Annotated in this window: 394 protein-coding genes, 5 tRNA genes, 1 other RNA gene and 1 riboswitch (2 of these 401 cut by a window edge); of the genes, 183 read left to right on the plus strand and 217 right to left on the minus strand. The window is 73.7% G+C overall.

Annotated features, from left to right (window positions below):
• The 3 genes from ACIA8O_RS06465 to ACIA8O_RS06475 form a co-directional block, all read left to right on the plus strand.
• On the plus strand, positions 1–5,173 hold the final stretch of the coding sequence (locus tag ACIA8O_RS06465; protein ID WP_396292417.1) for a toxin glutamine deamidase domain-containing protein. 5,219 nt of this gene lie to the left of the window's left edge; only the last 5,173 of its 10,392 coding nucleotides appear in the window; its start codon lies beyond the left edge, outside the window; its stop codon occupies positions 5,171–5,173.
• Between the two features lie 196 nt (positions 5,174–5,369).
• Positions 5,370–6,584 carry a cytochrome P450 gene (locus ACIA8O_RS06470; RefSeq protein ID WP_396292418.1) on the plus strand — a complete coding sequence of 405 codons (1,215 nt, stop codon included), beginning with the start codon at positions 5,370–5,372 and terminating at the stop codon, positions 6,582–6,584.
• A gap of 35 nt (positions 6,585–6,619) precedes the next feature.
• Positions 6,620–7,525 carry an L-tyrosine/L-tryptophan isonitrile synthase family protein gene (locus tag ACIA8O_RS06475; RefSeq protein ID WP_396292419.1) on the plus strand — a complete coding sequence of 302 codons (906 nt, stop codon included), beginning with the start codon at positions 6,620–6,622 and terminating at the stop codon, positions 7,523–7,525.
• A 66-nt stretch (positions 7,526–7,591) separates the two neighbouring features.
• On the opposite strand, the gene ACIA8O_RS06480 is transcribed toward ACIA8O_RS06475, so the two are convergent.
• The 8 genes from ACIA8O_RS06480 to ACIA8O_RS06515 all read right to left on the minus strand — a co-directional run bounded on the left by ACIA8O_RS06480 (position 7,592) and on the right by ACIA8O_RS06515 (position 15,369).
• Complete coding sequence (locus ACIA8O_RS06480; protein WP_396292420.1) at positions 7,592–8,383, minus strand: ABC transporter ATP-binding protein; 792 nt, start codon at positions 8,381–8,383, stop codon at positions 7,592–7,594.
• On the minus strand, positions 8,380–9,441 hold the full coding sequence (locus tag ACIA8O_RS06485; protein WP_396292421.1) for a FecCD family ABC transporter permease: 1,062 nt from the start codon (positions 9,439–9,441) through the stop codon (positions 8,380–8,382). The genes ACIA8O_RS06480 and ACIA8O_RS06485 overlap by 4 nt, the downstream gene beginning before the upstream one ends.
• On the minus strand, positions 9,442–10,515 hold the full coding sequence (locus tag ACIA8O_RS06490) for an ABC transporter substrate-binding protein (protein ID WP_396292422.1): 1,074 nt from the start codon (positions 10,513–10,515) through the stop codon (positions 9,442–9,444).
• A gap of 52 nt (positions 10,516–10,567) precedes the next feature.
• Positions 10,568–12,772, minus strand: a complete 2,205-nt coding sequence (locus tag ACIA8O_RS06495; RefSeq protein WP_396292944.1) for a heavy metal translocating P-type ATPase — start codon at positions 12,770–12,772, stop codon at positions 10,568–10,570.
• A 137-nt stretch (positions 12,773–12,909) separates the two neighbouring features.
• Positions 12,910–13,191, minus strand: a complete 282-nt coding sequence (locus tag ACIA8O_RS06500; protein ID WP_396292423.1) for a hypothetical protein — start codon at positions 13,189–13,191, stop codon at positions 12,910–12,912.
• Between the two features lie 89 nt (positions 13,192–13,280).
• Complete coding sequence (locus ACIA8O_RS06505; protein ID WP_396292424.1) at positions 13,281–13,511, minus strand: heavy-metal-associated domain-containing protein; 231 nt, start codon at positions 13,509–13,511, stop codon at positions 13,281–13,283.
• Between the two features lie 132 nt (positions 13,512–13,643).
• Positions 13,644–14,408 carry a sigma-70 family RNA polymerase sigma factor gene (locus tag ACIA8O_RS06510; RefSeq protein WP_396292425.1) on the minus strand — a complete coding sequence of 255 codons (765 nt, stop codon included), beginning with the start codon at positions 14,406–14,408 and terminating at the stop codon, positions 13,644–13,646.
• A gap of 160 nt (positions 14,409–14,568) precedes the next feature.
• Positions 14,569–15,369: a hypothetical protein gene (locus tag ACIA8O_RS06515; protein ID WP_396292426.1), complete on the minus strand. Its 801-nt coding sequence runs from the start codon at positions 15,367–15,369 to the stop codon at positions 14,569–14,571.
• Between the two features lie 503 nt (positions 15,370–15,872).
• Between ACIA8O_RS06515 and ACIA8O_RS06520 the strand changes: the two genes are divergently transcribed.
• The 7 genes from ACIA8O_RS06520 (at position 15,873) to ACIA8O_RS06550 (ending at position 44,418) form a co-directional block, all read left to right on the plus strand.
• Positions 15,873–16,871 (plus strand): 3-oxoacyl-ACP synthase III family protein, encoded by a 999-nt coding sequence (locus tag ACIA8O_RS06520; protein ID WP_396292427.1) that lies wholly within the window; start codon positions 15,873–15,875, stop codon positions 16,869–16,871.
• Positions 16,868–17,869 carry a mycothiol conjugate amidase Mca gene (gene mca, locus ACIA8O_RS06525; RefSeq protein WP_396292428.1) on the plus strand — a complete coding sequence of 334 codons (1,002 nt, stop codon included), beginning with the start codon at positions 16,868–16,870 and terminating at the stop codon, positions 17,867–17,869. The genes ACIA8O_RS06520 and mca overlap by 4 nt, the downstream gene beginning before the upstream one ends.
• Positions 17,856–31,244, plus strand: coding sequence for an SDR family NAD(P)-dependent oxidoreductase (locus tag ACIA8O_RS06530; protein WP_396292429.1), 13,389 nt, complete (start codon positions 17,856–17,858; stop codon positions 31,242–31,244). Before mca ends, ACIA8O_RS06530 begins: the two co-directional genes overlap by 14 nt.
• A 1-nt stretch (position 31,245) precedes the next feature.
• Positions 31,246–34,518 carry a type I polyketide synthase gene (locus ACIA8O_RS06535; protein ID WP_396292430.1) on the plus strand — a complete coding sequence of 1,091 codons (3,273 nt, stop codon included), beginning with the start codon at positions 31,246–31,248 and terminating at the stop codon, positions 34,516–34,518.
• Positions 34,515–42,572 carry an amino acid adenylation domain-containing protein gene (locus ACIA8O_RS06540; protein WP_396292431.1) on the plus strand — a complete coding sequence of 2,686 codons (8,058 nt, stop codon included), beginning with the start codon at positions 34,515–34,517 and terminating at the stop codon, positions 42,570–42,572. Before ACIA8O_RS06535 ends, ACIA8O_RS06540 begins: the two co-directional genes overlap by 4 nt.
• A gap of 94 nt (positions 42,573–42,666) precedes the next feature.
• Entirely contained in the window at positions 42,667–43,800 is a 1,134-nt protein-coding gene (locus ACIA8O_RS06545; protein WP_396292432.1) for an LLM class flavin-dependent oxidoreductase, read from the plus strand.
• A 114-nt stretch (positions 43,801–43,914) separates the two neighbouring features.
• A complete protein-coding gene (locus ACIA8O_RS06550) occupies positions 43,915–44,418 on the plus strand; it encodes a flavin reductase family protein (RefSeq protein ID WP_396292433.1) in 504 nt (167 codons plus the stop codon).
• A 72-nt stretch (positions 44,419–44,490) separates the two neighbouring features.
• On the opposite strand, the gene ACIA8O_RS06555 is transcribed toward ACIA8O_RS06550, so the two are convergent.
• The 3 genes from ACIA8O_RS06555 to ACIA8O_RS06565 form a co-directional block, all read right to left on the minus strand.
• The gene (locus ACIA8O_RS06555; RefSeq protein WP_396292434.1) at positions 44,491–44,709 is read right to left on the minus strand and encodes a ferredoxin; all 219 of its coding nucleotides are present in this window, start codon (positions 44,707–44,709) and stop codon (positions 44,491–44,493) included.
• Positions 44,706–45,929 (minus strand): cytochrome P450, encoded by a 1,224-nt coding sequence (locus tag ACIA8O_RS06560; RefSeq protein ID WP_396292435.1) that lies wholly within the window; start codon positions 45,927–45,929, stop codon positions 44,706–44,708. Before ACIA8O_RS06560 ends, ACIA8O_RS06555 begins: the two co-directional genes overlap by 4 nt.
• Positions 45,930–46,086: 157 nt before the next feature.
• Positions 46,087–46,461: a cupin domain-containing protein gene (locus ACIA8O_RS06565; protein WP_396292436.1), complete on the minus strand. Its 375-nt coding sequence runs from the start codon at positions 46,459–46,461 to the stop codon at positions 46,087–46,089.
• 206 nt (positions 46,462–46,667) lie between these two features.
• Here ACIA8O_RS06565 and ACIA8O_RS06570 point away from each other — a divergent pair, with 206 nt between their 5' ends.
• Entirely contained in the window at positions 46,668–48,245 is a 1,578-nt protein-coding gene (locus tag ACIA8O_RS06570) for an MFS transporter (protein WP_396292437.1), read from the plus strand.
• Between the two features lie 75 nt (positions 48,246–48,320).
• Here the strand turns inward: ACIA8O_RS06570 and ACIA8O_RS06575 are convergent, their stop codons facing one another.
• Together ACIA8O_RS06575 and ccrA are read right to left on the minus strand one after the other, a co-directional pair.
• Positions 48,321–50,120: a 3-hydroxyacyl-CoA dehydrogenase family protein gene (locus ACIA8O_RS06575; protein ID WP_396292438.1), complete on the minus strand. Its 1,800-nt coding sequence runs from the start codon at positions 50,118–50,120 to the stop codon at positions 48,321–48,323.
• 31 nt (positions 50,121–50,151) lie between these two features.
• Complete coding sequence (gene ccrA, locus ACIA8O_RS06580) at positions 50,152–51,495, minus strand: crotonyl-CoA carboxylase/reductase (RefSeq protein ID WP_396292439.1); 1,344 nt, start codon at positions 51,493–51,495, stop codon at positions 50,152–50,154.
• A gap of 160 nt (positions 51,496–51,655) precedes the next feature.
• Between ccrA and ACIA8O_RS06585 the strand changes: the two genes are divergently transcribed.
• On the plus strand, positions 51,656–52,456 hold the full coding sequence (locus ACIA8O_RS06585; protein ID WP_396292440.1) for a thioesterase II family protein: 801 nt from the start codon (positions 51,656–51,658) through the stop codon (positions 52,454–52,456).
• On the opposite strand, the gene ACIA8O_RS06590 is transcribed toward ACIA8O_RS06585, so the two are convergent.
• A complete protein-coding gene (locus ACIA8O_RS06590; protein ID WP_396292441.1) occupies positions 52,396–55,140 on the minus strand; it encodes an AAA family ATPase in 2,745 nt (914 codons plus the stop codon). The genes ACIA8O_RS06585 and ACIA8O_RS06590 overlap by 61 nt on opposite strands.
• Positions 55,141–55,358: 218 nt before the next feature.
• On the minus strand, positions 55,359–57,047 hold the full coding sequence (locus tag ACIA8O_RS06595) for a 2-isopropylmalate synthase (RefSeq protein WP_396292442.1): 1,689 nt from the start codon (positions 57,045–57,047) through the stop codon (positions 55,359–55,361).
• 293 nt (positions 57,048–57,340) lie between these two features.
• On the opposite strand from ACIA8O_RS06595, the gene ACIA8O_RS06600 reads away from it, so the two are divergent.
• The 3 genes from ACIA8O_RS06600 to ACIA8O_RS06610 all read left to right on the plus strand — a co-directional run bounded on the left by ACIA8O_RS06600 (position 57,341) and on the right by ACIA8O_RS06610 (position 60,164).
• Positions 57,341–58,219, plus strand: a complete 879-nt coding sequence (locus ACIA8O_RS06600) for a UbiA family prenyltransferase (protein ID WP_396292443.1) — start codon at positions 57,341–57,343, stop codon at positions 58,217–58,219.
• Positions 58,220–58,381: 162 nt separating this feature from the next.
• Positions 58,382–59,488, plus strand: a complete 1,107-nt coding sequence (locus tag ACIA8O_RS06605; RefSeq protein WP_396292444.1) for a sensor histidine kinase — start codon at positions 58,382–58,384, stop codon at positions 59,486–59,488.
• Positions 59,475–60,164 (plus strand): response regulator, encoded by a 690-nt coding sequence (locus ACIA8O_RS06610; RefSeq protein ID WP_396292445.1) that lies wholly within the window; start codon positions 59,475–59,477, stop codon positions 60,162–60,164. The genes ACIA8O_RS06605 and ACIA8O_RS06610 overlap by 14 nt, the downstream gene beginning before the upstream one ends.
• On the opposite strand, the gene ACIA8O_RS06615 is transcribed toward ACIA8O_RS06610, so the two are convergent.
• Entirely contained in the window at positions 60,121–61,122 is a 1,002-nt protein-coding gene (locus ACIA8O_RS06615) for an aldo/keto reductase (protein ID WP_396292446.1), read from the minus strand. The two genes, ACIA8O_RS06610 and ACIA8O_RS06615, sit on opposite strands and share 44 nt — an antisense overlap.
• A gap of 214 nt (positions 61,123–61,336) precedes the next feature.
• On the opposite strand from ACIA8O_RS06615, the gene ACIA8O_RS06620 reads away from it, so the two are divergent.
• Positions 61,337–62,002 carry a 4'-phosphopantetheinyl transferase gene (locus ACIA8O_RS06620; protein WP_396292447.1) on the plus strand — a complete coding sequence of 222 codons (666 nt, stop codon included), beginning with the start codon at positions 61,337–61,339 and terminating at the stop codon, positions 62,000–62,002.
• 129 nt (positions 62,003–62,131) lie between these two features.
• Positions 62,132–63,316: a low temperature requirement protein A gene (locus tag ACIA8O_RS06625; RefSeq protein WP_396292448.1), complete on the plus strand. Its 1,185-nt coding sequence runs from the start codon at positions 62,132–62,134 to the stop codon at positions 63,314–63,316.
• On the opposite strand, the gene ACIA8O_RS06630 is transcribed toward ACIA8O_RS06625, so the two are convergent.
• Positions 63,313–63,552 carry a hypothetical protein gene (locus ACIA8O_RS06630; RefSeq protein ID WP_396292449.1) on the minus strand — a complete coding sequence of 80 codons (240 nt, stop codon included), beginning with the start codon at positions 63,550–63,552 and terminating at the stop codon, positions 63,313–63,315. The genes ACIA8O_RS06625 and ACIA8O_RS06630 overlap by 4 nt on opposite strands.
• 128 nt (positions 63,553–63,680) lie before the next feature.
• On the opposite strand from ACIA8O_RS06630, the gene ACIA8O_RS06635 reads away from it, so the two are divergent.
• Positions 63,681–64,331, plus strand: a complete 651-nt coding sequence (locus tag ACIA8O_RS06635) for an HAD family hydrolase (protein ID WP_396292450.1) — start codon at positions 63,681–63,683, stop codon at positions 64,329–64,331.
• Between the two features lie 13 nt (positions 64,332–64,344).
• Here the strand turns inward: ACIA8O_RS06635 and ACIA8O_RS06640 are convergent, their stop codons facing one another.
• The 6 genes from ACIA8O_RS06640 to ACIA8O_RS06665 form a co-directional block, all read right to left on the minus strand.
• Entirely contained in the window at positions 64,345–64,548 is a 204-nt protein-coding gene (locus ACIA8O_RS06640; RefSeq protein ID WP_396292451.1) for a DUF6011 domain-containing protein, read from the minus strand.
• Positions 64,549–64,616: 68 nt separating this feature from the next.
• On the minus strand, positions 64,617–65,252 hold the full coding sequence (locus tag ACIA8O_RS06645; RefSeq protein ID WP_396292452.1) for a hypothetical protein: 636 nt from the start codon (positions 65,250–65,252) through the stop codon (positions 64,617–64,619).
• Positions 65,253–65,260: 8 nt separating this feature from the next.
• Entirely contained in the window at positions 65,261–66,475 is a 1,215-nt protein-coding gene (locus tag ACIA8O_RS06650) for an acetyl-CoA carboxylase biotin carboxylase subunit family protein (protein WP_396292453.1), read from the minus strand.
• The gene (locus ACIA8O_RS06655) at positions 66,472–66,894 is read right to left on the minus strand and encodes a hypothetical protein (protein ID WP_396292454.1); all 423 of its coding nucleotides are present in this window, start codon (positions 66,892–66,894) and stop codon (positions 66,472–66,474) included. Before ACIA8O_RS06655 ends, ACIA8O_RS06650 begins: the two co-directional genes overlap by 4 nt.
• Complete coding sequence (locus tag ACIA8O_RS06660) at positions 66,891–68,099, minus strand: argininosuccinate synthase-related protein (RefSeq protein ID WP_396292455.1); 1,209 nt, start codon at positions 68,097–68,099, stop codon at positions 66,891–66,893. The genes ACIA8O_RS06655 and ACIA8O_RS06660 overlap by 4 nt, the downstream gene beginning before the upstream one ends.
• A complete protein-coding gene (locus ACIA8O_RS06665) occupies positions 68,099–69,283 on the minus strand; it encodes a hypothetical protein (RefSeq protein WP_396292456.1) in 1,185 nt (394 codons plus the stop codon). The genes ACIA8O_RS06660 and ACIA8O_RS06665 overlap by 1 nt, the downstream gene beginning before the upstream one ends.
• Before the next feature lie 560 nt (positions 69,284–69,843).
• On the opposite strand from ACIA8O_RS06665, the gene ACIA8O_RS06670 reads away from it, so the two are divergent.
• Genes ACIA8O_RS06670 through ACIA8O_RS06690 form a run of 5 tightly spaced genes read left to right on the plus strand, consistent with a single transcriptional unit; the run spans position 69,844 to position 75,319 of the window.
• On the plus strand, positions 69,844–70,668 hold the full coding sequence (locus ACIA8O_RS06670) for an isocitrate lyase/phosphoenolpyruvate mutase family protein (protein WP_396292457.1): 825 nt from the start codon (positions 69,844–69,846) through the stop codon (positions 70,666–70,668).
• A complete protein-coding gene (gene aepY, locus ACIA8O_RS06675) occupies positions 70,665–71,813 on the plus strand; it encodes a phosphonopyruvate decarboxylase (RefSeq protein WP_396292458.1) in 1,149 nt (382 codons plus the stop codon). Before ACIA8O_RS06670 ends, aepY begins: the two co-directional genes overlap by 4 nt.
• Positions 71,810–73,102 carry a lysine N(6)-hydroxylase/L-ornithine N(5)-oxygenase family protein gene (locus ACIA8O_RS06680; protein WP_396292459.1) on the plus strand — a complete coding sequence of 431 codons (1,293 nt, stop codon included), beginning with the start codon at positions 71,810–71,812 and terminating at the stop codon, positions 73,100–73,102. The genes aepY and ACIA8O_RS06680 overlap by 4 nt, the downstream gene beginning before the upstream one ends.
• Positions 73,103–73,128: 26 nt before the next feature.
• Positions 73,129–74,382: an MFS transporter gene (locus ACIA8O_RS06685; RefSeq protein ID WP_396292460.1), complete on the plus strand. Its 1,254-nt coding sequence runs from the start codon at positions 73,129–73,131 to the stop codon at positions 74,380–74,382.
• Positions 74,369–75,319, plus strand: a complete 951-nt coding sequence (locus ACIA8O_RS06690) for a GNAT family N-acetyltransferase (RefSeq protein ID WP_396292461.1) — start codon at positions 74,369–74,371, stop codon at positions 75,317–75,319. The genes ACIA8O_RS06685 and ACIA8O_RS06690 overlap by 14 nt, the downstream gene beginning before the upstream one ends.
• A gap of 66 nt (positions 75,320–75,385) precedes the next feature.
• Here the strand turns inward: ACIA8O_RS06690 and ACIA8O_RS06695 are convergent, their stop codons facing one another.
• From ACIA8O_RS06695 to ACIA8O_RS06705, 3 genes are all read right to left on the minus strand, one after another.
• Positions 75,386–76,870: an aldehyde dehydrogenase family protein gene (locus tag ACIA8O_RS06695; protein WP_396292462.1), complete on the minus strand. Its 1,485-nt coding sequence runs from the start codon at positions 76,868–76,870 to the stop codon at positions 75,386–75,388.
• A gap of 1 nt (position 76,871) precedes the next feature.
• Positions 76,872–77,939, minus strand: coding sequence for a hypothetical protein (locus ACIA8O_RS06700; RefSeq protein ID WP_396292463.1), 1,068 nt, complete (start codon positions 77,937–77,939; stop codon positions 76,872–76,874).
• 96 nt (positions 77,940–78,035) lie between these two features.
• Positions 78,036–78,908: a TauD/TfdA family dioxygenase gene (locus tag ACIA8O_RS06705; RefSeq protein ID WP_396292464.1), complete on the minus strand. Its 873-nt coding sequence runs from the start codon at positions 78,906–78,908 to the stop codon at positions 78,036–78,038.
• Positions 78,909–79,118: 210 nt separating this feature from the next.
• On the opposite strand from ACIA8O_RS06705, the gene ACIA8O_RS06710 reads away from it, so the two are divergent.
• Together ACIA8O_RS06710 and ACIA8O_RS06715 are read left to right on the plus strand one after the other, a co-directional pair.
• A complete protein-coding gene (locus ACIA8O_RS06710; protein WP_396292465.1) occupies positions 79,119–80,192 on the plus strand; it encodes a FomB family phosphonate monophosphate kinase in 1,074 nt (357 codons plus the stop codon).
• A complete protein-coding gene (locus ACIA8O_RS06715; RefSeq protein WP_396292466.1) occupies positions 80,189–81,253 on the plus strand; it encodes a nucleoside-diphosphate kinase in 1,065 nt (354 codons plus the stop codon). Before ACIA8O_RS06710 ends, ACIA8O_RS06715 begins: the two co-directional genes overlap by 4 nt.
• A 208-nt stretch (positions 81,254–81,461) precedes the next feature.
• Here ACIA8O_RS06715 and murQ read toward each other — a convergent pair whose 3' ends face one another.
• Together murQ and ACIA8O_RS06725 are read right to left on the minus strand one after the other, a co-directional pair.
• Positions 81,462–82,412, minus strand: coding sequence for an N-acetylmuramic acid 6-phosphate etherase (murQ, locus tag ACIA8O_RS06720; RefSeq protein WP_396292467.1), 951 nt, complete (start codon positions 82,410–82,412; stop codon positions 81,462–81,464).
• 77 nt (positions 82,413–82,489) lie between these two features.
• On the minus strand, positions 82,490–83,707 hold the full coding sequence (locus ACIA8O_RS06725) for a cytochrome P450 (protein WP_396292468.1): 1,218 nt from the start codon (positions 83,705–83,707) through the stop codon (positions 82,490–82,492).
• Between the two features lie 97 nt (positions 83,708–83,804).
• Here ACIA8O_RS06725 and ACIA8O_RS06730 point away from each other — a divergent pair, with 97 nt between their 5' ends.
• Positions 83,805–84,164, plus strand: a complete 360-nt coding sequence (locus ACIA8O_RS06730; protein ID WP_396292469.1) for an arsenate reductase family protein — start codon at positions 83,805–83,807, stop codon at positions 84,162–84,164.
• 142 nt (positions 84,165–84,306) lie between these two features.
• On the opposite strand, the gene ACIA8O_RS06735 is transcribed toward ACIA8O_RS06730, so the two are convergent.
• Positions 84,307–84,777 carry a pyridoxamine 5'-phosphate oxidase family protein gene (locus tag ACIA8O_RS06735; protein WP_396292470.1) on the minus strand — a complete coding sequence of 157 codons (471 nt, stop codon included), beginning with the start codon at positions 84,775–84,777 and terminating at the stop codon, positions 84,307–84,309.
• A 53-nt stretch (positions 84,778–84,830) separates the two neighbouring features.
• Here ACIA8O_RS06735 and ACIA8O_RS06740 point away from each other — a divergent pair, with 53 nt between their 5' ends.
• Positions 84,831–85,394: a DUF1697 domain-containing protein gene (locus ACIA8O_RS06740; RefSeq protein WP_396292471.1), complete on the plus strand. Its 564-nt coding sequence runs from the start codon at positions 84,831–84,833 to the stop codon at positions 85,392–85,394.
• Here ACIA8O_RS06740 and ACIA8O_RS06745 read toward each other — a convergent pair.
• Positions 85,385–86,197, minus strand: a complete 813-nt coding sequence (locus ACIA8O_RS06745; protein WP_396292472.1) for a LysR family transcriptional regulator — start codon at positions 86,195–86,197, stop codon at positions 85,385–85,387. The genes ACIA8O_RS06740 and ACIA8O_RS06745 overlap by 10 nt on opposite strands.
• A 69-nt stretch (positions 86,198–86,266) precedes the next feature.
• Between ACIA8O_RS06745 and ACIA8O_RS06750 the strand changes: the two genes are divergently transcribed.
• The gene (locus tag ACIA8O_RS06750; protein ID WP_396292473.1) at positions 86,267–86,971 is read left to right on the plus strand and encodes an SDR family oxidoreductase; all 705 of its coding nucleotides are present in this window, start codon (positions 86,267–86,269) and stop codon (positions 86,969–86,971) included.
• Positions 86,972–86,981: 10 nt separating this feature from the next.
• On the opposite strand, the gene ACIA8O_RS06755 is transcribed toward ACIA8O_RS06750, so the two are convergent.
• The 4 genes from ACIA8O_RS06755 to ACIA8O_RS06770 all read right to left on the minus strand — a co-directional run bounded on the left by ACIA8O_RS06755 (position 86,982) and on the right by ACIA8O_RS06770 (position 91,850).
• Positions 86,982–87,938 (minus strand): DUF1152 domain-containing protein, encoded by a 957-nt coding sequence (locus ACIA8O_RS06755; protein WP_396292474.1) that lies wholly within the window; start codon positions 87,936–87,938, stop codon positions 86,982–86,984.
• Between the two features lie 69 nt (positions 87,939–88,007).
• Positions 88,008–88,736 carry a hemerythrin domain-containing protein gene (locus ACIA8O_RS06760; RefSeq protein ID WP_396292475.1) on the minus strand — a complete coding sequence of 243 codons (729 nt, stop codon included), beginning with the start codon at positions 88,734–88,736 and terminating at the stop codon, positions 88,008–88,010.
• A gap of 193 nt (positions 88,737–88,929) precedes the next feature.
• A complete protein-coding gene (locus tag ACIA8O_RS06765) occupies positions 88,930–89,952 on the minus strand; it encodes an alpha/beta hydrolase (RefSeq protein ID WP_396292476.1) in 1,023 nt (340 codons plus the stop codon).
• 596 nt (positions 89,953–90,548) lie between these two features.
• Positions 90,549–91,850, minus strand: a complete 1,302-nt coding sequence (locus ACIA8O_RS06770) for an ROK family protein (RefSeq protein ID WP_396292477.1) — start codon at positions 91,848–91,850, stop codon at positions 90,549–90,551.
• Between the two features lie 192 nt (positions 91,851–92,042).
• Between ACIA8O_RS06770 and ACIA8O_RS06775 the strand changes: the two genes are divergently transcribed.
• Positions 92,043–92,786, plus strand: a complete 744-nt coding sequence (locus ACIA8O_RS06775) for an SDR family oxidoreductase (RefSeq protein ID WP_396292478.1) — start codon at positions 92,043–92,045, stop codon at positions 92,784–92,786.
• Positions 92,787–92,863: 77 nt separating this feature from the next.
• Here the strand turns inward: ACIA8O_RS06775 and ACIA8O_RS06780 are convergent, their stop codons facing one another.
• Positions 92,864–94,600: a carbohydrate-binding module family 20 domain-containing protein gene (locus ACIA8O_RS06780; protein ID WP_396292479.1), complete on the minus strand. Its 1,737-nt coding sequence runs from the start codon at positions 94,598–94,600 to the stop codon at positions 92,864–92,866.
• Between the two features lie 270 nt (positions 94,601–94,870).
• Here ACIA8O_RS06780 and ACIA8O_RS06785 point away from each other — a divergent pair, with 270 nt between their 5' ends.
• The 3 genes from ACIA8O_RS06785 (at position 94,871) to ACIA8O_RS06795 (ending at position 96,919) form a co-directional block, all read left to right on the plus strand.
• Positions 94,871–95,512 (plus strand): TNT domain-containing protein, encoded by a 642-nt coding sequence (locus ACIA8O_RS06785; RefSeq protein ID WP_396292480.1) that lies wholly within the window; start codon positions 94,871–94,873, stop codon positions 95,510–95,512.
• A gap of 79 nt (positions 95,513–95,591) precedes the next feature.
• Positions 95,592–96,089, plus strand: a complete 498-nt coding sequence (locus tag ACIA8O_RS06790) for a SigE family RNA polymerase sigma factor (RefSeq protein ID WP_396292481.1) — start codon at positions 95,592–95,594, stop codon at positions 96,087–96,089.
• 11 nt (positions 96,090–96,100) lie between these two features.
• Positions 96,101–96,919, plus strand: coding sequence for a hypothetical protein (locus ACIA8O_RS06795; RefSeq protein ID WP_396292482.1), 819 nt, complete (start codon positions 96,101–96,103; stop codon positions 96,917–96,919).
• Between the two features lie 7 nt (positions 96,920–96,926).
• Here ACIA8O_RS06795 and ACIA8O_RS06800 read toward each other — a convergent pair whose 3' ends face one another.
• The 4 genes from ACIA8O_RS06800 to pulA all read right to left on the minus strand — a co-directional run bounded on the left by ACIA8O_RS06800 (position 96,927) and on the right by pulA (position 107,266).
• Positions 96,927–97,265 (minus strand): P-II family nitrogen regulator, encoded by a 339-nt coding sequence (locus ACIA8O_RS06800; protein WP_396292483.1) that lies wholly within the window; start codon positions 97,263–97,265, stop codon positions 96,927–96,929.
• The gene (locus tag ACIA8O_RS06805) at positions 97,262–98,584 is read right to left on the minus strand and encodes an ammonium transporter (RefSeq protein WP_396292484.1); all 1,323 of its coding nucleotides are present in this window, start codon (positions 98,582–98,584) and stop codon (positions 97,262–97,264) included. The genes ACIA8O_RS06800 and ACIA8O_RS06805 overlap by 4 nt, the downstream gene beginning before the upstream one ends.
• Before the next feature lie 204 nt (positions 98,585–98,788).
• Entirely contained in the window at positions 98,789–101,119 is a 2,331-nt protein-coding gene (locus tag ACIA8O_RS06810; RefSeq protein ID WP_396292485.1) for a M4 family metallopeptidase, read from the minus strand.
• 615 nt (positions 101,120–101,734) lie between these two features.
• Complete coding sequence (pulA, locus tag ACIA8O_RS06815; protein WP_396292486.1) at positions 101,735–107,266, minus strand: pullulanase-type alpha-1,6-glucosidase; 5,532 nt, start codon at positions 107,264–107,266, stop codon at positions 101,735–101,737.
• 325 nt (positions 107,267–107,591) lie between these two features.
• Here pulA and ACIA8O_RS06820 point away from each other — a divergent pair, with 325 nt between their 5' ends.
• Positions 107,592–108,545, plus strand: a complete 954-nt coding sequence (locus ACIA8O_RS06820; RefSeq protein WP_396292487.1) for a phosphatase PAP2 family protein — start codon at positions 107,592–107,594, stop codon at positions 108,543–108,545.
• Between the two features lie 34 nt (positions 108,546–108,579).
• On the opposite strand, the gene ACIA8O_RS06825 is transcribed toward ACIA8O_RS06820, so the two are convergent.
• Positions 108,580–111,624 (minus strand): bifunctional [glutamine synthetase] adenylyltransferase/[glutamine synthetase]-adenylyl-L-tyrosine phosphorylase, encoded by a 3,045-nt coding sequence (locus tag ACIA8O_RS06825; RefSeq protein WP_396292488.1) that lies wholly within the window; start codon positions 111,622–111,624, stop codon positions 108,580–108,582.
• 135 nt (positions 111,625–111,759) lie between these two features.
• Between ACIA8O_RS06825 and ACIA8O_RS06830 the strand changes: the two genes are divergently transcribed.
• Positions 111,760–112,860, plus strand: a complete 1,101-nt coding sequence (locus ACIA8O_RS06830; protein ID WP_396292489.1) for an acyltransferase family protein — start codon at positions 111,760–111,762, stop codon at positions 112,858–112,860.
• A 4-nt stretch (positions 112,861–112,864) separates the two neighbouring features.
• On the opposite strand, the gene ACIA8O_RS06835 is transcribed toward ACIA8O_RS06830, so the two are convergent.
• Positions 112,865–114,091, minus strand: a complete 1,227-nt coding sequence (locus ACIA8O_RS06835) for a hypothetical protein (RefSeq protein ID WP_396292490.1) — start codon at positions 114,089–114,091, stop codon at positions 112,865–112,867.
• 240 nt (positions 114,092–114,331) lie between these two features.
• Here ACIA8O_RS06835 and ACIA8O_RS06840 point away from each other — a divergent pair, with 240 nt between their 5' ends.
• The 3 genes from ACIA8O_RS06840 (at position 114,332) to ACIA8O_RS06850 (ending at position 117,105) form a co-directional block, all read left to right on the plus strand.
• Positions 114,332–115,084 carry a hypothetical protein gene (locus ACIA8O_RS06840; RefSeq protein ID WP_396292491.1) on the plus strand — a complete coding sequence of 251 codons (753 nt, stop codon included), beginning with the start codon at positions 114,332–114,334 and terminating at the stop codon, positions 115,082–115,084.
• A gap of 114 nt (positions 115,085–115,198) precedes the next feature.
• Positions 115,199–116,644 (plus strand): hypothetical protein, encoded by a 1,446-nt coding sequence (locus ACIA8O_RS06845; protein WP_396292492.1) that lies wholly within the window; start codon positions 115,199–115,201, stop codon positions 116,642–116,644.
• Between the two features lie 38 nt (positions 116,645–116,682).
• Entirely contained in the window at positions 116,683–117,105 is a 423-nt protein-coding gene (locus ACIA8O_RS06850; protein ID WP_396292493.1) for a hypothetical protein, read from the plus strand.
• 1 nt (position 117,106) lies between these two features.
• Here ACIA8O_RS06850 and ACIA8O_RS06855 read toward each other — a convergent pair whose 3' ends face one another.
• The gene (locus ACIA8O_RS06855) at positions 117,107–117,295 is read right to left on the minus strand and encodes a hypothetical protein (RefSeq protein WP_396292494.1); all 189 of its coding nucleotides are present in this window, start codon (positions 117,293–117,295) and stop codon (positions 117,107–117,109) included.
• Between the two features lie 135 nt (positions 117,296–117,430).
• On the opposite strand from ACIA8O_RS06855, the gene fxsT reads away from it, so the two are divergent.
• A complete protein-coding gene (gene fxsT, locus ACIA8O_RS06860) occupies positions 117,431–119,362 on the plus strand; it encodes an FxSxx-COOH system tetratricopeptide repeat protein (RefSeq protein WP_396292495.1) in 1,932 nt (643 codons plus the stop codon).
• 80 nt (positions 119,363–119,442) lie between these two features.
• Here the strand turns inward: fxsT and glnA are convergent, their stop codons facing one another.
• The 3 genes from glnA to ACIA8O_RS06875 form a co-directional block, all read right to left on the minus strand.
• Positions 119,443–120,804: a type I glutamate--ammonia ligase gene (gene glnA, locus ACIA8O_RS06865; protein ID WP_396292496.1), complete on the minus strand. Its 1,362-nt coding sequence runs from the start codon at positions 120,802–120,804 to the stop codon at positions 119,443–119,445.
• Positions 120,805–120,949: 145 nt separating this feature from the next.
• A complete protein-coding gene (locus ACIA8O_RS06870; protein ID WP_396292497.1) occupies positions 120,950–121,366 on the minus strand; it encodes a type II toxin-antitoxin system VapC family toxin in 417 nt (138 codons plus the stop codon).
• On the minus strand, positions 121,366–121,638 hold the full coding sequence (locus ACIA8O_RS06875; protein WP_396292498.1) for a type II toxin-antitoxin system Phd/YefM family antitoxin: 273 nt from the start codon (positions 121,636–121,638) through the stop codon (positions 121,366–121,368). Before ACIA8O_RS06875 ends, ACIA8O_RS06870 begins: the two co-directional genes overlap by 1 nt.
• Positions 121,639–121,726: 88 nt before the next feature.
• Between ACIA8O_RS06875 and ACIA8O_RS06880 the strand changes: the two genes are divergently transcribed.
• Both ACIA8O_RS06880 and ACIA8O_RS06885 read left to right on the plus strand, forming a co-directional pair.
• A complete protein-coding gene (locus tag ACIA8O_RS06880; RefSeq protein ID WP_396292499.1) occupies positions 121,727–123,502 on the plus strand; it encodes an NAD+ synthase in 1,776 nt (591 codons plus the stop codon).
• Between the two features lie 46 nt (positions 123,503–123,548).
• A complete protein-coding gene (locus tag ACIA8O_RS06885; protein ID WP_396292500.1) occupies positions 123,549–125,717 on the plus strand; it encodes a hypothetical protein in 2,169 nt (722 codons plus the stop codon).
• Positions 125,718–125,807: 90 nt separating this feature from the next.
• Here the strand turns inward: ACIA8O_RS06885 and ACIA8O_RS06890 are convergent, their stop codons facing one another.
• From ACIA8O_RS06890 to ACIA8O_RS06905, 4 genes are all read right to left on the minus strand, one after another.
• Positions 125,808–126,815 (minus strand): endonuclease/exonuclease/phosphatase family protein, encoded by a 1,008-nt coding sequence (locus ACIA8O_RS06890; RefSeq protein WP_396292501.1) that lies wholly within the window; start codon positions 126,813–126,815, stop codon positions 125,808–125,810.
• A 68-nt stretch (positions 126,816–126,883) separates the two neighbouring features.
• Complete coding sequence (locus ACIA8O_RS06895) at positions 126,884–127,933, minus strand: endonuclease/exonuclease/phosphatase family protein (RefSeq protein WP_396292502.1); 1,050 nt, start codon at positions 127,931–127,933, stop codon at positions 126,884–126,886.
• 140 nt (positions 127,934–128,073) lie between these two features.
• Positions 128,074–128,751, minus strand: coding sequence for a TetR/AcrR family transcriptional regulator (locus ACIA8O_RS06900; protein WP_396292503.1), 678 nt, complete (start codon positions 128,749–128,751; stop codon positions 128,074–128,076).
• 54 nt (positions 128,752–128,805) lie between these two features.
• Entirely contained in the window at positions 128,806–130,386 is a 1,581-nt protein-coding gene (locus ACIA8O_RS06905) for a DHA2 family efflux MFS transporter permease subunit (RefSeq protein WP_396292504.1), read from the minus strand.
• A gap of 216 nt (positions 130,387–130,602) precedes the next feature.
• Between ACIA8O_RS06905 and panB the strand changes: the two genes are divergently transcribed.
• Positions 130,603–131,466: a 3-methyl-2-oxobutanoate hydroxymethyltransferase gene (gene panB, locus ACIA8O_RS06910; RefSeq protein ID WP_396292505.1), complete on the plus strand. Its 864-nt coding sequence runs from the start codon at positions 130,603–130,605 to the stop codon at positions 131,464–131,466.
• A gap of 68 nt (positions 131,467–131,534) precedes the next feature.
• Here the strand turns inward: panB and ACIA8O_RS06915 are convergent, their stop codons facing one another.
• Positions 131,535–131,963, minus strand: coding sequence for a hypothetical protein (locus ACIA8O_RS06915; protein ID WP_396292506.1), 429 nt, complete (start codon positions 131,961–131,963; stop codon positions 131,535–131,537).
• A gap of 196 nt (positions 131,964–132,159) precedes the next feature.
• Here ACIA8O_RS06915 and ACIA8O_RS06920 point away from each other — a divergent pair, with 196 nt between their 5' ends.
• Entirely contained in the window at positions 132,160–133,149 is a 990-nt protein-coding gene (locus ACIA8O_RS06920) for an ATP-binding cassette domain-containing protein (protein ID WP_396292507.1), read from the plus strand.
• Positions 133,146–133,955, plus strand: coding sequence for an ABC transporter permease (locus tag ACIA8O_RS06925; RefSeq protein ID WP_396292508.1), 810 nt, complete (start codon positions 133,146–133,148; stop codon positions 133,953–133,955). Before ACIA8O_RS06920 ends, ACIA8O_RS06925 begins: the two co-directional genes overlap by 4 nt.
• A 9-nt stretch (positions 133,956–133,964) precedes the next feature.
• Here the strand turns inward: ACIA8O_RS06925 and ACIA8O_RS06930 are convergent, their stop codons facing one another.
• A complete protein-coding gene (locus tag ACIA8O_RS06930; RefSeq protein ID WP_396292509.1) occupies positions 133,965–137,294 on the minus strand; it encodes a BTAD domain-containing putative transcriptional regulator in 3,330 nt (1,109 codons plus the stop codon).
• A gap of 171 nt (positions 137,295–137,465) precedes the next feature.
• Here ACIA8O_RS06930 and ACIA8O_RS06935 point away from each other — a divergent pair, with 171 nt between their 5' ends.
• On the plus strand, positions 137,466–138,281 hold the full coding sequence (locus ACIA8O_RS06935; protein ID WP_396292510.1) for a site-2 protease family protein: 816 nt from the start codon (positions 137,466–137,468) through the stop codon (positions 138,279–138,281).
• Here the strand turns inward: ACIA8O_RS06935 and ACIA8O_RS06940 are convergent.
• The 4 genes from ACIA8O_RS06940 to npdG all read right to left on the minus strand — a co-directional run bounded on the left by ACIA8O_RS06940 (position 138,254) and on the right by npdG (position 141,041).
• The gene (locus ACIA8O_RS06940; protein WP_396292511.1) at positions 138,254–139,354 is read right to left on the minus strand and encodes a Gfo/Idh/MocA family protein; all 1,101 of its coding nucleotides are present in this window, start codon (positions 139,352–139,354) and stop codon (positions 138,254–138,256) included. The genes ACIA8O_RS06935 and ACIA8O_RS06940 overlap by 28 nt on opposite strands.
• Positions 139,351–140,016, minus strand: a complete 666-nt coding sequence (locus tag ACIA8O_RS06945; protein ID WP_396292512.1) for a ThuA domain-containing protein — start codon at positions 140,014–140,016, stop codon at positions 139,351–139,353. The genes ACIA8O_RS06940 and ACIA8O_RS06945 overlap by 4 nt, the downstream gene beginning before the upstream one ends.
• Positions 140,017–140,082: 66 nt before the next feature.
• Complete coding sequence (locus ACIA8O_RS06950) at positions 140,083–140,268, minus strand: hypothetical protein (protein WP_396292513.1); 186 nt, start codon at positions 140,266–140,268, stop codon at positions 140,083–140,085.
• A 74-nt stretch (positions 140,269–140,342) separates the two neighbouring features.
• Positions 140,343–141,041 (minus strand): NADPH-dependent F420 reductase, encoded by a 699-nt coding sequence (gene npdG, locus ACIA8O_RS06955; RefSeq protein ID WP_396292514.1) that lies wholly within the window; start codon positions 141,039–141,041, stop codon positions 140,343–140,345.
• A gap of 47 nt (positions 141,042–141,088) precedes the next feature.
• Here npdG and ACIA8O_RS06960 point away from each other — a divergent pair, with 47 nt between their 5' ends.
• Entirely contained in the window at positions 141,089–141,679 is a 591-nt protein-coding gene (locus tag ACIA8O_RS06960; RefSeq protein WP_396292515.1) for a hypothetical protein, read from the plus strand.
• Positions 141,680–141,791: 112 nt separating this feature from the next.
• The gene (locus ACIA8O_RS06965; protein ID WP_396292945.1) at positions 141,792–143,069 is read left to right on the plus strand and encodes an MFS transporter; all 1,278 of its coding nucleotides are present in this window, start codon (positions 141,792–141,794) and stop codon (positions 143,067–143,069) included.
• Between the two features lie 60 nt (positions 143,070–143,129).
• Here the strand turns inward: ACIA8O_RS06965 and ACIA8O_RS06970 are convergent, their stop codons facing one another.
• Positions 143,130–143,357, minus strand: a complete 228-nt coding sequence (locus tag ACIA8O_RS06970; RefSeq protein ID WP_396292516.1) for a hypothetical protein — start codon at positions 143,355–143,357, stop codon at positions 143,130–143,132.
• A 94-nt stretch (positions 143,358–143,451) separates the two neighbouring features.
• On the opposite strand from ACIA8O_RS06970, the gene map reads away from it, so the two are divergent.
• Entirely contained in the window at positions 143,452–144,309 is an 858-nt protein-coding gene (gene map / locus ACIA8O_RS06975; protein ID WP_396292517.1) for a type I methionyl aminopeptidase, read from the plus strand.
• A gap of 88 nt (positions 144,310–144,397) precedes the next feature.
• Here map and ACIA8O_RS06980 read toward each other — a convergent pair whose 3' ends face one another.
• On the minus strand, positions 144,398–145,099 hold the full coding sequence (locus tag ACIA8O_RS06980; protein ID WP_396292518.1) for a bifunctional DNA primase/polymerase: 702 nt from the start codon (positions 145,097–145,099) through the stop codon (positions 144,398–144,400).
• A 352-nt stretch (positions 145,100–145,451) separates the two neighbouring features.
• On the opposite strand from ACIA8O_RS06980, the gene ACIA8O_RS06985 reads away from it, so the two are divergent.
• A complete protein-coding gene (locus tag ACIA8O_RS06985; RefSeq protein ID WP_396292519.1) occupies positions 145,452–145,691 on the plus strand; it encodes a hypothetical protein in 240 nt (79 codons plus the stop codon).
• A gap of 7 nt (positions 145,692–145,698) precedes the next feature.
• Here ACIA8O_RS06985 and ACIA8O_RS06990 read toward each other — a convergent pair whose 3' ends face one another.
• Positions 145,699–146,301: a PadR family transcriptional regulator gene (locus tag ACIA8O_RS06990; protein WP_396292520.1), complete on the minus strand. Its 603-nt coding sequence runs from the start codon at positions 146,299–146,301 to the stop codon at positions 145,699–145,701.
• A 329-nt stretch (positions 146,302–146,630) separates the two neighbouring features.
• Here ACIA8O_RS06990 and ACIA8O_RS06995 point away from each other — a divergent pair, with 329 nt between their 5' ends.
• Complete coding sequence (locus ACIA8O_RS06995; RefSeq protein ID WP_396292521.1) at positions 146,631–147,797, plus strand: alanine--tRNA ligase-related protein; 1,167 nt, start codon at positions 146,631–146,633, stop codon at positions 147,795–147,797.
• A 12-nt stretch (positions 147,798–147,809) separates the two neighbouring features.
• Here ACIA8O_RS06995 and ACIA8O_RS07000 read toward each other — a convergent pair whose 3' ends face one another.
• The gene (locus ACIA8O_RS07000; protein WP_396292522.1) at positions 147,810–148,310 is read right to left on the minus strand and encodes a sigma-70 family RNA polymerase sigma factor; all 501 of its coding nucleotides are present in this window, start codon (positions 148,308–148,310) and stop codon (positions 147,810–147,812) included.
• An 85-nt stretch (positions 148,311–148,395) separates the two neighbouring features.
• Positions 148,396–149,154: a hypothetical protein gene (locus ACIA8O_RS07005; RefSeq protein ID WP_396292523.1), complete on the minus strand. Its 759-nt coding sequence runs from the start codon at positions 149,152–149,154 to the stop codon at positions 148,396–148,398.
• A gap of 188 nt (positions 149,155–149,342) precedes the next feature.
• Here ACIA8O_RS07005 and ACIA8O_RS07010 point away from each other — a divergent pair, with 188 nt between their 5' ends.
• The gene (locus ACIA8O_RS07010) at positions 149,343–149,744 is read left to right on the plus strand and encodes an ACT domain-containing protein (protein ID WP_396292524.1); all 402 of its coding nucleotides are present in this window, start codon (positions 149,343–149,345) and stop codon (positions 149,742–149,744) included.
• 53 nt (positions 149,745–149,797) lie between these two features.
• Here ACIA8O_RS07010 and ACIA8O_RS07015 read toward each other — a convergent pair whose 3' ends face one another.
• The gene (locus ACIA8O_RS07015) at positions 149,798–151,243 is read right to left on the minus strand and encodes a DNRLRE domain-containing protein (protein ID WP_396292525.1); all 1,446 of its coding nucleotides are present in this window, start codon (positions 151,241–151,243) and stop codon (positions 149,798–149,800) included.
• 277 nt (positions 151,244–151,520) lie between these two features.
• On the opposite strand from ACIA8O_RS07015, the gene ACIA8O_RS07020 reads away from it, so the two are divergent.
• The 3 genes from ACIA8O_RS07020 (at position 151,521) to ACIA8O_RS07030 (ending at position 155,130) form a co-directional block, all read left to right on the plus strand.
• On the plus strand, positions 151,521–152,759 hold the full coding sequence (locus ACIA8O_RS07020) for an MFS transporter (RefSeq protein WP_396292526.1): 1,239 nt from the start codon (positions 151,521–151,523) through the stop codon (positions 152,757–152,759).
• On the plus strand, positions 152,756–153,802 hold the full coding sequence (locus ACIA8O_RS07025) for a TolB family protein (RefSeq protein WP_396292527.1): 1,047 nt from the start codon (positions 152,756–152,758) through the stop codon (positions 153,800–153,802). The genes ACIA8O_RS07020 and ACIA8O_RS07025 overlap by 4 nt, the downstream gene beginning before the upstream one ends.
• Before the next feature lie 239 nt (positions 153,803–154,041).
• Entirely contained in the window at positions 154,042–155,130 is a 1,089-nt protein-coding gene (locus tag ACIA8O_RS07030; RefSeq protein ID WP_396292528.1) for a glycoside hydrolase family 19 protein, read from the plus strand.
• A gap of 82 nt (positions 155,131–155,212) precedes the next feature.
• Here the strand turns inward: ACIA8O_RS07030 and ACIA8O_RS07035 are convergent, their stop codons facing one another.
• Both ACIA8O_RS07035 and ACIA8O_RS07040 read right to left on the minus strand, forming a co-directional pair.
• Entirely contained in the window at positions 155,213–156,469 is a 1,257-nt protein-coding gene (locus tag ACIA8O_RS07035; protein WP_396292529.1) for a serine hydrolase domain-containing protein, read from the minus strand.
• A 248-nt stretch (positions 156,470–156,717) separates the two neighbouring features.
• Positions 156,718–159,039 (minus strand): glycosyl hydrolase family 18 protein, encoded by a 2,322-nt coding sequence (locus ACIA8O_RS07040; RefSeq protein WP_396292530.1) that lies wholly within the window; start codon positions 159,037–159,039, stop codon positions 156,718–156,720.
• 226 nt (positions 159,040–159,265) lie between these two features.
• Between ACIA8O_RS07040 and ACIA8O_RS07045 the strand changes: the two genes are divergently transcribed.
• Positions 159,266–159,820, plus strand: a complete 555-nt coding sequence (locus ACIA8O_RS07045; protein WP_396292531.1) for an isochorismatase family protein — start codon at positions 159,266–159,268, stop codon at positions 159,818–159,820.
• A 76-nt stretch (positions 159,821–159,896) separates the two neighbouring features.
• On the opposite strand, the gene ACIA8O_RS07050 is transcribed toward ACIA8O_RS07045, so the two are convergent.
• Together ACIA8O_RS07050 and ACIA8O_RS07055 are read right to left on the minus strand one after the other, a co-directional pair.
• Entirely contained in the window at positions 159,897–161,324 is a 1,428-nt protein-coding gene (locus tag ACIA8O_RS07050; protein ID WP_396292532.1) for a hypothetical protein, read from the minus strand.
• Between the two features lie 208 nt (positions 161,325–161,532).
• On the minus strand, positions 161,533–162,705 hold the full coding sequence (locus ACIA8O_RS07055) for an MFS transporter (protein WP_396292533.1): 1,173 nt from the start codon (positions 162,703–162,705) through the stop codon (positions 161,533–161,535).
• A 177-nt stretch (positions 162,706–162,882) separates the two neighbouring features.
• Here ACIA8O_RS07055 and ACIA8O_RS07060 point away from each other — a divergent pair, with 177 nt between their 5' ends.
• The 3 genes from ACIA8O_RS07060 (at position 162,883) to ACIA8O_RS07070 (ending at position 166,221) form a co-directional block, all read left to right on the plus strand.
• The gene (locus ACIA8O_RS07060) at positions 162,883–164,202 is read left to right on the plus strand and encodes a S28 family serine protease (protein ID WP_396292534.1); all 1,320 of its coding nucleotides are present in this window, start codon (positions 162,883–162,885) and stop codon (positions 164,200–164,202) included.
• A gap of 85 nt (positions 164,203–164,287) precedes the next feature.
• A complete protein-coding gene (locus tag ACIA8O_RS07065; protein ID WP_396292535.1) occupies positions 164,288–164,851 on the plus strand; it encodes a TetR/AcrR family transcriptional regulator in 564 nt (187 codons plus the stop codon).
• The gene (locus ACIA8O_RS07070; RefSeq protein WP_396292536.1) at positions 164,848–166,221 is read left to right on the plus strand and encodes an MFS transporter; all 1,374 of its coding nucleotides are present in this window, start codon (positions 164,848–164,850) and stop codon (positions 166,219–166,221) included. The genes ACIA8O_RS07065 and ACIA8O_RS07070 overlap by 4 nt, the downstream gene beginning before the upstream one ends.
• Before the next feature lie 73 nt (positions 166,222–166,294).
• Here the strand turns inward: ACIA8O_RS07070 and ACIA8O_RS07075 are convergent, their stop codons facing one another.
• A complete protein-coding gene (locus ACIA8O_RS07075) occupies positions 166,295–166,882 on the minus strand; it encodes an RBBP9/YdeN family alpha/beta hydrolase (protein WP_396292537.1) in 588 nt (195 codons plus the stop codon).
• Positions 166,883–166,956: 74 nt separating this feature from the next.
• Between ACIA8O_RS07075 and ACIA8O_RS07080 the strand changes: the two genes are divergently transcribed.
• Positions 166,957–167,586: a TetR/AcrR family transcriptional regulator gene (locus ACIA8O_RS07080; protein WP_396292538.1), complete on the plus strand. Its 630-nt coding sequence runs from the start codon at positions 166,957–166,959 to the stop codon at positions 167,584–167,586.
• 110 nt (positions 167,587–167,696) lie between these two features.
• The gene (locus ACIA8O_RS07085; protein WP_396292539.1) at positions 167,697–168,281 is read left to right on the plus strand and encodes a hypothetical protein; all 585 of its coding nucleotides are present in this window, start codon (positions 167,697–167,699) and stop codon (positions 168,279–168,281) included.
• Between the two features lie 38 nt (positions 168,282–168,319).
• Here the strand turns inward: ACIA8O_RS07085 and ACIA8O_RS07090 are convergent, their stop codons facing one another.
• Positions 168,320–169,285: an ABC transporter permease gene (locus ACIA8O_RS07090; protein WP_396292540.1), complete on the minus strand. Its 966-nt coding sequence runs from the start codon at positions 169,283–169,285 to the stop codon at positions 168,320–168,322.
• 113 nt (positions 169,286–169,398) lie between these two features.
• Here ACIA8O_RS07090 and ACIA8O_RS07095 point away from each other — a divergent pair, with 113 nt between their 5' ends.
• The 5 genes from ACIA8O_RS07095 (at position 169,399) to ACIA8O_RS07115 (ending at position 172,794) form a co-directional block, all read left to right on the plus strand.
• Positions 169,399–170,016 carry a TetR/AcrR family transcriptional regulator gene (locus ACIA8O_RS07095; RefSeq protein WP_396292541.1) on the plus strand — a complete coding sequence of 206 codons (618 nt, stop codon included), beginning with the start codon at positions 169,399–169,401 and terminating at the stop codon, positions 170,014–170,016.
• 72 nt (positions 170,017–170,088) lie between these two features.
• The gene (locus tag ACIA8O_RS07100) at positions 170,089–170,334 is read left to right on the plus strand and encodes a hypothetical protein (RefSeq protein WP_396292542.1); all 246 of its coding nucleotides are present in this window, start codon (positions 170,089–170,091) and stop codon (positions 170,332–170,334) included.
• Between the two features lie 73 nt (positions 170,335–170,407).
• Positions 170,408–170,881 carry an NUDIX domain-containing protein gene (locus ACIA8O_RS07105; protein WP_396292543.1) on the plus strand — a complete coding sequence of 158 codons (474 nt, stop codon included), beginning with the start codon at positions 170,408–170,410 and terminating at the stop codon, positions 170,879–170,881.
• A 190-nt stretch (positions 170,882–171,071) separates the two neighbouring features.
• A complete protein-coding gene (locus tag ACIA8O_RS07110; RefSeq protein ID WP_396292544.1) occupies positions 171,072–171,662 on the plus strand; it encodes a DUF4097 family beta strand repeat-containing protein in 591 nt (196 codons plus the stop codon).
• Between the two features lie 40 nt (positions 171,663–171,702).
• Complete coding sequence (locus ACIA8O_RS07115) at positions 171,703–172,794, plus strand: serine hydrolase domain-containing protein (protein WP_396292545.1); 1,092 nt, start codon at positions 171,703–171,705, stop codon at positions 172,792–172,794.
• Between the two features lie 285 nt (positions 172,795–173,079).
• On the opposite strand, the gene ACIA8O_RS07120 is transcribed toward ACIA8O_RS07115, so the two are convergent.
• Positions 173,080–173,400, minus strand: a complete 321-nt coding sequence (locus ACIA8O_RS07120) for a hypothetical protein (RefSeq protein WP_396292546.1) — start codon at positions 173,398–173,400, stop codon at positions 173,080–173,082.
• 345 nt (positions 173,401–173,745) lie between these two features.
• On the opposite strand from ACIA8O_RS07120, the gene ACIA8O_RS07125 reads away from it, so the two are divergent.
• Positions 173,746–174,708, plus strand: coding sequence for a hypothetical protein (locus ACIA8O_RS07125; protein WP_396292547.1), 963 nt, complete (start codon positions 173,746–173,748; stop codon positions 174,706–174,708).
• Between the two features lie 81 nt (positions 174,709–174,789).
• Here ACIA8O_RS07125 and rnpB read toward each other — a convergent pair.
• An RNA gene (rnpB, locus tag ACIA8O_RS07130) (RNase P RNA component class A) lies at positions 174,790–175,191 on the minus strand.
• Positions 175,192–175,230: 39 nt separating this feature from the next.
• Positions 175,231–175,608 carry a winged helix-turn-helix transcriptional regulator gene (locus ACIA8O_RS07135; RefSeq protein ID WP_396292548.1) on the minus strand — a complete coding sequence of 126 codons (378 nt, stop codon included), beginning with the start codon at positions 175,606–175,608 and terminating at the stop codon, positions 175,231–175,233.
• Between the two features lie 71 nt (positions 175,609–175,679).
• On the opposite strand from ACIA8O_RS07135, the gene ACIA8O_RS07140 reads away from it, so the two are divergent.
• The gene (locus ACIA8O_RS07140; RefSeq protein ID WP_396292549.1) at positions 175,680–176,330 is read left to right on the plus strand and encodes an NADPH-dependent F420 reductase; all 651 of its coding nucleotides are present in this window, start codon (positions 175,680–175,682) and stop codon (positions 176,328–176,330) included.
• Between the two features lie 50 nt (positions 176,331–176,380).
• On the opposite strand, the gene ACIA8O_RS07145 is transcribed toward ACIA8O_RS07140, so the two are convergent.
• Entirely contained in the window at positions 176,381–177,826 is a 1,446-nt protein-coding gene (locus tag ACIA8O_RS07145; protein ID WP_396292550.1) for an RNB domain-containing ribonuclease, read from the minus strand.
• A gap of 180 nt (positions 177,827–178,006) precedes the next feature.
• On the opposite strand from ACIA8O_RS07145, the gene ACIA8O_RS07150 reads away from it, so the two are divergent.
• The 3 genes from ACIA8O_RS07150 (at position 178,007) to ACIA8O_RS07160 (ending at position 180,412) form a co-directional block, all read left to right on the plus strand.
• Positions 178,007–179,263: a hypothetical protein gene (locus ACIA8O_RS07150; protein ID WP_396292551.1), complete on the plus strand. Its 1,257-nt coding sequence runs from the start codon at positions 178,007–178,009 to the stop codon at positions 179,261–179,263.
• A gap of 175 nt (positions 179,264–179,438) precedes the next feature.
• A complete protein-coding gene (gene yaaA / locus ACIA8O_RS07155; protein ID WP_396292552.1) occupies positions 179,439–180,239 on the plus strand; it encodes a peroxide stress protein YaaA in 801 nt (266 codons plus the stop codon).
• 29 nt (positions 180,240–180,268) lie between these two features.
• Positions 180,269–180,412: a hypothetical protein gene (locus ACIA8O_RS07160; protein WP_396292553.1), complete on the plus strand. Its 144-nt coding sequence runs from the start codon at positions 180,269–180,271 to the stop codon at positions 180,410–180,412.
• A 52-nt stretch (positions 180,413–180,464) separates the two neighbouring features.
• Here the strand turns inward: ACIA8O_RS07160 and ACIA8O_RS07165 are convergent, their stop codons facing one another.
• From ACIA8O_RS07165 to ACIA8O_RS07175, 3 genes are all read right to left on the minus strand, one after another.
• Positions 180,465–181,631, minus strand: coding sequence for a bifunctional RNase H/acid phosphatase (locus ACIA8O_RS07165; RefSeq protein WP_396292554.1), 1,167 nt, complete (start codon positions 181,629–181,631; stop codon positions 180,465–180,467).
• 4 nt (positions 181,632–181,635) lie between these two features.
• Positions 181,636–182,376, minus strand: coding sequence for a zinc ribbon domain-containing protein (locus ACIA8O_RS07170; protein WP_396292555.1), 741 nt, complete (start codon positions 182,374–182,376; stop codon positions 181,636–181,638).
• A gap of 97 nt (positions 182,377–182,473) precedes the next feature.
• Complete coding sequence (locus ACIA8O_RS07175) at positions 182,474–183,304, minus strand: Nif3-like dinuclear metal center hexameric protein (protein ID WP_396292556.1); 831 nt, start codon at positions 183,302–183,304, stop codon at positions 182,474–182,476.
• 412 nt (positions 183,305–183,716) lie between these two features.
• Here ACIA8O_RS07175 and lanL (ACIA8O_RS07180) point away from each other — a divergent pair, with 412 nt between their 5' ends.
• From lanL (ACIA8O_RS07180) to ACIA8O_RS07205, 6 genes are all read left to right on the plus strand, one after another.
• Positions 183,717–186,491 carry a class IV lanthionine synthetase LanL gene (lanL, locus tag ACIA8O_RS07180; RefSeq protein WP_396292557.1) on the plus strand — a complete coding sequence of 925 codons (2,775 nt, stop codon included), beginning with the start codon at positions 183,717–183,719 and terminating at the stop codon, positions 186,489–186,491.
• A 34-nt stretch (positions 186,492–186,525) separates the two neighbouring features.
• Positions 186,526–188,502 (plus strand): alpha/beta hydrolase family protein, encoded by a 1,977-nt coding sequence (locus ACIA8O_RS07185; protein WP_396292558.1) that lies wholly within the window; start codon positions 186,526–186,528, stop codon positions 188,500–188,502.
• Positions 188,503–188,584: 82 nt separating this feature from the next.
• Positions 188,585–188,719, plus strand: coding sequence for a VenA family class IV lanthipeptide (locus ACIA8O_RS07190; RefSeq protein ID WP_345289080.1), 135 nt, complete (start codon positions 188,585–188,587; stop codon positions 188,717–188,719).
• A 359-nt stretch (positions 188,720–189,078) separates the two neighbouring features.
• Complete coding sequence (locus ACIA8O_RS07195; RefSeq protein ID WP_396292559.1) at positions 189,079–190,746, plus strand: ATP-binding cassette domain-containing protein; 1,668 nt, start codon at positions 189,079–189,081, stop codon at positions 190,744–190,746.
• Positions 190,747–190,784: 38 nt separating this feature from the next.
• Positions 190,785–192,584, plus strand: a complete 1,800-nt coding sequence (locus ACIA8O_RS07200) for an ATP-binding cassette domain-containing protein (RefSeq protein WP_396292560.1) — start codon at positions 190,785–190,787, stop codon at positions 192,582–192,584.
• A gap of 95 nt (positions 192,585–192,679) precedes the next feature.
• A complete protein-coding gene (locus ACIA8O_RS07205; RefSeq protein WP_396292561.1) occupies positions 192,680–192,832 on the plus strand; it encodes a hypothetical protein in 153 nt (50 codons plus the stop codon).
• 89 nt (positions 192,833–192,921) lie between these two features.
• Here ACIA8O_RS07205 and ACIA8O_RS07210 read toward each other — a convergent pair whose 3' ends face one another.
• Both ACIA8O_RS07210 and ACIA8O_RS07215 read right to left on the minus strand, forming a co-directional pair.
• A complete protein-coding gene (locus ACIA8O_RS07210; protein WP_396292562.1) occupies positions 192,922–194,487 on the minus strand; it encodes an LCP family protein in 1,566 nt (521 codons plus the stop codon).
• Between the two features lie 101 nt (positions 194,488–194,588).
• Positions 194,589–195,668: an alcohol dehydrogenase catalytic domain-containing protein gene (locus ACIA8O_RS07215; RefSeq protein WP_396292563.1), complete on the minus strand. Its 1,080-nt coding sequence runs from the start codon at positions 195,666–195,668 to the stop codon at positions 194,589–194,591.
• Positions 195,669–195,858: 190 nt separating this feature from the next.
• Here ACIA8O_RS07215 and ACIA8O_RS07220 point away from each other — a divergent pair, with 190 nt between their 5' ends.
• Positions 195,859–196,506 carry a class I SAM-dependent methyltransferase gene (locus ACIA8O_RS07220; RefSeq protein WP_396292564.1) on the plus strand — a complete coding sequence of 216 codons (648 nt, stop codon included), beginning with the start codon at positions 195,859–195,861 and terminating at the stop codon, positions 196,504–196,506.
• A gap of 46 nt (positions 196,507–196,552) precedes the next feature.
• On the opposite strand, the gene ACIA8O_RS07225 is transcribed toward ACIA8O_RS07220, so the two are convergent.
• Both ACIA8O_RS07225 and ACIA8O_RS07230 read right to left on the minus strand, forming a co-directional pair.
• Positions 196,553–197,230 (minus strand): MBL fold metallo-hydrolase, encoded by a 678-nt coding sequence (locus ACIA8O_RS07225; RefSeq protein ID WP_396292565.1) that lies wholly within the window; start codon positions 197,228–197,230, stop codon positions 196,553–196,555.
• Between the two features lie 51 nt (positions 197,231–197,281).
• Positions 197,282–198,520 carry a hypothetical protein gene (locus tag ACIA8O_RS07230; RefSeq protein ID WP_396292566.1) on the minus strand — a complete coding sequence of 413 codons (1,239 nt, stop codon included), beginning with the start codon at positions 198,518–198,520 and terminating at the stop codon, positions 197,282–197,284.
• Between the two features lie 206 nt (positions 198,521–198,726).
• On the opposite strand from ACIA8O_RS07230, the gene ACIA8O_RS07235 reads away from it, so the two are divergent.
• From ACIA8O_RS07235 to ACIA8O_RS07245, 3 genes are all read left to right on the plus strand, one after another.
• Complete coding sequence (locus tag ACIA8O_RS07235) at positions 198,727–200,415, plus strand: hypothetical protein (RefSeq protein WP_396292567.1); 1,689 nt, start codon at positions 198,727–198,729, stop codon at positions 200,413–200,415.
• Positions 200,416–200,422: 7 nt separating this feature from the next.
• A complete protein-coding gene (locus ACIA8O_RS07240; protein WP_396292568.1) occupies positions 200,423–201,418 on the plus strand; it encodes an N-acetylmuramoyl-L-alanine amidase in 996 nt (331 codons plus the stop codon).
• 149 nt (positions 201,419–201,567) lie between these two features.
• Complete coding sequence (locus ACIA8O_RS07245; protein ID WP_396292569.1) at positions 201,568–202,551, plus strand: hypothetical protein; 984 nt, start codon at positions 201,568–201,570, stop codon at positions 202,549–202,551.
• A 164-nt stretch (positions 202,552–202,715) separates the two neighbouring features.
• On the opposite strand, the gene ACIA8O_RS07250 is transcribed toward ACIA8O_RS07245, so the two are convergent.
• The 3 genes from ACIA8O_RS07250 to ACIA8O_RS07260 all read right to left on the minus strand — a co-directional run bounded on the left by ACIA8O_RS07250 (position 202,716) and on the right by ACIA8O_RS07260 (position 205,897).
• Entirely contained in the window at positions 202,716–203,774 is a 1,059-nt protein-coding gene (locus tag ACIA8O_RS07250; RefSeq protein ID WP_396292570.1) for a prenyltransferase, read from the minus strand.
• On the minus strand, positions 203,771–204,505 hold the full coding sequence (locus ACIA8O_RS07255) for a class I SAM-dependent methyltransferase (RefSeq protein WP_396292571.1): 735 nt from the start codon (positions 204,503–204,505) through the stop codon (positions 203,771–203,773). Before ACIA8O_RS07255 ends, ACIA8O_RS07250 begins: the two co-directional genes overlap by 4 nt.
• A gap of 72 nt (positions 204,506–204,577) precedes the next feature.
• Positions 204,578–205,897, minus strand: a complete 1,320-nt coding sequence (locus tag ACIA8O_RS07260; RefSeq protein ID WP_396292572.1) for a glycosyltransferase family 4 protein — start codon at positions 205,895–205,897, stop codon at positions 204,578–204,580.
• A gap of 308 nt (positions 205,898–206,205) precedes the next feature.
• Between ACIA8O_RS07260 and ACIA8O_RS07265 the strand changes: the two genes are divergently transcribed.
• Positions 206,206–206,796 carry a TetR family transcriptional regulator gene (locus tag ACIA8O_RS07265; RefSeq protein ID WP_345285020.1) on the plus strand — a complete coding sequence of 197 codons (591 nt, stop codon included), beginning with the start codon at positions 206,206–206,208 and terminating at the stop codon, positions 206,794–206,796.
• A 15-nt stretch (positions 206,797–206,811) separates the two neighbouring features.
• Here the strand turns inward: ACIA8O_RS07265 and ACIA8O_RS07270 are convergent, their stop codons facing one another.
• Positions 206,812–208,272 (minus strand): aldehyde dehydrogenase, encoded by a 1,461-nt coding sequence (locus ACIA8O_RS07270; protein WP_396292573.1) that lies wholly within the window; start codon positions 208,270–208,272, stop codon positions 206,812–206,814.
• A gap of 104 nt (positions 208,273–208,376) precedes the next feature.
• Positions 208,377–208,496, plus strand: a riboswitch (cobalamin riboswitch).
• 45 nt (positions 208,497–208,541) lie between these two features.
• On the opposite strand from ACIA8O_RS07270, the gene ACIA8O_RS07275 reads away from it, so the two are divergent.
• The 8 genes from ACIA8O_RS07275 to ACIA8O_RS07310 all read left to right on the plus strand — a co-directional run bounded on the left by ACIA8O_RS07275 (position 208,542) and on the right by ACIA8O_RS07310 (position 216,022).
• A complete protein-coding gene (locus ACIA8O_RS07275; protein WP_396292574.1) occupies positions 208,542–209,957 on the plus strand; it encodes a prenyltransferase/squalene oxidase repeat-containing protein in 1,416 nt (471 codons plus the stop codon).
• Positions 209,954–210,682, plus strand: coding sequence for an SCO2322 family protein (locus ACIA8O_RS07280; RefSeq protein ID WP_396292575.1), 729 nt, complete (start codon positions 209,954–209,956; stop codon positions 210,680–210,682). The genes ACIA8O_RS07275 and ACIA8O_RS07280 overlap by 4 nt, the downstream gene beginning before the upstream one ends.
• Positions 210,683–210,721: 39 nt before the next feature.
• Entirely contained in the window at positions 210,722–211,834 is a 1,113-nt protein-coding gene (locus ACIA8O_RS07285; protein WP_396292576.1) for an energy-coupling factor transporter transmembrane component T, read from the plus strand.
• Positions 211,831–213,447, plus strand: a complete 1,617-nt coding sequence (locus tag ACIA8O_RS07290; RefSeq protein WP_396292577.1) for an ABC transporter ATP-binding protein — start codon at positions 211,831–211,833, stop codon at positions 213,445–213,447. The genes ACIA8O_RS07285 and ACIA8O_RS07290 overlap by 4 nt, the downstream gene beginning before the upstream one ends.
• Positions 213,444–214,289: an ECF transporter S component gene (locus ACIA8O_RS07295; protein ID WP_396292578.1), complete on the plus strand. Its 846-nt coding sequence runs from the start codon at positions 213,444–213,446 to the stop codon at positions 214,287–214,289. Before ACIA8O_RS07290 ends, ACIA8O_RS07295 begins: the two co-directional genes overlap by 4 nt.
• 30 nt (positions 214,290–214,319) lie before the next feature.
• Positions 214,320–215,102 carry a hypothetical protein gene (locus ACIA8O_RS07300; protein ID WP_396292579.1) on the plus strand — a complete coding sequence of 261 codons (783 nt, stop codon included), beginning with the start codon at positions 214,320–214,322 and terminating at the stop codon, positions 215,100–215,102.
• Positions 215,103–215,213: 111 nt separating this feature from the next.
• Positions 215,214–215,540 (plus strand): plasmid mobilization protein, encoded by a 327-nt coding sequence (locus ACIA8O_RS07305; RefSeq protein WP_396292580.1) that lies wholly within the window; start codon positions 215,214–215,216, stop codon positions 215,538–215,540.
• On the plus strand, positions 215,537–216,022 hold the full coding sequence (locus tag ACIA8O_RS07310; protein ID WP_396292581.1) for a hypothetical protein: 486 nt from the start codon (positions 215,537–215,539) through the stop codon (positions 216,020–216,022). Before ACIA8O_RS07305 ends, ACIA8O_RS07310 begins: the two co-directional genes overlap by 4 nt.
• Before the next feature lie 78 nt (positions 216,023–216,100).
• Here ACIA8O_RS07310 and ACIA8O_RS07315 read toward each other — a convergent pair whose 3' ends face one another.
• From ACIA8O_RS07315 to ACIA8O_RS07325, 3 genes are read right to left on the minus strand one after another with little or no spacing between them, the layout of a single operon-like run.
• The gene (locus tag ACIA8O_RS07315; protein ID WP_396292582.1) at positions 216,101–216,433 is read right to left on the minus strand and encodes an antibiotic biosynthesis monooxygenase family protein; all 333 of its coding nucleotides are present in this window, start codon (positions 216,431–216,433) and stop codon (positions 216,101–216,103) included.
• Positions 216,434–216,443: 10 nt separating this feature from the next.
• Positions 216,444–217,259 carry a hypothetical protein gene (locus tag ACIA8O_RS07320; RefSeq protein WP_396292583.1) on the minus strand — a complete coding sequence of 272 codons (816 nt, stop codon included), beginning with the start codon at positions 217,257–217,259 and terminating at the stop codon, positions 216,444–216,446.
• Between the two features lie 45 nt (positions 217,260–217,304).
• A complete protein-coding gene (locus tag ACIA8O_RS07325; RefSeq protein WP_396292584.1) occupies positions 217,305–217,652 on the minus strand; it encodes a DoxX family protein in 348 nt (115 codons plus the stop codon).
• Positions 217,653–217,751: 99 nt separating this feature from the next.
• On the opposite strand from ACIA8O_RS07325, the gene ACIA8O_RS07330 reads away from it, so the two are divergent.
• Together ACIA8O_RS07330 and ACIA8O_RS07335 are read left to right on the plus strand one after the other, a co-directional pair.
• Positions 217,752–218,234, plus strand: a complete 483-nt coding sequence (locus ACIA8O_RS07330; RefSeq protein ID WP_396292585.1) for a MarR family winged helix-turn-helix transcriptional regulator — start codon at positions 217,752–217,754, stop codon at positions 218,232–218,234.
• Positions 218,235–218,288: 54 nt separating this feature from the next.
• On the plus strand, positions 218,289–219,137 hold the full coding sequence (locus ACIA8O_RS07335) for a GNAT family N-acetyltransferase (protein ID WP_396292586.1): 849 nt from the start codon (positions 218,289–218,291) through the stop codon (positions 219,135–219,137).
• Positions 219,138–219,155: 18 nt separating this feature from the next.
• On the opposite strand, the gene ACIA8O_RS07340 is transcribed toward ACIA8O_RS07335, so the two are convergent.
• Together ACIA8O_RS07340 and ACIA8O_RS07345 are read right to left on the minus strand one after the other, a co-directional pair.
• A complete protein-coding gene (locus tag ACIA8O_RS07340; protein WP_396292587.1) occupies positions 219,156–220,073 on the minus strand; it encodes an LLM class flavin-dependent oxidoreductase in 918 nt (305 codons plus the stop codon).
• 154 nt (positions 220,074–220,227) lie between these two features.
• On the minus strand, positions 220,228–222,276 hold the full coding sequence (locus tag ACIA8O_RS07345) for an MFS transporter (protein WP_396292588.1): 2,049 nt from the start codon (positions 222,274–222,276) through the stop codon (positions 220,228–220,230).
• A 233-nt stretch (positions 222,277–222,509) separates the two neighbouring features.
• Between ACIA8O_RS07345 and ACIA8O_RS07350 the strand changes: the two genes are divergently transcribed.
• Positions 222,510–223,502 (plus strand): peptidoglycan-binding protein, encoded by a 993-nt coding sequence (locus ACIA8O_RS07350; RefSeq protein WP_396292589.1) that lies wholly within the window; start codon positions 222,510–222,512, stop codon positions 223,500–223,502.
• 3 nt (positions 223,503–223,505) lie between these two features.
• Here ACIA8O_RS07350 and ACIA8O_RS07355 read toward each other — a convergent pair whose 3' ends face one another.
• From ACIA8O_RS07355 to ACIA8O_RS07375, 5 genes are all read right to left on the minus strand, one after another.
• Positions 223,506–224,093, minus strand: a complete 588-nt coding sequence (locus tag ACIA8O_RS07355) for a TMEM165/GDT1 family protein (protein WP_396292590.1) — start codon at positions 224,091–224,093, stop codon at positions 223,506–223,508.
• A 219-nt stretch (positions 224,094–224,312) separates the two neighbouring features.
• A complete protein-coding gene (locus ACIA8O_RS07360; protein ID WP_396292946.1) occupies positions 224,313–225,056 on the minus strand; it encodes an ABC transporter permease in 744 nt (247 codons plus the stop codon).
• 29 nt (positions 225,057–225,085) lie between these two features.
• Entirely contained in the window at positions 225,086–226,666 is a 1,581-nt protein-coding gene (locus ACIA8O_RS07365; protein ID WP_396292591.1) for a dolichyl-phosphate-mannose--protein mannosyltransferase, read from the minus strand.
• A 106-nt stretch (positions 226,667–226,772) separates the two neighbouring features.
• Positions 226,773–228,149, minus strand: coding sequence for an FAD-binding oxidoreductase (locus tag ACIA8O_RS07370; RefSeq protein ID WP_396292592.1), 1,377 nt, complete (start codon positions 228,147–228,149; stop codon positions 226,773–226,775).
• A gap of 199 nt (positions 228,150–228,348) precedes the next feature.
• Positions 228,349–229,635, minus strand: coding sequence for an MFS transporter (locus tag ACIA8O_RS07375; protein ID WP_396292593.1), 1,287 nt, complete (start codon positions 229,633–229,635; stop codon positions 228,349–228,351).
• A gap of 121 nt (positions 229,636–229,756) precedes the next feature.
• Here ACIA8O_RS07375 and ACIA8O_RS07380 point away from each other — a divergent pair, with 121 nt between their 5' ends.
• Positions 229,757–230,314 (plus strand): MarR family winged helix-turn-helix transcriptional regulator, encoded by a 558-nt coding sequence (locus ACIA8O_RS07380; protein ID WP_396292594.1) that lies wholly within the window; start codon positions 229,757–229,759, stop codon positions 230,312–230,314.
• 70 nt (positions 230,315–230,384) lie between these two features.
• On the opposite strand, the gene ACIA8O_RS07385 is transcribed toward ACIA8O_RS07380, so the two are convergent.
• Both ACIA8O_RS07385 and ACIA8O_RS07390 read right to left on the minus strand, forming a co-directional pair.
• Positions 230,385–232,208 carry a glycosyl hydrolase family 18 protein gene (locus ACIA8O_RS07385; RefSeq protein ID WP_396292595.1) on the minus strand — a complete coding sequence of 608 codons (1,824 nt, stop codon included), beginning with the start codon at positions 232,206–232,208 and terminating at the stop codon, positions 230,385–230,387.
• 361 nt (positions 232,209–232,569) lie between these two features.
• A complete protein-coding gene (locus ACIA8O_RS07390) occupies positions 232,570–233,067 on the minus strand; it encodes a hypothetical protein (RefSeq protein WP_396292596.1) in 498 nt (165 codons plus the stop codon).
• A 106-nt stretch (positions 233,068–233,173) separates the two neighbouring features.
• Between ACIA8O_RS07390 and ACIA8O_RS07395 the strand changes: the two genes are divergently transcribed.
• The 3 genes from ACIA8O_RS07395 to ACIA8O_RS07405 all read left to right on the plus strand — a co-directional run bounded on the left by ACIA8O_RS07395 (position 233,174) and on the right by ACIA8O_RS07405 (position 235,229).
• Positions 233,174–233,545: a BlaI/MecI/CopY family transcriptional regulator gene (locus ACIA8O_RS07395; RefSeq protein WP_396292947.1), complete on the plus strand. Its 372-nt coding sequence runs from the start codon at positions 233,174–233,176 to the stop codon at positions 233,543–233,545.
• The gene (locus ACIA8O_RS07400; protein ID WP_396292597.1) at positions 233,542–234,420 is read left to right on the plus strand and encodes a M56 family metallopeptidase; all 879 of its coding nucleotides are present in this window, start codon (positions 233,542–233,544) and stop codon (positions 234,418–234,420) included. Before ACIA8O_RS07395 ends, ACIA8O_RS07400 begins: the two co-directional genes overlap by 4 nt.
• 119 nt (positions 234,421–234,539) lie before the next feature.
• Entirely contained in the window at positions 234,540–235,229 is a 690-nt protein-coding gene (locus ACIA8O_RS07405) for an alpha/beta hydrolase (RefSeq protein ID WP_396292598.1), read from the plus strand.
• Positions 235,230–235,255: 26 nt separating this feature from the next.
• Here the strand turns inward: ACIA8O_RS07405 and ACIA8O_RS07410 are convergent, their stop codons facing one another.
• Entirely contained in the window at positions 235,256–235,672 is a 417-nt protein-coding gene (locus tag ACIA8O_RS07410; RefSeq protein ID WP_396292599.1) for a RidA family protein, read from the minus strand.
• Positions 235,673–235,787: 115 nt separating this feature from the next.
• Here ACIA8O_RS07410 and ACIA8O_RS07415 point away from each other — a divergent pair, with 115 nt between their 5' ends.
• Positions 235,788–236,762: a helix-turn-helix transcriptional regulator gene (locus ACIA8O_RS07415; protein WP_396292600.1), complete on the plus strand. Its 975-nt coding sequence runs from the start codon at positions 235,788–235,790 to the stop codon at positions 236,760–236,762.
• A 146-nt stretch (positions 236,763–236,908) separates the two neighbouring features.
• Here ACIA8O_RS07415 and ACIA8O_RS07420 read toward each other — a convergent pair whose 3' ends face one another.
• A complete protein-coding gene (locus ACIA8O_RS07420; protein ID WP_396292601.1) occupies positions 236,909–237,463 on the minus strand; it encodes a DoxX family protein in 555 nt (184 codons plus the stop codon).
• Between the two features lie 108 nt (positions 237,464–237,571).
• Between ACIA8O_RS07420 and ACIA8O_RS07425 the strand changes: the two genes are divergently transcribed.
• The gene (locus tag ACIA8O_RS07425) at positions 237,572–237,886 is read left to right on the plus strand and encodes a barstar family protein (RefSeq protein WP_396292602.1); all 315 of its coding nucleotides are present in this window, start codon (positions 237,572–237,574) and stop codon (positions 237,884–237,886) included.
• On the opposite strand, the gene ACIA8O_RS07430 is transcribed toward ACIA8O_RS07425, so the two are convergent.
• Together ACIA8O_RS07430 and ACIA8O_RS07435 are read right to left on the minus strand one after the other, a co-directional pair.
• Complete coding sequence (locus tag ACIA8O_RS07430; RefSeq protein ID WP_396292603.1) at positions 237,873–238,439, minus strand: DUF6939 family protein; 567 nt, start codon at positions 238,437–238,439, stop codon at positions 237,873–237,875. The genes ACIA8O_RS07425 and ACIA8O_RS07430 overlap by 14 nt on opposite strands.
• Positions 238,440–238,482: 43 nt before the next feature.
• Entirely contained in the window at positions 238,483–240,057 is a 1,575-nt protein-coding gene (locus ACIA8O_RS07435; RefSeq protein WP_396292604.1) for an FAD-dependent monooxygenase, read from the minus strand.
• A gap of 310 nt (positions 240,058–240,367) precedes the next feature.
• Here ACIA8O_RS07435 and ACIA8O_RS07440 point away from each other — a divergent pair, with 310 nt between their 5' ends.
• Positions 240,368–240,985, plus strand: a complete 618-nt coding sequence (locus ACIA8O_RS07440; RefSeq protein ID WP_396292605.1) for a MarC family protein — start codon at positions 240,368–240,370, stop codon at positions 240,983–240,985.
• 7 nt (positions 240,986–240,992) lie between these two features.
• Here ACIA8O_RS07440 and ACIA8O_RS07445 read toward each other — a convergent pair whose 3' ends face one another.
• On the minus strand, positions 240,993–241,418 hold the full coding sequence (locus ACIA8O_RS07445) for an Lrp/AsnC family transcriptional regulator (protein ID WP_396292948.1): 426 nt from the start codon (positions 241,416–241,418) through the stop codon (positions 240,993–240,995).
• 190 nt (positions 241,419–241,608) lie between these two features.
• On the opposite strand from ACIA8O_RS07445, the gene ACIA8O_RS07450 reads away from it, so the two are divergent.
• Together ACIA8O_RS07450 and kynU are read left to right on the plus strand one after the other, a co-directional pair.
• Positions 241,609–242,442, plus strand: a complete 834-nt coding sequence (locus ACIA8O_RS07450) for a tryptophan 2,3-dioxygenase (RefSeq protein ID WP_396292606.1) — start codon at positions 241,609–241,611, stop codon at positions 242,440–242,442.
• Entirely contained in the window at positions 242,439–243,680 is a 1,242-nt protein-coding gene (kynU, locus tag ACIA8O_RS07455; RefSeq protein WP_396292607.1) for a kynureninase, read from the plus strand. Before ACIA8O_RS07450 ends, kynU begins: the two co-directional genes overlap by 4 nt.
• Positions 243,681–243,824: 144 nt before the next feature.
• Here kynU and ACIA8O_RS07460 read toward each other — a convergent pair whose 3' ends face one another.
• From ACIA8O_RS07460 to ACIA8O_RS07475, 4 genes are all read right to left on the minus strand, one after another.
• Positions 243,825–246,464, minus strand: coding sequence for an SAV_2336 N-terminal domain-related protein (locus ACIA8O_RS07460; protein WP_396292608.1), 2,640 nt, complete (start codon positions 246,462–246,464; stop codon positions 243,825–243,827).
• The gene (locus tag ACIA8O_RS07465) at positions 246,454–247,461 is read right to left on the minus strand and encodes an AAA family ATPase (protein WP_396292609.1); all 1,008 of its coding nucleotides are present in this window, start codon (positions 247,459–247,461) and stop codon (positions 246,454–246,456) included. Before ACIA8O_RS07465 ends, ACIA8O_RS07460 begins: the two co-directional genes overlap by 11 nt.
• A 99-nt stretch (positions 247,462–247,560) precedes the next feature.
• On the minus strand, positions 247,561–249,411 hold the full coding sequence (locus ACIA8O_RS07470) for a trypsin-like peptidase domain-containing protein (protein ID WP_396292610.1): 1,851 nt from the start codon (positions 249,409–249,411) through the stop codon (positions 247,561–247,563).
• A gap of 34 nt (positions 249,412–249,445) precedes the next feature.
• Positions 249,446–249,790 (minus strand): CU044_2847 family protein, encoded by a 345-nt coding sequence (locus ACIA8O_RS07475; RefSeq protein ID WP_396292611.1) that lies wholly within the window; start codon positions 249,788–249,790, stop codon positions 249,446–249,448.
• A 172-nt stretch (positions 249,791–249,962) separates the two neighbouring features.
• On the opposite strand from ACIA8O_RS07475, the gene ACIA8O_RS07480 reads away from it, so the two are divergent.
• A complete protein-coding gene (locus ACIA8O_RS07480; protein WP_396292612.1) occupies positions 249,963–250,457 on the plus strand; it encodes a hypothetical protein in 495 nt (164 codons plus the stop codon).
• Positions 250,458–250,530: 73 nt separating this feature from the next.
• On the opposite strand, the gene ACIA8O_RS07485 is transcribed toward ACIA8O_RS07480, so the two are convergent.
• Positions 250,531–252,099 (minus strand): choice-of-anchor A family protein, encoded by a 1,569-nt coding sequence (locus tag ACIA8O_RS07485; RefSeq protein ID WP_396292613.1) that lies wholly within the window; start codon positions 252,097–252,099, stop codon positions 250,531–250,533.
• A 227-nt stretch (positions 252,100–252,326) separates the two neighbouring features.
• Here ACIA8O_RS07485 and ACIA8O_RS07490 point away from each other — a divergent pair, with 227 nt between their 5' ends.
• Positions 252,327–252,809: a DUF2269 family protein gene (locus tag ACIA8O_RS07490; protein WP_396292614.1), complete on the plus strand. Its 483-nt coding sequence runs from the start codon at positions 252,327–252,329 to the stop codon at positions 252,807–252,809.
• Between the two features lie 94 nt (positions 252,810–252,903).
• A complete protein-coding gene (locus ACIA8O_RS07495; protein WP_396292615.1) occupies positions 252,904–253,701 on the plus strand; it encodes an inositol monophosphatase family protein in 798 nt (265 codons plus the stop codon).
• On the opposite strand, the gene ACIA8O_RS07500 is transcribed toward ACIA8O_RS07495, so the two are convergent.
• From ACIA8O_RS07500 to ACIA8O_RS07510, 3 genes are read right to left on the minus strand one after another with little or no spacing between them, the layout of a single operon-like run.
• The gene (locus tag ACIA8O_RS07500; RefSeq protein WP_396292616.1) at positions 253,698–254,579 is read right to left on the minus strand and encodes an amidohydrolase family protein; all 882 of its coding nucleotides are present in this window, start codon (positions 254,577–254,579) and stop codon (positions 253,698–253,700) included. The genes ACIA8O_RS07495 and ACIA8O_RS07500 overlap by 4 nt on opposite strands.
• Positions 254,576–256,210: an acyl-CoA dehydrogenase family protein gene (locus ACIA8O_RS07505; protein ID WP_396292617.1), complete on the minus strand. Its 1,635-nt coding sequence runs from the start codon at positions 256,208–256,210 to the stop codon at positions 254,576–254,578. The genes ACIA8O_RS07500 and ACIA8O_RS07505 overlap by 4 nt, the downstream gene beginning before the upstream one ends.
• Positions 256,203–256,820, minus strand: coding sequence for a TetR/AcrR family transcriptional regulator (locus ACIA8O_RS07510; RefSeq protein WP_396292618.1), 618 nt, complete (start codon positions 256,818–256,820; stop codon positions 256,203–256,205). The genes ACIA8O_RS07505 and ACIA8O_RS07510 overlap by 8 nt, the downstream gene beginning before the upstream one ends.
• Before the next feature lie 73 nt (positions 256,821–256,893).
• Here ACIA8O_RS07510 and ACIA8O_RS07515 point away from each other — a divergent pair, with 73 nt between their 5' ends.
• On the plus strand, positions 256,894–257,421 hold the full coding sequence (locus tag ACIA8O_RS07515; RefSeq protein WP_396292619.1) for an AAA family ATPase: 528 nt from the start codon (positions 256,894–256,896) through the stop codon (positions 257,419–257,421).
• Between the two features lie 7 nt (positions 257,422–257,428).
• Here the strand turns inward: ACIA8O_RS07515 and ACIA8O_RS07520 are convergent, their stop codons facing one another.
• The 5 genes from ACIA8O_RS07520 to ACIA8O_RS07540 form a co-directional block, all read right to left on the minus strand.
• On the minus strand, positions 257,429–258,697 hold the full coding sequence (locus tag ACIA8O_RS07520) for an ATP-binding protein (RefSeq protein WP_396292620.1): 1,269 nt from the start codon (positions 258,695–258,697) through the stop codon (positions 257,429–257,431).
• Positions 258,694–259,347 carry a response regulator gene (locus tag ACIA8O_RS07525; RefSeq protein ID WP_396292949.1) on the minus strand — a complete coding sequence of 218 codons (654 nt, stop codon included), beginning with the start codon at positions 259,345–259,347 and terminating at the stop codon, positions 258,694–258,696. Before ACIA8O_RS07525 ends, ACIA8O_RS07520 begins: the two co-directional genes overlap by 4 nt.
• A gap of 101 nt (positions 259,348–259,448) precedes the next feature.
• Positions 259,449–260,219, minus strand: a complete 771-nt coding sequence (locus tag ACIA8O_RS07530; protein ID WP_396292621.1) for a hypothetical protein — start codon at positions 260,217–260,219, stop codon at positions 259,449–259,451.
• A 123-nt stretch (positions 260,220–260,342) separates the two neighbouring features.
• Positions 260,343–261,158, minus strand: coding sequence for a class F sortase (locus tag ACIA8O_RS07535; protein ID WP_396292622.1), 816 nt, complete (start codon positions 261,156–261,158; stop codon positions 260,343–260,345).
• A 3-nt stretch (positions 261,159–261,161) separates the two neighbouring features.
• Complete coding sequence (locus tag ACIA8O_RS07540) at positions 261,162–261,575, minus strand: sortase-dependent protein (RefSeq protein WP_396292623.1); 414 nt, start codon at positions 261,573–261,575, stop codon at positions 261,162–261,164.
• A gap of 238 nt (positions 261,576–261,813) precedes the next feature.
• Here ACIA8O_RS07540 and ACIA8O_RS07545 point away from each other — a divergent pair, with 238 nt between their 5' ends.
• Positions 261,814–262,179: a hypothetical protein gene (locus tag ACIA8O_RS07545; protein ID WP_396292624.1), complete on the plus strand. Its 366-nt coding sequence runs from the start codon at positions 261,814–261,816 to the stop codon at positions 262,177–262,179.
• Positions 262,180–262,250: 71 nt separating this feature from the next.
• On the opposite strand, the gene ACIA8O_RS07550 is transcribed toward ACIA8O_RS07545, so the two are convergent.
• Positions 262,251–263,084 (minus strand): serine protease, encoded by an 834-nt coding sequence (locus ACIA8O_RS07550; RefSeq protein WP_396292625.1) that lies wholly within the window; start codon positions 263,082–263,084, stop codon positions 262,251–262,253.
• A gap of 102 nt (positions 263,085–263,186) precedes the next feature.
• A complete protein-coding gene (locus tag ACIA8O_RS07555) occupies positions 263,187–265,040 on the minus strand; it encodes a ricin-type beta-trefoil lectin domain protein (RefSeq protein ID WP_396292626.1) in 1,854 nt (617 codons plus the stop codon).
• Positions 265,041–265,289: 249 nt separating this feature from the next.
• Between ACIA8O_RS07555 and ACIA8O_RS07560 the strand changes: the two genes are divergently transcribed.
• Both ACIA8O_RS07560 and ACIA8O_RS07565 read left to right on the plus strand, forming a co-directional pair.
• Positions 265,290–266,684 (plus strand): RICIN domain-containing protein, encoded by a 1,395-nt coding sequence (locus tag ACIA8O_RS07560; RefSeq protein ID WP_396292627.1) that lies wholly within the window; start codon positions 265,290–265,292, stop codon positions 266,682–266,684.
• Between the two features lie 20 nt (positions 266,685–266,704).
• Positions 266,705–267,883, plus strand: coding sequence for an alginate lyase family protein (locus tag ACIA8O_RS07565; RefSeq protein WP_396292628.1), 1,179 nt, complete (start codon positions 266,705–266,707; stop codon positions 267,881–267,883).
• 58 nt (positions 267,884–267,941) lie between these two features.
• On the opposite strand, the gene gcl is transcribed toward ACIA8O_RS07565, so the two are convergent.
• The 9 genes from gcl to ACIA8O_RS07610 form a co-directional block, all read right to left on the minus strand.
• Complete coding sequence (gcl, locus tag ACIA8O_RS07570) at positions 267,942–269,729, minus strand: glyoxylate carboligase (protein ID WP_396292629.1); 1,788 nt, start codon at positions 269,727–269,729, stop codon at positions 267,942–267,944.
• A 200-nt stretch (positions 269,730–269,929) separates the two neighbouring features.
• Complete coding sequence (locus ACIA8O_RS07575; RefSeq protein WP_396292630.1) at positions 269,930–271,930, minus strand: FAD-dependent oxidoreductase; 2,001 nt, start codon at positions 271,928–271,930, stop codon at positions 269,930–269,932.
• A 261-nt stretch (positions 271,931–272,191) separates the two neighbouring features.
• Positions 272,192–273,610 carry an APC family permease gene (locus ACIA8O_RS07580; RefSeq protein WP_396292631.1) on the minus strand — a complete coding sequence of 473 codons (1,419 nt, stop codon included), beginning with the start codon at positions 273,608–273,610 and terminating at the stop codon, positions 272,192–272,194.
• Positions 273,611–274,074: 464 nt separating this feature from the next.
• Positions 274,075–275,046 carry a TolB family protein gene (locus ACIA8O_RS07585; RefSeq protein WP_396292632.1) on the minus strand — a complete coding sequence of 324 codons (972 nt, stop codon included), beginning with the start codon at positions 275,044–275,046 and terminating at the stop codon, positions 274,075–274,077.
• A complete protein-coding gene (locus ACIA8O_RS07590) occupies positions 275,043–276,338 on the minus strand; it encodes an MFS transporter (RefSeq protein WP_396292950.1) in 1,296 nt (431 codons plus the stop codon). The genes ACIA8O_RS07585 and ACIA8O_RS07590 overlap by 4 nt, the downstream gene beginning before the upstream one ends.
• A 2-nt stretch (positions 276,339–276,340) precedes the next feature.
• Positions 276,341–277,711, minus strand: a complete 1,371-nt coding sequence (locus tag ACIA8O_RS07595; protein WP_396292633.1) for a discoidin domain-containing protein — start codon at positions 277,709–277,711, stop codon at positions 276,341–276,343.
• 449 nt (positions 277,712–278,160) lie between these two features.
• Complete coding sequence (locus tag ACIA8O_RS07600; protein ID WP_396292634.1) at positions 278,161–278,832, minus strand: DUF5701 family protein; 672 nt, start codon at positions 278,830–278,832, stop codon at positions 278,161–278,163.
• Positions 278,833–279,054: 222 nt separating this feature from the next.
• A complete protein-coding gene (locus ACIA8O_RS07605) occupies positions 279,055–279,783 on the minus strand; it encodes a hypothetical protein (RefSeq protein ID WP_396292635.1) in 729 nt (242 codons plus the stop codon).
• A 113-nt stretch (positions 279,784–279,896) separates the two neighbouring features.
• The gene (locus tag ACIA8O_RS07610; protein WP_396292636.1) at positions 279,897–280,529 is read right to left on the minus strand and encodes an RNA polymerase sigma factor; all 633 of its coding nucleotides are present in this window, start codon (positions 280,527–280,529) and stop codon (positions 279,897–279,899) included.
• A gap of 125 nt (positions 280,530–280,654) precedes the next feature.
• On the opposite strand from ACIA8O_RS07610, the gene ACIA8O_RS07615 reads away from it, so the two are divergent.
• Positions 280,655–281,293, plus strand: coding sequence for a hypothetical protein (locus ACIA8O_RS07615; protein WP_396292637.1), 639 nt, complete (start codon positions 280,655–280,657; stop codon positions 281,291–281,293).
• 110 nt (positions 281,294–281,403) lie between these two features.
• Here the strand turns inward: ACIA8O_RS07615 and ACIA8O_RS07620 are convergent, their stop codons facing one another.
• A complete protein-coding gene (locus ACIA8O_RS07620; protein ID WP_396292638.1) occupies positions 281,404–282,375 on the minus strand; it encodes a LuxR C-terminal-related transcriptional regulator in 972 nt (323 codons plus the stop codon).
• Positions 282,376–282,729: 354 nt separating this feature from the next.
• Between ACIA8O_RS07620 and ACIA8O_RS07625 the strand changes: the two genes are divergently transcribed.
• The 4 genes from ACIA8O_RS07625 to ACIA8O_RS07640 all read left to right on the plus strand — a co-directional run bounded on the left by ACIA8O_RS07625 (position 282,730) and on the right by ACIA8O_RS07640 (position 286,490).
• Complete coding sequence (locus ACIA8O_RS07625) at positions 282,730–282,888, plus strand: hypothetical protein (RefSeq protein ID WP_396292639.1); 159 nt, start codon at positions 282,730–282,732, stop codon at positions 282,886–282,888.
• 7 nt (positions 282,889–282,895) lie between these two features.
• On the plus strand, positions 282,896–283,192 hold the full coding sequence (locus ACIA8O_RS07630) for a hypothetical protein (RefSeq protein WP_396292640.1): 297 nt from the start codon (positions 282,896–282,898) through the stop codon (positions 283,190–283,192).
• Positions 283,193–283,330: 138 nt separating this feature from the next.
• Positions 283,331–284,962: a hypothetical protein gene (locus ACIA8O_RS07635; protein WP_396292641.1), complete on the plus strand. Its 1,632-nt coding sequence runs from the start codon at positions 283,331–283,333 to the stop codon at positions 284,960–284,962.
• Positions 284,963–285,074: 112 nt separating this feature from the next.
• Positions 285,075–286,490, plus strand: coding sequence for a transglycosylase family protein (locus ACIA8O_RS07640; RefSeq protein WP_396292642.1), 1,416 nt, complete (start codon positions 285,075–285,077; stop codon positions 286,488–286,490).
• A gap of 66 nt (positions 286,491–286,556) precedes the next feature.
• Here the strand turns inward: ACIA8O_RS07640 and ACIA8O_RS07645 are convergent.
• Positions 286,557–286,628 (minus strand) — tRNA-Val (locus ACIA8O_RS07645).
• 172 nt (positions 286,629–286,800) lie between these two features.
• On the opposite strand from ACIA8O_RS07645, the gene ACIA8O_RS07650 reads away from it, so the two are divergent.
• The 6 genes from ACIA8O_RS07650 to ACIA8O_RS07675 all read left to right on the plus strand — a co-directional run bounded on the left by ACIA8O_RS07650 (position 286,801) and on the right by ACIA8O_RS07675 (position 292,842).
• Entirely contained in the window at positions 286,801–288,042 is a 1,242-nt protein-coding gene (locus tag ACIA8O_RS07650) for a hypothetical protein (RefSeq protein ID WP_396292643.1), read from the plus strand.
• Positions 288,043–288,106: 64 nt separating this feature from the next.
• Positions 288,107–288,580: a DUF4442 domain-containing protein gene (locus ACIA8O_RS07655; RefSeq protein WP_396292644.1), complete on the plus strand. Its 474-nt coding sequence runs from the start codon at positions 288,107–288,109 to the stop codon at positions 288,578–288,580.
• 111 nt (positions 288,581–288,691) lie between these two features.
• The gene (locus ACIA8O_RS07660) at positions 288,692–289,555 is read left to right on the plus strand and encodes a PIG-L family deacetylase (RefSeq protein WP_396292645.1); all 864 of its coding nucleotides are present in this window, start codon (positions 288,692–288,694) and stop codon (positions 289,553–289,555) included.
• A gap of 200 nt (positions 289,556–289,755) precedes the next feature.
• Complete coding sequence (locus ACIA8O_RS07665) at positions 289,756–289,923, plus strand: SflA family class IV lanthipeptide (protein ID WP_396292646.1); 168 nt, start codon at positions 289,756–289,758, stop codon at positions 289,921–289,923.
• 2 nt (positions 289,924–289,925) lie between these two features.
• On the plus strand, positions 289,926–292,550 hold the full coding sequence (gene lanL, locus ACIA8O_RS07670) for a class IV lanthionine synthetase LanL (RefSeq protein ID WP_396292647.1): 2,625 nt from the start codon (positions 289,926–289,928) through the stop codon (positions 292,548–292,550).
• A 73-nt stretch (positions 292,551–292,623) separates the two neighbouring features.
• Positions 292,624–292,842 (plus strand): zinc ribbon domain-containing protein, encoded by a 219-nt coding sequence (locus ACIA8O_RS07675; RefSeq protein ID WP_396292648.1) that lies wholly within the window; start codon positions 292,624–292,626, stop codon positions 292,840–292,842.
• Between the two features lie 21 nt (positions 292,843–292,863).
• On the opposite strand, the gene ACIA8O_RS07680 is transcribed toward ACIA8O_RS07675, so the two are convergent.
• From ACIA8O_RS07680 to ACIA8O_RS07690, 3 genes are all read right to left on the minus strand, one after another.
• Entirely contained in the window at positions 292,864–293,712 is an 849-nt protein-coding gene (locus tag ACIA8O_RS07680) for an HAD family hydrolase (RefSeq protein ID WP_396292649.1), read from the minus strand.
• A gap of 28 nt (positions 293,713–293,740) precedes the next feature.
• Entirely contained in the window at positions 293,741–296,221 is a 2,481-nt protein-coding gene (locus ACIA8O_RS07685; protein ID WP_396292650.1) for a phosphoribosyltransferase, read from the minus strand.
• 67 nt (positions 296,222–296,288) lie between these two features.
• Positions 296,289–297,461, minus strand: a complete 1,173-nt coding sequence (locus ACIA8O_RS07690) for an HpcH/HpaI aldolase/citrate lyase family protein (RefSeq protein ID WP_396292651.1) — start codon at positions 297,459–297,461, stop codon at positions 296,289–296,291.
• A 331-nt stretch (positions 297,462–297,792) separates the two neighbouring features.
• Here ACIA8O_RS07690 and ACIA8O_RS07695 point away from each other — a divergent pair, with 331 nt between their 5' ends.
• Positions 297,793–298,569 carry a TerD family protein gene (locus ACIA8O_RS07695; protein WP_396292652.1) on the plus strand — a complete coding sequence of 259 codons (777 nt, stop codon included), beginning with the start codon at positions 297,793–297,795 and terminating at the stop codon, positions 298,567–298,569.
• 66 nt (positions 298,570–298,635) lie between these two features.
• On the opposite strand, the gene ACIA8O_RS07700 is transcribed toward ACIA8O_RS07695, so the two are convergent.
• Positions 298,636–299,379: a Tellurium resistance gene (locus ACIA8O_RS07700; RefSeq protein WP_396292653.1), complete on the minus strand. Its 744-nt coding sequence runs from the start codon at positions 299,377–299,379 to the stop codon at positions 298,636–298,638.
• Between the two features lie 223 nt (positions 299,380–299,602).
• On the opposite strand from ACIA8O_RS07700, the gene ACIA8O_RS07705 reads away from it, so the two are divergent.
• Complete coding sequence (locus tag ACIA8O_RS07705) at positions 299,603–300,679, plus strand: DUF2637 domain-containing protein (protein WP_396292654.1); 1,077 nt, start codon at positions 299,603–299,605, stop codon at positions 300,677–300,679.
• Positions 300,680–300,754: 75 nt separating this feature from the next.
• Here ACIA8O_RS07705 and ACIA8O_RS07710 read toward each other — a convergent pair whose 3' ends face one another.
• The 5 genes from ACIA8O_RS07710 to ACIA8O_RS07730 all read right to left on the minus strand — a co-directional run bounded on the left by ACIA8O_RS07710 (position 300,755) and on the right by ACIA8O_RS07730 (position 304,733).
• Entirely contained in the window at positions 300,755–301,834 is a 1,080-nt protein-coding gene (locus tag ACIA8O_RS07710) for a DUF475 domain-containing protein (protein ID WP_396292655.1), read from the minus strand.
• Between the two features lie 37 nt (positions 301,835–301,871).
• Positions 301,872–302,447, minus strand: coding sequence for a TerD family protein (locus ACIA8O_RS07715; protein WP_345285075.1), 576 nt, complete (start codon positions 302,445–302,447; stop codon positions 301,872–301,874).
• 278 nt (positions 302,448–302,725) lie between these two features.
• On the minus strand, positions 302,726–303,301 hold the full coding sequence (locus tag ACIA8O_RS07720; protein ID WP_396292656.1) for a TerD family protein: 576 nt from the start codon (positions 303,299–303,301) through the stop codon (positions 302,726–302,728).
• Between the two features lie 299 nt (positions 303,302–303,600).
• Positions 303,601–304,059 (minus strand): peroxiredoxin, encoded by a 459-nt coding sequence (locus ACIA8O_RS07725; RefSeq protein WP_396292657.1) that lies wholly within the window; start codon positions 304,057–304,059, stop codon positions 303,601–303,603.
• Positions 304,060–304,295: 236 nt separating this feature from the next.
• Complete coding sequence (locus ACIA8O_RS07730; protein ID WP_396292658.1) at positions 304,296–304,733, minus strand: DUF3052 domain-containing protein; 438 nt, start codon at positions 304,731–304,733, stop codon at positions 304,296–304,298.
• A gap of 529 nt (positions 304,734–305,262) precedes the next feature.
• Between ACIA8O_RS07730 and aceE the strand changes: the two genes are divergently transcribed.
• Both aceE and ACIA8O_RS07740 read left to right on the plus strand, forming a co-directional pair.
• Positions 305,263–308,013: a pyruvate dehydrogenase (acetyl-transferring), homodimeric type gene (aceE, locus tag ACIA8O_RS07735; RefSeq protein WP_396292659.1), complete on the plus strand. Its 2,751-nt coding sequence runs from the start codon at positions 305,263–305,265 to the stop codon at positions 308,011–308,013.
• Positions 308,014–308,160: 147 nt separating this feature from the next.
• Complete coding sequence (locus ACIA8O_RS07740; RefSeq protein ID WP_396292660.1) at positions 308,161–309,633, plus strand: PQQ-binding-like beta-propeller repeat protein; 1,473 nt, start codon at positions 308,161–308,163, stop codon at positions 309,631–309,633.
• A 115-nt stretch (positions 309,634–309,748) separates the two neighbouring features.
• Here the strand turns inward: ACIA8O_RS07740 and ACIA8O_RS07745 are convergent, their stop codons facing one another.
• Positions 309,749–311,365, minus strand: coding sequence for an MFS transporter (locus ACIA8O_RS07745; RefSeq protein WP_396292661.1), 1,617 nt, complete (start codon positions 311,363–311,365; stop codon positions 309,749–309,751).
• A gap of 267 nt (positions 311,366–311,632) precedes the next feature.
• Here ACIA8O_RS07745 and ACIA8O_RS07750 point away from each other — a divergent pair, with 267 nt between their 5' ends.
• Positions 311,633–312,301, plus strand: a complete 669-nt coding sequence (locus ACIA8O_RS07750) for a TetR/AcrR family transcriptional regulator (protein WP_396292662.1) — start codon at positions 311,633–311,635, stop codon at positions 312,299–312,301.
• An 89-nt stretch (positions 312,302–312,390) separates the two neighbouring features.
• Here ACIA8O_RS07750 and ACIA8O_RS07755 read toward each other — a convergent pair whose 3' ends face one another.
• Positions 312,391–313,539 carry an FAD-dependent oxidoreductase gene (locus tag ACIA8O_RS07755; protein ID WP_396292663.1) on the minus strand — a complete coding sequence of 383 codons (1,149 nt, stop codon included), beginning with the start codon at positions 313,537–313,539 and terminating at the stop codon, positions 312,391–312,393.
• Positions 313,540–313,639: 100 nt separating this feature from the next.
• On the opposite strand from ACIA8O_RS07755, the gene ACIA8O_RS07760 reads away from it, so the two are divergent.
• Together ACIA8O_RS07760 and ACIA8O_RS07765 are read left to right on the plus strand one after the other, a co-directional pair.
• Positions 313,640–314,269, plus strand: coding sequence for a TetR/AcrR family transcriptional regulator (locus ACIA8O_RS07760; protein WP_396292664.1), 630 nt, complete (start codon positions 313,640–313,642; stop codon positions 314,267–314,269).
• Positions 314,270–314,368: 99 nt separating this feature from the next.
• On the plus strand, positions 314,369–314,761 hold the full coding sequence (locus tag ACIA8O_RS07765; RefSeq protein WP_396292665.1) for a hypothetical protein: 393 nt from the start codon (positions 314,369–314,371) through the stop codon (positions 314,759–314,761).
• A gap of 71 nt (positions 314,762–314,832) precedes the next feature.
• On the opposite strand, the gene ACIA8O_RS07770 is transcribed toward ACIA8O_RS07765, so the two are convergent.
• The 3 genes from ACIA8O_RS07770 to ACIA8O_RS07780 all read right to left on the minus strand — a co-directional run bounded on the left by ACIA8O_RS07770 (position 314,833) and on the right by ACIA8O_RS07780 (position 316,368).
• Complete coding sequence (locus tag ACIA8O_RS07770) at positions 314,833–315,225, minus strand: hypothetical protein (RefSeq protein ID WP_396292666.1); 393 nt, start codon at positions 315,223–315,225, stop codon at positions 314,833–314,835.
• Between the two features lie 40 nt (positions 315,226–315,265).
• The gene (locus ACIA8O_RS07775; protein ID WP_396292667.1) at positions 315,266–315,667 is read right to left on the minus strand and encodes a hypothetical protein; all 402 of its coding nucleotides are present in this window, start codon (positions 315,665–315,667) and stop codon (positions 315,266–315,268) included.
• A gap of 236 nt (positions 315,668–315,903) precedes the next feature.
• Entirely contained in the window at positions 315,904–316,368 is a 465-nt protein-coding gene (locus tag ACIA8O_RS07780) for an Lrp/AsnC family transcriptional regulator (RefSeq protein ID WP_396292668.1), read from the minus strand.
• Between the two features lie 94 nt (positions 316,369–316,462).
• Here ACIA8O_RS07780 and ACIA8O_RS07785 point away from each other — a divergent pair, with 94 nt between their 5' ends.
• Complete coding sequence (locus ACIA8O_RS07785; protein WP_396292669.1) at positions 316,463–317,290, plus strand: LLM class flavin-dependent oxidoreductase; 828 nt, start codon at positions 316,463–316,465, stop codon at positions 317,288–317,290.
• Positions 317,287–317,718: a nucleoside deaminase gene (locus ACIA8O_RS07790; protein ID WP_396292670.1), complete on the plus strand. Its 432-nt coding sequence runs from the start codon at positions 317,287–317,289 to the stop codon at positions 317,716–317,718. The genes ACIA8O_RS07785 and ACIA8O_RS07790 overlap by 4 nt, the downstream gene beginning before the upstream one ends.
• Before the next feature lie 167 nt (positions 317,719–317,885).
• Here ACIA8O_RS07790 and ACIA8O_RS07795 read toward each other — a convergent pair whose 3' ends face one another.
• The gene (locus ACIA8O_RS07795; RefSeq protein WP_396292671.1) at positions 317,886–318,035 is read right to left on the minus strand and encodes a hypothetical protein; all 150 of its coding nucleotides are present in this window, start codon (positions 318,033–318,035) and stop codon (positions 317,886–317,888) included.
• A gap of 30 nt (positions 318,036–318,065) precedes the next feature.
• Between ACIA8O_RS07795 and ACIA8O_RS07800 the strand changes: the two genes are divergently transcribed.
• From ACIA8O_RS07800 to ACIA8O_RS07840, 9 genes are all read left to right on the plus strand, one after another.
• Complete coding sequence (locus tag ACIA8O_RS07800) at positions 318,066–318,290, plus strand: DUF397 domain-containing protein (RefSeq protein ID WP_396292672.1); 225 nt, start codon at positions 318,066–318,068, stop codon at positions 318,288–318,290.
• 85 nt (positions 318,291–318,375) lie between these two features.
• The gene (locus tag ACIA8O_RS07805) at positions 318,376–319,671 is read left to right on the plus strand and encodes a sensor histidine kinase (RefSeq protein ID WP_396292674.1); all 1,296 of its coding nucleotides are present in this window, start codon (positions 318,376–318,378) and stop codon (positions 319,669–319,671) included.
• Positions 319,668–320,342: a response regulator gene (locus tag ACIA8O_RS07810; protein ID WP_396292675.1), complete on the plus strand. Its 675-nt coding sequence runs from the start codon at positions 319,668–319,670 to the stop codon at positions 320,340–320,342. The genes ACIA8O_RS07805 and ACIA8O_RS07810 overlap by 4 nt, the downstream gene beginning before the upstream one ends.
• 227 nt (positions 320,343–320,569) lie before the next feature.
• Positions 320,570–321,727, plus strand: coding sequence for an alpha/beta hydrolase (locus tag ACIA8O_RS07815; protein WP_396292676.1), 1,158 nt, complete (start codon positions 320,570–320,572; stop codon positions 321,725–321,727).
• 23 nt (positions 321,728–321,750) lie between these two features.
• A complete protein-coding gene (locus ACIA8O_RS07820) occupies positions 321,751–322,971 on the plus strand; it encodes an acyltransferase (RefSeq protein ID WP_396292678.1) in 1,221 nt (406 codons plus the stop codon).
• A gap of 57 nt (positions 322,972–323,028) precedes the next feature.
• The gene (locus tag ACIA8O_RS07825; RefSeq protein ID WP_396292679.1) at positions 323,029–323,391 is read left to right on the plus strand and encodes an MmcQ/YjbR family DNA-binding protein; all 363 of its coding nucleotides are present in this window, start codon (positions 323,029–323,031) and stop codon (positions 323,389–323,391) included.
• 160 nt (positions 323,392–323,551) lie between these two features.
• On the plus strand, positions 323,552–324,724 hold the full coding sequence (locus ACIA8O_RS07830) for an alpha/beta hydrolase (RefSeq protein ID WP_396292680.1): 1,173 nt from the start codon (positions 323,552–323,554) through the stop codon (positions 324,722–324,724).
• 64 nt (positions 324,725–324,788) lie between these two features.
• Positions 324,789–325,223 (plus strand): RICIN domain-containing protein, encoded by a 435-nt coding sequence (locus ACIA8O_RS07835; RefSeq protein ID WP_396292681.1) that lies wholly within the window; start codon positions 324,789–324,791, stop codon positions 325,221–325,223.
• Between the two features lie 101 nt (positions 325,224–325,324).
• The gene (locus ACIA8O_RS07840; protein ID WP_396292682.1) at positions 325,325–325,909 is read left to right on the plus strand and encodes a hypothetical protein; all 585 of its coding nucleotides are present in this window, start codon (positions 325,325–325,327) and stop codon (positions 325,907–325,909) included.
• 7 nt (positions 325,910–325,916) lie between these two features.
• On the opposite strand, the gene ACIA8O_RS07845 is transcribed toward ACIA8O_RS07840, so the two are convergent.
• Positions 325,917–326,816, minus strand: coding sequence for a DUF4232 domain-containing protein (locus ACIA8O_RS07845; RefSeq protein WP_396292683.1), 900 nt, complete (start codon positions 326,814–326,816; stop codon positions 325,917–325,919).
• Between the two features lie 209 nt (positions 326,817–327,025).
• Here ACIA8O_RS07845 and ACIA8O_RS07850 point away from each other — a divergent pair, with 209 nt between their 5' ends.
• Positions 327,026–328,213: a type III PLP-dependent enzyme gene (locus ACIA8O_RS07850; RefSeq protein ID WP_396292684.1), complete on the plus strand. Its 1,188-nt coding sequence runs from the start codon at positions 327,026–327,028 to the stop codon at positions 328,211–328,213.
• A 62-nt stretch (positions 328,214–328,275) separates the two neighbouring features.
• On the opposite strand, the gene ACIA8O_RS07855 is transcribed toward ACIA8O_RS07850, so the two are convergent.
• From ACIA8O_RS07855 to ACIA8O_RS07880, 6 genes are all read right to left on the minus strand, one after another.
• Positions 328,276–328,848 (minus strand): dihydrofolate reductase family protein, encoded by a 573-nt coding sequence (locus ACIA8O_RS07855; RefSeq protein ID WP_396292685.1) that lies wholly within the window; start codon positions 328,846–328,848, stop codon positions 328,276–328,278.
• Positions 328,849–328,928: 80 nt separating this feature from the next.
• On the minus strand, positions 328,929–330,551 hold the full coding sequence (locus ACIA8O_RS07860; protein ID WP_396292686.1) for an alpha/beta hydrolase: 1,623 nt from the start codon (positions 330,549–330,551) through the stop codon (positions 328,929–328,931).
• Positions 330,552–330,650: 99 nt separating this feature from the next.
• On the minus strand, positions 330,651–331,940 hold the full coding sequence (locus tag ACIA8O_RS07865; protein WP_396292687.1) for a sensor histidine kinase: 1,290 nt from the start codon (positions 331,938–331,940) through the stop codon (positions 330,651–330,653).
• On the minus strand, positions 331,937–332,602 hold the full coding sequence (locus tag ACIA8O_RS07870) for a response regulator transcription factor (RefSeq protein WP_396292689.1): 666 nt from the start codon (positions 332,600–332,602) through the stop codon (positions 331,937–331,939). Before ACIA8O_RS07870 ends, ACIA8O_RS07865 begins: the two co-directional genes overlap by 4 nt.
• A gap of 189 nt (positions 332,603–332,791) precedes the next feature.
• Positions 332,792–333,808, minus strand: a complete 1,017-nt coding sequence (locus ACIA8O_RS07875; protein WP_396292690.1) for an aldo/keto reductase — start codon at positions 333,806–333,808, stop codon at positions 332,792–332,794.
• On the minus strand, positions 333,754–334,260 hold the full coding sequence (locus ACIA8O_RS07880) for a MerR family transcriptional regulator (protein ID WP_396292692.1): 507 nt from the start codon (positions 334,258–334,260) through the stop codon (positions 333,754–333,756). The genes ACIA8O_RS07875 and ACIA8O_RS07880 overlap by 55 nt, the downstream gene beginning before the upstream one ends.
• A gap of 106 nt (positions 334,261–334,366) precedes the next feature.
• Here ACIA8O_RS07880 and ACIA8O_RS07885 point away from each other — a divergent pair, with 106 nt between their 5' ends.
• Both ACIA8O_RS07885 and ACIA8O_RS07890 read left to right on the plus strand, forming a co-directional pair.
• Positions 334,367–335,194, plus strand: a complete 828-nt coding sequence (locus ACIA8O_RS07885) for a serine hydrolase domain-containing protein (RefSeq protein WP_396292693.1) — start codon at positions 334,367–334,369, stop codon at positions 335,192–335,194.
• Positions 335,191–335,685 (plus strand): hypothetical protein, encoded by a 495-nt coding sequence (locus ACIA8O_RS07890; RefSeq protein ID WP_396292694.1) that lies wholly within the window; start codon positions 335,191–335,193, stop codon positions 335,683–335,685. The genes ACIA8O_RS07885 and ACIA8O_RS07890 overlap by 4 nt, the downstream gene beginning before the upstream one ends.
• A 7-nt stretch (positions 335,686–335,692) precedes the next feature.
• Here the strand turns inward: ACIA8O_RS07890 and ACIA8O_RS07895 are convergent, their stop codons facing one another.
• A complete protein-coding gene (locus tag ACIA8O_RS07895) occupies positions 335,693–336,352 on the minus strand; it encodes a response regulator (RefSeq protein ID WP_396292695.1) in 660 nt (219 codons plus the stop codon).
• Positions 336,349–337,563, minus strand: coding sequence for a sensor histidine kinase (locus tag ACIA8O_RS07900; RefSeq protein ID WP_396292696.1), 1,215 nt, complete (start codon positions 337,561–337,563; stop codon positions 336,349–336,351). Before ACIA8O_RS07900 ends, ACIA8O_RS07895 begins: the two co-directional genes overlap by 4 nt.
• Before the next feature lie 118 nt (positions 337,564–337,681).
• On the opposite strand from ACIA8O_RS07900, the gene ACIA8O_RS07905 reads away from it, so the two are divergent.
• Complete coding sequence (locus ACIA8O_RS07905) at positions 337,682–338,131, plus strand: hypothetical protein (protein WP_396292697.1); 450 nt, start codon at positions 337,682–337,684, stop codon at positions 338,129–338,131.
• Here the strand turns inward: ACIA8O_RS07905 and ACIA8O_RS07910 are convergent.
• The gene (locus tag ACIA8O_RS07910) at positions 338,122–338,901 is read right to left on the minus strand and encodes a pirin family protein (protein WP_396292698.1); all 780 of its coding nucleotides are present in this window, start codon (positions 338,899–338,901) and stop codon (positions 338,122–338,124) included. The two genes, ACIA8O_RS07905 and ACIA8O_RS07910, sit on opposite strands and share 10 nt — an antisense overlap.
• A 187-nt stretch (positions 338,902–339,088) precedes the next feature.
• Here ACIA8O_RS07910 and ACIA8O_RS07915 point away from each other — a divergent pair, with 187 nt between their 5' ends.
• The 6 genes from ACIA8O_RS07915 to ACIA8O_RS07940 all read left to right on the plus strand — a co-directional run bounded on the left by ACIA8O_RS07915 (position 339,089) and on the right by ACIA8O_RS07940 (position 344,813).
• Positions 339,089–340,285, plus strand: coding sequence for a helix-turn-helix domain-containing protein (locus ACIA8O_RS07915; RefSeq protein WP_345287785.1), 1,197 nt, complete (start codon positions 339,089–339,091; stop codon positions 340,283–340,285).
• 90 nt (positions 340,286–340,375) lie between these two features.
• Entirely contained in the window at positions 340,376–341,314 is a 939-nt protein-coding gene (locus tag ACIA8O_RS07920) for an ACP S-malonyltransferase (RefSeq protein WP_396292699.1), read from the plus strand.
• On the plus strand, positions 341,311–342,342 hold the full coding sequence (locus ACIA8O_RS07925; protein WP_396292700.1) for a beta-ketoacyl-ACP synthase III: 1,032 nt from the start codon (positions 341,311–341,313) through the stop codon (positions 342,340–342,342). The genes ACIA8O_RS07920 and ACIA8O_RS07925 overlap by 4 nt, the downstream gene beginning before the upstream one ends.
• Before the next feature lie 82 nt (positions 342,343–342,424).
• Positions 342,425–342,670, plus strand: coding sequence for an acyl carrier protein (locus ACIA8O_RS07930; protein WP_345287758.1), 246 nt, complete (start codon positions 342,425–342,427; stop codon positions 342,668–342,670).
• Positions 342,671–342,784: 114 nt separating this feature from the next.
• On the plus strand, positions 342,785–344,050 hold the full coding sequence (locus ACIA8O_RS07935; RefSeq protein WP_396292701.1) for a beta-ketoacyl-[acyl-carrier-protein] synthase family protein: 1,266 nt from the start codon (positions 342,785–342,787) through the stop codon (positions 344,048–344,050).
• Positions 344,051–344,120: 70 nt separating this feature from the next.
• Positions 344,121–344,813, plus strand: coding sequence for a DUF4253 domain-containing protein (locus ACIA8O_RS07940; protein WP_396292702.1), 693 nt, complete (start codon positions 344,121–344,123; stop codon positions 344,811–344,813).
• 16 nt (positions 344,814–344,829) lie between these two features.
• On the opposite strand, the gene ACIA8O_RS07945 is transcribed toward ACIA8O_RS07940, so the two are convergent.
• Both ACIA8O_RS07945 and ACIA8O_RS07950 read right to left on the minus strand, forming a co-directional pair.
• Positions 344,830–345,324, minus strand: coding sequence for a DUF3145 domain-containing protein (locus tag ACIA8O_RS07945; protein ID WP_396292703.1), 495 nt, complete (start codon positions 345,322–345,324; stop codon positions 344,830–344,832).
• 404 nt (positions 345,325–345,728) lie between these two features.
• Positions 345,729–346,778, minus strand: coding sequence for an NADP-dependent oxidoreductase (locus ACIA8O_RS07950; RefSeq protein ID WP_396292704.1), 1,050 nt, complete (start codon positions 346,776–346,778; stop codon positions 345,729–345,731).
• 94 nt (positions 346,779–346,872) lie between these two features.
• Between ACIA8O_RS07950 and ACIA8O_RS07955 the strand changes: the two genes are divergently transcribed.
• The 3 genes from ACIA8O_RS07955 (at position 346,873) to ACIA8O_RS07965 (ending at position 349,400) form a co-directional block, all read left to right on the plus strand.
• Positions 346,873–347,334, plus strand: coding sequence for a MarR family winged helix-turn-helix transcriptional regulator (locus tag ACIA8O_RS07955; protein ID WP_396292705.1), 462 nt, complete (start codon positions 346,873–346,875; stop codon positions 347,332–347,334).
• Between the two features lie 311 nt (positions 347,335–347,645).
• Complete coding sequence (locus ACIA8O_RS07960) at positions 347,646–349,163, plus strand: LCP family protein (protein ID WP_396292706.1); 1,518 nt, start codon at positions 347,646–347,648, stop codon at positions 349,161–349,163.
• A 51-nt stretch (positions 349,164–349,214) separates the two neighbouring features.
• Positions 349,215–349,400 (plus strand): ribbon-helix-helix domain-containing protein, encoded by a 186-nt coding sequence (locus ACIA8O_RS07965; protein WP_396292707.1) that lies wholly within the window; start codon positions 349,215–349,217, stop codon positions 349,398–349,400.
• 35 nt (positions 349,401–349,435) lie between these two features.
• Here the strand turns inward: ACIA8O_RS07965 and ACIA8O_RS07970 are convergent, their stop codons facing one another.
• The 4 genes from ACIA8O_RS07970 to ACIA8O_RS07985 form a co-directional block, all read right to left on the minus strand.
• A complete protein-coding gene (locus ACIA8O_RS07970; RefSeq protein ID WP_396292708.1) occupies positions 349,436–350,317 on the minus strand; it encodes a 1-aminocyclopropane-1-carboxylate deaminase/D-cysteine desulfhydrase in 882 nt (293 codons plus the stop codon).
• A gap of 29 nt (positions 350,318–350,346) precedes the next feature.
• Positions 350,347–352,614 (minus strand): hypothetical protein, encoded by a 2,268-nt coding sequence (locus tag ACIA8O_RS07975; protein ID WP_396292709.1) that lies wholly within the window; start codon positions 352,612–352,614, stop codon positions 350,347–350,349.
• Positions 352,614–352,690 (minus strand) — tRNA-Pro (locus ACIA8O_RS07980). The genes ACIA8O_RS07975 and ACIA8O_RS07980 overlap by 1 nt, the downstream gene beginning before the upstream one ends.
• A gap of 216 nt (positions 352,691–352,906) precedes the next feature.
• Positions 352,907–352,980, minus strand: a tRNA-Ile gene (locus tag ACIA8O_RS07985).
• A gap of 236 nt (positions 352,981–353,216) precedes the next feature.
• Between ACIA8O_RS07985 and ACIA8O_RS07990 the strand changes: the two genes are divergently transcribed.
• Together ACIA8O_RS07990 and ACIA8O_RS07995 are read left to right on the plus strand one after the other, a co-directional pair.
• A complete protein-coding gene (locus tag ACIA8O_RS07990) occupies positions 353,217–354,092 on the plus strand; it encodes a trypsin-like serine peptidase (RefSeq protein ID WP_396292710.1) in 876 nt (291 codons plus the stop codon).
• A gap of 236 nt (positions 354,093–354,328) precedes the next feature.
• Entirely contained in the window at positions 354,329–355,066 is a 738-nt protein-coding gene (locus ACIA8O_RS07995) for a trypsin-like serine peptidase (RefSeq protein WP_396292711.1), read from the plus strand.
• Positions 355,067–355,179: 113 nt separating this feature from the next.
• On the opposite strand, the gene ACIA8O_RS08000 is transcribed toward ACIA8O_RS07995, so the two are convergent.
• Positions 355,180–355,252: transfer RNA gene (locus ACIA8O_RS08000), tRNA-Asn, on the minus strand.
• A 39-nt stretch (positions 355,253–355,291) separates the two neighbouring features.
• Positions 355,292–355,364, minus strand: a tRNA-Asn gene (locus tag ACIA8O_RS08005).
• Between the two features lie 254 nt (positions 355,365–355,618).
• Here ACIA8O_RS08005 and ACIA8O_RS08010 point away from each other — a divergent pair.
• Both ACIA8O_RS08010 and ACIA8O_RS08015 read left to right on the plus strand, forming a co-directional pair.
• Positions 355,619–355,918 carry a hypothetical protein gene (locus tag ACIA8O_RS08010; RefSeq protein WP_396292712.1) on the plus strand — a complete coding sequence of 100 codons (300 nt, stop codon included), beginning with the start codon at positions 355,619–355,621 and terminating at the stop codon, positions 355,916–355,918.
• 192 nt (positions 355,919–356,110) lie between these two features.
• The gene (locus ACIA8O_RS08015; RefSeq protein ID WP_396292713.1) at positions 356,111–357,556 is read left to right on the plus strand and encodes an FGGY family carbohydrate kinase; all 1,446 of its coding nucleotides are present in this window, start codon (positions 356,111–356,113) and stop codon (positions 357,554–357,556) included.
• Here ACIA8O_RS08015 and ACIA8O_RS08020 read toward each other — a convergent pair.
• The 5 genes from ACIA8O_RS08020 to ACIA8O_RS08040 form a co-directional block, all read right to left on the minus strand.
• Positions 357,553–357,996 (minus strand): nuclear transport factor 2 family protein, encoded by a 444-nt coding sequence (locus ACIA8O_RS08020; protein ID WP_396292714.1) that lies wholly within the window; start codon positions 357,994–357,996, stop codon positions 357,553–357,555. The two genes, ACIA8O_RS08015 and ACIA8O_RS08020, sit on opposite strands and share 4 nt — an antisense overlap.
• A gap of 99 nt (positions 357,997–358,095) precedes the next feature.
• Positions 358,096–359,151 carry an RNA polymerase sigma factor gene (locus ACIA8O_RS08025; protein ID WP_396292715.1) on the minus strand — a complete coding sequence of 352 codons (1,056 nt, stop codon included), beginning with the start codon at positions 359,149–359,151 and terminating at the stop codon, positions 358,096–358,098.
• A gap of 119 nt (positions 359,152–359,270) precedes the next feature.
• Positions 359,271–361,181: a DNA primase gene (gene dnaG / locus ACIA8O_RS08030; RefSeq protein ID WP_396292716.1), complete on the minus strand. Its 1,911-nt coding sequence runs from the start codon at positions 361,179–361,181 to the stop codon at positions 359,271–359,273.
• A gap of 9 nt (positions 361,182–361,190) precedes the next feature.
• Positions 361,191–362,471, minus strand: a complete 1,281-nt coding sequence (locus ACIA8O_RS08035) for a deoxyguanosinetriphosphate triphosphohydrolase (protein ID WP_396292718.1) — start codon at positions 362,469–362,471, stop codon at positions 361,191–361,193.
• A gap of 142 nt (positions 362,472–362,613) precedes the next feature.
• Entirely contained in the window at positions 362,614–363,366 is a 753-nt protein-coding gene (locus tag ACIA8O_RS08040; RefSeq protein ID WP_396292719.1) for a sirohydrochlorin chelatase, read from the minus strand.
• Between the two features lie 164 nt (positions 363,367–363,530).
• On the opposite strand from ACIA8O_RS08040, the gene ACIA8O_RS08045 reads away from it, so the two are divergent.
• On the plus strand, positions 363,531–365,606 hold the full coding sequence (locus ACIA8O_RS08045) for a molybdopterin oxidoreductase family protein (protein ID WP_396292720.1): 2,076 nt from the start codon (positions 363,531–363,533) through the stop codon (positions 365,604–365,606).
• Positions 365,607–365,622: 16 nt separating this feature from the next.
• On the opposite strand, the gene ACIA8O_RS08050 is transcribed toward ACIA8O_RS08045, so the two are convergent.
• Both ACIA8O_RS08050 and ACIA8O_RS08055 read right to left on the minus strand, forming a co-directional pair.
• On the minus strand, positions 365,623–366,225 hold the full coding sequence (locus ACIA8O_RS08050; RefSeq protein WP_396292721.1) for a hypothetical protein: 603 nt from the start codon (positions 366,223–366,225) through the stop codon (positions 365,623–365,625).
• Positions 366,226–366,235: 10 nt separating this feature from the next.
• The gene (locus tag ACIA8O_RS08055; protein WP_396292722.1) at positions 366,236–367,174 is read right to left on the minus strand and encodes an NADP-dependent oxidoreductase; all 939 of its coding nucleotides are present in this window, start codon (positions 367,172–367,174) and stop codon (positions 366,236–366,238) included.
• Between the two features lie 119 nt (positions 367,175–367,293).
• On the opposite strand from ACIA8O_RS08055, the gene ACIA8O_RS08060 reads away from it, so the two are divergent.
• Complete coding sequence (locus ACIA8O_RS08060) at positions 367,294–368,253, plus strand: GlxA family transcriptional regulator (protein ID WP_396292723.1); 960 nt, start codon at positions 367,294–367,296, stop codon at positions 368,251–368,253.
• On the opposite strand, the gene ACIA8O_RS08065 is transcribed toward ACIA8O_RS08060, so the two are convergent.
• Positions 368,229–368,750 carry a MarR family winged helix-turn-helix transcriptional regulator gene (locus ACIA8O_RS08065; RefSeq protein ID WP_396292724.1) on the minus strand — a complete coding sequence of 174 codons (522 nt, stop codon included), beginning with the start codon at positions 368,748–368,750 and terminating at the stop codon, positions 368,229–368,231. The two genes, ACIA8O_RS08060 and ACIA8O_RS08065, sit on opposite strands and share 25 nt — an antisense overlap.
• The gene (locus ACIA8O_RS08070) at positions 368,747–369,379 is read right to left on the minus strand and encodes a DJ-1/PfpI family protein (protein ID WP_396292725.1); all 633 of its coding nucleotides are present in this window, start codon (positions 369,377–369,379) and stop codon (positions 368,747–368,749) included. Before ACIA8O_RS08070 ends, ACIA8O_RS08065 begins: the two co-directional genes overlap by 4 nt.
• A gap of 161 nt (positions 369,380–369,540) precedes the next feature.
• Here ACIA8O_RS08070 and ACIA8O_RS08075 point away from each other — a divergent pair, with 161 nt between their 5' ends.
• From ACIA8O_RS08075 to nirD, 3 genes are read left to right on the plus strand one after another with little or no spacing between them, the layout of a single operon-like run.
• Positions 369,541–370,836 carry an NAD(P)/FAD-dependent oxidoreductase gene (locus tag ACIA8O_RS08075; RefSeq protein WP_396292726.1) on the plus strand — a complete coding sequence of 432 codons (1,296 nt, stop codon included), beginning with the start codon at positions 369,541–369,543 and terminating at the stop codon, positions 370,834–370,836.
• Positions 370,833–373,445 carry a nitrite reductase large subunit NirB gene (nirB, locus tag ACIA8O_RS08080; RefSeq protein WP_396292727.1) on the plus strand — a complete coding sequence of 871 codons (2,613 nt, stop codon included), beginning with the start codon at positions 370,833–370,835 and terminating at the stop codon, positions 373,443–373,445. Before ACIA8O_RS08075 ends, nirB begins: the two co-directional genes overlap by 4 nt.
• Positions 373,442–373,789 (plus strand): nitrite reductase small subunit NirD, encoded by a 348-nt coding sequence (nirD, locus tag ACIA8O_RS08085; RefSeq protein WP_396292728.1) that lies wholly within the window; start codon positions 373,442–373,444, stop codon positions 373,787–373,789. The genes nirB and nirD overlap by 4 nt, the downstream gene beginning before the upstream one ends.
• Before the next feature lie 91 nt (positions 373,790–373,880).
• Here nirD and ACIA8O_RS08090 read toward each other — a convergent pair whose 3' ends face one another.
• Both ACIA8O_RS08090 and ACIA8O_RS08095 read right to left on the minus strand, forming a co-directional pair.
• Positions 373,881–374,768, minus strand: a complete 888-nt coding sequence (locus ACIA8O_RS08090; protein WP_396292729.1) for an SGNH/GDSL hydrolase family protein — start codon at positions 374,766–374,768, stop codon at positions 373,881–373,883.
• A gap of 4 nt (positions 374,769–374,772) precedes the next feature.
• Complete coding sequence (locus ACIA8O_RS08095; protein ID WP_396292730.1) at positions 374,773–375,717, minus strand: PAC2 family protein; 945 nt, start codon at positions 375,715–375,717, stop codon at positions 374,773–374,775.
• Positions 375,718–376,366: 649 nt separating this feature from the next.
• On the opposite strand from ACIA8O_RS08095, the gene ACIA8O_RS08100 reads away from it, so the two are divergent.
• Positions 376,367–377,086, plus strand: a complete 720-nt coding sequence (locus tag ACIA8O_RS08100; RefSeq protein ID WP_396292731.1) for a GNAT family N-acetyltransferase — start codon at positions 376,367–376,369, stop codon at positions 377,084–377,086.
• A gap of 49 nt (positions 377,087–377,135) precedes the next feature.
• Here ACIA8O_RS08100 and ACIA8O_RS08105 read toward each other — a convergent pair whose 3' ends face one another.
• From ACIA8O_RS08105 to ACIA8O_RS08150, 10 genes are all read right to left on the minus strand, one after another.
• Positions 377,136–377,786 (minus strand): MOSC domain-containing protein, encoded by a 651-nt coding sequence (locus tag ACIA8O_RS08105; protein WP_396292732.1) that lies wholly within the window; start codon positions 377,784–377,786, stop codon positions 377,136–377,138.
• A 43-nt stretch (positions 377,787–377,829) separates the two neighbouring features.
• Positions 377,830–379,041 carry an ADP-ribosylglycohydrolase family protein gene (locus tag ACIA8O_RS08110; protein ID WP_396292733.1) on the minus strand — a complete coding sequence of 404 codons (1,212 nt, stop codon included), beginning with the start codon at positions 379,039–379,041 and terminating at the stop codon, positions 377,830–377,832.
• 27 nt (positions 379,042–379,068) lie between these two features.
• Positions 379,069–379,902 carry an alpha/beta fold hydrolase gene (locus tag ACIA8O_RS08115; RefSeq protein WP_396292734.1) on the minus strand — a complete coding sequence of 278 codons (834 nt, stop codon included), beginning with the start codon at positions 379,900–379,902 and terminating at the stop codon, positions 379,069–379,071.
• 54 nt (positions 379,903–379,956) lie between these two features.
• Positions 379,957–381,267 carry a phospholipase D-like domain-containing protein gene (locus ACIA8O_RS08120; protein WP_396292735.1) on the minus strand — a complete coding sequence of 437 codons (1,311 nt, stop codon included), beginning with the start codon at positions 381,265–381,267 and terminating at the stop codon, positions 379,957–379,959.
• A 41-nt stretch (positions 381,268–381,308) separates the two neighbouring features.
• On the minus strand, positions 381,309–381,614 hold the full coding sequence (locus ACIA8O_RS08125) for a transcriptional regulator (protein ID WP_396292736.1): 306 nt from the start codon (positions 381,612–381,614) through the stop codon (positions 381,309–381,311).
• On the minus strand, positions 381,611–382,075 hold the full coding sequence (locus ACIA8O_RS08130; RefSeq protein WP_396292737.1) for a hypothetical protein: 465 nt from the start codon (positions 382,073–382,075) through the stop codon (positions 381,611–381,613). The genes ACIA8O_RS08125 and ACIA8O_RS08130 overlap by 4 nt, the downstream gene beginning before the upstream one ends.
• A gap of 73 nt (positions 382,076–382,148) precedes the next feature.
• Positions 382,149–382,679 (minus strand): ribonuclease domain-containing protein, encoded by a 531-nt coding sequence (locus ACIA8O_RS08135; RefSeq protein WP_396292738.1) that lies wholly within the window; start codon positions 382,677–382,679, stop codon positions 382,149–382,151.
• Between the two features lie 194 nt (positions 382,680–382,873).
• Entirely contained in the window at positions 382,874–385,582 is a 2,709-nt protein-coding gene (gene ppdK / locus ACIA8O_RS08140) for a pyruvate, phosphate dikinase (protein WP_396292739.1), read from the minus strand.
• A 564-nt stretch (positions 385,583–386,146) separates the two neighbouring features.
• Entirely contained in the window at positions 386,147–387,301 is a 1,155-nt protein-coding gene (gene dusB, locus ACIA8O_RS08145) for a tRNA dihydrouridine synthase DusB (protein ID WP_396292740.1), read from the minus strand.
• Positions 387,298–388,182 (minus strand): helix-turn-helix transcriptional regulator, encoded by an 885-nt coding sequence (locus ACIA8O_RS08150; protein ID WP_396292741.1) that lies wholly within the window; start codon positions 388,180–388,182, stop codon positions 387,298–387,300. Before ACIA8O_RS08150 ends, dusB begins: the two co-directional genes overlap by 4 nt.
• Before the next feature lie 102 nt (positions 388,183–388,284).
• Here ACIA8O_RS08150 and ACIA8O_RS08155 point away from each other — a divergent pair, with 102 nt between their 5' ends.
• The 4 genes from ACIA8O_RS08155 to ACIA8O_RS08170 are packed head-to-tail and all read left to right on the plus strand — an operon-like array spanning position 388,285 to position 391,087.
• Positions 388,285–389,715, plus strand: a complete 1,431-nt coding sequence (locus tag ACIA8O_RS08155; RefSeq protein ID WP_396292742.1) for an MFS transporter — start codon at positions 388,285–388,287, stop codon at positions 389,713–389,715.
• 53 nt (positions 389,716–389,768) lie between these two features.
• A complete protein-coding gene (locus ACIA8O_RS08160) occupies positions 389,769–390,065 on the plus strand; it encodes a type II toxin-antitoxin system Phd/YefM family antitoxin (RefSeq protein ID WP_396292743.1) in 297 nt (98 codons plus the stop codon).
• Positions 390,062–390,460, plus strand: a complete 399-nt coding sequence (locus tag ACIA8O_RS08165; RefSeq protein WP_396292744.1) for a type II toxin-antitoxin system VapC family toxin — start codon at positions 390,062–390,064, stop codon at positions 390,458–390,460. Before ACIA8O_RS08160 ends, ACIA8O_RS08165 begins: the two co-directional genes overlap by 4 nt.
• 51 nt (positions 390,461–390,511) lie before the next feature.
• Positions 390,512–391,087 carry an NADAR family protein gene (locus ACIA8O_RS08170; RefSeq protein ID WP_396292745.1) on the plus strand — a complete coding sequence of 192 codons (576 nt, stop codon included), beginning with the start codon at positions 390,512–390,514 and terminating at the stop codon, positions 391,085–391,087.
• Here the strand turns inward: ACIA8O_RS08170 and ACIA8O_RS08175 are convergent.
• Positions 391,084–391,728 carry a phosphotransferase gene (locus tag ACIA8O_RS08175; RefSeq protein WP_396292746.1) on the minus strand — a complete coding sequence of 215 codons (645 nt, stop codon included), beginning with the start codon at positions 391,726–391,728 and terminating at the stop codon, positions 391,084–391,086. The genes ACIA8O_RS08170 and ACIA8O_RS08175 overlap by 4 nt on opposite strands.
• A gap of 25 nt (positions 391,729–391,753) precedes the next feature.
• Positions 391,754–392,293: a CGNR zinc finger domain-containing protein gene (locus ACIA8O_RS08180; RefSeq protein WP_396292747.1), complete on the minus strand. Its 540-nt coding sequence runs from the start codon at positions 392,291–392,293 to the stop codon at positions 391,754–391,756.
• A 175-nt stretch (positions 392,294–392,468) separates the two neighbouring features.
• Here ACIA8O_RS08180 and gap point away from each other — a divergent pair, with 175 nt between their 5' ends.
• The 3 genes from gap (at position 392,469) to ACIA8O_RS08195 (ending at position 395,912) form a co-directional block, all read left to right on the plus strand.
• Positions 392,469–393,476 carry a type I glyceraldehyde-3-phosphate dehydrogenase gene (gene gap, locus ACIA8O_RS08185; RefSeq protein WP_396292748.1) on the plus strand — a complete coding sequence of 336 codons (1,008 nt, stop codon included), beginning with the start codon at positions 392,469–392,471 and terminating at the stop codon, positions 393,474–393,476.
• Positions 393,477–393,603: 127 nt separating this feature from the next.
• On the plus strand, positions 393,604–394,926 hold the full coding sequence (locus ACIA8O_RS08190; RefSeq protein WP_396292749.1) for a TrpB-like pyridoxal phosphate-dependent enzyme: 1,323 nt from the start codon (positions 393,604–393,606) through the stop codon (positions 394,924–394,926).
• Positions 394,927–395,012: 86 nt separating this feature from the next.
• Positions 395,013–395,912: a hypothetical protein gene (locus ACIA8O_RS08195; protein ID WP_396292750.1), complete on the plus strand. Its 900-nt coding sequence runs from the start codon at positions 395,013–395,015 to the stop codon at positions 395,910–395,912.
• An 86-nt stretch (positions 395,913–395,998) separates the two neighbouring features.
• Here the strand turns inward: ACIA8O_RS08195 and ACIA8O_RS08200 are convergent, their stop codons facing one another.
• Entirely contained in the window at positions 395,999–397,381 is a 1,383-nt protein-coding gene (locus tag ACIA8O_RS08200; RefSeq protein WP_396292751.1) for a glycine--tRNA ligase, read from the minus strand.
• Positions 397,382–397,592: 211 nt separating this feature from the next.
• On the opposite strand from ACIA8O_RS08200, the gene ACIA8O_RS08205 reads away from it, so the two are divergent.
• The 4 genes from ACIA8O_RS08205 to ACIA8O_RS08220 are packed head-to-tail and all read left to right on the plus strand — an operon-like array spanning position 397,593 to position 400,855.
• Complete coding sequence (locus ACIA8O_RS08205) at positions 397,593–398,540, plus strand: metal ABC transporter substrate-binding protein (protein ID WP_396292753.1); 948 nt, start codon at positions 397,593–397,595, stop codon at positions 398,538–398,540.
• Positions 398,541–398,557: 17 nt separating this feature from the next.
• Positions 398,558–399,394 carry a metal ABC transporter ATP-binding protein gene (locus ACIA8O_RS08210; RefSeq protein WP_396292755.1) on the plus strand — a complete coding sequence of 279 codons (837 nt, stop codon included), beginning with the start codon at positions 398,558–398,560 and terminating at the stop codon, positions 399,392–399,394.
• A 46-nt stretch (positions 399,395–399,440) separates the two neighbouring features.
• Entirely contained in the window at positions 399,441–400,406 is a 966-nt protein-coding gene (locus ACIA8O_RS08215) for a metal ABC transporter permease (RefSeq protein ID WP_396292757.1), read from the plus strand.
• Positions 400,407–400,441: 35 nt separating this feature from the next.
• Positions 400,442–400,855, plus strand: coding sequence for a Fur family transcriptional regulator (locus ACIA8O_RS08220; protein ID WP_345287663.1), 414 nt, complete (start codon positions 400,442–400,444; stop codon positions 400,853–400,855).
• A 70-nt stretch (positions 400,856–400,925) separates the two neighbouring features.
• Here the strand turns inward: ACIA8O_RS08220 and ACIA8O_RS08225 are convergent, their stop codons facing one another.
• The 4 genes from ACIA8O_RS08225 to leuA all read right to left on the minus strand — a co-directional run bounded on the left by ACIA8O_RS08225 (position 400,926) and on the right by leuA (position 405,712).
• Positions 400,926–401,756 (minus strand): isoprenyl transferase, encoded by an 831-nt coding sequence (locus tag ACIA8O_RS08225; protein ID WP_396292759.1) that lies wholly within the window; start codon positions 401,754–401,756, stop codon positions 400,926–400,928.
• 2 nt (positions 401,757–401,758) lie between these two features.
• Entirely contained in the window at positions 401,759–402,505 is a 747-nt protein-coding gene (gene recO, locus ACIA8O_RS08230) for a DNA repair protein RecO (RefSeq protein ID WP_396292761.1), read from the minus strand.
• A gap of 511 nt (positions 402,506–403,016) precedes the next feature.
• Positions 403,017–403,562 carry a TerB family tellurite resistance protein gene (locus ACIA8O_RS08235; protein WP_396292763.1) on the minus strand — a complete coding sequence of 182 codons (546 nt, stop codon included), beginning with the start codon at positions 403,560–403,562 and terminating at the stop codon, positions 403,017–403,019.
• A 368-nt stretch (positions 403,563–403,930) separates the two neighbouring features.
• Positions 403,931–405,712 (minus strand): 2-isopropylmalate synthase, encoded by a 1,782-nt coding sequence (gene leuA / locus ACIA8O_RS08240; protein ID WP_396292766.1) that lies wholly within the window; start codon positions 405,710–405,712, stop codon positions 403,931–403,933.
• Positions 405,713–406,088: 376 nt separating this feature from the next.
• On the opposite strand from leuA, the gene ACIA8O_RS08245 reads away from it, so the two are divergent.
• The 3 genes from ACIA8O_RS08245 to ACIA8O_RS08255 all read left to right on the plus strand — a co-directional run bounded on the left by ACIA8O_RS08245 (position 406,089) and on the right by ACIA8O_RS08255 (position 408,474).
• Positions 406,089–406,370 (plus strand): protealysin inhibitor emfourin, encoded by a 282-nt coding sequence (locus ACIA8O_RS08245; RefSeq protein ID WP_396292768.1) that lies wholly within the window; start codon positions 406,089–406,091, stop codon positions 406,368–406,370.
• A 67-nt stretch (positions 406,371–406,437) separates the two neighbouring features.
• Complete coding sequence (locus ACIA8O_RS08250; RefSeq protein WP_396292770.1) at positions 406,438–406,926, plus strand: MarR family winged helix-turn-helix transcriptional regulator; 489 nt, start codon at positions 406,438–406,440, stop codon at positions 406,924–406,926.
• 156 nt (positions 406,927–407,082) lie between these two features.
• Entirely contained in the window at positions 407,083–408,474 is a 1,392-nt protein-coding gene (locus ACIA8O_RS08255; RefSeq protein WP_396292952.1) for an MFS transporter, read from the plus strand.
• On the opposite strand, the gene ACIA8O_RS08260 is transcribed toward ACIA8O_RS08255, so the two are convergent.
• The 19 genes from ACIA8O_RS08260 to ACIA8O_RS08350 all read right to left on the minus strand — a co-directional run bounded on the left by ACIA8O_RS08260 (position 408,455) and on the right by ACIA8O_RS08350 (position 430,343).
• A complete protein-coding gene (locus tag ACIA8O_RS08260; protein WP_396292953.1) occupies positions 408,455–409,258 on the minus strand; it encodes a phosphate ABC transporter ATP-binding protein in 804 nt (267 codons plus the stop codon). The genes ACIA8O_RS08255 and ACIA8O_RS08260 overlap by 20 nt on opposite strands.
• A gap of 76 nt (positions 409,259–409,334) precedes the next feature.
• Positions 409,335–410,336, minus strand: a complete 1,002-nt coding sequence (locus ACIA8O_RS08265; RefSeq protein ID WP_396292772.1) for a sortase — start codon at positions 410,334–410,336, stop codon at positions 409,335–409,337.
• A complete protein-coding gene (locus ACIA8O_RS08270) occupies positions 410,333–412,078 on the minus strand; it encodes a hypothetical protein (protein WP_396292774.1) in 1,746 nt (581 codons plus the stop codon). Before ACIA8O_RS08270 ends, ACIA8O_RS08265 begins: the two co-directional genes overlap by 4 nt.
• 133 nt (positions 412,079–412,211) lie before the next feature.
• Entirely contained in the window at positions 412,212–413,801 is a 1,590-nt protein-coding gene (locus ACIA8O_RS08275) for an Ig-like domain-containing protein (protein ID WP_396292776.1), read from the minus strand.
• A gap of 95 nt (positions 413,802–413,896) precedes the next feature.
• Positions 413,897–414,898 carry a hypothetical protein gene (locus ACIA8O_RS08280; protein ID WP_396292778.1) on the minus strand — a complete coding sequence of 334 codons (1,002 nt, stop codon included), beginning with the start codon at positions 414,896–414,898 and terminating at the stop codon, positions 413,897–413,899.
• Between the two features lie 113 nt (positions 414,899–415,011).
• Entirely contained in the window at positions 415,012–417,909 is a 2,898-nt protein-coding gene (locus tag ACIA8O_RS08285; RefSeq protein ID WP_396292780.1) for a hypothetical protein, read from the minus strand.
• Positions 417,906–420,926: a phosphate ABC transporter permease PstA gene (pstA, locus tag ACIA8O_RS08290; RefSeq protein WP_396292782.1), complete on the minus strand. Its 3,021-nt coding sequence runs from the start codon at positions 420,924–420,926 to the stop codon at positions 417,906–417,908. Before pstA ends, ACIA8O_RS08285 begins: the two co-directional genes overlap by 4 nt.
• Positions 420,923–421,939, minus strand: a complete 1,017-nt coding sequence (gene pstC / locus ACIA8O_RS08295) for a phosphate ABC transporter permease subunit PstC (protein WP_396292784.1) — start codon at positions 421,937–421,939, stop codon at positions 420,923–420,925. Before pstC ends, pstA begins: the two co-directional genes overlap by 4 nt.
• The gene (locus tag ACIA8O_RS08300; protein ID WP_396292786.1) at positions 421,936–422,310 is read right to left on the minus strand and encodes a hypothetical protein; all 375 of its coding nucleotides are present in this window, start codon (positions 422,308–422,310) and stop codon (positions 421,936–421,938) included. Before ACIA8O_RS08300 ends, pstC begins: the two co-directional genes overlap by 4 nt.
• Before the next feature lie 332 nt (positions 422,311–422,642).
• On the minus strand, positions 422,643–423,572 hold the full coding sequence (gene era, locus ACIA8O_RS08305) for a GTPase Era (protein WP_345282483.1): 930 nt from the start codon (positions 423,570–423,572) through the stop codon (positions 422,643–422,645).
• Between the two features lie 36 nt (positions 423,573–423,608).
• Positions 423,609–423,761 (minus strand): hypothetical protein, encoded by a 153-nt coding sequence (locus ACIA8O_RS08310; RefSeq protein ID WP_396292789.1) that lies wholly within the window; start codon positions 423,759–423,761, stop codon positions 423,609–423,611.
• Positions 423,762–423,870: 109 nt separating this feature from the next.
• Complete coding sequence (locus ACIA8O_RS08315; RefSeq protein WP_396292791.1) at positions 423,871–424,224, minus strand: cytidine deaminase; 354 nt, start codon at positions 424,222–424,224, stop codon at positions 423,871–423,873.
• A gap of 35 nt (positions 424,225–424,259) precedes the next feature.
• On the minus strand, positions 424,260–425,249 hold the full coding sequence (locus ACIA8O_RS08320) for an aldo/keto reductase (RefSeq protein ID WP_396292792.1): 990 nt from the start codon (positions 425,247–425,249) through the stop codon (positions 424,260–424,262).
• A gap of 98 nt (positions 425,250–425,347) precedes the next feature.
• Positions 425,348–425,860 carry a DUF4383 domain-containing protein gene (locus ACIA8O_RS08325; protein ID WP_396292954.1) on the minus strand — a complete coding sequence of 171 codons (513 nt, stop codon included), beginning with the start codon at positions 425,858–425,860 and terminating at the stop codon, positions 425,348–425,350.
• 64 nt (positions 425,861–425,924) lie between these two features.
• Positions 425,925–427,256 carry a hemolysin family protein gene (locus tag ACIA8O_RS08330; protein ID WP_396292794.1) on the minus strand — a complete coding sequence of 444 codons (1,332 nt, stop codon included), beginning with the start codon at positions 427,254–427,256 and terminating at the stop codon, positions 425,925–425,927.
• Between the two features lie 13 nt (positions 427,257–427,269).
• A complete protein-coding gene (gene ybeY, locus ACIA8O_RS08335) occupies positions 427,270–427,764 on the minus strand; it encodes an rRNA maturation RNase YbeY (RefSeq protein WP_396292795.1) in 495 nt (164 codons plus the stop codon).
• Positions 427,765–427,778: 14 nt separating this feature from the next.
• Complete coding sequence (locus ACIA8O_RS08340; RefSeq protein ID WP_396292797.1) at positions 427,779–428,888, minus strand: PhoH family protein; 1,110 nt, start codon at positions 428,886–428,888, stop codon at positions 427,779–427,781.
• A gap of 179 nt (positions 428,889–429,067) precedes the next feature.
• Positions 429,068–429,985: a ribonuclease Z gene (locus tag ACIA8O_RS08345; RefSeq protein ID WP_396292798.1), complete on the minus strand. Its 918-nt coding sequence runs from the start codon at positions 429,983–429,985 to the stop codon at positions 429,068–429,070.
• A gap of 4 nt (positions 429,986–429,989) precedes the next feature.
• Positions 429,990–430,343, minus strand: coding sequence for a histidine triad nucleotide-binding protein (locus ACIA8O_RS08350; RefSeq protein WP_396292799.1), 354 nt, complete (start codon positions 430,341–430,343; stop codon positions 429,990–429,992).
• A 120-nt stretch (positions 430,344–430,463) separates the two neighbouring features.
• Here ACIA8O_RS08350 and ACIA8O_RS08355 point away from each other — a divergent pair, with 120 nt between their 5' ends.
• Positions 430,464–431,081: a hypothetical protein gene (locus ACIA8O_RS08355; protein WP_396292800.1), complete on the plus strand. Its 618-nt coding sequence runs from the start codon at positions 430,464–430,466 to the stop codon at positions 431,079–431,081.
• Here ACIA8O_RS08355 and ACIA8O_RS08360 read toward each other — a convergent pair.
• The 4 genes from ACIA8O_RS08360 to hrcA all read right to left on the minus strand — a co-directional run bounded on the left by ACIA8O_RS08360 (position 431,078) and on the right by hrcA (position 437,460).
• Positions 431,078–434,338 (minus strand): PDZ domain-containing protein, encoded by a 3,261-nt coding sequence (locus tag ACIA8O_RS08360; protein ID WP_396292801.1) that lies wholly within the window; start codon positions 434,336–434,338, stop codon positions 431,078–431,080. The two genes, ACIA8O_RS08355 and ACIA8O_RS08360, sit on opposite strands and share 4 nt — an antisense overlap.
• An 89-nt stretch (positions 434,339–434,427) precedes the next feature.
• Entirely contained in the window at positions 434,428–435,177 is a 750-nt protein-coding gene (locus ACIA8O_RS08365) for a 16S rRNA (uracil(1498)-N(3))-methyltransferase (RefSeq protein WP_396292802.1), read from the minus strand.
• Positions 435,178–435,202: 25 nt separating this feature from the next.
• The gene (gene dnaJ, locus ACIA8O_RS08370; protein WP_396292803.1) at positions 435,203–436,345 is read right to left on the minus strand and encodes a molecular chaperone DnaJ; all 1,143 of its coding nucleotides are present in this window, start codon (positions 436,343–436,345) and stop codon (positions 435,203–435,205) included.
• A gap of 83 nt (positions 436,346–436,428) precedes the next feature.
• Positions 436,429–437,460 carry a heat-inducible transcriptional repressor HrcA gene (gene hrcA / locus ACIA8O_RS08375; protein ID WP_396292804.1) on the minus strand — a complete coding sequence of 344 codons (1,032 nt, stop codon included), beginning with the start codon at positions 437,458–437,460 and terminating at the stop codon, positions 436,429–436,431.
• 205 nt (positions 437,461–437,665) lie between these two features.
• On the opposite strand from hrcA, the gene htpX reads away from it, so the two are divergent.
• Together htpX and ACIA8O_RS08385 are read left to right on the plus strand one after the other, a co-directional pair.
• Positions 437,666–438,580 (plus strand): zinc metalloprotease HtpX, encoded by a 915-nt coding sequence (gene htpX / locus ACIA8O_RS08380; RefSeq protein WP_396292805.1) that lies wholly within the window; start codon positions 437,666–437,668, stop codon positions 438,578–438,580.
• A gap of 18 nt (positions 438,581–438,598) precedes the next feature.
• Positions 438,599–439,183, plus strand: a complete 585-nt coding sequence (locus ACIA8O_RS08385; protein WP_396292806.1) for a hypothetical protein — start codon at positions 438,599–438,601, stop codon at positions 439,181–439,183.
• A 16-nt stretch (positions 439,184–439,199) separates the two neighbouring features.
• Here the strand turns inward: ACIA8O_RS08385 and ACIA8O_RS08390 are convergent, their stop codons facing one another.
• The 3 genes from ACIA8O_RS08390 to ACIA8O_RS08400 are packed head-to-tail and all read right to left on the minus strand — an operon-like array spanning position 439,200 to position 440,814.
• Positions 439,200–439,700, minus strand: a complete 501-nt coding sequence (locus ACIA8O_RS08390; protein ID WP_396292808.1) for a hypothetical protein — start codon at positions 439,698–439,700, stop codon at positions 439,200–439,202.
• 2 nt (positions 439,701–439,702) lie between these two features.
• Complete coding sequence (locus ACIA8O_RS08395) at positions 439,703–440,128, minus strand: DUF4440 domain-containing protein (RefSeq protein ID WP_396292809.1); 426 nt, start codon at positions 440,126–440,128, stop codon at positions 439,703–439,705.
• A 41-nt stretch (positions 440,129–440,169) separates the two neighbouring features.
• Positions 440,170–440,814, minus strand: coding sequence for a GNAT family N-acetyltransferase (locus ACIA8O_RS08400; RefSeq protein WP_396292810.1), 645 nt, complete (start codon positions 440,812–440,814; stop codon positions 440,170–440,172).
• 79 nt (positions 440,815–440,893) lie between these two features.
• Between ACIA8O_RS08400 and ACIA8O_RS08405 the strand changes: the two genes are divergently transcribed.
• Positions 440,894–441,628 carry a DUF2785 domain-containing protein gene (locus ACIA8O_RS08405; protein WP_396292811.1) on the plus strand — a complete coding sequence of 245 codons (735 nt, stop codon included), beginning with the start codon at positions 440,894–440,896 and terminating at the stop codon, positions 441,626–441,628.
• Between the two features lie 30 nt (positions 441,629–441,658).
• The gene (locus ACIA8O_RS08410) at positions 441,659–442,498 is read left to right on the plus strand and encodes a DUF3097 domain-containing protein (RefSeq protein WP_396292812.1); all 840 of its coding nucleotides are present in this window, start codon (positions 441,659–441,661) and stop codon (positions 442,496–442,498) included.
• On the opposite strand, the gene ACIA8O_RS08415 is transcribed toward ACIA8O_RS08410, so the two are convergent.
• The 3 genes from ACIA8O_RS08415 to ACIA8O_RS08425 are packed head-to-tail and all read right to left on the minus strand — an operon-like array spanning position 442,486 to position 447,016.
• Entirely contained in the window at positions 442,486–443,790 is a 1,305-nt protein-coding gene (locus tag ACIA8O_RS08415; protein ID WP_396292813.1) for a glycosyltransferase 87 family protein, read from the minus strand. The two genes, ACIA8O_RS08410 and ACIA8O_RS08415, sit on opposite strands and share 13 nt — an antisense overlap.
• A gap of 55 nt (positions 443,791–443,845) precedes the next feature.
• Positions 443,846–445,075 carry a radical SAM family heme chaperone HemW gene (hemW, locus tag ACIA8O_RS08420; protein ID WP_396292814.1) on the minus strand — a complete coding sequence of 410 codons (1,230 nt, stop codon included), beginning with the start codon at positions 445,073–445,075 and terminating at the stop codon, positions 443,846–443,848.
• A 45-nt stretch (positions 445,076–445,120) separates the two neighbouring features.
• Positions 445,121–447,016: an AMP-dependent synthetase/ligase gene (locus tag ACIA8O_RS08425; protein ID WP_396292815.1), complete on the minus strand. Its 1,896-nt coding sequence runs from the start codon at positions 447,014–447,016 to the stop codon at positions 445,121–445,123.
• A 282-nt stretch (positions 447,017–447,298) separates the two neighbouring features.
• On the opposite strand from ACIA8O_RS08425, the gene ACIA8O_RS08430 reads away from it, so the two are divergent.
• A complete protein-coding gene (locus tag ACIA8O_RS08430; protein ID WP_396292816.1) occupies positions 447,299–449,032 on the plus strand; it encodes an ABC transporter ATP-binding protein in 1,734 nt (577 codons plus the stop codon).
• A complete protein-coding gene (locus ACIA8O_RS08435) occupies positions 449,029–451,059 on the plus strand; it encodes an ABC transporter ATP-binding protein (RefSeq protein ID WP_396292817.1) in 2,031 nt (676 codons plus the stop codon). Before ACIA8O_RS08430 ends, ACIA8O_RS08435 begins: the two co-directional genes overlap by 4 nt.
• Before the next feature lie 39 nt (positions 451,060–451,098).
• Here the strand turns inward: ACIA8O_RS08435 and ACIA8O_RS08440 are convergent, their stop codons facing one another.
• Positions 451,099–452,034, minus strand: coding sequence for an EamA family transporter (locus tag ACIA8O_RS08440; RefSeq protein WP_396292818.1), 936 nt, complete (start codon positions 452,032–452,034; stop codon positions 451,099–451,101).
• Positions 452,035–452,095: 61 nt separating this feature from the next.
• Between ACIA8O_RS08440 and ACIA8O_RS08445 the strand changes: the two genes are divergently transcribed.
• The 3 genes from ACIA8O_RS08445 to ACIA8O_RS08455 are packed head-to-tail and all read left to right on the plus strand — an operon-like array spanning position 452,096 to position 454,655.
• The gene (locus ACIA8O_RS08445; protein ID WP_396292819.1) at positions 452,096–452,608 is read left to right on the plus strand and encodes a MarR family winged helix-turn-helix transcriptional regulator; all 513 of its coding nucleotides are present in this window, start codon (positions 452,096–452,098) and stop codon (positions 452,606–452,608) included.
• Positions 452,609–452,625: 17 nt separating this feature from the next.
• Positions 452,626–453,525, plus strand: coding sequence for a sigma-70 family RNA polymerase sigma factor (locus ACIA8O_RS08450; RefSeq protein ID WP_396292820.1), 900 nt, complete (start codon positions 452,626–452,628; stop codon positions 453,523–453,525).
• A 56-nt stretch (positions 453,526–453,581) separates the two neighbouring features.
• Entirely contained in the window at positions 453,582–454,655 is a 1,074-nt protein-coding gene (locus tag ACIA8O_RS08455; RefSeq protein ID WP_396292821.1) for an NAD(P)/FAD-dependent oxidoreductase, read from the plus strand.
• A gap of 51 nt (positions 454,656–454,706) precedes the next feature.
• Here the strand turns inward: ACIA8O_RS08455 and lepA are convergent, their stop codons facing one another.
• Positions 454,707–456,346: the 3' portion of a translation elongation factor 4 gene (gene lepA, locus ACIA8O_RS08460; RefSeq protein WP_345282496.1), read on the minus strand. 232 nt of this gene lie beyond the right edge of the window; only the last 1,640 of its 1,872 coding nucleotides appear in the window; its start codon lies beyond the right edge, outside the window; it ends in the stop codon at positions 454,707–454,709.

Consider the following 456,346-nt stretch of genomic DNA (forward strand, 5'->3'; position numbering starts at 1 on the left):
CGCCGTCCACGACGCGCCCGCCAACCCGGTGCGCGCCACGGACGCCGAGAACGACGTGTACCAGGGCCTGCGGGAGTTCACCGCCCAGGTCGAGGGCGGTGAACTCCCGCCGCAGGCGGCCGACTCCGGCCACCACGGGCCGACCGACCGCGGCGTTCCCGCGGACCCGGACACCGAGCTCCCGGCCCCGCCGCCGCGCGCCGATCCGGACCGCAGCGCGGGCGACGCCCCGCAGCACACCTGGCCCTCCACCGGCCGCACCCTGCCCGATCCGGCGGACCGGGCGGCCGAGCTGGCCGCGCGCCACGGCGTCGCCGACCCCGGCGCGCTCGAGCAGAGCATCCGGGACGTCCGCACGGGCGACCTCGCCGCCGTCCGCGACCTGCTGAACGGCGAGCACGGCCCGGAGCTGCTCAAGGACCTCGGCCGGGAGGTGCCCGAACACACCCTCTGGCGGCTCGGCTCCCAGGACCCGGGCAGCGCCGAGCAGTTGAAGGAGATCATCACCCACCGACGCGGTGGCGTGCCGCCCACCGACCTGGAGGTCGAGGCCCGGCGGGAGGTGGCGAGGACGCTGGCCGACCAGCCCTCGGTGACCGTCGTGGTCGCCTCCGGCCCCGGCTCCGGCCACCAGGCGGCGGCGGTCAACATGATCCGCTCGTTGCGCGAACTCGGCTACGACGGGCAGATCGACCTGGTCGCCCCGACCAACGTCCGCTCCCGCCTCGACCGGATGCTCGACGCCGGACTCCTCGGTGGCGGCCAAGTCCACTACGCACCGGACGAGTTCGACCCGCACGGGGAGAACCGGCCGGCTCCGGTCGGCCAGGGCGGGCTGACCCTGGTCGCGGCCAGCGACGAGATCGGCGCGGACGGGGAGAACTCCAAGGCACTGCTCGACTACACCGGCGCCGACAAGGCCGTGGTGCTGGCGCCGTACGCCTGGGGCATGTCCACCCGTGCGGTCTTCTCCCGCACCGAGGACGGCGGCTTCGGCGTGCTGCCGCTGGAGGGCACGGTCGACAAGAAGAACGCGCTGTTCCAGCAGCACGTCCCGGCCCCCGACCCGCACTCCTTCCCCGACAACCCCGGACTGCAGGCGATGGCGGGCCGGATCGACTCCGGCTCCCTCGACCTGATGCCGCTCTACGGCCTGGCCCGGCTCACCCCGGACCGCCAGGCGGCAGCCCCCGACAACCTCGCGGCGGGCATCCACCAGGCCGGGCTCGGCAAGCCGGCCGTCCTGCTCCAGGTCGGCAACCACGACGTCCCGTACGCCCCGCCGTACCAGGCCCCCTGGCTCAAGCGCGCCGACCTCGCGACCCTCGACGCCGACGGCATGAACCAACTGCTGGACACCCTCGGCCCGGACGACGTGCTGGTGCTGCGCTCCGGCCCGCTCAGCCAGGACTCCTTCGAGAAGGTCTTCCAGCTCGGCAGCCTGCCCGCCGTCCAGGAGGGCGCCAACACCACCGGCACCAGCCAGCTCACCGGTCGCCCCTACTTCTCCCCCGTCACCGGCACCACCCCCTACCCCGAGGCGGTCTCCTCCAGCGCCGCCCAGGACCTCACCTCCCGGGCCGGCGACCACCTGCCCGCCGACGCCAAGGACCGGCTCGCCGAATCCTGGGATGCTGCCCTCGAGCCCGGGGCCACCGAGTCCGAGGTCGACACCGCCGTGCGCGAGCTCCGCGCCGCAGCAGACCTGTTGGCGGACCGGGCGGACGGCCTGACCGATCCGGCCGAGCAGCGCGCCCTGCGCGAGCTGGCCGAGGGAGGCACCAAGAGCGCCGACGCGCTGCAGCGCTCGCACGCGGCGGTCGCCGTCCGCGAGCAGCTCGAGAAGGTCACCGACGCGCTCGCCTCCGGAAACGACTGGACCGCCGCCATCGAGAACGAGGCGGCGTACAGCAGCCTGCGCCAGGCCGCCTACAACCGTGAGATCGCCGAGGGCTGGCTCAACACCCTGCCCGCCGACGACACTTCGGGCCGCCCGTTCGATCTCAAGAGCGACCAGCTGTACGGCTTCGCGGAGGGCCTCGGGCACGACTACGACCGGCTCGCGGAGATCCTCGGCAAGGACATGACCCCCGAACAGCGGGACACCCTCGACCACTTCCTCTCCCCGCAGGGACGCAGGGCCGAGGAGCGCGTCACCATGATGGGCGACAAGCTCTCCGAGATCCCGCTCGGCACCGTCCCCGAGGCGCGGCAGCGGCTCGCGGACGTGGCCGCCGCCATCCGCGAGCGGGAGGCCGGCTTCGTCCAGGAGCTCAAGGACTCCGAGGACCTCAAGGACGAGTCCACCGCCCCGGACCGCGACCAGGCCCAGGTGATCGCCGACGTCCTCAACGGCTTCGCCGAGCCCGGTTCCGCGTACCAGCAGTACACCTCCGAGCTCACCGGCCGGGCCAACGACTGGCAGCAGAACCAGCTGCTGGTGGCCCTGTTCCACCTGAACGACCAGCCGACCGAGACCCTCCGCACCTCCCCGCCGCCGTCCGTCGACCCCGAGCCCGCCCCCGTCGCGGAGCCGGCCCCGATCCCGGCGCCCCGCCAGGAGTCGGCCCCGCCCACCCCCGAACCGCCGCGCGCCGTCACGCCGCAACCCCCGAGCCCGGAGCGGCCGTTCCAGCTGCACCCGTCCACCGACGGACCCAGCGTCTTCGATGAGGACTTCACCCTCAACGACGACAGCGACGAGGACGGTGAGGCCGCGCCCGCCCCCCGGGCCGAGGCCCACGACAGCGACTCGGACACGGACGCCTCCTGGGTGACCGCCCCCGAGTCGCCCCTCGGTGACAGCCCGCTGCACGGCCCGGTCACCACCGCCGACCACGGCGGCCCGAGCATCTTCGACGACGACTTCGTCCTCAACGACGACAGCGACGCCGAGGCCGGTCCCAGCATCTTCGACGACGACTTCACCCTGAACGACGACAGCGACGGCGAGACCGGGAACCACCAGCCCTCCCCTCCGCCGCCCGCCGCACCGTTCCAGCTCGGCCCGGTCCGCAGCCCCTCGTCCGAGGGCCCGTCCTCCGGCTTCGGTTCGACGAACCGTCAGCCGGCGCCCGGCCGCGTCTCGGTCCCGCCCCCGCCGACGTCCGCCACCGACCACCGTTCCCGGCCGGCCCAGGACCGGGGCGAGCCGCCCGCCAAGCGCCGCCGCACGCCCGCGTACGAGAACACCGACGCCGTCCTCCACGACCGCGGCTACCGTCCGGCCGACTCCGAACAGCACGCCGCACTGCGCGACTTCACCGAGGGCCGCCGCTTCCCGGAGCCGACCCCCGAGCTGCTCGGGCTCGTCACCCCGCACCGGCAACCCGTGTCCCCCGGGCCGGAGTTCCGTCTCGGCGACGACCTGCAGAGCTGCCTCGAGGCCGTCGAGGCCTACCGCGACACCCACTACGGCCGTCCCCGTCCGTCCGGCCAGTCGCACACCGGCGCGGTGGAGCAGCACGCCGCCCAGGTGCTCAACCGCCGCCACGACCTGCCGCACCTGTTCGGCGAGGGGCAGCCCGCCGTGGACTCCCTCATCGACCACGTCGGCCGCGGCGGCCCGGGCTCCTTCGCCACCGTGCTGGTCGGCCGCGAGGGCGAGGTCGGCCACACCGTCGCGCTGGTCAACGGCGCCGACGGGACGCTCCGTTGGGTCGATCCGAGTACCCGCCGGTCCTGGGAGGCCACTCCCGGCTCGCTGCCGGACCCGCGCGCCACCGGCTGGAAGGTGTGGGCCTCCGCCGCCGGACCCGACGAGTCCACCCTCCCCGGCCTCACCCCGGACCGGAACTTCCAGGCCGACTTCGGCGCGCCGTTCCTGAGCTCGCTGTTCGGCAATCCCACCCCGGCCCCGACCTCCCAGACCGCGCCCCCGGTGGCCGCGCCGCAGCAGCTCGACCTTCCCGACCCGGTCGAGGCGACCGCTCGACTCACGGACGCCCCGGCCGACTTCCTCCGGGACACCATCCTGTCCTACGACGGTGCACTCGGGATGGAACTCAGGCAACCGAGGCTCAACCAGCAGGAGGCGCGCCAGTTCATGGCCTGGGCCAACACCCAGCCCGACAACTGGTTCACCCTGGTCCCGGACCCGCGCCGCAACAACGCGCTGATCCTCACCCCGGCGGTCGAGAAGTACGTCGAAGCCCACCCGGACGACCCGTTCGTCTCCCGCTTCGCCGAGCGCTTCGCCAACCCGCCGGCCGGCCAGCAGTACCTGACCTCCTCCTACATCCCCTACCTGGCCGGCGCCCCGGGCGGACAGCTGCACACCGTCGGCTCGACGCCCGTGCCCCTGAACCCGGACCCGGCCGTCCCCGGCTCGGAGTTCGTCTTCACCGCCGTGATGAACGGCTGCGCCCTCGCCGTCACCCCGGGTGCCACCCCGGGCACCTTCACGGCCTGGCACTACCAGTCCAGCACCACCAACAACTCCAGTGCCCTGGACTTCCGCCGCACCCAGCGGCCCACCGACTGGTTCGGCTCGGAGGAGTACGAGAGCGGCACCCAGTCCGCCTTCTACGAGGTCACCAACTTCCTCTGGAAGGACCCCGCCGGCGACTGGCAGATCGTCAGCCAGGAGACCAGTGTCGACCCCACCGACGAGGCCGCCTCCACCGTCACCGCCGTCCGCCTGCGCCCCCTCGACCTGACCCCGCCCACCCCCTCCCAGGAGGCGGTCCACCTCGCCCGGATCTACACGGGCATGGCCGAGGCCGAACTCAAGCGCTTCGACACCGACGTGGCCGGCATCCTCAACCAGAACTGGGGCTCCAAGCAGGCCGAGGTCGCCCAGGAGCTCCAGCGCCTGCGCAGCACCCTCCTGGTCGACCTCATCAACCTCCGCGAGCAGGGCCACCTCGACCCCCGGGTCCCCTTCAGCGGCACCAACCCCGCCGCCGTTCCCCTGGGGACCCCGGCCCCCGACACCCTCACCTTCGCCACCCTCAACCAGGTCGCCCAGGCCGTCGCCGCCACCCGCCGCACCGCCGGCACCCTCGCGGCGGAACGCCTCGACGCCCTCAACGCCGCCACCCCCGTCAAGGACCGCGACTGGCGCCAGGGCAAGCTCGACCAACTCCTCACCACCTTCCTGCCGACCCCCGACACCCCCACCCCCTGGCACCACCACCTCACCACCGAGACCACCGACCACCCCCGCGCCTGACCCCGTACCGAAGAGCGGCCCCCACCGGATGTCCGGTGGGGGCCGCTCGCCGTGTCCCGGACCACGGACGGGAACTCCCCCGGTCCGGCGTCCGACTGCTGTGGCGGGCGGCCGGTCGGCCGCCGTCGTCGTCGGGAAGGGTCTGTGTGCCGTGTCGGGTGGAGAGCGTCCAGCGGGGTCCGCGTCGGGGTGCCCGGTGCAGCGGGTGCCGCTGTACGGGGAGGGGTTCAAGCGGGATCCGTACCCGCTGTACCGGGAGCTGCGGGAGGCCGGGCCGGTGCACCCGGTGCGGTTCCCGTCCGGGGTGGCGGCCTGGTTGGTGACCGGGTACCGGGCGGCGGTGGAGACCTTGGCGGACGGCAGGCTGGGGAAGGACCACCGGCGGGGGAACGAGGGTTGGCGGCGGCTGGCGTCGATCATGCCGGAGCCGCAGCACTCGCGGCTCCAGGTGCACCTGCTGCACCAGGACCCGCCCCGCCACACCGCGATGCGCGGGCTGCTGACGGAGGCCTTCGCGCCCCGCCGGGTGGCCGCCCTGCGGCCGGGGTTCCAGCGGATCGCGGACGGACTGGTGGACGCGCTGCCGGAGCGCGGCGGGGCCGATCTGGTGGCCGGCTTCGCGGCGCTGTTCCCGTTCCGGGTGCTGGCCGAAGTGATCGGGCTGCCGACGGAGTTGGCGAACGACTTCGACCGGGACTGGGGGAAGGTGGTGCAGCCGGTCGGGCCGCAGGACCCGCGACGGGCGGCGTACGAGCGGCGGCTGCGGGAGCTGGAGGGGTACATCGCGCGGGTGGTGGAGCGCTGCCGAGCCGAGCCGGACGGGCTGCTGCACCGACTGGTGGCCGCACACGACGCGGGTGAACTGACCCGGGCCGAGCTGGACTCGATGGTGTTCCAGCTGCTGGTGGCCGGCCAGGAGCCGGTCACCAACCAGATCAGCACGGCGCTGGTGGCCCTGCTGCGTCACCCCGAGGAGCTGGCCCGGCTGCGCGCCGAACCGGCCCTGCTGCCCCGGGCGGTGGAGGAACTGCTGCGCTACGACAGCGCGTTCGAGCTGACCACCTGGCGCTTCCTCGCCGCCGCCGACGACCTGCACGGCACCCCGGTCCCGGCCGGGGACTCGGTGATCGTCTCGCTCTGCGCCGCCAACCGCGACCCGGAACGCTTCCCGGACCCGGACCGGCTCGACCTCGGCCGGACGCCCAACCCGCACCTGGCCTTCGGCCACGGCATCCACTTCTGCCCCGGCGCCGCTCTCGCCCGGGCCGAACTCCGGATCGCCCTCGGCACCTTGACCGCCCGGCTCGACGGACTCCGCCCGGCCGCCGACCTCGACGCCCTGGACTGGACCCCCGCCGTCCTCGCCCGGGGCGTGGACCGCCTGCCGGTGGCGTACGACCGCCGCCGCTGACCCCGCACCACGTACCCCGCCACCGGAGAACCCCCTTGTCACGCACCACCAACGTCCTCGCCCTGCTGCTCCCCCACTGCCGCGCCACCGGCCCGCGAAGGCCGCTCTCCCCGGACGACTTCCCCGAGCAGATACGCCAGGTGGAGTCCTTCGTGGCCGCCGGGGAGGAGATCGTCTTCACCCTCCCGGGCTTCCCCTGCAAGTCGCCCAGCCCGGAGAAGGTGCTCGGCCACCTGCCGGACGAGGGTGAACGCCGGGCGCTGGCCTTCCTCCACGGGCTCTGCGAGCAGGTCACGGAGCTCCATCCGCCCGGCGCCCGGATGGTGGTCTGTTCCGACGGGCACGTCTTCGGCGACCTGATCGGGGTGCCGGACGCCCACGTGGACGCCTACGCGGACGAGCTGGCCGCGATGATCCGCCGGGAGGGCCTGCACCGCCTCTCGGTCTTCGACCTGCGGGACGTGTACGGCGAGCGCAGCCACGACGAGAAGCGCGCCCTGGTGCACGGGCGCCACGCCCCCGACCTCGCCCGGCTGCGCGAGGAACTCCGCCGGGACGAGGGCGCGTTGGCGCTCTACCGGGGCATCACCCGCTTCCTGGTGGAGGACGCGGCCGGCCGCTTCACCGGCACCCGCTCCGCCCTCCAGCGCGAGTGCCGCCGCCGCGCGTACGGGGTGATCCAGCGCAGCCGGGCCTGGGGCGGGCTGATAGCCGAGCAGCACCCGCGCGCCGTCCGGCTCTCGATCCACCCGCAGCCGCCGGGCTCGGCCAAGTTCGGCATCCGGCTGCTGACGGCGGCGGACAGCTGGGCCACCCCCTGGCACGCCACCCCGCTCCACCGTGCCGACGGCCGCTGGGAGTTGGTCCGCCGCGCGGAGGCGGAGCGCCGCGGCCGCCTGGTCCTGCGCGACGGCCGCCCGAGCCACTACACCGCCGCGTAGCCGGTCGGCACCGGGGGCCCGGTACCCGACGCCAGCGGGTACCGGGCCCCCGGTGCGTCCTGCCGGTCAGGGACCGGCCGGGGCCGCCGCCGGGTGGCGGTGGTCGAAGGCGATCAACGGGTCGCCGGTGAGGGGGTGTTCGGTGACGGCGGCGCGGACGCCGAAGACCTCGGCCAGCAGCTCCGGGGTGAGCACCTCGCGCGGCGGGCCGGAGGCCACCACCGCTCCGCCCGCGAGCACGTGCAGGCGGTCGCAGACGGAGGCGGCCGCGTTGAGGTCGTGCAGGGCGACCAGGGAGGTGGTGCGCTGGGCACGGAGCAGGGCGAGGAGTTCGACCTGGTGGCGGATGTCCAGGTGGTTGGTCGGCTCGTCGAGCACCAGGACGTCCGGCTGCTGCGCCAGGGCCCGGGCCAGCAGCACGCGTTGGCGCTCGCCGCCGGAGAGCTCGGCGAACCGCCGCCCCGCGTACGGGGCCATGCCGACCTGCTCCAGCGCGCGGGCGACCACCGCCCGGTCCTCGGCGCTGTCGGCGGCGAAGGCCCGCTGGTAGGGGATGCGGCCGGTGGCGACGATCTGCCGGACCGTCAACTCGAAGCCCTCGCCCCGCTCCTGGGGCAGCGCGGCGAGGTGGCGGGCGGCCTCCGGGCGGGTGACGGCGGCCAGGTCACGGCCGTCCAGCAGGACCCGTCCGGCGCTCGGGGCGAGGTGGCGGTAGACGGCCCGCAGCAGCGTCGACTTGCCGCTGCCGTTCGGGCCGACCAGCCCGGTGACCCGGCCCGACTCGGCGATCAGGTGGACCCCGGCCAGCACGGCGCGGCCGGCCAGGGTGAGGTGCAGGTCTTCGACGGCGAGTCTCATCGGGCCTCCGACTGTCGGTCCAGCAGGTAGAGCAGGACGGGCGCCCCGAGCAGTGCGGTCACCACGCCGATGGGCAACTCCTGCGCGTCCAGGGCCGTCCGGGCGGCGGTGTCCACGGCGGTCAGCAGGACGGCGCCGGTGAGGGCGGAGAGCGGCAGCAGGCGGCGGTGCTCGCCGCCGACCACCAGCCGGACCAGGTGGGGCACCAGCAGCCCGACGAAGCCGATCGCCCCGGCGCTCGCCACCAGGACCCCGGTCAACAGGCTCGCCGTCACGAAGAGTTCGCGGCGCACCCGGTCGGCGTCCACCCCGAGCCCGGCAGCGGTCTCGTCGCCGAGGGTGAGCGCGTTGAGCGCCCGGGCCCGGCCCTGGAGCAGGACCGCACCCAGGGCCACCGCCAGGGCGGGGAGCGGGAGTTGGCCCCAGCTCGCCCCGCTGAGGCTGCCCATCAGCCAGAACAGCACGCCCCGGGTCCGCTGCTCGTCACCGGTCTGGAGCACCAGGTAGCTGCAGAGCCCGCCGAGGAACTGGCCGACGGCGATGCCGCAGAGCACCAGCCGCAGCGGGGCGAAGCCGCCGCCCCGCCGGGCCGCCAGCCAGACCAGCAGGAAGGCGCCGAGCGCACCGGCGAAGGCGGCCGCCGAGACCCCGTGGGCGCCGAGCGCCCCGCCCGTCCCGAGGCCCAGGACGATCGCCCCGACCGCACCGAGCGAGGCCCCGGAGGAGATCCCCAGCAGGTAGGGGTCGGCCAGCGGGTTGCGGACCAGGGCCTGGACGGCGGCGCCGACCAGGCCGAGCCCGGCTCCCACGACGGCCGCCAACAGCGCGCGCGGGACGCGCAGGTGCCAGACGATCAGGTCGCGGGAGCCGGGCAGCGGGGCCCGGCCGGTGAGGCGGCGGCCCACCACCGACCAGACCTCGCCGGGCGGCACGTCCACGCTGCCGAGCGAGACCGCCAGGGTGAGCACCGCGACCAGGGCGAGGGCCAGTGCCGCGGCCAGCACGGCGGGCCGCGGGCGGAGACCCTCCCGGGGCCCGGCGGGAGCCGAAGTCGCCATCTACGGGCCGACCTTGACCAGGTCGGGGTGGAGGGTGCGGGCGATCCGCTCGACGGTGTCGGCGTTGCGGACACCGGCGATGGTGGTGACCTCGGAGCCGATCCGCAGGAAGCGGCCCTCGCGGACGGCGGTCAGGCCCCGGGTGGCGGGGAAGGTGCGCAGGAACTGCTCGGCCTCCTCGTAGGCGCGGCGGTTCTCCTCCTCACCGCCCTTGTCGCGGATGCCCAGTTGGATCCAGTCGGGGTCGCGGGCGACCACGTCCTCCCAGCCGACCGGGCGGAACGAGGCGTCGCAGTCGGCGAAGACGTTGCGGGCGCCGGCCAGGGTGATCACCGCGTTGGCCACCTGCCGGTTGCAGACCGCCATCGGCTGCTTGGTCCCGGCGTCGACGTCGAAGAAGAAGTAGGAGGGGCGGCGCTCGGCGGGCAGGGCGGCGAGCGCGGCGGCGACCCGGCCGGTCTTCCCGGCCATGGCGGCGGTCAGCTGCCGGGCCCGCTCGCCGGTGCCGGTGACGGCGCCGAGGCGTTCGACGTCCCGCTGGACCTCGGCCAGGTCGGTCCTGGGCGCCTTGCCCTGGGCCGCGCAGGCGGTGGAGAGCAGGAACACGTGCTTGATGCCGGCGGCGGCGAACTCCTGCTCGCTGGGCTGGCCGCCCGTCCCGCCGCCCATCGACATCGCCCCGAAGGTGTCCACGTACAGGTCGGCGCCCGAGCCGAGCAGCTTCTCCTTGGCGATGCCCTGCTGCCCGAGGACCGGCACCCGCGCCCCCCGCTCGGCCAGCGCCCCGGGCAGGTACCCCCGGCCGGGCGGGTAGCCGGTGCCCACCAGCCGCTCCCCCGCGCCGAGTTCGAGCAGCATCTCCAGGGCCGCGGCGTTGCTGGTGACGATCCTGGCGGCCGGTCCGTCGAAGGCCGTCTCCCTGCCCGCGCAGTCCGCGACCCGGGCCGGGAAGCCGGCGGCGGCGGCCGCGGCCGCGGCCCCCGGAGGCGCCGGAGCGGGCGCGCCGCCTCCGGCGCAGCCGGATATGAGCAGGGCCGCGGCGGCGGCCACGCCGGGCAGGACACGGGTACGCATGGATGGTTCTCCTGACGCGGGGTCACGGACCGGCCGATCCGCACGGTCCGGATCAGTGGTCGGCCCGGGCCCGCCCGGAGTTCCCGCCGGACCCGGGGCGCCAGGTGCGCAGGCGCAGGCTGTTGGCGACCACCAGCACCGAGCTGGCGGACATCGCGAGGGCGGCCACCATCGGGTTGAGCAGGCCCAGGGCGGCGAGCGGCAGCAGCACCGCGTTGTAGCCGAAGGCCCAGAGCAGGTTGGCCCGGATCGTGGTGCGGGTGCGGCGGGCCAGTCGGACGGCGGTCACCAGGGTCTCGATGTCGCCGCGGACCAGGGTCAGCCCGGCGGCTCCGACCGCCGCGTCCGTACCGGAGGCCAGTGCGATGCCCAGGTCGGCGGTGGCCAGCGCGGCGGCGTCGTTGACGCCGTCGCCGACCATCGCCACCGTCCGGCCGGCGGAGCGGAGCTGCCCGACGACCTCGGCCTTGCCGGCCGGGGTGGCGGCGGCGTGCACGGTGCGGATGCCCAGCTCCTCGGCCACCGCACGGGCCGGCCCCGGCCGGTCGCCGGTCAGCAGGACCACCTCCAGCCCCAGCCGGCGCAGCCGGTGCACCGCCCGCCAGCTGCCCGCCCGGAGGGTGTCCCCGACCGTGAGCACCGCCACCGGGCTCCCGTCCAGCTCGACCAGCACCGAGGTGCGGCCCTCGGCATCGGCCGCGGCCAGGGCCGCCGGCAGCACGGGTGCGTCGACTCCCGGCCCGGGCCTGCCCAGTCGGACCGCGCGCCCCTCCACGGTGCCCCGCACGCCGAGTCCGGCGGTGGCGGAGAAGCCGTCCACCGGCGGGAGTTCGCCGCAGCGCTGCCGGGCCGCCTCCGCCACGGCCCGGGCCACCGGGTGTTCGGACCGGTGCCCGAGCGCCCCGGCCAGCCGGAGCACGCGCTCCGGGTCCACGCCCTCCGCCGCCGAGATCCCGGTCAGGGTCATCCGGCCGGTGGTCAGGGTGCCGGTCTTGTCCAGGACCACGGTGTCCACCCGGCGCAGGCTCTCCAGCGCCTCGGGCCCGCGTACCAGGACGCCCAGTTCGGCCCCGCGCCCGGTGGCGGCCAGCAGCGCCGTCGGGATGGCCAGGCCGAGGGCGCACGGGCAGGCCACCACCAGCACCGAGACGGCGGCGGTGACCGCGGCCCGCGGGTCGGCCCCGGCGCCGAGCCAGAAGCCGAGCACGCCGACGGCGATGCCCAGCACGACCGGCACGAACACCTCGGCCACCGCGTCCGCCACCCGCTGGGCCTTCGCCTTGCCGGTCTGCGCCTCGGCCACCAGGGCGGCGATCCGGGCCAGTTGGGTGTCCGCCCCGACGGCGGTGGCCCGGACCACCAACACCCCGCCGACGTTCAGCGCCGCCCCGGGCACCTGGTCGCCGGGGCCGACCTCGACCGGGACGCTCTCACCGGTCAGCACACTCAGGTCGAGCGCCGAACCGCCCTCGACCACCACCCCGTCGGTGGCCACCCGTTCGCCCGGCCGGACCACGAACTCCTGCCCGGGGAGCAGCAGTTCGACCGGAACGGTGCGCTCGCCGCCCCCCTCGCGCAGGCAGACCTCCCGGGTGCCCAGCACCGCCAGGGCCCGCAGCGCGGCGCCGCCGCGGCGCCGGGCACTCCCCTCCAGCAGCCGCCCGGCCAGCACGAACAGCGGTACGCCGACGGCGGCTTCGAGGTAGACGTGGGCGGCACCGGCGCCTCCGGCGGTCAGCGAGAACGGCATCCGCATCGCGGGATCGCCCGCCCCGCCCCACAGCAGCGCGTACGCGGACCAGCCGAAGGAGGCGACCACGCCCAGGCTGACCAGGGTGTCCATGGTGGCGGTGGCGTGCCGCAGCCCCTGCCAGGCCCTCCGGTGGAATCCGGCCGAGCTCCAGGTGACCACCGGCAGGGCGAGCGCGGAGCAGAGCCACTGCCAGGCCGGGAACTGCCAGGAGGGCACCATCGACAGCAGCAGGACGGGCAGCGCGAAGGCCGCCGTGACGGCGAGCCGGATCCGTTCGCTCCGGCTCTCCCGCCCGTCGGCCGACGGATCGCCGGCCGGACGGTCGGGCTCCACCACGGAGGCGGTGTACCCGCCGGCCTCGACGGCGGCGACCAGCTCGGCCGCGGGCAGGCCGGCAGGGTGGCCGACCCGGGCCCGGCCGGTGGCGAGGTTGACGGCGGCGGTCACGCCCGGCAGGCGGGCCAGGCGCTTCTCCACCCGCCCGACGCAGGCCCCGCAGGTCATCCCGCCCACGAGCAGGTCGGTGACCGCCTCGGGCCCGGCGGGCGGAGCCGGCGGACCGTCAGCCGGAGGACCGCCCGACGGAACGACGGGCGGAGCCGACGGAGCGTCGGACGAGAGGCTGCCCGGAGGAACCGCGCTCACCTGGCCGCCCCCGCCCCGTGGCCGGTCATGCCCTCCGTACCCGGCATGTGGTCCATTCCTTCCATGCCGGGCATCCCGTCCATGCCGTCCATCCCGCCGTCCGCCGGTCCGGGGCCGCCGCCGGCGGGGCGGAGTCCCGGGGCGAGCGGGCCCGCCGCGTGGCCGCCGGCGAAGGCCCCCGCGAAGACCAGGGCGAGCAGCAGGGCGAAGCCCAGCAGGAGGGACAGGGGCCGGGCACCGGGCCCGACTGCGGTGGTGGCGTCGTTCTCTGCGTTCACACCTGAGCAGTCGGGGCCGGGCCCGGCCGGGTTCCCGCGCCGCCGGGCCCGTTCACCGGAACGGGGCAGCGGGCGGCCCGGACCGGTCGTCAGATCCGGCCGCTGTACTCGAAGCCCGCCGTCTCGACGGCCGCCCGGACCGCCGCCTCGTCGAGCTCGGCCGCCGAGGCGACGGTGACCCGCTCGGCCTTGGCCTCGGCGGTGACGTCGGCGACGCCCGGGAGGGCGGCGAGGGCGGCGCTGACGGTCCGTTCGCAGTGGCCGCAGCTCATGCCCCCGACGGCGAGGACGGTGGTGACGGCGGCAGCGGTGGTGGACATGGCGGTGGCCTCCAGGGAGATCGGGTCCGGTCGGTGAACCGGTCCGGTGGTCGTCAACGACAACGCACGTGCGGGGACGGGGACACCGGGACACGCCGTCCGGTGCCCCCATCGTGTGGTTCCGGGAACCGCTCAGGCCGCACAGCCGACGAGGCCGGCGGAGGGAACGGCACCCCGGCCGTGCAGCGCCGTGGGGGCCGGCACCACGGCCGGGGCCGCAGCCGGGACCACCGCAGGCACCACCGCCGGGGCCGCCGCCCCGGACTGCCGCTCCGCCTCCGCGAGTTGGCGGATCAGCGCGGCCCGGGCCCGGTTCACCCGGGAGCGGACGGTGCCGATCGGGCAGCCGGTCAGCCGGGCCGCCTCCTCGTACGGGAGGCCGCGCACGGCGGTGAGCACGAAGGCCTCCCGCCGCTCGGCCGGGAGCGCGGCGAGCAGTTCGGAGAGCGCCACGCCCTCCTCGAAGCCGGGCAGGTCGCAGGACTGGGCCCGTTCGGCGGCGCCCTGCCAGTCGTCGGTGTCCAGCAGCCGGGGGCGGGCGGCGGCGAAGCGGAAGCGGTCGACCACCGTCCGGCGGGCGATCGAGAGCAGCCAGGTGCGGGCCGAGGAGCGGGCCTCGAAGCGGGGCAGGCTGCGCAGCGCCCGCAGGAAGGTCTCCTGGGTGAGGTCGTCGGCGGCCTGGGGCTCGCCGCTCAGGTGGGCGACGTACCGCCAGACGTCCATCCGGGTCGCCCGGACGAACCGTTCGACGGCCGCCGGATCGCCCTCCCGGGCGGCCAGCGCCCAGGCGGTGACGGTGGGGTCGTCGGGGCCGGTACGACGGATGGCGGGGCGGCGGGCGGCGGGGCCGCGGGCAGCGCGTCCCGCCGGGGCGGGAGCAGGCAGGGCAGGGTTCAACGCCGTGGGTCTTTCTCGGAGTCGGGAGCGGCGCGGACGGCCGCAGGACCGGCCCGGGGCACACGGGAGCGCAGGCGCGGGAGCGCACGGGCGCGCGGCAGCGGCGCCACGGCCCGTACGGGCGCGGCGTCGGCCGGGGCGTCCCCGGGGTGACGGGCCGTCAGAGGACGGCGGTCCCGAGCGGCGGGCCCCGAGAGGTGATCGCGTGGACGAGCAGCAGCCGCCGCAGGCGCGGCGCCGGGTCCGGGCGGCGGCGCGGGCGGAGCGGCGGAACGGGGGCGGCGGCCCGGAGCAGGAGCAGCACCGGCGCGAACAGCCAGGCCGCGACCGTCCGGCCGAGACGGAACACCGCCCGTTCGCCCGCCGCCAGCCAGAGGCCGAGCAGCAGGGCGGCCACCAGGTGGGCGGCGAGCATGCCGAGGCCCCCGCCGCCCATCGGGGCGGACGGGCCGCCCGCCATCGCGGCGTGCAGGTGCCCGCCCGCGTGGGCGTGCGCGTGGGCGCCGGCCGTCGCGGCCGGGACCACCAGGGCGGCGACCGCGTCGGCCGGCGGGCCGAGGGAGGCCAGGTCCAGCCCGGCGTCCGCGACCAGCCGGGCCGCCTCACCGGGCGGGAGCGGGTGGCCGTTGCAGAGCAGCAGCCGCACCCACTGGGCGGCCGTCCCGTCGGCCCCGGCGGCCGCGTTCCCTCCGGAGGCGGCCTGGCCGAGCGAGAAGAGCGCGTGCAGTGCGGCCTGCACGCCCACGGTCAGCCCGGTGACCAGCAGCGGCCCGCGTTCCCGACGGGCCGTCAGCCAGCCGAGCGCCCCGACCGCCCCGAAGGCGGCCGCGAGCACCCGTCCGGGCACGGTGTCCCCGGACATCAGCACGTGCCCGGCCGCGCCGAGCAGCACGCAGGCGGCGGCGAACACCGCGGCCCGCCCCGCTCTCCCGACCCGACCCGACTCGATGACCGACTCCATGACCGACTCATCGTCGCACCCTGCGCACCCTCCGGTGAGCCGCCTCCCGCCCGTACCGGCCTTCCGGCCACCCGTTCGGGCGGGGTGACCGGGGTCACCCCGGGGTGCCGGGAACCGGACGGCCGCCCCGGCCGACTGCTGAGCGGGCGTCAGTCCCGCACCGCCCCGGCCGCCGTGCCCCGCACCGGCGCCGACCTGCGCGGACGTGCTCCGCCCCGGGTGGCGGCCGGGCCCGGGCCCGGCCGGGTGTGAGAAGGAGCACGGTGGTGGTCCGTGCCCCCGCCGGCCGTCCCGGACCGTGGTCGGTAGGGGCCCCGTTAGGGGTTGGCGATCACCGGGGCCGTTCCTAGTGTGCTTCTCGGACCACCTCTTCGAACCAACACTTCGAACGCACCGCCGCGTGCCGTCCGCGGTCCCCCTCAAGCGAACTGACGCACCGTCACCGGACTTCAGCCTGCCCGGAAACAGCCCGGCAGCCCCGTCTCGTCGAAAGGCGTACCACCGTGGAACGGACATCGGTCGGGATCCTGGCCACCGGCTCCTACCTCCCCAAGGACGAGGTCTCCAACGAGGAGGTGGCGGAGCGCGTCGGTGCCACCGCCGAGTGGATCGAACGGAAGACCCAGATCAGGTCACGCCGGTACGCGGCCCCGAGCGAGGCGACCTCGGACCTGGCCGCCCTGGCCGGCGCCGACGCGCTCGCCCGGGCCGGACTGCCGCCCGAGCGGGTCGACTACCTGATCGTCGCGACCTCCACCGGCGACTCCCCGCAGCCGCCCACCGCCCACCTGGTGCAGGACCTGCTCGGGGCGTACAACGCGGTCTGCTTCGACATCAACGTGGTCTGCAGCGGCTTCGTCTACGCGCTGGCGCTGGCCGAGAGCCTGCTGGCCCGGCGCCCCGGCACCCGCGCCCTGGTGGTGGCGGCCGACGTCTACTCGCGGATCCTGGACTTCACCGACCGCCGCACCGCCGTGCTGTTCGCGGACGGCGCCGGGGCCGCAGTGCTGGGCGAGGTGCCCGCGCCGGGCGGGATCGTGGACTTCGAGCTGGCCAGCCGGGGCGACGCGCACGGGCTGATCCGGGTCGCGGCCGGCGGCAGCCGGCGGCCGGCCTCGGCCGAGACGGTCGCGGGCGGCGAGCACTGGTTCCGGATGGACGGGCGCGGGGTGCGTGACTTCGTGCTGGAGAACGTGCCGCCCGCGCTGGCCTCGCTGGCCGCCCGGACCGGCCACCCGCTCGCCGAGGTCGACCACTTCGTGCCGCACCAGGCCAACGGCGTGATGCTGGACCAGCTGGCCGAGACGGCCGGGCTGACCGGGGCGCGGACCCACAAGACGCTGGTCGAGTACGGGAACATGGGCAGCGCCTCGGTGCCGGTGGCGCTGGCCGCGGCCGACCGGGCCGGGCAGCTCCGCGAGGGCGACCTGGTGCTGCTGGCCGGGTTCGGCGGTGGCATGGCGATCGGCTGCTGCCTGCTCCGCTGGGCGGTGCGCGGATGAACCTGCGCCTGCTGTCCGTGCACGCGCATCCGGACGACGAGTCCAGCAAGGGTGCTGCCACCCTGGCCCGGTACGCGGCCGAGGGCGTCGAGGTGCTGGTCGTCACCTGCACCGGCGGCGAGCGCGGGGACATCCAGAACCCGGCGGCCGACCGACCGGGGGTACGGGAGAACCTCGGCGCGGTCCGGCGGGCCGAACTGGCCCGGGCCTGCGAGATCCTGGGCGTGCGGCACCACCTGCTCGGCCACCTGGACTCCGGCCTGCCGGCCGGACACCCGCTGCCCCCGCTGCCCGAGGGCTGCTTCGCCGACCGCCCGCTGGACCAGACGGCCGGTGAACTCGTCCGGGTGGTACGGGAGTTCCGCCCGCACGTGATGCTCACCTACGACCCGAACGGCGGCTACCCGCACCCGGACCACATCGCCTGCCACCGGATCTCGGCGGCTGCCTTCGAGGCCGCCGGGGACGGGGCCCGCTACCCCGGCGCCGGGCGGCCCTGGCAGCCGGCCAAGCTCTACTACCACGTGGGCGGCTCGCACCCCGAGCGGATCAGCGCCCTGCGGGCCGAACTCCTGGGCCGTGGAACCGACTTCTCCTGCCCCGAGCTGTCCGCCAAGCTCGCGCTGCTCTGGCAGCACGACGCCACCACGCTGCTGCCGATCACCACCCGGGTGCCGTGCGGCGAGTGGTTCGAGACCCGGTTCCGGGCCCTGCGGGCGCACGAGACGCAGATCGACCCCGAGGGCTTCTGGTTCGTCCACCCGCCGGAGCTGCTCCGGGCCGCCTGGCCCACCGAGGACTACCACCTGGCCCGTTCGACCGTCCCGGTCGAGCTGCCGGAGGACTGCCTGTTCGCCGGCGTCACCGTCGAGACCGGCCCGGCCTCCCGCACCGAGGGGGCCGACCGCACCACCGCCGGCCGCACCACTGCCGACCGCACCCACTCCGACACCACCGCGACCGCACTGACCGAGGGGCTGGCCGATGTTCTGCACTGATGACGAGGCGACCGGCGACGTGATCGCGGTCGTCGGGATGGCCTGCCGCCTGCCCCAGGCGCCCGACCCGGCGGCCTACTGGCAGCTGCTGAGCACCGCCACCGACGCCGTCACCGACGGCCCGGCGGACGGCCGCACCGGCCTCGGCCGGGGCGCCTTCCTGGACGGGATCGGGCAGTTCGACCCGGACTTCTTCGGCATCTCGCCGCGCGAGGCGGCCGCGATGGACCCGCAGCAGCGGCTGGTGCTGGAGCTGGCCTGGGAGGCCCTGGAGGACGCCGGCATCCTGCCCGGCGCGCTGACCGGCAGCCGGGCCGGAGTCTTCGTCGGCTCGCTCGGCAGCGACTACACCACCCTGACCCTGGGCGCCGGGCCCGCGGCCGTCGGCCCGCACACCCTGACCGGCCTGCACCGCAGCGTCATCGCCAACCGGGTCTCCTACGCGCTGGGCCTGCACGGGCCGAGCCTCACCGTGGACACCGGCCAGTCCTCCTCGCTGGTCGCCGTCCACCTGGCCTGCGAGAGCCTGCGCAGCGGCGAGTCCTCGGTCGCGCTGGCCGGTGGCGTCAACCTGCACACCGCGCCGCAGAACCTCACGGTGGCCGAGCGGTTCGGCGGGCTCTCCCCGGACGGGCGGTGCTTCACCTTCGACGAGCGGGCCAACGGCTACGTCCGCGGCGAGGGAGCCGGGCTGCTGGTGCTCAAGCGGCTGGCGGACGCGCTGGCCGACGGCGACCCGGTGTACTGCGTGATCCGCGGCAGCGCGGTGAACAACGACGGCGCGGGGGCCGGGCTGACCGTGCCGAGCGCCTCCGCGCAGGCCGAGGTGATCCGGCTGGCGCACCGTCAGGCCGGCACCGACCCGGCCGAGGTGGAGTACGTCGAGCTGCACGGCACCGGCACCCCGGTCGGCGACCCGGTCGAGGCGGCCGCACTGGGCAGCGCGGTCGGCTCCGTCCGCCCGGCGGGTGCGCCGCTGCTGGTCGGCTCGGTGAAGACCAACATCGGCCACCTGGAGGGCGCGGCCGGGATCGCCGGGCTGCTCAAGGCCGTGCTCAGCGTGCACCACCGCGCGCTGCCGGCCAGCCTGCACTTCCACCGGGCCAATCCGGGCATCCCGCTGGAGCAGCTCAACCTGCGGGTCAACACCGAGCTGCGCCCGCTGGGCGAGGACGGCGCACCGGTGCTGGCGGGCGTCTCGTCCTTCGGCGTCGGCGGCACCAACTGCCATGTGGTGATCGAGAGTTGGGAAACGTCTCCGGAGCAGGCCGCGGTGACCGGTGCGGACGGCACCGACGGCACGGACGAGCCGGCGCTGCTGACCGGCTGCCTCGCGCCCTGGCTGCTCTCCGCCCGGACGGAGGAGGCGCTGCGCGAGCAGGCCGCCCGGCTGCTGGCCTGGGCCCGGCGCGAGCCGGAGCTCGACCCGGACCGGGTCGCCCGCTCGCTGGCCACCGAGCGCACCGCCTTCGAGTGCCGTGCGGTGGTGCTGGGCGAGAGCACCGAGGAGCTGCTGGACGCGCTGGCGGCGCTGGCCGAGGGCCGTCCGCATGCCCGGCTGGTCGAGGGCCGGGTGGGTGAAGTCCCCACGGACGGTGTGGTGTTCGTGTTCCCGGGTCAGGGCTCCCAGTGGACCGGCATGGCCCTCGAACTCCTCGACACCTCACCCCGCTTCGCCACCCGCATGCGCGAATGCGACCACGCCATCGCCCAACACACCGGCTTCTCCATCCTCGAAGCCCTCCACGACACCACCGGCACCCACGACCTCCAACGCATCGACACCCTCCAACCCGTCCTCCTCGCCATCATGATCAGCCTCGCCGACCTCTGGCAGGCCCTCGGCATCACCCCCGACGCCGTCACCGGACACTCCCAAGGCGAAATCGCCGCCGCCCACACCGCCGGCGCCCTCACCCTCCACGACGCCGCCCTCATCACCACCACCCGCAGCCGCCTCTTCCACCACCACCTCACCAACACCGCCGTCGCCACCGTCAACCTCACCCCCCAACAAGCCCAACCCCACCTCCAACACCACCCCACCCTCACCATCAGCGGCCACAACAGCCCCCACCACATCACCATCGCCGGCGACACCCCCACCCTCACCACCCTCACCACCACCCTCACCAACCAAGGCATCCACGCCAAACTCATCCCCTCCACCGTCGCCAGCCACAGCCCCCACGTCCAACCCCTCCACCACCAACTCACCACCCAACTCACCCCCATCACCCCCCAACCCACCCACACCCCCTTCCACTCCACCGTCACCACCACCCCCCTCGACGGAACCCAACTCACCCCCCACTACTGGTTCCAAAACGCCCGCCAACCCGTCAACCTCCACCAAACCATCCACAACCTCACCACCACCGGCCACCACACCTACCTCGAAATCAGCCCCCACCCCATCCTCACCAACCACATCCACGACACCACCCACACCCTCAACACCCCCACCCACACCCTCGGCACCCTCCACCGCAACGACGGCACCCCCACCCGCCTGCTCACCAACGCCGCCCACCTCTGGACCCACGGCCACACCATCAACTGGCCCCACACCCACACCCCCACCACCCACACCAACCTCCCCACCTACCCCTTCCAACGCCACCACTACTGGATCGACGGCGGCCCGCAGGCTCCCGAGGCACAGACCCCCGAGGCGGCGAGCCCGAGCCCGGTCGCGGCTCCGGCCGCACCGTCGAAGCAGTCGAAGCCGAAGCGGTCGCCGCTGCGCGAGCGGCTGGCCGGCACCGGCGCCGCCGAGGCCGAGCGGCTGCTGCTGGACCTGGTCCGCGACCACGTCGCCGCGGTCTCCGGCCGCTCCTCGGTGAACGCCCAGCAGACCGGGCAGCCCTTCAAGCACCTGGGCTTCGACTCGGTGATGACGGTCGAGCTGCGCAACCGGCTGGCCAAGGCCACCGGCCTGGAGCTGCCGAACAGCGCGATGTTCGACCACCCGTCACCGGCCGCGCTGGCCAGCTACCTGCTGACCGAACTGCTGGGCGGCTCCAGCGGTTCGGCCCGCGCGGTGACCGCCAACCGCCCCGAGGCGGCGTTCCACGACGAGCCGATCGCGATCGTCTCGATGGCCTGCCGCTACCCGGGCGGGGTGCGTTCGCCGGAGGACCTCTGGCGGCTGGTGGCCGACGGTGTGGACGCGATCGCCGGCTTCCCCACCGACCGCGGCTGGCGGCTGGACGAGCTGTACGACCCGGAGCTCTCCCGCACCGGCACCACGTACGTCCGCGAGGGCGGATTCCTGTACGACGCGGCCGAGTTCGACCCGGCCTTCTTCGGCATCTCGCCGCGCGAGGCGCTCGCCATGGAACCGCAGCAGCGCCTGCTGCTGGAGACCTCCTGGGAGTCGCTGGAGCGGGCCGGTCTCGACCCGGCCGCGCTGCGCGGCAGCCGCACCGGCGTCTTCGTCGGCGCCATGGCGCTGGACTACGGCCCCCGGCTGCACGAGGGCACCGCCGAGGTCGAGGGCTACGCGCTGACCGGCACCACCACCAGCGTGATCTCCGGCCGGCTCGCGTACACCTACGGCCTGCAGGGCCCGGCCGTCACGGTGGACACCGCCTGCTCCTCCTCGCTGGTCGCGATCCACCTGGCCTGCCAGTCGCTGCGGACCGGCGAGTCCTCGCTGGCGCTGGCCGGCGGCGCGACCGTGATGCCGACCCCCGGCCTGTTCGTCGAGCTCAGCCGGCAGCGGGCGCTCTCCCCGGACGGGCGGTGCAAGGCGTTCTCCGCCGAGGCCGACGGCACCGGCTGGGGCGAGGGCGTCGGCATGCTGGTGCTGGAGCGGCTCTCCGACGCGCGCCGCAACGGGCACCCGGTGCTGGCCGTGCTGCGCGGCAGCGCGATCAACCAGGACGGTGCCTCCAACGGCCTGACCGCGCCGAACGGGCTGGCCCAACAGCGGGTGATCCGGGACGCGTTGGCCAACGCCGGCCTGGCCCCCGCGGACGTGGACGCGGTCGAGGCGCACGGCACCGGCACCCGGCTGGGCGACCCGATCGAGGCGCACGCCCTGCTCGCCACCTACGGCCAGGACCGTACCGAGCCGCTGCTGCTCGGCTCGCTCAAGTCCAACATCGGCCACGCCCAGGCGGCGGCCGGCGTGGGCGGCGTGATCAAGATGGTGATGGCGCTGCGGCACGGCGTGCTGCCCCGCAGCCTCCACCTGGACCGGCCGACGCCGCAGGTGGACTGGGAGTCCGGCGCGGTCACGCTGCTGACCGAGCAGGTGCCGTGGCCGGAGACCGGCCGGGCCCGCCGGGCCGCGGTCTCCTCGTTCGGGATCAGCGGGACCAACGCGCACGCGATCCTGGAACAGGCGCTGGAGCCGGGCGAGCAGCCGGCCGTCGCCCAGGAGGGCGGCCAGGGCGAGGAGTTGCTCACCGATCCGGTCCTGCCGCTGCTGCTCTCGGCCGTCGGCGAGCCGGCCCTGCGGGCCCGCGCGGCCCAGCTGCTGGAGCTGGCCGAGGCCGATCCGGAGCTCGAACCGGCGGCGCTGGCAGGCGCGTTGGTCCGGCAGGCGGCCCACTCGCACCGGGCCGCGGTGTTCGCCGCCGACCGCGCCGAGCTGCTGGCCGGTCTGCGCGACCTGGCCGAGGGCGTGCCGAACGCCTCGGTGGTCACCGGCGAGGTCGGTGACACCGGTGGTGTGGTGTTCGTGTTCCCGGGTCAGGGCTCCCAGTGGACCGGCATGGCCCTCGAACTCCTCGACACCTCACCCCGCTTCGCCACCCGCATGCGCGAATGCGACCACGCCATCGCCCAACACACCGGCTTCTCCATCCTCGAAGCCCTCCACGACACCACCGGCACCCACGACCTCCAACGCATCGACACCCTCCAACCCGTCCTCCTCGCCATCATGATCAGCCTCGCCGACCTCTGGCAGGCCCTCGGCATCACCCCCGACGCCGTCACCGGACACTCCCAAGGCGAAATCGCCGCCGCCCACACCGCCGGCGCCCTCACCCTCCACGACGCCGCCCTCATCACCACCACCCGCAGCCGCCTCTTCCACCACCACCTCACCAACACCGCCGTCGCCACCGTCAACCTCACCCCCCAACAAGCCCAACCCCACCTCCAACACCACCCCACCCTCACCATCAGCGGCCACAACAGCCCCCACCACATCACCATCGCCGGCGACACCCCCACCCTCACCACCCTCACCACCACCCTCACCAACCAAGGCATCCACGCCAAACTCATCCCCTCCACCGTCGCCAGCCACAGCCCCCACGTCCAACCCCTCCACCACCAACTCACCACCCAACTCACCCCCATCACCCCCCAACCCACCCACACCCCCTTCCACTCCACCGTCACCACCACCCCCCTCGACGGAACCCAACTCACCCCCCACTACTGGTTCCAAAACGCCCGCCAACCCGTCAACCTCCACCAAACCATCCACAACCTCACCACCACCGGCCACCACACCTACCTCGAAATCAGCCCCCACCCCATCCTCACCAACCACATCCACGACACCACCCACACCCTCAACACCCCCACCCACACCCTCGGCACCCTCCACCGCAACGACGGCACCCCCACCCGCCTGCTCACCAACGCCGCCCACCTCTGGACCCACGGCCACACCATCAACTGGCCCCACACCCACACCCCCACCACCCACACCAACCTCCCCACCTACCCCTTCCAACGCCACCACTACTGGCTGACCACCGAGACCACCACCGACGTCACCGCGGCCGGCCTGACCGACCCGGGCCACCCGCTGCTCGGCGCGGCGGTCGAACTCGCCGACGGCGACGGCCTGGTGATGACCGGACAGCTCTCCCGGCACGCGCACCCCTGGCTGGCCGACCACGCGGTGCACGGCACCGCCCTGCTGCCCGGCACCGCCTTCGCCGAGCTGGCGCTCGCCGCCGCGGAGGCCGCCGACTGCGGCACGCTCGACGAACTCACCCTGCACGTCCCGCTGTTCCTGCCCGAGCAGGGCTCCGTCCAGCTCCAGACCGCGCTCACCGGCCCGGACGCCGAGGGCCGCCGCACCGTCACGGTGCACGCCCGCCCGCACGGCGGGGCCGGCTGGACCTGCCACGCCGGCGGCACCGTCTCCCCCTCGGTGGGCAGCGGCGAGGACGCGGCGCTGGTCGGCGCCTGGCCGCCCGCCCAGGCCGAGCCGGTCGACCTCACCGACGCCTACCGGCGGCTGGCCGCCCTCGGCTACGAGTACGGCCCCGCGTTCCAGGGCCTGACCGCGCTCTGGCGCCGGGGTGACGACCTGTACGCCGAGGTGGCGCTGCCGGAGTCCGAGCACGCCGCGGCCACCGCCGGGTACGGCATCCACCCGGCCCTGCTGGACGCCGCGCTGCACCCGGCCGCCCTGCTGCCGCTGCTGGACGGCGACCAGGCGGGCGAGCTGCCGGGCGAGCTGCGGCTGCCGTTCAGCTGGAGCGGCCTGCGGCTGCACGCCACCGGGGCGACCGCCCTGCGGGTGCACCTGGCGGTGGAGGGCCCGGACCGGATCGCCCTGACCGCCGCCGACCCGAGCGGCGCACCGGTCGCCGACGCCGACGGGCTCGTCCTGCGCCCCGCCCCGGCTCCGGCCGCCACCGCGGCCGCCGGCGCCCTGTACCGGCTCGACTGGACGGCGGCGCCGGAGCCCGACGCCACTGCCACCGAGGCTGCCACCGGGGCGAGTTGGGCCCTGCTGACCGGCCACGGACCGGCCGGGGTGGCCCCGGCCGCCCGCGCCGTCACCACCCTGGCGGAGCTCGCCGAGGCGCCGACCGCCGTGCTGCTCCCCTGGTGGACGCCCGAGCCGTGCGCCGATCCGGCGGCGGAGACCCACCGCGCCGCGGCCGAGCTGCTCGCGATCCTCCAGGAGTGGCTGGCCGAGGAGCGGTTCGCCGACAGCCGGCTGGTGCTGCTCACCCGCGGCGCCGTCGCCACCGAGGCCGGGGAGGACGTCCGGGACCTGCCGGGCGCCGCGCTCTGGGGCCTGGTGCGCTCCGCGCAGTCCGAGCAGCCGGGCCGTTTCCTGCTGCTCGACCTGGACGGGGAGCAGGACGGCGAGCCGCTGCTGCCCGCCGCGCTCGCCCTAGACGAGCCGCAACTCGCGGTCCGCGGCGGCCGGTTGCTGACCGCCCGGCTGGCCGTCGCACCCACCGCCGGGGCCGCCGCCGAGGACGGGGGACGGCTCGTCGTCCCGGCCGGCGACGGCCACTGGCGGCTGGAGGTGGCCGAGCCGGGCCGTCCCGACGGCCTGGCCCTGGCCGAACACCCCGAGCAGGGACGCGAGTTGGCCCCGCACGAAGTCCGGGTCGCGGTGCGCGCCGTCGGCCTGAACTTCCGGGACGTGCTGATCGCCCTGGACATGTACCCGGAGCCGGCCCTGCTCGGCACCGAGGGCGCCGGGACGGTACTGGAGACCGGCAGTGCGGTGACCGGCCTGGTGGTCGGGGACCGGGTGACCGGCCTCTTCCCGGGCGGCATCGGCGCGGTGGCGGTCACCGACCACCGGCTGCTGGTCCGGATGCCCCGGTCCTGGAGCTTCGCCCAGGCGGCGGGGGTGCCGGTGGTCTTCCTGACGGCCCATCACGCGCTGTCCGAGCTGGGCGACCTGAAGGCCGGCGAGCGGCTGCTGCTGCACTCCGCCACCGGCGGGGTCGGCCTGGCCGCGCTCCAGCTGGCCCGGCACCGCGGCGCGGAGGTGTTCGCCACCGCGAGCCCCGCGAAGTGGGACGTCCTGCGCGCACTCGGCCTGGAGGAGGACCACCTGGCCTCCTCCCGCGACCTCGGCTTCGAGGAGTCCTTCCGGGCCGCCACCGGCGGCCGGGGCGTGGACGTGGTGCTCAACTCGCTGGCCCGGGAGTTCACCGACGCCTCGCTGCGGCTGCTCGGCCCCGGCGGACGGTTCCTGGAGATGGGCAAGACCGACCCGCGCGACCGCGAGCAGCTCGCCACCGCCCACCCGGGCGTCGACTACCGGGCGTTCGACCTGCTGCGGCTCCCGCCGGAGCACGTCCAGCGGATGCTGGCCGAGCTGATGGCGCTGTTCGAGCAGTGCGTGCTGCAGCCGCTGCCGCTGACCGGCTGGGACGTCCGGCGGGCGCCGGAGGCCTTCCGGTACCTGAGCCAGGCCCGGCACGTCGGCAAGGTGGTGCTCACCCTGCCCGCACCGCCCGATCCGGCGGGCACCGTGCTGGTCACCGGCGGCACCGGCACCCTGGGCGGGCTGCTGGCCCGGCACCTGGTCACCCGGCACGGCGTGCGGCACCTGCTGCTCACCAGCCGGCGCGGTGAACTGGCGCCCGGTGCGGAGGAGTTGCGGACCGAGCTGACCGAGCTGGGCGCCACCGTGACGATCGCCGCCGCCGACCTGGCGGAGCCCGCCGAGGTGGCCGCGCTGCTGGCCGCCGTGCCGGCCGGGCACCCGCTCACCTCGGTGGTGCACGCGGCCGGCCTGCTGGCCGACGCCACCGTGCCCAACCTGACGGCGGAGCAGCTGCACGCCGCGCTGCGGCCGAAGGCCGATGCCGCCTGGGAGCTGCACCGGCAGACCGCGGACCTGGGCCTGAGCTCCTTCGTGCTGTTCTCCTCGGTGGCCGGCACCCTGGGCAACGCCGGGCAGGCCAACTACGCGGCGGCCAACGCCTTCCTGGACGCGCTGGCCCAGCACCGGACCGGCCTCGGCCTGCCCGCGCACAGCCTGGCCTGGGGCTACTGGGAGCAGTCCAGCGGGATGTCCGCCCACCTGACCGACGCCGACCGGGCCCGGCTGGCCCGCTCCGGCTCCACCCCGCTGGGCACCGAGCAGGCGCTCGCGCTGTTCGACGCCGCGCTGGCCGGTGACCGGGCGGTGCTGCTGCCGACCAGGATCGACCTGCCCGCGCTGCGCTCCGGCCCGGTGCCGCCGCTGCTGCGCGGCCTGGCCGGCCCGGCCCCGGCCCGGCGCACCCGCCGCGCGGTGGCGGCCGCGACGGCCGCGACGGCGGCAGGCGGCTCCGAACTGACCGTCCGGCTGCGCGGCCTGACGGAGGCGGAGCAGCACCGGCTGCTGCTCGATCTGGTCCTGGCCAACGCCGCCGTGGTGCTCGGCCACCGGGCCGAGGGCGCGATCGGCAGCGGCCAGACCTTCAAGCTGCTCGGCTTCGACTCGCTGACCTCGGTGGAGCTGCGCAACCGGCTCGGCGCGGCGACGGGGCTGCGGCTCCCGGCCACCCTGCTGTTCGACGCCCCGACCCCGAACGCGGTGGCGAAGGCCCTGCGCGCACTGCTGCTGCCGGACGACGCGGCCGCCCCGGCGCCCGAGCCGGAGCCCGCACCGCGGCGCACCGGTGAGCCGGTCCGGGAGCCGATCGCGGTGGTCGGCATCGGCTGCCGCTTCCCGCAGGCGGACGACCCGGAGGCGTTCTGGCGGCTGCTGCTCGACGGCACCGACGCCGTCGGCCCCGTCCCGGCGGACCGCTGGGACCAGGCGGCCTTCGCCGCCGCGCACCCCGAGGTGGTGACCGAGCGGATGCCGGTCGAGGCCGGCTTCCTGCGCGGGCCGGTGGACGGCTTCGACCCGCTGTTCTTCGGCATCTCGCCGCGCGAGGCGCAGGAGATGGACCCGCAGCAGCGGCTCTTCCTCGAAGTCGCCTGGGAGGCGCTGGAGGACGCCGGGATGGCCAACGAGCAGCTGGCCGGCAGCCGGACCGGCGTCTTCGCCAGCGCGATCTGGCACGACTACGCCGAGCTGGCCGCGGCCGACGTGGACGGGCTGTCGCCGCACTCGGCGACCGGACGGGCGCTCAACATGGTGGCCAACCGGCTCTCCTACGTGCTGGGCCTGCGCGGGCCGAGCTACGTGGTGGACAGCGCCTGCTCCTCCTCGCTGCTGGCGGTGCACCTGGCCTGCCAGAGCCTGTGGTCCGGCGAGTCCGACACCGCCGTCGCGGGCGGGGTCAACCTGCTGCTCAACCCGGCCAACATGGTCTCGATCACCCAGTTCGGCGGGCTCTCCCCGGACGGCCGCTGCAAGGCCTTCGACGCGAGCGCCGACGGCTTCGGCCGGGGCGAGGGCTGCGGGGTGGTGGTGCTCAAGCCGCTCTCCCGGGCGCTGGCCGACGGGGACGAGATCTGGTGCACCATCCTCGGCTCGGCGGCCAACAACGACGGCCCGAGCAACGGCCTGACGGCGCCCAGCAGCGCCGCCCAGGAGGCGGTGCTCCGGGACGCCTGCCGCAACGCCGCGGTGGGGCCGGAGGAGATCGGCTACGTGGAGACCCACGGCACCGGCACCATGCTGGGCGACCCGATCGAGGCGAGCGCGCTGGGCGCGGCGCTGACCAGGGGCCGGGACGGTGCGGACCCGCTGCCGATCGGCTCGGTGAAGACCAACCTCGGCCACCTGGAGGCGGCCGCCGGGATCGCCGGGTTCATCAAGACCGCGCTGGTGCTGAAGAACCGTCACATCCCGCGCAGTCTGCACTTCGAGACGCCCAATCCGCACATCGCCTTCGACGAGCTGCGCCTGCGGGTGGCGGACGAGCCGGCCGACTGGCCGCAGGACCGTCCGCTGCTGGCGGGGGTGAGCGCCTTCGGGTGGGGCGGCACCAACGTGCACGCCGTACTGGAGGGCTGGCAGGCCGGGGACCGGCCGGAGCAGGAGACCCAGGTGACCGAGGAACACGAGCAACTCCCGGTGGGCAGCGAGCTGTTCACGCTCTCCGCGCGCACCCCGGAGGCGCTCCGCGAGCTGGCGGGCCGGACGGCCCCGGTGCTCGCCTTCACCGGGGCGACCGCGGCCGAGGTGTGCGCCGCGGCGGCCCGCCGCTCGGCCCAGCCGCACCGGCTGGCCGTGGTGGCCGGGAGCACCGGTGAGCTGGCCGCGGCGCTGGCCGCGCACGCCGACGGCGGGTCGGCCGCCGGGCTGACGGTGGCCGAGCGGGCCGCCGACACCCCGCCGAAGGTGGCCTTCGTGTTCCCCGGCCAGGGCTCGCAGTGGATCGGCATGGGCCGCGAACTGCTGCGCACCGAGCCGGTGTTCCGCGAGTCGGTGGCGGCCTTCGACCGGGCGGCCGGGCAGTTCACCGACTGGTCGGTGCTGGCCGAGCTGGGCGCGGACGAGGAGAGCTCGCAGCTGGCCCGGATCGACGTGGTGCAGCCGGTGCTGCTGGCGGTGGAGATCGCGCTGGCCGCGCTCTGGCGGTCCTGGGGCGTCGAGCCGGACGCGGTGGTCGGCCACAGCATGGGCGAGATCGCGGCGGCCTGCGTGGCCGGGGCCATCTCACTGGAGGAGGCGGCCCGGATCGTCTGCCTGCGCAGCCGGCTGATGCTCCGGCTCAGCGGCCAGGGCGCCATGCTGGCGGCCGAGTTGACCATGGACGAGGCGCGCGAGCTGATCGCCGGCCAGGAGGACCTGGTCTCGATCGGGGTGAACAACAGCCCCCGCTCGACGGTGCTCTCCGGTGACGTGGCCGCGCTGGAGCGGATCGCCGCCGGGCTGGAGGCGGACGAGGTGTTCTGCCGCTGGGTGAAGGTGGACGTCGCCTCGCACAGCCCGCAGATGGAGCCGCTGCGCGAGGAGCTGCTGGCCGCGCTCGCCGGAGTGACGCCCCGCCGGGGCACCGTGCCGGTCTACTCGACCGTCACCGGCGAGGTGGTGGACGGCACCGGGATGACGGCCGGGTACTGGGTGGAGAACCTGCGCCGCCCGGTGCTGTTCTCGGACCGGATCGAGCGGCTGCTCGGGGACGGCTTCCGGGCCTTCATGGAGATGAGCCCGCACCCGATCCTGCTGCCGGCCGTCGAGCAGGTGGCCGCGCACTCCGGCGCCACCGCCGCGGTGCTGCCCTCGCTGCGCCGCCGGGAGGACGAGCGGAGCAGCCTGCTGGGCTCGCTCGGCCGGCTGTACACCCTGGGCCTGCCGGTGGCCGGCAGCCCGGCCCTGCCGGCCGGCGGGCGCCGGGTGAAGCTGCCCGGGTACGCCTGGCAGCGGGAGCGGTTCTGGCACCGCGCCCCGGCGGCACAGCGCCCGGCCGGCACCGGGCACCCGCTGCTCGGTGAGCGGCTGGACTCCGCGCTCCAGCCCGATGTGCACTACTGGCAGCGGGACTTCGACCTGACCACCGTCGCGGTGCAGGACCACCGGATCGGCGGCGCGGCGCTGGCCCCCGGCGCGGCGTACGCGGAGATGGCGCTGGCGGCCGCCGCCGAGCTGCACCCGCAGACCCGTTACGCCGCCTGCGAGTTGGTCTTCCACCGGCCGCTGGTGGTGCCGGACAGCGGCACCCGCCGGGTGCAGACGGTGCTCACCGAGCTGGGCGCGGAGGCCACCGTGCAGGTCTTCGCCCAGCAGTCCGGCGAGATGGTGAAGGTCGCCGAGGCGACCCTGACCCCGCAGGCCGAGCGGCCGGCGCCGGAGGCCGAGGCCCCGGACCTGGTGGCGGCCCGGCTCGGCGAGGAGCTGGACGGCCCGGAGTTCTACCGGCTGCTGGCCGCCCGGGGCGTCGCCTACGGGCCCGCCTACCAGGGCGTCACCCGGATCCGGCGCGGGCCGGGCGAGGCGCTGGCCGAGCTGCGGGTGCCGGAGCCGGTACGGGCCCGGGCGGCCGGGTACCAGGTGCACCCGGCGGTGCTGGACGCCGCGCTCCAGGTGGCGGTCGCCCCGGTGCTCGGCCCCGGCTGGGGCGAGCAGGAGCGGCACGGCTTCCTGAGCGAGGGCATCGGCCGGATCCGCTGCCACCGCCGCCCGGGCGCCGAGCTGCGGGTGCACGCGGTGCTGCGCACCGGCGGGCCCGGCGAGCCGGTGGCGGAGGCCGACGTACTGGTCACCGACCCGGACGGGGCCGTGGTGCTGGAGGTGGCCGCGCTCCGGATGGTCCGTCAGGAGGCCCGCCCGGCGGCCGCGGTGGCGGCGCCCGCCGCCGCGCCGGAGCGGGTGGCCGCCGCCGCACCGGACGTCCGGGAGCTGCTGCTCGCGGCCGCGCCCGGGGCGGAGCGCCGGACCGCGCTGGAGACGGTGCTGCGGGAGACCGTCGCCCAGGTGGTGAAGCTCTCCCCCGAGCGGATCGACCCGGACCTGCCGCTGCGCGGGCTCGGCATCGACTCCGTGATGTCGCTGGAGCTGCGCAACCGGCTGGAGGCCGGGCTGCGGGTGCGGCTCTCCGCGACGCTGATCTGGAACTACCCGACCATCCGCGAGATGGCCCCGTTCCTGGCCGGGAAGATCGGGCTCCCGCTGGACGAGGCGGTACCCGCCCCCGCCGCCCCTGCCCCCGCTCCCGTCCCCGCCGCCCCGGCCGCCGGGCCGGCCGCCGAACGCACCGAAGACCTGATCGACCGTGAACTCGCCGAATTGACCCAGTGGTTGGAGAACATCTGAGATGGCTGACACCAGTACCCCCGACAGTTCGGCGGACGCCCGCCTGACCACCGCGCTGGCCGCCATCCGGCAGCTGCGCGGCCGGCTGGAGTCGCTGGAGAACGCCACCCGGGAGCCGGTCGCGATCGTCGGCCTGGGCTGCCGGCTGCCCGGCGGCACCGACTCCCCGGACGCCCTCTGGGAGTTGATGACCCACCGGGTGGACGCCGTGACCGAGGTGCCCGCCTCCCGGTGGGACGTGGACGGCTTCCACGACCCCGACCCGGCCACCCCCGGCCGGATGACCGCCCGCCACGGCGGGTTCATCGACCGGGTGGACGAGTTCGACCCGTACTTCTTCGGGATCTCGCCGCGCGAGGCGGCCCGGATGGACCCGCAGCAGCGGCACTTCCTGGAGGTCGCCTGGGAGGCGCTGGAGGACGCCGGGCTGACCAGGGAGGCGCTCCAGGGCAGCGGCACCGGCGTGTTCGTCGCCACCAACTCCTCGGACTACCAGCAGCTCCAGCTGCGCGACCCGATGGGCATCGACACCTTCACCGCGGCCGGCAGCGCCAACTCGCTGATCCCCAACCGGCTCTCCTACCTGTTCGACCTGCGCGGGCCGAGCCTCACGGTCGACTCGGCCTGCTCCTCCTCGCTGGTCGCGATCCACCTGGCGGTGCAGAGCCTGCGCGGCAGGGAGTGCGACGCGGCGGTGGTCGGCGGCACCAACCTGATCCTCTCGCCGGTGCCGACGATGACCTTCGACAAGATCCACGCGCTCTCCGGGGACGGCCGCTGCAAGACCTTCGACGCCCGGGCGGACGGCTACGTGCGCGGTGAGGGCATCGGGGTCGTGGTGCTCAAGCGGCTCTCCGACGCGGTCGCCGCGGGCGACCGGATCCGGGCGGTGATCCGCGGCACCGCGGTCAACCAGGACGGGCTGACCAACGGCCTGACCGCGCCGAACGGCCTGGCCCAGCGCGCGGTGATCGTCCAGGCGCTGCGCAACGCCCGGCTGGAGCCGCACCAGGTGACCATGGTCGAGGCGCACGGCACCGGCACCGCGCTGGGCGACCCGATCGAGGTCGAGGCCCTGGACGAGGTGTACGGCGCGGCCGCCGGCGAGCCCTGCGCGATCGGCTCGGTGAAGACCAACATCGGCCACCTGGAGGCCGGTTCGGGCCTGGCCGGGCTGCTCAAGGCGGCGCTCTGCATGGAGCGCCGGCAGATCGCGCCCAACCTGCACTTCGAGGAGCTCAACCCGCACATCGCGCTGGCCGACGGCAGCCGGCTCACGGTGCCCACCGCGCCGCGCGCCTGGGACGTGCCGGACGACTGCCGGCACGCCGCGGTCAGCTCCTTCGGCGCGGGCGGCACCAACGCGCACGTGGTGCTCGGCCCGGCCCCGGCGGCCGAACCGGTGCCGGCCCCGGACTCCGGCGTCCACCTGCTGCCGGTCTCGGCCCGCAGCGCCGAGGCGCTCAAGCCGCTGGTGCTGGCCTACCGGGACCACCTGCGCACCCCGGCCGGGCGCTCGGCCCGGCTGCGCGACCTCGCGTACACCGCGACCGCCCGCCGCACCCAGCACGAGTACCGCTGCGCGGTGGTCGCCGACTCGCCGGAGCAGGCCGCCGACCGGCTCACCTCCTGGCTGGACGGCAAGGCTCCGGCCTCGGTGGTCTCCGGCCGCGCCACCGCGGGGGTGCCGCGCGGCACCGTCTTCGTCTTCGCCGGGCACGGCTCCCAGTGGGCCGGCATGGGGCGGGAGTTGATGCGGGACTGCGCGGTCTTCCGGGCCGCCGTCGAGGAGTGCGACCGGGAGCTGGCGAAGTGGCTCGGCCGTTCGGTGGTCGAGGAGCTCCAGGAGCTCGACCCGGACGCGCCGCTGGACCGGCTCGACCTGGTGCAGCCCGCGCTGTTCGCGATCGCGATCGGGCTGGCCGCCCGCTGGCGCTCCTTCGGCATCGTGCCGGACCTGGTGATCGGCCACAGCATGGGCGAGGTGGCCGCCGCGCACGTGGCCGGCGCGCTCCCGCTCGCCGACGCGGCCCGGCTGGTCTGCCTGCGCTCCACCCTGCTGGAGCGGCTGCGCGGCCGGGGCGGCATGCTGGCCACCGGGCTGAGCCTGGCCAAGGCCGAGGAGCTGGTCGCCGGCTGCGCCGACCGGGTCTCGGTGGCGGTGGCCAACGGCCCGGCCTCCACCGTGCTCTCGGGCGACCCGGCCGCGCTGGCCGCGCTCGCCGCCGAGCTGCGCGGGAAGAACGTCTTCTGCCGCCCCATCAAGGTCGCGGTGGCCGGGCACAGCCCGCAGGTCGCCGAGCTGCGGGCGGACCTGCTGGCCGGGCTGGCCGGGTTCACGCCGCAGGCCTGCACGGTGCCGATGCTCTCCACCGTCACCTGCGCGCCGGTCACCGGCACCGAGCTGGACGCCGAGTACTGGTACGCCAACCTCCGTCAGCCGGTGCGGTTCTGGGAGACCGTCAGCGCCGCCGTGCACGGCCACGACGCCGGCACCTTCGTCGAGCTGGGCCCGCACCCGGTGCTCGGCTCGGCGATCGCCGACTGCCTCGACCAGGAGGAGTGCGAGGGCCTCTCGCTGCCCTCGATGCGGCGCGAGGAGCCGGAGGCGGACACCATGCTCGCGAGCCTGGGCGCGATGCACTGCCACGGCCTGCCGGTGGCCCTGCCGGCCGCCTTCGACGCCGGGGCGCAGGCCGTCCCGCTGCCCGGGTACGCCTGGCAGCGCGAGTCGTTCTGGTACACCGGCCGCCACGAGCCGCTGACACCGGCCCACTTCGGCCCGGGCGCCGTCCCGGTGGCCTCGCCGCTCACCGAGCCGGCCGCCTTCGAGGCCGGGCCCGGTGACGGGTTGGCGGACCGGATCGCCGCGGCCGCCCCGGAGGACCGCGAGCGGATCGCCACCGAGGCGGTGCTGCTGACGGTGGCCGAGGTGCTCCGGCTCGACCCGGACCGGATCGACCCGCAGGGCGGCTTCTTCCACCTCGGCATGGACTCGGTGCTGGCCGCCCAGGTGCGCACCAAGCTCTCCGCCGCGATCGACCGGAAGCTGCCCACCGCCGTGATGTTCGAGCACCCGTCGGTGGAGGCCCTCGGGCGCCACCTCGCGGAGCTGCTCACCGCCCGCCCCGCCGTCCCCGCCACCGCCGCGGCACCCGCCGCCGGGCAGGACGTCACGGACCTCTCCGAGGGCGAGCTGCTCACCCTGCTCACCGAGGAGATCAGCGCCTCGAACCCGACCGTCCCGAACCACGCCGTGGGGAGCACCCGATGACCGCACCGACCGAGGACGAGCGGCAGCAGGTGCTGCTGCGGAGCGTGCAGGAGATCCGCCGGCTGCGCGGCGAACTGGCCGCCGCCGAGCAGGCCAGGACCGAGCCGGTCGCGGTGATCGGGATGGCCTGCCGGATGCCCGGCGGCGCCCAGGACCCGGAGGGCTTCTGGGAGTTGCTCCGGGAGGGCCGGGACGGCACCGGGGACGTCCCGGCCGACCGCTTCGACGTGGACCGGATCTACGACCCGACCGGCGAGCGGCCGGGCACCACCCGCACCCGGCGCGGCGGCTTCCTGGACGGCGTCGACGGCTTCGACGCGCCGTTCTTCGGGGTCTCCCCGCGCGAGGCGGCCGTGCTCGACCCGCAGCAGCGGCTGCTGATGGAGGTCGGCTGGGAGGCCCTGGAGCACGCCGGCCAGGGTGCCGACCAGCTGGCCGGGACCACCACCGGGATCTACCTGGGCGTCACCAACCTGGACTACCCGCAGCGGGTGATCCAGGACGTCGACCCGGCCGAGCTGGACGCCTACTACGCCTGGAGCAACGCCTCCACCTTCGCGGCCGGCCGGATGTCCTACTGGCTCGGCCTGACCGGCCCCAGCCTCTCGGTGGACACCGCCTGCTCCTCCTCGCTGGTCGGCGTGCACCTGGCGGTGCAGAGCCTGCGCCGGGACGAGTGCTCGATGGCGCTGGCCGGCGGGGTGAACGTGCTGCTCGCCCCGGAGTCCTTCATCGTGCTCAGCAAGACCCGGGCGCTGGCCGCCGACGGCCGCTGCAAGACCTTCGACGCGGCCGCCAACGGCTATGCCCGGGGCGAGGGTTGCGGCATCGTGGTGCTCAAGCGGCTCTCCGACGCGATCGCCCACAACGACCGCGTCCTCGCGGTGATCCGCGGCTCCGCGGTCAACCAGGACGGCCGCAGCAGCGGCATCACGGTGCCCAACCCGGCCGCCCAGCGCGAGGTGCTGAAGGGCGCGCTGCGGGACGCCGGCGCCGAGGCGGCCGAGGTCGGCTACGTCGAGGCGCACGGCACCGGCACCCCGCTCGGGGACCCGATCGAGCTGCGCGCGCTGGCCGCGGTCTACGGCGGCCCGGAGCGCGCCGAGCCGCTGATGGTCGGCTCGGTGAAGACCAACATCGGCCACCTGGAGCCGGCCGCCGGGGTGGCCGGGCTGATCAAGGCGGTGCTGGCGCTCGGCCACGGCGAGGTGCCGCCGCACCTCAACCTGACCGAGGTCAACCCGGAGATCGGGATCGACGAACTGAACGTCACCATCCCGACCGAGGCCACCCCCTGGCCGCGCGGCGAGCGGCCCCGGCTGGCCGGCGTCAGCTCGTTCGGGGCCAGCGGCACCAACGCGCACCTGCTGGTCGCCGAGGCCCCCGAGCCGCCGGCCGCCGAACCCCGGCCGGAGCGCTCGGCCCAGCTGCTCACCCTCTCCGCCAAGACCCCGGCCGCGCTGGCCGAGCTGACCGCGCGTCACCTCGACCTGCTGGACCGGACCGCACCGGAGGGCCTGGCCGACGTCTGCTACACCGCCGCCGTCGGCCGGGCGCACTTCGCGCACCGGCTGGCCGTGGTCGGCGCCACCCCGGCCGAACTGGCCGAGCGGCTGCGGGACGGCGGTGCCACCACCGGCGAGGTGCTCCCGAGCAGCCGCCCGGGCGTGGTCTTCCTCTTCACCGGCCAGGGCGCCCAGTACCCGGGCATGGCACGGGAGTTGACCGAGACCGAGCCGGTCTTCCGGGCCGTGCTGGAGGAGTGCGCGGAGATCCTGCGGCCGCTGCTCGACCGCCCGCTGGCCGCCCTGCTCGACCCGGCGCCCGGGGACGAGGAGCTGATCCACCAGACCCGCTACACCCAGCCCGTGGTGTTCGCGGTGGAGTACGCGCTGGCCCGGCTCTGGCAGCACTGGGGCATCCGGCCGGCCGCCGTGCTCGGCCACAGCGTGGGCGAGTTGGTGGCGGCCTGCGTGGCCGGCTCGATCACCCTCGCCGACGGCCTGACCCTGGCGGTGCGGCGCGGCGAACTGATGCAGGAGCTGTGCGGGCCGGGCGCGATGGCCGCCGTGTTCGCCGCTCCGGAGACCGTCCGGGAGGCACTGGCCGGCCACACCGGGCGGCTCGCCCTGGCGGCCGTCAACGGCCCGGAGAGCGTGGTGGTCTCGGGCGAGCCGGCCGCACTGGAGGAGCTGCTCGCGGAGCTCACCGCCCGGGGCGTCCGCTCCAGGCCGATGACGGCCACCCGGGCCTTCCACTCCCCGCTGGTCGAGCCGATGCTCGACGCCTTCGAGCGGGAGGCGGCCCGGATCCCCTTCGCCGCCCCGCGGATCCCGGTGGTCTCCAACCTCACCGGTGAGGTCCTGCGCGGCGCGGACGCGTTCAGCGCCCGCTACCTGCGCGAGCACGTCCGGCAGCCGGTCGACTTCCTGGCCGGCATGACCACCCTGTTCGAGCAGGGCCACCGGGTCTTCCTGGAGACCGGCCCGGCCCCCGTGCTGCTCGGCCTGGCCAAGCGCTTCGCCCCCGAGGGCTGCGCCTTCCTGCCCTCGCTGCGGCCGAAGCAGGCCGACTGGCGGGTGCTGCTGGAGAGCCTGGGCGAGCTGTACGCCCTCGGCTTCCCGGTGGACTGGGCCCGGTACGAGGCGGACCGCCCGCGCCGCCGGGTCGACCTGCCGCTCTACCCGTTCCAGCGCAGCCGGCACTGGTACACCCCGAGCGAGCGCCGCCCGCAGGCCGCCGGCGCCCTGACGGCCGGTCAGCCGGTCGTTCCGGCCGGTCTGCTGGGCAGCCGGATCGCCTCCCCGCTGGAGACGGCCCAGTACGCGGGCCACCTCGACCCGGCCGTCCACCGCTGTCTGGGCGACTGCGTGATGGACGGCCTGACGGTGGTCAACATCGGTGTCTACCTGGAGTGCGCCTTCACCGCCGTGCGCGAACTGCACGGCCCCGGCCCGTTCCTGGTCGAGGACTGCCTGGTGCTGCAGAGCCTGGTGCTGGACCAGGACGGCGGCACGCCCACCCAGCTGCTGCTCGGCCCGGACGGCGCCTTCCAGTACCACGCCCGGCACCCGGACGGGCAGGGCGGCACCCGCTGGCTGCCGCACGCCCGGGGCCGGGTCCGGCGCGCGCCGGAGCTGGCGGAGGCGGCCGGCACCACCGATGCGCACCTGGCCGCCGTCCGGGAGGCGATCGGCGAGGAGGTCTCCTCCGACGGCTTCTACCGGCAGATGTGGCAGCGCAAGCTCTACCTCGGGCCCTCCGCGCAGTGGATCGACCGGGTCTGGCGCCGCGAGGGCGAGGCGGTGGTCCGGATGCGCCTGCCGCAGGAGGACGAGGCCGGCCGGTACCTGCTCCACCCCGGGCTGACCGACGCCACCTTCCAGTCGCTGTTCGCCTGCCTCTCCCCCGACGGCCCGGCCGACGCGGTCTACGCCCTGGTCGGGATCGACCGGCTGGAGTTCCACGAGTTCGACCCGGCACAGGTCCTGTACGCGCACGCCGTGCTGCTCCCGGCGACCGAGCCGGGCAAGCTGCTGGTGGCCGAGGTCCGGCTGGTGGACGGGCAGGGCCGCCCGGTGGTGACCGCCACCGGCGTGGTGGCCCGGCGGGCCGAGCGGAGCACGGTGCTGCGCACCGGGGCCGCCGCCGCCCCGGCCGCGGTGGCGTCGCCGGCCGCCGTTCCGGTCCAGGTCGAGCAGGGTTCGCTCGCCAGGCTGCGGGCCGCCGCACCGGGCGAACGGGCTGAGCTGATGCGGGAGTTGCTCACCACCACGGTGGCCCGCTCGCTGCGCGCCCGGCCGTCCGAGCTGAACGTGCACGAGCCGCTGCAGAACCTCGGCCTGGATTCGCTGATGGCCCTGGAGGTGAAGGACGCGCTCTCCGCCGAACTGGGCGTCGCCCTCCCGCTGGTGGCCTTCCTGGAGGGCAACGGCATCGCCGAGCTGGCCGGGACGGTGCTCGACCTGCTCGACCTGCCCGCCACCGCGTCCGCCGCGGTCACCCCGGCACCGGCGGACGCCGAGCGGCTCCCGGCCGTCCCCGACACGGCGGGCCCGCGGCGCACCGGCCTGCCGGTCATCGAGGGCGACCCGGCGGCCCGGTACGAGCCGTTCGCGCTCACCGACCTCCAACAGGCCTACCTGGTCGGCCGGTCGAACGCCTTCGCGCTCGGCAACGTCTCCACCTACTTCTTCATCGAGGTGGACCTGGAGACCGTCGACCTGGACCGGCTCGGCGAGGCCTGGCAGCGGCTGATCGCCCGGCACGACATGATGCGCGCGGTGGTGACCGAGGACGGCTACCAGCGGGTGCTGCCCGAGGTGCCCCGGTACGTCATCCGCACCACCGACCTGCGCGGTGCCTCCCCCGAGCGGCAGGCGGAGGAACTGGCCGGGATCCACCGGGAGATGAAGCGCCAGGTGCTGGACGCGGCGAGCTGGCCGATGTTCGACGTCCGGGCCACCCGGCTGGACGACCGGCGGACCAGGCTGCACGTCGGCCTGGACGCCCTGATCATGGACGCCTGGTCCACCTCGCTGGTCTTCCGCGAGTGGTCCGCGCTCTACCGGGGCGAGGAGCTGCCGGAGCTCGGGGTCACCTTCCGGGACTACGTGCTGGCCCAGCGCTCGATGGAGGGCGGCGAGCTGCACGGCAAGTCGCTGGAGTACTGGCGGGCCCGGATCGCCACCCTGCCGGCCGCGCCCGAGCTGCCGCTGGCGATGGACCCGGCCCAGCTGGACCGGCCGGAGTTCGCGCACCGCACCGGCCGGCTGGAGGAGGCGGACTGGAGCCGCTTCAAGGCCTTCGCCACCGCCTCCGGGGTGACCCCGTCCTCCGCGCTCTGCACGGTCTACTCCCAGGTGCTGGCCGCCTGGAGCAAGTCCGACCGGTTCACCCTGAACGTGCTGTTCTTCAACCGGCTGCCGATGCACCCCGAAGTCGGCGAACTGGTCGGCAACTTCACCGCGACCACGCTGCTGGAGATCGACTCCACCGCCACCGACGCCTTCGCCGTCCGGGCCGACCGGATCCAGAAGCAGCTCTGGAGCGACCTGGAGCACAGCCACGTCAGCGGCGTCCAGGTGCTGCGCGAACTGGCCAGGGCCCGCGGCGGATCGGGCCGGATGACGATGCCGGTGGTGTTCGCCTCCACGGTCAACTTCGGGGTCAAGGAGAACGCCTCCACCAACGGCTTCGCCCAGCACCTGATGTCGATGGGCGAACGCGGCGAGGAGGTGTGGAGCTCGATCCGCACCCCGCAGGTCTGGCTGGACCACCAGGCGATCGAGGACGACGGCGCGCTGGTGGTCAACTGGGACGTGGTGGAGGAGCTCTTCCCGGCCGGGATGGTGGACGCCATGTTCGCCGCCTACCTGGGCGTGCTGCGCGAGCTCTGCGCCGACCGCGCGGCCTGGCAGCGCCCGGCCCCGGTGCTGGTGCCGGACGCCGACCTGGCGCGCCGTCAGGAGCGCAACGCCACCACCGCCCCGCTGCCGGCCGGGCTGCTGCACGGGCCCTTCCTGGCCCGGGCCGCGGCCACCCCGGACGCACCCGCGGTGATCGCCCCGGACCGCACCCTGAGCTACCGCGAACTGGACGGCCTGGCCAACCGCCTGGACCGGCTGCTGCGGGAGCACGGGGCGGCGCCCGGCGAGCTGGTCGCCGTGGTCACCGAGAAGGGCTGGGAGCAGGTCCCGGCGGTGCTGGGCGTGCTCAAGTCCGGTGCCGCGTACGTCCCGGTCGACGCCGGGGTACCGGCCGAGCGGCTGCGGGTGCTGCTGGACACCGCGGGGGTCTCCACCGTGCTGACCCAGCGCCGGGTCGCGGAGCGGACGGTCTGGCCCGCCGGGGTCACCGTGCTCGCGGTGGACGGCGAGGAGGTCGCGGAGCTGCCGGACACGCCGCTGCCGGCGCCCGACACCGACCCCTCCGACCTCGCCTACGTCATCTTCACCTCGGGCTCCACCGGTGTCCCCAAGGGGGTGATGATCGAGCACAAGGCTGCGCTCAACACCGTGCTGGACGTCAACGAGCGGTTCGGCGTCACCGCCGCGGACCGGACGCTGGCGCTCTCCGCGCTCAACTTCGACCTCTCGGTCTACGACGTCTTCGGCCTGCTGGCGGCGGGCGGTGCGGTGGTGCTGCCCGAGCCCGGCGCGCTGCGCGAGCCCGCCCGCTGGGCCGGGCTGGTGCGCGAGCACGGGGTGACGGTGTGGAACACCGTGCCGACCCTGATGGAGATGCTGGCCGAGCACGAGCTGTCCGCCCCGGACGGGGCCGGACTCCCGCTCCGGGTGGTCATGATGAGCGGTGACTGGATACCGGTCACGCTGCCGGACCGGATCCGCTCGGCCGCGCCCGGCGCCGAGGTCTGGAGCCTGGGCGGCGCCACCGAGGCGGCGATCTGGTCGATCTGCCACCCGGTCGACGAGGTGCCGCCGGAGTGGACCAGCATCCCGTACGGCACGCCGATGCGCGGCCAGCGCTTCCACGTGCTGAACGCGGCGATGCAGCCCTGCCCGGTCTGGGTGCCCGGCCAGCTGCACATCGCCGGGGCCGGCCTGGCCCGCGGCTACCTGGGCGACGAGGCGAAGACCAGGGCCTCCTTCGTCCGCCACCCCTCCACCGGCGAACGGCTCTACCGCACCGGCGACCTGGGCCGCTACCTGCCGGACGGCACCATCGAGTTCCTGGGCCGGGAGGACTTCCAGGTCAAGGTCGGCGGGTACCGGATCGAGCTCGGCGAGGTCGAGGCCGCGCTGCTCCAGTGCCCGGGCGTGCGGGCCGCGGTGGCCGCCGCGGTCGGCCCGGAGCAGGGCGCCAAGCGGCTGGTCGGCTACGTGGTGCCGGAGGCGGGGACCGCGCTCACCGAGGCCGAACTGCTCGGCACCCTGCACAAGGTGCTGCCCGAGTACCTCGTCCCGCAGCGCCTGCTGGTGCTGGACGAACTGCCGCTGAGCGCCAACGGCAAGGTGGACCGCTCGGCGCTGCCCGCGCCGGACGGCAGCGGTGCCGACGGCCGCCGGGTGCGGCCGCGGGACGCGGTGGAGCAGCTGCTGGCCGACGTCTGGGGCGAGTTCTTCGACCGCCCGGGGCTCGGGGTCGGCGTCAACTTCTTCGAGCTGGGCGGCGATTCGCTCACCGCGGTGCGGATGATGGCCGAGGTCCGGCGCCGGCTGGGCCGGGAGGTCCCGCTGGCCACGCTGTTCGCCCGGCCGACGATCGAGCTGCTGGCCCAGGCGCTGCGCGAGGGCGCCGGCGCCGAGCGGTCCGCCCTGGTACCGATCCGGGACGGGGGCACCGAGCCGCCGCTGTTCTTCGTCCACCCGGTCGGCGGCGACGTGCTCTGCTACGCCGCACTGGCCTCCCGACTGGGCCCCGAGCAGCCCTTCATCGGGCTCCAAGTGCCGGACCTGACCCAGCCGTTGACCACCGTCGCGGAGCTCGCCGAGCACTACGCGGCGGCGGTCACGGCGGCCGCCCCCGAGGGCCCGGTGCGGCTCGGCGGCTGGTCGATGGGCGGCGTGATCGCCCTGGAGCTGGCCCGCCTGCTGACCGCCGCCGGACGGGAGGTGGAGTCGGTGCTGGCGGTCGACCTGCTGGAGCAGCCGCGGCCGGCCGACCCCGGCCCGGTGGACGACGCCGACCTGCTCTGCTGGTTCGCCCGGGACCTGGCCGGCCAGCGCGACTGCGACTGGACGCCCGTGCCGGAGGACTTCCGGCCCGCCGACGGCCGCAGCCCGCTGGAGGTGCTGCACGCCGAGGCCACCCGCACCGGCGCCCTGCCGCCCGGGATCGACCTGCCCGTACTGGCCCGGATCGTCGACCGCTTCACCGTCAACTCCCGTGCCCTGCTGGCCCACCAGGCCCGTCCGTACGACGGCCGGGTGACCGTGGTGCGGGGCGCGGACGGCTCCACCCGGGAGACCTCGCAGGCCTGGCTGGCGCTCTGCGGCCCCGGCAGCGAGCTGGTCGAACTGCCCGGCGACCACTTCGCGGTGGTCCGCGACCCCCGGCTGGCCGAGCTGGCCTCGCCGCTCCGCACCGACTGACCCCTCCGCAGGCCCCGCACTCCGCCGGGGAGGGCCACCGGCCTTCCCCGGCCCCACGACCGACCGAGAACCGACCCACAGGAAGCGAATCACCATGTCCCTCAAATTCGGCGCGTTCATGGCCCCGTTCCACTCCCTCACCGAGGACCCGACCACCGCGCTCTGGCGCCACCTGGAGCTGATCGAGTGGCTGGACACCCTCGGCATCGAGGAGGCCTGGCTCGGCGAGCACCACTCCGGCGGGTTCTCCCCGGTGGCCTCGCCCGAGCTGCTGCTGGCCGCCGCCGCCGAGCGCACCCGGCGGATCAAGCTGGGCACCGGCGTGGTGAGCCTGCCGTACCACCACCCGTACACCGTGGCCGGGCGCCTGGTGCAGCTGGACCACCAGAGCCGCGGTCGGATCATGATGGGCGTCGGCGCCGGCGTCTCCCCCGCCGACGCCTACATGCTGGGCATCGAGGCGGCCGACCAGCGCCGCCGGATGGCCGAGTCGCTGGACGTCGTCGTCCAGCTGCTGAACTCCACCGAGCCGGTCACCGTGAAGACCGACTGGTTCGAACTCCGGGAGGCCCGGCTCCAGTTGCGCCCGTACACCGAGCAGGGCTTCGACATCGCGGTGGCCGGCGCCGGTTCCGAGCGCGGGATGCGGCTGGCCGCCCGGCACGGCCTGGGCTCGCTGACCTTCGCCGGCCGCCCGGGCATGCGGGACCTGCCGCTGGCCCCGCTCTGGCGGGCCGCCGAGGACGAGGCCGCCAAGTGCGGGACCACGGTGGACCGTTCGAAGTGGCGGGTGGCCGTCTGCCTGCACATCGCGGACACCCGCGAGGAGGCGCTGAACCAGGTCCGCCCGGGCATGACGCACTGGTTCAAGGAGTGCGTGCGGGACACCTTCGGCGCCCCGGCCACCCTGCCGGTCGGCCGCGAGGTGGACGCCGCGGTGGAGGCCGGGACGGTGATCGTCGGCTCGGTGGACGACGCGATCGAGTCGATCGAGCGGATGCTCCAGGAGAGCGGCGGCTTCGGCACCCTGCTGGTCAACACGCACGACTGGGCCACCCGGGAGCAGGTCAAGCACAGCTTCGAGCTGCTCGCCCGCTACGTGGCCCCGCACTTCAACGGCTCGCTGGCCGGCATCCGCGCCTCGCAGCGCTGGGTCGCCGCCAACCGGGACCGGTTCGCCCTGGAGGGCGGCGCGGCGGCCAAGGCGGCCGCCACCACCGGGGCCTGACCAGGCCCCTCCCCATGACGCGCGCCCGCGGCGGCCCCGCCGCCCGGGCGCGCGCCCGTTCCCGCACCGGCCACCGGAACACCCCTGTCCCCTCGACCTGATGGAGCGTCGGAGATGCCCGCACTGACCGAACAGCCCGCCCCGCCCACCGTCGACGCACAGACCTTCCGGGACGCGATGGCCCTGCTGGCCGCGCCGACCACCATCGTCACCACCCTGGACCAGGACGGCCGGCCCTGGGGGTTCACCGCCAGCGCCGTCACCTCCGTCTCGCTCGACCCGCCGCTGCTGCTGGTCGGTGTCGGCCGGACCTCCAGCTGCCACCGGGCGCTGGTCACCGCCCGGGAGTTCGTGGTCAACGTGCTCGGCGAGCAGCACCAGGACATGGCCCGGCGGTTCGCCCGCCACGGCGTGGACCGGTTCGCCGGCGGCGGCCTCACCACCCTGGACGGCCTGCCCTGTCTGCCGGACGCCCGGGTGGTGCTGCGCTGCCGCACCACCCAGGTCACCCCGGCCGGCGACCACGACCTGCTGCTCGGCACGGTGGCCGAGGCCCGGATCGGCCTGCCCGGCCGGTCACTGGTCTGGTACCAGCGGGCCTTCCACACCACCGGCTGACGGCCCGTCCGCAGACGGCTGCGGCCCCGGCGGACGATCCGCCGGGGCCGCAGCCGTTGTGCCGCACCTCGCTCAGCCCTCCTCCAGCCGCAGCGCCCGGCTCGGGCAGACCTCCGTGGCGGCCCGCCAACTCGCCAGCCGCTCCTGGTCGGTGGCGGTGCCGAGGACCAGCACCAGGCCGTCCTCCTCGCTCTGCTCGAACAGACCCGGGTCGGTGCGCACGCACTGCCCGGCCCCGGTGCACCGGTCCCGGTCCAGCACCATCCGGGCGCCGGCCGCCCCGGCCGTCACCACGCCACCGGCACGGAGCGCACGCCGTACAGCAGGCCCTGGTACTTGTACGGGAGTTCGGCCGCCGCCGCGTCCAGCCGCAGGGTCGGCACCCGGCGCAGCAGCGTGCCGTAGGCGATCTCCAGCTCCAGCCGGGCCAGGTTCTGGCCGATGCACTGGTGGATGCCGTGGCCGAAGGCCACGTGCTGGCGGGAGCTGCGGTGGATGTCCAGCACCTCCGGGTCCTCGAACTGCCGCGGGTCGCGGTTGGCCGCGCCGCCCGCCGCGATCAGGCCCTCGCCCGCCCGGATCAGCACGCCGCCGAGCTCGATGTCCTCGGTGGCGGTCCGGAAGGTGGCCAGGTCGGCGACGCTGAAGTAGCGCAGCAGCTCCTCGACCGCCTGCGGCAGCAGCGCCGGGTCGGCCCGCAGCGCGGCCAGCTGCTCCGGGTGCTCCAGCAGCGCGACGGTGCCCAGGCCGATCATGCTGGTCGCGGTCTCGTGGCCGGCGTTCAGCAGCACCATGGCGGTGCTGATGACCCGTTCGGCGTCGTACTCGCCGGTCTCCCGGTAGCGGACGATCAGACGGCTGATCAGGTCCTGCTCGGGCGCCTTCTCCTTGGCGGCCACCAACTCGCCCAGGAAGACCCGGGTCTCGGCCATCGCGGCACCGACCTGGGCCGGGGTGCTGCCGGCCCCGACCAGGGTCTCGGTGATCCGGGTGAAGGTCTCCCGGTGCTCGTAGGCCACCCCGAGCAGCTCGCAGATCACCATCGCGGGCACCGGGACGGCCAGCGCCTCCATCAGGTCGGCCCGGCCGGGCAGTTCGAGCATCGCGTCGATCCGCTCGTCGACGATCTCCTGTATCCGCCCGCGCATGCCCTGGATCCGCTTGACGGTGAACTCGTTGGTCACCATCCGGCGGTGGGTGGTGTGCTCCGGCGGGTCGAGCGCGATCAGCGGGGTGGTGGCGGGGCGCAGCGCGGCGGGCGGCACCGGCACCAGCCGGGGGCAGCCGGGCAGGGTGCGGTCCGAGCTGACCCGCGGGTCGGCCAGGATCTGCCGGACCAGGGCGTGGCCGGTGACCAGCCAGGCGGTGCCGCCGGTCGGCAGCGTCACCTTGGCGACCGGTGCCCGCTCGCGGAGCTCGGCGTACTCGGCGGCCGGGTCGAACGGACACCTGCGGGGTGTCGGGAAGGCCCGGACGTCGCTCCCGGCCTCGGGCAGCACGGTGTCGGTCATGCTGGACTCCTGTGGTGAAGAGGGCTGTTGGGGAAAAACAGCCGGGTGGCCGCCGGCGCGCAGGCGCGTCGGCGGCCACCCGGGGGCAGGGCCTGCCGGACCCTGGGGCCACGGGGCCCAGGGGCTGCTGGGTCCAAGGACTACTGGGCCCAGGGGACTACTTGGCCCAGGGCAGCGGCTGCCGGGCGTCGTTGCCCGGCGCGCCGGCCTGGCCGTCCGGCAGCATGGCGACCAGCGCGCGGCCCGGGCCCTCGAGCACCCGGAACTGACGGGCCGTCTCGCCCTTGAGCACCAGGCACTCGCCGTCGGTGACCTTGGCGTCCTCGCCGTCCACGCTGAACTCGAAGGTGCCGCCGATGACCATCCACACCTGGTCGCGGGTGATCACGTGCACCGGCGACTCGGCACCCTCGGTCATCTCGACCCGCCAGCTGGACACCTCGTGGCTGCCCTGGCTGGGGCCGGCCAGGGCGGTGGTCACCGCGGCCGGGGTGGTGATGGTCCGCTCCTCGGTCTGCCTGATCACGTGCATGGGGAACTCCCGGAAATAGAACAACTGGAAAAACTCGGCAGTGAAAAGAATCCCTTTCCCCGTCCTTCCGGACAACCCCTGTCCGACCCCAGTCGCGCGGGTACCCCAGAATGCCTTTCCTGGGGTGGTGAACGGAGCTCCGGCCGCGCCGGAAGGAGCAGGATTATGTCCGGCCCATTCTGCTCTTCCGCTGACAGGGAGTTGTTATGCATACGGAGATCGGCCGGGGGCGCCGCGAGGCGGTCCTGGTCCTGCTCGCCCTCACCGGTCTGGTCGTGGTCATGGACCTCACGATCCAGAACGTCGCGCTGGAGACGATCCAACGCGATCTGCACGCCTCCAGTGCGGGGCTCCAGTGGTCGCTGGACGCCTACCTGATCACCTTCGCGGCCTTCATCTTCACCGGCGGCGTCTCGGCCGACCGGTTCGGCCGGAAGAGGACCCTGCTGGCCGGCCTGATCCTGTTCGGCATCTCCTCGACGCTGGCCGCCACTTCGGGCTCGATCGGCGAACTGATCCTGTGGCGCAGCCTGATGGGCGTCGGCGCCGCGCTGGTGCCGCCGGTCTCGCTGGCGATCCTGATCAACGTCTTCCCGCCCGCCGAGCGCCCCCGGGCGATCGGCTGGTGGGCCGGGGCGGCCGGGATCGCGCTGGCGGTCGGCCCGCTGGTCGGCGGCCTGCTGCTGGAGGCGCTCTGGTGGGGCTCGGTCTTCCTGGTCAACGCGCCGGTGATCCTGCTGGCGATCGCGCTGATCGTCTGGCTGGTGCCCGAGTCCCGGAACCCGAACGACAACAGCTTCGACCCGCTCGGCGTGCTGATCTCGATCCTGGCCGTCGCCGCGCTGGTCTACGGCATCGTCCAGGGCGGCGAGGGGGGCGACTGGCTGGCCCCGGACACCGCCGGCCCGCTGCTGGCCGGGATCGCGCTGACCGTGCTGCTGGTCAAGGTGGAGGGGCGGATGGCGCACCCGGCGCTCGACCTGAGCTTCCTGCGCGGCGCCCGCTACTCGGCCGGCACCTTCTCGCTCGGCCTCGGCTTCTTCGCGGTGCTGGGCGCCTTCTTCATCACCGCGCTGTACTTCCAGGGCGTGCACGGCTACTCGCCGTTCGAGGCCGGGCTGCTGATGCTGCCGATGGGTCTCGGCTCCTGGCTGATGTCCTTCCGCTCCGCCAAGCTGGCCGCCCGCTTCGGCGCCGGCCCGGTGGTCGGCGGCGGGGCGCTGGCGCTGGCGGTGGCCTTCCTGGGCTTCGCCCTGATGGACGGCCGGACGAACGTGGTCCTGATCGCGGTGGCCCAGCTGCTCTTCGGCCTGGGCTGGGGCAGCATGGTCGCCCCCGCGACGGCCGCGCTGATGTCCGACGTCCCGCCGGTGAAGGCCGGGGCGGGCCAGGCCGTCTCCCAGACGGTCCGTCAGGTGGCCGGCGCGCTGGGCGTCGCGGTGGTCGGCAGCGTGCTGGCGGTCGGCTACCGCTCCTCGATCGGCTCGGCGGTGGACGTCCTCCCGGAGGGCGCCCGTGAGCAGGCCGCGACCTCGCTGGGCGGCACCCTGCGGGCCGCCGCCCAGGCCGGTCTGGAGCCGGGGCAGGCGGCCGCGTTGGCCGACCGGGCGACCCGGGCCTACCTGGACGGCATGCAGCTCACCATGCTCACCCTGACCGCCGTCTCGCTGCTGGCGGCGTTCATCGCGTTCCGCTGGCTGCCCGGCGCTCCGAAGGCCGCCCCGGCCCCGGCCCCGGCGGCCGCCGCGGGGCAGCCGGCCGAGGGCGAACCCGCCCGCGCGTGAGACCCGGCAGAAGGAGGCGGGCCCCGGACGAATCCGGGGCCCGCCTCCTCGCGTTCCGTCTCCTCGGGCCCGCGGTCAGCCCGCCAGGACGGCGCTGTGCCGGGGCACCGCCCGGAAGCCGAGGCCGGTCTTGCGGCCCAGGTGGCCGAGGCGCACCAACTGCTCCAGCAGCGGGGCCGGGGCGAACTCCGGGGTCTGGAACGCCTCGTGCAGCTGCCGCAGGATGGCCAGCGAGACGTCCAGGCCGACGGCGTCCAGCAGGGCGAACGGCCCCATCGGGTGGCCGAAGCCCCGGGTCACCGCGTCGTCCAGCTCCTCCACCCCGATGTCGGGGCGGTCCAGCATCCGCACCGCGCTGCCCAGGTAGGGGAAGAGCAGGTAGTTGACGATGAAGCCGGCCCGGTCCGGGCAGTCCACCCCGGTCTTGCCGAGCCGGGCGCAGAACGCCCGGCCCAGCGCCAGCACCGCCTCGTCGGTCCGCTCGGTGCGGACCACCTCGACCAGCCGCATCACCGGGGCCGGGTTGAAGAAGTGCAGCCCGAGCACCCGGCCGGGCCGGGTGGTGGCCCGGGCGCAGTCCGCCACCGAGAGGCTGGAGGTGGTGGTGGCCAGCACCGCGTCCGGGCGGCAGATCCCGTCCAGCCGGGCGAACAGCTCCTGCTTGACCGCCAGGTCCTCGGCCACCGCCTCGACCACCAGGTCGCAGCCGGCCAGCGCGGCCAGGTCCTCGGTGCCGGTCAGCCGGCCCAGGGTGGCGGTCTTGGCCTCCGCGGCGATCCGGCCGCGCCGCACCCCGCGCTGGAGGGAGTCGCCGACGGCGGCCAGCGCGGCCTCGGCCTTCTCCCGGCTGCGGGCCACCAGCACCGTGGAGTACCCGGCGCCGGCCACCACCTCGGCGATGCCGCGGGCCATCGCGCCCGAGCCGAGCACCCCGACCCGGCGCAGCTCGCACGGGGCGCCCGCGCCGTCCGCCGCGGCCCGGTCGATCCGGGCGCCCAGGCCGTCGTAGGTGTGGAACCCGCTCTCGGTCTTGCGGCCCAGCAGGCCCGCCTCGACCATCCGGGTGAGCAGCGGCGCGGGCGCGAAGGAGGCGGCGCCGACGGACTGGTGAAGGCCCGTCAGGACCTCGTGCGCGGTGTCCAGGCCGATCCGGTCGAGCAGCTCCAGCGGCCCGTACGGCAGGCCGCAGCCGAGCCGCATGGCGGCGTCGATGTCGCCGGCCCGGGCGTAGCCCTGCTCGTAGAGGTCCACGGCCCGGTTCAGGTAGCCGTAGACCAGGGCCGTCGCGGCGTCGCCGGTCCGGGCGCCGATGGCCGCCTCGGTCAGGCCGAGCTCCTGCACCAGGGTGCGGACGGCGGCCAGGCACTCGGGCGCGGTGGTCGCCGTGCCGGTCAGCGTGACGCCGCCGGCGCCGCCCGGCGGCAGGAAGCAGCGCAGCTCCACGGTGTGCCCGGGGCGGCCGGCCGCGATCGCCAGGTAGGAGACGGCGGTGGCCGAGCCGGTGGTGACCAGCGGGGTGCCCGGCGCGCACACCCGGTCCAGCATCCGGAGCACCTCGATCTTGGTCTTCCGGTGGTCCGGCACCGCCTCGACCACCAGGTCGGCGGCGGCCAGCTCGGCCGGGTCGGTGCCGAAGCTGACGGCCCGTCCGGTGACGAGCACCGTGCCGGCCGGCCCGCCGTCCGCCGTGCCGTCCGCCGCGGCCCGGGCGGCGGCCGCCCGGCGGGCCACCCGCTCCAGCACCGCCGGGTCGCGGTCGACGCCGATGACCCGGTGGCCGGCCGCGGCCGCCAGGCCGAGCAGCGCCTCCCCGACCGTGCCCAGGCCCACGATCCCGATCGTGCGCCGGGTCTGCTCCGTCGTCAGCTCTCTCATCGTCACTGCCTCCTGCATCTCGGACATGGCGTCAGGTGGTGCTGCGGAACCGGTTGATGGCCGGCAGGTGCTTCGCGCGCAGTGCGTGGTCGCGGACGCCCAGGCCCTCCTCGGGGGCCAGGCAGAGCACGCCGACCTTGCCGCTGTGCCGGTTGGCGTGCACGTCGGCCGTGGCCCGGCCGGCCTCGGCCAGCGGGTAGACGGCCGACAGGGTGGGGTGGACCATGCCGCGGGCGATCAGGCGGTTGGCCTCCCACGCCTCCCGGTAGTTGGCGAAGTGCGTGCCGACGATCCGCTTGAGGTGCATCCACAGGTAGCGGTTGTCGTACTGGTGCATGAAGCCGGAGGTGGAGGCGCAGGTGACCACGGTGCCGCCCTTGCGGGTCACGTACACCGAGGCGCCGAAGGTCTCCCGGCCCGGGTGCTCCAGCACCACGTCCACGTCCTCGCCGCCGGTCAGTTCGCGGATCCGGGCGCCGAACCGGCGCCACTCGCCCGGGTCCTGGGTCTGCGGGTCCTTCCAGAACCGGTAGTCCTCGGCCGAGCGGTCGATCACCAGCTCGGCGCCCATCGAGCGGACCAGTGCGGCCTTCTCCGGGCTGGAGACCACGCAGACCGGCAGCGCGCCGCCGTTCAGCGCCAGCTGGGTGGCGTACGAGCCGAGCCCGCCGGCCGCGCCCCAGACCAGCACCACGTCGCCCTGCTTCATCCCCGCGCCGTTGCGGGAGACCAGCTGGCGGTAGGCGGTGGAGTTGACCAGCCCGGAGCAGGCCGACTCCTCCCAGGTCAGGTGGTCCGGCTTGGGCATCAGCTGGTTGGCCTTGACCACGGCGAGCTCGGCCAGGCCGCCGAAGTTGGTCTCGTAGCCCCAGATCCGCTGCTCCGGGTCGAGCATGGTGTCGGCGTGCCCGTCCGGGCTCTCCAGCTCGACCGAGAGGCAGTGCGCCACCACCTCGTCGCCCGGCCGCCAGCGGCGCACGCCCGGTCCGGTGCGCAGCACCACGCCGGACAGGTCCGAGCCGAGCACGTGGTACGGCCGGTCGTGCTGGGCCGCGGCCGGGCCGCCGGAGCGGGCGTAGCGCTCCAGGAAGCCGAAGGTGGAGACCGGCTCGAAGATCGAGCTCCACACCGTGTTGTAGTTGACCGCGCTGGCCATCACGGCGACCAGCGCCTCGCCCGGGCCGAGCTCCGGGGTGGGGACCTCCTCGACCCTCAGCGACCTGCGCGGGTCCTTGTCCCGGCCGGCCGCCCCGGCGAACATGCCGGCGTCCTCCTTGCGGACCAGACAGCCGCGGTAGGCCTCCGGCACGGGCAGGGCGGCGTAGTCCGCGGCCACCGCCCCACCGGAGAGAATCGTTTCGATGATTTCCTTCATGGAAATCGACCGTAGGCCGGTGGCCGGTGGCGGATAACCCCTAGCGGCACGTTCCCGGCCCTACGGTCCGGGGCTTTCCGAGCCTGCCGCGCTAGGGGTTGCCATTCCCTTCCGGGCGCTGCGAGATTTTTTCCACCAGGCCCCAGGAAAGGAAAAGGACATGACGGAACCGACCGCCGCCGATCTCTGGATCAGGCGTTTCCACGCCGCCCCCGGCGCCCGCGTCCGGCTGGTCTGCCTGCCGCACGCGGGCGGCTCGGCCAGCTTCTACTTCCCGGCCTCCCGGGCGCTGGCCCCCCAGGTGGACGTGCTCGCGGTGCAGTACCCGGGCCGCCAGGACCGGCACACCGAGCCGCCGGTGGACGACCTGGACACCCTGGCCGGCCGGATCTGCGCCGCCCTGCTGCCGTACACCGACCTGCCGCTGGCGCTGTTCGGCCACAGCATGGGCGCCCTGCTGGCCTTCGAGGTGGCCCGCCGGCTGGAGACCCACGGGGTCCGGCTGGTCCAGCTGATGGTCTCCGGCCGGCGCCCGCCGTGCCTGCCCGAGTGGGGCCGCACCCACCTGCTGCCGGACGAGCAACTCCTCGACGACCTGAGGGCGTTGGACGGAACATCGGCCCAACTCCTGGGCGACGAGGAGCTGATGAGGATGCTGCTGCCGACGCTGCGGGCCGACTACCGGGCGGTGGAGACCCACCGGCACCGGATCGGCCCGCCGCTCGGCTGCCCGATCACCGTGCTCACCGGCGACCGGGACCCGAAGGTCACCCCGCTGGAGGCGTGCCGCTGGTCCGAGCACACCACCGAGGGGTTCGACCTCCGGGTCTACCCGGGCGGCCACTTCTACCTGTCCGAGCAGCTGCCCGCGGTGCTGGAGACCATCACCGAGCGGCTGGCTCACCGCGACCCGAGCGCCGAGGGCAGGTCGCTGCGGCGGCCCACGTTGAGCTTGCGGTAGGCCCGGGTCAGGTGCTGCTCCACGGTGCTGACCGTGACGTAGAGCCGCTTGGCGATCTCCCGGTTGGTGTACCCGTGCACCGCCAGCTCGGCGACCCGGCGCTCGGCGTCGCTGAGCACCAGCTCGGCGGTCGAGCGGTCGGCCTCCTCGGCGCCGTCCGGCCCGTCGCCGCGCTGGCCGAGCTCGGCGCCGAGGATCCGGGTGAGCGGCGTGGCCTCGCACTCCTGGGCCAACTCCCAGGCGCGGCGGCCGCTCAGCCGGGCCCGGCGCAGCTCCCCCAGGTCCTGGTAGGCCCGGGTGAGGTCGGTGAGCGCCAGCGCCTCCTCGTACCGGTCCCCGGCCTCCCGCAGCACGTCGGCCGACTTGCGCAGCAGGGCCGGCCGCTGGCGCAGCTCGTACGTCCCGGCCAGCAGCCGCATCGCCACCCCGCGGGTGCGCACCGAGGAGGGCGTGCAGAGCCCGAGCTGCTCCTCCGCCAACTGCCGTGCGTCGTCCCGCTCGCCGAGCCGCAGCAGGGTCTCGGCGCAGTCGCTGCGCCAGGCGATCAGCCCCGGCACGTCCAGGCCCCAACGGTGCATCAGGTCGCCGCAGGCCCGGAAGTCGCCGAGCGCCGCCTCGTACCGGCCGAGCGAGAGCTGGTGGCGGCCGCGGGCGCGCAGGTAGTGCAGCCCGTACCGGCTCTCCAGCATCGCCTCGGGCACCGGCAGGGTGAGCTGGTCCACCGCCTCGTCGTACCGGCCCATCGCGGTCAGCGCGGTGAGCAGGCTGGCCAGCGAGGCGCCGACCGCGACGCCCCAGCTGCTCGGCGGCACGATCTCCAGCGCCTGCCGGGCGTACCGGGCGGCCTGCGGCAACTCGCCCTGGCGCAGGCTGATCTCGGCCCGGATGGTGGAGAGCCGGGCCTGCCGGCCGGGTGACTGCCGGTCCACCGCCTCCTGGATCAGGCCGTCGCACCAGGGCGCGGCCCGGTCGGCCCGCTCGGCGAAGGTCAGCGCCAGCAGCGCCGACTCCACGGTGTCCATGCCCATCTCGTCCAGCCGGGCGCTGCGCAGGATCCGCTCCGCCTCGGCCACCACCGGCTCGGACGGCCCCTCGCTCAGCACGGTGTCCAGCACCGAGGCGGCGTCCAGCCGGTGACTGACCTTCACGCTCGGCGCGGCGGCGCCCGGCCGGCCCTCCTCCGGCTCCGGCACCAGCTCGGCGAACGGGGCGTAGGAGCAGCGCATCCACGGCCGGGTGGTGCGCAGTTCGGCCGCGGTCTGCGGGTCCTGGGCCGCGGCCGAGCCGGCCACGGTGGCCAGCACGTCCTTGGCGTCCTGGTAACGGCCGTGCCAGAGCAGGGCCTTGGCGAGCACCAGGGCGTCGCTGCCGGGCAGGTGGCCGGCCCGCAGGGCCTCGGTCAGCTCGTCCAGGTGCGGGGCCGGTGCCCCGGGGTTGACCCGCCACTCGGCCCGGACCAGCGACATCCGCAGCTTGGCCAGCCGGGGCTGGTCGGCGCAGATCCGGCAGGCCAGCTTGAGGTAGTCGATCGCGGGGCCGACCCGGCCCTCGCCGAGCGCCAGCCCGGCCGCCTCCTCCAGCACCGGCAGCACCCAGTCCGGCTCCGCCCAGTCGGCGGCGACCAGGTGCTCGGCGATCACCGGCGCGGGCGCGCCGTCCTGGTGGGCGAGTTCGGCCGCCCGGCGGTGCAGCGCGAGCCGGTCGGCCGGCTCCATCGACATCAGCACGGCCGAGCGGGCCACCGGGTGGCGGTAGTGGCCGGCCTCCAGCAGCCCGGCCGCGTTCAGCCGGAACAGCGTCAGCGCCACCACCCCGCGCTCCAGCCCGAGCAGCCGGTCCAGCGAGTCCGGGGCGCCCAGCACGGCCAGCCCGTGGCCGAGCCGGAGCAGCGCCGGGCCGCCCTGGTGCAGGCAGGAGAGCAGCGCCTGGCCGTAGCCGTCGCCCACTGCGGGCAGGTCCGGCGCCCCGCCGGTCCGGACCGCCGTGGCGTGGTCCTCCAGCAGCGCGCCGACCAGCAGCGGGTTGCCGCCGCTGACGGCGTGGTACTCGGCGGCCACCCCCGCGGCGGCCGCCGCACCGAACCGCTCGGCCGCCAGGTCGGCCACCCCGGCCGGGCCGAGCAGCGCCAACGGCACGCCCCGGCTGTACGGCCGGCGCAGCAGGTCGAGCCGGAACGCGCTGTGCCGGTGGGCCGGCTTGTCACCGTGGCTCAGCACCGCCATCACCCGGGCGGTGCGCAGCCGCCGGGAGAGGTGGGCGAGCACCGCCAGCGAGGCCTGGTCGGCCTCGTGCACGTCGTCCACCACCACCGCCACCGGCTGACGCTCCGCCAGGCCGAGCAGCAGCAGGCAGAGCCCGTTCACCGTCGGGTGGCCGAGCGGCTCCCCCGCGGCGGCCGGGGCGAGCAGCCGCTCCGCCTCGGCCCGCTCCGCCTCGGTCAGCGGCGCGGAGTGCAGCAGCTGGCCGAGCACCCCGAACGGGACGTCCCCCTCGGCGGCCGAGGCGACCGCGGTCAGCGCCACCGCGCCCAGGTCCGCGGCCCGCTCGGTGAAGACGTCCAGCAGTGCGGTCTTGCCCACTCCGACGGTGCCGCTGACCAGGGCGATCCGGCCCCTGCCCCGCAGCGCGTCCTCCAGCATGGTGGCCAGCATCGACAGCGCGGCCTCCCGCTCGACCAGCATCATCCCCGTCCGTCCTCTCCCCGTGTCATGGCATCTCTCCTGCAATGTGGCAGCGCGGCGGTCACCCGGGGCCGAAGGCCCCAGGGGCGCGAGGCTCTGCGGATGTGCGGCTCCGCCGCGTGGGCGCGAATCGGAAGGCGGACCAGCGCCAGATCGGGGCAGGCCAGCCAGTTGCACGTACTGCCGTTCCCCTGCGCGCAGTTCCCCGATTGCCGGCCGGTTCAGTCCCGGCCCGAGAGCGCCGGAGCCACGGTCTCCCCGGCCCGGACGGCGGCGGCCCGGACGGCGGAGAACGCCGCCGCCGGGACGTCCCGGGCCAGTCCGAAGCCCCAGGCCGGGCCGGCGTCGAAGGTGCACCGGGCGTACACCGCCGCCTCCCCAACCTCCTCACCACCGGGCGCCCCGGCGCCCGCCCCGGTGCCGTGCACCGCCCGGACCTCGACCCCCCAGGGTGCCAACGTCGCTGTCAGTTCGTCCACTTGACCCTCCGTCAGCCCGGCCGTGCCGTTGACGAACAGTTCGGCGGTGACCGGCTCCCGGCGGACCGCCAGCGGCCCGGTGAGCTCGGTGCCGACCCGGTACTCCCGCTCGAACAGCGACCGCACCGGCCCCGGGGCCAGCTCGGCCCCGGTCCGGTCGGTGACCAGCTGCACCGCCCGGGCGAACTCGGCCTGCAGCTCCCGCGGCAGCCGCAGCCCGTGCCAGGCCTCCAGCACGTACGCCACCCCGCCCTTGCCGGACTGGCTGTTGATCCGCACCACCGCCTCGTAGTCCCGGCCCACGTCCTGCGGGTCGATCGGCAAGTACGGCATGCGCCACGGCAGTTCGTCCGCCGGTCGGCCCTCGGCGGCGGCCTGCTCGGCCAGCGCGTCGAAGCCCTTGCGGATCGCGTCCTGGTGCGAGCCGGAGAAGGCGGTGTACACCAGCGCACCGCCGTACGGGTGGCGCGCGGAGACCGGCATGCCGGTGCAGTACTCCACCGTGCGGCGGATCCGGTCGATGTCGGAGAAGTCGATGCCCGGGTCCACGCCCTGGGTGTAGAGGTTCAGCCCGAGCGTCACCAGGCAGACGTTGCCGGCCCGTTCGCCGCCGCCGAACAGGCAGCCCTCGATCCGCTGCGCCCCGGCCAGCACCGCCAGTTCGGCGGAGGCGACCCCGGTGCCACGGTCGTTGTGCGGGTGGATGGAGAGACATCGGTGCTCCCGGCGGGAGAGGTTGCGGTCCAGCCACTCGATCTGGTCGGCGAACACGTGCGGCAGCGAACGCTCCACGGTGGAAGGGAAGTTGAGCACGATCGGCCGGTCCGGGCCGACCCCCCAGGTGTCCATCACCGCCTCGCAGACCTCGACCGCGAACTCCGGCTCGGTCTCGTTGAACAGCTCCGGCGAGTACTGGTAGCCCAGGTCGCAGTCGCCCAGGTACCGCTCGGCGTGTCTCATCATCCACTCGGTGCCGCGCACCGCGAGCGCCTTGCACTCCGCCCGGCCCATCCGGAACACCACGTCCCGGAAGAGCGGCGCGGTGGCGTTGTAGACGTGCAGGGTGGCGCTGCGCGCCCCGGCCAGGCACCGGGCCGAGCGCTCGATCAGCTCCTCCCGGGCCGGGACCAGGACCGAGATCCGGACGTCCTCGGGGATCCGGTCCCGCTCGATCAGCAACCTGACGAAGTCGTGGTCGTCCTGACTCGCCGTCGGGAATCCGACCTCGATCTCCTTGTAGCCTATGCCCACCAGCAGGTCGAACATGGCGAGCTTGCGCTCGGGCGTCATCGGGGTGGCGAGCGCCTGGTTACCGTCCCGCAGGTCGGTGGAGAGCCAGCGGGGCGCGGCCTCCAGGGCGCGGTCCGGCCAACTGCGGTCCGACAGGGAGAGCGGGGCGAACGGCTGGTAACGCCGGGTTCGGGATGCCATCTCGACGTGGCCTTTCGGGGTCCGGGGCCCGCGGGCCACCGCCCTGGGGCCCGACAGTTCGTGCCGGATTCCTGAGCTCACGCTAGGGAGCCGTTCGTGGCCGGGACAAGGCCAACCCCCGGGTTGTCGCGCCCCCGGCCGCCGAAGGTGCCATGCCCTGCATCGAAAGTTGTAGTGCGCGGCGCCGACCGGCCCATTCACCCGTCTCCGGTACCGGTGGCGCTTCTTGACGACCCTCATAGGCTTCGAGCCGGAAGTGACGGGGGACACTCAAGGGGGCCGTGTTGCCAACCATGCTGCTGTACATCCGACTCTGCCTCAGCGAGGCCCGGCCGAGCGTCCAACTGGTGGTGTTCCTCCGCTACTTGGCCGGCACGGTGCTCAGCCTGCCCGGCCCCGGGCCGGCGCCCGGGCGGATCCTCACCGGCGCGGCCGGCTGGCTCTGCGCCACGGTCGCCGTCTACGCCTTCAACGGGGTGACCGACCGCGCCGAGGACCGGCGGAACGGCTCGCTCCGGCCGATCGCCAGCGGCCGGCTGCCGGTCGGCGCCGCGCTCGCGCTGATCGGCGGCTTCGCCCTGGCCGGCACCGCCCTCTCCTGGTCGCTCGGCTCCCGCCAAGGGCTGCTCTGCCTCGGCTACCTGACGCTCGGTTACGCCTACTCCGGCCGGCCCTTCCCGCTGAAACGGACCTTCTACACCTGTACCGGGGCCGGGCTCGGGCTCGGCCTGCTCACCTACCTCGCGGGGGCCGACGCGGCCGGGGCCGGAGCCGGCCGGGCACTGCTGCTGTTCGCCGGGGCGATGTCGTTCTGGATGGGCGGGGTCGGCGGCATCGCCAAGGAGTTCTCGGACGTCCAGGGCGACCGGCTGGCCGGCCGGCGCACCTGGCCGATCGTGCTCGGCGAGCGGCGGGCCCGCCTGCTGCTCGCCTGCGTCGCCACCGGTGCCGGGCTCGGCTTCGTGATCGCCGCCGCCCGGGTCGACACCACCCTGCTCGGCGCCGCCCTCACCGTCCTGCTCGGTGCCCTGGTGGTCTCGGCCGTGGGCGTCACCTCCCCCGTCCCGGCCGACCGGGCCGCCGAACGGCGCCCGTACCAGGCCTTCATGTGGACCCAGCACCTGGCCCACCTCGCCCTGATCGGCACGGTCGGCCTGCCGTTGCTGCGATAGCGCGGCCGCCCCGACCGGGCCGGGACCGGAATATCACGTACCGGTCAACGGAGCATATGCCCCCCTTCCGGCCCGGTCCACGACCTGATTGTCCGGGGCCTTACCAGGACCGGTCTGCTAGCTTGGGCCCCGGTGATCCGTCCGGCGAGGGAGCTTGAACAGGTGTCATGCACGGAGCGCGCATCGGGGGACGACGCTCACGGTCTCGCCGAGGAATTAGAAGCCAGGCGTCCGGAAATACTCCGTTCATACGCGGATAATCTCCGGGCGGCCGGAAGTCTGATCAGCCGTGACCCGCACTCGCTGGACCAGGCGATCGCCAACGCCGAGCAGATCCTCAAGGACGTGACCAACGCCCTACGGGCCAACCGCGTCCAGGTGAACGAGAAATACAAGCTGATCGCCTGGGACATCGGCGCCACCCGGGCCACCGACGGAATCCACCCGCAGGAGTCGCTGGAGGCCGCCTCCATCTTCTTCCGCACGGCGCTCGCCGCAGTGACCGAACTCGTCGGCCCCAGACCGGAGTCGCTGAACGCGCTGACCGTCGCGGCGCTCACCCTGGAGCAGAGCATCGCGCTGCGGGTGCGCGAGTCGGTCTCCAGCTACAACAGCGTGCTGCTGAACCGGGTGCGCGAGGCCCAGGTCGAGGAGCGCCGCCGGATCGCCCGGGACCTGCACGACCGGATCGGCCACGGCATCTCGGTCAGCCACCACCAGCTGGAGCTCTACGACATCTACCGGGACACCGACCCGGCCAAGGCCACCGCCAAGGTGGAGACCGCACAGCAGGCGATCCGCGAGTCGATGCACCAGCTGCGCGCGGTCACCTCCGGCCTGCACGCCCAGGAGCCGCTGCAGAACCTGGAGGAGGCGCTGCACAACTACCTCGGCACGGTGGCCGACGAGCAGTTGACCGTCCGGCTCCGGGTCAACGGCGACGAGAGCTGGGCCGCGCCGGCCACCCTCGACGAGGTCTTCCTGGTGGTCCGGGAGGCGGCCCGGAACACCGTCCGGCACGCCGCCGCCTCGATGCTGCTGATCAACATCGACATCACCCCGCACGAACTCCGGGCCTCGGTCGAGGACGACGGCCGGGGCTTCGACCCGCTGGACCCGCCGGTCTCCGACGGGGTCGGCGTCGCGTCGATGCTGGAGCGCGCCGAACTGCTCGGCGGCCGGCTCACCATCACCAGCCGCCCCGGCTCCGGCACCCGGGTCGACGTCTTCATCCGCCTCGCAGAACGGGCCCGCCATGACCCCAACTGACCGGACCGCCCCCGACGGCAGAATCACCGTCCTGCTGGTGGACGACCACACCCTGGTCCGGGCCGGGGTGCGGGAGATCCTCGAGTCGCAGGACGACATCGTGGTGGTCAGCGAGGCCGCCACCAGCACCGAGGCGGTCACCGAGGCCCGCCGCCACCTGCCCGACATCATCCTGCTGGACGTCGAACTCCCGGGCGGGGAGCCGACCGACACCGTGAAGCAGCTGCGCGCGCTCGTCCCGCGCTCGCAGATCATCATGCTCAGCATGTACGACGGGCCGCAGCTGCTGCGCCGCCTGATCGCCGCCGGCATCCGCGGCTACCTGCTGAAGAGCGTGGACCGGCAGGAGCTGCTCTCCGCGATCCGCAGCGTCCACAGCGGGCCGGACCGGATGGTCCTGGCGGTCTCCCGGGACAGCCTGGCGCAGATGCAGCAGACCTCCGAGGGGGTGCTCTCGGCCCGCGAGCTGGAGATCCTGGAGCTGGTCGCCGACGCGCTGAGCAACAGTCAGATCTCCACCCGGCTGGCGATCACCGAGGCCACCGTCAAGCGCCACCTGAGCAACGTCTTCGTCAAGCTCGGCGCCGTCTCCCGGATCGACGCGGTCAACAAGGCGATCGCCGCCGCGCTGATCACTCCGAAGCGGGACCAGCAGGTGCGCCGCTTCCCGGGCTGACCGCGCCGTCCCGGCCCCGCCGCCCGGCCCGCTCCGCGCGGTCCTCGAACAGCACCGCCAGCCGCTCGCCGGTCCCCTCGGGGAGCCGGACCGCCGCCGCGGCCAGGTTCATCTCCAGGTGCACCGGATCCCGGGTGCCCGGCACCGGCACCACGTCCTCGCCCCGGCTGAGCAGCCAGGCCAGCGCCAGCCGACCCGCCCCGACGTCCAACCCGGCCGCGGTGCGCTCCAGTTCGGCCAGCCGGGCCCGGGCGGCGGCCAGCCGGCCGGGGGCGAACCGCAGGTCCGCCCGGCGCAGGTCGTCCGGGGCCAGCCGGGCGGGGTCGGCGAGCCGGCCGGTCAGCAGGCCGCGGCCGAGCGGCCGCACCGCCACCACGCCGATGCCCAGCCGGCGGGCGGCCGGCAGCTGCTCGCGCTCGGCCCGCGTCCGCCAGAGCGAGTACTCCACCGCGAGGGCGGCGATCGGGTGGGTGCGGTGCGCCCGGACCAGCTGCTCGGCGGTGCCGCCGCCCAGGCCCAGGTGGCGCACCTTTCCCGCCGTCACCTGGCCCGCCAGCAGGCCGATCTGGTCCTCGATCGGGACCGCCGAGCGTCCCGGGTGCAGGTAGTAGAGGTCCACGTGGTCGGTGCCGAGCCGCCGCAGCGCGGCCTCGATCCCGGCCGCCACCGCCCTCGGGTCGCCCACCGCCCGGGCCGGTCCACGGGCCGGCCTGCTGTGCGCGGCGATGGTCACCTCGTCCCGCCGGTCCGCCACCGCCCGGCCGACCAGCCGCAGCACCTCACCGCGGTGGGTCAGGTCGGCGGCGTCCAGCAGCGCCACACCGGAGTCCATCGCCAGCCGGATCAGCCGCACCGCACCGGCCGGATCGGCCGGCCCGTACGCGCCGCCGAGCGGCAGGCAGCCCAGGCCCAGCCGGGAGGTCAGCGGCCCCGCAGCGCCCAGCCTCGCCGCCGCCATCGCCGCCCTCCTCCCGGTCGCCCGCTCCACCCTCCCAGCATTCGGTACGGCCCGACGCCCCCTCAACCCCTGTCCCGCTCCTACTGCCCCAGCCCCGACAAGGGGTACCCGGCTCGTTCCGGCGGGCCGTTCCACCGCTCCGGACGGGGCGGTACGGTACCCGGGTGAATGCCGTCCACCGTGAATTCCCCGCATTCCCCGCACGGGGCACCTGATGATCGAGAAGATTCTCGGTCCTTCCGTTTTCTCCGCCGATACCCGGGAGGACGATCCGGATGCCTTCCTCTTCCCCGACGAAGAGGAGGCGATATCCCAGGCGGTTTCCAAACGCCGCCTGGAATACGTCACCGCCCGGCTCTGCGCCCGGCGGGCGATGGCCGTGCTCGGCATCCCGCCGGCGCCGGTCCGCTCCGGTCTGCGCGGCGAACCACGGTGGCCGGACGGCGTGCTCGGCAGCATCACCCACTGCACCGGCTACCGCGGCGCGGTGCTCGGCCGGGTCGGCGAGGTCACCTCGATCGGCATCGACGCCGAGCCGAACCAGCCACTCTCCCCCGGCGTGCTGGAGTCCGTGGCGCTGCCCGCCGAGGAGACCCGGATCCGTGAGCTCCGGGCGGCGCAGCCCGAAGTCTGCTGGGACAGACTGCTGTTCAGCGCCAAGGAGTCGGTCTACAAGGCGTGGTTCCCGCTGGCCGAGTCCTGGCTGGACTTCGAGGACGCCCTGGTCACCCCCGACCCGGCCGACGGCACCTTCACCGCCCGCCTCCTGGTCCCCGGCCCCGAGGTGCACGGCGCTCCCCTGACCGGCTTCACCGGCCGCTGGCTGGTCCAGGACGGCCTCATCCTCACCGCCATCGTCGTCCTGCCCCCCGCTCCCTGACGCCCCCTGCTCCCTGACACCCCCTCACCTCCGGCCGCCCACACCCCCGTTCGACCGCCGGAGGCAACCGCTCCCCGCCCCTCGGCGTGGCCTCCCCGCCACCGCCGGAGGCTGCCGCAGAGTGGCCCGGTGAGCGACGCGAGCACCCACCTCCCCGCGCCGGAGGCGGACGAGCCCCGGGCGGGCTGGTTCGAGCTGTTCTTCGACCTGGTCTTCGTGGTGACGGTCAGCGTGCTGGCCCACGGACTGCACGGGGACCCGGGGCCGGGGGACTTCGCCGAGTTCCTGCTGCTGTTCTTCCCGGCCTGGTGGGCCTGGGCCAACCTGACCGTCACCGTCAACCTGTTCGGCTCCGGCCGCCCGCGCGTCCAGGCCATGCTGCTGGCCGCGATGCCCGCGCTCGGGCTGATGGCGGCGGCCTCCCCCGAGGGCCTGCACGAACGGGCCTGGGCGTACGCGCTGGGCGCCGCCTGGGTACGGCTGGTGCTCTTCCTGATCTGGTGGGGGCACGCCCGCGCCACCGACAACCCGCTGCCGCTCTGGCGGCCGGTCCTCTACTGCCTGGTGCCCGCCACGCTCTGGGCGGTCTCGGCGGCGCTGCCGTCCACCGCGCGGTTCGTGCTCTGGGGCGTGGCGATCGTGCTGGAGGTGGTGCTGCTGGCCGTCCGGACCGGCCTCGGCACCGGGCCGTACGACCGGCTCTCGGTGGAGCTGCTGGTGGAGCGGATCGGCCTGTTCGTGGTGATCGTGCTGGGCGAGAGCGTCTTCACCGTGGTGGTGGCCCTGGAGGAGCACTTCGTCCCGGCGGCCGGGCTCACGGCGCTGCTCGCCTTCGTGGTGGTCGCCGAGCTGGCCATGATCTTCTTCACCTGGGGCACCGAGAACGCCGCGCAGGGCCTGACCCGGGCCCAGAGCGGCCACGCAACCCGGGCCATGCGGGACACCGTGATGTACCTGCCGTTCGTCCTGGTCTCCGGCATCACCGTGATCGCCGCCGCCCTCGGCACCGCCGTCGACGAACCCGACCACGTCCTCCCGGCCGGCGCCCGCTGGGCGCTCTGCGGCGGGGTGCTCGCCTTCTACACCGCCAACGCCGCCATCTCGATGCGCTACGGCGACGGCGTCCGCCGGGTCCTGGCGTGGTACCTGCCCTGCCTGGTCCTCACCGGCGGCCTGCTGCTCCCCGCGTCCGTCCTGCTGCCCGCCTGGGCGGCGGTGGCCTGCGCGGCGGCCCTGGTCTTCCTGCTGGCCAAGCTCTCCCGGCACCACATCCGGGCCCGCCGAGGAGACGGCTCCCGAGGAGACGGCTCCTAGACCCACGCCCCGGCCGTGACGGCCGGCTTCTTGTCGTTCGGGCCGATGATCACGTCGATCCAGAACAGCGAGGCCAGCACGCACCAGACGGTGAGCGCCAGCTTGGCCGCCACGTGCAGGCGGCGCGAGTCCCAGAGCCAGATCGCGGCGACCGGCGGCAGGAACACCAGGGCGCCCGCGCGCAGCAGTCGGTCGGTGGTGCTGCGGGGCGCGGCGGGCTGGTCGTACGGGTTCACGGCTGGTCCATCGTTCACGGGGGCGGGGCATGCGGGGGCAGACGCGAACCGTACACGAACCGGGGCCCGATCCGGCATTCCCTGACCCGCCGTCAGCCGGGGCGGGCGGCGGCTCCTATCCTGCCCGGATGAACAGAGCGATCGAACTGGTGATCTTCGACTGCGACGGCGTCCTGGTGGACAGCGAGCGGATCGCCGTCCGGGTGAACGTCGGGCTCGGGGCCGAGCTGGGCTGGCCGCTCACCGAGGAGGAGGTGGTCGAGCGGTTCATCGGGCGCTCCTCCGCCTCGATCGCCGGGCAGTGGGCCGAGCGGCTGGGGCCGGAGGCCGGGCCGCTCTGGACGAAGCTGTTCGCCGAACGGCACGCGGCGGCCGTCGACACCGGGCTGCTCCCGGTGGACGGGATCGCCGAGGCGCTGGCCGGGCTCACCCTGCCGAGCTGCGTGGCCTCCAGCGGGGAGCACGCCAAGATGCGGCACACGCTCGGCCGCACCGGCCTGTACCCGTACTTCGAGGGCCGTATCTTCAGCGCCACCGAGGTCCCCCACGGCAAGCCCGCCCCCGACCTCTTCCTGCACGCGGCCCGGCGCTCGGGCGTCGACCCCGCCGCCTGCCTGGTGGTGGAGGACAGCCGCTACGGCGTGCAGGCCGCCCGCGCGGCGGGCATGCGCTCGCTCGGCTACGCGGGCGGCCTGACCCCGGCCGACCGGCTGGAGGGCCCGGGCACCACGGTCTTCACCGACATGCGGGACCTCCCGGCCCTGGTCGCCTCGCTCTGACCACGGCCGCGCCTCAGAGCCCCGGGAGCGAGTCCTGCTCCCCCGGCACGACCTTGGTGCCCTCCTCGGGACCCCGGCAGCCCGGGCCCAGGCGCAGGATGCGGGACTCCGGGTCGTGCAGCGGCCGGCCGCAGCGGCGGCAGCGCAGCACCGGCGGCTCGGCGGCGGCCGGGCCACCGGCCGGGGCGGGGATCAGGGCGGGCTCGTCGGAGTGCATCGAGCCAGTCTGACGGACCGTCCGCCGCCGGAGCACCGCCGGGCCACCCGCGGCCGCCCCGGGCCCGGTCAGCGCAGCTGCCGGCGGGCGGCCAGGTACCCCGCCTGGAAGCGGCTCTGCGCGTCCAACTCCCGCATCAGCCCGGCCACTCGGCGTCGGTAGGTGCGCAGCGGCACGCCCAGCTTCCGGGCGGCCGTCTCGTCCTTGGTGCCCAGCGTGAGCTCGTGGAGCACCTCGTCGAGCTGCGGGTCCAGCGCCTCCTCCGCCGGGGACGGTCGCGGCTCGGCGGTGCCCGCGGCGGCCAGCGAGTGCACCAGCAGCGGGGTGAGCGGCAGGTCGCGGCCGAGCAGGGCGCCCCCGGCGTAGTCCCGCCCGTTGCGCGAGAGCACCAGGACGCTGCCGTCCACGACGGCCATCCGGGGCGTCCAGTCCGGCACCCTCAACAGCTCGACCTGACCACCGGTCAGGCCGGTGGCCCAGTCCGGCACCGGGTCGTCCTCCTGCGAGGGGACGTGCAGCCGGATCCGGACCTCGGGCCGGCCGCGCAGCCACCGCAGGCCGGCCATCTCCACCAGTGCCCCGACCCCCGGCGGCACCACCAGGAGCAGTTCCCTCCTGGTGGCCCGGAGGGCGGCGAGCACCTGGGCCGTGCCGACGACGGCGAGCTGCGGCCGGCTGACGAGGGCGTTCACGAGCTGGTCCACGGGTGGCGTCATCGGCGGTAGGCGTCTTCGACGGCGGCGATCCGGCGCATCAGGGTCCCGCTGTCGGGGGCCCTGACCACGTAGGAGTCGCGGAAGTCGGTGGAGTGCTTGACGCCGCCGCGGCCGTCGCCCGCGCCGGGGCTGGGCAGGTACTCCACGATGCCGAGCTCGGCGTACCGCTGCGGCGGGATGCCGGCGGGGGTGCTCGCGTCCGGGTAGAAGGCGATGAAGCCGGTGGCGGAGGCGTCCTGGCCGGAGTCGAGGGCCGAGCCGAGCGAGAACGGGAGTCCGGCGTCCAGGCGGATCTGGGTCTCCACGATGTTGAAGCCGTACTGGTGCTCGATGACCGGCGGGATGATCCCGCCGGGCGGGCGGCCGGCCACCTCGCAGAAGACCAGGTCGTCGGTGTCGGTGTGGAACAGCTCCAGGTGCGTGGTGCCGTCCCGCAGTCCGAGCGCCGGCAGCACCTTCTCGTTCATCTCCAGGATCCGCCGCATCAGGGCGCCCTCGCGCACCAGCACGGTGCCGAAGATCCCACCGGGCGAGTAACTCGCCGGATCGGCAAGGTACTTGCCGACACTGCTGAACAGGATCCGGCCGTCCCGCACCACCGAGTCGCAGTGGTAGACCTCACCCCGGACGAAGTCCTCGACCTCGAAGCGCGCGCCGGAGAGGTCGAGCCCGGCCACCACCCGGCGGGCCTCCTCCAGGCCCTCCACCACGTACAGGTCCTTGGCGGCCAGGCCGCGCCGGCCCTTGATCACCTTCCGGGGGCCGGCGGTCCAGTCCAGCTTCTCCAGGTCGGCCGGGGAGTCCAGCGCCGCGAAGCCGGGGACGGCGGCGGCCCCCGCGTTCCGGACCGCCTCCTTCATCCTGACCTTGTCGCGGAAGCGGGCGGCGGTCTCGAAGTCCATGCCGGGCAGGCCGAATTCGCTGCGCAGCTCGGCGGCGAGCAGCACCGCCTTCTCGTGCACCGCGATCACCCGGCGGATCCCGTGGTGGCGGACCGACCACCGGCCCACGGCCCGCCAGTGGTCCTCGTCGTGGATGCCGCAGAGCGAGACGTGCGCCAGCGGGTGCTCGGCGAAGCCGGTGACACCGCCGTAGCGCTGGTTGCGCGAGACGATGTGCAGCTCGACCTCGTCGGTCGGCAGGATGTACCGGCCGCCCCGGCTGAAGTGCTCGTACGGGTGCTTGTTGAGGAACAGTACCGGTGGCTTCAACGTCCTTCTCCTCCCTCGGGAACGGTGCTCGGGCCCGGCTCGCCGGGGAGCAGTGCCGACAGCGCCCCGGCCTCCGGGTCCTCCCCGGCGGGGGCCGCCGCCCGCCGGGCCAGCTCCGCCGGGGAGCCGTCGATGCCGAGCAGTGCGTTGGCCAGCGCGGCCGGGGCCCGGCCCCGGGCACTCGGCGAGACCACCCCGGTCGGCGCCAGCGGGCGCAGCACCTCCTCGACGAAGGCCGGGAAGCCCTCGCCGAGGAAGTCCACCGAGTAGTAGCCGGAGCGGTCGTCCACCAGCTCCTGCGGGGCCGAGCCGGGGAGTTGGACGAAGACGGTGTGACAGCCGAGGCGGTGCGCGGCCCGGGCCGCCGCCGGACCGGCGTCCACCAGCACCAGCCGGCCGCCGGCCTGATCCGCCGTCACCACTTCGCGCTCCGCACGCCGTGGTCGGCCATCGCCGCGTGGTGCGACAGCTCCTGGTCGATGGAGGCCTGCTCCCAGGCCTCGCGGTCCCGGACGTACAGCGGGTCCTCGGCCGTGATCGAGGTGGTCGAGGCGGTGCCGCCGGCCAGCCGCCAGACCACCGTGCCGGTCACCGGGGCGGCCAGCTCCGTCACGAACGCCTGGCAGGCGGCCCGGAGTTCACCGAACCAGCGGCCCTCCAGCGCCTCGCGCACCCAGACCTGCTCGACGTGCATCTTCTCCCGGACCGCCTCGGCGTCCAGGGTGGCGGTCTCCAGGTGTCGGCGGGAGGCCAGCAGCAGCCAGGCGGCCGGCATCTCCCGGATCTCCAGCACCTTGACCCCGCCCGGGAGGTGCTCCAATCCGCTGTAGCGGCCCAGGCCGTGGGCACCGACCACCCGGTTGAGGTGCTCGATCAGCTCGGTCAGCGGCAGCTCGCGGCCGTCCACCGCGACCGGCAGGCCGCTGCGGAAGGTGACGGCCAGGTCGGCCTCGGCCCCGGGCCGGGGCACGCTCCACCGGTAGTACGAGGCGGGGACGGCGTGCGCCTCGGGGTCGTCCAGCACGCCGGACTCGAACTCCCGGCACCAGAGGTTGGAGTCGCCGCTGGCGGAGCGCTCGGCCATGGTGTCCAGACCGGCCGCCAGCAGTTCCTTGATCTTCACCTCGCGGTCCACCGGCTGGAGGTCGTAGGGGCTTCCGTAGTGCCCCTCGAAGCCCAGCAGGTCGAGCGCGCCGTTGAGCCGGCGCAGGGTGTTCTGCGAGCGGTTGGCGGTGTGCAGGATGACCCCGGCCCCGCACTCGCGGGCCCGGCGCACGGCGATCCGGGCGATCAGCGGGCGGCTCAGCGAGGAGCTGATCGGATGGGTGTCGAGGTAGACGGCGTGCGCGGCGATCGCCGGGCGGACGAACTCCTCGGCGAACTCCTCACGGGCGTCCACGAGTTCGAGCCGCACACCGATCCGGTCGGCGAGCTCCCGCAGCTGCGGGGCCTGCTCGTCGCCGCCGAGGCCGACGCTGATCGCCCGGACGTCGGTGGCCCCGGCGCCCTTCAGCCGGTGCAGCAGGTAGGTGGAGTCCAGCCCGCCGCTGAAGAGCGTGACCACCGGGCGGTCCGGGTCGAGGACGGCGGCGAGGTCGTGGAAGGAGCGGACCGTCCGGGGCATCAGGACTCACCGCCCGCGAGGCCGCGCAGGAACGCGAGCTTGGACAGGTGCCCGGCCTCGGCCTTGATGCCGCGGCCGGCCAGGTGACGCTCGATCAGCACGGCCAGCTCGGCCATGTCGGCGTCCACGTCCGCCTGGTCCATGCCCTCGTGCCTGCGGGTGTGCAGGTACTCGGTCTCCACCTGGCGCAGCACCGTGCCCGGCAGGCCGTGCACCGTCACCTCGTCGGTCTCGATCCCGAAGTAGTTGCCGGTGACCAGGGACTGCACGTTGAGGTCGAACCGGGCCCGGGTCAGGGCCGGCAGCGGCCGGATCTCCAACTCCGGGTAGGCGCGCCGCAGATGGCCCTCCAGGTCACCGTCGGGGATCTCCACCCCGCGCACGATGATCTGCTCGCGGCGCAGGGTGTCCTGCTGGAAGACCTTGCGCTTGAGCGTGTAGGTGCCGTACGGGGTGAGCTGGAGCGACAGGTGGCCGCCCTGGCCCTCGGGGCCGGTGACGTCCCAGTTGTGCTGGTCGTACTGCCAGCGGGTCAGCTCGTACCCCGGGTCGGTGACGTAGCCGGGGAACTCCCCGGCCTCGACCGCGCGCCACAGGTGCAGGGCGACGTCCCAGATCGAGACCTCGTCCCGCAGGGTGACCTTGTGCTCGATCTCGGTGCCCTGTTCGTACTGGTGGTTGGCGTAGCGCTCCACCCGGACGTACTGGTGCAGCTGGCCGGCGTGCTCCAGACCACGGGCCGCCAGGGTGGCCGCCGGGGCGTCCGCCGGGTGCTCGAAGCGGGCGACCCGGACGAAGACGGTGTCCTGGGCGCGGACCCGGGCACACATCAGCACCTCGGTCCACGGCCGCTCGGCCGAGCGGTGCGTGCGCAGCACCAACAGCGGTGCCAAGGAGCGGAGTTCAGTGACCCCCTGGCCCCTCAGTAGCTCGGCCAGCGCGGGGGCGAGCCCCGCCGCCCAGAGCTCGACGGGCTCCCCGGGGTCCAGTGCCGCACGCACGCCCCCGTCGGGATCGGCCACGGTGACCGGGCCCGCCGCGGCGAGCGGCCTGCGGAGCACCTCCATCGCCCGGCCGCCGTCCTCCGGCGCCGCCGCCAACCCGGCGACCACGAGCACCCGCTCCGGAGCCGGCGCCACCGCGAACTGGTGGGAGACGTCACCGAGGACAAGGTGCCTCTCCACCCCCGACCCGGAATCCAGGCGTGCCTGCGCGGTCAAAGTGACTCCTCAGTAAGAAGGGAAACGGCCCTGCCCGGACCGGACGGGAGCATGAGGAATCCATGAATGATTTCCGCCCCCGCGAGCCCGGGCAGAGATCACCGAGATCGGGGCGATCGTACGGAGCGTGTCATGTCCCGTCAACGACTTTCTGACCAGCTGTGCGAACACGGAATGCCATGGTTTGTCCATTCAATGCGCATAGATCACCAAGGCTCCGCATGCGTGCCAAGCAGGGCCAACGCCCAATCGGGACTTGACATTGACAGGCCATCAGTTAGATTTGCCGAGTTCACTCGACCGAGTGTCGCCATTGGCGTTGCCGGAGCGGGGGGCCTGCGCGGCCGGATTTTTCCGACTCTTTGCGCAGCCTTTTCCCATTCGACGGCCACCCCCACTCTCCCCGCGAGGCATTACGCCCGGGGAATTTTCGCGCCCGGCCTTCGAATACGCACAGAACATCTCCATCCACATATTGATGAGGAGTACTTGTGAATCTTCCGCGCCGTACATTCCGCCGGCTGATGGCGGAGGGCGAGCTGGTGCGGGTGGCCGGCGCGCACGACGCCCTCGGAGCCACCGTGGCCCAGCAGGCGGGCTTCCAGGCGGTGTGGGCCTCCAGCTTCGAGGTCTCCGCCTCGCGCTGCCTCCCGGACGCCAGCGTGCTGACCATGACCGAGTACCTGGCCGCGGCCGCCGCCATGCAGAAGGCGATCGACATCCCGGTCGTCGCCGACGTGGACACCGGTTACGGCAACGCCCTCAACATCGCCCACATGGTCCACGAGTACGAGGCCGCCGGAATCACCGCGGTCTGCATGGAGGACAAGGTCTTCCCCAAGGTCAACAGCTTCGCGGCCGCCAGCCACGACCTGCTGCCCACCGAGGAGTTCGCCCGCCGGATCCGCACCGCCAAGGCCGCCCAGCGGGGCGAGGACTTCTACTTCATCGCCCGCACCGAGGCGCTGATCAGCGGGCTGACCGTGCAGGAGGCGCTGGAGCGCTGCGCGGCCTACGCCGACGCCGGCGCGGACGCCGTGCTGATCCACTCCAAGCGCCGGGACGAGCAGGAGATCGCCGAGTTCCTGGCCGGCTGGGACGGGCGCCGCCCGGTGGTGATCGTGCCGACCACCTACCCCCAGCTCTCCGCCACCGATGCCCACAAGCACGGCGCCTCCGTGGTCATCTACGCCAACCAGGGCCTGCGGGCCACCGTCCAGGCGCTGCGCGACACCTTCTCCGCGATCGTCCAGGACGGCACCTCGCTCGGGGTCGAGGACGGCATCGTGCCGGTCTCCGACATCTTCGCCCTCCAGCGCCTCGACGATTGGCTGGCACTCGAAGCGTGATCACCAACGACGACTTCTGCACCGCCCTGCGCGGACACGGCTTCGACTTCGTCGCCGGGGTGCCCTGCTCCTACTTCTCCGGCCCGATCGACCGGCTCACCCGGGACGGCGGCTACCTCGCGGCGGCCAACGAGGGCGCCGCGCTGGCGGCCGCCGCCGGCGCCGTCGCGGCCGGCCGCCGCGCCGCCGTGATCGCCCAGAACTCCGGGCTGGGCAACCTGGTCAACCCGCTCACCTCGCTCACCTCGACCTACCGCATCCCGGTGCTGGTCTTCATGAGCCTGCGCGGCTGGCCCGACCCCACCCAGGACGAGCCGCAGCACGCGGTGATGGGCACCTCCACCCACGCCCTGCTGGACGCCGTCGGGGTCCCGCACGTCACGGTCCCCGCCGAGGAGACCTCCCTGCTGCCCGCCCTGGAGCAGGCCGAGAAGCACCTGGCCGAGGGCCGGAGCTTCTTCGTGCTCACCCAGAAGGGCGCGATCGAGGGCCACCGCGGCGAGCCGGCCGCCCCCGGCGGTGCGCCCAGCCGGATCGAGGTGCTGCGCGCGGTGGAGCCGCTGCTCGCCCGGGCCGCGGTGGTCTCCACCACCGGCTACACCTCGCGCGAGCTGTTCGGCGTCACCAGCTCCCGGGACCACTTCTACATGCAGGGCTCGATGGGCCACGCGGCCGCCTTCGGCCTCGGCGCCGCCCTGCACACCGACGGCCCGGTGCTGGTCCTGGACGGGGACGGCGCCGCCATCATGCACCTGGGCACCCTCTCCACGATCGGCGCCTCGGCCCCGGCCAACCTGGTCCACCTGGTCTTCGACAACGGCATGTTCGAGTCCACCGGCGGCCAGGCCACCACCTCGCACGCCACCGACTTCGCCGCCGTGGCCCGGGCGGCCGGCTACGCCTCGGGGGTGAAGTGCCGCTCCACCCGGGAGGTGTACGAGGCGCTGGAGCGCGCACTGGCCGGGCACGGGCCGCACCTGGTGGTGGCCGAGGTCTCCGGCGGTGGGGCCTCCGGATTCGCCCGGGCCACCGGCGCCATGACGACCGGTCAGATCCGGGACGGCTTCGCCCGCCGCCTGAGCACCGGCCGGCCCGCCGGAGCCGACGAGCGCACCGGGCCCGCCGAGGCCGAGGGGGGACGATGAGCGCCCCGCCCGAGGTCCGCACGGTGGACCTGGCCGGCGTCGGGGTCGGCCCGGCCAACCTCAGCCTGGCCGCCCTGGCCCACTCCACCGGCCGGATCAGCGCCTGCTTCTTCGACGGGAAGCCGGAGTTCGCCTGGCACCCCGGCCTGATGCTGCCGGAGGCCGACCTCCAGGTCACCTTCCTCAAGGACCTGGTCACCCTGGCCGACCCGACCAGCCCCTACTCCTACCTCAACTTCCTGCACCTGCACGGGCGGATCTTCCGCTCCCTGGTCGCGCAGGGCATGCACCCCTCCCGGCGGGAGTTCGAGCAGTACTACCGCTGGGTGGCCGGGCAGCTCCCGTCCGTCCACTGGGACCGCCGGGTCAAGTCGGTGGAGCTGGTGGACGGCCGGTTCGAGCTCACCTGCGAGGGCGGGGACCGGGCCCGGTCCACCGCCCTGGTGCTCGGCTCCGGACAGGAGCCCCACCTCCCGGAGTTCGCCGAGCCGCTGAGGGGCCCTCAGCTGCTGCACGGCGGCGAACTGCTGCTGACCCGCCCGGCCACCGCCGGGCGGCGGGTGCTGGTGGTCGGCGCGGGGCAGAGCGGCGCCGAGGTGGTCAACCACCTGCTCTCCGACGCCACGGCCCTGCCCCGGGAGCTGACCTGGCTCTCCAGCCGCCCCGGCTTCCTGCCGATCGACGACTCGCCGTTCACCAACGAGTGGTTCATGCCGCCCTACGTCGAGCACTTCCGCACCCTGCCGGCCGAGCGCCGGGCGGCCCTGCTCCGCCACCAGCGCCTGGCCAGTGACGGGGTGTCGGAGTCGCTGCTGCGCGCGGTCTACCGGCGGCTCTACCGGTTGGACGTCGAGGGCGCCCCGCTCCGCCACCGGCTGGTGGCCAACCGCCGGGTCACCGCCGTCACCCGGCAGGGCGAGGAGTTCGCCGTCACCGTGCACGACGGCGACCGCGACCGGCCCGAGCGGTGCGCCGCCGACGTGATCGTCTTCTGCACCGGCTACCGGCACCGCCTCCCGGACTACCTGGAGCCGCTGCGCGAGCTGGTCAGCACCGACGCCGACGGGGGCCTCCTGGTCCGCCCGGACTACTCGCTGGACTGGGACGGCCCGCAGGGCCTGCGGATCTACGTGCAGAACCTCGCCGAGCACACCCACGGCATCGCCGACCCCAACCTCAGCCTCGCCTCCTGGCGCGGCGCCCGGATCGTCAACTCGCTGCTCGGCCACGAGCACTACCGCACCGGGCACGCCACCACCACGAGCTCCTGGTCCCTGGAGCAGGCGTGATCCCGGCCGGACAGGAAGGACCTCCCATGGCCACCGGCCAGGCACCGGGCCCGCTCACCGAGGACGGCCCGGCGCCGGCCCCGGGGACGGGCCCGCGGACCATGCGCGTCATCATCGGATCCTCGATCCTGTCCAAGGTGGCCGACTGGCAGCTCGGCATCGTGGTCCCGCTCGCGGTGCTCGCCCAGACCGACTCGGTGGCGATGTCGCTGATCGCGATCTCGCTGCGCGGCGTCACCTACGTCGGCTCGCCGTTCCTGGGCTCGCTGATCGACCGTCTCGACAAGCGCACCGTCTTCGCCCTCTCGCAGTTCCAACAGGCGCTCTGCCTGGTCCTGTTGGCGGCCCTGCTGACCGACCGGCTGTCGGTGGCGCTGCTCCTGCTGCTCTCCGGCTTCGGCGGGGTGGTGTCCACCATCACCGGGCAGTTCGTGCTGATCCCGAGCCTGATCGCGGCCCCGGAGCGGCCCACCGCGGTGGCGAAGCTGAACTCCGCCGTGGAGTTCGCCAAGGTGCTCGGCCTGGTCCTGGGCGGGGTGGGCTTCTCCACCCTCGGCCCGGTGGCGGCCTGCGCCGGCATCGCGGTGCTGTACTGCGCGGCCGGGTCGGTCGCGCTGCTGCTGCCCCGGGTGCCGGCGGTGGCGTCCGGGCACCGCGGCATGCGGCGGGACCTGGCGGTCGGCTTCCGCTGGCTCGGCCGCCGGGAGATCCTCTGGCTGGTCGTCACCATGACGCTGACCAACCTGGCCGTGGGCCAGCTGGAGCGGGTGCTGGTGACCACCTTCGGGCACCAGGGGGTGAACCCCGGGGCCATCTCGGTGGTGCTGGCCGGCGGGCTGCTGGTCGGCGCGGTGGGCAGCCGGCTGGCTCCCTCCGTGCTGCCCTCCCTCGGCCCCGAGGCCCGCATCCTGGCCTGCCAACTGGCCGCCTTCGCCGGGCTCCTGCTGGTCACCACGCCCTACCTGGCGGCCCAGCTGGCCGGCTACACCCTGGAGTGCCTGGCGGTGGCGGTGTCCAACGTCGCCTCCATCACCCACCGCCAGGAGACCATCCCGGTCGAGGTCGCCGGGCGGGCCAACGCCACCATCCGGATGTTCATCACCGGCGCCGTGCCGCTCTCCGGCTTCCTGTACGCCGCCGCCAGCCGCTTCGACGGCTTCCTGTTCTGGCTGCCCGCGCTCGGCGTCTGGGCGGTCGCCATCGTCATCTGGGCCGTCCACCTGCGCCGGGTCGGCCCGGCCGGGCGGGCGCCGGAGGGAGCGGACCGTGGAGATCACTGAGCAGGACGGACTGACCGTGGCGACGGTCAGCCGGGACGAGGCCGAGGACGGGGCCTGGCGGGCCCGGGCGGCGGAGCTGGACCTCGTCCGGCTCGGCGAGCCCGGCACCGAGGACGCGGTGCTGCACCGGCTCGGCTTCACCGCCCGCCCCAAGTGGGTCAACTGGGTCGCCCCGCTGGGCGGTTCACCGGACGAGTGGCTGGCCTCGCTGGGCGGCACCGAGCGCCGCAACGTGCGGCTGGCGCACCGCTTCGTGGCCGCCGAGGGGATGCGGCTGGAGGTCCACCAGGGCCTGACCGAGCGGCAGTTGGACGCCTTCCTGCCCGTGTACGACGAGCAGATCGCCGGCATGCCGCGGGGCCGGAACTTCGCCAGGAAGCACCGGGACCGGCTGCTGGAGGGCGCCGACGGACTGCTCTCGGTCTTCGTCCACGCGGACGGGGGCGCGGACTCCCCGCTGGTGGCCGGCTCGCTCTGGCAGTGGCGTCCGGCCGAGTCGGTGCTCCAACTGCGGTTCTCCGCCGCCGCCGCGGACGCCCGCTCGGGCCGGGTGATGCGGGCCGCCTACGCGGCCGCGTTCGACCGGGCCCGGGCCGGCGGTCTCGGGTACGCCTCCCTGGGCAACGACCCCTCGCTGTTCGGGCACGTGGTGCAGCCGGGCCTGTTCACCTTCAAGAGCCGGCTGGGCTTCCGGGCGCTCCCCTCCGAGGTGCTCAACCCGGAGCTGGCGGGAGAGTTCCAGGACCGCTTCCTGAGCCTGCGCGCCCTGGCCGACCCCTCGCTGGTGGTGGCCTGGGGAGAGCTGCGCGGCCGGGCCCCGGGCTGGCCCGCCGCGGCCGACGGTCCGTCACCCGACCTGCTGGTGCTCACCGGTGACGGCCGGGCCCAGGGGCTGCCCTCCACCGGCTTCCGCCGTACCCGGGTGCTCGCGCTCTGAGGCACCCGCCCGCTCCACCGCCGCCCCCGTGGGATCTCCCACGGGGGCGGCGGCCGTCGTCCTCCGTCAGTAGCTGACGCAGGCCGTGCGGACCTCGGTGTAGAAGTCCCAGGTGTGCGGGGAGCACTCGGCCGGGCCGTACTGCGACTCCTTGGTGCCGATGTGCGGCATGTGCGGATAGGCGCCGACGCCGGGCCGGTTGACGTGCAGCATGCCCGCCTCGATCCGCTCGACGGCCTCCCAGGCCAGAGCCTGGTCCCGGGTGAAGACCGCACCGGCCATGCCGTAGCGGACCGAGTTGACCGCCGCCAGCCCGTCCTCGAAGCCCTCGCAGCCGATCACCGAGAGGACCGGGCCGAAGACCTCCTCCTGGGCGATGAAGCTGCCCCGCTCCACCTCGTCCAGCACGGTCGGCAGCACGAAGTGGCCCTGCAGGCCGGCCGGCAGCGGGCCGTCTCCGGTCACCACTCGGGCCCCGTTCTGCCGGGCCCGGGCCACCGCCTGACGGCACGCCAGTTCCTGCTTCTCGCTGACCAGCGGACCCATCCGGGCCTCGGGGTCGAAGCCGTTGCCGACCCGGATCGCACTCGCCCGCTCGGCCAGCAGCTCCACCAGCCGGCCGCGCACCCGCTCGTCCACCACCACCCGGCTGGTGGCCGAGCAGCGCTGCCCCGCCTGCCCGAAGGCACCGGCGGCGATCGCGTCGGCGGCGGCCGGCAGGTCCGCGTCGGCCAGCACCAGGGCCGCGTTCTTGCCGCCCATCTCCAGCTGGGTGCGCAGGAAGCGCGGCGCCCCGGCCAGGTGGATCGATCGGCCCACCTCGACCGAGCCGGTGAACGAGACCCCGGCCACGTCCGGGTCCCGCACCAGCGCGTCACCGGTCGCCGCCCCGCCGAGCACCAGGTTGAGCACGCCGGGCGGCACCCCGGCCTCCTCGAAGCAGCGCACCAGCAGGGCCGTCACCAGCGGGGTCAGCGGGGAGGGCTTGAGCACCACCGGGCAGCCGGCCAACAGCGCCGGGGCGATCTTCCAGGCCGGGATGGCCAGCGGGAAGTTCCACGGGGTGATCAGGCCGACCACGCCGATCGGCGCCCGCCGGGTGAAGGCCAGCGTCCGGGCGTCGTCGGCGGGCAGGGTCTCGCCGCCCAGGCGCCGCCCCTCCCCCGCGACGTACTCGACCAGCGCCACCGTGCGGTCCACCTCGGTGGCCGCCTCGGTGCGCAGCTTGCCCTGCTCGCGGGTGATCGCGTCGGCGAGCTCCTCGCGCCGCTCCCTCAGCACCCCGGCCGCCCGGCGCACCACCTCGCCGCGCCGGACCGGCCCGAGCGCCCGCCAGGCGTCCCGGCTGGCCAGCGCCGCCTCCACGGCCGCCCGCACCTCCGAGGCGTCGGCCGCACCGTGCGTGCTCACCAACTCCGAGGATCGGCCCGGGTCGTGACGCAGGAACGGGCGCAGCGCGCGTGGGCGCACCCACGCGCCACCGATGTAGTGCTCGACCTCCACCGCCGTCCCGGCCGGGACGGCGGTGGCACGCTCCTCGACCGTCGTCATGTCAGTCCTCCTTCGAGTCGTCGGCCCGGCGCCGCGCACCGTCGGTCAGGTCGGCCAGCAGCTGACCGCACAGGCGGTCCAGGTCGGCGGGCTCGAACGGGTCGACCGGTTCGACCCCCATCGCGCTGCCCAGGCGTTCCCGGGCGGCCACCACGTTGCGCCGGGGCACCCCGTGCACGGTGGGCAGGGTCAGGCCCTGCTGCCGCACCCAGGTCTCGACGCCGAGCGAGGCCATCGAGTCCGAGGGCACCAGCACCAGGCCCCGGGCCGCGCCGGCCAGGACCGGATCGGCGAGCAGCGCCGGGATGCCGCCCGCCCACAGGTCGCCGCCGAGCTCGGCCACGATCACCTCGGCACCCTCCGCGGTCAGCCGCTCCAGCAGGTGGCGGGCCACTCCGGTGACGGTCGCCGCGGGGTGGCCGTAGGTGGAGGCCAGGCCGGCGTCCACGAAGTCCGCCGCGCAGTGCGCGCCGGCGTCGGCCAGGGTCAGCAGGTCGCGGCGACGGCCGGTGCCGGCCAGCTTGGTGACGCCGACCCGGAGGCCGTGGCGGGAGGAGAGGTGGTGCACCAGGGCGGAGCCGAAGGTGGTCTTGCCGACCTCCGCCGCGGTGCCGCCGACCAGCAGCACGGGGGCGACGGTCCGGCCCTCGCCGAGCTTCGGGACGAGCCGCACGGGGTCGCCCCCGGGGCCGGACACCAGGCCCAGCAGCTCCAGCCGGGTGGGGGTGCCGAGGTTGCCCGGCGAGGAGGCGGCCAGGCCGATCAGCCCGCCGACCGCCAGCAGGTCCGCCTGCCGCCCGGCGCCGGCCGGCAGGCCGCCCTCGGGCAGCCCGCCGTAGATCGAGGTGGAGGAGTAGCGCTCGCCGAGCACCCCCACGAACTCGTCACCGGGGCGGATGACGACGTCCCGGCCCTCCAGGTTCTCCACCCTCGGGTAGGCGCCGACGGTCAGCACGCGGGCCAGCACCAGCTGCCCGGCCGTCCCGGTACCTCCGGTGAACTGCTCGAAGGGGTGCGGCAGTTCGGCCGGGCTGACGCCCCGGGCGCTGCCGGAGACGAAGCGGTTCAACGTATTTCTCCCTTGCGGAGGCGGTGCCCGGGCACCGCCGGGTGGTCAGGCGCCGCCGGTGGTCGGACCCTGCCGGTGGTCATGTACGGCGGGTGGTCAGGCGAGCGTGGTGCTCCACAGCTCACGGCCGTTCAGCGCGGCCTCGCCGTCGACCGTCCGCTCACCCACCGTGGAGCGGCGGCCGTGGCCGTAGCGGTCGTTGTCCATCAGCAGCACGTCCCCGGCCCGCATCGGGAAGCAGGCCTGCAGGCCCTCCTCCGCGCAGGCGTCCAGGAGGTAGTGCAGCGAGCGCTGGTAGTCGTCGAAGTCCTCGATCTCGTCCTTGAGTTCGAGGACCTTCTCGCGCATGTCCTGCTTCATCCGGACGCCGACGTCGTACCGGTCCTCGGCGTCCGCCAGCGGGTAGAGCAGCGGCAGCGAGGAGACCGGCTCCTTGACGTTGTTGGCGTGGAAGGTGACCGGGGTCGAGGTCAGCCGGGCGAAGTGCTCCTCGAAGACCTCGCCGTCCCGCTCGGCCAGCGCGCGGAACAGGTGCCGCCAGCTCATCACCACCGACTCGCCGCGCTGCCCGTCCGGCAGGTCCTGCCACCCCGGGTCCACCATCAGCATGGTGAAGTAGGAGGGACGCGGATCCGCCCAGGCCCGGGCGGAGTGCGGGGAGAGCGGGCCGTCCACGTAGTGCACCGAGTGCTTGACGCCCTCCTGGCGCCGCCGGTACCTGACCTGGTTCAGCTGCGGGTGGAGGTCGTCGTGCGCGTCGCTGTGGGCGGCGTACCCGTTCATCAACGGGCCGAAGCCGCCCAGGAAGCCGACGAACCGGTCGGAGTCCACCGGGAAGTTGCCCACCAGGACGATGTGGTTCCGCTTCAGCCGCTCGTGCGCCGCCGCGATCAGCTCGGCCGTCGACCGACCCTCCGCATCGACCGGCTCCGACAGCAACTCCCCTGCGAGTCCACTGAATTCACGCATGATGCCTCCCCTTTCCGAGTCGAACCCCGGTCACGCTAGCCGCGCGCGGCAGCGCCCCCCCGAGGCCGTCGGCCAACTGGCAGTTTGCTGCCACCTCCCACTCCCACCAGCGGGTTCCCCGGCCGTCCGGCCTAGCGTGGGCGCGGACCACGGGCGGGACGGCACGGGTCCGCCGGAACGGACAGCGAGCGGAACGGACAGGGGCGACGGATGAGCAGGGCCGGAGCAGGACTCACCCTCAGCACGGAACGACCGGTCGGGGTACCGGGGTTCACCGTCCGCTCCGGCCGGTCGGTCGACCTCGGCCTGCTGACCGCCCGGGTGTACAGCAACCAGGAGGACTTCGGCGGCTACGCCTTCTTCCCCCGCAGCACGGACATCGGCACCGGCACCGGAGCCGACACCGGGCGCGAGCCGGACTTCGAGCTGTACTGCGTGGACCTGGACCGCGATCCGGTGGACCGCGACCTGCTGGAGGCCGCCGGCGACCGCACGCTGCGCGCCAAGCGCTTCCGCACCGGCTACTACCGGGGCCCCTACTACGGCGAGCCCGCCCACCTGATCACCCGGGGCCGGCGCTTCCACGTCTTCGGCCGCTCGCTGGAGAAGCTGGTCTGGCCCTACTTCGTCAAGCGCTTCCTCAGCGACTTCGCGGCCGGCACCGACCACCTGAACATGAAGGCGGCCGGCATCGCCGCCCCCGGCGGCGGCCCGGCCACCCTGCTGGTCGGCCAGAGCGGCGGCGGGAAGACCACCTTCCTCACCCAGGCCTGCCTGGCCGGCTACGACTTCCTCACCAACACCCACACCCTCTACCGGGACGGCACCGCCCACGGCGTGCCCACCGCGATGCGGGTGCGGCGGGACGCCTACTTCGCCGAGGTGATCGACCGTCAGCAGCTGCCGCCCTACCTCGACCTGCCGGGCGAGTACCTGGCCGGGGCGGAGCAGCTGTTCGACGGCCGCACCGTGGACAGCGCCGAGGTGCTGAACGTGGTGATCCTCAACGCCCGGGACGCCCCCGGCCCCGCCGGCCTGCGCCGGATCTCCCCGGACACCGCGCTCGCCTTCCTCGACCAGTTCGGCTTCGCCACCTCCACCTACGGGATGAAGGAGGACCTCGCCGCACACTTCGACGGTGACCTGGAGGCCTACGCCGCCCACTACCTCGCCGCCAAGGGCCAGTTGCACCAACTCACCCGGACGGCCCGGTGCTACGTGGCGCAGGTGGACATGCTCGATCCCGCGGTCCGCGACGCGACCCTGACGGAGCTGCACGGATGAACCCCCCGAACACCACCACCGCCCCGCCCGTCTTCGAGCTGCCCGTCACCGGCCTCCCCGACGCCGAGCTGCCCGGAGTGCACTCGGCCGCCGGACTGCTCGGCCGGGAGACCGCCCTCTGGCTGGCCGCCCACCCGGAGAAGCGGCGGCACTACGGCCTGGACCTCTACTTCCGGGACGCCTGGGACGAGTTCGGCACGGTCCTCGGGGGCGACACCGCCCGGATGCGGGACTGTCTGAACACCCATGCCCTGCTGCTGCTCAAGCCCGACGCGGTGGTCCGCCGCCGGCTCGGCGCCGCGTTCCGCTGGCTGGCCGGCCAGGGCATGGAGGTGGCGGCGGCGGTGCCGGTCGGCGTCTCGTCCCACCAGGCCCGGGCCGTCTGGTGCTACCAGTGGAACATCGCCACCCTCGACCGGATCCGGATCACCGAGCTGATGATGCGGCGGAGCCGCTCGCTGCTGGTCCTGGTCCGGCTGCCCGCCGACGCCGTCCCGGCCTCGGTCCGGCTGGCCCACCTCAAGGGGCCCGCGCTGGCCGCCGACCGCCTCCCGCACCACCTGCGCTCCGACCTCGCGGCGGTCAACGCGGTGATCAACTCGGTCCACTCCGCCGACGAACCGGCCGACGTGCTCCGGGAGTCCGCCGTCCTGGTGGACGACCGGGCGGCCCGTCAGGAGCTCTGGACCGCGATGGCCGAGGGCACCGTGACCGACCCCGGCCCGGTCGTCGCCCGGCTGTACGCGGAGAGCGAGGAGGTCACCGACCTCGACCTCGCCACCAGGGCCGCCCGCTGGCGCACGGCCCTGGCCACCGCCGCCCCCGGCTGGGGCCCGGCCCTGCTGGACGAGGTGCTCGACCGCACCCGGCCCTGGCACGACCTGCCCGACGCCGCCGCCCGCGCCAGCATCCCCTGGGACGACTGGGACACCGTGGTCGTGGGCACCAACCGCGCCCCCTCCCACCTCACGGAGGGCGTCCGCATCCTGCCCTGGGTCTCCCTCGCCGACTGGACGGCCCCCGCACCGGCTTCACCGGCGGAGGACCGGCTGCCCGGGTGACAAGACGTTTCCGCTGGGCCCGGCGGGCCGTTGGGAAGGGCATGACGAAGACATGGAAGATCCTCATCGCCCTCCTGGTCGCCCTCGGCCTCGGCGGCCTGCTGGCCGCCGCCGCGGCGGCCCGGGAGTGACCCCGGCACGGCGGCCGTCCGCCGCCCGGTGAGCGGAACTCCCGGGCGGCGGAGGGTGGTTCGCCGCAGCAACCGGCTCAGAGCGCGAGCAGCGCCGCGCGCAGGTGGCCGTGGTGTTCGTCGAGCAGCCGGGCGGCGGTCGGGCCGTCCACCTCGGCGAGCACGACCAGGATGGCGTTCTTCACCTCGCCGTCGGTGGCGGTGAGGGCCGCCTCGACGGTGGCGTCGTCGGCGCCGGTGGCGAGGGCGACGATCCGGCGGCAGCGGGCGCGGAGCTTCTCGTTGGAGGCCCGGACGTCGACCATCAGGTTCCCGTAGGTCTTGCCGAGCCGGATCATGGTGACGGTGGAGAGCAGGTTGAGCACCAGCTTCTGGGCGGTGCCGGACTTCAACCGGGTGGATCCGGTGAGGAGTTCGGGCCCGACCACCACCTCGACGGGGTGCTCGGCGGCGGCGCCGAGGGCGGAGCCCGCGTTGCAGGAGAGCCCGATGGTGAGCGCGCCCAGCCGGCGGGCGTACCCGACGGCGCCGACGGCGTACGGGGTGCGCCCGGAGGCCGAGATGCCGACCACCACGTCGTCCGGGGTCAACTCCAGTGCGGCCAGGTCGGCTTCGGCCAGCTCCACGCTGTCCTCGGCGCCCTCCACCGCCGCCACCATGGCCTCCCGGCCACCCGCGATCAGACCGACCACCTGGCCGGGCGCGGTGTTGAAGGTGGGCGGGCACTCGCTGGCGTCCAGCACGCCCATCCGCCCGGCCGTCCCGGCGCCCGCGTAGACCAGCCGCCCGCCCCGGGCCATCCGCTCGGCGGTGGCGTCGATCGCCGCGGCGATCTCCGGCAGCCTGCGGGCCACCGCCTCCGCGACGGTGCGGTCCTCACCGTTCATCAGGGTGGCGATCTCCAGGGTGGAGAGCCGGTCGATCTCGGCCAGCTCCGGGCGGAACGCCTCGGTGGCCAAGGTCTCCAGCTGGGCCCGGAGTTCGGCGTACGGGGCGGCCTCGGGAGATGTGGCGGGCTGGCTGGTCATCAGGGGTGGCCTTTCGTCCTGCTCCGGTGCACTCACCCCGAAGGATATTTCCGGCCCGCCGGCCGCGCGCGGCGCCCCTACCCGAGGGTGACCGGCTGGGTGCGGTAGCCGCGCAGGACCAGGCGGTCGGTGCGGGTGCGCGTCCCGGCCGGGGCCAGACCGGGGAAACGGCGCAGGAGCTCGGGCATCGCCAGGGCGGCCTCCTGGCGGGCGAGTTGGGCGCCGAGGCAGAAGTGGGCGCCGGCCCCGAAGCTGAGCGGCTGGCTGTCGGTGCGGTAGGGGTCGAAGCGGTCCGGGTCGGCGTAGCGGGACGGGTCCCGGTTGGCCGCGCCGATCAGCAGGAAGAGGGCCGTGCCGTACGGGGTGGGGACGCCGCCGGCGGTCAGCTCGTCGCTGAGCGAGATCCGGGAGGTGAGCTGGACGGGCGAGTCGTGGCGCAGCACCTCGTCCACGAAGGAGGCCGGGGCGAGGGCTCCGGTACGCAGCGCCTCGCGCTCGGCGGGGTGGTCGAAGAGCAGGGCCAGGCCGTTGCCCAGCAGGTTGGTGGTGGTCTCGAACCCGGCCACCAGGAGCAGCACCAGATTGGCCAGCAGCTCCCGCCCGGATATCCGGCCCGGATCCTCGGCCGCGACCTGGACCAGGGCGCTGACCAGGTCGTCGGCCGGCTCCTTGGCCCGGCGGGCGGCCAGCTCGGTGAAGTAGCCGGAGAGTTCGTCGGCCGCGCCGTCGGCGGCGGTCAGCTCCTCGTCGGAGACCAGCAGCTCCAGCGCCGCCGTCAGGTCGGAGGCCAGCGAACGGAACCGGTAGCGGTCCTCCTTCGGCACCCCGAGCAGCTCGCAGATCACCCCGACCGGCAGCCGGAAGGCGAACGCGTCCATGAAGTCCACCGGCTCCCCGCCCGCCCCCGCCTCGGCCAGCTCGTCCAGCAGCTCGGTGACCGCCGCCCGGACGGCCGGCTCCAGCGCGGCAACCCGGCGGGCGGTGAAGACCGAGGCGATCAGCGAGCGCATCCGGCTGTGGTGCGGGGCGTTGGTCTCCAGGATCGAGCGGCTGAACAGGGTCTTGGAGCTGTGGTCGAGGAAGCCCTCCTCCCAGCGCTCGCGCAGCACCGCGTCCGGCACGTGGAACGCGGTGGACCGCAGCACCTGGTTGACCTCGCGGTAGCCGCACACCAGCACCGCGTTCTCCCCCGCGGGGGCGGCCGGCCCCAGGCCGTGGGCCATCCGGTAGAGCGGGTACGGGTCGGCCCGCCCCTCCAGGCCCATCAGTTCACCGATGATCTGCTCGCCGTCCATGGACGTTCCTCCCCCGGTTCGACCGTCTGTACGGCTCAACCGGCGGACGCGGCGGCGAGTTCCCGGGGCGGGGCGGGGTGCTCGGTATGTTGGGGGCATGGAGATCTGGATCAACCCGCGGTGCACCAAGTGCCGCGTCGCCGTCAGTGAACTGGACGCCGCCGGGGCGGAGTACACCGTCCGCCGGTACCTGGAGGACCCGCCGAGCGTGGCCGAGCTGGAGGAGGTGCTGGAGCGGCTGGCGCTGGAGCCGTGGGACATCACCCGGACCGACGAGGCGGTGGCCAAGGAGCTCGGGATGAAGCAGTGGGGCCGCACCCCGGCGGACCGGGCCGCCTGGATCGCGGCGATGGCGGAGCACCCGATCCTGATCCAGCGGCCGATCATCACCGCGGACGACGGCCACGCGGTGGTCGCCCGCACCCCGGAGAGCCTGGCCTCCGTCGTACCGAGGTGATGTCTCCGGGGGCGCGAGGAACTGCGCGATCCGGAAGGCGGCCCACCGGCAACTGACCCACCGTCAGCCAGTTGCACGCGCTGCCTTTCCACCGCGCGCAGTTCCTCGCGCCCCCGGGTCGCTGCCCTGCCGGACGACCTGCCTACCGTCGGCGGATCTCCCTCACCGGGGTGCCCGGTTGCCAGATGCGGATGCGGAGTTCGTCGCCGTCGACCTCGGTGAGGACGACGGAGGTGGGTTCGAGGCGGAAGGCGTGGAAGGGGCCGGGGGCGGCTTCGGGGAGGTCGGCGAGGTAGGCGGTGAGTTCGGCCTCGTCGGTGATCTCGTGGGCGAGGCCGGAGACCTTGGCGTCGCCGCCGGCCATGCTGGAGTCGCCCGGGTGGCTGTGCAGGGCGAAGCGGCCGTCCCGCTGGAGGTCGAGGGCCTTCACCGCGCCGTACATCGAACCGATCGTCAGGTCGGCCCCGCCGAACTGCACTTCGGTCCCGCTCACCCGCGGTGCGCCGTCCTTGCGGAGGGTGGCCAGCACGTGGTGCCGGTTGGCCTCGAAACGGGCCCGGACCGCCGGCGCCAGGTCGGGCGCCTCCTGCTCGAAATCCTGCCAGGTCGTCATGGTCGACAGTGTCCCAACGCTCCGCCGACGGTCCCGCCTGCGACACTGCCCGCATGACCGAGAGCTACGTCGCGTTCCTCCGGGCGGTCAACGTCGGCGGCCGGACGGTGAGGATGGAGCGGCTGCGCGCCCTCTTCGCCGAGCTGGGCCTGGCCGACGTCCGTTCGTACATCCAGAGCGGGAACGTCTTCTTCACCACCGGGGAGACCGACCGCGCCGCCCTCACCAGCCGCATCGAGCAGCACCTGGAGCGCGAACTGGGCTTCGCCGTCCCGGTGATGCTGCGCACCGTGGACGAGGTGGCGGCGCTCGTCGAGGCCGATCCGTTCGCCGCCGTCGAGGTGACCCCGGACGTCCGGCTCTGCGTGGTGTTCCTCTCCGAACCGCTGCCCGAGGAGCTGGAGTTCCCGGTGCGGGACCCGAAGGGCGGCTGGGAGGTCCTCTCCGCCACCCCGGGCGCCGCCTTCACCGTCTTCCACCTGAGGAACGGCCGTCTTTCCGGAGATCCGGCCAAGTCCTTCCCCAAGTCCTACCGGGGGCAGGGCACGTCCCGGTTCTTCCACACCACCGTCAAGATCCTGGCCGCCGCGAGGAAGGAGCGGAAGGATCAGGCCTGACGGCGCAGGACGGCGGTGGCGATCTCCAGGAAGCGGGCCACCGGCTCGGAGCGGTCGTCCGCCGGAGCGGCCAGGCAGGTCTCGACCGGTGGGTGGTCGGTGACCGGCAGGACGACCAGTTCGGGGCGGACGTAGGAGGCGGCGACGCTGACCGGGATCAGGGCGACGCCCTGGCCGGAGGCGATGAGTTCGAACTTCTCCTCCAGCGAGGCGGTCCGCCGGGCCTTCGCGTCCAGCACCGGTTCGCCGTCCAGGTCGGCCAGGGTGAGGGACGGGCGGCCCGCCAGCCGGTGCGCGGCGGGGAGGCAGGCGACCTTGGTCTCCACGCCGATCGGGACGGTCCGCAGTCCGGTGTCGTCGAACGGGCGGCGCAGGTGGCCGACCTGGGCGCGGCCGTCGCGCAGCGGGGCGTCGCGTTCGGCCCAGGGCAACGGGAGGACGTCGACCGCCACCTCCGGGTGGCACGCCGTGAACTCCCGGATCGCCTCCGAGACCCGCAGGCCGGCCGAGAAGCCGACCACCAGCCGGTGCTCGCCCCGGGCGGCCTCCGCGACCCGGCGCAGCGCCCGGTCCACCGTGGCGCCGATCCGCCGGGCCTCCTCGTACAACTGCCGTCCGGCCGCCGTCGGTTCCACCCTCCGGGTGGTGCGGTCGAACAGCCGCTGGCCCAACTCCTGCTCTAGTGCCTTGATCTGACGGCTGAGCACGGGCTGTGCGATGTGCAGCTCGCGGGCCGCCCGGCCGAACCCCCCGTGCTCCACCACCGCACGGAAGTACCGGAGTTTGCGCAGGTCGAGATCCATACCCGCACGGTATCAACGGCCCCGAAAGGGTATTGGACGCACCGCCCGGCCCGCTCGGAGACTGGCGTCATGAACGACACCGGACAGCAGACCGCGCTGATCGTCGGCGCCTCCCGCACCATCGGCCTCGGCATCGCGGCCGAGTACCTCCGCCGCGGCTGGGAGGTGGTCGGCACGGTGCGCGGCGAACACCGCACCGGCCTGCACGAGCTCGCCGAGACCTCCGGCGGGCGGCTCACCGTCGAGCGCCTGGAGATGACCGACCAGGAGCAACTCGCCGCCCTGCACGACCGCTTGGCGAAAGCCGGCCGCACCCTCGACCTGCTCTTCGTGAACGCCGCCGTCGCCCGCGGCGACCTGCCGATCGGCGAGGTGCCGACCGGGATGTTCACCGAGGTGATGGTGGTCAACGCGCTCAGCCCGATGCGGGCGGTGGACGTCCTCGGCCCGCTGGTGCGGCCGGACGGGACCGTCGGCGTGATGTCCTCCAGCCAGGGCAGCGTCTCGCGGAACACCCGGGGCGGGCAGGACCTGTACCGGGCCAGCAAGTCCGCGCTCAACCAGCTGATGCGCTGTCACGCCGCCCGGTACGCCGAGGACTCCAGGACCTTCCTGCTGATGGACCCGGGCTGGGTGCGCACGGAGCTGGGCGGGCCGGGGGCCGCGCTGAGCGTGGCGGAGAGCGTGCCGGGGGTGGTGGAGACGGTCGAGCGCCACCGCGGGGCGCGGAGGCTGCGTTTCCTGGACCACCGCGGGGAGACCGTCCCGTGGTGAGTGGGATGCCTCAGTGCGGGAACTGCTTCGGCGGCCGCTGGGCGGGCAGCTCGTCGCGGAACTCCTCGATCACGGTGCTGATCTGACGCATCAGCACCGTGCGCTCGATCCGGTCGAGGTAGCGGTTGCGGGCGGCCAGCGCCTCGACGGTGACGGTGAAGTACATCGTCATCAGCGGGTTCACGAAGAGCTTGGTCCCGTTGGTGCGGTCGGTGAAGCGGACGTCGCCGAACTCGCCGCGCAGGGCGGCCGCGACCGAGCCCTGGACGATGCTGGGGTGCTCGGGGCAGGCGGCCCTGGCGTGCTCGACGGCGTCCAGGTAGAGCTGCCCAGCCCGGCTCTGCCGGGTGAGCGAGAAGGCGCCGAGGTAACCGCCGTCGCGGTCCAGGGCGGCCAGGTTCTCCAGCACCAGCGAGTGGTTGACGCCGTGGTAGGAGTCGACGCCGAAGCCCAGGCAGGCGACCAGCCTGGTCGCCACCTCGGGCATGCCGGCCACCGCGCCGAGGCTGGCCATGTCCTCCTCGGGGGTGCCGAGGCCGGCCTCGTCCCCGCACATCAGGATGTCGGTGCCGCCGTCCACCAGCACGATCGCGTCGATCCCCAGGTGCCGGACCAGTGCCCGGTACGCGGCGCGCAGCGGCCTGACCCCGACCGAGCCGAAGGCCCAGACGGTGTCCGGGAGTCCGTGCAGCCGCAGCCAGCGGGCCAGCGTGCGCTCGGGGAAGTAGCGTTCCGCCGAGGCGGTGTCCGGGGTGATCCTGGCCAGTTCGGGCTCCAGCCAGACCTCGCCCGGCAGCCCGTAGAGGTGACTGAACGACAGGTTCGCCAGGTGCACCTCGTGCCCGGCCTCGCGCAGCTCCAAGGCGAGCGGGAGCCCGGCGTAGACGTCGAAGCCGCCCCCGGCCCCGGCCACCAGCACCCGGCGGGCATCCTTCAGACGACTCATCAGCAACGGCTCGAACGACATCCGCGCATCGTAAGCCACGTGCACCGCGGCCCACCGTCACTTACCGCACGCCACCGGGGACTGCGGGGACTACGGGCGCGGGCCCCAGAGCTCGTCGGTGCAGCGGGCGTAGGTGTCCCGCCAGTGCGGCCAGTGGCGGGCGGTGGTGTCGTCGCAGTCGGCGAGCAGCCGGTCGACCTGCTCGGGCTCCACGCCCTCCAGCAGCCAGGCCAGCGCGTCCGAGCTGCCCGGGCCGTCGGCGGCGCGGATCAGGTCGAGCAGCTCCGGCAGGGTGCCCATCCGCGAGCCGGCCGGGAAGATCCCGTCCAGCCGGGGCAGCAGCTGCCGCTCCTCGATCCGCAGGTGGGTCTCCAGCCGGGCGGCCAGCTCCTCCACCGCGTACGCCACCGACCAGCTGCTGGCGGGGTCCCGGGTGGCGATCCGCACCAGGGTGGTGACCCGGGTGAAGGAGTGGTCGAGGTTGTGGTGGTCGGACTCCAACCAGTTGAGCAGCAGCCGCAGTTCGGGCGCGAAGCGGCGCAGCAGCGGCCACAGCCGGGTGTCCTGCTGCTCGTGGTGGCAGGTGAGCATGGCGGTCAGGAAGTCCCAGTGCCGCTGGATCGCCTCGGCGGTGGCGGTGTCGTCGGGCTGGAGCAGCCGCAGGGCGTTGGGGATGCGGGCCAGGTCGCGGCGGAGAGCGGCGTGCACCAGGCGCAGCCCGGCGAACGGGATCGCCTCGACGGCGGGCTGCGTCTCACGCGGCGCGCCCGACTGGGCGGGGACCTTCGGGGATTCGACGGGCAGCAGGTGGCTGGGCATGGCACTCTCTTCACGACTGGCTGAGACCGGGCCGGTCGGGCGCCGCACTCGACGGCGCCCCGGCATGGTCTCCAGGGTGCTGACAGCTCATCAGGGTCGAATCAATGTCCGATTGACGCGCAGGTCAGCGGCCTGACGGGGCCTCGGCCCCCCGCTGCCCTCTCCGCCGCCCGCCCCACCGCCCGCCCCGCGCTCAGCCGTCGCTCTCCGGCCCGGCCAGGTTCTTGGAGAGCCACTCCAGGGTCACCGGGATCATCTTCTTGAAGTCCGAGGTGAGGTGCTTGCCACCGGGCTGCTCGTAGTACTCGACCGTGGTGGGCGCCGCGGTCTTGGCGACCCAGTTCTTCACCAGCTTGACCTCGTAGGCGTTGGCCCCGCCGGCCGTGGCGAGCATCCGCACGTCGGCCTTGCCGGCCGCGATCATCTGGTCCGGGCTGTTGGCCAGCCGCTCGGCGTCGTGGCCCTTCCAGAGCGGCGAGTCCGGGTTGAAGTACCCGTCGATCGGGACGGCCGCCTTGAACACGTCGGGCCGCTGGAGCGCCAGCTTGGCGCTGCAGAACGCGCCGGTGGAGGCGCCCATCAGGCCCCAGCCGTCCCGGCCCTTGACGGTGCGGAAGTTGGCCCGCACGAAGTCCGGGACGTCCTCGGCCATCCAGGTGCCCATCTTGGGCTGGCCCGGGATGTCACTGCACTCCAGCGCCTTGGCCTCGTTGGACTCGAGGTTCTGCACCGGCATCACCAGGATGAACGGGTGCGCCTTGCCCTCCTTGGAGAGCTGCGCGCCGACCTCCTGGATCGGCAGCTGGTTGTCCGTCCAGGTGTTGTAGCCCGCGCTCTGGCCGCCCGCGTACAGGGTGAGCACCGGGAAGCCGGTCTTGGCGTACTTGGGGTCGTGGTACTCCGGCGGCAGCCAGACCCAGACCTTGCCGCTGACACCGGACTTGGCGCCGGCCAGGGTGGTCATCATGATCGGGCCGGCCGCGGTGTCCCGGACCTTCTTCAGGTCGGCCGCCGGGCCGGTCGGCATCAGCACCTTGCTCGGCTTCGGCGGCGGGGTGCTGCTCTGGGCCGCGCTCGGAGTGCCGGAGGAACCGTCCTTGGCGCCCGCCTTGCCGTCCTGCGCGGACGGCGCCGGGGTGCTGCCGCAGGCGGCCAGGCCGAGGGCCAGGCCGAGGGCGCCGACGGCTGCCAGGACGGAACGGGCGGGCTTCAGCAACAAGGTCTTCTCCGAGCGGTCGATCGCCCGGGCGGCTCCGGACGAGGCCCCGGGCGGGGCACGGGCCGGGCACCTCCCGCGGCCACCGGGGAGGTGTCCGGAGCGCCGACCCTGGTCGGCGACCCGCGCCCGGCGGGGCAGGTGTGCCGTCCGTGATCCTACGACGCGGGTCCGGTGGAGGCCGGTTGCGATCTTCCTCGCCCGGCGGCCGTCTTCCCGCCGTTCGACGGGGGCCACCCCCGCTGGTCGGCGGGGGCACGACCGTACTCGAACGGCCCGGACCCGCCGCGAGCGCCAACCCGGCCAGTCGGCCGCAGAGTTGACGTGATGAGAGTCACACCCCGGGGGCGCGGGTTGGCGACCACCCCGGGGGCGTGAGGAACGTACGTGGTCACACCAGGGGCGCGAGGCTCCGCTGATCTGCGGCTCCGCCGCGCGGGCGCGCGGGGGAACGGCAGCACGTACGACTGGCTCGCATGCCCCGATCCGGCACTGGGCCGCCTTCCGTACTCGCGCCCGCGCGGCGGAGCCGCACATCAGCGGAGCCTCGCGCCCCCGGGGTGACCGTGCTGCCTCGGTTGCCGGTCGGGCCAAGGTCACACGGCAGGCGGCTGCGAGCGGAGCAGGCCGAGCGCGGTGAACGGCTCGGTGATCACCCGCTCCAGCACCGGCACCGCCGAGGACCGCACCAGCGTCCGCGAGCCGAACACGGCCGGCAGGATGTCGTCGGCCACCGCCAGGCCCCGGTGGCTGCGGCGGCCGACCTCGGTGCGCAGCTCGTCCAGGTACTCCTCGGCGACCAGGATGCCGCCCGCCAGCACCACCTTGCTCGGGTTGAGCAGGTCCACGATCCCGGCCACCGCCCGGCCGACCCGGCGGGCCCGGGTGCGCAGCAGCTCCTGCGCCCGCTCGTCGCCACTGCCCGAACCGGCCGGGCGGGCCAGCGCGATCAGCCGCTCCAGGGCCAGCGAGTCGCTGCCGTCCGGGTCGTCGGCCCGACCCCGCTGGGGCAGCACCCCGAGTTCCCGGGCCCGGGCCACCAGGGCGGTGTCCGAGGCGGTGACGACCAGACAGCTCGCGCCGCAGACCGGGCAGCGCGGGGCGTCCGGGTCGTCGGTGGCGGGCAGGTGCTCGATCGCCCCGGCGGCCGCGCCCGGGCCTCGGTGCACGGTGCGGTCCACCACGATCGCGGCGCCCAGCACGTTGCCGATCATCACCAGCACGAAGTCGTCGGTCTCCCGGCCGGCGCCGAACCAGAGCTCGGCCCGGGCGATCGCGCGCACCGTCTGCTCCAGCACCACGGGGCCAGGCAGCCGGCCGTTCAGCAGCTCCAGCAGTCTGACGCCGTGCCAGCCCAGCGGGCCGTGCTCGACCACCAGGCCGCGCGCACCGTCCACCCAGCCGCCGACCGTCACGCCGGTGCCGACCAGACGGCGGCCGCCGAGGCGGTCCTTCAGGAACGCCTCCACGCCGGCGACCGCCTGCTCGACGATCCGCTCCGGGGAGAGGTCCGGCAGTTCGTGGTGCGGGAGTTCGCGCTCGGCCACCACACTGCCGTCCGGGCCGACCAGCCCGAAGGTGGTGCGCAGCAGGCCGATGTGCAGACCGAGCGCCACCACGTGGTCGCCGTCCAGCGCCAGCGGCACCCGGGGCCGGCCCTGGGTCGGCTCCACCGGGGCCAGCTCGGTGAGCAGCTCCGCCTCGATCAGGGCGGCGGTCAGTTTGGTCACGCTCGGCGCGGAGATCCCGGTGTGCCGGGCGATCTCGGCCCGCGAGACCGGGCCGTACGCCAGCACCGCGCGCAGCACCGAGGAGGCGTTGCCCTGCCGCATCAGCTCGGCGCGCTGCCCCGACGTGACCAGACCCGCGGGCGTGGGCCTGCTCTCCTGCTTCTCCACTGTTCTCCCTGCCTCCTCCCGGACACTCTAGCGATCACCCTCCGCCGCCCCTGTGGCGCGCGTCACCTCCCCGTACGTCCCGCCAAGCCGCCCGCCGCTCCCCCGCCACGCCGCTGGACGCTCCCACCAGAGACTTCCCGCCCCTCCGTGCGCGATCATCGAGGCCCCTCACCGACCCACGGGAGCTCAGCCATGGACCATCAGGTCGCCGTCGTCACCGGAGCCGGCAGCGGGGTCGGCCGCGCGGTCGCCCTCGAACTCGCCGCCCACGGCTGGCGGCTGGTCCTCGCCGGACGGCGGGCCGCCGCGCTCGACGCCGTCGCCGCCGAGGCCGCCTCCCCCGCGCTGGCCGTGCCCACCGACGTCACCGACCCGGCCGCGGTGGACGCCCTCTTCGACGCCGCCGTCTCCGCCCACGGCCGCATCGACCTGCTCTTCAACAACGCCGGCAGCTTCGGCACCCCCACCCCCGTCGAGGACCTCGCGGTGGCCGACTGGCGCGCCGTGGTCGACCTCAACCTGACCGGCGCCTTCCTCTGCGCCCAGGCCGCCTTCCGCCGGATGAAGCGTCAGACCCCGCAGGGCGGCCGCATCATCAACAACGGCTCCATCTCCGCCCACACCCCCCGCCCGCACTCCATCGCCTACACCGCGACCAAGCACGCCGTCACCGGCCTCACCAAGTCCCTCTCCCTGGAGGGCCGCCCGTACCGCATCGCCTGCGGCCAGATCGACATCGGCAACGCCGCCACCGACATGACCGCCGCCATGTCCACCGGAGTCCGCCAGGCCGACGGCCGCACCGCCCCCGAACCCACCATGTCCGTCACCGACGTCGCCCGCACCGTCCGCCACATGGCCGCCCTCCCCCTGGAGGCCAACGTCCAGTTCGCCACCGTGATGGCCACCACCATGCCCTACATCGGCCGCGGCTGACGGACCGTCGGGAACGGGACCGGCCGCCCCTCCCCCGTGCGCTGGGGGTGGGGCGGCCGGCCGTTTCGGGGAGGGTGTCAGGGGCGCCAGGTGTCGTTCAGGGTGACGGTGCCGTTGGTGGGGACGGTGGCGGTGCGGTTGGCGCCGGACTCCCAGGTGACGGCGCCGTTGGACTCCTTGCGGATGTACTTGTACTCGAAGGAAGTGCCCGCCGGCATCGTGACGTTGAGCTTCCAGACCGGGTACGAGGCCGAGGAGAGCAGCAGCGCCTTCGAGGTGTCCCAGCCGCCGAGGGCGGTGGTGTTGCCGACCACGTAGATGTTCTGGCCGTAGACGGTGGTGGCGTTGACCGCGAAGGCCGCGCCGGTGGTGGCGGGCGGCGGGGTGGCGGTGGAGCCGCCCTTGGCGCCGGCGTGCAGTGCGACCGCGTCGCCCGCGCCGATGGTGGCGGTGAAGCGGCCGTCCGAGCCGACGGTGTAACTCGCGCCCGAGCAGCTGCCGTTGGCGAAGTCGCCGTGCTGGACGTCGCAGTAGGTACCGGCCGGGAGCGAGGTCTGGAAGGTCTGGGTCAGCGCGCCGCTCTCGCGGTTGATCGCGACGTAGCCCTTGTCGCCGCGGCCGAAGCCGATCGCGTTGTTGCCGTTGGACCACCAGTTGACGATGCCGGTGCCCGCCACCGCGTTGTGGAAGCCGACCATGTTGGCCACCTGCCGCCAGGCGTGGGTGCAGTTCCAGCCGTCCTGGTAGCAGGCGTTGACGGTGCCGCCGTTCGGCGGGCCGGCGTCGTGGTCGGTGAAGGCGTAGCCGGAGTAGACGTTCGGCGAGCCGTACGGGTGGGCCAGCAGGAAGACGTTGGCCAGGGTGTAGGCGGAGCCGTCCTTGTAGGTCAGGGTGGAGCCGTTGCGCTCGGTGTCCCAGTTGTCGACGAAGGTGCGGGCCTTGTCGCTGGGCAGCAGCCCGTTGCCCCAGGTGGAGAGGTCGGATATCCGGCCGCCGTTGAAGGCGCTCTTCAGCCAGGTGCCGGAGCGGAACTCGTCCACGTCGCCGTTGCCGGTGTACTCGGACGGCTGGACGGGCTCGCCGCCGCCGTAGATGACCTCCTGGACCCAGTAGGCGTTCGGGTTGCTCATCTTCGCCTTGATGCCGGCCAGGTCGGAGGCGGCCATGTGCTTGGCGGCGTCGATCCGGAAGCCGTCCACGCCGAGCGAGAGCAGGTCGCTCAGGTAGTTGGCGATGGTCTGCTGGACGTACGCGGAGCCGGTGTTGAGGTCGGAGAGGTTGACCAGCTCGCAGTTCTGCACGTTCCAGCGGTCGTTGTAGTTGGAGATCGCCGCGCGGCAGGAGTGGAAGTCCTGGTCCTGGTAGTAGCCGGGGTAGTTGTACTTGGTGTAGTTGGTGCCGCCGGTGCCGGTGCCGGAGCCGGCCGACATGTGGTTGACCACGGCGTCGGCGATCACCTTGACGCCCGCGGCGTGACAGGTGTTCACCATCGCCTGGAACTGGGCGCGGTCGCCCAGCCGTCCGGCGATCTTGTAGCTGACGGGCTGGTAGGAGGTCCACCACTGCGCACCCTGGATGTGCTCCTGGGGCGGGGAGACCTCGACGTAGCCGTAGCCCTTGGGGCCGAGGGTGTCGGTGCAGGCCTTGGCGACGGAGTCGAAGCGCCACTCGAAGAGGGTGGCGGTGACGTCCTTGCCGCCCGGCGGGGTGGCCTGGGCGGTGGGGGCGAGCGAGAGTCCGGTGCCGAGCGAGAGCACCAGGGCGGCGGACGCGCCGAGGGCGCCGACGGCGCGGCGGGGGGAGGTGGTGACCACAGTGTCTCCAGGGGGCTGGGTGGGGCAGCCTGGGGTGGGAGGGGCTGGGGGAGCCCCTTGCTGCAAGGCCGTTGAAACTTGCTGGAAACTTGCAACGCGCTGAACCTAAGGCCGCCCATCGGGCCCGTCAAGCCTCCGGAAGGCAACGGATCGGTCACCCGGGCGGGTCTCGGCCAGATCTCCGCATTCCCGTTGACGCGGAAGTCCACCCACCGCTTCGATGATCACCGTCCGCACCCGCCCCGTCACCGACCGGAAGGCGCCCCGCCCATGAGGATCCGTCAGGCCCTGCTGGCCATCGGCATGACCGTGACCCTGTTCACCGCCACCGCCGCCACGACGGCCGCCACCGCGGCCACCCCCGCCCCGTCCTCCGTCTGCTCCACCGAGGACTTCCACGGCGACAAGCGCCTCGGCCCCGACCGACTGCCCGCCACCGGCGCGGTCGGCCGCCAACTCCGCGGCTACCAGCGCACCGGCGGCCTCGGCGAGCAGCAGTTCCTGGACACCTACTACGACGGCACCGCCGGCTCCTGGCGCTACCCGCCCGCCGACGGCTACCTCACCCTGCCCGACGGCACCCCGCTGGAGATCCAGCAGACCCTTCTCCCCGGCCAGCGGATCGACCGCTACGGCAGCGAGTACGGCGCGTACCTGGCCCCCGAGGGCCTCCCCTACCCGGCCCGCGCCCTCCCCCCGCAGTCGCTGGACAGCGACCCGGCCGGGCCCTGCAACTACCACGTCTACAAGGTCGCCAAGGCCTTCACCGTGGACGCCGGCCCGATCGCCCCGTGGTTCGGCCAGCCCGGTCACGGCTGGCAGTTCCAGCTCGACGCCCGCCACGTGCCCGGCTCCCCGGCCCGGCTCAACGTGCTCTGGCTGATCGACAACGGCTACCTCGCCCGGGTCTGACGGAACCACCGTGATACCTCTCGTCCCTCCGGAGCGTCAGGTTTCATGACGTCAGCAGGAACCACGGTCGGGCAGGGACATGGAGTTCGAGGAGTTCGCGAGTACCAGGAGCAGACGCCTGTTCCAGATCGCGTACCTGATGTGCGGGGACTGGCATCAGGCACAGGATCTGGTCCAGATCACGCTGGCGAAGATGTTCACCGTCTGGGGACGGCTGCGGCGCGGCCGGGACGAGCCCGGGCTGGACGCGTACGCGCGCAAGGTGCTGCTGCGGATGTACCTCTCGCAGCGCCGGCTGCGGCGCTCCACCGAGGTCGTCTCGGCCGAGCTGCCGGAGCAGCTGACGGCCGGTCACGGGGAGTCCGACCTACGGGTCACCCTGGTCGCCGCACTGGCCCAACTGCCGCCGCGCAACCGGGCGGTGGTGGTGCTCCGGTACCTGGAGGACCACAGCGTGGAGTCGGTGGCCGAGCTGCTGGAGTGCTCTCCCGGTGCCGTCAAGACCCTCACCACCCGCTCGCTGGCCAAGCTCCGGGGCATCCTGGGCGCGGACCGCGAACTCCTGCTGAGTCTGTGACGGAGCCCATCATGACCAGGAGCACGGACGACATGCCGCACGACCCCGGACTCGACGAACTCTTCGACGCGGTCCGCCTCATCGACGCCCCGGTCGCCGCCATGGTGGCCGAGAGCCACCGCCTGGGCCTCCGGCTCCGGCGGCGCCGCCGGCTGCGGATCGCCGGCGCGGCGCTCGCCGTGGCCGCGCTGGCCACCGTGGCCACCCCGGGCCTCTGGCCGACCGGACGGGGGGACCTCCCGGCCACCGTGGCCGCAGCACCGAGCGCGGGCACCGACAGCAACACCGGCACGACCGACCCGGAGCCCACCGCGCCGCTCAGCCGGGAGGCGATGTTCACCGTGCTCTCCCGGATGCTGCCCTCGGACAGCACGGCGGTGCTGCTGCCGCCCGACCCGACCGCGGCGGTGGCCCGGACCCGCTGGCGGCCGGCCGACGGGTACTACGAGATCGGCGTCCGGATCCGCGACGGCGGCGGCTCCGCGGACCTGCGGATCGCCCTGTCCCGGATGTCCAACGAGCACTACGACTGCCGGGACGCCAGGGGCTGCAGCAACCGCCTGCTGCCCAGCGGGGAGCGGCAGTTGGTGGAGAAGTTCGGCGACAGCCGGAAGGACCTGCTGGTGCTCTCGGTCCGCCGGGAACGGCTGGACGGGATGGCCGTCACCATCGTGACCACCAACGCCCTGAACGACCCCGACGGCACCCCGGTCGGCTCGCGCACGGCACTGCCGTACTCCTCCGACCTGCTCTGGGCCTGGACCGGCGCCCAGGAGTGGCAGGAACTGGTGCCCCGGCAGCTGACCGAGGGCACCAGGACCACCGCCTGACGGTGCCTCAGACCGCGTCCGGACCGCGCTCGCCGGTCCGGACGCGGACGATGCCGTCCACCGGGACCACCCAGACCTTGCCGTCGCCGATCTTGCCGGTACGGGCGGCGGCGACGATCGCGTCGACCACCAGGTCGGCCTCCTCGTCCTCCACCACCACCTCGATCCGCACCTTGGGCACCAGGTCGATCCGGTACTCGGCGCCCCGGTAGACCTCGGTGTGGCCGTGCTGGCGGCCGTAGCCACTGGCCTCGGTGACGGTCAGTCCGTGCACGCCGTGCGACTGCAGGGCGGTCTTCACCTCGTCCAGCTTGAAGGGCTTGACGACGGCGGTGATCAGCTTCATGACTGAGGAGCCTTCAGGACGGAGGGGGCACTGGTCACGTGGGCCGCGGCGGTGGCGCTGCCGTGGCCCAGGACGCCGTGATCGTACGCGGTCTCGGCGTGCACGGCGAGGTCCAGGCCGGTGAGTTCGTGCTCGGCGCTGGCCCGGAAGCCGAGGGTGCGGTCGATCGCCTTGCCGATCCCGTACGTCACCGCGAAGGCGTAGCCGCCGACCACCAGCACGGCCAGCAGCTGCTTGCCGATCTGCCCGAAGCCGCCGTGCAGCAGGCCCACCGGGCCGCCGGTCATCACCGCGGAGGCGAAGACGCCGATCAGCACGGTGCCGATCACCCCGGCCACCAGGTGCACGCCGACCACGTCCAGCGAGTCGTCGTAGCCGAAGCGGAACTTCCAGCTGACGGCGTAGCAGCAGACCACGCCGGCCACCGCGCCGATCACCAGGGCGCCGAGCAGGTCGACCGAGCCGCAGGAGGGGGTGATGGCGACCAGTCCGGCCACCGCGCCGGAGGCGGCGCCCAGGGTGGTGGCGTGGCCGTCCTTCTTCTTCTCCACCAGCAGCCAGCCCAGCAGGCCGGTGCAGCCGGCCGCCTGGGTGTTGAGCAGCACGGCGGCGGCGGTGCCGTTGGCGCCCAGCGCCGAGCCCGCGTTGAAGCCGAACCAGCCGAACCAGAGCAGGCCCGCGCCGAGCACCACCATCGGCAGGTTGTGCGGGCGCATGGCCTCCTTCCGGAAGCCGAGCCGGGGGCCGAGCACCAGGGCCAGGGCCAGGCCGCTGGCCCCGCAGTTGACCTCGACCACCAGGCCGCCGGCGAAGTCGAGCACGCCCAGCCGGGTGAGCAGCCAGCCGCCGGGGGCGAACACCCAGTGCGCGACGGGCACGTAGACCAGCAGCGTCCAGACCACGGTGAACAGCACCCAGGCACCGAACTTGGCGCGGTCCGCGACCGCGCCCGAGACCAGTGCGGCGGTGACGATCGCGAAGGTCAGCTGGAAGGTGGCGAACAGCAGGGTGGGGACCTTGCCGGTGAGCGAGGCGGGGGTGATCCCGGCCATCCCCAGGTGGTCGAGGCCGCCGATCAGGCCGAGCCCGCCGAGGTCCGGGCCGAAGGCCAGCGAGTAGCCGGCCACCAGCCAGACCACCGTGACGGTGGCGATCGAGACCAGGCTCATCATGATCATGTTGAGCGCGCTCTTGGTGCGGACCATGCCGCCGTAGAACAGCGCGAGCCCGGGGGTCATCAGCAGCACCAGCGCCGTGCAGGCGAGCAGCCAGGCGGTGTCGCCGGTGTCGAGCCCGGCGGGGTTCTCAGCGAGCAGCATCTGTCGGCCTTCCCGACCGGGCACCGTGGGTGGGGTTGTGCGCCGGTTGGGAGCAGAGTCTGATCGGGCCGGATTTCCGGATGCGGACGTGCGTGTTTCGGCCGCGTTTCGTGTTCCGGGGCCGTTTCCGACTGCTCACGGACGTGCCTCGGCCCGGCGGAGCGAGCTCCGCCGGGCCGAGGGTCAACTACCGCTGAGGGTGCGTCAGCTGGTGGTGATGGAGGTGTCGTCGATCAGGAAGCTGGTCGCGAGCGACGCGTCCTCGACACCGTTGAACTTCAGGGTGACGCTCTGGCCGGCGTAGGCCGAGAGGTCGAAGGTGCGCAGGTCGTACGTGGCGGTCTTGTCCACGTTCGAGTAGGTCTTCAGCGCGGTGCCGTTCACCGTCACGGTGAGCTTGTCGTAGACGGTGGAGCCGGTCTCGGCGGTGTCGATGCGCAGGTAGAACCCGAGGGTGGCCTTGCAGCCGGCCGGGATGGAGACGGTCTGGGTGGCGCTGTCGGTGTGGGCGGAGCCGTAACCGTTCAGCCAGGCCTTGTACGAGCCGGTGCGGGCGGGCTTGCTGGTGCCGTTGTCGATCACGCCCGAGGTCGTGGTCCACGTGGTGTTACCGGACTCGAAGCCCGCGTTGCCCAGCAGCTGGGCCGGGGTGCAGGTGCTGCTGGAGTCGGTCACGGCCCAGGTGAAGGTGGCCGTGCCGGTCGCGTTGACGGCGTCCTTGGCGGTCACGGTCACGGTCGAGGTGCCGAGCGCGGTCGGGGTGCCGGTGATCAGGCCCGAGGACGAGATCGACAGGCCGGCCGGCAGGCCGGTGGCGGTGAAGGTGCGCGGGGCGGTGCCGCCGCTCGCGTTGACCTGCAGGCTCACCGAGGTGTTGATCTTGGTGGACTGGTTGCCCGGGTTGGTGACGGTGACCTGGCCCGGGTTCGGCGGCACGGTACCGACGTTGACGCCGGCCCAGGCGGTGCCGACGGCGATGACCTCGGCCGAGCCGGCGCCGTACAGGTCCTTGGCCGCGTTCTCGGTCGCGGTGCGGGCCTGGGCGTAGTTGGTGGTGGAGGTCATGTAGGCGGTCAGCGCCTTGTACCAGATCGCGGCGGCCTTGTCCCGGCCGATGCCGGTCACGGTCACGTTGTTGGAGGTCGGGCTGTTGTAGCTGACCCCGTTGATGACCTTGGCGCCGCTGCCCTCGGAGAGCAGGTAGAAGAAGTGGTTGGCCGGGCCCGAGGAGTAGTGGACGTCGATGCCGCCGATGCCGGAGTACCAGGCGTCCTTCGACGAGCCGTCCTTGGAGGGCTTGTCCATGTAACGGAGCGGCGTGCCGTCCCCGTTGATGTTGATCTCCTCGCCGATCAGGTAGTCCGGCACGTCGGCGGGGAGGTTGGCGGCGAACTCCACCATGGTGCCGAAGATGTCCGAGGTGGCCTCGTTCAGGCCGCCGGACTCGCCGGAGTAGTTGAGGTTCGCGGTGTTGGAGGTGACGCCGTGGGTCATCTCGTGACCGGCCACGTCCAGGGCGGTCAGCGGGGCGTTGTTGCCCGAGCCGTCGCCGTAGGTCATGCAGAAGCAGGAGTCGTCCCAGAACGCGTTCACGTAGTTGCTGCCGTAGTGCACGCGGCTGAAGGCGCCGACACCGTCGTTGCGGATGCCGTTGCGGCCGAAGGTGTTCTTGTAGTAGTCCCAGGTCGCGCCCGCACCGAAGTGCGCGTCGACGGCGGCCGACTCCTTGTTGCTGGCCAGGCCGTTGCCCCAGGCGTCGGAGCCCGCCTTGCTGAACAGCGTCCCGTTGCCGGAGGTGCCGTTGTTCATGTTGGTGGTGTACATGTTGCCGCGCGTCGGGTCCTTGAGCTGGTAGTTCGAACCAGACATCGAGGTGCCGATGGTGACGTTGCCGACGAAGACGCCGTTGCCGGTGCCCTTGTGGATGCCCTCGAACTTGCCGATCACCTCGCCGCTCTGGGCGTCCGTCACCACGTGGGTGCGGGCCGGGGTACCGTCCGCCTCGACGCCGGAGACGACGGTCTCCCAGGCCAGCTTCGGGGCGCCGTTGGCGGCCCAGACGATCAGGCGCGGGGCGGTGTCCAGGCTGGTGCCCTGCTCGGCGGCCAGCGCGGAGGACTGCGCGGCCGGCGCGGCCAGCTTCGGCGAGGTGCTGAAACCGGTCAGCGCGTGCGAGCTCGCCTTGTCCACACCCTTGGTGAGGCCGCCGGCGGTCTGGTGGACGATCAGGTCACCGCCGAGCACCGGGAGACCGGCGAAGGTGCGCTCGTAGCGCAGGTGGCGGGATCCGTCGGAGTCGACCACGACGTCCTTGGCGATCAGCTTCTCCTGGCCGCCGAGGCCGAGGGACTGGACCAGGCCGGCACCCTGCTGGTCGGCGGAGGCGAGCAGGTTCGCCTTGCCGGCCGCGATCGGGTTGGGCTGGGAGGGGGCCTGCGGGGACGCCTGCGCCATGGTGGGCACGGCGGTCACCACCAGGGCGGTGGCGGCGGCGAGCGCGGCCATCGTCACCCGGGCGTGGGTGTAGCGGGACATGCGGACTCCTTTTCCGACCGTCCGCGGGGTGCACGGGCGGTGGAGAGAACCTGGCCGCGGGGTTGCGGCACAGCGGGGGCCCCGGGCTGCCTGTGCGACGCCCGGGTCGGTGCGTTGAAAGGAGTGGTGCTTGGTAGCGCCTTGCCTGCGCTGAACGCCGCAGCGGGGGGGTTGGGGCCCATCTCGTCGGCGGCAGGGGGAATCGTGGCAGCAAACCGTCCGTGAATGACAGATGCACGTCATGGATTGGCCGATATCCGACCCAGGCACGCGGCCCCCGCGACGGTGCCAACTCCGGTGGTGCGCAAGGGACTGGCGAAAACGCTTGTCGTCTTCCGGAACCGCTTCGCATCCGGCAGATCCGCACTGAACAGCGGCAGGATCGCCACCCGTCCGGACGGTCGGTCGGCTGCCGGAGCGGGTCGCCCCCGAACCCCGAAACAGCGCCGTCCGGCGCCCGGGTGTCACCACCTCCGGGCACCGGGCGGCGATTTCCGGCCATCCGACTTGACGATGACTCGTATCAGCCGCATGTCCTCCGTGTGAACGGGCCCGCCCGCTGTGAACGGACGGGCCCGCTGTGAACGCGTCGGCCGGCTGCTCCGGCCGGGCGCGTCAGCCCTGGACGAAGACCGCCACCGTCCGGGCCGGCACGGTGAAGGTTCCGGTGGCCGCCTCGAAGCGGGCGCCCTTCACCACCGGGTCGGCCCCGTCCGCCTGCACCCGGTGCAGGGACTGCGCGCTGCCCTTCAACCCGCCCACGGTCTGGCGCTGTTCGGCCGGGGTCGCGTTGAACACCACGGTGATGCCGCGCTCAGCGCCGGGCAGACCGGTGCCGTCCAGGTGCATGGTGATCACGCCGGGCTGCTCGCCCGCCGTGCCGGAGAGCGGGAAGGAGAGGCGGCGCTGCACCTCGGCCGTGGTGGACAGCGCGAACAGCGGCGAGGACTGCTTGATCCGGACGAACTGCCGGTACTGCGCGGCCGCCGAGGAGATCTCGTTGCAGCCCACCCGCAGCTTCGGGTCCGCCAGCAGCTGCTTGGCCGCCGGCCACATCTCCTTGTTGTCGGCCGCCATCGGCAGGCCGCGGCCGAAACCGTTGCCCTCGGCGCAGTCCCACTCGATCGCGTTGAACCAGTCGCCGGAGTCGTAGGAGTTGGCGTCCAGCGACTTGGAGCGCAGCCGGTCGCTGCCGGCCTGGAGGAAGCCCGGGCCCTGGCTCAGCGCGGTGAGCGAGAGGCCGAGCGCCTGCATCCGGGCCCGGTCGGCCGGCGCGGTGGTGACGGGCAGCTTGTAGGCCAGCGCGTCGAACAGGTCCGCGTTGTCGTGCGCGTCGAGGTACTCCAGCGCCTCCCCGGGGTCGGCCGCGTAGCCGGTCGGGGCGCCGTTGTAGTCCACGCCCGCGCCGGTGACGGTCCGTCCGCTGCTGTCGGTGAAGGAGTACCCCGCCAGGTTGCCGGTCAGTCCGACCTTCACCTGGTCCATCTGGCGCAGCAGCCGGGCCCTCTGCTCCTCGGGGGTGCCGTTGGCCGCCGAGCCGTTCGGGTCGGTGAACAGGCCGGAGGCGAAGCCCTGCTGCGGCGCGGAGTTCAGCATGAAGTTGCCGCCGCGGGCGGCGTCCCGGATCCGGTCGTTGAAGGTGGCGATGCCGGTGCCCGCCATGTTCAGCTGGGTGGCCTGGACGAAGCGGGCGTCGTTGGCGACCACGCCGAAGTTCCAGCCCTCGCCGTAGAGGAAGAGGTCCTTGCCCTCCACCCCGTCCTGACGCGGGGTCAGCCCGCGCAGCGCGGCCTGCACGTCCAGCATGGTCTGCTTCGGGTCCAGGCCCATCAGGTCGAAGCGGAAGCCGTCCACCTTGTACTCGCGGGCCCAGGTCACCACCGAGTCGACCACCAGCTTGTTCATCATGGCGTGCTCGGGCGCGGTGTCGGCGCAGCAGGAGTCGGTGGTGACCTTCCCGGTGTCGCTCAGCCGCTGGTAGTAGCCGGGCACCACCTTGTCGAGCACCGAGTGCTCGGCCTGCCCGGAGGCGGCGGTGTGGTTGTAGACCACGTCCAGCACCACCCGCAGCCCGGCCTCGTGCATCGCCTGCACCATCTCGCGGAACTGCACGGTGCGGGCCAGCCCGTTCGGGTCGGTGGCGTAGGAGCCCTCCGGCACGGTGTAGTGCAGCGGGTCGTAGCCCCAGTTGTAGGCGTCGGAGGCCTGCACCGCCGCCACGCACTCCTGCTGCCGCTCGCCGTCGGCCGGGAGGGAGGCCAGGTCGCAGGCGGGGAGCTGCTGCCGGTCCCGGTTCTCCCGGATGGTGGCGATGTCGAAGGTGGGGAGCAGGTGGATGGTGGTGACGCCCGCCGCGGCCAGCTCCCTCAGGTGCTTCGCCCCGGCCGAGCTCGACTCGGCGAAGGCCTTGTAGGTGCCCCGCTCGGCGGCCGGCACGGTGGTGTCGGCGGCCGAGAAGTCCCGGACGTGCAGCTCGTGGATCTGCTGCTTCTGCGGCGGCACGGCCTGCGGGGAGCGGTGCTGGTCCCAGCCGCGCGGCTTGGTGTCACGGGCCGTCAGGTCGGCCACCAGGGAGCGGGTGGAGTCGGTGGAGAGGGCGACGGAGTAGGGGTCGGTGACCAGGTTGGTGACCATCTTGCCGACGCCCGGCGCCCAGACCTTCACCTGGTACAGGTAGTACCTGCCGTCCAGCTTCCGGGCGTCCTCGGTCAGCGACCAGACACCGGTGGCCTCGTCCCGGCGCAGCGGCACCGTCCGCGGGGTGCCGCCGGTGGGCCCGTCGAAGAGCTGTACCGACACCTCGGTGGCGGTCGGCGCCCAGAGCGAGAGCGAGACCTGCCGCTCGCGCCACCAGCCCCAGCCGCCGGACTCCCGGTACACCGGGCCGAGTTGGGCCCGGGCGGCCCCGGCCGCGTACAGGTCGTCCAGCACGCCGGGGATCTGCACGCCGGTGGCGGCCAGCGCGGCGCCGTTCGGCAGGTGCTCGGTGAAGACCAGCTGACTGCGGAGCGCCTCGGTGGTCCGGCGGGCGTCACGGGCGTCCACGGTGAAGGCGCGGTACCCGGCCAGGTGCGGGTACTTCTTCTTCTGGTCCGCCGTCAGGGAGCCGGGGGCGAGCCGGATCCACTGCCCGGGCTTGCTGATCACCCCCTTGTCGACGGTGATCCCGCCGGCCGGGTCGTAGACCAGCTGGGCGCTGGTGCCGCCGTTCAGCGCCGCGTCGCCCGCGCCGTAGTTCGCGGGTACCACGACGGTCTTCGCGTCGATCCACTGGGCGCGCGCGGAGGAGAGGTCCAGCTGGGAGGAGGCCCCGGCCGACTGCGGCAGCAGGTGGCCCTCCTGACCGCCGATCAGCCAGACCTCGCGGCCGCTGGTGGCGAAGTCCAGCGACTGGTCGTTGGGCAGGTCCTTGTCGTTGCCCCGGTGGATGATGTAGCTCAGGCTGGTCGCCCCGGGGGCCAGCGGCACCTCGAAGACGGCGCCGTAGGAGTCCTTGCGGGCGGGCATCAGCGGGTTGCCCCAGTCGGTGGGGGTGGCCGCGCCGGTCCAGTCGTGCAGGCCCCAGCCGTCGTAGTTCCCGTCGGCCCGCTTGTAGTGGATGACGGCGGTGTTCGCCGGGACGGGCACGGCCGGGTCCGGGTTGCTCGTGTAGACCTTCGGGTCGCCCTCCTTGACCCAGACCTCCCCGGTGGTGCCGAGGTCGATGTGCCGGTCGCCGTCGGTGTCCTTGGTGCCGTTGTTCTCCACCACGAAGCCGACGTCGGCCGCGCCGCTCTTCAACTTCACGTAGGCGAAGGCCCCGTAGCCGTCCCGCCCGGCGAAGGCGTGCCCGGCCGGCCACTGGGTGGCTTCGCCGTCGGCCAGGTCGCCCCAGGCGTACATGTTCCAGCCGTCGTAGTCGGCGTTCTTCCGCTGGTAGTGCACGACCGCGTACGGGCGGGAGGTGGCGCTCGGCACCGGCTTCGGGGCCGGGGTGCCGGTGGTGAAGCTCGCGCTCGCGGAGCGGAGGTTGCCGCTGCTGTCGCGGACCACGGCCTTGTAGCGGACCACCGTGCCGGGAGCCACCCCGGCGAGGTCCTGCGTCACCCGGTACGTCCCGTTGTCGGCCGAACCGAGCTGCTGCCAGGGCCCGTTGCCGATCTGCGCGGCGAACGAGACCCGGTTGAAGCCGCCGCCCGGCACCTCGGCGCCGACGGTCACGGTGCCGGTGGATCCGTTCTCCGGTGCGCGCAGGGTGAGTTGGGGCACACCGGTGGCCTTGGCGAGCCTCTTGGCGGCCTTGTGCACCACCGAGGAGTAGGCCGGGACGGTGACGGTGACCTTGCGGTCCGCGCCGCTGGTGAGCCGCTCCCCCGCCGCCGGGTAGAGCCGGTCGAAGTCGGTCCCGGCCGAGAAGGTGTCCAGCGTGACGGTCTTCGGCTCGGCCGCGTTGTTGACCGCGACGAGGTACTCGATCTGCTCCTTGGCGTCGATCCGGGAGAAGGCGTACACCCCGGCCCCGTCGGCGGCGTACCGCTCGATCTGCGCGCCGTCCGCCAAGGCCGGGTGCTGCTTGCGCAGTTGGGCCAGCTCGGCGATGCCGCGGTAGAGCGTCCCGCCGGTGCCGTAGCGGTCGGCCGAGCCCTTGACGCCGCCGATCACCTCGTCCGCGTTGTACGAGGCGGTCTTCGAGGCGAACATGTCGTGCCGGGCGTCCTTGTCCCCGCCCGCGCCGGTGAAGCCCTGCTCGTCACCGTAGTAGATCACCGGCTGACCGCGGGTCAGGAACATCAGCTCGTTCGCCAACCGGTCCTTGCGGAGCAGCAGTTCGCCGCCCGCGCCCTGGTTGTCGGCCTGCAGGAAGGAGCCGAAGCGGCCCATGTCGTGGTTGCCGAGGAAGGTCGGCAGCTCGTAGGCGTTGGTCTCGGCCGTGGTGTAGCGGTAGTCCTGCGCGTAGAGCTCGGAGAGCGCCCGGGCCGAGCCGCCCTGCGAGACGTACCGGCGGGCGCTCTCCTGGAAGCCGAAGTCCAGGGTGGCCTGCAGCTTCCCCTTGGTGACGTAGGGGGAGGTCACCGCCGGGTCGCCGGAGTAGACCTCGCCGAACATGAAGAAGTCGTCGTTGCCCAGCTTGGCCGCGTAGCCCTTGAGCTCGGGGGCCCACTGGGACCAGAAGGCCGTGTTGACGTGCTTGACGGTGTCGATCCGGAAGCCGTCGACCCCGGTCTCCTTCACCCAGGTCTTGTAGATGTCCTGCATGCCCCTGACCACCCGGGGGTTCTGGGTGTCCAGGTCGTCCAGGCCGGAGAAGTCGCCCTCGGTGGAGGACTCGCCGACGAAGGTCGAGTTGCCCCGGTTGTGGTAGAGCGAGGGGTCGTTCAGCCAGTTCGGGGTCTTGGCCTTCTTGTCCGCCTCGGTCCGGAAGACGGGGCTGTACGGGAAGGAGTCGGCGGTGATCCGCGGCCACGTGCCGGCCGCGTCGGCGATCGCGGTCTCGTCCACCGGGCGGCCGTCGGCATCCAGGGTCGGGTAGGCGCCGGCCGAGCGGTAGTCGTACGCCTTCTCCTTGAAGTCGACCACGTCGGCGGTGTGGTTGGTGATGACGTCGAAGAAGACCTTGATGCCCCGGGCGTGCGCCTTGGCGATCAGCTCCTTGAGCTGCTCGTTGGTGCCGAAGTGGGGGTCGACCTTGGTGAAGTCGGTGATCCAGTAGCCGTGGTAGCCGGCCGAGGCGTCCGCCCCGGCGCCCTGCACCGGGCGGTTCTCGAACAGCGGGGCCATCCAGATCGCGGTGGTGCCCAGGCCCTGGACGTAGTCCAGCTTCTCGATCAGGCCCTTGAGGTCACCGCCGTGGTAGAAGCCCTTGTCCGCCGGGTCCAGGCCGTGGGCCATCCGGTCCCCGGCGATGCCGCCGGTGTCGTTGCCCCGGTCGCCGTTGGCGAAGCGGTCGGGCAGCACGAAGTAGAACTGCTCCCTGGTCAGGTCGTGCCGGTCCGCGCGGTCGGCCATCGCCCGGTCGGAGGGCGGGGCGGCCGGTGCCGGAGCGGCCAGCGCGAGCGGGGCGGAGCCCAGCCCGGTCGCCAGCAGCGAGGCGGCGATCAGCACGGCCGTCCGGCCGGGGCGCTGGTAGGGGGTCGTGCTCCGTGGGCGGCGGGGCTGGACTTCGGCCACAGCTGGGCTCCCTTGAGGCGGCTCGTCGTCGAGTGGGTGGCTGGACGCTAGCGATTGCAAAATGTTTCAGCAAGATGCAGAAATCGTTGCAGCAGCAGTCTTGACCGAACCGTTGCCTGCCGACCCCGGCCCCTCCGGGGCATTCCGTGGAGCACTGGTGCAGACCACGGGGCCGCGTCGACCGGCCGTACCCGAAGGGGCCACAATGGACTCCATGTCAGCCTCCGGTACCCGGCCCCCTACCCCCGAAGGGGGACGGGCGGTGAAGAATCCACTACCGCAGGATGAGCAGGCAGCCACGACACGTCTGGCAGACTGCTCGTCCATGGGGGAACCGACCGACATCCGCACCGCCGACGCCACGAGCGCACCGGCCGCGGCCCGGAGAGGTTCCGTCCCTGGCGAGGCCCGTACGAGCCACCAGCCGGACGGAGCCACCCTGGCCGCCCAGTCCACCGGCGCAGCGCTGCGCAGCCGCATCCGGGGGCAGCGCCGCTCCCCCGCCCGGCCGCGGCTCTGGTTCGAGCTCGCCCTGATCGGCATCAGCTACTGGGTCTACTCGCTGGTCCGCAACGCGGTGCCCGAGCAGGAGGCGACCGCCCAGAAGCACGCCACCTGGATCTGGGACCTGGAGCAGACCCTCGGCGTCGCGGTCGAACGCTCGGTCAACCACGCGGTCGACTCGGTGACCTGGCTCATCGTCGGGATGAACTACTACTACGCCACGCTGCACTTCATCGTGACCATCGGCGTGCTGGTCTGGCTCTACCGCTCGCACCCGGGCCGCTACGCGGCGACCCGCACGGTGCTCTTCCTGACCACCGGGCTGGCCCTGATCGGCTTCTACTTCTTCCCGCTCGCCCCGCCCCGCCTGATGACCGGCGGCGACTTCATCGACACCGTCAAGGTGCACGACACCTGGGGCTCGATGGCCTCCGGCGCGGCGGCCAACGTCTCCAACCAGTACGCGGCGATGCCCTCGATGCACATCGGCTGGTCGCTCTGGTGCGGCCTGACGATCTTCTTCCTGGCCCGCCCGCTCTGGGTCCGCCTGCTCGGCCTGCTCTACCCGGCGGTCACCCTGCTGGTGATCGTCTCCACCGCCAACCACTTCTGGATGGACGCCGTCGGCGGCATCATCTGCCTGGCCGCCGGCTTCGCCGCCGCCCGCGCCGTCTACCACGTCTGGGCCTACCAGCTCCCCCGCGTCCCCGGCGAACCGGACGACACCACCCCGGTCACCGTCCCCGCCGACTGGAGCGAGAAGGCCGCCGCCTGACGCCCCCTCCGCCCACGGGCCCGCTCCCCGTCGATCAGCCGTAGAACAGGCGCTCGACGACGGAGCGGGCCCTTCGCGTGGTGCGGCGGTAGTCGTCGACCATCTCGCCGGTGTGGCCGCTGCCGTAGCCGAGGTAGCGGGCCACGCCGGCCAGTTCGCGGGCGTCGGCGGGGAAGCTGTCGCCCGGGCGGCCGCGGACCAGCATCACCGCGCCGCGGACCCGGGAGGCCAGCACCCAGGCGGCGTCCAGCACCGCCGCGTCCTCGGCCGCCAGCAGCCCGGCCGCCTCGGCCGCCGCCAGGGCGGCCCTGGTGCGGGTGGTGCGCAGGGCCGGGACGAGGTGGCCGTGCACCAGTTGGAGCAGCTGCACCGTCCACTCGACGTCCGCCAGGCCGCCCCGGCCGATCTTGGTGTGGGTGGTCGGGTCGGCCCCGCGCGGCAGCCGTTCGGCCTCGATCCGGGCCTTGATCCGGCGGATCTCCAGCAGGTCCTTCTCCGGCACGCCCCCGCCCGGGTAGCGCAGCGGGTCGATCAGCGCCCGGAACCGCTCGCCCAGCTCCGCGTCGCCCGCCACCGGCTCGGCCCGCAGCAGCGCCTGGGCCTCCCAGACGTGCGACCAGCGCCGGTAGTACGCCTCGTACGAGGCCAGCGTGCGCACCAGCGGGCCCTGCCGGCCCTCGGGGCGCAGGTCGGCGTCGACCAGCAGCGGCGGCTCGGTGGAGGGGGCGCCGAGCAGGGTGCGCAGCTGGTGGCAGACGGCCTGGGCGGCCTGGGCGGCGTCCTGCTCCAGCGCGCCGAGCCGGGGCTCGTGGACGAAGAGCACGTCGGCGTCCGAGCCGTAGCCCAGCTCGCGGCCGCCGAAGCGGCCCATCGCGATCACCGCGAGCCTGGTCGGCAGCTCGCCGTTGGCCGCCTCCCACTCGGCGGTGCAGGCCCGCAGGGCGCCCTGGAGGGTGGCCGCGTTGAGGGCGGTGAGCGCCTCCCCGGCGGCGTCCACCGCCTCGCCCGGGTCCTCGCCGAAGCGCCCGAGGACGTCGGCGGCGGAGGTCCGGAACAGCTCCCGCCGCCGGACCGAGCGGGCCGCCGCGACCCCCGCGGCGGCGCTGCCGGCCCGGCCGACGGCGGCCAGTACCTCGGACTCCAGCGCGGGGCGACCGCGCGGCACCAGCCCGTTCGGGTCGCCCAGCATGGCGACCGCCTCGGGGGCGCGCAGCAGCAGGTCGGGGGCGAGCCGGCCGGCCGAGAGCACCCGGGCCAGCTGCTCGGCGGCGGCGCTCTCGTCCCGCAGCAGGCGCAGGTACCAGGGGGTGCGGCCGAGCGCGTCGGAGACCTGACGGAAGTTCAGCAGCCCGGCGTCCGGGTCGGCCGAGTCGGCGAACCAGCCGAGCAGCACCGGCAGCAGGGTGCGCTGGATCGCCGCCTTGCGGCTGACCCCGGAGGCCAGCGCGGTGAGGTGGCGCAGGGCCGCGGCCGGGTCGGCGTAGCCGAGCGCCTCCAGCCGGGCCTTGGCGGCGGCCGTGGAGAGGCCGGTCGCCCCGGCGGGCAGCTCGGCGACGGCGTCCAGCAGCGGGCGGTAGAACAGCTTCTCGTGCAGCCGCCGCACCTCCACCGCGTGCCGCCGCCACTCCCGCTGGAGCGCCGCGACCGGGTCGGCCCGGCCCTGACCGGTCAGCCCGGTGTCGTTGATCTGCGGGGCCAGCGAACGGGCGAGGCGCCGCAGGTCGGCCGGGTCGGTGGGCATCAGGTGGGTGCGGCGCAGCCGGTGCAGCTGGATGCGGTGCTCCAGCGCGCGCAGGAAGCGGTAGGCGGCGTCGAGCGACGCGGCGTCGGCCCGGCCGACGTAGCCTCCGGCACTCAGCTGCTCCAGCGCCTGGAGGGTGTTGGGGCTGTGCACCCCGGGGTCGGTGCGGCCGTGCACCAGCTGGAGCAGCTGGACCGCGAACTCCACGTCGCGCAGCCCGCCGGGGCCCAGCTTGAGCTGGCGGTCCAGTTCGGTGGCGGGGATGGCGTCCACCACCCGGCGGCGCATCTGCTGGACGTCGGCGACGAAGTTCTCCCGCTCGGCGGCCTGCCAGACCAGCGGGGCGGTGGCCTCGGCGTAGGCGGCGCCGAGCTCGGCGTCCCCGGCCACCGGACGGGCCTTCAGCAGGGCCTGGAACTCCCAGGTCTTGGCCCAGCGCTGGTAGTACGCCAGGTGGCTGGCCAGGGTGCGGACCAGCGGGCCGTTGCGCCCCTCGGGGCGGAGGTTGGCGTCCACCGGCCAGATGGTGCCCTCGCCGGTGGTGTCGGAGCAGAGCCGCATCAGCCGGGCCGCCAGCCGGGTGGCGGCCTGCAGCGCCCGGTGCTCCTCGGCCCCGTCCCGGGCCTCGGCCACGAAGATCACGTCCACGTCGGAGACGTAGTTGAGCTCCCGGCCGCCGCACTTGCCCATCCCGATCACCGCGAGCCGGCACTGCCCGGCCGCCTCCGGGTCCTCCTCCTCGGCGATCTCCAGCGCGGTCTGCAGGGTGGCCCCGGCCAGGTCGGCCAGCTCGGCGCCGGTCTGCGGCAGGTCGGCGGTGCCGCTCAGGTCGCGGGCGGCGATGGCCAGCAGGCAGCGGCGGTAGGCGGCGCGCAGCGCGTCGGCGCGCGGGGCGGAGCTGGTCCACACCCGCTGGCGCAGCACGTGCTGGAAGTCCTCCCGGGCGGGGTGCACGTCGCGCAGTTCGAAGGTGACCAGGGCGTGCCAGTCGCGCGGGTGCCGGGCCAGGTGGTCGCCGAGCGCGGCGGAGGCGCCGAGCACCGAGAGCAGCCGGTCGCGCAGCGGCTTGGAGCTGGTCAGGGTGTCCCGCAGGGTCTGCCGTTCGGGCCCGTCGAGCGCCTCCAGCAGCCGGGCCAGGCCCAGCAGCGCCAGGTCCGGGTCGGCGGTCGCGCCGAGCGCGTCCAGCAGCACCGGGTCCTCGGCCAACCCGCTCAGACCCGGCCCGGCCGGCCCCGGACCGCCCAGTCCCGGACCGGCCAGCAGCCGGACGGCGGCGTCCGGATCGGAGAACCCGCGCCGCACCAGCCGTACTTCCAGCCGACTGCTCCGCTCCGCCACGACGGCCCGCCTCCCTGTTCGCACCTGGTACGAGCGTACGGGCTGACCGGCCGACGGTGCGTCAGGTGGCGCGGCGTCAGGCCCGCCCGCCCGTAGGGGAGCAACCTCCGTGCCCCCGGCACCGTTGGGCCGGGTGTGCGTCTGCCCTCCCTCACCGGCCTGCGGTTCTGGGCCGCCCTGCTGGTGGTGCTCTACCACCTCTCCCGTCAGCTGGGCGAGCTCCCGCTGATCAGCCCGCTGGTCTGGTACGGGCGCAGCGGGGTGACCTTCTTCTTCGTCCTCTCCGGCTTCGTGCTGGCCTGGACGTACGCCGACTCCCCCGTTCCGGTGACGGTCTTCCTGCGCCGCCGGCTGGCCCGGATCTGGCCGCTGCACGCGCTCACCACCGTGCTCTCGCTGGCCGCCTACGCGGCGATCGGCGCCGCGCTGCCGGTGGCCGCCGCGCTCTGGTCGGTGCCGCTGCTGCACGCCTGGCTGCCGGCCGCGGCCAAGGGCGGCAACCCGGCGAGCTGGTCGCTGGGGGACGAGGCCTGGTTCTACCTCCTCTTCCCGTTCCTCCTGCCCCTGCTGACGGGGCGTCGGCCCGGGCCGTGGGTGGTGGGGTGCCTGCTGAGCGGGCCGCTGCTCTGGCTCGGCGGTGCGGCGGTGGCCGATCCGGCGCTGCGCAGCTGGCTGCTGGACTACCTGCCCCTGGCCCGCACCCCGCAGTTCCTGCTCGGGGTGGTGCTCGGCCTGGCGGTCCGCCGGGGTACGGCGCCGCGGGTGCCGCTGCTCCCGGCCGGGCTGGCGGTGCTCGGCTTCCACGCCGCGCTGGTGCCCTGGCACCTGGCCGTGCCGGACCGGCTCTGGTACGGGCCCTACTGCGCCGCGCAGTTGCTCTCCGCGCCGTTCTTCGCGGCGCTGATCACGGCCGCCGCCCAGGCCGACCAGCGCGGTCGACGGGCGTTCGGGCAGCGGCCGTCGGTCCGCCTCGGCGAGTGGTCCTTCGCCTGGTACCTGGTGCACGAGATCGGCTTCCGCTGCTGGCTCGCGGCGTACGGGCGGCCGGACGGGGCATGGGCGCTGCTCGGCGTCTGGCTGCTGCTGGCGGGCGGCTCGCTGGCGGTGGCGGCCGCGCTCTTCCGGTACGTGGAACGGCCGTTGGAACGCGCCCTGCGGGGCCGGGGCTCCGGAGGAACGCAACTGCCGCGCCCCCGCCGGGATTCGGCGGAGGCGCGGCAGCGGACGGCGGTCTGACGGGTCAGCCCTTCTTGACCAGGCCCTCCTGCGACTCGTCCATGTTCACGTAGGCGTAGAAGACGCCCAGGTTGTAGCCGTCCTCGTCGGTGTCGACGGTGGCGGTGATGTCCGTGTCACCGTTGCGCAGGATCTTCGAGATGTCCCAACGGTTGGAGTCGTAGCCGAAGTTGTTCCGGTTGTACGGCACCCGGACGAACTGGTCCGCCGGGGTCAGCTCCTCGATGGTGGAGTTGAAGGCGTCCTTGGAGAAGTGGTTCTGGTCGGTGAACTCGGTCTTCGGGCCGTTGGTGGACTTGGCGTAGAAGGTGTCACCGGTCCACTTGAGGTCACCGTCGTAGACCACGTAGCCCAGCTTGCCCTGGATCGGGCCGGTGGCCGGGGTGACCAGGCCGTCGAGCTTGAGGCTGATCTCCGGGCTGTTCGGCAGCTCGGGGACGAAGCCGTCCCAGAGGTGGACGTGGCGCAGCGGCTTGCAGTCGTTCTCGTAGGCCACCACGATCGTCCAGCCGCCCCAGCTGTGCGGCTTGACCACGGAGTCCATGTTGGCCACGGTGTAGGCGCCGTTGCCGTGCTTCTTCACCAGGTCGGTGATGTCGGCCGAGGCCTGGTAGCTGCTCTCCGCCTCGGTGGTGATGTAGCCGATGCTCGGCTGGTCGTTGGCGATGTTGGTGTACTCGGTGTCGCCCGGCAGCTTGAGGTAGACCTCGTCGATCCGGCTCTGCGGCAGCACCACGTCGTCGATGCCCCGGGTGCCGCCCCAGTACAGGCGGGCGTACTTGACGGCCGACCCCTGCTCCAGGCCGAGGGTGGCGGAGCTCGCGGAGTAGATCTCGTCGCCGAACGGGCCGATCGTCCCGGGATCGATGTTGATGTACTTCATGTGGTAGTTGTTGTTGATCGGGCGCGAACCCTCACCCGTACGGGCCTGCTCGCAGGGCGGCTGGTTCGGGTCGAGCGGCGGCTTGGTCTCGTCGCAGGTCATCAGCGAGTTGCTGATCCGGGTGATCGAGCCGTGGAAGGTGCCGTCGAAGCGGGTCTTCATCGGCAGGACGTTCTGCTCGATGGTGTCGCCGTGTCCGGGAGAGCGGCGCCCGTCCCCGGAGCCGCGCGCGTCGGCGGACGGAATGGTCATCATCTGGCCGGCGACGGCGACCAGGGCCGCACTGGCGACGGCGAGGCGGCGTACGGTGCGGCGCTTCCCGGTGGCACGGCTGACGGTGGAGGGCATGGGTACCTCTCGGTCCAGGCGGCCGGGCGCGAGGCGCACACCCGCCGAGGTTCTGGGGTTGACGCCACCCATCGGAACACAACTCTCCGCAACATTCTCGTCACGTACCGCCATCAGGGGGGACGGCCGCGCCCCCGCACTGACCACCCGTCAGTTCCCCACCCGGCCGGGCTATCCACGGCGCCCCGCGGGCCCGTACCCTCACCCGAACGGACTGATCAGGGCGGGGGCGCAGTGACCGTGACGGGCCATCAGGAACCACCCCGGGACGCCATCCCGACCGCCTTCGCCGCCGCCACCGCCGCGCCCGCCGACCCGGCACCGGCCGACGCCCCGCCCGCTTCCGCCGTCCCCACCGCTCCCGCCGCCAAGGCCGAGCACCGGCTCCCGACCGTCTGGACCAGGACCACCGGCCTGCTCGCCGCCCTGAGCTCCCTCGGCTACCTGCTCTCGGTCGCCCTGACGCCCTGGCAGCCGTCGGTCCGCCCCCTCCCCCTGGCCCTGCTGGCCGCCACCGCCGTCTCGGTCGCCGCCTGGGTCGTCGCCGCCCGGTTCGCCCCGGCCGCCCCGGCTCCGGCCCCGCCCCCGCGGGCCTCGTGGTGGCGGGCCGCCCGCCACGCGGTGGTGGCCGGGCTCTCGGCCGGCGCGGCCCTCTCGCTCTTCGCGCCCCTCGGGCCCACGGCCGGCCGGGTCTGCCTCTGGCTCATCCTGCTCACGGCCGCAACCACCCTCCTGGGCAGCCGAGTTCACCAGTCCCGGGCCCGGCTCGCCGCCGTCAACCGTGACCTCCGCCTGCTGGCCGCCGGCTACCTGGGCGCCTGGCCCGCCGCCTGGACCGCCTACCACCTGCTCCGCCCCGGCGACGGCCCGCTGCCGGTGGCGGACCGGCTCGGCCAACTCCTGTTCATCCCCTCCGTCGGCCTGATGGCCCTGACCGGTCTGCTGGCCCTCGGCGTCGCCCTGCACCGCGTCTTCCGCCGCCACGACAACTGACCTGCGGCCAGGGACATGTGGCCGTCCGTTCACCCCGCCGGCCTGGTCCCCGTCACCCCCGGCCCGTAACCTCGCGCGGACGGACCGACCGACCGGCACGGGGGAGCACGGGTCATGACGGTTGATCAGAACGCCACACCCAGGCGTGCGTCCAGGGGCGTGGCCACCGCCGAGCCGCCGCCCGAGTACCAGGACGACGACGAACTCCACAGCCCCACCCGCTGGACCCGGGTCACCGGCACCGCCACCTATCTGGCCTTCCTCGGCTACCTGGTGGCGATCCTGCTGGAACCGTGGCGCCCCGGCATCCGCCCGCTCCCGCTCACCCTGCTCGGCCTGGGCGTGCTCTGCGGCCTGCTCTGGCTGATCGCGGGCCACCGGGCCCCCAGGAGCGACCTGCTCCCCGAGACGGCCCCGGCCCCGGCGCCGCCCACCCCGGCCGACCTGGCGGCCGACCTGGCCTCGTTGGACGCCACGTACCGGCGCCGGGCCCCCTGGTACTTCGCCGTGTCGCTCCCGCTGGTGGCCCTGGTGCCCGCCCTGTTCGTCCCGTTCAGCGGCGCCGATCCGGAAGTCTCGTCCCGGCAGGCCGAGTTGGTGGCCGCCGGGGCCCGGTGGGGCGAGTACGTCCTGCTCCCGCCCGAGCAGAACGGCGACCGTCTGCCCGGCTACCGGCCTTACCAGGACTACCGGTTCGCGCCGGTCGGCGACACCCCCGGGGAGCCGTTCGGCGCGGCGCAGTCCCGCTCGCTCGCCGGCGTCGAGGTCGACCACCGGGTCCGCCTGCTCACCGCCCCGGACCAGGCCCCGTTGGCGGCCCCGGCGCTCGCAGCGGCCACCGAGCCCGCCCCGATCGACCGGACGGCCGTCCGGATCTGGCTCGGGATCGTCCTGCTCGGCACCGTCGTCGCCGGCGTGTCCTGCAACGGCATCGCCCACGGACGGAGCCACCTGCCCGCCGAGGACTTCTACGCCGCCGGCCCGCAGTGGCACCGCATCCGGATCACCGGGGCGACGGTCACCCGCGACCTGCCGGAGGAGGAGATCGACCGCGACGCCGACGGCACCCCCACCACCACCGAGGAGTGCCTGCGGCTCTACCTGGTCGGCACCGCCCACCAGTTGCTCTACCGGGGCGACCACCCGCCGAACGGCCTCGCCTGGCTCGGCCTCCACCCCGACCTCCGGTCCGGCCCCGGATCTCCCCGCACCTTCCACACCGCGCTGATCGTCCCGGACCGCCACGGCTCCTACCGGGGCACCGTCCGGCCGCCGCTCCCGGCCCCCTCCGACGCCCCGGCCCCGCGGCCCCGCCCCGTCCGGACCGACCCGCGACACGCCTCCCTGGACACCGGGGGCCGCCTGGCCCTCGCCGTCCTCGCCCTCTGGCCGATCGGCTGGACCGCCTACCACTTCCTCTCCCCCACCGACGGCACCCTCCCCGCCTGGCCCGCCGTCGGCCAACTCGTCCTCTACCCCCTCGCCCTGCTCCTCGCCCTCACCGCCCTCCTCGCCATCGGCACCGGGCTGCACGCCCTCTACGAACGCGTCGTCCGCTAGCCTGTCGGACGAGTGACGGCCCGACCCCAGGAGGACAAGTGAGCACCGAGATCGTCCAGTTGGTGGAGCAGGCGGGCCCCTACCTGACCGCCGCCGTGACCTCCTACGGCACCGCCGTCCTGACCCGCACCGAGGACTCCGCCGTCGAAGCCACCGCCAACCTCGGCCACCGCATCCTGCAGTCCCTCTTCCACCGAGGCTCCGCCGCCTCCCGGGCCACCCTCGAAACCGCCGTCCAGGACGCCGCCGAGGACCCCGCCGACACCGACGCCGCCGCCACCCTGCGCCAGCAGCTCAAGCGCGCCCTCCGCGAGGACCCCGCCCTCCGCGCCGAACTCGCCACCCTCCTCGGCCCCGCCCCGACCGCGGCCCCGGTCACCATCACCGCCTCCGGCGAACGCTCCGTCGCCGCCCACATCATCAGCGGCACGGTCAGCACCGGCGACACCCTCCGCCCCTGACCTACCGCTTGAGCGCCCGGTAACGCTTCATCAGCTCCGTGATCCGCGCCGGGTCGGCCCTGCCGTTCAACTCGGCGACCAGCTCGTCCGGGCACAGCTCGTAGAGGTCGCCCCACCAGCGCCCGCCCTTGTTCTTCCAGATCCGGTACCCGCCGGGCACACCCCGCGCCACGTACCTGCGTCCGCCCACGTCCCCCACCCTCCATGCGAGCACGGAGCATCCCACAGCACCCCCGGCCACGCATGCCGGTTTCGCCCCGCGTGCCGCCCGGGCTCACCTAAGCTCCTTGGCGAACAGGAGCGTTGGGCACACGAGGAGGCCGGCGTGCACTACGAGGCCTCCGGCCCGCGGTCCATCTCGGCCGACAGCATCGGCACCGCCCACACGGGCGACACCACCGTCCTCCCGCCCGAACCCCTGCACTCCGCCCGCGACGTCCAGGCCCCTCCCGGCCTGAACAACCTCGACCCGCGCCCCCTCTGCGTCGGCCGCGACGAGGACCTCCGCCGGCTCCGCACCGCCCTCACCACCTCCGGCGACGCCGCCATCACCCAGGCCTCGACCGTCCACGGCCTCGGCGGCATCGGCAAGAGCACCCTCGCCCTCGCGTACGCCCACCGCCACCGCCGTGACCACACCCTCACCTGGTGGCTCAACGCCGAATCCCCCGCCCGCATCGAGGAGTCCCTCGCCGAACTCACCCTCCGCCTCCGCCCCGAATGGGCCGGCCGCACCACCACCGGACAACGCGCCGCCTGGGCCCTCACCTGGCTCCAGTGGCACCCCGGCTGGCTCCTCGTTCTCGACAACGTCGAGACCGTCAAGGACGTCAGCCCCCTCCTCGGCTCCCTCACCGGCGGCCACCACCTCCTCACCAGCCGCCGCGCCGTCGGCTGGCCCCACTCGGTCCGCACCCACCCCCTGGGCATCCTCGACCCCACCGAGGCAACCGAGTTGCTCTGCCACCACGCCCTCGGCGGCGCCACCCCCACCCCACGCCAGCAGGAAGAAGCCCGAGCCCTCGCCACCGACCTCGGCCACCTCCCCCTCGCCCTGGAACAGGCCGGCGCCTACCTCCGCCAACACCCCGGCATCAGCATCGAGACCTACCGCCGCCGCCTCCCCGTCAAGCTCGACAAGGCCGCCGAGGGCATCGACGCCGAACGCACCATCGCCCGCATCTGGAGCCAGACCCTCACCACCCTCGACCCCCGCGCCGTCACCGTCCTCCAGACCCTGGCCTGGTTCGCCCCCGACGACATCCCCGTCACCCTGCTCGGAAGCACCGACGACGACCTGCACGAAGCCCTCGCCGTCCTGGCCGCCTACAGCATGGCCACCGTCACCGCACACACCGTCAGCGTCCACCGCCTGCTCCAGGCAGTGCTCCGCTCCACCGCAACGGCCGAACCCGACGGAACGCCGGCAGGGCGCCGTTCGGCCGAGCGGGCAGTCGTCCGGGCCTTCCCGGCGGACGGACCGCCCCCGGACCAGGACGCGCTGATGCCCCATCTGATCGCGCTCGCCAGCACCAGCCCGGCAGAGGCCCAGGACGACGTGATCGCCCTCTTCGTCCGGGCAACCCAGTACCTGCGCGATCGGGGCCACATGGCGCACGGGGTACCGCTCCACCAGGCAATCGTCGCCCGGCACGAGCACGTCCTCGGCGACACCCATCCCAGGACGCTCACGAGTCGCCACAACCTCGCCGACGCCTACGAGTCAGCGGGCGACCTCGAACGCGCCATCCCCCTCTACGAGACCACCCTCGCCCAGTCGGAGCAGGTCCTCGGCGACACCCACCCCGCCACCCTGGTCAGCCGCAACAACCTCGCCAGCACCTACGAGTCGGCGGGCGACCTCGAACGCGCCATCCCCCTCTACGAGACCACCCTCGCCCAACGCGAACAGACCCTCGGCCACACCCACCCCGCCACCCTCACCAGCCGCAACAACCTCGCCTACGCCTACAAGTCGGCGGGCGACCTCGAACGCGCCACCTTCCTGTACGAGCGCACCCTCGCCCAACGCGAACAGGCCCTCGGCCACACCCACCCCAGCACCCTCACCAGCCGCAACAACCTCGCTGCCGCGTACTCCGCCGCCGGCGACCTCGAACGTGCCATCCCCCTGTACGAAACCACCCTCGCTCAATGCGAACAGGTCCTCGGCGACACCCACCCCGACACCGTCAGCAGCCGCAACAACCTCGCCAGCGCCCTCCGTAAGCGCGACCGGCTCAACCGCGACACCTGACCCGCACAACGCAGCTCGGCCCGCCCCCCACCGGCGAAACGCCGTCAGGGAACGGGCCGAAGCTCAAGCTTGACGCGAGGTCAGAGCACCTGCAGGTTCTTCCGCAGCTCGAACGGCGTGACCTCCGAGCGGTACTCCTCCCACTCCTGCCGCTTGTTGCGCAGGAAGAAGTCGAAGACGTGCTCGCCCAGCGTCTCCGCCACGAGCTCGCTGCGCTGCATCAGGTCGATCGCCTCGCCGAGGTTCTGCGGCATCGGCTGGATCCCGAGCGCCCGCCGCTCCGCGTCCGTGAGCGCCCACACGTCGTCGTCCGCGCCCGGGGGAAGCTCGTACCCCTCCTCGATGCCCTTCAGACCGGCGGCCAGCGTCACCGCGTACGCCAGGTACGGGTTGCAGCCGGTGTCGAGCGAGCGCACCTCGATGCGGGTGGAGCCCTGCTTGCCGGGCTTGTACATCGGGACCCGGATCAGCGCGGAGCGGTTGTTGTGCCCCCAGCAGATGTACGACGGCGCCTCGCCGCCCGCACCGGCGGTCCGCTGCGAGCCGCCCCAGATGCGCTTGTACGAGTTGACCCACTGGTTGGTGACGGCGGCGGTCTCCGCCGCGTGCTTCAGCAGCCCGGCGATGAACGAGCGCCCCACCTTGGAGAGTTGGTACTCCGCGCCCGACTCGTGGAAGGCGTTGCGGTCGCCCTCGAACAGCGAGACGTGGGTGTGCATCCCGGAGCCGGGGTACTGCGAGAACGGCTTCGGCATGAAGCTGGCGTGCACGCCCTGCTCCAGCGCGACCTCCTTCATGACCAACCGGAAGGTCATGATGTTGTCGGCCGTCGAGAGCGCGTCCGCGTACCGGAGGTCGATCTCCTGCTGGCCCGGGGCGCCCTCGTGGTGGGAGAACTCCACCGAGATGCCCATCGACTCGAGCATGGTGATGGCCTGCCGGCGGAAGTCGTGGCCGACGCCGCGCGGGGTGTGGTCGAAGTAGCCGGACTGGTCCGCGGGGATGGGCGGGGTGCCGTCGCCGGGGAGGTCCTTGAGGAGGAAGAACTCGATCTCGGGGTGGGTGTAGAAGGTGAAGCCGAGGTCGGAGGCCTTCTCCAGGGTGCGCTTGAGCACGTACCGCGGGTCGGCGTACGAGGGGGAGCCGTCCGGCATCATGATGTCGCAGAACATCCGGGCGGTGCCGGGGGTCTCCGAGCGCCAGGGCAGGATCTGGAAGGTGGTCGGGTCCGGCTTGGCGATCATGTCGGACTCGTAGACCCGGGCGAAGCCCTCGATCGCGGAGCCGTCGAAGCCGATGCCCTCCTCGAAGGCCTGCTCCAGCTCGGCCGGCGCCACGGCCACCGACTTGAGGAACCCGAGTACGTCGGTGAACCACAGCCGGACGAAACGGATGTCACGCTCTTCGAGCGTACGAAGCACGAACTCCTGCTGCTTGCCCATGGGGACAGTCTCACCTCTGCTCTTTACGTCCGTGTTACGCCCGGTCGTCCGCTCGTAGCGGCCTGGCAACGAATGCCCCCATCATGTCGGATCTTCGTCCGGAGTCCAGCCCGGGAGGCGGGAGACCGGGTGATCCGACGGAGCTTCAGCCGAGCGGCTCGAACGGGTTGACCACCGGGACGCCCGTCCGGCTGACGTCCTTGACGTTGCGGGTCACCAGTGTCAGCCCGTGGACCTTGGCCGTGGCGGCAAGCAGGCCGTCGATCGTCGGAAGGGGGTCCGGCACGGTCAGCAGGGCCCAGACCTCGGCGATCTCGGTGGTCACCGGAAGGATGCGGTCGGCATAGCCGAGGCGGATGGCCGCCAGCCATTCGTCCAGCCGTTCCGCCTGCGCCGGGTCACGGCGGCGGAGGCTCTCCACACCCCGCCTGATCTCGCCGATCACCATCGCACTGGTGAATACCGGCCCCCCGCCGACCGAACGGAGCCAGCCGGTCACCGCTCGATCGGGTTCACGCTTGCGCAGCTCGGACAGCACGTTCGTATCGAGCAGATAGCCCATCAGTTCTCCCCGAGGTCCACCGGTCGCGGAAGGTCGCGTTCGGCGACGATCGTGTCCAGCTCGTCGGCGAGGGCGTCGTCGAAAGAGGGCTCACGTCGGAGCAGGAACTCCTCGAAGGACACCTCCTCCCCCTTGAGCCGCCGGTACTCCCTTATGTCGATGACGACCGCGACCTCATCACCGTGCCGGGTGACGATCTGTGGGCCCTCCGCCTCCGCCAGGCGGAGCACCTCACTGAACTTCTGTTTCGCTTCCTGGACCTGCCACGCCATGCGAAACACCTCCGTCTAGTCTGTCCAGACTTCACTATAGGGCAGAATCGCTGCAGACATAACGTCAGATAGACGATAAGGTGGAGGCATGCCGAATCTGCGACTCGCCCTCAGCCAGATCGACCCCTGGGTCGGTGACATCGAGCGCAACTGCGAGGAGGTGGTGCGCTGGACCAGGCGGGCCGCCGAGGGCGGGGCGCAGCTGGTGGCGTTCCCGGAGATGGTGGTGACGGGGTATCCGGTGGAGGACCTGGCGCTGCGCGGGTCGTTCGTCAACGCCTCGCGGGAGGCGCTCGCCGGGCTGGCGCGGACGCTGCGGGAGGAGGGCCTCGGGGAGCTCGCCGTCGTGGTCGGGTACCTGGGCCGTTCGGCGCAGGCGTGGCGCGGCCGCCCCGCCGGGTCGCCGCAGAACTGTGCGGCGGTGCTGCACCGCGGCGAGGTGAAGGGCCGTTTCGCCAAGCACCACCTCCCCAACTACGGGGTCTTCGACGAGCACCGCTACTTCGTCCCCGGCGACCAGCTGCCGGTGCTCCGCCTGCACGGGGTGGACGTGGCCCTCGCGATCTGCGAGGACATCTGGCAGGACGGCGGCCGCGTCCAGGCGGCCCGAGAGGCGGGGGCCGGGCTGCTCCTCGTCCTGAACGGGTCGCCGTACGAGCGCGAGAAGGACGACACCCGCCTCGCCCTGGTGCGCAGGCGCGCGCGGGAGGCCGGCTGCACGCTGGCGTACGTGAACATGGTCGGCGCCCAGGACGAGCTGGTCTTCGACGGGGACTCCCTCGTCGTCGACGCGCAGGGTGAAGTCCTGTCCCGCGCACCGCAGTTCGAGGAGGCCCTGCTGCTCGTCGACCTCGAACTCCCAGCCGCCGACACCACCCCCGTCGACACCACCCCCGCCGACACCGCCCCCACCGACGGCCTGCTGCTGAACGACGGCCTGCGCCTGGTCCGCACCGACCTCGGCGGCGCCCCCGAGGACCGGGGGCCGACGGAGCGCCGGGCGCCCGCGCCCCGCCTCGGTGACGAGGCCGAGGTGTACCAGGCGCTGGTGGAGGGCACCCGAGCGTACGTCCGCAAGAACGGCTTCCGGTCGGTGCTGATCGGGCTCTCCGGCGGGATCGACTCCGCCCTGGTGGCGGCGATCGCCACCGACGCGCTCGGCGGGGCGAACGTGCACGGGGTCTCGATGCCGAGCCGGTACTCCTCGCAGCACTCCCGCGACGACGCCGCCGAACTGGCCCGCCGCACCGGGCTGCACCTGCGCACGGTCCCGATCGCCCCGATGTTCGACGCCTACACCGCCGCCACCGAGCTCACCGGGCTGGCGGAGGAGAACCTGCAGTCCCGGCTGCGCGGCACCCTGCTGATGGCGATCTCCAACCAGGAGGGCCACCTCGTCCTCGCGCCCGGCAACAAGAGCGAGCTGGCGGTCGGCTACTCGACCCTCTACGGCGACTCGGTCGGCGCCTACGGGCCGATCAAGGACGTCTACAAGACCCTGGTCTTCCGGCTCGCCCGCTGGCGCAACGCGGCGGCGCTCGAACGCGGCGAGCAGCCGCCGATCCCGGAGAACACCATCGCCAAGCCGCCCTCCGCCGAGCTGCGGCCGGATCAGGTGGACACCGACTCGCTCCCCGACTACGACCTGCTGGACGCCGTGCTCGACCTCTACGTGGAGGGCGACCAGGGGCGGGACGCGATCGTCGCGCGGGGGTACGACCCGGCCGTGGTGGACCGGATCGTCCGCCTGGTCGACACCGCCGAGTACAAGCGGCGCCAGTACCCGCCGGGCCCGAAGGTCTCCCCCAAGGGCTTCGGCCGCGACCGCCGGCTGCCCGTCACCAACCGCTGGCGCCAGGGCTGAGGAAACCGGGGTGCGGGGGCGGCCGGGGCTCTGCGAGCATGCACGGATGTCCGAGCGTCTCGAAGCCCTGGTCCTCCGCCGCACCCGCCGTGTCCCCCTCCCCACCGGCCCGGACGGCCAAGGGGCGGCCACCGCACGGCAGTTGGACGCCGCGCTGATGTCGGTCGGCTTCAAGCTGTCGGCCGAGCTGTTCGAGCACCTGGCGGGGCTGCCCGGGGAAACGGTGACCGCCACCGCGACCCGCACCCTGGCCACCGTCCGCGAGCTGGTCGGCGACCACGTCCGGCACAACGCCTACTTCGTCGACTTCCCGGCCAACGTGCCGGACACCCACGACTTCTGGGTGCACTGCATCACCGAGGCGCTCTCGGACGACGCCTCCCGCGCCCGCACGCTCGAACAGCTCAGCTTCGGCACGCTCGACCTGCTGACCCTCCCCGGCTACGGCCGCTACCGGCACGGCTACGACGAACTCCTCCGGCGCCACCGCGAGTTGATCGCCGCCGCGACCGACCGCGTGACCGTCCTGCACCTGGGCGGGCCGCTGTCCGACGAGGTCACCGCGCTCTACCTCGCCCTGGCCGGCAGCAGCACACCGCTCGGCCCGGAGGGTCTGGGCGACCTCGCCGTGCTCGCCCCGTTGTGCGTCGACGGGCCGCAGCCCGAGGCGATCCCGGTCCGCGAGAACCGCGCCGTGGTCAACCACGCCCGCCTGCTCGCCGGTGCGGACCTCCTGCTGGACACCGTCACCGACGTGCTCCGGCTCGCGTACGTGCTCGCGGGCGGGGACCCGTCGCTGGCCGAGCCGGTCCGACTGCCCTCGCTGCGCCGCCCGGTGCGCCGGGCCCTACTGGCCGGGCTGGACGCGGTGGTCGCCGCCGCGCCCGCCAAGCTGGCGGACGTGCACGCGCACCGCGAGCGGTTCAAGCGCCTCGGCGAGCGGCTGCACCCGCACGAGTACCCGCGGTGGCCGGACGCCGCCCGGGTGTTCGCGGTCGCCCGCGGTGAGCTCGGGGCGCCGACCCTGGACAGCCGGTTCGAGGCGCTGCTCGCCGGGGGCGACGTGCCCGGGGCCGCCCGGCTGCTGGCCGGCGCCGCGCCCGGCCGCCTCTTCCGGGCGCTGGACCGGCTGCTGACCGCCTGCACCGACGAGGAGCAGCGGCGGGCGGTGCTGGCCGCCGCCGGGCAGGCCGCGCCGCAGGTCTCCGGCCGGGTGCTGCTCTCGCTCCGCGAGAACCTGCTGAACCGCGCCCACCCGCCGCACCACAAGCGGGTGTTCACCAACCGGCTGGGCCGCGCCTGGGTCGCCGACGACACCCGCCCCGGCCTGCCCGAGGCCACCCGCGAACTGCTCCGCGCGCTGCTGGAGGCCGAGACCCGCCGCCGGCTGCCCTCCCCCGCCCACCTGCTGCTCGACCCGGCGGTGCTGGACGTCGCGGTGCCGCTCAGCGGCAAGGCCACGGCCGGCGGCTTCGGCGTGCTGCCCCGGGGCTCGGTCTCCCCGGTCGAGGGCGAGCTGCTGCGCTTCTTCGTGCACTGGCACCAGCGCCGGACCAGCACCGACTTCGACCTGTCGGCACTGCTGCTGGACGAGGAGTACCGCACCCTCAACTGGCTCTCGTACACCGAGCTGAAGAGCGTCGAGGGCGAGCACTCCGGCGACATCACGGACGCCCGGGAGGGCGCCTCGGAGTTCATCGACCTGCGCCTGGGCGCGGTGCGCGGCACGTACATCGTGCCGCAGGTGAACATCTACGACGGCGAGGGCTTCGAGCAGGTCAAGGAGTCCTTCTTCGGCTACATGCTGCGCGAGGCCGAGCAGCAGGGCCTGCCCTTCGAGGCGCGCACCGTCCGGATGAAGTCGGAGCTGCGCGGCCCGGGCCGGGTGGCCCTGCCGCTGGTCTTCCTGCGGGACGGGACCGGCACCTGGTGGGCCAAGTGGCTCCACCTGCACCTCAAGGGCAGCCCGCGCGCCAACCAGGTGGAGGACAACCGCATCTCGGTCGCCACCCTCGTCCGCGGCACCGTGGAGCGGCGGTACCTGACGGTGCGGCACCTCACCGAGCTGATGGGCGCGGCCACCACCACGCTCTGGGACGGCGCCACCGTCCCGGACGGCCCGGTCACCTTCGTCGGCCTGGAGCGGCCGGAGGGGCTGCACCCGGACTCCACCGTCGTCACGCCGGAAAACCTGCGTGATCTGGTCCCGGCCTGACTGCTAGCGTGGCCACGGCGGCGAGGCCATGGACGGGCTTCCTTCTCATCTTCCTGTAAAGAACTAGTCCGTCCGCTTCCCTCGCCGCCCTCAGAACCTGAACGAGGCCGCCACCGCCCGGTGGTCGCTCCCGCTCCTCGGCAGCAGCCAGGAGTCGGTGGCGGTCAACTTCCCCCCGCTGAGCACGTGGTCGATCCGGACCATCGGGAAGGCCGCCGGGAAGGTGAAGCCGAAGCCCTGGCCGGCCGTCTCCTGAGCGGACGTCAGCTGCTCGGTCAGCGGGTCGAAGGCACGGTCCGTCAGGCTCCCGTTCAGGTCGCCCATCAGCAGCACCCGCTCCTCCGGCTCGCTCCGCAGGGCGGCGCTCAGCGCCTTGACGCTCTCGTTCCGCGGGTCGGCGCCGAAGCCGCTGCGCGGGGTGACCCGGACGGAGTCCAGGTGGCCGTAGTACACCGCCACCCGCCCCTTGGGCGTCTCCACCACCGCGCGGGCCGCCGTGCCGATGTGCTGGATGCCGTCCTTCTCGACGAACCCGCCCGGCACGATCGGGTACTTGGACCACAGGCCGTCGGTGGTCGAGCCGCCCAGGTAGTAGGGGTAGGCGGAGGCCAGGCCCCGCCGGTACTCGGCCAGTGCGGCCGACTCCATCTCCTGGAGGGCGATCAGGTCGGCGCCCGAGTCCTTCAGCACCTTCAGCGTGCCGGCGTAGTCCACGTTGGCGGCCGCCACGTTGTGGCTCACCACCGTCAGGTCGCCCTTTCCGGTGCTGCCGTCCGCCAGCGCCCCGCCGTACATCGCCAGCCAGACCACCCCGGGCAGCAGGGCCGCCACCAGTGCGGTGGCCGAGCGGCGCAGCAGGGCGGCGAGCAGCAGCGCGAGCACCAGCAGGCCGCTCCACGGCAGGAAGGTCTCGACGAGGCCGCCGAGGTTGCCGCTGTCGGGTATCAGCGAGTGCCCGGCCATCGGAAGCGCCGTCAGCACCGCCAGCCCGGCCAGGATCCGCCCCCGCTGCCAACGGCTCTTCCGCCGCGCGGGCGGGGACGACGGCTGCGGGGCCTTGCCGGTGCGCACCGGCGCGACCGTCTCTACCTGGGTCATTCATCCCCCTTGTGACGTTATGTCAGCGTTATGAGGGTTCAGACGCCGCAGCGGTGCGGAAGGGTTCCTCAGTACCGGTACTCGGCCGCGACCGCCCGGTGGTCACTGCCGTCGGCCGGGAGCACCCAGGAGTTCGTCGGGGTCAGCCCGCCCTTGCTGAGGATCTGGTCGATCCGCGCCATCGGGAAGCCGGAGGGCCAGCTGAAGCCGAAGCCGTCCCCGGCCGCGCCCTGGGCGGAGCGCATCTGGGAGGTGACGGGAGCGAGCGAGCGGTCGTTCATGGTGCCGTTGAGGTCGCCGAGCAACAGCACCTTCTTCACCGGCTCGGCCTCGATCGCGTCGCCGAGCGCCTGCGCGCTGACGTCCCGCCGCCCGGCGGTGAAGCCGCTGTCGAACTTCAGCCGCACCGAGGGCAGGTGGGCGACGTAGACGGCGAGCGGGCCCTGAGGGGTCGTCACGGTGGAGCGGAAGGCCCTGGTCCAGCCGATCTTGATGTCCACCACGCGGGTGTCGGAGATCGGGTACTTGGACCAGAGCCCGACGGTGCCCTCCACCACGTGGTACGGGTACGCCGCGGCCAGGCCCTTGCTGTAGGTGCGGACGCCGTCGGCGGCCAGCTCCTCCAGGGCGACGATCTGGGCGCCCGAGTCGTTGAGCAGCTTCACCGTGCCGGCCGGGTCGGTGTTGGCGGCGGCCACGTTGTGGGTGAGCACGGTGAAGTCGCCGCCGCCGGTGCTCTTGTCGGTGAGCAGGCCGCCGAACAGGTTGAGCCAGACCGCGGCGGGCAGCAGCACGGCCAGCAGCGCGGTGGCCGAGCGGCGCAGCAGGGCGAGCGCCAGCAGCACCGGGACGGCCAGGCCGAGCCAGGGCAGGAAGGTCTCCAGCAGGCTGCCGAGGTTGCCGTAGCCGTTGGGCACCGAGGAGTGCAGGACCAGCAGCAGGGTGGTGAGCAGGGCCAGTCCGGCGACGATCCAGCCGCGCCGCCAGAGGCCCGGCCGCCACGAACCCGACCACCGGGACCCGGGCCACCACGAGCCGGGCCGCCAGGAGCGGCGGGGCCGCCGGACCGGGGTCGCCCCGCCGTCCGCCGGAGCCACTGCCTCGTCCGCCCGCACCATGAACCGTCCTCCACGCCGTCCCGGCATCGTCTGCCCCGAACCCGACCCGACACCTGGTCAGCCGGTTTTGTCGGATTCTCGGCTCAGCCTATGACGGCATGGACGTGACCACGGCGGCGCCGGGTTCCGGCGCGCCCCGGTCAGTGAGATTCGCCACCGGAAGGAGGCCCCGGAACGCTCCGCGGACGGACGGCCGCGCCGTCCAGCACGGCGTCCACCATCCGCTCGGCCAGCTTCTCGTCGTCGAGCGGGGCCTCGTCCCAGAGCATGGTGCGGATCAGGATCGGGCCCATCACCATCTCGGCGAGCAGCTCCGGGTCGAGGTCGCTGCGCAGCAGTCCCTCGTCGACCCCGCGCTGGATGATCTGCCGGGCCAGCTCGCGGCGGGGCCTGACGATCCGTTCCTTGTAGACGGCGCGCAGCTCGGGCAGGCCCTCCATCTGGCCCAGGGCGGACTTGAGCACCCAGCGGGAGCGCTTGGCCACGCCCCGGCGGCGCATGTACTCGATCATCGCGATCAGGTCGTCGCGGACGCCGCCGCCCGCGGAGAGCACCGGCTCGGGCATCTCCAGCCGGGCGACCACGTCGACCAGCAGGGCCTCCTTGTTGGGCCAGCGCCGGTAGATGGTGGCCTTGCCGACTCCCGCCTCGGCGGCGATCCGCTCGATGGAGAGCTCGACCAGGCCGGCGCCGCCCTCCATCAGCCGCTCCACCGCCTCGAAGATCGCCTGCTCGGCCGCCTCGCTGCGCGGCCGCCCCCGCCGGGGCGCGCAGGGCGACCCGTCGGGGGCGGAGGCGTCGGTGGTCTCGGTCTGCATGGCCCCATTCTGCCCGGAGGCGCTCGAGTACCGGTCCACCGTCATGACGCGGCCTCAGCCCTTCGCGGGGGCGAGCTCGGTGGCGGCGGCGTCGCCGGCTCCTTCCGGGCCGCCGGCCGGGGCGGCCGGGGCCTTGCCGGGGAGCAGGAACCAGGCGAGCAGCACGCCCACCAGGGTGACGCCGGCCGACAGCCCGGCCACCACGTGCATGGCGGTGATGAAGGCGTCCTCGGCGGGGGCGACCAGCGCGGTGGTGCCGGTGCGCTCCGCCACCGCGAGGGTGGCCTCCAGCGACTCACCGGCCTTGTCCCGCAGCGGAGCGGGCAGTTGGGCCAGGGTGTCGGAGACGCCGTCGCGGTAGACGGTGGAGAGCACCGCGCCGAGCACGGCGACGCCCAGCGAGCCGCCGACCTGGCGGAAGGTGTTGTTCAGCGCGGAGCCGGCCCCGGCCTTCTCGCGCGGCAGCGAGCCCATGATGGCCACGGTGACCGGGGGCATCACGTGCGCCATGCCGGTGCCCATCAGGAAGCCGAGCACCACCAGCAGCCAGATCGAGGTGTCCCGGCCGAGCAGCAGGTAGCCGAGGAAGGCGACCACGATCAGCGCCATGCCGCCGGCGCAGGTGGCCCGGACGCCGAAGCGGTCCACCACCAGCCGGGCCCGGGGTGCGAAGACCAGCTGGGCGACGGCCAGCGGGAGCATCAGCACACCGGCCTGCAGGGCGCTGTAGCCGCGCACGCTCTGGATGTAGAAGACGCCGAAGAAGGAGACGCCCATCAGCGCGAAGAAGACCAGGCCGATCACCGCGACGGAGGCGCTGAACACCTTGTTGCGGAACCAGCGGACGTCCATCGCGGGGTGGGAGGTGCGGCGCTCCCAGGCCACGAAGGCCGCCAGCACGGCCAGTCCGCCGAGGGTCGGGACCCAGGCGCCGGGCGCGGTGAAGTCGGCCAGCTCGCCGCCCTTGATGATGCCGTAGATCAGCGCCACCAGGCCGACGATCGACAGCAGCACGCCGACCGGGTCGAGCCTGCCCGGGTTCGGGTCCTTGGAGTCCGGCACCAGCAGGGCCATCGCGACCAGGGCGACCAGCACGATCGGGACGTTGACCAGGAAGACCGAGCCCCACCAGAAGTGCTCGATCAGCAGGCCGCCGGTGATCGGGCCGATGGCGATGGCCAGGCCGACCGCGCCGGCCCAGATGCCGATCGCCTTGGGCTGCTCGTGCCGCTCGAAGACGTTCATGATGATGGCCAGCGTGGCGGGCATCACGAAGGCGCCGCCGAGGCCCATCACCGCGCGGTAGCCGATGAGCTCGCCCGGCGAGGCGGCCAGCGCGGAGAGCAGCGAGCCGAGGCCGAAGACCACCATGCCGCCGAGCAGCGACCACTTGCGGCCGAGCCGGTCGCCGAGCAGGCCGGCGGTGAAGAGCAGCCCGGCGAAGACCAGGGTGTACGAGTTGATGGACCATTCGAGGTCGCTCTGGCTGGCGCCCAGGCCGGTGGGTGCCGGCGAGGCGATGGTCTTCATCGCCACGTTGAGGATCGAGTTGTCGAGGACGACGACGAGCAGGGCGAGCACCAGGGTGCCCAGGATCGCCCAGCGCCGCCGGTGCACTGCCTCGGAGACGGACATGGAGTCCCCCATGATTTACGGATCGGAAGCGTCTCGTAAGAGCCTAGACCCACTTTCGATACGGAACGGACTCGTATCGTAAAGTCTGGGCAAAGAAGCCCCCGAAGAAGCTGCTGCGCCCGGTCTTTGCGAGCCGGGGCGGGCGTGCAAGCATGGGAGCAGATCCGGGGACGCCGCACGGCGCCACGAGACGACAACCCATCAGGAGCCTGTTCCATGAACGCTTCTCCGCTTCAGCCTGCCCAGGGGTCCGCGCAGACCCTGTACGGCGGGATCACCAACCGCCGCGTCACCGTCCGGGACATCGCCGCCGCCAAGCAGCGGGGCGAGCGCTGGGCGATGCTCACGGCGTACGACGCCCTCACCGCCGGCGTCTTCGACGAGGCCGGCATCCCGGTGCTGCTGGTCGGCGACTCGGCCGGGAACTGCCACCTCGGCTACGAGAACACCGTGCCGGTGACGATGGACCAGATGGTCATGCTCTCCGCGGCCGTGATGCGCGGCACCAAGCGCGCGCTGGTCGTCGGCGACATGCCGTTCGGCTCGTACCAGGAGTCGGCCGGCCAGGCGATGCACAACGCGGCCCGGCTGATGAAGGAGGCGGGCGTCGGCGCGGTCAAGCTGGAGGGCGGCGAGCGCAGCGCCCGTTCGATCGAGCTGCTGGTCGAGGCCGGCATCCCGGTGATGGCCCACATCGGGCTGACCCCGCAGTCGGTGCACGCGCTCGGCGGCTACCCGGTGCAGGGGCGCGGCGACGAGGCCGCGCACCAGCTGCTCCGGGACGCCAAGGCGGTGCAGCAGGCGGGCGCCTTCTCGGTGGTGCTGGAGGCGGTGCCGGCCGAGCTGGCGGCGCAGGTCACCGAGCAGCTGGCGATCCCGACGGTGGGGATCGGCGCGGGGGCGGGCACCGACGCCCAGGTGCTGGTGTGGACCGACATGGCCGGGATGACGGCGGGCCGGGTGCCCAAGTTCGTCAAGCAGTACGCGAACCTGCGGTCCGTCCTGGGCGACGCGGCCCGGGAGTTCGCGGCCGAGGTGGGCGCGGGCACCTTCCCGGCGCCGGAGCACACCTTCAAGTAGGACCGGAAACGCGAGAGGAGCGGCGCCTGGGCCCGGGCGCCGCTCCTCCGTCGTTCACTGACGGGTCATCAGCAGTTGACCGGCACGTCCAGGGTCACCGGAGTGTTGTACCAGCCGAACGAGGACACCGAGAAGGAGGCGTGCACCGTGGAGTTGCACGGCACGGTGCCGCCGACGCCCTCGACCTTGATGGTCGAGGCGTAGAAGGTGCGGTAGCCCTGGTAGGAGCCGATCGAGGCGCCGCCCACGACGTTGCCGTTCAGGTTGACGATCAGGTCCTTGGGCTGGATCGGGTAGCCCGGGCTCGGCGGGCCGGCGAGCGCGATCGTGCCGTAGAGCGCGACCTGGTCGCCGGTGACGTCCGCACAGACCTTGGTGGAGAGGCCCGACTGCAGAGCCGAGTAGCTGCAGGTGGTGACGGTGGTGGCGGCCTGGGCCGGGGTGGCGGCCAGGGCCAGGCCGGCGGCACCGGCGGCGACGAGCATCTTGCGGAACATGAGAGTGTCCCTCCCTCGACAGCGCACACGGCCCCACGCCATGTGCTGCTGCAATGTGATATTTCACTATACCCGTGAATCTGATGGTTCGTCAGGTTGAACGGATCACGATCTTCCGATGACGGATGACAGCGGCCCGACGGCGGCGACAGCGGGCTGACAGCACCGTGACAGCCGGGACGGACAGGCTGTTGCCATGACCCGAATCGAGAACGCCGTCGAGGTGCGCGGCATCGTCAAGCACTACGGAGAGACCAAGGCCCTGGACGGCGTGGACCTGACCGTCCGTCAGGGCACCGTGCTCGGCGTGCTCGGCCCGAACGGGGCCGGCAAGACCACTCTGGTCCGCATCCTCTCCACCCTGATCAAGCCGGACGCCGGCACCGCCGTGGTCGGCGGCCACGACGTGCTGACCCAGCCCAAGGAGCTGCGCCGCACCATCGGCCTCACCGGCCAGTACGCCTCGGTGGACGAGCTGCTCTCCGGCTACGAGAACCTCTACCTGATCGGCCGTCTGCTGGACCTCAGCAGCAAGCAGGCCAAGGCCCGGGCCGCCGAGCTGCTGGAGCGCTTCTCCCTCACCGAGGCCGCCAAGCGCCCCGCCAAGACCTACTCCGGCGGGATGCGCCGCCGCCTCGACCTGGCCGCCTCGATGATCGGCCACCCCAAGGTGCTCTACCTGGACGAGCCCACCACCGGCCTGGACCCGCGCACCCGCAACGAGGTCTGGGACGAGGTGCAGCGGATGGTCCGCGAGGGCTCCACCGTGCTGCTCACCACCCAGTACATGGAGGAGGCCGAGCAGCTCGCCCACGAGCTGACCGTGATCGACCGCGGCCGGGTGATCGCCAACGGCGCGGTCGCCGAGCTCAAGGCCCAGGTCGGCGGCCGCACCCTGCAGGTCCGCCCGCAGCGCCCGGCCGAGCTCCCCGAGATGGCCCGCTGCCTGCGCGAGGCCGGGCTGCCCTACGTGACCCTCTCCGAGGACACCGGCCTGCTCTCGGTCCAGCTGACCGACGACGAGCAGCTCACCACCGTGGTCGGCGTGCTGGGCGCGCGCGGCTTCGGCATCGCCGGCATCGACACCCAACTGCCCACGCTGGACGAGGTCTTCCTGACCATCACCGGCAAGCCGCAGGACACCGTCCCCTCCCAGCCCGTCCGCGACAAGGAGCCCGTGGCATGAGCGCCGCCACCCTGAACCCGGCCGCCCCGGCCCGCACCTCCTCCAGCGCCGCCGCGCTGCGTCACGTCGGCGCGCTGACCCGCCGCAACCTGATGCGGATCAAGGCCGACCCGGAGTCGATGATCGACGCCCTGTTCGTGCCGATCATCTTCACCCTGCTCTTCACCTACGTCTTCGGCGGCGCCGTGGCCGGCGGCCAGGACCAGTACATCCAGTGGCTGGTCCCCGGCCTGCTCGGCTCCACCGGCCTCAACCTGGCGATGGCCGTAGGCACCGGTCTGAACAGCGACTTCCAGACCGGCGTGATGGACCGCTTCCGCACCCTGCCGATCGGCCGTGCCTCGGTGCTGCTCGCCAAGATCGCGGCGGAGCTGATGCGGGCGCTGGTCTCCTTCACCATCCTGATCGTCTTCGCGATGATCCTCGGGCTGAAGCTGACAGCAGGCTTCCTGCCGCTGCTGGCCGCCGTGGGCCTCTCGCTGCTCTTCGGCACCTCGATCATCTGGATCTCCATGCTGCTCGGCATGGCGATGCGCAGCGCCCAGGCCGTCCAGGGCGTCTCGATGCTGGTGATCATGCCGCTGCAGTTCGGCAGCTCGACCTTCGCCCCGACCGACACCATGCCCGGCTGGCTGCAGGCCTTCACCGACTACAACCCGCTCTCGGCGCTGGCCGACGCCTGCCGCGGCCTGATCAACGGCAACGCCCCGATCGCCCACTCCGTGACGGTGGTGCTGATCTGGTCCGTGGTGGTCACCGCGATCACCGCCCCGCTGGCGGTGGCCCGCTTCCGCAAGCGGACCTGACCGCCCCCGCTAGAAGTCCCGCACCAGGTCGAGCAGTTCGCTGGTGCTCGGGAGGCCGAGCGCCGCGCCTTCGGCGACGGCGGCTCCGTACTCCTCCTCACCGAGCAGGGCCCGCGCCGAGGCGTGGGCCTTCTCGCGTTCCTCCCGTTCGATGAAGGTGCCGCGCGGGCCGTGCAGGGCGTCGTGCGAGCCCAGCAGCACGGCGGAGAAGCGGACCAGCGAGCGGTCGCCCCGGTGCTCGCCGACCGCCAGCAGGGTGCCGACGAAGGACGGGATCAGCAGCACCGTCATGTGGTCGGCGAACACCCCGGCCATGCCGGGGACGTCCCGCATCCGGTGCCGGCCCCGCTGGAGCACGGCCAGCGCCTCCTCCGGATCGCCCGCCCGGGCCACCACCCAGCTGCGGATGCAGAGCACCAGGCCGGTGAAGACCCCGGGCACCAGCGGGCCGAGCAGCTGCTGGTGCTCCGTCAGGTAGTCCAGCTCGGCCAGCGCCTCGGCGTACTCCCCGCGCCGGCTGAGCAGGCCGCAGAGCACCAGACGCCCGAACAGCTGCGCCCCGTCGGCGGACCGGGTGCCCGAGGACTCCACCTCGGCCAGCGCCGAGCGCACCATCCGCTCGCCCTCGTCGGGGTCGGTCTGCAGCAGCGCCTCGCCGAGCCGCACCTTGAGCATCGGCACCTCGTGGAACGCGCCCAACTCCTCCGCCAGCTCGATCGACTGACGGTACGTCCGGGCCGCCCCGGCCGCGTCCCCGTCGTTGCCCATCGCCTCGGCCTGGGCGGCCAGCGCCTCCGAGCGGCCCCACCGGTCGCCGAGCCGGGTGAAGATCTCCAGCGCCTCGTTGGCGTCCCGCACCGCCTCTGGCAGTCCGCCCACCCAGTCGTTCAGGGTGCGGGCGCGGATCTGCAGCAGGAAGGCCAGGTCGGTCTCCGTGCCGTGCACCCGGGCACCCGCCACCGCCTCGTCCAGCAGGTCCTTCATGTTGTCCATCCGGCCGGTCAGGAAGGAGGCGAACACCCGCATCAGCGAGGGGAAGCGGTAGGACTGCGGCAGCTCGGGGCCGTAGGCCTCCATGATCCGCTGGGCCCGGGCGACCTGGACGGCCTGGTCCTCCTGCTCCAGGCCGCCCGCGAAGGAGGCGACCAGGTGGTAGAGGTGCACCTGGCGGCGGGCCTCCTCCACCATCTCCGGTGCCATCGGCAGCGGGTGCTCCAGCGGTCCCGCGGTCAGCGGCACCGCCGCCGGGGCACCGTCGGCGAACGGGTCGGGGCCGAGCCGGCGGACCTCCTCGTACCAGGCGGTGGCCTCGGTCCGGTAGTCCCGCAGCTGCCAGAACCAGCCCATGCCGAGCACCAGGACCAGCGCCTCCTGCTCCTCGCCGCGGTCCACCGCCCGGCGGATCGCGGCCCGGACGTTGTCCTGCTCGCGCTCCAGCAGCTGGAGGACCGCCAGCTGCCCGGGGCCGTGGATGTCCTGGTCGGCGCGGCGCACCAGCTCGCGGTGGTACCGGACGTGACGCACCGCCACCTCCGGCTCGCCGGCCTCGGCGAGGCGCTCGCCGGCGTACTCCAGGATGGTCTCCAGCATCCGGTACCGCGGCCGCTCGCCCAGCCCGGCCACCAGCAGGGACTTGTCGACCAGCGAGAGCAGCAGGTCGGCGACCTCCTCCCGGGGCACCTCGGTGTCGTCGGAGCAGACCTCCTCGGCCGCCTCCAGCGTGCAACCGCCGGCGAACACCGAGAGGCGGCGCAGCACCGCGCGCTCCCGCTTGCCCAGCAGGTCCCAGCTCCAGTCCACCACCGCGCGCAGGGTCTGCTGACGCGGCAGCAGGGTCCGGGAGCCGGCCGTGAGCAGGGCGAAGCGGCTGTCCAGGCGGTCGGCCAGCTGACGCGGGGTCAGACCGCGCAGGCGGGCCGCGGCCAGCTCGATGGCCAGCGGCAGGCCGTCCAGGCGGCGGCAGATCTCGGCGCAGGCGGCCGGGTCCTCGGCCGGGTCGAAGCCGGGGCGGGCGGCCGCGCCGCGCTCGGCCAGCAGCCGCATGGCCACCTGGCCGGGCAGCGGCTCGACCGGCAGCAGCACCTCGCCGGGCACCCCGAGCGGCTCCCGGCTGGTGGCCAGCACGGTCAGCTCCGGGCACTCGGCCAGCAGTTGGTCGGTGAGCTCGGCGGCGGCCTGCACCAGGTGCTCGCAGTTGTCCAGCACCAGAAGCATCCGGTGCTGGGCGCAGTGCTCGACGATCCGGCGGACCGGGTCGTAGGTGCGGGCGGCCTCGCCGACCGCGCCGCCGGAGTGCAGCACGGTCTCGCGCAGGCCGAGCGCGGAGAGCACCGCGCCGGGCACCGCGGCCGGGTCCTCCAGCGGGGCCAGCTCGACCAGCCAGACGCCGTCCGGCCAGCTGCCGCCGGCCTGCTCGGCCAGCGCGGCCTCCAGCGAGAGCCGGGTCTTGCCGGAGCCGCCGGGGCCGGTCAGGGTGGTCAGCCGACCCGTCGTCAGGGCGCCCTTCAGCGCGGTCAGGTCGTCGTCGCGGCCGACGAAGCTGGTCAGTCGGCGGCGCAGGTTCCCCTGGGTCCGGCGCGGCGGCACCGGCGCGGCCGGGGCCGCCACCGGGGCCGGGGCGGGCCGGCCGTCCAGCAGTTCGCGGTGCAGCGCGCGCAGTGCCTCGCCCGGGTCGGCGCCCAGCTGCTCGGCCAGCTCGCGGCGGACCAGCTCGTAGTGCTGGAGCGCCTCGGCGGTGCGGCCGGTGGCCCGCAGCGCGCGGATCAGCAGCACGGCCAGCGGCTCGTCCAGCGGGCGGGCCCCGCAGAGCTCGGCCAGCTCGGCGGTCAGCTCGGCCGCCCGGCCGAGCTCCAGCTCGGCGGCGATCCGGTCCCGGCGGGCCTCGTCCCGCTCCGCCTCCAGCCGGGTCGCCGTGCCGCCGCGGTCCGGCAGGTCGGCCAGTGCCGGGCCGCGCCAGAGCGCCAGCCCGGCGGAGAGCCGCTCGGCCGCGCGCGGGAGGTCCCCCGCCGCCACCGCCGCCCGGCCCTCGGCGGTCAGCCGCTGGAAGTCGGCCAGGTCGTTGGCCCGGGCCGCGGTGGTCCAGTACCCGGCGGGGCCGGAGCCGATCTCGTCCCGCCCGACGGTGCGGCGCAGCCGGCCGACCAGGGTCTGCAGCGCGGCGGCCGAGTCCTGCGGCGGGTCGGCTCCCCAGACCTCGTCCACCAGCAGGTCGGCCGGGACGGGCCGGCCCTGGCGCAGCACCAGGGCGGTGAGCAGCGCGCGCAGCCGGGCCCCGCCGAGCGGCACGGTGGTGCCGTCGTCGCGGCGGGCGGTGGTGGTTCCGAGGATGCCGTAGTGCACCCGACCATTCTCGGGGACGCGGGGGCGCGCCCAGGTACGAATATCCTTCGGAACCGTTGTCCATGACGGTCCGTTCACCTGTCACGCCTTGTGGGGGTCCGGACCCGCCCGGCATGATCGACCGTCACACCCGCCCCTTCCGTACCCGTCCCGCATCGGAGCCCGCCCGCCATGACCTTCGCCGAAGCCCAGCGTTCACGCCGCGAGGAGCGCCGGATCAGCCCGGTGTTCTGGGTCCTGCTGGCCACCCTGGGCACCTCCGGCTGGGCGGTGGCCACCGGCTACGGCAGCGCCCGGTTCGGGGTCTTCCTGTTCGTGGTGGCGGGCTGGATGGTCTCGCTCTGCCTGCACGAGTACGCGCACGCCCGCACCGCGCTGCACGGCGGCGACATCTCCATCGGCTCCAAGGGCTACCTCACCCTCAACCCGCTGAAGTACGCCAACGTCCTGCTGAGCTTCGTGCTGCCGGTGGTCTTCGTGATCCTCGGCGGCATCGGCCTGCCCGGCGGCGCGGTCTACATCGAGCGGCACCGGATCAACGGCCGGCTCAAGCACAGCCTGATCTCCGCGGCCGGCCCGCTGGTGAACGTGCTCTTCGCGGCCGCCCTGCTGATCCCGCTGGGCGCGGGCCTGCTGGACGACCCGACGGTGCACGCCGAGGTGATGGGCCGTGAGCTGAGCGTCTCGCCGCTGGCGGGCGCGCTGGGCTTCCTGGGGATGCTCCAGGTCAGCGCGGCGCTGCTGAACCTGCTGCCGGTGCCGGGCCTGGACGGCTACGGCATCATCGAGCCCTGGCTCTCGTACAAGACCCGGCGCAGCCTCTCGCAGATCGCGCCGTACGGCATGCTGGCGGTCTTCCTGCTGCTCTGGCAGCCCGAGGTGAACTCCTGGTTCTTCGGCGTGGTGGACGGCGTGATGGGCCTGTTCGGCGTCGACCCCAACTACGCGGCGCTGGGCGACTACCTGTTCCGCTTCTGGAAGTCCTGACCCCGCACCGCCGCCGGGCGTTCGCAGGTCGTGGTGGTCCCCACCGGTGAACCGGTGGCGGCCGCCGCGGTCAGGCACTCCATCACGTCCAGCACGTGCAGGGCGAGGCCGGCCGAGGCCCGGTGCGGGGTGCCGGCCGCCAGGGCCCGGGCCAGGTCGGCGACGCCGTGGCCGCGGGCCGCGCCCGGCAGGCCAGCCAGCGGGGCCACCGGCTCCCAGTCGCGGGCGCCGGCGCGGTGCAGGGCGACCGGGCCGTCGAAGTCGTTCGGGTCCGGGACGGAGAGCGAGCCGGCCGTGCCGTACACCTCGATGTGCGGCAGGCGGGCGGCCCAGACCTCGAAGCTCATCAGCAGGGTGGAGACCGCCCCGCCGTGGTGCTCCAGCAGCCCGGTGACGTGGGTGGGCACCTCGCTGCGGAAGCCCTCCCCGGCCCGCGGCCCGGTGGCCACCGTCCGCTCCGGCCGCGGGGTGGCGGCCAGGCCGGTGACCCGGCGGACCGGGCCGAGCAGGGTGACCAGGGCGCTCAGGTGGTACGGGCCCATGTCGTACAGCGGGCCGCCGCCCGGGCGGTAGTAGAACTCCGGGTCCGGGTGCCAGAGTTCGTGCCCCGGGGTGGTCATGAAGGCGGTCGCGGCGAACGGGGTGCCGATCTCCCCCGCGTCCAGCAGCGCCCGGGCGGTCTGGGTGCCGGTGCCGAGCACGGTGTCCGGCGCGCAGCCCACCCGGACCCCGGCCGCCCCGGCGGCGGCCAGCACCGCCCGGGCCTCGGCGGTGGTCGCGGCCAGCGGTTTCTCGCCGTAGACGTGCTTGCCGCCGGCGATCGCCAGCAGGGCGACCTCGGCGTGCGCGGCGGGCACGGTGAGGTTGAGCACCAGGTCGACGTCCTCGGCGGCGCAGAGCTCCGCCACGGTGGTGGCCCGCGCGCCCGCCCGCGCGGCGGCCGCCCCGGCCCGTGCCGGGTCCAGGTCGGCGACGGCGGTGACGGTGGTCTCCGGCTGCCGGGTCAGGGTGTCCAGGTAGACCCCGCTGATCTTCCCGGCCCCGACCACCCCGACCCGCAGCGGGGCGCTCACGCGGCGCCCCGGGTGGCCCAGTACATGCCCTGACGCAGCATCAGGTCGGCCTGCGGGTGCGCCAGGTCGGCCGGCGTGTGCCCGAGCACGGTGACGAAGACCCGCCCCGCGCCCCAGCTCCGGGCCCAGGCGACCGGGACGGTGACGCCGGTCAGCTCGGGGTGGTCCGGGTCGGCGGCGAACTCGGTGACCGCGAGCGGGACCACCGCCGGGTCCAGGTGCAGGTAGTACTGCTCACTGGTCAGCTCGAAGGGCGCGACCCCCGCCGTGGCCGGGTGCTGCCCGACCGGCGTGACCAGGTAGCGGACGTGCTCCCGCGGGTGGTGGACGAACTGACCGCCCGTCATCAGCTGGTACTCGGTGCTCTCCCGGAAGGCGTCCACGATCCCGCCGTGCCACCCGGCCAGCCCGGTCCCCGCACGCACGGCGGCCGTCAGCCCGGCGGCCTGCGCCTCGGTGATCGCGCCCATCGTCCAGCACTGCACCACCAGGTCGGTGCCGGCCAGCAGCTCCGCGTCCAGGTAGCTGTCCAGGGTGTCCGAGACCGTCACCCGGTACCCGTCCCGCTCCAGCCGCTCCGCGTACCGGTCCGAGGCCGCGACCGGCGCGTGCCCGGCCCAGCCTCCCCGTACCACCAGCGCCGTCCGACCCGCCCGTGCCATCCGCCCTCCCCGGCCGTCGCAACAGTGAAATGTTACATGGCACAGCAGATTCGCACAGGGGTCCGCTCAGCCCTGTTCGGCGGCGGCCCGCTCCACCCGCGCCCGGCGCAGGTAGTACCAGGCGATGTTGCTGGAGACCCCGGCCATCAGCACCCAGACCACGCCCAGCCAGGTGCCCTGCACGAACGACACCACGGCGGCGCACACCGCCAGCACGAACACGATCGACGCATACAGCGCATTACGGGGCATGGCTCGGTACTCCTCGGCCGGGACTCGGGACGCCGTCCATTCTCGCCGACGCCCCGAGCGTTCCCGGCCACGGGTCACACGTCGGTGACGCGCAGGCCGGCGTGGGCCTTGTAGCGGCGGTTCACCGAGATGAGGTTGGCGACCAATCCCTCGACCTGGTGGGCGTTGCGCAGGCGGCCGGCGAAGATGCCGCGCATGCCGGGGATCAGGGAGGCGAGGGCCTGCACCAGGTCGGTGGCCTCGCGGTCCTCGCCGAGCACCAGGACGTCGGTGTCGATCCGCTCGATCTCGCGGTCCTGGAGCAGGACGGCGGAGAGGTGGTGGAAGGCGGCGGTGACCCGGGAGTCCGGGAGCAGCGCGGCGGCCTGCTGGGCGGCGCTGCCCTCCTCCACCGCCAGGGCGTACGCGCCCTGCTTGTCGAAGCCGAGCGGGTTGACGCAGTCCACCACGATCTTCCCGGCCAGCTCCTCCCGGAGCTCGGTGAGGGTGGCGGCGTGGCCGTCCCACGGCACCGCGACGATCACGATGTCGCTCTCCCGGGCACAGGTCGCGTTGTCCGCGCCGCGCACGCCGTAGCCGATCTCGGCGGCCGCTGCCTCGGCCCGCTCCGCGGTGCGGGAGCCGATCACCACCTGCTGGCCGGCCCGGGCCAGCCGGTAGGCGAGGCCGCGGCCCTGGTCGCCGGTGCCGCCGAGGACGCCGACCACCAGGCCGGAGACGTCGGGCAGGGCCGGGGCGCCGACGGGCGGGTTCACTGAATCGTGGGAAGTCATGCCGGAATCCTGCCAAACCCGCTGCGCCCTCTCCATGCTGACGGTCCATGGACGCGATGAGAGTTTCGGCACTCCGGGCCGCCCTGGCCGGGACGGGCTGGGTGGAGGAGGCCGGGGAGTTCGCCGGGACGCTGCGCCGCGCCACCGGGCGGCGCACCGCCTCCGGCCTGCTGCTGGTCGGCACCGCCGGGTACGAGCCCTGGCACCTGGCCGCCCACCTGGAGGAGGAGGCCTCGCTGACCGGTCTGCCTGGCCTGGCCCCGACCCTGCTGCGGCACCGGGTGGAGCCGCAGGCCCCGGCCCATCTGGCGCACGGGCTGCGGCGGCTGACGGAGGCCCGGCGCGGGGCCACCGTGCTGCTGGTGGCACCGGAGGCCGCCGGGGCGCCACTGCTGGAGCGGGTGCAGGACGCCCGGCGGGGCGGGGCCACCGTGCTGGCGCTGGACGGCGGGGACGCGGAGCTCGCGGGCCTGGCGCACGAGCGGCTGACCGTCCCGGCCGCCGGACCGCAGCCGGAGGAGGGTCCGTTCGAACTCGTCCAACACCTCGTCAGTTCCGCCGCCGGGGCGCCCTCCCGGCGCGGACGGCTGGCCCGGCTCGCCGAGCGGCTGGCGGGCTCCCCGCTCTCCCGCTGGTAGACCGGCCGCCCGGACCGGCCGAAATTCGCTTGCCGTTCGGGAACGCACCGTCGCAGCATGGCTCAACGTGACTTCCGAACCCCCCGACGCTCCCCCGTCCATCTGGCAGCGGATGCGCCCCGACCTCACCCCGTGGCGCTCCTCCCGGGACTTCCGGCTGCTCTGGAGCGCCGGGTGCGTCTCGTCCTTCGGCAGCTTCCTGACCTACGTCGCACTGCCGCTCCAGATCAAGCACCTGACCAACTCCCCGATCGCGGTCGGCCTGATCGGCGCGGTCGAGCTGGTCCCGCTGATCGTCTTCGGCCTCTGGGGCGGCGCCCTCGCCGACGCGCTGGACCGGCGCAAGCTGGTGCTCGGCTCCGAGGTCGGCCTGCTGCTGCTCTCCGGCATGCTGCTGCTGAACGCGCTGCTGCCGGACCCGGTGCTCTGGCTGGTCTACGTGGTGGCCGCCCTGGTCGCGGCGGCGGACGGGCTGCAGCGCCCGGCCCTGGACTCGATGACCCCGCGGATCGTCCCGCACGACCAGCTGACCGCCGCCTTCACCCTGCTCTCGCTCTACCGCAACGCCGCCTCGGTGGCCGGCCCGGCGCTGGCCGGCGTGATCGTCGCGGTGGCGGGGGTGGAGACCGCGTACGCGCTGGACGTGCTGACCTTCGCGGTCTCGCTGGTGCTGCTCTACAAGATCCGGGCGGTGCCGCCGTCCACCGGCGCCGAGAAGCCCTCGCTGAGCGCCATCGCCAACGGCATCAGGTACGCCTGGGGCCGCAAGGACCTGCTCTCCACCTACGTGATCGACATCGTGGCGATGCTGTTCGCCTTCCCGGTGGCGATCTACGCCTTCTGGGCCTCCGACCTCAAGGCCGACTGGGCGCTCGGCCTGATGTACGGCGCCACCGCCGCCGGCGCGCTGGTGGTCTCGGCCACCGGCGGGTGGACCTCGCACGTGCACCGGCACGGCCGGATGCTGGTCTTCGCCGCACTCGGCTGGGGCGTCTCCATCGCCCTGGCCGGCCTGGTCGGCAACGTCTGGCTGGTACTGCTCTGCCTGGCCCTGGCCGGCGGCGCCGACCAGATCAGCGGCGTGGCCCGGTCCTCGATCTGGAACCAGTCGATCCCGGACGAGTTCCGCGGCCGGCTCGCCGGGGTGGAGCTGCTCAGCTACTCGGTCGGCCCCCAGCTGGGCCAGGCCCGGGCCGGCGGGATGGCCACCGCGATCGGCGTCCGCGGCTCGGTCTGGGCCGGCGGGCTGGCCTGCGTGGTCGGGGTGGTCGCGCTGACCGCCGCGGTGCCGCGCCTGCTGCGCTACGACGACCGCACCGACGAGCACGTGGCCGCCGTCCGGGCCCAGCACGCGGCGCAGGCCGCCGAGCGCGACGCGCTGGCGGCATAGGGGTTGTCTCCTTGACGGGGCCGGGCGGGCGCCGTCAAGGAGACAACCCCTGACGACGCGTCACTTCTCCTGCTCCCCCTCGGGGGTGTCGTTCCACGCCGGGTCGTTCTTCCACTCCCGGTTCCGCTCGGCCGCCGTCTCCAGCGCGTGCACCGCCTCCTCGGGGGTGGCGTACGGGCCGAGCCGGTCCTTGGCCGGGCACTCCGGGCCCTCCTCGACCTTGCCGTGCTTGATGCAGTAGAACCACTCACCGGGCTTCCCGGTGGGCTTGCTCCGTCCGAACGGCATGTCAGCCTCCTGCTCTCGTACGGTGATCATTTCCCGCGGACCAGCTTCGCACGCACAACCGAGCGGGACGATCTCCGGCCGATAGACTCCGGCCATGGCTCTCGTACCCGGCATCCAGTCCCCCACCCGCAAGGTCCCGGCGCACATCCCGCGCCCGGAGTACGTCGGCAAGCCGAAGCCGACCCCGTACACCGGCCCCGAGGTGCAGACCGCCGAGACGATCGAGAAGATGCGGATCGCCGGGCGGATCGCGGCGGAGGCGATGGCCGAGGCGGCCAAGCTGATCGCCCCCGGGGTGACCACCGACCAGCTGGACGTGGTGGCGCACGAGTACATGTGCGACCACGACGCCTACCCGTCCGACCTGGGCTACCGGGGCTTCCCGAAGTCGGTCTGCACCTCGGTCAACGAGGTGATCTGCCACGGCATCCCGGACTCGACCGTGCTCCAGGACGGCGACATCGTCAACATCGACGCCACCGCCTTCATCCACGGGGTGCACGGCGACCTGAACGCCACCTACCTGGTCGGCGACGTGGACGAGGAGTCCCGCCTGCTGGTCGAGCGCACCCGGGAGTCGCTCGACCGGGCGATCAAGGCGGTCAAGCCGGGCCGTCAGATCAACGTGATCGGCCGGGTGATCGAGTCCTACGCCAAGCGCTTCGACTATGGCGTGGTCCGCGACTTCACCGGCCACGGCATCAACACCTCGTTCCACTCCGGCCTGATCATCCCGCACTACGACAGCGAGCGGGCCACCGAGGTGATCAAGCCCGGGATGACCTTCACCATCGAGCCGATGCTCACCCTGGGCACCTACGACTACGAGATCTGGGAGGACGGCTGGACGGTGGTCACCAAGGACCGCAAGCGCACCGCCCAGTTCGAGCACACCCTGGTGGTCACCGCCGACGGCGCCGAGATCCTCACCCTCCCGGGCGAGGGCTTCTGAGCCCCCGCTGACGTTCCCGCGCTGACGCGCGACGGCGGACCGGCCCGGGGGCCGGCCCGCCGTCGCGGTGTCCGGGGCTGACGCACCGTCAGCCGATCAGCCACTGCTCCTGGGCCACCGCGCCGACCTCGGTGCAGGCGTCGGTGAGCACGTCCAGCACCCGCAGCGCGTCCGGCAGCGGCAGCTCGGGGCCGCGCAGCCAGCGCACCTGGGAGCCGTCCGGCAGCGAGGCCGGGGGCAACAGGGTGTAGGAGCCGCGGCAGTGCCAGCGCAGGCCGGGGTGGTCCGACATGGTGTCAGGAGTGCTGTCCAGCACGCTCGGCCACCACTCGTCCTCGTCCACCGGGGTGCCCCGGGTGGCGGTGAAGAACAGGTACCTGTCCTCGCCGACGGCGGCCACCGGGCCGTGCACGCCGAGCGCCTCCAGGCGCTCCAGGGCCAGCCGGCCGGCCTCGGCCGGGACGTCCAGCACGTCGTGGGCACGGCCGGTGGCGGTGACGAAGTTGGCCTGCGGGTCGCGGGAGAGCCAGCGGGCCAGCTGCTCCGGATCGACGGTGGCCTGGGTCTGCCAGGCGAAGGAGACCGGGTGCTGGGCCGGAGCCGGACAGCCGACCCGGTCGCAGGAACACCGGTGCCCCGCGGGATGCGCGGCCGGCGCCAGCGGGAAGCCCGCGCGCACCGCCTTGAGCAACAGGTCCAGCCTCCCGGCCGGATCGCCCCCCGCATCCGGCCCGGTCCGCTCGCGGTCACGCCGCTGCCACCAGGCCGTCCACCTGCTGCTGGTTTCCATCTGGCCCCTTCCGCACCTGCTGTAGCTGCCGTGCCTGGTGTGACACAGCGACCGACGCAAACATCCGACGCAACGCCGGAGCCCACCCCGTTGCTTCCCCGGGGTGCGGTCGGTCCGGCAGCTTCGCCGTGGGCCGGAGCCGGTGTCGCCGGACGGCCGAGTCGCCCGGGGCACGGTTCGAACCGGGCCCCGACGGGGCCCGAGTACCAGGGAACTCCCAGGGGCGTACAGAGCAGGATAAGGGTGTCGGGGGGGCCGGATTGACCGTGGGCGGTGCTGCGCTGGTCACACGGCCGCTCACACCGGCTGCCGCACACCTCCACCGGTCCGCCACACCCGTAGGCTGAGCAGCGTGAAGAGCGCGGACACCCCTTTCGTCGGCGGCCCCCTGGACGGCCGGACCATCCCCGTCGGGCTGACGCCGTTCAACAACGTGCCCAGGGTCTACTCCGTCCCGGTCCCCGCGCACGGGGACACCCCCGCCGTCACGCTGGTCTACCGGCGGGCCAAGGAGTACGACCCCAAGGGCCGCTGGCGCTGGCGCTACGAGTACCAGGACCCCGAGGCCCCCGCGCCCTCCCCCGGGGACTGACGGACCGTCACGCCTCCTCGGCCAGGATCAGGTAGAGCTTCCGGCGGGCCTCGGTGAGCACCGCCAGGCCCTTGGCCCGCTGCTCCTCCGTCCCGGTGGCCATCACCTGGCGGATCGCCTGGTCCACCGCGCCGAGCGCCTGCCCGACCTCCTGCACCGCCTCCCAGTCCGGCCCGCGGCCGGCCTGCTCCCACGGGCTGGGCGCACCGGCCTCGGCCTCGGCACGGCCCGGCCCGGTCAGCTCGAAGAGCCGCTTGCCGGAGGCCTCGCTGCCCGCGATCAGGCCCTCCTCCTCCAGCAGCTGGAGCGTCGGGTAGACCGACCCCGGGCTCGGCCGCCAGGCCCCGCCCGAGCGCTCGCCGATCTCGGTGATCATCTCGTAGCCGTGCATCGGCCGCTCCAGCAGCAGCGCCAGCAGCGAGGCCCGCACGTCCCCCCGCCGGGCCCTCCCCCCGCGCCGCCCGTGCCCGGGGAACCCGCCCCGGCCGCCCCCGCCGTGCCCGAACGGCCCGCCGAACGGCCCGCCGGGCCGCCCTCCACCGAAGCCGCCGAAGCCTTCCCGCCGCTCCCGGCGGCGGCCTTCTCCCCTGTCGTACCCGTTCCCTCGCATGGTGACCACTCACTTTCGTTGACGTTGTCATCGAGCCATCTCGATAGCTCGACGATATATCGCTACCTATCGCTCGTCAACGAAAAACCGGGTGCGCCCCGGGCCCGGGCCGTCCTACCCTCGGTGGCATGAACGTCATCGGCCGAACCACCAGCGCGACCGCGCGAGCGACCAGCTCGCCGGTTGCCGCCGCCTGACGTACCCGCTCCACCCGTCCACCGGCGACCGGACACGGTCCACCGGTGGTCGTCGGCGTTCCCGCCCAGCCACCCGGTCCCGCGGATCCGTCGTCCGGCGCCTCCCCCGCCCTCGCGCGAAGGAGACCCACCATGAGGACCGACCGGATCGTCCGCACGTTCGTCGAGTACTACGAGGAGCGCGGCCACCGCCGCATCACCGGCTCGACCCTGCTGCCGCCGCCCGGTGACCCGGTGCTGTTCACCACCTCCGGCATGCACCCGCTCACCCCGTACCTGGAGGGCCGCCCGCACCCGCTCGGGCGGCGGCTGGTCAACGTCCAGCGCTGCCTGCGGACCACCGACCTCGACGAGGTCGGCGACGACACCCACCTGACGCTCTTCGAGATGCTCGGCACCTGGTCGCTCGGCGACTACGAGGGCCCGCGGAGCCTCGGCTGGGGCTACGACCTGCTCACCGAGGGGTTCGGCGTCGACCCGGGACGGCTGCACGTCACGGTCTTCGGCGGGGACGAGCGGACCGGCCCGGACACCGCCTCGCTGGAGCTGTGGCAGGAGCGCGGGGTGCCGGTGGAGCTCACGGTCGAGGACAACTGGTGGTCCAACGGACCGACCGGCCCGTGCGGCCCCGACTCGGAGATCTTCCTGTGGACCAGCGACACCCCGCCGGAGTCGACCCCGACCGGCGACGACCGCTGGGTGGAGGTCTGGAACCACGTGATGATGCGTCACCGGCGGCTCGACGACGGCTCCCTGGTGCCGCTCCCGCAGCGCAACGTCGACACCGGGCTGGGCCTGGAGCGGCTGGCCACCCTGCTCCAGGGCCGGCGGTCGGTGTTCGACTGCGACGTCTTCGACCCGTGGCGGGAGACCGTGCCGTCCCGGTGGGAGCTGGACGGGACCTCGCTGCGGGTGGTCTGCGACCACCTGCGGTCGGCCCTGGTGGTGATCGGCGACGGCGTGCGCCCGTCCAACACCGGCCGGGGCTACGTGCTGCGCCGCCTGCTGCGCCGGGTGCTCACCCTGCTGCGGCAGGACGGCCCGGGGCGCGGTCTCGGCGACCTGCCCGAGGAGCTGGTCCGGCACACCCTGGACCGCTTCCGGCCGGACGGGGACCCGGGCGAGGTGCGGCGGGTGCTGCTCGACGAGGAGCGGGGCTTCCTCCGGCTCCTGGAGCGCGGCCGGCGGGTGCTGGACCGCCCCCGGTTCCGGGGGCCGCTGACCGAGGAGGACTTCCACTACCTCCACGACACCCACGGCCTGCCCCGCGAGCTGGTCCTCGGGATCCGGCCGTGCTGACGGCGCCTCGGTTCAGGCGGCGAAGAGGGCGAGGCGCTCCTCGCCGAGGTGGGTGCGGAGGGCGGCGAGGGCGCGGGTGGTCTGGGACTTCACGATGGAGCGGCTGATGCCGAGGATCTCGGCGGTGGTCTCGACGCTGTGGTCCTCCCAGTGGCGCAGCAGGACGATGGCGCGGTCGCGGGGGGTGAGGAGGGCGAGGGCGTCGAGCAGGGCGAGGCGGACGGCGGTGGTGTCGGGGGTGGTGGGGCGGTCGGGGAAGCGGTCCACCGTCAGTTCGGTGGAGCTGCGCAGGCGTTTGTGGTCGAGCAGGGCGTTGAGCAGCACCTTGCGGGCGTAGTGGAACGGGTCGCTGTCCCGGCGGGTGAGGCGGGGCCAGGCCAGGTACATCTTGGTGAGGGTGGTCTGGGTGAGGTCCTGGGCGAGGTGCCAGTCGCGGCACATCAGGTAGGCCAGCTGGCGCAGGCGCAGCGTGCTGCCCTCCGCGAAACTGACGAACTCGGCTTCGTTGCGCACTTCTCGGCCCCCAGGGTGGTGCGGTGCAGGTCTCGGTGGCGGTGGTGCCGCGGCCCCGCAGGGGGCCGCGGCCGGTCGGACCGGATCAGGAGATCCGGGGCAGGTCGGGGTGGGCGGCCGCGGCCTTCAGGCCTTCGTCCGCGGTCATCCAGACCGAGAGGGCGGGGTCACCGGCCAGGGCGACGGCCTGCTGCTCGGTGAGCGCCAGGACGCCGGTCGGATTGCCCTGGCCCGGGGTCCAGGCCAGGCAGGTGCCCATGCTCACCTGGACCACGGTGCCGTCGTGGTGACGCGACGTCACCACGACGTCCTGGACGCAGTTGCTCTCCATGTGGTCCACGGTGACCTGCTGGCCGCGGTCGTCCCGGCGGCAGGTCTCCGTCCGGAAGCAGGAGACCACTGGTTCCGTGGTGCCGATGAAGACCCGGATCATCCCCGTCCCGGACGGGCCGGTGAGGTAGACCTGGGCCCCGGTGCCCTCCGCACCGTCCACCCCGTCGGTCTGGGCCGCGTAGCCACCGGTCCGCATGCCCTCCGGGGCCAGTGCGGCCACGGCGGACAGCAGTGCCGCGCCGGTGGTGGGCTGCCGCACCACCGGCGCGGGGCTCGGCGTGGCGGCCGCGACCACCTCGGTGGCCGCGGCGCCGCCGACGTGCGGCCGCAGCGGGCCGCCGAGCAGGAGCGCCACCCCGGCCACCGCGAGCGCCGAACCGGCCACGGCGCCCAGGGTCCGGCGGCGTCGCACCCGGCGCCCCTGCCGGAGCGCCTGGCCGACCAGGTCGCCGACGGGTGGCGCCTCGAGCGAGGAGAGCTCCTCGTCCAGGTCCCTACGGAAGTCCTTCATGTCTGTTGCTGGCTCTCTGTCGTCGTTGCGCACGCCGGCCATGCGGATCCGCACTGACGCGGTTCTGTCCCTCAGGACGGGTCGGCCGTCCCCTCCGGTGACACCAGGACGCGGAATTCTCGCACCCGGTTCCTCCGGCCCGGCACGGCGGCGCACCGCTCCGCCGGGGCAGCGGCTAGCGTGGCGGCATGACGGCCGGTGAGAGTGATCTGCGCACGTTGCTGAGCGGCATGAGCCCCGAGCTCCACCCGGGGAGGTACGTCTACTGCACGCTGCCGGCCAAGGTCCCGGCGGGGCTGCGACCGGTGGTCACGGTGGCCGAGGTGGAGGGGCCGACCGTGGTGGTGGCGCAGGAGGAGGCGGATTCGCTCGGGCTGCGCTACGAGTACGTGGCGGCCTGGATCACGCTGCGGATCCACTCGGCCCTGGAGGCGGTCGGCCTGACGGCGGCGGTCTCCACCCGTCTCGCCGAGCACGGCATCAGCTGCAACGTGGTGGCCGGCTTCCACCACGACCACCTGTTCGTCGGCGCCGAGGACGCGGAGCGCGCGGTGCGGCTGCTGGAGGAGCTGGCGGCCGAGCAGGTCTGAGGAGGAACCGGGGCGCGGGAACCGGCCTCCCGCGCCCCGGGGTTGACCAGGGGTCAGTGGCAGGTGCCGGTGCCCTTGTCGTTGTAGGTCTTGCCCGCCTGCGGGACGAACTCGAAGTCGTAGCTGTTGGCGTGCAGGGTGAACTTCAGGACGCCCCAGGTGTCGGCGTTGCGGGCCTCGCTGTTGTTCTGGATGGTGCCGAAGCCGTAGAAGCTCGCACCGCCCATGCCCGCGACGAAGCTGCGCACGCCGCGCGCGTCGTCCCGGTTGCCGTTCGCGTCCTGCGGGGCGAACCGCTCGTAGGTGTGGTTGTGGCCGGTGACCACCACCTCGGCGTTGTAGTCGTACAGCGCCTGGTACAGCGGGCGGGTCGAGGTGGACGGCGCGTGGCTGGAGCTGGACGTGTACAGCGGGTGGTGCCAGTAGGCGATGGTGCAGGGCTTGGTGCTGGCGGCCAGGTCGCCGCGCAGCCAGGTCTCCTGGGCCGAGCCGGCCGACATCGAGATGTTGGAGTTCAGCGCGACCACGTGCCAGTTGCCGAGGTCGTAGGAGTAGTAACCCTTGCTCGGGTCACCGGCGTTGGCGCCGAAGTAGGTGTAGTAGCCGCTGGCGCCCGAGGTGTTGTAGTCGTGGTTGCCCGGGGCCGGACGGGTGCGCGCCTTGTGGCGGCCCCAGGTCGGCTCGTAGTAGGAGTTGAACTCCGAGGTGGTGCCGTTGGTGTAGACGTTGTCGCCGGCGGTGAAGACGGTGCCGGGGATCTGGTCCAGCAGCGCGGCGGTCGCGGTGTCGCCCGAGCCGGAGTCCGCGATGTCGCCCGCGCCGACCAGCACCGGGTCACCGGAGGGCTGGGTGGGCGAGGGGGACGGGCTCGGGGTCGGGGTCGGCGAGGCCGTCGACGTGGGGGTCGGCGTCGGCGTCGGGCCCGAGGTGGTGAGCACCAGCTGCGGGGCGTCGGCGCCGCTCTCGCGGGTGTCGTAGTACGCGCCGTCCGAACTGGTCGAGCTGACACCGAAGCTGAAGGTGCCGTTGCCCTTCACCACCGAGGTGACGTCGACCTCGTACCAGGTGTCCTTGGTGATCGCGCCCAGGGTGGCGAGGGTCGCGCCGTCCAGGGCGGGCCTGTTGTTCCAGGTTGTGCCGGTCTCGCTCCAGGCCGTGTTGGAGACCGACCTGAAGACACCGCCCTTGCTGGCGCCGCTGTTGCCGCTGATCGAGCGGACCCGGAGCTTGGCGCCGGTGACCGGGGCCGTCACCCCGCTCACGGTGAACTTCAGGAACGCCTGCCGCACCGGCGAGTTGTCCGCCACGAACTGCGTGGCGGTGCCGTAGTTGGTGCTGGGGGTGGTGTCCTGGACGTAGGTGTCGGCGACCGGGGTGAAGGTGCTGGTCGCCGCTGCCGCGGTGGGAGCGGTCGCGGTGAGGAGCGTCGCGGCGAGCGCGGTGGTGACCAGTGCCGCGGAGGCGGCGGTCGCGGCTCGCCAGGATTGGCGCTTGCCCATCGGAGAGTCCCTTTCCTGGGGGAGAGGCCCGTGACCCGTGCCACGAGCGGGGGAAATCCTGGGGGGGCTGCCGGGCGTGCCCGGCACGCGCAGATGAACAACTCGCGTGCAGGACATGAGGATCAGGGGATGTACGCGGTCAACTCGTACCCGTACACCGGCTGTTCACCCATCGCATGCCGATCCGCTACCGAGGCCCTGTTGTCCGGCCGGGCCGCCGGACCCCACGATATGAGCCGTCCATGCCCAGGCATCCGCGCCCGCCCGGAGGAGCTCCGTGTACCTGTCCACGATCGGGCGTCCCCGCTCAGACGGGAGCCGGACCACCGTCAGGGTCGGCGCCAACGTGCTGGCGCTCGGCAGCGTCAGCCTGATCACCGACGTGTCGGCCGAGATGGTCACCGCGGTGCTGCCGATGTACCTGGTGCTCGGGCTCCAGCTCAGCCCGCTGGCCTACGGCCTGATCGACGGCCTGAACACCGGCGCGACCGCGCTGCTGCGGCTGGCCGGCGGCTGGACGGCGGACCGCTTCCGGCACCGCAAGGCCGTGGCCGGCACCGGCTACGCGCTCTCCGCGGTGGCCAAGCTCGGCCTGCTGCTGGTCGGCCGCTCGGCCACCGGCATCGGCCTGGTGGTGGCGGTGGACCGGGCCGGCAAGGGCCTGCGCACCGCGCCCCGGGACGCCCTGATCACCCTCTCCACCCCGCCCGAGGCGCTCGGCCGGGCCTTCGGCGTGCACCGGGCGATGGACAGCTTCGGCGCCTTCCTCGGCCCGCTGGTGGCGATGGCGGTGCTGGCCGCCGCCGGGCAGTCCTTCGACGCGGTCTTCGTGGCCAGCTGCTGCATCGCGGTGCTCGGGGTGGTCGTGCTGGTGCTCTTCGTCCGCGACCAGCGCGAGGAACTCCCGCCCGTCCGGGTAAAGTTGGACGTCCGCGGACTGCTGAGGCAAGGCCCGGTGCGGCGGCTGACGCTGGCCGCCGTGCTGCTCGGCACCGCCACCGTCGGGGACGGCTTCGTCTACCTGCTGCTCCAGCGGCGCGAGGACCTGGCGATCGGCTGGTTCCCGCTGCTCGCGGTCGGCACCAACCTGGCCTACCTGCTGCTGGCCGCCCCGCTGGGCGCGCTGGCCGACCGGGTCGGCCGGCTGCCGGTGCTGCTGACGGCCTATCTGGCCCTGGCCGCCGTCTACCTGCTGCTCTTCGGTCCGCTCGGCGGCACCCCGCTGCTGATCACGGTGCTCGCCCTGTACGGCCTGTTCTACGCCGCCTCGGACGGGGTGCTGATGGCGCTGGCCGGCCCGGTGCTGCCGGAGCGGCTGCGCACCACCGGCATCGCGCTGATCCAGACCGGCCAGGCACTGGCCTACCTGGTCTCCTCACTGCTCTTCGGCCTGGCCTGGCAGCAGTGGGGCCCGGCCGTCGCCACCCGCTGCGCCGCCGGGGCGGTCGCCCTGGCGATCGTCGCCTCCGCCGTCCTGCTGTTCCGCCTGCCCGGCGCCACCAAGGAAGCCCTGTGACCACCGAGTTCACCCGACGGACCACCGCCCCCGCCGACGCCCCCGCCCCGGCCACCCCCTCCGGGATGACCACCCGCACCAGGGTCGGCGTGCTGGTGGTGCTGGCCGCCGTGCTGGCCGCCGTCGCGGTCGGCTACGGACTGACGGCCGGCGACCGCGGCACCACCGCCGACCGCCCGGTGGACGCCGTCCCGCTCCGGCTGACCACCGACGGCGGGCAACTGCTGGTGATCGGCGACCGCCACCTGAACACGGTGGCCGCCGCCGAGCCCGACGGGCCGCGCCAGGTGGGCGAGTTGGAGTGCGTCCGGTCCTACGCGGCGGCCGGCACCGGGATCTGCGCCCATCCGGACACCCAGTGGTCCTACCGGATGGTGGTGCTCGACCGGGAGCTGAAGGAGACCAGGTCGATCCCGGTCCCCGGCCTGCCCAGCCGGGCCCGGGTCTCGGCCAGCGGACGGATGGTCAACTGGACCACCTTCGTCGGGGGCGACTCCTACAGCGGCGGCGGCTTCTCCACCCGGACCGGCATCTACGACACCCGGAGCGGCCAACTGGTCAGCTCGCTGGAGGAGTTCGCCGTCACCCGGGACGGGAAGCCGTACCGGTCGCCGGACGTCAACTACTGGGGCGTCACCTTCACCGCCGACGACAACCGCTTCTACGCCACCCTCTCCACGGCCGGCAAGCGCCACCTGGTCGAGGGCGACCTGGCCGCCCGCACGGTGCGGACCGTCAAGGAGAACGTGGAGTGCCCCTCGCTCTCCCCCGACGGCACCCGGCTGGCCTTCAAGGAGGCGGTGGACGCCGACCCGGCCAAGGGCTGGCGGCTCTCGGTGCTCGACCTGGCCACCCTGAGGGTGACCCCCACCGCCGAGCTGCGCAGCGTGGACGACCAGGCGGCCTGGCTGGACGACCGCACCCTGGCCTACACGGTGCGCGACGGCGCGGGCAATCCCGAGGTCTGGTCCGTCCCGGCCGACGGCTCGGGGCAGGGCGCCCTGCTGGTGGTCGGCGCGGAGTCCCCCTCGGTGCTCCGCTGACGCCTTCCGCCCTTGGTCGGTACGTGTCCTGACGATCCGTCAACGGAGCCCGTCAGGGCGTGTCCGAACCGAGCGGACCCCCTTGACAGGTGTAGACCAATGCGGTTCAGTCCACCGTACGGTTCCGTACCGGCCCGCGCCCCCACATCCGCGGGTCCCCCACACCGGACGATCCTGTCCTCGACCCGTGCGGTTCCCCCACCGCACCCAGGGGAGACGAAGTGTCGACAAAACGACTCATGGCCCTGCTCGCCGCGCTCGTGACCGCGGTCGGCCTCGCCGTGTTCCTGCCGGGGGCGGCCTCCGCCGCCACCTGTGCCACCCCGTACAGCTCCTCCGCCGTCTACACCGGCGGCACCACCGTCTCGTACAACGGCCACAACTGGGGCGCCAAGTGGTGGACCCAGGGCGAGACCCCGTCCACCGGCGGCTCCGGCGTCTGGGCCGACCAGGGCGTCTGCGGCGGCGGTGGCGGCCAGACCCCGACCCCCACGCCGACCCCCACCGGCAGCTGCTCCTACCCGGCCTGGGTGGCCGGCCAGACCTACACCACCGGCGCGATCGTCCGGTACACCGACGGCAAGTACTACATCGCCGAGCACGACAACCCGGGCTACGACCCGGTGATCTCCACCTGGTACTGGGACCCGTACGCCTGCAACGGCGGCTCCAGCCCCACCCCGACGCCGACCGGCACCACCAACCCGGGCGGATTCCCGGTCAGCGAGGCCCAGTTCAACCAGATGTTCCCGAGCCGGAACTCCTTCTACACCTACGCCGGCCTGGTCAACGCCCTGAGCGCCTACCCGGCGTTCGCGGGCACCGGCAGCGACACCGTGCGCAAGCAGGAGGCCGCCGCCTTCCTGGCCAACGTCAACCACGAGACCGGCGGCCTGGTCTACGTGGTCGAGCAGAACACCGCCAACTACCCGCACTACTGCGACACCACCCAGCCCTACGGCTGCCCGGCCGGCCAGGCCGCCTACTACGGCCGCGGCCCGATCCAGCTGAGCTGGAACTTCAACTACAAGGCCGCCGGTGACGCGCTCGGCATCAACCTGCTGAACAACCCCAACCTGGTGCAGACCGACCCGGCCGTCGCCTGGAAGACCGGCATCTGGTACTGGATGACCCAGAACGGCCCCGGCACCATGACCCCGCACAACGCGATGGTCAACGGCGCCGGCTTCGGCGAGACCATCCGCTCCATCAACGGCTCGCTGGAGTGCAACGGCGGCAACCCCGCCCAGGTGCAGAGCCGGATCAACGCCTACCAGAACTTCGTGCAGATCCTCGGCACCGTCCCCGGCGCCAACCTGAGCTGCTGACGGACCGGCGGGAGGCGGTGCGGCCCCCCGTGACCGCACCGACCCCCTGAACCACCGTCAGACCCCCCGGGCCACCGCCTGGTCAGCCCAGCTTGGGCAGCGACCTGGCGGTGGCTCCGGTCTTGGCGCCGCAGGCCATCAGCGACTGCAGCTCGGTCAGCGTCCGGCTCGCCTCGCCGGCCCGGCTCTCGTCGAACGGGTTGTAGGAGAAGGAGATCTGGCGCTTGCCACCCAGCTCGCCGGCGATCTGGGTGCCGTAGCCGGGGATGCCGCCGCCGTGACCCCAGAGCGGGCCGCACGCGGTGTCCTCGCGCATCAGGCCCAGCCCGTACGGGACGTACTTGAGCGACTGCGGGGCCACCGTGGTCATCTCGGCCAGCTGGGCCGCGGGCAGCAGCTTCCCGCCCAGCAGCGCCGCGTTGAACCGCGCCAGGTCGGCGGTGGTGGAGATGCCCGCCCCGGCCGCGCCCGCCATGCTCGGGTTGAGCCGGGTCACGTCGGCCCGGCCGCCGTCCGCCAGCTGCATGTAGCCCTTGGCGTGGACGCCGGGCACCACGGTGGAGGTGGACGGCATCGAGGTGTCGGCCAGGCCGAGCGGGCGGATGATCCGGCGCTCCACCTCGGTGTTCCAGCTCCGGCCGGTCACCTTCTCGACGATCATCCCGGCCAGGATGTAGTTGGTGTTGGAGTAGTGCCAGTCGGCGCCCGGGGCGAAGTACGGGTCGTGGGCGACGGCCAGCTTCACCAGGTCGGCCGGGCGGTGGTCGACCCAGCGGCCCCGGTCCAGCCAGCGCTGGGTGGACTCCGGGGTCTCGAAGTCGAAGAAGGCCTTGTCCTCGGTGTAGTTGAAGATGCCGCTGGTGTGGTTGAGCAGCTGACGGACCGTGATGTCCCGCCCGTTCGGCACCGTGCCCGGCAGGTAGCGCTCGACCGGCGCGTCCAGGTCCACCCGGCGCTCGGCCTCCAGCTGGAGCAGCACGGTGGCCACGAAGGTCTTGGTCACGCTGCCGATCCGGAACCGGCCGTCGGCCCGGGCCGGGGTGCCCCGGTCCAGGTCCGCCCGGCCGGCCGCGCCCTGCCAGACCGTCCGGCCGTTCTCCACCACGCGGCCCAGGGCCGCGGTCGAGCCGCCCTCCGCCACCACCGCGCGCAGCGCCGCGTCGAGCGCCTCCCGGTCGACCCGGGCCCCCGGTACTGCCTCCGCCGTGACCGCCGCCCCTCGTGCCCCCTCGGAGGCCCCGGCGGCCCCCGCCACCGGTGCCACCACACCGACCACCGTCGCGGCGGCCAGTGCCACCGCCGCCGCCCGCAGACCCGCCCCGCGCAGTCCCTTGGCCATTACCCAGTCCCCTCGGATCGGTACCCGCCGGAGTCCCTTCCGGCACCCCCACCCTCGCAGCGCGGTCCGGGTACGCACCTCCCCCTCAGGTCCGGTACCGGTCCTCCCGCAGGGCGAACCCTCCCTCCGCCCGGCGGGGTACCCGACCCCTGATCCCTCTCGGGGTCCCGGCCGGAAACACCCCCGCCGAACGACGGGGCCCGCACCCCGAGGGGGTGCGGGCCCGTGGCGCCGGAGCCGACGGTGCGTCAGTTCAGGCTGCTCGCCATGGCGTTGAGCAGGGTGGCCGAGGAGTCGTCGTTCTCCAGCGAGAAGGCGAACATTCCGGCCAGGCCCTTGGACTTGGCGTAGGCGCCGCGGGCCTGGACGGCCTGCGGGGTGTCACCGGTCCAGAAGTTAGTGCCGTCGTACACCCAGGAGCTCTCGGTGACCGGGTCCCAGTGGGTGGTGGCGGCGGTCGCGTTGAGCTCCTTCCAGGCGGCCAGGCCGGCCTCCTGGCTGAGCGGCTTGGCCGGGGTCGGGCCGGTCGCGCTCTGGTAGAGGCCGTAGGTGGTGCCCGCCGGGACACCGGTCCAGCCCCGCCAGTAGAACGGGATGCCCAGCACGATCTTGCTGGCCGGGAAGCCGCCCGCCACGCCGTACTCCGGCAGGCCGGTGGTGTAGGCGGTCAGCGCGGTGTCCACGTTGTACTTCCTCGCCCCCGGGGTGACGGGCGTGGACGGGTCGGCCGGGCTGTCGTGCAGCGGGTCCTGGTGGTTGGTCGGCCCCTTGGCGTCCCAACTGCCGTGCATGTCGTAGGTCATGACGTCGGCGTAGTCCAGGTAGGCGCCGATCTTGTCGGTCTCCAGGTACTGGATCTTGTCCTGGCCGGCCGGGAGCGCGGCGGTGAGCAGGTACTTCTTGCCCTGCTGGGCGCCGTAGGCGTCCAGTTGCTCGCGGAACTCTTTGAGCAGCAGGGTGAAGTTCTGCTTGTCGGCGGTGGAGGTGTGGTTGCCCACGTGGCCGCCGGCCGAGCCCGGGTACTCCCAGTCGAGGTCGATGCCGTCGAACAGCCCGGCGATCGAGGCCTTGCCGCCGGACGGGTCGCCCGCGACGTTGGTCGGCAGGTCGCCGGTCATGAACATCGCCATGCAGGAGGAGACGAAGGCCTTCCGCTTGGCATCGGTGGAGGCCGCGTCGGAGAAGTACTTGGAGTAGGTCCAGCCGCCGATCGAGATGGTCAGGCGGAGGTTCGGGTACTTGGCCTTCAGCTGGCGCAGCTGGTTGAAGTTGCCCTTGACCGGCTGCTCGTAGACGTCGGTGGAGCCGTCCACGCTGGTCCCCGAGGTGTAGTCCATCTGGTAGTCGGCGTACGCGTCGCCGGCGCCGTCACCCGCGTTGGGGTTGGACTCGTTGGCCGAGTCCGAGGCCTTCACGGCCTGGAAGCAGGTGTGCGAGGTGGGGTGGATGTTGGCGAACGCGTAGGTGATGACGTCCAGCTTGGCCGCCGAGCCGCTGGTGTCCACGTTCTTCGCGAAGTACGCGTTCTCGTAGACGCCCCACTGGTCGAAGTAGGCGGAGCGGTACTTGGCGGCGGCCGGAGCGGCGGCGGTGGTCACGGTGACCGGCGCGGACTGGGCCGAGGCGTGGCCGGCCTTGTCGTAGCCCTGGACGGTGAAGGTGTAGGTGGTGCCGGGCAGCAGCGAGCTGACCGTGACCTTGGTGCCCATCGAGGTGGCCACCAACTGGCCCTGGCGCCACACCTTGTAGGCCGGGACGTTGTCGGTCGAGTCGGTGGAGGCCTGCCAGGAGAGCACCACCGCGTTGTGGGTGGTCCGCTCCACCTTGAAGCCGGCCGGGACGGTCACCTTGCCGTCGCCCCCGGGGCCGTTCGGGCTGCCGCTCGGGCTGGGACTCGTACTGGGGCTCGTGCTGGGGCTGCTGCTCGGACTACCGCTCGGGCTGCCGCTGGAGCTCGGGCTCGAACTGACCGACGGGCTCGGGCTGGTGGAGGTACTGGCGGACGGGCTGGTGCTCTGGGTCGGCCCGGACGGGCCGGTCAGGGTCAGGTCGTCGGCCCGGTAGGTGCCCTGGCCGTACCAGCCGTGGGTGTAGACCGTCACCGAGGTGGTGCTCGCGCCGGTCTTGAAGCTGGTGGAGAGCTGGCTCCAGCCGGTCGCCGAGGGCAGCCAGGACTGGGCGTTCACCCCGGTGCCGGTGGCACCCAGGTAGACGTAGCTGCCCTGGACCCAACCGGCCAGCGTGTAGGTGGTGTTGGGCTGTACGGCCACGGTCTGCCGGCACTCCGCGGTGTCTGCGGCGGTGGCGGCGGCGCTCAGTGCGCCGGTGCCGCCGTGCACCGGGTTGCTCACCACCGAGCCGCTGCCGGCGGCGCAGCTCCAGCCGGTCAGGCCGGCCTCGAAGTCGCCGTTGGAGAGCAGGTTGACCGGGGCGGCGGATGCCGTGCCGAGAGAGGCGACCATCGCGACGCTGCCCGCCGAGAGCACGGCGGCCAGGGTCAGGGCGCCTGCTCTACGGCGTGACGGTGCGGCCCGGAGCGCGGGGCGCTCGGGCAGGGCTCGTTCGAGCATGGTGGGGGTCCTCCGGATGAGTGGGGTTTCCGGCGGTGCAGGGGATCAAAGATTGGACTGGACCAATTGGGGCGGTCAAGAGCACCGCCGTCGGCTGACCGGCCGTCAGGGGCTTTTCTTTACCCGGCATCCGGCCCATCGCACTGGTCAGGGCCGGGGCGGCGGCGCAAGGTAAAGAAACTTTCCTGTCCACGTCACGGCGGGGCCCGGCCGTTAGGCTCGCCCCGTGCAGATCACTTCCGACACCGCGCTCGTCCTGATCGACCTCCAGCAGGGCATCCTGGAGCGTCCCGCCGCCCACGATCCGGCCCTGGTGCTGGAGCGGGGCGTCCGGCTCGCCGAAGCCTTCCGCGCCCGCGAGCTCCCCGTCGTCCTGGTCCGGGTCGGCTGGCACCCCGACGGCGGCGACCTGCCGCTCCCCGGTGACGGGTTCACCCCCACCCTGCCGCCCGCCCGGTTCTCCGAGCTCTCCCCCGCGCTCGGCCCCGCCGAGGACGACATCGTCGTCACCAAGCGGCACTGGGGCGCCTTCACCGGCACCGAGCTCGACCTCCAGCTGCGGCGGCGCGGCGTGCGGCACATCGTCCTCGGCGGCATCTCCACCAGCATCGGCGTCGAGTCCACCGCCCGCAGCGCCTGGGAACTGACGTACCGTCTGACCTTCGTCACCGACGCGATGACCGACATGGACGGCGACTCGCACGTGCACAGCACCACGAAGATCTTCCCCCGGATCGGGCACCTCGCCACCACCGACGAGGTGGTCGCAGCCCTCGGCTGACGGGGCCGGACGCGGAACGGCCGTGCCCGGCCCCGGAGTTCTCCGGGGCCGGGCACGGCCGTGGGGGTGGTGCGGGTCAGCTGGTGAAGGAGGCGGCGATGCCCATCGAGTCGGCGCCACCGGCAGGCTCGGCCCAGGTGCTCCAGGTGCCCTTGGTGTAGTCCGCGTCGATCTCGACCAGGCGGTTGCTGGAGTTGACCGCGAAGATGTGGTTCACGTTGACCACCGAGGAGGTCGCGCTGGCCAGTCGCTTCAGGCCGCTGCCGCCCTTGTTGGACCAGCCGTTCCAGGTGCCGGCCGCGAAGTCGCCGTCGGTGTTGTACAGGCTGCCGTCCGTGCCGATCGCGGTGAGGTGCACCGTCCGGCCGTAGGCCGAGGCGGAGACGTCCTTGGCGGTGAAGCCGCCGGCGGCCGGCGCCCAGTCGTTCCAGCTGCCCGTCGCGTAGTTGGCGTCGATCTCGCGGAGCTGGTCGTTGCCGTCGACCACGAAGACGTGGTTGACGTTGTCGCTGGTCGAGACCGAGGCGATCCGCTTGAGGTTGGTCCCGCCGTGCGAGGTCCAGCCGTTCCAGCCGCCGTTCGGGAAGGCGCCGTCCGAGTTCCACATCTGGCCGTCGGTGCCGATCGCGGTGAGGTGCACGGTGTTGCCGAAGGAGGAGGCCGAAATCGCCTTCACCGTCGGGCTGTTCGGCACCTGGAACCAAGCGGACCACTGCCCGGTGGCGTAGTTGCCGTCCTTCTCCCAGATCCGGTTGTCGCTGCCGATCGCGAAGACCCGGTTGGTCGACCCGGTCGAGGCGCTGGCGACCTCCTTGATCGAGGCCGCCCCCATGTTGCTCCAGGAGCTCCAGTTCCCGGCGGCGAAGTTCCCCTCGGCGTTGAACAGGTCCCCGTTCGGGGTCAGGTCCACCAGGCGCACCGTGTTGTTGGCGGCGGTGACGGGGTTGTCGTCGACGATCTTGTCGTAGCGGTAGGCGGTGTAGAGAGCGTTGTCCCAGCTGTCGAACTTGGGGGCATTGATCGAGACGCCGGTGTGGTGCTTCACCGGAGTGGAGCCGAAGGAGTAGTAGGAGAACGTGGTGTGGGCCTCGTCGTCCCACTTCTCGAACAGGATGACGTGCTTGGCCTCGTAGTTGAGGATGTCACCGGGCTTGAGCTCGCTGCGGGGGATCGCGGTGGAGACGTTCGGAAGCGTCCCGGTGGCCAGACTGGTGCCGAGGTGCCAGGCCATCGAGACGAAACCGGAGCAGTCCTGCCGGTACGTACGGCCCGAGGAGTCCGGGTACTCCTCGAAGGTGGTGGTGTACGGGATGCTGTACCGGTTCTGGTACCAGTAGTCGGCCCGGGCGATCACCTCGGAGCGGGTGATCGCACCGTCCACCGAGGAGGCGGCCTGGGCGACCGTGGCCGTGGCCGTGGCGAGGGCGGTGGTGGCGACCGCTCCGGAGAGGGTGATGGCGGCGGCGAGGGCGACGCGGGTGAGCTTCGAGGCGCGAGAAGACATGGCTGTACTCCGGGAAGGGGTGCGGACGGATTGGTGGCGCGGACAGCCGCCCTGCAGGAGCGGCGGTCGAGCGCTGTGACGTACCGTCAGCTGAGGTTCTGTCCCTACCGGTCGGGCGCTTCCTGCTGACGAAGTACAGCTTCGTCGCAGCTCAGCACGGGCGAAAGGGCTTCCCGGGGGACCGAAACGGCCATGGACGGATGTGTCCTCAGACCCCCCTCGGCTCCCGCAGGAAAGCGGCCAGGGCCGAGGCGAGAAGCGGCACTGCGCAGAGCGCGGTGAGCACACCGCTCGGCCCGTGGGCGTCGGCGAGCAGCCCCAGCAGGGGTGCCGAGAGGCCGCCGACGCTCAGGGCCAGGCCGAGGGTGACCCCGGAGGCGGTGCCGGGCCGGGCGGGCAGGTAGTCCTGGCCGAGCTTGATCAGGACCGCGAACGGCACGTTCAGCACCGCGCCGGTGAGCGCCGCGAACAGCAGCGGCAGGTACGGCCCCGGAGCGAGCACCAGCCCGCCCAGGGCCGGCACGGCCAGCCCGGTGCCGAGCCGGACCGTCCGCACCAGACCGAGCCGGTCGGCGACCCGCCCGCCCAGCAGGGTGCCGGTCACCCCGCCGCCGAGGAAGCAGGCCAGCGCCACCCCCGCCAGGGTCTGCGTGCCGCCGAGGTCCCGGAGCCAGTGCAGCCCCAGGAAGGTGCTGACCCCGAAGAAGACCACCGAGCGGACCATCGCCACCGCCGTCAGCAGCAGGAACGGCCCCCACTGGTCCTCGCCCGTCCGCCCGGCCCCGGCCCGGCCGGCCGCCAGGGACCGCCGCCGGTGCCGGTGCAGCACGTAGGCCATCAGCAGCGCGGGCGGCAGGAAGAAGGCCGTGGCCCGTACCCCCCAGGTCACCAGCAGCGGGGTGGCCAGCACCGGCGCCAGGAAGAACCCGACGCTGCCGCCCGCCGCGAAGACGCTCATCGCGGCCGCGCTCTCCCCCGCCGCCTCCCGGGCCGCCTTGCCCGCCGCCGGGTGGAACATCGCCACCCCGATCCCGGAGAGCAGCACCAGCGCCCAGACCGCGGCGTACGGCCCGGCCAGCCCGGAGAGCCCGAAGCCGGTGCCGGCCAGCGCCAGCCCGAGCGCCGCCGACCAGCCCAGCCCGTGCCGGTCCACCGCGATCCCGATCAGCGGCTGCGGCACCGAACTCCCCAGCGCCGCCGCCAGGGTGAGGCCACCGGCGGCGACGTAGCCGTAGCCGCGCTCCAGCACGAAGTACGGCACCACGGCCGGCACCAGCCCCTGGTAGAGGTCGTCCACCGCGTGCGCCGAGCCCCACAGCCGCATCCGCCGCCACGTCCCGCTCGCCCCACGGACCTCGGCCGTCCGCACCGCCCCGCTCATCGTCCCCACCCCTTCGTCCGTCCGTCCGCTCCAGCCTGCCCGGGCTCCGGCCCGGCACCGGACGGTCCGTCAACTCCCTCCCGGGAGGGAGGCCGTCCACGCCCGGGAGGGATCAGCGGGGCGGGCCACGCCGGTTGACTGGTGCCCATCGAACGGACGAGCCCCGGGGAGGGCGGCATGAGCAGGTGGTTCAGGCGGTTGCTGGTCGGTGCGGCGGCACCGGTGCTGGCACTGACGACGTTGACGGCCGTTCCGGCGGCGGCCGCCGAGGAGCCCGACGTCCGGGCCGCCCTGGACGCCGTCCCCGGCCTGACCGTGACGGCGGAGCGCCCGGCCGCCCCCGGCTTCCGCTTCTTCGAGCTGAGCCTGCGTCAGCCGGTCGACCACCACCACCCGGAGGCCGGCACCTTCCAGCAGCGCCTGACCCTGCTGCACCGCGCCGCCGACCGCCCCACCGTGCTCGCCACCGGCGGCTACAACCTGCCGTCCGGCCAGGGCCGCGCCGAGCCCACCACCCTGCTGGACGGCAACCAACTCACCACCGAGCAAAGGTTCTTCGGCACCTCGCTGCCCAGCACCACCGGCGACTACCGGACCCTGGACATCTGGCAGGCCGCCACCGACCACCACCGGATCGTCGAGGCCCTCCGCTCCGTCTACCCGGGCCGGTGGATCTCCACCGGCGGCAGCAAGGGCGGCATGGCCTCCGTCTACCACCGCCGCTTCTACCCGGACGACGTGGCCGGGACGGTCGCCTACGGCGCGCCGAACAACGTCAACGACCGCGAGGACTCCGCCTACCGGGACTTCCTGGCCTCGGTCGGCACCCCCGAGTGCCGGGCCGCGCTGCACGCCGTCCAGCGGCGGGCGCTGCTCCACCGCGAGGAGTTCACCGCTCGCTACACCGCCGCCTACCCGGGTGCGGCCTTCGGGCTGATCGGCAGCGCCGACAAGGCCTTCGAGATCGGCGTGCTGCGCACCCCGTTCACCTTCTGGCAGAGCATCGGCCAGGCCGGCTGCCCGTCCGTCCCGGGGCCGGAGGCCACCGACCAGCAGCTCTACGACTGGCTGGACCGGACCGGCCGACTGGCCGTCTACACCGACGCCTTCGCCACCGACTTCATCCCGTACTTCTACCAACTGGGCACCCAGATGGGGTACTTCGGCCTGGAGACGGACCACCTCGCGGACCTGGTCCGCTACCCCGGAGCCACCGAGCCGCGCAGCTTCGTGCCCCGCGAGGTCGAGCTGCGCTTCCAGCCGCAGGCGATGCGCGACATCGACCGCTGGGTGCGCCTGCGCGGCGAGCGTCTGCTCTTCGTCCAGGGCGCGGCCGACCCGAGCGTGGCCGAGCCCTTCCGCCTCGGCCCCGGCACCCGGGACTCGCTCTCGCTCTGGGCCCCGGGCGCCACCCACTCCGCCCGGATCGCCTCCCTCACCGAGGCGGACCGCGCCACCGCCGCCACCACCCTGGCCCGCTGGGCGGGCCTGGCCTGACCGGGCGCACCGGGCACACCGGGCGCACCGGGCGCACCGGGCGGCCGTAGACAGTGTCTACCGCTCTCTGGTAGACACTGTCTACGTGACCGACGAAGACCTCCGCACCCGCCTGGTGTCCACCGGGGCCGAACTGCTCGCCCAGGAGGGCCCCCAGGCCCTGACCCTCCGTGAGATCGCCCGCCGCGCGGGGGTCTCGCACGGCGCCCCGCGCCGCCACTTCCCCACCCACCTCGCACTGCTCTCGGCCATCGCCCGGCGCGGCTTCGAGGACCTGGCCACCCGGCTGGAGCAGGCGCCCGCCGGCGGCCCGCGCGAGCAGCTGGCCGGACTCGCCCGCACGTACCTGGAGTTCGCGGCCGAGCAGCCCGGCATGTACGAGCTGATGTTCCGCCACGACCTGCTGGAGAGCGGCGAACTGGGCCTGCGCGACACCAGCCTGCCGCTCTTCGCCCGCCTCGGCGCCCTGATCGCGGCGGCCCGTCCGGGCGGCGACCCCACCGCGGCGGCCGGCGCGTTCTGGGCCAACCTGCACGGACTGGCCCAGCTGCACCGCTGGGGAAGCCTCCAACTCGCCACCGGCCGGGCGGAGATCGAGCCCCTGCTGGCCGCCGCCCTGGACGCCCACCTCGGCCCGGTCGCCCCGTGACCACACTCACCGGCCCGGCGGCCGCGACCCGGGTGAGCCGCCGTCAGCAGCTGCTCGTCCTCACCGGCAGCATCACCGGCGCCGCCGTGGTGGCGCTCGACGGCACCGTGCTGACGGTGGCCCAGCCCACCCTCCGGCGCGATCTGTCCGCCACCTTCGCGCAGGTCCAGTGGACCAGCACCGCCTACCTGATCGCGGTCACCTCGCTGCTGGTCTTCGCCGGCCGGCTCGGCGACCGCTACGGCCAGCGGCAGGTCTTCGCCGTCGGCGCCATCGGCTTCGGCGCCGCCTCGGCCGCCGTCGGGTGCGCCCCGTCGATCGGCTGGGTGATCGCGCTGCGGGCCGTCCAGGGCGTGTTCGGCGCCCTGCTCCAGCCCGCCACCCTCGGCCTGCTGCGCGCCGCCTACCCGCCGGACCGGCTGGGCACCCCGATCGCCGTCCGCACCGCCGCGATCGGACTGGCCGCCGCGGCCGGCCCGGTGATCGGCGGCGCGCTCACCACCCACCTCGGCTGGCGCACCGTGCTCTTCCTCGGCGTCGTCCCCGCCCTCGCGGTCGGCGCGCTCGCCCTCGCCGTCCGGCTCCCCGAGCCGACCCCCGCCTCCCCTTCCGCCACTGCCGCTGCCGCCCGCCCCGGGCTCGACCTGCCCGGCGCCGCCCTGCTGGCCCTCACCCTGGCCGGCCTGGTGCACACCCTGACCGCCCTCCCCCACCCCGGCGCGGCCGCCCCCGTGCTCACCGCCGTCGCGGCCCTCCTGCTGCTGCGTCACGAGCGCCGCACGGCACACCCGTTGCTGCCCGCCGCCCTGCTGCGCACCGCACCCACCGCACCGGCACTGGCGATCCTGGTCAGCGCCTCCGCCACCGTGTTCGGCTCGCTCTACCTGGTGACCTACCTGCTCCAGGACACCCTCGGGCTCTCCGCCCTGGACGGCGGCCTGCGCGGCCTGCCGCTCGCCCTCGCCATGGTCGGGGCGGCCCCGGCCACCGCGGCCCTGATGCGCCGCCACGGCCCGCGCCGCACCGCCGCCCCCGGCCTGCTGCTGATCGCGGCCGGCGCCCTGCTGCTCTCCCGGCTGGCTCCCGGCACCTCCTGGTCCGGCAGCGCCCCCGGCTTCCTGCTGCTCGGCGCGGGCTTCGGCGCGGTGATGGTCACCGGCACGGCCGTGGTGGTGCGCCGGGCCGCCGTGGCGGACGCCGGGATCGCGGGCGGCCTCCAGCAGACCGCGATGAACCTCGGCCCGGCCCTCGGCATCGCCGCGGCCACCACCCTCACCGCCCTCGGCATCTCCCCCGCCGCCACCGTGCTCGCCCTGGCCGCCGCCGCGGCCGCCTCCCTCCTCCTCACGGCGGGGCTGCCACGGGCCTGACGCCCGACCCCGCCCGACCTGACGCCCGACCCCGCCCGACCTGACGCCCGGTCGCTGCCTGCCTGACGCCCGGTCAGGCGGGCAGCAGCTCCCGCACCAGCGCGGCGACCTGCGGGACGCGGACCACCGGCACCGCGTCCGGGGTCCAGTTGGGCAGGTGGCCGCCCTCCGGCAGCACCACGGCGGTGGCGCCCAGCTGCTCGGTGAACTCCCGGACGTGCGCGTACACATCGGGCGCCAGCACCGGGTCGTCGGCGGCGACCAGCACCCGCACCGGCCCGGCCGCGGCCCGGATTCGCGCCCAGTCGAAGCCACCCGCGAAGAACGGCGCCAGCGCCTCGTACCCGACCTCGCGGCTCATGGAGGCCACCAGCACCACACCCGCGAACGCGCCCCGGCCCCCGGTGTCGTGCCGCTCCAGCGCCCGCAGCAGGCCCACGCTGCCCAGGCTGTGACCGACCAGCACCGTCCGGCCCGGGTCCACCTCGGCGGCCGCCTGCTCCACCGTCTTCACCCAGCCGTCGACCGACGGCGCGTGCGGCTCCGGCAGCCCGGGGATCTCCACCCGGTGCCCCTCGGCCTCCAACTCGGCCTTCAGGGACGGGTACCAGAGCACCTCGGGCCCGGCACTGAAGGCGTGCGAAACGATGATCTCGCCCATTCGACGTACTCCCCATCAATCGAAACGATCCGTCGCGTTTCGATTGAAGCTAGCACGCTGGTACCGTTCCGTCCATGCCCTCCCCGTCCTCCCCGTCGTCCTCACCGCCGCCCCCGGCCCGCCGCACCCCCCGCACCGGCGGGCGGGTCCGGAGCGAGGACGCCCGGGCGGACGTGCTGGCCGCCACCGCCGCCCTGCTCGACGAGGCCGGCTACGGCCGCCTGAGCATCGAAGGCGTCGCGGCCCGCGCGGGGGTGGCCAAGAGCACCATCTACCGGTGGTGGAAGTCCAAAGCCGCCCTGGTGATGGACGCCTTCGGCCCGGCCGTCGCCCAGCGGATGCCCGAGCCGGACACCGGCGACTGCGCCGAGGACCTGCGGATCTTCCTCACCCGCCTCTACCAGGTGGTCGACCACCCCACCCGGGTCGAGGCGCTGCGCGGCCTGATGGCCGAGGCCCAGCTCGACCCGGCCTTCGCACCGCACTTCCAGGAGTGGGCACAGGGCCGCCGTCGGGTGGTCGCGGAGCTGCTGGAGCGCGGCGTCCGGCGGGGCGAGCTCGACCCCGGGCTGGACGTCGAGCACACGGTCGACCTGGTCTTCGGCCCGTTCTGGTACCGCCTGCTGGTCCGCCACCTCCCGCTGGACCCGGCCGAGGCACCCGCCCACGCGGCCCGCCTGCTGGCCGGCCTGCGCCCGGCCTGACCGGGCGCAGGCCCCCTCCCCCGGAGACGGACACCGCCTCCCCTTCCCGGGGGAGGCGGTTCGCCCCGCACGCCGATCCCCGCGGCCCGGCCACCGGCCAGGCTGGTCGCATGACCTCCGACGCCGTCACCACCGAAGCCCGGGCCACCACCGCCACCGCTGCCACTGCCACTGCCACTGCCACCACCGTTGCCGCCGTGCCCCGTTGGGCCGAGCGCACCGTCCGGCTGATCCCCTGGCTCGGCCTCCCGGTCTGCCTCTGGCGGCTGCCGATCGGCTTCGGCTTCCTGATGGGCCTGGACATGCCCCGGAGCGACCAGCCGCTCTGGGTCACCGTCCCGTACGTGGCCGCGCTCAGCCTGCTCTCCGAGGCCTTCGCCCTGCTCTGCCTGGTCCTGGTCCGCCCCTGGGGCGAGGTGGTCCCGGCCGGGCTCCCGCTGTTCCGCTCACTGCGGGGCCGCCGGGTGCCGCCCGCGGCCGTGGTGGTCCCGATGACGGTGGCCGGGCTCGGGCTGAGCCTGCTCACCCTCGACTGGCTGCTCTGCACCTTCGGGCTTCTCGGCTTCCAGGGGGTGGGCTTCACCGGCGCCGGCTGGGCACTGCTCGGCCAGGTCACCAGCGGCCTCTTCTGCCTCTGGGGCCCCCTGGTCCTCACCGCCACCTACGCCTACCACCGGCGCCGCCGGGCCCGCTGACGGCGGGCCCGGCCGACGTCCGAACAGTTGACGGCGGCTCAGGCCGACGCGACCACCTGCGCCGCGGGTGCGGCCACCCGCCGCCGGGCCGCGACCAGCCCGAGCACCGCGAGGCCGAGCCCGGCCCACAGCGCGAGGGTGAGCAGCGGCCGGCCCGCCGCCGCGCCGTCGAAGTACGCCACCGAGCGCAGCGCCGATCCGGCTGCCCCGGGCGGGAGTTGGGCCCCGATCACCCGGGCGGCGGCGGGCAGCATCTCGGGCGCCGAGGTGATGCCGGAGAAGGCGTTGCCGACCAGCACCATCAGCAGGGCGGTGATCCCGATCCCGGGCATGCCGATCAGCGAGGCGAGCCCGGCCGCGGTGGCGCCGACCGCGAGTGCGGTGAGCCCGAACACCCCCGCCTCGGCGAGCCAGTTGCCGCCCAGCGCACCCAGCCAGGCGTGGCCGACGCCCACCGCCACCAGCCCGGTCAGCGCGGCCGCGCCGAGCAGGGCGCCGATCGCCGCCGCGCCGCGCAGCCGCAGCAGGGTCACCAGCACGCCGGAGGCGATACCGGCCAGCACCAGCGGCAGCAGCCCGGCGCCGAGCACCGCGCCGCGCGGGTCGGCCGCCGGGGCCGGCACCACGTCGGTCACCGCGGCCCGTCCGCCGCTCGCGCCCTGGAGCAGCTGGGCCACCACCGGTCCGGCCGCCGAGGCGGTGTACAGCTCGGGGCCCTGCGGCCCCGCCACCAGTGCGCCGTACACCTCGCGCTGCTCGACCGCGGCCCGAGCGGCCGCCCCGTCGGCGTACTCGTGGATCTCGAAGGCGCCCTTCTGGTGTGCGAGCCGCTCCTTCACCTCGGCCGTGGCGGCGGCCGGACCGGCGACCCCGACCGGCAGGTCGTGCGGGGCCAGGCGGGCGGCGGGCCAGGCGAAGACCCAGAGCGCGAAGGCCACCAGCAGGGGTACGGCGAGGCAGACGACGGCGATCCGACGGGGAGTCGGCGGCAGGTCGGCGGGCATGGCTGTGTCTCCGCTCTCAGTTCAAAAAGAAGGATCGTTCGTTTTACGGGACTCACTCTCGGACGGCCGCGGCACGGTTGTCAAGAAGGAATGTTCGTTCTACCGTTGCGGCCATGGCCCGCGTATCCCAGGCACACCTCGACGCCCGCCGCCGCCAGATCCTCGACGGCGCCGTCCGCTGCTTCGCCCGCAACGGCTTCCACGCGACCTCGATGCAGGACGTGCTCCGCGAGAGCGAACTCTCCGCCGGAGCGGTCTACCGGTACTTCTCCAGCAAGGACGAGATCATCCGGGCCATCGCCGTGGAGGTGGTCGACACCATCCGCTCCGCGTACGCCGAGGCCGCCGCCACCAGCCCCCGGCCCACCCCGGACGCACTGCTCTCCACCGTGCTGGACCGGGTCTTCCACATGGCCGCCGGCGGCGACGACCCCCTGCTCTCCACCCGCCTGATCCTCCAGGTCTGGGCCGAGACGCCGCGCAACGAGGACCTGGCCGCCGCCCTGCGGGCCGGCTTCGCCTCCCTGCACGAGCTCTGGGCCGGACTGGTCCGGGACTACCAGGCGGACGGTCAACTCCCCGCCGAGGCCCCGGCCGCCGACATCGCCCGGGTCCTGATCGCCACCGCCCAGGGCCTGATCGCCCAGCAGGCGCTCTTCGGCGACGTCGACACCGGCACCGTCCGCGTGGCCCTGCACGCCGTGCTCCGCCCGATGACTCCCCCCGACTGAGCACGGCCCCGCCCGCGGCACCGCCTCGCTCCCGGTGCCGCCCTTGTCGCACCCCTGCGCGATGCTGACGGGATGAAGCTGCCCCGCGTCCTCTGCCCGGAGCCGTCCTGCGCCCGCCAGGTGGCCCTGATGCCCCTGGCCACCCGCGCCGGCTACGGCGTCGTGCACGACCACAAGCTGCACAGCCGCTCGCTGGCGCTCTGCCCGGGCTCGATGACGCACGTGGCGCTCGCCGAGGCCGCGGCGCTCCAGGACCAGCTCCCGCTGGAGGACCTGCTGCCCGCCCAACCCGCCGACCAGCAGCCGCTGTTCGACTGACCGCCCCGTCCTCGATCGGGTGGCCGGCGCCACCGCACCGCCACCGCCGGCCCGGGCGCCTCGTTGATCGTTCGTGCAGCTACCTCTGGCCGAACACCTGAAGACGCTCACCCACGGCATCGTCTGGACGTGCGCGTTCACCACCGACACTGCCGGACGCCCCGTCATGCTCAAGTCGGTCTACGACCCCGAGGTCTGGCAGTTCGGCGGCGGCAACGTGGACCACGGCGAGCACCCGTGGGAGAGCACCGTCCGGGAGGTCCGCGAGGAGACCGGCCACACCCTGCACGGTGAACCCCGGCTGCTCGGCGTCATCTTCCAGACCCCGGCGGACGGTTGGCCCGCCAAGCTCGGCCTCGCCTTCGACGGCGGCCTGCTGACGGCCCGCCAGATCGACGCCCTGGTCCTCGACCCGGCCGAACACACCGAGGTCCGCGTGCACACCCTGGACGACTGGCGGCGGATCCTCGCCCCCGCCCGCTACGCCCTGGTCGCCGCGCTCGCCGAAGCCCGTCGCACCGGCACGGCCCAGTACCTCGCCGCCTGAGCGTTCACCCACACTCCATTGCAACGACCTGCATGCTGACGTTGCGTTAGCTGACACTCTCGTTGCAATGATTTACCGGCACTGACCTGCTATTTCCTTGCCCCACCGCAACTTCATGCTTGCCTGAACCGTGACTGCAACGTAGCGTTTGCGATGTCAGAAACGCCAACGACACAGGAGACGGACCACCGTGAACACCTTCACCACCACCCTGAACATCGCCTCCGGCCGCATCCGGATCATCGCCACCGACCGCACCGACGCCACCGTCCGGGTCCTCCCGGCCGACCCGGGCAGCAGCCGCGACGTCAAGGCCGCCGAGCAGACCGTGGTCGAGCAGCAGGACGGCACCCTCCGCATCCACACCCCCGAGTCGGCCAAGCGGGCCTTCGGCCCCTCCGGCTCGGTCGAGGTCACCGTCCAACTCCCCACCGGCTCCCGGGTCCTGGCCGAGCTCGCGGACGGCGAGCTGCACTCCACCGGCCAGCTCGGCGAGGTCACCTTCACCGGCGCCAACGGCACCGTCGGCCTGGACGGGACCACCACCACCCGCATCACCCTCCAGGCCGGGGACATCCGGCTCGGCGCCCTGGCCGGCGACGCCGAACTCACCACCGCCAAGGGCGACATCACCGTCACCACCGCCCCCGGCACCTCCGCCGTCCTGGACGCCTCCACCGCCTACGGCCGCGTCGTCAACGCCCTGCGCAACGACGGCGCCCCCGCCGTCACCGTCCGCGCCTCCACCTCCTACGGCGACGTCACCGCCCGCAGCCTCTGAGCCCCCCTCACCACTTCATCCCCCCGAGGAGACCACCACCATGTCCGACCGCCTCACCGCCTCCGACCGCCCCGACCTCCAGGCCGCCGTCCAGGAGATCGCCGCCTCCGGCTGGGCCGGCGTCCAGGTGCGGGTGAACGACCGCCACGGCGAGTGGACCGGCAGCGCCGGCGTCCGCGAACTCGGCTCCGCCGCGCCCCCACCGACCGACGGGCACTTCCGGATAGGCAGCAACACCAAGACCTTCACCGCGACCCTGGTCCTGCTCCTGGTCGCCGACGGCCTGCTCGGCCTGGACGACCCGGTCGACGACCACCTGCCCGGGTACGGGCTGGACCGCCGGATCACGGTGCGGATGCTGCTCCAGCACACCAGCGGCCTGTTCAACTTCACCGGCGAGTACTACGAGGACGGCACCACCGCCCCCGGCATCCCCTGGCAGGGCCAGGAGTGGGTGGACAACCTCCTCCTCACCTACCGGCCCGAGGACCTGGTCCGCCTGGCCCTCGGCAAGCCGGCCCGGTTCGAGCCCGGCACCGACTGGAGCTACTCCAACACCAACTACGTGCTGGCCCGCCTCCTGGTCGAGCGGCTGGCCGGCCGCCCGTACGCCGAGGAGATGCACCGCCGGATCCTCGGCCCGCTCGGCCTCACCGGCACCCTGGTCCCGGACGCCTCCCCCGAACTCCCCGAGCCGCACGTGCACGGCTACTACACCTACCGGGACGGCGAGGAGTGGAGGACGGCCGACGTCACCCGCTCCAACCCCTCGTGGATCTCCGCCGCCGGCGACATGATCTCCACCACCCGCGACCTGCACCTCTTCTTCTCCGCCCTGCTGGGCGGCCGCCTCCTCCCCGCCGAGCTGATGGCCGAGATGCGCACCCCGCACACGAAGTTCGCCTACGGCCTCGGCCTGATCGTCGAGGAGACCGAGGCCGGCACCCTCTACACCCACAACGGCGGCTTCTGGGGCTGGGGCGCCCTGATGTACGGCTCCCCCGACGGCGCCACCACCCTGATCGCCTCCCTCACCACCGGCGACGCCCGCCTCGAACTGCCCCAGGCCGCCGAGGCCTTCGCCAAGGTCCAGCAGACCCTCCTCCCCCTGGTCTTCACCCCGAAGGCCTGATCCCCCACCCCCTCCGGCCCCGGGGGGGGGCCCCCGCCCCCCCCCCCCCCTCGCCGAAGGCTCCCGGCACGGCATCCGGCACCACCCCCGCACCGACCCCGACACCCCCCCCCCCCCCCCCCCCCCCCCCCGGCCCCCCCGCCCCCCCGGCCGCCCCCCCCCCCCCCCCCCCCCCCCCCCCCCCGGCGCCCGCCCCCCCCCCCCCCCCGGGCCCCCCCCGCCACTTTGTCGCCTTACCGCCTTACCCCTTTACCGCTGCTCCCGCCGCTCCCCGCCGACGCACCGTCAGCCGCCGATGCCCTCACGACGTTCGGCCTCCAGCAGACGCTCCATCACCTTCGCCCGGTACGGGTGCCCGGGTGCGATCCGCCCGGCCCACTCCCGGGCCTCCGCCAGCAACGCCCGCCGCTGCTCCGGCAGTCCGGCCACCCGCTCCGAACCGCTCACCTCCACCAGCACCCGCGCCAGCTTCGACCCGTACACCTCGGGGCTCACCCGCACCAGCGTCCGGTAGACCCACAGCCCCTCGGTCCCCCGCAGCAACCTGCGGTCCAGGCTCATCAACCGCATCCGGGCCCGCAGCACCCGCTCCTGATCCACCGTCACGTGACATCCCCCTTCGTCGTCGCACGCCCGATCACCGGACCTGACGAGGCCCGGTCGGAAAGGACGTGGAATGTCGACAAGTCTGCGTTCGGACCGCACGACGGACAAGGGCGAAAATGAGTGTTCCCGGTCCTACCGGACAAGTACGCTCTGGCCCTAGATTGGGGGCGGCTCAACCTCCGCTTCGCGGTCGGAGCACCCCGGTGGCCACAGCTCACGCCCCGGACGTCCGAGCCTCGCTTCGTAGACACCCCCCCCCGGTCCACGGATGTCATCGCATTGGTGTATGAATTCTCTGTCGCACCCACGACGTACACACTTTCTTTGCCTTAACTAGGGGGACCCATGCGTAAGAGCACGCTTCAGCGTGCCACCGCGCTCCTGATCGGTGCCGGTGCTCTTCTGGCCGCCACCACCACCGGGGCGTCCGCCGCCCCGGTCCCGGGGAGCGGAACCAAGCCGGCGCCGATCGTCCACACCATGCCGAAGGCCAAGGCGGCGCCCAAGACCGCCAAGTCGGCGCCCTCCGCCACCCTGGCCGCGGCCGCCTCGCCCGTCGCCGTGGTGCAGCCGGGCCAGGTCCTCGCGCCCGGGGACAGCGTGGCGGCCGGCAGCACCACCCTGGTGATGCAGCCCGATGGCAACCTGGTGCTCTACCTGGTCGCCGGCAACGGCTCCCGCATCCTCCCGCTCTGGTCCAGCGGCACCTGGTGGAGCCCCGGCGCCCGCGCCGAGATGCAGGCGGACGGCAACTTCGTCATCTACCGCCAGGACGGCAACTCCTCCAACCAGGGGTCCATCTGGCACAGCGGCACCTGGGGCCACCCCGGCGCGGCCCTGGTCCTCGCGTACGGTGACCTGCTGATCGGCGCGCCCGACGGCGACACCGTTCTCTGGAACGCCCGCGTCGGCTTCATCCCCGCCAAGGTCAACGGCGAGTACACCGAGAACCCGTCGGACACCATCGGTTCCAACGAGGCCCTCGATGCGAACAACTGGGTGGAGTCCCGCACCACCATCCTGATCATGCAGGCCGACGGCAACCTGGTCCTCTACCGCAAGTCCGACGGCCAGGCCATCTGGTCCAGCCACACCTGGAACCACCCCGGTTCCTACGCCCACCTGGAGGCGGGCGGCGTCCTCTACGTCGCCGACGACAACAACCTCTACTGGCGCACCTACACCCAGAACAACCCCGGCGCCTACGCCATCGCCCAGGATGACGGCAACTTCGTCATCTACCGCCAGGGCGGCAACGCCTGGAACAACGGCGCCCTCTGGTCCTCCGGCACCTGGGGCAAGGCCTGACAACGCCCCCGGTCCTGATGTGACCTGACGAAGTGAAGCCCCCCCTGGCGGTGCCAGGGGGGGCTTCACTTCGTCAGGCGACGGACGAGGCGGCCTGTACGCCGGGTTCTGTCTCCCGGGGTGCTTGCGCGGCCCGGGGAGGCGGCCATCCATCTAGGGCTGCCGTTGCCGACAGCCTCGTGCGGTCTACCCGCGGACTCGGGCGAGCAGCCCTCGTGCATCCGCGCACGGTGCCCGAGGGCACCGATCTTGACCTTGCTCCAGGTGGGGTTTACCTAGCCGGCCGAGTCACCTCGGTCGCTGGTGGTCTCTTACACCACCGTTTCACCCTTACCACCGACCGGAGTCGGTGGCGGTCTGCTTTCTGTGGCACTGTCCCGCGGGTCACCCCGGGTGGGCGTTACCCACCACCCTGCTCTGTGGAGCCCGGACGTTCCTCGGCGGGCCCCCGAAGGGACCCGACGCGACCGCCCGGCCGGCTCGTCCGCCGTACTGGTCATCGTAGCCGGTCGGAGCGGGCGGTCAGGACAGCGGCACCGGGGGCAGGGCGGCCTCCTGGGCGGCCATGACCTGGTCGCCGTACTCGAAGGCCCAGGCGCCGATGGCCTCGATGGGCCCCAGCAGGGTGCGGCCGAGGGCGGTGAGGTGGTAGTCGACCCGGGGTGACGGGCCGTCAGGGGGGCGGCGTTCGACCAGGCCGTTGAAGTGGAGGCGGCGCAGGGTCTCGGTGAGGACCTTGGAGCTGATGCCGCCGATCCGTTCGCGCAGTTCGGCGGGGCGGGCGGGGCCGTCGCGCAGGGCGTGCAGGACCACGGCGTTCCAGGTGTTGGAGAGCAGGTCGAAGGCCAGCCGGGCGCGGCAGTCGGCGAGGTGGTCGGTGTGGTGGTGGTAGGTCGGCACGTACCAGATGGTGCCCGACCGCCTGTCTAGCGTGGTGGGAAACGAGGCAGGCGCTGGACGGGAGGCAGTCGATGAGGATCGGCGTACTGGGGACGGGCAACATGGCGGACGCGCTGGCGGCCCACTGGGTGCGGGCCGGGCACGAGGTGACGGTCGGCGGGCGGGACGCGGGCCGGGCGGGGCGGCTCGCGGCGCGGATCGGGGGTGCGGCGGCCGGTCTGCGCGGGGCGGCGGTGGCCGGTGAGGTGGTGCTGGCGGCGCTGCCGTTCGGGGCGGGGGCGGAGGTGGTGCGGGAGTTGCGGGCGGAGTTGGCCGGCAAGGTGCTGGTCGACTGCTCGAACCCGGTCGGGCCCGGCTTCCGGCTGCTGACCGGGGGCGGGGTCTCGGCCGCGCAGCTGCTGGCCGCGGCGGCGCCGGAGGCGCGCGTGGTGAAGGCGTTCAACCTCTGCCACGAGGACGTGTGGCGGATGCGGCCGCCGGTGTTCGACGGGCGGCCGCTGGCCGTGCCGGTCTGCGGGGACGATGCGGCGGCCGTCGGGCTGGTGCACGGGCTGGTGCGGGACGTGGGGTGCGAGCCGCTGGCGGGCGGCGGCCTGGAGCGGGCGGGGCTGCTGGAGGCGACCGCCGCGCTGTTCATCGGGCTCTGGGTCGGGGAGGGGGCCGACGCGCAGGCCGTCGCTCCCCCGCTGGCGTACGCCGCCGGGCCGGCCGGAACCGGCTGAACGGGCCGAACGGGCTGAGGGGCGCCGGGCCGACGGCCGCTGAGGGAGCGTCAGGCCGGGGCGAAGCGGACGGTGCGGGCGACGGGGTCGGCGAGGGTGAGCCGGACCTTGAGGCGTTCGCCGAGCGGGAGGGCGTCCGGGCCCTCGCAGCGGCCGACCACGGCGGGCTCGCGGAGCTGGACGGTGCCCTTGGCCGGGTGGCGTTCGTCCACGTCGATGACCACGGCGTCGAAGCGTTCGCCTTCGCGGCCGCGCAGCAGCTCGGCCTCGACCAGGTCGACGCAGGCCCGTTCGACCTCCCGGGCCCGGCGGTCGCCGCTCTCCAACAGGGCCGGGAGTTCCAGCAGTTGGTCACGCACCCAGGCCGGGGGCTCGGTACCGCCGGCGATGGCCAGGCAGAGCTCCTGGACGTACCGGTCCCCCAGCCGACGCAGCGGCGCGGTGCAGTGCGCGTACGGCGCGGCCAGCGCGGCGTGCCCCGGGTCGGCCGGGGGCGCGATGCCGCGGGCCGCGTCGAAGGCGTGGTAGCCCGCGCCGCGGAGCAGGCCGGTGCACTCCTTGAGGAAGGCGGCGTGCTCGGCCCGGGCCGGGTCGAGGGAGCGGATCAGGACGGGGTACGGGGTGTCGGGCGGCCAGTCCACGTCCAGCGCCTTGGCGGTGCGGCGCAGCCGTTGGTACGCGGACTCGGGGGCGGCGGGCAGGGTGCGGAGCAGGCCGATGCCGGCGTCCAGCATCAGGTCGGCGGCGGCCATGCCGGTGAGCAGGGAGATCTGGGCGTTCCAGCCGTCGGCCGGACGGGGCGCGCGGTAGGCCAGCCGGTAGCCGCCGTCGGCCGGTTCGACCTCCTGTTCGGGGATCGGGAGGCTGACGCCGCCCCGGTCCGCCTCGCGCTGCTCGCGCAGGCGGCCGATCTCGGCGAGCAGCCGGAGCTGTTCGTCGGCGGTGCCGCGGTCGACGGCCTCCTGCACGCCCTGGTAGTCGAGGCGGCGGCGGGAGCGGACCCGGGCGCGGCGGACGTCGGCGAGCAGCACCACGCCGTCGGCGTCGAGGTCGAGCTGCCAGAGCAGGGCGGGGCGCAGCTCGCCGGGGAGCAGGCTGGCGGCGTCCTCGGAGATCCGGGCGGGGTGGAGCGGGATGCGCAGGTCGGGGAAGTACAGGGTCTGCATCCGGCGGTGGGCCTCGGCGTCCACGGCGCCGCCGGGGCGGACGAAGGCGGGTACGTCGGCGATCGCGTAGTGCACCCGGTAGCCGCTGCCGCGCCGGCTGAGCCCCATCGCCTGGTCGAGGTCGCGGGAGCCGGGCGGGTCGACGGTGAACAGCTCCAGGTCGGTGGCGTCGAGCTCCGGCAGCCGCGGCACCCCGGCCGCCCGTTCCGCCTCCGCGGTGACCTCCGGCGGCCAGCCGTCCGGCAGTTGGAGCCCCTCGCGCAGTCCGGCCAGCTCACGGTTGATCCGCGCGGTGTCGGCGGCCCTGATCCTCAGCTGTTGACGCGGCATGCTCGCAGCGTACGGCGCCACCGACCTGACGGCCCGTCGGACCGGCCCGGGCCATGCCCGCGCGGTGGACGCGTCGGACGGGGTGCACGCACCCCGCCCAGGAGACAGAACCCGGCGTACCGGCGCCGCTCCGCCCGGCTCGTGGGGCGGCCTGCGGGGTGCCGGGCGGAGACTGGTCGGGTGGAGGCGGTGGAGCGGCGCGAGGTCTTCGCCGGGCTGGCCGGGTTGTTGGAGGCCAGGGCGGCGGACCGGGCGCGGAACGGGGCGCTGGTGGAGGCGGCGGACCGTTGGCGGCAGGGCGGGGCGCTGCGGCGGGCGGCCGGCGACCGGGGCGGCGAGGGCGAGGACCTGCGGCGGGCGGCGGAGGCGCTGTGGCTGTGCGGGCGGGGCGAGGAGGCCGGGCGGGCGGGGCGGCGGGCGGCCGGGCTGCTGTCGGGGGCGGCGGCGGCCGGGGCGTACCTGGACCTCGCGGAGGCGGCCGGGGCCGCGCAGGACCCGGTGGCGGTGGCGGCCTGGGCCCGGCGGGCGGTCGCGGCGGACAGGAGGGACGGGAAGGACGGGACGGCCGCCACCCGGGCCCGCTGGCACCTGGCGCTGGCCCGGGTGGTGGCCGGGGGCGAGGGGTGGAAGGGCGTCGAGGAGGGGTGCCGGGAGGCCGGAGACGTGGCGGAGGTGGCCCGGGCGGGGCTGGCGGTCGGGGAGGCCGCTCTGCTGCACCGTGATCCGGCCCGGGCCGGACGGGTGGTCGGACGGACGCTGGCGCACTGCCGAACACATGGCCTGGGGGTGGAACTCCGGCTGGCGGAAGCACAGTTGACGTTCCTTCGGCTGATCGAAGGCCACTGGCGGGAGGCGGCGCGGGCGGCGGACGAGGCGCTGCGGAGGCCCGGGCTGCCGCTGCCCGCCAGGGTGCGGGCGCTCCAGGTCTCGGCCACGGTCCGGGCCAGGTGCGGGGAGCCGGGGGTGTGGGCGCCGTTGGACGAGGCGGTGGCGGCGGCCGATCCGGTGGACCTGCGCCTGCTCGGCCCGGTCCGGGTGGCGCGGGCCGAGGCGGCCTGGCTCGGCGGGGACGAGGAGCGGACGGCGGCGGAGGCCCGGCACGGTCTGGCCATGACCGGCGGCCGCTGCGACCCCTGGCTGTCGGGGGCGCTCGCCGTCTGGGTGCGGCGCAGTGGCGGACGGGTGCCGCCGGTCCGGGCGGCCGGGCCGTTCGCGGCGGAGCTGGCCGGGGACCGGGCCGCCGCGGTGGCCGCCTGGGAGCGGCTCGGCTGCCCGTACGAAGCGGCCCTGGCCGGGCTGGGCGGTGACGCGGAGTCCGTCCGCCGGGCCTTGGCCGCCTTCGAGGCGGCGGGGGCGCGCGCGGCCGCCTTCCGCGCCCGGGCCCGCCTGCGGGCGCTGGGCGCGGAAGGCCCCGGGAACCCGCCGCACACGCCGTGAGGCCGCCGGAGGCGGCGGCCGGGCCGGAAACGACGCCCTGCGGGGTGGTACCGGGCCACGGGCAGCACACGGGCTCCCCTGAGCTGACGGTGGGGCCCACCACTCGGCACGGGGGTGCCCCGCGGGCCCGTACAGTTGCAGGGTCCGCTGCCACAGACTGTTGAAGGGTGTCGCCGTGCTGGTGCTGTTGCCGCCGTCGGAGGGGAAGGCCACTGCGGAGGCCGGGGTGCCGCTGGAGCTGGACGGGCTGTCGCTGCCCGGGCTGACGGCGGGTCGGCGGGCGGTGCTGGACGCGCTGGTGGAGCTCTGCCGGGGGGACGAGGAGACGGCCCGGGAGGTGCTCGGGCTGAGCGAGGGGCTCCGCGGGGAGGTGGCGAAGAACGCCGGGCTGCCGACGGCGGGTGCGCTGCCGGCGGGCGAGGTGTACACGGGGGTGCTGTTCGACGCGCTGGGGCTGGCGAAGCTGGACGAGGCGGCGTACGCACTGGCCGAGCGTTCGCTGCTGGTCTTCTCGGGGCTGTGGGGAGCGGTGCGGATCGGTGACCGGATCCCGCCGTACCGCTGCTCGATGGGCGTGAAGCTGCCGCCGCTGGGGGCGCTCGGGGCGTACTGGCGGCGCGAGATGGCGGAGGTGCTGCCGGAGGCGGCGGCCGAGGGGCTGGTGCTGGACCTGCGCAGTGCGGCGTACGCGGCGGCCTGGAAGCCGGCCGGGGCGGTGGCGGCGCGGACGGCGACCGTGCGGGTGCTCCAGGAGCGCGAGGTGAACGGCGAGCTGAAGCGCTCGGTGGTGAGCCACTTCAACAAGGCCACCAAGGGCCGGATGGTCCGCGACCTGCTGAACGCCGGTCAGGAGCCCGCCTCCCCGGGCGAGTTGGTGGACGCGCTGGGTAGGCTCGGCTACCGGATCGAGGTCCAGGCGGAGGGCACCGCCCGCAAGGCGTGGCAGCTCGACGTGGTGGTCACCGAGATCCACTGACGGCGGACACTGCCCGGAGGGGGAACGGCATGCGGAACACGGTGGTCAGGTGGGCGGTCGCGCTGGTGGCGGCCGCGGCGGTGGTGACGGCCGCCCCGGCGGCCTCCGCCCTGCAGGACGGGAACTTCGAACACCTCTCCGTCATCCAGGGAGGCTGCTCGGCCTGCGCCTGACGGAGCGGTGGGGGCGGGCCGCCCCAGGAGGGCCGGGCCCGCCCCCACCGTCTCAGCGCAGGTGCGAGGTGTCGTTCAGCAGGCGCAGCGACGCGTTGCCGTCCGCGTAGTACTGGACGGCGCAGAGCGAGGCGGCCGAGAGTTCCATCCGGTAGAGCGCGTCCGGCGGGGCGCCCAGGGCCAGCCGGACCAGGGTCTTGATCGGGCTGACGTGGGAGACGACCAGGACGGTCTTGCCGGAGTAGCGGGCCAGGATCTTGTCCCGGGCCGTGCCCACCCGGTGGGTGAGGGTGGTGAAGCTCTCGGTGGAGCCGGTCGGCTTGGCCTTGGCGGAGCCGAGCCAGGCGGTCAGGTCGTCCGGGTACTGCTCCTGGGCCTCGGCGAAGGTGAGGCCCTCCCAGGCGCCGAAGTCCAGCTCGCGCAGGCCGTCCTCGATCCGCACGTCCATCCCGAGCCGGGCCGCGACGGTCTCGGCGGTCTGCCGGGTGCGCAGCATCGGGGAGCTGACGACGGCCTGGACGGTGCCGCGCGCGGCCAGCGCCTCGGCGGCCCGCTCGGCCTGCCAGCGGCCCTTCTCGGAGAGCGCGGGGTCGCTGCCGCCGCTGCCGGAGAAGCGCTTCTCCGGGGTGAGCGGGGTCTCGCCGTGCCGGAGCAGGACGAAGGTGGTCGGCGTGCCGAGGTCGGCGGGGGCGGCCCAGCCGGCCCGCGGGGCGGCGGGCGCGGGCAGCGGCTCGTCCGCGGGGACGGTCGGGCCGGTGACCGGGGCGGTGGCGGACGGGCGGGCCTTGGGCTCCCACTGGCGTCCGGCCTTGCCCGCGTCCATCGCCTCGTTGGCCAGCCGGTCCGCGTCCTTGTTCCGCTCGCGCGGGATCCAGCTGTAGTCGACCTGGGCGCGGGGCAGTACGGTGGCGGCCTCGGCGGCCAGCGGCCGCATGTCGGGGTGCTTGATCTTCCAGCGGCCGGACATCTGCTCGACCACCAGCTTGGAGTCCATCCGGACGTCCACCCGGGCGTCCGGGTCGAGCTCGGCGGCGGCCCGCAGGCCGGCGATCAGACCCTTGTACTCGGCCACGTTGTTGGTGGCGTGCCCGATGTACTCGGCGGCCTCGGCGATGATCTGGCCGGTGTCGCCGTCCCGGACCACCGCGCCGTACCCGGCGGGGCCCGGGTTGCCCCGGGAGCCGCCGTCCGCCTCGACGATGAACCTGCGCCCCGTCACCGGATCAGATGCCCGACTCGCTGGTGCGGACCAGGATGCGGCCGCAGTTCTCGCAGCGGACCACGGCGTCGGCGGCCTCGGCCTTGATGGCGTTCAGGTCGGCCGCGGCGAACTCGACCCGGCAGCCCTCGCAGCGGCGCTGGAACAGGCGGGCCGCGCCGACGCCGCCCTGCTGCTCGCGCAGGCGGGTGTAGAGCTTCAGCAGGTCGGCCGGGATGACCTGGGCGACGGCCTCGCGGTCGCGCCGGACCTTCTCGGCCTCGGCGTCGATCTCGGCGAAGGCGGCGTCCCGGCGGCCCTCGGCCTCGGTGAGCACCACGGTGGAGTGGTCCAGACGGGCCGTCAGCTCGGTGACCCGGGTCTGCGCCGAGTCGAGGCGCTCCATCACCTCGAGGACGACGTCCTCCAGGTCGGACTGACGCTTCGCCAGCGACTCGTTCTCGTGCTGGAGGTTCTCCAGGTCACGCGGGGAGCCGGTGCCGGAGTCCAGGCGCTGCTGGTTGCGGGCGGAGCGGGCGCGGACCTGCTCGACGTCCTGCTCGGCCTTGGTCTGCTCGCGCTCGGTGTCGCCGAGCTGGGCCTGGGCGGCGACCACCAGGTCCTTGAGGGCGGTGTGGTCGGCGGTGGCCCGGTCGATCTCGGCGTGCTCGGGCAGGCTGCGGCGGCGGTGGGCCAGCTGGTCGAGCTTGGAGTCGATGGCCTGGAGGTCGAGCAGGCGGATCTGGTCGGCGGGCGCGGCGTTCACTGCGGGGGCTCCTGTTGGTCTGTCAGCTGGCGGCCGTCGGTGCGGCCAAGGTCTTCGGTGCGGCGCCGGCTCCGGCGGGTGCCGCTCAGCGGGTCGTTCAGCGGGTCATGGGGGCGTGCGCGGTCCACGGGTCGGTGACCAGGTGCGAGACCTTGGTCTCCAGGGTCCAGCCGTGGCCGGCCGCCGCCTCGGCGAGGCCGCGCTCGGCCAGCCGCAGCCAGGGCCACTCGGTGGCCCAGTGCGCGGCGTCCACCAGCGCGACCGGGGCGGCCTCGACCGCCTCGGAGGCCGGGTGGTGCCGCAGGTCGGCGGTGACGTAGGCGTCCACGCCGGCGGCCCGGACCTCGGCGAAGAAGCTGTCGCCGGAGCCGCCGCAGACCGCGACCCGGGTGATCACCCGGTCGCCGTCGCCGGCGACCCGGACCCCGGTGGCGGTGGCCGGCAGCCCGGCCGCCACCCGTGCGGCGAACTCGGTCAGGGTGAGCGGGGGCTCCAGCACGCCGATCCGTCCGGTGCCGCGGCGGCCCTTCGGGTCGGCCGGGTCCGGGATCAGCGGGCCGAGCACCCGCAGGCCGACGGCCTCGGCGAGCGCGTCGGAGACGCCCGGGTCGGCGTGGTCGGCGTTGGTGTGCGCGACGTGCAGGGCGATCCCGGCGCGGATCAGCGAGTGCACCACCCGGCCCTTGAAGCCGGTGGCGGCGACGCTGGTGGTGCCGCGCAGATAGAGGGGATGGTGGGTGACCACCAGGTCCGCACCCCACTCGGCGGCCTCGTCCACCACGGCCTGGACCGGGTCGACGGCGAACAGCACCCGGCGGACCTCGGCCTCCGGGTCACCGCAGACCAGCCCGACGGCGTCCCAGGACTCCGCCCAGCTCGGCGGGTACAGCTCTTCGAGCGCGTTGATGACCTCGGACAGTTTCGGCACCTGTCGAGACTACCGTGCGCGGGCGGTTCCCCCGGCGCGCCCCCGTCCGCCGCCCGGGAGGGGACGGCCCCTCCGACCGGGGCCGGGATGCGGACCGGTGTGCGTCAACCGGCGTGCGGGGGCAGTCGGTGGTGAACGAAGGGGAGCGTGCCGGCCCGGCGCCGGGACCCCGCTGCTCACACCGCCCCGGTCGCACGTATTCGAAAACGATTCGGGATCACCCTTACGAGTGAAGTGACCCGGTCGGCGTTGAGTCCGCCCGTTCCCGAAAGTAACTTCTGTGGTGCGAACGGGAGTTACCCCGACCGGGGGGTCTTCGGGACGCACCGTCGAATTCACGGCGGCGCGGCCGGGGTGATTTCCGGGGCATCCGGAATTGACGGCCAGGGCGATCGGAAGGGGTGTGGAGCAGATGGGGGCGGGCACACCGCTGCGCACGGCCGGGGGGCCGGATCCGCTGGAGGGCGGGCCGGTGGTACCCGGTCCGCTGACGGACGTGGCGCGGTCGGCCTTGGCCGGCACCGGGGCCCGGGGAGGCGGCGGCGACTGGCAGTTGACCGTCGAGGGCCTCTGGTGCACGGCCCGGCCGGCCGCGTCCACCACCCCCGCACAGGGGTGGAAGCTGCACGTCGCGGCGGCCACCGGGGCAGCTGCCGAGGTGCTGGCCGCGGTGGCGGCGGTGCTGGCGAAGGACCCGTGCACGTTCAAGTTCACCGCCGACGTGGAGAAGCTCCACCAGGTGAATTCGCGGAACAGCGACCGCGGCTCCGCCGGGAAATTCCTGACGGTCTATCCGGAGGGCGACGAACAGTTCCTGCGGCTCGCCGCGGAATTGCACCGGGCCACCGCCGGATTCCCCGGCCCGGGAATCCTCTCGGACCGGGCGTACGCCCCCGGCAGCCGGGTGCACTACCGCTACGGCGTCTTCGCCCGCCGGGCCGAACTGGGCAACGACGGCGCGTACCGCTCACTGCTGCACGGGCCGGACGGCAGCGTCACCGAGGACGTCCGCGGAGCGAGCTACCGGCGCCCGCACTGGGCGGTCGACCCCGTCGAGGGGAAGGGATCGACCGCCGCCGCGGGCGGAGCCGCCGGGGCGGCGCAGGGCGGGGCGAAGAAGGGCGGGGGCGTCCTGCTGGGGGGCAGGTACGCGCTGACCGCGGCCGTGCGGCACGGCACCAAGGGCGGCATCTTCCTGGGCCGGGACACCGTCACCGGGGCCGAGGTGATCGTCAAGCAGGCCCGGGCCCACATCGAGGTGGACCGGTCCGGCACCGACGCCCGGGCCGCGCTGCGGCACGAGGCCGCGCTGCTGGAGCGGCTGGCCGGGACGGGGCTGACGCCGCGTCCGCTGGAGCTGGTGGAGCAGGGGGACGCGCTCTACCTGGCCGAGGAGCGGATCACCGGTGTGCCGCTGGGCAGTTGGGTGGCCGGGAAACTGGCGGCCGACGGCACGCCGGACGTGCCCTGGGCCGAGGCCCGGCAGGTCGCGCTCGGGCTGGTCGGGCTGGTCGGCCGGGTGCACCGCGAGGGCCTGGTGCTGCGCGACCTCTCCCCGGGGAACGTGCTGGTGCGGCCGGACGGCACCTTACGCCTGGTCGACCTCGAACTCGCCGCCGAGGCGGGCACGGTGGTCGGCACGGCGGGCACGCCCGGGTACCGGGCGCCCGAGCACGGGCCCGGACTGACCGAGGCGGTGGTCGGCCCGGCGGTGGACGCGTACGCCCTCGGCGGGCTGCTCTTCCTGCTGGCCACCGGCCACGACCCGCTGCTGCCGCCCGGCGAGGGCGGCCTCGACGCCTGGCTCGCGGCCGCCGCGGGGGCCGGGGTGACGGCCCGTCGGCTGGCGCCCGCCGTGCTCGGCCTGCGCGCCGCCGACCCGGCGCAGCGCTGGCCGCTCGACCGGGTGGCCGCCTCGCTCGGCGAGCTCGGTGGGCTCGGTGGGCTCGGTGAGGAGGCCGCACCGGCACTCCCCCGGCCCGCCGTCCACCCGGCCGACCGAGTGCTGGCCGACGGCCTGCGCCGGATCGCCGACACCGCCGACCACGACCGGCCGGACCGCCTCTGGGAGACCGTCCCCGGCGGGCAGTTGACCGACCCGTGCAACGTGCAGCACGGCGCCGCCGGGGTGCTCGCCCTGCTGGCCCGGGCCGCCACCACCCCGGAGGGCGACCTGACGGCCGTCCGCCGGGCCGCCGACTGGATCGAACGGCGGGCGGCCGCCGAGCCCACCGTGCTGCCCGGCCTGCACTTCGGCCGCTCCGGCACCGCCTGGGCCCTGCTCGACGCCGCCGAGGCCCTGGGCGACGCCGCCCTGGCCGGGCGCGCCGCCGAGCTGGCCCGCCGGATCCCGCTGAGCTGGCCCAACCCCGACATCTGCCACGGCGCGGCCGGAGCCGGGATGCTCCAGCTGCGGCTGTACCGGGCGACCGGCGACACCAGCTTCCTGGACCGGGCCGCCGCCTGCGCCACCGCCCTGCTGGCCACCGCCGAGCGCGAGCCGTACGGGACGGTCTGGCCGGTGCCGAAGACCTTCGACTCCAGCCTGGCCGGCATCGTCCACCTCGGCTACGCCCACGGCGTGGCCGGAGTCGGCGCCTTCCTGCTGGCGGCCGCCGAGGCCACCGGGGACGGGGCCGCGCTGGCCGGGGCCATCGAGGCCTTCGGGACGCTGACCGTGACGGCCCGTCAGGGCGGGCACGGCTCCGCCTGGTGGCCGCAGAGCGCGGGGGACCCGCCGCACGTGAAGCTGGCCCACTGGTGCCACGGCTCCTCCGGGGTCGGCAGCTTCCTGGTCCGCTACTGGCGCACCACCGGGGACGGGACGGCGCACCGGCTGGCCCTGGCCGCCGGGCAGGCCGTGCTGGACGCCCGCTGGCACAGCGGGACGAGCGCCTGCCACGGCCTGGCCGGGAACGGCGAGTACCTGCTCGACCTGGCCGAGGCCACCGGCGAGGAGCGGTTCCGCCACGGCGCCGAGGAGCTGGCCGCGCTGATCACCGCCCGCGCGGTGCGGCGCGACGGCCTGCTCGTCCTGCCGGACGAGACCGGCCTCGGCTCGGCGCCCGCGTACGGCACCGGCACCGCCGGCCCGCTGGCCTTCCTGCACCGCCTGCTCCACGGCGGCCCCCGCCTCTGGCTGGACCCGCTCGCGGACACCCCCGCCGCCCTGACCACCCGTCACTGACCGACCACCCGTCCCCCGGAGGAGGTGAGCCCGGATGAACACCGCCACCCGCACCACCGCCCAGGCGCTGCGTCGCCTGAGCTTCACCTTCGCCCCCGACGGCTCCTACGCGGCCTGCCTGGCCGCCGGCGCCGACGGCGGCTGGTACAGCGAGAGCTGGCACCTGCCCGCCACCGGGCCGGCCACCCCGACCGCGCTGCCGCTGCCCGGCTGCCGCTCGGAGAGCCTGCACTCGCAGCTGGTCGCGCTGCCCGACGGCCGGGTGCTGGTCTGCCGCCACGACGCCGACCGGCACGCCCTGCTGCTGCTCGCCCCCGGCCCGGCCGGACAGCCCGTCACCGAGACCGAGCTGGCCGTCCTGCGCCGCCCCGGCCTGCGGCTGCTGCCGCTCCCCGGCGGCCCGACGGGCGGCCAACTGCCCGGCGCGCCGGTCGCGGTGGCACTCGGCACCGACACCCGGCCGGCCACCACGGTCTGGCTGGTCCCCGCCGACGGCACCCCGCCGATCGAGGTGGCCGAGCTGCCCGGGCTGCACGGTGGCGGCGTCTGGCTGGACCGCACCGGGCGGCTGCTGGCCCTCGACCGGGTCCAGCAGGGCCTGGTCCGCACCGTGGTGCTGGACCTCGAACTCGGCCAGGTCACCCCGCTGTTGGAAATCGGCGAGCGGAGCAACGACCGGCTGGCGCTGTACGACCCGGACACCCGCTTCGCCATGGTGCGCAGCGACGCCCCCGGCACCGACCGGCTCGGCTGGGGCGAGCTCGGCGGCCGGCACCCGCTGCGCTTCCCGGAGAGCCTGCACCTGCCCGGCCTCTTCCTGCGCCCGATCGCCCTGGACCCCTCCCCCGGCCCGGACGGCCGGCGGGTGGTGCTCCAGATCGACCACGGCACCACCTCCTCGCTGACCCTCTGGCAGCCCGAGCTCAACCGCCTCACCCCGCTCCCCGTGCCGCCCGGCCGCCTCGGCGCCGTCGGCCACTGGTCGGCGGCGGGGCTGCGGATGCCGTACTCGGCCCCCGACCACCCGGCGGCACTGGCCACCATGGACGTCGACGCGCTGCTCACCTCCGGGCAGCCCGGCACCCCGGCCGCCGCCCCGCTCCCGCTCCGGCTCGCCCCGCTCGGCGCCGAGCGCCCGGCCGCCGCGCCCTGGCAGATCAACCACCCCGGCACGCCCACCGGTTGGCGCCTGGACGGCTCCACCGGCCCCGGCGACGGCGGCCGCTGGCACCCGGCCCAGAGCCTCGAACTGGCCGGCCCCGCCGGGCCCGTCGAGGCCGTGGTCTACGGCGGCGACGCCTGGCTGAGCGCCCCGCACCTGGTGCTCGCCCTGCACGGCGGCCCGGCCGACGCCTGGCGGCTGGAGTTCGACCCGGCCCTGCAGCGGATGGCCGCCGAGGGCCTGGCCGTGCTCGCCCCCAACCAGCGCGGCTCCACCGGCTACGGCACCGAGCACGCGATGGCCATCCGCGGCGCCTGGGGCGGCCCCGACCTGGCCGACGTCCTGCACCTGCTGGACGGCATCGCCGGGCAGCGCGCCGCCCTCGGCCTGGAGCCGCCCGCCCTCTTCGGGGTCAGCTACGGCGCCTTCCTGGCGCTGCTGGCCGCCGCCCACGCCCCGGACGGACAGGTCGCCCGCTGCGCGGTGGTCGCCCCGTTCCTGTCCGGCGCCCGCCTGCTGGCCGAGGCCTCCGCCCCGGTCCGCGCCCTCACCACCCGCCTCGGCGGCGGCGACCCGGTCGACGACCGGCTCGGCCCCCGGGACGTGCTCCAGCTGGCGCACCGCCTGACGGCCCCGCTGCTGATCGTGCACGGCGACCGGGACGAGGTGGTGCCGGTCGGTCAGTCCCGCACCCTGCGGCACGAGTTGCTGCGGATCGGGCGGGCCGAAGGCGCCGACTTCCGCTACGTGGAGGCGGCCGGGGCCGGGCACGAGGTGCTGGTCGAGGAGGGCGCGGCCGTCCTGCACGAACTGCTGGCCGGCTTCCTGCGCACCGGCCGGCCCACCTAGAGATTTCCCGGGCCCGACGGGTCCGGGGGAGCGCCGTCCGCACCGTGCGGACGGCGGATCGTGACAAGGGGAGGAACCCACCATGGAGAACTTCGAGACCGACCTGGCCGCCCTGCAGGAGCTGCCGGAGACCGAGGCCGTCGAGCTCGGCGGGCACGGCGGCGGCTGCCAGTTCACCTGTCTGATCCTGACCTGCCTGATCTTCACCGTCAGCTAGCAGGTCCTCGGCCGGGGCCGTGCCGCACCCACCCGGGGGGAGCGGCACGGCCCCGGCGCCTTTCCTTGGACAGCGGAAGTGGTCACTCCAGGGGCGCGGGGCTCTGCTGATCTGCGGCTCCGCCGCGCGGGCGCGAGTCTGGAAGACGCCCCAGCACTTGGCGGACGTGGTCACACCGGGGGCGCGGGGAACTGCGCGAATCGGAAGGCGGACCACCGCCAGGTCGGGGCAGGCGAGCCGGTTGCACGTGCTGCCATCCCCCTGCGCGCAGTTCCCCGCGCCCCCGGTGTGACCACTTTCGCCAGCCGCGCCGGTTCTGCCGTTCCCCGCGCCCCGAAGTTGCCAATGTGGAGGTCAGCGTGCGGAGTTGGGCGATAGCCCTGGTGGTGGCCGTGCCGGTGGAGGCCGGGGCGACGTTGGCGCTGCCCGGGGTGGTGGGGCGGGCGGTCGACGGGGGGTCGGTGTGGGGGCCCGGGGTGGTGCTGGGGGTCGGGGCGGTGGCCGGGGTGGTGGCCACGGCGGCCGGGCCCGCGGTGGCCGCCGGGGCGACGGTGGCGCTGCGCAGGAGACTGCTGCACCGCGTCCTGGCCAGGGGCCCCGTCCCCGACGGCCACCCCGCGGGTGACCTGACGGCCCGTCTGGTCGGGGCCGCCGCCGACGCGGGCGGCGCCCTGCCGTCCCGCGTCACCGCCGTCACGGCCCTGCTCACCTCCCTCGGCGCGATCCTCGGCCTCGGGCTGCTCTCCCCCTGGCTCGCGGCGGCCTTCTTCGCCGGCGTCGTCCCCGGCGTCGTGCTGATCCGCCTCTTCCTCCGCGACGCCACCGAGGCGTTCACCCGCTACCAGGAGACCCAGTCCGAGCTGGCCGCCCGGATGACCGGGGCCCTGGCCGGTCTGCGCTCGATCCACGCCGCCGGGGCCGGCCACACCGAGACCGAACGCGTGCTGCGTCCGCTCCCCCGGCTCGCCGAGGCGGGCCATGCCCTCTGGGAGGCCCAGCGCCGGACGGTCTGGCAGGCCACGCTGCTGGTCGCCCTGGTGGAGCTCGCCGTGCTGGGCACGGCCGGCCTGCTGCTCTCCCGCGGCGCCCTCGCCCCGGGCGACCTCGCCGCGGCGGCCGGCTGGGCCGCCCTCGGTCTCGGCCTCTTCGAGCAGGTCGAGGCGCTGGCCGGGATCGCCCACGCCAAGTCCGGCCACGACCGGCTCGCCGAACTCCTCAGCCTGCCCACCCCTCCCCCCGGCACCCGCGAACTCCCGGAAGGGAGCGGCGAGTTGTCCCTCATCGGCGTCACCGTGAACGACGCCGAGGGCTTCCCCCTGCTCGGTCCGCTCGACCTCACCGTGCCGGGCGGCCGGACGGTGGCGCTGGTCGGCCGCTCCGGCTCCGGCAAGACACTGCTGGCCGCCGTGGCCGGGGGGCTGCGCGCACCGGACTCCGGGCTGGTGCTGGTGGACGGCGTGCCGCTGGCCGAACTCACCACCGACCAGCGCCGCCGGGCCGTCGGCTACGCCTTCGAACGCCCCGTCCTGGTCGGCGCGACCGTGGGCGAGGCCCTGGAGGGCGCGGGCGCCGAGGAGACCGGGGCCGCCCTGGCGGACGGCTTCCTCGCCCGGCTCCCGCACGGCGCGGACACCCCGCTCGCGGAACTCCGGCTCTCCGGAGGCGAGGTGCAGCGCCTGGGGCTGGCTCGGCTGCTCGCCCAGCGACCCCGGGCGGTGATCCTGGACGACGCCACCTCCAGCCTGGACCTGGCCACCGAGCACCAGGTGACCACCGCCCTGGCCCGGGCGACCCGCGGCCGCACCCGGCTGGTGGTGGCCCACCGGCCGCAGGCCGCCGCCCGGGCCGACCTGGTCGCCTGGCTGGACAACGGCCGCCTGCGCGCCCTGGCCCCGCACTCCACCCTGATCACCGACCCCGACTACCGCTCCACCCTCGCCGGGGCCCCGACCGACCCGGCCACCGCACCAGTACCGGCACCGTCGTCCGCACCGCCGCCCGTCCCCGCGCCCCGCCCCGCCCCGTGACACCCGCCGACCCCCACCGACCCCCACCGGAGGCACCGATGACCCCGCGCCCCGGCGCCGCCCTGCTCCGGGCCCACCTGGCCACCTGCCGCCCCGCCGTGGTCCGGGTGCTGGCCTGGTCCGCCGGCGAGGCACTGCCCGCACTGCTCTCCGGACTGCTGCTGGCCGCCGCCGTGGACCGCGGCTTCCTGGCCGGGCGCCCCGGGGTCGGCTGCGCCTGGCTGGCCGGCTTCGGTGCGGCCGTCGCCGTCCGGGCGTACGCGGCACGGGCGGCGCTGCCGTACGTGGCCGCCGTGGTGGAGCCGCTGCGGGACGTGCTGGTGCACCGGGTGGTGGGCGGTGCGCTGAGCCGCACCGAGCCGTCGGGGGACGGGCCCGCCGAGGTGGCCCGACTGACCGAACAGGTGGAGTCCGCACGGCAGTTGACCGCCGCCCTGCTGCGCACCCTGCGCGGGGTGGGGATCACCGTACCGGCGGCGGTGATCGGCCTGACGGTGCTGGCTCCCGCCACCCTGCCGCTGGTGCTGCCGCCACTGCTGCTCGGCGGGCTGCTCTTCGCCCGGCTGCTGGGGCCGCTGGTGGCCCGTCAGCGGGCGGTGGTGCTGGCCGACGAGCGGGTGGCGGCCGAGGCCGGGGCGGCGTTCGCCGGGGTGCGGGACATCACCGCGAGCGGGGCCCTGCCCCGGGTGGAGCGGGCGGTCGGCGAGGCGGTGGAGACGCAGGGCGCGGCGGTCCGCGCGCTCGGCCGGGCGGCCGCGCTGCGCACCCTGAGCGTGGCGCTGGCCGGCCGGGCCCCCGTCCTGCTGGTGGTGCTGGCGGCCCCCTGGATGCTGCGCCACGGACACCTGACGCTCGGTCAGCTCATCGGTGTGGCCGCCTACTTGCTCCAGCAGCTGGAACCGGCGGTGCGCAGCCTGGCCGGCATGGTGGGCAGTTGGCTGCTGGAACTCGTCGTCGTCCTCGACCGCCTGGCCGCCCTCCCCGCCGCGCCGCACGCCGCTCCCCCCGGCGCCACCCGCCCCGCGCCCGCCGCCTCGCCCGTCTCGCCCCCGCCCGCGCCCGCGCCCGCTCCGACCCCCGTGCCGCTCACCGTCCGCGCCCTCCGGCACACCCAAGGGGCGGCCGCCGAGCCGCTGTTCACCTCCCTGGACCTCGACCTCGGGCCCGAGGAGCACCTGGCCGTGGTCGGCCCGAGCGGCGCGGGCAAGTCCACTCTGGCCGCACTGCTCGCCGGGCTACTGCCGCCGCAGCAGGGCACCGTCACCCTGGGCGCCGCGACCGCCCCGCACACGCTGCCCGGCCCCGAACGGGCCCGTCTGGTGGCCCTGTTGCCCCAGGAGGCCTACCTCTTCGCCGGCACCGTCGGGGAGAACCTGCGCTGGCTGCGCCCGGACGCGACGGACGCCGAGATCACCGCCGCGGCGGCCGAGGTGGGCGCCACCGAGCTGCTGCACCGGCTCGGCGGGCTCCCGGCCGGGCTGCCGGACCCGGCCGTGCTCTCCGCCGGTGAGCGCCAACTGCTGGCCCTGGTCCGGACGTACCTCTCCCCCGCGCCGCTGGTGGTGCTGGACGAGGCCACCTGCCACCTGGACGCGACGGCCGAGGCGGTGGCCGAGGCGGCGTTCTCCCGGCGGCCGGGCGCCCTGGTGGTGATCGCGCACCGGATCGGCTCCGCACTGCGGGCCGACCGGGTGCTGCTGCTGGACTCCGGGCGCGCCCTGACGGCCCGCCACGGTGACCTGCAGGTGCTGTCGCCGCTCTACCGGGAGCTGGTCGGCCACTGGCTCGGGTCCGCCGCACGGCCGCCCCTGAGCGGGGCGATCGTGCCCGGCCCGTGATCGTCCCGGCGGGTGCCCGTCGGATCCGCTGGATAGGGTGGCCCACGTACTCCGGCTCGGGCAGAGCCGGGACCCTCGCACGGAAGAACGAACGCATGTCCGAGAACCGCACCGACACCAGCGACCACGAGAGCACCGGGCCCGGCGCCGACAAGGCCCCGTCCGAGACCGCGCACGGCCGCCACCGGGGCGGCACCGCCGCCGACGACCACGCCGACGCCAACCCGCACGGCCGCCACCGCCGCTGACCGGGCAGGTCAGGGGCCGACCGGCCCGCAGCACCTCCGACGGCCCGCCGTCCGCACCCGTACGGGACGGACGGCGGGCCGTCGGCGTCTCACTGGAGGGGCGCGCCGCCGGTCTTGACCTTGGTGCAGCCGCCCTCGTCGGCCTGGTGCACCTTCACCTCGGTGGGCACCGCCGTCGGCACCGGCGCGCCGGACGCCGCCGCCCCGCCGGGCCGGTAGTCGGCCCCGAGGGTGACCACGACCCCGCTGCCGGTGCCGCCCGCCACCACCGCGGACTCGGGCAGGCCGAGCACCGCCGCCACCGCCCGGGCCGCGTCCCGCTGGTCGGCACGCGCGTACTTGACGGTGCTGGTGGCCACGTTCTTCGGTGCCCCGCTGCCCGGCACCGCCTTGTACTTGAGCTTGGCCAGGGTCTCCGCCGTGGCGGTGGCCAGGCCCCCCTCCCCGGTGCCGTTGAACACGGTGACGCCGACGGTCGCCGGATTCACCGTCGGCGCGGGCGGTGCGCTCGGGGACGGCGGTGCGCTCGGGGAGGGCTGCGGCGAGGCCCCGTGGTCCTCGCCGCCGCTGAGCGGCCTGTCGGCCCGGATCAGCGCGAAGAGCTGGTTGGAGCCGGGCTGGTCCAGCCGGTTCTTGGAGCGGAAGTCCGGGTTGGGGTGGTCGTTGGTGAAGGAGGTGGGCGGCTGGACGAAGTCCACCTCGGCCGGCTTGACGTCCTTGAGCTCGGTGGCGAGCGAGACCAGCTTGGTGGTGCCCGCGATGTTGTCGGAGACGGTCAGCGCCTTGGTCGCCGCCTCGACCACCCCGAAGGCGGTGGCGGGGTTCAGCAGGGTGCCCTTGTCGGTGAGCTTGCGCAGCAGCGAGGACAGGTAGGCGCGCTGCATCGAGAACCGGCCGATCGCGGTGCCGTCCCCGACGGTGTGCCGGGTGCGGACGAACTGGAGCCCCTGCTCGCCCGAGAGCTTGTACGGCCCGGCCGGGATGTCGAGGTGCGAGTCGGGGTCGTTCACCGGACTGCACAGGTTGACCTCGACGCCGTCCACGGCGTCGGTCAGGTCCTTGACGGCCTGGAAGTTGACGACCAGCCAGGAGTCGACCTTGAGGCCGGTGACCGCCTCGACGGTGTCCTTCACGCAGCCCGGCCCGCCCCGGCCCATCGCGGCGTTGAGCGGCCAGCCGGTCCGCGCCGGTTCCGTCCTGCCGTCCTTGCCGACGCACTTGGGCTGGTCGACCAGCGAGTCCCGGGGCAGGTCCAGCGCGACGGCCGCCTTCCGGTCCGGGTAGACGTGCAGCAGGATGTTGACGTCGTTGTTCCCCAGGCCGGTGTTGCCCCGGTCGCCGTAGCCGCCGCCGAGGCCCTTGCGGCTGTCGGTGCCGATCACCAGGACGTTCATCGCCACCCGGCCCTGCGCGTCGGCCTGGCCGGGCGGCGGCGCGGCGTTGCCGGCGCCCAGCTGGTCGGACCGGATGTTGGAGTCCAGGTGCCGCAGGTAGAGGAAGGCGCCCCCGCCCGCGGCCAGCACCAACGCCCCGGTGGTCACCAGCACGGGCACCAGCACCCGGCGGCGGCCCTTCTTCTTCCGGCGGCGTCCGCTGCTCGCCGCCGCCCGGCGTGCGGCGGCGCGGCCCTCCGGCTTCGGCTCGGCAATGGTCATGGCAACAGACACGCACCGGCGGCCTGATTGGTAACGCCGTCGTCCGAAAAACACCGCCGACGTGACGAAGGCCACGCGCGGGCGCCGCCGCCGGAAGCCGTTCAGTCCAGGGTGATGACCGTGCGGAGGGCCTCGCCGCTGCGCATCTGACGGATCGCCTCGTTCACCCCGTCCAGGCCGAGCCGGTGGGTGATCATCCCGGCCAGGTCCAGCCGGCCGGCCCGCCAGAGGTCAACGGCCCGGGCGGCGGTGCGCCGCACGTCGCCGCCGCCGTACATGGAGGGCAGCAGACGCTTCTCGTTGAAGAACAGTTCACCCATGCTGAACTGCACCAGGTCCTCCCGGGCCCCGGCCCCGATCACCACCACCGCACCGCCCCGCCGGGTGGCGTCGTAGGCGGCCCGCACGGTCGCCCCGCGGCCGACCGCCTCGAAGACGTAGTCGAAGCCGCCCGCCTCCTGGCCCTTGGCCGCCGCCTTGAGCCCCTCGGGGGCGATCGCCTCGGTGGCGCCGAAGCCGAGCGCCCGCTCGCGCCGGGACTCCACCGGGTCGACCACGGTGATCCGGGCCGCCCCGCAGATCCGGGCGCCCTGGACGGCGGCCACGCCGACCCCGCCGGCGCCGATCACCGCGACCGAACTGCCGGGCTCCACCCGGGCGGTGTTCACCGCCGCGCCGAGCCCGGTGGTGACCCCGCAGCCGATCAGCGCGGCCTGCTCGTACGGCATGTCGGCCGGCACCTGGATGACGCTGTCGGCGGTGACCACCAGCTCCTGGGCGAAGGTGCCGGTGCTGTAGAAGCCGGAGACCTCGGTGCCGTCGGCCAGCGCGAAGCCGGGGGTGCCGAGCCGCCGCAGGCTGGTGACGCACAGGTGCCCCTGGCCCCGGCGGCAGTGCGGGCAACTGCCGCAGGGCGGCATCCAGCAGAGCACCACCCGGTCGCCGACCGCGACGCCCGTCACGCCCTCGCCGACCTCGACCACGTCGCCCGCGCCCTCGTGCCCGGGCACGAACGGGGCCGGCTGCGGCAGCACCCCGCTCATCGCGGAGAGGTCGGAGTGGCACAGGCTGGTGGCCCGCAGCCGGACCCGGACCTTGCCCGGGCCGAAGCCGACCGCCTCGACGTCCTCGCGGACCTCCAGCTTGTCCTGGCCGGTCTCGTGCAGGATCGCTGCGCGCATGGGGCTCGCTCCCGGGGTTCGCCTGTGGGTGGTGAGGGTGGTGGCAGCAGCCTACGACCGCCGCGATCTAGAACAAGTTCCAGAAATCGGCTCCCAGGTATACCCCATCCCCCGACCCGTCGGTAGACCCCGACTACCCTCCAGTAGGGTTCGCACCGGCAGACCCGCACCGCACCCAGGGAGCAGCACCATGACGGACCTCCGCCCGGCCCCCGCTCCCGAGGTGCTCGCCTCCTTCGAGGCCGCGACCGGCTTCATGCCGGTGGACGAGGGCCTCGCGCTGTACGCCGCCGCCGTCGAGGCGGCCCGGGCCACCGGGCGACCGGTGCTGGAGATCGGCACCTACTGCGGCCGCTCCGCGATCCTGCTGGCCGACGCCGCCCGGACCGCCGGCACCGTCGCACTCACCGTCGACCACCACCGGGGCTCGGAGGAGCAGCAGCCCGGCTGGGAGTACCACGACACCTCGCTGGTCGACCCCGAGGTCGGCCGGATGGACACCCTGCCGGCCTTCCGCCGCACCCTCTTCCACGCGGGCCTGGAGGAGCACGTGGTCGCCCTGGTCGGCCGTTCGCCGCAGATCGCCGCGCTCTGGTCCACCCCGCTGGCCCTGGTCTTCATCGACGGTGGCCACACCGACGAGCACGCCACCGCCGACTACCTGGGCTGGGCCCCGCACCTGGCCGACGGCGGCCTGCTCGTCATCCACGACGTCTTCCCCGACCCCGCGGACGGCGGGCAGGCCCCGTACCGGGTCTACCTGCGCGCCCTGGCGGACGGCTTCGAGGAGCTCTCCGTCACCGGCTCCCTCCGCGTCCTGCGCCGCCGCACCGCCTGACACGCCACCCGGTAGGCCGCCTGACGCGCCGTCCGCGGACCCTCCGTCAGACCGTCACCGCGGCGGCCGCGCGCAGCGCCCCGGCCGCCCCGCCGACCAGCGGGTCACCGTGGCCGAACAGCACGGTGTCGCTGTCCAGCGCGGCCAGCCGGTGGAAGGACTCCACCGCGCGGGCCCGGTCGGTGTTGAAGACGCCGAGCATGGTCAGGCCGTTCACGTTGGCCACCGAGTCGCCGGTGAACAGCACCCTCGGCTCCGGCAGCCAGAGCGCCAGCGAACCGTCGGTGTGCCCGGGCGCGGCCACCACCACCGCCCCGCCCGCGAAGTCGAGCCCGTCCCCGTCCGCCACCTCGCGGTCCACCCGGCAGGGCGGGGCCGACGGCAGCTTCGGCAGCGACTCCCAGATCGGCAGCTCGAACTCCTCCAGCACCGGCGGCGGGCCCGGCACCTCGCCCCGGATCACCGGCGCCTCCAGCCGGTGCGCCACCACCTCCGCCCCGTGCCGCCCGGCCAGCTCGGCGGCCGAACCGCTGTGGTCCTCGTGGAAGTGCGTCAGCACGATCCTGCGCAGCCGCCCCCCGTTCAGTGCCTCCTCGATCTCCCCGGCCCGGTCCGCCGACCCGGTGTCCACCAGCGTCAACTCCCCGCCGTCGTCCCACAGATACGCGGCCCCGACCTCGAACCTCAGCATCCGCAGCCGCGGCACCACCTCGATGATCTCCATACCCGGCCCGACGCCCGGCCGCCGCACCGCGTTCCCGCGTTCGCCCTGGGCTCAGCCCGCCGTCTCCACCGTCAGCCGGCCGCCGGTCAACTCCAGCCGGAAGACGGCCGGTTCGGGGTACCGACGGGCGGCCATCCGCCACGGGCCGTCCCCTTCGAGGGGTGGCAGGGCCAGGTTGACGAGTGCCGCATCGGGACGGGACTCCTCGGCGGCGCTCCAACTCACGAACCGGACCTGGCCGTCCGGCCCCGACGGCCCGTCGGAATCCGACGGCCCGTCAGGCCCGTCGGGCTCGTCGGCCGGACAACGGGCCTCCCACTCCTCGTACACCCGCCGCATCCCGGCCTCGGAGCCGGCCGCCGCCAGCAGCCCCCGGCCCGCGCCCGCCAACAGCCGGCAGATCTCCGACACCGCCACCCGACCGACCCGGTGCGCGTACCGGACCGAGCGGAGCTCCAGCATCGCCGTGTGGAGCACGGACGCCACCTGGTACGCCGCCGCGCCGAGTTCCGGCTCCCCGCCCCGGGCCGGCCTGGGCCGGTCCGGGTCCAGCGGCGGCACCACGGCGTCGGCCCGCCGGCCGGCCGCGGAGTCGTGCCAGTGGACGTCCTCGACCCGCACCTCGGCCGCAGCCGCGCGGATCAGCCCGCCCGTCCCCAGACGGACCGTCACCCCCGCGTCGTCGCAGCCGAACTCGGCGCCCGAGCGGTCGGCGCCGGCGAAACGGGCCTCGGCCACGCCCTCGAACTCGACCAGCCACCGGGCCGCCTCCCGTGCGCCGGGGGCGGCGAAGCGCCGACCGACGGTGAGGTCGAGCGTCCCGGAGACCGCATCCCGCCCGGCACGCTCCACCCACAGGCGCCGCACCTCGGCCACCGCCGGGTCGTAGTCGGCGGTCAGTTCGGCGAGCGTCTCCGGGCTGAGCGCCGACAAGCCCGGCTGAACCCGGGCGACGTAGTTGCGGTACGGCAGCGGCTGCCACCCCGGCGGCAACTCCCCGACCCAGCCCCCGCCCAGCTGCTCCAGCACCCAGGCCCGCTTCGCCGGGCCCCTGACCACCAGCTCCGCCAGCACCGCCCGGGCCCGCTCCTCCCGCTCGGCCGGGGTGGCGGCGGAGACGGCCCGGACCAGCGGGACGGTGAAGTTGTCCCAGATGTCCGACAGCATGACGATCCGTCCGCGGTCGTACGTCCTGCCGTCCGCCGCGGCCTCCGCGATCTGCCCGATCGAACGGTCCAGCAGCCCCGTCAGGGAAGCGAGTGCGCTCCCCCGTGCGTCCTCGTGGTCCATCCCGGGATGATCGCACGGGTGAACGAGCCTCGAAGATCGTTGTCGTCCTGCGGGCACGATCGGGGATGCTCTAACGTCATCCCGAATGCCGAGTGGACCGGGTGCCCCGCGTTGGTGCGCCCGAGAACTGCCGGTACCGTGTCGCCGAACGGACGGACGACGCGAACCCAGGACGCACCACTTCCACAGCGGGGGCGAGGCCAGGCATGACCGAGCAGGACAGCACCGCGCCGGCGGTCTGGGACCCGACCGCCCGGGGCGGCGCCGGCGGGTGGATCCGCCCCTCGCCCGCCCAGGCGGCCCCGCAACCCCAGCAGGCGCAGCAGCCCGCACCCCCGCAGGTGCCCCTCGGCAAGCCCGGCGCCCCGGCCGCCCCGGCCTTCCCGGGGGCTCCCACCGCCCCGGCCGCACCCGGGCAGCGGCCGCCGGACGACGGCCCCAGCACCGCGATCTTCCAGCTGGCCGCCCCGGCCCCGACGCCCCCGGGCGGCCCGGCCGCTCCCGGGCAGCCGCCGCTGACGGCCCCTCAGCCGGGCCACCCCCAGGCCCCCGCCGCCCCGGGCGGCTACGGCCACCCCGCCCAGAGCCCGCCCCCGCCCGGCGCGGTCGGCGACCAGGGCCCGCCGGTCGGCGCCCGCCCGTACCTCCCGCAGCCCGGCCCCGGCACCCCGCCGCAGGCCACCGGCGCGGGCTACGGCTTCCCCCCCACCGCCCCCGGCGCACCCGGCGGCTACGGTTACCCCGCCCAGCCCGCCCCCGGCGCACCCGCCGCCCCGGGCGCCCCCGGCGGCTACGGCTTCCCCCAGGCCGCGGCCCCCGCTCCCGCTCCCGCGCAGGGCGCCCCGGCCGGCTTCCCCCCGGCGGCCCAGGCCGCCCAGACCCCGCCGCCCGGCTTCCCCCAGGCACCCCAACCCGCGCCCGCCGCACCGCAGTTCGGCACCCCGCAGGCCCCCGCCCAGCAGCAGCCCAGCGGCTACGGCTTCCCGCAGGCCGCGGCGGCCCCCGGCGGCTTCCCCCCGGCCGCCCAGCCCCACGCCCAGCAGCCGGGCGGTTTCCCCCCGGCCGCCGGAGCAGGTGCCCCCGCCCCGGGCCAGTTCCCGGCGTTCCCCCAGCACCCGCAGCAGCAGCCGCAGTTCCCGCCCCGCTTCCAGGAGTACGACTACGAGGACCTCCCCGAGGAGCGTCCGCGCCGCCGCGTGCCGCTGCTCGCCGCGATCGGCGTGGTGCTGGTGATCGTGCTCGGCGTCGGTGTGGCCTGGGCGGTCCGCAACTCCGGCGACGAGGGCGGCGGCACCGCCAAGTCCCCCTCCGGCAGTGCCACCGCGCCCCAGCCCGCTCCGGCGCAGACCCCGGACGGTTCCGGGCCGAGCCCGACCGCCCCCACCACCACCGAGCCGTCGCCCTCGCCGTCCCCGTCCACCACCGGCGGCCCGCAGGCCGCCGCCCAGGCCAAGGCGCTGAACGACCTGCTGGCCCGCGGCGAGGGGGCGAAGGCGCCGATCGGCAACGCGGTGGCCAAGGTCAACAGCTGCCCCGGCAAGCCGGAGATCGACGCGGCGGTGCAGGTCTTCGAGACCGGAGCCGCCCAGCGCGACCAGCTGGTGGCCGACCTGGCGAAGCTCCAGTTCACCGACCTGCCCGGCGGGCCCGAGGCGGCCGGGCTGCTGAGGACCGCCTGGCAGACCTCCGGCGACATCGACCGGGCCTACGCGGCCTGGGCCAAGACCGTCGGCAGCCAGGGCTGCGTCAACAACGCCGCCCCCAACACCGGAGACCGCAAGCGGGCCAACGAGCTCAACCCTCAGGCGACCCAGGCGAAGAAGGACTTCGTGGCGAAGTGGAACGGCTTCGCCAACACCTTCGGTCTGACGCCGCGCACCTGGGACAGGATCTGAACCACCCGTGAGCCGCACCACCATCCCCCACACCTCCCCCACCGCCGCCCCGGGCCCCCGCCGGGCCCGCGGGGCCGCACTCACCGCGCTCGCCTGCGCGGCCGCCCTGACCCTGACGGCCTGTCAGGGCGCCGAGGCGGAGAGCTCCACGAAGGCCGCCCGGGCCGTTCCGCCCGCCTCGGACCCCGAGGCGCCGATGCCGAGCAGCTGGCCGACCGAGGTCCCGTCCTCGCCCGGCCCCGCCGCGAGCGCCCCCGCCACCACCCCGGCCCCGCCCGCCGGAGCCGCGGGCGTCCCCACCGGGGCGGGCGTCCTGACGGGCCGTACGGTGCTGCTGGACGCCGGCCACAACCCCGGCAACGTCAAGCACACCTCCCAGATCAACCGCCAGGTGGACATCGGCAACGCCCGCAAGGAGTGCGACACCACCGGCACCAGCACCGACGCCGGCTACTCCGAGGCCGCGTACAGCCTGGACGTCTCCCGCCGGGCCCGGGGGATCCTGACCGCCCGGGGCGCCAAGGTGCTCTTCACCCAGGACGACGACCGCGACTGGGGCCCGTGCATCGACGAGCGCGCCCGGATCGGCAACGAGTCCAAGGCCGACGCGGCGGTCTCGGTGCACGGCGACGGGGCCCCCGCCGCCCGCAGCGGCTTCCACGTGATCATGCCCGCCCGGGTGAAGGCCGGGAAGGCCGACACCACCGCGATCGTCGAGCCCTCCCGCCGTCTCGGCACGCTGCTGCGCGACCAGTTCAAGGCCGCCACCGACGAGCCCTACGCCGACTACATCGGCGAGCAGGGCCTGGACACCCGCAACGACCTCGGCGGGCTCAACCTCTCCAAGGTGCCCAAGGTCTTCATCGAGTGCGGCAACATGCGCAACGAGGGCGACGCCCGCCGGATGTCGGACCCCCAGTGGCGCCAGCGCGCCGCCCAGGGCATCGCCGACGCGGTCACGGCCTTCCTCACCACACCCGGTGGGGGCGCTACCAAGAGCTGACCCGACGGAGGGTCATCTTGGGCGTTTTGCCACGACACTGTCCGGTTTCGGGAACCCGCCGTGCAGCCGCGAACGGCTTGGCCCTAGGCTTTTGCACCGTCCGTCAACCACACAGCCGTCCACGACACACACCGACGAGGGGAACGTTAGTGAATCTGCGCGCTCTCACCAGGGGAGACGCCGCCGTCGCAGGTGCGGCCGTCCTGCTCTTCATCTCCTCCTTCCTTCCGTACCGGAGCTTCGAGTACTGCCTCGGCACCAAGGCCTGCAGCAGCTCCTCGCAGAACGCCTGGTCCACCTCGCTCTTCCCGGTGCTCCCCTCGGTCTTCCTGCTGGGCATCATCGGCGCCGCCCTGATCCTCGTGCAGCGCTTCCAGGGCGAGGCCGCCACCGGACGCCAGGTCCTCGGCCTGCGCCTGGACCAGTGGGGCACCGCGCTCTCGCTCGCCGCCCTCTGGTCCGGCCTCTGGGCCCTGGCCGGCGGCGGCGAGGTCGTCAGCAGCAGCTTCGGCGCCTGGCTCGCCGTGCTCGCCCTGCTGGTGCTCGCCGGTGCGGCCGCGGCCGCCCCGCTGGTCCCGGCCCTCCAGGCCCCGCTGCTGACGGACAAGCCGGCCACCCCGGCCGCTCCGGGCGGCCCGTTCGCCCCGGGCGGCACCTTCCAGCCCGGCCAGCCCGGCCAGGTCGGCCAGCCCGCCCCGGGTGCCCCGTTCGGCTACGACCAGGCCCCGGGCCAGGCCGGCCAGCCGGTCCAGGGCGGCGGCCTCCCCGGCTACTCCGCCCAGCCGCAGCCCGGCGGCTACGGCTACCCGACCCCGGGCGGCGCCGGCACCACCGCCCCGCTGCCCAACCCGGCCTCCCACCAGGAGCCCACCCAGGTCCAGCCCGCCGTCACCGCGCCACTCCCGACGCCGGCCGCGGCCGCCCCGGTCGCCGACTTCGCCCCGTTCTGGTTCGCCGTCCCGGCCCCCCGCCAGCTCGCCCCCAAGGACAACCCCGCCGGCCCGCCGGTCGGCGAACTCCTCCCCGGCACCTGGTACCTGGCCGTCGAACAGCGCGGCACCGCCCTGGTCGCCCAGCTCCAGGACGGCTCCCACGGCCTCCTCAACGACGTGACCGGCATCCAGCGCGGCTGACCTCCGGTCGGGGAGCGCCCCGCAGGGGCGCGGGGAACTGCGCGAAGGGGAACGGCAGCACCTGCAACTGAGCCACCACCAGCCAGTTGCGGGTGCTGCCGTTCCCCTTCGCGCAGTTCCCCGCGCCCCCGGTGTGACCGCCTACCAGCGGCCCCTCGTACGTCTCAGCAGCAGTCCTCGACGACCAGCCCCGCAGGGAGCTGCTCCCCGCCGAACACGGCGACCGTCGCGTGGTCCCCGCCCAGTGCGGCCACCGCGAGCAGCAGCGCCCCCGCCGTCCAGGTGGTCCGCTCCTCGGGCCAGATCGCGTCGTCCTCGAAGACGTACCCGGTCCAGTAGGACCCGTCCTCGTGCCGCAGGTGCTGGATCCACCGCAGGATGTCCACCGCGCGGTCGGACTCGCCCACCGCCCAGAGCGCGAGCGCGAGTTCGGCACTCTCGCCGCCCGTCACCCAGGGCCGGTCGCTGACGCACCGCACCCCCAGCCCGGGCACCACGAACTTCTCCCAGTCCTTCTCGATCCGGGCCACCGCCTCGGCCCCGCGCAGGGCGGTCCCGAGCACCGGGTAGTACCAGTCCATCGAGTAGCGGTCCTTGTCGAGGAACCGCTCCGGGTGGTGGGCGATCGCGTGCCGGAGCTTGCCCGCCGCCAACTCCCAGTCCGGCTGCGGCTCCTCCAGGTAGTCCGCGATGGCGAGCCCGCACCGCAGTGCGTGCAGGATGCTGGACGACCCGGTCAGCAGCGCCTCGTCCGGCGCGGTGCCGTCCTCGTCCTGCCGCCAGGCGATCGGCCCGCCGGGCAGCCGCAGTCCGACCGTGAAGTCCAGCGCCCGCCGGACCACCGGCCAGATCCACTCCAGGAAACCGTCGTCACCGGTCGAAAGGTGGTGGTGCCAGACCCCCACCGCCACGTAGGCGCAGAAGTTGGTCTCCTTGGCGTGGCTGGTCACCTCGCCGTCCACGTACGCGGCGTACCACGAGCCGTCCGGGTTCTGACGCCCCGCCAGCCAGCGGTAGGCGGCCTCGGCGGCGGCGTGCTCGCCGGCCGTGTCGAGGGCCATCGCGGCCTCGGTGTGGTCCCAGGGGTCCAGGTGCCCGCCGCCGAACCACGGGATCGCGCCGTCGGGCAGCTGGTCCGCCAGGATGGACCGCACCGTGTCGGCGGCCTGCCGGGCGTCCAGCACGCCGTCCAGCAGCAGCGCCTCGGGGATCGCGGCCGTCATGCGCCCGCCTTCCGCGGCTTGCTCGCGTACACCACGAAGCTCTTGCCGATCACCGGGTTGAGCGCCTTCTCGGCCGCCTTGGTGATCTTCGAGATCACCGGCGTCCCGACGATGTCCCAGACCAGCAGCTGGTGGTAGGCCTTCACCGGCAGTGCCTTGTCGTTGTTGACGCCGACCGCGCACTTGATCCACCAGTACGGCGAGTGCAGCGCGTGCGCGTGGTGCTGGCCGTACGGCTCCAGCCCGGCGTCCCGCACCTTCTCCACCAGCTCGTCGCCCTTGTAGATCCGGATGTGCCCGCCCTCGACCTCGTGGTACTCGTCGGAGAGCGCCCAGCAGATCTTCTCGGGCAGGTAGCGCGGCACGGTGACGGCCAGCAGGCCGCCGGGCTTGAGCACCCGGACCATCTCGGCGAGCACGCCCTTGTCGTCCGGGATGTGCTCCATCACCTCGGAGATGATGATCTTGTCGAAGGTGTCGTCGTCGAACGGCAGGTTGAGCGCGTCGCCCTCCATGGCCACCGCCGAGGCGCCGGCCGGGGCCTCACCGGCCTGCTCCATGGCGGCGAACCACTTGCGCACCTCGGCGATCTCCTCGCCGTTCTGGTCCAGGGCGACCACGTTCGCGCCGCGCCGGTAACACTCGAAGGCGTGCCGGCCCCCACCACAGCCCAGGTCGAGCACCCGGTCGCCGGGGGCGAGCGGGAAGCGGGAGAAATCGACGGTCAGCACTGCGGGACTCCCATTCGTTGGTGCGGTGGTACGACGAGAAAGTGATCGGCCGTCAACTCGCGGCCGCGCGGATCAGGCGACGTAGCGCCAGCCCGCCCCGGCCCGGGCCCGCTGCCCGACCCCGGTGGCGATCGCCGCGCGGTACTGCTCGGCGGTGAGCTCGGCGGCCCGCTGCCAGGTGAACCGGGCCAGCACCCGCTCCCGGCCGGCCGCGCCGAGGCGGGCCCGCAGCTCCGGGTCGTCCAGCAGCCGGCCGAGCGCGGCGGCCAGCGCCCCGGCGTCGCCCGGCGGCACCGCCAGGCAGGTCTCGCCGTCCGGTCCCGCCACCTCGGGGATGGCGCCGCCGGTGGTGGCGACCAGCGAGGTGCCGGTGGCCATCGCCTCGGCGGCCGGCAGCGAGAAGCCCTCGTACAACGACGGCACGCAGGCCACCTCGGCCGAACGGTAGAGGTCGACCAGCTCCTGGTCGGTCAGCCCGGTGCGGAACTCGACGTGCGCCTCCAGCCCGAAGCGGCGGACGGCCTCGCTCACCGGGCCCTCGCCCTTCTGCGGCTTGCCGACCACCACCAGGTGCGCCGGGCGCTCGGTCCGCACCTTGGCCAGCGCCTCCACCAGGTGGACCAGGCCCTTCAACGGGACGTCCGCACTGGAGGTGGTGACGATCCGTCCGGGCACCACGGCGATCTCCGCCGAGGGCGACCAGAGCCGGGTGTCGGCACCGATCGGCACCACCGCGATCCGGCCGGGCGGGGTGCCCAGGTGCTCGGCGATCTCGGCCTTGGAGCTGCCGGAGACGGTGATCACGTGGGCCAGCCGGGCGGCCACCCGGCGCTGCATCCGGACGAAGCCGTACCAGCGGCGCTTGCCGAGCCGCTCCAGCCGGGTGGTGGCGGCGTCGATCTCCAGCTGCCGGTCCACGGTGATCGGGTGGTGGACGGTGGTGACCAGCGGGAAGCCGTGCCGGGCCAGGCCGAGCAGGCCGTAGCCGAGGGTCTGGTTGTCGTGCACCACGTCGTAGCGGCCCTTGTGGGCGGCCAGGTACTGCCGGGCCCGGAGCGAGAAGGTGAGCGGCTCGGGGAAGCCGCCGGTGCGCATCCCGGCCACCTCCAGCACGTCCACCAGGCTCCGGTACTCGCCGAGCGCGGGGGTGCGGAAGGGGTCGTCGGCCCGGTACAGGTCCAGGCTGGGCAGCTCCACCAGCCGGACGCTGCCGGGGCCCTCGACCTCGTCCAGCACGGGGTAGGGCTGGGCGCCGATCACGTCCACGTGGTGGCCGAGGCGGGCCAGCTCGCGGGAGAGGTGGCGCACGTACACGCCCTGGCCGCCGCAGTACGGGTCGCCCCGGTAGGAGAGCAGGGCGATGCGCAGCGGTCGCGGCGGCAGCGCGGTCATCCGGGGCTCCTGTCCCCTACTCTCCGTCCGCGCGCGGGCGGCGGGAAGTAGATCACGTTTCATGCTTGTTCGGGCCTTGAAGATACCCGGCCCCGGGCCCGGAGGCGGCCGGGCGGACCCCACCTTGCTACTGACGGGTACGTCAGCGCCGGAGAGCTCCATTCTGACTGCTCCACGGGGCGCGCCGACCCGGCGTTCACTGTGACATAGCTCTCCCGACGCCTTCCCGCTGACGTGTCCTCACCTGCCGCCCCGTGGTTCAATCACCCCCGTCCGGTACGTCCGTCCATCCGCCCGGGGAGGGCCGCATGACCACCACCGCCGCCCCCGGCGCCGGGCTCACGCCCCGTCAGGCCGAACGCCGCCGCCGCATCCTGCGGGCCTCCACCGCGCTGGCCGCCCGGGGCGGGTACGAGGCGGTGCAGATGCGCGAGGTGGCCGAGACGGCGGAGGTCGCGCTCGGCACCCTCTACCGCTACTTCCCCTCGAAGGTGCACCTGCTGGTCGCGGTGATGCAGGAGCAGCTCCAGCACCTCCACGAACAGGTCCGCCGTCACCCCCCGACCGGGGACGACCCGGCGGCCAGGGTCGCCGAGACCCTGACCCAGGCCTTCCACGCGCTCCAGCGCGAGCCCCGGCTCGCGGAGGCCATGGTGCGCGCCCTCTCCTTCGCCGACCGCTCGGTGAGCGCCGAGGTCGACGCCGTCTCCGCCGTCACCTCCGCCATCGTCCTGGACGCCGCCCAGCTGGGCCCCACCCCCACCCCCGCCCAGCAGGCCGCCCTGCGCGTGGTCGCCCACACCTGGCACGCCACCCTGCTGGCCTGGCTCTCCGGCCGCACCTCCCTCGCCGAGGTCCGCGCCGACCTGCACACCGCGGCCCGCCTGCTGACGCTCTGACGGCCCGAGCCCCCGTCAGGGCGCGGTGTACCCCCTGGGCAGCACGATGCTCTTGGTCTCCAGGTACTCGGCGAAGCCCTCGGGGCCGAACTCGCGGCCGACGCCGGACTGCTTGTAGCCGCCGAAGGGGACGCCGCAGTCGAGGTTGAAGGTGTTGACCGCGTAGGTGCCGGTGCGGATCCGGCGGGCCACGTCCAGGCCGCGTTCCACGTCGGCGGTCCAGACGCTGCCGGAGAGGCCGAACTCGGAGTCGTTCGCCAGCCGGACGGCCTGCTCCTCGTCCTGGTAGGGCGTCAGGCAGACCACCGGCCCGAAGACCTCCTCCTGGGCGATCCGGCTCGCGTTGTCCACGTCGCCGAACAGCGTCGGCTCGACGTACCAGCCGCGCTCCAGACCGGCCGGCACCCCGCCGCCGGTGAGCAGCTTGGCGCCCTCCGCCTGGGCCAGCGCGATGTAGTCGAGGCTGCGCTGCCGCTGACGGGCCGTCACCAGCGGGCCGACCGCGGTGGCCGGGTCGAGCGGGTCGCCGACCGGGAGGGCGGCGACGGCGGCGGTGAGGCGTTCGGCCAGTTCCTCGTAGTGGGGGGCGGGGGCCAGGATCCGGGTCTGGGCGATGCAGGCCTGGCCGTTGTTGAGGTAGGCGGAGGCGACCAGGGAGCGGACGGTGCGGTCCAGGTCGGCGTCGGGGAGCACGATCGCGGCGGACTTGCCGCCGAGCTCCAGGGTGACCTTCTTCAGGGTGCGGGCGGCACTGGCCATCACCAGCCGCCCGGCGGCCACCGAGCCGGTGAAGGAGACCTTGTCCACGCCGGGGTGGCCGACCAGGTACGCGCCGGTCTCCCGGTCGGCGGGCAGGATGCTCAGCACGCCCTCCGGCAGCCCGGCCTCGCGGACCACCTCGGCCAGCACGTACGCGTCCAGCGGGGTCTCCGGCGAGGGCTTGAGCACCACGGTGCAGCCGGCCAGCAGGGCGGGCGCCAGCTTGGAGGCGGCGGCGAACTGCGGCACGTTCCACGGCACCACGGCCGCCACCACCCCGGCCGGCTCGCTGCGCACCAGGGCCCGGCCGAAGGCCCCGGCCCGCAGCTCCTCGAAGGGGTGCGCCTCGGCCACCTTGATGTAGGAGTCCCAGATCGCCACCGGTCCGTGGGCCTGCGCGGGCACGCTCCAGGAGATCGGGGAGCCGTTCTGGGAGGTGATCAGCTCGGCCAGCTCCCGGGCCCGGGCGGCCAGGCCGTCCTTGATCCGGCGCACCACCGCGATCCGCTCGGCCGGCGACAGCCGGGGCCAGGGCCCCTCGTCGAAGGCCCGGCGGGCGGCGGCCACCGCGCGGTCCACGTCCGCCTCGGCGGCGTGCGGAACCCGGCCGATCACCTGCTCGGTGTGCGGGGAGACCACCTCGATCACCGCGTCCCCCGCGGGGGCGCTCCAGACGCCCCCGATGAACAGCTCGCCGTGCTCCACGACCCCGGTCATCCCCGACTCCTCCACCCGACGGACCGAAAAACTGGTACCAGTTCTAGTCCGTGGGGAGGGGCGGCGTCCAGACCGTGTCGGTACGGAGCGCGACGGCCGGAAGGTTAGAGTCTTGAACCGCTGGTACAACTTCATCCGCTCCTCGTCGGGGGAAGCCGGTGGGACTCCGGCACTGACCCGCAGCCGTGAAAGTCGAAATGCCCGTCCGGGAGCGAGCGGCCACGTCGAGGTCCACGGGCGGTCCGGCCGGACCGCCGTACAACCGCTCAGTGAAAGGTCCACCCACCGCCATGCTCACCACCGCCCGCGCGGGCGCCGCCGCCCTGGCCACCGCCGCCCTGCTGGTCGGCACCGCCGCCCCCGCCCTCGCGGACACCCCGTCGGCCTCCCCCTCCCCGGTCACCGCGCCCGCCGCGGTCTACGGCAAGGGCGACCCCACCTACGACGGCGTGTGGCGGCAGTCGCTGGCCCTCACCGCGCTCTCCGCCTCCGGCGTGGTGCCCGCCGACGAGGCGGTCAACTGGCTCACCGGCCAGCAGTGCGCGGACGGCGGCTGGCCCTCGTTCCGGGCCGACACCTCCGCCGCCGCCGCGACCACCGGCGCCTGCGACCCGAAGGCCGAGGACACCAACGCCACCGCCATGGCCGTCCAGGCGCTGAGCAAGCTGGACGGGCACCAGAACTCCGTCAGCCGGGGCGTCGAGTGGCTGAAGAAGGTCCAGAACGCGGACGGCAGTTGGGCCTACAACCCGGGCAACCCCGGTGACGCCAACTCCACCGGACTGGCCGTCAGCGCCCTGCTCACCGTCGGCGCCGACCCGGCCACCGTGGCCAAGGACGGCAAGAGCGCCTACGACGGCCTGGCCCTGTTCCAGCTCGGCTGCGCCGCCCCCGTCGGCCAGCGCGGCGCCTTCGCCTACCAGCCCGCCCCGGACGGCTCGCTCGCCCCGAACGGGCTGGCCAGCGCCCAGGCCGCGCTGGCCGCGGCCGGCGGCAAGCTGCCGGTCACCAACACCAACCGGGTGGACGCCGCCCCCAAGCCGCTGGACTGCTCCGCCGCCACCTCCGGCCCGGTGCCGCGCGCCGCCTCCGCCGAGGCGGTCTCCGCCCACCTGGCCGAGCAGCTGGCCGCCAACGGCCAGCACCTGATGCTCACCACCCCCGGCGCCGCCCCCACCCCCGACTACACCGCCACCGCCTGGGCCACGCTCAGCCTGATCCAGGCCGGGCACCCCAAGGAGGCCGCCAGCGCCGCCGACTGGCTGGCCGGCAACGGCTACGCCTGGGCCGCCAAGGGCGCCTCCGGCACCGACGCCTCGGCCGCCGCCACCCTGGTGCTGACCGCCCAGGCCGCCAAGCTCGACCCGCTGAACTTCGGCGGCAGCAACATCCTCCAGCTGCTGATCGACGCCGGCCCGGCGCCCAAGTCGGTGCCGGCCGCCGCCAGCGCCGCCGCCTCGGAGTACCCCAAGGGCACCAAGGCCCCCGGCTCCTCCATCACCGAGGCCGACGACAACGGCGGCTTCTCCCCGTTCTGGCTGATCGGCGTCGGCCTGCTGATCGGCATCGGCGGCGGCCTGCTGCTCAGCCTCCAGCGCAAGCGCGGCACCCACACCCCGGGCGGCGCGGCCAAGCCCGCCGCGAAGACCGAGAACGGCACCGGCAAGGGCGACGAGCAGAAGTGACGCCCCGTCGACCCCGTGCGGCGGTGGCGGCCCCGGCCCCCACCGCCGCACTCGCCCTCCCGCTCGCCTTCCTGCTCGCCCTCCTGGCCGCCCTCCTGCTCGCCCTTCTGACCGCGCCCCCCGCGCACGCCACCGGCTACCGCTACTGGTCGTTCTGGAAGGCGGCCGGCTCCGGCTGGACGTACCAGCAGCAGGGCCCCGCCGTGTACGTGCCGCCGGACGGCGCCGTGGACGGCTGGCGCTTCGCGGTCAGCCCGGACGGCGGGCAGGACGCCGCACGCCCCACCGGCACCGGGGACTTCGCCGCGCTCTGCGCCGCCACCCCCGCGCAGCCCGGCAGGAAGCGGGTGGCCGTGGTGCTCGACTTCGGCACCGCCGCCGACGCCCCGTCCGGCGAGACCCCGCCCGCGCCCTCGCCGCGCACCGCCTGCGCCGCGGTCCCGTCCGCCGCCACCTCCGCCGAGGTGCTGGCCGCCGTGGCCCCGCCGCTGCGGTACGACGCGGCCGGCATCCTGTGCGCCATCTCCGGCTACCCGAAGGCCGGTTGCGGCGACGTGGTGGACGCCGCCGGATCCGCGTCCGTCTCCGGCGACAAGGACTCCGGCGGCAAGGACTCCGGCGGCAAGGACTCCGGCGGCCCGGCCCTGGGCGTGGTCGCGGGCGCCGCCCTGGTGGCCGCGCTGGCCGGGGCGGCCGTCTGGCAGGCCCGCCGCCGCCGCTCCTGACCCACCGTCACCCCCTCTCCCACCCCTCGAAGGTCTCCCGTGCCCCCAGCCACCACCCGCTCCGCGATCGGCCCGCGCCGTCTGCACCCCGGCGCGTGGTGGCTCTGGGCGCTCGGCCTCGGTGCGGCGGCCTCCCGGACCACCAACCCGCTGCTGCTCCTGCTGGTCGTCGCCGTCGCCGGGTACGTGGTCGCCGTCCGCCGCTCCACCGAGCCGTGGGCCCGCTCCTACGGGACCTTCCTGCGCCTCGCGCTGGTGGTGCTGGCGATCCGGCTGGTCTTCACCGTGCTGCTCGGCTCCGCCGTCGGCGGCACCCACGTCGTCCTGACCCTGCCCCAACTCCCGCTCCCCGCCTGGGCGCAGGGCGTGCGGATCGGCGGCCGGGTGACGCTGGAGGCGCTGCTCTTCTCGCTCTACCAGAGCCTGCGGCTGGCCACCCTGCTGATCTGCGTCGGCGCGGCCAACTCGCTGGCCAGCCCGTCCCGCCTGCTGCGCACCCTGCCCGGCGCGCTCTACGAGGCGGGCGTGGCCGCCGTGGTGGCGATGACCTTCGCGCCGAACCTGGTCGCCGACGTCCAACGGGTGCGCACCGCACGGCGGCTGCGCGGCCAGTCGGACAAGGGGGTCAAGGCGCTGCTCAGCGTCGGCCTGCCGGTGCTGGAGAGCGCGCTCGAACGCTCCGTCAGCCTGGCCGCCGCGATGGACAGCCGGGGCTTCGGCCGCACCGCCGACGTACCGCCCCGGATCGCCCGGGCCACCGCCGCACTGACCCTGCTCGGCCTGATCGGCGTCTGCGCCGCCTGCTACGGGCTGCTCAGCGCGGACGGCGGCGGCTGGGCACTGCCCGTCCTGGTGATCGGCCTGCTGGCCGCCGGCGCCGGGCTGGCGCTCGGCGGCCGCCGCTCCGTCCGCACCCGCTACCGGCCGGACCCGTGGGCCTGGCGGGAGTGGGCGGTGGCGGGCTCCGGTGCCGCCGTGGCCGGCCTGCTGGTGCTGTTCTCGCTGCACGACCCGGCCGCCCTCAACCCGACCGTGGTGCCGCCGAGTTGGCCCTCCCTGCCGGTCCTCCCCGCGCTCGCCGTCCTGCTCGGCCTGCTCCCCGCCTTCGTCGCCCCCGCTCCTCTCCCTACGTCCTCCCCGAGGCAGCCGTGATCACCTTCGACCAGGTCTCCGTCCGCTACCAGGACGCCGCCGCCCCGGTGCTGCGCGAGGTGAGCCTGACCGTCCCCGAGGGCGAACTCTGCCTGGTGGTCGGCCCCTCCGGGGTCGGCAAGTCCACCCTGCTGGGCACCGTGAGCGGCCTGGTCCCGCACTTCACCGGCGGCGTGCTGACCGGCCGGGTCACCGTGGCCGGCCGGGACACCCGGGAGCACCGGCCGCGCGAACTCGCCGACGTGGTCGGCACGGTGGGCCAGGACCCGCTGGCGCACTTCGTCACCGACACGGTGGAGGACGAACTCGCCTACGGCATGGAGTCCCTGGGCCTGGCCCCCGAGGTGATGCGCCGCCGGGTCGAGGAGACCCTCGACCTGCTGGGCCTGGCCGAACTGCGCGACCGCCCGCTCTCCGCCCTCTCCGGCGGCCAGCAGCAGCGCGTCGCCATCGGCTCCGTGCTCACCGCCCACCCCCGCGTCCTGGTGCTGGACGAGCCGACCTCCGCACTGGACCCCGGCGCCGCCGAGGAGGTGCTCGCCGTGCTGCAACGCCTGGTGCACGACCTCGGCACCACCGTGCTGCTCACCGAGCACCGCCTGGAACGGGTGGTCCAGTACGCCGACCAGGTGCTGCTGCTCTCCCCCGACTCCCCTCCCCTGCTGGACGAGCCGGCCGCCGTGATGGCCGTCTCCCCGGTCCACCCGCCGGTGGTCGGCCTCGGCCGCGCGGCCGGCTGGAGCCCGCTGCCGCTGACCGTCCGGGACGCCCGCCGCAAGGCCGCCCCGCTGCGCGCCGCCCTGGAGGGCCGGACCCCGCCCGCCCCGTCCGCCGTGCCGGGCCCCACCGTCGCCACCGCCGACCGCCTGGTCGTCCGGCGCGGTCCGAACCCGGTCCTCCGCGGGCTCCGGCTCACCCTGGCCACCGGGGAGATCACCGCCCTGATGGGCCGCAACGGCGCGGGCAAGTCCACCCTGCTCGCCACCCTCACCGGCCTGCACCGCCCCGACTCCGGCACCGTCCGCCTCGGCGAGCTGGCCACCGCCCCGCACAAGGCCAAGCCCCGCGAACTCATCCGCCACGTCGGCCTCGTCCCGCAGGACCCGCGCGACCTGCTCTACGCCGAGACGGTGGCCGCCGAGTGCGCCGGGGCCGACGCCGACTCCGGTGCGGAGCCCGGCAGTTGCCGCGCCCTGGTGGCCCGGCTGCTGCCCGGGATCGACGACGCCCTGCACCCGCGCGACCTCTCCGAGGGCCAGCGGCTCACCCTCGCCCTGGCCGTGGTCCTCACCTCCCGCCCCCCGCTCCTGCTGCTGGACGAGCCCACCCGCGGCCTCGACTACGCCGCCAAGGCCCGCCTGGTCACCGTGCTGCGCGAACTGGCCGCCGACGGCCACGCCGTCCTGCTCGCCACCCACGACGTGGAGCTGGCCGCCGAACTCGCCCACCGCACCGTCATCCTGGCCGACGGCGAGATCGTCGCGGACGGGCCGAGCGCCGAGGTCGTGGTCTCCTCCCCCGCCTTCGCCCCCCAGGTCGCCAAGGTGCTCGCCCCGCTCCCCTGGCTGACGGTCCCCCAGGTCACCGCCGCCCTCGCGGAGTCCCGCTCGTGACCTCCCCCACCCCCTCCCTCGACCGCCCCGTCCCGCTGGGCCGCCGCTCGATCGCCCTGCTCCTGCTGATCACCGTCATCGGCGTGGCCGCCTTCGGCTGGCCGCTGCTCGCCGACCCCTCCTCCACCGTGGCCTACCACTCCGCCGACGCCCCCTGGCTGTTCGCCCTGCTGATGCCCCTGCTGATCGGCGTGGTGATCGCCCAGATCTCCGAAGGCCGCACCGGGCAGGCCGGGTTGGACGCCAAGTCGGTCGCCCTGCTCGGCGTGCTGGCCGCCGTCGGCGCCGCCCTGCGGCCGCTCGGCGCGGGCACCGCCGGGCTGGAGCCGATGTTCTTCCTGATCGTGCTCTCCGGCCGGGTGCTCGGCCCGGGCTTCGGCTTCGTCCTCGGCTCGCTCACCATGTTCGCCTCGGCCCTGCTCACCGCCGGGGTCGGCCCCTGGCTCCCCTTCCAGATGCTCAGCATGGGCTGGGTCTGCCTCGGCGCCGGCCTCCTGCCCGCCCCCGCCACCCTCCGCGGCCGCCGCGAACTCGCCCTGCTCGCCGGCTACGGCGCCCTCGCCGCCCTCGCCTACGGCACCGTCATGAACCTCCAGGGCTGGCCCTACCTCGGCACGGGCTTCCCCCCGGCCCTCTCCTACTCTCGCGACGCCGACCTCCTCACCAACCTCACCCACTTCCTCGCCTACTGCCTCACCACCTCCCTCGGCTGGGACATCCCCCGCGCCGCCCTCACCGCCACCCTCTGCCTCACCATCGGAGCCCCCGTCCTGCGCACCCTCCGCCGGGCCACCCGCCGCGCCGCCTTCGCCACCCCGGCCACCTTCGAGAACCACCCCTGACGCCCACTCAACTACCGGTAGGTTCTGGCCATGGCCTCGAACAAGCTGACCGAGAACCCGGAACTGCGCTTCGCCACCGTGCTGGCACACGCGGCAGCCCTCCCGGGCGTGCGCATCAACCGGGAGGCCTACCTCCGCCAGGCACTGTCCCGCCACTGCCCCGAGGAGCAGATAGCCCACGCGATCGAGGAGACCCCCGCGGCGGCGGGCATACCCCTCGACCTCCTCGACAAGGTGGCCACCGACTCCATCCGCTACGAGACCGCCAAGGTCAGCGCCCTCTCCGCGGCCGCCGGAGCGCCCGGCCTGCTCTTCATCGCGGCGACCGTCCCGGCCGACCTGGCCCAGTACTTCGGCCACGTGCTGCGGATCGCGCAGAAGCTCGCCTACCTCTACAGCTGGCCCGACCTCTTCTCCGGCGACGAGCCCGACGACGCCACCAAGGGGGTGCTCACCCTCTTCGTCGGCGTGATGTTCGGCGTCCAGTCCGCCAACACCGCCGTCGGCAAGGTCGCCGGCCTGATCTCGGAACAGGTCGCCAAGACGCTCCCGAAGCAGGCCCTCACCAAGGGCGTCATCTACCCCATGGTGAAGAAGGTCGCCGGCTACCTCGGCATCGAGATGACCAAGCAGACCTTCGCCAAGGGCGTCTCCAAGGCCATCCCCCTGGTCGGAGCGGTCATCTCCGGCGGCCTCACCCTCGCCACCTTCCTCCCCATGGCCAAGCGCCTCAAGAAGCACCTCGCCGGCCTCGACCTCTCCCGCCCCTCGACCGTGACCGTCCTCCGCACGGAGACGGTGAAGGACGCCTGACCCCCGCCGGAGCCCAGGCACCCTCCCCGCCCGCTCGGGCTGGGAGCCCACCGGTAGGCGAGCGGCGGCCGCCTCCTTCTCCGGCCGTAATACGCGTCATACAATGCGTGCATGGCCAAGACCCGGATCAGCATCAGCCTCGACGAGGAGCACGCGGAACGGATAAGGCAGCACGCCGAGCGCGCGGGCATGGACGTCTCCGCCTACCTCGTCAACGCGGCCACCCGGCAGATGGCCGAAGTGGAGGCCGCCGAGGCCCAGTTCGCGCGCATCGACTCCGAGATCGCCGCCGCCAACGCGGCTGCCGACTCGCTCCCGGCCCTCCCCGAGGTCACGCCCGACGACCTGACGGAGGAGGAACGGCGAGAGGTCGAGGAGGCCATGGCACTGGTCTACGGCACCGACCCGTCGGCCACCCAGTCGGGCCATGCCGCGTGACCGTACGGGTCCCGGTCTACGACACCGGAATGCTGATCGCCCTCGCGGACCGCAAGCCCAAGGCGGTCGCGCTGCACACCCGCCTCAAGGACACGCCCCACCGCGCGGTGGTGCTCGGCCCCGTCCTGGCTCAGGTCTGGCGCCCGGCCCCCGCACTCGTCCACAGCCTGGCCATCGCGCTCAAGGACTGCACGGTGCCCCAGGCCCGCAGTTCGTCACCCGCCATGCGCCCCACACCGGTCGGCCAGACCACCTGCATCACCTGCGCCACCGGGCCCGATCTGACGGACCGGCAACGCATCGGCAGCATTCTCGGCGCGGCCGACCTGCCCGCCAAGAAGCGCCCCGACGCGGCCGACGCCCTGGTGGCGCTCACAGCGGCCCGCCACGGCAGTGCCGCCGTCTTCACCAGTGACCCCGCCGACCTGACCGCCTATCTCCTGGCGCTCAACGCCCAGGACGTACAGGTCATCCCCGTCTGACCCGGGGCTACTCCGGCACGCGAAGGCCCCGGCACGCCGTGGGGCGCACCGGGGCCGGTGGGATCAACCCGCTTGGTTTCAGGCGGACTTGGGGCCCGCCGACTGGACGACCTCGAAGGACCAGAGCTCGGCGCCGGTGGCGGCCGGGCGGGGCTGCTCGCCGCCCTGCGGGGCGCTGCCACCGCCGTGGGCGGCGCGGGCCGGGCCGTCGGCCCAGGCCTGGTAGTGCTCCTCGCTGGCCCAGCGGGTGTAGACGAGGTAGCGGTCGCTGCCCTCGACCGGGCGGAGCAGCTCGAACCACTCGAAGCCGTCCGAGCCCTCGACCGAGCCGGCCCGCGAGGCGAAGCGCTGCTCCAGCGTCTCCCGCATCTCGGCGGGCACCGTCAACACGTTGATCTTCACGACAGACATGCCATCCACCTTACGGGGCCGAGCCGTCCGGGCCCGTGCACCGTCCCGTGCACCAGTCGACCAGCAGCAGGTCGTGCTCCGCCATCAGCCGGGCCAGCCCCGGGACGGCGTCCGGCGCCACCTCGGCGCGGAGGGCCAGGGCCGCCACCCGTTCGCCGAAGCAGCGGCCGTAGAGCGTGACCGGCCCGGCCCCGCCCGCGACTTCGAGGGCGAAGGAACCGGCCACCCGGCCCTGGCCGTCGCGCAGGGAGACGCCGGTGTAGGTGCGGGAGACGGGGAGGAGTTCGTACAGCCGGTCCAGGGAGAGGGCGCCGACCAGGGGTTCGACCGGGCCCCGTCGCAGGTGGATCTCGCGGAAGCCCCAGGACGCCGTGTCCTCGTCGCCGACCCGGTGGGAGCACTCGTCCCGGATCCGCCGGACGGCGCGCAGTTCCGCCTCCACACCGGCCAGCAGGCGGCGTTCGACCAGTTCGGTCTGCCGCCAGTCGTCCTCGTGGATGACCAGGTCCTCGCCGCCACCGCCCGCCGCGGGCGACAGCAGGGGCAGTTCGGCGCAGATCGTCGGGAGGGTGTAGCCGATCTGCCGCGGGTCGGCCGTGTCGACCCGACGGACCGTCAGGACGGTGCGGCCGGCGGCGATCACCTCCGCCCGGGCGGACGGGGCGGCCCGGACCACCTCCCAGTGGACGCCGTCGATGCCGATCCGCGCGCCCGCCTCGAGGTGCTCGGGGAGCTCCTCGGCCGGGTAGTCGGTGGAGCCCACCGGAAGACCGTCGGCCTCGTCGACCATCACGATCTCGATCTCGATCTCCTCGCCAAGTGCCATGGCCGGATGCTAACAAGCCGCAGCCGAACGGAGGTTCGGATTCGGTCAGGAGGCGAGCGCGAGTGCCAGGGCCGCCGCCGAGAGCAGGGTGAAGAGCACCGACCCCGGGGCGCCCTTGGTGTCGCCGGCCTTCAGGTGGGCCACCACCGCGCCGAGGAAGTAGAGCACCAGGCCGACGGCGGCGGCGATGCCGAGCGGGCGGAACACGATGCCCGCGAGCAGGCCGAGCGCGCCCGCCGCCTTGGCCGCGGCCAGCAGCGGGAGGCTGCCCTCGGAGACGCCGAGGGCGGGCAGGCCGCCGACGATCTTCGGGTCCTTCACCAGGAAGGCGCGGGCGGAGAAGCCCAGCCCGACCGCGAGCAGGACGGCCAGGACGACGTAAGCGACGAACACGGGGACTCCAGGGGAAGGCGTTCATGGATGGGCAGCAATCATTGAACACCATCAACGATATAAGTCAACCAACCATTCTCCCCCGGCTACGATGGGCCCATGGAGAACGCCGAGGAACCGGCCCAGCGACCGGCCGACGGGCCGACGGACGGGCCGACGGACCGCCTCGGGTTCGTGCTGGCCTGGCACGGCGCGGCCACCGACACCCGCATCCGCCGGGCCCTGAGCAGCAGCGGTCTCAGCCCGCGGCACACCATGACCCTGATGCACCTCGGCCCCGCCCCGGTCGGCCAACGGCAGCTCGCCGAGCGGCTCGGCGTCGACCCGAGCGTGCTGGTCGCCCTGCTCAACGACCTCGAGAACGCCGGCCTCGTCGAACGCCGCCGCGACCCGGCCGACCGCCGCCGCCACATCGTCGAGATCACCCCGGCCGGCACCACCACCCTCGACCGCCTCGACCGCACCCTCACCGAGGTCGAGTCCGCCCTCTTCGGCGACCTCTCCGAGCGCGAACGCACCACCCTGCGCGGGCTCCTGGCCCGGATCAACACCTCCGCCGACGACCACGCCTGCGAGGCCTGACACCCGGCCGGTAATTCACTGCCGCTCGCCGCGCGCCGCTCCTAGGGTGACCCGGTGACGAACTACCAGGAAACCAGCGACCGCACCGACTGGCAGGCCGACTTCGAGCGGCGGACGGTGACCGCCTACCAGGAGGCCGGCTGCGCCCCGGCCCTCGCCCGGGCCCTCCACGACCGCGCCGCCGAACGCCTCCCCGACTCCACCCTCCTCACCGACGGCACCCACTGGCTGGCCCTCTCCGTCACCGACGGCGTCGGCCGGGTCCGCGACCTCACCGACCCGGCCGCCCTCCCGTTCGCCGAACGCTGGTGCGCCGAGCGGGGCGCCACCCGGGTCGAGTCCCGCCTCGTCGGCGACCCCGGCCCCTTCGCCGACTACCCGATCGTCGGCCAGAACCGGATGCGCACCTTCGCCACCGCCGAACCCCCGCAGCCACCGCCGGGCCTGACGGTCCGTCCGCTCACCGAGGCCGAGTACCCGGCCTGGCTCGCCGACGAGCAGGCCTCCTACGTCTTCGACATCCTCCGCGCCGGAGCCCTCACCCCCGAGGAGGCCCAGCAGAAGTCCGACCAGGACTTCGCCCAGGAGCTCCCCCAGGGGCAGCACACCCCCGGCCACGGCTTCTACGCCTTCGAGGCCGGCGGCGAGGTGGTCGGCACCGGCTGGGTGCAGCACGCCTTCCTCCCCGGCACCACCTTCGGCTTCTCCCTGGAGATCCACGAGCAGCACCGCGGCAAGGGCCACGGCCGCGCCGCCATGGCCGCCGGCGAGTGGATCACCCGTCAGGGCGGCGACGACACCCTGATGTTCAACGTCTTCGGCGGCAACGAGGTCGCCATGAACCTCTACGACGCCACCGGCTTCACCGTCATCGACGAGATCCGCTCCCGTCCGCTCGACTGAGCCGGACGGCAGCGGGGTTCAGGCGGCGTCCCGCAGCAGGTCGTGGAGGGTCCGGGCGTGGGCCAGGTACTCGTCGGCGTCCTGGGCGGCGAAGTGCAGGTCGATGAGCGGTTCGGCGCCCAACTCCCGTACCGCGGTGGCGAGGTAGGCCGCGAGCTGGTGCGGGGTGCCCCGGCCGGGGACGCGGTCGTCGTCGGCCGGGGTGAGGACGGGGTTGACGCGCAGGACCAGGCGGAGGGTGCCGGGGTCGCGGCCGGCGGCCTCGGCGTGGTGACGGACGGTGGTCCAGAGGGCGGTGAGGGCCGGGAGGGGGAGGCCGACGCCGAGCCAGCCGTCGGCGCGGCGGCCGGCCCGCTCCAGGGCGCCGGGGCTGGTGCCGCCCAACAGCAGCGGCGGGCGCGGGCGTTGGACGGGCTTGGCGCGGATGGAGGAGGGCGGGACGGTCCACAGGTCGCCGGAGTGGGAGACCTCCTCGCCGTCGGCCCAGATCCGTTCCAGGACGTCCAGGGTCTCCTCCAGCCGGGCGGCCTGGCCGCGCCAGGGGACGCCCACCGCCTGGTACTCGTCCTTGGACCAGCCCAGCCCGAGCCCCACGTCCAGCCGCCCGTCGCTGACCACGTCGAGGGTGGTGAGGGTGCGGGCCAGCAGGACCGGCGGGTACCAGAGCGCGTTGAGGGTGCTGGTGCCCAGGCGGACCCGGCGGGTGGCCCCGGCCGCGACGGTGAGCAGGGTGAGCGGGTCCAGGAAGGTGCGGTGCTCGGCGGGCGCCACGCCCGTCCCGCCGGGGTAGCGGTTCTGCGGCTCGCGCGCGACCAGGATGCGGTCTCCGACCCAGAGGCTGTCGTAGCCGATCTCCTCTGCCTCGGCCGCGAGCCGGGCCGACAGCCCGGGCGCGGCGAACCGGCCGTACTGGGGAATGGACAGTCCGATGCGCATGACGGGTGAGGCCCTCCGGAGCAGTGGCGGCGGGATCAGACCCTATCGACGGAGTGCGAACCCACCTCCGCCAGTTGACGTACTCCGGGGCAGTGTCCGTCGGTCGCCGGGGCACCGTGGCCGTCCCCCGCGGTCACTTGCGGCGGGGCGCCCCTCAGTACGTCCGCCCCTCGCCGCGCTGCGGCGGCTCCGGCGCCCGGTCCGGGCGGTCGCCGCCGAGCTGGGAGCTGAGCCGGGTGAGCAGGTCGGCCAGTTCGGTGAACCGCTGCTCGTCGTAGTCGCCGAGGAGCTCGGCGAGTTGGGAACGGCGGGCGGCGACCAGCCGGTCGGCGACCTCGGCCCCGGCCTCGGTGAGGCGCAGCGGCAGACCGTTGCGGACGGCCAGGCCGCGGCTCTCCACCTCGCGGGCGGCCTCCTCGATGACGGCCACCGGCACGGTGCGGTGCTCGGCCAGTTCGGCCGGTTCGGCGGAGCCGTGACGGTGCATCTGGAGGATGAGCCAGCTGGAGGCGGGCTTGAGGTCGAGCCCGGCCTCGGCGGTGATCCGGCGGAACAGGTCGCGGCGGGCGTCCCGGGTGCCGAGCACCGACAGGGCCCGGGCGATCTCGTCCAGCGAGGAGCGCTGCACCGGGTTGACCCCGATCGATTCGCTGAGGTCGGGGGCGGTGACGGTGGTGCGCAGCGGCTGCTCGCGCAGGAAGAGCGCGAGCACGAAGGCGACCACCGCGACCGGCACCGCGTACAGGAAGACCTGGGTGATCGACTCGGCGTAGGCGTGGTAGATCCCGGCCTGGGCGCTCTCGGGCAGGGTGGGGATCTCGCGCGGGTCGGCCGAGATCACCTCCGGGGTGAAGCCGGGCGGGAGTTGGAGGCCGGCCAGGTCCTCGGCCAGCCGCCGGTTGAGCCCGCCGGCGAAGATCGTGCCGAAGATCGAGACGCCGAAGGAGGCGCCGATCGAGCGGAAGAAGGTGGCTCCGGCGGTGGCCACGCCAAGGTCCTCGTAGCCGACCGAGTTCTGCACGATCAGCACCAGCACCTGCATCACCAGGCCGAGCCCGAGGCCGAAGACCAGGAAGTAGAGGCTCATCTCGGTGGTGGAGCTGTGCTCGGTGAGCCGAGAGAGCAGCCAGAGGCCGACCGCCGTCACGGCGGTGCCGGCGATCGGGAAGACCCGGTAGCGGCCGGTGCGGGAGACGATCTGGCCGGAGCCGATCGAGGTGAGCAGCATGCCGAGCACCATCGGCAGCATGTGGATGCCGGACATGGTCGGCGAGACCTGCATGACCACCTGGAGGAAGGTCGGCAGGTAGGTCAGCGCCCCGAACATCGCGAAGCCGACCACGAAGGAGATCACCGCGACCAGGCTGAAGGTCGAGGAGCGGAACAGCCGCAGCGGCAGCACCGGCTCCACCGCCCGGCGCTCCACCTGGACGAAGACCGCGAGCAGCAGCAGCCCGAGCACCCCGAGGCCGATGATCTGCCAGGAGCCCCACGCCCAGGTGGTGCCGCCGAGCGAGGTCATCAGCACCAGGCAGGTGGCGACTGCGGCGATCAGGAAGGTGCCGAGGTAGTCAATGGTGTGCTGCCGCTTCACCTCGCTGCCGTGCAGCACCGCGGCGATCACCGCCAGCGCGACGATCCCGATCGGCAGGTTGACGTAGAACACCCAGCGCCAGCTGAGGTTGTCCACGAAGACGCCGCCGAGCAGCGGCCCGAGCACGCTGGTGACACCGAAGACCGCCCCGAACAGGCCCTGGTACTTGCCGCGGTCGCGCGGCGGGACCAGGTCGCCGACGATCGCCTGCGAGAGCACCATCAGTCCGCCGCCGCCCAGGCCCTGGAGGGCACGGAAGGCGATCAACTCGCCCATGTTCTGGGCCAGTCCGCAGAGGCCGGAGCCGATCAGGAAGAGCACGATCGACGCCTGGAAGAAGCGCTTGCGGCCGTACATGTCGCCGAGCTTGCCCCAGAGCGGGGTGGCCGCCGTGGCGGCCAGCATGTACGCGGTGACCACCCAGGAGAGGTGCTCCAGGCCGCCGAGGTCGCTGACGATGGTGGGCAGCGCGGTGGAGACGATGGTCTGGTCGAGCGCGGCCAGCAGCATGGCCAGCAGCAGGGCGCCGATCGGCACCCAGAGGTTGTGGACCGTCACTTCCGGGGGCCGCTGCTCCTCGTACCGCTCCGGCGTGGCCGCCTCCGCCATGCCCGCTCCTCGGTGCTCGGGGTGATGATCAGCCAGATTCACCCATGATGTCAGGAATGTCTGATCCGGCCTCAGTTCACTGCGCCGTTCGTACGACTGACGGCCACCGAGCCTTCACCCGTCCCGATTCGGCACCAACCCGGACAAGCCCACCGGCGTCCCTGTCCACCCACCGGAACCTCCTGCATAATCAGCCCCGTTCGAGCGCCACCACCACCGAGGAGGGCCGGCCCATGCCGGGAGAGCACCACGAAGGGCCGCTGGTCCGCCCGTACGTGCCCGCCCCGGCCGCGGCGGAGGACCCGTTCGCCACCCAGGTCATGCCGCCCGTCCCCGCGGACGGCTTCGCCACCCAGCTGCTCCCGCCGGTCCCGCCGACGGCTCCGCCGTCCCAGGACGCCGCCGCCACCCAGCTGCTCCCCCCGGTGCCGGCCGCACCCCCGCAGATGCCCCTGGTGCCGCCCGCGCCCACCCAGCAGCCGATCCCGGTCCAGCAGATCCCGGACCTCCAGCTGGTCCCCGGCCCGCCCCCGCGGCGGCAGCCCCCCGCCGAGGAGGCCGACCTCGGCGTCTTCGGCTTCCGCAACGTCCCCGAGGGCGCCCCCGGCGGCCGGGCCGAGCGGCGGCAGCAGGAGCAGGAGTCGGCCGGGCGCAGACGCACCGTCATCATCGGCGCGGGCGTGGGGATCGCCGCGGTCGGCGCCGGCCTGGCCTTCCTGCTCGCCCCCTCCGACGCCAAGAGCTCCGACGACCGCGCCCTCCCCGTCCCGGTCGGCTCCTACCAGCCGAACCCCACCCCCACCCCCGAGTCGGCCCCCGACACCCCGTCGGCCAGCGCCTCCCCCTCGGCCTCCCGCACCACCACCAAGCCCAAGCCGACCCGCACCACGGCCGCCCCCACGACAACGGCCCCGGTCGCCCCCGCCCCGGCCACCACGGCGCCACCGACCACCGCGGCCCCGAGCACCACCACCCCCGCACCGCCACCGACCCCCCGGGTGCTGCAGCTCGACATGGAGGGCCCCGACGTGGCCGATCTCCAGCGCCGCCTGCTCAGGGCCCTCCCCTGGATCGCCTGGGACGTCGACTTCACCGAGGGCGTGTACGACGGCGAGACCGTACGGGCGGTCAAGTACTTCCAGGAGTACGTCCCGCAGGAGGTCAGGGGCGACAAGCGGGGCGTCTACGGTCTCAACACCCGCGCGGCGCTCGAGAAGCGGAGCTGACCGTCAGCCGGTCGCGGCCTTGAAGAGGCTGAAGGCCGACATCACCAGCATGATGCAGGCCGCCACCCGGATGATCACCTTCATCGGGACGTACTGCAGCAGCTTCTGCCCGCCCAGGATGGCGATCGCACTGACCGAGCAGAGCGCCAGCCAGGCGCCGATGCCCACCGAGAGCGGGTCGGCGTACTTCGCGGCCAGGTTGGCGGTCATGATCTGGGTCAGGTCGCCGAACTCCGCGACCGCGACCAGCAGGAAGCTCGCACCCGCCACCTTCCAGAAGGAGCCCGAGGAGGGCTGCTTGGCCTCGTGCCCCTCGTCCTCCTCCTCGCCCTTGGGCCAGAGCAGCATCACCGCCCCCGCCAGGAAGAGCAGCCCGGTGACGCCCTCCACCCAGCGCTGTGGCAGGAGCGAGAGCAGGTGGCCGGCCACCAGGGCGATGCCGACCTGGAGGGCGAAGGCGGCGGCGATGCCCGCGAAGACGTAGCTCGCGCGGTACTTGGTGCCGAGCACCAGGGAGGCCAGCGCGGTCTTGTCGGGGAGTTCGGCGAGGAAGACGATGCCGAAGGTGATCGCGGCGACGGTGATACTCATCGGAGCGTTGGGCCCTTCATAGGGTCTGGGCTGCCCGCCGCGATGACCCGTGGAAGGGGACGCCTCGGCACGGCAGCACTGGTCAATGTTCACAGCACTGCGGCCGAAGGTCTCGCCGACACCCGCGTACGGGTGTCCCGGGCACCGGGCTCCCGTGGGGGCGAGCCAGTATGTCGACGCTCCGGTGGAGGGCTACTCCCCTTCAACAACCCGGCAAGCCTACCTGCTGACCACGCCCCGGCCAACCAGCTCCAGCACCACCACGACCGCCACCGCCTCCACCGCCAGCAACGCGACCAGCACGAAGAGCTGCACCGCCCCGGCCTCCACCGCGCTCGCCCCGCCCAGCAGCATCCCGACGAAGGCCCCGGGCAGGGTGACCAGCCCCACTGTCCTGGTCTGGTCGAGCGCGGGCACCAGCGAGGTGGCGGCAGCCGTCCGGCAGATCTCCAGCCGGGCGTCCCGCTCCTCGAAGCCGAGTGCCAGGGCGGCCTCCACCTCGCCCCGACGCTGCGTCAGCTCGTCCAGCGCGCGGCGCCCGGCCAGCGAGGTGGCGGTCAGCGCGCCGCCGGTCAGGATGCCCGCGACCGGGATCACCGAGAGGCCCTGGAAGGGCAGCAGTCCGGAGCCGAGCAGGAGCAGCAGCACCGGCAGCACCCCGGCCCCGATCGGCAGTGCCGCCCATGTCCACCCCGGGCCGGACGGCACCATCCGCCGCCCGGCGGTGCGCACCGCCACCGTGAACATCAGCAGCACGAAGGCGGAGGAGGTCCACATCGACCCGGCCACCCAGGTGATCACCAGTGCGACGGCGGCCAGCTGGAGCACCGCCCGCAGTCCGGCCCGCAGTACCGCCGGCCCGTGCCCGAGCCGCCCGAGCCCGGCCACCGCCGCCCCGGCCACCAGCAGCAGCGCCGTCGCCACCCCCAGCGCGGGCCCCACCGGCAGCAGTTGAGCGGCCATCATCCGACCGACCGTCACCCGGCCGGCCGTCAGACCCAGGTGGTGAACCACATCCGGTCCTGCCACTCCGACATCGGGATCACCTCCGCCGTGTAGAGCGGCAGGAAGAACGCGAAGCACCCCACCACCGCCAGCACGATCGCCCCCGCCCCCACCGCGCCCCACCGCCGCCGCTCCGCCGAGCACCCCTCGGGCCCGAGCAGGCCGCCGAGCAGCTGGGCCACCGCCAGACAGAGGAAGGGCACCAGCACCACCATGTAGAAGGAGAAGGTGGTGCGGCCCTGGTAGCCGAACCAGGGCAGGTAGATCCCGGCCACCGCGCAGAGCACCGCGCCCGAGCGCCAGTCCCGCCGGAAGAACCAGCGCCACAGCGCGTACAGCAGGGCGAAGCAGCCGGTCCACCAGAGCAGCGGGGTGCCGAGGGCGAGGATCTGCGAGGCGCAGCCGCCGGTGCTGGTGCAGCCCTGCTGACCGTCGGGCACCTGCTGCCAGTACATGGAGACCGGGCGGCCCTGGACCAGCCAGCTCCAGGCGTTGGACTGGTAGGTGTGCGGGGTGGAGAGCCCGGTGTTGAAGTCGTACATCTGCTGCTGGTAGTGCCACCAGCTGCGCAGCGCGTCGGGTACCCAGGAGGATTCCTGCCGGTCGGCCCACCGCCGGTCGTAGCCGCCGTCGGTGACGAACCATCCGGTCCAGGAGAGCAGGTAGACCAGGGCCGCGACGCCGACGGTCGAGAGGAAGGCGGGCACCGCGTCCCGGCGCAGCATCGAGGCCCAGGGGCGGCGGGCCCCGGCCCGGCGGCGGGCGGCCTGGTCCCAGAGCACGGTCAGCAGGCCGAAGGCGGCCAGTACGGGGAGGCCGTTCCACTTCACCGAGCAGGCGCAGCCGAGCAGCACCCCGGCCGCCAGCCGCCAGGGCCGCCACCCGAGCCGGGCCCGGTCCCCGTCGACAGCGTCCCCGGCGGCAGCGCCCCCGGCAGCGCCCCCGGCGGCGGCCCCGGTCCGGTACGCGGGCAGCCGCTCGCGCACCCGGTCGCGGTCGACCAGCAGGCAGCCGAAGGCGGCCAGCACGAAGAACATCAGCACGCCGTCCAGCAGGCCGACCCGGCTCATCACGAACTGGAGGCCGTCCACCGCCATCAGCAGCGCGGCGGTGCAGCCGAGCAGGGTGGAGCCGAACAGCCGGCGCCCGATCCGGGCCAGCATCAGCACGGTGACGGTGCCGAGCAGCGCGACCGCGAACCGCCAGCCGAGCGGGTGCAGGCCGTAGGCCCACTCGCCGAGGGCGATGACCCACTTGCCCAGCGGCGGGTGGGCGATGAACTCGGGGGCGGAGGTGAGCGGGATCTGCTGCGGGACGGCAAGGATCTGCGCGTTGGCGTCGTCCGGCCAGACGCCCTCGTAGCCCTGCCGGAGCAGGGACCAGGCGTCCTTGGGGTAGTACGTCTCGTCGAAGACGAAGGCGTTGGGGTACCCGAGGTTCCAGAACCGCAGCAGCCCGGCGAAGAGCGCCACCCCGACCGGCCCGAGCCAGCCGACGTACCGGGCGGGCCGGGACCGCTGCACGCGTTCGACGACGCTCCTGCTCTCCACCGCTTGCGTCGCCGTCATGCCCTCGCCGATTCGTCGCCTGGCTCTGATCCCTGACCGACCGACAGTTTTGTCGGCTTTGCCGGGAATCCTAGCCGTGGCGACGGGCCGGGCGAGGGCGATCTTGTCAGGCCGGGACGATGTTGTGGTTCAGGTGGAAGACGTTCTCCGGGTCGTAGGCCGACTTCACGGCCGCCAGCCGGCGGGCGTTGCCGGTGCCGAGCCCGGCGGCGACCCGCTCCGGGCCCTCGTCGCCGATGAAGTTGAGGTAGACCGCGCCGATCGACCAGGGCAGCATGTCCTCCCGCACCCCGCGCGCCCAGGCCGTGCCCCGGGCGTCGTCGGCCGGGTCCTCCCAGACCCCGAACGGGTGGACCGCCCAGGGGGCGACCCGCCAGGGCACCGGGTAGTCGCCCGCTCCCCGGGCCACCGCGCCGCCCATCGGGAAGAAGGCGTGCATCGAGGCCGAGGGGCTGATCATCTCCTCGCCCCGGGCGCAGAACAGCTCGACGGCCTGCTCGGGGAACTCGCTCAGGTACTCGGCGGACCAGTAGTTCCGCTCCCCGGGCGGGTCGTCCAGCATGCACTGGACCTCCGCGTACGGGAGCTCGGCGATCATCTCCCCGATGTGGCCGTGCCCCAGCATCGGGGCGAAGACCTCCCGGGCCGCTGCCTCGCCGCCGGTGTAGGTCAGCAGCACCCCGACCCCCCGCTTGCCGACCAGCTCGGCCGGGACGAAGGGCGCGGGCGGGCCGGTGAGGTAGACGAAGCCGCCGCCGATCTCCTCCGGGGCGCCGGCCATGTACTCCCGGAAGCGGCGCAGGATGTCCGGGCCGGCCTCCGGCTGCCAGAGCAGCAGGGCCATCGTGAAGTTGGGCAACTCGTGCAGCCGGAAGGTGAGTTGGGTGACGACGCCGAAGTTGCCGCCGCCGCCGTGCAGGGCCCAGAACAGCTCGGGGTGGCGGTCCTCGTCGGCGGTGACCAGCTCGCCCTCGGCCGTCACCAGGGTGGCCGCCAGCAGGTTGTCGCAGGCCAGTCCGTACTTGCGCTCCAGCCAGCCGGAGCCGCCGCCGAGGGTCAGGCCGGCCACGCCGGTGGAGGAGTCCCGGCCGCCGGTGGTGGCCAGCCCGTACCGCTGGGTGGCCCCGTCCAGGTCGGCCATCAGGGCGCCGCCGCCGACCCGGGCGGTGCCCGCCTCCGGGTCGACCACCACGGAGTTCATCCGGCGCAGGTCGACCACCAGCCCGTCGTTGACGGAGGCTCCGCTGACGGCGTGGCCGCCGGCCCGGACGGCGATCTCCAGGCCGTTCTCCCGGGCGAAGGCGATCGCGGCGGCCACGTCGGCCGGTCCTTCGCACTGGGCGATCACCTGCGGGTGGCGGTCGATCATCGAGTTGAAGACCGTGCGGGCCTCGTCGTACCCGGCGCCGCCGGGGGTGATCACCTCGCCGGCGAAGCCCGCGCGCAGACCGGCCAGCAGTGTGGAGTGGAGTTCGGCGGCCATGGCACTCTCCCGCTCAGGAGGGGCGCCCTTGCTGCTGGTAGGACGTGCCGCCCTCCCCCGGCGCCGGACGGCGGGACACCCCGTACGGCCGCTCCGACGCGCTCCACGCCCCTCAAACGTAGACCCGGCCGTCACCCGACGCATTCTCTCGGGTGACGGCCGGGCCGTGGGTCTCGCGGGGTCTCGGCGGGAGGCCGGATCAGGCCGCGGTCTGGAGCTTCTCGGCGGTGATCCGGGCGTTGTCCTGAGCCGGCGTCAGCTCCTCGCGCAGGCGCAGCGCCAGGACCACGATCAGCACGGTGCAGAGCGTCATCGCGGCCAGGTAGACCGGCCAGGTGCCGGAGCCGACCAGCAGCACGCCGACCGCCGGGCCGACCGCGATGGCGATCTGCTTCACCAGCGCGTAGCCGGAGTTGTAGGTGCCGAGCAGCCGGGCCGGGGCCAGGTCGGCGACGATCGGGCCCATGGTCGGGGCCAGCAGCGACTCGCCGACGCCGAACAGCGCGTACACCGCGATGATCGCGACGGTGGCGGCCACCGCCTCGGTCCGGACCAGTCCGGCGACCAGCGCCATCAGCCAGGCGCCCAGCCAGACCACACCGGCGGCGGCCATCGCCGTGGTGCGGCGGCGGCGCTCGGTGATCTTCACCATGAACATCTGCAGCACCACGATGGTCAGCGCGTTGGCGCCGATCGCCAGGCCCAGGGTGGACGGGGCGGTGCCGACGGTGTCGGTGGCGAAGGCGGCGACGCCGGACTCGAACTGGCCGTAGCAGGTGAAGAAGATCAGACCGGCCAGCAGGCAGAGCCGCAGCATCGCCTTGTCCTTGACCAGCGCCGTGAGCCCCTGCGGGCCCTTGGGGCCGCCGGCCGGGGTGAGCACCGGCTCAGCCGCCGGGATCCGGGCGGTGCCGGTGACCAGGGCCAGGCCCAGGAAGGTGAGCGCCTCGATGGTGAACAGCCGGGTCAGGCTGGCCGGCTCGGCCACGTCCACGATCTGGCCGCCGACCAGGGCGCCGATGCCCATGCCGAGGTTGATCAGGGTGAACTGGAGCGCGAAGGCCCGCGAGCGGCTCGCCCTGGTGGAGCAGCGCACGATCATCGTGGCCAGCGCCGGCTGACAGGTCGTCACCCCGGCGCCGAACAGGAAGGAGGAGACCATCAGCGCGGCGGTGCCGGTGGCGTGCCCGAAGGCGAACGCGCCGGTGGCGGCCATCGCGGCACCGGCCAGCAGCACCGGCCGCGGCCCGTACCGGTCGATGCCCCGCCCGGTGAACGGCAGCACGGCGAGCGCGGCCAGCGCGAAGACGGTGAACACCATCCCGGCGGCCAGCGAGCCCAGCCCGCGCACCTGGTCCACGTAGACGAACATGTACGGCATCGTGAACCCGCTGCCGAACGCGCTGAGCGCGTTTCCGATCTGGACGCGGCGCAGCGGACCGCCCGCCCCGAGACGCCTGCCCTGCTGCTTCACCGTGCCGGCCACCGTGCACACCCTTTCAAGAGATACTTTTGAACTCGGAAGATTTCAGACCTAAACTCTAAGGATCGGAAGCCTTGCTTGTCAAAGTCTTAACAGGTGCACCGAGCCGTGGGAGGATGGAGCCATGAGCGCACCCAGACCCGCGACGCCGAACCCCGGCGAGCTGGCCATCGCCGAGCAGGTGGCCGTCTACCAGCGGGAATTCCCCACCGTCGACCCCCAGGTGGAGACCATCGTGTCCACCCTCTCCCGGGTCGCCCGGCGGATGAGCGTCGCCTACGGGCGCCAGCTGACCGTGCTCGGGATCACACCCGCCGAGTGGGAGGTGCTCAAGGCGCTGGTGGTGGCCGGCAGCCCGTACCGGCTGGGGCCGGGCGACCTGGCCAAGCGGCTGGGGCTGACCCCGGCCGCGATGACCCACCGGATCGACCGGATGGTGGCCGAGGACCTGGTCACCCGGGAGCGGGACGAGGCCAACCGGGTCCGGGTGATCGTCGAGCTGACCGCCAACGGGCGGGCCAAGTGGCTGGAGTCGATGCGGATGGCGGCGGTCTTCGAGGAGGAGCTGCTCCAGGACATCTCCGCCGAGGAGCGCCCGGCGCTCTCCGAGATGCTCGGCCGGATGCTCCGCCGGATCGAGGAGAGCCAGCCGGACGCCCTCGGCCGCACCGAGGACCTCTGACCCCGCCCCGTGAACGCCGGAAGGCCCCGGACTCCAGTGGAGTCCGGGGCCTTCCTGATCAGACGTCAGCTCACGGGGTGGGCTGCACGGTGCAGGCACCGTTGTCGGTCCAGACGCCCCACTGACCGCTCAGCGAGGGGTCCTCGTTGGTGGTCCACCACTTGTTGGTGTAGTTGTGACCCTTCCAGGAGACCTTGGTCGGGGTGGCGTACACCGCACCGGCGCTCCAGGACGGGGCGCAGGCGTTGGCCGGGACGGTCGGCGAGGCCGACGGGCTCACCGAGGTGCTCGGGGAGACGGACGGGCTCGGGCTGGCCGAGGTGCTCGGCGAGGCCGACGGGCTCGGGCTGGTGGAGTTGCTCGGGGACGGGCTCGGGCTCGGCGCGGCCGGGCACTCCGCGGCGGAGCCGTTGGTGGCCGACACCATCTTGTCGAACAGGGCGGTCTTGGTGCCCAGGTCGTAGAGGGAGAAGGCGAAGGAGCCGCCCAGGCCGTTGCAGTGCGCGTAGTCGATCTTGGCCTGGATCGAGCGGGCGTCCTCACCGGACCAGAAGGTGTTGCCGTCGTAGAAGTACGTGGTCTTCGCCTGGTCGTCCCAGAAGGTCTTGGCCGGGTTGTCGACGAAGCCCCCGAGCTCCTTGTACATCTGGATGCCGGGCACGTTGCCGCTCATCGCCGCACCGGCGGCCGGGCCGGTCGCGGACTGGAACAGGCCGTTCTTGCCGTTGTTGGGCACGCCGGTCCAACCGCGGTAGTAGAACGGGATGCCCATGTTGATCTTCTTGGCCGGGAAGCCGCCGGGGATGCCGTACTCGGCGTCACCCACGGTCCACGCCTTGATGGCCGCGTCGATCGAGTACTTGCCGGTGCCCGGCTTGACCGGGGTCATCGGGTCGTTCGGGCCCGAGTACAGCGGCGCCTGGTGGTTCGTCGGGCCCTTGGCGTCCCAACCACCGTGCATGTCGTAGGTCATGACGTCGAGGAAGGTCAGGTACTGGCCGACCTTGTCCGTCTCGATGTTCTTGATCTTGTCCTGGCCGGCACCGACCGCGGCCGCCAGGCCGTAGGTCTTCTTGTCCGCCGCGCCCTGGGCGTCCAGCTGCTCGCGGAACTCCTTGAGCAGCAGGGTGAAGTTCTGCTTGTCGGCCGGCGACTCGTGGTTGCCGAGGTGGCCGCCGCCGCCCGGGTACTCCCAGTCGATGTCGATGCCGTCGAAGATCCCGGCCGCCGAGCCCGCGCCGCCGTAGCCGGCGTCGACGGGCAGGTTGCCCTTGATGAACATGTCGATGCAGGAGGAGACCAGCTTCTTCCGGGAGGCGTCCGTGGCGGCCGCGTCCGAGAAGTACTTGGAGTAGGTCCAACCACCGATCGAGATCAGGACCTTGAGGTTCGGGTTCTTCGCCTTCAGCTTCTTCAGCTGGTTGAAGTTGCCCGCGATCGGCTGGCCCCAGGCGTCGGCGACGCCGTCCACCGAGATGTCCGCGCCGAAGCTCTTCTGGTAGTCGGCGAACGCGTCGCCCGCACCGTCACCCGCACTGGGGTTGTTCTCGTCCTGCGACGCGGCCTTGGTGGCCTCGAAACAGGTGAGGTTGGTGGGGTGGATGTTGGCGAACGAGTAGATCATGTAGTCCAGGTTCTTGGCGACGCCGGTGTCCTGGATGGTCTTCGGGTAGTACGCGTTCGCGTAGATCGACCACTGGTCGAAGTAGGCGACCTTGATGCCGCCGCTGGTCGCCGGGGCACCGGTGCTGTTGCCCGCGGCGGCCTGGGCGGACGTGCCCGCGGTCAGCGCGAGGCCCGCGCCCAGCAGCAGCGAGGCCGCCGTGCCGACCGCCAGCGCGGCCAGGCCCTTCGGGCGCCGACGGGTCGTCGGCTCCTGGGTAACTCGGTTCATGTTCTGGTGAACCTCCGGGTCGTGGGGGAACTGCCGTGCCGCCCGTGGGTGACCGTGCGGGGTGGGGCCGCAGGGCCGGCGGGCACGCCAGTGGAGGTGGAACGGGGACAGGGGGTGCCGAACCGGCGCCGGAGGTCTGGACCACCGGCGCCGGATCAGGGGCTCCCTGCACCTGGCCACCAAAAATGGACTAGACCAACCCCCCCGTCAAGACCCGTAGTTCCCCCTTGAGCCCCCGTTAAGGTTCGACCTGCCCGTGAACAGCCAAAAGCCGGTTCCGGCCATCCGGAACCGGCTTCCAGCCACCCCTGCATCCGGTCGATCTCCGTCAGATCCCCCTCCCCCGGTCCATCCGTCCAGGTCAGTAGCGGAGGGCGCTGCCCACCTTGGCGGTGACGGTGCCGGAGAGGGCGCGGTTGCTCTTGGCGGTGGCCTGGGAGGTGGCACCGGCGGCGGTCTCCGGGACGGAGAGGACGGCCGCGTCCAGGAGGTTCCCGGACGAGTCCTGGAAGTTGACGGTGAGGGTGTACTTGTAGGGCTGGGAGCCGGAGTTGGTGACGGTGACCGGGACGCTGGACTTGCCGTCGGGGTCGGTGGTGACCTCGCCGAGCTTGACGTCGTCCTTGGCGTCCAGGCCGCCCTTCACGCCGGCCAGCGCCGAGGAGGCCGCCGCCTGCGCGGAGGCCGCGGCGGAGGACGCCGAGGAGGCGAAGCTGTTGGCGGCGCTGTTCGCCGCCGAGGCCAGCGCCGAGGCCCCCGACTGCACCGCCGCCGAGGGCGACTTGTCACCGTCCGACGAACACCCCGTCAGCAGCAGCCCACCGGCCAGCAGCACACCCAGCACGACACGACGACCCACGACGCCCTCCAGAGCGGTCAACGGAACCTGCCCTCACCCTTGGCCGCCGCGCCACCGCCGGCCAGCAGGACGGTCCGGACGGGTGACTACGATGGGCCCCATGGTGGTGCGCAGCCTCGGGGACCTGGAAGCCGAGATCATGGACCGGCTCTGGCGGTGGGGCCGGCCGGCGACCGTGCGCGAGGTGGTGGACGACCTCAACGCGACCCGGCCGGTGGCGTACACGACGGTGATGACCGTGGCCGGGATCCTGCACACCAAGGGACTGCTGCACCGTCACAAGCAGGGCCGCGCCTGGGTCTACGAACCGTCCCGCAGCCGGGACGCGTACACCGCCTCGCTGATGCAGGAGGCGCTCGGCTCCACCCCCGACACCCCGGCCGCGCTGGCGCACTTCGTGGAACGGATCAGCCCGGACGAGGTGGCCGCGCTGCGGGCGGCGCTGGCCGCCCTGGACGGGCCGGAGGACCGGCGGTGACGGCCGCCGCGCTGCTGGCGCTCTGGGCCGTGCTGGTGACCGCCGCACTGCCGCCGCTGCTGGCCGGTGCCCGGTGGACCAGGCGCAGCCCGGTGCTGGGGGTGGTCACCTGGCAGACCCTGGGGCTGTCGGCGGTGCTCTCGGTGGCGATGGCGATCCGTCAGCTGGTGGACCCCTCGCCGCACCACCACGCCGGGCTGCTGCACCTGTGCGGGCTCTCCCCCGAGGCGGTCTCCGGCACGGCGCTGACGGTGGCCGCGCTGACCGCCGCCCGCCCGGCGGCGCTGCTGCTGGCCGCGCTGCGCACCGCCCGCCGGGACCGCCGCCGCCACCGCGAGCTGCTGGACCTGGCCGCCCACCGGGGCCGGGTGCCGGGCGGGGCGCTGCTGCTGGACCACCCGACGCCCGCCGTCTACTGCCTGCCCGGCCGCCACGCGCGGATCGTGGTCAGCCGGGGCGCGTTGACGGCGCTCAGTCCCGAGCAGCTGGCCGCGGCCCTGGCGCACGAGCGCGCCCACCTGAGCGGCCGTCACCACCTCGCCGTCTGCGCCGCGCAGGCGCTGGCCGGCACCTTCGGCCGGCTGCCGCTGGGCCGACTGGTCTGCGCCGAGGTGCGCACCCTGCTGGAGATGGCGGCCGACGACCGGGCGCTGCGCCGCCACTCGCCGCGGGCGCTGGCCACCGCGATGGGCGTGGTGGCCGGGGCGAGCGCCCCCGCCACGGCCCTGACCGCCGGGCACCAGGCGCTGGCCCGGATCGAGCGGCTGGCCACCGGCCGCCGCGCCTCCCGGCCCGCGCTGGCCCTGACCGCCGCCGCCCCGGCCGCGCTGCTGCTGCTCCCGCTCCTGCTGGTCTGCCTCCCCCACCTGACCTGACCTGCCCCGGCCTGACCTGACCTGACCGCCACCCGGGTGACGCTGCGCCCCCGCCTCCCGGCCCGGGCCCCGGACGGCCGATAGCCTCCGCCCAAGGTCCGTACACGGAAGGGCAGTTCATGAGCGTTCGACCCACCATCGTGCTGGTCCACGGCTTCTGGGGCGGGGCCGCCCACTGGGCGAAGACCATCGTCGAGCTGGACCGCCTCGGCCACACCGGCATCCGGGCGGTGGAGAACCCGCTGACCTCGCTGGCCGACGACGCCGAACGCACCAGGAAGATGGTCCGTCAGGTGGGCGGCCCCGTCCTGCTGGTGGGCCACTCCTACGGCGGCGCGGTGATCACCGAGGCGGGCGACCTGCCGAACGTGGTCGGCCTGGTCTACGTCGCCGCCTTCGCGCCGGACGCCGGGGAGAGCCCGGGCGGCCTCACCCAGGAGTTCCCGCCGGCCGCGGCGGCCAACCTGGAGCCGGACGGCGACGGGTACCTCTGGATCAAGCCCGACAAGTTCCACGAGTCCTTCGCCCAGGACCTGACCCCGGCCGAGGGCCTGGTGATGGCGGTGACCCAGAAGGCGCCGCTGGCCTCCACCTTCGGCGACCCGATCACCGCCCCGGCCTGGCGCTCCAAGCCGAGCTGGTACCAGGTCTCGGCCGAGGACCGGATGATCCACCCGGACAACCAGCGCCGGATGGCCGCCCGGATCGAGCCCCGCAAGACCGTCGAGCTCCCCACCAGCCACGCCTCCCTGGCCTCCGACCCGGTCTCGGTCGCGGCCCTGATCGACCAGGCCGCGTCCTCGCTCTGACCCGGCCCCGGCCCGACCGCCCGCCGCTACCGGCCGGACGGCGCCCGGACCGCCACCGCCTCGACCTCGAACAGGACGTCGGGCGCGGCCAGGGCCGCGACGCCGAGCAGCGTCTGCACCGGCGGGCGGTCACCCCACCCCTCCTTCACCGCACCGGAGACCGCCCCGAGCTTCGCGAAGTCGTGGTCCACCACGTAGGTGCGCAGCTGGACCACGTCGCCGAGGCCGAGCTCGTGGGCGGCGAGTGCGGTGGCGAGGTTGCGGAAGGCCTGCCGCACCTGCTCCTCGAAGCCGCCGGGGACCACCGATCCGTCCGGGCCGGAGCCGAACTGCCCGGCGACCAGGACCAGTTCCGCACCGGCCGGGACGGCGGTGGTGTGGCTGTAGCCGAACGGGACCGGGTCGTGCAGGCCGTCCGGGTTCACGAAAGTGCTCCGTGCCATGCGAGTTCGCCTCTCCTGGGGTGGTGGCTCCGTGTGGTGCCGGAGAAGAGCCTCGCAGGCAATCACGACACCCTCTGTCGGGTATCCCGGACGGGTCCTTCGGTAGGTTCGGCGGATGCGCGCCGATCGGCTGGTCTCCCTGGTACTGCTGCTGCGGCAGCACGGACGGCTCTCCGCGGCCGCCCTGGCGCGGGAGTTGGAGGTCTCCACCCGGACGGTGCTGCGCGACGTCGAGGCGCTCTCCGCCTCCGGCGTCCCGGTCTACGCCGAGCGCGGGCGACACGGCGGCTTCGCCCTGCTGCCCGGCTTCCGCACCGAACTGACCGGGCTGAACCACGAGGAGGCCCTCGCCCTGCTGGTGGCCGGATCCCGGCGCGGCACGCAGGCGTTCGGGCTCGGCACGGCGCTCGCCTCGGCGATGCTCAAGGTGGTCGACGCGCTGCCCGCCGGCCAGCGGGACACCGCGGCCGGGGTCGCCCAGCGCCTGCTGGTCGACCCGGAGACCGACCTGCTGGAGCGTCTGCTGGTCACCGAGGAGGTGCCGGACACCGTGGTGGCCGAGGTGCTGCGCGCGGTGTTCGCCGGGCGGAAGCTGCGTCTGCGGTACGCGGCCCCGGACCGGGCGGCGCGGTGGCGGACGGTGGACCCGGTCGGCCTGGTCTCGGTCCGCGGCCAGGGCTACCTGCTGGCCACCCGTTCCGGCGAGGACCGCACCTACCGGCTCTCCCGGGTCCTGGCCGCCGAGGGCCTCGCGGAGGCCGCCGAGCGGGACGGGAAGGTCGACCTGGAACGGGCCTGGCGGGAGCGGGGCAGCCGGTTCCGGGCGGGCGGCGAGGTGGTCACCGCGGTGCTGCGGGCGGCCCCGGAGCGGCGGGCGGAGCTGGTGGGCACCGCGCTGGCCGTGCTCGCCGAGGCGGCCGAGCCGGACGGCCGACTCCGGCTGGAGCTGAGCTTCCAGGACGCCCGGCACGCCGAGTGGGCCCTCTGGCAGGCGGGTCCGGACGCGGAGGCCCTGTCCCCGCAGTGGCTCCGCGAGTCCCTGCGGGGTCGCGCCGCCGCACTCCTCGCCCGCTACGACGGGGCGACCTGACAGGGCATCGGGAACGGCCGCCGGGCCGGGCGGACCGACCGGTGCGGCCGGGCGAGGACTCGGGCTGGGGCCGCCCGGCCAGCGGATCGAGCCGACGGGTGAAGCCGGCGGGTGAAGCCGACCGGACGGCCCCGGCGGACGGGACGTCAGGCGAGGCCGACGCCCGCCTCGTCGTCCGCGGCGCGGGCCTCGCGGCGGCGGACCACGTCCTGGCGGCGGGCGACCACCGCGGCCGCGCCGACGGCGGAGGCGGCGAAGGCGAGCAGGCTCAGGCCGGCGCCGTCGAAGCGGTGGCGGGTGAGGTGGTCGAGGGAGTAGCAGCCGGCGCCGGAGAGGCCGAGGGCCAGGCCGCAGGCCCCGAGCAGGGCCGGGTACTCGTAGCCGCCGCCCATCGCGAAGAAGCCGCTGGGGGCGTGCACGGAGATGGCCCCGGCCATGGTGCCGGCCACGATGGAGCCGGCCGCCGGGGTGGCCAGGCCGGCCACCAGCAGGGCGCCGCCGCCCGCCTCGCCCAGGCCGGAGGCGATCGCGCTCTGGCGGCCCGGTTCGAAGCCCATGTGCTCCATCGCCTTGGCGGTGCCCTCCAGGCCACCGCCGCCGAACCAGCCGAACAGCTTCTGGGTGCCGTGCGCGATGAGCACGCCGCCGACCGCGGCGCGCAGCGCCAGCAGTCCTAGGTCCTTACGGTTCAGACACGCCATGATGGGGCCTCAGTTCTCGCTCAACAGCAAAGCGGGACTAGCAAGGCCATCCCACACCGGGCCCGGCGCACCCTCACCCGGAGGACGCCATCCGAGCGAAGGACAGTCATGCCGAGCACGCCGACCCCGCCCGCCCCGACCTTCCACCTCGACAGCGCGGCGATCACCGACGAACCGTCCTTCTGGACCGCCCTCGCCGACGCCCTGGACGCCCCCGACGGCTACTACGGCCGCAACCTCGACGCCCTCGCCGACTGCCTGCGCGGCGGCTACGGCCCCGAGGCCCCGTTCACCCTGGTCTGGCACGACTCCGCCCACGCCCGCAAGGCCCTCGCCCGCCCCCTCCCGCACACCGGCGAGCGTTACTTCGACGCCGTCCTCGACGTCCTGCGCGACGGCGGCGTCACCGTCACGCTGACGTAGCCCCGGCCGGCCAGCTCCCCTCGGTCCACGCCCGCAGCAGCGCGGCGTGCGAGAGCGGAGTGCGCGGGTCGGCCACGTCCCCGTTGGTGGTGTAGTCGAGCAGCACCACGTCCCCCGTCCCACCCGCCCGGCGCAGCCGCTCCACCAGATCGGCGGCCCGGTGCTCCAGCACCCAGCGGTACGAGGGCAGGTAGACCAGCCGGCGGGCGGTCTCGTACGGCAGCAGCTCGCCGCCGGTCAGGCCGGTGCGGTGGCCGAGCACGGGGCCGTACCGGCGGACGGTGCGCTTGATCCCGCGCATCCCGGTGACGGCCAGCTTCGACGGGTCGACGTCGGCGCCCTCGAAGACCTTGAGGGCCTGCCAGATGCCCTCCACCGACTGGCTGGTGACGCCTTCGGAGTACGGCACGGGAATCCCCCCGTGCGGGTAGAACGGGCTCAGCCGCACCCACGGCTCCCCCGCCCGCGAGGTCACGTCCACCACCTCCGCGCCCGGGAAGGCGGCCGCCAGCGAGGCGGGCGTACGGCGGCGGCTGGCGACGTGGATCGGCATCGGGCTGCTCCGGACTGTGCGGTGACGGGCCGTCGAGTCTGCCTCAGGCCACTGACAGTCCGAGGGCCTTCCGGTGGGCGGCCAGTGCGGCGGCCTCCTCCGCGAGGGGGAAGCGGGCGGCGAGGTGGCCGTCGGGGCGGATCAGGAAGCCGGTGGGGCCGTCCGGCTGGTAGAGGCGGGCGAACTCCCCCGCGGTGTCCCGGTAACCGGGGCCGGGGCCGGGGTCGTCCGGGCCCAGCACGGTGACGGTGTCCAGGCCGTCGGCGGGACCGGGGTCGAGGTCGGGGCCGGCCGGGGCGTAGCGGAGCAGGACGTGGCCGGGGCGGCCGCGCAGGACGTCGAGCAGGCGCAGCGGGTAGGCCGCGAGCGGGGTGGTGAGCCCGGCGCAGTCGGGGGCGCGGTCGCCGGGGCGGGGGCCGCCGGTCCCGGGCGGGGCCGGCGGCCCGTCGTGATAGCCGACGAGCAGCTGGGCCTGACGGAGCATCAGGGTGGCGGGGTCGTCGGGGTCGGCCCCGGTGCCCTCGGTGGCGTGCCGGACGGTGCGGCCGACCACCTCCTCGCCGACCGGGCGGCGCTCCGCGTCGTAGCTGTCGAGCAGGGCCGGCCCGGCCTCCCCGCGCAGGACCAGGGCGAGCTTCCAGGCCAGGTTGACGGCGTCCTGGATCCCGGTGTTCATGCCCTGGGCGCCGGTCGGCGGATGGATGTGGGCGGCGTCCCCGGCCACGAAGACCCGGCCCTCGCCGTAGCGCGGGACGATCCGGTGGCTGATCCGGAAGACCGAGGACCAGCGCAGCCGGGAGACGGCGGCCCGCCCGGGGCCGAGCCGGTCCACGGCCGCCTGCACCTGGGCCAGGTCCGGGCCGCGGCTGCCGTCGATACCGTGGGCCGGACCGCCCGCCCCGGCGAGCTCGGGCGGGGCCACCGTGGAGAGCCGGTAGCGGTGGTGGCCGGGCAGCGGGACGGCGACCAGCAGGTCCTCCGTACCGTCCTCGGCCCGGCCGGTCGAGCGCAGGGTGAAGCCGGGCTCCAGGTCCCAGTCGACCTCCACGTCGGCCAGCATGTACTCCGCCGGGAGGGCCCCGCCCTCGAACGGGAGGCCGAGCCCCTTGCGGACGGTGCTGTGCGCCCCGTCGCAGCCGATCAGGTAGCGGACCCGGAGCTCCTCCTCGCCGCCGCCCGCGGTGCGCAGCACGGCGCTGACGCCGTCCGGGTCCTGACGGAAGCTCAGCAGTTCGGTGCCGCGCTCGATGCCGGCCCCGAGGCCGGCCAGGTACTCCTCCAGCAGCCGTTCGGTGTCGTACTGCGGCAGCGCGGCGAAGCCGTACGGCACCTCGGGCGGCAGCTCCAGCACCGTGCGGGCCCGCTCCCGGCCGTCCACCAGGGTGCGCTGCCCGCGCAGCGGGACGGCCTCCTCCAGCACGGCCCGGGCCAGCCCCATCCGGTCCCAGAGCTCCAGGGTGCGGGGCTGGATGCCGACCGCCTTGGCGTACGGGAGCCGCCCGTCGAGCAACTCGACCAGCCGGCAGGCCACGCCGTGCCGCCGCAGCTCGGCCGCCGCACTCAGCCCGACCGGGCCCGCGCCCACCACCAGGACGTCCGTACCGTTCACCACCGTCACCTCCGCCGTGCCGCCCCGTCCTCCATCCTGACCCCGCCCCGCCGGCCCGGCACCGCCACGGGCCCCCGCCCGTCGGCGGCCGGAAAACGCCCGCCGGTCGGGCGGCACCGTGCGGGAGGATGCCGGCCATGAGTGCGATCGAGGAGCTGGACCTGACCGGTTTCGTCCCCCGGGAGGGCGAAGACGGGGTGTGGTGCTCTCCGTCCACGACTTCGGCTCGGTGCCCGAGCCGGCGTCGGCGCTGAGCGGGACGGGTGGTTGAGGGGGCGTCAGGCGGGCGGGGGCGGCGGTGCTGGCCGATGCTGGGGTGGTGATCGCGTTCAACCTGAGCAGTGCGTTCGTCGCCCTCTTCGCCGTGGTCGGGCCGCCGAAGGTGCTGCTCACCTTCGCGCTGCTGGCGCGCACCCGGACGCACCGGGAGCTGGTGCGGCTGACCCTGGTGGCCACCGCCCTGGCGGCCGTGGTCGGCGCGGCGATGGCGTACTCGGCGGACTTCCTGACCGACTTCTTCCACGTGGACGACTGGTCGATCCAGCTGGCCGGCGGGCTGATCTTCTCGATCTACGCGGTGGCGCTGGTGCTCGGGGTGCACCTGGGCGGCGGGGACGACGGGGAGCACCTGGACAACCAGCTCGCCGAGGGCATCCGGGAGCTGCTGCTGCCGTACGTGGCCAGCCCGCTGGGCATGACGGCGGTGCTGGTCAGCTCGCTGGAGGAGGACAGCTGGGGCTGGCACTCCACGATCGCGGGGGCCTACCTGGCGGTGGTGGCGATCAACTGCGTCTGCGTCCTGGTGCTCTCCAAGCCGCTGCGGCGGGCGCACCGGACCTCGCTGGAGGTGCTCTCCCGGCTGCTCGGGCTGCTGCTGGCGGCGGTCGGGGTGGAGCTGTTCGTCACCGGGCTGGAGAGTCTGCGGAAGTTGTACTGACGACCGGTCAGGGCAGCTGGACCGGGCGCCAGGGCACCGGGCTGGAGAGGACCATCGAGCTGGACGGCTGCCCGTACCCCGCGAGCCGGTCGATCAGCCGCTCGAACTCGGCCATCCCGGCCACCGCGACCAGCAGCGCGCAGCAGGCCCCGCCGGTGATCCGGTGCAGCTGGAGCACCTCGGGCCACTCGGCCACCTCCGGGTCGCGCAGCACGCAGCGCGGTCCGTAGCACTGGATCTGCACCAGGGCGGTGACCTTGAGCCCGGCCCGGTCCAGGTCGACGTGGGCGTGGTAGCCGCTGATCACCCCGTCGGCCTCCAGCCGGCGGACCCGTTCGGCGACCGCCGGTGAGGAGAGGTTCACCCTGCGGGAGAGCTCGTTGTACGAGAGCCTGGCATCGGCCTGGAGTTCGGCCAGCAGCAGGCGGTCCACGGCGTCCAAGGGTGCTCCTTCGCGTTCGGCAGGCCGACGGCCTCCAAGACCTTCCGTTCGGAAGGCGGTGGGACCGATCCGGCATCCGTCGCCCATTCAATCCGGTGCCCCGCCGACCGCACAATGGGGGCCGCCCGCAGGCGGGCGGACGCGGCGGCACGCAGCGGCAGACGGAGCAGCAGGAGGAGCCATGGCGGCAGATCCCCAGGTCAGTACCCCGAAACTCGCCTTCGGCTCCGCCGAGGAGCCGGAGGCCAGCACCCCCTACGCGCAGTACGCCAAGCTGGACGTGCTGCACAGCCTCCAGCAGCCGCGCAGCAAGGTGGACGCCGAGCTGTCCTTCATCATCACCACCCAGGTGATGGAGCTGCTCTTCGACCTGCTCCGGCACGAGTGGACGACCGCTCAGCACGCGCTGCGCGAGGACGACCTGACGGCGGCTCACGCGGCGCTCAAGCGCGGCCACCACGTCCAGGACGTGCTGGTGAACTCCTGGGACCTGCTGGCCACCATGACGCCGATGGAGTTCGCGGCCTTCCGCCCGGTGTTCGGCGAGGCCAGCGGCTTCCAGTCCTCGGCCTTCCTCCGCCTGGAGTTCATGCTCGGCAACAAGAGCGCCCGGCTGCTGACGATGTACCAGGGCACGCCCTCGGTGCACTCCGAGCTGACCGCCGCGCTGCACGCGCCCGGCCTGTACGACGAGGCGCTGGCCCTGCTGGCCCGGCGCGGACTGGCCGTGGACGTGGCGCCCGGCCCGGAGCGGCACCAGGAGAGCGAGCAGGTCACCGCCGCCTGGCACCAGGTCTACACCGACCCGGAGCTGGCCGACCTGGTCCTGCTGGGCGAAGCGCTGCTGGACACCGCCGAGCGGGTCACCCGTTGGCGCCAGCGGCACTACTCCGCGGTCAAGCGCTCGATGGGGGCCAAGCCGGGCAGCGGCGGCTCCAGCGGGCTGAGCTGGCTGAAGCAGTCCGCCGACCAGGACGTCTTCCCCGAGCTGTGGAACGTGAGGAACACCCTGTGAGCACCACCACCCGGGAGCAGTGCGCCGCCCTGGACGCGGCCGACCCGCTGGCCGCCTTCCGCGCCGAGTTCGTCCTCCCCGAGGGCGTGATCTACCTGGACGGCAACTCGCTCGGCGTGCTGCCCGCCCGCACCTCCGGCCGGGTCCGAGAGCTGGTCGAGGTGGAGTGGGGCGAGCGGCTGATCCGCAGCTGGAACGAGGCCGGCTGGTTCGAGCAGCCGCACCGCCTGGGCGCCCGGGTGGCGCCGATGGTCGGCGCCGCGCCGGGCCAGGTGGTGGTCTGCGACACCACCTCGGTCAACCTCTTCAAGGTGCTGGCCGCCGCGCTGCGGCTGCGCCCCGGCCGCTCCACCGTGCTGGCCGAGCGGGCCGCCTTCCCGACCGACCTCTACATCGCCGAGGGCGTCACCTCGCTGGCCGGCGGCGGCGCGCACACCGTGCTGCTGGACTCGGCGGAGCAGCTGGACGAGGCGCTCGGCGAGGACACCGCCGTGGTGGTGCTCTCCCAGGTGGACTACCGCACCGGCGAACTGCTGGACATGGCCTCGATCACCCGCCAGGTGCAGGCCGCCGGCGCCCTGATGGTCTGGGACGTCTGCCACGCGGTCGGCGCACTGCCCGTCGAACTCGACGCCTGCGGCGTGGACTTCGCGGTCGGCTGCACCTACAAGTACCTGAACGGCGGCCCCGGCTCGCCCGCCTTCCTGTACGTGGCGGAGCGTCACCTGGGCGTCGCCGAGCAGCCGTTGAGCGGCTGGTTCGGCCACGCGAAGCCCTTCGACTTCACCCCCGGCTACCAGCCGGTGGCGGGCATCGGCCGCTTCCTGACCAGCTCGCCCTCGCTGCTCGGCCAGGCCGCGCTGGGCGCTTCGCTGGACGTCTGGGAGAAGGCCGACCTGGCGGCGGTGCGGGCCAAGAGCCTGGCGCTGACCGACCTGTTCATCGAGCTGGTCGAGCCGCTGGCCGGGCACGGCGTCGAGGTGGTGACCCCGCGGGAGCACGCGCGGCGCGGCAGCCAGGTCGCGCTGCGGCACCCGGACGGGTATCCGGTGGTGCAGGCGCTGATCGAGCGCGGGGTGATCGGCGACTTCCGGGCGCCGGACCTGATGCGCTTCGGGTTCACCCCGCTCTACCTGTCGTACACCGAAGTCTGGGACGCGGCACGGCACTTGACCGAGGTCCTGGAGAGCGGCGAGTGGCGGGACGAACGCTTCTCCCGCCGCGGCGCGGTCACCTGAGGCACGACGCCCGGTTGCAGCGACCCGGGGGCGCGAGGAACTGCGCGAATCGGAAGGCGGCCCACCGGCAACTGAACCACCGTCAGCCAGTTGCACGTGCTGCCGTTCCCCCGCGCGCAGTTCCCCGCGCCCCTGGTGTGACCACTAACCACGGGCCGGGCGGTCGGCGAGGGTGACGATCTGTTCGGCGATGCGGTGGACGGCCAGCTCGTAGGACGGGCGGTCCAGGGCGCGCAGGCCCTGGTCGGCGTAGCGGGCCCCGAGGGTGCGGTCGCGGTAGTCGAACTGGCGGGCCAGGGTCGGTAGTTCCCGGTGGTCCAGCGGGTCCCAGAAGACCGGGACGGTGGCCCGGCGGTGGGCGCCGAAGGCGGACCACTCGCGGGCGGCGCGGTGGTTGCGGAAGCAGCCGTGCCCGTAGAGGGGGACGAACACCTCGCAGTGCCGGACGGCGTCCGGCTGGCCGGCCACGCCGGCCAGGTCGGAGAGCTGCCAGACCTCCTCGCAGAGGTCCTCGAAGAAGCGGTCGGCCCGCGGGTCGGGGTCGGTGTCCCGGGCCAGGTAGAAGTGCCTGCGCCCGGCGGCCGGGTTCCGCATGAAGACCAACTCCTGCTGACTGCCAAGGAGTTCGGTCCCCTCGTCGGCCCGGGCGGCCGCCTCGGCGAGCAGTTCGCCGAGGGTCAGCTCGGGCGGGCCGCCGGGCCAGCCGAAGCGGAACACCTCGTTGCAGAGCGAGGCCAGCGAACGGGCGCCGCGGGGGCGGTCGAACCAGACCTGGGCCGAGACCCCGGCGTCCCGCTCGGCCAGTACCAGGGTCCGGGCCGGGCTCTTCACCAGCGCCCGGGCCGCGAGTTCGGCACCGGGGTCGAAGCCGGGCGCGGCGGCCAGCAGCACCAGCAGGGTGTCCTCGGCGTTGCGGGCGGCCGTCCGCAACGCCTCCCGGAAGCCCTCCGGGTCGCTGCCCGCCCAGACCTGGCCGCGCGGCAGGCCGACCAGGTCGCGGTCGGTGAGGTGGGCCGCCAACTGGTCGACCTCCTCGGCCTCTTCGGAGTACAGCACCGCCCAGGAGCGGGCGGGGTCGATCCGGGCCGCCTGCCGGGGCACCTCCACCCCGACGATGCCCAGCGCCGCCGGGCTGACCAGGGCGAACGGGCGCCGCTCGGCGGTCAGCGGGGCGCCCTCGGTGTCGGTGGCCGCGATGGCCGCGATCTCGTCCGGCACCCGCCCCGCCCGGGCCGCCACCTCCTCCCCCACCCGCACCAGCAGGCCGACCGCCTGGTGGGTGACCGAGCGCGGCAGCGTGTGCACCAGCAACTCCCGCACGCCCGGCCGGAAGTCGAAGCGCTCGGGGTGGCCGGGCCGCTCCACCAGGAGGCCGCTCACCACCAGTTCGGCCAGCTGCTGCGGCCGGGGGCGGGGGATCGCGGCGTGCTGGAGCAGCCGCAGCACCGGCAGGGCCGGGGTGGTCAGGGCCGCCAGCCCCGCCAGGGTGTACGCCTCGCGGGAGGCCGTGGCCCGGAAGCGGCGCACCGCCTCGGCGGGCGTCAGCTCACCCGGGGCCGGGCTGCCCGGGCGGGCGGGGGCCGGGGCCACCCCGAGGCGGACGGCGGCGCCGACCACCTCCGCACCGCCCGGACTGCCCACCAGCTGCGCCCAGTTGCCCAGCCAGGCCGCGTCCGCCTCCAGCACCGGGAGGACCAGGCCGGTGTCCCCGGGCCGCTCCGCCCGGCAGTCGGGGAGGTCCGGGAGTTCCAGCGGGGTGAAGCCGTACGCCGGGTTGGCCGCGCCCGCCTCGGGGGAGGTGAGCAGGCCGGCGGCGGCCGGGAGCGCGGTGAGCGGCCAGAGGCGCTCCGGGAGGGGCTGGAGCAGGGCGACCGGGCCGAGGCGGGCCAGACCGGTGAGGGTCCGGTGCCAGCGCTCCCCCGGGCGGCCCGGGCGCCACTGCGGGCCCATCGCGTCGCTGAGCACCAGGGTGGCGGTGCGGGGGCCGGGCTGACCGCCGGTCAGGGTGCCGTCCGGGGCCAGCCAGGCGCGGGTCACCTGGCGGAAGGCGCCGGTCTGCCGCAGCAGGACCCGCAGTTCGCGGGCCAGCGGGCGCCAGAGCGCCATGGTCGGGCCGGTGTCCAGCACCAGACGGAGCGTCAGCCAGCGTTCGCTGCCCGGGCGCAGCACCGGAAGCCAGTGCACCGGGCCGGGGCCGCGGAGCGCCTCGGCGAGGCGCTCCGCGGTGGCGGTCTCGTCCAGCACCGTCCGGTGCGGGTCCGGCACGTGCCGCTTCAACGGGCGCAGCGCCCGCTGGAGGTCGAGCGGGCGGGCCAGCATCGGGGCGCTCGGCGCCGCGACGGTGCTGCCGCCGGGCAGCCCGCCGGGCGCCTCGGCGGCCGGCAGGTGCAGCGCCAGCAACGACCCCCCGGGGCCCGGCTCCGGCCGCACCACCTCCGACCCCTCGGGCGTCACCTCGACGACGGGCTCGGCGGCCTTGCCCGGCAGCACCGTCCGGCCGGACACCGGGGCCGACCGCGCCGCCAGCCAGAGCAGCTCCGCCAACTCCACCGCGTCCGCCCCGGGCCGCCCCAGCCCGCCGAGCACCTCCGCCAGCCGGTCCACCTGCGCACCCCCGGGCACCGGAGCGTCCCGCCCCGCGGCCGGCCCCTCCGCGGCGGGCCCTCCGGGCTTCTCCGGCTCCGTTCCGGCAGCCGACGGCAGCCCCTGCGCCGCAGGCAGCACGGCGTCGGGGTCGGGGGCCGACGGGTCGGCCGGGGTGCGGGCCGGGGGTTCAGAGGTCATCGTCGTCCCGGCCTCTGCTGAGGTAGGCCATCACGCGGGCGGCGAGGGCGGCGCGGTCGGCCTGGTCGGTGAGTTCGGGGCGGGTGGTGAGGTAGATGGCGTTGAGGAGCTGGTCGGTGGCCAACTCGCCCTCGCCCCGGCGCTCCAGGAAGACCTGGAGGATCTCGGCGACCACCGCGCGGTCGGCCTCCGGCAGGTGGGAGCGGACGATCTCGGCCAGCTCGCTGCCCTCGGGCCGCTTCAGCTCCAGGACCACGCAGCGCCGCAGGAAGGCCGCCGGGAACTCCCGCTCGGCGTTGCTGGTGAGCACCGTGAAGGGGAAGGCCCGGCACCGCACCCGCCCCCCGGTCACCGGCGCCCGCCCGTGCCCGTCGGCGGTGAGCACCTGCGCGACGGGCTGCTGCGGCGCCGCCCGCACCAGCTCGTCGATCTCGTACTGCCCGTCCTCCAGGACGTGCAGCAGGTCGTTGGGCAGGTCGAGGTCGCCCTTGTCGATCTCGTCGATCAGCAGCGCCCGCGGCCGCGCGTACGGGAGCAGCGCGGTGCCCAGCGGCCCGAGCCGCAGGTGCTCGTCCAGCCCGGCGCCGGTGGCCTCGGGGCCGGCCTGGTTGGCGGCGTAGAGGCGGGAGAGCGGGTCGTACTGGTAGAGGCCGTCGCGCAGGGTGGCCCGGCTGGTGATGTTCCAGCGCAGCACCGGGCCGAGGCCCAACTCCCGGGCCACCGCGTACGGGAGGCTGGACTTGCCGCTGCCGGGCGGGCCGGTGACCAGCAGCGGGCGCCGCAGGTGGAGCGCGGCGTTGACCAGTTCGACGGTCTCCGGGGTGGGCCGGAAGGTGGCGGCCCGGTGGCCGGCCGAGGCAGCGGAGGGGTCGGCCTCGGGGGCGGGGGTGGCCAGCGGCGGGCCACCGTCGAAGGCCCGCCAGGGCGGCGGTGCGGGCAGGGCGGCGAGACCGTCGTGGGGCTGCTCGGCGCCCCGGTAGATCCGCTGCAACGGCATGGCACTCTCCTGCGGCTGGCCCCGCCGCACGGGCGGGAGGTGACGGACGGTCAGACGGGGCGGTCAGGGCCGCTGGGGCGGTCAGGGCTGCTGGGGTGGTCAGGGCTGCTGGGGCGGCGGGTCGGTCGGCGGGAGCGGGTACGGCCGGTGCGGGCTGGGCAGGAGTAACGGGTCCTCCCAGAGCAGCACCAGCCCGGCCGCCCAGTGTCCGGCCGGGTCGCCGCCCTCCTCCGCCTGGTGCCGCAACTGCTTGATCCGCTCCGGTAGTTCGGACGGCGGGGTGCCGGCCAGCTCGACCGCCAGTCTGGCAGTGAAGGACCTCCCCCGGCACGCGCGGCCGGGCTGGTGCCGTTCCGAACAGGTCCACTCCGGCCAGATCACCGCGTGCACCCCGGATCCGAGCGCGGCGTCCAGCAGCGGGGCGTACCGGCGGGCCTTGGGCGAGCCGGGGAGCACCGGCAGCTGGGGGCGCTCGACCGGGCGGAGCAGGTGGTAGAGGGTGCGGGCCTCGCCGGGCTCGGCGCAGTCCACCGGGTGGGCCAGGGTGCGGCGTTCGTCGCGCCGCAGCGCCCAGTTGAGCTCCAGGGTGCGGCGGTCGGCGGCGGAGTCGCGGCGTTGGCGGTCGACCACCACCACGGGGTGGTCGGCGCCGAGCGGGCCGAAGGAGTGCTTGCCGGTCCAGGCGTGCACCGGCACGGTGAGCAGCTTGCGGGGCAGTACGAAGACCACCAGCTCGGCGCCGTCGGACTCCAGCCGGCCGAGCTGGTCCTCGATCTCGCGGAGCACCTCGGTCTGCAGGTCGCCGCCGGAGAGGGTGCGCGGCACGGCGGGCCCCGGCTCGCCGTCGCGCACCGTCCGGACCGCGACGGTGTAGCGGCCGCGTCCGGCGCCACTGTGGCCGATCTCGACCAGGATCGGCCGCCAGCGCCGGGCCGCGGTCCGGCCGGGGTGCACCAGCCGGATGCCGCCGTCGGCGAGCCGGAGCAGCCGGTGCCGGCGGTCCCGCTGCTCCGCGGTGGCGTCCCCAGCGGACTCGGCGAGCAGCGCGGCGAACTCGCGCACGGGGTGACGGCCGGTCAGCGGGCCGGTCACCTCGGAGAGCAGGTACCAGCAGGTCTCCCAGAGGGTTCCGGGCCTGGTCGGCGGGTCCAGCAGGCCCTGGGCGGCGGTGGCGGTCCGGTAGAGCTCCAGCGGGTCCAGGGGCCCCGGCCCGGTGGCGGCGGAGGCACTGACGCCGGCCACCAGCCCGCGCAACTCCCGCACCTGCTCCGGCGGGAGGGCCGCTCCGGGGATCAGGTCGGCCAGCTCGGGCACGTAGCGGGCCAGCGCCCCGGCGGGCAGCATCTGGCCGATCCGCAGCGCGGGCGGGGTGCGGCCGTCCGGCCCGGGCGGCAGGTGGCGGCCGAGGGTGTCCTGGGCCGCCGTCACGATGCCGACCAGCTCCCCGGTGTCGGAGTCCACCACCGGGCCGCCGCTGAAGCCGGGCGAGAGCGGCATGCCCTGGCCGTCGTGCTCCAACTGCACCAGCTCGCCGCCGATCAGCAGCCCGGCCCGGGTCGGCCGGATCTCGCTGCTGCGCCCGGCGTCGTGGCCGAACGGGAAGCCGTGCGCGGTCAGCCCCGGGTAGGGCGGGCGGTCCCAGTGGTGCAGCGGGGCGAACGGCGCGGGCCTGGCCACCCGGTCCGGCACCGGCTCCGCCAGCTCCAGCACGGCCACGTCCCCGGTGCCGTCCCGGCCGTGCCGCCCGCTGGGCCAGGGCCCCCGGCGCAGCACGGTGGCGGGCAGCGCCGGGTGGTCGGGCCGGTGCGCGAGGCGGACGGTGACGGCGGCGTGCCCGTGCACCACGTGGGCACAGGTCAGCACGTGCCGGTCGGTGACCAGCACCCCGGCGCCCACCGTGGGCTCGGGGCCACCGGTGTCGATCCGGGCCAGCCAGTACGGGTACGCCATCGCGGCTGCTCGGGCCCGTCGTCCGCCGGCCCGCTCAGGCCGAACGGCCGGGCGCCCAGCTGAGCCTGACGGTCAGATGGGCCTCGGCGGCGGTCTTGGCGATCAGTGCCCCGGCCTCGGCGGTGAGCTTCACGCCGAACTCCAGCTCCACCTCGTCGGGGGCCAGGCTGCCGCCCCGGAAGACCGCCAGCGCGGACTCGGCGGCCGAGCGCACTCCCGCCAGGGCCTGCTCGAAGGTCTCCCCGGCCCGCTCCACGGCCTGGGCCGCACCCCGGCCGACCGGCTGCATGCCGTACGGGTCGGCCGCAGCCGCCCCGGCGGCCTGCTCGACCCGGACCACCGCACCGTCGGCCGTCACGAACTCCGCGTACTGCGCCAAGACTTCCCCTCCCGGGCACAGGTCCGGCTGCCCCCGAACCGAACGCTCCGCGATCGTCGCACAGCAACGCCCGTCGCGCACCGGGTTCCGTCCGGTCGGGATCGAACCGGTAGGCGAACGAGTTCCGTCATTCTCCGTACATGACGTGTCATCAGACCGTAGGGTCGGGTTCATGGACATCGGACCTTTGGAGCCGAGCAAGGCTCAACTCCTGGTCGGACTCGTCGCGTTCTTCCTGTTGTTCGTCACGCTCGGCCGACTGCTGCTGCCCCGCGCGGAGCGGGTGCTGGCGGAGCGGTACGAGGCCACGGAGGGGAAGCTGGAGAAGGCCGAGGCCCTGCGGGCCGAGGCCGAGCAGGTGTACGCGGAGTACCGGCACGTGATCACCGAGGCCCACCACGAAGCAGCCCGGTTGCGGCAGCAGGCGGCCGAGGAGGGCGCCGCCGCGGTCGCAGCAGCACGGGCCGAGGGACAGCGCGAACGAGAACGGCTGGTCGGGTCGGCCCGGTCGTCCATCGCGATGGACAGCGACCTGGCCGCGCTCGAACTGCGGGTGCACGTCGGCGTGCTCGCGATCGACCTGGCCAGCCGGGTGGTCGGTGAGCCGCTGGACGGCTTCTCCGACCGGGCGGGCGTGGTGGAACGGTTCTTCGCCGAACCGCGCTGACGGCGCCCCTGACAGCACGGCGGTGCCCCGGACCCTGGGTGGGTCCGGGGCACCGCCGCGTTCAGGGGCTCGGTCAGCCGTGGCGGCCGCGGCGACGGCGCGACAGCCAGTAGGTCAGGCCACCGGTACCCGCCAGGGCTCCGGCGCCCAGCGCGGCCGGGAAGGCGAACCCGGCTCCGGTGATCGGCAGTTGGCCTCCTCCGCCGCCACCGTCACCGCTCTCGACCGGGACCGTCGGCACGATCCCTGATCCGGTCGGGCCAGGAGTGGTCGGCGCCGGGGTCGAGCCGGACGGGCTGGGGCTGGGCTCCGGCGGCACGGGGCCCGAGTGGGTCGGCTCCGGCGTCGGTGTGGGGGTGGGCGTCGGCGTAGGAGTCGGAGTGGGGGTCGGAGTCGGCGTAGGAGTGGGGGTCGGAGTCGGCGTCGGCGTCGGAGTGGGGGTCGGAGTCGGCGTAGGAGTCGGCGTCGGAGTGGGGGTCGGCGTCGGCGTCGGAGTGGGGGTCGGCGTCGGCGTCGGAGTGGGGGTCGGCGTCGGCGTCGGAGTGGGGGTCGGCGTGGGGGTGGTGCACTCCGGCATGTCGCCGTTGAAGGGATAGTTGTGGATCTCGCTGCCGCTGCTGCCCGTCTGGACCAGGTTGCCCGCGACGTAGACCCGGCCGTTGAAGCCCGGGGTCTGGAGGGTGGTGGTGCCCGCCTTGTTGGCGCTCATCAGGGAGCCCTGGAACTGGGCGCCGCCCATGATGGTCGCGGTGGTGGCGTTCGGGAAGTTCCACAGCAGGTTCGGGCGCAGGTCCGTGAACGGGTCGCCGTCCAGCCCGTTGCCGGTGTTGGTGTTGATCACCGGGTTGTCGCCCAGCATGTTGATGATGACCGTGGCCCCGGCCGGGATGCCGGTGATGACGAAGTCGGCCGCACTGGTGGGCGAGCCCAGGTTGCCGGGCACGTTGAAGATCTGACGGGCGCTCGTGCCGTCGCCGGTGAAGGTGACCTGGTTGCCCGAGGTGGTCACGGTGCCGTTGGCGACCTGGGTGGAGGCGCAGGTGGAGAGCTCGGCCAGTTGGTCCGGGATGCCGGAGTACTGGTCCCCCGCCGTGGCGTCCTGGACCGCCTGGCCGGTCGGCACCACGTTGACCGTGCCGCTCAGCGTGCCGCCGTAGCGGAGGTTGCCGTAGGCGAGGGCGCCGAAGGTGTCGGTGGTGCCGCCGACCTCGACGGTGTTGCCGCCGGCCACCGTGACGTTCCCGCCGACGGTCACGAAGTCGGTGCCGTTGGAGGGGACCACCCGGGAGCCGACACCGGCCACCGCCATGTTGAAGAGGCCGCCGCCGTTCTTGTTCACCGAGAAGTCCCCGAGCGTGACGACCTTGCCCTCGGCCTCGGCGGCCCGCCCGGCCACCGAGTAGTTCCCGCCGACGAAGACGTTGATGGTGTCGTCACGGCCGACCACGCTCCCGTTGTTCGGCGGCGGCCAGACCGAGGGGCAGCCGGGCCCGCTGCACGGGCCGAGCGGCGGCGAGAGCGGCGCCGCCGAGACGAGCACGCTGACCAGCGCCACCGGCACCACCGCCGCCGCGGCCGCCAGGCCGAGCCTGCGGGCCGTCGGCCGCGGGCCGCTCCGCTCCTGACGTTCGGTCACTCGCACGGGGAACCCCTCTGTTCGACTACGGCCACCCACACCACAGCGGCATGACCGGCCCATTGAACGCCCATAAATCGGGACGAGGAGGATGCCACGCTCTATTTCGTGACAGATGGCAACAAACGCGCCGTGCATGACCGCCCGTCGGACGTACACCCGGCCGGTCGGCCTGGGCCACCCGGGTGTTAGCGTGCTGGCGTCCCGCCCCACCGCTCCGGAGGAACCGACCCATGACCAAGCTGCTGCTCAGCCTGCACGTCCTGGCCGCAGTGCTCTTCATCGGGCCGGTGGCGGTGACGGTGAGCATGTTCCCGCGCCGGGCGAAGGCCGCGCTCGCGGGCGGGGAGGACCGGCCGCAGGCCGAGGCCTCGGTGCGGCTGCTGCACCGGATCACCCAGGTCTACGCGCTGCTCGGGCTGGCGGTGCCGCTGCTGGGGATCGGCACGGCCCAGGTGATGGGCGTGATGGGCGACGCCTGGCTGATCACCTCGATGGTGCTCACCGGGCTGGCGGCGGCGCTGATGCTGCTCTTCGTGGTGCCCGGCCAGCAGGCCACCATCGACGCGCTCGACGCCCCGCAGGACCGGGCCGAGCAGGACCGCGCCGTCAAGTGTCTGCGCCTGCTCCCGATGACCGCCGGCCTCTTCAACCTGCTCTGGGCGGTGGTCACCGTCCTGATGGTGATCCGCCCCGGTTCGACCACCGGCGCCTGATCCGTTCGCCCTCGGATTCACGTCAGCTGGTTCGCCTTCCGCCCGATCACGGTACCTCTCTGTGCAGTAACCGTGACCAGAGGGAGCGCAAGGCATGAAGGAGTGTTCGATACCCGAAGTCACCACCGCGGTGCGGGCGGTCGGTGAGTTCCTGACGGAGCGCCAGTCGGCCCGGCCCTGGCCGGGACGGACCATGGCCGAGGCCCTGGCCGCCCTCGCGTGGGTGGAGGAGCCGGCCACGGCGCAGCTGCGGGAGCGCCTCGGGGCGCTCCGCCCCGGAGCCGGCTGGCTGGACGGGGAGTCCGCCACCGGGGTGCCCGCGGACGGCGAGTGGTGGTCCTGCGACACCACCGACGGGGCCGTGCAGTACCTGAACGCGCTGCCGCACTGGGCCGTCACCGCCACCCTGCTGCGCGACGGCGAGCCGGTGCTCGCGGTGGTGCACGCCCCGTGCCTGCGCGCCACCTACACCGCCGAACTCGGCGGCGGCGCACGGCTGAACGGCCGGGCCATCGCCCCGCCGGACCGGGACCCGGACACCTGCGTGATCGGCACCGGGCAGCCTCCGGCGGCCGGCCGGGAGGAGCTGCGCCGGGCCGGGGAGTCCCTGACCGCCGTCGCGGCCCGGGTGCTGGCGGTGCGCGACCTCGGCCCGGTGGCGCTCCAGCTGGCCCAGGTCGGCTCGGGCCAGCTGAACGGCTTCTGGGAGCACGGCCCCGACCCGGTCGGCCTGCTGCCCGGGGCCCTGATCGCCCGCGAGGCGGGCGCCCTGGTGACGGACACCGAGGGCAGGCGGTGGACCCCGGCGGCGGACGGCCTGCTGGCCGCCCACCCCCGGCTGCACCCCGGCCTGCTCGACGCACTCGCCCCGGCCGGGCAGTTGAGCCCCTAGGCCGCGGCCAGACCGAACAGGCGGGCGCCGTTGTCGTGGCAGACCGCCCGGAGCCAGTCGTCGCCCAGCCCGAGGCCCGCGAGGGCGCGGAGCTGGGCGACGTACGGGTAGGGGATGTTCGGGTAGTCGCTGCCGAGCAGCACCCGGTCGCCCAGGTCGGCCAGCCGGGGCAGCAGTTCCCGGGGGTAGGGCGCGAGTTCCTCGCTGAACTCGGTGAAGGCCATGGTGGTGTCCAGGTGCACCCCGGGGTGGCGCTCGGCCAGCTCCAGGAACTCCCGGTACTCCGGCAGGCCCAGGTGGGCGACCACCAGCCGCAGACGGGGGTGCCTGGCCAGCACCTCGGCGACCGGGCCGGGGCCGGTGTGCTTGCCCGGCGCCGGGCCGGAGCCGCAGTGCGTCACCACCGGCACGCCGGCCTCGGCCAGCTGCCCCCAGACCGGGTCCAGCAGCGGGTCAGCCGGGTCGTAGTCGCCCACCTGGACGTGGCACTTGAAGACCCGGGCGCCGTCGGCCAGAGCCTTCGCCACGTAGTCCGCCGCCTCCGGTTCGGGGTAGCAGGTGGCGGTGTGCAGGCAGTCCGGCGTGCGGGCGGCGAACTCCGCCGACCAGGAGTTCAGCCAGGCGGCCATCCCGGGCTTGTGCGGGTAGAGCATCGAGGTGAACGCGCGCACCCCGAACTCCCGCAGCCGGGCGACCCGTTGGTCCTCCTCCTCGCGGTAGGTGATGGGCCAGGCCCGCCCGGTCAGCGGGCCGACCGCGTCGAAGTAGGCCCAGACCTTGGCCAGCACCCGTTCCGGCATGAAGTGGGTGTGCACGTCGACCAGCCCGGGCAGCCCCAACCCCTGCCAGAACGCCCGGACTTCGGCCGCCTCGCTCATGCGGGCAGCGCCGCGGCCCGGGCCAGCACGGCGGCGGTGTCCACCCCGGTCGGCAGGGTGCCGAAGGCACCGCCGTGCTCGCCGCCCAGCCGGGAGGCGCAGAACGCGTCGGCCACCGCCGGGTCGCCGTACCGGACCAGCAGCGAGCCCTGGAAGGCCAGCGCGATCGACTCCACCAACCGGCGGGTGCGGTACTCGAGTTCGGTGGTCTCGCCGAGCTGCTTGCGCAGACCGGCCACCGCCGCGTCCAGCCGCCGGTCCGCCCCGGCGGCCGCGTCCAGCTCGCCGAGCAGCGCCTCCACCGTCTCCGGGCGGCGGGCCATCGCCCGCAGCGCGTCCAGCGCGGCCACGTTCCCCGAGCCCTCCCAGATGGAGACCAGCGGGGCCTCCCGGTAGAGCCGGGGCATGCCGGACTCCTCGGCGTAGCCGTTGCCGCCGAAGCACTCCAGCGCCTCGGCGGCGTGCATCGGGCCGCGCTTGCAGACCCAGTACTTGGCCGCCGCCAGGCCCAGGCGCCGCACCAGCGCCTCCTGCTGGTCCCCCGCCAGCGCCCGGTCGGTGGCCTCGGCCAGCCGCAGCGCGACGGCGGTGGCGGCCTCGGACTCCACCACCAGGTCGGCCAGCACGTTGCGCATCAGCGGCTGGTCGACCAGCGCGGCGCCGAACGCCCGCCGGTGGGTGGTGTGGTGGAGCGCCCGGACGGCGCCGAGCCGCATCCCGGAGGCGGCGCCCAGGGTGCAGTCCAGCCGGGTCATGTTCACCATCTCAATGATGGTGGGCACGCCCCGGCCCTCCTCGCCGACCAGCCAGCCCACCGCACCGTCGTACTCCAGCTCGGCGGAGGCGTTGGAGCGGTTGCCCAGCTTGTCCTTGAGCCGCTGGATCCGCAGCCGGTTGCGCCCGCCGTCCGGCAGCACCCGGGGCAGCACGAAGCAGCTCAGCCCGCCGGGGGCCTGGGCCAGCGTCAGGAACAGGTCCGACATCGGGGCCGAGGTGAACCACTTGTGGCCGGTGATCCGGTACGTGCCGTCGGCCTGCGGCTCGGCGGTGGTGGTGTTGGCCCGGACGTCCGAGCCGCCCTGCTTCTCGGTCATCGACATGCCGGCGATCAGACCGCTCTTGCCGTGCGGCTCGCGCAGCCCGAAGTCGTAGGAGCGGGCGGCCAGCAGGGGTTCGTACTGCTCGGCCAGCGCCGGGGTGGCCCGCAGCGCGGGCACCGAGGCGTAGGTCATCGAGACCGGGCAGCTGTGCCCGGCCTCGACCTGGCCCCAGACGTAGAACTTGGCGGCCCGGGCGGTGTGCGCGCCGGGGCGGTCGTCCCGCCAGGGGGCGGCGTGCAGGCCGTGCTCCACCGCGACGGTCATCAGCTCGTGCCAGGCGGGGTGGAACTCCACCTCGTCGATCCGGTGGCCGTAGCGGTCGTGGGTGCGCAGCACCGGCTCGTACTCGTTGGCCAACCGGCCCCACTCGGCGGCCCGTTCGGTGCCGGCCAGCCGCCCGAGGACGTGCAGCTCCTGCTCGGCCCAGCCGGCCCCGGCCCGGTGCAGGGCGGCCAGCAGGGTCGGGTCGGCGGCCACGTCGTGGCCGTACAGGTCGGGCACCTGGTTGGTGACCTCGTGCGTGTCAGGCATCGTGCTGCCCCCCAAGGGCGCGTCGGGTGAAGGAGATGAGCGCCGGGATCACGTCGTCCCGGCCCAGGCCCGCGGCGAGCGGGCCGACCAGGGCCTCGCCGATCGCGCCCACCAGTGCGGCGGCGGTCAGCTCGGCGTCCTGCTCGGGCAGCCGGCCGTCGGCGACGGCCGGGGCTATCTGAGCGGCCATCAGGTCGCGGAAGGCCCGGCGGAACACCAGCCGCTCGGCGTCGACCACCCGGTCGGCGGGCTCGGCCAGCAGCGCGTACGCCAGCCGGGGCGCGGCCAGTGCGCGGGCGGCGAAGGTCTCCACCACGGCCGCCACCAGCCGGTGCGGCCCGGCCCCGTCGGCGGCCGCCTTGCCCACCGCCGCCTCCACCGCCGCGACCTCGCCGGTGACCACCGTCCGGAACAACTCCACCGACAGCTCGGCCTTCCCGGCGAAGTGCCGGTACATCGACCCGGTCGCGATCCCGGCCCGCTCCGCCACCGCCGCCATCGAACAGCCCGCGTACCCCCGCTCGGCCAGCAGTGCCACGGCCGCGGCCAGCACGGTCTCCCGCTGGGCGTCGAGGCGGGCTTGGACGGCGGGGGTGCGACGGTAGGCCATGGCAAGGATTGAAGCACTGATTCAGTCCTTCGAAAAGGCCTCCGCCCCGGACTCCCCGGGCTAGCTTGGGGCCATGATCGTATGGCTGAACGGAACGCACGGGGCCGGCAAGAGCACCACCGCCCCGCTGGTGCAGGAACTGGTGCCGAACTCGCGGGTGTTCGACGCCGAGAAGGTCGGCGAGACGTTGATGGACATCTCCCCCGGCCTGCCCGCGACCGACAACTTCCAGCACTGGCCGCCGTGGCGGCCGCTGGTGGTGGAGACCGCGCGGCGGGTGCTGGAGTACACCGGAGGCACGCTGGTGGTGCCGATGACCGTGCTGGTGGAGCAGTACTGGCGGGAGATCAGCGCGGGGCTGGCCGAACACTCCATCCCGGTACGGCACTTCGTGCTGCACGCCGACCAGGACACCCTGCGTGCCCGGATCGAGAACGACCGCGTCCTCGGCCCCGGCCCGTCCCCGTTCCGCCTGCGCCACCTGGAGCCGTACGCCGAAGCGGCCGCGGGCTGGCTGCACGCCGAGGCCGAAGTGGTCGACACGACGCAGCTGACGCCCCTCCACGCCGCCCGCCGGATCGCCTACGCGGTCACGAACTGATCCCCCCTCAGTCCTCGCCCTCCGCCAACGGCAGCCGCAGCTCCGCGAAGGCACCGCCCTCCGGGTGGTTGGCCAGCGTCAGCGCGATGCCGAGGGCCTCGGCGTGGCCCTGGGCGATGGTGAGGCCCAGGCCGTGGCCGTGGCCGCGTTCGCGGGCGCCGGTGCGGAAGCGCTGCGGCCCCTCGGTGAGGATGTCCTCCGGGTAGCCCGGGCCGTGGTCGCGGACGGTCAGGACCGGGCCGTCGACCCGGACCAGGACGGGGGCCCGGCCGTGGCGGTGGGCGTTGGCCACCAGGTTGGAGAGCACCCGGTCGAGCCGGCGGACGTCGGTGGTGACCAGCGCGTCGGCGTCGATCCGCAGTTCGGTGGGGGCGGTCGCGGCCGCCACCACCCGGGCCGCCACCGGGCCGAGCTGAACGGCCGTCAGCTCCGGCCGGTCGGCCCCCGCGTCCAGCCGGGAGACCTCCAGCAGGTCCTCCGTCAGGCTGCGCAGCACCCGCACCCGGTCCTGCACCAACTCCGTCGGCCGCCCCGGCGGCAGCAGCTCGGCCGCCGTGAGCAGCCCGGTCAGCGGGGTCCGCAGCTCGTGCGCGACGTCGGCGGTGAAGCGCTGCTCGTTGGCCAGCTTGCTGCTGAGCACGCCCGCCATCGAGTCGACCGCAGAGGCCAGTTCGGCCACCTCGTCCCGGGGGCCGCCGATCGGTCCGATCCGGGCCGTCAGGTCGCCCTTGGCGATGGTGCGGGCGGTGCGGGCGGCGGTGCGCAGCCGTCCGCTGATCCGGTCGGCGGCGAAGACCCCGGCCAGCACGGTGACGGCCACCGAGAGCGCGGCCGAGACCTGGATGGAGCGGTCGAGCTGGGCGATCGCCCGCTCGTCGTCGGCGTAGTCGATCCGCACGGAGACCACCTGCGCGGCGTCGGCCCCGGCCCCGCTCCCGGAGCCCGAACCGGTGCCCGCACCGCCGATCGGCGCGGCCGCCCACATCACGGTGCCGGTCGGCCCCGGGCCGAGCAGCGAACCGCGCCGTCCGTGCTCGGCCAGCCGTCGCAGCTCCTCCGGGAGGGCCGGGTCGGCGGTGGTGGCGCCCCAGGCCGAGCCGAGTTCGCCGCCGCGCGCGTAGCCGTCGATCACCGACTCCAGCGCGTTCTCGGCGGCCTTCCTGGCCTGCCCGGTGTGCTGGGCGACGGAGGCCCGGTGGACCAGCAGGCCGACCGTGATGGCGACCAGGACGGAGACCAGGGCGACGGTCGCGGCGATCTGGCCGCGGAGGTTCACCCGGACCGCCGCAGCTTGTAGCCGAAGCCCCGGATGGTCTCGATCCGGCCCGCGCCGATCTTGGCGCGCAGCCGCTGCACGTGCACGTCGACCACCCGGCTGTCGGCATCCCAGGAGTAGTCCCAGACCCGCTCCAGCAGGGTCTGGCGTTCCAGCACCACGCCCGGCGCGGCGGTGAACTCCAGCAGCAGCCGCAACTCGGTCGGGGTGAGCGGCACCTGACGCCCCGCCACCCGGACCTCCATCGCCTCGGTGTCCAGCTCCAGGTCGTCGATCACCCGCACCGCGCGCGACGGCCCGGGCTCGGGCGGCGGCCCGGCGGCGGGCGGCGGCTCGGTGACCGCCCTGGTGCGGCGCAGCACGGTGCGGATCCGGGCCACCAGGACGGCGCTCTCGAAGGGCTTGGTGATGTAGTCGTCGGCGCCCGCCTCCAGGCCGGAGATGACGTCGATCGGCTCGGTTCGGGCCGACATCATCAGGATCGGCAGCTGGCTCTCCTCGCGGATGCGCCGGCACAGGCCGACCCCGTCGAGCAGCGGCAGCATCACGTCGAGCAGCAGCAGGTCCGGCCGCCGTGCGCGGAAGCGCTCCAGGCCGTCCAGCCCGTCCACCGCGGTGTCCACCGGGAAGCCGTAGCGCTCCAGCGCCATCCGGGTGGCCTCGCGGATCACCTCGTCGTCCTCCACCAGCAGGATGCGCGGGGCCGCGGGGGCGGTGTCTGGCACGGTGGTGCTCCGGGGGCTGGGGCCGCTCACGCGGCCGGCTTGGACGGGACGGGGACGGGGAGCGTCGGCTTGGGGGCCGGCTTCTGCGGGGCCGGGGTGGGCGACATCGAGACCTTCGGTTCGGGGTGGACCTCGACCTTGGCCGGGGGCAGCGCGGTCGGTTCGCAGTACGCGCCGTCGGCTCCGGGGCCGGTGATCTGACGGTCCTCCACCACCAGCCGGTCCTGCTCCCAGGCGTAGGTGGTCCTGGTGCGGTCGGGTTCGTGCACCACGAGCTTGGGCCCGACGGTCTCGGCCGTGAAGCCGCTCTCCACCTGCTGGGCCAGCACCGGGTAGAGCCGGGCGCCGCGCAGCTCGTAGACGTGCAGGTAGGAGGAGCCCGAGCTGAACACCACGGCGGTGAGCAGCTCCGGCCGGCCGTCCCCGTTCAGGTCGCGGTACTGGGCGGGGCGGACGCCGCAGCCCTGACAGCCCGTCAGTGCCTTGGTCTCCTCCGGCCGCAGTCCGGGGTCCTTGGCCACCAGCGCGGGCACGTCGACGGAGTGGACGTCCTCGTTCACCGCCGTGATCCCCGGCACCGGGGTGAGCGGCGGGCGCGAGCCGGAGGCCGACGGGGAGGGCTCGGCGGAGCTCTGCTCGGCGGGCCAGAGCGGCTCGGAGACCGGGTGCAGCGCCACCGGCCGGGCCGGGCCGGCGTCGTGCAGCTGCCCGGCACCGCCGCAGCCGGAGAGCACGGCGGCCACCGCGAACAGCAGGACGCCCCGGACCGGGGCGGTACGGCGGGACCTTCTGCTCACGGTGCGGGACGCCTTCCGGTGGGGCTGGTCGGGTGGTCAGGTGATCGGTGGTCCAGTCTGCCTGACGGAGCGTCCGCACCGTCCGCCCTCCGGGGGACGGGACGGGCGGACGGTGCGGACGGGTCAGGCCTGGAGGTCGGCGAGCACGATGATGTTGTCCTTGTAGTGCCCGTCGCCGCCCAGTGCGCCGCCGCAGGTGATCAGCCTGAGCTGCGCGGTGTCGGTGTTCCCGTAGACCAGCTCGGTCGGGAACCCGTCCTTGGGGTACTGCTTCAGCTCGCGCACCCGGAACGCGACCGTGCTGCCGTCCTCCCGGCGCAGCTCGATCCGGTCGCCCGGGGCGAGCTGCGGCAGCCGGTGGAAGACCGCCGGGCCCTTGCGGGTGTCCAGGTGGCCGAGCAGCACGGCCGGGCCGGTCTGGCCGGGGGCCGGGCCGTTGCGGTACCAGCCGACCTGCTCGGGCCGGTCCATCGGCGGGACCTCCACCGTGCCGTCCGGGTTGAGGCCGGTCGCCCCGACGGGCGCGTCCACCCCGATCCGGGGGATGACCAGCCTGTTGGGCGGGGCCGCGGTGGTCTGGGCCGCGCCGTTCTGACGCTTCGTCGACGGGGTGCCGGACTGCGCCGCTCCCCCGGCCGACTGCCCTGCCGACTGCCCGGCGGCCTGCCCGGACTGGGCCGACTGGCCGGACTGCACCGACTGCCCGGCGGCCGCGATCCGCACTGGTGGCCGCTCGGCCGAACAGCCACCGATCAGGACGGCCCCGGTGCCCAGCGCGAGGACCCCCGCCACCGCGGCCGGTGCCCAGCGCGGGCGACGGCGGCGGTGCCGCCGCTGCCGGATCACGTCGGCCCGGACCTCCTGCGGCTCCGCCGCGTGGGCGGGCGTCCCCGGGCCGTGCGCCGGGCCGCGCGCCGCCCGGCGTGATCCGGCGGTCATGCCTTAGCCCCGGGCGCCGGCACGGCGGCGCAGCACCGCGAAGCCGATGCCGGCCGCACCGGCGGCGGCCAGGCCGGAGCCGAGCACCAGGGTGGTGGTGGAGTCCTTGGTCTCGCCCTCACCGGTCTGGGCACCGCCCTTGGGGACCACCTTGACCTGCGGGCTGCCGCCGTCCTTGCCGGCCGGCACGCTCGGGGTGGCGGTGGGCTTCTCCACGGCCGGGGCCGGGGAGCTCGGGACCGGGGTGGGCTTCGCGGCCGGGGAGGACGGGGAGGCCGAGGGGGCCGCGGAGATCTGCGGCGACGGCGTGCTGCCGTCGGCGTGGGCGGCAGCGCCGGAGAGGGCCACCGCACCGGCGACGCCTGCGGAGACCAGGGCGAAGCGCAGCGCGCGGCGGATGTTCGTGGTGCCTGCCATGAGAGTTCCTCTCGATTGCTCGCCACCCCCGGCCGGGTGGCCGGGAGTTGGTACGGCAGACGTTAGGAACCGCACCTCACGGTGGTCGGCCGGTCGTGTAACAGCCACCGCGAGGCTCTGTAACAGTCCTCGGGCGCGCCCCGGCCGCGGTCGTCTTCCGTCCGGCGGCCCCGGCGGCTACTCTCCGGTAACAGTCGCGGTGCCCGCCCGGCACCGCCCGCCCGGCCCGGGAGGCCACGTGTCGTCCACGCGTTCCGCCAAGCTGCTGAGCGGCCTGCTGCTCGGGGCCGGAGTCGCCCACTTCGTGGTCCCGCGTCAGTTCGACGCCATCGTGCCGCGCTCGCTGCCGGGCGGCCCCCGGCTCTGGACGCACGTCAGCGGGGTGGCCGAGCTGGCCGTCGGCGCGGCGGTGGCACTGCCCCGGACCAGGCGTGCGGGGGCACTGGCCGCGGCCGGGCTGTTCGTCGCCGTGCTCCCGGCCAACGTCAAGATGGCCTACGACTGGCGGCACCGCCCGGCCGCGCTGCGGGGTGCCGCGCTGGCCCGGGTGCCCGCACAACTGCCGCTGGTGCTCTGGGCGTTGCGGGTGCGGCGGAACGCCTGACGGCGTGGCCCCGGGCAGCGGGGCCACGCCGTCGGCAGGGGCGGGGCGGAAGGGGTCGCGGGGCGGAAGGGTCAGGGCTTGGGCAGGGCGCAGCCCGCGAGCGAGAGGTTGAGCACGTTGCCCGGGCCGAAGCAGCCGGGGATCTGGTAGGTCTGCTGGGCGTAGTTGATGCCCTTGCGGACCGTCACCTTGCCGCTCTGGTCCACCTCGCAGGGGTTGTTCACGGTGCAGCTCTCACCGCTCTCGTTGCCGGTGTTGTTCACCGCGACCACCTGGCCGGTGTTGACGTCCACCACCGGGGAGCCGGAGGTGCCGCCGATGGTGTTGCAGCTGGAGGTGTAGCGGACCGAGTCCTTGAAGGTCCAACTCCCCTCCTTCAGGCGGTAGACGAAGCCGTCGATGTTGCAGGAGTAGATCCGCTTCCAGTACCCGGAGACCACCTTGATCGCGGTGCCCGCGGTCGGGTGGCTCGCCGAGACGGTGAGCGGGCTGATGTTGTACGAGCTCTTGATGGCGGCGTAGCTGGTGTTCAGCTGGTAGATCGACACGTCGGTGTCGGTCATGGTGCCGTAGACCATCTTGTTGGCGCGCAGCGTGGCGACCTTGGTGCCGGCCGAGTTGAGCAGCGAGAAGGTCCGGCTGGAGGCGCGGTTCACCAGCACCTGGCCGGCGCTCGGCATGCCGGTGTCCAGGCAGTGGCCGTTGGAGAGGATCAGAGCGGGGTCGCTCGCCTGGGAGTTGGGCAGGCGCACCAGCGAGCCGGAACAGTTGCTGAGCGCCACGGTGCCCGCGAAGTCCACCGCGGCGAGCGGGGCGGAGGGGGCGGCCGAGGCGGGGGTGGCGGCCAGGACCGGAGCACCGGCGAGCACGAGCGCGCAGGCGGCGCCGAGGAGCGGCTTCTTCATGAGAACTGCCTCTCGAGTGTGGGGGTGGGACCAACCTGGCGTGCACATGACCGAAAGTCAAGAGCACGGTGTCACTTGGAAGTTGGCCCCACCCACCCCGGCTCAGGCCGGCAGCGTCCAGCGTTGGTTGGCCCCCGCGAAGCAGGTCCACAGCTGGGTGGGCGTGCCGTTGGCGGAGGTGTTGCCGGTCACGTCCAGGCACTTGCCGAGGGCCCGCAGGGTGCCGTCGGCGCCCGGGGTCCAGCGCTGGGCGTCCGAGCCGTTGCAGTCCCAGAGCTGCACCTTGGTGCCGTCGGTGCTCGAAGCCCCGTTCACGTCCAGGCACTTGCCCAGCGCCTTGACCGTGCCGTCGGTGGCGACCGTCCAGCTCTGGGCGGCGGTGCCGTTGCAGTCGTAGAGCTGCACGGCCGTCCCGTTGGCCGTGCCGGCCGCCGCCACGTCCAGGCACTTCCCGGCCAGACCGGTCACCTGGCCGGTCCGCCCGCCGTTGCCGCCCGGTGTACCGGCCCAGGTGAAGGTGGCCGAGGTCTTCGCCGGGAGCTGGTAACCGAAGCTCTGGCCGCCCCAGTTGACCCGGACGGTCTGCGCGGTGCCGCTGTCGTTGTACGCGATCAGCGCCTTGGAGCCGTCGGGGTTGCGCCACGCCACGTTCGGCACGGCCGAGTTGGCGGTGGAGGCGATCCGGTACGCGCCCGGCTTCACGAACTTGGTCAGGTGGCCCATGGTGTAGTACTCCACCGTGTAGTCCACCTGCCCGGCCTGCGAGCCGCCGTTCTGCACCGTGACCAGCCCGGTGCAGGTGCCGCAGCCGCCGAAGTGCGGGCCGCCGTTCTGGTCCACCGCGAGGCTCCACTTGACCACCGACTTACCCCAGTTGCGGGTGTAGTCGATGATGTTGCGCATGTCCTCGCGCTGCTGGTCGGCGATCCAGGTGCCGCCGGAGTGCTCGGTGCCGAAGGCGTCCACACCCGGGTACTGGTCGTGCACCGCGGTCTGGGTGGCGACGTCGCCGCCGTAGCCGTGCCAGGCGATGCCACCGAAGTTGGGGTGGCTGCGGATCGCCGGATCGTCCACCACGGGTGCGCCGTAGCCCGCGTACTGGTCCCAGTTCCAGTCCAGCGCCAGCACCTTGCTGCCCAGCCCGGCCCCGGCCAGGGCGGGCAGCAGGTTGTTCTTGGTGAAGTAGGCGAGGCCGGAGCCGTTCCAGCTCATCGAGGGGTAACCGCCGCAGCAGGTCGGCTCGTTCTGCACGGTGAGGTAGTCCACCGGCACGCCCTGGGCCTGGTACGCCTGCACGTACTTCACGAAGTACTGGGCGTAGGCGCCGTAGTACTCCGCCTTCAGCCAGCCGCCGTTCAGCGAGCCGCTGTCCTTCATCCAGGCGGGCGCGGTCCACGGGCTGGCCATGGTGGTCAGCGCGGGGTTGAGCTGCTTGGCCTGCTTCGTCAGCGGCAGCACGTCCACCAGGTCGTGGGAGATCGAGAAGTTCGCCAGCGAGGGGTCGGTCTGCCCGGCCGGGCGGTCGTCGTAGGTGTAGCCGTAGCGGGCCAGGTCGGAGGCGCCCATCGGGTTGCGGATCATCGAGAGCCCGATGCCCTCGGTGGGCGAGAACAGCTTGCGCATGGTGGCGTCCCGGGTGGCCGCCGAGACTCCGCTGCTGTTCAGCAGCCAGGCTGCGGTGTCGGTGAACGAGGCACCGCCGCCAGTGAATTGCTGGTAGCGGACCGACTCGTCCACGGTGACCTGCTGGCCACCCCCGGAGCCCGCCGCGAAGGCGGTGGCGGCCTGCGGCTGCAGGCCGCGGGTGACGTGGCGGCCGCCCGCGTCGTCGGTGGTGGTGAGCCAGACCGAGACGGCCTCTCCGGCGGCGGAGGCGGTGGGGGCGGCGGCCAGCAGACCGCCGGCCGCGAGGGCGCCGGCGAGCAGGGCCGCGGCGGTGCGACTGGTTCGGAGCATGGGGGACTCCTCGGGGGTGGGGGGATGGCCGCAGATTCAACTCCTGTACGCAGCAGGGCGTCAAGGCCTAGACCAATGCCTGATTTACCGTCAACTCGTGAATGGGACGAGCGGCGCAGGTCAAGCGGACTCTTCGGCTTCCGATCTGTTGCCTTTCCTTCCAGACCTCTTGACGCTCCGTGGCCCACTCCAGTTGACTCCGTGCTGCTCTCCGGAGAGCGCTCCCCCACACGTCCCCTGGAGTCCCCCATGCTTCGTCGCGCCCTCGTCGCGGGAGCGGTGCTGGCCACCGCCCTCGGCGCCCTGCCCGGCACCGCCCACGCCGCCGCCAACCCCGGCCCCGGCTTCCCCGCCCAGTACGCCGCCCCCTACGTGGAGACCTGGAAGTCGCCCAACGCCCTGGCCGACGCCCGCAACGCCACCGGGCTGAAGTACTTCACCCTGGCCTTCGTGATCAGCGACGGCAGCTGCAACGCCACCTTCAACGGCAACACCCCGATCGGGGACGCCGGTTGGACCTCCGCGGTGAACTCGCTGCGGGCCGCGGGCGGCGACGTGATCGCCTCCTTCGGCGGCGCCGCCGGCACCGAGCTCGGCCAGGCCTGCAGCTCCGTCAGCTCGCTCAAGGCCCAGTACAAGCGGGTGGTGGACACCCTCAACCTCACCAAGATCGACCTCGACATCGAGGGCGGCGCGCTCAACGACACCACCGCCAACGACCGCCGCAACCAGGCGCTGGCCCAGCTCCAGCAGGAGTACGCGGCGGCCGGCCGCAGCCTCGCCGTGCACTACACCCTGCCGGTCAACCCGACCGGCCTGGAGGGCAATTCGCTCAGCCTGCTGAACAACGCCAAGAGCCGCGGGCTGAACGTCGGCGTGGTCAACATCATGACCATGGACTACGGCCCGGCGATGGACATGGGCAAGGCCGCCACCGACGCCGCCACCGCGCTGCACGGCCAGCTCGGCTCGATCTGGACCGGCAAGACCTCCCAGCAGCTCTGGGCCATGGAGGGCAACACCCCGATGATCGGGGTCAACGACACCCAGGCCGAGGTCTTCACCACCGCCAACGCCACCACCCTCACCGACTTCGCCAAGGCCCGCGGCATCCAGCTGCTCGCCTTCTGGGCCCTCGGCCGGGACAAGGCCTGCGCCAGCAACGGCGCCCTGTCGGACTCCTGCAGCGGCACCTCGCAGAGCCCCTACCAGTTCGCCCGCACCTTCAACGGCGTGACGGGCGGCGGGAGTTCGCCGCGCCCGACCGGCCGGATCACCGGCTACGGCGGCAAGTGCGTGGACGTCGCGGCGGCGGCCACCGCCAACGGCACCGCGATCCAGCTCTACGACTGCAACGGCACCGCCGCCCAGGACTGGACGGTGGCCGCCGACGGCTCCCTCCAGGCCCTCGGCAAGTGCCTGGACGTCACCTCCGCCGGCACCGCCAACGGCACCAAGGTCCAGCTCTGGGACTGCAACGGCAGCGGCGCCCAGAAGTGGCAGCCCGGCTCCGGCTCCACCCTGGTCAACCCGGCCTCCGGCCGCTGCCTGGATGCCACCGGCCCCAGCTCCGCCAACGGCACCCGGCTGCAGATCTGGGACTGCTTCGGCGCCGCCAACCAGCAGTGGCAGCTCCCCGCCTGACGCACCGAGAGGACCCCGTCATGCTCCGTCGCGCCCTCGCCGGGGCGGCCGTGCTCGCCACCGCCCTCGGCCTGCTCCCCGCCGCCTCCACCGCCGCGCACGCCGCCCCCGCCACCTTCACCCACCCCGGAGTCCTGGTCTCCGCCGGGCAGTTGGACTTCGTCCGGGCCAAGGTCCAGGCCGGGGCCCAGCCCTGGAAGGCGGCCTACGACCAGCTGCACGCCTCCAAGTACGCCTCGCTGAGCCGCACGCCCAAGCCGCGCGCGGTGGTCGAGTGCGGCTCCTACTCCAACCCCAACTACGGCTGCACCGACGAGCGGGAGGACGCCATCGCGGCGTACACCCTCGCCCTGGAGTGGTACCTCACCCGGGACGCCCGCTACGCCGAGAAGGCGATCCAGCTGATGGACGCCTGGTCGGGGACCCTCACCGACCACACCAACAGCAACGCCCCGTTGCAGGCCGCCTGGTCCGCCTCGGTCTGGCCCCGGGCCGCCGAGATCATCCGCTACACCTACGGCAAGTGGGCGCCCGACCGCGTCACCCGCTTCGCCACCATGCTGCGCACCGTCTACCTCCCCGAGGTCGCGAACGGCTCGCGCTCCAACGGGAACTGGGAGCTCAGCATGGTCGAGGCCGCGATCGGCATCGCGGTCTTCCTGAACGACCGCACCGCCTACGACAAGGCCGTCGCCCTGTACCGCAACCGCGTCCCCGCCTACGTCTACCTCACCACCGACGGTCCGCTCCCCCGCACCGTCCCCGGCAGCGGCCTGGACACCCGGGACGAGATCGTCGGCTACTGGCAGGGCCAGTCCACCTTCGTGGACGGCCTCACCCAGGAGACCTGCCGCGACCTCACCCACACCGGCTACGGCCTCTCGGCGATCTCCCACGTCGCCGAGACCTCCCGCATCCAGGGCCAGGACCTCTACCCCGAGGTCGCCGACCGCCTGCGGCACGCCCTGGGCTTCCAGTCCAAGTACCAACTGGGCACCGCCGTCCCGTCCTGGCTCTGCGGCGGCACCCTGGAGCAGTCCCTCGGCCCGGTCACCGAGGTCGGCTACAACGCCCTGCACGACCGCCTCGGCTACGGCATGACCAACACCCAACTGCTGACCGAACGTCAGCGCCCGGCCGGCACCAACAACCTCTTCACCGCCTGGGAGACCCTCACCCACGCCGGCAACCCGGCTTGAGGAACGCCGGTGCCCGGCACCGTAGTGGGCGGTGCCGGGCATCGGGCTGTTCCGTGGATCAGACCTGGAGGGCCTTGATCGCGGTCGGGGCGTGGCCGGGCTCGGTGGCGAGCTCCTCGAACTCGGTGACGTCCGACATGTCGACGGTCTTGCTCATCGAGATGTTGGTGACCCGCTCCAGGATGGCCTCGACGACGACCGGGACGCGGTACTCGGCGGCCAGCTTCTTGGCCTCCTCGAAGGCGGCGCCCAGCTCGTTCGGGTCGGTGACCCGGATCGCCTTGACGCCCAGGCCCTCGGCGACCTTGACGTGGTCGACGCCGTAGACGCCGAGCTCGGGGGCGTTGATGTTCTCGAACTCCAGGTTGACCTGGAAGTTGATGTCCAGGTTGACCTGGGCCTGGCGGATCAGGCCGAGGTAGGCGTTGTTCACCAGGACGTGGACGTAGGGGACCTTGTGCTGGGCGGCGACCGCCAGCTCCTCGATCATGAACTGGAAGTCGTAGTCGCCGGAGAGCGCGACGATCGGGGTCTCCGGGTCGGCGACCGCGGCGCCGATCGCGGCCGGGATGGTCCAGCCGAGCGGGCCGGCCTGGCCGCAGTTGATCCAGTTCCGCTTGTTGTAGACGTGCAGGAACTGGGCGGCGGCGATCTGCGAGAGGCCGATGGTGGTGACGTAGCGGGTCTCCGGGCCGAAGGCCTTGTTCATCTCCTCGTAGACGCGCTGCGGCTTGATCGGCACGTTGTCGAAGTGGGTGCGGCGCTGCAGGGTGGCCTTGCGCTCCTGCGCGGAGGCGGCCCAGGCGGTGAAGTCGGGCAGCTTGCCCTCCGCCTTCAGCTCCTTGGCGACCTCGATGAACAGCTCCAACGCGGCCTTGGCGTCGGAGACGACACCGTAGTCCGGCGGGAAGATCCGGCCGATCTGGGTCGGCTCGATGTCGACGTGGACGAACTTGCGGTCGCCGCGGTAGGCGTCCAGGTTGTAGCCGGTGTGGCGGTTGGCCCAGCGGTTGCCGATGCCGAGGACGAAGTCCGACTCCAGGAAGGTCGCGTTGCCGTAGCGGTGCGAGGTCTGGACGCCGACCATGCCGGCGGCGAGCTCGTGGTCGTCCGGGATGGTGCCCCAGCCCATCAGGGTGGAGATGACCGGAACGCCCGTCAGCTCGGCGAACTCGACCAGCAGCTCGGTGGCGTCGGCGTTGATGACGCCGCCGCCCGCGACGATCAGCGGGCGCTCGGAGGCCAGCAGGAAGGAGATGGCCTTCTCGATCTGGGCCCGCGAGGCGGCCGGCTTGTAGACCGGCAGCGGCTGGTAGGTCGCCGGGTCGAACTCGATCTCGGTCAGCTGGACGTCGATCGGCAGGTCGATCAGGACCGGGCCCGGACGGCCGGAGCGCATCAGGTGGAAGGCCTGCTGGAAGACGCCGGGGACCTGGGCCGCCTCCAGGACGGTGGTGGCCGCCTTGGTGACCGGCTTGGCGATCGAGGCGATGTCGACCGCCTGGAAGTCCTCCTTGTGCAGCTTGGAGACCGGCGCCTGGCCGGTGATGCACAGGATCGGGATGGAGTCCGCGATGGCCGAGTAGAGCCCGGTGATCATGTCGGTGCCGGCCGGGCCGGAGGTGCCGATGCAGACGCCGATGTTCCCGGCCTTGGCGCGGGTGTAGCCCTCGGCCATGTGCGAGGCGCCCTCGACGTGGCGGGCCAGCGTGTGGCCGATGCCACCGACCTGCTTCAGCGCCCGGTAGAAGGGGTTGATCGCGGCGCCCGGCACGCCGAACGCGACCTCGACGCCCTCGAGCTTGAGGATCTCAACTGCGGCTGCGGCGGCTGTCATACGAGGCATCGGTTCACTCCTGCGTCCGTCGGGCTCCAGCAACTTCCACGATGCGGAAGCATTGTTCTGGGATACGAAAGACAAGCTAGGGCGGCTTCAACAAAACGTCAAGAGTGGGTCCGAAGGACGAACCGCACCCGGGCATGCGAAAGGCCCCCGGGGGCATCCCGGGGGCCTTCGGATCAGCTGTCGGTACGGGCCGGAGCGGCCTAGAGGGCGGCGGCCAGCCTGGTGCCCTGGTCGATCGCGCGCTTGGCGTCCAGCTCGGCGGCCACGTCCGCGCCGCCGATCAGGTGCACCGAGGCACCGCCGGCCACCAGCGCGTCGTGCAGCTCGCGGCGCGGCTCCTGCCCGGCGCAGAGCACCACGGTGTCCACCGCGAGCACCCGCTCCTCGCCGTCCACCACCAGGTGCAGGCCCTCGTCGTCGATCTTCCGGTACTCGGCGCCGGAGACGGTGACCACGCCCCGCTTGGCGATCTCCTGCCGGTGGATCCAGCCGGTGGTCTTGCCCAGGCCCGCGCCGACCTTGCCGGCCTTGCGCTGGATCAGGTGCACCTGACGGGGCGGCAGCTCCTTCTCGGGGGCGCGCAGCCCGCCGCGCTCCCGGTGCTCGGTGTCGATGCCCCAGCTGGCGTAGAAGTCGGCCCCCGAGTCCGTCAGGTACTCGGCCACGTCGAAGCCGATGCCGCCCGCGCCGATGACCGCCACCCGCTCGCCGACCGCGGCGCCGCCGCGCAGCACGTCCAGGTAGCCGAGCACGCTGGGGTGGTCCACGCCGGGGATGTCGGGCGTGCGCGGGGTGACGCCGGTGGCCAGCACCACCTCGTCGTAGCCCTCGGCGAGCAGTTGCTCGGCGCTCGCCAACTCGCCCAGTCGCAGCTCGACCTGACGCTCCGCCAGCTGGTGGCGGTAGTACCGCAGGGTCTCGTCGAACTCCTGCTTGCCGGGCACCTGCCGGGCCACGTTGAGCTGGCCGCCGATCTTGTCGTCCGCGTCGTACAGGGTGACGGCGTGGCCGCGCTCGGCGGCCGCGACCGCGAAGCCGAGCCCGGCCGGGCCGGCCCCGACCACGCCGATCCGCTTCTTCCGCTGGGTCGGGCCGAGCACCAGCTCGGTCTCGTGGCAGGCCCGCGGGTTGACCAGGCAGGAGGTGATCCGGCCGCTGAAGGTGTGGTCCAGGCAGGCCTGGTTGCAGCCGATGCAGGTGTTGATCGCCTCCGGCGCCCCGGCCGCGGCCTTGGCCACGAACTCCGGATCGGCCAGCAGCGGGCGGGCCAGCGAGACCAGGTCGGCGTGCCCGTCGGCGAGCAGCTGCTCGGCCAGCTCGGGGGTGTTGATCCGGTTGCTGGTCACCAGCGGGACGGAGACCTCGCCCATCAGCTGCTTGGTCACCCAGGCCCAGGCGCCGCGCGGCACCGAGGTGGCGATGGTCGGGATGCGGGCCTCGTGCCAGCCGATGCCGGTGTTGATGATGGTGGCCCCGGCCGCCTCGACGGCCTTGGCCAGCTGCACCACCTCGGGCAGCGTGGAGCCGCCGGGGACCAGGTCCAGCATGGAGAGCCGGTAGATCAGGATGAACTCCGGCCCGACCCGCTCGCGCACCCGTCGCACGATCTCCACCGGGAAGCGCATCCGGTTCTCGTACGAGCCGCCCCAGCGGTCCTCGCGGTGGTTGGTGTGGGAGGCGATGAACTCGTTGATCAGGTAGCCCTCGGACCCCATGATCTCCACGCCGTCGTACCCGGCCGACTGCGCCAGGGCCGCCGCGTCCGCGAAGTCCTCGATGGTCCGCTCGACCTCCTCGTCGGTGAGCGCACGGGGCGGGAAGGGGCTGATCGGGGCCTGCACGGCGCTCGGCGCGACCAGGGCGGGGTGGTAGGCGTAGCGGCCGAAGTGCAGCAGCTGGAGGGCGATCCGGCCGCCGGCCCCGTGCACCGCCTCGGTGATCACGCGGTGCTCGGCGGCCTCCTCGGCGGTGGTCAGCTTGGCCCCGCCGTCCCAGGGGCGGCCGGCCTCGTTCGGCGCGATGCCGCCGGTGACGATCAGGCCGACGCCGGCCCGGGCCCGGGTGGCGTAGAACTCGGCCATCCGCTCGAAGCCGTGCTCGGCCTCCTCCAGGCCGACGTGCATCGAGCCCATGATCACCCGGTTCGGGAGGGTGGTGAAGCCCAGGTCCAACGGGCGCAGCAGGTGCGGGTACGAGGTCATGCCAGCACGGTAGGGGCGGGGCACCGGCTATGCAACTAGTTGCACATGGAGCATGGCGCACATCACTCGGGGCGCGTGGGTGCGGGCGTTCGCCCTACCACCCGACAAGCAGCTGATCCAACGTCACCCTGATGGCCCGTTTCCGCGGGTGCCCGTTCTGGTGACACTCAAGGGGATGGGTTGAAGGGTGGCAGGGCGCACGAAGCAGCGGGGCGGACCGTCCGGTGGACGGCCCGCCCCGCTGTCGTGTCCGACGGGGTGTCAGGCGTTCTGGAGCTCCTGCTCGTCCTCGGGCAGGGTGATCACCCAGCGGGTGTCCTGCCGGGGGCGCAGGTAGCCCACCCAGTAGAGGGCGGCGGCGACGGTGATGCCGCCGGTCCAGAGCAGCGCCTCCACGTCGAGCTGGGTCAGCACGTAGCCGAGGACCAGGATCAGGATCACCGGCAGCGCGGGCCAGAGCGGCTGGCGCCAGGCCGGGACGTGCTTGTGCTGCCCCTTGCGGGCGAACAGCGCGGCCACCGCGACCAGCAGGTAGAGCGCGGCGACGGCGACACCGGTGATGTTGGTGAGCAGGTCCTGCGGGACGAAGCAGAGCACGGCGCCGGGGATGCCGACCGCCAGGGTGGAGATCCACGGGGCGCTGAAGCGGTTGAGGGTGCCGAAGGCGTCGTTCACCGGCTGCGGCCAGGCGCGGTCACGGCCGGAGGCGAAGAGCACCCGGGAGTTCTGGATGACCATCACGATGCCGGCGTTGACGATGGCCAGCGCGATGCAGAGGCTGACGAAGGTGCCGACCGAGGAGCCGGCCCAGCCCTCCACCAGGGCGGAGACGTTGCCCTCGCTCAGCGCCGCCAGGTCGGGGGCGCCCACGGTGATGGCGACGACCGGCACCAGGATGATCACGGCGGAGAGGCCGAGGGTCCACAGCACGGTGCGGGCCACGTTGCGGCGCGGGTTCTCCAGCTCCTCGGAGAGGTAGATGGCGGTGGAGAAGCCCTGGGTGACGAACAGCGCGGTGCCCATCGCGGCCAGGATGAGGGAGAGGCCGACCGGGCTGGTGGCGCCGTCGGTGATCACCTGACCGTGGGTCAGGCTGGAGACGCCGCGCTCGCTGTTGGAGAAGCCGAGGAAGGAGACCACCGCACAGGCGATCACCTCCAGCACCAGGAAGATGCCGGTCAGCCAGGCGTTGGCGCGCAGGTCGAGCAGGCCGGCCACGGTGGCCGCGATCATCACGGCGGCGCCCGCCACGGCGGGGTTGATGTGGATGATCGGTTCGAGGTAGTCGGCGGTGCCCATCGCGATCAGCGAGGGCACGATCATCACCACGATCAGCGACTGGATGAAGACCAGCCAACCCGCGAAGCGGCCCGCCAGGGTGCCGACCATCGCGTACTCGCCGCCCGCGCTCGGGATCAGGGTGCCGAGCTCGGAGTAGCAGAACGCCACCGCGATGCAGAGCAGGGTGCCGATGCCGATCGCCAGCGCGGTGTAGGTGCCGAGCGAGCTGAAGAGGTCCGGCACGATCACGAAGAGCGAGGACGCCGGGGTCACGCAGGAGAGCGTGAGCAGCGTGCCACCGACCACACCGAGCGACCTGGCCAGCTTCTTGGGGGCGGCGGAGGTCCGATCGGCGGCCACCGCCGTGGCGGCGGAGGGCGGGTCGAGGATGTCGGTCATGGCGGCTTCCGATCGGCTCGGCGCTGGGGGACGCGCTTCGTGGGTGGTGCTGGTGCGGGAGCGGTTATCTCCTCCAGGCAGGTCTGCCGGTGTTTCGTGGTTTCGGTCGCTCCCGGCGGCCATGGAAGCGGGCGGAAGGGGCCCAGTCAACGACGGAAGTGCTGCGGAATCCGTTGCCACCAGGCCTTCCACCCGGCACGCATTCTGCGAAGACCTCCACCCCACCCCTGCCGATCGAAGGAGTGTGACCGGCCCCACATTCTCCTGCTGCGCCCACGCGCTCAGTTGACCTTGGAATCAACACCCCTGGCACCACCCAGGGCAAAGAGTGCCCCAAGGAGCGGACTCCCCCGGCCGCGACGATAACCGCAGCCGGGGTGGGGGAATTGATCCATAACATTTCGGCCACCCCGGCCGCGGTCTCAGCACTCGGCCGAATCGGCCGTCCTCCCAGGTCAGCGCGGTCAGCGCGGTACGGCCGCCACCGTCACCGGCGAGGAGGCCCCCGGGACCAGCAGGCGCGGCTCGCCGCTCCCGTCCGCCGACACCGCCCAGACGTCGCTGCCCTTGCCGTCCTTGCCCGGCAGCGCGTACCCGACCGTCGCCCCGTCCAGCCAGGCCGCCTGGTCGTCCACGCTGCGCGACTCCGCCAGCGCGTGCTCCTTCATCCCGGCCAGCTCCAGCACGTACAGCCGCCAGGGCGCGGCCGGGTCCGCGGACACCTTCTTCTTGAAGGCGATCCGGGTGCCGTCCGGCGAGAGCGAGGGGCACTCGACGTTCTCCCGCAGCGTCCGCGCCGACCAGGCGTGCAGGTCGCCCTCGACCAGGTGGGTCTTCCCGGCGGAGGAGACGGTGGCGTAGAAGCGGTTGTCGTCGGCCGCGAAGTTGACGCCCCAGTAGTTGACGTCGGCCGCGTGGTAGCGGACGCCGTCCACGGTCAGCGGGATCGACTCGACCGACTTGATCAGGTAGCCGGTGCGCAGGTCCAGGACCGAGGTCCGGGTGGAGAAGCCACTGGCGGCGTACGAGTCCCCGACCGCGAACGAGGTCCAGGACAGCACCTGCCCGGAGGGCGAGACCCGGGCCCGGTTCGGGATGCCGGGCACCACCACGGTCTGCAGTTCGGAGAACCGGCGGTCGTACACCACGGCCTGGGTCCGGGCCGGCACCCCGGGCATCGCCCGCAGGCAGAGCGCCCGGTCCCCCGAGGCGTAGAACCGCTCGCAGGACGGCCCGTCCGGCGCGCCGCCCTGCCGGCCGACCCGGCCGGTGGCGGTGTCGCGGTAGTAGAGACCGGCCTCGTCCAGGGTGAACGTGCTCGCGGCGGCCAGGACTTGGTGCCCGCCGTCGCGCTGGCGGGCGTGCAGCACGTACCCCAGCGAGCCGCCCAGCAGCACCAGCACGGCGACGGTCAGCACGATCAGGCGCGCCTTCATGCCCTCTCCTCCTCGTTCTCGCTCCGCTCCCCGTCCCCGTGCCCCTCGGTCCCCCGGAGGTCGGGCAGGATCCGCCAGGCGGCCGCCACCGCGGCGGCCAGCAGCACCGCCGCCACGGCCAGCGCCGGACGCGGCCCCCACCACGTCCAGGCCGCACCGAACCCGGCCGCACCGCAGAGCCGGGCCAGCGCCTGGCCGGTCTGCAGCACCGCGAGCCCGCCGGCCCGGCCCTCCCTCGGCAGCACCGGCCCGGCCAGCGCCATCAGCACGCCGTCGGTGGTGGCGTAGAAGACGCCGAGCAGCACCAGGGTCAGCACGACGGTCGGCCACCCCATCGGCAGCAGCAGCACCAGGTACGCGGCCAGCAGGGCACCGTGGCCGTAGAGCAGCGGGGCCCGGCGGCCGATCCGGTCCGCCAGGCGGCCGGCCGGGACGGCCAGCAGCAGGTAGCCCGCCGCCGCACCGAGCGGCAGCAGCGGGAAGAGCGCGGGGGTGAGGTCCAGGCCGCGCTGGAGCAGCAGGTAGAGGAAGGAGTCGCCGATGGTCGCGGCCCCGAGCAGCGCGGCCGCGCAGACCACCCGCCGGAAGGCCGGGTCGGCAAGTACCTTCGTTCTCACAGCTGTTCGGGGCTTCGGCACGGGCAGCGCCTCCGGCACCCCGGCCGGCACGAACAGCACCAGCAGCAGCACCCCGAGCAGCCCGGTGGCGAAGCTCACCACGAAGACCGCGTCGTAGGCGTCCGCCGTCACCCAGAGCACCGCGAAGGCGACCAGCGGCCCGAGCAGCGCCCCCGTGGTGTCCATCGCCCGGTGCACCCCGAAGGCCCGGCCGAGCGCCTGGGGCGGTGTGCTGAGGGTGATCAGCGCGTCCCGGGGCGCGGTGCGAACTCCCTTGCCCAGCCGGTCCGTCGCGATCGCGGCGGCGATCCCGCCGGCCGCCCCGCCGGCCAGCAGCAGCCCCAGCCGGGAGAGCGCCGAGAGCAGGTAGCCGGCCCCGGCGACGGCCTTGTGCCGCCCGCCGCCCTGGCCGCCCCGGTCCGCGAGGCGGCCGCCGAGCAGCCGCACCAGCGCCGTGGCACCGTTGAACAGGCCGTCCAGGAAACCGAATTGGAGGGGCGAGAGGCCGAGCCCCAACACCAGGTAGAGCGGCAGCACGGCGGTGACCATCTCCGAGGAGACGTCCGTGACCAGGCTGACCGCCCCGAGCGCGACGACCGTGCCGGGGACGCGCAGCCCCACCCCGGCGGGGCGGGGCTGCGCGTCCGTACGCCGGCCGGTGGTGGCCAGGTACATCATCAGTGGCAGCTGTACTTCGGGCTGCTGTCCTTGACCTGGCCGTCCGTCCCGACGTAGCTCCAGCCGTAGCCGGAGTCGGTGAAGTCCAGCTTCAGCACGCCGTAGTCGCCGCTGATCCGCTTCTGGCTGTTCGGCTGGATCTGCTCGATCGGGTACGGCTCGGCGCCGCCCATCCCGCCGACGATCTCCACGATGCCGTCCGCCACCGCCTTGCCGTCCGGGTCCTGCGGGGCGAAGCGCTCGTAGTGGTGGTCGTGGCCGTTCAGGACCAGGTCGGCCTTGGCGGCGTAGAGGATCTTCCACACCGGCTTGGAGACCGGGTCGTTGCCGTGGCCGCCCGAGGAGTACAGCGGGTGGTGCCAGTAGGCGGCGATGCACTTCTTGCTGTTGGCCGCCAGGTCGGCCTTCAGCCAGTCGATCTGGGCGCTCTGGTCGAAGGCGTTGGAGTCCAGCGCCAGGAAGTGCCAGTTGCCCTCGTCGAAGCTGTAGTAGCTCTTGCCCTGCGGGTAGGCGATGGCACCGAAGTACGACTTGTAACCGGAGAGCGAGCCGGCCGGGTCGTAGGTCTCGTGGTTGCCGGGCACCGGGCGGGTCTTCGCCTTGAAGGCGCCCCAGGTCTTGTCGTAGTAGTTCTTGAAGTCCTGCAACCGGGCGTCGTCGTACTGGTTGTCACCCATCGTCAGGTAGAACTTCGGGTTGATCTGCTGCGCCAGCTTGGCGGTCTTCGGGTGCGCGCAGCTGCTGTCCGAAGCGGTGCACTGCGCGGCGATGTCACCCGCCGCCACCACCGTGAACGCCCCGGCCGGCTGGCTGGTGGACGGGCTCGGCGACGGGGTCGGGGTCGGGGTCGGCGTGGTGCCGCCGTCCGGGGTCCCGTACACCTCCATCTCGTACAGCGAGTACCCGTAGCTCGTGCCGCGCGCCGTCCCGTACATCCGGACGTAACGGCCCTTGCCGGACAGCCCCGTCCAGTCGTCGGTACCGCCGTTGCCGGCCGTCTCCGTCGCGACGGTGGTCCAGGTGGACCCGTCCGCCGAGACCTCCAGCCGGTACGCCTTCGCGTACGCGGCCTCCCAACTCAGCTTCACCCGCGAGACGTTGGAGCTCGCCCCGAGGTCCACCCGCAGCCACTGCGGGTCCTTGCCCTCCTCACTCGCCCACCGGCTCGACGTGCTTCCGTCGAACGCCTTCCCCGCCACGTACGAGGACCCCTCGACCGAGGACGCCGTCGCCGCCTTCCCCTTGGAGATCACCGGATCGGCCGCCGCTCCGGCACTCCCCGGCAATCCGAACAGCAGTCCGCCGAGCAGCGCCGACACCGCGGCGAACACCCCGACGTGAACAGGCCTTACCGAGCCACCCAGACTCATCGCTGGACTCCCTGACCTTCGGAAACGTAGGAGAGCTGGTCCACCGGCCCCCGTGTCGTGGGCCGGAAAGCGGCTACCGCACACACACCACCGCAGCGGCCGGGTCAGAGCTCTCCCACTGAGCACGTCACGCCCCGTCGGTCACGGACGCCGCGCCAAGCCGCCGTTCGGCAGAGTAGTAGAAAGGAAACTTTCCTACCAGTACCCGGGCAGCACGTTGCGGGTGCACTTTCTGACACTCCGTCACTGCCCTCCGAGCCCTGGCGCACCCCCGTCCCACCGCTCCACGGCAAGTGGCCGCCGCCGAGTCCTACGACCGGACAGCAGCCACCTCGCCCGGCATGTCGGCGCCGGCCCGGCCCGCGAGCTCACCGATCACCCGATCGGCCCCAACTCTCCTCTGCCGAAACGCCCTTGACCACGTACGCCGACAGCGCGGCCGGGCCGACTCAGCCGGCGGCGTGACCGGCACTGCGGCCGGTGGTCGAACCGAAGCCCAGCCAGGTGTGCCGGTTGCCCCACCAGCACCAGCCCACCTTCGGCGCGTCACGCCGCTCGCGGCCGTCCCGGCCGGTCCCGTTGCTGATCCAGATCGCCGGCGTACGGGCGTCGAAGGTGCCCTTCGGCTTGCGCAGGCGCGAACCGATCGTCATGAAGCACCGGTTGCGCTCCAGCACCTCCGGCTGCTGGAGCAGCCAGTGGATGCCCTCGCTCAGCACCAGCGGGCTGCGGTCCTCCGCCGCGAGGGCCGGAAGCGCCTCCTCGGGGCTCCAGTTGGCCAGGTGGTCCCCCCGGTCCGGGGCGGCCACCAGGTAGAGCGGCCCCTCCGGCAGCTCCACCCCCGTCGGCGCGAACTCGTCCACGTCCGTCATGTCGACCACGACGAAGCCCGGCTTCCCCTCGTTCCGCAGCAACGGCGCGAGCACCGAGGCGGGGGCCCGGTCCGGGTGGACGGCGAGCAGCGCCTCCCCCTCCGCGGCCCCGGCCTTCTCGGCGAACGTCCTGATCTCCTCCGCGGACAACCCCGCGAGGTCGTGCACCCCGAGCTCGATCAGGCGCTCCGCCTGGTCCGGCAGCGAGGGAAGTGCGGTCACGGCATAACGGGTCGACAGGTCGGGCAAGACACTCCTCGGTACACGGTGCGAACCAGCTGACGGGGTACCCAACGGAGCACCGCCCCGCCCTGTTCCCGATCCCCGGGAAAATCTCCCGCCTCACCTGCGGCCGCACCTTCCCCACGCCTCAACTCGCCACCCGGGCCTGACCCTTCCTCCTCTGACCACCGCCCCCGGGCGCCCGCACAGGTGCCACCCCACCCCGGCGCGGGGTGGCACCTGCTCCGTTCAGCTCGCCTGCATGTCCGAGCGCGGCACGGTGCGGGTGGTGCCGTCGGCGAGGGTGAGGGTCGCGGTGTCGACGGAGCCGCCGCGGTTGTTGTCCGCACCGGGCCACCAGGCCGTCCAGCGGCCGTTCTCCACGGTGACCTCGAAGGTGCGGCCCTGGGCCGTCATGGTGACCGCCTTGACGTCCGAACCGACGAAGCCAGCAGCGTAGTTGAAGATCTGGTCGCCGTCGCCGTGGGAGCCACCCGTGTCGTAGGCGATGGCGTTCGGCGTGAGGGCCGGCACCTGGCCGACCGCCTCCCAGAAGCCGCCCACACCGTCCGGGGCAACGTAGCAGAGCCCGACCGTGCTGCCCCGGGTGACGACCATGGACGTCACCTTGCCCCGGAGGTCGGCGTTGCTGACCTTGTCGGCCCCGCCCGGCCCCTCCATCGCGTCCAGGCACCACTTCAGCGTCTTGGCGCCCTGCCCCTTGCTGGTGTCCACCTGGGTCGGCTTGGCGGTCCAACTGACGATCTCGGCCGAGCCCAGCGGGCCCCCGCTGCCGTTGCCCTCGCTGTTCACCTTGTCGAGGAACGACACCCCGACCACGGCCGTGCCGAGGGCGACGGCACCGGCGAGGGTGAACGCCAGCCTGCGGCGCATGCGCGGCTGGGTCCGGACCGGCTTCGCGGCAGGGGTGGCAGAGGTGGCCCGGTCGGCCGAGTTGTCGAGGTCGATCTTGCTCATCAAGAGCTCCCGATGCAGAGCGTGACGTCCTGGCGGGAGGTCACGCTCGGCCGGCGCGGGCAGTCGCCCGAGCAGCTCCGCGCGCTCTACCGGCTCCGGCCGCTGGTCGGCGTTCACTGGTGTGCCTCCTTGGTGGACAGGCCCGCGGTCGCGGTCCCACTCTTCATCTGGTGCCGGGCGTAAGGGAGTTCCAACTTTTTTCGCTGCCCCTTCCGAGCCGCCGCCTCCGTGAACCGCTGCAGCTTCGCCCGCGCCCGCGACAACCGCGACCGCACCGTCCCCACCGGCACCCCCAACGCCTCCGCCGCCTCCTGGTACTCCAGCCCCGCCCACACGCACAGCGACAGCACCTCCCGCTCCGGCCGCCGCAACCGCCCCAACGCCTCCTGCACCGCCCCGATCAGCACCGCGTCGTCCAGCCGCCCCGCCGCCTCCTCCGCGAAGTCCGGCACCCCCTCCGGCACCGGCGGCAACTGCGCCAGCACCTCCCGGTGCCGCCGCGCCGCCCGCCGCTGGTTGCTCACCAGATTGGTGGCGATCCCCAACAGCCACGGCCGCAGCGAACCCCCCTCCTCACTCACCTTCCCGTGCTGCCGCCAGGCCTCCAGGAAGGTCAGCGACATCACGTCCTCCGCCGCCGACCAGTCCCCGGTCAGCCGGTACGCGTGGTTGTACACCGCACGCGCATACACGTCGAAGAGCCGCCCGAACGCGTCCCGGTCACCGGCCCGCACCCGCGCTCGCATCTCAGGATCCGAATAGTCCACGTCATCCCTCTGGTACGCCGGCCGCCCGGGTTCCCGTGACCCCCGTCACAGCCGCCGGGAAAAACGGATCGTCACCCACCTGGCCCGGCGGCGAGGATGACGGGATGTCGAAGACCCGGCGGACCGACCCGGCCGCGATCCTACGGAAGCTGACCCGCGCGGCCCTGACCGGACACCTGGTCCGCCTGCACCGCACCATCGACGGCACCGACCCCGTCGAGGGCTTCGTCCTCGGTGCCGCCCCCGGCTGGACCCTGCTGGCCGAGTGCCGGGACCTCCGGCTCGACGGCTTCACGGCCCTCCGGACCACGGACCTCGCCCGGGTCCGCAAGCGCGGCGGCCCGGACTCCCTGACGGTCCGTGCCCTCCGTCGGCACGGCCGGTGGCCGGTGGCCGTCCCGCCGATGGCCCTCGACGACCTCCCCACCCTGCTGGCCGACGCCCACCAGCTGCACGGCCTGCTCTCCGTGCACCTGGAGCGGGAGACGACCGAGGCACTCTGGATCGGAGCGGTGACCCGCGTCGGCCGCAAGAACCTCCACCTCCACCAGATCGACCCCGAGGCCCGCTGGCACGACCACCCGTCGAAGTTCCCCCTCGCCGAGATCACCCGGGTCACCTTCGGCAGCCACTACGAGCGCACCCTGGCCGAGTTCGCCGAAGCCCCACCCGGGCAGCCGGAGCTGCCGGGGCGGGGCCGGGCGGACGCCGGGTCCACCGGACGGTCGGCACCTTCGCAGTGAGCGCGGTCGGGCGGCGGTGACCGGCAGGGCCGGACCGTTGGCCGTCACGTACACCGACCGCCTCGACGAGGCCGTCCGACGGCCTCGGGGCCGGACTCACCGCCGGTCCGTCAGATCCAGCCCCGCTGCGCGGCCTTGATCCCGGCCTCGAAACGGCTGGCGGCGCTGAGGCGTTCCATGATGGAGGCCATGTGGCGGCCGACGGTACGGGCGGATATGCCCAGCCGCTGGCCGGCGGTGTCGTCGGTGAGACCGGAGCCGAGCAGCCGCAGGAGCTCGGTCTCGGTGGGCGTGAGACCGGACGCGGGGTCCTCGGGCCGGGTCGCGCCGAGGGGTACGGCGGTGTTCCAGGCCTGCTCGAGGAAGTCGAGGAGAGCCGCCAGCAGGCCGGGCTCCGTGACGTGCAGGGCCCCCTTGCGGTTGTCGGCGGGGTCGATGGGGACCAGGGCCTGGGCCCGATCCACGATGACGATGCGCTGGGGGATGGTGGGGGCGGTACGCACTTCGCTGCCCTGGACCATCAGCCAGTGGGCGTACACGCTGGCGTGGGGCTGACGGCGGATGACGTCCTGGTAGAGGGTGCGCATGGTCACGCCGCGGGCCAGGACCTCGGCGTCGCCGGCGCGGGCCGCGTCCAGGTCCTCGGGCCGCTGGTTGCCGGGCTGGCTGCTGAACACCTCGGTCCGCGCTTCACGGCCCATCCGTTCGAGCCGGGCCAGGATGGCGTCCATGCCGAGCAGCCGCTCCCCGTGGGCGGCCCGCTGCTCGGCACGGTCGGCGACCATGCGGGTGACCGCTGCCCGGGAGGCGGTGAGGGCGGCCTGCCGGGCAGCGAGATCCGCCTCCTGGCGGGCAACCATGTCGGCGAGCCCGACGGCGGGATCGACCGCCCGCAGCTGCCCCGGACGGTCGGCCGAGGCGCGGACCAGCATGAGCTCGCCGAGCTCGTCGAGTCCGTCGTGGACCTGACCCAAGGTCAGCAGGCAGCGCTCGGCGAGCTGCTCCACCCCGTCGGCGGGATGGTCGAGCATGGCTCGGTAGACGGCGGCAGCGTGGACCGACAGGCCCAGGACATCCAGCACGGAACTCCCCCACGATCACAACTCTCGAGCGCCGCCCCTTCGGCGCCGTCGGCATCCTTTCAGTACGACCTACCCGACTTCAAGATCGGTTCGTGGCATTCGCCACCGGTGGGGGCATAGGTGCGGAATGCCGTCCGACCTCCTTTCGACGCCCCGACGTCCCCCCGGCGGGTACATGCCACGATGTCCGACGTCGGACAGGCCGATTGGCGACACCCCGACCCCCTTCCGGCCCGCCCCACCAGCGGCGAAGCTGTTCATCGCCGCCAGGGAAACACCCCGAACGGCAGCCGGGAGGCGTCAACCGCGGGACTCCTCCACACCCACCGCTCACCACGTACCTGAGGACCCGTCATGCTTCGCACCCGTATCGCCCACGCCGCCGCGGCCACCGCCATCGCCCTCGGCGCCCTCACCGCCCTCGCCACCACCGCCGCCGCGAACACCGGCGCCGCGAGCGCCGCACCCCAGAGCGCCGCGGTGACCGCCTACAGCCTCAGCTGGGGCGGCTGACCCGAGCGTGGACGTCGTCTACGCCAGCCTGCACCGCCGGCAGCCCGGCCTCGTCCCCCCGGGGGAGAAGGCCGAAGTCCTCGCAGCCCTGTGGGCCCACGCACAGCCCGCCGACGGACTCCAGCACGTCTCCGCACGGTGCGAGGACGACCGCGTCGACCTGTTGCTCTACCTGCTGAGCCGCCCCGCCGACACCGACCCGTGCCCGGCGGCCGCCCAGACCCAGACCCTGATCGCCCGGGTCCACCAAGCCTCACCCCTGCTCTCCCGGCGCTACCTGCCGCCGCACCCGCCCGGCCGCTGAGCCGCTCCGCCGCAGGGCGTCACCCGCGCCGACCGCTGTTCCTGCAGGACAGCCGTCCGCCGACACCCGCCGAGAGCGCCCACCCGCCCGGCACCCCACCACTTCGCCCGCACCCATCGCCGCAAGGGGAACTCCGCCATGCCTTCTTCCCGCAGCTCCAAGCTCACCCACATCGCCCTCGCCGCCGCCATCGCTGTCTCTGGTGCGGTCGCCGGCACCGCCTTCACGGCGACCACCGCGCAGGCCGCCTCCTCAGTCGGTGGCACGATCTCTGCCTCCGAGGTGATGGTCCGGGCTGACCACTGGTACCGGCTCAACGTCCAGTACGCCCAGAGCGGCACGGCCCCCGACCTCGACGGCCGCGGCTACCGTCCGGACTGCTCGGGCTTCGTCTCGATGGCCTGGCACCTGGCCAACAGTGAGAACACCGACAGCCTGGACAGCCGCTCGCTCACCACCCGGGTTGCCAAGAGCGACCTCCAGCCCGGCGACGCGCTCGACAACGACCCCGGTGACGGCAACATCGCAGCCAATGGCCACGTCATCCTGTTCGAGCGCTGGATCGACAAGGCTGCGGGCAAGTTCTCGTACTACGCGGAGAGCAGCTACGTGAACGACATGAACTACGAAGTGGACTACATCAACGGCGGCTCTGACGGCTACATCGGCGGCCACCCGGCTAGCGAGTACTTCGGCATCCGCTACAACAAGATCGTCCAGGACGCACCCGCCCCGCAGCCTGCACCGGTGGTGCCGGCGGCGACGACGGGCACCAGCGTGTACCACGCGGACAAGAAGACGACCGAGGTCTTCCGCACGGGCTCGGATGGGCAGATCTACCACTCCTACTACACGGACGGCTCGGCCGGGTGGAGCGGCTGGCAGGTCGTGGCGCCGGGTACCTTCACCGGCAAGCCCGTCTCGGTCTACCACGCGGACAAGAAGACCATCGAGGTCATCGCGCTGGGCACCGACAAGCAGGTGTACCACTCGTTCTACACCACCGGCGCGGCCAGTTGGAGCGCCTGGCAGCTGGTCGCCCCGGGCCAGTTCACCGGCGACGTCCGCGCCGTCCACCAGGACGACAAGGACACAACGGAGGTCATGGCCCTCGGCACCGACGGCCAGATCTACCACTCGTTCTACACCACCGGCTCGGCCGGTTGGACGGGCTGGCAGTTGGTCGCCCCGGGCACCTTCACCTCGCTGAACACGGTCTACCACGCGGACAAGAAGACCATCGAGGTCATCGCGCTGGGCACCGACAAGCAGGTCTACCACTCCTTCTACACCACCGGCGCCAACGGCTGGACCGGCTGGCAGCTCGTGGCCCCGGGCCAGTTCACCGGCGAGCTCCGCACCATCTACCAGGCCGACAAGAACACCTCCGAGGTCGTCGCCCTCGGCACCGACGGCCAGATCTACCACTCGTTCTACACCACCGGCTCGGCCGGTTGGACGGGCTGGCAGCTGGTCGCCCCGGGCACCTTCACCTCGTTCAACACCGTGTACCACGCCGACAAGAAGACCATCGAGGTCATCGCGCTGGGCACCGACAAGCAGGTCTACCACTCCTTCTACACCACCGGTGCCAACGGCTGGACCGGCTGGCAGCTCATCGCCCCCGGTACCTTCACCGACATCCACGGCACCGTCTACGAGAACGACAAGAAGACCAGCGAGGTCTTCGCCACCGGCACCGACGGCAAGATCTACCGCGCCTACTACACCACCGGCAACCCGAACTGGAGCGGCTGGGCCGCCATCTGACCCACCGTCAGCACCGCCACACGTCGCGCCGCTCACCACTCCCGCCACCGGTGAGCGGCGCGACAGCCACACCCCGCCACCCGGACCGCTCCTCCTCGGAAAGAGACCAGCCATGCCCAAGTCAGCCCCGATAGCCTCCCGCCTCCTCGGTGGGATCGTCCTGACCGTCACCACTTTCGGCCTCGTCCCGGCAGGCCAGGCATCGGCCGCCTCGGTGACGACCTGGGAGCAGATGGCTCAGTGCGAGAGCAGCGGCAACTGGTCCAGCAATACCGGTACCTACTACGGCGGTCTGCAGTTCCTGACCAGCACCTGGCTGGCCCAAGGCGGCGGCGCCTACGCACCTCGGGCCGATCTGGCCACCAAGGAGCAGCAGATCCGGATAGCCGAGAAGCTGCTGCGCGCGGCCGGCCCCGGCCAGTGGGGCGAATGCTCGAAGCGGGTCGGCCTGGCCAACGACGGCGTCGACCCGTACCCGGTGACCCCGGACCCGCAGCCCGAGCCCGTGGTCCCGGCCGCGACGACGGGCACCAGCGTCTACCACGCGGACAAGAAGACGACCGAGGTGTTCCGCACCGGCTCCGACGGGCAGATCTACCACTCCTTCTACACCGACGGCTCGGCCGGGTGGAGCGGCTGGCAGGTCGTGGCCGCGGGCACCTTCACCGGAAAGCCGGTCTCGGTCTACCACGCGGACAAGAAGACCACCGAGGTGATGGCACTCGGCACGGACGGCCAGGTGTACCACTCCTTCTACACCACGGGTGCAGCCGGTTGGACGGGCTGGCAGCTGGTCGCCCCGGGCACTTTCACCGGCGACATCCGCGCCGTCTACCAGGCCGACAAGAACACCAGCGAGGTCGTAGCCCTCGGCACCGACGGCCAGGTCTACCACTCGTTCTACACCACCGGCTCGGCCGGTTGGACGGGCTGGCAGCTGGTCGCCCCGGGCACTTTCATCTCGTTCAACACGGTCTACCACGCCGACAAGAAGACCATCGAGGTCATCGCCCTCGGCACCGACAAGCAGGTCTACCACTCGTTCTACACCACCGGTGCCAACGGCTGGACCGGCTGGCAGCTCATCGCCCCGGGCACCTTCACCGGCGAGCTCCGCACCATCTACCAGGCCGACAAGAACACCTCCGAAGTGGTCGCCCTCGGCACCGACGGCCAGCTCTACCACTCGTACTACACCACCGGCACCAACGCCTGGACCGCCTGGCAGCTGGTCGCCCCGGGCACTTTCACCTCGTTCAACACCGTCTACCACGCCGACAAGAAGACCATCGAGGTCATCGCCCTCGGCACCGACAAGCAGGTCTACCACTCGTTCTACACGACGGGCGCGGCCGGCTGGACGGGCTGGCAGCTCGTGGCCCCGGGCACCTTCACCGACATCCACGGCACCGTCTACGAGAGCGACAAGAAGACCATCGAGGTCTTCGCCACCGGCACCGACGGCAAGATCTACCGCGCCTACTACACCACCGGCAACCCGAACTGGAGCAGCTGGGACACCATCTGACCCTCGCTCCCACACGAAGAAGCCCCGGGCCGAGATCGGTCCGGGGCTTCTTCGCTGGTCACACTGTGGGCGCAGACGGTTTCGAACCGCCGACATCCGCCTTGTAAGGGCGGCGCTCTACCGCTGAGCTATGCGCCCCTGTCGTACGGGGTCACCGTGGGGTGGCGTACGACGAGGGACAAGAGTACCTGGTCCGGGGCGTGGTCCGCCGCAGGGTTCCGGGGTATGGGATCGGAGGGGGTGCCTGGATCGTTGGGTGATCGGCGAGAATGGGCCGGAGTGGAGTGGACGGGGCAGCAGGGAGCGTGGCGTGAGCGTGGCCGGTGGCGGCTGGTGGCGGCGGGGTGACGGCAGGCGGGATGCGGCCAGGGCGGCTCGGGATGCGGCGCAGCAGGCGTTCTACGAGCTGGACTCGACCCAGCGGGAGGCCGAGCTGGCGGTGGAGACGGTGAAGGCCGCGGGGGGTGAGCAGACGGCCCGTCAGGCGGTCGCGGACTTCCGGCAGCTCGGGGTGAAGGTGAACGAGGTCACCGTCGCGTACCTGGGGGCGTTGGACGCGCAGGACCTGGACGACGAGGAGCTGGACGGCGGCGTCGCCGAGCAGGCGCGGCAGCGGCTGACCGAGTCGGAGCAGCGGCTGAACGGGGTGAAGGGCGAGCTGACGGCGTTCATGGCGCGGCTGCAGCCCGTGATCGACCAGGCCGAGAGCCGGTTGATGCGGGTGACGCCGGCGGTGGCGCAGGCGAAGCAGGCGTTGCTGGGGGCGACCACCGCGTTGGAGGAGGTGCGGGCGGCGGGGCTGAAGGCGGATGACCTGGCGGCCCGACTGGCGCAGTTGGCGCCGGAGTTGACGAAGCTGAACGAGGGCGCGGGGCGGCACGGCGTGGAGCCGACGCTCCAGCGGGCCGAGGACGTGCGGCTGCGGGCGGACGCGGTGCGGATCGCGGCGGAGCAGTTGCCGGAGAAGGCCCGGGAGATCGACCGGCGGGTGGGCAGTCTGCGGACCAGGATCCAGGCGCTGGAGACCAAGGCCGACACGGTCGCGCCGGCGCTGAGCGAGTTGCGGCGCGGGTTCAGTGCGGCCTGCTGGCAGGACTTGCAGCAGGTGCCGGAGCAGGCGGCCGAGGCGGTGCGGACGGCCCGGGCCAAGCTGACCGAGGCGACGGCGGCGCGGGACGGGCAGCGCTGGCCGGACGCGACGGGGGCGATCGGCACGGTCCGGGCGGTGCTGGACGAGGCGGACGGGCGGATCGCGGCGGTGCACGGGCGGGTGCGGCAGTTGAAGGAGGTCGCGCACGACCCACACCGGGAGATCGAGCAGGCCCGGTTCGCGATCCGGGACGCGCAGCGGCTGGCGATGGCGGGGCGGCAGACGCCGGACCCGCGGCACGCGGCGCCGTTGGACGCGGCGGTGGCGCGGCTGGACCGGGCGGTGGCGGAGTTGGAGGAGTCCGGGCGGCACCCCGACTACTGGCACTTCCTGACCGAGCTGGCCGCGGTGAAGGAGAGCGCCGCCGGGGTGGTGGCGCTGATCCGGGGCACCCACGCGTAGCGGGGCCGGCCGGAGTGGCGGCCGTCACATTACTGGCAAGTAACTTCCTTGCTAGAGTCGCCCCATGGCACGCAAGCGCAGCACCGTCAGCGCCACCACCTTCCGACGCGGCATCAACTTCTGGCCGCCGTTCCTGTTCGCCGGCATCCGGGTCCTGGCGGTCTCCGAGGACTACCGCTCCGCCAAGGTCCGCCTCCGGCTGCGCTGGTTCAACCGGAACTGGGTCGGCACCCACTTCGGCGGCTCGATCTTCGCGATGACCGACCCGTTCTGGATGCTGCTGGTGATGCAGAACCTGGGCCGGGAGTACGTGGTCTGGGACGCGGCCGCCACCATCGACTTCGTCTCGCCGGGGCGCGGCGACGTCTTCGCCGAGTTCGTCCTCACCGAGGACCGGATCGCCGAGATCGAGGAGCTGACGGCGGAGGGGAAGAAGGCGCTGGTCTGGTTCGACACCGAGGTGCTGGGGGCGGACGGCACGGTGGTGGCCCGGGTGCGCAAGCAGGTGTACGTCCGGCAGAAGCGCCGCGAGGGCTGAACCGACCTCAACGACCACGTTCCTCGTGGCGATAATGCGGGCGGAGTGACAGCGGGATGACGCAGACTCGGTCCGAGAGATCTTGTGCCCGAGGACCGAAGGACGTTTCCCATGACCAACCGGCCGTTGACCCTGATGGCTGTGCACGCCCATCCCGACGACGAGGCCACCGGCACCGGCGGCGTGCTGGCGCGGTACGCGGCGGAGGGCATCCGCACCGTGCTCGTGACCTGTACGGACGGTGGCTGCGGCGACGGCCCCGGGGGCGTGAAGCCGGGCGAGCCCGGGCACGACCCGGCGGCCGTGGCGGCCGTCCGCGAGGAGGAACTCCGGGCCAGCTGCGAGGTGCTGAACATCGGTCACCTGGAGCTGCTCCGCTACGCCGACTCCGGGATGATGGGCTGGCCGAACAACGACGCGCCCGGGGCGTTCTGGCGGACGCCGGTGGAGGAGGCCGCGGGGCGGCTCGCCGAGCTGATGCGCGAGTACCGGCCGGACGTGGTGGTGACGTACGACGAGAACGGCTTCTACGGCCACCCCGACCACATCCAGGCGCACCGGATCACCATGGCGGCGGTGGAGCTGACCGGCATCCCGGCGAAGGTCTACTGGACCACCATGCCGCGCTCCGGGATGCAGAAGTTCGGCGAGGTCATGCGCGAGCTCGGCTCGGACTGGGAGGAGCCGACGCTGGAGGAGGCCGCCGAGGAGGGCGCGGTCCAGGCGGACGGGCCGGAGTTCCCGGAGATCGGGCTGCCCGACGAGGAGATCAAGACCTGGGTGGACACCCGGGAGTACGGCGGCCAGAAGTTCGACTCGCTCGCCGCGCACGCCAGTCAGGGCGAGAACATCTTCTTCCTCAAGATGGGTAAGGAGAGGTTCACCGAGCTGATGGGGATCGAGACCTTCGTCCGCGTCAAGGACACCACCGGGGCGCCTCTTCCCGAGGACGACCTCTTCGCCGGCCTGCGCTGATGCGGAGCGCGGCACCCCAAGCGGACCACACCGTTCCTCCATCAACGTGACGTTTCCGTGAGGCAGTTGTGACCTGACCCCTTGTCAGGTCCACCATTCGTACCTACCTTTCTGGATCAGGAACCGGCCCCACCCGGCCGGCCACCGCGACGGACGCGACCAGCGCCGTCGCCGGACGCGCGACAAGACCTGGAGGCGTCATGTCCACTGCCGTGATCACCGAAATCCGCGACGCGGGCCCGCTGTTGGTCGACGACGAGTTCCTCGCCTTCGAGGACGACGACCGCAGCGACCACGAGGCCACCGCCTGTCTCGCGGAGCCGTGGGTGACCGCCACCACGCGCGTCGGCTGCGACTGGAACTCCTGATCGTGGCCGGGTCCACCGCCGGCCGCCGCAGGTCCTCGGACGACACCTGGTCGTATCTGTTGGACCGGCGGATGCCGGCGGTGGACCACGGCTGGAAGCTGCACGTCTCGGCCCGGCCCGGCGACCTCGACGCCGTGACCGAGCTGATCCTGCCGGTGCTGCTGCGCCACGTCTGCCACGCCAAGTGGGCCAAGGACCAGGAGACCCTGCGCGAGCTCAACTCCGGTGTCCGGAGCGCCGGTTCGGTCGGCAAAGCGGTCACCGTCTACCCGGCACCCGGCACCGTGCTGGACCTGGCCGACGAGCTGGTCTCCGTGCTGCGCGGCCGGGAGGGCCCGCAGGTGGTCAGCGACCGGCGGGTCGATCCGCACTCCCCCGTCTACTACCGCTACGGCCCCTTCACCGGCGAGTACCGCACCGGCCGCAACGGCCGTCTGGAGTCGGTGATGACCGGCCCCGACGGCCGGGTCTTCGACGGCCTGGCCACCGGGACGTACCGCTGCCCGCCCTGGGCCGAGGACCCCTTCGAGCAGCGAGCCGGGAAGCGCCGGCGACCGGACGGCGGAAGCGGGTTCGGCGGCGGGCGGTACCGGGTCACCGGCGGGATCGCGCGCAAGGCGCAGGGGAACGTCTACCGCGCGGAGGACCTGACCACCGGGCGGGAGGTGGTGGTCAAGCAGGCGCGGGCCTTCGTGGGCGAGGAGGAGTCCGGCACGGACGCCCGGGACCGGCTGCGGAACGAGCACGCGGTGCTCACCGCCCTCGACGGCGTGGCGGGCGTGCCCCGCGCGCTCGACTACTTCCGGCACCGCACCGACGAGTACCTGGTGACCAGCAGCTGCGGCGACCGGGACCTGCGGCGGGAGGTCCAGCGGAACGGCCCCCGGCAGGCGGACGGGACGGCCGGGTTGGCGGCGGAGCTGCTGCGGATCCTGGACGGGGTGCACGGCCGGGGCGTGGTGGTCCGCGACCTCAAGCCGGACAACGTGGTGCTCGACGCCCGGGGCCGGTGCCACGTCGTCGACTTCGGGATCAGCTCCCGGGACGGCATGGGCCCGGACGGTGGGACGCCCGGCTACGGCGCCCCCGTCCGACGGAGCGAGGGGGCCGCCGCCGACTACTACGCGCTCGGCATGACGCTCGGCTTCGCCGCCACCGGCCTGGACCCGGTGATCGTCGGACCCGATCCGGCGGTCGGCCGGGAGCGGACGCTCGACGGCCTGGCCTGGGCACTGCCCGGCGAGGAGCACCGCTGGATCCGTTCGGTGATCGGCGAGTTGACGAGTGACGAGCCGGCGGAACGGGCCGCCGGGGCCGAGCGGCTGCGGAAGGGGCTGAGGGGAGGGCCGTCGCGGGCGGTGGCCCGACAGCGGGTCGAGGGCGGGCTGCTGGAGGAGATCGTCGAGCACACCGCCGCCTACTGCGCCGCAGAGGCCCTGCGGATCGCGGACCCGGTGCTCTCCACCCGCGCGAGCGTCCCGACACCGGTCGACGTCTACGGCGGGAGTGCGGGGCTGGGGCTGGAGTTGCTCCGGCACCGACACCGGAGCGGAGTGCGGGAGGCTGTGGGCGCCCTGGCCGAGTGGACGGGGCGGCAGGCCGCTCGGCGGGAGCTGTCGCCGTCGTTCTACTCGGGCCGCACCGGCGTGGAGCTCTTCCTCGCCGAGGCGCGCCGGGCCTGGAACGCAGACGGGCCGCTCCGGGGGCGCGGGGCTCTGCTGATCTGCGGCTCCGCCGCGGGGCGCGAATCGGAAGGCGGCTCACCTGCAACTGAGGGCACGTCAACCAGTTGCACGTGCTGCCGTACTCCTGCGCGCAGTTCCCCGCGCCCCCGGCATCACGCTCTGCCCGCCCACGGCGTGGACGGTGGGCTGCCGGAGGCGGACCTGATCGAGGGCGTCGCCGGGATCGGCCTCGCCCACCTGCTGCTCGACCGCCTCTCCCCCGCCGCCGGACACCGGGACGCCGCCGACGCCTGCGCCCGGATGCTCGCCGCCGGCGAGGCGCGGCTGACGCCGGCCGCGCCCCGGCCCGGGGACGCCGCGCTGCGCCAGGGCCTGGCCCACGGCGACGCGGGCATCGCGCTCTTCCTCCTGGAGTACGCCCACGCGACCGGCGACGCCGAAGCCGCCCACCGCGCCCGCCGCGCCTGCGCGGACCTGGCCGCCGCCACGCCCGCCGTGATCGCGGCGGCGACGGCCCCGGGGGCGACCCGCCGCTACGGCTCCTGGTGCCGCGGCCTGGCCGGTATCGGGACGGTGCTGGTCCGGGCCGCCGACCGCCTCGGCGAGCCGGAGCACCTCGCGCTCGCCCGGCACGCCGCCCGTACCTGCATCGCCCTCGCGCCGCGCATGCCGCTGGTCAACCAGTGCTGCGGGCTGGCCGGAGTGGGCGAACTGCTGGTGGACGTCGCCACGGCGACCGGCGACCAGGAGTACTGGGACGCCGCCGGGACCGTCGCCGCGATCGTGCTGAGCCGCAGCGGCGGACCCGCGGAGCGCCCGGTCTTCCCCGACGCCGGGCTGACGCGGCCGAGCGCGACCTGGGCCGGTGGCTCCGCCGGGGTGCTCGGCTTCCTCCGGCGCCTGCACGAGCGGGGCGGCCCCCGCCTCGGCCTGCCCGGCTGAACCGCGAGGCCGAGCTGGACCGCGCGACCAAGCTGACAGCGAGGGACGGCGGCCGAGTGGGTACGCTGCCGCCATGCCTCGTTACGACTTCCGCTGCCGCTCCTGCGGCGACACCTTCGAACTCAGCCGCCCGATGGCGCAGGCCGGCGACCCGGCCGTCTGCCCCCAGGGCCACCAGGACACCGTGAAGCTGCTCTCCGCCGTCGCCGTCACCGGCGCCGCAGGCGGCGGCGCCCCGCAGCAGTCCGCCGGTGGTGGCGGAGGCTGCTGCGGGGGCGGTTGCTGCGGCTGACCGGAGGCCGGCGCACGGGGCTCAGGCCAGCGCCTGGGCCCCGGCCCCGGCTCGCACCTTGGCCAGGAACCGGCGGACGATCTCCTCCCCCGCCGCCACGCCGACCTGGGTGAGTGCCGTGACGCCCGGCGCGGCCCAGCCGCTGTCGGCCAGTTCGCCGTGGCCGGGCCGCCAGGCGTGCTCGGCGGCGAGCAGCAGGTCGGCGTCGAGGAGCGAGTCACCGGCGGAGAGCACGGTGGCCGCGCCGATCCGGCGCTCGACCTCCGCCAGGGCGGAGCTCTTGCTCAGCGGGGTCGGCACCGCGTAGACCTTGCGCCCCTGGAGCGAGACCGACCAACCGCGCTCGGCGCACCAGCCGGTCAGCTCGCCCAGCCAGCCCTCCGGCAGCTGGGCCCGCTCGACCACCAGGTAGGCGAACAGGCCGTCGGCGACCCGCCGCTTGTGGGTCCACTCCGGGTCGGCCACCAGCGCAAGGTGCTCGACCACCTCGTCCAGCGGCGAACTCCCGTCCGCCAGACGGGACTTCACCTCGGCCTGCCAGTCCTTGTCCGGCACACCGCCGACCAGCAGCTGCCCGCCGTTGGCGCAGATCGCGTACGGGGGGACCCAACCGGGCGTCGGGCCGGGCAGGTTGACCCGCTCGTACTGGGTCCGGGTGCGGGTGGTGGCGGGCACGAAGACCGCCTCCCGCACCAGCTCGACCAGCAGCCCGGCGGCCTGCTCGGTCATGAAGGAGAGCGCCTTGCCGTCGTGCACCTCCACCGAGAGCAGCCGGGGGGCGAGCCGGTCCGGCACGTCCAGGGCCAGGGCCCGGTTGGAGTAGATCAGGGTGCGGTCCAGGTCGCTGGCGACCAGGAACGGACGGTTCATCAGTGCTCCAGTCATCGGTGCGCGGCCCTTACCGCGCGGCCTGGACGGCCGTCGGGCCGTCCGTCCGTACTGCCGTGCCGTCGGCGCCGGTGGCGCCTCGGGTGTACCGGGGGTGGATCAGGCCCACGCAGGAGTACGGCAGGTCGTCCACCTCCTCGACGGGGACGCCCCGCTGCTCCGCCAGCAGGCGGACGTGCTCCAGGTCGGCCCCGGCGCCCTTGCGGGCCAGGATGCGCCAGGGCACCCGGCGCAGCAGGACCCGGGTGGTCTCGCCGACACCGGGCTTGACCAGGTTGACGCTGCCGATGCCGTACTCCTCGCTGATCCGCTCCATCCCGGCCCAGCCGGCCCAGTCCGGGGTACGGTCCGCCGCCCCGGCGCCGGAGACCAGGTCGAGGGCGGCCGCCTCCGCGGCGGCGCGGACGGTGTCGAAGCGGGCGGCCACCGCGTCCACGAACCCGGCCGAGACGTCGGCCCCGGCCAGCTCGCGGTAGTACTTGGCGCCGTGGAAGTCGTCCGGGCCGATCAGGTCGTCCCGCAGCACGGTGCGCGAGATCAGGCCGGAGACGGTGGAGTTGAGGCAGGCGGAGGGGATCAGGAAGTCGTCCCGGGTGCCGTAGGTGCGCACGCAGCGGCCCGGGTCGGCGAGCACCGCGAGCTCCGGGTTGAAACCCGTGCCCGCCACGGCTTCGGCCAGTTCGCGGGTGATCGCGCCCTTGCCCGTCCAGCCGTCCACGAAGACCACCCGGGCCGGGTCGTGGTGGGCGGCCAGGTAGCGCAGGGCGGTCCGGTCGATGCCCTTGCCGCGGACGATCGAGACCGCGTAGTGCGGGGTGTCCAGGCCGTGCGAGGCGGCGAACCAGCGGCGCAGCAGGATGCCCACCGGCGTACCGGCCCTGGCCAGCGAGGCGAAGACCAACTCCCGTCCGCTGCCCAGTCGTTCGATCCGCAGCAGCTCGGCCACGGTGCCGACGGCCAGCGCCATCCGGTCCACTGAGGCGGCCAGCGCCTGGTGGTAGAGCTCCTGGTACTCGGCGCTGGGCTGGTACTCGACCGGCAGCGACTCGGCGTAGTGCGCACCGCCGGACTGCACGGCCTCCTCGCGCTCCTCGGTCGGGGCCTCCAGGGCCACCTCGGAGAGGTCCTTGAGCAGCCAGCGGACGTCCGAGGCCGGGTAGGAGGAGAAGCCGGGGCCGTGCAGCGGGGCGGGGAGGTGCATGGAGGTGCCTTCAAACGGGACGGCGGCGGCGGGCGCGGCAGCGGGGACGGTGGCGGGCAGGACGGCCAGCACCACCCGGTCGGTGACCAGGCGGAGTCCGGGCAGCAGGCCGCGGTGCAGCTCGGCGGTGTCGGCGGGCCCGTCGACCACCAGCACCACGGCGTCGAAGCGGCCCGAACCGTCCGCGCCCGGCGCCACGTTGTAGGCGTAGCGCTCGCCGGGGCCGTCGGCCGGGTCGTCGTGGGCGGGGAAGGCCAGCCGGGTGCGGATCGCGTAGCCGGGGTGGTCCACGGCCAGCACCGGGGAGCGGGTGGTGGTGGAGAACCTGACCTCGGCGTCCAGCAGCTCGTCCAGCGCCCCGGCGATCCGCAGCGGCGCGTACATCAGCTCCTCGAAGCCGAGCACCAGCACCCGCCCGGCCCCGTCCAGCGAGGGGGCCAGTGCGGCGGCCAACCCGGGCAGGGCGGAGGAGAGCCGGGAGGCGTCGTCGGGGGAGAAGCCGTGCCGCCCGCCCTCCGGCAGCCCGGCCGGCCAGGGCAGCTCGACCCGGGTCAGCGGCGCGGGGGAGCCTGCCGGGGGCGCGGGCGGGGCGGCGGCGGCGATCAGCTCTGCGGCCCGGGCGAGCACGTCCTCCGGGAGCTCGACGCCGCCCGAGGCGGTGGCCACCACGTCCAGCCGGGCGCCCAGTTCGGCCGCGGCGGCGGCGAGCACCGCGCGGTCCTCCTCGGTGCGCAGGTCCACCAGCGCGACCACCACGTAGTGGCTCCGCGGGTGCCGGGCGTGCAGGGCGCGGACGGTGTTGAGCACGGTGCGGCCGGTGGAGAACTCGTCGTCCACCAGGACCAGCGGTCCGTCGCCGCTCAGGAAGTCCGGATCGGCCGGGAGCAGCAGGTGGGAGGTGGCGTGCGAGTGCTCCTCCTCGAAGCCGCCGACCGGGGCGACGCCCGCCACCGGCCGCCGGGTGGAGTGCAGGTACGGGGCGCCCAGGCCGTCGGCCACGCTGTGGCCGAGCGCCGTCGCGGTCTCCGCGTAGCCGAGCACCACCGCCCGGGAGGCGGCCTCCTGGCCCAGCAACTCCCTTACTCGTGCGCCGAGTTCGAGGCCGGCACCGTGCACCACGGCGGGCCGCTGCGGCACGTGCTTGCCGAGCACCCGGGAGACCAGCAGGTGGGCCCGCTTGGGGTTCTCCCGGAGCGCCAGGCCGATCAGCCCCGGCAGCTCGGGCGAGCCGGTGAGCCGCAGCCCGAGCCGCTCGGTGACCCACTCACCGGACCACACGCCGGTGGCCATTCCCTGAATTCCCTGCTGAACTGCCAAGACTCCTGCTTCCGTTGTGCATGTGCTCGGGACCGCGCGATCAGGTGCAGAGGCTCGCCCCGAGCAGTTCGGCGAAGCTGACCTCCGGCCGGGCCACCCCGAACACCTGGGCCCGCAGCAGCACCCGCTCGGCCCAGGCCCGGTGCGGCTTGGCCTCGTTCATCTTGTTGGTGTACGCCGAACGCAGCACCCCTCCGCCACCCAGGCTCTGCTGGAGGATGTCCTGCGCGTCGGAGTACTCCTCGTGGGTGACCACGGAGAGCGCGTGCACCGCCGGGACGTGGCTGGGGTGGATGCAGGTCTTGCCCAACAGGCCGTTGGCGCGGTCGAGTTCGATCTCGCGGAGCAGCCCGTCCAGGTCGTGCTCGATGATCCGCTGGCGCAGCGCCTCGGCCGGCGGCTGGGCCTCCACGAAGGGGGTGCGGCGCAGCTGCGGCTTGAACATCCGCTCCTGCACCGGGAAGTACTCCCAGACCGGGCCGGTGACGGTGTACCCGGTGCCGTCGGCGCGGCCGAGCACGTTCACCACGTCCCCGATCACCCCGGCCACCAGGGCCACGTCGTAGGCGGTCAGGTCGGGCGAGCGGCGCAGCCCGTAGGCCGAGCAGAGGTCGGTGACGCCGAGGCGGACCGCCAGCACCCGCTCGCGGTGCTTCTCCAGCAGCCGGGCTATGCCGAACAGCTGGTCCCGGCGGCTCTCCAGGTGGGCCAGCTCGGGGGACTCCAGCACGGGCATCGCGAACAGCCGCTGGCCCGAGCTCTCCGAGGCGGCCGCCAGGGCCTCCAGGAAGGGCCCGCCGCTCTCCTCGGTGAACTTGGGCAGCACGTAGCCGGAGACCAGCGCCGCGGCCGCGCCGAGGCGGGCGGTGAGGTCGGTGACCTGTTCGGGGGTACGCACCCGGACGAACAGCAGCGGCAGCCCGGCTCCGCCGTCGGCGTGCAGCTGGGCCAGCTGGGTGACGAGGTTGGCCTCCGCCGACACCACCTCGTGGTCGGCTATCGCGTCCTCCAGGCAGAGCACCATCGAGACCACGCCCTTGGCCGCCTGCTTGCGCACGTCGGCCGCCAGCGCGGGCCGGGTGGCGGGGCTGTAGAGGGTGGCGCCGAGCGCGGTGGAGAGCAGCTCGGCGGGGCTGTCGCGATGGAACTCCCCGGGCTGTTCCAGGAAGAGCCGGCCGCGGTCGGCTGCGGCGAGATGGCCGAAGTGGCGCATGGTGCTCTCCCGTGGGGCGCTGGGTCGGTGGCTTGGCTTCTCTGGATAGACGGACGGGCCGTCCCGATGGTTCACCGGACGGCTCGGGGCCGCCCGCGCGAAGGCGGGTGGGGACGGTCGGGAGTCGGGGAAGGCCGGGCGCCGATGCGACGGTGGGTCGGCGTGCCGTCAGGCGGCCCATGGTACGGGTGATTCCGATCTTCCTGACCACCCGAAACGTCGAATTCTCGGAAGATTACCGTCCGCGTCACATCTCGCCCCCGCACCGGAACGGCCCCCGGTTGACAGCCGCGTTGTCCGGAACGGTCGGGAAGCGGCAGGATGGTCCGTCATGACGCACCTGATGGCCAAGGGGGCCAACATCTCGCTGGCGGCCGCCGGGGTCCGTGCGGTGCTCCGCTGGACCACCGGTCCCGGCGCGCCCGACGTGGACGCCTCGGCGCTGCTGCTCGGCGCGGACGGCCTGGTCCGCACCGACGCCGACTTCGTCTTCTACAACCAGCCCCGGCACCCCAGCGGCCTGGTCCGCCACCTGCGCAAGCAGAGCAGCGGGGAGGAGGTGGCCGACACGGTGGAGGTCGACCTCTCCCAACTCCCGGCGGACGTCCACCGGGTGGTGCTGGCCGGCTCCGCCGAGGGCGGCCCGGTCTCGGCCCTCGGCGACCTGCGCATCCAGCTGCACGACTTCGAGGCGCAGTCCGGCACCCCGCCGATCGCCGAGTTCGTGCTCACCGACCTCGAGGAGGTCACCGCCCTGGTGGCCGCCGAGCTCTACCGGCGCGGCGGCGGCTGGAAGTTCCGCGCGATCGGCCAGGGCTACGCCAGCGGCCTGGTCGGGCTGGCCACCGACTACGGCATCACCGTCGAGGACGGGGCCGCCCACGCCCCCGCGGTGCCGCCGACCGTGCACACCCTGGAGACCCCGGCCGCCACCCCGGAGCCGGGCACCTACACCCTCACCCCGGCCGCGCCCCCGCCTCCCCAGCAGCAGGTGCAGCAGCCCCCGCAGCCCCAGGCACCGCCTCCGCCCCCGCAGTACCGCCCGGACTACGGCTACCCGCCGCCGTTCGCGCTGCCGCCGCAGGGGCCGCAGTTTCAGCCCCGCTGAAGATCAAGCAGAGCCGGCCCCGCTGAAGATGAGACAGAGCCAGCCCCGCTGAAGAACGGGACGGAGTCAGCCCTGCGGGGTGTCCGCCTTGTAGCCGCGCTGCCACTGCATCCCGAAGCCGTACAGCCGGTCCAGGTCCGACTGGAAGCCGTGCACGTAGCGCACCTCCCGACGGACCGTCAGCTGCCCGTCCCCGGTGTTCTCGATCAGCACCACCGCACACGAACGGGCCGCCGCCGCCCGCTCGTCCAGCTTGATCTCCAGCCGGGGCCCGGTCTGCGGCACGATGGTCACGGTGGCGTGCGTCCGGTCGAAGGCCGGGGTGTCGTCGTAGATGTAGACGAAGATCAGCAGCCGCCGGAACTGGTCCTTCTTCTCCAGGTTGATGTACATCGTCTCGCCGGACGGCGCCCCGTAGACGTCGTCCCCGCTGAGCTTGACGTACGGCGGCTTCTGCAGGTCGCCGAAGTACTTGCCGAGCGGCTGCACCACCCCCCGCGTCCCGTCGGCGAGTTCGTACATGCAGGCCAGGTCGAGGTCGACGTTCAGCTGCGGGCGGGAGTGGCTGTCCGGCTCCATCGGGCGCAGGATGCTCGGGCTGAACAGCCGCCGCAGGGCGGAGCCGCCCCCGACGCCGGCCGACTCCGCGGTCCGGGTGGTCCAGTGCAGGTTGACGTACAGGTAACCCGTGGTGGCGGCAGGGCCCGTGAGGGCGTGCTGCGGTTGTGCCTTGGTCAGGGTGATCTTGTACTGGCTCCCGGTGTCGAAGCCGGTCCGATCCTTGCGCAGGTAATCCCAGAACGAGACCATCCGTGTGTCCCTCCCCCAAGCGGCCAGCCAAACCTACCGGACCAGTACCCCGATCGGGGGCGGAAGACCCCGCGTGTCACTGTCGCCGACGGATAGTCACCTCCCGTACCATGCACGCCTTCTGGGCACGGTATCGTTCCCCCGCACACGTGTACCTGCCGTCCGTACCCCTCCGTACCCGGACGGCTGACCCGACCTGCGGAAGCCGAGGCCCACGCCCCCGATGAACCTCTCCTCCATACAACTGGTCTGGGCCGTAGTCGGCGGCGCGGCCCTGCTGTTCACCGCGCTGCTGGTCGCGGCGCTGCGGTTCAAGAACAACACCGCGAAGACCGACGAGACCACCGACTCCTGGGAGCGCAGCGAGGAGCGCCGCCGGCGCAAGGAGATGGTCTACGGGATCTCCTCCTACGTGCTGCTGTTCTGCTGCGCGGGCGTGGCGGCGGCCCTGTCCTTCCACGGCCTGGTCGGCTTCGGCAAGGAGAACCTCGGCCTCTCCGGCGGCTGGGAGTACCTGGTGCCGTTCGGCCTCGACGGTGCCGCGATGTTCTGCTCGGTGCTCGCCGTCCGCGAGGCCAGCCACGGTGACGCCGCGCTCGGCTCCCGCCTGCTGGTCTGGGTCTTCGCCATCGCCTCGGCCTGGTTCAACTGGGTGCACGCGCCGCGCGGCGGCGGCCACGACGGCGCCCCCGAGTTCTTCTCCGGCATGTCGATCTCGGCCGCGATCCTCTTCGACCGCGCGCTGAAGCAGACCCGCAAGGCCGCCCTGCGCGAGCAGGGCCTGGTGCCCCGTCCGCTGCCGCAGATCCGCATCGTGCGCTGGCTGCGCGCCCCCCGCGAGACCTACGCCGCCTGGTCGCTGATGCTGCTGGAGAACGTCCGCAGCCTGGACGAGGCGGTCGACGAGGTGCGCGAGGAGCGCCAGGCCAAGCTGGACGCCAAGGTGCGCGCCCGCAGCGCGGACCGGCGCGAGCGGGCCGAGCTGAAGGCGATCTCGCGCTCCTCCGGCGGCGTGCTGGGCCGCGGCCGGGGCGGCCGCCAGGTGGCCGCGCTCACCGCGGGGTCCGGCGACGGCCAGGCCGCTACGGAGCCTGCGCTAGCGGATGACCCCATGGCCAAGGTCGGCCCCTCCGCCCTGGAGCCGGCCGCGCTGAACCCCGGCCGCCGCCCCCGCGCGGCGGTGGAGTCCTCCCCGGCCGTCGACCTGACCACCGAGGACGACACCCTGGCGATGCCCAAGCTGGACACCTTCGACACCCTGGAGCGCAAGCTCCGGGCCATCGAGCAGCGCCTCGGCTGACGCACCGCCGGTCGCACGCACGCGGAAGGCCCCCGGTCCGTACGGACCGGGGGCCTTCCGCGTGGTGACGAGGGGTCAGGAGGAGGCGCCTTCCAGCGCCTGCTCCTTCTTGTTCCGGTACACCGAGGAGGCGAACGCGGCGGCGATGAAGCCGACGCCGATCAGGCCGGTGACGATCTCCGGGATGTGGTACTCGATCCCGACCAGCAGGATCACCGCCAGCACGCCGATCGCGTAGTGCGCGCCGTGCTCCAGGTAGACGTAGTCGTCCAGGGTGCCCTTGCGGACCAGGAAGACGGTGAGCGAGCGGATGTACATCGCGCCGATGCCCAGGCCCAGCATGATCATGAAGATGTTCTGGGTGATGGCGAAGGCACCGACCACGCCGTCGAAGGAGAACGACGCGTCGAGGACCTCGAGGTAGAGGAAGAGGAAGAACGCGGCCCGGCCGCCGACCTGGACGATCGACTTGCCAGCCTTCTCGGCCTCCTCCTCGGCCTCGGCGTCCTCCTCCAGGCGGTTCTCGAAGACGCTGGAGAGGCCGTTGACGGCCAGGTAGGTGGCCAGGCCCAGGATGCCCGCGAGCAGCACCGTCTCGGCCTTGTCACCGGCGAACAGGTTGGCCGCCACCGCGATGGTGATCAGGGCGATCAGCGAGGAGAAGGCCTCCAGCTTGCCGACCTTCTCCAGCGGACGCTCCAGCCAGCCCAGCCAGTTGAAGTCCTTCTCGTCCAGGATGAAGTCGAGGAAGATCATCAGCAGGAAGATGCCACCGAAGGCGGCGATGGCCGGGTTGGCCATCTCCAGGTACTCGCCGTAGGTGTGCCCGGCGTACTCCTTGCCCTCGTTCAGGGCCAGGTCGATCACGGTCATCGGGCCGAGGTGGGCGGTCAGGCCGACCACCAGCAGCGGGAAGACCAACCGCATGCCGAAGACCGCGATCAGGATGCCGACCGTGAGGAAGATCTTCTGCCAGTACGGGTTCATCCGCTTCAACACGGTGGCGTTGACCACCGCGTTGTCGAAGGAGAGGGAGATCTCCAGGATCGAGAGGATCAGCACGATGCCGAAGCCCTCCCACCCCCAGAGCAGGCCGGCGGCGACCAGGCCAGCGGCGGTGATGCCGAACGACCAGCCGAATGTACGGAGGACCACGGAAGTTGACTGCCTTTCGAACGGTTGAGGGTGCGGGCTACTGGACGTTGACGCCGAAGTCGAGCGCGATGCCCCGCAGGCCGGAGGCGTAGCCCTGGCCGACGGCGCGGAACTTCCACTCGCCCTGGTAGCGGTAGAGCTCGCCGAAGATCATCGCCGTCTCGGTGGAGGCGTCCTCGGAGAGGTCGTAGCGGGCGATCTCCTGACCGTCCGCGGTGTTCACCACCCGGATGTAGGCGTTGGAGACCTGGCCGAAGTTCTGCAGCCGGGTCTCGGCGTCGTAGATCGAGACCGCGAAGACGACCTTGTCGATGGTGGCGGGCACCAGCTCCAGGTTGACCACCACGACCTCGTCGTCACCGTCACCGTCGCCGGTGAGGTTGTCGCCCTGGTGCTCGACCGAGCCGTCGGGGCTGCGCAGGTTGTTGTAGAAGACGAAGTGGGCGTCGTCCGGCACCCGGCCACCGGCGCAGAGCAGCGCGCTGGCGTCCAGGTCGAAGGCGGCACCCGTGGTCGAGCGCGCGTCCCAGCCCAGGCCGATGTGCACCTGCGTCAGGTTCGGCGCGGCCTTGGTCAGCGAGACGTTGCCGCCCTTGGCCAGCGAGACACTCATGTACTTCCTCCCAGTCCCCCGTCACCGGGGCTACTGCCACGGCCGGCGCCCCACCTCAGGGGTCGTGAACCCCCCAGGTGTACGCCCCCGCGGCCCGTTCCGGGCCGTTGCGGCCCGCTGAACTTGCTGAACTCTCGTCAGCCCCCGCCGCCCGGAACGGCGAAGGCCGGGGCCGAGCGGAGCGCACGCGCTCCGGCCGACCCCGGCCGTTAGCCTATTCACCCCGCCGTGGCCCGGCACAGGGACCCCGGGAAGCCGGGCGAGCCCGTCACGGAGCGTCAGACGTTGACGCCGAAGTCCTGGGCGATGCCGCGCAGACCGGAGGCGTAACCCTGGCCGACGGCGCGGAACTTCCACTCGGCGCCGTTGCGGTACAGCTCGCCGAAGACCATCGCGGTCTCGGTGGAGGCGTCCTCGGAGAGGTCGTAGCGGGCGATCTCGGCGCCGCCGGCCTGGTTCACCACCCGGATGAAGGCGTTGCGGACCTGGCCGAAGTTCTGCTGGCGGTTCTCGGCGTCGTAGATCGAGACCGGGAAGTTGATCCGCTGCACGTCGGCCGGGACGGCGGCCAGGTTGACCTTGATCTGCTCGTCGTCGCCCTCGCCCTCACCGGTGGTGTTGTCACCGGTGTGCTCGACCGAACCGTCGGCGCTCTTGAGGTTGTTGAAGAAGACGAAGTTGCCGTCCGAGCCGACCTTGCCCTGGTCGTTCAGGAGCAGCGCGCTGGCGTCCAGGTCGAAGTCCGTGCCGGTGGTGGTGCGGACGTCCCAGCCGAGGCCGATGATGACGGCGGTCAGACCGGGCGCCTCCTTGGTGAGCGAGACGTTGCCGCCCTTGCTGAGGCTGACACCCACGAGGTCCTCCAAATGCGCTGATGGTGTTTCACTTCTCCCAACGGCCCGATCGTAGTGCCGGGTTCCCCTCGTCGGGCAGTGACGGGACCGGCCCGGCCGACATTCCGTCGGACCGGGCCGGTCACTCAGCGCCGGGGGCTGCCGCCTTGGTGGGGTCGGATCAGCGGGCGTCGTTGGGGTGCGTGCCTCGGCGGCGCCGAGGAGGGAGTCCATGCGGAGCATCGGCGACCGACGAGAAGCCGGCGAGGTGCGTGCCCCGGCGGCGCCCGCCCGGCCCCACCGAGGCGGCAGCCCCATCGTCAGAGCGCGTCCACCGCGGCCAGGTACTCCTGCTCGTCGCGGGCGTCCGGCAGGCCGTTGACGACCGACCAGCGGACCACGCCCTCCTTGTCGATGACGAAGGTGCCGCGCACCGCGCAGCCCTTCTCCTCGTCGAAGACGCCGTAGGCGCGGGAGACCTCGCCGTGCGGCCAGAAGTCCGAGAGCAGCGGGTACTCCAGGTTCTCCTGCTCGGCGAAGACGCGGAGGGTGAACGGCGAGTCGTTGGAGACCGCGAGCACCTGGACCGCGTCGTTCTGCAGACGCGGCAGCTCCTTCTGGATCGCGCAGACCTCGCCGGTGCAGACACCGGTGAACGCGAACGGGTAGAAGACCAGGACCACGTTCTTCTCGCCGCGGAAGTCGGAGAGCTTCACGAGCTCGCCGTGCTGGTTCTTCAGCTCGAAGTCCGGAGCCTGGGTGCCTACCTCGATGGCCATCCGGCCCTCCCTCTGGTTCGAAAGTCACGGCCGCCGCGCCGACCGGGGCGGCCACACCGGCATCCTCGCATCCGATCGGGCCGGTTCCGCCGTACGAGTGAGCCCAGTTCCCCGAACCCACCCCGATTTCGCCCTGGGTGAACACGGAGCTGGACGCCCGCCACAAGCCGGGGCGGAAAACGGACGGGCCCCGCTGGAGCTTCCTCCAGCGGGGCCCGTCACAGGTGCTTCCCGGGTCAGCGCTTGCCCTGCTTGGCGGCCTTCGGGGTGGCCAGGCGGGTGCCCGCCCAGTCCTTGGCGATCGCCACCGAGCTGGTCTGCGAGAGGCCGGCGGTCCGCGCCGCGTCGGCGATCTCGTCCGGCTTCACGTAGCCCTCGCGGCCGGTCTTGGGGGTGAGCAGCCAGATCAGGCCGCCCTCCGCCAGGTACTCCAGGGCGTCGACGAGGGCGTCCGTCAGGTCCCCGTCCTCCTCGCGGTGCCACAGCAGGATGCCGTCGGCGACATCGTCGTAGTCCTCGTCGACGAGCTCCGTACCGGTGATGTCCTCGATGCCCTCGCGGAGATCCTGGTCAGTGTCTTCGTCGTACCCGAGCTCCTGGACGATCTGGCCCTCTTCGAAGCCGAGTCGCTGCGCCGGGTTGGACTTGTCCGCGGGGTCCGCGGTCGCGCTCACGGGAATAACCTCCAGTATTCGGCTCGGCACCCATGCCGAGGCTTGGCCGTAGTCCACACGGGAGTGGCGGTTAGCGCAAGTACCCGCTCGCCCATCCCACCCAAAGGTTGACGCCTACGGGCGGAACACGCCCGGTGGGAGTGTCGGGAATCACACCGATTTGCCCTTTTCTACAGGGGTCGAGGATGCTGCGGGGGCCACAGGCGCGGGAACCGTGAAGATGACCGAGATACGAACGTCATTCGGGGTACGCACCCGTACGGGCGTAAAGTCTCCTGTTGGCCCTCACCCCGGACGTCCGCCATCGGTCGGCCGGGTGCCTGGAAGAGATTTCAGGACAAGGTCGGACCACCTCTTCGTACCACCCGATGGCGCGCACCAGGGGCAAGGAAGCCTCGCTCGCCATCCGGCCGGCCCGCTGACCAGGCGGAACGGTTACCCAACGGTAGATATGACGGATCTCCCGGACGCGGTACACGATGGAGGCGGCGCGACACACCTCAGTTTCGACCGACAGTGAAGGAACAGCGTGGCTTCCGGATCAGATCGCAACCCGATCATCATTGGCGGCCTTCCGAGTCAGGTCCCGGACTTCGACCCCGAGGAGACCTCGGAGTGGCTCGAGTCCCTTGACGCGGCCATCGACGAGCGGGGACGCGAGCGCGCCCGCTACCTCATGCTCCGTCTGATCGAGCGCGCCCGCGAGAAGCGTGTCGCCGTGCCCGAGATGCGCAGCACCGACTACGTCAACACCATCGCCACCAAGGACGAGCCGTTCTTCCCCGGCAACGAGGAGATCGAGCGCAAGGTCCTGAACGCGACCCGTTGGAACGCGGCGGTGATGGTCTCCCGGGCCCAGCGCCCGGGCATCGGGGTCGGTGGCCACATCGCCACCTTCGCCTCCTCCGCGTCGCTCTACGACGTCGGCTTCAACTACTTCTTCCGGGGCAAGGACGCCGACGGCGAGTCGGGCGACCAGATCTTCTTCCAGGGTCACGCCTCCCCCGGCATCTACGCCCGGGCCTTCCTGCTCGACCGACTGACCGAGCAGCAGCTGGACTCCTTCCGCCAGGAGAAGTCCAAGGCCCCGTACGGCCTGTCCAGCTACCCGCACCCGCGGCTGATGCCGGACTTCTGGGAGTTCCCCACCGTCTCGATGGGCCTCGGCCCGCTCGGTGCGATCTACCAGGCCCGGATGAACCGCTACCTGGAGCACCGCGGCATCAAGGACACCTCGTCCTCGCACGTGTACGCCTTCCTGGGCGACGGCGAGATGGACGAGCCCGAGTCGCTCGGCCAGCTCTCGCTGGCCGCCCGTGAGGGCCTGGACAACCTGACCTTCGTGGTCAACTGCAACCTGCAGCGCCTGGACGGCCCGGTCCGCGGCAACGGCAAGATCATCCAGGAGCTGGAGTCGCAGTTCCGCGGCGCCGGCTGGAACGTCATCAAGCTGATCTGGGACCGCAGCTGGGACCCGCTGCTGGCCCAGGACCGCGACGGCGTCCTGGTGAACAAGCTGAACACCACGGTGGACGGCCAGTTCCAGACCTACGCCACCGAGACCGGTGCGTACATCCGCGAGCACTTCTTCGGCGGTGACCTGCGGCTGCGCCAGATGGTCGAGAACATGTCCGACCAGCAGATCCAGCACCTGGGTCGCGGCGGCCACGACCACGCCAAGGTCTACGCGGCGTTCAAGGCGGCCCGCGAGCACGTCGGCCAGCCGACCGTGATCCTGGCCCAGACCGTCAAGGGCTGGACCCTCGGCCCCAACTTCGAGGGCCGCAACGCGACCCACCAGATGAAGAAGCTGACGGTCGAGGACCTCAAGCGCTTCCGCGACCGGCTGCACATCCCGATCACGGACAAGCAGCTGGAGGAGGGCTACCCGCCCTACTACCACCCGGGCAAGGACTCCGAAGAGATCCAGTACATGCACGACCGCCGCAAGGAGCTGGGCGGCTACGTGCCGACCCGCAAGGTGCGGCCGCGTCAGCTGGAGCTCCCGGGCGACGACGCCTACAAGGCGGTCAAGAAGGGTTCGGGCAACCAGACCATCGCCACCACGATGGCCTTCGTCCGCATCCTCAAGGACCTGATGCGGGACAAGGGCATCGGCAACCGCTTCGTGCCGATCGCGCCGGACGAGTACCGCACCTTCGGCATGGACTCGCTCTTCCCGTCCGCCAAGATCTACAACCCGCTCGGCCAGACCTACGAGTCGGTCGACCGCGAGCTGCTGCTGGCGTACAAGGAGTCCCCGACCGGCCAGATGCTGCACGACGGCATCTCCGAGGCCGGCTGCACCGCCTCGCTGATCGCCGCCGGTTCGTCCTACGCGACGCACGGCGAGCCGCTGATCCCGGTCTACGTCTTCTACTCGATGTTCGGGTTCCAGCGCACCGGCGACCAGTTCTGGCAGATGGCCGACCAGCTGTCCCGCGGCTTCGTGATCGGCGCCACCGCGGGCCGCACCACGCTGACCGGTGAGGGCCTCCAGCACGCGGACGGCCACTCGCACCTGCTGGCCTCGACCAACCCCGGCGTGGTGGCCTACGACCCGGCCTACGGGTACGAGATCGCGCACATCATGCAGGACGGCATCAAGCGGATGTACGGCTCCTCGGCCGAGCACCCGCACGGCGAGGACGTGTTCTACTACGTCACCGTCTACAACGAGCCGATCAAGATGCCGGCCGAGCCGGAGAACGTCGACGTCGACGGCATCCTCAAGGGCATCTACAAGCTCAACGAGGGCCAGGCCGGCCAGATCCCGGCGCAGATCCTCGCCTCCGGCGTGGCCGTGCCGTGGGCCCTGGAGGCCCAGCGCATCCTGGCCGAGCAGTGGAACGTCAAGGCGTCCGTGTGGTCGGCGACCTCCTGGAACGAGCTGCGCCGCGACGCGGTGGAGGCCGAGGAGTTCAACCTGCTGCACCCCGAGGAGCCGCAGCGCGTCCCGTACGTGACGCAGAAGCTCCAGGGCGCCGAGGGCCCGTTCGTCGCCGTCTCCGACTGGATGCGCGCGGTGCCGGACCAGATCTCGCGCTGGGTGCCGGGCGACTACCAGTCGCTGGGCGCCGACGGCTTCGGCTTCGCCGACACCCGTGGTGCGGCCCGCCGCTTCTTCCACATCGACGCCGAGTCGATCGTGCTGGGCGTGCTGACCGAGCTGGCCAAGCAGGGCAAGATCGACCGCTCCGCCCTCAAGGACGCGATCGACCGCTACCAGCTGCTCGACGTGGCGGCGGCCGACCCGGGCCACGCGGGCGGCGACGCCTGACCGCTCGGGTGAGCTGAAGCGACCGGAGGGCCGGACACCCCGTCAGGGGGCGTCCGGCCCTTCGGCCTTCCCCGGCCTCGCCCCCGGCGCCGGCGCCCGTCCCCGGTAGAGTGCGCTGAATTTCGCACGCACCCACGGGGGATCGGCTTGCCCAGATTCATATCCGCGCACGACGTCACGCTGTACTGGGCCGGGGCGGCCGGCGCCTGCACCGCGATGGCCACGGTCTACTTCTGGCGGGGCAGCGCCGCCGAGTCCTACTCCGGCGGGGTGGGGTGGGTGCTCGGCCTGGGGTGGCTGATGGTCGTGACGGCCCTCGTCGCCCTGGTCGTGACGCTCGCCCGCGGCCTGCACGGGGACGGGCCGAAGGGCTGGCTGGTGGCGGCGGTCTGTGCCGCGCTGGGCATCGCCCCCGCGTACTTCATCGCCGGGTGGATCATCACCCCGCCCCCGCCGGGCGACCCGGCCAGCCCCGAACTGCGGCCGGCCTGGACACTCTCCAAGGCCTCGACCCCCGCCAAGGCGGTGGCGGTCTGGCAGCAGGGCGAGACCGTGGTCCGGGTCCAGGAGGACGGGCTGTCCGCCTACCGGGCCGCCGACGGCAGCAAGCTGTGGACGCTGGCCACGCCCACCCGCGAGACGGTCTGCGCCGCGGCCGCCGACCCGGCCGGGACGGTGGCGGTGGTCGCGCTGAGCCGCTCGCTGGGCGAGTGCGAGAGCGTCCGGGCGGTGGACCTCGGCACCGGGAAGTGGGCCTGGGGCGAGAAGGCCGTCAAGATCACCGACCCGGTCGACCGCGAGCGCCGCAGCCGCCAACTGGCCGTCACCGGCGGCACCGTGCTGGTCGCCGAGGAGGAGCAGCTACGGGCCCTCCGGGCCGCCGACGGCACTGACCTGTGGAACAGCCCGGCCACCAAGGGCTGCGACAACCAGGCGGTGGCCGCCGCCGCCGGGAAGGTCGCGCTGGCGGAGTACTGCTCGACCGGCTACCCGCAGGGGACGGCCGCGCTGCGGATGCTCGGCGCGGCCGACGGCAAGCAGGCCTGGCGCACCGACCTGGGCACCGAGACGGCGCTCACCTCGGTGGACGTGCTCTCCGTCCAGCCGCCGGTGCTGCGGGTCCAGGAGCGGGACCTCGCCGGGGTCCGGGGCGTGCTCTCGTTCACCGAGCAGGGCGTGGTGCGGACCCTGGTCAAGGAGGCGACGGGCAGTCAGCTGCTGGCCCTGGAGCCCAACAGCCAGTCCATCAGCGCGCCGGTGGTGCGGGCGGTGGTGACGGGCGACCAGCTGGTCGCCGCCGTGAAGACCGGAATCGGCGGCGAGGTGGTGGTGGGCTTCTCGCTGGCGGACGGCTCCCGGCGCTGGACGGTGGACGCGGGCAGCGGGGCGTACGGCCTGGCGGCCGGTCCGGACGGGGTGGTGCTGGCGCTGACCGACTACGGCTACGACAACCAGCTGCTGCGGATCGACCCGTCGACCGGCGCGACCCGCTCGCGGCAGATCCTGCCCACCGGGCACAGCTCCGCGACGGCCTGGCTCGGCCAGAGCGCGACCCGGTACCTGATCGGGTACGGCCTGGAGGACACCGCCGTCCCGGTGCTGCGCGGCCTGCCGCGCTGAGGCCTGCCGCGCTGAGGCCGGACGACCGAGGCCGGACGGCCGGGGGCCGACGGCCGACACGAGGGAGGGGTGCCGCCCGCCGGCGGCACCCCTCCTGCTCCGTACTGACTCCGCGTCAGATGTGGACCGCCGGGCCGGCGTCGTTCGCGCCCTTCTTGGTGAGCAGGCCGAGCAGGGCCGCCGCGAAGGCGACCACCGCGGCGACCGCGAAGGCCAGCGACATGCCGCTGACGAAGGACTCGTGAACGGCGGTGGCCATGCCCTGGACCACCTGGTCCGGGGTGCCGGCCGGGGACGGCGGGACGATGCCGAGCTGGGCGGCCTGGTCGAGGCCGGCCTGCTGCTCGGGGCCGAGCGGCGGGAGGCCGGCCTTCGCCCAGTTGCCCGGCAGCACGTCGGTGACCTTCGCGGCCATCACCGCGCCGAGCACGGCGGTGCCGAGGCTGCCGCCGACCTGCATGGCGGCCTGCTGGAGCCCGCCCGCGACGCCGGAGAGCTCCAGCGGGGCGTTGCCCACGATGACCTCGGTGGCGCCGACCATGACCGGGCTGATGCCCAGGCCCATCAGCACGAACCAGAGCGACATCACGCCGTTGCCCGACTCGGTGGTGAGGGTGGACATCCCGTACATGGCCACGGTGGTGAGCACCATGCCGACCACGATCGGGACGCGCGGGCCGACCTTGCCGATCGCGGCACCGGCCGCCGGGGCACCGATGATCATCATGCCGGTCATCGGCAGCAGGTGGACGCCCGCGTCGACCGGGGCCATCCCGTGCACGTTCTGGAGGTAGAAGGTCACGAAGAAGATGGCGCCGAAGAAGGCGAAGGCCATCAGGACCATCAGCAGCACGCCGGCCGACAGCGGCACCGAGCGGAAGAGCGAGAGCGGGATCAGCGGCTCCTTGGCCCGGGTCTGCCAGAGCGCGAAGAGCACCAGGGCGAGCACCGCGCCGCCGAGGAAGAGCAGGGTGGAGACGTCGCCCCAGCCCCAGCTCGGGGCCTTGATGATGCCCCAGACCAGGGCGAACATGGCCGCCGAGAGCAGCGCGATGCCGGGCAGGTCGAAGGACTTCACCGCGTTCTCGGAGCGGACGTCGCGCAGGATCACCAGGCCGAGCAGGACGGCCGCGATGCCGACCGGCACGTTGATCCAGAACACCGACTGCCAGCTCACGTGCTCGACCAGCAGGCCGCCGACGATCGGGCCGGCCGCGGTGGAGGCGCCGATCACGCCGGCCCAGATGCCGATCGCCATGTTGAGCTTCTCGGCCGGGAACGCGCCGCGCAGCAGGCCGAGTGCGGCCGGCTGGAGCAGCGCGCCGAACAGGCCCTGCAACACCCGGAAGGCGATGACCAGTTGGATGTTGGTGGCGAAGCCGATCGCCGCCGAGGTGACCGCGAAGCCGGCCGCGCCGACCAGGAAGGTGCCCTTGTGGCCGAAGCGGTCACCGATCTTGCCGGCGGTGATCAGGAAGACCGCGAGCGCCAGCAGGTAGCCGCTGGTCACCCACTGGATGTCGGCGGGCGAGGCGCCCAGGTCGGTCTGGATGGCCGGGTTGGCGATGGCCACCACGGTGCCGTCGAGGGCCACCATCATCACGCCGACGGCGACGGTGAGCAGGGTCAGCCAGGGGTGGCCTTGGAAGCGGGCGAGACCGCCACCGCCCGGCACGCTGCTCGGCCGGGACGGACCGGCCGCCTCGGCGCTCTTGGTCAGGGACTGGCTCATGTCTGACGGACCCTCCGGTGCTCGCTTGCTCGCTGCGGGACGGCTGTGTGGTCGCCGTGGCCGGTGACGCCCCGGCCCACCCGTCCCCACGAGTCGTCCGGCCCGACGGGCGCCACCGCCGTGCGAGATTATGTCAGTCCCTGACATTCGGCAAACACTGTCTTGTGCCTATGGCTGACTTCTGCCAAGGTGTGCCATTTGTCAGCGCGCTATCGTTGTCAGCACCGCTCCCGTCGGTCCCCCAGCCACCCCCGGAGGCCCCGCCGCATGGTCGTGCAGCCCACTTCTCCCGCCGCCGCCACGGACGGCTGCCGCGTCCTCGGCCTGCGCGAGCGGAAGAAGCAGCGGACCAGGGACGCCCTGGTCTCCGCCGCCCACCGGCTCTTCCTCGACCACGGCTACGCCCGCACCACCGTCGACGAGATCGCCACCGCCGTGGACGTCTCGCAGCGCACCTTCTTCCGCTACTTCGCCAACAAGGAGGAGGTCGCGCTCGCCGTCCTGGCCGACGCCGAGGACCACTTCATCGCGACCCTCCGGGCCCGCCCCGCCGAGGAGAACCCCCTTCAGGCACTGCGCGGTTCGATCGTCCTGACCTGGCGCGACCTGTCCACCACCGAGGACGACCGGGGCATCACGGCCGCCCTCGAACTCATCCAGCTGATCGAGGAGACCCCCACCCTGCTCGCCGCCCACCTGCGCCGGATCACCGACCAGGAGCGGCTGGTCGCCGAGCTGATCGCCGCCCGCGAGGGCCTCGACCCGGCCGTCGACCTGCGGCCCCGGGTGCTGGCGGCCGTCTTCGGCGGGGTGCTGCGCAGCGCCCACCTGGCCTGGAGCAGCGGCGGGTCCGGGCCGGGCCCGGAGGGCATGATCGCCGTCATCGAGTCCCACTTCGACCAGCTCGGCCCCGCCCTGGCCGGCGACTGGCGCTGAGCCCGCAGTGACGTGACGGGGCGTCAAGCGGCGGCGCGTTCCCGCCGTTGCGCGCCCCGCCCCGAGCGCGCACGCGGGCACGTGCCCCCTCACGACGCCGGCACCGGCTCCCCCAGTTCGTGGGTGTAGAGCCAGGCGGTGGCCCTGGTGTACGCGTACCGCGAGACCAGCGGCATCACCAACTCGTTGACCCGCCGGGCGACCGGGCCCGCCTTCTTCGCCTCCCGGTTGGCCGCCGCGGCCTTGAGCATCCGCCCGACCCGGGCCCGCCGCAGCCGCTCGTACTCGGCCAACGGCCGCCCCTCCGCCAGCACTCGGGCCAGCACCACCGCGTCCTCGATCGCCATCGAGGCGCCCTGCCCCGCGCCGACCGGGTGGGCCGCGTCGCCGACCAGGACGGTGCGGCCGCGCTGCCAGACCGGGACGGGCGCCAGGGTGTGCATCAGGGTCGGCCGGTGCACCTCGGCCGCGGCGCGCAGCAGCGCCAGCGGGACGGGGTCGGCCGCGTAGAGCGCGGCCAGCCGTTCGGGCCACTCTGCCAGGGGCACCCCGGCCAGGTCGGGCTGCCGGGGCTCCGCCACCTGGGCCGACCACCAGACCGTGCCGTCGGGGGCGGGCAGGTGGGCGAAGGCCCCGTTGCGGGCGAAGACCATGTTGAAGGTGCCCGGCTCCCCGGCCACCGGCGCGGCCCTCCCCGAGACGCTGTACAGCCCGGCGTAGACGGGGTCCGGCGCGGCCGGGTCCAGCAGGGTGCGGGTGGCGGACCAGAGCCCGTCCGCCCCGACCAGCAGGTCCGCCTCGGCGGTGGTCCCGTCGGCGAACTCCGCCCGCACCCCGGCGCCGTGGTCGTGACGGCCCGTCAGCCGCTGCCCGGTGAGGATCCGCGCCCCGGCCCGCTCGGCCTCCGCGCGCAGCGCCTCGACCAGCCGGCCGCGCATCAGGGTGACGCTGTGCAGCGCGTCCCCCGCGAGCCGCCCGCGCGGCATGGCGCCGAGCGGCTTCCCGGAGCCGGACCAGAGGCGCTGCTCGGGCACCTCGAAGCCGCACTCCCGCACCCGGTCCAGGCAGCCGAGCAGTTCGAGCCCGCGCAGGCCGTTGACGGCCAGGCTCAGGAAGGAGCCGACCGGGCCGGCCGGATCCGGGTGGGCCTCGTGGACGGTGACCTCGGCGCCGGTGCGGGCGAGGGCCAGGGCGGTGGCGGCTCCGGCCACACCGCCGCCGATGACGCTGACACGCATGGTGAATCTCCATTCAGTGAATCGTGATTCGGTGAAAGCGGCTTCAGTATGCTGAGGGCCGGAACCGAGCGTCAAGTGGTGGCGGGAGAGGAGCGACCCGATGGGCACGCGCAAGGAGCGGGCGGCCGAGACCGAGGCCGCACTGAAGCAGGCCGCCCGCCAACTCTTCGTCGAACGCGGCTACTTGACCACGAAGATCACCGACATCACCAAGGCCGCGGGCCGGGCCACCGGGTCGTTCTACGACCACTTCGGCAGCAAGGAGGAGCTGCTCCGGGCCCTGCTCCGCGACATGGGCGAGCAGGCCGACCGGGCCATCGACGCCGACGGCCACGGGCACCCCGCCGACCACGACCTCGCCGACCGCGAGCAGCTCCGCGAGCACCTGGCCGTCTCCTGGCAGGTCTTCCGCGACCACCTGCCGGTGGTGGTCGCCATGGTGCAGTCGACCATGGCCGAACCCCCCGGCTCGGGCCGGGCCTGGCAGAGCCTGGCCGCCGAGACCGAGGTCTTCCGCGAGCACCTCGCCCGGATGCGCGACCAGGGCCACCAGCTGCCCGGCGAACCGGAGTTGGTCGCCCCGGCGATGGGCGCGATGCTCTCGATGTTCGGCTACGCCGTCCTGACGGCGGGCGAGCACGGGCCGGCCGCGAGCGACGAACAGATCGTGGACACCCTCACCGCCCTCCTCCACCGGGGCCTGGCGGGCGGCGGCGCGGTCAAGCTATGAAGTCCTAGGTTCCCCGCGGAATTCCCCGGTGACATTCTTTGCGCGGGGGCGGCCGACCGCCCGCTTTCTCACCGATATCCGGAGCGGAACATGGCGCGCTTGGCAGGAATCTCCGACGGCAGGTCGACCGGCAGGAGGTTCGCCGCCGTGGCGGCCGCCGGCATGCTGACCCTGGCAACGGGAATGCTGGCGGCAAGCCCGGCACAGGCGGCGGGCAGCTACCAGGGGTGCCCGTCCGGTGCGGCCTGCATCTACCCGCAGGACAAGGGATGGAACGGGGGCCACCCGGACCTCGTCTTCTGGGACGGGGTCTACAACCTCAGTTACCAGGAGGGGAACCACATCGTCTTCAACAACCAGACCGACGGGTGGAAGGTCGAACTCCGCGAAGGGTGGAACGGCACCGGCACCGTGCGGGTCTACGTCCAGCCGGGCGAGCACGACGTCGAGAACCTGTCGCCCATCAACTCGGTCGTCCTCAGGCCCGCGTAACCCGCGCAGAAAAACGGGGATCCGGTTCTGCCTCTCGGCAGAACCGGATCCCCGTCGTTCCCGACACGTCGTCAGTGGCAGGGAACGATGTAGTACACCGGCCGGAAGTTGATGCTGTCCAAGGCCGGATAGCCCGTCGTTATCCCGATGGTGTCCCCGTCGTGGGCCTTGAACAGCGCGTCGGTGCTGTAGTTGGCCGGCGTCTGGTTGTTCCGGTAGGAACCGACACCGTTCCACTCGTGCAGGGCGTAGCTCGTGCAGTTGGGGAGCCCGAACACCCGGCCGGAGTAGGACGGTCCGGTGTAGATGCAGAAGTCGCCCACGCCACAGTAGTTGTGGACCGTACCGCCGGTGACCCAGGCGCCCGCGTTGTCATTGCTGCCGGCCATCGCGGGCTGCGTCATGAGACCGACGGCGGCGAGCGCACCGGCCAGGGTCACTGCTGCTGCTCGGCGAAGCTTCAAGGTTTCATCTCCTTGTGAAGTGGTGCGAGACGGGAGGTCTTCAGCCGCAGGGACGCACGTAGTACACGGGCTTGAAGTTGATCGCCGCCTCGGCCTCCATCTGGTACCACCCGTACCCGATGACGTTCCCTGCGGCGTCCTTGAACTGCGCGTCGATGCTGTAGTCGGCCGGCGTCTGGTTGTTCCGGTAGGAACCGAGACCGTTCCACTCGTGCAGGGCGTAGTCCGTGCAGTTGGGGAGGCCGAACACGCGGCCGGAGTAGAGCATGCCGGTGTAGATGCAGAAGTCGCCCACGCCACAGTAGTTGTGGACCGTACCGCCGGTGACCCAGGCGCCCGCGTTATCATTGCTGCCGGCCATCGCGGGCTGCGTCATGAGACCGACGGCGGCGAATGCACCGGCCAACGTCACTGCGACTGCTCTGCGAAGCTTCAAGGTCATCCTCTGTGAATCGATACGGCGGATTTCGCCCAGTGCGGGCTGACATCCCGATAGGGCTTCGAGTGAATGCCGGAGGCCACTTCGCTCTCGGCCACTGGATGAAGCAAAGCGGAAAATGTGACCGCTGGCAGATTTCTACCAGCGGGGTTGGCGCCCGACTACCTACGACCTCATAGGCGGACCGCAGCGTGCGGACTTCGTGTTCCGACGTTCGGATACGCCGTCCTGACGGTGGGTCAGTCGGTGGGGCGGGGCGCCGCCGGGCCGCGGAGCGGGAGCGGGCGACTGAGCACCAGGTTGGTGGTGGTGCTGCCGAGGCGGGCCAGTTCGTCCACGATCTCCTCCAGGTGGGCCATGGAGGTGGCCGCGACCTTGAGGACGTAGCAGTCGTCACCCGTGGTACGCAGGCACTCCAGGATCTCCGGACGCTCCGCCAGCAGGCGCCGCAGCGGCTCGTGCCGGCTCCCCGGCCCCGGGTACTTGAGCCGCACCACGGCCGGCACCGGGTACCCCGCGCGCGCCAGGTCCACCTCGGCCCGGTAGCCCGTGACCACCCCGGACGCCTCGAGCCGCCGCACCCGCTCGGTGGTCGCCGAGGCACTCAGGTTCACCCGGCGGGCCAGCTCGGTGAAGGCGATCCGGCCGTCACCCTGGAGCTCGGCGAGGATCGCCCAGTCGGTCGGGTCGAGTCTCTCGGTCATCCGGGCAATCTACCGGGGAATCCACGGCCGACCGGCGATCATGCCGGGAGGAAGGCCTTCTGACGGACCGTCCGGACTGCGTAGGTTTGACGGCGTGAAGATCGGTGTGAACGTCCCCAACTTCGGCCCGGGCACCGACCCGGGCATGCTCCGCGCCTGGGCCAGGACCGTGGAGGACCTCGGCTTCGACCTGCTGATGCTCTCCGACCACGTGGCCGTCACCCCCGATGTCGCCGAGCGCTACCCCGACCCCTTCTACGAACCCTTCACCACCTTGTCCTGGCTGGCCGGCCTCACCGGTCGGGTACGGCTGGGCACGACGGTGCTGGTCGCCCCGTACCGCCACCCGCTGCTCACCGCCCGGATGGCGGCCAACCTGGACGAGCTGAGCGGTGGGCGGCTGGTGCTGGGCGTGGGAGTGGGGTGGGCACGGCAGGAGTTCGAGGCGCTGGGCGTCCCGTTCGAACGGCGGGGGCGGCTGACGGACGAGGTGCTGCGGGAACTGCGGTCCGGCACGGGGGACTTCCCGCTGTGGGTCGGGGGCAACAGCGAGGCGGGGATGCGGCGGGCGGTGCGGTACGGCGACGCCTGGCACCCGATGCGCTGCACCCTGCCCTGGCTGCGCGAGGCGGCGGGCCGGCTGACCTCGGTGGCCACCGGACAGGGCCTGGCGCGGCCCGGTCTCGCACCCCGGATCAAGCTCCGGCTCACCACGGCGCGGAACGACGACCCCGAACGGCTCGCCGGAGTCGGCACCCTCGACCAGGTCCTGGACGACCTCGACCAACTCCGTTCGCTGGGCTGCGAATCCGTCCTCCTCGACACGTACGGGGGCGACCCGGACGAGACCCTCGACCCCGAACCCGCCTGGCACGACCTGGCCACCGTGGCCGCCTCGCTCTCCCGGACGGAGCCCTCGTGATGACCCCTGACGACCTTCCGCTGCTGCGCCGCGCCATCACCCTCGCGGAGGAGGCGTCCGCGGACGGGAACCCACCCTTCGGCTCACTGCTGGCGACGCGGGAAGGCGTGATCCTGGTGGAGGAGCGGAACAGCACGCTGACCGACCGGGACATCACCGCCCACCCCGAACTGAAGCTGGCCCGTTGGGCCGCACGGGAGTTGACGCCGGAGGCCGCGGCGGGGACGACGATGTACACCAGCTGCGAACCATGCGGCATGTGCGCTGCCGCCATCCAGGTGGCCGGCCTGCGGCGCGTCGTCTTCGCCCTCTCGGGCGAGCAGCTCCTCACCATCCGCCCGGGCAGCGGCCGGCAGCCCGTCCCGCAGGACGGCCCAGCCCTGTGGGAGGAGGTCCGGGCGGCGGTCGCGCCCTACTACCACCGCTGACCGGGCATCAGTCGCCGCGCTCCCGGAAGACCCGCGGCGGCAGCGGCTCGGCGGGTTCGCGGCGGACGCCGTTGACGTGGTCGTAGCGTCGGCCTTGCGGGCCGCGCCCGCCGCCACCTCGGCGAGGGCCTCCTCGCGGCGGGCGCGTTCGCGCTGCTGACGGGAATTCAACTGGTGCTCCCCTCGATGTCCGGAACGGCCACGAGGCAGCCCGGGTCGGTCTCCCATTCGCAGCCGCCGCCCACGGGGCGGAGGTAGGCGGCCTTCCCGAGGGTGTCGCGGTACTCCTCCACCCGCCCCGACCTGGTGTCGGTCACCAGTTCGCCGACCCGGGGGCGGTGGGTGGGGTGACGTCACACGAGAACAGGCGGAGGAGCGGATCGGGTTCCTGCTGGCGCGAGAGTTCGTACAGCGGCCAGGGCGGCGAGTGCATCGAGGTTGCCGACCACGTCCCCGGGCTGCTGCCCGTCCGGGACTCCAAGGACCCTGCCGGGCCCGCGCTCCTGTTCCCGTCCGCCTCCTTCTCCGCATTCGTCCGGGCGGTCAGGAGCGGGGAGTTCGGCACCGTCTGAGCCCCTCGTCATACCCGGGTACTACGCCGAAGACCGGACCTGGGTACGACCGTGTCCGCGGGGTGCGGCGCCTAGGCTGGCTGGGGTGAAGATCCAGGTTCCTTCTCCGGTGAACGAGGCCGCCCAGTGGGCCGGCGATCAGCTCGGTGATCTCGGGCGGGCGTTGCTGACCCCTGCCGAGGGTCATGTGCCGCTGCTGGCGGGGGCGCAGCGCGCGTGGGTGCGGGCGCTGCCCTACCTGCTGGCGCTGGCGGCGACGGTCACGCTGCTGTCGACCGGCACGGTGGTGCTGGCCAACGACTACGGGCTGCCGGTGGCGGTGGCCGGGGCGTTGGCGGTGGCGCAGTCGGTGCCGTTGATCGTCGCGGTGACCAGACCGTTGGCGGCGTGGTGGGTGATGTCGGCCGGGGTGGTGCTCGGGGCGTTGGCGACGGCGTGGACGCCGAAGAGCGCCGGGCCGTGGCCGTGGCCGGTGCCGACGCTGCTCGGGTACGTGTTCCTGATGGCGGCGTTGGCGCTGCGCGAGCGCGGGCGGACGCTGCTGGCGGTGTGGTTGGTGACGCTGGCGGCCAGTGTGGTGGCGAGCGACCTGCACCAGCCGAGGGCCGGGCAGACCGCGACCATCACGGTGGCGGTCTCGGGTGCGGTGCTGCTGCTGGGCTGGACGGTCCGGGGCCGGGGCGAGGCGCAGCGCAAGCTCGCGGAGCAGGAGCGGATCAGCGAGGCGGAGCGCGAGCGCTCCACCCTGTTGGAGGAACGGGCCCGGATCGCACGGGAGTTGCACGACGTGGTGGCCCACCACATGTCGGTGATCACGGTGCAGGCGGACTCCGCGCCGTACCGGCTGAGCGGGCTCCCGCCGGAGGCGGTGGAGGAGTTCGGGACCATCGCGGCGGCGGCCCGCGGTTCGCTGGCGGAGATGCGGCGCCTGCTCGGGGTGCTGCGCAGTGACGGCAGCGCGCCGGACCGGGCGCCGCAGCCGGGGGTGGAGCAGCTCGACCGGCTGGTGGAGACGGTCCGTCAGGCCGGGGTGCGGGCCTCGCTGCGCACCGAGGAGGTGGGCGAACTCCCGCAGGGCGTCAGCCTGTCGGCGTACCGGATCGTGCAGGAGGCGCTGGCCAACGTGGTGCGGCACGCGCCCGGCGCGGTGGCGGAGGTGGCCGTCGCGGCGAGCGGCGGGACGCTGCGGGTGACGGTGGTGAACGGGCCCGGCGGGACGCCGGGGGTGGAGGCCGGGGAGGGCACCGGGCACGGGCTGGTGGGGATGCGTGAGCGGGTCCGGCTACTGTCGGGCAGGCTGGAGACCGGTCCGACCGCCGAGGGCGGCTTCCGGGTCACCGCCGAACTGCCCGTCACCACCGTTGGAGAGAGCCCCCGATGACCGTCCGCGTAATCATCGTCGACGACCAGGCGATGGTCCGGGCCGGCTTCGCCGCACTGCTGAACGCGCAGAGCGACATCGACGTGGTCGGCGACGCCGCCGACGGGAAGCAGGCCCTGGAGGTCAGCGGGCGCACCCATCCGGACGTGGTGCTGATGGACGTCCGGATGCCCGAGATGGACGGGCTGGAGGCGGCCCGGCGGCTGCTGGACCCGCCGCCGGGCGTCGTCCACCGCCCGAAGGTGCTGATGCTGACCACCTTCGACGTGGACGACTACGTCTACGAGGCGCTGCGCGCCGGGGCCTCGGGCTTCCTGCTCAAGGACGCCCCGCCGGCCGACCTGATCGCCGCCGTCCGGGTGGTGGCGGCCGGGGAGGCGCTGCTGGCGCCCTCGGTGACGCGCCGTCTGATCGAGGACTTCGCGCGGAACAGGCCCGCCCCGCGCCGGGACCGCAGGCTCCAGCTGAACGGGCTGACCCCGCGCGAGACCGAGGTGCTGGAGCTGATCGCCCGGGGCCTGTCCAACCAGGAGATCGCCGAGCGGCTGGTGGTGGCCGAGCAGACCGTGAAGACCCACATCGGCCGCATCCTGGCCAAGCTGGACCTGCGCGACCGTGCCCAGGCGGTGGTGCTGGCGTACGAGTCGGGCCTGGTGACGCCGGGTCAGTAGGACGTCGGGGGGCGCCCCGCGGAGTCCGATTCGCGCAGTACACGAGGTGGAGCCCGCTCCGGACGGCGTCCGGGGCGGGCTCCGTCGTACCCGGGCCCGTGCTCACCCCTGGCTCCCGTAGTACCCCGGTATGACCGCGGGATTGGCGCTGCGGGGTGACGTCCCGTCAGGCGTCCGCTTCCTACCTTCCTCTCCGTCGAGAGCGGGACGAGGAGAGGCGGAGCGAGATGAAGGCGCGATTCCGGCGGGCACTGGCCGCGGGGCTGCTGACGGTGCTGGCGGTCGGCGGGGCCGGCGGCTGGGCGGCGGCGGACGGGCAGCGGGCGGTCACCGGGCCGCCGCCCGGGGCGGCCGCGTGGGTGGCCGACACCACCCTCGGGGTGCGGCTGCCGGAGCCGGGCCGCGCCTCGGCCGCCGAGGTGGCGGGGTTCTTCGACGGGCTCCCCCCGGCGCAGCAGCGGGCGCTGGCGGTGCGCCACCCGCTGGTGGTGGGGAACCTGGACGGCGCCCCGTACCGGCTGCGCTACCTCGCCAACTCCCTGGCGCTGCAGGAGGAGCGGCAGCGCGAGCTGGCCCGGGCCGCCGACCCGGCCCTGCCGGAGCGGGACCGGAAGGCGGCCGCCGCCCGGGCCGCGCGGTACGCGGAGCTGGGCGGGCGGCAGATCCTGGCCTTCGACCCGCGCGGGCGGGGCCAGTACGCCGAGGTGTTCGGCGAGTTGGACCGGGCCGGGCGCACCGTCGTGGTGGTGCCGGGCTCCGACATCGACCTGATGAGCGGTGACCGGGCCTCCGCGCACTACGGCACCCCGGGCGGCGCGGCCGAGGCCCTGCGCGCCGCCTCCGGCGAGCGCCTCGCGGTGGTTGCCTGGACCGGCTACACCACCCCCGTCAAGGTCGGCCTGGACGCGGCGGGTTCGCGCCTGGCGGAGGCCGGCGCGGCGCGGCTGTCGGCCTTCCTGGACGGGCTGACGCCGGTGACCGGGCCGGTCACCTTGGTCTGCCACAGCTACGGCACCGCGGTCTGCGGGCTCGCCGACCCGAAGCCCGAGCAGGTGCGCGGCGTGGTCGCGCTCGGCTCGCCGGGGATGGACGTCTCCGGGGCGGACGCGCTGCGGGTGCCGCTCTGGGTGGTCAAGCGCAACGCCGAGGACTGGATCGACAGGGTCCCGAACGTCTCGCTGTTCGGCCTGGGCCACGGCGCCGACCCGGACCAACCCTCTTACGGCGCGCGGCTGGTGAGCTCCACCGGCTCGCACGGCCACAGCGGCTACCTGGTGCCCGGCACCGCCTCGCTCGCCAACACCACCGCCATCGCGCTGGGCGAGGACGCCCGCGTCGACTGCGCCGCCGACAGCCCGGCCTGCTCGGCCGCCGTCACCCGCTGAACCTCCCCGAAGGGACCTCCCCCGTGAACGCCCTCGCCCGACTCCGGAGCTCCGCCGCCTCGGTGGACGCCAGGACCCCCGCCACCCGCGACCGCGCCCTGGACGGGCTGCGCGCCCTCGCGCTGCTCGCCGTCCCGCTCGGCCACTGGATGCTCGGCGGCTTCACCACCACGCCGGACGGCGTGCTGCACAACGAGAGCCCGCTCTCCACGCTCGGCTTCTTCGCCCCGCTCAGCTGGGTGCTGCAGATGCTCGGCGTCTTCTTCCTGGTCGGCGGCTACTCCTCGGCGAAGTCGCTGGCGCGGGCCCAGGAGCGCGGGGCCTCGACCGTGGACTGGTTCCGGCAGCGGGCGGTGCGGCTGCTGCGGCCGGTGCTCGGGGTGGCGGCGGTCTGGGCGCTGCTGGTGCCGCTGCTCGGCGCGCTCGGGGTGCCGCAGGGCACGGTGCGGACCGGCACCGTGCTGGTGGTGCAGCCGCTCTGGTACATCGGCATCTACCTGGCGCTCACCGCGCTCACCCCGCTCTGCCTGCGGCTCGGCCGCCGGCTCGGCGGCTGGGCCGCCGCCCCGCTGCTGGCCGCCGTGGCCGTGGTGGACCTGCTGCGGTACGGGCCGTGGGCGGAGTCGGTGCCGTCCTGGCTCTCGCTGGTGAACCTGCTGCCCGGCTGGCTGTTCGGCTACCAGCTCGGCGTCTCCTGGGCGCAGGGGCGCATCCGGCGGGCGGGCGCGTGGCTGCTCGCGCTGGGCGGCGCCGCCCTCTTCACCGTCCTGCTCACCGTCTTCCACTACCCGGCCAGCATGGTCGGCGTCCCCGGCGCGGCCCGTACCAACTCGCACCCGCCGTCCCTGCTGGTGCTGGCGCTGGCCTCGGCGCAGTGCGGCGCGGCGATGCTGCTGCGCGAGCGGATCGGGCGGGCCCTGCGGCGGCCGCTGCTCTGGCTGCCGGTCGTGGTGGTCAACCTCTCGGCGATGACGATCTTCTGCTGGCACCAGAGCGCGATGTTCTCCGTCGGCGCCCTCGCCTCCGCCCTGGACGCCTCCGTCCCCGGCCTCACCACCGCCCCCGACTCCCTCGCCTGGGTCCTCGCCCGCCTCGCCTGGCTCCCCGTCTTCGCCCTGGTCCTCGCCGCCATCGCCACGTACGCCCGCCGCTTCGACGCCCCCTGGCGCCTCCCCCGCCCTTGGAAGGCCGCCCTCACCGCCGCCGCCACCCTGTTCGCCGTCCACGCCCTCGGCGCCCTCTGACGCCCCGTCGGCACCGACACGCCGCCGGGCGTCGGACGGACGCCATAGGCTGGCCGGATGGTGACGTTCGATCAGTTCCTGGAGATGGGGCTGGCCTTGCCGGAGGCGGGCGAGCGGGTGACGTGGGAGACCACGGTGACGCTCCGGGTCGGGGAGAAGATCTTCGCGATGGGGACGCCGGGGTCGGGGGAGGTGACGGTGAAGGCGTCGAAGGAGGACCAGGCGGAGCTGTTGGCGGCGGAGCCGGAGGTGTTCTCCCCGGCGCCGTACGTGGGGCGGCACGGGTGGGTGCTGGTGCGGCTGGCCGGGGTGGACGGCGGGGAGCTGCGGGAGCTGCTGGCGGAGGCCTGGCGGAGCGTGGCGCCGAAACGGCTGGTCAGGGAGTTCGACGCGTGTGGGGGAACCGGAGGAACCCTGTGAGCCATCACACAGTTTGGCCGGGCACGGTGCCCGGTCGGAGCACCTACGCTGGCTGACGAAGAGCCGGCGGTGGTACCACCACGAGCCCGAGGATGGTGACCAGTTGCCGCAGCGCACCCCGCGTGAACGCACCCCCCGTGAGGTGCAGCGCAGGCGCCGGATGAAGCGTGCCGCCATGGGCCTGTTCGCCACCGTCGCGGTGCTCGCGGACACCGGCGCGGCGGCCGCCCAGGCGGCGGCGGGCAGCGAGCAGATCGCCATCACCACGCCTCCGGCCGGCAGCGCCCAGTGGGTGGCGGACCGTTCGCTGGGCCGGGTGCTGCCGGATCCGGCGACGGCCGCCCCGCGCGACGTGGCCGCGTTCTTCGCCTCGCTCACCGAGGGGGACGTCGACCGGCTGGTCACCGGGTACCCGCTGGTGGTCGGGAACCTGGACGGCGTCCCGCCCGAGCTGCGCTACCGGGCCAACCGGCTGGCCGTCGCGGCCGAGCGCGACCGCGCCCGGACCCAGGCCGCCGACCCCAAGCTGACCCACGCCGCCCGCGCGCTGGCCCAGGCCCGGGCCAACGACAGCGACCACCTGCTGGAGCGGGGCCGGCAGATCCTGGCCTTCGACCCGCGCGGCCGCGGCCTGGTCAGCGAGGTGTACGGGGACCTGGCGAGCGCCCAGCGGGTCTCGGTGCTGGTGCCCGGCTCGGAGGCCGACCTCGGCCACTTCGACCAGGCGGCGGAGCCGCTGCGCTCCCCGGCCGGGATGGCCCGGGCGCTGTACGAGGAGGAGAAGCGGCGCGCCTCCGGCACCCGCACGGCGGTGATCGCCTGGACGGGGTACGTCACCCCGGTCGGCCTCGGCCCGGACGCCGTCACCTCCCGGCTGGCCGAGGCCGCCGCGCCGCGGCTGGAGCGGTTGCTGGACGGACTCGCGGTGACCGGCCGCACGGACGCGCCGCCCACGCTGTTCTGCCACTCCTACGGTTCGGTGGTCTGCGGCACGGCCGCACCGGCCATCCACAACGGGACCGACGTGGTGGTCTTCGGCAGCCCCGGCATGGGGGTGCCGGACGCCTCGGCGCTCGGCACCGGCGTCCGGGTCTGGGCCACCCGCAACCCCAGCGACTGGATCGGCAACGTGCCCTACCTGGAGGTCGGCGGTCTCGGCCACGGCGCCGACCCGACCTCGGCCGCCTTCGGCTCCGTGGTGATCTCCTCCGCCGGGGCCTCGGGGCACAACGGCTACCTCTCCCCCGAGACGGCCAGCCTGCGCAACTTCGCCGAGCTCGGCCTCGGCCACTACGACGACGTCCGCACCGCCGCCCGCCGCGACGGCGGCTGACGCCCCGTCGACTGACGCCCCGTCGGCCACCGCCACTGACGGACCCCCACCGTACGGTGGGGCCATGACGGTGATCCGGGAAGGCCTCCACCACCTGCGCAGCGCGGCGGACGGCCGGCTGCTGACGGTGGCCGACGAACGGCGGCGCAGCGGCGCCGGATTGTGCACGGCCGAGCCGGACGGCTCCCCCGGCCAGCTCTGGCGGATCTCCGCCGTGCACCCGGGCGGCGGGCTGTACCACCTCACCAGCGAGGGCAGCGGGCGGCGGCTGGACGTGGCCGGGGCCCGCACCGAGGACGGCGTCCCGGTCCAGCTCTGGACGCCGAACGGCTTCGGCGCCCAGGACTGGCTGCTGGAGCGGCACGTGGACGCCCCCGACACCTTCAACCTGGTCGCGCTGATCAGCGGCCGCTCCCTGGAGATCGGCCCCGACGGCACCGCCCGCCAGTGGGAGGACCGGGACGACCCGTCGCAGTGGTGGCACCTGGACGCGGTCTGACGCCCCGCCATGGCCTGACGCCCCGTCATGGTCCGTCTTGCCGCCGGGCACTGCCGCGCGCTACTTTTGAACGCGTTCAGCAGTGACTCCGGGGAGGCGTCGTGCACGTGTACCGCAGGCAGTGCGACCAGACCGTACGGGCGTTCACCGTCGCCCTGCTGGTACTGCTGCCCGTCAGCTACCTGGCGCTCTTCGAGATCGAGCGGGAACTGCCGCTGGGCGACGCCGGGATGGTGGTCTTCGGCCTGCTCCCGCTGCTGGTCCTGCCGTTCGCGATGGGCGCCCAGCAGTGGGCCCTGCACGGCCGGGCCGGCCTGCGCTGGGCCGGACGGACGGCACGCCGGTACGTCACGTACTGGCTGGCGCCCTCGGCGGCGGTCTACCTGATCGTGCTCGCGGGCCACGTCCCCGGGCTCCGGTACGGCGGCGCCGACTTCCTCGGCCTGACGGCACTGTGGATGCTGGCACTCGGCGTCCCGATGGTGGTGGCCCTGCTGATGGTCGCCCCGTGGGCGCACCGCGCGACGGGCCGCCGGAAGGCGGCCGCCCGGGCCGCCCTGATCGTGCTGTCGAACCTGGTGCTCGTCCCGACCTTCGCGCTCGGCGGCGGCACCGCCCTCCTTCTCCTCGCGATCCAGGTGGCGTTCGCCTGCCGGGCCGTGCCCGGCCCGGCCGCGAAGTCCTGACGGAACGTCAGCGTGCGGGCACCCAGGCCCCGACGCCCAGCCGGCCGGTGGTGCCGAGGTCCAGCTCCGGGGTGACCGTGACGGGGGCCGCGTCGGAGGTGGCGCGGACCCGGAGGTAGGGGGCCAGGACCGGGGCGCCGTCCAGCCCGGTGGTGTTGCGCCAGGTGATCACGGAGCGGGCGGACCCGCCGGGGCGGAGCTCGAACTCCCGGGCGGTGTCCTCGGCCCCGGTGCCGGTGGCGATGGCGGAGCCGCCGCGCAGCACCGCGACGCCGTCGACCGGGCGGTGGTCGAGGCCGAGCGGCTGGGCCGACGGGAAGCCGTTCAGGCGCAGCGGCGCCGCCCCGCAGTTCTCCAGCAGCAGGCCGACCGCCCGCAGGCCCATCGCGGCACTGCCCTGATCGGCCGTCAGCCGCAGCCCCGAGGGCGGGCAGACCCCGGGGGCGGGCGGGGCCTCGGTGACCGGGACGCTGCGCACCAGGACCACCTTCGGCGTCCCGGCCCTGCCCCCGGCCAGGGGCGCCACCGCGGTCGGGCCGGCGTTCAGCCGCACGGCGTCGTGCACCGTCCGCCCGCCCGCGACGTACGGCAGGGTGCGCACGGTGTGGCCGGGCCCCGGGAGGCCCAGGTCGAGGGTGACGGTGTAGACGTACGCCTCGGCCTCGGGGTTGGTGACCTCGAACTCCACGCAGCCGGCGTCGGCGGCGGTGATCCGCACCCCGTCCCGGGCGGAGGCCGTGGGGCTCGGGACGGCCCGCCCGCTCGCGGGGGCGGCGACCGCGCACTCGGAGCCGTCGGCCGGCGGCTGTGCGGGGCCGCCGGGCGGGGTGGCCGGGCGCGAACCGCAGGCGGCCAGCGCGAGCAGGCCGGCCAGGGCCAGCGGGAGGACCGTTCGCGGACTGTGCATCCCCCGATCGAAGCAGACGACGCCGTCCCGGGCAGCGACCACCCCCCCGCAACAGCTGCCGCACGGGCAGGGAGAGTTGCCTGTTCGGGCACTACCTCCGGGTAGCGGCCCATCGGCCCGGGCGGAGGTTGACACCGCAAGTTGGTCTAGTCCATTTTGGGATTCAAGGGCCAGGTGCCGTGAACGATCCCGGCCTTGGGGGAAGGCACATGACGAATCATCAGACGGCCCGGCCGAGCCCGGTGCTGCTGGCCGCACTGGCCGCCGCCGAGCAGGACGTACTCCTCTACGACCTGGCCGGGATCGCCGGCCAGTACGACGCGCTCCAGCGCGAACTGCCGGGCACGGACGTCCGGTTCGCGCTCAAGGCCTGCCCGGTGGACGAGGTGCTGGCCACCCTGGCCGCCCGCGGGGCGGGCTTCGACGCGGCCGGCCCGGGCGAGATCGTCCAGGCGCTGCGCACCGGGGTGCCGGTGGAGCGGGTGCACTTCGGCAACACCGTGAAGTCCGACCGCAGCATCACCGAGGCGTACGCGCTGGGCGTGCGCGACTTCGCCACCGACAGCCTGGCCGACGTGACCGCGATCGCCCGGCACGCGCCCGGCGCCCGGGTGTTCTGCCGGCTGGCCACCGACGGGGCGGGGGCGCTCTGGGGGCTCAGCCAGAAGTTCGGCTGCTCCCCCGCGGACGCCGTCGAGGTGATGGCGGTGGCCCGGGCCTCCGGGCTGGTCCCGGCCGGGCTCTCGGTGCACGTGGGCTCGCAGCAGATGACCGCCGAGGCCTGGCGGGACGCCTTCGACGCGCTGGCCGACGTGCTGCGCGCGCTCGGCCGCCGGGGCATCCACCCGGACCACGTGAACCTCGGCGGCGGCCTGCCCGCGCTCGGCTACCTGGACCGCCGGGGCGAGCCGCTGGACCCGCCGATGGACAAGATGTTCACGGTGGTCCGGGAGGGCATGCAGCAGCTCACCGAGGCCGCCTCCGCCCCGCTCGGCTTCCGGCTGGAGCCCGGCCGCCACCTGGTGGCCGACCACGGCGCGATCCGGGCGCAGGTGGCCCGGCTGTCGGTCCGTCAGCAGCTCGACGGGGAGCGGCAGGCCTGGCTCTACCTGAGCTGCGGCAAGTTCAACGGACTCTACGAGATGGACCAGCTGCAGTACCGCCTGGAGTTCCCCGGCCACCCCGGGGGCCCGCACCTGCCCGCCGTGGTGGCCGGCCCGACCTGCGACAGCGACGACGCCTACGCGCACCGGGACGGCCTGGTCTCCGTCCCGGCCGGGCTGGCCTCCGGCGACCCGGTCTGGATCCACTCCTGCGGCGCCTACGCCACCAGCTACACCACCCAGGGGTTCAACGGCTTCGCGCCGCTGCCGGTCGCCTTCGTGGGCGGCCCGTAGGACCCTTCCGGAACCGCCGAACGGCCCCGTCCGTGGGGGGACGGGGCCGCTCGGCACCGGTCTCAGCGGACGACGTCGAAGACCTGCTTCTGGATGCCGTTCCCGTACGCCGCGTACTCCACCAGCCTGAGCTTCTGCACGTCCTTGTCGGTCTCGCTGAACAGCCGCTTCCCGGCGCCGAGCAGCAGCGGGAAGACCAGCAGGTGGTAACGGTCGATCAGGCCCGCGTCGGAGAGCGCCCGGCCGAGCGAGGCGCTGCCGTGCACGATGATCGGGCCGCCCTCGGTCTCCTTCAGCGCGGCCACCTCGTCCAGCGAGCGCAGGATGGTGGTCTCGCCCCAGGTGTCGACCAGGTCGCCCTCGCCGAGCGTGGTGGAGACCACGTACTTGGGCATCGCCTTGTAGCCGGCGAACTCCGCCATGCCGGGCCAGACCGGGCTGAACGCCTGGTAGCTCACCCGGCCGAGGAGCAGGGCGGCGGACTCCTCCTGCTCGCGACCCTTGATCTCGTAGGCCTCGGGCAGGAACTCGACGTCCTTGAAGGTCCAGCCGGAGTTGCGGTAGCCGGGCTCACCACCGGGGGCCTCGACGACGCCGTCGAGCGAGACGAAGGCGGTGCTGATCAGGGTGCGCATCGGTTCCTCGGGATCTGACGGACGGTCACTGGGCTTTCAGCGTAGCCCCGGTGACCGACAGCGGCCGGTTGCGCCGCCGGTCAGCAGGTCGTCCCGGCGGCGACCGGCCGCAGCTCGACCAGGTAGGCGTCCACCGCGTCGGTGACGCACTGGTTGCTGCGCCCGTAGGCGGTGTGGCCGAGGCCGCGGTAGGTGAGCAGCATGCCGCCGGGCAGCTGGCCCGCCAGGCCGTGCGCCTGCTCGTAGGGGGTCGCGGCGTCGCCGGTGGTGCCCACCACCAGGACCGGCGGCAGGCCCTCGGCCGTCACCCGGTGCGGCTTCAGCGGACCGGCGGGCCAGTTCCGGCAGGTGAGCGAGGCGAGCACGGTGGAGGTGCCGTAGGTGCCGGAGTCCCGGTAGGCCTCGTCGAGCAGGCCCCAGTACGCCTGCGGGTCGGCGGGGTGCGGCGTGTCGAGGCAGTCGACGGCGGTCAGGACGTCCGCCGAGTTGTCCCGGGGCCTCTGCTCCCCGCCCCCGGAGGCACCCGGGTCCCCGTCCGCCGGCGGGGCGTTCCCCGCGAGCCCGGCGAGCTTGGTGCCGTCGCCCCGCCGCGCCGCGGCGAGCCCCTCGGAGAGGTCCTTCCACTGGGCCTCCGGCGTGTACATCGCCGCCGTGACGGCGCCGAGCACGGCGGACTCGTCGAGCCGCTCGGTGCTGCCCTCGATCCGCAGCCCCCGGCCGGCCGCCTTCGCGTACGTCTCCTCGACGGTGCGGCGGATGCCGTCCGGGGTGGCCGCGGGGCAGGCGTCCCCGACGATCCGGGCGCAGTTCTCGGCGTAGTCGTCGACCGCCTTCTTGAAGCCCCGGCCCTGGCTCAGGATGCGCTGCCGCCAGTCGAGAGCGGGGTCGACGGCGCCGTCCAGGACCATGGCACGGACCCGCCGCGGGAACTGCTCGGCGTACACGGTGCCCAGGTAGGTGCCGTAGGACCAGCCGAGGTAGGTCAGCTTCTCGTCGCCGAGCGCCGCGCGGAGCACGTCCATGTCGCGGGCCGCGTCCGAGGTGCCGACGTGGGGCAGGAGTTCACCGCTGCGGGAGACGCAGGCGGCGGTGGCGCGCTCGGCGTCGGCGAGCGCGGCCCGGCGCTCGGCGTCGGTGCGCGGGTGGAGGGGGACGGCGGGCGCCTCCGCCTGGCCGGACTCCCCCTCCGGGGCACCGCAGTCCACGGCCGGCCTGCTGCCGGCCACCCCGCGCGGGTCGAAGCCGACCACGTCGAAGTGCGCCCTGGCCGCCTTGCCGAAGGAGTCCACGCCGCCCGACCTCATCAGCTGGACGCCGGAGCCGCCGGGGCCGCCCGGGTCGAGGACCAGCGAACCGGTGCGCCGCCCCGGGTCGGTGGCGGCGGCCCGGGCCAGCGGCAGGGTGAAGGTCTTCCCGTTCCCCGGGTGGGCGTAGTCCATCGGAACGGTGAGGGTGGCGCACTGCAGCTCCCCGCAGGCGGTCCAGTCGGGCTTCTGGCCGTAGAAGGCCCGCAGCTCCGGCCGCTCGGCCGGTTCGGCGGCGGCCTTGCGCACCACCAGGGGCCCGCCCGGCGCGGTCCGGTCGCAGCCGGCCAGCCCGGCGGCGGCCGTCGCGGCCACGGCCAGGGCCACGGCGCCGAGACGGACGGCGGTGCGGCGGCGGGCCGCCACCGGGCGGTACGGGTGGGGGACGGTTCCGTGCACGGGTCTTTCCGATCGGTCGCGCGGTCCGGGGACGTCACGGAAGCCTGGCCGAGGCGGCCTGAGGTTTTGCTGAGGGCGCCCCCGCGGGGTGACGCCCGGTCAGGGCTGCTTGCGCGCCGGGAGCACCGGGAGCCGCAGGACGAAGCGGGCGCCGCCCCGGGCGCTGGGCACCACGGTGAGCGAGCCGCCGTGGGCGTGGGCCACCCAGGCGGCGATCGACAGCCCGAGCCCGCTCGACCCGGCGCCGCTGTGGAAGCGGTCGAACAGCGACCGGGCCCGCTCGGGCGGGACGCCCGGCCCCGCGTCGTCGACGGCCACCGTGCCGTCCGCGCCGACGGTGACCTCCACCTCGGCCGGCCGGCCCGGCGGGTGGCCGTGCAGCAGCGCGTTGCCCAGCAGGTTGGCGACGGCCCGGCGCAGCAGTCCGGCGTCGCCCGGCACCACCACCGGCACGGAGCGGACGGTGACCCGGTGCCCCTCCGACGGGGTGTCGGCGACCACCGCGTCGACGAGCTGGTCGAGCCGCAGCGGCTCCCGGTCGAGCGGGACGGCGCCGCTGGTCAGCCGGGCCCGGGTGAGCAGGGCGTCGACCAACTCGCCCATCCTGGTGGCCTGACGCAGCGTCCGACGCATCACCTCGGTGCCGTCGGCCTCGCCGCGCAGGCCGGTCTCGGCGAGCAGCCGCACCGAGGCCACCGGGGTGCGCAGGTCGTGGGCGGCGTCCGCGAAGAACGCCTCCTGCTGCTCGATCGCGGTCAGCGCCGGCCGGACGGCCCGCCCGGCCAGCCGGCTCCCGGCCACTGCCGACACGGTCACCAGGACCGCGCAGGCGGAGGCGAGCAGCAGGACCAGGCGGTTGTGGTCGTCCAGGTAGCCGGAGACGTCGACGGCGGCGACCAGCACGCCGTCGGTGTTCTCCTCCTCCGGGCCGACGAACGGCAGCGCGCAGAGCCGGAGTCGGTGCCCGTTCGGCGCGGTGACGGTGCTGCGGACCTGCTCCCCCGAGCGGCCGGCCTCGGCCGCCACCGCCCGCAGCGCCTCGGCGGGGACCACCAGACAGGGCCGCTGCGCGTCGGCCAGCGCGGTCACCTCGCCGCCGCTGCCGGTGAACAGGGTCACCGGCGGGCAGTCGTAGGCGCCCTCCTGCGGGTCCGGGTAGGCGAACACCCCCTCCTCGACGTACCGCAGGTCGGCGTAGACCTCGTTGACCCGCAGGGTGAGGTCGGCGTCGACCTGGGCCCGCCAGGAGGAGTCGGCCGCCCGGACCGCGACGACCGCCATGCCGGCCAGCCCGAGCGCACTGACCAGGGCGAACAGCAGGGCGGTGCGGCGGCGCAGCCGGTGGATCCGGCCGGCCGGGGTCAGGGCGGCGGCGCTCCCGCGCCTCACCCCTCCTGCTCCAGCCGGTACCCGACGCCGCGCACGGTGTGGATCAGCGGCGGGTCGCCGAGCTTGCGGCGCAGTTGGGAGACCAGGACCTCCACCACGTTGGAGTTGGGCTCGGTCAGCTCGTCCCAGCAGCGCTCGATCAGCTCGGTGCGCCGCACCGCCTGCGCGGGCCGGGCCGCCAGGGTCTCCAGGACGGCGAACTCCTTGGTGGTCAGGGAGAGCAGCACACCGTCGCGGTGCACGGTGCGGCGGGCGGTGTCGATCTCCAGCCCGCCGATCCGCACCACCGGCGGGCGGGGGACGGCGGTGCGGCGGCACAGGTTCCGCACCCGGGCCACCAGTTCGGGGACGGCGAAGGGCTTGACCAGGTAGTCGTCGCCGCCGGTGGCGAAGCCCTCGACCCGGTCGGCGACGGTGTCGCGGGCGGTGAGGAAGAGGACGGGCGTGGTCCGGCCGTCCTCCCGCATCCGGTGCACGTACTCCGCCGAGTCCCCGGCGGGCAGCATCCGGTCGAACACCACGCAGTCGTACGCGGTGACGAAGAGCGCCTGGTCGGCCTCGGGCAGGTCCGCGACCTCGTCGACGGCCAGGCCGCCGCCGCGCAGGGCCGCGGCCACCGCGAACCGCAGGTCCTCGTCGTCCTCGACCACCAGTACGCGCATGCCGGTCACCCTAACCGTGACCCGGGCGGGTGCCCGGGAGGCCGAGGCGGCGCTCTTCCCGGGCAGGGGGGATGCCGGGGAGGCGCCCGCCTCGACGCGGCCGAGCTTCCCAGGGCGAACCTGAGGATTTCGTGAGCCGGCGTTTCCTGACGGGTGGTCAGTGAGTCCTCGGGGTGACCGGCCCGGCGGTCACTCGCGGGCGGCCGAGGTGGAGCTCATGTCGGCGTAGCGGTCCCCGGTGACCTTCTCCGCGACCGGCTCCAGCAGGGCGAGCTCCGCCCCGGTCAGCTCCACCGTGGCGGCCGCGGTGTTCTCGGCCAGCCGGGTGCGCTTGCGGGTGCCCGGGATCGGCACCACGGTCAGACCGTGCACCGCCGCCCGCTGGTGCACCCAGGCCAGCGCGACCTGGGCCGGGGTCAGGCCCCGCTCGGCGGCGATCGCGCGGATCGGCTCCACCAGCGCCGCGTTGGCCGCCGCGTTGGGGCCGCTGAACTGCGGGTGGTGGCGCCGGTAGTCGTCCTCGCTGAGCGTCTCGGCCGCTGTGAAGGAGCCGGTCAGGAAGCCGCGGCCGAGCGGCGAGTACGGCACGAAGGTGACGCCCAGTTCGGCGGCGGCCGGGACGGCGGTGCGCTCCACGTCACGGGAGAACACCGACCACTCGGACTGCAGCGCGGCGATCGGGTGCACCGCGTGGGCCTCGCGCAGCTCCGCCCCGGTCACCTCGGACAGGCCCAACTCCCGTACCTTGCCAGCCCGGACGAGCTCCGCCATGGCGCCGACCGACTCGGCCAGCGGCACGGCGGGGTCGCGGCGGTGCATGTAGTAGAGGTCGATCTCGTCCACGCCCAGGCGCTTGAGCGAGGCGTCCACGGCGGAGCGGATGTACTCCGGGTCGTTGCGCACCGCCCGGTAGCGCGGGTCCTCGGCGCGGCGCTCGATGGCGAACTTGGTGGCCAGCACCACACGGTCGCGGTTGGCCCGGACGAAGGGACCGATCAACTCCTCGTTGGCGCCCGAGCCGTAGATGTCGGCGGTGTCGAAGAGGGTGACGCCTGCCTCCAGCGCGGCGTCCAGGGTGGCCAGGGCCTCGGCGGTGTCGGTCGGGCCGTAGAACTCGGACATGCCCATGCAGCCGAGGCCCTGGGTGCCGATCAGCCGGCCGCCGCGACCGAGCGGGACGGTGGGGAGGAGGTGCTGCTGCTGCACTGCTGACTCCTGGTCTGTTCGTCGTCGAGGGCGCCCGTGTAGAGCTCGATCTTGTGGTCCAGTACCGCCAAGGTGGCGTGCAGGTCGCTGAGTTGGCGCCGGATGTCCTCGCGGTGCTCCACCAGCAGGTCCCGCCGGTCGACCAGGGTGTGGTCGCCCGCGCGGAGCAGCTCGACGTAGCGGAGCATGTCGGCCACCGGCATCCCGGTCAGCCGCAGCCGGTTGAGGAAGTCCAGCCGGCGCAGGTCCACGTCGCTGTACCGGCGCTGCCCGGAGTGCGAGCGGTCGACCGGGTCCAGCAGGCCGATCCGCTCGTACCAGCGCAGCGTGTGCGCGGTCAGCCCGGTGGCCCCGGCGACCTCGCCGATGCTGTGCCGGGGCGTCGGATCGGCCTCGGTGGTGCGCACGTCGCGGGCCTCGCAGTGCCTCAGGACGGTCTGGATCGTCGTCACGCGGTGCCCCCTGTGGAAGTGACGTTCACGAAGCTACTGACTTGGAGTGCACTCTAGGCAACCACCGCCGCCTGGCGCGTCCGGCCGAGTCGTTAGAGTCGGGGGCATGGAGAGCTTGCGGATGATCGAGGACTGGCCGGTGCCGAACGCGGCGGCCGTGGTGGTGCGGGCCGACGGGACGGTGCTCGGCGCGGCGGGGCCGCAGCAGCACCTCTTCCCGCTGGCCTCGGTGACCAAGCCGCTGACCGCCTACGCGGCGCTGGTCGCGGTCGAGGAGGGCGTCTTCGAACTGGACGACCCGGCCGGCCCCGAGGGCTCCACCGTCCGCCACCTGCTGGCCCACACCTCCGGGCTGGCCTTCGACGAGCACCGCGTGATGGCCCCGCCCGGGGACCGCCGCCTCTACTCCAACGCGGGCTTCGACGTCCTCGCCGACACCCTGGCCAAGGCCTCCGGCATCTCCTTCGCCGACTACGCCGCCGAGGCCGTCTTCGCCCCGCTCGGCATGACCTCCACCCTGATCAACACCGCCCACCGCACCCCCGCCGGGGCCGGCGGCCTCTCCACCGCCGCCGACCTGGCCCTCTTCGCCGCCGAGCTCCAGGCCCCCCGCCTGCTCGACCCCTCCACCGTGGCCGCCGCCACCCGCGAGGTGGCCTTCCCCGGCCTCAGCGGCGTCCTCCCCGGCTTCGGCCACCGCCGCCCCAACGACTGGGGCCTCGGCTTCGAGATCCGCTCCGACAAGTCCCCCCACTGGACCGGCACCACCAACTCCCCCGCCACCTTCGGCCACTTCGGCCAGTCCGGCACCTTCCTCTGGGTCGACCCCACGGCCGGCCTGGCCTGCGTCGCCCTCACCGACCGCGACTTCGGGCCGTGGGCGGCGGAGGTCTGGCCGCAGCTCTCCGACGCAGTGCTCGCCGAGGCCGCGTGAGACGGGCCCGGGCGGCGCTGCTCGTCGTCGGCGGCCTGGGCCTGCTGACGGGGTGCCAACCGCTGCCGCTGCCCCTGGTGGCGGTGTACCTGGACGGCCAGGGCGTCCCGCAGGCGCTGGTGCGCACCTGTGACGAGGACGGCCGGGTCCTCGGCCCCTACCTGGAGGCCACCGAACAGAGCGTGGGCCGGGGGGACGCCTGGCCGGAGGGACCATGGGACGGCTGGCAGGCCAAGGGCAAGTGGCACGCGGCCGACTTCCCGCTGTTCACCCCGCCCGCCGACTGGGCGGTCACCACCCAGGGCCACCTGGAGTACCGCCCCGGCCTGACCTACCGGTTCTCGGTCGCCGATCCGGAGGACTACGCGTGGAGCTCCCGGGTGACCTTCGGTGCGGCCGAGCTCACCGCCCTGCAGCCCGGGCAGGTGCTGACCGACGACGGTGCGGTACCCCGGGAGCAGTTCGAGGAAGAAGCCCGGAAATCCTGCTGACGGTGCGTCACCCCGGCAGGCCCGGGACGACCAGGCCGGACTCGTAGGCGATCACCACGGCGTGGGTGCGGTTCTGGGCGCCGAGCTTGGTGAGCACGTTGCCGACGTGGGTCTTCACCGTCTCCTGGCTGACCCGGAGGGCCTCGGCGATCTCCGGGTTGGACAGGCCGGTGGCCATCTCCCGGAGCACCTCCTCCTCACGGACCGTCAGGGCGGCCCGGGGCAGCGCCTCGGCCGAGGTGAGCGGGCGCGGGGCGACCATCCGGCGCAGGGCGGCGGGGAACAGGACCGCCTCCCCCGCCGCCGCCACCCGGACCGCCTCGGCGATCTCCCGGACCGGCCGCCGCTTGAGCACGAAGCCGCTCGCCCCGGCGCTGAGCGCGGCGGTCACGTAGCCGTCGTTCTCGAAGGTGGTGATCACCACGACCTTGGGCGGGTCGGGCTCGGCGAGCAGCTCCCTGGTCGCCTCGATCCCGTTGCGGCGCGGCATCCGGACGTCCATCAGCACCACGTCCGGCCGCAGCTCCCGCGCCCGTTCGACCGCCTCGACGCCGTCCGCCGCCTCGCCGGTGACCGTCAGCCCCGGCTGCGCGGAGAGCAGCGTGCGCAGTCCGCCGCGGGTCACCTCGTCGTCGTCCGCGATCAGCAGCGAGATCCGCTCGGTCACGCCGGCACCCGCGCGGGCAGACTGACCGTCAGCCGCCACTGCCGCGGCCCGTCGGGGCCCGCCTCCAGCTCGCCGTGCAGCAACCGGACCCGCTCGGCCAGGCCGCGCAGCCCGTGCCCGGAGGGCGGGAAGGCCGCCGGGTCGCCGCCGACCAGGTTCACCACGCCGAGCGCCAGCCCCTCCGGCCCGACCGCGACCCGGAGCTCGACCGGACCGCCCGCACCGTGCCGCAGCGCGTTGGTCAGGCCCTCCTGGACGATCCGGTACGCCGCCCGGGAGAGCGCGCCCGGCAGCTGCCCGAAGTCCCCGGACAGCTCCGGCACCACCTCGACGCCCGCGTGGCGCAGCCGCTCCAGCAGCTCCGGCAGGTCGGCCAGGGTCCGGACGGGCGCGGTGCCCGCCTCCTCCTCGCGCAGCACGCCGAGCACGTGGTCCAGGTCCTCCAGCGCCGCCCGGGCCGACTCCTCGATGGAGCGCAGCGCGGCCCGTGCCGCCGCCGGGTCGGCGTCCAGCACCTCGCCCGCCACCGCCGCCTGGATGGTGGCCGCGGTCAGCGTGTGCCCGATCGAGTCGTGCAACTCCGTTGCCAGCCGGTTGCGTTCGGCCAGCTCCCGCTCCCGCTCGGCCGAGGCCGCCAGCCGCTCGGCCGCCGAGGGCCCCAACAGCCGTGGCGCGGACCGGCGCAGGGCCCCCGTCACCACCGCGCAGAGCACGGCCGCCAGCAGCAGGCAGAGCACCCCGGCCGGCCAGGTCCACCAGCCGTTCACCGGCGGCGTCCAGCCGTAGAGGTCGATCTCGGCCTCGCCGCCGAGCCAGGCCCCGGGCAGCGCGACCCCCATGAGCAGCAGCAGCCCGCCGAGCAGGACCACCCCCCACCCCAGCGCCACGAGCAGCAGCAGCCACAGCGGAGTGCGCCAACGCCAGCCCCCGGTAGCCGACTTGACCGGCGGCGGCACTGCCGCCCCCAGCACCCGCCGCGCCACCGAGGCCAGCAGCCGCCGCACCCCCGGCACCACCCCGCCAACGGCGACCAGCGCCGCCCACAGCACCAGGGTCATCCCCCAGAGCACGGCCTCCGGCCCCGACTTCCAGGCCAGACCCGGTATCAACGCGAACATCAACGGCACGGTGCTCAGCCCGGCGGCCAGCGCCGCCAGCAGTGCACCCGCGTACGTGGAGCCGCGCAGCAGCGGCCCGATTCCCCTGATCATGGACGCCAGTATTCCGGCCTCCTCCGTGGACGACCTCCCCCGATCGGGGGAGCGCCCGGAGCCGGCCGGAACGGAAACCACTTGACCCTCGGACCGGAAGCGCCGTAGGAACCGGACCATGACCGGTCCGATCATGCTGCACGAGAACGAACTCCCCGCTCCCTGGCGCTTCCGGCTCGGGGTGCTGATGACCGTCGCCGGAGTGGCGAGCGGCGCCGTCTGGGGTGCGGTGCTCGAGTTCCTGGTCTACGGGCCGACGTACCCGATCCTCGGGGCCCTGGCCGGCACCGTCTTCCTGCTGCCCGTCTTCCTGCTCACCCTCGGGGTGCTCTGCGCACTGCCGCGGAGGATCGCACTGGACGGTCGCATCGGGCCGGCACTGGCCTTCCTGGCGACCGTCCTGGGCGAGTACCTGGTGCTCGGTCAGCTGCTCCGCGACGCGGGCGCCTTCGAGCATCCGCTGGTGGCCGCGACCGCGCTGTCCGCCGCGGGAGCCGCCGCCGTCGGGGCGCTGATCGCGGTCCACACCACCCGCCGCACGCTCAAGGCCGCCCCCGGTCAGCCGTAGCGGAGCGGGGAGTGCATCTCCCAGAGCAGCAACTCCGCGCCGTCCTCCCCCGCCGTGGGGTCGGCGAAGGCGGTGCCGGTGGCGCGGACGCTGTCGCCGGGGGCCATGGTGCGGCCGCCGCCCTGGGGGCCGGGGACGGTGCGGTAGCCGAGCGAACCCCGCGTCAGGTGGGCGTAGCGGTAGGGGGCTTCGGGGAGTTCGGGGAGCGGCTCCCACGGCCCGGCGGTGACCAGCCACAGCGCGGCGTCGGAGCGGAGCAGCCGCGGGGCGCCGGCGGAGGCGTCGCGCGGGAGGCCGGAGGCGAGCAGCGTCAACCCGGTGGCGGAGGGGGTCACCCGGGCGAGGCCGTAGGAGGGGGTGGCGTCGAAGGTGTCGGGCTGGAGCCACATCTGGACGAAGCGGACGGGCTCGGCGGCACCGCCGACGTTGCGTTCGGTGTGGGTGATGCCGGAGCCGGCGCTCTGCACCTGGACCGTCCCGGGGCGGACCACGCCCGCGTGGCCGTGGCCGTCGCGGTGGGCGAGGGCGCCGTCCAGGACCCAGGTGACGATCTCGGTGTCGCGGTGCTTGTGCTCGGCGTAGCCCGCGCCCGGTGCGATCGACTCCTCGTTGACGGCGAGCAGCGCGCCGAAGGAGGTGTTCTTCGGGTCGTAGTGCCCGGAGAAGGAGAAGGCGTGCCGGGTGGTGATCCCCGGCTCGGGCTCGGAGGCGTAGCGCTCGGCCGCGCGGCGGTGGTCGGCCCGGGGACGTGAGGAGGGAGCGTCGGTCACCCGGCCCACGGTAGCCGGTGTGACCGGGACCACCGCTCCCATCCGGCGGGGGCGGTACGAGCCGCCCCGTGGGTGAGGCAGTCTTGTCCCTGTGCCATCCGCTTCAGCGAATTCCGACAAGAAGTCAGCCCCCACGACCGAACAGGCCGGGCAGCCCGAGCAGCCGAGACCGCGCCGGGGCGGGCGGCTGACCGCGCAGGAGCGCAGGCTCGCCACCGAGCGGGCCGAGCTGCGGGCCGCGACCCTCAAGCGGCTGGAGAAGTCCTCCGGCAAGCTGGCCACCGCCGCCATCGCGCGGATGGACGACCAACTGGGCTGGTACCGGCGGATGCCGCCGGAGCACCGGTCCTGGATCGGCCTGGTGGCCCAGGCCGGCATCGCCGCGTTCACCGAGTGGTACCGGCATCCGGACGCCCCGCAGGCGATCTCCACGGACGTGTTCGGCACCGCCCCGCGCGAGCTGACCAGGGCCATCACGCTCCGTCAGACCGTGGAGCTGATCCGCACCACCATCGAGGTGATGGAGGAGGCGATCGAGGAGGTGGCCGCCCCGGGCGACGAGGCCGGGATGCGCGAGTCGGTGCTGGTCTACGCTCGGGAGATCGCCTTCGCCACCGCGCAGGTCTACGCCCAGGCGGCCGAGGCGCGCGGCGCCTGGGACGCCCGCCTGGAGGCGCTGGTGGTCAACTCCCTGCTCTCCGGCGACGCCGACGAGGGCGTGCTGTCGCGGGCCGCCGCGCTCGGCTGGGGTCAGCCGAGCCAGGTGCGGGTGGTGATGGGCTCCGCCCCGGACGGGGACAGCGAGTTGGTGGTGGAGGCGATCCGACGGGCCGCCAGGTACGCCAAACTCCAGGTGCTGACGGGCGTGTTGGGCAAGCGGCTGGTGGTGGTGGTCGGTGGCGACAAGGAGCCGGTGCACGCCGCCCGGGCGTTGATCGGCCAGTTCGCGCCGGGCCCGGTGGTGGTCGGCCCGACCGTCGGCGACCTGCTCTCGGCGACCCGTTCCGCGCACGCCGCGGCGGCCGGCCTGAAGGCCTGCGCGGCCTGGCCGGACGCCCCGCGCCCGGTGCTGGCCGACGACCTGCTGCCCGAGCGGGCGCTCGCGGGGGACCAGGCGGCCCGCCGCCAGTTGGTGGAGGAGATCTACACACCGCTCGACGAAGCCGGTTCGGCGCTGTTGGAGACGCTGAGCGTCTACCTGGAGCAGGCCTCCTCGCTGGAGGGCGCCGCCCGGATGCTCTTCGTCCACCCGAACACCGTGCGCTACCGGCTCCGTCGTGTGACCGACGTCACCGGCTATGCTCCGTCGGACGTGCGATCGGCCTTCACCCTGCGGATCGCGCTTGCCCTGGGCCGACTCGGCTCGGCAGCCGAACAGGATTGACGCCGCTGTAGGGACCCCACAATCCGGCGTCCTTTTATTCGTTACCGTCGCCTACCCGTCCCCGGGTGCCTGGCGAGAGAGGGTTGAACCGTGCTCGTAATCGTCGCCCCTGGGCAGGGTGCCCAGACCCCCGGATTCCTCACCCCCTGGCTCGAACTGGACGGCGCCGCCGACCGGTTGCGGGCCTGGTCCGACGTGGCCGGGCTCGACCTGGTCCGCTACGGGACCGAGGGCTCCGAGGAGGAGATCAAGGACACCGCCGTGGCCCAGCCGCTGCTGGTGGCCGCGGGCCTGCTCACCGCCACCGAGCTGTTCGGCGCCGTCACCGGCGGCCCGTTCTCCGCCGTGGCCGGGCACAGCGTCGGCGAGATCACCGCGGCCGCGCTGGCCGGCGTGCTGAGCGCCGAGGACGCGCTGGTCTTCGTCCGCGAGCGCAGCCTGGCGATGGCCGAGGCCGCCGCCGCGACCCCGACCGGCATGACCGCGCTGCTCGGCGGCGACGCCGAGGTGGTCGCCGCGAAGCTGGCCGAGCACGGCCTGACCGCGGCCAACAACAACGGCGGCGGCCAGCTGGTCGCGGCCGGCACCCTGGAGCAGCTGGAGGCCCTCAAGGCCGACCCGCCGGCCGGCTCCCGGGTGATCGCGCTGAAGGTGGCCGGCGCCTTCCACACCGAGCACATGGCCCCGGGCGTGGAGCGGCTGGCCAAGCTGGCCCCCACCCTGACCACCGCCGCCCCGGCGGTCGCGTACGTGTCCAACAAGGACGGCGAGGTCGTGCAGGACGGCACCGAGGTGCTGGCCCGGCTGGTCTCGCAGGTGTCCAACCCGGTCCGCTGGGACCTCTGCATGGAGACCCTGCAGCAGCTCGGTGCCACCGCCGTCATCGAGCTCTCCCCGGCCGGTACCCTCACCAACCTGGTCAAGCGCAACGTCAAGGGTGTCGCGACGCTTGCCCTCAAGACTCCGGCCGACCTCGACAAGGCGCGCGCGCTGGTCGAGGAGCACGGCGGGCAGGAGCTGGACGCATGACGACCCCTCAGATCCGTCCCGCCACCGGCGCGGCGCACTCCCGCATCCACGGCGTGGGCGGCTACCGCCCCGTCCGGGTGATCCCCAACGCCGAGGTCCTCAACTGGATCGAGTCCTCGGACGAGTGGATCCGCAGCCGCAGCGGCATCACCGAGCGCCGCTGGGCCGGCCCGGAGGAGACCGTCGCCGAGATGTCGGTGCAGGCGGCCGGCAAGGCGATCGCCATGGCCGGGATCGCCCCGGAGCAGATCGGCGGCGTGATCGTGGCCACCGTCTCGCACCTCAAGCAGACCCCGGCCATCGCCACCGAGATCGCCGAGCGGCTGGGCTGCGGCACCGCCCCGGCCTTCGACATCTCGGCCGCCTGCGCGGGCTTCGGCTACGGCCTGAGCCTGGCGGACGGCATGGTGCGCGGCGGCAGCGCCGAGTACGTGCTGGTGATCGGCGTGGAGCGGCTCAGCGACCTGACCGACACCTCGGACCGTTCCACCGCCTTCATCTTCGGTGACGGCGCGGGCGCCGCGATCGTCGGCCCGTCCGAGACCCCCGGCATCGGCAAGGTGATCTGGGGCGCGGACGGCTCGCAGAAGGACGTCATCTCGCAGACCCAGGCCTGGGACACCGCCTTCGCCAAGGAGGACGCCGTCAACGGCGCCGGTGACGAGGTCAAGTGGCCCGCCCTGCGGATGGAGGGCCAGACGGTCTTCCGCTGGGCCGTCTGGGAGATGGCCAAGGTGGCCCAGCAGGCGCTGGACGCCGCCGGGATCACCGCCGACCAGCTCGGCGCGTTCATCCCGCACCAGGCCAACATGCGGATCACCGACGCGATGATCAAGGCGCTGAAGCTCCCCGAGAGCGTCCCGGTGGCCCGCGACATCGCCGAGACCGGCAACACCTCGGCCGCCTCCATCCCGCTGGCGATGGAGCGGATGCTGGAGAGCGGGGAGGCCCGCAGCGGCGACCTCGCCCTGATCATCGGCTTCGGGGCGGGTCTCGTGTACGCCGCCGCAGTCGTTACCCTCCCCTAGGCGCGGTCTTCCGACCCGCCATCAGAAATCGTGCGACGGCCCGCCGGGCGGTCGTGTTCAACACCGAAGAGGAGCAGCCAGTATGGCTACCAAGGACGAGGTTCTGTCCGGTCTCGCCGAGATCGTCAACGAGATCGCGGGCATCCCGGCCGAGGACGTCGAGCTCGACAAGTCCTTCACCGACGACCTGGACGTCGACTCGCTCTCCATGGTCGAGGTCGTCGTGGCCGCCGAGGAGCGCTTCGACGTCAAGATCCCGGACGACGAGGTCAAGAACCTGAAGACCGTCGGCGACGCGGTGGACTACATCCTCGCCAACGCCGCCTGATTGTCCGTCAGCGCCAGCTGACCGCCCGGGCGGCCCGGGTCCCCACCCAGGCCGCCCGGTCACCCCACCCCCCGGCAACGCCGCCACCTGCCACACGTGAGAGAAGAAGAACCAGTGACCGCTGAAAACCGCACCGTGGTCGTCACGGGTATCGGCGCCTTCACGCCGCTGGGCGGCGACGCCGCCTCGTTCTGGGAGGGCCTCACCTCCGGCCGCTCCGGCGTGGCCGCGCTGACCGAGGAGTGGGCCGCCGAGCTGCCGGTCCGGATCGCCGCACGCACCGCGGTCGAGCCGGGCGAGGTGCTCCCCCGCCCGCTGGCCCGCAAGCTGGACCGCTCGGCGCAGTTCGCGCTGATCGCGGCCCGCGAGGCGTGGGCCGACGCCGGCTACACCTCCTCCGCCACCGCCGAGGGTTCGGAGCTCGCGCCCGAGCGCCTGGGCGCGGTGATCGCCTCCGGCATCGGCGGCGTCACCACCCTGCTCGACCAGTACGACGTGCTCAAGCAGCAGGGCGTCCGCAAGGTCTCCCCGCACACCGTGCCGATGCTGATGCCCAACTCCCCGGCCGCCAACGTCGGCCTGGAGGTCGGCGCCCGCGCCGGCGTGCACACCCCCGTCTCCGCCTGCGCCTCCGGCGCCGAGGCGATCGGCTACGCGATCGAGATGATCCGCAGCGGCCGCGCCGACGTCGTGGTGGCCGGCGGCACCGAGGCGGCGATCCACCCGCTGCCGATCGTCGCCTTCTCCAACATGATGGCGATGTCCAAGAACAACGACGCCCCGCAGCACGCCTCCCGCCCGTACGACAAGGGCCGCGACGGCTTCGTGCTCGGCGAGGGCGCCGGCGTGGTCGTGCTGGAGTCGGCCGAGCACGCCGCCCGCCGCGGCGCCAAGGTCTACTGCGAGGCGGTCGGCCAGGGCCTCTCCTCGGACGCCCACCACATCGCCCAGCCGGAGCCGACCGGCGCCGGCGTGGCCCGCGCCATCGCCGACCTGTTCGAGCACAACGAGCTGGACAAGGCCGAGGTCGTGCACGTCAACGCGCACGCCACCTCGACCCCGCAGGGCGACACCGCCGAGATCAAGGCGCTCCGCAAGGAGCTCGGCGAGCACCTCGACCACGTGGCCATCTCCGCCACCAAGTCGATGACCGGCCACCTGCTCGGCGGCGCCGGCGGCATCGAGACCGTCGCCACCGTGCTGGCCCTGCACCACCGCCTGGCCCCGCCGACCGTCAACGTCGACAACCTCGACGACGACATCGACGCCGACATCGTCCGCGGCGAGCCCCGCACCCTCCCCGAGGGCCGGATCGCCGCGCTGAACAACTCCTTCGGCTTCGGCGGCCACAACGTGGTGCTGGCCTTCCGCACCGTCTGAACCCGAGCCTGACGGCCCGCCGCGCGAATCCCCTTCGCGCGGCGGGCCTGCGGCGTTCTAGGGTGCACGAATGATCGAGATACCCGTCGCCGTACCGTCTTGGCTCCACCCGCTCGAGGCGGAGTCCGTGGTGACGGACGCCGGGCTGACGCTGTACGGGCTGCGGCTGGAGCGTCAGGAGGCCGACCGGGCCTGGTCGCACTGGCTGGAGCTGCACCCGGAGACCGGTTGGTACCCCTTCCTCTGCTACGGCGGCCCGAGGACCTGGCGGCGCGGGCACGGCACGCCGGACCGGGTCTGGCACTGCCTGGAGCACGCCGCCGCACTGGACGCGGCCGCACTGCTGGACGAGTACGTGGCCAGGTCCAGGGCCCTTCCGGACGAACTGCCCTGGCCGCCCGCGGACCGGGCGCCGTACAGCCGGATCCCCGGCGGCCCGCTCTGGCTGCTCCTGGCACCGGCCGCCGCCGGGCACGAACTCCCGGTGCTGCTCGACCCCTTGGTGACCGGCTTCACCGACTTCTACGACTGGTCGATCCCGGCCGAGCACCACGCGGCGGTGCTCCGCGACCTGCACCGCCGCTTCGGCGCCGAGGTGTACTACGCGGGCGGCTCCACCCTGGAGCTCAAGGTCGCCCGTCCGCCGACCGACCGCACCACGGCACTGCGGGTGGCCCGGGAGCTCCAGGCCTACTGCACGGACGTGGACCAGGAGTGCGAGGGCACGGTCACCGGACCGTACTGGGCCCTGTGGTGGGATTGAGCCCGCCGACTCCCCGTCAGACCACCTGGTGCAGCCAGCGGACCGGAGCGCCCTCCCCCGCGTAGCGGAAGGGCTCCAACTCGTCGTCCCAGGGCTTGCCGAGGAGCCGGGCGAGCTCGGCCTCCAGGTCGGTGCCCTCGGTCTTGGCCCGCAGCAGCACGGCGCGCAGCCGGTCCTCGGGGATCAGGATGTCGCCGTGGATGCCGGTCACGGCGTGGAAGATGCCGAGCGCCGGGGTGGAGCTGTAGCGCTCGCCCTCGGCGGTGGAGCAGGGCTCGCTGGTGACCTCGTAGCGGAGCAACTGCCAACCGCGCAGGGCGGATGCCAGCTTCGAGGCGATGCCGGGCTCCCCCTGCCAAGAGAGCTCGGCCCGCCAGTGGCCGGGCGCGGCGGGCTGGCGGATCCAGTCGAGGCTGATCCGCACCCCGAGCACGCCCGACACCGCCCACTCGACGTGCGGGCACAGCGCGCGGGGCGCGGAGTGGACGTACAGGACTCCACGTGTCGTCACCGGGACCTCCAGGCTGTGGACGAGGGTCGCCTTCCCCAGCTACCTCGTGCCCGTCGCCGGTCTGCGCTGCTCTGGTCTGATGCGTAACTGTCTCGGTCGTACTGCCCCCGCCGTGCTCACCTTATTCGACATATAGGTAATTAAGTTGAGCAAAACGGACAGCTTTCAACCCAATGCTAGCCCGAACCGCACCGAGGTCTACCCTCGGTGCGGATCTCTCCCCCGAACGGCCCTGTCCAAGAAGCCACCACCGTAGCGCCGCCGGGGCCGCGACAGTTGACGGTCCGTCGGACCGGCGGTGGTGCGCCGCCCGGGACGCGCCCGTGACCGAACCGCCCCCGACCCTGGCGCGGGTCGGGGGCGGTTCGGGGGTGGTCCGCAACTGCCGTGCGGCACGGGTCGGTTCAGTGCTCCAGGCGGACGACCATCTTGCCGGTGTTGTCACCGCGCAGCAGACCGAGGAAGGCCTCGACGGTGTTCTCCACGCCGTCCACCACGGTCTCGTCGTACGTGAGCACGCCCTCCTTGAGCCAGCCGCCCACCTCGGCCAGGAAGCGGGGCTGGAGCGAGTCGTGGTCGCGCACCAGCATGCCCTGGAGCCGCAGCCGCTTGCCGATCGCCAGCGCGAGATTGCGCGGCCCGGCCGGGGCGGAGGTGTCGTTGTACTGGGCGATGGCGCCGCACAGGGTGACCCGGCCGTGCAGGTTGAGCGCACCGATCGCGGCCTCCAGGTGGTCGCCGCCGACGTTGTCGAAGTACACGTCGATGCCGTCCGGGGCGGCGGCGGCCAGCTGCTCGCGGACCGGGGCCTCCTTGTAGTTGAAGGCGGCGTCGAAGCCGTAGCCGTCCAGCAGGGTGGCCACCTTGGCGTCCGAGCCGGCCGAACCGATGACCCGCTTCGCACCCTTCAGCCGGGCGATCTGACCGACCAGCGAGCCGACCGCGCCGGCCGCGCCGGAAACGAAGACGGTGTCGCCCGGCTTGAACGAGGCCACCTCCAGCAGGCCCGCGTACGCGGTCATGCCCGGCATGCCGAGCGCGCCCAGGTAGTAGGAGAGCGGGGCGAGCTCCGCGTCCACCTTCACCGCGTGCCGGGCGTCGAGGGTCGCGTACTCGCGCCAGGCCAGCCCGTGCAGCACCGCGTCGCCCACCTCGAAGCCCTCGGCGTTGGAGGCGACCACGTGGCCGACCGCGCCGCCGTCCATGGCCTTGCCGAGCTGGAACGGCGGGACGTAGGACTTCACGTCGTTCATCCGGCCGCGCATGTAGGGGTCGACCGAGAGGTAGGCGTTGCGGACCAGGATCTCGCCCTCGCCGGGCTCCCGGACCGGCGCCTCGACCAGCGCGAAGTCGGAGGGCACCGGCCAGCCGTCCGGACGGGACACCAGGTGCCACTCCCGGCCGGTGGCGGGCACGGTGGTGGGCGCGGCGGTGGACTCGGCCTGCTCTGCCATGCTGCTGCTCCTCGGAGACTGAAAGGTTGAGTAGGTAAAGCAATCGTGGACATGAAAGGTTCATGTTGTCAAATGTTCAGCTAGACTTGTAGGCATGACCGAGCCCACTCACGGCACTCCGCCGCCCGCCGACGCGATCACCCGCGAGGTCGTGGACCTCATGGCCGGGCTGGTCGCGGTCTTCCACCGCGAGTACGAGGAGGCCGCCGCCGCCCGTTCGCTGACCGGCGCCCAGGCCAAGGTGCTCGCGCTGCTGCGACGCGGCCCGATGCCGATGCGCCACATCGCCCAGACCCTCAGCTGCGAGCCGTCCAACATCACCGGCATCGTGGACCGCCTGGAGGGCCGCGGCTTCGTCACCCGCGAGGCCGACCCGCAGGACCGCCGGGTCAAGCTGGTCGCCGCCACCGAGTCCGGCGACGCCGCCACCGAGGAACTGCGCGAGTCCCTCAACTTCGCCCGGGAGCCGCTGGCCGCCCTGGACGAGGAGGAGCGCACCCAACTGCGCGACCTGCTCCGGCGGATGCTCAAGCACGCGGGCCTCGACCAGGCCTGACCCGGGTTCGGGCTCCGCTCCGGGCCCTGCCCCGGCCGGGGCGGGGCGGGGCCCGACCTGACCAGGTCGCCGCGATCCGGCCGGGCCTCCCACCAGGGCCGTTCCCCCGGCCGGCCCGGCCGCCCCGCCCTGGCCAGCGCGGACACCCCTCCCGAGCAGGGGGGGTGATTGCTCCTGCACGAAACACCCTTGTTAGATTGCGCTTTCGGTGTAACCGACCGCCTCGCCAGACCGTCTATCCGGTGAGAGACCACCGACCATCCCGACGGTTCCCCCGCCGAGCGGCCGCAGCAGAGAGCGCCTCCTCCACCATGACCGACGCCCAGACCCGGCCCGCCCCTGCCCGCGCTCCCCGGGCGCCCCGCTCCCGCCGCGCCCGCCTGGCCCGCGTCGCCGGAGCCACCGCGGGCGTCCTGGTGCTCGGAGTGGTGGGGACCGGTGCCTGGTTCTACCAGCGCCTGGACGAGAACATCACCACCTTCGACGCGGCCGGCATCGCCACCAGCCGGCCCCCGGTCGCCACCCCCGCCGAGGTCGGCGGCGGCGTCCCGGTCAACGTCCTGCTGCTCGGCTCCGACACCCGCAACGACGGCAACGGCGACCTCGGCGGCGGCGACGAGGGCGTCGGCCACTCCGACACCGCGATGCTGCTCCACGTCTACGGCGACCGTCGGCACGCCGTCGCGGTCTCCATACCGCGCGACACCCTGGTCACCGTCCCGCCGTGCCTGCTCCCCGACGGCAAGTGGACCACCAAGCGCACCAACCAGATGTTCAACTCGGCCTTCACCGTGGGCGGTTCGGAGAAGGGCAACCCGGCCTGCAGCCAGAACACCGTCGAGGCGCTCACCGGCCTGCGGGTCGACCACACCATCGTGGTGGACTTCAAGGGCTTCGCCGCGATGACCCAGGCGGTGAACGGGGTCGACGTCTGCGTGCCGAACGCGGTCAACTCCTACGGCATAAAGCTGGCCAAGGGCCGCCAGACCGTCTCCGGCCAGCTCGCCCTCGACTACGTCCGGGCCCGGCACGGCTTCGGCGACGGCTCCGACATCGGCCGGATCAAGCGGCAGCAGGCCTTCCTCTCCTCCCTCATCAAGAAGGTGCAGGACCAGGGCTTCAACCTCACCACCCTGCTCCCGCTGGCCGACGCCGCCAGCCGCTCCCTCACCGTCGACCCCGGCCTCGGCACCCCGATGAAGCTGGTCGACTTCGCGCAGTCGCTGCGCGAGATCAAGCTCTCCGACATCGAGTTCGTCACCGTCCCCTGGGAGTACAAGGGAGACCGGGTCGCCCTGGTCCAGCCCGACACCGAGCGCCTCTTCGACCTCCTCCGCCAGGACCACACCCTCGACGGCCGCTCCACCGGCTCCACCCCCACGGCCTCGCCGTCCGCCTCCCCCACCCCCACCGCCCCGGCCGTCTCCACCCCGCTGACGATCATCAACGCCAGCCGCTCCCCCGAGACCGCCACCAAGGCCGAAGCCGCCCTCAAGGCCGCCGGCTGGACCACCCTCACCACCGGCCCCACCCCCACCACCTCCCGCCGCACCACGGTCATCGGCTACCCCGCCACCCCCGTGAGCCTCGCCGAGGCCGAGCGCCTCGCCGCCCTCTACCCCGACGCCGAGATCCGCCCCGACCCGTCCCTGGACACCCTCACCCTCACCCTCGGCCGCGACCAGGCCCCCGACCCCTCCACGGCGACCCCGTCCGCCTCGACCTCGGCCTCCCCGCTCCCCACCGGCATCCCGTCCGGCATCACCGACAACACCCGCACCGCCGACGCCGACCTCTGCTCCAACCTCACCTACGGCGACGGCGGCTGACGGGCCGGCATCACCCACGCCCTGAACCACGTCTCATCGAGGGAGCACCAGATGCCGCAGCCGCCGGCCACCCGACGCATCACCCTCCACCTGCCCGTCGACCTGGCCGACTGGCTCCAGGGCTTCGCCGAGATCTCGCACCGGTCGGTCGACGAGGTGATCCGGGCGTCGATCGAGGCGGAGAAGGCACGCGTCGAGGCGAACTGGGATCCGCCACGGAGCGGTGACCAGGGCTGACGCCGAGGGAATCGGCGTTCGGGCGCCGCTCGGCACTACTCCGGGTCCGGCAGACCGGTGACGACCACGGTGACCCGGGTCCCGGGGGTCAACTCGCCTGCCACTGCGAGGTGGTGGACAGCACGGAGGGTCTTGGCGACGTAGCGGAGCTCGGGGCGCAGGCCGTGGCGGTGGGCGAACTCCTCGGCAAAGGCGGCGAGTTCGGGCGGGACGCGGCCGTAGCCACCGTGGTGGTGGGCGTGGTCGATCGACCAGGTGGCGAACTGGCGCCCGTAGGCGGCCTGATGGAGGGTGCGGACCTCGTCCTCCAGGTAGCCCTCACCCCGCAGGGCGGCCACGCCCAGCGCACGGGCCCCGCCCGAGAGCCCCGCCGCGATGCCCGCGAGCGTGCCGCCGGTGCCGACCGGGCAGACCACCAGGTCGGCCGGGCCGAGGCCGGGCAGCTCCGCCGGGATCACGGCGGCGCCCCGCACCGCGAGCGCGTTGGAGCCGCCCTCCGGCAGCACCAGCCAGCCGGACCCGGGGGCCTGACGCTCGGTCAGCAGGCGGCGGTAGTCGGCCCGGGAGACGAAGCGCAGCTCCATCCCGTCCGCCTCCGCCGCCCGCAACGACCAGTTCCGCGGCGCCCGTTCCAGCTCCTCGCCCCGCACCACCCCGATGCTCGCCAGCCCGAGCGCCCGCGCGGCCGCGGCCACCGCCCGCAGGTGGGTGGAGTACGCCCCGCCGTAGGTCAGCAGCCCGTGTGCCCCGCCCTCCACCGCGTGCGCGAGGTTCGGCGCGAGCTTGCGCCACTTGTTGCCGGGCACGGTCGGGTGGGCCAGGTCGTCGCGCTTCAGCCGCAGCTCGACCCCGGCCCGCGCGAAGTCCGGGTCGTCCAGCACCTGGAGTGGGGTCGGCAGGTCGGCGGGCAGCAGCATCCGCCCAGCGTACGCGGCCCTCGACGGGCTCAGTCGCGGAGCAGCCAGTGCGGGCCGACGGTCCAGCCGAGGAACCGTCGGGCACGGCCTCGCTCCGCCGTGCCGTCCGTGCCGAAGCGGCCGCCGGCGGCGGTCAGGACGAGGCCTGACACGGCCGGGGCGAGGCGGGGCGGGTGGTCGGCGGTGATCCGTTCGATCACCGCGTCGCGGGCCTGCGGGGTGCAGAGGGAGAGGTGGAAGACCAGCTGGCGCCAGGCGAAGGCGGCGTTCTTCACGGTGGCCAGCGGACGCGGTTGGCGTTCGGCCAGGGCGACCAGCTGCCGGGCGGTGTCGTAGGCGCGCCAGGCCAGTACGTCCCAGTCCTCGTCGGGGGTGACGGACAGCGGGCCGGCCAGGGTGGCGAGGTTGTGGGTGGTGAGGATCTGGGCCTGCTCGATCACCGTGCCGTTGGCGGCCACCGGCCACCTGCCGCCGCGCGCGTCCTTGCCCGCCCGGTCGGTGCAGAGGCGGGAGAAGCCGGCCGAGACGACGGTGCGGCGGTGGCCGCGCTCCTGCTCGGGCAGGGCGAGGACGGCGGCGTAGTCGATGCCGTAGTACCGCTCGTAGAGGGTGCCCCGGAGCAGTCCGGCGGCGGTCTTGGCGGCCTCCAGGAACTTCGGGGTGAAGGTGCCCATGAAGATGTCTGCGGCCAGCTCCTCCACGAACGGGGTGCCCGGCGCGGCCCGCCGGGCGAGTGCGGCCAGTTCGCTCACCAGCGGGTTCGGCAGGATGGTGCCCGGGAAGGTGGTGACCGCCAGGGCGCCCAGGCGGCGCAGCGTGGCGAGTTCGGCCTCGCCCTCTCCCGCGGTGCGGTGCGGTTCGACCGCCCGGACCCAGGGGAGTTCACCGGCCCGCACCTGGTGCTGGTGGTCGAGCAGCAGCAGGGAGCGCCGCCCGGCGAACGCCCGGTGGTGCGTGGCGGCCAGGTTCCCGAGGCTGTGGTCCGGGTAGGCGGTGGCCTCGGCCGCGGCGGCCAACTGCGGTGCCAGTTCGGCCAGTACCTCCGCCGAGGGCACGAGGCCACGCGCGACCAGGGTCTCCACGGGTGCGCTGGTGGCGGCCAGCACCACCCTGCGCAGCACCTCCGGCACCGCGATGCCCGCCGGGACCCCGTCCGCCTCGCCCTCCGCCGCCTCGACCAGCAGCGCCTCCGGATCGGCCAGGCCGTCCTGCTGCGGCAGCGCGAGGAGCCGGCTCACCAGCAGCCGGGCGAGCTGGTGGTGGGAGGGCAGCGCGGCCTGGCCGACCTGGATCCGGCGCAGCTCGGTGTGCTGCTCGGAGCCCGGCAGGCCGCGGCGCTCCACCATGGACCGGACGGCGACCCGCAGCAGCCCGGCCTGACGGGTCGGCAACTCCGCACCGGAGACGGTCAGTTCGAGGGAGATACGGAGGATGCCGAGGTTCCCGCCCGGCTTGCGGTGCTTGCCGCAGAGCTGGTGCGTCGCGGCCAGGGTCCGGTAGCGGAGCAGGAGTTCGGCCCCGCGCGCGTGCCACTCCGGGCCGGGATCGGCATGCAGGACGCCGTCGGGGCCGGTGGCCTCCAGCCAGTGCGAGAGCAGTTCGTCGGAGAACGGCAGCCAGACCGTCAGCGCCTCGCGCTGGGTCTCCACCGCGCGGTTGGGGCCACGGCGCTCCAGTGCCTCGACGGCGTCGGCCACCGTCCGCCGGTGGACGCAGTCCGGTGCGGCCCCCGGGGCGTCGCCGACCGGCGGGGTGAACCGCAGCCGGTCCGCGAACGGGGCCAGCAGGGCAGTCAGTTCGAGCGCGGTCTCCTGCTCTCCGGCCCGGACCAGCCAGGCCACCGTGAGCAGCCCGGCCTCCTCCGGCACGGTCACCCGGTAGCGGCCACTGTCCAGCAGTTCCCAGAGCCGGGTCAGGCCGGTCTCGGTGAGCGAGTGCGCGAACAGCCGGGCGCGGTCCGCCGGGATGCCGGCCGCCCGGCAGGCCTCGGCCTCGTACGGCTGGAGCGGCCCCTCGGCGGCGGCCCGGCCGGTGGCGAAGCCACCGTGCACGACCTCGGGCGTGACCCAGGCGGGCAGCCCGGCCACCGGGGTGCGGCTGCCGATCCGCAGGCTGCCGTCCTTCATCCCGGCCAGCGTGGCGCGCCAACGGTCGAGGCGGCCCTCGGCCCGTTCGCGGGTCGCGGCGTCCGGGTGGGAGAGCGCGGTGACGAAGGCCCGGGCCAGTTGCCCGTGCGCGTAGTCGGTGGAGACGGTGACGGTGCCCGTGGGGCGCTGCTGATCAGCGTTCTTGTCCATGGCCGACGCGGCGGGTCCCGCCCCCGCCCCCTCCGGATCCCGAGTCCGGTGCTCTGTCTCGCTGAGCTACACGTCGCTGGCCCGCAACGGTACGCAGCGGCCCCGGCACCGACAACGCGTTTTCGGCCCGGCCGGGCTGACGGCCGTTCATGCGGGCCGGGCCGCTACCGATCGGGTGAACTTCGGCCCGGGTGGGGCTCGGAGGCGGTGCGCTGGCCCTAGAGTTCTCGGAGGCTGCCTCGCGCGAGGGTTCCGGTGTGGTCACGGGCCTCGGAATGCGGAGGAGTGAGAGTGGGGCGGGTGGGACTCGAACCCACGACCAAGGGATTATGAGTCCCCTGCTCTAACCGGCTGAGCTACCGCCCCGGTTCGCCGTGCCGTCGGCCGAAGTGGCGGGGGCAGCAGCAGACGGCCCGTCAGGGCCGTCCTCCGCAGCATAGCCGGTCATTCCGGCGCGGTGCTCGCCGGGGGTGCATCCGGGTGTGCCGGTGCGCGAGACCCCGTCCGGGTGATCCGGCCTGGCCGGGGGTGCGGCGCCCGCGAAGACTGGAGGCCGGTGGTCGATGAGGCCGGGGTCCGGGATCCGAGGGCGGTGGTGGCGGGTGCGCGGCGCGTGGGTGGCCGGGGTGGTGGCACTGGGGCTGGGGCTGGTGACGGCCGGCTGCGGGAGCACCTCGGGCGGCACGGGTCCGTCGCCCGGCGACCCGGGTGCGAGCGCGAGCCGCAGCCCGCTGACGGCGGCTCAGGCGAGTTCGGCGGCGGCCGCGCACGGCTGGTCGAAGGACCGGATCAAGGCCGCCGTCGCCAAGCACGCCGGCACCACCAGGACGGCCAAGCCGACCCCGCTGAACGCCCTGGTCGGCGCGGTCTTCACGCACAACTCCGACGGCGACCACTTCTGCACCGCCAGCGTGGTGGACAGCGCCGGGCTGAACCTGATCGCGACCGCCGCGCACTGCGTCTACGACCCCAAGGTCGGCCGGCGCGGCGACCTGGTCTTCGTGCCGGGCTACCGGGACGGCGACACCCCGAGCGGGGTCTGGCAGCTGGCCTCGATCACGGTGGACCAGGCCTGGGCGGACAGCGCCGACCCGGACGTGGACGTGGCCTTCGCGGTGGTGCTGCCGCAGAACGGGCAGCAGGTCCAACAGGTGCTCGGCGCCAACAAGTTGGGGATCAACCGGGGCTACGCGCTGCCGGTCAAGGTGACCGGCTACCCGAGCAGCGGCGAGGTGCCGATCACCTGCGCCAACCAGACCTCCCAGCAGAGCCCGACCCAGCTGCGGATCGACTGCCCGGACTACACCGGCGGCACCAGCGGCAGCCCCTGGGTCACCGACTTCGACCCGCAGACCCGCACGGGCACGGTGGTCGGCGTGATCGGCGGCTACCAGGAGGGCGGGGACACTCCGGACACCTCGTACAGCAGCTACTTCGGGGACCGGGTGCAGGCCCTCTACGCCCGCGCGACGGGCTGATCCCGGCGGCCCGGCGGCCCGGCGGGGACCGCCGGACGGGGCTGGCGCGGCGGCGGGCCGGGCTGGTAGACCTGGCAGGAGTCGATCTTCACGACCCCCGTGGATCGCCCGACGGCCGAGGACGGACTTCGATGGCACGCGCACGCGCATGCGCACGGCGGTCCGCCAGGACTCCCGCACCGGCACCGGCACCCGCACCCGCAGCGGCACCCGCCCCGGAGCCCGCCGCCGGGCGCGTGACGCTCCTCACGGCCGCCCTGGCCCTCGCCGCGCTGGCCACCGCCTGCGTCCCGGGGGCGGCCGCACCGGCCGGGGGCGACAGCACCCCGTCGGCCCGCACCGCACCGGCGGGCGCGGCGGCGGACCGGATCGGCACCCTGTTCGTCGGCGGCCCGGACGGCGCCCGGGGCTGCACGGCCAGCGTGGTGAGCAGCCCGTCCCGGAGCCTGCTGGTGACGGCCGCGCACTGCGTGGAGAGCCCGCTCCTCGGCCGCCGGGACGACCTGGTGTTCGCCCCCGGCTACCGCAACGGGAAGCTTCCGCACGGGAGTTGGCCGGTGGAGCAGGTGACGCTGGCCCCGGCCTGGTCGGAGCAGGCCGACCCGGAGTACGACGTGGCCTTCCTCACCGTCGGCGAGGTGGACGGGCGGCGGATCGAGGACGTGCTCGGCGGCTTCCCGCTCGGCACCGACCGGGGCTTCGGGCTCGCGGTCACCGTCACCGGCTACCCGGTCGGCGCCGAGGAGCCGATCACCTGCACCAACCGGACCGGCGAGCAGAGCCCGACCCAGGAGAGCTTCGACTGCCACGGCTACACCGACGGCACCAGCGGCAGCCCCTGGCTGACCGAGGCCGGCGAGGTGGTCGGCGTGGTCGGCGGCTACCAGGAGGGCGGGGCCACCGAGCGGACCTCGTACAGCATCACCTTCGACCACCGGGTGTCCGAGCTCTACCGACGGGCCACCTCGGCCTGAGGCGAGCCTCACAGCGGCCGGTGCCTCCGGAGGCCGGGGCGGGGAAACACGAAGGCCCCTCGGATGTCCGAAGGGCCCTCGCTCTGCGCATCTCACCCGAACCACGGGTGAAGCTCCCCCAATTGGACTCGAACCAATAACCTGCCGATTAACAGTCGGCTGCTCTGCCAATTGAGCTATGGGGGACTGCTGTTGGGTGCGGAACGGCCTGACGGCCCTTCCGGGCTCCCCCAATTGGACTCGAACCAATAACCTGCCGATTAACAGTCGGCTGCTCTGCCAATTGAGCTATGGGGGACCGAGCTTCCGCCTCGCTCCGGAAGGATCTTCCGGCCCGCGGCGTCGGCTGCGGGTCATACATTAGCGCACTCAGGGGGGTGGTCCGCCAATCGCTTTCCCCGGGCAGGTGCCCGGACCCCCGGATCGCCCTCCGTTCGGCGTGCCCGGTGGGCGGGGGCGGGGGCCTGCGGGGATGCTGGTCCCACGGTTCGCCGCGGGGCGGGGCGGGTAGGGCAACGCGGCAGGGTCCGCAAGGAAGGGTGGAGACCGGTCATGTGGAAGCTGACGTTCGTGGTGGGAGTCGGGGTCGGTTACGTCCTCGGTTCGAAGGCCGGCCGGGAGCGGTACGAGCAGCTCGCGGGAGCGGCCCGGCAGGTCGCGCAGAACCCGAAGGTGCAGGACGTGGCGGGCAAGGCCCGGCAGCAGGCCGGAGCGGTGGCCGGGAAGGCCGCGGGTGCCGTCGCCGGCCGGGTCGGCGACCACCTGCCGAACGCCATCACCGACCGGGTGCCGTACCTGAGCGGCAGCCGCTCGGCCGGGCAGGACGACAGCTGGGGCACCTACCGCCCCTGAGAGCCCGGCTACACCGGCCGCACCGGCCGCACCGGGACCGCCGTCCGCATCAGGAGCACCGGGGACACCAGGAGCACCAAGAGCGCCGGGGACACCACAGGCGGTCCCGGAACAGTCCGCTCCCCGTGCCGAACGGGCAACACTTCGGGCGGGCGGCGGTGCAAGGCCACCGGGCTGGGGCATGATCTCGACATGGCCATCGTCGCGGGCATCGACAGCTCCACCACTCGCACCCGGATCGTCGCGTGCGACGCCGAGACCGGCGCCGTGCTGCGCGACGGCAAGGCGCCGCACCCGACCCCCGAGGGTGGTGACCCCCGGGCCACCGAGATCGACCCCCAGCTCTGGCTGCACTCGCTCGGCGAGGCGGCCACCGGCGGCCTGCTGGAGGGCGTCCGGGCGATCGGCGTCTCCGCCCAGCAGCACGGCCTGATCGGGCTGGACGCGGGCGGCGTGCTGGTGCGGCCCGCACTGCTCTGGAACGACCCCCGGTCCGCCGGGGCCGCCGCGCAGCTGATCGACGCGCTCGGCGGCCCCGAGGCCTGGGTGCGGGCGATCGGCTCGGTGCCGGCGCCGACCTACACGGTGGCCAAGCTGCGCTGGCTGGCCGAGCACGAGCCGGCCTCGGCCAAGCGGATCGCCGAGGTGCTGCTGCCGCACGACTGGCTGGTCTGGCAGCTGCTCGGCCACCCCAAGCGCCGCACCACCGACCGGGGCGACGCCTCCGGCACCGGCTACTGGTCCCCCGTCAGCGGCGAGTACCGGCAGGACCTGATCGAGCTGGCGCTCGGTCACCAGCTGCGCGTGCCGGACGTGTTGGGCCCGGCCGAGCCCGCCGGGCACACCCCCGAGGGCCTGCTGATCTCGGCCGGCACCGGCGACAACATGGCCGCCGCGCTCGGCCTCGGCCTCCAGCCCGGCGACGCGGTGGTCTCGCTCGGCGGCAACGGGACCATCTTCGCGGTGCACGACCAGGCCGTGGTGGACGTCACCGGCGCGGTCTCCTCCTTCGCCGACGCCACCGGCCGCCACCTGCCGATGGTCGGCACCCTGAACGCGGCCCAGGTGCTCCGCTCCACCGCCGGCCTGCTCGGCACCGACCTCACCGGCCTCAGCGAGCTGGCCCTGCGCTCCACCGCCGGCTCCTACGGCCTGGTGCTCCTCCCCTACCTGGACGGCGAGCGCACCCCGAAGCTCCCCGCCGCGGCCGGCACCCTGACCGGCCTGCGGGCCGAGTCGATGGCCCCGCAGCACCTGGCCCGGGCGGCCGTCGAGGGCATGCTCTGCAACGTCGCCGACGCCCTGGACGTGCTGCGCGGGCACGGCGTGCAGCTGCGCCGGGTCTTCCTGCTCGGCGCGGTCGGCCGGCTCCCCGCCGTCAAGGAGATCGCTCCGCTGCTCTTCGGCCTGCCCGTGGTGATACCGGCCGCCGGTGACCACGCCGCCCGGGGCGCCGCCCGCCAGGCCGCCTGGGCCCTGGCCGGGACCCCCGAGCCCCCGGAGTGGGAGCTCCCCGACGCCGTCACCCTGGTCGCCGACCAGGAGCACGACCTCGCCATCGGGGACGCCGTCCGCCAGCAGTACCGCACCGTCCGCGACCAGATCCACCCGGAGCTGACGGAGGAGCAGAAGGCCTAGACCAGCCGCGGGGCGAAGGCGGTGGCCACCGCGAGGCTGTCCTCGTAGACGTGGTGACGGGTGATCAGGCCCGCCTCCACGGTGAGGTGGAGGGCGAACCGGGCCCGGTAGGGGCGGCCGGTGGGGCGGGCGGTCTGGCGGATCTCGCCGAGGACCACGGCGTCCGGGCCGTCGACCAGGACGCGCTCGACGGTGGTGCCGTCCGCCTCCGGGACGTGGTGGGCGGCCAACTCCCGGAAGTGGTCGGCCGCTTCGGACCGGGTGGCGCGGTGCCGGATCCACGGGGTGGCGGGGCGGCCGTGCTCGGCGGCGGGCCAGGAGAGCCGCCAGTCGCCGCGCTCCGCGTACAGCTCGGCGATCCGCTCGGGGTCGCCCGCGCCGATCCGGCGGAGCAGCTCCTCGACCACGGACCGGGTGCCGGGAACGGACGTTGACGACATGGCGGCCTCCCTGCCTCGGTGCCGGCACCGGGCCGGTGCGGCGTTGCCGTCATTCTGGGCGGCGGCCACCGACCCGCGCGATTACCTCCGGGGTAAGGCTCAGTCCAGGTAGGCGCGGAGCTGGGCGGTGAAGGCGTGGGCGCGCAGCCGGGTGAGGGTCTTGGCCTCGATCTGGCGGATGCGTTCGCGGGTGACGCCGAAGAGGTGGCCGATCTCCTCCAGGGTGCGGGGGTGGCCGTCGTCCAGGCCGTAGCGGAGCTGGACGACCTGGCGTTCGCGCTCGCCGAGGGTGTCCAGCACGGCGCCGAGGTGCCGGCGCAGCAGGAGGAAGGCGGCGGTCTCGACGGGCGAGGCGGCGTCGGCGTCCTCGATCAGGTCGCCGAGGGCGACCTCGTCCTCGTCGCCGACGGGGGTGTGCAGCGAGACCGGCTCCTGGGCGAGGCGCAGGATCTCCAGCACCCGGGCCTCGGTCAGCTCCAGCGCCGCGCCGACCTCGGCCGCGCTGGGCTCGGTGCCGCGCTCCTGGAGCATGGTGCGCTGCACCCGGATCACCCGGTTGATCAGCTCGACCACGTGCACCGGCACCCGGATGGTGCGGGCCTGGTCGGCCAGTGCCCGGCTCATCGCCTGCCGGATCCACCAGGTCGCGTAGGTGGAGAACTTGTAGCCGCGCGCGTAGTCGAACTTCTCCACCGCGCGGATCAGCCCGAGGTTCCCCTCCTGGACCAGGTCGAGCAGGGTGAGGCCCCGGCCGACGTACCGCTTGGCGACGGAGACCACCAGGCGGAGGTTGGCCTCGATCAGGCGGCGCTTGGCGCGGCGGCCGAGCCGGACCAGGACGGTCAGCTCGACGGTCAGCCGCTCGTCCAACCCGCCCTGCTGGAGGGCCTGTTCGGCGAAGAGCCCGGCCTCGATCTGGCGGGCCAGCTCGACCTCCTCGACGGCGGTGAGCAGCCGGATCCGGCCGATCTCGCGCAGGTACTGCCGCAGCAGGTCGGCGGCGGGCCCGGCGGCCTCGTCCACCGCCGGAGCCTCCTCCGGGTCCGGGTCCGAACCTGGGTGCGGGCCTGGGTGCGGGCCTGGGCCCGGCTGCGCTTCCAGCTCCGACTCCGCCGGTTCGACGGCGGTTTGCACGGCGGAGAGCTCCACGGGCATCCTCCCTCGGCGGTGCACGGCCGTGGGGGAGGCCGTGCCACAAGGGTTGGGATACCCAGGTCGGCACCCGGGGATTCGGGCGACTGTGACTCAGGTCACGCCACCGTCGGCGCGCCCGCTCAGAGCCCGGCCGCCCCGAGGGTCTTCAGCCGCTCCTTGTACTGCTGCAGGGCGAACAGCTCGCTCTGCACGGCGTTGAGCTCCTCGGGGGTGCCGCGCCGGTCGAGCCGCTGGAGGTGGCCGCGGACCTCGGTGATCCGGCGGTCCACCGCCTGGAGGCGGAGCTTGACCAGGAACTCCCCCGCGTAGATGGCGTCGGCGGCCCGCCGGGTGCGGATCGGCTCCACCGTCAACTCGGTGACCAGGGAGCGCACTTGGTCGTCGGGGCAGGCGTCCCGGACGGCCGAGGTGAAGTCCGGCAGGGCGGCCCCGTAGGCCGCGCCACCGGCTGCCCGGACGGCCTGCCGGACGGCGGTGTAGGGCGGGGTGGGGAACTCGTCGTCGCCGTAGTTGTCGAAGGCGGGGCTGACCAGGTCGGGGTGCTGGAGGGCCAGCTTGAGCAGCTCGCGCTCGACGAACTGGGCCGGGTCGCGCGGGTCCAGGCGGTGGACGGGGCGGGCGGCCTGGGCGGGGACGGGGGCGGCCGGGCCGGCGGGGCGGCGCAGCTGGCGGTTCCCGTTCTGCTGGTTCTCCCGCTGCCAGCGGGCGAGTTGGGAGATCCGCCGGACCACGAACTGCTCGTCCAGGATGCCCAGCAGGCCGGCCAGCCGGACGGCGTACTCGTGCTGGATCGAGCGGTCCTTGATCTTGACGATGATCGCCGAGGCCTCCTCCAGCGCCGCGGCCCGGCCCTCGGGGGTGTCCACCCGGTGGCGGTCGACGGCCGAGCGGAGCGCGAACTCGAAGAGCGGCACCGGGTTGTCGATCAGCTCGCGGACCGCCTCGTCGCCCTTGGCCAGCCGGAGTTCGCACGGGTCCATGCCGCCCGGGGTGATGGCGATCGAGGTGCGGGCGGCGAACTTCTGGTCGTCCTCGAAGGCCCGCAGCGCGGCCTTCTGCCCGGCGGCGTCGCCATCGAAGGTGAAGACCGTCTCGCCGCGGTAGGTGGAGGTGTCCATCAGCAGCCGACGGATGATCTTGATGTGGTCCTCGGCGAAGGCGGTGCCGCAGGTGGCCACCGCCGAGGTGACGCCCGCCAGGTGACAGGCCATCACGTCGGTGTAGCCCTCGACCACCACCGCCCGGCCGGACTTGGCGATCTCCTTCTTCGCCAGGTCGAGGCCGTAGAGCACGTGGGACTTCTTGTAGATCGGCGTCTCGGGGGTGTTCAGGTACTTCGGCCCGTTGTCGTCCTCGCGCAGCCGCCGGGCGCCGAAGCCGATCACCTCGCCGCCGCTGTCCCGGATCGGCCAGACCAGCCGGCCCCGGAAGCGGTCGATCAGGCCGCCGCGCTGGCCCTGCGAGGCCAGGCCGCCGAGCAGGATCTCCTTGTCGGAGAAGCCCTTGCCGCGCAGGTAGCGGACCAGGTGCTCCCAGCCCGCCGGGGCGTAGCCGACCCCGAAGTGCTTGGCCGCCTCGGCGTCGAAGCCGCGCTCGGCCAGGAAGCGGCGGGCGATCTCGGCCTCCGCCGACTCCAGCTGCTCCTGGTACCAGGCGGCCGCCACCTTGTGCGCCTCGACCAGGCGGGTCCGCTCGCCCTGCTGCTGGCGGGGCGAGTAGCCGCCCTCCTCGTACCGCAGGGTGATCCCGGCCTGGGCGGCCATCCGCTCGACGGCCTCGGCGAACGAGAAGTGCTCGATCTTCATCAGGAAGGTGATCGTGTCGCCGCTCTCGCCGCAGCCGAAGCAGTGGAACACGCCCTTGCCGGGATGGACGTAGAAGGAGGCGGACTTCTCGTCGTGGAACGGGCAGACGCCCTTGAGCTGACTGCCGCCCCCGTTGGTCAGCTGGACGTAGTCATTGACCACCGCGTCGATGGGCAGCGCGTCGCGCACCCGCTGTACGTCTTCATCCTTGATCCGGCCTGCCACCCCGGAAGTCTACGTCGCCTTCGACTCGATCAAGCGGGAATGCAGGGCGAGGGCGGAGGCGTCGGTGAGGGTGGCGATCTGGTCGATCACCGCGCGCAGGGCGGCCCGGTCGTCCTCGGCCTCCCGGTACAGGGCGGCGAAGACCGGGTCCAGGCCGTACGGGGCGGTGCGGGCCAGCATGTCGGCCAGCTCGGCGATCACGATCCGCTGGCGGGCGCGGAGCTGGGCCTGCTCGTCGCGCTGCATCACGTACCGGACGGCGACGGCCTTGAGCACCGCGACCTCGACCCGCACCTCCTGCGGCACCACCAGCTCGGCGGCGTAGCGGGTGAGCCGGCCCGGCCCGTAGCGGGCCCGGGTGGCCTGCTCGGCGGCGAGGCAGAAGCGGCCGATCAGCTGGCTGGTGAGGTCCTTGAGCCCGGCCCGGGCACGGGCCGAACCGTCGTAGCCCCGCGGCCACCACTCCTCGCCCTGCAGCCTGTCCAGCGCGGCGCCGAACTCCTCGGGCTCCGCCTCGGCGTAGCGGTCGGCGATCTTGAACAGCTCGGACCGCTCCTCGGCGGAGCGCAGCGCGGCCGGGTCGACGTGCCCGGCCTGGATGCCGTCCTCCACGTCGTGGGTGGAGTACGCCACGTCGTCGGACCAGTCCATCACGGTGGCCTCGAAGCACTTGCGCAGCTCGGGCGCACCGGTGCGCAGCCAGCGGAAGACCGGCAGGTCGTCGGCGTAGACGCCGAACTTGGTGGAGGCCGGGTCGGTGGGGTGGGCGCCGTGCGGCCAGGGGTACTTGGTGGCGGCGTCCAGCGCGGCCCGGGTGAGGTTGAGGCCGACGCCCTGGCCCGGGCGGGGGGACAGCGCGGTGGCCGGATCGCCGGGCGGGGCGAAGCGCTTGGGCTCCAGGCGGGTCAGGATGCGGAGCGACTGCGCGTTCCCCTCGAAGCCGCCGCAGCTGCGGGCGGCCTGGTCGAGCGCCTCCTCGCCGGTGTGGCCGAACGGCGGGTGCCCGATGTCGTGGGCCAGGCAGCCCGTCTCCACCAGATCCGGGTCGCACCCCAGGGCCGCGCCCAACTCCCGCCCCACCTGGGCGCATTCGAGCGAGTGCGTGAGCCTGGTCCGCGGGAAGTCACTGCGCATCGGGGCCACCACCTGGGTGGTCCCGGCCAGACGGCGCAGGGCTGCCGAGTGCAGCACCCGCGCCCGGTCACGCTGGAACGCCGTCCGGCCCGGCCGCTTGTCCGGCTCGGGCACCCAACGGGCTTCGGCTGCGGGGTCGTACGCGGTGTCGTCCATATGGAAGTACCGTACGCCGGACAGCCGACATTCCATCAGCACCACACACGAACGCGCACCGCACGCCGGACGAACGTCACCCCACGACGCCCCACGACGGCCGCCCCCGTCCCGTGCCGCAGGTACTCCTCGGCCGCGCTCCCTACCGCGCCACCACCGCCGCGCGGACCGCCGACTGGTAGCGGGCCAGCACCAGGTCCGCCACGGCCGGGTGGGCGCCCAGGGGGGCCGAGACGATCCAGGGGGCCGCGGCGGCCGCCAGGCGGGCGAAGTCGCCCGGGGCGGTGAAGTAGGAGGCGACGGCGATCCGGCGGTGACCCTCGGCGGTGAGGCGGGCGACGGCCTCGGTCACGCTCGGGCCGCCCGCCGCGACGGTGCCGACCCGGACGGGGACACCGAGGCGGGCGGCGAGCAGAGCGGCCTGGGCCTCGGTGTCGGTGGCCGCGTCCGGGTCGCGGGAGCCGGCCGAGGCGAGCACCACCGCGTCGCCGTGCGGGCCCCAACCGGCCTCGGCCAGGCGGGTGTCGAGGATCTCCGTGAGCCGGCCGCCGGGCCCCAGCGGAGCCGTCACCACGCCGGCCACCTGCGGTGCGGCCGCCAGCAGCGCGGGCAGGTCCACCTTGACGTGGTAGCCCCGGCTGAGCAGCAGCGGCACCAGGGCGGCCGGGCCGCGCAGCCCGTCCAGCACCTCGGGCAGCAGCGGCGCGTTGAGGCCCAGGTGGGCGAGCCGGACGTCGAGTTCGGGGCGGCGGGCGCGGAGCAGGGCGGCCAGCCGGTGGATCTCGGCCAGCGTGCCCGGGTCGCGGGAGCCGTGGGCCACCAGCACCAGGGCCGGGCGGCGGGCGGCGTGCAGCACCCGGACGGCGGCCGGGCCGGTGGTGGAGGTCGTCGTCATGCGGACCAGCCTGCCCGTCCCCTGTTTCACCGCGGGGCCCGCCCCGGTCAATCCGCCGTTAACCCGACCTCACAGTGCCCCGTCCCGCCCCCGAGAGGGCGCCGAGCCGCAGCCGTAACGCACGGGCCGCCGGGCCGAAACACCCCGGCCGCAGGCTGGCGGGCATGAGCGATGCAGCCACCGACACCCACTGCCCCTACTGCGCCCTGCAGTGCGGCATGGGCCTGCGGCGCACCGACGACGGTGCGGCGCCGGTGGAAGTGGTCGAGCGCCCCGGTTTCCCGGTCAACCTCGGGGCACTCTGCGGCAAGGGTGCGAACGCCGCCGCCGTGCTCGCCCCGGGGACCCGGCTGACCACCCCACTGGTCCGCCGGGACGGCGAGCTGCGGCCCGCCGGCTGGGACGAGGCGCTCGACCGCATCGCCGCCGCCGTCACGGCCACTGCGGGGGCCCACGGCCGGGACGCCGTCGGGGTGTTCGGCGGCGGCGGGCTGACCAACGAGAAGGCGTACCTGCTCGGCAAGTTCGCCCGGGTGGTGCTGCGCACCTCGGCGATCGACTACAACGGCCGGTTCTGCATGTCCTCGGCCGCGGCCGCCGGGGTGAAGGCCTTCGGGCTGGACCGGGGGCTGCCGTTCCCGGTCGAGGACATCCCGAGGACCGGCTGCGTGATCCTGGTCGGCGCCAACCCGGCCGAGACCATGCCGCCCTTCGTCCGCTACCTGCGCGAACTCCGGGAGAACGGCGGCACGTTGATCGTCGTGGACCCGCGCCGCACCCGGACCGCCGAACTGGCCGACCTGCACCTGGCCCCGCGCCCCGGCGGCGACCTGGCCCTCGCCCTCGGCCTGCTGCACCTGGTGATCGCGGACGGCCGCACCGACGAGGCCTTCATCGCCGGGCGGACCACCGGCTGGCCGCAGGCCCGGGCCGCCGCGATGGCCCACTGGCCGGAGCACGTGGAGTCCGTCACCGGCGTCCCCGTGCCCCAACTCCGGGAGGCCGTACGGCTGTTCTGCGAGGCCGAGCGGGCCATGGTGCTCACCGCCCGCGGCCCCGAGCAGCACGCCAAGGGCGTGGACACCGTCGGCGCCTGGATCGACCTCTGCCTGGCCACCGGCAACGCGGGCCGCCCGTACGCGGGTTACGGCTGCCTCACCGGCCAGGGCAACGGCCAGGGCGGCCGCGAGCACGGCCAGAAGGCCGACCAGCTGCCCGGCTACCGGAAGTTGGACGACCCGGCGGCCCGGGCCCACGTCGCCGCCGTCTGGGGCGTGCACCCCGACACCCTGCCCGCCCCCGGACGCAGCGCGTACGAGCTGCTGGACTCGCTCGGCGGGGAGGTGCGCGCCCTGCTGGTGGCCGGGTCCAACCCCGTGGTGTCGGCACCGCGTTCGGCCCACGTGACGGAACGGCTGCGCTCGCTGGACTTCCTGGCCGTCAGCGACGTGGTGCTCTCCGAGACCGCCGCACTGGCGGACGTGGTGCTGCCGGTCACCCAGTGGGCCGAGGAGACCGGCACCATGACCAACCTGGAGGGCCGGGTCATCCTGCGGCGCAAGGCCGTCGACGCCCCGGACGGCGTGCGCAGCGACCTGGACGTGCTGCACGGCCTGGCGGCCCGGCTCGGCCACGGCGAGGGCTTCCCCACCGAACCGGAGAAGGTCTTCGACGAACTGCGGCGCGCCTCGGCCGGCGGGGTCGCCGACTACTCCGGCATCAGCTACTCCCGGATCGCGGCCGAGGACGGCGTCTTCTGGCCCTGCCCCGACCCCGGGCACCCCGGCACGCCACGGCTGTTCCTGGACCGCTTCGCCACCCCGGACGGGCGGGCCCGGTTCGCCGCGGTGCAGCACCGCCCGGCGGCGGAGGAGCCGGACGCCGAGTACCCCGTCCGCCTCACCACCGGCCGCGTCCTGGCCCACTACCAGTCCGGCGCCCAGACCCGCCGGGTGGCCGCCCTCACCGCCGCCGCCCCCACCCCCTTCGTCGAACTGCACCCCCGTCTCGCCGACCGCCTGGGCATCCAGGAGGACGAGCCGGTCGTGGTGGTGAGCCGCCGCGGCCGGACCGTCACCCCCGCCCGGCTCACCACCGCCATCCGGCCCGACACCGTCTTCATGCCCTTCCACTGGCCCGGCGAGGGCAACGCCAACGTCCACACCAACCCGGCCCTGGACCCGACGTCGCGGATGCCCGAGTTCAAGGTCTGCGCCGTCCGCCTGGAGAAGCCGGAGTGACCCCTGCGGGGAACCGCTACAGCGGGACGTGCGCGCCGAACATCGGCTCGTCCTCGTCCACCACCAGGGATTCGCGGTGGTGCTCCACCATCCGGCGGGTCTCCTCGTCGGTCTCGGTCAGCCAGGCCCGCTCGAGTGCCGCCGCGTGGTGCGGTGCCCCGCAGTCGATGGCGTAGAGCAGCTCCCAGCCGGCCCGCCGCACGGCCGGCTCCGGCCGGTCGAGCATCGCGTAGTAGCCCGGACGCCCCGTCAGCAGCAGGCCCCGGACGCGCTCCAGCATCCCGGTGTTCCCCGCCGCCGCCTCCGAGTCGTCGGGCTCGGCGAAGGCCAGGTCGTAGAGCACGCCGGCGGCCTCGACGGCCGCCTCGACGGTGGGCGAGGCGCAGAGCGCCGTGAGGAACGGCACCAGGTGCTCGGCCGCCTCGAAGTAGCGGTTGGAGGCGACGTCGTAGCACTCGTGCGCGGCGTCCGCCGCCGCGCCCCAGATGTCGGTGGTGCCCTCCTCCCCCGCCTCCATCGCCCGGAGCGCGACCGGGATGTTCCCGGCGTCGTGGCCGGGCCCGGGCACCCGCATGCCCGCCCACGGGAGGTCGTCCAGTCCGTCCAGCAGCGTCGTCATACCGCGAAGGCTAGGCCCGGGGGCCGACGGTGAGCACGATCTTGCCGGCGGTCCGTCCGGTCTGGCTGAGGGCGTGGGCCTCGGCGACGCGCTCCAGCGGGAGTTCGGTGCTCACCGAGGGCCGCAGCAGCCCGGCCCCGGCCAGTGCGGCCAGCTCCCGCAGGCCCGCCTGGTCGGCCTCCACCGCCATGAAGCCGGCCCGCAGGCCGCGCGCGGCGGCCCGCTCGGCGAGGTACTGCTCGGCCGGGGAGGCCAGCGAGACCAGGATGCCGCCCGGTCGCAGCACCTCCAGCGAGCGCGGCCCGTACTCCCCGCCGACCGGGTCGACGACCACGTCCACCGGCTCCACCGCCTTCTCGAAGTCCACGGCGGTGTAGTCCACCAGCTCGTCCGCGCCGAGCCCGCGCACGAAGTCGTGCTTGGCGGCCCGGGCGGTGCCGATCACGTACGCGCCCCGGGCCTTGGCGATCTGCACCGCGAGGTGGCCGACCCCGCCCGCCGCGGCGTGCACCAACACCCGCTGCCCGGGCAGGACTTCGGCGGTGTCCACCACGGCCTGCCAGGCCGTCATGCCGACCAGCGGGACGGCCGCCGCCTGGACGTGCGTCAGCGCGCCCGGCTTGCGCACCAGGTGGCGGGCCGGGACGGTGACGTACTCGGCGTACGTGCCGGCCGGGGCGGGGTGGCGCGGCATGCCGAAGACCTCGTCGCCGACGGCCAGCGTGGTGACGCCGATGCCGACCGCCTCGACCACGCCGGAGACGTCCCAGCCCAGCGGGACGATCCGGCCGGCTAGGCCGCCGCTGCTCCGGTGCCAGACGTCGGTCGGGTTGACCGAGGTGGCGAGCACCCGGACCAGCACCTCGGCCACGCCGGGCTCCGGCCGCTCCACCTCCACGACCTTGAGCACCTCGGGGCCGCCGAACTCGTCCTGGGTGATCGCACGCATCGTCATCTCTCCTGGTGGGAAGGGGTGTTCGCGGCCGGTCCGGCCGCCGACACCAAGATCCCCCGTTCCACCCCGCCCGGACGAGTGGCAAGATTGCCGATATCTGAAAGGATCTCGCCATGCACCGTGTGGTCACGCTCGCCCTGGACGGCGTCTACCCCTTCGAACTCGCCATCCCCAACCGCATCTTCGGCGTGGCCGAGGGCCCGGACGGCACTCCCCTGTACGAGGTGGTCACCTGCTCGCTGGACGGCGGCCCGATCCGCACCGAGGCCGACTTCACGGTGCGGGTACCGCACGGGGCCGAGGTGATCGCGACCGCCGACACCCTGGTGATCCCGCCGTTCACCTGCGACACGGACGGCGAACAGGACTGGCTGCCGAAGGAGTTGGCACGGGCCCTGGGCCTGCTCCGCCCCGGGGCGCGGATCGTCTCGATCTGCACCGCCTCCTACGTGCTGGCCGCCGCCGGGCTGCTGGACGACCGGTCCGCCACCACCCACTGGACCGACGCCGGCGACTTCCAGCGGGCCTACCCCCGGGTGCGGGTGGACGCGGACGTGCTCTTCGTCGACAACGGCGAGGTGCTCACCGCGGCCGGATCGGCGGCCGGGATCGACCTCTGCCTGCACCTGATCCGGCGCGACCACGGCTCCGAGGTGGCCAACCGGGTGGCCCGGCTCTGCGTGGTGCCGCCGTGGCGGGAGGGCGGCCAGGCCCAGTACATCGAGCGGCCGGTGCCCGAGCCGGCGGAGGCGAGTACCGCGGCCACCCGCGCCTGGGCCCTGGCCAACCTCCACCAGCCGCTCCCGCTGGCGGAGTTGGCGGCCCACGCCCGGATGAGCGTGCGCACCTTCTGCCGCCGCTTCAAGGACGAGACCGGCCTCCCGCCGGGCCAGTGGCTGATCCACCGGCGGGTGGACCACGCCCGGCGACTGCTGGAGACCACCGACCTCCCGGTGGACGAGGTCGCCCACCGCTCCGGCTTCGGGACCGCCGTGTCGCTGCGCCAGCACCTGGCCGCCACCATCGGCGTGGCCCCGCTCGCCTACCGTCAGTCCTTCCGCTCCCCCGTCTGACCGGAGCCACCCACCGGACCCGGGCCACCCACCAAACCCGGGCCGCCCGCCTCCAGCCCTTCCAGCGCCCGGACGAGCCGCTCCAGCACCTCCGCCACCACCGCGAACTCCGCCTCCCCGCCCAGCCGTTCGGCCAGCCCGGCGGCGACCACGGCATGCCCCGGGGTGATCCGGGCGACGGCCGCGTAGCCGGCCTCGGTGGGGGCGAGCAGCTTGGCGCGGCGGTGCGCGGGGTTGGGCCGGTACTCGGCCAGGCCCTTCCCCACCAGGAGGTCGGCGATCCGCTGGACGCTCTGCCGGGTGATGCCCATCGCGCGGGCGATGCCGGCCACCGGCAGCGGCTCGGTCAGCACCGCGCCGAGCACCTGCCACCAGGCCGCCGTCAGCCCGGCCGGGGCGGCCAACTCGTCCGCCACCCCCAGGAACTGGCCGTTCAGCCGGAAGACTGCCAGCGCCGACCGGCTCAACGACGAAGCGGCCGAAGGGAGTTCGCTCACCGCTGGGCCGCCGCTTCCAGCACCCCGTAGGCGCTCGGGTCGGAGTGGCGGAACAGCCGGTACCAGGCGTCCAGCACCTCCGGCTCCATCACGTCCAGCCGCCCCAGCACCTCACGTGCGAAGGCCACCGGCTCGGTCGGCCCGGCGGTGATCAGCAGCCCGTCCTCGGAGGTGACGGCCTCCGCCTCCCGGTAGCCCGCACTCCCCTGGTAGCCGGGCTGGAAGCCCAGGTACCCGGCCGCCGCCGAGGTGTGCGCCCGCCCGTCCAGCAGCCCCCGCCGGGCCAGCCCGGCCGTCGCCCCGCAGATCGCGGCCACCGGCACCCCGGCCGCCACGAACTCCGCCGCCTTCTCCGCGAACGGCGCCAACTCGTCACCGGCATCCCAGAGTTCGGCTCCCGGCAGGATGAGCAGCGCGCTCTCCTCCGGCGTCAGTTCGTCCAGCGCGAGCTCGGGCAGCACCCGCAGGCCGCCCATGGTGACGGCCTCGCCGACCCCGACCGTACGGATCCCGACGGAGCCGGCGGACGACCGGTGGGCCATCCCGCTGCGCAGGTGGGCGACGGCGTAGCCGTACTCCCAGTCGGCGAGCGTGTCGTAGACGGCAAGGTGCACGGTGCGGTGCTGCATGGCTCCTCCTCGAATCCCTCTATCGACAGCATCCTGTCATATTGACAGCATCCTGTCCATCAAGGGCTCACATCAGCGCCCCGCTCCCGCTGAGGCCGAAGTTCCGGCCGCGAAACAACGCCGGTCCCACCGGGAAACACCCGCGAATCAAGCTCGTCGGCATGACGGCAACCGAGAACCGCGTGGTCGTGGTCGGCGGCGGGATGGCCGGCCACCGGCTGGCCCAGCAGCTCGCCGCGCACGACGCCGGCCGCGAGCTGCTGCTGGTCGGCGAGGAGGAGCACCGCCCGTACAACCGGGTGCTGCTCGCCGAGGTGCTGGCCGGGCGGTACGCGCCGGAGCTGGCCGAACTGGCGGAGCTGCCGCCGCAGGCCCGGCGGCACCGGGCCCGGGTGGTGCGGATCGACCGGGCCCAGCGCCGGGTGCTCTGCGACGACGGGGCCGAACTCGGCTACGGCACGCTGGTGCTGGCCACCGGGAGCAACCCGGTGCTGCCGCCGCTGCGCGGCCTGTTCGACGACTCGCGGACCGGCCGGGAGCAGCACGAGCTGCCGGCCGGGGTGTTCGCCTTCCGGACCATGGCGGACTGCGCCGAGATCGAGGCCCACCTGCCCGGCACCGCCCAGGCGGTGGTGGTCGGCGGCGGCCTGCTCGGGGTGAGCGCGGCCCGGGCGCTGGCCGCCCGCGGCGTCCAGGTGGTGCTGGCCCACCAGGGCGAACACCTGCTGGAGCGTCACCTCGACCCCGAGGCGGCCGGGCTGCTCCGCGGGCACCTGACCGAGCTGGGCGTCGAGGTGCACACCGAGTGCCGGGTCCGCTCGGTCCTCACCCGGGACCGCACCGTCACCGGCGTCGAGCTGGCCGACGGCTACCGCCTGGACGCCGGGCTGCTGGTGCTGGCCACCGGCGTCGCGCCCCGCACCGGCCTGGCCCGGGCCGCCGGGCTGACCGTCCGTCAGGGCGTCGTGGTCGACGACCGGCTGCGCACCGACGACCCGCACGTCCACGCCGTGGGCGACTGCGCCGAACACGACGCCACCGTCTACGGCCTGGCCGGCCCCGCCCTGGAGCAGGCCGACGTCCTCGCGAAAGTGCTGACCGGCCGGGAGGCCCGCTACCGGGGCAGCCGCCTGCTCACCCGCCTCACCCTGGCGGCCCCGCCGGACCGCCGCCCGCTCGACCTGGCCGCCTTCGGCACCACCACCCCCGGCCCGGACGACCACGTCGTCCGGCTCACCGACTCCGGCCGCGGCAGCTACCGCAAGGTGATCGTCCGCCCCGGCGAGGACGGCGACCGCCTGGTCGGCGGCGTCCTGCTGGGCGACCTCGACACCGTCGGCAGCCTGGCCGATACCTGGGAGGGCGACGAGGCCCTCTCCGCGCACCCGCTCCACCTGCTCACCACCCAGAGCGTCCACAGCTCCCGGGGCACGAACGACGGAGGGACCTCCCGATGACCACCACCCAGCCGGCCTCCACCAAGCCGACCGTCGTCCTGGTCGGGTACGGCATGGTCGGCCACCGCTTCCTGGAAGCCCTGGCCGACACCGGCGCCGCCGACCGCTTCCGGGTCGTCGTGCTCGCCGAGGAGCCCCGCCCCGCCTACGACCGGGTCGCCCTGACCTCGTACTTCGCCGGGAAGACCCCGGAGGACCTGCTGCTCGGCGAGCCCGGCTTCCTCGACGCCCACGGCTTCGAGGTCCACCTGGACTCCCCGGTCACCGCGGTCGACCGCGCCGCGCGGACGGTCACCACCGCCGCCGGCCACACCGTCGCGTACGACACCCTGGTGCTGGCCACCGGCTCCTACCCCTTCGTGCCGCCGGTGGCGGGCAAGGACTCCGAGGGCTGCTTCGTCTACCGCACCATCGAGGACCTGCACGCCATCGAGGCCTACGCGGCCGGTTCCAAGGTCGGCGCGGTGGTCGGCGGCGGTCTGCTCGGCCTGGAGGCGGCCGGGGCGCTCAAGGGCCTGGGCCTGGAGACCCACGTGGTGGAGTTCGCCCCGCGCCTGATGCCCGTCCAGGTGGACGAGGGCGGCGGCGAGGCGCTGCGCCGCACCATCGAGGAGATGGGCGTCACGGTGCACACCGGCGTCGGCACCAGCGCGATCCTGGCCACCGACGGTGCCGCCAGCGGGATGACCTTCACCGACGGCTCGTCCATCGCCACCGACCTGGTGGTCTTCTCGGCGGGCGTGCGCCCCCGCGACCAGCTGGCCCGGGACTGCGGCCTCGACGTCGGTGAGCGCGGCGGCATCGCGGTGGACGCCCTCTGCCGCACCTCCGACGAGCACGTCTACGCGATCGGCGAGTGCGCCCTCGCGGTGGACGGCCGGGTCTACGGCCTGGTCGCCCCCGGCTACGAGATGGCCACCAGCGTGGCGCAGCAGTTGGCCGGGCAGGCGGCGAAGGAGTTCACCGGCGCCGACCTCTCCACCAAGCTCAAGCTGCTCGGGGTGGACGTGGCCAGCTTCGGCGACGCCTTCGGCACCACCCCCGGCGCACTGGACGTGGTCTACTCCGACTCCCGCTCCGGCATCTACAAGAAGCTGGTGGTCACCCCCGAGGGCGCCCTGCTCGGCGGCATCCTGGTCGGCGACGCCGAGGCGTACTCCTCGCTCCGCCCGCTGGCCGGCACCGGCAACCCGCTGCCCGTCCCCGCCGAGTCGCTGGTCCTCCCGGCCGGCCTCGGCGCCCCGGTCCAGCTCGGCAGCTCGGCGCTGCCGGACGACGCGGTGGTCTGCAGCTGCCACAACGTCACCAAGGGCACCGTCCGGGCCGCAGTGACGGAGCACCGGTGCACCACCGTGCCCGAGGTGAAGAAGTGCACCAAGGCGGGCACCGGCTGCGGCTCCTGCGTCAAGCTGCTCGGCACCCTCGTCAACGACGAGCTGGAGGCCTCCGGCGTGGTGGTCGACAAGGGCCTGTGCCCCTGCTTCGCCCACACCCGCGCCGAGCTGTACGAGATCGTCCGGGTCAAGCGGATCCCGACCCACCGTCAGCTGCTGGCCGAGCACGGCCGCCTGACGGACGGTGAGGGCTGCGAGGTCTGCAAGCCCACGGTGGCCTCGATCATCGCCACCCTGGCCCCCGAGCTGGCCGCCTCCGGCTACGTGCTGGACGGCGAGCAGGCCGCCCTCCAGGACACCAACGACCACTTCCTGGCCAACCTGCAGAAGAACGGCTCCTACTCGATCGTCCCGCGCATCCCCGGCGGCGAGATCACCCCCGAGAAGCTGATCGTGATCGGCGAGGTGGCCCGGGACTTCGGGCTCTACACCAAGATCACCGGCGGCCAGCGGATCGACATGTTCGGCGCCCGGGTGGACCAGCTGCCAGAGATCTGGCACCGCCTGGTGGCGGCCGGCTTCGAGTCCGGCCACGCGTACGGGAAGTCCCTGCGCACCGTGAAGTCCTGCGTCGGCTCCACCTGGTGCCGCTACGGCGTGCAGGACTCGGTGGGCATGGCGATCCAGCTGGAGCTGCGCTACCGGGGCCTGCGCTCCCCGCACAAGTTCAAGTCCGGGGTCTCCGGCTGCGCCCGCGAGTGCGCCGAGGCCCAGGGCAAGGACTTCGGCGTGATCGCCACCGCCAACGGCTGGAACCTCTACGTCGGCGGCAACGGCGGCGCGGTCCCCCGCCACGCCGACCTGCTGGCCCAGGACCTCGACGACGAGACCCTGATCCGCTACGTCGACCGCTTCCTGATGTTCTACATCCGCACCGCCGACCGGCTGGAGCGCACCTCCACCTGGCTGGACCGGATCGAGGGCGGCCTCGACCACGTCCGCGACGTGGTGGTGCACGACTCGCTCGGCATCGCGGCCGACCTGGAGGCGCTGATGGCCCACCACGTCGCCGACTACCAGGACGAGTGGGCCGCCACCCTGGCCGACCCGGAGCGGCTCTCCCGCTTCGTCTCCTTCGTGAACGCCCCCGGCGTGCCCGACCCGAGCGTGCGGTTCACCGCCGAACGCGACCAGGTCAAGCCCGACCTGGAGATCCTCGCCACCCCGGAGCAGCTGCTCGCCAAGCTCTCCGCCGACCTGCTGGAGGTCCGATGACCACCGCCCTCGCCACCGCCAGGGTCGAACTGCGCACCGCCGACGGCTGGGTCCCGGTCTGCGACCGCTCCCGCCTCACCCCCGGCCGCGGCGTCGCCGTCCTGCTCCCCGACGGCAGCCAGGCCGCCGTCTTCACGGACCGTCAGGACCGGGTCTTCGCGATCGCCAACCGCGACCCGTTCACCGGCGCCTACGTGCTCTCCCGCGGCCTGCTGGGCTCCACCCCGGAGGGCCGGGTCTACGTCGCCTCGCCGCTCCTGAAGCAGCGCTTCGACCTCACCACCGGCGAGTGCCTGGACGACGACGCCGTCACCGTCCCCGTCCACCCCGCCCGGGTCGTCTGACCCGCCCTCAGGAACCCCGGTGGCCGCAGTCACAGCCCTGATCTGCGGCCACCGGCCCCACGCCCGGGTACCCCGGCGGCGGAGCGCGGGCTCAGCGCACGGCGGCGAGCACCGCGTCGGCCATGCCCCGCTCGCCCGCCGCGTTGGGGTGGAGCGGGGAGAGGTCGCCGGCCGGGTCCAGCGGTTCCACCCAGCGGGCCGCCGGCCCCGCGCACATGTCGCGCCCGGCCACCGAGGTGGGGACGTAGGACGCCCCGCCCGCCTCGGTGCGGCGGCGCAGCTCGGCCGCCAGCTCCCGCTGCTTCTCCGTGAGGTACGCCACGTCCGCGGCCGCCACCCCCGGGAGGGTCGCCGCGCAGGCCGCCGGATCGGGCGGGAACAGCTCCGGGTACCCGACCACCAGCACCCGGGCCTGCGGCGCCCGCCGCTTCAGCTCGGCCAGCGCGGTGCCGAACTTCTGCCCGGCCGCCGCGATCCGCCCGGAGACCTCGTCCGCCCCGCCCTTGGCGGTGAACTCGGCCCGGCAGCCCCGGCCGGTGAAGCTGGCCACGCCGCAGCGGGTCAGCACGTCCATGAAGCCGGCGTCGTTGGCCCCGATCCCCAGGGTGACCAGCTCCGTCCCGGGCGAGAGCGCGTCGAACTGCGCCGGGTTGACCCCGCCCTTCACCTTCTGGGGCGCCGTCAGGTCCGGTGTCCGGGCCGAGCTGCAGCTGACGTCGGCGAACTCGGCCGCCCCCAGCTCCTTCGCCACCAGCGCCGGGTAGTTCACCCCGGAGCGGAAGCACCCGGCCGGGTCACCGCCCTGCGGCGGCACGCCGAGGCCGGAGGTGTACGAGTCCCCCAGCGCCACGTACCGCCCCACCGGGGCCGGGGGCAGGGCGGCCGCGGTGCCCTCCGCGGAGGGGGTGCCGCCGCCCGCCGCGGTGCAGCCGGCCAGCAGTACGGGGGCCAGCAGCAGCCCCGGCCACCTGTGCCGCAAGCCGCTACTCCCCGCCGCGCTCGTGCTCGGCGAGGAACTCCTCGAACCGGCGGCCGAGTTCGTCCGCCGAGGGCAGGTCGGCCGGCTCGGCGAGCAGGCTGTCCCGGCCCTCCGCCCCGGCCACCGCGTCGTACTGGCTCTCCATCCCCCGGATGGCCGCGGCGAGTTCGCCGTCCCCCTGGGAGAGCTGCTCCTCGATGTCGGCGTAGACCTCGCCGACCCGGTCCCGCAGCTCGGTGCCGGGGAGCACCAGGCCGGTGGCGGACTGCACCGCCTCCAGGATCAGCACGGCCGCCGCCGGGTAGGGCGAGCGGGCCACGTAGTGCGGCACGTGCACCGCGAAGCCGAGCACCTCCTGGCCGGCCTCGGCCAGCCGGTACTCCACCAGCGCCTGGGCGCTGCCCGGGACCTGGGCCTGGTCGAACCACTTCGGGTACCCGGCGGCCAGGTCCAGCCTGTTCCCGTGCGGGGTGAGGCCGACCGGACGGGTGTGCGGCACGCCCATCGGGATGCCGTGGAAGTCGACCGCCAGGCGCACCTCGAAGCGGACCGCCAACTCCCGGACGGCGGCGGCGAAGAGCTCCCACTCGGTGTCCGGCTCGGGGCCGGTGAGCAGCAGGAAGGGGGTGCCGACGGAGTCGTGGACCAGCTGGAGCAGCAGCTCCGGCGGGTCGTAGTCGGTCCACTTCTCGCGGTCGAAGGTCATCGCGGGGCGGCGCGCCCGGTAGTCCACCAGGCGGTCGTGGTCGAAGCGGGCGACCACCTGCGGGGAGCCCTGCTCCAGCAGGTGGGTGACCACCTGGCCGCCGGCCTCACCGGCGTCCATGAAGCCCTCGAAGTGGTACAGCAGCACCAGCCCGACACCGTCCGGGCCTGCGGCGGCACCGGCGGCGGCCAGCGCGTCCACGCCCTGCTGCTCCAGCGTGTACAGCTCCTTGGGATCCCGCACCGCGCACCCAACCCCGTTCGTCTCGTCGCTCACGTCTACTCGCTCAGTCCAGCACACCCGGCGGCCCCGGCATTCCCACTCTGCCGACCCCCCGGCCCCCGTGCGGGGCGAACACGTCAGAATCATCGCACCTCGGCACGAAATCGCAGGTGGGAGGCGTGCCGGGGCGCCCGGCGGATGGAGTACGGCGGGCGACCTGACAGCACGCGCCACGGATGACGCGCCGTGAAGTGACGCATTGGCTCCGGGCGGGTATCGTCCTCTCGCTGCCTCGCATCGCCGCGTCGTCGCCACGGTCGTCTGTCACGCCGTCGGTCCGGCCCGGATACGCTGCGGGCAGACACCCCCACTGCACCTTGCCTTCACTTGGCCGCCTGTTTCTCTTCGCGCACTCTCAACCCTCTCGGCCATCTCGCGGACGCACACTGTCCCCTCGCTCATCCCCGCCGGACCGGTCCGTTGATCCGAGTCCGTTCCGGCACCGCGCTGCCCGGATGCGGGCCGTCGCCACCCCTGCACGCACCACCGCCGGCGTTCCCGGCCTCCGCAGGTGTGACCGACGGGCCCGGAGTTCCGGGGCGAAACGTCCCGCCCGAGTGCCGCACCACGGTGCCCGGGCCCCTACGACAGCCGAAGGACCGAAGGTTCCGTGCCCGTACCCGTCACCCTCATCGGCCGCACCGTGCGGCTGGAGCCCCTCGCCGAGCACCACGCCGAGGCACTCGCCGAAGCCGGCGCTGAGGACCGTACGACCTACGCCTTCACTCCTGTCCCGCACGGCCTCGAAGCCGCCCGGGAGTACATCGCGCGCGCCCTGGCCGACCAGGCGGCCGGCCGCTCGGTGCCGTTCGCCACGGTCGCGGTGGCGGACAACCGGGTGGTGGGCTCGACCCGGTTCCAGGAGCTCGACTACTGGCAGGGCCCGGTGGTCTGGCCGCCCACCCCGGGCGTGCCGGTCGGCGATCCGCTGCACGCCGTGCCGGACGCCGCCGAGATCGGCGCCACCTGGCTCTCCGCCAAGGCCCAGGGCACCGGGATCAACACCGAGGCCAAGCTGCTGATGCTCCGTCACGCCTTCGAGCACTGGGGCGTGCAGCGGATCTCACTGCGGGCCGACGCCCGGAACCTGCGCTCGCGCACGGCGATCGAACGCCTCGGCGCGACCTGCGAGGGCGTGCGGCGCGCGCACTCGCGCGGCCTGGACGGCGTGGTCCGCTCGACCGCCTTCTACTCGATCCTGGACGAGGAGTGGCCCGCCGTGCGGGACATCATCGAGCTGCGGATCGCCGCCGCCACCTCGCCGAGCGCACCGGACCGGGCACTCCCGCAGGAGTGCCTCGGCGCCGGCACGACGCTGCTCTCGGCCTGACGGGCCGTCGGCTCGCGGCCCCGGGGGCCCCTCTCCTCGGGTGGGTCCCCTAGCGGGCCGCGAGCCGGGCCCGGACGCGCTCGCGGGTCTGCGCGGGGAGCTCCTCGACGTCCACCAGACGGGGCAGCAGGTCCGGTTCGGTGGTCAGCGCGCGGAAGGTCTCGGCCACGGTCAGGTCGTGCGCCGGGCGGTACTCGACCGTGATCGCGTCCCCGGCCCGGACCTCTCCCGGCTCCAGCACCCGCAGGTAGGCCCCGGGCAGCGCGCGCTGGGTGAAGCGCTTCACCCAGCGCTGCTCCTCCAGCCAGTCGGCGAAGGTGGAGCAGGGCACCCGGGGCACCGTCACCTCCAGCAGCAGCCGCTCGCCGACCCGCCAGCGCTCGCCGATCAGGGCGCCGTCGACGTCCAGTCCGCCGGTCGTCAGGTTCTCGCCGAAGGAGCCGTCGGGGAGCTCCCGGCCAAGCTCGGCGGCCCAGACGTCCAGGGTCTCCCCGGCGTAGGCGTAGACGGCCTGGTCGGCGCCGCCGTGGTGGGCTGTGTCGAAGATCATGTCCCCGGCCAGGCCGGAGCCGCCCGCACCGGGGGCGGTGACCAGGACGGGGAGGTCGGTGGGGCGCTTGTCGATGCCGGTCCCCGCGGTGTCCGGCTTGGCCGGGTTGGGGCGCGGGCGGGCGAGGTTGACGGAGCGTAGATGAGCCATGCGGCGCAGCGTACGACCGGGCCTCCCCCGCCCGCACCTCGTTTCACAGCCCGCGCAGGAGGGTGGCCAGCAGCTCCGCCCGGCCCGGGCCCGGCAGGCCGAACCGGCCCGGCTCCGACTCCGCGACGGCCGACTCGGGCCGCCAGCCGCCGCCCCGGACGGGCCGCACCCGGACGGCGAAGATCCCGTGCCCGGTCCAGCTCCGCCGCAGGTGCAGCACGCCCTCCTCGGTGAAGCCGAGCCACCTGTCCTCCATCGTCCGGGGCCGCAGGCCGTGCCGGACGCGCTGCCAGTCCCGGTCCGTCCAGTGCAGTTCGGGCACCGGCACGGGCTCCGGCCGCAGGATCGCCTCGCCGCGCGGACCGGCCACGCTGCCCGGTGCGGGGAAGGCCCAGTCCGGCAGGGGTTCGGCGGCGGCCAGCCACTCGGCCGGGATGCCCGCGGCCCCGGTGTGCGCGGCGACCACGCCGCCGACGATCGCGGCGGTGGTGTCCACGTCGCCCCCGGCCGAGACGGTCTCCCAGAGGGCTGACGGGTAGTCACCGAGGTTGCGGGCGGCGGCCCAGAGCGCGAACGGGACGGTGTCGGCGGCGCTCACCAGCCGGCCGTTGCCGAGCAGCCGGGCGGCCGTCCGGTGGTCGGGCTCGCCCAGCAGGGTGACGGCCTCGGCGATCCCGCGCCGCACCGCACCGTCCGGGGTGAGCGCCAGCACGTCCCGCAGGAAACGCTCGGGCGTGGTCGGTCCGGTCCGGGCCCGGACGGCGTACGCGGCCGCCACCGCGACGGCCACCGCCCCGGCCACGGCCTGCGGGTGGGTGTGGGTGATCACAGCGGTCGCGGTGGCGGGCTCCACCGCCAGCGCCGGGTCGGCGGCGTACGCGGCGCCCAGCGGGGCGACCCGCATCGCGGCGCCGTTGCCGTACGAGCCCTGGCCGTCGAACAGGGCGGCGGCCAGCTCCCGGGCGTCGCCGCCCTCGCGGACCAGGCGGAGCAGGCGGTTGGCGGCCGGGCCGTAACCGCGGTCGAAGTCGTGGCGGCGGGCGAAGGCGTGGGTGAGGTCGAAGGTGTCGACCCCACCCCGCTCGCTCAGGGCCGCGTGCACCGAGCAGGCCATCTCGGTGTCGTCCGTCCAGGGCCAGGGGCCCGGCGGGAGTTGACGCTCGGTCAGGTGGTGGCGGTTGTCGGGGACGAAGAACTGGGCGCCGAAGGAGTCGCCCGTGCTGAGGCCCAGCAGAGCGTCGTAGGAGGGGGTCATTGCCCCCGATGGTGCCAGTCCGCGGCCTCAGCGGTCCAGGAATTCGCGGACGGCCGCCAGGAAGGGGGCCGGCTCGCCGATCCACGGGAAGTGGCCGACGCCGGGCAGCACCACGTGCTCGCCCTTGGGGAAGGCGGCGGTGATCTCGGCGGCCCGGGCCGGGCTCGGCCCGCCGTCGAACTCGCCCGCCACCACCAGCACCGGCGCTTCGAGCGAGGCCAGGGCGGCCCGGGTGGCGGCCGGGTCGAAGGCCTCCTCCTGGTAGTAGTACTGCGCGGCCTCGGGGTGGGTCTGGCCGGCCCGCTCGGCCACGTGCTCCTGCTCGGCCACGCCCCAACGGCCGTAGATCAGCGGGGCGAAGGCCTCGAAGTCGAAGACCCCGCGCTTGGTGGCCTCCAGCGCCGCGGCGGCCTGCGGGTACCAGGGCTCGTCCGCCAGCTGCGCGGCCGCCCGGGTGCGGTCCTCCACCGTGAACGGCACGTCGACGGCGGCGGCCGCCGGGGTGACCAGCACCAGACGGGCGATCCGCTCCGGGTACCGGGCGGCGTAGAGCACGGCCAGGTCGGAGCCGGCCGAGTGCGCCAGCAGGTCCACCCGCTCCAGCCCGAGCGCGACCCGGAACGCCTCGACGTCCTCGACCTGGTGGTCGACCCGGTAGGTCTCCGGGTCCGCGGGCTCGGCGGAGTCGCCGGTGCCGCGCAGGTCGAGGCGGTGCAGGGTGCGGTGGGCGGCCAGGCCGCCGAGGTCACCGAGGCAGGCGGAGTCGCGCATCGGGCCGCCGGGCAGGCAGAGCAGCGGGGCGCCGGAGCCCTCGCGGTGGTAGGTCAGCAGGGTGCCGTCGGGGGCGGAGAAGGTAGCCATGGGCCGATCCTCCCCGCCCCCGGCGGTCAGGGCAAAGTGCCGGTTGACGGAGTGTCAGACCCGGCACATGGTGGCGTCGGCCTTCATCGCCTCGAAGTTGGCCACGAAGGCGTCGTGCACCATCGCGTTGCGGACCTTGAGCAGGGTCTCGTCGTTGGCCCGCAGGTTCGGGACGGTGTAGTTGTGGCTGCCGGTGAAGACGATCTTCTGGCCGGGAGCGTCCAGGTAACGGCCCTCGATCAGCATGTACTTGGAGTGGATGCCGATCGGCCGGACCACGCCCTTGCTGTCGGTCGCGGTGCCGGTGCAGGCCGAGAACCGGTCCAGGCCGCCCTCGTCCAGCACCTGCCGGACATCGGTGTCCAGGGTCCGCTTGCCGGTCTTGGCGTCCACCTCGTCGGTGGCCAGCACCTCGACCCGGCACTTCTCCTGCTTCTTCTTCACCAGCGCGGCGGCGACCTCGTCCCGGGTGAAGGCGAACATCGCCACCCGGATCCTGCCCGCGCCGTCGGAGCAGTCCAGGTTGGAGATCAGCGAGATGACGGTGTCGGTGTCCGGGTCGTTGACCGGCTGCCCGGTCCGCTCCTTGCGCGGGAAGAAGTAGGTCTTGTACGGGCCGGTGGTGCTGTCGGCGGTCCGGTAGTAGTGGTCGAGCCCGTCGCTGGTGGTGCCGCCGTGGAACTTCAGGTCCTCGAAGTACTCGGCGTAGTTCTTGTGGAGGCCGGCGTCCGGGACGGTGACGGCGTTGTTGTAGTAGTCCACCCGCTGCGTGGTGGTCAGGTTGGCCGAGCTCTGGAACACCACGTTCGGGGTGAGCCCGACCCTGGAGAACAGGAAGAACTTGTTGTGGTTGATGGCGTGGGCGGCCCCGGTACCGTCCAGGTCACGGCTGCCGATGCAGCCCCGGCCCTTCGGGCAGGTCATCACCCAGGAGTCGGCGGTGAAGACGTCCGAGCCGAGACCGGCCTTGACCACGTTCCCCGCGGCGTCCTTGACCCCGTCCCGCAGGTGCTCGAACTCCCCGCCGCCGTCGGTGTTGTCGGACTCCTCGTCCAGGATCAGCTTGACCTTCACACCGCGCGCCTTGGCGTCCAGCAGCGCGTTGCGGACCACGTCGTCGGTGAACAGGAAGACGCTGCCCTTGATCTCCTCCCCGGCCGGGGTGCGCTGGATCAGCGAGACCAGGTGGTCCCGGATGGCGTTCTGCGCGGTGGCGGAACCGTTCGGAGTGTTGAAGGTGGCGGTGAGCCCCACCTCGTCGTTGGCCGGCGGCACGGTGGCGCCGGCCAGTGCCCCCGGCGCGCCGAGCAGCGAGACGCCCAGGGCCAGGGCGGCGGCAGTGGTCATGGTGCGACGCAGTCGCATGTTTCCCCCTCGTTCATGCAAACGATCTTGCGAGGGGGACTCTAGCCGGTCGATCCGGCGGCCTCCGCGGCGGCCGCCAGTTGCTGAAGCGCCGTCAGATGGGCGGTCAGCGCGGCCCGGCCCTCCTTGGTGGCGGCCAGCCAGGTGCGCGGGCGCTTGCCGACGTACCCCTTCTTCACCCGCACGTACCCGGACTCCTCCAGGGCGGCGGCGGTCTTGCTGAGCACCGAGTCGGAGACCTGCGCGTAGTCCCGGACGGCGCCGAACTCCGCTTCCTGGCACCCGCTCAGGAAGGCCAGCACGGTCAGCCTGGTCGGGTTGTTCAGCTGGGGGTCGAGCCCGGTCACCGGACGTCCTCCGGCTCCGCGCCGCGCATCTGCCGGGCGACCCGGCGCAGCATCAGCCAGAACACCGCCCCGCCCGCCGCGCCCGCCACCAGGCCGACCAGCAGCATCGGCGCCCCGGCCCACCAGCCCAGCGCGCCGAGGCCGAGCTCGGCGACGGCGATCAGCAGGACGGCCAGCACGGCCACCTTGGCGGCGGCCGGCGAGGGCCGGTTGACCACCTTCTGCAGCCGGGCGGCCGCCCCGGCCAGCGCGCCGACGGTGGGGCCGGCGATGGCGCAGCCGAGGATCTGCAGCCACTCCAGGTCGAACTGGATGCCGGCCCCGACCAGCACGCCCTGGACCAGGAAGACCGCCCCGATCGCGGGCCCGTACCAGCCGGGCGGCGGCAGCGGGCGGGAGGCCGCGGCGGTGGCGCGGTTGGCGAGGTCGAGCGCTTCGGCGGGCGTGAGCGAGCTGTCCATGGTTCCCCCTTGGTTCGGCAACTGCTTCCATGATGGCATCTACTTTCCCGATTGGAAAGTACTTTCGCGCCACTCAGCAGCGGGAGTCGACCTCGGAGAAGGAGCCGTAGTGGTCCTCGGTCCAGTACTGCTGCCCGGCCTCACCGGTGACGATCCGTCGGGCCCCGCGGGTCGGCGCGCCCGGGGTGATCACGGTGTACTCGTGGTAGTAGCCGCTCTTCTCCCGCGGCAGCCGCCCCTCCCGGTTCTCGAAGACGATGCCGTCGCTCCGGTACGGGTACGGCCCGCCCTTGGCGATCAGCCCCAGGGTGTCGCGGGCCTGCTGCGGCAGCGCCGACCGGCAGACGTCCGGGTACGCGGCACTGGTCGGCACCCAGCCGGCCGGGCTCGCGGAGGGGGTGCGGCTCGCGGAGGGGGCGCCCGCGGGGGACGACGTACGGGTGGCGGACGGGCCGCTCGCCGACGGGCTGCCCGCGGACGGGCTGCTCGCGGACGGGCTGCTCGCCGACGGGCTGCTCGCGGGCGCGGTCCCCGGCTTGCCGCCGCCGCAGGCGGTGAGGGCGAGCAGCAGGGCGACGGACAGCAGGTGGTGACGGTGCTTCATGGGCCCAGCTTGCCGGGGGCACCTCACCCGGCGGGCCGCAAAACGCCGCTGGGCCCGGTACGGACGCCATTGTCCGTACCGGGCCCAGCTGTTACACACGGCGGCTCTCCTGCGCCGAGCTCCGCCGTGCGCCCCTCCATAACTTGGTCGGAGTGGAGGGGTTGCGGTCAGCGATGGGACCGCGCTGCTTCGTGTCAGCGCGAATCGCTGCCCGCCGTCTCGAGGGCGGCGCGGCCTGCCTCCAGGCGCGCCACCGGAATCCGGAAGGGGGAGCAGGACACGTAGTCCAGGCCCACCTCGTGGAAGAAGTGCACCGAGTCCGGGTCACCGCCGTGCTCGCCGCAGACGCCGAGCTTGAGGTCCGGGCGGGTGGCCCGGCCGGCCTCGACCGCGGAGCGGACCAGCGAGCCGACGCCGTCGCGGTCGATGGTCTCGAACGGGCTGACGCCGAAGATGCCCTTCTCCAGGTACGCGGTGAAGAACGAGGCCTCCACGTCGTCCCGGGAGAAGCCCCAGACGGTCTGGGTCAGGTCGTTGGTGCCGAAGGAGAAGAACTCCGCGGCCTCGGCGATCTGACCTGCCGTCAGGGCGGCGCGGGGCAGCTCGATCATGGTGCCCAGCTTGATGTCCAGCGCCACGCCGGTGGAGGAGGAGACCTCGGCGAGCACCCGCTCGCACTCGTCCCGGACCAGCTCCAGCTCCTGGACGGTGCCCACCAGCGGGATCATCACCTCGGGGCGCGGGTCCCCGCCGGCCAGCTTGCGCTCGGCGGCGGCCTCGGCGATCGCCCGGACCTGCATGCCGAACAGGCCGGGGATGACCAGGCCGAGGCGGACGCCGCGCAGACCCAGCATCGGGTTCTGCTCGTGCAGCTTGTGCACGGCCTGGAGCAGGCGCAGGTCGTTCTCGTTCGGGTCCTTGCGGGCCTCGGCGAGGGCGACGCGCACCGACAGCTCGGTGATGTCGGGGAGGAACTCGTGCAGCGGCGGGTCCAGCAGACGGACCGTCACCGGGAGCCCGTCCATCGACTGGAAGAGCTCCAGGAAGTCGCCCTTCTGCAGCGGCATCAGGGTGGAGAGCGCGAGCTCGCGGTCCTTGTCGTTGTCCGCGAGGATCAGGTGCTCGACCTCCTTGCGGCGCTCCTCACCGAGGAACATGTGCTCGGTGCGGCACAGGCCGATGCCCTGGGCGCCGTAGCGGCGGGCGCGGTTCGCGTCCTCGGCGTTGTCGGCGTTGGCGCGGACGGCGAGCCGGCGGCGGACGTCGGCGTGCGACATCAGGCGGTGCACGGCCTGGACCAGGCCGCCCTGGACGTCGGCACCGGCGTGCAGGGTGCCCTCGAAGTACTCCACCACCGGGGAGGGGAGCACCGGGACCTCGCCGAGGTAGACCCGGCCGTTGGCGCCGTCGATCGAGACCAGGTCGCCCTCCTCGATCACCAGGCCGTCCGAGGTGACCATCCGGCGGCGCTTGGTGTCGACCTCCAGCTCCTCGGCACCGCAGACACAGGTCTTGCCCATGCCGCGGGCCACCACGGCCGCGTGCGAGGTCTTGCCGCCGCGCGAGGTCAGGATGCCCTCGGCCGCGATCATGCCCTCGAGGTCGTCCGGGTTGGTCTCCCGGCGGACCAGGATGACCTTCTCGCCGGAGCGGGACCACTTGACGGCGGTGTAGGAGTCGAAGACCACCTTGCCGACCGCGGCGCCGGGCGAGGCGGCGATGCCCCAGGCGACCTGCTTGGACTCGGCGTTGGGGGCGAAGCGGGGGAACATCAGCTGGGAGAGCTGGGCGCCGTTCACCCGGTGCAGCGCCTCGTCCAGGTCGATCAGGCCCTGGTCGACCAGCTGGACGGCGATCCGGAAGGCGGCCGCGGCGGTGCGCTTGCCGACCCGGGTCTGCAGCATCCAGAGCTTGCCGCGCTCGATGGTGAACTCGATGTCGCAGAGGTCGCGGTAGTGGTTCTCGAGCTTCTGCATGATCGCCATCAGCTCGTCGTACGACTTCTTGTCGAGCCCCTCCAGGTCGGAGAGCGGGAGGGTGTTGCGGATGCCCGCCACCACGTCCTCGCCCTGCGCGTTGGAGAGGTAGTCGCCGTAGACGCCGACCGCACCGGTGGAGGGGTCGCGGGTGAAGGCGACACCGGTGCCCGAGTCCTCGCCGAGGTTGCCGAAGACCATCGAGCAGACGTTGACCGCGGTGCCCAGGTCGTTCGGGATGCGCTCCTGCCGGCGGTACAGGCGGGCGCGGTCGCCGTTCCAGGAGTGGAAGACGGCGTGGATCGCCAGGTCCATCTGCTCGCGCGGGTCCTGCGGGAACTCCCGGCCGGTCTCCCGGAGCACGATGCCCTTGAAGGTCTCGACCAGGGCCTTGAGGTCCTCGGCGGTGAGGTCGAGGTCGTCCTGGGTGCCCTTGGCGTGCTTGGCCTCGTCCAGGGCCTCCTCGAACAGCTCGCCCTCGACGCCCAGCACGGTCTTGCCGAACATCTGGACCAGGCGGCGGTAGGAGTCCCAGGCGAAGCGCTCGTTGCCGGACTGCGCGGCCAGGCCGAGTACGGAGACGTCGGAGAGGCCGATGTTCAGGACGGTGTCCATCATGCCGGGCATGGAGAACTTGGCACCGGAGCGGACCGAGACCAGGAGGGGGTGGTCGGACTCGCCCAGCTTCTTGCCCATCTCGGCCTCGAGGGCCTCCAGGTGGGCGGTGATCTCCTCGTGCAGCGAGGTGGGCTCGCTCCCGGTCTCCAGGAAGACCTTGCAGGCCTCGGTGGTGATGGTGAACCCCGGAGGGACGGGAAGGCCCAGGTTGGTCATCTCGGCGAGGTTTGCACCCTTGCCACCGAGAAGGTCCTTGAGGTCCTTGTTTCCTTCGGTGAAGGAGTAAACGAACTTCTGCTGCGACGGCACGGGTCGGTCTCCTCGCACACGGTTGCCCTGACGCCGGAGAACATACCCATTTCGAAGGCGGTTTCGCGCCGTCGATAGGCCCTCCGATCCTGCCAAAGCCTGACGACCCGACAGATCGAATGCCCGGTCGGGCGTTCACCTCTGTTGCTGAAATCGTCCGGCTGACGCTAGCCTGCGTTCAAGTCTTGAAGGCAAGGAAACGCGAAGATCACCTGAACCGGACGGAGCGTAGCGGCGGATCGCCCACGATGTTGCCCCGGTTTGATTTCCTGTGGCCAGTCGGGCGGTTCCGGCACCCGGGCCCTTCGGGAAGCGATCCACCTCCTCGGAGCCCTTCCGGCGCCCTGACTGACCGTCAGTGGCCACCGTATGTGGCCAGCGTCACGGGCGCATCTCAGCCATCAGGCGTACTCCGATCGGATACTTCGTCACCTTGCGTCGACCACTCCGTGCGTACCGTCACGGAAATCAGCCGCAAAGGAGCCCTCTTGGCCAGGATGTCCAAGAGGGCTCGTCCGCCTCGGCCTGTGCACCAGGGTGGCTAATTTGGCCACCCTGTAGTGCTCATCCGCCAGAGGTGTCCGATTCGGCGTCCGCGGAGGGCAGGGCGCAGTCGTACGGATCGTCCAACCAGCCCTCGGGCAGCACCACGCGGTTGTTGCCGCTGGTCCGTCCGCGCGGTCCGTCCGCGCTCTCCGGCCAGAGCTGGCTCTGCTCCACCTGGGCGAGGGTCTCGGTGAGTTCGGCCAGTGAACTCGACATCGCGAGCTTCACCCGCAGCTCCGAGCCGACCGAGAAGCCCTTGGTGTACCAGGCGACGTGCTTGCGGAAGTCGACCACGCCGCGCGCCTCGTCCCCCATCCACTCGCCCAGCAGCTCGGCGTGCCGGACCATCGCCCGGGCCACGTCGGCGAAGGCCGGGCGGGCCCGGTCCACCTCGCCCTCGAAGATCGAGACCAGCTCCTTGAACAGCCACGGCCGGCCCAGGCAGCCGCGGCCGACCACCACGCCGTCGCAGCCGGTCTCCCGCATCATCCGAACGGCGTCCTCGGCCGACCAGATGTCCCCGTTCCCGAGCACCGGCACCTCGTCCGGCACCGACTCGCGCAGCCGGGCGATGGCCGACCAGTCGGCGGTGCCGCCGTAGTGCTGGGCGGCCGTGCGGCCGTGCAGCGCGATCGCCGCGACGCCCTCCTCGGCACCGATCCGGCCGGCGTCCAGGTAGGTGAGGTGGTCGTCGTCGATGCCCTTGCGCATCTTCATGGTCACCGGCAGGTCGCCCGCGTTGGCCACCGCCTGCTGGAGGATCTCGCGCAGCAGGTTCCGCTTGTACGGCAGCGCCGAACCGCCGCCCTTGCGGGTCACCTTGGGCACCGGGCAGCCGAAGTTGAGGTCGATGTGGTCGGCCAGGCCCTCGGCCGAGATCATCTTGGCCGCCCGGCCCACCGTCTCCGGGTCCACCCCGTAGAGCTGGATCGAGCGCGGCTTCTCGCTCGGGTCGAAGTGGATCAGCTGCATGGTCTTGGCGTTGCGCTCGACCAGCGCCCGGGTGGTGATCATCTCGCTGACGTACAGGCCCTTGCCGCCGCTCTGCTCCCGGCAGAGGGTGCGGAACGGGGCGTTGGTGATCCCCGCCATCGGTGCCAGCACCACGGGCGGCCAGACCTGGAGCGGCCCGATGTCCAGGGGCTTGAACTCGGGAGCGGGAGTGGTGGTCATGGCGCGACGGTTCCTCGGGGCTCGGCGGACGGGACTTCCCATTGTCCCCCACTCGGCGCAGCGCCCATCCGGTCGAGCCTGGCGGCCGTCTCCTCGTCCAGCGGCGTGTACGTCACCATCCGGGTGCTGGGGCGCGGGCCGAGCCAGAGGCTGGTGTAGGTGAAGGAGAGCAGCCCCTCCTCCGGGAGCAGGAAGCGCTTCTCCCCGTTGCCCGGCGCGGAGACCTCGTGCCGCTGCCAGAGCTCCTCGAACTCCGGCGAGGCCGTGCGCAGCCGGTGCAGCAGCGCCTTCCAGGCCGGCTCGGCCGTGTGGTCGGCCATCGCCGCGCGGAAGCGGGCCACCATCGACCGGGCGTCGGTGCGGCGGTCCACCAGCCGGGAGCCGAAGACGCTGTCGGTGAAGGCCAGCCACATCAGGTTCCGCTCCTCGAACGGCAGCGCCTCCAGGTCCCCCGCCAGCCAGGTGTACGCGCGGTTGTACGCCAGCACGTCGTACCGGCTGTTCACCACCGCGGCCGGGTACGGGTCCACCCGGTCCAGCAGCAGCTGCACCGCCGGGGTCACCATGTGGCAGACCGGCTGCGCCACCGGGTCCTCGCCGCCGGCCAGCGCGAACAGGTGGGCCCGCTCGCTGCGGTCCAGCATCAGCGCCCGGGCCACCGCGTCCAGCACCTGCCCCGAGACCTGGATGTCCCTCCCCTGCTCCAGCCACGTGTACCAGGTGACCCCCACCGCGGAGAGCTGCGCGACCTCCTCCCGGCGCAGGCCGGGCGTGCGGCGGCGGCCGACGGCCGGGAGGCCGACCTGCTCGGGGGCGATCCGCTCCCGGCGGCTGCGCAGGAAGGCGGCCAGCTCGGTGCGGGCGGTTGCGGTGGTGGTCATGGGTACCAGGATGGCCGCTGGGGGATCCCGTTGCCAGGTGGTCCTGGTACCAGGACAAGAAGCATCTGGTACCAGGCTGACGGCCCGGCCAGGCTGGTCGACGTGACCCAGCAACTGACCCACCCCCAGCAGCTCACCGCCGTCCGGCCCACCGGCCGCCCCGGCCTCTCCACCGCCGGGCTGGCCACCGTCCTGCTCGGCGCCTTCCTCCCGATGCTCGACTTCTTCATCGTCAACGTCGCGCTCCCCACCATCGAGCACGACCTCTCGGCCGGGCCGGCCGTGCTGGAACTCATCGCCGCCGGATACGGCATCGCCTTCGCCGTCCTGCTGGTGCTCGGCGGCCGGCTCGGCGACGCGCTCGGCAGGCGGCGGCTGTTCGTCGGCGGGTCGCTCGGCTTCGCGCTGGCCTCGCTGCTGTGCGGCGTCGCCCCGTCGGCCTGGGCGCTGGTGGCGGGCCGGGTGCTCCAGGGGGCGGCGGCCGCGGTGCTGCTCCCCCAGGTGCTGGCCACCATCACCGCCGCCACCGACGGCGCCCGGCGGGCCAGGGCGCTCTCCGTCTACGGCGCGGTCGGCGGGATCTCGGTGGTGATCGGCCAGGTGCTCGGCGGCTTCCTGGTCTCGGCCGACGTGCTCGGCACCGGCTGGCGCTCGGTCTTCCTGCTGAACGTCCCGTTCGCCGTGGCAACCGCCCTGCTGGCGCTGCGTCACGTCCCGGAGAACCGGGCCGAGCGGGCCGCCCGGATCGACCTGCCCGGCACCCTGCTGCTCTCCCTCTCGCTGCTCTCGCTCTTCGTCCCGCTGATGGAGGGCCGCGCGCTCGGCTGGCCGCTCTGGTCCTGGCTGGCGCTCGGGTCCTTCCCCTTCCTGCTGTTCGCCTTCCTCCGCACCGAACACCGCCTGGAGGCGCGGGGCGGCGATCCGCTCCTTCCCCTCTCCCTGCTGCGGATCCCCGAGATGCGGCGCGGGCTCGGCATCGCGCTCCCCTACTTCACCGGCTTCGGCGGCTTCATGTTCGTGGTGGCCGTCCTGCTCCAGCAGTCCCTCCACCTCGACCCGGTGGCGGCGGGCTGGGCCCTGGTCCCGATGGCGGTCGGCTACTTCACCGCCTCGCTCGCCTCGCCCCGCCTGATCGGCCGGTACGGCAGCCGCGTCATCACCACCGGCGCCGCCGTCCAGGCCCTGGGCCTGACCACCCTCCTGCTGACCGCCCTCACCCTCGGCCTCTCCCCCCTGCGCATGCTCCCCGGCGTCGCCCTCGCCGGCATCGGCCAGGGCCTGATCGGCACTCCCCTCTTCCGGGTCGTCCTCACCAAGGTCCCCACCACCCGGGCCGGCACCGGCAGCGGCGTCCTCGCGACCGCCCAGCAGTCCAGCCTTGCCCTCGGCGTCGCCACCCTCGGCACCCTCTACCTCTCCCTCGCCCCCACCCTCGGCGCCCTCCCCGCCCTCGCCGTCGTGCTGGCCCTCCAGACCGCCGGCTCCGCCACGATCCTCGCCCTGAGCCTGGGCCTCCCCCGCTCGATCGGGTGATCACGACGCACGAACCTCGCGAACGACGCACGGAGCGTCCTACCGTGAGTCGTATGACAGCCAGAGTTCCGATCCGTCAACTCCAGCAGCACGCCAGTGAACTGATGGACCGGGTCGCGGCCGGAGAGCGGATCGAGATCACCCGGAACGGGCGGCTGATCGCGGTGCTCTCCCCGCCCGACCCGGAGCAGCGGGTCCTGGAGGACCTGGTCCGTGACGGGACCATCGATCCGGAGAACGCGGCCACCGCCACCGGCCTGGCCCACTGGGAGCCCCCGGCGGCGCCGGAAGGCCTTGCCTCCCCCAGCGCCGCACTGGCCGCCATGCGGGAGGAGGAAGAGGAGAGGTGATCTACCTCGACTCGTGCGCGCTGCTCAAGCTGATCGTGCCGGAGGCCGAGTCCCCCGCGCTGCGGACCTTCCTCTCCGCCCGGGGCGCCGAGGGCCACGCCACCAGTGCCCTGGCCCAGGTCGAGGTGCCGAGGGCGCTCCGGCGGGTGGAGGCTCCCCCGTATCTCTTCGACGCGGCGGAGGACGCGCTCGACCGCCTGCTCCGGGTCCGGCTCTCCGATCCCGTCCTCCGCGCGGCCCGTCTGCTCCCCGGGCAGCACCTGCGGAGCCTGGACGCGATCCACCTGGCCAGCGCCGAGCACCTGGAGCACGCGCTCACCGCCTTCGTCACCTACGACAAGCGCCTGGCGACCGCCGCGGCCGACCGCGGACTTCCCGTGGTGAGTCCGGCCTGACCTCGGCAAAACCGCTGGTCGGCCCCGGGCGGGCGGTGCGAGGATCGGGCCATGACGACTCCTCAGCTGCCCATCGACACCCGTGACCGCGAGCAGCTGGCCGCGTTGGTGGCGGCCGGGACGCGGCCGAAGTACCTGTTCTTCTGGGGGCACCGGCCGGAGCGGGACGGGCGGATCGGGGCCGGGGCGCTGAGCCAGTGGTGGCCGGGGGCGTTCGAGGTGGACGGGGTCCGGTACGGGTCGGCGGAGCACTGGATGATGGCGGGCAAGGCCCGGATGTTCGGGGACGAGGAGATGCTCGCCCGGGTGCTGGCGGCCGGGTCGGCGGCGGAGGCGAAGAAGCTCGGCCGGATGGTCCGCGGCTTCGACGGCGACCGCTGGGACGCCGGGCGCTTCGAGCTGGTGGTCGAGGGGAACGTCGCCAAGTTCGACCAGGACGAGGCGCTGCGCACCTACCTGCTCGGCACCGCCGGCCGCGTCCTGGTCGAGGCCAGCCCGCTGGACCGGATCTGGGGCATCGGCCTCCCCGCCGACGACGACCGCGCCTCCCGCCCGGCCGACTGGCCCGGCCTCAACCTCCTCGGCTTCGCCCTGATGGAGGCCCGCGCCCGCCTGGCCGCCGCCTAACAGGACCGGATCAGCGCGACGGCTCCGTCCAGGGCGGCGATCTCGTCCTCGGAGAGGGTCGGGTTGGCCGCCCGGCGGGCCTTCGCGGCGTCGAGCAGCATGCCGTCGGTGCCGCCCAGCCCCCGGACCAGTGCGGTCAGCACGGCCCGCGCGACCGGGGCCACGGCGGGCATGGTGAGGGCGGCCTGGGCCAGGATCAGGGCGGACATCGCGGTGTCCAGGCCGGGCGGGCCCTCGTCCGCGGTGTCCCAGTCGATCACCACCGGGCCGTCGGGGGTGAGGAAGACGTTGTCGGGGTGCAGGTCGAGGTGGAGGACGCGGCCGGCACCGGTCCGGGGCGGGACGGCGTGCAGGCGCCGCAGCAGGTCGGCGAGGACCGCGCCCGCCTCCTCGGCGCCGACCGTGCCCGCGCCGAGGGCCTGGAGCATGGTCGGCCCGGCCAGCCGCTGGAGCACCAGCTCGGAGGCCGAGGGCCCCGGCCAGACCCGCGGCACGGGGTAGCCGTGCCCGGCCAGGTGGGTCATCAGGGCGGCCTCGCCGCTCGCGTCCTCGCCCTCGCGGTAGCGCCGCAGCACCCGCCCCTCGTCCAGGGCGAACACGTCCGCCGTCCGCCCGCTGCCGATGAGTTCCCCCGTGATCATGCGGGAGAACCTACCTGACGGCTCCTCAGGCCGGGTGCCGCTCGCGGAAGGAGGCGGCCTTGGCGCGGTTGCCGCAGCGGGTCATGTCGCACCAGCGCCGCGCTCCCTTGCGGGAGAGGTCGACGTAGAGGCGGGTGCAGGTCTCGGCGGCGCACTCCTTGACCGGGGCGGCGAGCGGCAGGGCGAGCAGGCGCTGGGCGGAGCGGGCCAGGGTGGCGAGCAGGGCCTCGGCGGTGCCGGTGCGGTGCAGGGTGCCGTCGGGGCGCAGTTCCTGACGGAGTCCCGGTCCGTCTGCCTGACGGTTGAGCAGCCGGCGGTCGGCGGCGGCGTACGGTGCGGAGGCGGCCGCCGCGCTCGCCAGCCGGAAGATCGTCTCGCGGAGCCGGACGGCGTGCGCGAGGTCCTCGGCGTCGGCGGCCATCGGCTGGTCGACCAGCCCGGCCTCGACGGCCCATGCGCCCAGGTCGGCGGGGGTGACCAGCTGGTCGAGCGCGAGGCCGCGGCGGCGCTGCACGGTGCCGACCAGGTCGAGGGCCGGGTCACCACTGACAAAGACGAACTCCATTTCGCCAGCATAGTGCGCAACCGGCCGTCATAACCGGTATGACTGGTTATTGCGAGGGCCTTGGGTTACTCTCGTACCACCCTCAGAAATAACCCCACAGAGTGGTTACCAGCCGACGACGCCTGGCATCGCTCCGTCAACTGACGTACGTAGCACGGGAATACGAGGAGTCGAGATGGCAGTCAAGGTAGCGGTCAACGGTTTCGGTCGGATCGGCCGCGGCTTCGTCCGGGCGGCGCTGGAGCGTGGCGCCGACCTCGAGGTGGTGGCCGTCAACGACCTCACCGACGCGAAGACCCTGGCCCACCTGCTCACCTACGACAGCTCCCTCGGCAAGCTGGCCGAGGACGTCCGGGCCGAGGGCGACACCATCGTCGTCGGCGGCCAGACCATCAAGGTCTTCGCCGAGCGGGACCCGGGCAAGCTGCCCTGGGGCGAGCTGGGCGTGGACGTGGTGATCGAGTCCACCGGTGTCTTCACCGACGCCGCCAAGGCCCGCGCCCACATCGAGGCCGGCGCCCGCAAGGTGATCATCTCCGCCCCGGCGAACGGCGAGGACCTCACCCTGGCGATCGGCGTGAATGACGACAAGTACGACCCCGAGGTCCACCACATCGTCTCCAACGCCTCCTGCACCACCAACTGCCTGGCCCCGCTGGCCAAGGTGCTGAACGAGGCGCTGGGCATCGAGCACGGCCTGATGACCACCGTGCACGCCTACACCCAGGACCAGAACCTCCAGGACGGCCCGCACAAGGACGCCCGCCGCGCCCGCGCCGCCGCCACCAACATCGTCCCGACCTCCACCGGTGCGGCCAAGGCCATCGGCCTGGTCCTGCCGGAGCTCCAGGGCAAGCTGGGCGGCACCTCGCTGCGCGTCCCGATCCCGGTCGGCTCGATCACCGACCTGACCGCCCGGGTGGAGCGCCCGACCACGGTCGAGGAGATCAACGCCGCCTTCGCCAAGGCCGCGACCGAGGGCTCGCTGGCCGGTGTGCTCCGCTACAGCGAGGCGCCGCTGGTCTCCAGCGACATCGTCGGCGACCCGGCCTCCGTCGTCTTCGACGCCGGCCTGACCACCGTCAGCGAGGACGGCCGCCAGGTGAAGATCTTCGGCTGGTACGACAACGAGACGGGCTTCTCCCACCGCGTGGTCGACGCCGCCCTGCTGCTCGGCGCCTGAGGCACCGCAGCTGCGGCCGGGCCGCCGTCCCCGGCCCGGCCGCAGCGGTCGTCCGTTCGAGTGTGAGCACCCCGCCGCGGTGGAACCAACTACCGGTCGCCGTCCACCGAACGGAACCGGGCCGCCCATGACCACCGCACCGTCCAGCACCGTGAAGTACCTGCTCCCCGAGGAGCAGACCCCGACCACCTGGTACGACATCTCCGCCGATCTCCCGTCCCCCGTGCCGCCGTTGCTGCACCCGGGCACCAAGGAGCCGGTCACCGCGGCCGACCTGGAGCCGCTCTTCCCGCCCGAGGTGATCGCCCAGGAGCTGGGCACCGGCGCCCGCGAGGTGGACATCCCCGGCGCGGTGCTGGACGTCTACCGGCAGTGGCGCCCCAGCCCGCTGGTCCGGGCCCGGCGCCTGGAGCGGGAGTTGGACACCCCGGCCCGGATCTACTTCAAGTACGAGGGCGTCAGCCCGACCGGCAGCCACAAGATCAATACGGCGGTGCCGCAGGCGTACTACAACCACCGCGCGGGCGTGCGCCGCCTGGTCACCGAGACCGGCGCCGGGCAGTGGGGCAGCAGCCTGGCGCTGGCCTGCTCGTACTTCGGCCTCGACTGCGAGGTCTGGATGGTGCGGGTGAGCCACGACCAGAAGCCGTACCGGCGGGCCCTGATGGAGACCTTCGGCGCCACCGTGCACGCCAGCCCGAGCCCGCTGACCGGCGCCGGGCGGGCCGCACTGGAGGCGGACCCGGAGGCCACCGGCAGTCTGGGGCTGGCCATCTCCGAGGCGGTGGAGGCGGCCGCGACCAGCGGCGGCACCGCCAAGTACGCGCTCGGCTCGGTGCTGCACCACGTACTGCTGCACCAGACCGTGATCGGCCAGGAGGCCCTGCTCCAGTTCGAACTCGCCGAGGACGCACCGGACGTGGTGATCGGCGCGGTCGGCGGCGGCTCCAACTTCGGCGGTCTGGCCATCCCCTTCCTCGGCCGGCAGCTGGCCGGCGGCCCGGCCGTGCGCGCCGTCGCGGTCGAGCCCGCCTCCTGCCCCTCGCTCACCGCCGGGCGCTACGACTACGACTTCGGCGACACCGCCGGCCTCACCCCGCTGGCCCGGATGCACACCCTCGGCCACTCCTTCACTCCCCCGGCCATCCACGCCGGCGGCCTGCGCTACCACGGCATGTCACCGCTGATCAGCCACCTGCACGAGCTCGGCCTGATGGAGGCCCGGGCGGTGCGGCAGACCGAGTGCTTCGAGGCGGGCGTCCGGTTCGCCCGGGCCGAGGGCATCGTCCCGGCCCCGGAGTCCACCCACGCGGTGAAGGCCGCCGTCGACGAGGCGCTGGCCTGCCGGGAGTCCGGCGAGGCCCGCACCATCCTGTTCGGCCTCTCCGGCCACGGGCACTTCGACATGCAGGCCTACACCGACTTCACGGCCGGCCGGCTCACCGACTGAAAACCCTCCCGACTCACCGACGTAACACAACTGCCTTGTAGGGAAGGGAGGATGACGGTTCACGGACGAGCCGAGGGGACCGAAGAGTGAGCGGAGCGCAGGCGGCACGACGGCGGCCGACCGGAGCACGGTTCGGCGGGGCCCACCTGGAGGACGAGGCCCCGCCGCCCCCGGCACCCGCCACCGCCGCGCCCCGCGGCGCCCGGTTCGCGGGCGCGCCCGTCGAGCACGAACCCCCACCGGCCGCCGCCCCGCCGGTGGCCCCGCCGCAGCGCAGCGGCCCGGAACTGGTCGCCCTGGCGGGGCGGATCACCGCCCTGCACCAGGGCGGTGCGACCCAGGAGTCCGCCGCCCTGACCGCCCAGGCCGCCGTCCTGCTGGCCTCGGAGGACGTCACCCGGCTGGCCGTGCTGCTGCACGCCCAGGGCCCGGCCGGCGCGGCGGGCTACCTGGCCCGGGCCACCGTGCACGGCAGCCCCGAGCAGGCCGCCGCCACCCTGGCCGGGCTGCGCCGGGCCGGGCTGGCCGAGGAGGCGGCCGGCCTCTTCCACGCACTCTGGGGTCACCCCAGCCCCCAACTGCCGTCCCTGCTGGCCGCCTTGGAGCGCCACGGGCTGGCCGGGGACGGACTCACCCTGCTCTGGGAGCGCGCCTCCGCGGCCCCCGCCGAGCTGGCCGCCCTGGCCACCGCCCTGCGCACGGCCGGCCGGGCCGAGGACGCCCAGCGCCTGCTGCACCAGGCCACCGGCCGCCGCCCCGGCGAACTGGCCGCCACCGCCCTGGAGTTGGACGAACCACTGGCCGCCGGGCTCTCCACCCAGGCGGCCCGGCTGCGCTCCCCCGCCGACCTGGCCGAGTACGCCGCCGCACTCACCGCCTCCCCGCCGCGCTACCGGGCCCTGCTCGCGGCGGTAGCCGCCCTCGACGAGCCCCGGCGCCGCGCCGCGCTGGCCGCCTTCCGCTCCCTCGGGCTCCCGCTGCGCTGAGCCCCCGGACCGGCGGACGACCCCGGAACGACGGACGGCCCCGCCACCCTCACGGGTGGCGGGGCCGTCCGCGGGCCGACGGTGCGTCAGCAGCCGATCAGGCGGGCGCCCAGGTAGGACTTCACCTGGTCGAGCGAGACGCGCTCCTGCGCCATGGTGTCACGCTCGCGGATGGTCACCGCGTTGTCCTCGAGGGTGTCGAAGTCGACGGTGACGCAGAACGGCGTGCCGATCTCGTCCTGGCGGCGGTAGCGCTTGCCGATCGCGCCGGCGTCGTCGAACTCGACGTTCCACGCGGTGCGCAGGTCGGCGGCCAGGCCGCGGGCCTTCGGCGAGAGGTCGGCGTTGCGCGAGAGCGGGAGCACCGCGACCTTGACCGGGGCCAGCCGCGGGTCGAGCCGCATGCCGACGCGCTTCTCCATGACGCCCTTGGCGTTCGGGGCCTCGTCCTCGAAGTAGGCGTCGATCAGGAAGGCCAGCATGGCGCGGTTGAGACCGGCGGCCGGCTCGATGACGTACGGGTAGTAGCGCTCGTTCGACTCCTGGTCGAAGTAGCGCAGGTCCTTGCCGGAGGCCTCGCTGTGCACGGTGAGGTCGTAGTCCGTGCGGTTGGCCACGCCCTCCAGCTCGGAGAACTCGTTGCCGCCGAAGTTGAAGCGGTACTCGATGTCCACCGTGCGCTTGGCGTAGTGGGAGAGCTTCTCCTTCGGGTGCTCGAAGTAGCGCATGTTCTCGGTGCGCAGACCGAGGTCCACGTACCAGTTCCAGCGCTGCTCCAGCCAGTACTCGTGCCAGGTCTCGTCCTCGCCCGGCTTGACGAAGAACTCCATCTCCATCTGCTCGAACTCGCGGGTCCGGAAGATGAAGTTGCCCGGGGTGATCTCGTTGCGGAAGCTCTTGCCGACCTGGGCGATGCCGAACGGCGGCTTCTTGCGCGAAGTCGTCTGCACCTGGCTGAAGTTGGTGAAGATGCCCTGGGCGGTCTCCGGGCGCAGGTAGGCCAGGCCGGACGCGTCCTCGGTGACACCGAGGTGCGTCTTCAGCATGCCCGAGAACTCCTTGGGCTCGGTGAAGGCGCCCTTGTTGCCGCAGTTCGGACAGTTGATGTCGGCCAGGCCGTTGGCCGGGAGCTTGTTGTGCTTGGCCTCGTACGCCTCCTCCAGGTGGTCCGCGCGGAACCGCTTGTGGCAGGAGAGGCACTCGGTCAGCGGGTCGTTGAAGGTGGCGACGTGGCCCGAGGCCTCCCAGACCTCGCGGGCCAGGATCACCGACGAGTCGAGACCGACGACGTCCTCGCGAGCGGTGACCATCGAACGCCACCACTGGCGCTTGATGTTCTCCTTGAGCTCCACGCCCAGCGGCCCGTAGTCCCAGGCGGCACGGGTGCCGCCGTAGATCTCGCTGCAGGGGTAGACGAAGCCTCGGCGCTTGCTCAGGCTGACAATCGTGTCGATCTTGTCGGCGGCCACAGTGCTCTCTTCAGTACGACGTCACGCGAGTGACGGCACGGTCAGGGCACGGCTGGTTGCACGTACCCGAATACCTCCAGAGGTTACCGGGCGGCCCCGTGCGCGGTTCAAATCGGTATTCGCGCGCACACCGTGTGTCGAACACACCGTCGGACGGTCGGACAACTGAGTGAGTTGACAATCATTTCCACTTAAGTTGAGAATGGTTGTCATGAAGTCGCGTCGCCGCAGCACCTCGATAGCCCTGTCCGCCACCGCCGTCGCCGGCGCCCTCCTGCTCTCCGCCTGCGGCGGGGCCAGCAGCGCCGAGGACGGCAAGGGGAAGCTCGACGTGATCGCGTCGTTCTACCCCATGGAGTACCTCGCCGAGCAGATCGGCGGGCAGCACGTGAAGGTGACCGACCTCACCGCCGCCGGCGTCGAGCCGCACGACCTGGAGCTGACGGCCAAGCAGGTCGCCAAGGTCAAGGGCGCCGACGCCGTCCTCTACCTCAAGGGCCTCCAGCCCACCGTCGACAAGGCCGTGGCGCAGAGCGACTCCAAGCACGTGATCGACGCCACCGCCGCCTCCCCGCTGGTCGACCACCACCTCCCCGAGGGCCACGCCGAGGACGACGGGCACGACCACTCCGGTGCGGCCGGCGACCCGCACATCTGGCTGGACCCGAACCGCTACGCCGCCGTCGCCAAGAGCGTCGGTGCCGAGCTGGCCAAGGCCGACCCGGCCAACGCGGCCGACTACCAGAAGAACACCGACCGTGTGGTGGCCGAACTCGCCGCCCTGGACAAGGAGTTCAAGGACGGCCTGAAGGACGCCAAGGGGAAGTCCTTCGTCACCAGCCACGCCGCCTTCGGCTACCTCGCCGACGCCTACGGGATCAACCAGCTGGCCATCAACGGTGTGGACCCGGAGTCCGAGCCGACCCCGGCCAAGCTCGCCGAGATCCAGCAGGAGGCCAAGGAGCACGGCGTCTCCACCATCTTCTTCGAGACCCTGGTCAGCCCCAAGCTGGCCGAGACGGTCGCCAAGGACCTCGGCCTGAAGACCGCCGTGCTCGACCCGCTGGAGGGCGTCAAGGACACCTCCAAGGAGAACTACTTCTCCGTCATGAAGCAGAACCTGCACAACCTCCAGGCCGCCTTCGGCATCCAGAGCTGACGGGACACCCGATCACCATGAGTTCAGTCATTCCCGAGGCCCCGGCGGCCGAGGGGACGGACACCCACCAGGCGCGGCACCCCCAGCGGGGTGCCGCGCCCGCGGTCGTCTGCCTCTGCGACGCCGTCGCCTCCCTCGGCGGCCGCCCCGTGCTGCGCGGGGTCGACCTCAAGGTCCGGCCCGGCGAGGTGGTCGCGCTGCTCGGGGCCAACGGCTCCGGCAAGTCCACCACCGTCAAGTCGGTGATCGGTGCCGTCCCGCTGGAGCGCGGCGGCCTGGAGCTGTTCGGCACCCCCTTCGCCAAGTTCCGCGACTGGCACCGGATCGGCTACGTGCCGCAGCGCACCACCGCCGCCAGCGGGGTGCCCGCCACCGTCCGCGAGGTGGTCTCCACCGGGCGGCTGCCCAAGCACGGGCTGCTGCCGTTCCGCCGCAGGGACCGCGAAGCGGTCGACCGCGCGCTGGCCGCCGTCGGGATGCTGGACCGGGCCGGGGACGGCGTGGCCGGGCTCTCCGGCGGCCAGCACCAGCGGGTGCTGATCGCCCGCGCGCTGGTCGGCACGCCCGAACTCCTCATCATGGACGAGCCGATGGCCGGGGTGGACCTGGAGAGCCAGCAGGTGCTCGCCGACACCCTGCGCACCGAGGTCGAGCGCGGCGCCGCCGTCCTGCTGGTGCTGCACGAACTCGGCCCGCTGGAGCCGCTGATCGACCGCACCGTGGTCCTGCGCGACGGCTGCGTCGCCTACGACGGCCCGCCGATCCCCAACACCGGCCAGCACGCCCTCCCCGGCCACGACCACGTCCACCCGCACGGGGACGAACACCTGACGACCCCCGGACTGCTCGCATGAGCGCCGACCACCCGCGCACCGCCCGCCCGACCCCAGGACTGCAGCGATGACCGAGATGCTCAGCTACGACTTCATGCAGCGCGCGCTGATCGCCGCCGTCCTGGTCGGCGTCACCGCCCCCGCCGTCGGCATCTACCTGGTGCAGCGGCGGCAGGCGCTGATGGGCGACGGCATGGGCCACGTCGCGCTCACCGGCGTCGGCCTCGGCTTCTTCTTCCAGACCAGCCCGGTGTGGATGGCCGTGCTGGTCTGCGTGCTCGGCGCCGTGGTGATGGAGGTGGTCCGCTCGCGCGGCAACCAGCGCGGCGACATCGCGCTGGCGATGCTCTTCTACGGCGGCATGGCCTGCGGCAAGCTGCTGGTCAGCATGAGCTCGCAGTCCGGGAACGGCAGCCTGGAGAGCTACCTCTGGGGCTCCATCCTCACCGTCTCCCCCACCGACCTGCTCACCATCACCGGGCTGGCCACCGCCGTGATCGCGGTCACCCTCGGCCTGCGCCGCCAGCTCTTCGCGATCTGCCAGGACGAGGAGTTCGCCCGGGTCACCGGCCTGCCGGTGCGGGCGCTCAACCTGCTGCTCGCGGTGATGGCCGCCGTCACCGTCACGGTGGCCATGCGGGTGGTCGGCCTGCTGCTGGTCTCGGCGCTGATGGTCGTCCCGGTGGTCGCCGCCCAGCAGTTGACCCGCTCCTTCGCGATGACCCAGGCCGCCTCGATCGGCGTCGGGGTGGCCGTCGCGGTGGCCGGCGTGGCCGGCTCCTACGAGGCCGACCTGCCCTCCGGCCCGGCCATCGTGCTGCTGGCCATCGTGGTCTTCGCGGTCTTCAGCGCACTGGCCGCACCACTGGCCCGGCGCCGCCACCGGGCCGCCCCGGACACCGGTCCCGAGGTCTGCGAGGTCAGGCTGCCCGGCCAGGCCGGACCCTCCGGCTCCCAGCGGCCCCAGCAGGCCCACGACTCCGAGGAGTACCGCAGGGAGGATTCGGTCACCAGTCGGGGGCTGGCACAATGAGGTGCCAGACGCCCACTCTCCCTGGAGGACCCACGGTGACCACCGCAGGCCCGTCGCGTGCCCGATCGACCCGGCAGCGGGCCGCCGTCTGGGCGGCCCTGGACGAGGTCGAGGACTTCCGCAGCGCCCAGGAGCTGCACGACCTCCTCAAGCACCGGGGCGACTCGGTCGGGCTCACCACCGTCTACCGCACCCTCCAGTCGCTGGCCGACGCCGGCGAGGTGGACGTACTGCGCACCGCCGACGGCGAGGCGGTCTACCGCCGCTGCAGCAGCGGACACCACCACCACCTGGTCTGCCGCTCCTGCGGCTCCACCGTCGAGGTGGAGGGCCCCGCCGTCGAGCGCTGGGCCAACTCGATCGCGGCCGAGCACGGCTACAGCGACATCGCGCACACCCTGGAGATCTTCGGCACCTGCGCGAGCTGCGCCGCCAAGGCCACCGCCTGACGGACCGTCGGACGCACGGCAGAGGGCCCGTACGGATTCACCTCCGTACGGGCCCTCTCGTCGTACCGCCTCAGCGCTGCGGCGGGACCTCGGCGGTGACCTCGTTGGGCAGCGCGCCGCCGAAGCGGCGGTCGCGCATCGCGTACTGCTCGCAGGCGCGCCACAGGTCGCGGCGGTCGAAGTCCGGCCAGAGCACGTCCTGGAACACCAGCTCGGCGTAGGCGCTCTGCCAGAGCAGGAAGTTGGAGGTGCGCTGCTCGCCGCTGGGGCGCAGGAAGAGGTCCACGTCCGGCATGTCCGGGTGGTACATGTACTTGGCGAGGGTCTTCTCGTTGATCTTCGAGGGGTCGAGCTTCCCGGCCGCGACGTCCCGGCCGATCGCGGCGGCGGCGTCGGCCACCTCGGCCCGGCCGCCGTAGTTGACGCACATGTAGAGGGTGACGGCGTCGTTCCCCTTGGTCATCTCCTCGGCGACCTGGAGCTCCTGGACCACGCTCTTCCACAGCTTCGGCATCCGGCCGGCCCAGCGGATCCGGACGCCCATCTCGCTCATCTCGTCCCGGCGGCGGCGGATCACGTCCCGGTTGAAGTTCATCAGGAACTTCACCTCGTCGGGGGACCGCTTCCAGTTCTCGGTGGAGAAGGCGTACAGCGAGACGTTCTTCACGCCGAGCTCGATCGCGCCCTTGAGCACGTCCAGCACCACCGACTCGCCGACCTTGTGCCCCTCGGTCCGCGGCAGCCCACGCTCCTTGGCCCAGCGGCCGTTCCCGTCCATCACGATCGCGACGTGGCCCGGCACCAGCTCGCCCGGGATCTTCGGCGGCACGGCGCCGCTCGGGTGCGGGGTCGGCGGGAGGTACTCCCGCTGCTTGCTGCCGAAGAGCCGTCGCGCTGCCATGCTCACTTCTCCACGTATCTCATCGAGCGGATTCCCCGCTCCAGGTGCCACTGGAGGTAGGCGGCGACCAGACCGCTGCCCTCCCGCCAGTACCGCGGCTCGCTGTTGTCCGCCGTCTGCCAGTCCCCTGACAGCAGTGCGCCGAGCAGTACCAGTGTCTCAGGGGAGGGTACGGCACTTCCGGGCACGCGGCAGTCACCGCAGAGCACGCCGCCCGCCTGGAGCGAGAAGAACCTGTTGGGGCCGGGGAGTCCGCACTTGGCGCAGTCGGTGAAGCTGGCGCCGTAGCCGTTGACGGCGAGGGAGCGGAGCAGGAACGCGTCCAGCACGAGGTGGGGTTCGTGCTCCCCGGACGCGAGCGTCCGCAGGCCGCCGACCAGCAGCAGGTACTGCTGCACGGCGGGCTGGCCCTCGTTCTCCGCGAAGCGCTCGGCGGTCTCCAGCATCGCGGTGCCGGCGGTGTAGCGGGAGTAGTCGGTGACGATCCGTCCACCGTACGGGGCGATGGTCTCCACCTGCGTGCAGAGCGGCAGCCCACGGCCGATCAAGTCCGCCCCGCGGCTGAAGAACTGCACGTCCACGTGCGAGAACGGCTCCAGCCGCGCCCCGAACTTCGACTTCGTCTTCCGGATCCCCCGGGCCACCGCCCGGACCTTCCCGTGCTGACGCGTCAACAACGTGATGATCCGGTCGGCCTCGCCCAACTTCTGGGTACGGAGGACGATGCCGTCGTCCCGGAACAGACTCATGCCGCCCATTCTCCCGTACCCCGCTGACACCCCTGCCCGGGGAGGGGTCACGCCTGCGGCGGACTCCGGAAGCGGGAGGAGGCACGCCCGCGACGGGGCCGGTCGAGCACGCACGGGGCACCCTGGGCGGGCCGGGGCACCAGCCTGCGGCGCACCCCGCACTCGGCGACGCCCGACGGCCCGTCAGCTCGCCGCAGGCGGCTCCCGCACGACACGGCGTCGTACCCCGGCCGAGCCGGCCGCAGGCAGGGCATCCCGGTGGTGACCCCGCTCGCCCCACGAGCCCCGCCGCAGGCAGGGACCCGGATCCATAGGCAGGCGGCTGACGCGCCGCGTGGGGGTACGCCTCGGCGAGCCCGTCGCGGGCGAGGCCCCGAGCCCGTGACACCCACTCGCTTCGCGAGCCCGCCGCAGGCGAGCCGCGCAGCCGCGAGCCCGCACCCTGGTCCGTGGGGGAACCGTCCTGCGGGTGCGGGTCGTGGCGGGCCCGGAGGGGGGAATCGGGCCCGGCTCAGTGGGAGGTGCGGGTGGCGACTTCGAGGAGTTCTTCGGTGCGGGCGGCCGGGAGGCCGAGGCAGCGGCCGACGGCGGCGAGGGCGGTGCGCTCGTGGGGGAGGTAGCGGCCGTCGGCGAGGGCGATCCAGGCGCCCTGGAGGACGAGGCGTTCGCGGCCGGGCTGGGCCAGGTGCGGGGCCAACGGTTCGAGGGCGGCGTGGAGTTCGACGGTGAGGCCGTTCCCGACGGCGTCGAGGTCGAGCGGGGCGTCCCCGCCGAGCCCGGAGAGGGCGGCGAGCGCGGCCAGCACCTGGGCCTCGCCGCAGTCCTCGAACCCGGCCTCCCGGATCGCCTCGCAGGCGGCGTCCCGCGCGGCCCGGCTGCCGGTGCCCCCGGCGGCCAGCACCGCCAGCGCGACGGTGTACTGCGCGTCCCGCAGCATCGCGCCCAGCCGCACGCAGGTGAGCTGGTCGAGTGCCTCCAGCCCGAACCGCCGGTGGCAGGTGGTGCACTGCACGCAGCCCGTCACCGGGCCGACCGGAAGGACCGGGGTGCCGAACAACCGCAGCCACCGCCGGCCGTGCTGCCGACGGTAGTTGCGGTCCCCGCCGCAGCCCGGACAGTAGAAATCACCGAGGACGTCCGTCCGCCACCGAGGGCGGACACCCCACAACCCTGTCACGGCGCCAACTCCCCAGACATGGCAGGCGGCCTGCACAACAATGGGCAGGTCACGCGACCGGACGCCGCGGTCGTCCCACCGACCCCGGTTCCGGTGGGTAGATGCTGCCACGGTTAAGCGCGGGTGTCAGCACCCCGAACGGGTAAAAATGTGTCGCAGAACACATCCTCGCGCCCCCGCCCCGCCGACCCCCCGAGGACCTCCGGAAACGCCGAAGGGGCCGCCGTGGCGGCCCCCCTGACGCACCGTCAGCCGCGCTGGGCCCGGTTCACCGCGCTGACCACGGCCTTCAGCGAGGCCAGCACCGTGTTGCCGTCGATCCCGACGCCCCACAGCACCTTGCCGTCCACCGCGCACTCGACGTACGCGGCGGCCTGGGCGTCGCCGCCCTCGCTCAGCGCGTGCTCGGCGTAGTCCAGCACCCGTACGTCCACGCCGATCCCGGCCAGCGCGTTGACGAAGGCGGAGACCGGGCCGTTGCCGGTGCCGCTCAGGGTGACGGGGCGTCCGTCCACCACGGCCTCGGCGCGCAGCAGGTCGCGGCCGTCCTCGGTCTCCAGGCTGCGCGAGCCGCTCAGCGCGATCCGGCCCCACGGGTTCTCCGGGGTGGGCAGGTACTCGTCCTGGAAGACGCTCCAGATCTCGGCCGGGGTGACCTCGCCGCCCTCGGCGTCGGTCTTGGCCTGGATGATCCGGGAGAACTCGATCTGCTGACGGCGCGGCAGGTCCAGCTTGTGGTCGTTCTTCAGCACGTAGGCGATGCCGCCCTTGCCGGACTGGCTGTTGACCCGGATGACCGCCTCGTAGGAGCGGCCGACGTCCTTCGGGTCGATCGGCAGGTACGGGACGCCCCAGGTGTACTCGCCGACCGGCACGCCGGCCTTCTTCGCGTCGGCCTCCAGGGCGTCGAAGCCCTTCTTGATGGCGTCCTGGTGGGAGCCGGAGAAGGAGGTGTACACCAGGTCGCCGGCGTAGGGGTGGCGCTCGGCCACCGGCATCTGGAAGCAGTACTCGGCGGTGCGGCGGATCTCGTCGATGTCGGAGAAGTCGATCATCGGGTCCACGCCCTGGGAGAACAGGTTCATCCCGACGTTGACCAGGTCCAGGTTGCCGGTCCGCTCGCCCTGGCCGAACAGGCAGCCCTCGACCCGGTCGGCGCCGGCCATGATCGCCAGCTCGGCGGAGGCCACGCCGGTGCCGCGGTCGTTGTGCGGGTGGGTGGACAGCGCGACGAACTCGCGGCGGCTCAGGTTCCGCGACATCCACTCGATCTTGTCGGCGTAGACGTTCGGGGTGGAGCGCTCGACCGTGGTCGGCAGGTTCAGGATGATCTCGCGGCCCTCGCCGGGCTGCCAGACGTCCATCACCGCCTCGCAGACCTCCAGGGCGAAGTCCAGCTCGGTGTCGATGAAGATCTCCGGCGAGTACTCGTAGCCGAAGACGGTGTCCTCGCCCAGGATCTTCTCGGCGTACTCCATCACCAGACGGGTGCCGTCCACGGCGATCGCCTTGATGTCGTCCTTGCTGCCCTTGAAGACCACCCGGCGGAACAGCGGGGAGGTGGCGTTGTACAGGTGCACGGTGGCCCGCGGGGCGCCGACCAGGGACTCCACGGTGCGCTCGATCAGGTCCTCGCGGGCCTGGGTCAGCACCGAGATGGTGACGTCCTCGGGGATGGCGTCCTGCTCGATCAGGGAGCGGACGAACTCGAAGTCGGTGGCGCCGGAGGACGGGAAGCCGACCTCGATCTCCTTGTAGCCCAGCTTGACCAGCAGGTCGAACATCTTCCGCTTGCGGGCGGGCGACATCGGGTCGATCAGCGCCTGGTTGCCGTCCCGCAGGTCGGTGGAGAGCCAGCGCGGCGCCTGGGTGATCACCTTGGACGGCCAGGTGCGGTCCGGCAGGTCGATGGTCCCGAACGGTACGTACCGCTGGAACGGCATCCCGGACGGCTTCTGCTGGACGGTGCCGGCCGTGATCGGGGTGGGGCGGTCGTTGAACGCACGAGCGATGGCGGACTGCTCAGTCATGAAGGGACTCTCGGCTTCCGAACTCGATTGCGGGCTGGTCGGGGTGAAAGGACACCCGACTCGGCCGACCACTGCCCCGCATCCGTACGGGGACAGCACAGCATCCCGCGGCGAGGGAGCCGGCCTTCGTGGTCTACAGGCCCTCGCCGCGGCAGCTAAGAAGAAGCAGCCGGTAGCGCATGATGTCGCCCAGCGTAACCCAGGCTCCCCGCCCGCCGAAGTGAGGCAGGCCACTGTCCCACCCAGCGAGACGGCTCGAACTGACGTGCCGTCAGCCCGGCGGCACCCCGCCTCCTTGATCCGCTCGCCGATCCGGTGCCGAATTTTCACCGAAACGGGCAGCGCCGCCGTGCCCCTGAGTAGCACACTGGCAACCATGCGCATCCAGGTGACCCGGACCGGCGGCCTCGCCGGACACCCCCTCCGAGCCGAGCTGGACACCGCCGCGCGCACGGACGCGCCGCACGTCCACGCGCTGGCCAGGGAGGCCGTGGCCGGCGGGCTGCGCAACCCCTCCTACGGAGTGCCGGACGGGTTCCACTACGCGATCACGGTGGACGGGCGGACGGTGCACTGCGCCGACCCCAAGCTGACCGACTCCCAGCACGAGCTGGTCTCGCTGGTCCTGCGCGAGGGCCTGGCCGTCCCGGTGGAGTAGCCCGCCGGGAGTGGAGTAGTCCACTTCCGGATAATCCCGCTGGATGCGCAGTTTGTAGACTGCGGGGATGACCGAACCCTCGCGCACCATGCCGGACCTGTCGGCCCTGCTGACCCACACCAGCCACGTGCTCTCCACCCGGATGTCCGCCGCCTTCGCGGCCAGCGGGCTCGGCATCACCCCGCGCGGGTTCTGCGTGCTCCTGCACGCCCTGGAGCAGGAGCGCACCCAGATCCAGCTGGCCGAGATCGCCGACCTGGACAAGACCACCATGGTGGTCACCGTGGACGAGCTGGAGCGGCTCGGCCTGGCCGAGCGCCGCCCCTCCTCCACCGACCGGCGGGCCCGGATCATCTCCGTCACCCCGGCCGGCGCCGAGGCCGTCACGGCCGGCGTGCAGGTCGCCGACGCGGTCCACCGGGAGGCCCTGGAGGCGGTCGCCGAGGAGGACCGCGCGGTCCTGCTGCGGGCCCTGACCACCCTCCACGACGGCCACCTCGCCACCCCGGTGGAGAGCGAGCGCCCGGTGCGCCGGGCCCGCCGCCCGCGCGGCTGAGACCGCCCCGGACAACTCAATACCGAGAAAGATAGTCTCGTACGGGACTATCTGATAGCTTCCTTCCTGTCGCCACCACCGAGGGGGAGGAACTCCGTGACCACGCGAGGAACCGCGCATTCGCGCTGGACGGCCCTGGCCGTGCTCTGCGCCGGGATGCTGATGATCATCCTGGACGGCACCATCGTCACCGTCGCGCTGCCCGCCATCCAGGCCGACCTGGGCTTCACCGCCGAGGGCCTGACCTGGACGGTCAACGCCTACCTGATCGCCTTCGGCGGACTGCTCCTGCTGGCCGGGCGGCTCGGCGACCTGCTCGGCGGCCGCCGGATCTTCGTGGCCGGGCTGGTGGTCTTCACCGCGGCCTCGCTGCTGGCCGGGCTGGCGGGCGGTCAGGAACTGCTGATCGCCGCCCGGTTCGCCCAGGGCGTCGGCGGGGCGATGGCCTCCGCGGTCAGCCTGGGGATGATCGTCACGCTCTTCCCCGAACCGGGCGAGCGAGGGAAGGCGATCGGCGCGTTCAGCTTCGTCGGGGCGGCCGGGGCCTCGATCGGGCAGGTGCTCGGCGGGGTGCTGACCGAGGCGGTCGGCTGGCACTGGATCTTCTTCGTCAACCTGCCGATCGGCCTGGCCGCCGTGCTGCTCTCGCTCCGGGTGCTGGCCGCCGACGGCCCGGCCCGCTCGCTGCGCGGACTGGACCTGCCGGGCGCCGCGCTGGTCACCGCCGGCCTGATGCTCGGGGTCTACGCGATCGTCTCGATCGAGCGCTCCAGCACCGGCGCCCTGCTGCTCGGCGCCGTCGCCGCCCTGCTGCTGGCCGGCTTCCTGCTCCGCCAGCGGTACGCCGCCGAGCCGCTGCTGCCGCTGCGGCTGCTGCGCTCCCGCCGGGTGGCGGCCGCCAACCTGGTGCAGGTGCTGATGGTCTCGGCACTGTTCGGCTTCCAGGTGCTGATCGCGCTCTACCTGCAGAACGTGCTCGGCTACGGCGCGGCCGCGACCGGCTTCGCCATGCTCCCGGCCGCGCTGGTGATCGGCGGCGTCTCGCTGCTGCTGTCCGCCCCGCTGGTCGCCCGGTTCGGCGAACGGACCGTCCTGCTGGGCGGGTTGGGCCTGCTGGTGGTGGCGATCGGCCTGCTCACCCGGCTCCCGGCGGACGCCTCCTACGTCGTCCACCTGCTGCCGACCATGCTGCTCGCGGGCGGCTTCGGCCTGGCCATCGCCGCGCTCACCTCGCTGGCCATGGCCGACGCGGCCCCGGCCGACGCGGGCGTCAGCTCGGGTCTGTTCAACACCACCCAGCAGGTCGGCGGCGCCCTGGGGGTGGCCGTCCTGATCACCCTGGCCGGCAGCCGCGCCGAGGGCCTGGCCGAGGCAGGCCGCACCCAGGCCGAGGCGCTGGCCGGCGGCTTCCGCACCGCCTTCCTGCTCGGCACCCTGCTCCTGCTGGCCGCCACCGCCCTGGCCGCCGCCGGCCTCCGCCCGGCCGCCGGCCGGACCGTGGCCACCAGCCGCCAGGAGGAGAAGTCGCTTACCCGAAGCGGCCGTTGACGTAGTCGGAGGTGCGCTGGTCCACCGGGGCGGAGAACATCGCCCCGGTGGGCCCGTGCTCCACGATGCCGCCGGGGGTGCCCTGCTCGGCGAGGAAGAAGGCGCACTGGTCGGAGACCCGGTGCGCCTGCTGCATGTTGTGGGTGACGATCACGATGGTGACCTCCTCCACCAGCTCGCGGATGGTCTGCTCGATCCGGCGGGTGGAGGTCGGGTCGAGGGCCGAGCAGGGCTCGTCCATCAGCAGGACCTTGGGGCGGACGGCCAGTGAGCGGGCGATGCACAGGCGCTGCTGCTGGCCGCCGGAGAGGGCGCCGCCGGGCTGGCGCAGCCGGTCCTGCACCTCCTTCCACAGGCCCGCCTTGGTGAGGCACTCCTCGACCAGGTGGTCCTTCTCGGCCCGGGAGGCGCGCAGGCCGGTGAGCTTGAGCCCGGCCACCACGTTGTCGTAGATGGACATCGCGGGGAAGGGGTTGGGCTTCTGGAAGACCATGCCGATGTCCCGGCGGGCCGAGGTGAGGCGGCGCTCGGGGGCGTAGACGTCGGAGCCGTCCAGCAGCACCTCCCCTGCCAACTGGGCGCCGGGGATGAGCTCGTGCATCCGGTTGAGGATGCGCAGGAAGGTGGACTTGCCGCAGCCGGACGGGCCGATCAGCGCGGTGACCTGCCCGGCCGGCATCAGCAGCGAGACCCGGTCCAGCACCTTGCGGTCGCCGAACCAGGCCGAGACGCCGTGGGCGTCGAGCGTCCCGGCGTTGCTCGCGACGGTGGGGACGACGGGCAGGACGGCCGTGGTGTCGAGACTCACGGGGCGGCCCCTTTCTTGGCTGGAACGGCGGTGCGGAGCACGGGAACTGACGTCAGATCAGGTTGGGCAGCAGGCGGGCGACCTGGTCGGCGACGGCCAGGCCGAGGGCGGTGAGCACCGGCACCCCGACCGTCCAGGCCTGCCAGCGGCCCCAGCGGGTCCAGGCCAGGGCCAGGGCGACGGCGGCCAGCAGCAGCGCCTCGCCCCAGAGGACCAGCGGCACCCAGGCGCCCTCCTCGGTGCCCATCGCCTTCTCGGCCGCGGGCAGCGCGGCCGAGGTGAGCGGGCGGGCGTTGTTCGGCTGCACCTCGCTCTCGAGGTCGGCGTCCACGTAGAGCAGGTCGTCGGGCGCGTACAGCGGGCCGTCGCCGGTGACCAGCACCACCCGGCCACCGCCGGCCTTGAGGACCGGCGGCACCGGGTCGCCGGTGCGGCGGACCGTCACCACCCGGAAGGTGTGGCTGCCCTGACCGGTGGTCACCTTGAAGGTCTCGCCCGGCCGCAGGTGGCCGATGGTGCCGAACGGGCCGCCGAAGCCGGCCTGCCGGCCGAACAGCACGCTGGTGCCGGCCTGGCCGGGCATCGCGGTGTCCCGGCGGTGGCCGGGGCCGGCCGAGAGCACCTCCCCGGTGGTGCCCTCGCGGACCACCTCGCGCAGGCCGAGGTGGTCGATCTCCAGCAGCGCGACGGGCGTGCCGGGCACCACCGGCTTGCCGTCCTTGTCCAACTGGCCGACGGGGGCGGTGCCCTGGGCCAGGCTCAGGCGCAGCTCGGCCATCCCGGTCTCGTGGTCGCGCAGGTGGCGCAGCCCGCCCAGCGGGCCGAGGTCGAGCAGCAGGCCGAGCATCAGCCCGGCCACGATGGCCAGCGCGGCGCCGATCAGCTGCGGCCCGTCCGGGGTGAACCGGCGCACCGTCGAGGGGCGGACGGGCGGCTCGGCCGTCGGCGGGACGGGCCCGGCGGGCGGCGGCACCGGTGCGGCGGGCGGCTCGGCGGACGGCGGCGACCAGTCCCGCGGGCCGGGGCCGGCCTTCAGGGGCACGGTGACGGTCATTCGGCGGCCCCCTCGGCGGTGCGCCGGGCGCGGCGGCGCAGGCGCGGGACGGCGATCCAGCCGAGCAGCAGCAGCCCGGCGGCGACCGAGATCCAGGTGTAGAGCGGCACTCCGCCGTCGGTGGCGGCGGCCGCCGTGGTGGAGCCGCCCTTGGCCCCGGCCACCGGGCCGGCGGCGACGCCGGGGTCGGGCGCCGGGGCGTGCACGGCTCCGGCCGGGGCCACCTCGGTGGCGGTCCAGGCGTTCGGCCCGGTGAAGGTGAGCGTGCCGGTGAACTCCTTGAGCGCGGCCGGGCGGACCTTGTGCCGGCAGGTCGCGGTGATGGTGTACGCGCCCTTGAGCTGCCCGGCCCCGGCCTGGGAGGCCACCACCCGCAGGGTGTTGGCCAGCGGCAGCACGAACCCGCCGCTGCTCGACGGGCGGTAGACCGAGGCGGCCACCAGGCCGGTCAGCGGGTACCCCTCGGCGGGGAAGCCGGCGCCGGTGATCCGGACCGCCACGTAGTTGCTCGCCTGGTCCGGGCAGGGGGCCGAGCTGAGCAGGTCGATCGGGTCGTCGTCCTTGCCCGTGGCGTAGTCGAAGGCCAGCGTGCCGGGCGCCTCGGCGGCCGACGCCCTCGGGGCGGACCAGAGCTGGCCGAACGCCAGCAGGGCGACCAGGGCGGCCACGGCGACCGCCGCCGGAGCGGCCGGGGCGGCGCCGCCCGGAGCGGCGGCCGGGGCGGCCGGCCGGCGGCGCCGCCGGTACCAGCGCAGACCGAGGGCTCCGGCCACCAGCAGGATCGCCAGCGCGGTCCACGGGATCCAGGCGAAGCCGTACTTGGTGACGGAGCTGATCAGCTTCGGGTCCTTGTCGCCGCCGACCGGCAGCGGGTCCACGGTGATCCCGGCGGTGCCCCACAGGGTCGGGTAGACCCCGGAGACGTCGAAGCGGTAGTTCACCGCGTTGCCGGGCAGCAGCTCCTGGAGGTCGGGCGGGGTCTGCCCGGTGGCGATCGAGCCGAACAGGTTGGTCACCCGGACCGCCTGCTTGCCCCCGAGCCGGACGTTGCCCACGTTGCGGACGGTGTAACTCACCGTCGTGCGGCCGGAGTCGAGCGGGTTGGCGCTCGGGTGGTAGACCGCCTTGGCGTCCTCCACCCTGAGCTCGGCCCGCAGGTCGCCGGGCACCCGGATGTTCACCCGGGCGCCGACCCGCTGGTCGACGGTGATGGCGTTGCCCTGGGCGTCCTTGCTCTCCGCCCGCAGCGCGGCGACGATCCCGGCCGGGTGGTCCCCGGGGGTGGCGTCAGCGGGCACCGCGAGGGTGAAGGGGACGATCTGGCGGCTGCGCGGCGCCAGCGTCACCGACTCCGCCGCGGTGCGCAGCCAGCTGCCCGCCCGGGTGGACTTGCGGCCGTCCGGCAGCACGTCGTAGCCGCCGCTGTCGGTGTTGAAGGCGTCGGCTGGGTAGAGCCGCAGGGTGAGCGGCTGGTCGCTGTAGTTCCAGAGCGCGACGTGGTCCTTGACCAGCGCGCCGGGGGTGGCGGCGTAGCCGAAGGTGCCCCGGGTGTCGGGGGCGTCGGCGGACGAGGGCTGGATGCCGAAGGTCTGCGCGACGGGCGGCGTGCCCTGGGCCGGGGCCTGCGCGGGTGCGCTCTGACCGGGGTTCGGCGCCGGGGGGTCCTCCGCGTGCGCGGTCCCCTGGAGCACGGTCAGGGCGAGCAGGGCCGGGGTGGCGAGTGCCAGGAGCCATCGGCGCATCGGCGGCGTCATCCTCGCTTGTCGGTACGGGAGTTGGGCACCGGCGGCCCGGCGGTCCAGAGCTGACACAGTGTCGCCCGGACCGCCCGGCCGCCGGGTTACGAAGGCACGCTGACCCGGTGAACTACCGGCGTCAGATCGCGGTCAGGGTGAGCAGGCCCTGGTAGGTGCCGGCCTGAGTGGAGGTCGGCGCCAGCAGGGTGAGGTCGGCGCCGAGCTTGGCGGTGCCGAGGCCGGTCGCGGTGGCCAGGGTGCGGGCCGACTTCAGGCCGTACGGGCCGGCGTCGTTGGCCTCGACCGCGTTGGCCGGGTTGACCGTGGAGCCCAGGGTGACCTTGAGGCCGTCGCCCTTGGAGACCAGGCTCGGGGCCCAGCCCAGGTTCTGCGCGTTGATCACGTTGGCGCCCGAGTTGAACTGGGCGACCTGGCCGGTGACCGACCAGCCCGGGGCACCGGCCCGGGTGTCCGTGACGGTGACGGTCTGGATCGGGCCGCCGGTGGAGTACAGGGTGCTGGTGCTGTTCAGCGCCAGCGGGGGCAGCGTGACGTTGGTGCCGGCCACGCTGATCACCAGGGCGCCGGGGGCGACCGAGGTGGTGATGGTCTCGAAGACCGGGGAGGGCGGGGTCGGGCCGCCCGGGTTCGGCGTGACCACCGGCGGCGTGACGGTGAAGGCCACCGTGCTGGAGGTGGAGGCCGCGAAGTCGGCCGGGGCGGCCGGGGTGAACTCGGCGGTGAAGGCGTGGTCGCCCTCGGCCAGGGTCACGGTGGTGAACTCGCAGGCGCCCGCGACCACGGTCTGGGTGCCGAGCACGGTGCCGTTGTCCTTGAACGCGACGGTGCCCGCGGCGCCCGGGGTGACGTTGGCGCTGAGCTTGACCGGGGTGTTCTTGGCGGCCGAGCCGGCCGGCGAGACGGCCAGCGCGGTGGTGGTCGCCGCGGCGCCCTTCGGGCTGATGGTGTAGGCCACCGCCGCGGCGGTGGAGCCGAGGAAGCCGGTGCTGGAGGAGGTGAAGACCGCCGACAGCTGGTGGGCGCCCTCGGTCAGCGCGTTGGTGGTCAGGGTGGCCTGGCCGTTGTTCACCGCGACCGGGGAGCCGACCGGGTTGGCGCCGTCCAGGAACTGCACGGTGCCGGGGGCGGCCGGGGAGACGGCGGCGGTCAGGGTGACGTCGCTGCCCACGGTGGCCGAGCCGTTCGGGGTGGCCGTCACGGTGGTGGACGTGGCCACCGCGACCGGGGCGTTGGGGTCGGTCGAGGTGAAGTTGGTGGCGTTGGCGAGCCAGATCGCACCGACGAAGTCACCGTAGTAGGTGGTGCCGACCTTGGCGCGGCAGCGCAGCCGGAGCTCGTACTTGCCCGAGAGCTGGGCGATGCCGTTGGCCTGGGCGTAGCCGCGCAGGGTGTTGGAGAGCGGGACGGTCACCTTGCCCGAGGCGTCGGCCGGGAAGCCGTCCTTGGACTGGTTCGGGGTGGCGCCGTAGCCGTCCACCGGGAAGCCCTGGCCGAGCAGCAGGACCTGGAGGTTGGTGCCCTCGGTGCAGACGGCGGAGGCGGTCACGCTCAGGGTGTCGTCGATGGTGCCGGCGTTCGGGTTGACGACCAGGCTGCCGATGGTCGGGCTGTCGGCCGCGTGCGCGACGGAGCCGATCATGGTGACGCTGCCCGCGGCCAGCAGGGTGGCCGCGCCGAGCGCGATGGTGCGGGTGATCCGGATGCTCACGGTGAGATTCGCCTTTCGGGCGTCAGTGGAGCTTCTCTGAGGGTGTTTCAGGGACGTACCGGTCGAACCGTTGGTGCTGGGGCCGGTGCCGCAGGTCAGCCCGTGACGCGCGAGGTGTCACCGCAGTTGGCGTTGGTGCCGAAGCCGTACTGCTTGATGATGGTGCCGCGCTGGCAGACCTGGGAGCCCGAGCCGACGAACACGTCGCTCCACGGGCTGGTGCCGACCTTGCTGGTGGGGATCACGTTGTAGACGTCGCGGGTGGCCGCCGCGCTGGTGTTCAGCAGCACCGAGGGCACGCCGTTGATGTTGGCGAGCTGGGCGGAGCCGCGGATGTCGGCGATGGTGGAGGCGCTCTGCGCGATGTACTGGGCGATCGAGAACGGCACCAGCGACTTGGTGTCGAGGACGCGGCCGTCGTGCTCCTCGATCTTCTTGCCGCCCTTGGTGTCGGTCACGCAGGGGTACTTGTTGGCGCTGATGTCGGACTCGGTGATGCCGACCACGGTGAGCCAGAAGGCCCGGGTGCCCGAACCCGGCTGCGGGAGCAGCGGCTTGATGGCCCAGTTCGGGGCGGTGCCGACGTAGCCCGGGTCGCAGGTGTAGATCGAGTGCAGGTCGGCGGTGGAGAGGTCGAGCGGGAGCTCGGAGCCGGAGCTGACGGCGTAGGTGACGCCGTCCACCGCGAACGGGATGTAGGTCAGGCCGGGGGTGACGGCGGCCAGGTTCAGGCTGGAGGAGCGCGAGAAGTCCAGGCAGCCGTTGCCCAGGTTGAGCTGGTTGACCAGCGCGGTGCGGCCGGCGCCGGAGCCGTTCGGGCGGGCGACCGACTGGCACGCGGCGTCCGCCTTGGTGGCGATGGTGGCGGAGCCCAGCGCGTTGTAGGAGGCCACCACCTTCTGGCCGCCGAGGGTGATGTCGTTGGCCAGCGCGTTCATGACGCCCTGGGTGGTGTCGGAGCCGACACCCGCCAGCTGGCGGTAGACCGGGGTGCCCGACGGGTCGGCCTGCGCGGTGCCGGTGCTTCCCAGCACCAGGCCCAGGCCGGCGGCCACGGTCACACACTTGGCGAGGTTGCTCTTGGTCAGAGACTTCACGGTTCCTTCTTCCTTCGGGCAGCTCTCGGGCACGGCCGGAGGGTCTCCGGCCGTGTGGCGCACCTGCGTTGACGGTGGATCGGTGGTTCGTTGGTCCGTGGGCCGCGGCCCGGTCAGTGCCGCCGCCTGCGCAGCAGGCGCGGCACGGCCAGGCCGCCGGCGGCCGCCAGCACTCCGGCGATCAGGGTGCCGAGCAGCACGTAGCGGGCGGAGCCGACCTCGGTCCCGGCGGTCCTGGCGACCGGCGAGGCGGACGGGGTGGAGGAGAGCAGCACCTGGCTGCGGGAGGGCTCGGGGCCGGGCGGCGGCGGGCTCAGGTTCTCCCGGCCCACCTGCACGGGGCCGGAGCCGGAGCCGCTCCCCGAACCCGTACCGGCGCCGCTCCCCGCGCCGCTCCCGCCGCTGTCCGTGGGCAGCACCGTGACCGGCGCGGTGGGAACGGTGACCGTGGTGCCGCCGGTCGAGGAGGCGGTGGGCCGGGCCGTCGCCGTGGGCGAGGCGGACCCGGAGGCCGTGGGCGAGGCGGAGGTGCTCGGCTTGGGGGACGGCTCCGCCTTGCCCGCCGCGAACTCGACCGCGTCGGCGACCAGTCTGGTCAGCGTGCGCATCCGCTCGGGCAACGGGACGTAACCAATGGGCAACTGGCCGGCGGCGACACCCGTCTCCTGCCCGGGGCCGGCCGCGAAGCGCAGCAGGTCGGCGTAGGACTTGCCCGCCTCGGGGGTGATCTGCGAGGGCACGGTGGCGGCGAAGGTGGTCATGGTCAGCGGGTAGCCACCGGGCACCTCGGCCCACGGCGGGATGACCCAGACGGAGGTCTCCGAGGCGGGCGCGGTGCCGTCGGCCATGGCCAGCATGGAGGCGTCCGTCGGCGTGACGAACTCCCCCTTGGCGTTGCGGATCTGAGCGGTGCTCAGGCCGAACCGGGCCGCCTGGGCGGTGGTGGTCAGGGCCATCAGGGCGCGCAGGCCCTGCGGCTGGGGCGAGCCCTTCTTGAGCTGACCGGGCACCACGGTGGCGTCCCAGACCGACTTGCCCAGGCCGTCACCGCGGGAGATGGCCCGGGCCCCCTCGCGCATGGTGGGCGCGTAGGTGTGCGCGTCCAGGTTGCACCAGGCCGGGCGGCCGTCCGGGTCGTCCGGGAACTCCAGGCAGTAGGCGTCCTGCTTGGGGTAGTTGGAGCGCGGGTAGGTGGTGCCGACCTTGATCCAGGCCTTGTTGATGGTGTCCTTCCAGACCGCGTGCTTCTCGCCGCGCAGGAAGGCGGCCGCCTCCGGGTCCTTCAGCAGCCACATCCAGACCAGCTGGGCGGCGTCGCCGTCCCCGTTGGGCAGCAGCAGGTCGGCGACCCTGGTCGGGAAGTACAGGTCCTTGAAGTACGGGTTGAGCGCCAGGAATTCGGGGTCGGTCAGCAGGTCGACGGGATTCTCGGCCGGCACGTCCGGGTCGAAGGGGTTGACCGACTGCTGGTAGCTCTGGGTCATCAGCTTGGCGATGAGCCGGGGCGTCAGCTTGAGGTCGTGGATGCGCTGCCCGTCCTTCTTCTTCTTGTCCTCCGGCGTGCGGACGCCGGACTGGCTCTCGATGTCGAAGGCGAAGGTCAGCCCGGAGAGCGCGACCGGCGCGTAGTACGGGGTGCGGCCGGGCCTGTCCTCCTCGCGCGACTGCGGGATGCCCAGGTAGGAGAGCCCGGGGTCGTCCTGGTTGAGCTGGTTGCGGGCCAGGTGGTCGGCGATCTGGGTGTAGCTGAAGATCCCGCCCGCCTGGCGGCAGAGCACCGGCTGCCAGCGCCACATCGCCTCGGCCGCCAACTCGGTTCCGTTGGTGGGGCGTTCGGAGCTTCCGATCGGGCAGGACAGGCCGACCCGCTCGAAGCTCAGCGGCACCACCATCCGCTTGTTCCAGTTGGTGAAGGAGAGCGGGCTGGTCTGGAGCTTGCCGGAGGAGCCGGTCGGCACCTCCTTGTTCACCTCGATCTCACCGCGCGGCACGATCACCAGCCAGCAGCGGCGCGGGGTCGCGTCGGCCGGGGCGCCGGCCGGGGTCTGGCCGCAGCCCAGGCCCGGTGCCTCCATGCCGGTCTGCATCTCGAAGTCGATCTGGCCGGTGCCGTCCGCCCTGGTCGGCCCGAACGGCACCTCGTTGGTGGTCTGCGCGTCGTAGTACTGGCTGGCGCCGCCGTTCTCCGCCGGGCCGCCGTTGGAGGGGCGGAACGGGACGAAGATGTTCCCGGTCGGGTTGGCCTGCTGGATCGGGTCGTCCTTGTCCTGGAGCGCGCCCGCGTTGAGCTGACGGGTGCTCACGAAGTCACCGGCGGAGATCCGCGGGTCGCCCTTGGTGGCGCCGTACTGGCACTGCTCGCGGCTGGGGCCGGTGTCCTCGTCGCCCCAGCACTGCATGAACTGGAGGTAGTGGCGGGCCAGGATCATCGGGCTCGGCCAGGTCGGCCTGCCGCCGGTCCAGGTGACCGGGACGGACTGGTTCACCAGGTGCGCGGTCTGGTGGACCGTCACCTCCAGACCGGCGAACTCACCGGTGCCGCTCACCGTGACCGGCCGCTGGTCGCTCTCGGACCCGGAACCGGCCTCGGCCAGCCGGGCCGCACCGGGGGCCGCCGCCGACAGCGCCGCCGGGGCGGCCGCACCGGAGCCGGAGGCCGCTCCGGACCGGGCCGCCGGGGTGCCGGCCCTCCCGGTGGGCGGGGCGTCCACCGGAATGGTGGGGTCACCGGCCGGGCGCTGCCCGTCGATCGGGACCGGTGCTCCGGTGATCGGGTCCACCGGGATCTCGGGGGTGGCCGAACCGCCGGCCGCGACCCGCACCGGGGCCGGGCCGGGCCCGGCCGACAGCGCCACGCCGCCGGCGGTGGCCAGCACCAGGGCGAAGGCCCCGGCCGTCCGCACCACCCGCCGCAGCGGACGCCCGCCCCGGGCCGCCGTCGCGCCCTGCCCCGGCTCCCGGGCCTCGCCGGGGTCCTGCCGCTGGGCTCCGGAGTTCCGACGCAGTCTCATCGGCCCTCCTCCCGGCGACGGGCGGCCCGCCCGGCCACCAGCGGCGGCAGCACGATGACCGCGCCGAGCAGCAGACCGGCCACCAGCATCAGCGAGTGCCGCAGGCCGCTGCTCGCGGAAGCGGCGATCTCGACCTGGGTCGCGGAGACCTGCTGGCCACCGCCGTCGCCGCCACCGGCCGTACCGCCGCCGCCACCCCCGAGCGCCGGGTCCCCGCCACCGAGCGCCGGATCACCCGAACCACCGCCCGCCGCACCGCCGTTGGCGCCACCGGCCGCGGTACCACCCGCACCGCCCGTGCCGCCCGCACCGCCGGCCGCCCCGCCGGAACCGCCCGCCGCACCGCCGTTGCCCCCGCCGCCGGCCGCGCCCGCGGTACCGCCCGTGCCGCCGGTACCGCCCGTGCCGCCGGCGGTGGTCCCCCGGGTGCCGCCCGTGCCGCCGGCCCCGCCGCTCGCCGAGCCGCTGCCCGAGCCACCGCTGGAGCCACCGGAGGCGGAGCCTCCCGAGGCGCCGGCGCCGCCGGTGGCGGTGCCGCACATCTGGGCGCCCTTCTTGTCGCAGTCCTGGGGCACCGGCGCCCCGGCCGCGTACGGGTTGGTGCCGTTCGGCCCGAAGGTCGGATTGGCGCAGGAGGCGGCGTCGAAGGCCTTGCCCTCGGTGCCGGGCACCTTGGCCAGCTGCTCGAACCCGGACCTCACCAGCTGCTGGGTGAGCGGCGAGTAGCCGAGCTTGTCGGCCTGCCGCTGGCCCTCGCAGAGGAAGTAGTAGCCGAAGGCGCTGAGCGTCTTGCCCTTCTCGGCCGGGAAGCTCTGGGTGGCGCTGGTGTGCACGGCCATGTAGCTGTAGCTGGAGAGCGGGTAGGCGTTCTTCTCCGGGGCGCCGTAGACGTCGTCCAGCCGCTGGGTGAGGTCCTGGTTGATCCCGGCGTGGCCGAGGGCGACCGAGACGTTGCGGCCGGTCGGCTCCACGTAGTAGCCCGCGTCGTTGAGCACCTTGGCCACCGGGAAGCCGGAGTTGAGGGCGTAGGAGTACTCGACGTAGGTGATCGCACCGACGTTGGAGTCGTTGGAGACCGCGTTGGCCACCGCGATCGAGGTGCCGAGCGACTGCCAGGTGGAGCCGGGCAGCAGCGGGTAGAACGAGGTCATCCCGCAGGGCGCGCGCCGGGTGGTCCTGGTGCAGTACGCGTCCCAGGTGCCCTGCTGACGCTTGGTCAGCCAGGTGGTGAGCTGGGCCGTGGTGCCGGAGCCGTCGGAGCGGACCACCGGGCGGACCGCCACGTTGGGCAGCGCCAGGCCGGGGTTGTCGGCGGCCACCAGCGGGTCGTTCCACTTGGTGATCACGCCGGTGAAGATCTTGGCGATGGTGTCGCCGGAGAGCCGCAGGTTGTTGACCCGCTTGCCGTTGATCTTGAGGTTGTACATGAAGGCGGTGCCACCGGCCACGATCGGCAGGTAGGCCGTCGGGAACGGCGGCGGGGCGTCGAACTGCCCGCCGTCGGTGAGGCCGTAGGGGATCTCGGTGACCGCGAAGTCGGTGGCGCTGTTCTTGAACTGGTTGCGGCCGTAGCTGGAGCCCTGGGCGTCGAAGTCGATGGTCATGCCGTACTGGCGGACGTTGGTGACCCAGGCGTCCACCGCGTTGCTGCTCCAGGTGGAGCCGGCACCGCTGATCCGGCGGTAGTCGGCGGCCTCGGCCCGGGGCGCCGCGCCGAGCAGCAGCGAGCCGGCCAGCACCGCGAGCGCGGTGAGCAGGGTGAGGGTGCGGGTCAGCATTCGGGTGAGCACGGGTGCCTTCCGGGCAGCGGGGAGCGTGGCGGGGCCCGTCATCCGGGCCAGGTCGGCGGCGGACTGCCGGGCCCGGCGGTCGCGCTGACGCGAGGTCAGGTCACCGGGGCCGCGCCCGCCGAGCGTGCGGGCCACCACGAAGAGCAGCAGCACCAGCGCGAGCAGCACCGCGGCGGCGCCGAAGGCCCTGGTGATGTGGAGCTGGGAGGGGAACTTGATCAGGGTGAAGGCCATCAGCGGCAGCGAGGCCTGCGGGTCGTGCAGCGGGCTCAGGTTGAGGTTCTTGGTGTAGCCCGAGCAGAGCAGCACCGGGGAGGTCTCGCCGATCCCGCGGGCCGCGCCGAGGATCACGGCGGTGGCCAGGCCGGAGCGGGCGCTCGGCAGGGTGACCGTCCAGACGGTGCGCCAGCGCCCGGCGCCGAGCGCGTAGGAGGCCTCCTTGAGCGAGGCCGGCACCAGGCGCAGCACCACGTCGGTGGCCCGGATCAGGATCGGCAGCATCATCACCGAGAGCGCCACGCCGGCCGCCAGGCCGGAGCGCGACAGGCCCATCGCGAGCACCATCACGGCGTAGATGAACAGCCCCGCCAGGATCGAGGGCAGTGCGGTCATCGCCTCGACCAGGGTGCGCACCAGCCGGCTGAACCGTCCGGGCACCTCGCTCATGAAGACCGCGCAGCTGATGCCGACCGGGATGGTGATGGCCAGCGAGATGGTGATCTGGATCAGCGTGCCGGCGATGGCGTGCAGCGCGCCGCCCTTGTCCAGCGGGTCGGTGGGCCCGGCCTCGGCCAGGTCCTGGGTGTAGAAGTTGGTGTGGCTGAGCGCGTCCCAGCCCTTGAGGAAGACGTAGCCGACCACCCAGAACAGCACGGCGAGCAGCAGCGCGGCGATGGAGTGCACCACCACCGAGGCCAGCCGGTCCCGGACCGCCAGCTTGTTCTCGTCCCGGGAGACCAGCAGCGCGTACAGCCCCAGGAAGCTGCACCAGACGCAGATCACGAAGCCGAAGCCGCCGCTGAACGGCGCGAAGCGCTGGAACAGCAGGGCGGTCAGCGCCACCGAGGCGGCCAGGCTGCCCCAGAACGCGTAGTGGTCCGAGGCCCGCCGGGCGGCGATCCGGCGCGGGCGCTGCGGGGCCGGCGCCCCGGTGCGCTCGACCACGGTGGTGCGCGGCCCCGGCTCGGGCCGTGCCTCGGCACCGGCGTGCGGAACGGTGGTGGTCACGAGCTGGCCCCCGAACGGCTGCGGGCGACCACGGCGGCCGCGGCGAAGTTGACCACCAGGGTCAGCAGGAAGAGCGCGAGCCCGGCCGCCATCAGCGCGGAGATGGAGAACGGGGTGGAGTCGCCGTACCGGAGCGCGATCATCGGGGCCACCGCGCTGCCGCCGGTCTGCAGGATGCGCGGCTGGATCTCGAAGACCATGGAGAGGATCAGGTAGACCGTGATGGTCTCGCCGAGCGCGCGGCCGAGGCCCAGCATGGTGCCGCCGATGATCCCGCCCCGGCCGAACGGGAGCACCACCGAGCGGATCATCCCCCAGCGGGTGGAGCCCAGCGCGTACGCGCCCTCGCGCTCGCCGGCCGGCGCCTGGTCGAAGACCTCGCGCATGATGGAGCACATGATCGGCGTGATCATGAAGGCGACGACCGTACCGGCCATCAGGCTCGACGCCGTGTAGACCAGCGGCGGGGTGAGCGGGTCGTTCGGGTCCACGCCGTTCACCTCGAACAGCGGGATCCAGTCCAGCCAGGTGGAGAGCCAGCGGGCCACCCCGGCCAGCTGGTACTGGAGCAGCTTGTAGCCCCAGACGCCGTAGACCACGCTGGGCACGGCGGCCATCAGGTCGACCATGCCGATCAGGGTCCGGCGCAGCTTCCGGGGCGCGTACTCACTGATGTAGAGCGCGCTGCCGAGCGCCAGCGGCACCGCCAGCAGCACGGCGATCCCGCCGACCAGCAGGGTGCCGACCAGTACGGCCGCGATGCCGAACTGGCCCCTGCCGCCGTCCGGGTTCCAGCTCTCGGTGGTGAGGAAGGAGACCCCGGCGGTGGAGAGCGCCTCGGAGGCGCGCACCGCCAGGTAGCCGCCGACCCCGAGCATCACGACCAGCACGAAGGCGCCGCTGCCCTTGGCCCAGGCCAGGAAGATCCGGTCGGTCAGCCCCGGGTTGGTGGTGATCCGGCGCGGGACGTCCTCCTCGGGGGCGTCCGCTGCCGGGGGTGCCACGGTCGTCACGCCGCACCGCCCCGCTCCGCCTCGGCGGCGCCCGCCATGCCGCGCACCCCGGAGAGGAAGCGCTCCAGGTTGTACTGGCACTCCCGCTGGCGGCGGTAGCCGCGGGCCGAGCAGGCCACCGTACGGCCGTCCAACTCAAGCCGCCAGAGCCAGAGTTGCCCCCGGTCCAGCGCGCTGATGGTGGCCCGCCCCTGGTCCACCCGGGACTGGAAGTCCTCGATCGCGGCCCGGCAGGCCACCGCGTCCCGGAAGATCTCCTGACTCTGGCCCAGGTGCCGGTTGTTGGCGCCGAGCAACCGCCACACCGTCCCGCCCGAACCGAGGTCGGGGCGGGACGGTCTGTTGACGATCAGGAATCTGGGATGCCCCATGCCGGTGCCCGCCCTTCCGCGCTGCCTTGGCCGGAAGAGACCGTCTCGGCTCAGAAGTACCGCTCAGATGCGGCCGGATGAACGCCGGACACGGGGCTGCTGAACGAACCGTGCGCGAAACCCACACGGATCACACACCGAAGATCCCGTTCTGACGAAGTGTCAGCTGATGGGAGCGCCGCCGTTGACCTCCCGGGGCACCGTCAGGGCGCGATCCGCCGCGCTCCGGCCGACCTCCACCGTGTACGCACCCGGGCGCTTCCCCGCCCCCCGCGCACGCCGACGGCCCGCACCCCCGTGAGGGGTACGGGCCGTCCGTGGCCGTCGGTGCGTCAGAAGCCGAGCTTGCGCAGCTGCTTCGGGTCGCGCTGCCAGTCCTTGGCGACCTTGACGTGCAGGTCGAGGTAGACCGGGGTGCCGAGGAGGGCCTCGATCTGCTTGCGGGCGGTGGTGCCGACGTGCTTGAGGCGGGAGCCCTTGGCGCCGATCACGATGGCCTTCTGGGACTGCCGCTCGATGTAGACGTTGGCGTGGATGTCGAGCAGCGGGCGGTCCGCCGGACGGTCCTCGCGGGGGATCATCTCCTCGACCACCACGGCCAGCGAGTGCGGGAGCTCGTCCCGGACGCCCTCCAGGGCGGCCTCGCGGATCAGCTCGGCGACCATGATCTGCTCGGGCTCGTCGGTGAGGTCACCGTCCGGGTAGAGCGGCTGGCCCTCGGGGAGCAGCTTGGTGATCAGCTCGCCGACCAGCTCGACCTGCTGGTCGCCGACGGCGGAGACCGGGATGATCTCGGCCCACTCGATGCCCAGCTCGGCACCGAGCTGGTGGACCGCGATCAGCTGCTCGGCCAGCCGCTTGGAGTCGACCAGGTCGGTCTTGGTGACGATGGCCACCTTGGGGGTCTTCTTGATCTCGGCGAGTTCCTTGGCGATGAACTTGTCGCCGGGGCCGAGCTTCTGATCGGCCGGCAGGCAGAAGCCGATCACGTCCACCTCGGCCCAGGTCGAACGGACCAGGTCGTTGAGCCGCTCGCCGAGCAGGGTGCGGGGCTTGTGCAGGCCCGGGGTGTCGACCAGCACCAGCTGGGCGTCGGGGCGGTGCACGATGCCACGCACGGTGTGCCGGGTGGTCTGCGGACGGTCGGAGGTGATCGCGACCTTCGTCCCGACCAGGGCGTTGGTCAGGGTCGACTTGCCCGCGTTGGGACGGCCGACGAAGCACGCGAACCCGGAGCGGTACGGGGAAGAAGGGCTACTCATGCGCACCATTCTCCCTGATCGTCCGAGCGGACCGGGTCAGCGGGCCTTCTTGCCCGTCGCCGCGCCCACCAACAGCAGCACGAACAGCAGCAGGGACCCGATCAGCCAGTACGGCGATCCGGTCTCGTGCCACCGCCCCAGCCCCATCAGGGTCAGCAGCACACCGGCGAGGAAAGCACAGGAACCCATGCCGGTCAGATTATCGACATGCTGTCACGGCCAGAAGGCGCGCCGCCCCCCGGCCCCCGCCGTGGGGCGGCCGGGGCCGTCCCCCGGCCCCGGCCCGCCGGAGAACGCGTCAGAACGCCCGGCGGAAGGCCCCGTCCGGGCCGGCCAGCAGCACCGGGGCGGACGGGCCCCCCAGGTCGCGGACGGCGGCCAGGTCGCCCTCGGCCGGTGCCTCGGCCTCGGTCACCACGGCGGCGGCCTCCAGGCCCTTGGCCCCGCTGGCCACGGCCATCGCCACGGCGGTCTGCAGCGCCGTCAGCCGCAGCGAGGGCAGCTCCACGGTGCCGGCCACGTACGTCCGCCCGGTCTCGTCGCGGACGGCGGCCCCCTCGGCCACGCCGTTGCGGGCGCGGGCCGAGCGGGCCAGCGTGATGATCTTCTTGTCCTCGGGGTCCAGCGCGGTCTGCTCAGTCTGATCGGTCATGCCGCCGAGCATAGGAGACCGGCCGCGGGCGGCGCTCAGACGTCCAGCAGGTCGCCCTTCCCGGCCGGTGCGAAGGCGGCCAGCGCCTCGTCCACCCGGGCCAGGTCGGCCGCCGAGAGCCGGACCGCGGCCGCCGCGCAGTTGTCGGCGATGTGCGCCGGGGTGCGGCTGCCCGGGATCGGCACCACGTGGTCGTCCTGGTGCAGCAGCCAGGCCAGCGCCAGCCGGCCGGGGCTCAGCTCCAGCTCGGCGGCGATCGCCCGGACCGGCGCGTAGCGGTCGTTGTTGGCCCGCAGGTTGGCCTCGTCGAAGCGCTCCAGGTTCTTCCGGAAGTCGCCCTCCCCCAGCTGCTGCACGGTGCCGGTCAGGAAGCCGCCGCCGAGCGGGCTCCAGGCCACCAGCCCGACGCCCAGCTCCCGGGCGGCGGCCAGCAGCGCCGGATCGGCCGGCTGCCACATCGACCACTGCACCTGCACCGCCGCCACCGGGTGCACCGCGTGCGCCTCGCGCAGCTGGGCGGCGGTCACGTTGGACAGTCCGAGGTGGCGGACCAGCCCGGCCTCCACCAGCTCGGCCACCGCGCCGACGGTGTCGGCCAGCGGCACCCGCGGGTCCGGGAAGTGCGGGTAGTAGAGGTCGATCACGTCGGTGGCCAAGTTGCGCAGCGACTGCTCGGCGTAGCCCCGGACGTACTTCGGCTCGGCGTTGACCGCCAGCTCGCCGAAGGCGTAGCCGACCGGGAAGCGGTGCGCCTCGGCGCCCTCCGGGATGCGGAAGCCGAACTTGGTGGCCAGCACCACCTCGTCCCGCCGCCCGGCCAGCGCCCGGCCGAGCAGCCGCTCGTTGTGGCCGTCGGCGCCGTAGCCGTCCGCGGTGTCGAACATGGTGACCCCGGCGTCCAGGGCGGCCAGCACCGCCCGCTCGCCGCGGTCGTCGTCGGTCTCCCCGTACATGCCGGGCGAGAGCACCATCGCCCCGAAGCCGATCGGGGCGGTGCTGAGCGTACCCAGGGTGCGGGCGGTCATCGGGATCTCCTCGTGCGTGGGTGACGTACGTGAAGATCCCTTCCTACCGCCGGAACTGACGCCCCGTCAGGTGAATTCCCGGAACCGGCGGCGTCGTCTCAGTGCCCGGGCACCGCGGGCGGCCCGGTCGGGCCGCGCAGGGCCTCGGCGTAGCGGGCGTGCCGCTCGCGCCAGTACGGGTTGTCGTGCGGCAGGTGGCGGCTGACCCGGCCGTACATGCCGAAAGTGGCGACCGTCAGGCCGAACAGGAAGCTGAAGATCACGTTGGTCATGCCGAAGGCCAGGAAGTTGGCGTCCGAGTCCAGGATCATCAGCCCGACGAAGCCGGCCCCGACGAAGACCGTGCCGACCACCATGTTGATCCAGGAGGCCACGTTGCCCCCGATCGCGGCGCCGGCGATCAGCACCAGGCCGACCAGCACCGAGAGCAGCCCGAGCAGACCGTTGCTGCTCATGCCGGCCACCCGGTCCCCCTGGGTGTCCAGGAAGCCCGGGCGGTCCAGCAGTCCGAGGATGCCGAAGAACAGCAGGAAGACCCCGCCCAGCCCGGCCCCGTAGCGGTAGACCTGCGCCAGCCGGTGGTCGACCGGCAGGTCGTCCTTGAGCTTCAACACGGCGTGCCTCCCGCGGATCGCGTGGCCGGGCCCCCGCTGTCCACGCTACTCCTGGGGCCGGCTACTCCTCGGGGCCGTCGCCCTCCCCGGGCCCGTCCTCCTCCCGCACCGGCGCGGCCAGCACGGTGCCGATCCGGTTGCGGCGCCCGGCCGCGCTCTCGGCGGTGAGCCGGATCGCGGTCAGCTCCGAGCCGGAGTCCTCCGGCACCGGGAGGTCGACCGAGGAGCCCGGGATCGGCACCCGGCCGAGGTGCTTGGCCAGCAGGCCGCCGACCGTCTCCACGTCCTCGTCCTCCAACTGGAGGCCGAACAGCTCGCCGAAGTCCTCCACCAGCAGCCGGGCGGTGATCCGGTACGAGCCGTCACCGAGGTCCTCGACCGGCGGGAGCTCCCGGTCGTACTCGTCGGTGATCTCGCCGACGATCTCCTCCAGGATGTCCTCGATCGTCACCAGCCCGGCGGTGCCGCCGTACTCGTCGATCACGATCGCCACGTGCGAGCGCATCTGCTGCATCTCGCGCAGCAGGTCCGCGGCCGGCTTGGAGTCCGGGATGAAGACCGCCGGGCGCATCACCGAGGAGACCGGCTCGGACTCCGACTCCCGGTTGATGTGGGTGCGCCGGACCAGGTCCTTGAGGTAGACGATGCCGACCACGTCGTCCTCGTTCTCGCCCACCACCGGGATGCGCGAGAAGCCGGAGCGCAGCGCCAGGGTGAGGGCCTGACGGACCGTCTTGTGACGCTCGATCATCACCAGGTCGGTGCGCGGCACCATCACCTCGCGGACGATGGTGTCGCCCAGCTCGAAGACCGAGTGCACCATCCGGCGCTCCTCGTCCTCGATCAGGTCGTCCTTCTCCGCCAGGTCCACCAGGGCCCGCAGCTCGGCCTCGGAGGCGAACGGCCCCTCCTTGTACCCCTTGCCCGGGGTGAGCGCGTTGCCCAGCAGGATCAGCAGCTTGGGGATCGGCCCGAGCACCCCGGCCAGCGGGAGCAGCACGAAGGAGGCCGCGGTGGAGGTGGTGAGCGGGTGCTGGCGGCCGATCGTGCGGGGCGAGACGCCGACCGCGACGAAGGAGACCAGCACCATCACGGCGAACGCCAGCAGCACCGCCTGCCAGGTCGGGTGGACGCTGCGCACGCAGACCACGGTGACCAGGACGGCGGCCGCCATCTCGCTGGAGACCCGGATCAGGGTCGCCAGGTTGAGGTAGCGGATCGGGTCGGAGGCCAGGGTCAGCAGCCGGTCGGCCCCGCGCCGCCCGGCCCGGACGGCCTCCTCGGCGCGGAACCGGGAGACCCGGGAGATGCCGGCCTCGGCGCAGGCCGCCAGCCAGCCGAGCACGACGAGCAGGAGAGCCCCGACCAGGAGGCTCGTACTGTTGCCACTCACAGACGGCCGGGCCTCAGTGGGTGGTCGGGGCCGGGGAGATCGCGGACAGGCCGCGCCCCTCTCGCCAGTCGTCCAGGATGCGCTTCTGGAGGCCGAACATGACCTCCTTCTCCTCCGGCTCCTCGTGGTCGTAGCCGAGCACGTGGAGCACCCCGTGGACGGTGAGCAGCTGCAGCTCGTCGTCCATCGAGTGCTTGGTCGGGGCGTCCAGGCCCTGCTGCTTGGCCACCTCGGGGCAGAGCACGATGTCACCGAGCAGGCCCTGCGGCAGGTCCTCGCCCTCCTTGCCGGGGCGCAGCTCGTCCATCGGGAACGACATCACGTCGGTGGGACCGGGGAGGTCCATCCACTGGATGTGCAGCTCCTCCATCTGGGCGCTGTCGACCAGGATGACGGAGAGCTCCGCCTGCGGGTGGATCCGCATCTGGTCGAGGGCGTAGCGGGCGACGTCGAGGATGGACTCCTCGTCGACCTCCCAGTCGGACTCGTTGGCGATGTCGATCGACATGACGGGCTGGTTACTCAGCTTTCGGTGCGATGGGACTGGCGGGGGGCACGGGCGCCCTTCCGCTGGACGGGCTTGCGGGCGGCCGGGGCCTCGGCGGCCTCCTGCTGGGCGTCCCAGCGCTCGTAGGCGTCCACGATCCGGCCGACCAGCTTGTGGCGGACCACGTCGGTGCTGGTGAGCACCGAGAAGTGGATGTCCGGCACGTCGGCGAGGATCTCCTGGACGACCTTGAGGCCGGAACGGGTGCCGTTCGGGAGGTCGATCTGGCTGGTGTCACCCGTCACCACGACCCGGGAGTTGAAGCCCAGGCGGGTGAGGAACATCTTCATCTGCTCGGGCGAGGTGTTCTGGGCCTCGTCCAGGATGATGAAGGCGTCGTTGAGGGTCCGGCCGCGCATGTAGGCGAGCGGGGCGACCTCGATGGTGCCCGCGGCCATCAGCCGGGGGATGGAGTCCGGGTCCATCATGTCGTGCAGCGCGTCGTAGAGCGGGCGCAGGTACGGGTCGATCTTCTCGTAGAGGGTGCCGGGCAGGAAGCCCAGCCGCTCCCCCGCCTCGACGGCCGGCCGGGTCAGGATGATCCGGTTGATCTCCTTGGCCTGGAGGGCCTGGACGGCCTTGGCCATCGCCAGGTAGGTCTTGCCGGTGCCGGCGGGGCCGAGGCCGAAGACGACGGTGTGCTTGTCGATCGCGTCGACGTAGCGCTGCTGGTTGAGCGTCTTGGGGCGGATGGTGCGGCCCCGGTTGGACAGGATGTTCGCGGTGAAGACCTCGGACGGGGCCGGGTGGTCCGGGTCCTCGGCGGCGTTCCTGAGCATGGCGATGGAACGCTCCACGGCGTCCTCCGTCAGCGGTTGGCCGGTGCGCAGCACCAGCATCATCTCGTTGAACAGCTGCTGGACCAGGGCCACCTCGGCGCGCCCGCCGGTTGCGGTCACCTCGTTGCCGCGGACGTGGATGTCGGCGTCCGGGAAGCCCTGCTCGATCACCCGGAGCAGCGAGTCGGTCGCCCCGAGCAGGGTGACCATCGGGTGCTTCTCGGGGATGGTGATCCGGGCGGTGGCGGCGGCGTCCCCGTGGGGACGCGACTGTCCATTGGTACGGGTCTGCGGTGTCTCAGTCATGGGTCGGCCGCTCGGGCCTGCCTCATCCCATCCGTCGTCTAGGGGTGCCGCTCGGTTCTCCGGGGTCACCAGGGTACGCCGCGCACCCGGTCACTGCGGTGACGCGGCTTCCGATGGTCCGGGAGGAAGCGTGTGGATGCGAGTGGTTTTCCGTGTGCCCGCGTGCCTCGCCGGCCGGCTCACCGTCGCGGCGGTACGGCTACCCGGGCCAGGTCCTGGGCAATCACCAGCTCGCCGTCGAAGTGCTTGCGGGCCTCGGCCAGATGACCGCTCAGGTCCGGGTAGCGCTGGGAGAAGTGGGTCAGCACCAGGGTGCGCACCCCGGCCTCGGCGGCGGCCCGGGCGGCCTGGGCGGCGGTGAGGTGGCCGTGCTCCTCGGCGAGGTGGGCCTCGGACTCCAGGAAGGTCGCCTCGATCACCAACAGGTCGGTGCCGTCGGCGAGTTCGGCGACGCCCTCGCAGAGCCGGGTGTCCATCACGAAGGCGAACCTCTGGCCCGGGCGGGGCTCGCTGACCTCGGCCAGGGTGACGGTCCGTCCGTCCAGCTCGACCGCGCCGTCCCGCTGGAGGCGGCCGACGGCCGGGCCGGCGATGCCCAGTTCCCTCAGCCGGGCCGGGATCAGCCGGGTCGAGTCCGGCTCGGCGAGCCGGTAGCCGAAGGAGTCCACCGGGTGCGAGAGCCGGACGGCGCTCAGCTCGAAGGCGGCGCCCGGGGCGGTCAGCGGGCCGGGCTCCTCGATCGGGCGGGGGCGCAGTTCGGCGGTCTCGTGGAAGGCGGTGGCGTGCCGCAGCCGGTCGAAGAAGACCTGGCCGGTGGCGGGGTAGTAGGCGTCCACCGGGTGCGGCACCCTGTCGAGGTTGATCCGCTGGATCACCCCGGCCAGGCCCAGCGAGTGGTCGCCGTGGAAGTGCGTGACGCAGAGCCTGGTCAGCTGGGTGGCGGAGACCCCGGCGTGCAGCATCTGACGCTGCGTCCCCTCGCCGGGGTCGAACAGCAGGCCCTCGCCGTCCCAGCGGAGCAGGTAGCCGTTGTGGTTGCGGTGCCGGGTGGGCACCTGGCTGGCGGTGCCGAGGACGACGAGTTCGCGCTGGGACACCGGATCAGACCAGGCCCTCGTGGAGCGTGCGGCCGCCGAGCACGTGCACGTGGGCGTGGAAGACCGTCTGGCCCGCGCCCGCACCGGTGTTGAAGATCAGCCGGTAGGAGTCCAGGCCCTCGTCCTTGGCCACCTCGCCGGCCTCGGCCAGCAGCTCGCCGGCGATCTCCGGCTCGGCGGCGGCGAGTTCGGCCGCGTTCGGGTAGTGGGCGTGCGGGATCACCAGGACGTGGGTGGGCGCCTGCGGGTGGATGTCCCGGAAGGCGAGCGTGCGCTCGGTCTTGCGGACCACGGTGGCCGGGATCTCCCCCGCCACGATCTTGCAGAACAGGCAGTCGGACTGCGGCTCGCCGGCCATCACGGTCTCCTCGCTGGTCGTTCCGGATACGGTCGCAGCCTAGCCCAGGGCCTGCCTCCCGGGTGGGGGCCTGTGGTACGTTTCCCGGCCGTCCACCGCCCCTCCCCCACGGAGCGTCACATGCGCCGCCTGCCCGCCCTGTTGAGCACCGCCGCCCTGGTCGGGGCGCTGCTGGCCGGGGCCGTCGTGCCCGCCGAGGCGAAGAGCGGGGGCAGCAGCAGTAGCAGCGGCAGCAGGAGCGGCAGCAGCAGCGGGGGGTCGAAGGGCAGGACGACCAGCTCGGGAGGTTCGGACAGCGGCGGCTCCACCACCGGCGGGGTGTCCAAGCCCACGGCGGGGACCGGCGGTTCGGACAGCGGCGGCTCCGGCACCGGCGGCTCGTCGACCGGCGGCGGGGTGTCCAAGCCCACGACCGGGACCGGCGGTTCGGACAGCACCCTGACCACCTCCGGGGTGGGCGGCACCACCTCCGGGACCGGCGCGACCCGGCAGCCCGGCACGGGCACCTCCTCGTCCCCGGCCCCGACGCCCAGCCCCTCCGTCGACCTCTCCAAGGCCCCGAACGCCGCGCCGTCCCCGACCGTGGTCGGCAAGCAGCCCGCCAAGGCCAAGAAGAAGAAGTCCTCCGGCGGCCTCGGCGGGCTGCTGATCCTGCTGCTCCTGCTGCCGCTGCTCCTGATCGGCGGCCTGGTGCTGTTCCTGGTCCGGCGCGCCCGCCGGCACCAGGACGGTCACTAGAGTCCGGGCAGCTCCGGGGCGGTGACGGCCGGGCGCTCGGCCAGCGCGGCGAGTGCGATGCGGACGCCCTCGGCCAGCTGCGGGTCCTCGCCGTCGGCCCACTGGTGCGGGGCGATCGGGACCTCGACGTCCGGGTCGACGCCGTGGTTCTCCACGCCCCAGCCGTAACCCTCCAGCCAGAACGAGTACTTGGGCTGGGTGACACCGGTGCCGTCGACCAGGCTGTAGCGGCCGTCGATGCCGATCACGCCGCCCCAGGTGCGGGTGCCGACCACCGGGCCGATGCCGAGCGCCTGGATCGCCGCGTTGACGATGTCGCCGTCCGAGCCGGAGAACTCGTCGGCCAGCGCCACCACCGGGCCGCGCGGCGCGTCCTGCGGGTACGGGGCGGGGGTGGCCAGGTCGCGGGCGTAGTCCCAGCCGACCACCCGGCGGTTGAGCTTCTCGATGATCAGCTGGGAGGTGTGGCCGCCGCGGTTCTCCCGCAGGTCGACGATCACGCCCTCCTTGGACATCTCCACCCGCAGGTCGCGGTGGATCTGGGCCCAGCCGCCCACCTGCATGTCCGGGACGTGCAGGTAGCCGAGCCGCCCGTCGGAGAGCGCCCGGACGGCGGCCCGGCGGCCGGCCACCCAGTCGTGGTAGCGCAGCGCCTCCTCGTCGGCCAGCGGCACCACCACCGGGTGGCGCTCGGTGCCGTCCGGGCCGGCGACGGTGAGCTCGACCGGCTGGCCGGCCGTGCCCGCCAGCAGCGGGGCCGGGCCGGTGACCGGGTCGACCGGGCGGCCGTTCACCGCGAGCAGCGCGTCTCCGGGACGGACCGCCGCGCCGGGGGCGGCCAGCGGGGAGCGGGCGCGCGGGTCGGAGGACTCGCCGGGCAGCACCCGGGCCACCCGCCAGACCTCACCGTCCTTCACCAGGTCGGCGCCGAGCAGCCCCTGACGGCGCGCCGCCTCGGTGCCCCGGCCGGGCGGCATCACGTAGGCGTGCGAGGTGCCGAGCTCGCCGACGGTCTCCCAGAGCAGGTCCACCAGCTCGTCGTGGCTGCCGACCCGGTCCACCAGCGGCCGGTAGCGGTCCAGGATGCCGTCCCAGTCCACCCCGCCGAGGTCGGCGCGCCAGAAGTTGTCCCGCATCAGGCGGCCGTTCTCGTCGAACATCTGCCGCCACTCGGCCGCCGGGTCGACGGTGATCCGCAGGCGGTCCAGGTCCACCGTCAGGTCGTCGTCCTCGCCCGCCTTGTGGTCGGCCGGGACCACCCGGACGGTGCCCTGGTCGAGGACCACCACCCGGCCGGCGTCGCCGCTGAGCGCGAAGCCGTCCAGCTCGGAGACCAGCTCCTCGGCCCGGCGCTTCTTGAAGTCGAAGCGCTCCAGCACCGGGCGGGCCTCGTCGTCGTCCAGCGAGGCGGCGTTGTCGCCGAGCATGCCGAGCAGCGGGTACCTGGTCCAGAGCACGCCGTCCTTGACCGCGCGCAGGCCGCCGAACTGGCCGCCCTCGACCGGGAACGGGATGATCCGGTCGGCGATCCCGTCCAGGTCGACCCTGGTCTCGGGGGCCTTCTCCTTCCCGTCCTCGCCGTCCTTCTTCTCCTCGTCCTTCTTGGCCGCCGGCTCCTCGTCCTCGCCGGTGACCGAACGCCCGGCCCGCTGCGGGCCGAACGGCGACGGGGTGTCGGCTGCCAGGGTGACCAGGTACGGGCGGGCACCGGTCGGGAAGGAGAGGTCGAAGACGTGCGCGTCGTAGACCGGGTCGAAGTTGCGGACCGAGAGGAAGGCCAGGTGCCTGCCGTCAGTGGTGAAGGCCGGCGCGTAGTCGACGAAGCGCTGCGGGGTGACCTCGGCCACCGAACGGTCCGTCAGGTCGGCCAGCACGATCTGCCGCAGCGACTCGGCGCCGAGGGCCGGCTGCGACCAGGCCAGGTGGCGCGAGTCCGGCGAGAAGGCCAGGCCGGTGACCTCGCCCTGGCCGCTGCGGGCCAGCTCGTGCAGGGTGCCGTCGGCCAGCACCAGCTGGAGCACCCGGCCGTCGTGCACGGCCAGCGCCAGGCTGGCGCCGTCCGGAGCGACCACCATCGAGTGCACCCGGCCGAGCTGACCGGCGGCCAGCACCCGGCGCTCGGCGCCCAGCGCCTCGGGCGCGTGCACCAGGGCGTCGTCGCCCTGGGCGTCGGTGATCCAGACCGCGCCCTGCGGGCCCCGGACGCCGTCCGCGCCCTCGGCCCCGGGCACCACCCGGGCCAGCCGGTTGCGCACCCCCGGGGTCTCGTCCAGCACCCGGGCCGGGCCCTCCTGGTGGGTCAGCCAGTGCACCGAGCCGCGGACCACCACGGCGCTGGCACGGCCGGTGCGGTCCGGCGCGACGGTCTCCAACTGCCCTGCGGCGGCCACCGGGTGGGGGCGGCGGCCGGAGCGGGGGCCGGACGGGCGGACGTCCAGGCGGCGCGGCTCGGCACCGTCCAGGTCGTCCAGCAGCCAGAGGTCACCGGCGCTGTGCCAGACCACCCGGGTGCCGTCGGTGGTGGCGTTGCGGGCGTAGAACCCGCCCTGGTCAGCGGTGTGCCGGCGCAGGTCCGAGCCGTCCGGGAGGCTGGAGTAGAGCTGCCCGGTGCCCTCGTGGTCGGCCAGGAAGGCGATCCGGCCGCCGACCCAGAGCGGCGAGTCGATGTTCGCCCGGCCGTCCAGCCCGGCGTGCAGGCGGGTGAACTCGCCGCCGCGCTCGCCGATCCAGAGCTTCCCGGCGGTGCCGCCCCGGTAGCGCTTCCAGTACGCCGGCTCGGTGCCCAGCGGGGCCAGCAGCAGCGTCCGCGGGCCGCCCGGCTCCTCGGCCAGCCCGCCGACCGGCCCGAACGGCAGCCGCTCCGGCTCGCCGCCGTCCAGCGGGATCGCGAAGGCCCAGCTGCGGCGCATGGTCTCCTGCCCGGCGGAGCTCACCGCGACCGGGCGGCCGTCGGCGGTCCAGCCGCGCAGCCGGGTGCGGGGCGCGCCCCAGTGGGTCAGCCGCCGGGACGGGCCGCCCTCGGCGGGGGCCACGTGGATCTCCGGCGCACCGTCCCGGGTGGAGGTCCAGGCGACGTGCCGGCCGTCCGGCGAGAACCGCGGGTGGCTCACCGGGACCTGATCGGCCGTCAGGCGCCAGGCCCGGCCGCCCTCGATCGGGGCCAGCCAGATGTCGTCCTCGGCGACGAAGGTCAGCAGGTCGCCGTGCAGATGGGGGTGGCGCAGGTAGGCGCCGGCAGAGGTCGTCACGGCGGCCACCCTATGCAGGGGGTCGGCCCACGGCCATGCGTTTCTTTGTCAGCGAACCCTTCGGCCGGGGACGGCCCGCCGACGGCCCGCGGCGGCCGTCAGCCCCAGCGGCCGGTGCGGCCCAGCAGCAGGGCGCCGGCCGCGACGCCGGCGGTGGAGGTGCGGAGCACGGAGGGGCCCAAGCGGTGCGGCTTCGCCCCGGCCCCGGCGAAGGCGGCCAGCTCGTCCGGGGAGACGCCGCCCTCCGGACCGACCACCAGCACCAAGTCCCCGGTGGCCGGGAGGGCGGCGGTGGCCAGCGGCTCGGAGCCCTCCTCGTGCAGCACGGCGGCGAAGGCGGCGGCGGAGAGCAGCGGGGCCAGCTGACGGGTGGTCACGAGGTCCCGGACCTCGGGGAAGCGCAGCCGGCGGGACTGCTTGCCGGCCTCCCGGGCGGTGGAGCGCCACTTGGCCAGCGCCTTGGCGCCCCGGTCGCCCTTCCACTGCGTGATGCAGCGGGAGGCGGCCCAGGGGATCACCACGTCCACCCCGACCTCGGTCATGGTCTCGACCGCGAGCTCGCCCCGGTCGCCCTTGGGCAGCGCCTGGACCACCACGATCCTCGGCGCCGGCTCCGGCTCCTGACGGACCGCCAGCACCTCGACGTCCAGCGCGTCCTTGCCGTGCACGGCCGTCACGGCGCCGTCCACGCCGAGGCCCAGGCCGTCCGCCAGGGTGACGGCCTCGCCGGGCTCCAACCGCTTGACCGCCGCCGCGTGCCGCCCCTCGGGCCCGTCCAGCCGCACCACCGAGCCGGGGGCGGCCCCGGCGAGCAGTGCGGACTCCACGACGAACACGGGGGCGGTCATGCGGTGCTACTCCTTCGGGCCGCCGTCAGCGGCCGTTGAACGCGTCCTTCAGGCGGGAGAACAGGCCCTGCTGGCCCGGTGCGAACTGGCCCGACGGCCGCTCCTCGCCGCGCAGCACGGCGAGCCGCCGCAGCAGCTCCTCCTGCTCCGGGTCGAGCTTGGTCGGCGTCTGCACCTCGACGTGCACTATCAAGTCGCCACGGCCGCCGCCGCGCAGGTGGGTGACGCCCCGTCCGTGCAGCGGGATCGACTGGCCGGACTGGGTGCCGGGCCGGATGTCGACCTCCTCCAGGCCGTCCAGGGTCTGCAGCGGCACCTGGGTGCCGAGCGCGGCGGCCGTCATCGGGATGGTGACGGTGCAGTGCAGGTCGTCCCCGCGCCGCTGGAAGGTCGGGTGGCTGGTCTCGGCGATCTCGACGTAGAGGTCACCGGCGGGGCCGCCGCCGGGGCCGACCTCGCCCTCGCCGGCCAGCTGGATCCGGGTGCCGTTGTCCACACCGGCCGGGATCTTGACCGTCAGGGTGCGGCGGGCGCGGACCCGGCCGTCGCCGGCGCACTCGGGGCACGGGGTCGGCACCACGGTGCCGAAGCCCTGGCACTGCGGGCAGGGGCGGGAGGTCATGACCTGGCCCAGGAAGGACCGGGTGACCTGGGAGACCTCGCCCTTGCCGCGGCACATGTCACAGGTCTGCGCCGAGGTGCCGGGGGCCGCGCCCTCGCCGTTGCAGGTGGTGCAGGTGACGGCGGTGTCGACCTGGAGTTCCTTGGTGGTGCCGAAGGCGGCCTCCTCCAGGGTGATCTCCAGCCGGATCATCGCGTCCTGGCCGCGCCGGGTGCGCGAGCGCGGGCCGCGCTGGCCCGAGGCCGCGCCGAAGAACGCGTCCATGATGTCGGAGAAGCCGAAGCCCGCCGCGCCCGCGCCGAAGCCGCCGGCCCCGCCGCCGCCGTTGGGCGAGAGCGGGTCGCCGCCGAGGTCGTAGACCTGGCGCTTGGCCGGGTCGGAGAGCACCTCGTAGGCGGCGTTGATCTCCTTGAACCGCTCCTGGGTCTTGGGGTCCGGGTTGACGTCCGGGTGCAGTTCGCGGGCGAGGCGCCGGAACGCCTTCTTGATCTCGTCCTGCCCCGCATCCCGTCGGACGCCGAGTACCGCGTAGTAGTCCGTGGCCACCAAATGCTCCGCTTGTTCCGCCTCTAGAAGTGCTGCGACTGGTCCTGAACAGTGCTGTTCTTCGAGCTGTTCCTACGACTCGCCTACGACTCGGCCAGGATCTGGCCCACGTACCTCGCCACCGCTCGCACCGCCCCCATTGTGCCCGGGTAGTCCATCCGGGTCGGTCCGATCACGCCCAGCTTCGCGACACTCTGATCGCCCGAACCGTAACCGACCGAGACCACCGAGGTGGAATTGAGGCCCTCGTACGCGTTCTCGTGGCCGATCCGGACCGTCATCCCCGCGTCCGCCGTCTCACCCAGGAGACGGAGCAGGACGACCTGCTCCTCCAGGGCCTCCAGCACCGGCTGGATGGTGAGCGGGAAGTCGTGGCCGAAGCGGGTCAGGTTGGCCGTGCCGGCCAGCATGATCCGCTCCTCGTTCTGCTCCGCCAGGGTCTCGAACAGGGTGGCCAGCACGGTGGAGACCGTCGGCCGGTCGGCGGGCTCGAAGGTGGACGGGAGGTCCTCCAGCAGGCCCGGGACCTCCGGCAGCGGGCGGCCCACGGCCTGGGCGTTCAGCCGCGAGCGCAGGTCCGCCAGGACCGTCTCGCCGACCGCGCCCGGGCAGTCCACCATCCGCTGCTCGACCCGGCCGGTGTTGGTGATCAGGACCAGCATCACCTTGGCCGGGGCCAGTGCCACCAGCTCGACGTGACGGACCGTCGAACGGCTCAGCGAGGGGTACTGGACCACCGCGACCTGCCTGGTCAGCTGCGCCAGCAGCCGGACCGTGCGGGCCACCGTGTCGTCCAGGTCCACCGCGCCGTCCAGGAAGTGCCGGATGGCCCGGCGCTCCGGGGAGCTCATCGGCTTGATCTCGGCCAGCCGGTCCACGAACAGCCGGTACCCCTTGTCGGTGGGGATCCGGCCGGCGCTGGTGTGCGGCTGGTGGATGTAGCCGTCCTCCTCCAGGGCCGCCATGTCGTTGCGCACGGTGGCCGGGGAGACGCCAAGGTTGTGCCGCTCGACCAAGGCCTTGGAGCCGACCGGCTCCTCCGTCCCGACGTAGTCCTGGACGATGGCGCGCAGCACCGCGAGCTTGCGGTCGTCCAACGGCCGCTCGCCGTACATGGCACCCACCTCCCTCTCGGCCAGGCCTGCTGGCACTCAGACGGTCAGAGTGCCAGGGCAGTACCAGCCAGTGTAAGGCCCACGGGTGACGGCAGGAACGGGGCGCTCAGGTGATCCTCGTTGCTCCGTCAGTTGGGCCTCACCCCGGGGGCCGTCCCGGAGTGGCAGCATCGAAAGCGGATGTACCGGGACAAAAGGAGCAGACATGTCATCAGCACGGCACACCCGCTTCGCCCCGGACCGCGGTCTGACGGGCCGGATGGTCGCCACCATGTTCGTCATCGGGCTGCTGTACGTGGGCTTCACCGGAGTGCTGATCGTGCTGCTGCGCGGGGCCTGGCCGCTGGTGGTGCTGATCTCCGGCGGGCTCTTCGTGGCGCAGTTCTGGTTCAGCGACCGGATCACCCAGCGCGCCATGGGCGCCCGCGAGGTCACCCCCGAGGAGTACCCGCAGCTGCACGGCGCCGTCGACCGGCTCTGCGCCCTGGCCGACATGCCCAAACCCCGGGTGGCGGTCACCGACACCGACATGCCCAACGCCTTCGCCACCGGCCGCAACCCGCAGAACGCGGTGGTCTGCGTCACCACCGGCCTGATGCGGCGGCTGGAGCCCGAGGAGCTGGAGGGCGTGCTCGCCCACGAGCTCTCGCACGTCGCCCACCGGGACGTCGCCGTGATGACCGTCGCCGGCTTCCTCGGCGTGCTGGCCGGGGTGATCACCCGGATCGCGCTCTACGGCGGCTTCCTGAACGGGCGCGGCAGCCGGGACGGCAACGCGGCCGTCGCGATGATCGTCGTCCCGCTGGTCAGCATGGTCGTCTACGCGGCCAGCTTCCTGCTCACCCGGATGCTCTCCCGCTACCGCGAACTGGCCGCCGACCGCGCCGCCGCCCAACTCACCGGCCGGCCCAGCGCACTGGCCTCCGCCCTCACCAAGGTCACCGGCCAGATCTCCGCCATCCCCACCGAGGACCTGCGGCGGGCGCAGCCGTACAACGCCTTCTACTTCGCGCCCGCGCTCAGCGCCCGCGAGACGGCGAGCCAACTGATGTCCACCCACCCGTCGCTGGAGCAGCGGCTCGCCCAGCTCGGGCGGATCTCCGCCGAGCTCGGCCGCTGAAAGGGAGCCTGCCGGACCATGGGATTCCTCGACTCGCTCTTCGGCCGCAGCAAGCCCGTCCGCCCCGACCTGGACCAGCTGTTCGCCGTCCCCTCCGCCGCCCTCACCCTGGAGGCCGGGGCCGGCTTCCGCCCCACCGGCCTCGGCTCGGTCTGCTTCGCCGCCGTCGAGGGCGGCGCCTTCGACGAGGTGACCCGCCAGGTCACCGCCCTCCTCGACGCCGACACCGACCGCGGCGGCACCCCCGTCGAGGCCTCCCGCGACTCCTACGGCTACTCCTGGCTGCTGGCCCGGCACGCCCCCGAGGAACTCCCCGAACTGGTCAACGACCTCCACGCCGTCAACAGCGAACTGGAGGCCAACGGCTTCGGCCCCCAACTGCTCTGCTCCATCGTCTCCTTCCGCGACGGAGCCGGCCGCCCGCTCGGCCTGGTCTACCTCTACAAGCGCGGCACCTTCTACCCCTTCGCGCCGCTCCCCGGCGGCACCGAACGGCGGGACAACGCACTGGAGCTCCAGGTCAGGGCCCTGCTCGCCGACGACCTCAAGGTCGAACCGGAACTCAACCGCTGGTTCCCGGTCTGGGGCGCCCCGGGGCTCTGAACGGGGCGACGGGGCGTCAGTCGAACCGGTGCACCTCGGCGTCCGGGGGCGCCAGGACGGTCATGTCACGGTGCCGGCCGGAGGCCGTGAACTCCTTCGCGGCGGCGGCGAAGGCGGGCGGCGGGCGGTAGCCGTGGGCGCTGACGTAGTGCCAGAGCATCACCGGCGCCGCGTACGTCACCCCGCCCTCCCCCGGCACCCGGAGCTCGCCGTTGCCGAACTCACCCGCCAGCACCTTGGCCTCGCCCTCCTGCATGTCGGCCCAGGCGACCGGTCCGCAGATCCCGCAGGAGTGGAAGCCCCGGGTGAGGGAGATCCGCTGGTGCCGCAGCAACTCCCGGATCGCGTCCAGCAGTTCCCCGTCCACCGGGCCGGTGGACGGGCAGGTGTTGCCGAGCCAGCCCACGGCGAGGGTGCGCTCCGGGGCGTGGCGGAAGGAGACGTAGACGCTGCCCGGGAGCTGCAGGGTGGTCGTGTCGGAGTAGCGGTACGGGGCGAGGTCCTTGATGCGGGTCACCGTCAGGGCCGGTCGTACCAGGAGAAGGCGGTGATCCTCCAACCGTCCTGCGGGGTGCGGACGAACTGGATGGTCTTGGTGCCCTCCCCCTCGTACACGGCCCCGTCGAAGAAGCCCGCCTTGGCGTACTCCCCGAACCGGCAGGCGATGTCCCCGGCGATGTCGGTCCGCTCGCTGGTCTCCCACTCGTGGAACTCGGTCAGCCGCCCGTTGGAGAGCAGCTCCTCGCGGGGCGCGACGAACTCCTCGACGGAGAAGACGGTGTACTTCGGGCCGGTCACCACGATCACCCCGCCCGGCACCATCAACCGCCGGATCCGCCCGACGTCGGCCGGCTTCCCGTCCCGGTTGTCGAAGGCTCCGAAGAACTCGGCGGTGAGGGCGTCGATCTCGCGCTTGGCGGCGTCGTGGGCAGCGTCGTTGGGCATGACCCGGACGGTAACAGTGCAATGGCACTCAGCGGGAGTGGTCAGCACCGACGAGGGTGCTCGGAACGGTGCTCGTACCAGGACGAGTCGACCTCCCGCCCGTCGGGCAGGACGTGCCGGGCCGGGCCCCCGGCCGGAGTGAAGCCCGCGGCTTCGAGCGAACGCCGACTGGGGCGGTTGCCCACCTCGGCCCCCGCGCCGACGGACGCGACGCCGAGGTGACGGTGGGCCAGCTCGGCGCCGGCCGCGAAGAGTTCGGTGCCCAGGCCGCGGTAGCGGTACCACGGCGCGAGCGTGCCGCCGATCTGCCCGGTCTCCGGGTCGAAGGCCACCTCCCCCGCGTACCGGCGGTCCGCCCGGTGCACGGCCACCAGTTGGCCCCCGTCCACCTGGTCCGCCGCCAGCCGCTCGCCGAGCCGCGCCTGCGGCCACTGCCGGACCGCCTCCGAACGCCGTCCCGTGCCGAACGACAACAGCTGGGCCGCCGCCGCGGCCCCCATGGTCCCCTCCTCCCACACCAGGCCGTTCCACCGCTGGGCCCCGGCATCCACCAGCACACCGATGCAGGCCGCCGCGTCGAGCCTGATGACGGGCGTGAAGAGGTCCAGGCGCGCCGTCCTGATCACGTGCCGCCCACCCCCGCAGCGCGGGCCGAACACCCGGCGCACCAGCGAACCCACGGCCATCCCCGCTCCCCTCTCCGTCGAACGCCGGCCGGGACCCTACCGCACCCGTTCGAACACCCGGCTCGTACCCTGACGCCCCATGAGATCCGAACTGCCCGGGCTGCTGGCCGACCTCCGCTCCCCCGACCCCGCCGTCCGGGACGACCACGCGTACGTCCGGCTCGTCGAACTGGCCCCCGGGTTGGAGGAGGCGGAGCGGCTCCGGCTCGGGGACGAGCTGGCCGGGCGGTTCGGCGATCCCGAGGTGCACGTGCGGAGCTTCGCCGCGCTGGTGCTGGCCCGGCTGGTGGAGGCGGGTGCCCACCGGGCGGAGTGGGTGGAGGCCTTCGCGCGCTGGTACCCGGCCGAGCCGGACCTGCGGGGGTACGACGCCGGGCTGGGCTGGCTGCACGCCGCCGCGCACGGGGCGGACCTGCTGGCCGCGTTCGGCCGGCATCCGGCGGTGGAGCCCGCGCCGTTGCTGGAGCTGGGGGCGCGGCGGCTGCTGGCGCCGACGGGGCAGGTCTTCGACGCGATGGAGGACGACCGGATCGGGTGCGCGCTCGGGGTGGTGCTGACCAGGGCGGAGCTGACGGAGCACGAGTCGGTGGGGTGGCTCGGCCTGGTGGCGGAGGAGTTCGGGCGGGCCGAGCCCGGGCCGATGCCGCCGTTCGCCTCGAACACCCTCCGGACCCTGCGGGTGGTCTACCTGCTGGCGGATCGCGGGGTGCGGCCGCGCGGGCACCGGGGAGCGGCGCTGACGTTCCGTCACCGGGCGGCGGTGCGGGAGGCGGTGGCCGGGGTGTTGGCGGTCGCGGCGCCGTACGCGGGGTGACGGGCGGGGGCGGCTCGTAGACTCCGGGGAATGCGGAGCAAGGAGTACGGACCCGATCTGACCCCGCCGTGGAAGCGGCAGGCACCGGCGCCGGAGGTGGCGGCGGAGCGCGACCTGGTGGTGGAGGAGGTGGCCACCGGGTACTGCGGGGCGGTGGTGCGGTGCGAGAGGACCGCGGAGGGGTTCACCGTCACGCTGGAGGACCGCTTCGGGAAGCACCGGGTCTTCCCGATGGTGCCGCGGGGTTTCCTGCTGGAGGGTCAGGTGGTCACGCTGGTGCGGCCGGTGGCCGCCCGGACGGGGCCGCCGCAGGGGCCGGGGCGGACCGCGTCCGGCTCGGTGGCGGTGCCGGGGGCACGGGCCCGGGTGGCCCGGGAGTCGCGGATCTACGTCGAGGGGCGGCACGACGCCGAACTGGTCGAACGGGTCTGGGGCGACGACCTGCGGATCGAGGGCGTGGTGGTGGAGTACCTGGAGGGCGTGGACGACCTCCCGGCGATCGTCGCGGAGTTCGGCCCCGGGCCGGGGCGGCGGCTCGGCGTGCTGGTCGACCACCTGCTGCCGGGAACCAAGGAGCACCGGATCGCCCGGCAGGTCACGGGCGCGGACGTGCTGGTGGTCGGCCACCCGTACGTCGACGTCTGGGCGGCGGTGAAGCCGTCCAGCGTGGGCATCCCCGGCTGGCCGGAGGTGCCGCGCGGGGAGGAGTGGAAGCTCGGGGTCTGCCGCCGGCTGGGCTGGCCGCAGGACAGCGCGGCGGCCTGGAAGCGGATCCTGGCCTCGGTGAACTCCTTCCGCGACCTCGACCCGGCCCTGCTGGGCCGGGTCGAGGAGCTGATCGACTTCGTGACGGCGGGTCAGGAGGACTGAGCCGCCACCCGGCCGTCGGCCCGGCCGCCGGCCCGGGCGTCCTCCGGGGCCGCCAGGGCCGCGTCGGGGGTCCGCCCGGTCCGCTCGGTCCGCTCGGTGAGGAAGAGCCGCGGCCACAGGTACAGCACCACCGGGTAGACCGCGTAGCCGATCCTGGTCGCCGGGGAGAGCAGGATCGCCAGCAGCAGCCCGAGGGCCAGCCGCCCGGCCGCCGCCGTGACGTCGCGCGGCGGCCGGACCACCAGCGAGACCCCGACGGCCACCGCGCTCAGCCCGATCAGCACCACCGCGACCGCCTTGCCGTGCGCGGGCAGCAGCGTCACCAGCAACTGCCCGAGCAGCGGGCTGGCGGCGGTGGAGGTGGTGTCGCTCAGTCCGAACGGGTAGAGCAGCACGCTCTGCCGGAAGGCCTCCGGATCGACCAGCAACACCGGCACCACCGCGACCAGCGCGACCGCCCCGGCCGCCGCCGCGAACCGCACCGCGGCCCGCCGCCCGGACCGGACCGCGAACAGCACCAGCAGCACCGGCACCGCCGGCCAGGCCGTCCACTTCAGCGCCGCCGCCAGCCCCGCGACCAGACCGGCCTGGCCGGCCTCGCCGCGCCGGGCGAAGGCCAGGGCCAGACAGAGCAGCGCGATCACCGGCGGGTCCACCCCGCCGATCGCCAGCGGCAGCGCGACCACCGGGCAGGCCACCACCCAGAGCAGCCGGGTGAGCCGGTCGGAGCCGACCGCTGACGCACCGTCAGCCGACGGCGCGGTAGCGACCAGCCGCACCGACCACACCAGCGCCGCCAGGGTCCCCAGCACCAACCAGAGCCGGGCCCCGGCGAGCGCCCCGCCGCCGAACAGCGCGGCCGGGAGCCCGAAGACCGACATCCCCGGCAGGTACGGGTTGAACTCCTTCACGGCCTGCGGCGCGTGCAGGTACGGAGTGCCGGTGTCGAGCAGCAGGCGGGCACCCCGCTCGATCACCCCGACCTCCATCTGGGCCCGGCCGAGCACCGTGAGCCAGACCAGCGGCACCACCAGCGAACCGAGGACCGCGACCACCGCCGCGCCCCTCCCCCAGCGTGCCCGGCTGCCGAGCGCCACCAACGCGGCCACCCCGTACCCGGGCCCGGCGATCACGCCCCACCACCGCTGGGCCGTCCCGGGCGGCGAGGAGAGCCCGACCGCCATTGCCGCGACCGCGCTCGCCAGGAGCAGCGGCAGGCACCAGCCCGGCCACCGGCCGTCCGCCGGGCGCACCGGGACTTGGCCGACCGGCCGTGGGGAGAGCACACTCATCCGGCCAAGACTACCGGCCCCGCCGGGGCGCTCCCTGGACGAACCGGCAAGTGGTCTAGTCCACCAGGTCCCGGACCACGCCGTCCGCCAGCAGCCGCCCGCGCAGGGTCAGGGCAGCCCGCCCGTCCTCGTACGCGGCCGCGTCCAGCAGGCCGTCGGCCAGCGCCCGGCCGGCGGCGGCCCGCCCGTCCCCGGTGAGCAGCGAGAGCGGGCAGCCGTCCCGCAGCCGCAGCTCCAGCAGGATCCGCTCCACCCGCCGGTCCTCGGCGGCCAGCAGCTCGCGCCCCTGCCCGGGGGTGCGCCCCTCGGCCAGCGCCTGCGCGTACGCCGCCGGGTGCTTGACGTTCCACCAGCGGACGCCGCCGACGTGGCTGTGGGCGCCCGGGCCCGCACCCCACCAGTCGGCACCGGTCCAGTAGAGCTCGTTGTGGCGGCAGCGGCCGGCCTCGGTGGTGGCCCAGTTGGAGACCTCGTACCAGGAGTACCCGGCGGCGGAGAGCGCCTCCTCGGCGATCAGGTAGCGGTCGGCGTGCACGTCGTCGTCGATCATCGGCAGCTCGCCGCGCTTGACCCGGGCGGCCAGCTTGGTGCCGTCCTCGACGATCAGCGAGTAGGCCGAGACGTGGTCGGGGCCGGCGCCGATCGCGGCGGCCAGCGAGGCCCGCCAGTCGTCGTCGGACTCGCCGGGGGTGCCGTAGATCAGGTCCAGGTTGACGTGCTCGAAGCCCGCCGCGCGGGCCTCGGCCACGCAGGCCTCCGGACGCCCCGGCGTGTGGTGGCGGTCCAGCAGTTGGAGCACGTGCGGCTTGGCGCTCTGCATGCCGAAGGAGATCCGGTTGTAGCCGCCCTCGCGCAGCTCGGCCAGGTAGGCCGGGTCGACCGACTCGGGGTTGGCCTCGGTGGTGACCTCGGCGCCGGGGGCCAGGCCGAACTCCTCGCGGATCGCGGCCAGCGCCTTCACCAGGTCGGCGGCGGGCAGCAGGGTCGGCGTGCCGCCGCCCACGAAGACCGTCTCGACCGGGAGGTCGGCCGCGCCCAGCACCTTGCGGGCCAGCCGGATCTCGCTCACCAGGTTGTCCGCGTAGGTGTCCTGGGAGGCCACGGCGCCCGAGGAGCGCAGCTCGGTGGCGGTGTAGGTGTTGAAGTCGCAGTAGCCGCAGCGGCTGGCGCAGTACGGCACGTGCAGGTAGAAGCCGAACGGCCGCCGCCCGAGCTCCGCGAGCGCGGAGTCGGGCAGCGAACCGTCGGACGGCAGCGGTTCGCCGTCGGGGAGTGCGGAGGGCATGACCCCATTGTCCGGTACCGCGGGAGCGGTACCGGACCACGGGGATCAGGCCTCGTTGGCCCCCGCGTACATCGCGGTGACCGCGTCGGCGTAGGTCTTCTCGACCACCGGGCGCTTGATCTTGAGGCTCGGGGTCAGCTCGCCGTGCTCGATGTCCAGGTCACGCGGGAGCAGGGTGAACTTCTTGATGGTCTGCCAGCGCTGGAGCTCGCCGTTGAGGCGCTTGACGAAGCCGTCGACCAGGGCGTTCACCTCGGGGCTGGCCACCACCTCGGCGTAGGACTTGCCGGCCAGGCCGTGCTCGGCGGCCCACGGCATGATCACCGTCTCGTCCAGGCCGATCAGCGCGGTGCAGTAGTTGCGGCCGTTGCCGATCACCAGGATGTTGCTGACGAACGGGCAGACCGCCTTGAACTTGCCCTCCACCTCGCTGGGCGCGACGTACTTGCCGCCCGAGGTCTTGAACATGTCCTTCTTGCGGTCGGTGATCCGCAGGTAGCCGTGCTCGATCTCGCCGATGTCGCCGGTGTGGAACCAGCCGTCGGCCTCCAGCACCTCGGCGGTCTGCTCCGGGAGGTCGTGGTACCCGCGCATGATGCCGGGGCCCTTGAGCAGGATCTCGCCGTCCTCGGCGATCCGGACCTCGGTGCCCGGCAGCGGCACGCCGACCGTGCCGACCCGGAAGTCCTCGGCCCGGTTGACCGTGGAGCCCGCGCTGGTCTCGGTGAGGCCGTAGCCCTCCAGGACCGGGACGCCGGCGCCCTTGAAGAAGTAGCCGATCTCGGGGGCCAGCGCCGCGCTGCCGGAGACCGCGCCGCGCAGCCGACCGCCGAAGGCCGCCCGGATCTTGGCGTAGACCAGCTTGTCGGCGATCGCGTGCTGCAGGTTGAGCACGAACGGGACGGAGTCCCGGCCGGTGGCGATCCGGTTGGCCTGGCTGGTCCGGGCGTGCTCGCGGGCCACGTTGGCGGCCCACAGGAAGATCTTGTACTTGGCGCCGCCCTCGGCCCGGGCCTTGCCGGCGATGCCGTTGTAGACCTTCTCGAAGATCCGGGGCGCGCTGGCCATCAGGGTCGGCCGGATCACCGGGAGGTTGTGGATGATCCGGTCCACCCGGCCGTCCACCGCCATCACGTGGCCGGTGCGGATCTGACCCGAGATCAGGGTCTTGCCGAAGACGTGCGACAGCGGCAGCCACATGAACTGCACGTCGTCGGAGCGGAGCAGGCCGCTCTCCTCCTGGGCCACGCCCTCGTAGGCCCAGCAGTCGTGCACCAGGCGGACGCCCTTGGGGCGTCCGGTGGTGCCCGAGGTGTATATCAAGGTGGCCAGCTGCTCGCGGTCGAGGCCGTCGACCGCCTTCTGCACCGCGTCCGGATGCTCGGCCAGGTGGGCCTTGCCGCGCTGCTCCAGCTCGTCCAGGGTGAGCACGTCCAGGCCGCCGGTCTCCAGCGCGCCGCCGGGGGCGTCGAACAGGACCACGGTGCGCAGCTCGGGCAGCTCGGCCTTGCGCTCGACCACCTTGGCCAGCTGGGCGGTGTTCTCGGCGAACATCGCCTTGCTGGCGGAGTTGGCCAGGATGAAGGCCGTCTCCTCGGCGTTGGTGCTCGGGTAGACGGTGGTGGTGGCGGCGCCGGCGCACATGTTGCCGAGGTCCGCGACGATCCACTCGATCCGGGTGGAGGAGGAGAGCGCGACCCGGTCCTCCGGGCCGATGCCCAGGGTCATCAGGCCGGCCGCCACCGCGTACACCCGCTCGGCGGTCTGCTTCCAGGTCAGCGAGCGCCACTGCTCGGCACCGGGGGCGCCGTCCGCCGCGTGCTCGTCGACCGGCACGGGGAACCGGTAGGCCTCACCGTTCGGGGTGGCCTCGACGCGGTTCAGGAAGAGGTGGGCCACCGACGGCGGCCGCCGGTCGATCGTGGACTGCGCGGAACTCAACGAGGACCTCCGGGGTGGCGGGGTGGCCGAGGGTGGGGCGCGGTGGCGTGGGGGCCTGCCGACCGGGCCGACTGGTTAACCAGCGAGTAACAAGCTGGGTTCCAGCAGCCTAGGGGCTCGGGAGCCGATCCGTAAGGGGGTACACGGACCTGACACCCCGGTCTCCACGCCGTGCAAAGACAGTACAAAACCCCTTGGTCGGCACACGGTAAACCCCCCGACGCCCCGCCGGAAGGCCGAAAATGGGCTGCGACTCCCTCGGCCGACAACGAAAGTGTCACAGTGCTGATCAAACTCCTACGAGACCGGCTGGGCACCTACCGCCGGCCGATCGGCTGGCTGGTGCTGCTCCAGCTGGTCGCCACCCTGGCCGCCCTCTACCTACCCACCCTGAACGCCGACATCATCGACTCCGGGGTGGTGAAGGGGGACACCGGGCGGATCCTCTCCATCGGCGGCGTGATGATCGCCGTCACCCTGGTCCAGGCGCTCTGCTCCGTCGGCGGCGTCTACTACGGCGCCCGCACCGCGATGGCGGTCGGACGGGACGTCAGGGCCGAGGTCTTCGACCGGGTGCAGAGCTTCTCCGCCCGCGAGCTGAACTCCTTCGGCGCCCCCTCGCTGATCACCCGGACCACCAACGACGTGCAGCAGGTCCAGATGGTGGTGCTGCTGGGCTTCACCCTGATGGTGGCCGCGCCGATCATGTGCTTCGGCGGCATCCTGATGGCGCTCAACCAGGACGTGCCGCTCTCCGCCCTGCTGCTGGTCGTGGTGCCGGTCCTGGGCGCGGTGGTGCTGGTGCTGATCAGCCGGGTCCGTCCGCTGTTCCGCTCGATGCAGACCCGGATCGACTCGGTCAACCGCATCCTGCGCGAGCAGATCACCGGCATCCGGGTCATCCGGGCCTTCGTGAAGGACCGTCACGAACAGGACCGTTTCGGCGGCGCCAACACCGACCTGACGGACGTCTCGGTCCGGGTCGGCCGGCTGATGGCCTTCATGTTCCCCAGCGTGATGCTGGTGGTGAACGTCTCCAGCGTCGCGGTGATCTGGTTCGGTGCCCACCGGATCGACTCCGGCGGCATGGAGATCGGCGCGCTGACCGCCTTCATCTCCTACCTGATGCAGATCCTGATGAGCGTCATGATGGCCACCTTCATGTTCATGATGGTGCCGCGCGCCGAGGTCTGCGCCGAGCGCATCCAGGAGGTGCTGGGGACCGGGAGCAGCGTGGCCCCGCCCGCCGCCCCGGTCACCGAGCTGCTGACCGGTGGTCAGCTGGAGCTGCGCGACGTGGAGTTCCGCTACCCGGGTGCCGAGGCCCCGGTGCTGCGCGGCGTCGACCTGCTGGCCGAGCCCGGCCGCACCACCGCCGTGATCGGCTCCACCGGCAGCGGCAAGTCCACCCTGCTGGGCCTGGTGCCGCGGCTGTTCGACGCCACCGGCGGCCAGGTGCTGCTCGGCGGCGTGGACGTCCGCGAGCTGGACCCGGCGGTGATCGCCGGGACGGTCGGCCTGGTGCCGCAGAAGCCGTACCTGTTCTCCGGCACGGTGGCCTCCAACCTCCGCTACGGCAAGCCCGACGCCACCGACGAGGAGCTCTGGCACGCGCTGGAGGTGGCCCAGGCCAAGGACTTCGTCGCGCGCTTCCCCGAGGGGCTGGACGCCCCGATCGCCCAGGGCGGCTCCAACGTCTCCGGCGGCCAGCGCCAGCGCCTGGCGATCGCCCGCGCGCTGGTCAGCCGGCCGCGGGTGTACCTCTTCGACGACTCCTTCTCCGCGCTCGACTACACCACCGACGCCCGGCTGCGGGCCGCACTGGCCCGGGAGACCGCCGAGGCCGCGGTGCTGATCGTGGCGCAGCGGGTCTCCACCGTCCGGGACGCCGACCGCATCGTGGTGCTGGACGAGGGCGCCGTGGTCGGCACCGGCACCCACCACGAGCTGATGGCGGGCAACCCGACGTACCGGGAGATCGTGCTCTCCCAGCTCACCGAGCAGGAGGCGGCATGACCAGCGGGCAGGGACCGACCGGTCCCCGGAAGCCGGGCGGCAAGCCGGACCTGACCAAGGGCGGGGCGGGCGGCTCGGACTCGCAGACCGCCGCCGCCCGCCGCGGACCGGCCGGGCCGGGCCGCTTCATGGGAGCCCAGGGCGCCGAGAAGTCGCTGGACTTCAAGGGCTCCTCCCGGCGCCTGCTGGGCATGCTCGGGCCCGAACGGGCCCTGCTGACCGGTGTCCTGGCGCTCGGCGTGCTGAGCATCGGCCTGGCCGTGACCGGCCCCAAGGTGCTCGGCCACGCCACCGACCTGATCTTCGCCGGGGTGGTCGGCCGGCAGACCCCGCCCGGGGTGGACAAGAGCCAGGTGCTGGACGGCCTGCGGGCCGACGGCCAGGGCGGGGTGGCCGACCTGCTCGGCGCGGTGGACTTCGTCCCCGGCCAGGGCATGGACTTCGGCGCGATCGGCACCGTGCTCGGCTGGACCCTGCTGATCTACCTGCTGTCGGCGGTGTTCGGCGTGGTCCAGGGCCGGCTGGCCGCCACCGCGATCAACCGGGCGGTGTACCGGCTGCGCGAGGAGGTCGAGTCCAAGCTGTCCCGGCTGCCGCTCAGCTACTTCGACAAGCAGCCGCGCGGCGAGGTGCTCAGCCGGGCCACCAACGACATCGACAACATCGGCCAGTCCATGCAGCAGACCATGGGCCAGGTGGTGAACTCGCTGCTCACCATCGTCGGCGTGCTGGCGATGATGTTCTGGATCTCCCCGCTGCTGGCGCTGATCGCGCTGATCTCGGTGCCGGTCTCGGTGGTGGTCGCCACCAAGGTCGGCAAGCGGGCGCAGCCGCAGTTCATCGCCCAGTGGAAGACCACCGGCACGCTCAACGCGCACATCGAGGAGATGTACACCGGGCACGCCCTGGTGAAGGTCTTCGGACGGCAGAAGGAGGCCGCCGAGACCTTCCGTGCCGAGAACGAGGCGCTCTACCAGGCCAGCTTCAGGGCCCAGTTCATCTCCGGGATCATCCAGCCCGCGATGATGCTGATCGGCAACCTCAACTACGTGCTGGTCGCCGTGGTCGGCGGTCTGCGGGTGGCCTCCGGCGCGCTCTCCATCGGCGACGTGCAGGCCTTCGTCCAGTACTCCCGGCAGTTCAGCCAGCCGCTCACCCAGGTGGCCTCGATGGCCAACCTGGTGCAGTCCGGCGTGGCCTCGGCGGAGCGGGTCTTCGAACTCCTCGACGCCCCCGAGCAGTCCGCCGAGCCGGCCCGACCCGAGCGCCCCGAGGTGCTGCGCGGGCTGGTCGCCTTCGAGGACGTCTCGTTCCGCTACGACCCGGCGAAGCCGCTGATCGACGGGCTCTCGCTCAAGGTCGAGCCCGGCCACACGGTGGCCATCGTCGGCCCGACCGGGGCGGGCAAGACCACCATGGTCAACCTGCTGATGCGGTTCTACGACCCGACCTCCGGCCGGATCACCCTGGACGGCGTGGACATCACCGCGATGTCCCGGGAGGAGCTCCGGTCCGGGATCGGCATGGTGCTCCAGGACACCTGGCTGTTCGGCGGCACCATCGCGGAGAACATCGCGTACGGGGCTGACGGGGCGTCACGGGAGGCCGTGGTCGAGGCGGCCAGGGCGGCGCACGTGGACCGCTTCGTCCGCACCCTGCCCGAGGGCTACGACACCGTCATCGACGACGAGGGCACCGGGGTCAGCGCGGGCGAGAAGCAGCTGATCACCATCGCCCGGGCCTTCCTGGCCCAGCCGTCCATCCTGGTGCTCGACGAGGCCACCTCCTCCGTCGACACCCGTACCGAGGTGCTCATCCAGCGCGCGATGGCCCGGCTGCGCAGCGGCCGGACCAGCTTCGTGATCGCGCACCGGCTCTCCACCATCCGGGACGCCGACGTGATCCTGGTGATGGAGGACGGCTCGATCGTGGAGCAGGGCACCCACGACGAACTGATCGCGGCCGAGGGGGCCTACGCCCGCCTCTACCAGGCCCAGTTCAGCCAGGCGGTGGCCGAGGTCGACTGACCCGGCCACCTCGCTCCCGCTCCGCCCACCGGGCCCGTCTCAGCTTCCGAGGCGGGCCCGGACCTTTGCGGCCACCGGTGCCGGCTTGACCTCCAGGACCACCCGGCCGGCCGCGCCGCGCTTGGCGGCGAACAGCGCGCCCGCCACGGTGCTGCCCAGCGCCAGGGCCATGCCCGCCATCTGAAGGGCGGTCAGCGACTGGCTCAGGAAGACCCAGCCGAGCACGGTGGCCGAGACCGGGCTGAGCAGGCCGAGGAAGGCCACCGAGGAGGCGGGCAGCTTGCCGACGCCGCGGAAGAACAGCCAGTACGCCACCGCGGTGTTGGGCACCGCGAGGTAGAGGTAGCCGAGCAGGTTGACGCCGGTCATGGCGGGCGGTGCGCCCTCCGCCAGCAGGGCGATCGGCGCCAGCAGCAGGCCGCCGGCGGTGAGCTGCCAGCCGGTCACGGCCAGCGGGCCGACGCCCTCGGGGCGGCCCCAACGCTTCGTCAGCACGGTGCCCAGCGCCATCACCCCGGCCCCGGCGAGCCCGGCCAGCACGCCGACGGTGTCCAGCTGCGCGGTGGCCTTCAGCACCACCAGCGCGACCCCGAAGACCCCCGCCACCCCGGCCAGCACGGCCCGGCCGCCGGGCCGCTCGCCGAGCAGCGGAACGGCCAGCCCGGCCGCCACCAGCGGCTGGATCGCGCCCAGGACGCCGGCCACTCCCCCGGGCAGGCGGTAGGCGGCGACGAACAGCAGGGCCATGAAGACGGTGATGTTCAGCGCGCCCAGCAGGGCCGCCTTCCACCACCAGGCGCCCTTGGGCAGCCGGCGGGCGAAGGCCAGCAGCAGCAGTCCGGCGGGGAGGGCGCGCAGGGTGGCGGTGAGCAGCGGGCGGTCCGGCGGCAGGTACTCGGTGGTGACCAGGTAGGTGGAGCCCCAGGCGAGCGGGGCCAGTGCGGTGAGGGCCAGGGTGCGCGAGTTCGGAAGCATGGAAGTAACTTACCATCAAGCTACTTGCCGTCAAGTCACTTTCCTGTGGCAGAATTTCCGCATGACCGACCAGACCCCTCCCCCCGCGCCCGACGCCGTGGACGCCATCGCCGCCCAGTGGAACGCGGTCCGCCCCGACCTCTCCACCGAAGGCATGGCGGTCTTCGGCCGGATGGGCCGGATCTCCCGCGCCGTCACCGACTCGGTCACCCAGGTGCACGCCACCCACGGCATCGGGCGCGGCGAGTTCGACGTGCTCGCCACCCTGCGCCGCTCCGGCGAGCCGTACACCCTCTCGCCCCGCGAGCTGACCGCCACCCTGATGCTCACCACCGGCGGCATGACGGGCCGTCTGGACAAGCTGGAGCGGGCCGGCCTGATCACCCGCTCCCCCGACCCGAACGACCGCCGCGGCCTGCGGATCACCCTCACCGAGGAGGGCCTGGGCATGGTCGAACGCGCCGTCGGCCCCGGCGTCGAGGTCTACCAGCGCACCATCGCGGTCCTCACCCCCGAGGAGACCGCCACCCTCAACGACCTGCTGCGCCGCCTGCTGGCCTCGGCCGGCGGCTGATTGGGTACGGTGACCGGGTGATTGATGACACGTCAGGGGTGGACGAGTTCGAGGCGCTGCGGCGCTACCTGGGCTCGGTGGCGTACCGGCTGCTGGGGTCGGTGAGCGACGCCGAGGACATCCTCCAGGAGGCCTGGCTGCGCTGGCGGGCCACCGACCGGAGCCGGGTGGAGGAGCCACGGGCCTTCCTCACCACCGTGGTCACCCGGCTCTGCTACGACCAACTGGGGTCGGCCCGGTCCCGCCGCGAGGCGTACTACGGCGAGTGGCTGCCGGAGCCGGTGGTCTCGGAGGACGCCTCCCCCGCCCACCTGGCCGAGCTGGGCGAGGAGGTCTCGCTGGCCCTGCTCACCGTGCTGGAGCAGCTCACCCCCGCCGAGCGCACCGCCTTCGTCCTGCACGACGTGTTCTCGATCGGCTTCGACGAGATCGCCGGCTCGCTGGACCGCACCCCGGACGCCACCCGCCAGCTCGCCTCCCGGGCCCGGCGCCGGATGAAGAACGGCGGCCGCCGCACCTCGGTGGACCGCGCGGCACACCGCGAGGTGGTCTCCGCCTTCGCCTCCGCCGCCACCCGGGGCGACATCCAGGGCCTGGTCGCACTGCTCGACCCGGACGTGGTCTGGCACTCCGACGGCGGCGGCATCGTCTCGGCGGGCGTGCGCCCGATCGAGGGCGCGGACAAGGTCTCCCGCCTGGTCACCGGCCTGTTCGCCAAGTACGTGGTGCCCGAGCCCGGGGTCGGCTGGGCGCCGGTCCTGGTGAACGGCGTCCCCGGCATGGCCTGGCACGACGCCGCGGGGACCGTCTTCGGCGTGGTGGTCTTCGAGCTGGCCGACGGCCGGATCACCGAGGCCCACGTCGTGGTCAACCCGGAGAAGCTCACCCATGTGACCCGGATCACTGTCACACCCTGACCGGCTGTCCCGTCCTCCTGCCGTACGCAACCAGAAGCGCTCCGCAGGAGGACGGGATGACCACCCAGCAGCAGCACATCGTCGTGATCGGCGCCGGCTACGCGGGCCTGTCGGCGGCGACCCGGGCCGGCCGGAAGCACCGGGTCACCCTGGTCGCCCCCGAGGCCCGCTTCCTCAACCGGGTCCGGCAGCACGAGACCTTCGCCGGCCTCCCGGAGCACCGGCCCGCGCTCGCCGAGGTGCTGGCGGACCGTCAGGTGACCCACAAGCAGGCCCTCGCCACCGAACTGGACCTGAACGGCCGCAAGGTCTTCCTGGACTCGGGCGAGGTGCTCTCGTACGACACCCTGGTGTACGCGCTCGGCAGCCGCACCGCCTGGCACGGCGTCCCCGGCGCCGCCGAGCACGCCTACCCGGCCGAGCGGGCCGCCGAGCTGGCCGCCCGGATGAAGGCCGCGGCGAAGCCCGGCACCGTCGCGGTGGTCGGCGGCGGCCTCACCGGCATCGAGCTGGCCACCGAGCTAGCCGAGGCCCACCCCGCCTGGAAGGTCCGCGTCGTCTCGGCCGCCCCGGTCGGCCACCACCTGTCGGCCAAGGGCCGGGCGTACGTGCGGCGGGCCTTCGAGCGGCTCGGCGTGGAGGTGCACGAGGGCCGCGCGGTGACCGCCGTGACCGCCGCCGGGGTGCGCACCGACGAGGGCGCGATCGACGCCGACCTGGTCGCCTGGACCGCCGCCTTCGAGCCCCGCGAGCTGGCCGCCGAGGCCGGGCTGGCCGTCACCGCCGACGGCCGGGCGGTGGTGGACGAGTACCTGCGCTCGGTCTCGCACCCGGACGTGCACGTGGTCGGCGACGCCGCCCAGGTCCGGGTGGAGGGCGTCGGCGAGCTGCGGATGGGCTGCGTCTCGGCCCTCCCGCAGGGCGGCTACCTGGGCGACCTGCTGACCGGGAAGACCGCCAAGCCCTTCGCCTTCAAGTACCAGCTGCAGTGCATCAGCCTCGGCCGGCGGGACGGGCTGGTGCAGCTGGTCCACCCGGACGACTCGATGCGCAACACCGTGCTGACCGGCGCGCTCGGCCGCTGGACCAAGGGCCTGATCCTCAAGGTGATCCTCAAGAGCCTGCGCTGAGACGCCGAAGGGCCCCCTCCTCCCGGAGGGGGCCCTTCGCGCGTTCGCGGACTACTTCTTCTCGCCCTTGGGGGCGTCCGCGTCCGTGGAGAGCGCGGCGATGAAGGCCTCCTGCGGGACCTCCACCCGGCCGACCATCTTCATCCGCTTCTTGCCCTCCTTCTGCTTCTCGAGCAGCTTCCGCTTGCGGGAGATGTCACCGCCGTAGCACTTGGCGAGGACGTCCTTGCGGATGGCGCGGACCGTCTCGCGGGCGATCACCCGGGAGCCGATGGCGGCCTGGATCGGCACCTCGAACTGCTGACGCGGGATCAGCTTCTGGAGCTTGCCGGCCATCATGACGCCGTAGTTGTAGGCCTTGTCCTTGTGCACGATGGCGGAGAACGCGTCGACCGCGTCGCCGTGCAGCAGGATGTCGACCTTCACCAGGTTGGCGCTCTGCTCGCCGATCGGCTCGTAGTCGAAGGAGCCGTAGCCGCGGGTCTTGGACTTCAGCTGGTCGAAGAAGTCGAAGACGATCTCGGCGAGCGGCAGGGTGTAGCGCAGCTCGACCCGGTCCTCGGAGAGGTAGTCCATGCCCTGGAGGTTGCCTCGGCGGGCCTGGCAGAGCTCCATGATCGCGCCGACGAAGTCGTTCGGCGCCAGGATGGTGCCGCGCACGACCGGCTCGTACACCTCGGCCAGCTTGCCGGTGGGGAACTCGCTCGGGTTGGTGACGGTGTGCTCGGTGCCGTCCTCCATCACCACGCGGTAGATCACGTTCGGCGCGGTGGAGATCAGGTCGAGGTTGAACTCGCGCTCCAGGCGCTCCCGGATGATCTCCAGGTGGAGCAGGCCGAGGAAGCCGCAGCGGTAGCCGAAGCCGAGCGCGACCGAGGTCTCCGGCTCGTAGACCAGGGCGGCGTCGTTGAGGCGCAGCTTGTCCAGCGCGTCGCGCAGCAGCGGGTAGTCCGAACCGTCCAGCGGGTAGAGGCCGGAGAACACCATCGGACGCGGGTCCTTGTAGCCGCCCAGCGGCTCGGTGGCGCCCTTGTGCATCGAGGTGATCGTGTCACCGACCTTGGACTGCCGGACGTCCTTCACACCGGTGATGATGTAGCCCACCTCGCCGACGCCGAGGCCGTCGGCGACCTTCGGCTCGGGCGAGATGACGCCGATCTCCAGCAGCTCGTGGGTCGCGCCGGTGGACATCATGGCGATCCGCTCGCGCTTGGTGAGCTGACCGTCGACCACTCGGACGTAGGTGACCACGCCCCGGTAGGAGTCGTAGACCGAGTCGAAGATCATCGCGCGGGCCGGGGCGTCCTTGACGCCGACCGGGGCCGGGATCTTCTCGACGATGTGGTCGAGCAGCTCCTCGACGCCGAGGCCGGTCTTGGCCGAGACCTTGAGCACGTCCTCCGGCTCGCAGCCGATGATGTGCGCGATCTCGGCGGCGTACTTCTCCGGCTGGGCGGCCGGGAGGTCGATCTTGTTCAGCACCGGGATGATCGTGAGGTCGTTCTCCAGCGCCAGGTACAGGTTGGCGAGGGTCTGCGCCTCGATGCCCTGGGCGGCGTCGACCACGAGGATGGTGCCCTCGCAGGCGGCGAGCGAACGGGACACCTCGTAGGTGAAGTCCACGTGGCCCGGGGTGTCGATCATGTTCAGGATGTGCGTCTGCCCGGTCTGGTCACCGGTCTTCGGCGCCC

Origin of the sequence: Kitasatospora sp. NPDC051853 (genome assembly GCF_044452665.1) — a bacterium.
GTDB lineage: Bacteria > Actinomycetota > Actinomycetes > Streptomycetales > Streptomycetaceae > Kitasatospora.

Coding starts and splice junctions, on each gene's coding strand:
- ACIA8O_RS07540 (WP_396292623.1), bottom strand. CDS start 261,575: ATGGCAGGCACCACGAACATCCGCCGCGCGCTGCGCTTCGCCCTGGTC.
- ACIA8O_RS06810 (WP_396292485.1), bottom strand. CDS start 101,119: ATGTCCCGCTACACCCACGCCCGGGTGACGATGGCCGCGCTCGCCGCC.
- ACIA8O_RS07500 (WP_396292616.1), bottom strand. CDS start 254,579: ATGAGCGAGGCGGCCGAAGTCCGGGCGTTCTGGCAGGGGTTGGGGCTG.
- ACIA8O_RS07420 (WP_396292601.1), bottom strand. CDS start 237,463: ATGGCGTGTCTGAACCGTAAGGACCTAGGACTGCTGGCGCTGCGCGCC.
- ACIA8O_RS07100 (WP_396292542.1), top strand. CDS start 170,089: ATGAAGCTGCCCCGCGTCCTCTGCCCGGAGCCGTCCTGCGCCCGCCAG.
- ACIA8O_RS07365 (WP_396292591.1), bottom strand. CDS start 226,666: ATGACGGCGACGCAAGCGGTGGAGAGCAGGAGCGTCGTCGAACGCGTG.
- leuA (WP_396292766.1), bottom strand. CDS start 405,712: ATGACTGAGCAGTCCGCCATCGCTCGTGCGTTCAACGACCGCCCCACC.
- era (WP_345282483.1), bottom strand. CDS start 423,572: ATGAGTAGCCCTTCTTCCCCGTACCGCTCCGGGTTCGCGTGCTTCGTC.
- ACIA8O_RS06610 (WP_396292445.1), top strand. CDS start 59,475: ATGACCCCAACTGACCGGACCGCCCCCGACGGCAGAATCACCGTCCTG.
- ACIA8O_RS08310 (WP_396292789.1), bottom strand. CDS start 423,761: ATGGGTTCCTGTGCTTTCCTCGCCGGTGTGCTGCTGACCCTGATGGGG.
- ACIA8O_RS06760 (WP_396292475.1), bottom strand. CDS start 88,736: ATGCCCAGCCACCTGCTGCCCGTCGAATCCCCGAAGGTCCCCGCCCAG.
- ACIA8O_RS07940 (WP_396292702.1), top strand. CDS start 344,121: ATGATCGAGATACCCGTCGCCGTACCGTCTTGGCTCCACCCGCTCGAG.
- ACIA8O_RS07010 (WP_396292524.1), top strand. CDS start 149,343: ATGACGGCCGGTGAGAGTGATCTGCGCACGTTGCTGAGCGGCATGAGC.
- ACIA8O_RS06995 (WP_396292521.1), top strand. CDS start 146,631: ATGAGGACCGACCGGATCGTCCGCACGTTCGTCGAGTACTACGAGGAG.
- ACIA8O_RS07715 (WP_345285075.1), bottom strand. CDS start 302,447: ATGAGTGTCTCGCTGGCCAAGGGCGGCAACGTCTCGCTGACCAAGGCC.
- ACIA8O_RS07495 (WP_396292615.1), top strand. CDS start 252,904: ATGAAGGAGTGTTCGATACCCGAAGTCACCACCGCGGTGCGGGCGGTC.
- ACIA8O_RS08285 (WP_396292780.1), bottom strand. CDS start 417,909: ATGAGACTGCGTCGGAACTCCGGAGCCCAGCGGCAGGACCCCGGCGAG.
- ACIA8O_RS07430 (WP_396292603.1), bottom strand. CDS start 238,439: ATGCCGATCCACGTCGCCAGCCGCCGCCGTACGCCCGCCTCGCTGGCG.
- ACIA8O_RS07300 (WP_396292579.1), top strand. CDS start 214,320: ATGGCCTCGAACAAGCTGACCGAGAACCCGGAACTGCGCTTCGCCACC.
- ACIA8O_RS07230 (WP_396292566.1), bottom strand. CDS start 198,520: ATGGACCACGAGGACGCACGGGGGAGCGCACTCGCTTCCCTGACGGGG.
- ACIA8O_RS07510 (WP_396292618.1), bottom strand. CDS start 256,820: ATGGCCTACCGTCGCACCCCCGCCGTCCAAGCCCGCCTCGACGCCCAG.
- ACIA8O_RS06790 (WP_396292481.1), top strand. CDS start 95,592: ATGGAGTTCGAGGAGTTCGCGAGTACCAGGAGCAGACGCCTGTTCCAG.
- ACIA8O_RS07955 (WP_396292705.1), top strand. CDS start 346,873: ATGACCGAGCCCACTCACGGCACTCCGCCGCCCGCCGACGCGATCACC.
- gap (WP_396292748.1), top strand. CDS start 392,469: ATGGCAGTCAAGGTAGCGGTCAACGGTTTCGGTCGGATCGGCCGCGGC.
- ACIA8O_RS06735 (WP_396292470.1), bottom strand. CDS start 84,777: ATGACGACCTGGCAGGATTTCGAGCAGGAGGCGCCCGACCTGGCGCCG.
- ACIA8O_RS08150 (WP_396292741.1), bottom strand. CDS start 388,182: ATGACCACCACCGCAACCGCCCGCACCGAGCTGGCCGCCTTCCTGCGC.
- ACIA8O_RS07250 (WP_396292570.1), bottom strand. CDS start 203,774: ATGACGGCCGCGATCCCCGAGGCGCTGCTGCTGGACGGCGTGCTGGAC.
- ACIA8O_RS08135 (WP_396292738.1), bottom strand. CDS start 382,679: ATGAAGCACCGTCACCACCTGCTGTCCGTCGCCCTGCTGCTCGCCCTC.
- ACIA8O_RS07625 (WP_396292639.1), top strand. CDS start 282,730: ATGCTTCGCACCCGTATCGCCCACGCCGCCGCGGCCACCGCCATCGCC.
- ACIA8O_RS06545 (WP_396292432.1), top strand. CDS start 42,667: ATGTCCCTCAAATTCGGCGCGTTCATGGCCCCGTTCCACTCCCTCACC.
- ACIA8O_RS08225 (WP_396292759.1), bottom strand. CDS start 401,756: ATGGCAGCGCGACGGCTCTTCGGCAGCAAGCAGCGGGAGTACCTCCCG.
- ACIA8O_RS06920 (WP_396292507.1), top strand. CDS start 132,160: ATGACCCGAATCGAGAACGCCGTCGAGGTGCGCGGCATCGTCAAGCAC.
- ACIA8O_RS06595 (WP_396292442.1), bottom strand. CDS start 57,047: ATGGCATCCCGAACCCGGCGTTACCAGCCGTTCGCCCCGCTCTCCCTG.
- ACIA8O_RS06965 (WP_396292945.1), top strand. CDS start 141,792: ATGCGCCCCGACCTCACCCCGTGGCGCTCCTCCCGGGACTTCCGGCTG.
- ccrA (WP_396292439.1), bottom strand. CDS start 51,495: ATGAAGGAAATCATCGAAACGATTCTCTCCGGTGGGGCGGTGGCCGCG.
- nirB (WP_396292727.1), top strand. CDS start 370,833: ATGACCACCACCCAGCCGGCCTCCACCAAGCCGACCGTCGTCCTGGTC.
- ACIA8O_RS07190 (WP_345289080.1), top strand. CDS start 188,585: ATGGAGAACTTCGAGACCGACCTGGCCGCCCTGCAGGAGCTGCCGGAG.
- ACIA8O_RS07815 (WP_396292676.1), top strand. CDS start 320,570: ATGAAGGCGCGATTCCGGCGGGCACTGGCCGCGGGGCTGCTGACGGTG.
- ACIA8O_RS07960 (WP_396292706.1), top strand. CDS start 347,646: ATGACCGACGCCCAGACCCGGCCCGCCCCTGCCCGCGCTCCCCGGGCG.
- ACIA8O_RS08025 (WP_396292715.1), bottom strand. CDS start 359,151: ATGCCCGTGGAGCTCTCCGCCGTGCAAACCGCCGTCGAACCGGCGGAG.
- ACIA8O_RS07885 (WP_396292693.1), top strand. CDS start 334,367: ATGGAGAGCTTGCGGATGATCGAGGACTGGCCGGTGCCGAACGCGGCG.
- ACIA8O_RS07525 (WP_396292949.1), bottom strand. CDS start 259,347: ATGGCGCTGGAGCGCTACGGCTTCCCGGTGGACACCGCGGTGGACGGG.
- ACIA8O_RS07075 (WP_396292537.1), bottom strand. CDS start 166,882: ATGGGCGAGATCATCGTTTCGCACGCCTTCAGTGCCGGGCCCGAGGTG.
- ACIA8O_RS06670 (WP_396292457.1), top strand. CDS start 69,844: ATGGCGGAGGGCGAGCTGGTGCGGGTGGCCGGCGCGCACGACGCCCTC.
- ACIA8O_RS07060 (WP_396292534.1), top strand. CDS start 162,883: ATGAGCAGGTGGTTCAGGCGGTTGCTGGTCGGTGCGGCGGCACCGGTG.
- ACIA8O_RS06725 (WP_396292468.1), bottom strand. CDS start 83,707: ATGGACGGCGAGCAGATCATCGGTGAACTGATGGGCCTGGAGGGGCGG.
- ACIA8O_RS06565 (WP_396292436.1), bottom strand. CDS start 46,461: ATGCACGTGATCAGGCAGACCGAGGAGCGGACCATCACCACCCCGGCC.
- ACIA8O_RS06800 (WP_396292483.1), bottom strand. CDS start 97,265: ATGAAGCTGATCACCGCCGTCGTCAAGCCCTTCAAGCTGGACGAGGTG.
- ACIA8O_RS06890 (WP_396292501.1), bottom strand. CDS start 126,815: ATGACCCAGGTAGAGACGGTCGCGCCGGTGCGCACCGGCAAGGCCCCG.
- ACIA8O_RS07415 (WP_396292600.1), top strand. CDS start 235,788: ATGCGCGCCGATCGGCTGGTCTCCCTGGTACTGCTGCTGCGGCAGCAC.
- npdG (WP_396292514.1), bottom strand. CDS start 141,041: ATGACTTCCCACGATTCAGTGAACCCGCCCGTCGGCGCCCCGGCCCTG.
- ACIA8O_RS08190 (WP_396292749.1), top strand. CDS start 393,604: ATGACCACCGCACCGTCCAGCACCGTGAAGTACCTGCTCCCCGAGGAG.
- ACIA8O_RS06980 (WP_396292518.1), bottom strand. CDS start 145,099: ATGGAAACCAGCAGCAGGTGGACGGCCTGGTGGCAGCGGCGTGACCGC.
- ACIA8O_RS07270 (WP_396292573.1), bottom strand. CDS start 208,272: ATGACCGGGGTCGTGGAGCACGGCGAGCTGTTCATCGGGGGCGTCTGG.
- ACIA8O_RS07145 (WP_396292550.1), bottom strand. CDS start 177,826: ATGCCGCGTCAACAGCTGAGGATCAGGGCCGCCGACACCGCGCGGATC.
- ACIA8O_RS08215 (WP_396292757.1), top strand. CDS start 399,441: ATGACCGAGATGCTCAGCTACGACTTCATGCAGCGCGCGCTGATCGCC.
- ACIA8O_RS08075 (WP_396292726.1), top strand. CDS start 369,541: ATGACGGCAACCGAGAACCGCGTGGTCGTGGTCGGCGGCGGGATGGCC.
- ACIA8O_RS06895 (WP_396292502.1), bottom strand. CDS start 127,933: ATGGTGCGGGCGGACGAGGCAGTGGCTCCGGCGGACGGCGGGGCGACC.
- ACIA8O_RS06615 (WP_396292446.1), bottom strand. CDS start 61,122: ATGGCGGCGGCGAGGCTGGGCGCTGCGGGGCCGCTGACCTCCCGGCTG.
- ACIA8O_RS07900 (WP_396292696.1), bottom strand. CDS start 337,563: ATGATCAGGGGAATCGGGCCGCTGCTGCGCGGCTCCACGTACGCGGGT.
- ACIA8O_RS07465 (WP_396292609.1), bottom strand. CDS start 247,461: ATGCCGTTGCAGCGGATCTACCGGGGCGCCGAGCAGCCCCACGACGGT.
- ACIA8O_RS06635 (WP_396292450.1), top strand. CDS start 63,681: ATGAACAGAGCGATCGAACTGGTGATCTTCGACTGCGACGGCGTCCTG.
- ACIA8O_RS07460 (WP_396292608.1), bottom strand. CDS start 246,464: ATGACCTCTGAACCCCCGGCCCGCACCCCGGCCGACCCGTCGGCCCCC.
- ACIA8O_RS07975 (WP_396292709.1), bottom strand. CDS start 352,614: ATGGACAAGAACGCTGATCAGCAGCGCCCCACGGGCACCGTCACCGTC.
- ACIA8O_RS08400 (WP_396292810.1), bottom strand. CDS start 440,814: ATGGCCGTGGGTTCGCTGGTGCGCCGGGTGTTCGGCCCGCGCTGCGGG.
- ACIA8O_RS06710 (WP_396292465.1), top strand. CDS start 79,119: ATGAGCAGGGCCGGAGCAGGACTCACCCTCAGCACGGAACGACCGGTC.
- gcl (WP_396292629.1), bottom strand. CDS start 269,729: ATGCCTCGTATGACAGCCGCCGCAGCCGCAGTTGAGATCCTCAAGCTC.
- ACIA8O_RS07405 (WP_396292598.1), top strand. CDS start 234,540: ATGAGCGTTCGACCCACCATCGTGCTGGTCCACGGCTTCTGGGGCGGG.
- ACIA8O_RS07745 (WP_396292661.1), bottom strand. CDS start 311,365: ATGAGCCAGTCCCTGACCAAGAGCGCCGAGGCGGCCGGTCCGTCCCGG.
- ACIA8O_RS07605 (WP_396292635.1), bottom strand. CDS start 279,783: ATGAGCAAGATCGACCTCGACAACTCGGCCGACCGGGCCACCTCTGCC.
- ACIA8O_RS07560 (WP_396292627.1), top strand. CDS start 265,290: ATGCTTCGTCGCGCCCTCGTCGCGGGAGCGGTGCTGGCCACCGCCCTC.
- ACIA8O_RS07775 (WP_396292667.1), bottom strand. CDS start 315,667: ATGACCTTGAAGCTTCGCAGAGCAGTCGCAGTGACGTTGGCCGGTGCA.
- ACIA8O_RS08040 (WP_396292719.1), bottom strand. CDS start 363,366: ATGACGACGACCTCCACCACCGGCCCGGCCGCCGTCCGGGTGCTGCAC.
- ACIA8O_RS07355 (WP_396292590.1), bottom strand. CDS start 224,093: ATGAGTATCACCGTCGCCGCGATCACCTTCGGCATCGTCTTCCTCGCC.
- ACIA8O_RS06945 (WP_396292512.1), bottom strand. CDS start 140,016: ATGGCACGGGCGGGTCGGACGGCGCTGGTGGTACGGGGAGGCTGGGCC.
- ACIA8O_RS06600 (WP_396292443.1), top strand. CDS start 57,341: ATGCTGCTGTACATCCGACTCTGCCTCAGCGAGGCCCGGCCGAGCGTC.
- ACIA8O_RS06680 (WP_396292459.1), top strand. CDS start 71,810: ATGAGCGCCCCGCCCGAGGTCCGCACGGTGGACCTGGCCGGCGTCGGG.
- ACIA8O_RS08320 (WP_396292792.1), bottom strand. CDS start 425,249: ATGACCGCCCGCACCCTGGGTACGCTCAGCACCGCCCCGATCGGCTTC.
- ACIA8O_RS07320 (WP_396292583.1), bottom strand. CDS start 217,259: ATGGCACTTGGCGAGGAGATCGAGATCGAGATCGTGATGGTCGACGAG.
- ACIA8O_RS07550 (WP_396292625.1), bottom strand. CDS start 263,084: ATGAAGAAGCCGCTCCTCGGCGCCGCCTGCGCGCTCGTGCTCGCCGGT.
- ACIA8O_RS08210 (WP_396292755.1), top strand. CDS start 398,558: ATGAGTTCAGTCATTCCCGAGGCCCCGGCGGCCGAGGGGACGGACACC.
- ACIA8O_RS08205 (WP_396292753.1), top strand. CDS start 397,593: ATGAAGTCGCGTCGCCGCAGCACCTCGATAGCCCTGTCCGCCACCGCC.
- ACIA8O_RS06640 (WP_396292451.1), bottom strand. CDS start 64,548: ATGCACTCCGACGAGCCCGCCCTGATCCCCGCCCCGGCCGGTGGCCCG.
- ACIA8O_RS07680 (WP_396292649.1), bottom strand. CDS start 293,712: ATGAACCGTCCGTTCCTGGTCGCCAGCGACCTGGACCGCACCCTGATC.
- ACIA8O_RS08070 (WP_396292725.1), bottom strand. CDS start 369,379: ATGCAGCACCGCACCGTGCACCTTGCCGTCTACGACACGCTCGCCGAC.
- ACIA8O_RS08105 (WP_396292732.1), bottom strand. CDS start 377,786: ATGGCTCATCTACGCTCCGTCAACCTCGCCCGCCCGCGCCCCAACCCG.
- ACIA8O_RS06730 (WP_396292469.1), top strand. CDS start 83,805: ATGGAGATCTGGATCAACCCGCGGTGCACCAAGTGCCGCGTCGCCGTC.
- ACIA8O_RS07315 (WP_396292582.1), bottom strand. CDS start 216,433: ATGTCTGTCGTGAAGATCAACGTGTTGACGGTGCCCGCCGAGATGCGG.
- ACIA8O_RS08160 (WP_396292743.1), top strand. CDS start 389,769: ATGACAGCCAGAGTTCCGATCCGTCAACTCCAGCAGCACGCCAGTGAA.
- ACIA8O_RS07265 (WP_345285020.1), top strand. CDS start 206,206: ATGACCACCACCGCCGCCCCCGGCGCCGGGCTCACGCCCCGTCAGGCC.
- ACIA8O_RS06590 (WP_396292441.1), bottom strand. CDS start 55,140: ATGATGCTGGTCGAGCGGGAGGCCGCGCTGTCGATGCTGGCCACCATG.
- ACIA8O_RS07700 (WP_396292653.1), bottom strand. CDS start 299,379: ATGGTCTCGTTCTGGGATTACCTGCGCAAGGATCGGACCGGCTTCGAC.
- ACIA8O_RS07690 (WP_396292651.1), bottom strand. CDS start 297,461: ATGCGCCACTTCGGCCATCTCGCCGCAGCCGACCGCGGCCGGCTCTTC.
- dusB (WP_396292740.1), bottom strand. CDS start 387,301: ATGACCACCACTCCCGCTCCCGAGTTCAAGCCCCTGGACATCGGGCCG.
- ACIA8O_RS08265 (WP_396292772.1), bottom strand. CDS start 410,336: ATGACCGTCACCGTGCCCCTGAAGGCCGGCCCCGGCCCGCGGGACTGG.
- ACIA8O_RS06535 (WP_396292430.1), top strand. CDS start 31,246: ATGGCTGACACCAGTACCCCCGACAGTTCGGCGGACGCCCGCCTGACC.
- ACIA8O_RS07925 (WP_396292700.1), top strand. CDS start 341,311: ATGACGACCCCTCAGATCCGTCCCGCCACCGGCGCGGCGCACTCCCGC.
- ACIA8O_RS07635 (WP_396292641.1), top strand. CDS start 283,331: ATGCCTTCTTCCCGCAGCTCCAAGCTCACCCACATCGCCCTCGCCGCC.
- ACIA8O_RS06915 (WP_396292506.1), bottom strand. CDS start 131,963: ATGTTCCGCAAGATGCTCGTCGCCGCCGGTGCCGCCGGCCTGGCCCTG.
- ACIA8O_RS08355 (WP_396292800.1), top strand. CDS start 430,464: ATGCGCCGCCTGCCCGCCCTGTTGAGCACCGCCGCCCTGGTCGGGGCG.
- ACIA8O_RS07610 (WP_396292636.1), bottom strand. CDS start 280,529: ATGCGAGCGCGGGTGCGGGCCGGTGACCGGGACGCGTTCGGGCGGCTC.
- ACIA8O_RS07760 (WP_396292664.1), top strand. CDS start 313,640: ATGGGCACGCGCAAGGAGCGGGCGGCCGAGACCGAGGCCGCACTGAAG.
- ACIA8O_RS07200 (WP_396292560.1), top strand. CDS start 190,785: ATGACCCCGCGCCCCGGCGCCGCCCTGCTCCGGGCCCACCTGGCCACC.
- ACIA8O_RS07565 (WP_396292628.1), top strand. CDS start 266,705: ATGCTCCGTCGCGCCCTCGCCGGGGCGGCCGTGCTCGCCACCGCCCTC.
- ACIA8O_RS06495 (WP_396292944.1), bottom strand. CDS start 12,772: ATGACCTGCGGGGCCTGCGTCGGGCGGGTGGAGAAGCGCCTGGCCCGC.
- ACIA8O_RS07590 (WP_396292950.1), bottom strand. CDS start 276,338: ATGTACCTGGCCACCACCGGCCGGCGTACGGACGCGCAGCCCCGCCCC.
- ACIA8O_RS07830 (WP_396292680.1), top strand. CDS start 323,552: ATGAAGCGTGCCGCCATGGGCCTGTTCGCCACCGTCGCGGTGCTCGCG.
- ACIA8O_RS08180 (WP_396292747.1), bottom strand. CDS start 392,293: ATGGAGTTCGTCTTTGTCAGTGGTGACCCGGCCCTCGACCTGGTCGGC.
- ACIA8O_RS06480 (WP_396292420.1), bottom strand. CDS start 8,383: ATGAGACTCGCCGTCGAAGACCTGCACCTCACCCTGGCCGGCCGCGCC.
- ACIA8O_RS07655 (WP_396292644.1), top strand. CDS start 288,107: ATGGCACGCAAGCGCAGCACCGTCAGCGCCACCACCTTCCGACGCGGC.
- ACIA8O_RS07305 (WP_396292580.1), top strand. CDS start 215,214: ATGGCCAAGACCCGGATCAGCATCAGCCTCGACGAGGAGCACGCGGAA.
- ACIA8O_RS07595 (WP_396292633.1), bottom strand. CDS start 277,711: ATGAGTCTGGGTGGCTCGGTAAGGCCTGTTCACGTCGGGGTGTTCGCC.
- ACIA8O_RS06485 (WP_396292421.1), bottom strand. CDS start 9,441: ATGGCGACTTCGGCTCCCGCCGGGCCCCGGGAGGGTCTCCGCCCGCGG.
- ACIA8O_RS06900 (WP_396292503.1), bottom strand. CDS start 128,751: ATGCAGACCGAGACCACCGACGCCTCCGCCCCCGACGGGTCGCCCTGC.
- ACIA8O_RS06935 (WP_396292510.1), top strand. CDS start 137,466: ATGACCTTCGCCGAAGCCCAGCGTTCACGCCGCGAGGAGCGCCGGATC.
- ACIA8O_RS07725 (WP_396292657.1), bottom strand. CDS start 304,059: ATGGCCATCGAGGTAGGCACCCAGGCTCCGGACTTCGAGCTGAAGAAC.
- ACIA8O_RS08170 (WP_396292745.1), top strand. CDS start 390,512: ATGACGACTCCTCAGCTGCCCATCGACACCCGTGACCGCGAGCAGCTG.
- ACIA8O_RS07855 (WP_396292685.1), bottom strand. CDS start 328,848: ATGCGCACCCTGATCAGCACCGCCTTCGTCTCGCTCGACGGCGTCGTC.
- ACIA8O_RS08020 (WP_396292714.1), bottom strand. CDS start 357,996: ATGTCGTCAACGTCCGTTCCCGGCACCCGGTCCGTGGTCGAGGAGCTG.
- ACIA8O_RS08300 (WP_396292786.1), bottom strand. CDS start 422,310: ATGGGGCATCCCAGATTCCTGATCGTCAACAGACCGTCCCGCCCCGAC.
- murQ (WP_396292467.1), bottom strand. CDS start 82,412: ATGACCAGCCAGCCCGCCACATCTCCCGAGGCCGCCCCGTACGCCGAA.
- ACIA8O_RS06620 (WP_396292447.1), top strand. CDS start 61,337: ATGATCGAGAAGATTCTCGGTCCTTCCGTTTTCTCCGCCGATACCCGG.
- ACIA8O_RS07695 (WP_396292652.1), top strand. CDS start 297,793: ATGACGCACCTGATGGCCAAGGGGGCCAACATCTCGCTGGCGGCCGCC.
- ACIA8O_RS06740 (WP_396292471.1), top strand. CDS start 84,831: ATGACCGAGAGCTACGTCGCGTTCCTCCGGGCGGTCAACGTCGGCGGC.
- ACIA8O_RS07575 (WP_396292630.1), bottom strand. CDS start 271,930: ATGACCTCGTACCCGCACCTGCTGCGCCCGTTGGACCTGGGCTTCACC.
- ACIA8O_RS08050 (WP_396292721.1), bottom strand. CDS start 366,225: ATGACGACGCTGCTGGACGGACTGGACGACCTCCCGTGGGCGGGCATG.
- hemW (WP_396292814.1), bottom strand. CDS start 445,075: ATGCCCTCCGCACTCCCCGACGGCGAACCGCTGCCGTCCGACGGTTCG.
- ACIA8O_RS08015 (WP_396292713.1), top strand. CDS start 356,111: ATGGCCATCGTCGCGGGCATCGACAGCTCCACCACTCGCACCCGGATC.
- glnA (WP_396292496.1), bottom strand. CDS start 120,804: ATGGGCAAGCAGCAGGAGTTCGTGCTTCGTACGCTCGAAGAGCGTGAC.
- ACIA8O_RS06795 (WP_396292482.1), top strand. CDS start 96,101: ATGACCAGGAGCACGGACGACATGCCGCACGACCCCGGACTCGACGAA.
- ACIA8O_RS07085 (WP_396292539.1), top strand. CDS start 167,697: ATGACCTCCGACGCCGTCACCACCGAAGCCCGGGCCACCACCGCCACC.
- ACIA8O_RS07535 (WP_396292622.1), bottom strand. CDS start 261,158: ATGACCGCCGGATCACGCCGGGCGGCGCGCGGCCCGGCGCACGGCCCG.
- htpX (WP_396292805.1), top strand. CDS start 437,666: ATGTCATCAGCACGGCACACCCGCTTCGCCCCGGACCGCGGTCTGACG.
- ACIA8O_RS06950 (WP_396292513.1), bottom strand. CDS start 140,268: ATGCCCCGTAATGCGCTGTATGCGTCGATCGTGTTCGTGCTGGCGGTG.
- ACIA8O_RS07080 (WP_396292538.1), top strand. CDS start 166,957: ATGCCCTCCCCGTCCTCCCCGTCGTCCTCACCGCCGCCCCCGGCCCGC.
- ACIA8O_RS06870 (WP_396292497.1), bottom strand. CDS start 121,366: ATGGGCTATCTGCTCGATACGAACGTGCTGTCCGAGCTGCGCAAGCGT.
- nirD (WP_396292728.1), top strand. CDS start 373,442: ATGACCACCGCCCTCGCCACCGCCAGGGTCGAACTGCGCACCGCCGAC.
- ACIA8O_RS07385 (WP_396292595.1), bottom strand. CDS start 232,208: ATGAACCGAGTTACCCAGGAGCCGACGACCCGTCGGCGCCCGAAGGGC.
- ACIA8O_RS08395 (WP_396292809.1), bottom strand. CDS start 440,128: ATGCCCAACGACGCTGCCCACGACGCCGCCAAGCGCGAGATCGACGCC.
- ACIA8O_RS07640 (WP_396292642.1), top strand. CDS start 285,075: ATGCCCAAGTCAGCCCCGATAGCCTCCCGCCTCCTCGGTGGGATCGTC.
- ACIA8O_RS06685 (WP_396292460.1), top strand. CDS start 73,129: ATGGCCACCGGCCAGGCACCGGGCCCGCTCACCGAGGACGGCCCGGCG.
- ACIA8O_RS07015 (WP_396292525.1), bottom strand. CDS start 151,243: ATGGGCAAGCGCCAATCCTGGCGAGCCGCGACCGCCGCCTCCGCGGCA.
- hrcA (WP_396292804.1), bottom strand. CDS start 437,460: ATGTACGGCGAGCGGCCGTTGGACGACCGCAAGCTCGCGGTGCTGCGC.
- ACIA8O_RS07755 (WP_396292663.1), bottom strand. CDS start 313,539: ATGCGTGTCAGCGTCATCGGCGGCGGTGTGGCCGGAGCCGCCACCGCC.
- ACIA8O_RS07050 (WP_396292532.1), bottom strand. CDS start 161,324: ATGTCTTCTCGCGCCTCGAAGCTCACCCGCGTCGCCCTCGCCGCCGCC.
- ACIA8O_RS08045 (WP_396292720.1), top strand. CDS start 363,531: ATGAGCGATGCAGCCACCGACACCCACTGCCCCTACTGCGCCCTGCAG.
- ACIA8O_RS07215 (WP_396292563.1), bottom strand. CDS start 195,668: ATGCGCGCAGCGATCCTGCACGAGACCGGCCAGGACAAGCTGGAGGTC.
- ACIA8O_RS08110 (WP_396292733.1), bottom strand. CDS start 379,041: ATGACCCCCTCCTACGACGCTCTGCTGGGCCTCAGCACGGGCGACTCC.
- ACIA8O_RS07450 (WP_396292606.1), top strand. CDS start 241,609: ATGGCGGCAGATCCCCAGGTCAGTACCCCGAAACTCGCCTTCGGCTCC.
- ACIA8O_RS07210 (WP_396292562.1), bottom strand. CDS start 194,487: ATGACCATTGCCGAGCCGAAGCCGGAGGGCCGCGCCGCCGCACGCCGG.
- ACIA8O_RS07125 (WP_396292547.1), top strand. CDS start 173,746: ATGCGTAAGAGCACGCTTCAGCGTGCCACCGCGCTCCTGATCGGTGCC.
- ACIA8O_RS07660 (WP_396292645.1), top strand. CDS start 288,692: ATGACCAACCGGCCGTTGACCCTGATGGCTGTGCACGCCCATCCCGAC.
- ACIA8O_RS08250 (WP_396292770.1), top strand. CDS start 406,438: ATGACCGAACCCTCGCGCACCATGCCGGACCTGTCGGCCCTGCTGACC.
- ACIA8O_RS07035 (WP_396292529.1), bottom strand. CDS start 156,469: ATGGCCAAGGGACTGCGCGGGGCGGGTCTGCGGGCGGCGGCGGTGGCA.
- ACIA8O_RS06695 (WP_396292462.1), bottom strand. CDS start 76,870: ATGACGACGGTCGAGGAGCGTGCCACCGCCGTCCCGGCCGGGACGGCG.
- ACIA8O_RS06845 (WP_396292492.1), top strand. CDS start 115,199: ATGACGGTTGATCAGAACGCCACACCCAGGCGTGCGTCCAGGGGCGTG.
- ACIA8O_RS07515 (WP_396292619.1), top strand. CDS start 256,894: ATGATCGTATGGCTGAACGGAACGCACGGGGCCGGCAAGAGCACCACC.
- ACIA8O_RS08455 (WP_396292821.1), top strand. CDS start 453,582: ATGACCACCCAGCAGCAGCACATCGTCGTGATCGGCGCCGGCTACGCG.
- ACIA8O_RS08055 (WP_396292722.1), bottom strand. CDS start 367,174: ATGCGTGCGATCACCCAGGACGAGTTCGGCGGCCCCGAGGTGCTCAAG.
- ACIA8O_RS06970 (WP_396292516.1), bottom strand. CDS start 143,357: ATGCCGTTCGGACGGAGCAAGCCCACCGGGAAGCCCGGTGAGTGGTTC.
- ACIA8O_RS07950 (WP_396292704.1), bottom strand. CDS start 346,778: ATGGCAGAGCAGGCCGAGTCCACCGCCGCGCCCACCACCGTGCCCGCC.
- ACIA8O_RS07615 (WP_396292637.1), top strand. CDS start 280,655: ATGTCGAAGACCCGGCGGACCGACCCGGCCGCGATCCTACGGAAGCTG.
- ACIA8O_RS06745 (WP_396292472.1), bottom strand. CDS start 86,197: ATGGATCTCGACCTGCGCAAACTCCGGTACTTCCGTGCGGTGGTGGAG.
- ACIA8O_RS07930 (WP_345287758.1), top strand. CDS start 342,425: ATGGCTACCAAGGACGAGGTTCTGTCCGGTCTCGCCGAGATCGTCAAC.
- ACIA8O_RS06775 (WP_396292478.1), top strand. CDS start 92,043: ATGGACCATCAGGTCGCCGTCGTCACCGGAGCCGGCAGCGGGGTCGGC.
- ACIA8O_RS07115 (WP_396292545.1), top strand. CDS start 171,703: ATGTCCGACCGCCTCACCGCCTCCGACCGCCCCGACCTCCAGGCCGCC.
- ACIA8O_RS06905 (WP_396292504.1), bottom strand. CDS start 130,386: ATGTCCGTCTCCGAGGCAGTGCACCGGCGGCGCTGGGCGATCCTGGGC.
- ACIA8O_RS06715 (WP_396292466.1), top strand. CDS start 80,189: ATGAACCCCCCGAACACCACCACCGCCCCGCCCGTCTTCGAGCTGCCC.
- ACIA8O_RS08365 (WP_396292802.1), bottom strand. CDS start 435,177: ATGACCGCCCCCGTGTTCGTCGTGGAGTCCGCACTGCTCGCCGGGGCC.
- ACIA8O_RS07685 (WP_396292650.1), bottom strand. CDS start 296,221: ATGGCCACCGGCGTGTGGTCCGGTGAGTGGGTCACCGAGCGGCTCGGG.
- ACIA8O_RS08340 (WP_396292797.1), bottom strand. CDS start 428,888: ATGACTGAGACACCGCAGACCCGTACCAATGGACAGTCGCGTCCCCAC.
- ACIA8O_RS06785 (WP_396292480.1), top strand. CDS start 94,871: ATGAGGATCCGTCAGGCCCTGCTGGCCATCGGCATGACCGTGACCCTG.
- ACIA8O_RS07480 (WP_396292612.1), top strand. CDS start 249,963: ATGGACATCGGACCTTTGGAGCCGAGCAAGGCTCAACTCCTGGTCGGA.
- ACIA8O_RS06875 (WP_396292498.1), bottom strand. CDS start 121,638: ATGGCGTGGCAGGTCCAGGAAGCGAAACAGAAGTTCAGTGAGGTGCTC.
- ACIA8O_RS07055 (WP_396292533.1), bottom strand. CDS start 162,705: ATGAGCGGGGCGGTGCGGACGGCCGAGGTCCGTGGGGCGAGCGGGACG.
- ACIA8O_RS07905 (WP_396292697.1), top strand. CDS start 337,682: ATGACCGGTCCGATCATGCTGCACGAGAACGAACTCCCCGCTCCCTGG.
- ACIA8O_RS07095 (WP_396292541.1), top strand. CDS start 169,399: ATGGCCCGCGTATCCCAGGCACACCTCGACGCCCGCCGCCGCCAGATC.
- ACIA8O_RS06960 (WP_396292515.1), top strand. CDS start 141,089: ATGGACGCGATGAGAGTTTCGGCACTCCGGGCCGCCCTGGCCGGGACG.
- ACIA8O_RS07970 (WP_396292708.1), bottom strand. CDS start 350,317: ATGCTGCTGCCCGCCGACCTGCCGACCCCACTCCAGGTGCTGGACGAC.
- ACIA8O_RS07235 (WP_396292567.1), top strand. CDS start 198,727: ATGACCGAGCAGGACAGCACCGCGCCGGCGGTCTGGGACCCGACCGCC.
- ACIA8O_RS06505 (WP_396292424.1), bottom strand. CDS start 13,511: ATGTCCACCACCGCTGCCGCCGTCACCACCGTCCTCGCCGTCGGGGGC.
- ACIA8O_RS08440 (WP_396292818.1), bottom strand. CDS start 452,034: ATGCTTCCGAACTCGCGCACCCTGGCCCTCACCGCACTGGCCCCGCTC.
- ACIA8O_RS07360 (WP_396292946.1), bottom strand. CDS start 225,056: ATGGCCGCTCAACTGCTGCCGGTGGGGCCCGCGCTGGGGGTGGCGACG.
- ACIA8O_RS08415 (WP_396292813.1), bottom strand. CDS start 443,790: ATGAGTGTGCTCTCCCCACGGCCGGTCGGCCAAGTCCCGGTGCGCCCG.
- ACIA8O_RS07030 (WP_396292528.1), top strand. CDS start 154,042: ATGGCCCTGCTCGCCGCGCTCGTGACCGCGGTCGGCCTCGCCGTGTTC.
- ybeY (WP_396292795.1), bottom strand. CDS start 427,764: ATGTCGATCGACATCGCCAACGAGTCCGACTGGGAGGTCGACGAGGAG.
- ACIA8O_RS07410 (WP_396292599.1), bottom strand. CDS start 235,672: ATGGCACGGAGCACTTTCGTGAACCCGGACGGCCTGCACGACCCGGTC.
- ACIA8O_RS07160 (WP_396292553.1), top strand. CDS start 180,269: ATGCGGAACACGGTGGTCAGGTGGGCGGTCGCGCTGGTGGCGGCCGCG.
- lanL (WP_396292557.1), top strand. CDS start 183,717: ATGGGGGCGGGCACACCGCTGCGCACGGCCGGGGGGCCGGATCCGCTG.
- ACIA8O_RS07425 (WP_396292602.1), top strand. CDS start 237,572: ATGCCGAGCACGCCGACCCCGCCCGCCCCGACCTTCCACCTCGACAGC.
- ACIA8O_RS06530 (WP_396292429.1), top strand. CDS start 17,856: ATGTTCTGCACTGATGACGAGGCGACCGGCGACGTGATCGCGGTCGTC.
- ACIA8O_RS07220 (WP_396292564.1), top strand. CDS start 195,859: ATGACGGACCTCCGCCCGGCCCCCGCTCCCGAGGTGCTCGCCTCCTTC.
- ACIA8O_RS07835 (WP_396292681.1), top strand. CDS start 324,789: ATGACGGTGATCCGGGAAGGCCTCCACCACCTGCGCAGCGCGGCGGAC.
- ACIA8O_RS07845 (WP_396292683.1), bottom strand. CDS start 326,816: ATGCACAGTCCGCGAACGGTCCTCCCGCTGGCCCTGGCCGGCCTGCTC.
- ACIA8O_RS07090 (WP_396292540.1), bottom strand. CDS start 169,285: ATGCCCGCCGACCTGCCGCCGACTCCCCGTCGGATCGCCGTCGTCTGC.
- ACIA8O_RS07675 (WP_396292648.1), top strand. CDS start 292,624: ATGCCTCGTTACGACTTCCGCTGCCGCTCCTGCGGCGACACCTTCGAA.
- ACIA8O_RS06805 (WP_396292484.1), bottom strand. CDS start 98,584: ATGCTGCTCGCTGAGAACCCCGCCGGGCTCGACACCGGCGACACCGCC.
- ACIA8O_RS08175 (WP_396292746.1), bottom strand. CDS start 391,728: ATGATCACGGGGGAACTCATCGGCAGCGGGCGGACGGCGGACGTGTTC.
- ACIA8O_RS07750 (WP_396292662.1), top strand. CDS start 311,633: ATGGTCGTGCAGCCCACTTCTCCCGCCGCCGCCACGGACGGCTGCCGC.
- ACIA8O_RS08060 (WP_396292723.1), top strand. CDS start 367,294: ATGCACCGTGTGGTCACGCTCGCCCTGGACGGCGTCTACCCCTTCGAA.
- ACIA8O_RS07555 (WP_396292626.1), bottom strand. CDS start 265,040: ATGCTCCGAACCAGTCGCACCGCCGCGGCCCTGCTCGCCGGCGCCCTC.
- ACIA8O_RS06490 (WP_396292422.1), bottom strand. CDS start 10,515: ATGCGTACCCGTGTCCTGCCCGGCGTGGCCGCCGCCGCGGCCCTGCTC.
- ACIA8O_RS07380 (WP_396292594.1), top strand. CDS start 229,757: ATGAGCGCACCCAGACCCGCGACGCCGAACCCCGGCGAGCTGGCCATC.
- ACIA8O_RS07850 (WP_396292684.1), top strand. CDS start 327,026: ATGACGAATCATCAGACGGCCCGGCCGAGCCCGGTGCTGCTGGCCGCA.
- ACIA8O_RS06820 (WP_396292487.1), top strand. CDS start 107,592: ATGGGGGAACCGACCGACATCCGCACCGCCGACGCCACGAGCGCACCG.
- ACIA8O_RS06880 (WP_396292499.1), top strand. CDS start 121,727: ATGCCGAATCTGCGACTCGCCCTCAGCCAGATCGACCCCTGGGTCGGT.
- mca (WP_396292428.1), top strand. CDS start 16,868: ATGAACCTGCGCCTGCTGTCCGTGCACGCGCATCCGGACGACGAGTCC.
- map (WP_396292517.1), top strand. CDS start 143,452: ATGGCTCTCGTACCCGGCATCCAGTCCCCCACCCGCAAGGTCCCGGCG.
- ACIA8O_RS07505 (WP_396292617.1), bottom strand. CDS start 256,210: ATGCCTGACACGCACGAGGTCACCAACCAGGTGCCCGACCTGTACGGC.
- ACIA8O_RS07965 (WP_396292707.1), top strand. CDS start 349,215: ATGCCGCAGCCGCCGGCCACCCGACGCATCACCCTCCACCTGCCCGTC.
- ACIA8O_RS08445 (WP_396292819.1), top strand. CDS start 452,096: ATGACCGACCAGACCCCTCCCCCCGCGCCCGACGCCGTGGACGCCATC.
- ACIA8O_RS08035 (WP_396292718.1), bottom strand. CDS start 362,471: ATGGACGACACCGCGTACGACCCCGCAGCCGAAGCCCGTTGGGTGCCC.
- ACIA8O_RS07005 (WP_396292523.1), bottom strand. CDS start 149,154: ATGAAGGACTTCCGTAGGGACCTGGACGAGGAGCTCTCCTCGCTCGAG.
- ACIA8O_RS07140 (WP_396292549.1), top strand. CDS start 175,680: ATGAGGATCGGCGTACTGGGGACGGGCAACATGGCGGACGCGCTGGCG.
- ACIA8O_RS08245 (WP_396292768.1), top strand. CDS start 406,089: ATGCGCATCCAGGTGACCCGGACCGGCGGCCTCGCCGGACACCCCCTC.
- ACIA8O_RS08350 (WP_396292799.1), bottom strand. CDS start 430,343: ATGGCCGGCGAGCCGCAGTCCGACTGCCTGTTCTGCAAGATCGTGGCG.
- ACIA8O_RS06550 (WP_396292433.1), top strand. CDS start 43,915: ATGCCCGCACTGACCGAACAGCCCGCCCCGCCCACCGTCGACGCACAG.
- ACIA8O_RS06705 (WP_396292464.1), bottom strand. CDS start 78,908: ATGCGTGAATTCAGTGGACTCGCAGGGGAGTTGCTGTCGGAGCCGGTC.
- ACIA8O_RS06540 (WP_396292431.1), top strand. CDS start 34,515: ATGACCGCACCGACCGAGGACGAGCGGCAGCAGGTGCTGCTGCGGAGC.
- ACIA8O_RS07330 (WP_396292585.1), top strand. CDS start 217,752: ATGGAGAACGCCGAGGAACCGGCCCAGCGACCGGCCGACGGGCCGACG.
- ACIA8O_RS08405 (WP_396292811.1), top strand. CDS start 440,894: ATGAGATCCGAACTGCCCGGGCTGCTGGCCGACCTCCGCTCCCCCGAC.
- ACIA8O_RS07225 (WP_396292565.1), bottom strand. CDS start 197,230: ATGGAGATCATCGAGGTGGTGCCGCGGCTGCGGATGCTGAGGTTCGAG.
- ACIA8O_RS07585 (WP_396292632.1), bottom strand. CDS start 275,046: ATGAAGGCGCGCCTGATCGTGCTGACCGTCGCCGTGCTGGTGCTGCTG.
- ACIA8O_RS08315 (WP_396292791.1), bottom strand. CDS start 424,224: ATGACCGATCAGACTGAGCAGACCGCGCTGGACCCCGAGGACAAGAAG.
- ACIA8O_RS08255 (WP_396292952.1), top strand. CDS start 407,083: ATGCTGATGATCATCCTGGACGGCACCATCGTCACCGTCGCGCTGCCC.
- ACIA8O_RS06755 (WP_396292474.1), bottom strand. CDS start 87,938: ATGTCGTTCGAGCCGTTGCTGATGAGTCGTCTGAAGGATGCCCGCCGG.
- ACIA8O_RS06835 (WP_396292490.1), bottom strand. CDS start 114,091: ATGCCCTCCACCGTCAGCCGTGCCACCGGGAAGCGCCGCACCGTACGC.
- ACIA8O_RS07260 (WP_396292572.1), bottom strand. CDS start 205,897: ATGACCGCGCTGCCGCCGCGACCGCTGCGCATCGCCCTGCTCTCCTAC.
- panB (WP_396292505.1), top strand. CDS start 130,603: ATGAACGCTTCTCCGCTTCAGCCTGCCCAGGGGTCCGCGCAGACCCTG.
- ACIA8O_RS07780 (WP_396292668.1), bottom strand. CDS start 316,368: ATGACCGAGAGACTCGACCCGACCGACTGGGCGATCCTCGCCGAGCTC.
- ACIA8O_RS07205 (WP_396292561.1), top strand. CDS start 192,680: ATGTCCGAGAACCGCACCGACACCAGCGACCACGAGAGCACCGGGCCC.
- ACIA8O_RS07705 (WP_396292654.1), top strand. CDS start 299,603: ATGAACCTCTCCTCCATACAACTGGTCTGGGCCGTAGTCGGCGGCGCG.
- ACIA8O_RS06515 (WP_396292426.1), bottom strand. CDS start 15,369: ATGGAGTCGGTCATCGAGTCGGGTCGGGTCGGGAGAGCGGGGCGGGCC.
- ACIA8O_RS07825 (WP_396292679.1), top strand. CDS start 323,029: ATGGTGACGTTCGATCAGTTCCTGGAGATGGGGCTGGCCTTGCCGGAG.
- ACIA8O_RS08120 (WP_396292735.1), bottom strand. CDS start 381,267: ATGCGACTGCGTCGCACCATGACCACTGCCGCCGCCCTGGCCCTGGGC.
- ACIA8O_RS08010 (WP_396292712.1), top strand. CDS start 355,619: ATGTGGAAGCTGACGTTCGTGGTGGGAGTCGGGGTCGGTTACGTCCTC.
- ACIA8O_RS07580 (WP_396292631.1), bottom strand. CDS start 273,610: ATGACCGACATCCTCGACCCGCCCTCCGCCGCCACGGCGGTGGCCGCC.
- ACIA8O_RS06560 (WP_396292435.1), bottom strand. CDS start 45,929: ATGACCGACACCGTGCTGCCCGAGGCCGGGAGCGACGTCCGGGCCTTC.
- ACIA8O_RS06885 (WP_396292500.1), top strand. CDS start 123,549: ATGTCCGAGCGTCTCGAAGCCCTGGTCCTCCGCCGCACCCGCCGTGTC.
- ACIA8O_RS06660 (WP_396292455.1), bottom strand. CDS start 68,099: ATGCCCCGGACGGTCCGCTCCTTCCACGACCTCGCCGCCGTCCTCGAC.
- ACIA8O_RS07040 (WP_396292530.1), bottom strand. CDS start 159,039: ATGCTCGAACGAGCCCTGCCCGAGCGCCCCGCGCTCCGGGCCGCACCG.
- ACIA8O_RS07185 (WP_396292558.1), top strand. CDS start 186,526: ATGAACACCGCCACCCGCACCACCGCCCAGGCGCTGCGTCGCCTGAGC.
- ACIA8O_RS08435 (WP_396292817.1), top strand. CDS start 449,029: ATGACCAGCGGGCAGGGACCGACCGGTCCCCGGAAGCCGGGCGGCAAG.
- ACIA8O_RS08270 (WP_396292774.1), bottom strand. CDS start 412,078: ATGCGCCGATGGCTCCTGGCACTCGCCACCCCGGCCCTGCTCGCCCTG.
- ACIA8O_RS08115 (WP_396292734.1), bottom strand. CDS start 379,902: ATGGCTACCTTCTCCGCCCCCGACGGCACCCTGCTGACCTACCACCGC.
- ACIA8O_RS07490 (WP_396292614.1), top strand. CDS start 252,327: ATGACCAAGCTGCTGCTCAGCCTGCACGTCCTGGCCGCAGTGCTCTTC.
- ACIA8O_RS06585 (WP_396292440.1), top strand. CDS start 51,656: ATGACGGAACCGACCGCCGCCGATCTCTGGATCAGGCGTTTCCACGCC.
- ACIA8O_RS07810 (WP_396292675.1), top strand. CDS start 319,668: ATGACCGTCCGCGTAATCATCGTCGACGACCAGGCGATGGTCCGGGCC.
- ACIA8O_RS06925 (WP_396292508.1), top strand. CDS start 133,146: ATGAGCGCCGCCACCCTGAACCCGGCCGCCCCGGCCCGCACCTCCTCC.
- ACIA8O_RS07345 (WP_396292588.1), bottom strand. CDS start 222,276: ATGGCGGAGGCGGCCACGCCGGAGCGGTACGAGGAGCAGCGGCCCCCG.
- ACIA8O_RS06575 (WP_396292438.1), bottom strand. CDS start 50,120: ATGAGAGAGCTGACGACGGAGCAGACCCGGCGCACGATCGGGATCGTG.
- ACIA8O_RS07370 (WP_396292592.1), bottom strand. CDS start 228,149: ATGGCCGCCGAACTCCACTCCACACTGCTGGCCGGTCTGCGCGCGGGC.
- ACIA8O_RS07350 (WP_396292589.1), top strand. CDS start 222,510: ATGCCGGGAGAGCACCACGAAGGGCCGCTGGTCCGCCCGTACGTGCCC.
- ACIA8O_RS06750 (WP_396292473.1), top strand. CDS start 86,267: ATGAACGACACCGGACAGCAGACCGCGCTGATCGTCGGCGCCTCCCGC.
- ACIA8O_RS06570 (WP_396292437.1), top strand. CDS start 46,668: ATGCATACGGAGATCGGCCGGGGGCGCCGCGAGGCGGTCCTGGTCCTG.
- ACIA8O_RS08130 (WP_396292737.1), bottom strand. CDS start 382,075: ATGGACAGCTCGCTCACGCCCGCCGAAGCGCTCGACCTCGCCAACCGC.
- ACIA8O_RS07340 (WP_396292587.1), bottom strand. CDS start 220,073: ATGCGCATCGGACTGTCCATTCCCCAGTACGGCCGGTTCGCCGCGCCC.
- ACIA8O_RS07665 (WP_396292646.1), top strand. CDS start 289,756: ATGTCCACTGCCGTGATCACCGAAATCCGCGACGCGGGCCCGCTGTTG.
- ACIA8O_RS08385 (WP_396292806.1), top strand. CDS start 438,599: ATGGGATTCCTCGACTCGCTCTTCGGCCGCAGCAAGCCCGTCCGCCCC.
- ACIA8O_RS07470 (WP_396292610.1), bottom strand. CDS start 249,411: ATGGCGTACCCGTACTGGCTGGCCCGGATCGACACCGGTGGCCCCGAG.
- ACIA8O_RS07870 (WP_396292689.1), bottom strand. CDS start 332,602: ATGCGCGTACTGGTGGTCGAGGACGACGAGGACCTGCGGTTCGCGGTG.
- ACIA8O_RS08410 (WP_396292812.1), top strand. CDS start 441,659: ATGCGGAGCAAGGAGTACGGACCCGATCTGACCCCGCCGTGGAAGCGG.
- recO (WP_396292761.1), bottom strand. CDS start 402,505: ATGAGTCTGTTCCGGGACGACGGCATCGTCCTCCGTACCCAGAAGTTG.
- ACIA8O_RS06990 (WP_396292520.1), bottom strand. CDS start 146,301: ATGCGAGGGAACGGGTACGACAGGGGAGAAGGCCGCCGCCGGGAGCGG.